Below are 459,518 nucleotides of genomic sequence, written 5' to 3'. Positions count from 1 at the left end.
AACTCCCGAACGAGAGCCACCACTTGCCGTCGCCGTCGACGAACAGGTTCGGGTCGATGGCGTTGTAGTCGCTCGACGTCGTCGAGGTGTAGACGACGCCGTAGTCCGTCCACGAACCCGGCTCGCCGGTCGTCGAACCGGCCAGGCCGATCGCGGACTTGTTGGAGCCGAAGGTCGAAACGGCGTAGTACATCAGGTACTTGCCGCCCTGGTAGGAAATGTCCGGCGCCCAGGCCTCCGTCGCGTACGAGGACCACCAGGAGGGCTTGGTGGTGAAGGCGTCCTTGCCCGCGGTGAAGGCGGTGCGGTCGGTCGAGGAGCGTTCGGCGAGTCCGCCGCCGGTCGCGTACAGCAGGTACTTGCCGGCCGAGTTGCGGATCATGGTCGGGTCGTGGACCACGGTGGCGCCGGTGACCGTGCCGGGGTTCGGGTAGGCCGACGCGGTCGAGGGGATCAGCGCCAGCAGGGCGGCGGCGGGGACGGCGAGTAACGCGGTTCTTCGTGAGGCGCGGGGCATGGGGGCTCCTCCGGGGGTGAGGTGCGGCTCGAACGACCAACGGCGTTCGGAATCACGAACGTTGACCGCGTGGTCGCACGGAAACGTAGAGGTGACGATCCTGTGCGTCAATGCGTCGGACGGGAATTCATGTGACCCAGGTCATTGACGCGCCCGCCTGTCATCGGGTTTGGTATACCAAATCCGAGCGCGCCTCCGGCTCAACTGCCCGAACCGGGCCAGCAATTGAACCTTGAACCGGTGCCGCCCCATCGCGGAAAATGTGGACCTCCAGGAGCGCGTCATGGCTGCCGTGCACGAACAGACCCCCACCGCCGGTGTCGACGGGCCCGCCCGCACCAGTCCCGGTCTCTACAGTCCGGATCTGGCCCCCACCCGGAAGGAAGGGCGCCGCTGGGGCGCGTACAACGTCTTCACGTTGTGGGGCAACGACGTGCACAGCCTCGGCAACTACGCTTTCGCCATGGGCCTGTTCGCGCTCGGGCTGAGCGTCTGGCAGATCCTGATCGCCTTCGTCGTCGCCTCCGTGCTGCTCTTCGGACTGCTGACGCTCTCCGGCTACATGGGGCAGAAGACGGGCGTGCCGTTCCCCGTGATGAGCCGCATCGCCTTCGGCATCCGCGGCGCGCAGATCCCCGCCGCCGTGCGCGGCGCCGTCGCCATCGCCTGGTTCGGCATCCAGACGTATCTCGCCGCCGCCGTGCTCGGTGCCGTGATCAAGAAGCTGGCGCCCGGCGCGGCCTCGCTCGACCACAACTCGGTCCTGGGCCTGTCCACCCTCGGCTGGATCACCTTCCTGACCCTGTGGGTCGTCCAGGTCGTCATCGTCAGCTACGGCATGGAACTCATCCGCAAGTACATGGCGTTCGCCGCGCCGACCATCCTCATCACGATGTGCGCGCTCGCCGTCTGGATCCTCGCCAAGGCCGACCTGTCCATCGCGGTCTCCACCGGCTCCGCGCCCACCGGGCTCGACGCCTGGCGGCAGATCCTGGAGTCCGCCGCGCTGTGGGTCGTCATCTACGGCACGTTCGTCCTGAACTTCTGCGACTTCACCCGCTCCGCGAAGAGCCGCCGCGCCATCGTCACGGGCAACCTGGTCGGCATCCCGCTCAACATGCTCTTCTTCGCGGGCATCGTCGTCGTCCTGTCCGGCGGCCAGTTCAAGATCAACGGAACGGTCATCGCCGGTCCCGAGGACATCGTCGCGACCATCCCGAGCACCCCGCTGATGGTCCTCGCCTCGCTCGCCTTCATCGTCCTGACCATCGCCGTGAACCTGCTCGCGAACTTCGTCGCGCCCGTCTACGCGCTGGTCAACCTGTTCCCGCGGCGGCTCGACTTCCGCAAGGCCGGCATCGTCAGCGCCGTCATCGGCCTCGTCATCCTGCCGTGGAACCTCTACAACAGCCCGACCGTCGTGAACTACTTCCTCGGCGGGCTCGGCGCCCTGCTCGGCCCCGCGTTCGGTGTCGTCATGGCCGACTACTGGCTCGTCCGCAAGACGCGCGTCAACGTCCCCGACCTCTACACCGACGCCCCCGACGGCGACTACCACTACCGGTCCGGCTTCCACGTGCGCGCCGTCGGCGCCTTCGCCCCGGCCGCCGCCGTCGCCGTCGTGATCGCTCTCGTGCCCGCCTTCAAGCCGGTCTCCGGGTTCTCCTGGTTCATCGGCGCCGGGCTCGCCGCGCTGCTCTACGTTGTGGTCGCGGACCGCAGCCGCACCGCGAACGACGTGGACGGCGAGGAGATCGCCGTCCCCGCCGCCTGACCCCTCCCGCACCACCACGACGCACCACAAGAAGAAAGCTGTAGCCCGCCATGCGCATTCTCGTCTGCAACGTCAACACCACCGAGGACATGACCGAGAGCATCGGCGCGCAGGCCAGGGCCGTGGCCTCGCCGGGCACCGAGATCGTCCCGCTCACCCCGGCGTTCGGCCCCGACTCCTGCGAGGGCAATTACGAGAGCTACCTGGCCGCGATCGCCGTCATGGAGACGGTCCGCGCCCACCCGGAGCCCTTCGACGCGGTCGTCCAGGCCGGCTACGGCGAGCACGGCCGCGAGGGGCTCCAGGAACTCCTCGACGTCCCCGTGGTCGACATCACCGAGGCCGCGGCCAGTACGGCGATGTACCTCGGTCACAAGTACTCCGTGGTCACCACGCTCGACCGGGCCGTGCCGCTCATCGAGGACCGCCTCAAGCTGGCCGGGCTCACCGACCGGCTCGCCTCCGTACGCGCCAGCGGCCTCGCCGTCCTCGACCTCGAACGCGATCCGGACGCCGCCGTGAAGGCCATCGTCGAGCAGTCGGCGCGGGCCGTGGAGGACGACCGCGCCGAGGTGATCTGCCTGGGCTGCGGCGGCATGGCGGGCCTCGCGGACGAGGTGAAGGCGCGCACCGGCGTGCCGGTCGTCGACGGGGTCGCGGCGGCCGTGACCGTGGCCGAGTCGCTGGTGCGGATGGGCCTGAGTACGTCGAAGGTGCGCACGTACGCGCCGCCGCGCCCGAAGCGGTTCAAGAACTGGCCGCCGAGCCGCGGCTGAGTCAGGAGCCCTTACTGGAGCCGAGCGAGGCCGCCGCGTCCCCGGCGGCCTTGCGGGCGCCCTTGATCACGGTGTCGTTGGACGGCGCGCCCTTCGACTCGAAGTCGCTGCCGTTGTAGGTGACGGTCAGCAGCATGTTCCCCGAGCGGACCGTCACGACGGACTCGCGGGTGTCCTGCTTGTCCTTCGTCGTGAGCGAGCTCGTCACGCGCGCCTCGTCCCCGAGGCCCTTGAGCGGGCTGGTCCGCTTCTCGCCGTCCCCGGCGGCGAACGCCTTCTTCGCCAGCTCGTCGGAGTCCTTCACCTCGAAGGAGACGTCGAGCCAGCGGTAGTCGTACCCCTTCAGGGCACTCCACGAGCAGCCGCGGCGGACCGATTCGTCGGTGGCCGACAGCTCCTTGCCGGCCGTCTTGGCGTCCGGCACGAGCGCCTTCACCGTCGCGGCGGGCAGCGACTCGCACGGGGCCGGCGGCCGCTCGTACGTCTTCGCGGCGACGGTCTCGCCGGGTTCGTCGGGCGCCGACGAGGTCGGCGCCGCCTCGGGGCGGTCGTCGCTCGTGGGCTCCGCCATGGGCCCGGCCGCGTAGGCCCAGCCGGCGCAGGCGAGCACGGCGACGGGCAGCAGGCGGGCGGCCAGGGTGACCGGGAGCGGGAGAGAACGCACGGCGTACGTCCCTTGCGTCAAGGGTGGGTGGGGGACGCCAGTCTCACACGAGTTGCTGTGTGCCGATACCGCCACTTCCGTCACCGGGACATCACGCTGGGGCACCGCCGTGGCGGGTCCGTGGGTTCGCGCGGGCGGACCGGTAGGATCCGGAAAAGTTGTTGGAGGACGCGGGCGACGGGCCCGCCGAGGTGGTTGGGGGTCGGCGTGGCAGCTGGTCGTGTGGTGCGCTTCGACGGGGCGCGCGGTTATGGGTTCATCGCGCCGGACGACGGCGGCGAGGACGTCTTCCTGCATGTGAACGACCTCCTGATCCCGGAGTCGTATCTGCGCACGGGGCTCAAGGTCGAGTTCGACATCGAGGAGGGCGACCGCGGGCCCAAGGCGTCGTCCGTGCAGCTCGCCGAGGGAGCGTCCGCGCCCGCGTCGGGGCGGAACGCGGCCGACGGCGACGACGTGCTGTGCGATGTGCTGCGCGTCGACGAGTTCACCAATGAGGTCACCGAGCTGCTGCTGCGCGCGGCGCCCTCGCTGACGGGTGAGCAGATCCTGGCGATCCGCCGCGAATTGGTGCAGAGCGGTCGCAAGCACGGCTGGGTGGACAGCTGAGGTCCATCCGCCCGAACGCATGGTTCCACCCAGACTCCCGGCCCTGTGCCGGGAGTTTTTGCGTGTCCGCGTGACCTGCGCTGAGCTGGGCCGATGCGGGTGATCGTTCTGTAGCGGGGCGTCCCATTTGCCGGTCGGGGTTATCCAATCTTCATCAAGAGTCGTCCGGCATCCGGACAACCCTCTTGTGTGCGGACTGTATGCGAAATACGTTCTGCCGTATTCCTTGATCGCTCACCCCTGACCCTCACCCCTGACCCCTCATCCCTGGCGGAGGTATGCCCTCGTGCGCCGAACAGCGGTTGCCCTGACGGCAGTTGTCCTGGCGATGTCCACTCTGGCGGGCTGCGGCTCCCTGCAGTCCTCGGCCACGGAGGTGGGCGGGGAGCGGATGACCGACAACCGCCCGGTCCGGGCCGGCGGGACGCTGACCGTGGCCCTCAACGCCGACCCCGACAAGCTCGACCCGACCCTCGCCCAGACCCTCGTGGGCCGCACCGTCTTCGCGGGCATGTGCGAGAAGCTCTACGACGTCAACGCCAAGGGCGAGGTCGTACCGCAGCTCGCGACCCGGCTGCCCGAGGTGTCGAAGGACGGCCGCACCGTCCGCTTCGACGTCCGCGAGGACGCCCGGTTCAGCGACGGCACCAGGCTGAACGCCGACGCCGTCGTCACCTCCCTGCTGCGCCACCGCGACCTCTCCGGCTCCGCCCGCGCCACCGAACTCACCCCGCTGAAGTCTGCGAAGGCCACGGGCCCGTACGGCGTGGAGCTCACCCTCAAGCAGCCGTACGTGCCGCTGACCGCGGTCCTCGCCGACCGCTCCGGCATGGTGATGTCGCCGACCGCGCTCAAGAAGTACGGCAAGAACTTCACCAACCACCCCTCCTGCGTGGGCCCTTACCGGTTCGTGGAGCGGGTCGGCGGTGACCGCATCGTCGTCGCCAAGGACCCCAACTACTACGACGCCAAGGACGTCCACCTGGACAAGGTGATCTACAAGCCGATCCCCGACGGCAGCGTCCGCCTCGCCAACCTGCGCTCCGGCGACGTCCAGGTCGGCGACCAGATGGTCCCCGTCGACGTGAAGAGCGCCCTCACCGACGACAAGCTGCGCCTGTTCAACTCGCCCTCGCTCGGCTACCAGGGCATCGGCATCAACGTCGGCAACGTCAAGGGCCTCGGCCAGGCACCCGGCAAGGTCGACACCGTGATGGCGAAGGACGTCCGCGTCCGCGAGGCCTTCGAGCTGGCCATCGACCGCGACCTCATCAACGAGGTCGCCTTCCAGGGCATGTACGAACCCGCCTGCGGCCCCATGTCCCCGGAGTCGGCCATCGCCCCCGGCGTCAAGGCGTCGCAGTGCCCGAAGCGCGACGTGCCCAAGGCCAAGCGGCTGCTGAAGGAGGCTGGGATCAAGGGCACCGTGCACGTGGAGATGAAGATCAACACGACGCCCGAGTGGAGCCGCATCGGACAGGTCATCCAGGCCATGGTCAAGGACGCCGGATTCGACCTCAAGCTGCGCCCCACCGAGTACGCCACCATGCTCGAAGAGACCGACAACGGCCAGTACGAGGCCTTCCAGAGCGGCTGGTCGGGGCGGCTCGACCCGGACGGCAACATCGCGAGCTTCCTCCAGACCAAGGGCGCGATGAACGCCTACGGCCTGGGCAGGCCCGAGATCGACGAGCTGATCAAGCGCGGCCGCGCCGAGTCCGACCCGGCCGAACGCGACCGTATCTACGCCGAGTTGATCCGCGAGGTGAACGCGGAGCACGCCCTGATCTACCTCTACCGCCAGAAGAACTACGTCGTCACCGGCAAGGACGTCGCGGGCCTGCGCGTCTACGGCGACGGCCTCGTCCGAGTCAAGGATGCGGGGTACGTCAAGTGACGACCGCTCACATCGCAGTCGAGAAGCCCGAGTCGAAGAAGCGTGAGCCGAAGAAGCCCGAGTCGAAGAAGTCCGGGCTGCTCGCCGGGCACCCGATGGCCGCGTACGTCCTGACCCGCGTCAGGCAGTCCGTCATCACCATGTTCCTCGTGTCGATCGTCGTGTTCGCCGGCATCCGCGCCCTGCCCGGCGACCCGGCACTCGCCCTCGCCGGCGAGGAGCGCAGCCCGAAGGCGCTCGCTGAGATCCGCGCCGCGTACGGGCTCGACGACAACATCGTCGTCCAGTACGGCCGGTTCATCGGGCACGCCCTCCAGGGCGACCTGGGCACGTCGTCGCGCACCGGACTGCCGGTCTCCGACGCCATCGCGCAGGCGCTGCCCGTCACCCTCGAACTCGCCGCGCTGTCCCTGCTCCTCGCGATCGTCCTCGGCGTCGGCGCCGGAGTCGTCGCCGCCGTACGGCGCGGCAGGCCCGCCGAGTGGATCGCCAACGCCCTTGCCCTGCTGGGGCTTTCGGTGCCCACGTTCTGGCTCGGCATCGTCCTCGTGCTCGCCTTCGCCATCGCCGTGCCCGTCTTCGCCGCCTCCGGGTTCGTGCCCTTCGGCGCCGATCCGGTGGACAACCTGCGCCGCATGGTGCTGCCCGCGATCGTCCTCGGCTCCGGGCTCGCCGCCGTCGTGATGCGCCAGACCCGCGCCGCGATGCTCGACTCGCTCTCCGCGGACTACGTGCGCACCGCCCGCGCCAAGGGCCTCTCGCGCCGGGAGGTGATCGGCGGACACGCGCTGCGCAACTCGCTCGTCACCGTCGTCACCGTGCTCGGCCTCCAGCTCGGCCACCTGATCTCCGGCGCGGTCGTCACCGAGCAGATCTTCGTGCTCCCCGGCTTCGGCAAGCTCACCATCGACGCCGTCTTCACCCGCGACTACGCGACGCTGCAAGGCGTGGTGCTGTGCACGTCGTTCGCGTACATCTTCATCAACCTGCTGGTCGACGTGGCGTACTCGGTCATCGACCCGCGCATCCGGCTCGGAGGTGCCCGGTGACCACGCTGGCTCTCACAGGAATACGCGCCCGCACCGCCGGGAACGCCAAGCTGCGCGCCCTGCGCAAGAACAAGCTCGCCATGACCGGCGCCGTCATCGCCGCCGTCTTCGTGCTCGCCGCGCTGTTCGCGCCGCTCGTCGCCCCGTACGACCCCGCGCGCGCCGACTTCGGACACGTACTGGCCGCCCCCAGCTGGTCGCACTGGCTCGGCACCGACGACCTCGGGCGCGACCAGCTGTCCCGCGTCGTGTACGGGGCGCGCGCCTCCATGCAGGTCGGCGTGCTCGCGGTGGCGCTCGCGTTCGTGATCGGCGTCCCGCTCGGGCTGCTCGCCGGGTACTACGGCAAGGTCGCCGACAGCGTCGTCTCCCGCGTCACCGACACCATGCTCGCCTTCCCGTTCCTGGTGCTCGCGGTCGGCCTCGCCGCCGTCCTCGGCCCCTCGCTCGGCAATGCGACCATCGCCATCGGCATCTCGCAGATCCCCGCCGTCATCCGCATCACCCGCGCCGAGACGCTCCGCCTCAAGCACGTCGACTACGTGGCCGCGGCCGTCGCCAACGGCGGCGGGGACGGCACCGTCCTGTTCCGGCACATCCTGCCCAACGCCACCTCCGCGCTCATCGTGCAGGCCACCGTGGGCATCCCCACCGCCATCATCGGCGAGGCCCTGCTCAGCTTCCTCGGCCTCGGTGTGCAACCGCCCGCCCCGTCCCTCGGCGTGATGCTGTCCTCCGCCCAGTCCTTCCTCGCGCAGGCGCCCTGGATGGCGGTGTTCCCCGGCCTCGCGGTCGTCGCCGCCACCCTGGCGTTCAACCTGCTCGGCGACGGTCTGCGCGACGTCCTCGACCCCCGTGGAGCGACCCGATGAGCGCCCCTGTGTCCACCGAACCCGTCCTCAGCGTGCGGGACCTGTCGGTCTCGTTCCGCTCCGACACCCGCACCGTGCACGCCGTCGACCAGGTCTCCTTCGACCTGCGCGCCGGTGAAGTGCTCGCCGTGGTCGGCGAGTCGGGCTGCGGCAAGTCCGTCACCTCCATGGCCGTCATGGGCCTGCTCCCGCCCACCGCGGAGATCACCGGCTCCGTCCGGATCGGCGACCGGGAACTCGCGGGCGCCGACGACCGGACGTACGGGAAGATCCGCGGCAACGACATCGCGATGATCTTCCAGGAGCCGATGACGTCCCTGAACCCGGTGCTCACCATCGGCCGGCAGATCGGCGAGGTGCTCCGCCGCCACCAGGGGCTCAGCAAGAAGCAGGCACGCGCGCGTGCCGTCGAACTGCTCGACCTCGTCGGCATCCCCGCGCCCGCCCAGCGCGTCGACGAGTACCCGCACCAGCTCTCCGGCGGCATGCGCCAGCGCGTCATGATCGCCATCGCGGTCGCCTGCGACCCGGCCGTCCTCATCGCCGACGAGCCGACGACCGCGCTCGACGTCACCGTGCAGGCGGGCATCCTCGAAGTCCTCCAGTCGCTGCGCGAACGGCTCGGCACGGCCATCGTCCTCATCACGCACGACCTCGGCGTCGTCGCCGACGCCGCCGACCGCGTCCTCGTCATGTACGCGGGCCGCCCCGTCGAACAGGCGCCGGTGCACGAACTGTTCGCCGACCCCCGGCACCCGTACACGCGCGGCCTGCTCTCCGCCGTGCTGCGCCCCGGCGGCGAGGGCAAGCGGCGCCTTCCCGAGATCCCCGGCCTCGTGCCGAGCCTCGACTCGCAGCCCGACGCCTGCACCTTCGCCCCCCGCTGCGCCCGTGCCGACGACACCTGCACATCGGGCCGCCCCGGCCTCAAGGCCGTCCTCGCGGACGCCGGGGCCGACGCCCCGCACCGCGCCGCCTGCTGGCACCCGTACACCCTCCAGGAGACCTCATGACCAGTAGTGACACGCCGGTTCTTGAACTCGTCGACCTGGAACGCCACTTCGCGGGCTCCGGCGGCACCGTCCGCGCCGCCGACGGCGTCACCCTGACCGTCGGGCGCGGCGAGGTCGTCGGCCTCGTCGGCGAGTCCGGCAGCGGCAAGTCGACCGTGGGCCGCTGCGCCGTCCGCCTCGACGAGCCCACCGCCGGCACCGTCCGCATCAACGGCACCGACGTGACCACCCTGTCGCGGCGCGCCCTGCGGCCCCTGCGCAAGGACTTCCACCTGGTCTTCCAGGACCCGTCGTCCTCCCTCGACCCGCGCATGACGGTCGGCGAGATCATCGCCGAACCCCTCAAGCTGCACCGCATCACCCGTACGAAGGAGGAGGCACGCGCGCGGGTCGCCGAACTCCTCGCCCAGGTGGGGCTGCGCCCCGAGCACGCCGACCGGCACCCGCACGAACTCTCCGGCGGCCAGCGCCAGCGCATCTCCATCGCGCGCGCGTTGTGCGTCGACCCCGACCTGCTGATCGCCGACGAGCCGACCTCCGCGCTCGACGTCTCCGTGCAGGCGTCCGTCCTCAACCTCCTCGCCGATCTGCAACGCGACCGAGGCTTCGGCTGCCTGTTCATCACGCACGACCTCGCGGCCGTCGAATACCTCGCGGACCGCATCGCCGTCATGTACCTCGGCCAGATCGTCGAACAGGCGCCCACGGCCGAGCTGTTCGCGAATCCGAAGCACCCCTACACGCAGGCGCTGCTCTCGGCCGCGCCCGTCCCGGACCCCACCACGCAGCGCAGCCGCGAACGCATCGTCCTCAGCGGCGAGCTGCCCAGCCCGCTCGCGCCGCCGCCCGGCTGCCGCTTCCACACCCGCTGCCCGCTCGCCGTGGAGCGCTGCCGCACCGAAGTCCCGGTGCTGCGCACGCTGGAGGACGGCCGCGAGGTCTCCTGCCACCTCGTCGCCGACGACGGCACCGCGCCGGACGCCGCGGCACCACCGCAGGCGCTGTCAGCGGCGCCTCGTACGATCCCGACAACCCGCACCGCCACGAGCTAGGAGCTTCCTTGTTCACCACCCGCCCGACCCTTCAGGGCACCTTCGGCATGGTGTCCTCCACGCACTACCTGGCCTCCCAGTCCGCGATGGCGGTCCTGGAGGACGGCGGCAACGCCTACGACGCCGCCGTCGCCGCCGGGTTCGTGCTGCACGTCGTGGAGCCGCACCTGAACGGGCCCGCCGGAGAGGTGCCGATCATCCTCGCGCCGGCCGGAGGAGAGGTGCGGGTGCTGTGCGGGCAGGGCGTGGCCCCCGCCGGTGCCACCGTCGCGCACTACAGGTCGCTCGGCCTCGACCTCGTCCCCGGCACGGGACCGCTCGCCGCCGCCGTGCCCGGCGCCTTCGACGCCTGGATGCTGCTCCTGAAGGACCACGGCACCAAGACCCTCGCCGAGGTCCTGAAGTACGCCATCGGATACGCCGAGGACGGGCACGCGCCCGTGGAGCGCGTCGGGGAGACCGTCGAGACCGTCCGCGAGCTCTTCGAGACCGAGTGGCCGTCCTCCGCCGAGGTCTACCTCGTCGACGGCGCCTCCCCGAAGCCGGGCGAGCTGCTGCGCAACCCGCAGCTCGCCGCCACCTGGAAGCGGGTCATAGCCGAGGCCGAGGAGACGGGGGGCGCCGACCGCGCCGCCCAGATCGAGGCCGCCCGGACGATCTGGCGCGAGGGCTTCATCGCCGAGGCGCTCGTCCGCCAGTCCCAGCGGCCCACCAAGGACACCAGCGGCGAGCACCACACCGGCACGCTGACCGCCGAGGACCTCGCCGGCTGGTCGGCGTCCTACGAGGCCCCGGCGACGTACGACTGGAACGGCTGGACGCTGTGCAAGGCCGGCGGCTGGAGCCAGGGCCCCGCCTTCCTCCAGCAGCTCGCCCTGCTCCCGCCGGAGCTGCCCGCCTACGGGTCCGCCGACTACGTGCACCTGCTCGTCGAGGGCTGCAAGCTCGCGATGGCCGACCGCGAGGCCTGGTACGGCGACGCGGCTCAGGTGCCGGTCGAGGCGCTGCTCTCGGACGCGTACAACGCCGAGCGGCGGGCCCTGATCGACCCGGAGAAGGCCTCCCACGAGCTGCGGCCCGGCAGCCCGCTCGGCGCCGCACCGCGTCTGAGCGCGCACGCCGACGCCGTCGCCTCCGGTGAGGCGGGCTTCGACGCCATGGGCGTCGCGGGCGCGGGCGAGCCCACCGTGCAGAAGTCGTCCGCGGCGGAGGAGGTCGCCGAGAACGGCGCCACCCGCGGCGACACCTGCCACCTCGACATCGTGGACCGCTGGGGCAACATGGTCGCCGCCACGCCCTCCGGCGGCTGGCTCCAGTCCAACCCGGTCGTCCCCGAGCTGGGCTTCCCGCTCGGCACCCGGCTCCAGATGGCGTGGCTCGACGAGGGCCTGCCGAACTCGCTGACGCCCGGCAAGCGCCCCCGCACCACGCTCACTCCGTCCCTCGCCCTGAAGGACGGCGTCCCCGTGCTCGCCTTCGGCACCCCCGGCGGTGACCAGCAGGACCAGTGGCAGGTGCACTTCTTCCTGGCGGTGGCGCTGCGCGGCTCGGTGCGCGGCGGGCTCGACCTCCAGGGCGCCATCGACGCCCCGAACTGGCACAACGACTCGTTCCCCGGCTCCTTCTTCCCGCGCGGCATGCGACCCGGCTCGGTCACGGTCGAAGCGCGCATGGACGAGGACGTCGTCGCCGAGCTGCGCCGCCGGGGTCACGACGTGACCGTCGGTGACGCCTGGTCCGAGGGGCGGCTGTGCGCCGTCGCGCGCGACCCGCGTACGGGTGTGCTGTCGGCGGCGGCGAACCCGCGCGGCATGCAGGGATACGCGGTCGGTCGCTGACCCGGCACGCTCCGTGTGGCCCCTGGAAATCATCCGGGGGCCACCTCGCGTTCATCTGCCGTGGGGGCGTTGTCAGTGGGCTGTGTTCTCATGGGGACATGATCGAAACGAAGACGGAAAGCATCGAAGACTTTCTGACCAGCAAGGTGACCAGCGATCTCGTCCGTGACGTGGAGCGCGTCGTGCGCGCCGCGGCGGCAGCCGAGATCACCCCGCGCTTCCGGCGCCTCGACGCGCACGAGATCGAGGAGAAGAGCGCCCCGCACGACCTCGTGACGGTCGCCGACAAGCGCGCCGAGGAACACCTCACCCGTGAGCTCGCCGCGCTCCTGCCCGGCTCCGTCGTCGTCGGCGAGGAAGCGGTCGCGGCCGACCCCACCACGTACGAGGCGATACGGGGCAGCGCCCCGGTCTGGATCGTCGACCCGGTCGACGGCACCCGCCAGTTCGTGCACGGCGACCCCGGCTTCTGCACCCTCGTCGCGCTCGCGCTCGACGGGGTGGTGCTCGCCTCCTGGACGTACGCGCCCGCGCTCGACGAGATGGCCGTGGCGGTGCGTGGGCGGGGCGCGCGGCTGAACGGCGAGGTGCTGCACGCCGGGCCTCCGGCGCCCGGCACCGACCTGCGGGTCGCGACCTCGCACCCCGACTTCACGACCGACGACCAGAAGCGTGCGCTGCTGGGGCTGCGGGCGGACGGTGTGGCGCCGCGGCCCTGCGGTTCGGCGGGGCTCGAGTACCTGGGCATCGCGCGCGGCACCGTGGACGCGATCGCGTTCAGCTGGGAGCTGGCGTGGGACCACGCGGCGGGGATCCTGCTCGTGGAGGAGGCGGGTGGGGCGCACCTCACGCGGGACGGTGTGCCGTTCGACATCCGTGGGGGGAATGCGTTGCCGTTCGCGGCGGGGCGGGATGCGGGGGTCGTGGGGCGGGTGGCGGGGTTGCTCGCGGGGTGAGCGGGTCTGTTGACCGGTGCCGTGGTTGCGGTCGCGGGGCTCCGCCCCGGACCCCGCGCCTCAAACGCCGGCGGGGCTTGATTGGTGGACTGCTCAAGCGCCGGTGGGGCTTGATTGGTGGACTACTCAAGCGCCGGTGGGGCTTGATTGGTGGACCCGTGTACCCGCGGAGCGGGAGTCGTGGGGGTGCGGCATATCCTGGGCGGGCAGTGGCCGTCGGCTGACGAAGGAGTCCGGAGGTGCCGTCCATGCTCGATGCCGTGGTGGTGGGTGCGGGGCCGAACGGGCTGACCGCAGCCGTGGAACTGGCCAGGCGCGGCTTCTCCGTTGCCGTGTTCGAGGCCGAGGGCACCGTGGGCGGCGGCGCCCGCACCGAGGAGCTGACGCTCCCCGGGTTCCGCCACGACCCGTGCTCGGCGGCGCACCCCCTCGGCATCAACTCCCCGGCGTTCAGGGACCTGCCCCTGGACCGCTACGGTCTCGACTGGGTCCAGCACGAACTGCCGATGGCGCACCCGTTCCCCGACGGCAGCGCCGCCGTCCTGTCCCGGTCCGTCGCCGAGACCGCCGCGTCGTTCGGCCCGCGCGACGCGGGCACGTACCGGCGGCTGATCGAACCGCTGCTGCCGCACTGGGACACCCTCGTACGGGACTTCATGTCGCTGCCGCTCAGCGCGCTGCCCCGCGACCCCGTGACGCTCGCGCGTTTCGGACTCGTCGGCCTGCCGCCGTCGACGTGGCTGATGCGCCGCTTCCGCGACGAGAAGGCTCCCGCCCTGCTCTCGGGGCTCGTCGCCCACGTCATCGCGCCGCTGGGCGGCCTCGCCACCTCTGCGGTCGGCCTGGTCTTCGCGCTGGCCGCCCACGCGCGCGGGTGGCCCGTCGCGCGCGGCGGCTCCCAGGCGATCTCCGACGCGCTCGCCGCGTACCTGAAGGACCTCGGCGGCGCGATCCACACCGACTACGAGGTGAAGCGGCTCGACGACCTGCCGCCCGCCCGCGCCTACATCTTCGACACGTCGCCGACGGCCGTCGCCAGGATCGCCGGACTCGGCCGCTTCTACGACGGGTTCCGGTACGGCGCGAGCGTGTTCAAGGTCGACTACGCGCTGGACGGCCCGGTGCCGTGGACCGCGAAGGAGGCCAGGTCCGCCGGCACGGTGCAGGTCGGCCCGTACCGCTCGGACATCGGCAAGGCGCTCGACGCCGCGTCGCGCGAGGGCCGCGGCCCCGAGGCCCCGTTCCTCATCACGGTGCAGCCGACCGTCGCCGACCCCACGCGCGCCCCCGAGGGCAAGCACACCTTCTGGGCGTACGGCCATGTGCCGAACGGCTGGGACGGCGACCTCACCGACGCCATCGAGCGCCAACTGGAGCGCTTCGCCCCGGGGTTCAGGGACCGGATCCTCGCGCGCGCGACGGCGGGCCCGCCCGAACTCGCGGTCCGCAACGCCAACTACGTGGGCGGCGACATCGCCTCCGGCGCGGCCAGCGGCCTGCAACTCCTGCTGCGCCCCAGGCTCTCCCTCTCCCCGTACACCACCCCGCACCCCGCCGTGTACATCTGCTCCTCGTCGACCCCGCCGGGCCCCGGCGTCCACGGCATGTCCGGGCACAACGCCGCGAAGGCGGTCTGGCGCAGGCTGCGAGCGGAAACGAACCGCCGCGACTGAGCGGCGGAGCCCCGAGGCGCGGGGGTGGCCGACGTCCATGTCGGATTCTCGCCAGCCGAGCTCCCCACCTTGCGGGACGCTGAATCCATGCACACCGACCCAGACCGCTGCGTCCGCGCAGTCCAGGCCAAGGACACCCGCTTCGACGGGGTCTTCTACACCGCCGTGGTGACGACGAGGATCTACTGTCGCCCCGGCTGCCCGGTCGTGCCGCCCAAGCCCCGCAACATGCGCTTCTACCCCAGCGCCGCCGCCTGCCAGCAGGCCGGGTTCCGCGCCTGCAAGCGCTGCCGCCCGGACACCACGCCCGGCTCCCCGGAGTGGAACCACCGCGCCGACCTCACCGCCCGCGCGATGCGCCTCATCGGCGACGGCGTGGTGGACCGGGAGGGCGTGCCGGGGCTCGCCCGCCGACTCGGCTACAGCGCCCGCCAGATCGAGCGGCAGCTCTTCGCGGAGCTGGGGGCGGGGCCCCTCGCCCTGGCCAGGGCCCAGCGCGCCCAGACGGCCCGCCTCCTCATCGAGACCACCGGGCTGCCGCTCTCCGAAGTGGCGTTCGCCGCCGGTTTCGCCTCGATCCGCACCTTCAACGACACGGTCCGCGAGGTCTACGCGCTGTCCCCGACGGAGCTGCGCACGCGCGCCCCGCAGGGCCGGACCGGCGCCCCCGGAGCGCTCGGCCTGCGGCTGCCGTTCCGCAAACCCCTCAACCCCGACAACCTCTTCGGCCACCTCGCCGCGACCGGCGTCCCCGGCGTGGAGGAGTGGCGCGACGGCGCGTACCGGCGCACCCTGCGGCTCCCGTACGGGCACGGCATCGTGAGCCTGACCCCGGGCGCCGACCACGTCGCCTGCCGTCTCGTCCTCACCGACCAGCGCGACCTCACCGTCGCCATCAGCCGCTGCCGCCGCCTGCTGGACCTGGACGCGGATCCGGTCGCCGTGGACGAGCAGCTGCGCGCCGACCCGCTGCTCGCCCCGCTCGTCGACAAGGCGCCCGGTCGCCGCGTGCCGCGCACCGTCGACGAGGACGAGTTCGCGGTGCGCGCGGTGCTCGGCCAGCAGGTCTCGACCGCCGCCGCCCGCACCCACGCCGCCCGCCTGGTCCTCGCCCACGGCGAACCCGTCGACGACCCCGAGGGCGGACTCACCCACCTCTTCCCGTCCCCGGCGGCGCTGGCCACGCTCGACCCGGAGTCGCTCGCGCTGCCCCGCAGCCGCCGTACGACACTCACCACCCTCGTACGCCGACTCGCCGACGGGGAACTGTCGTTGGGGCCCGAGTCCGACTGGGACGAGGCCCGTGCCCGGCTCGCCGAACTGCCCGGCTTCGGCCCCTGGACCATCGAGGCGATCGCCATGCGCGCCCTCGGTGACCCGGACGCCTTCCTCCCCACCGACCTCGGAATGCGCCGCGCCGCACAGGAGTTGGGCCTGCCCCACACCCCGGCGGCCCTGACCGCGAGGGCCGCCGCCTGGCGCCCGTGGCGCGCGTACGCGACCCAGTACCTGTGGGCGACCGACAGCCACCCGATCAACTTCCTTCCCGCGTAAGGAAAAGCACGCCATGACCAGCTCCACGCTCCACACCGTCATCGACAGCCCCTACGGCCCCCTCACCCTCGTGTCGACCGACTCCGCCCTCTCCGGCCTCTACATGACGGACCAGCGCCACCGCCCGCCGCAGGAGACCTTCGGCGCCCGCGACGAGCGCCCCTTCGGCGCGGTCATCGACCAGCTGAACGCCTACTTCCAGGGCGAGTTGAAGAACTTCGACCTGCCGCTGCACCTGCACGGCACCCCGTTCCAGCGCCGCGTCTGGGAGCAGCTCCAGCTCATCCCGTACGGCGAGACCCGCACCTACGGGGAGCTGGCCGAAGCCCTCGGAAACCCGAACGCCTCCCGCGCCGTCGGCCTCGCCAACGGCAAGAACCCCATCGGCGTCATCGTCCCCTGCCACCGCGTCATCGGCGCCAACGGCGACCTCACGGGCTACGGCGGCGGCCTGCCCCGCAAGCGCCGCCTGCTGGACTTCGAACGCTCCGGCGCGGGCCCCACCGCGCTGTTCCCGCTCTCGTAGACCGACTCCGCGTCGACGAACGGCACGAGCCGGCCGCCGCGCGTGCACCCGTCGCTGGGGTCGGCCTGCCGGAAGGGGTTACGCCACGGCGAGCTCCGCGAGCAGCCGTGGCACCGCCGTCCCGATCGGTTCCCGGACGACCTCGTCGGCCACGTCGTCGTACGGGGTCGGTTCGGCGTTGACGACCACCAGGCGGGCGCCGTGTTCGGTGGCGAGGCCCGCGAGGCCGGCCGCCGGGTGGACCTGGAGGGAGGAGCCGACCGCGAAGAACACCTCGCAGGCCTTCGTGATCTCGACGGCCTCGCCGAGGACCAGTGGGTCGAGGTGCTCGCCGAACATCACCGTCGTCGACTTCAGGATGCCGCCGCACACCAGGCACAGCGGGTCGTCCTCGCCCAGGTCGAGTCGGGCGAGCGCCTCCTCCATGGGGCCGCGCGCGTCGCACTGGGTGCACATGAACTGCCGCGCCGAGCCGTGCAGTTCGAGCACCTTGCGGTCGGGCAGGCCGGCGCGCTGGTGCAGTCCGTCGACGTTCTGCGTGAGGACCCGGACCGGGACGCCGGACGTCTCCAGCTCGGCGATGGCCCGGTGCGCGGGGTTCGGCTCGGCGGTCAGCGTGACCGCCCGGCGCCGCACCTGCCAGGCGCGGCGCCGGATCTCCGGGTCGTTCATGTAGTACTCGTACGTGACGAGCTTCTCGGCGTCGGGATCCTTGCGCCACACACCGTTCGGGCCGCGGTAGTCCGGGATCCCGGAGTCCGTGCTGATACCGGCGCCGGTGAGGATCGCAACCTTGGTCATGCCACCGAGCGTAGGACAGCCCGCGGACCGCGCGCAGGGACGGGTCAGCCCGTCTCCTCCGCGTGCACCGGCTTCGGGATGAGCAGGGATGCGAACAGGGCCGCCACGATGAGGACCAGGCCCGCCACGACACCGGCGCTGTAGCCGCCGACCGAGCTGCCGTCACCGGGGGCGACCGCGTCCACCGCGGCGTAGAGGACCACGAAGCTCAGGCCCGCGCCGAGGTTGAAGCAGCCCGCGTTGAGGCCCGGCAGGAAGCCGGGGTTCTCGGGCGGGGAGAGCACGATGCCGAGGCCGTTGAGCATGATGTTGGCCATGCCCGCGTAGGTGGCGCCCAGCAGGATCGACACCGCGAGGAGCAGGCCCGGCGAGTCCGTCTGGAGGGTCAGCAGCGCCAGCACCGTGGCCGCCGCCGTGGCGATCAGGCCGGTGCGCAGGACACGGCCGTAGCCGAAGGTCCCCGCGAGGCGCCCGGAGACCGGGCCCATGGCGAGGCCCGCGAGTGCGTACGGGGTGAGCGTCCACCAGGTCGCGCCCTCGGCGCCGAGCCCGAGGCCCACCGAGGTGTCCTGGGCGAAGCCCGGCAGGAGGCCGTTCATGAGGGCGAAGACGCCGGTCATGGTGAGCATCGTGGACAGCAGCAGCGACCACGTCGCGCGCCGCTTCAGCAGACGCGTGGTGACCAGCGGGTGCGCGGACCGGTTCTCCATCCGCCAGAACGCCCAGAACGCGAGCGCTGCCACGACCAGGAGGCCGATCGCGAGCGGCCAGTTGGCGGCGGCCAGCTTGCCCGCCTCGTTGAAGGCGATCAGCAGCGCACCGACGGAGATCACCAGCAGGAGCACGCCGGGCCAGTCCATCGGCGGCCGCTCGTTCGCGCGGGACTCCGGGGCGAAGAGGCGGACGAGGACCGCCGAGAGCGCCGCGAAGGCGGTCATGACCCAGAAGATCGACGCGTAGCCGTAGTGCTCGGCGAGGGAGCCGCCGGCGAAGGAGTCGACGCCCGCGATGCCGCCGTTGACGGCGGTGACGACGCCCATGAGCGTGCCGTACCGCTTCGGGTCGGGGACCTCGACGCGCAGCATGATCAGCGCGAGCGGGATGGTGGGCCCGGAGGCGCCCTGGACGACCCGGCCGACGGCGAGCACGCCCACCGACGCCGCGAGCGCGGAGATCACGCATCCGACGGCCATCAGGACCATCATCCCGGTGAGCACCTTGCGGCGGCCGATCAGGTCGCCGAGGCGCGGCAGGAACAGCGAGAACAGCGCGGCGGCCGTGAAGAACGCGGTCTGCGTGACACCGATCGCGGACGCGGTGGTGTCCAGCTCGTCCGCCATCGTGGCGAGCGCCGGGCTGAGCATCGAGGCGTTGAGCTGGAAGGCGAAGCTGGCCGCGAGCAGCGCGACCATGAGGGCGCCGATCCGGACCGGGCGCCCCGCGTCGGGGCCGCCGGCCGGGGAGTGGGGGGAGGCGGCGACGTTCATGCGGCGGGCGTCCCGTCCCCGCCGGGCTCACCGATGCGGACGAGGGCGTCGACCACGAGGTCCCAGAACCGCTCGTGGTCGAGGTCGACGGCGACCTGGGTGTGGCAGTCGGCGGGCGCGGGCGCGCGCAGGTCGGTGACGGTCATGCCGAGCGTGAGGGAGCCGCGCAGCTCGATGTCGACGGGTGCCTTGCGGACGGTCATGACGCCCGGGTCGATGACGTAGGCGACGGCGCACGGGTCGTGCACGGGCGGGTGCTCGAAGCCCTGGTTCTCGCGGTAGGCCTCGCGGAAGAAGTCGAGCAGTTCGAGCACGAACCGCGCGGGCTTCGTCCCGACGGCCTCGATCTTCTTCTCGACCTCGGGGGTGGCCAGCGCCTGGTGGGTGAGGTCGAGGCCGACCATGGTCACCGGCCACGGCTCGTTGAAGACGATGTGCGCGGCCTCGGGGTCGATCACGATGTTGAACTCGGCGACCGGGCTCCAGTTGCCCTCGTGGTAGCCGCCGCCCATGAGCACGACCTCGCGCACCCGCTCGACGATGCGCGGTTCCTTGCGCGCGGCCAGGGCGATGTTCGTGAGTCCTGCCGTCGGCACGATGGTGATCTCGCCCGGCTCGTGCGCCATGACCGTGTCGATGATCAGGTCGACCGCGTGCCGCTCGTCGAGGGCGAAGGCGGCGTCCGGGAGGGCGGGCCCGTCGAGCCCGGTGTCCCCGTGGATCTCCGGGGCGGTCTCGATCGTACGGATCAGGGGGCGGGGGCACCCGGCCGCGAACGGCACTCCGGTGATCCCGGCGATCGCCGCCACGGAGAGCGCGTTGCGCGTCACCTTCTCCAGCGTCTGGTTGCCGACGACCGTGGTCACGGCCACCAGCTCGACCTCGGGATTTCCGTGCGCGAGCAGCATCGCCACCGCGTCGTCGTGTCCCGGATCGCAGTCGAGAATGATCTTCCTGGCCAACGGAATGAGCCCCTTTGCTCGATGGTCCTGAAAAAACTGTCCACCGAAACATCACCAGGCGCCAGGGCAGCTGTCAACGCGCGTAGATGTCGCGCGGGCGCGGTGGAGGGAAGGTGCCGGTGCCGCTCAGGCCCCGGGCTCCTGCGCCAACGCGACGGTCCGCTCCGCCAGTTCGTCGATACGGGCGTTGTCGAAGCCGAAGACCGCGCTGCGCAGCCGGTTCTCCAGCGGATCCGTCCACTGCGCGGGGATCGCCCCGGCCCCGTTCAGGACGCCCGCGAAGGAACCGGCCGTCGCGCCGTTCGAGTCCGTGTCCAGGCCGCCGCGGACCGTGAGGGTGATGGTGCGGGTGAAGTCGCCGTCGCCGTACAGCAGCCCCGCGGTGAGCACCGCGGCGTTCGGGACCGTGTGGATCCAGCCGAGCCCCGCCGTCTCCCCGGCGACCGTGGCGAGGGTCTCCTCCCAGGTCAGGCGGGATTCGTGGAGGGAGGCCGTACGGCGTACGACGCGGGCTAGGCGGCTGCTCGCGGGGATCACGGCGAGCGCGGCGTCGACGGCGGCGCGCGGGGTCGGGGCGGTGAAGGCGGCGGAGATCAGGGCGGCGGCCCACATCGCGCCGTAGACGCCGTTGCCGGTGTGCGACAGGACGGCGTCGCGGCGGGCCAGGGAGGCCGCGCGGCGCGGGGCGCCGGGGTTGGTCCAGCCGAAGACGTCCGCGCGGATCAGGGCGCCGATCCACTCCTGGTGCGGGTTGTCGTACGTCGCCGTGAGCGGCGGCTTCAGGCCGTTCGCGAGATTCCGGTACGCCGCGCGCTCCGCCGTGAACGTCTGGAGGTACGGCAGGCGCAGCAGCCACAGCTCGCCCACCTGCTCCGTGCTGAACCCGAAGCCGTGCGTCTCCAGAAGGTGCAGACCGAGCACCGCGTAGTCCACGTCGTCGTCGCGGCAGCTGCCGTGGATGCGGCCGCGTACGCACTGGCGCCACTCGGGGCGCAGCGCCGACGCCACGTCGTCCGACGGGGGTTCCGGCAGGTAGTCGGTCAGGGGCAGGGCCTCGGCCTGCCGCAGATAGCGGTCGATGCGCTCGCGCGTCCACACCTCGCCGCGCTCGACCGGCTTGCCCAGCATGTTGCCGGCGATCCGGCCGAGCCAGCCGCCGAGCACGCGGTCGGCGAGGGGGCGGTCGGGTGGGTCGGGGAGGTCGCTGAGCCCGGGGCTCGATGCCGTCATGACACCGGTCTACCCGCTTTTGAAGATCAACGGTCGCCCTGGTTTGCGACTCGTTGTACGGATATTTCGGCGGCCGGTACCGGTCCGGGGGCCGGACGGCCATGGGCAGCGGGCCCCTCCTGCGGTTAAGGTCGCAGCGGCGCGACTGCCTTGACGTGAGCAAGGCGTGAACAGCAAGGGGAGAGCAAGGTGGCGGACGCTGCACAGGCCGCGCGGCACGTGTTGATCGCGGCGGACAAGTTCAAGGGCTCGCTCACCGCCGTGCAGGTCGCACAGCGTGTGACGGCGGGTCTGCACCGGGTCGCGCCCGAGGTCACGGTGGAGTCCGTGCCGGTCGCCGACGGCGGGGACGGGACGGTGGCGGCGGCGGTCGCGGCCGGGTTCGAACGCCGTGAGGTCCGGGTGACCGGGCCGCTGGGCGAGCCGGTCGTCGCCGCGTACGCGCTGCGCGAGGGCACGGCCGTGGTCGAGATGGCGGAAGCCTCCGGCCTCCAGCTGCTGCCCGAGGGCGAGTTCGCGCCGCTGACGGCGACGACGTACGGGTCCGGCGAGGTGATCACCGCGGCGCTGGACGCGGGGGCGCGCTCGATCGTGTTCGGGGTGGGCGGCAGCGCCACGACGGACGGTGGCGCGGGGATGCTGGCCGCGCTGGGCGCGCGGCTGCTGGACGCGCAGGGGGCGCCGGTGGGGCCGGGAGGCGGTGCGCTCGCCGAGCTGGCGTCCGCCGACCTCTCCGGTCTCGACCCACGCCTCACGGACATCGAATTCGTGCTCGCCAGCGACGTCGACAACCCGCTGACCGGGCCGAAGGGCGCGCCCGCGATCTACGGGCCGCAGAAGGGCGCCACCCCCGAGGACGTCGCCGAACTCGACGCGGCGCTCGGGCACTTCGCGAAGGTGCTCTCCGAGTCGGTCGGGCCGAAGGCGCTCGAGTACGCGGAGTCGCCGGGTGCGGGCGCCGCGGGTGGCATCGGCTACGGGGCGCTGGTCGGCCTCGGCGCGAGCTTCCGCCCCGGCATCGAGGTCATGCTCGACGTCCTCGGCTTCGCGCCCGCCCTGGAGCGCGCCGACCTCGTGATCACCGGCGAGGGCTCCCTGGACGAGCAGACGCTGCACGGCAAGGCCCCGGCGGGCGTCGCCGCGGCGGCCCGCGCGGCGGGCATCGAGGTCGTCGCCGTGTGCGGCCGCCTCGCGCTGCCGCCGGAGGCGCTGGGCCGCGCCGGAATCCGCCGCGCGTACGCCCTCACGGAGGTGGAACCGGACGTGTCCCGCTGCATCGCCGAGGCGGGACCCATCCTGGAGGACGTCGCGCAACGCATCGCGACGGACTTCCTGCGCTGATCCGCGCACCTGGGCGCAGACGCCCGGTCCGGCCGGGTGCGCCGTCACGCGGCCGGCCCGGCGCCAGAGCCGAATCGCCCGCCCCGAAGTCCGCCGGAAAGGGCCTCTCCGGGGCGTTGGTGGCCCCGCCCGGACGACTTCCGCCGGACCGGGGGCCGCGGTGACCGGGTGGGGGCCGGAGGCGGGCACGTGTCCGTACGGGGCGTCGCCGAAAAGGCCCTCACCAGCGCGGATGCCCGCCGCCGACTAGCCTGGCGCTCCAGGGGCAACGCGCTGGCGATGGGGGTACGTTGAAGCGGTACATGCGGTCCATGGACGACGTTCTGGGGATGCTCGACCGGGCCTTTCCCGGTGACGGCGGAGCCGACTGGTGGGACCGGTTCTACGCCGACCGGGACCGCGGCGTGCCGTTCTTCGTGGACAAGGCCGACGAGAACCTCGTCGCCCACCTCGACAGGGGCACGCTCCGCGCGGAGGGCCGCGCCCTCGACCTCGGGTGCGGGCCCGGCCGCAACGCCCTCCACCTCGCCGCCCGCGGCTTCGACGTGGACGCCGTCGACCTGTCGGCCACCGCCGTGGCGTGGGGCAAGGAACGCGCGGCCGACGCCCCGGCGGGGGAGCGGGTGCGGTTCCACGAGGGGAGCATCTTCGATGTGCGGCTCCCGCACGCCACCTACGACCTCGTGTACGACTCCGGGTGTCTGCACCACCTCCCGCCGCACCGCCGCGTCAGCTACCTCGACCTGCTCGACCGCGTCCTCGCGCCCGGCGGGCACTTCGGCCTCGTCTGCCTCGCCGCCGGGGCGACGGGGTCCGAGGTGCCCGACGAGGAGCTGTACCGCAGCGGCGACCTGGGAGGCGGGCTCGCCTTCGCGGGCGGTGAACTGCGGTACTTGTTCGGCGAGTTGGCCGAGGTCGAGATTCGGCCCATGGCCGAGCAGGGCGAGGGATCGGTGACGTACGGCGTGCCCTATCTCCTCACCGCGCTGTTCCGCCGACCCGAAACCCCCTCACCCCGGTGACAAGCGGTACGCGTCCAGCGCCAACGTCATCTCCATCAGATCCCGCGGCCGCGACAGCGACCGCGACGTCAACTGCTCAAGCCTGCGCAGCCGGTTGAAGACCGTGTTGCGGTGGCAGTACAGACGGCCCGCCGCCCGCCCCGCCGACCCCTCGCACGCCAGCCACGCGTCCAGCGTCTCCAACAGCACGGCCCGGTCGGCGGGTTCGAGTTCCAGCAGCGCGCCGAAGACGCCCGACACGAGGCGCTGCGCCAGATCCGGCTGGCTCACCACGAGCGCCGTCGGCATCCGCTGGTCCAGACGGACCACCCCCGTCGTGTCCGGCGGGCACGTCCGCAGCGCCAGCTCGGCGAGGCGGCGCGCGTGCCCCAGCTCGGCCAGCCCCTTGACGACCGGGCTGACCCCGCCGGGCCCGGGGCAGCGGCCGTCCAGCAGCTCCTCCAGATCGTCCAGCGTGCGCCCCGCGCCGAGCGCCGCCACCCCCACCTCGCAGTCCGCCCGCATCCGCCACACGAACCGGAACCGCGGATCCTGGAGCCGCCGGTGGAACGCCTCCCGCCCGCCCTGCCGCTCCACCCGGAGCACCACCACCGCGTACGGGCCGTGCTCGGGAAGATCTAGGCCCGCCGCCGCCCGCGCCGCGAGCCCCGGCGCCGGACGGCCGTCCAGGAGCGCGTCGAGCAGCGCCTGGGTCTGCTCGTCGGTACGGCGGCGCAGCTCCAGCTCCGTGGCCCGGTACGCCTCGGACGCCGCCTCGGCCTGCGCGTCCACGGCCGCCCACACCATCGTCGCCGAACGCATCAGCGCCTTCAGGCGGGCCGGTTCGCCGCCCGCGCTCTCCATCAGGGCGTCCCACACGAGATAGCCCGCGTTGCGGTAGGCGTGCACGAGGAGGTCGAGCGGGAGCCCCTGCCCGGCCCGGCGCCGGCCGGCGTCCTCCGCGTACTCCAGATCCCTGCGCGGCGAGTCCCGCGGCGCCGAGATCGTCTCGATGCCGATCCGCATCGCCTGCTCGGCCTCCCGCCACTGCGCGTCGTACGGCAGCACCCGCGCGTAGACGTCCGAGTGCGCGAAGAGCTGCCGCAGATGCTCGTCGACGAGCTCCGGGAGCCGTTCCAGCAGAGCCGCACACGCCTCCTTCAACAACTGCCAGTCCTGACCCGTGCGGTGCTTGCGCGCGCCCATCGCCCCTCCCCAAAAGCCGTGGAGCCACGGCAGTACGAGCCGTAAAGCGACGGCAAAGAACTCATCCGCTTGTGCGGAGGATGCCACCCGCCCCGCCTCCCCGGCAGGCCCCTGACACGGGGTCTTGTGCGCGGGCACAACCGGGGCGGGCGGGCGCTGGGCCCGCGCAGCGATTCGCGGGCCGCCCGTGGACGGGCCGTCCGCGCGGTGCTGTCGTGAGCGCCACCGGTCCAGGGCCACCGGGCCAGGGGAGGGACGTACGCAGTGATCAACGCAGTGTCCGACGCAAGAGAATCAGGGCTACGGGTCGACGACGTGTCCGTCGGCTACGGGCCCGTACGCGCCCTGCGCGGTGTGACCTTGGAAGTGCCGCGGGGCGCCGTCGTCGCCGTGCTCGGCGGGAACGGGGCGGGCAAGTCGACGCTCCTGCGCGCCGTGTCGCGCACGCTCGGCTTCCACGGCGGAACGGTGACGTCCGGCGAGGTGAGCTTCGGCGGGCGCCGGATCGGCGGTCTGTCCGCCGACCGGGTGGTGGCCGCCGGGGTGTGCCAAGTCCCGGAGGGGCGGCAGGTGTTCGCGCGGATGACCGTCGCGGACAATCTGCGGGCCGGGGCGCTCGGCTCGCACGGTTCGCGCGCCGACAAGGCGGCGGCGCTGCGGCGCGTGCACGAACTGTTCCCGGTGCTCGCCGAGCGCGCGGGGCAGCGGGCGGGGCTGCTGTCCGGCGGCGAGCAGCAGATGCTGGCCGTGGGCCGGGCCCTGATGGCCGGGCCGCAGCTGCTGCTGCTCGACGAACCGTCCCTGGGGCTCGCCCCGTTGATGGCGGCCCGGATCGCCGACACGATCCGCGAGATCAACGCCCAGGGCGTCTCCGTCCTCCTCGTCGAGCAGAACGCCGCGCTCGCGCTGCGGCTCGCCTCGCACGCGTACGTCCTGGAGGTCGGCGAGATCACCCTGCACGGCCCCGCCGACGAACTCGCCGGCTCCGACGAGGTGCGCCGCCGCTACCTCGGCGTGGTCGACGAGACGGCGGCCTCGGACGCGGCCGCCGCCACCGGCGGCGCCGCGCACCCGCCGACGCTGCGCCGCTGGGGAGGCACCCGATGACCGAAGCGCCTCCCACGACGGCGGACGTACCGCCGCTGCGCGTACGGGACCTGACCGTGCGCTTCGCGGGCCTCACCGCCCTCGACGCCATCGGCCTCACCGTCGAACCGGGCACCGTGCACGCCGTCATCGGCCCGAACGGCGCGGGCAAGTCCACCACGTTCAACGTGCTCTCCGGCGTCTACCGGGCCACCTCCGGCACCGTCCACCTGGGCGAGCGCGAACTGACCGGACTGCCGCCGCACCGCATCGCCGAACTCGGCGTCGCCCGCACCTTCCAGAACCTGGCGCTGCCGCCGACCGCCACCGTCGCCGACAGCCTGCTCCTCGGCCGGCACCGGCTGACCCGCGCGGGCTTCGTCGCGGCGGGACTGCGGCTGCCGTCGGCGCTGCGCGAGGAGCGCACCCACCGCGAACGAGTGCGGGAGATCGCCGAGTTCGTCGGCATCGGCGACCAACTCTGCGCGCCGACCGGCTCGTTGCCGTACGGCGCGCAGAAACTCGCCGAACTGGCGCGCGCCCTGTGCATGGAGCCGAAGGTCCTCCTGCTCGACGAACCCGTCGCGGGCATGACCGCCGACGAACGCCGTCGCACCGCCGCCGTCATCGCGGGCGTCCGCGACAGCCTCGGCATCTCCATCGTGCTGGTCGAGCACGACATGGGCGTCGTCATGCGGCTCGCCGACGAGGTGACGGTCCTCGACTTCGGCCGCCGCATCGCGGGCGGCGCCCCGGAACGCGTACAGAACGACCCGGCGGTGATCCAGGCGTACCTGGGCGCCCCCGACGAACCGCAGGACCACGCCGGAGAGGCCTCCGCATGACCACGTTCCTCGAACTCCTCATCAACGGCGTCTCCATGGGCTCCGTGTACGCCCTCATCGCCCTCGGCTTCGTCGTCATCTTCCGGGCCACCGAGGTCGTCAACTTCGCCCACGCCTCGCTGCTGCTCGCCGGCGGCTACGTCACCGCGTCCCTCCACGAGGACCTCGGGTTCTGGCCGGCGCTCGGCGTCGGCATCGCGGCCGCGGCCGTGGTCGGCGCCGCCGTCGAGTTCTTCGTCATGCGGCGCTATCGGGGCCGGGACCACAGCGTCCTCGCCATCGTCACCATCGGCGTCGACATCCTCCTGACGACCGAACTCACCCGCCGCCTCGGCACCGACGTGCTCGCCATGGGCGACCCGTGGGGCGACGCCGTGCTCACCATCGGCGGTGTGTCGATCGCGCACACCAGGATCGCCGCGCTCGCCGCCGCCGCGCTGCTCATCACCACGTTCCTGCTCACGTTCCGCTACACCTCGTGGGGCGTCGCGATGCGCGCCGCCGCCGAGAGCGGTGAGACGGCCGCGCTGATGGGCGTACGCCTGGGACGCGTCTCGCTCGGGGCGTGGGCCGTCGCGGGCGGACTCGCCGCCGTCGCCGCGCTGTTCCTGACCGTGTTCCCGACACCGGGGCTGGAACGGGCCACGTCGCTGGCCGCGCTGAAGGCGTTCCCCGCCGCCATCCTCGGCGGACTCGACTCCACCACCGGGGCGCTCGTCGGCGGTCTGATCGTCGGCGTCACCGAGTCCCTCGCCGCGGGCTACCAGAGCGAACTCGCCTTCATGGGCCGGGGTCTCGGCGACCTCGCCCCCTACCTCGTCATGACCCTGATCCTGCTGCTGCGGCCCTCCGGCCTCTTCGGGACGAAGGAGCTGGCCCGTGTCTGAAGCCGTCGCCTCCGAGGCCTCCGAATCCACCCGGACCACCGAACCGGCCGCACAGAAGGGCCGTTCGCGGCTTCCGCTGCTCGCCCGCCGCCGTACGTACGTCATCGCGGCCTGCGCGGTCCTGCTGCTCGCCCTGCCGTTCTACCTGGACCGTTTCTGGCTCCAGGCCGGACTGTTCGCCATGGCCGCCGCCATCGGCGCCATCGGCCTCAACCTGCTGACCGGTGCCACCGGCCAGCTCTCCATGGGCCACGCCTTCTTCCTCGCCGTCGGCGCCTACGGGTACTGCGTGTTCGCGGGGGAGCGGGGCCAGACACTCAACGGGCTCGGCCTTCCGCCATGGCTCGCCGCCGTGCTCGCGGTGCTCGTCGCGGGCGTCGCGGGCGGCCTGTTCAGTCCCATCGCGGGCCGCCTCAAGGGCGCCTACCTCGGCATCGCGACCCTCGCGCTGATCTTCATCGGGCAGCACGTCCTGTTCAACGCCGAGGACCTCACCGGCGGCGCCAACGGCCGCGACGTGCCCGCCATGAGCCTGTTCGGCCTCACCTTCGACGACAGCGCGCTCACCGTCGCGGGCGTGCCGTTCGGGGCGTCGGAGAAGCTCTGGTACCTGGGCCTGCTGCTCGCGCTCGGCTGCGCGCTCTTCGCCCGCGGCGTGCTGCGCGGCCGGCCGGGCCGCGCGCTGAACGCCATCCGCGACCACCGGATCGCGGCCGGAGTGCTCGGCGTGCCCGTCGCCCGCTACCGCGGCTTCGTCTTCGTCCTGTCGTCGATGTACGCGGGCCTCGCCGGTGTCCTGCTCGCCCTGGTCTTCCAGCGGACCGTGCCCGACTACTTCGGCATCACGCTCTCCCTCGAATACCTCGCCATGATCGTCATCGGCGGCCTCGGTTCGGTGTCGGGAGCCGTCGTCGGCGCGGCCTTCGTCTCGCTGCTGCCGCAACTGCTCACGCGGTACAGCGACGCCCTGCCCCTGGTCTCCGCCCCCGGCACCGGCGGCGTGGCACCGGGCGAGGCGTCCCGCTATCTGTACGGCGCCGCCGTCGTGGCGGTCGTCCTGTTCCTACCCGGCGGACTTGTGCGGCTGACCGCCCATCGCGCCAGGAAAAACCCTCAGGAGGAAGCATGAAAGCACGGCACGGCCGCACTCGCGCGCTCACGACGACGGCCCTGGTGACGCTCCTCGCGCTCACCGCCGCGTGCAGCTCGAAGGCCACGGACGACGAGGGCGACAAGCAGAGCGCCGGCGGCATCAAGACCGGCAAGGGCATCACCGGCAAGACCATCAACCTCGGCGTCCTCACCGACATGACCGGCGTGTACGCGACGCTCGGCAAGAGCGTCACGCAGGCCCAGCAGCTGTACGTGAAGCAGTTCAACGCGGCGGGCGGCGCCTGCGGCTACAAGGCCAAGCTGACCGTGCGCGACCACGGCTACGACCCGCAGAAGGCCGTCGCCGGCTACACCGAGCTGGCGCCGGAGGTGCTCGGCTTCCCGCAGTTCCTCGGCTCGCCGTTCGTGGCGGCCGTCAAGCAGCGCATCGACGGCCAGGACAAGGCGCTCGTGCTGCCGCAGGCCTGGTCGGCGCACCTGCTCGGCAGCAAGTACGTGCGTGTCATCGGCTCCACGTACGACATCGAGACGATCAACGCGATCGACTTCCTGATGAAGGAGAAGGGTCTCAAGAAGGGCGACAAGCTCGGCCACGTCTACTTCGAGGGCGACTACGGCGAGAACGCGCTCCAGGGCTCGACGTACATGGCGAAGGAGGCCGGGCTCACCGTCGTCGAGCAGAAGATCAAGCCGACCGACAACGACATGACCGCGCAGGTCTCCGCGCTGAAGAAGGCCGGCGTCAAGGGCGTCGTGATCAGCGCGGGGCCGCGCCAGGCGGCCTCCCTCGTCGGCGTCGCCGCCGCGGCCAAGCTGAACGCGCCGATCATCGGCAACAACTCGGCCTACTCCCCGCAGCTGCTCGGCACGCAGGCGGCGCCCGCCCTGCTCAAGAACTACTGGGTCGCCTCCCCGTCGCTGCCCATCGGCGCGGACACCGAGGACGCCAAGAAGCTCGTCGCCGACTACAAGGAGGCGTACCCGAAGGACTCGCTGGACAACGGCGTCGTCGCGGGCTGGACCGCCGCGGCCGTGTTCGGCGAGGCCCTGAAGAAGGCGTGCGCGGACAAGGACCTGACACGCGAGGGCGTCGACAAGGCGCTGCTGTCGATGAGCGACTTCGAGAACGGCTTCGGCGTCACCCAGGACTTCAGCGACCCGAAGGCCCCGTCCTCGCACGCATCGGTGATCCTCCAGCCCGACAAGTCGGCGGTCGGCGGCATGAAGGTCGTGCGTGAGCCGTCCGAGTCCGAGGAGGCCAAGGGCTTCACGCCCAAGGCGGGTTGACCCCCGCGCACAGTGACCAGGCCGGGAGCGTTCGGACGCTCCCGGCCTGGCCGACATACGCCCGTACGCCCCGAAAACACGTGGACCGACCACGCTCCGTCACGGGACACTCCGATGCCCGGCCCTCACCACGGCCGGAGACCCTCACCCGCCAACACCCAAGGGACGGGATCGGATTGACCTCACTGCGCGAAGTGCCACCGAGCCGCGGCTCGGTACTGCTCGCACTCCGCTACTACGGACGAGAACTGGCCCGTGCGCGCCGGTTCGCCGCCCCCGCGATGCTGCTGCCCGCGCTCGGCAACATCGGAATCAACTACATCGCCCCGCTCGTCGTCGCCAAGCTGGTCGGCCACCTCGCCGACGGCGGCGAGCGCTCCGTGGACGCGCTGCTGCCCTACGTCCTCGCCTTCGCCGGCGTGCTGCTCGCCGCCGAGGCGCTGTGGCGCATCGGCTTCCACTGCATCAACCGGCTGGAGGCGGGCGCCATCTCCCGCCTGTACGTGATCGGCATGGACGAGCTGTACGCGAAGGACGCCACGTTCTTCCACAACAACTTCGCCGGAGCCCTCACCAAGCGCGTCCTCAGCTTCGCCTCGCGCTTCGAGGAGTTCGCCGACGTACTGATCTTCAACGTGATGGCGAGCTTCGTGCCGATCGTGTTCGGATCGATCGTGCTGTGGCGCTACGAGCCGTGGCTCGTCGTCGTGCTCCTGGCGATGATCGCGATCACCGGGCTGTGCGTACGGCCCCTGATCCGGCGCCGCCAGAAGCTGGTCAACGCGCGCGAGGCGGCCTTCACCCACATGTCGGGGCACGTCGCCGACAGCCTGATGAACATGGAGACGGTCCGCGCCTTCGCCGCCGAGGAGCGCGAGGCCGCCGAGCACCGGGAGCGGGTCGCGAGCGCGCGCGGCCACATCCTGCGGGCCTGGGACTACGGGAACCTGCGCGTGGACACCCTCGTCGCCCCGCTCTCCGTGCTGACCAACGCCCTCGGACTGCTGCTCGCCGTCGCCCTCGCGGGCAACGGACAGGGCGTCGAGGCGATCGTCGTCGCGTTCACGTACTTCGGCAACGCGACCCGGATCATGTTCGAGTTCAACCAGATCTACCGCCGTCTGGAGCGGGCCATGACGGAGGCGGCCCAGTTCACCGAGCTGCTGCGGGACAAGCCGAAGGTGCTCGACCCGGCCGAGCCCGAGGCGCTCGGCGTCCCCGCGGGCGCCGTCCGCTTCGAGAAGGTCGCCTACGCGCACGCGGGCGCGGAGCCGCTGTTCACCGGTCTCGACCTGACGGTGCCCGGCGGCACGCGGCTCGGCCTGGTCGGCCGCTCCGGCGGCGGCAAGACGACGCTGACCCGGCTGCTGCTGCGGATGATGGACATCGACGGCGGCCGCATCCTGATCGACGGCCAGGACATCTCGAAGCTGCGCCAGAGCGACCTGCGCTCCCTGATCGCGTACGTCCCCCAGGAGCCGGCCATGTTCCACCGCAGCCTGCACGAGAACATCGCCTTCGCCCGGCCGGGCGCGAGCGACGCCGAGATCCGGCGGGCGGCGGAGGCGGCCCACGTCACGGAGTTCGCCGACGCGCTGCCGGACGGCTTCGACACGATGGTCGGGGAGCGCGGCATCAAGCTCTCCGGCGGCCAGCGCCAGCGGGTCGCGCTCGCCCGCGCGATCCTGCGGGACGCCCCGATCCTGCTCCTCGACGAGGCGACCAGCGCGCTCGACTCGGAGAGCGAGGTGCTGGTGCAGGAAGCGCTGTGGAACCTCATGGAGGGCCGCACGGCCCTGGTCGTCGCCCACCGCCTCAGCACGGTGGCGGGCATGGACACCCTGGTGGTCCTCGACCGCGGCCGCATCGTGGAGCAGGGCAGCCACGAAGAACTCCTCGCCGCCCACGGCACCTACGCCAAGCTCTGGCAACACCAGTCAGGAGGCTTCCTGGAGGAGGTCGCCTGAGGCCGGCGGCGCCGGGGCGGGGGCGGCCCGTAGCGCCTGCCCGGCGCCGGGGTGCCGCCTTGCCCACCCTGCCGCCCAAGGCGGCAGATTGCCCAAGGCGGCGGGTGGGCCCCATCAAGCCCCTCCGGCGATTGAGGAGCGGGGTCCGGGGCAGAGCCCCGAGTCCGCAACCCCGGGGCCGGTGACACGCACAAAAAAGGGCGGTGGGCCCGAGCCAGGAAAGGCTCGGGCCCACCGCCCACACGCTCAGCCGGGCTACGGCAACTGCGCTGCCCGCGCCTCCCGCCGATTCCCCCGGAAATTGTTCACACGCCGTGCCGTCGCGAACAACGGAATCACCGCACCGAGCACGACCTGCAACGTGCACCCGGTCGCCAGCAGCAGCTGACCCCCCGGCGCGTCGAACGCCCACGCCGCGAGGAGACCCATGCTCGCCACGATCCACGCCAGCATCGCCACGGCGAGCCGCCCCCGCGGCTTCGGGTACTCGACCCGGCTGACCATGAGCCACGCCGTACCGATGATCGCCAGCAGCGTCGCCACGAACGGCAGCTCAAGGAGCACGATCGACACGACGGTCAGCGCGCCGAACGGCGACGGCATGCCCTGGAACGTACCGTCCTTCACGGTCACGCACGAGAACCGCGCAAGCCGCAGCACCACCGCCAGCAGCACCACGATCGCGCCCACCGCCGCGACTCTCTGGTGCGCGTCATCGGCGACCATCCCGTACACAAGTACGAAATAAGCCGGAGCCAGCCCGAAGCTGATCAGGTCGGAGAGGTTGTCGAGCTCCGCGCCCATCGGCGACGACCGCAGCTTCCGCGCGACCAGACCGTCGAACAGGTCGAAGATCGCGGCGGCCAGCATCAGGATCACGGCGGTCGCGGCGGAGTGCCGCGCCATGCCGGAGTCCGCGCTGCCCTGGATGTGCGGGATCAGGATCCCGGTCGTCGTGAAGTAGACGGCCATGAAGCCGCACGTGGCGTTGCCCAGCGTGAGGGTGTCCGCTATCGACAGCCGGAGCGACAGCGGCATCTCCTCCGCGTCGTCCGTCATGTCGGCGTCATCGGCCCAGGCCGTGGTCTCGGATTCAGTCACGGTCAATGCGGGTCACCCCAGCCACCGTCTTCTGGCCGACCTCGACGTCGACCTCGACGCCCTCCGGCAGGTAGATGTCGACACGCGAGCCGAAGCGGATCAGACCGATGCGCTCGCCCTGCTCCACCTTCGTGCCCTGCGGGATGTACGGCACGATGCGGCGGGCCACGGCGCCGGCGATCTGGATCATCTCGATGTCACCGAGCTCGGTGTCGAAGTGCCACACCACGCGCTCGTTGTTCTCGCTCTCCTTGTTGAAGGCGGGAACGAAGCCACCGGGGATGTGCTCGACCGACGTGACCGTGCCCGCGAGGGGAGCGCGGTTCACGTGCACGTTCAGCGGGCTCATGAAGATCGCGACGCGGGTGCGGCCGTCCTTCCACGGCATGATGCTCTGCACCACACCGTCGGCCGGGGAGATGACCCGGCCGGGAGCGATCTCGCGCTCGGGGTCGCGGAAGAACCACAGCATGCCGGCCGCCAGAGCGGTGGTCGGGACGGCGAGTGCTGCTGCCTTCTTCGAGCGGCGCGAGCGCGCCAGGCTGAGGGCAGCCGTGGCGACGGTCGGGAGAAGCCACGGCGAGGCTCCGCGCGCAAGACGTCCCTTCAGGACGCCGTCGCGTGGTGCAGAGATTTGGCTGTGGGGCATGGATGACCTTCGTAGCGGATGAGGCCGCGCTGTATACGGGGGACGGCGGCTTTTCCGGGGATGCTATCGGTTGCGAGCCACAACTGGGCAAGCCAGGAAGCCACATCGGACGGTAGGCGTGGCCCGGAGCACGTTGACGGGGTGTGATCTTCTTCGCGAAGAAACACCCCGTAAACGGACATCTTGCCCAGGTTCAGCCTTGGGATCGATACTCTTCGAGCAGTCGACGACCAATGATCATTTTCTGGATCTCGGCGGTACCTTCGCCGATCAGCAACATCGGGGCCTCACGGTAGAGGCGCTCGATCTCGTACTCCTTGGAGAAGCCGTAGCCGCCGTGGATCCGGAACGCGTCCTCGACGACTTCCTTGCAGTATTCGGAGGCCAGGTACTTGGCCATCCCTGCTTCGAGGTCGTTTCGTTCCCCTGAATCCTTTTTGCGTGCTGCATTGACCATCATCGCATGGGCGGCCTCGACCTTGGTGGCCATCTCGGCCAACTTGAACTGGATCGCCTGGTGCTGGGCGATGGGCTTTCCGAAGGTGTGCCGTTGCTGCGCGTAATCGACACCCAGCTCAAATGCACGCTGTGCGACGCCGCAGCCACGCGCGGCGACATTCACCCGCCCGACCTCTACTCCGTCCATCATTTGGTAAAAGCCCCGGCCGGTCTCCCCGCCCAATACGCGATTGGCCGGAATGCGCAGGTCATCCATCACGAGTTCGGTCGTGTCGACGCCCTTGTACCCCATCTTGTCGATCTTTCCCGGGATCGTCAGACCCGGACGGACCTCGCCGAAGCCCGGTTCCTTCTCCACGAGGAACGTCGTCATCGACTTGTGCGGCGCGGTGCCCTCGGGGTGACCTTCATCACTTCGCGTGAGAACCGCCACAAGTGTTGACGAACCGCCGTTCGTCAGCCACATCTTCTGGCCGTTCAGAAGGTAACTGTCGCCGTCCTTCACCGCCTTCGACGTGATCGCCGACACGTCGGAGCCAAGTCCCGGCTCGGACATGGAGAATGCGCCGCGCACCTCGCCGAGCGCCATGCGGGGCAGGAAGTGGTCCTTCTGCTCCTGCGTGCCGTGCTGCTTGAGCATGTAGGCGACGATGAAGTGGGTGTTGATGATGCCGGAGACCGACATCCAGCCGCGCGCGATCTCCTCCACGCACAGCGCGTACGTCAGCAGCGATTCGCCCAGACCCCCGTACTCCTCGGGAATCATCAGGCCGAACAGGCCCAACTCCTTGAGCCCGTCGACGATCTGCTGCGGGTACTCGTCGCGGTGCTCGAGTTCGGTCGCGACCGGAAGGATCTCCTTGTCGACGAAGTCCCTGACGGTGGAGAGGATTTCCTGCTGGACGTCGGTGAGGCCAGCGGTCTGGGCGAGTCGGCTCATGGTTACTTGCTCTCCCGAAGTTCCGGGCGGCCGGGCTGTTCGCCGCCGCGCTCCTTGATGTACGTCTCGGTGGGCACCATCACCTTGCGGCGGAAGACGCAGACGAGCGTGCCGTCCTGCTTGTAGCCCTTGGTCTCCACGTGGACGATTCCGCGGTCGCTCTTCGACCGGGACGGCGTCTTGTCCAGGACCGTCGTCTCGCCGTAGATGGTGTCGCCGTGGAAGGTCGGCGCCACGTGCTTGAGCGACTCGATCTCCAGATTGGCGATCGCCTTGCCGGAGACGTCCGGCACGGACATTCCGAGGAGCAGCGAGTAGATGTAGTTGCCGACGACGACGTTCTTGCCGAAGTCCGTCGTCTTCTCCGCATAGTTCGTGTCCATGTGGAGCGGGTGGTGGTTCATCGTCAGGAGGCAGAACATGTGGTCGTCGTACTCGGTGACCGTCTTTCCCGGCCAGTGCTTGTAGACGTCCCCGACGGTGAATTCCTCGTAGGTGCGGCCGAACTGCATGGTGTCGTCACGCCTCCGGGATCTCGAACTTGGACGTGCGCTGCATGCCCGCCGCGCGTCCCTTCCCGGAGATGACCAGCGCCATCTTCCGGCTGGCCTCGTCGATCATCTCGTCGCCGAGCATCGCCGAGCCCTTCTTGCCGCCGGCCTCGGACGTGCAGTACTCGTACGCGTCCAGGATCAGCTCGGCGTGGTCGTAGTCCTCCTGCGAGGGCGAGAAGACCTCGTTGGCGGCCTCCACCTGACCGGGGTGCAGCACCCACTTGCCGTCGAAGCCGAGCGCCGCGGCGCGGCCCGCGACCTCGCGGAAGCCGTCGACGTTCTTGATCTGGAGGTACGGGCCGTCGATCGCCTGGAGGTCGTTGGCGCGCGCCGCCATCAGGATCTTCATCAGGATGTAGTGGTACGCGTCGGCGCCGTAGCCGGGCGGCTGCTCGCCGACGACGAGGGACTTCATGTTGATGGAGGCCATGAAGTCGGCCGGGCCGAAGATGATGGTCTCGGTGCGCGGCGAGGCCTCGGCGATGGCGTTGACGTTGTTCAGGCCGGCCGCGTTCTCGATCTGCGCCTCGATGCCGATCTTCCCGACCTCGAAGCCCATCGTCTTCTCGATCTGGGTGAGGAGCAGGTCGAGCGCGACGACCTGCTCGGCGTTCTGCACCTTCGGCAGCATGATGCAGTCGAGGTTCTGGCCGGCGCCCTCGACGACGGTCACGACGTCGCGGTACGTCCACTCGGTCGTCCAGTCGTTGACCCGCACGACGCGCGTCTTGCCCGTCCAGTCGCCCTCGTTGAGGAACTTGACGATGGTGTGCCGCGCCTCGGGCTTGGCGAGCGGCGCGCAGGCGTCCTCCAGGTCGAGGAAGACCTGGTCGGCGGCCAGGCCCTGGGCCTTCTCCAGGAAGCGCGGGTTCGACCCGGGCACCGCGAGACAGGAGCGGCGCGGACGGAGACGGTTGACAGGACTGGTCATGCGGGGACCTCCAACGGGTCGAGGTTGTTCGCTTGCCGGATCTCGTCGACGATACGGCCGATGATCTCCGTGATGCCGAAGTCCTTGGGGGTGAAGACGGCGGCCACACCCGCCCGCTTCAGGTCCTCGGCATCGGCGTTGGGGATGATGCCGCCGACGATCACGGGGATGTCGGTGGCGCCCGCCTCACGCAGCCGGTCGAGCACGTCCGGCACCAGCTCGGCGTGCGACCCGGACAGGATCGACAGGCCGACGCAGTGCACGTCCTCGGCGAGCGCGGCGGACACGATCTGCTCCGGGGTGAGCCGGATGCCCTGGTAGACGACTTCGAACCCGGCGTCGCGGGCCCGTACGGCGATCTGCTCGGCGCCGTTGGAGTGCCCGTCCAGGCCCGGCTTGCCGACCAGGAGGCGGAGCTTGCCGCCCAGTTCCTCGCCGGTGCGGCGGACCTTCTCGCGGACCTCGGCGAGCGGCGTGCCCTCCTCGGCGGCGACCGCGACCGGCGCCGACGAGACGCCCGTGGGGGCGCGGAACTCGCCGAAGACCTCGCGCAGGGCCGCCGACCACTCGCCGGTCGTGACTCCGGCGCGGGCGCATTCGAGGGTGGCCTCCATGAGGTTCTCGGTGCCGGCCGCGGCCTCCTTGAGGCGCTCCAGCGCCTGCCGGGTGGTCGGGTAGTGGAACGGGTCGCCCATGCCCTGCCGGTCGGAGGACTCCTCACGCGTCGTGCGCCAGTCGCCGATGGCCCGCACGACCCGCGCCTCGACGTCGTGGTCCACCGTCATGATCGCGGTGTCCAGGTCGGCGGTGAGCGGGTTCGGCTCGGTGCCCTCGTAGCAGTTGACGCCGACGATCTTCTCCTCGCCGGCCTCGATACGAGCACGGCGCTCGGCGTGCGAGGAGACGAGCTGCGACTTCAGGTACCCCGACTCGACGGCGGCCATCGCGCCGCCCATCTCCTGGATCCGCTCGATCTCGGCGAAGGACTCCGAGACCAGCTCGTCGACCTTCTTCTCGATGACGTGCGAGCCCGCGAAGATGTCCTCGTACTCGAGCAGGTCGCTCTCGTGCGCGAGGACCTGCTGGATGCGCAGGGACCACTGCTGGTCCCAGGGGCGGGGCAGGCCCAACGCCTCGTTCCAGGCGGGGAGTTGGACGGCGCGGGCGCGCGCGTCCTTGGAGAGCGTCACGGCCAGCATTTCGAGCACGATCCGCTGGACGTTGTTCTCCGGCTGGGCCTCGGTCAGGCCCAGCGAGTTGACCTGCACCCCGTACCGGAAGCGGCGCTGCTTCGCGTTCTCGATGCCGTACCGCTCGCGCGTGATCTGGTCCCAGATCCGCCCGAACGCCCGCATCTTGCACATCTCCTCGACGAAGCGGACACCCGCGTTCACGAAGAAGGAGATGCGGGCCACGACGTCCCCGAACTTCTCGGCGGGGACCTGCCCTGAGTCGCGTACGGCATCGAGAACCGCGACGGCGGTGGACATCGCGTAGGCGATCTCCTGGACCGGAGTGGCCCCCGCCTCCTGGAGGTGGTAGCTGCAGATGTTGATCGGGTTCCACTTCGGCATGTTCGCCACCGTGTACGCGATCATGTCGGTGGTCAGCCGGAGGGAGGGCCCCGGCGGGAACACGTGGGTGCCCCGCGACAGGTACTCCTTGACGATGTCGTTCTGCGTCGTGCCCTGGAGTGCGGCGAGGTCCGCACCCTGCTCCTCCGCGACGACCTGGTAGAGCGCCAGAAGCCACATGGCGGTGGCGTTGATGGTCATCGAGGTGTTCATCTGCTCCAGGGGGATGTCCTGGAACAGCCGCCGCATGTCACCGAGGTGGGACACCGGGACGCCGACCCGGCCGACCTCGCCGCGGGCGAGGATGTGGTCGGGGTCGTACCCGGTCTGGGTCGGCAGGTCGAAGGCGACCGACAGACCCGTCTGCCCCTTGGCGAGGTTGCGGCGGTACAACTCGTTGGACGCCTCGGCCGTGGAGTGCCCGGCGTACGTGCGCATGAGCCACGGCCGGTCCTTCTGACGCTCAGTCATCTGCTGGCTCTCCTACGGAGGTTCAGACGTTCCGGAACCGGTTGATGGCGTCGATGTGCTGCGCCCGCTTCTCGTGGTCGCGCACGCCCAGGCCCTCCTCGGGGGAGAGGCACAGGACGCCGACCTTGCCCTGATGGGCGTTGCGGTGCACGTCGTGGGCGGCCTGGCCGGTGTCCTCCAGGGAGTACACCTTCGACAGCGTCGGGTGGATCTTGCCCTTGGCGATGAGCCGGTTGGCCTCCCACGCCTCGCGGTAGTTGGCGAAGTGCGAGCCGATGATGCGCTTCAGCGACATCCACAGGTAGCGGTTGTCGTACTCGTGCATGTAGCCCGAGGTCGAGGCGCAGGTGGTGATGGTGCCGCCCTTGCGCGTGACGAAGACGGAGGCGCCGAAGGTCTCGCGGCCGGGGTGCTCGAAGACGATGTCGATGTCCTCGCCGCCGGTGAGCTCGCGGATGCGCTTGCCGAAGCGCTTCCACTCCTTGGGGTCCTGGGTCTGCTCGTCCTTCCAGAACTTGTAGCCCTCGGCGTTGCGGTCGATGATCGACTCGGCGCCCATGGACCGGCAGATGTCGGCCTTCTGCTCGCTGGAGACGACACAGATCGGGTTGGCGCCGCCGGCGAGCGCGAACTGCGTGGCGTAGGAGCCGAGTCCGCCGCTCGCGCCCCAGATCAGGACGTTGTCGCCCTGCTTCATGCCGGCGCCGTTGCGGGAGACGAGCTGGCGGTACGCGGTGGAGTTCACGAGACCGGGAGCGGCCGCCTCCTCCCAGCTCAGGTGGTCGGGCTTCGGCATCAGCTGGTTCGACTTCACCAGCGCGATCTCGGCCAGGCCGCCGAAGTTCGTCTCGAAGCCCCAGATGCGCTGCTCGGGGTCGAGCATCGTGTCGTTGTGGCCGTCGCTCGACTCCAGCTCGACGGAGAGGCAGTGCGCGACGACCTCGTCGCCCGGGTTCCAGGCGTTGACGCCGGGCCCGGTGCGCAGCACGACGCCCGCCAGGTCGGAGCCGATGATGTGGTACGGCAGGTCGTGGCGCTTGGCCAGCTCGTTCGTGCGGCCGTAGCGCTCCAGGAACCCGAAGGTGGAGAGCGGCTCGAAGATCGAGGTCCACACCGAGTTGTAGTTCACGGACGAGGCCATGACCGCGACGAGGGCCTCACCGGGGCCGAGTTCGGGAACCGGGACCTCGTCGAGGTGGATCGACTTGCGCGGGTCCTTCTCGCGGGTGGTGAGCCCTTCGAACATCTCCGTCTCGTCCTTGTGCACGGTCATCGCGCGGTACGAGTCGGGGATCGGCAGGGCGGCGAAGTCGGCAGACGTGGCGGTCTGCGACTGAATCGCGTCCAGGATGTCCTTCACGGTGTTGCCTCCGGCGTTTCGCGTTTGAGGGGAACGCTGAGTCGGGTGTGGCTGCTGAGGTTTTTGAGGGTGTGCCGTCGGTTCGGCGGGGTGGTGCTGTGGCAGCGCTTGGTGTGGCGCGGAAGGTTGCCTGTGACGCAGGCGTCCGGGCGCGCGAATCACGGTCGTACGTGCCTCGCGGGGACAGCCGTCGCACGGAAGTTCTCTGTGCGCCGGCCGCCCGGACACCTTCAACGTATGGCACGCCGTGACAACGCACAAGGCACTGCGTGCCATGAATTTCGCTCAGGTGTCATTTTCGCTGTTCAGGTGAGCGATGATCGATCAAAGCAGGTGAGAGAAGGGCTACCGGCGCGTAGGAGGATCGATGATCGATCACGGCGGCCGGGGAAGGTGGGGCGCGGGCATGAAAAAGGCGCCTGACGTGGCACTGCGTGCCACGTCAGGCGCCCGGTGGGGCGGCGCCCCTGCTAGCGGTTCCTGAGCGCTTCCTCGATCGTGCGCATGACCTCCGGAAGCGGCGCGTCCGTCCGCGCCACCGTCACCAGGACCTCGCCGGACCGGGCGACCTGCGCGGGGGCGGCGGGCTCGGCCGGGGTGCGGCCCGCGCCGATGCCCGTGCCGAACGTGCGGCGCACGATCGCGAAGGCGTGGTCGAGCTGCGCCTCCACGTCGCCCTGGCCGTCGGCCCGCAGCCAGCGCCGCAGTACGTGGTTGTGTGCGGTGACGACGGCGGAGGCGGCCACCTCGGCGAGCAACGGGTCGTCGTTGCCGTCGTGGTGGGCCTGCTCGTCGAAGTGGCCGAGGAGGTAGCGGGTGAACAGCCGCTCGTAGCGGGCCACCGAGGCGATCTCGGCCTCGCGCAGCGTCGGCACCTCGCGGGTCAGCTGGTAGCGCGCGATGGACACCGTGGGCTGCGCCGCGTACATCTTCATGACTTCCTTGATGCCCCGGCAGACCGTGTCCAGCGGGTGCTCCATGGCCGGCGCCGCGTTGAGCACGGCCTCGGCACGCACCAGGGTGTCGTCGTGGTCCGGGAAGATCGCCTCTTCCTTGGAGCGGAAGTGGCGGAAGAAGGTGCGCCGGGCGACCCCGGCGGTCGCCGCGATCTCGTCGACCGTGGTCGCCTCGTACCCCTTCGTGGCGAAGAGCTCCATCGCCGCCGCCGCGAGCTCCCGGCGCATCTTGAGCCGCTGGGCGGCGGCCCGGTTGCCCGCGGCGCTCTCCGGAGCGTCGGGCGTGGCGGAGGGACGGGAGGACTGGTCGGCCTTGGACATGACCCGAACGTACTGCATGTACGTTCCCCATTGCGCCCCGGTCAGCGGGCTGGCCGACTCCCCGAGCAGCCCGCCCCAGCCGGTTTCGGCCTCCCCGGACGAATCAGCGGCAGGGCCTGTCCGGCGGATCTTGCCGGAGTCGCGGGTCCTGGCACGCCCATCTGCGGCGTTGTCGTCAATCACCATCGCTCCGCGATGCCTCAATCCTCCGCCTTGCAGCTGCACGCGCCAGGACCCGCTCGCCCGCACCGATCGTTCGAGGCCGCCCGGGACCAGCCCGATCCGCCGGACAGGCCCTACGCATATTCGCGGAAACCACGGCCCGTCTTGCGGCCGAGGCAGCCCGCGGCCACCAGGTGCTCCAGGAGCGGCGCGGGCGCGAGGCCCGGGTCGCGGAACTCGCGGTGCAGCACGCGCTCGATCGCGAGCGAGACGTCCAGGCCGACCACGTCGAGGAGTTCGAACGGGCCCATCGGATAGCCGCCGCCGAGCTTCATCGCGGCGTCGATGTCGTCGAGCGTGGCGTAGTGCTCCTGGACCATCTTGATCGCGTTGTTCAGGTACGGAAAGAGCAGCGCGTTCACGATGAACCCGGCCCGGTCGCCGCAGTCCACGGGGTGCTTGCGGATCTTCAGGGTCAGCTCGCGGACGGTCGCGTGCACGTCGTCGCCGGTCAGGACGGTCCGCACGACCTCCACCAGCTTCATCGCCGGCGCCGGGTTGAAGAAGTGCATCCCGATGACGTCCTGCGGGCGCGAGGTGGCGCGGGCGCAGGCGACGACGGGCAGCGAGGACGTGGTCGTCGCGAGGATCGCCCCCGGCTTGCAGACCTTGTCGAACGTCGCGAACAGCTGCCGCTTCACGTCCAGGTCCTCGGCGACGGCCTCCAGGGCCAGATCGACGTCGGCGAACGCGTCGTAGGAACCGGCGGGCGAGATGCGCGCGAGGGTCGCCTCGGCGTTCTCCGGCGTCATCCGGCCCTTGTCGACAGAGCGCTTGAGCGACTTGGCGATACGGGCCTTGGCCGCCTCCGCCTTCTCCTCGCTGCGGGCCGCGAGCACCACTCCGTACCCGGCCTTCGCGAAGACCTCGGCGATCCCGGAGGCCATCGTCCCCGAGCCCGCGACGCCGACGGAACGGACGGCGCGGGTGGGCCCGGCGAGGGCGTCGTTCAGCGGCGTCAGGGCGTCGCGGACGACGACCGAACTGCCCGCCTCCTCGTACGTGTAGAAGCCGCGGCCCGCCTTGCGCCCGGTCAGGCCCGCCTCGCTGAGCTGCTTGAGGATCGGGGCGGGGGCGTGCAGCCGGTCGTGCGACTCCGCGTACATGGCGTCGAGGACGGTACGGGCGGTGTCCACGCCGATCAGGTCGAGCAGCGCGAGGGGGCCCATCGGCAGCCCGCAGCCGAGCTTCATCGCGGCGTCGATGTCCTCGCGGGAGGCGTACTTGGCCTCGTACATGGCCGCGGCCTGGTTGAGGTAGCCGAACAGCAGCCCGTCGGCGACGAATCCGGGCCGGTCGCCCACCGCCACCGGGTCCTTGCCCAGCTCGATGGCGAGATCGGTGACGGCCGCCACCGCGGTCGGCGCGGTCAGCACCGACGAGACGACCTCGACGAGCTTCATCGCCGGGGCCGGGTTGAAGAAGTGCAGGCCGAGGACGCGCTCGGGCCGCGCCGAATCGGCGGCGAGCCGGGTCACCGAGAGCGCGTTGGTGCCCGTCGCGAGCACGGTCTCGGGGCGCACGATGCCGTCGAGGGCGCGGAAGATCTGCTGCTTGATCTCGTACGACTCCGGGGCGACCTCGATCACGAGGTCGGCCTCGGCCGCGGCCTGGAGATCGGTGAACGTGCGGAAGCGGGCGAGCAGCTCCGAGCGCTGCTGCTCGGTGAGGTGCTCGCGGCGCACCGCACGCGCCGTCGAGGCCTCCAGGGACGCCACGGCCTGGGCGGTGGCGACCTCGCTGATGTCGATGCCGATGACCTCGCGCCCGGCACGGGCGAGGACCTCGGCGATGCCGGTGCCCATCGTGCCGAGGCCGACGACGGCCACAGTTGAGATGCGGGACAGGGGAGCGTCCATCCGGGAACTCCAGAAGATGAGGGTGACGACTGCTGCGACTGATCCGCCGCACGGGCGCGAGCCGGCAGGCGCACGAAGACGCGCGAGGCCAACAGGAGCAAGAAGTGCGGGAGTTGCATCGAACCGGCGGCCCTGTCCCGGGGCCGAGCCGTACTGCGGTACACACGGGTACCGAACCGACCGACACTCACGGCGGCTGCGTCACCAGGCCGCCGCAAGCGGTACTGCGGGAAGTATGCCCCGCTCACCTGAGCTTAACCAGTGAGTAACGAGCGCGCCAGTACTTGCCGTTGAAAGGTCGCTGTGATCTACGTCGCCGCAGGCCCGCCGCGTCTACCCTCGACGTCATGGACGAAGAGTCGCGAACGGTGACGGAACGCATCCGGAAGGAAGCCGGCGGCACGCCCGCCTTCGAGCAATTGGCCGCCACCCAGGACAGGGACGAGCTGGCCGATGTGCTCACCGCGCCGCAGCAGCCGCTGTGGGCGCGCGAACTGGCGGCGTACCGGCTGGGCATGGCGGGCGACGGCCGCGCCTTCGAGTCCCTCGTCCTGCTGCTCAACCACCGTGACCCGGAGCGCTGCGCCGCCGCGGCCCAGGCCCTGGCGGCGCTCGGCGACCCGCGCACCGCGCGGGCGGCGGCCGCCCTCGCGACCAACGAACTGCGCGTCGCCTACGCCCTGCACCCCGTCCGGCTCCTCACCCAGCTCCGTGCCCCGGAGTCGGCCCCGGCCCTGATCGCCACGCTCCGTCGCCGTCTCGTCCCGCACGACCCGTACCGCAAGGTGGCGCTCGCCTGCGTGGAGGGCCTCGGCAGCCTGGCCGATCCGCGGGCCCGTGAGGTCCTCAAGGAGGCGGCGACCCATCCGCGGCTCGCGATGGCGGCGGAGGCCGCGCTGGCGAGACTTCCGCGGACCTGAGTCACAGCAGCGTCAGCTGGGTCGGCGCCCCGGCGGCCGGCGGCTCCTCGCGCACGGGGATCCGGCGGTGGGCCGCCGCCCGTGACGGGCCGATGCCGAACTCCTCGGCCAGTTCGTGGACCTGGCGGGTCACCCGGCGCTGGTACCACTTCGGGGCGTAGGCGCCCTCCGCGTACAGGCGCTCGTAGCGGCGCACCAGGTGCGGGTGGTGCTGGGCGACCCAGCCCATGAACCACTCGCGGGCGCCGGGGCGCAGATGCAGGACGAGCGGGGTCACGGAGGTCGCGCCCGCCGCGGCGATGGCGCGCACCGTGGCCCGCAGCTGGTCGGGGTGGTCGCCCAGGAAGGGGACGACCGGGGCCATCAGGACTCCGCAGCCGATGCCCGCGTCGGTGAGGGCGCGGACGACGTCGAGGCGGCGTTCCGGCGCGGGCGTGCCCGGTTCGACGGTGCGCCACAGTTCCTGGTCCACGAAGCCGACCGAGACCGAGGTGCCGACGTCGGTCACCTCGGCCGCCTGGCGCAGCAGCGGCAGGTCGCGCAGGATCAGCGTGCCCTTGGTCAGGATCGAGAACGGGTTCGCGTAGTCGCGCAGCGCCTCGATGATCCCGGGCATCAGCCGGTAGCGGCCCTCGGCCCGCTGGTAGCAGTCGACGTTGGTGCCCATCGCGATGTGCTCGCCGTGCCAGCGGCGCGAGGCGAGGTGGTGGCGCAGCAGCTGCGGCGCGTTCGTCTTCACCACGATCTGGCTGTCGAAGCCGAGCCCCGTGTCGAGGTCCAGGTAGCGGTGGGTGTTGCGGGCGAAGCAGTAGACGCACGCGTGCGTGCACCCACGGTACGGATTGACGGTCCACTCGAACGGCATCCGGGACGCCCCCGGCACCCGGTTCACGATCGACCGGGCCCGGATCTCGTGGAACGTGACTCCCGCGAACTCGGGGGTGTCGAACGTCCTGCTCACCACCGTCTCCGCGCCGAACAGCGCGGCGTCCCGGACCCGCCCGTGGTCGGCGGGCTCGTCCGTGAGGTTCTCCCAGCGCATGACGCCTCCTCGGTAGCTCTGGCCACAGAATAGAACACATGTTCCCTTGATCGTGCGAGCCCCGGCCCACGGGGTCCCGGCCCCGATTTGGGCGCCCGGTACGGAGGGTGATTGGCTTGACACCGCCCCTGGGCGGTCCCTGATCAACCGATTGCTGGAGGAAGAGTCATGGCGCAGGTCGAGGCCACCACGGAACGTGTCGTCGCCGCGAAGCCGGACGACGTCTTCGACGCCCTCGCCGACTACAGCGGCACGCGCGCGAAGGTGTTGCCCGAGCACTTCAGCGAGTACGAGGTGCGCGAGGGCGGCGACGGCGAGGGCACGGTCGTGCACTGGAAGCTCCAGGCCACCAGCAAGCGCGTCCGCGACTGCCTGCTCGACGTGACCGAGCCGAACGACGGCGAACTCGTCGAGACGGACCGCAACTCCTCGATGGTCACCACGTGGCGCGTCACCCCGGCCGGCGAGGGCCAGTCCCGCGTCGTCGTCACGACGGTGTGGAACGGCGCGGGCGGCATCGGCGGCTTCTTCGAGAAGACCTTCGCCCCCAAGGGGCTCGGCCGCATCTACGACGCCGTCCTCGCAAAGCTCGCCGCCGAGGTCGAGAAGTGATCCGGTGAAGCGTATGTAGTGCTCACCGTTTCGAGTGGTTTTCGTTTCGCGCCGGTTGTACGCCGTAGGGCTCCGACCGGCGCGTTCGTCGCTCCGGCCCACCTGAACAGCGAATCTTCGCGCTTGCCCGCCGTTGTCACGCAATGCGAGAAATATGCGGCGCAAGGGTGACGAGGGGAGCTGCAGGTGGGCACGACGACGCTGGTGACCGAGCCGGTCGACGATCCGGCGGCCCCGCCCGAGCGCCCCGCCGGGACGGTCCGTCCCCAACCCGCCGCCCCCGCCGCGCAGTTGCCCGGCCACGGGCTCACCCCGCGCCGCGTCCGCATGGTCTTCCTCGGCCTGATGCTCGCGCTGCTGCTCGCCGCGCTCGAGCAGATGATCGTCGCCACCGCGCTCCCGAAGATCGTCGGTGAACTGCACGGTCTGGACAAGATGTCCTGGGCGATCACCGCCTACCTGCTGACCTCCACCATCGGCCTGCCGATCTACGGAAAGCTCGGCGACCTCTTCGGCCGCAAGGGCGTCTTCCAGTTCGCCATCGTCGTCTTCGTCATCGGCTCCGCGCTCGCGGGCCGCGCGCAGACGATGGACCAGCTCATCGCGTTCCGCGCCGTCCAGGGCGTCGGCGCGGGCGGCCTCATGATCGGCGTACAGGCGATCATCGGCGACATCGTGCCGCCGCGCGAACGCGGCCGCTACATGGGCCTGATCGGCGCCGCGTTCGGCCTCGCCTCGGTCGCGGGCCCGCTGCTCGGCGGCTACTTCACGGACCATCTGTCCTGGCGCTGGTGCTTCTACTTCAACGTGCCGTTCGGCCTGATCACGCTCGCCGTGACCGCCGTGGTCCTCAAGCTCCCCAAGCCCACCAGGAAGCCCCGACTCGACGTGCTCGGCGCCCTGTTGCTGGCTGCCGCCTCAACCTGCCTGGTCCTGCTGACCAGTTGGGGCGGCACCGAGTACGCGTGGGGCGACCGCGTCATCCTCGGGCTCGGCGCGGGCGCCCTCGTCTCGGCGCTGCTGTTCCTCCTCGCCGAGAAGTTCGCCGCCGAACCCCTCATCCCGCTCCGCCTGTTCCGCGACTCCGTCTTCAACGTCAGCGGGCTCGTCGGCATGGTCGTCGGCGTCGCCCTGTTCGGCGCGGCGAGCTATCTGCCGACGTTCCTCCAGATGGTCGACGGTGCCTCGGCCACCGAGTCCGGCCTGCTGATGCTTCCCATGATGGGCGGCGTCGTCGGCGCCTCGATCATCTCCGGCCAACTCATCAGCCACACCGGCACGTACAAGCCGTACCCGATCCTCGGCGGCGCCCTGTCGACGGCCGGCATGTATCTGCTGTCCCGCCTCGAAGCGGACACCCCGCGCCTCGAATACAGCGTCTCCATGGCCGTACTGGGCGCGGGCATCGGCCTCATCATGCCGGTGCTGGTCCTCGCCGTGCAGAACTCCGTACGCGCTGCGGACCTCGGCACCGCCACCAGCGCCAACAACTACTTCCGGCAGATCGGCGGCAGCGTCGGCGCCGCGATCTTCGGCACGCTCTTCGCCGCCCGGCTCACGGACTCCCTCGCCGACCGGGTCCCGTCCGGCGGGGACGTCCCCGCCGCCGAATCCATCACACCGCAGCTCGTGCACGCGATGCCCGAGGCGCTGCGCGCCCCGTACATCGAGGCGTACGCCGACGCGATGCCGCGGATCTTCCTCTATCTGGTGCCGGTCCTCGTCCTGGGACTGCTCCTCGCCTTCTTCCTCAAGGAGACACCCCTGTTGTCCAGTTCCGCCGGTCCCGTCGGCTCCGAGTCCCACGCCATCCCCGCCCAGGAGCGCGCCACCGCCCACGTCGCCGGAGTGCCGGTCTGCGGCACCGTACGGCACTCCGACGGCACGCCGGTGGCGCGCGCCGCGCTCACCCTCATCGACGTGGGCGGCTCCCAGATCGGCCGCGGCGCGAGCGGTGACGACGGGCGGTACGCGCTCGCCACGCCCGGCTCCGGGGCGTACGTCCTGATCGCGGCGGCCGGGGGCCACCAGCCGCAGGCCGTGACGGTCACCGTCGGCGAGCGCCCCGTGGACCTGGACGTGGTGCTCGGCGGGGCGGGACGGCTGGCGGGTTCGGTGGTGACGGCGGACGGAACCCCCGTACGGGAGGCGATCGTCACGCTGACCAACGTGCACGGGGAGGTGGTGGCGACGACGCGCAGCGGCCGCGAGGGCGGCTACGTCATCACGGACCTCGTGGCCGGCGAGTACACCCTGGCCGCCAGCGCCCCCGCGTTCAGGCCCGCCGCGCTGCCGGTCACGGTGATGGCCTCCCGTGAGACCCGCCAGGACGTGGAGCTCGCGGGTGGCGCGGTGCTGCGGGGGACGGTGCGGGCGGGGGACGGCCGACCGGTGGAGGACGCGCGGGTCACGCTCCTCGACGCCGCGGGCAACGTGGTGGACACGCTGACGACGGGCATGGACGGGACGTTCCGCTTCGTCGACCTGGCGTCGGGGGAGTACACGGTGATCGCCGCGGGGTACCCGCCGGTGGCGACGGTCCTGCGCGTGGCCGGCGGCGACCGCACGGAACGCGACCTCCAACTGGGCCACGAGGACTGACGCCTCCGGCGATACCGCGGTGCGGGCATATCAAGCCCTTAAGGCGATACCGCGGTGCGGGCATATCAAGCCCCTCCGGCGATTGAGGAGCGGGGTCCGGGGCGGAGCCCCGAGGCCTTGCCCCCGGGGGACCGGGGCAGTCAAGGGGCGCGGCCCAATTCCCGTTAAGAACCCACCCGCAAACCGGCGGAGCCGTACCGTGGAAAGAGGCGGCACGCACCCCCGGCGTGCCGGAGGGAAGGAACGCGGCGATGCACGGCACCGGTCAAGCCCCGCAGGGCCGCGTCCCCCTGGCCGTCGTGGTGATCGACCACACGGGCGCGGTCTCCCACTGGAGCAGCGGCGCCCGCCGCCTCTTCGGCCCACCGAAGGAAGACGCCGTGGGCCGCCCCGCCGCCGACCTCCTCCCGGTCTCCGGCGCCCTGCCCCAAGAGGACACCGCCCCGCACGACTTGGAGGAATCCCTCGGCGGCCACCTCTCCTACCCGGCCTCGGGCCGCGCGAGGCTCGACGCCAGCGCCGGCCCCCGCAACCGCATCGACGTGCTCTGGTGGGCGTACCCCCTGGTGGGCCCCGGCCCCGAGCGACTGCTCGTACTCGCCGCGGACGCCCACAAGTTGACGGCCGAGGACGGCGCCGAGGCCGAGCGCATCGCCCCCGCCTTCGCCCTGCACACCGACTTCCCGGCCGCCGAGGAACTCGCCCGGAAGCTCCCCGAGATCCTGCCGAGCATGAGCGTCGCCGAGAGCGCCCGCATCGTCTCGCAGGTGCTCGAACTCGGCTACCCGGTCCTGGAGTTCAGCCAGCACGACCGCGTACCGGTCACGGCGGACTGGGGCGTGTCCCGGCGCACGGAACGCAAGGCGCGCCGCGCCGAGGCCGCCCGCGCCACGGCGCTCGGCGTCCCGTCCCCGCGCCCGCCCCTCGACGACGCCGACTCCGCGGAGGACCTCGAGTACGCCGCCGTACGCGACCGCCTCGAATTCCTCAACGAGGTGAGCGGACGCATCGGTTCGTCCCTCGACCTCTCCCGCACCATCGTCGAGGTCAGCCGCGCCGTCGTCCCCCGGTTCACCGACGTGGCCGGCACCTACCTGCGCGAACAGGTCGTCGCGGGCGAGGGCTTTCCCGAGGGCGCGCCCGACGCCACCACGATGTGGCACCGCGTCGCGCTGGAGCACACCGACGAACCAGGCCGCTGGGACGACGTCGTACCGGTCGGCGAGTCCATGCCGTTCCCCGTGCACACCCCGTTCTTCCAGTGCATGACCAGTGGCGAGCCCGTCCTCGTGCCGTACATCTCCGAAGAGATGGGCAACGCGATCGCGTCGCAGTTCGAGAAGCGCGACATCCGCCCGCTGATCAACCACCGCTCGATGCTGGTCGTCCCGCTCAAGGCGCGCAACGTCGTGCTCGGCTTCATGATCCTGCTGCGCCACCAGGAGCGGCCCGTCTTCAACGACATGGACCGCGCCACCGGCGCCGAACTCGCCGCCCGCGCGGGCCTCGTGCTCGACAACGCGCGCATGTACACGTACCAGGAGGCCGTCGCCGAGACGCTCCAGGACAGCATGCTGCCGCAGATCGAACCGCACATGCCGGGCTGCGACATCGCCACCCGCTACCTCCCGGGCACGCTGCTCGGGCGGGTCGGCGGCGACTGGTTCGACTCCATCAAGCTGCCCGGCGCGCGCACGGCGCTGGTCGTCGGTGACGTGATGGGGCACGGGCTCAACTCGGCCGCGATGATGGGCCAGTTGCGCACCGCCGTGCAGACGATGGCGGGCCTCGACCTGCCGCCCGCCCAACTCCTGCGCAACCTGGACGACTTGGCGCAGCGCCTCGGCGACAACTACCTGGCCACCTGCCTGTACGCGGTCTACGACCCGATCGCGGGCGAGCTGCACCTCGCGAACGCCGGACACATCCCGCCGGTGCTCGTACGCGCCGCCGACGGCAGCAGTGAACTGCTCGAACTGCCCACGGGCGCACCGATCGGCGTCGGAGGCGTGCCCTTCGAGTCCGTACGGGTTCCGGTCGCGCCCGGCGACCGCCTGGTGATGTGCACGGACGGCCTGGTCGAGGTGCGCGGCGAGGACATCGGCGTGGGCCTCGCGACGCTCAGCGAGTCCGCCGCCCACCCCGCCGCGTCCATGGACGACGCCTGCGACACCATCATCCGCTCGCTGGCCACCCGCGGCGGCCGCAAGGACGACGTGGCGCTGCTGCTCGCCCGGCTCAACGGCTTCGCGCGCGAGGACGTGGCCCACTGGACCCTCGCCCCGGAGCCCGCCGAGGTGCCCCGCGCGCGTGCTCTCGCACGGGAACAGCTGGAGCGGTGGGGCCTGTTGGGCATCGCCGACACCGCCGAGCTGATCGTGAGCGAACTGGTCGGCAACGCCGTGCGGCACGCGCGGGGCGGCCCCGTACAACTGCGCCTGGTGCGCTCCGGGACGCTGCTGTGCGAGGTCGAGGACACCGAGCACGCGCTGCCGACGCTGCTGAACGCGGGGCCGGGCGACGAGTTCGGGCGCGGGCTGCGGGTCGTGGCGCGCCTCTCGCGTGCCTGGGGCGCCAGCCGTACGGCGCAGGGCAAGACCGTCTGGTTCGAACTCACCGCGTCTTCTCGGTGAAGGTGCGCCCGGCGTGCTTGTGGGGCGCACTCCGGCGCGGTAGACCGATCTGACATCTCGGTCGCCGCACCTGGGGAGGGTCCATGAGCGTGAGCGAGCGCTACAGGGGAGCGTGGGAGAGCTTCTGGGAGGATGCCTCGCCGGAGCCGGGAGGTGTCTTCTGGGACTCCGAGCCGGCGCTCGCGGTGGGCCTCCATCTCACCCTGTTAGAGCCGCAGTTGACGGCGCCCGGCCTGCCCCTGGTGGACCTCGGCTGCGGCAACGGCACGCAGACCCGCTTCCTCGCCGACCGCTACCCGAAAGTCGTCGGCGCCGACCTGTCGGCCGCCGCGCTCGACCGGGCCCGCGAGGCCGACCCGGCGGGGCAGGCCGACTACCGCGAGCTCGACGCCACCGACAAGGACCAAATGGGTTCGCTGCACGCCGAGTTGGGTGATGCGAACGTCTACATGCGGGGCGTGCTGCACCAGAGCGAGCCCGCCGACCGGCAACTGCTCGTCGACGCGATCGCGGCCCTCGTCGGCGAGCGCGGACGCGGCTTCCTGGTGGAGCTGTCGGAGCGCGCGCGGCCGATCCTGGAGGAATTCGCCGCGTCGCCCTCCGGCCCCCCGCCCAAACTGGGCGAGGTCTTCTCCCACGGCATCGCCCCCGGCGAGGTCTCGGACGACGCGGTCCCCGCATACGTCGCCTCGGCGGGCCTCACCGTCCTCGCCTCCGGCGAACTCCCCCTCCTGACGACGGACCACTCCCCGGACGGCACACGCATCGAACTCCCGGCGACATGGTTGGTCGTGGGCCATCTTTCGAGCCCGTCCGGCGCCTGAGGGGCGGGGCCGGGCCCTATCAGCCCCTGTGGCGCCCGAGGAGTGAGGCCCGGTCATTTCAGCCCCTCCGGCGATTGAGGAGCGGGGTCCGGGGCGGAGCCCCGCGTCGTCCACCACGCCGGGCGCACCCAGAACCCGACCGGCACTTAGCTTAGGCTAAGCTAAATACCCAACCCCAGCAGCGCGCAGAAGGCGGTGGACGATGCCAACCCCAACCGTGTCGTCCGACCTCGCCTGGGTCCCCGAACCCGTCCGCCCCACCCCCACCACCGGCCCCCGCCTCACCCGCCTCCTCGACGACCTCACCACCGCGGACGCCCCCCGCCGCGCGGCGCTGACCAGGGAGTTCTGGGCGGAGGTCACTCGGGACGGCATCCCTCTCGTCGAGCCGATCGAGGACGACCCCGACCACCACACGCTCACCTTCCTGTACCGCGGCCACCGCACCACCCGCCACGTACTCCTCTTCTCCAACCGCCTCACCGACCGCGCCCGCCTCGCCGACGGCCTGCTGCACCACGTCCCCGGCACCGACATCTGGCACCTCGGCTTCCGGCTCCGCTCCGACCACCGCGGCGCCTACCGGCTGGCGGCCGACATCTCCACCGGCGAGCGGCCCGCCGACCCCGGCCGTCTCCAGGCGTTCCTGCGCACGCTCCAGCGGTACGCCGCCCCGGACCCGCTGAACTCCCGCACCATCCCCTCCCGGTGGGGCGGCCCCGACAGCTCCGTGTTCGCGCTCCCGGACGCGCCCCGGCAGCGCTGGGAGGGCTGGGCGGGCCGGGCCCGCGCGGCGCCGCACGGCCGGGTCGAGCGGCAGCGCGTGCACAGCCCCGCCCTGGGCGACGAGCGCGACGTATGGGTGTACCTGCCGCCGGGCCACGGCCACCGGGACCTCCCCGTGGTGGTGCTCGGCGACGGTGACATGTGGCTCGACGGCATGGGGCTCCAGCACACCCTGGACGCGCTGATCGCCGACGGGGCGCTGCCGCCGCTGATCGTCCTCGCCCCCGACTCCGTCGACAACGCCACGCGCTGGCGCGAGATGAGCGGCCGCGACTCCTACGTCTCGTTCCTCGCGGACGACCTGCTGCCGTGGGCCGCCGGACGCTGGCCGCTCACCACGGACCCGCGCCGCACCGTCGTCGCAGGTCAGAGCCTCGGCGGGCTGACCGCCCTGTACGCGGGCCTGGTCCGGGCCGAGCGGTTCGGCAACGTACTCGCCCAGTCGCCCTCCCTGTGGTGGCACCCCGGCCTGCCGGTCGGCAGCGTGCCGCAGACCCCGGTCGTCGGTGAGCCGTGGCTCGTCGGGCGGTACGCGCAGGACGGGCCGCGCGAGCTGAACGTGCACATCGACGTGGGCCTCCACGAGGGCCCGATGGTCGGCTACTGCCGCGCCCTGCACGAGACCCTGCGCGCCGCCGGCCACCCGGCGACGCTGCGCGAGTTCAACGGCGGACACGACTACGCGTGCTGGCACGGCGCACTGCTCGACGCGCTCGCGGTCATACTGGCTCGGGGTGCCGCCGCAACGCGCTGACGAGCAGGAACTCGCCCAAGCGGGTGCCACATTGGTCTACACCCGTGGGAGTTATCCACAGGTCTGGTGCGGCCTGGCCGGATCCGCGTACGGTTCTGGCCATGAAGATCCTCATCAGCGCCGACATGGAAGGTGCCACGGGCGTCACCTGGCCCGCGGACGTCCTCCCCGGCACCCCGCAGTGGGAGCGCTGCCGGTCCCTGTTCACGTCGGACGTGAACGCGGCGGCGCTCGGCTTCCTCGACGGCGGCGCCGACGAGGTGCTGATCAACGAGGCACACTGGACGATGCGCAATCTGCTGCTCGAACAGCTCGACGACCGAGTGCAGATGCTCACCGGACGCCACAAGTCGCTGTCCATGGTGGAGGGCGTCCAGCACGGCGACGTCGACGGCATCGCGTTCGTCGGCTACCACGCGGGCGCGGGCATGGAGGGTGTGCTCGCGCACACCTACCTGGCGAACCAGATCACCGGCGTCTGGGTCAACGATGTGCGCGCCAGCGAAGGCCTGCTCAACGCGCACGTGGTCGCGGAGTACGGCGTGCCCGTCGTCCTCGTCACCGGTGACGACCACGCGTGCGACGACGCCCTCGGCTACGCCCCCGAGGCCCGCAAGGTCGCCGTCAAGGACCACGTCTCCCGGTACGCGGCCGTGTGCCGCACCCCGGCGCGCACCGCCGCCGACATCCGGGCCGCCGCCAAGGACGCCGCGTCCATCGCGGTGCGCCACGAGCCGGTGCAGGACGGCCCGTTCACGATCGAGGTGGAGTTCGACGCCGAGCACCTCGCCATGGCGTCGACCGTCGTGCCGGGCGTGCGGCAGACCGGCGAGCGCAGGATCGCGTACACGCACGAGACCATGTACGAGGGCATCCGCACCTTCAAGGCGGTCACCACGATCGCCTCGGCCGCGGTGGAGGAACAGTATGGCTGAGCAGTTGACGGGGACCGTCGATCAGCAGGCGCTCGACGAGGTCGTGACCTTCACCTCCGAGCTGATCCGCATCGACACCACGAACCGCGGCGGAGGCGACTGCAAGGAGCGGCCGGCCGCCGAGTACGCCGCCGAGAAGCTGTCCGAGGCCGGCCTGAAGCCGACGATCCTGGAGCGCACCGCGGGCCGGGGCAACGTCGTCGCCCGTATCGAGGGCACCGACCCCACCCGCGACGCCCTCCTCGTCCACGGCCACCTGGACGTCGTGCCCGCCGAGGCCGCCGACTGGAGCGTCGACCCGTTCTCCGGCGAGGTGCGCGACGGCGTGGTGTGGGGCCGCGGCGCCATCGACATGAAGAACATGGACGCGATGATCCTCGCGACCGTGCGCCAGTGGGCCCGTGTCGGGTTCCGACCGCGGCGCGACATCGTCATCGCCTTCACCGCCGACGAGGAGGCCAGCGCCGAGGACGGCTCCGGGTTCCTCGCCGACGAGCACCCCGACCTCTTCGAGGGGTGCACGGAAGGCATCAGCGAGTCCGGCGCCTTCACCTTCCACGACGGCAGTGGCAGGCAGCTGTACCCCATCGCGGCGGGCGAGCGCGGCACCGGCTGGCTGAAGCTCACCGCGCGCGGCAAGGCCGGCCACGGCTCGAAGGTCAACAAGGCCAACGCGGTCGCCCGGCTCGCCGCCGCCGTCGCCCGCATCGGCGAGTACGCATGGCCGGTGCGGCTCACCCCCACGGTGCGCGCCGCACTGACCGAGCTGGCCGCGCTGTACGGAATCCCGGCCGACGTGGACGCCCCGGACTTCGACGTCGACGCGCTGCTCACGGCGCTCGGCCCGGCCGCCGACCTCGTCGCACCGACGGTCCGCAACAGCGCCAACCCGACGATGCTGTCCGCCGGTTACAAGATCAACGTCATCCCGGGGGAGGCCACGGCGCACGTCGACGGGCGATATCTGCCGGGCGGCGAGGACGAGTTCAGGACGACTCTCGACCGGCTCACCGGGCCCGACGTCGACTGGGAGTACCACCACCGCGAGGTCGCGCTCCAGTCGCCGGTCGACGGGCCGACCTTCGCCGGGATGCGCGCGGCGGTCGAGGAGTTCGCGCCCGAGGGCCACGTCGTGCCGTACTGCATGTCGGGCGGCACGGACGCCAAGCAGTTCTCCCGCCTCGGCATCACCGGCTACGGCTTCGCCCCGCTCAAGCTGCCCGCCGGCTTCGACTACCAGGCGCTGTTCCACGGCGTGGACGAGCGCGTTCCGGTCGAGGCGCTGCACTTCGGCGTGCGGGTGCTGGACAGATTCCTGCGCACGGCCTGAACAACCACCCGTAGGACACGGACTAGGAAAAGATGGCGGACGCGAAGAACATGGGGGGCACCGGACAAATGCGGGGCGGGGACGACATGCTGCACACGCGAGAGTACGGATCCTGGCCGTCGCCGATCGACGCCGCCCTGGCGGCGGCGCACGACGGGCAGCCCGAGTACGTGGGATTCGTCGGCGACGAGGCCTGGTGGACCGAGCCGCGGCCCACCGAGGGCGGACGCCGCGCCCTGGTGCGCCGGCTGGCCGACGGCACGGAGCGCTCGGTGCTGCCCGAACCGTGGAACGTGCGCAGCCGCGTCATCGAGTACGGCGGCCGCCCCTGGGCGGGAGCCCAGCGCCCCGAGGGCCCCCTCGTGGTCTTCGTGAACTTCACCGACCAGCGCCTGTACGCCTACGAGCCCGACGTCCCCGGGGCCGCGCCGCGTCCGCTCACCCCCGTCTCGGCCGTCGGCGGCGGGCTGCGCTGGGTCGACCCGCAGCTGCACGTGGAGCGCGGCGAAGTCTGGTGCGTCCTGGAGGAGTTCACCGGTGAGGGCGTGGGCGACCTGCGCCGCGTCGGTGCCGCGGTGCCGCTCGACGGCTCGGCGGCGGAGGACCGCGCCGCGGTGCGCGAACTCACCGACGACGCGCACCGGTTCCTCACCGCCGCCCGCCTCTCGCCCGACGGACGGCGGGCCGCGTGGATCGCCTGGGACCACCCCCGGATGCCGTGGGACGGCACGGAGCTGCTGCTCGCGGAGGTCGCCGACGACGGCTGCTTCGGCGCCGCGCAGGCCGTGGCCGGCGGCGTCGAGGAGTCCGTCTGCCAGGTCGAGTGGGCGCACGACGGCGGGCTGCTGTACTCCAGCGACCGCAGCGGCTGGTGGAACCTGTACCGGCTCGACGTACGCGGTGGATGGGAGGTCCCGCCCGCCCCGGAGCGGGCGCCCAGAACCACCGACGTCCGCGCCGCGCCCGCCCTCACCGTCCCCACCACGCCGCAGGGCACCCTCGCCCCGCCGACGCTCGCCGCCGCGCGGCCGCTGTGCGCGCGCGACGAGGAGTTCGGCGGGCCGATGTGGAAGCTGGGACTCAGCTGGTTCAAGCCGCTGGAGGCCGGACTCGTCGCCGTCGTGCACGGCGTCGGCGCCACCGCGCTCGGCATCCTCGACCCGGAGACCGGCGAGGTCGTCGATGCGGCCGGCCCGTGGACGGAGTGGTCGGCCACGCTCGCCGTGCACGGCAGCCGCGTCGTCGGCGTCGCCGCCAGCCCGCGCACCGCGCCCGAGGTCGTCGAACTCGACACGTGCACCGGGCACACCCGCGTGATCGGTGCCGCGCACGACGACCCGGTCGACCCCGCGTACTACCCGGAACCCCACATCCGCACCTTCAGCGGGCCCGACGGACGCGACATCCACGCCCACGTCTACCCGCCGCACAACCCCACCCACGTGGCCCCCGACGACGAACTCCCGCCGTACGTCGTGTGGGCGCACGGCGGACCCACCGGCCACGCGCCCCTCGTGCTCGACCTGGAGATCGCCTACTTCACGTCGCGCGGCATCGGAGTCGCCGAGGTCAACTACGGGGGCTCGACCGGATACGGGCGCGAGTACCGCAACAGACTCCGCGAGCAGTGGGGCGTGGTCGACGTCGAGGACTGCGCGGCCGTCGCCCTCGCGCTCGCCGAGGAGGGCACCGCCGACCGCGACCGGCTCGCCATCCGCGGCGGCAGCGCCGGAGGCTGGACCAGCGCCGCCTCCCTGACCAGCACCGACGTCTACGCCTGCGGCACCGTCATCTACCCCATCCTCGACCTCACCGGCTGGGCCGAGGGGGAGACCCACGACTTCGAGTCCCGGTACCTGGAGACCCTCGTCGGACCGCTCGCCGACGTGCCCGCGCGCTACACGGAGCGCTCGCCCGCCGAGCACGCCGACCGGCTCACGGTCCCGTTCCTGCTGCTCCAGGGCCTCGACGACGTGATCTGCCCGCCGGTCCAGTGCGAGCGGTTCCTGGCGAGGGTGGAGAGCGAGGGGCGGCGGGTGCCGCACGCCTACATCGCGTTCGAGGGCGAGGGCCACGGGTTCCGCCGGGCGGACACGATGATCCGCGCTCTGGAGGCGGAACTCTCCCTGTACGCCCAGGTGTTCGGCCTTCAGGCGACCGGGGTCCCCACGCTGGAGCTGACCAAGTGACGTCGGCCGGAGAGCCGTTGCACCGTCCTCGGCGGCTCGCTCCCGGCGCGCGGGTCGCCGTCGTCGCGCCCAGCGGACCGGTCCCTGAGGCCGCGCTCCAGAGCGGCCTCGACATCCTGCGCGGCTGGGACCTCGAACCGGTCGCGGCGCCCCACGTCCTGGACCAGCACCGGGAGTTCGACTACCTGGCGGGAGCGGACGCGGACCGCGCCGCCGACCTCCAGCGGGCCTGGTGCGACCCGGACGTCGACGCGGTGTTCTGCGCCCGCGGCGGATACGGGGCGCAGCGGATGGTCGACCTGCTCGACTGGGAGGCGATGCGCGCCGCCGCGCCCAAGGTGTTCCTCGGCTACAGCGACATCACCGCGCTGCACGAGGCGTTCGCGGTACGGCTCGGGGTGAGCACGCTGCACGGGCCGATGGTCGCCACGGCCGACTTCCTGAAGAACCCGCGGGCGCAGGAGCACCTGCGGGCCACGCTCTTCAAGCCGGAGACGGTGCGGGTCATCGAGGCCGTCGGGGAGGCGGCCGGCGCCCTCGTGCCCGGTACCGCGCGCGGTGTCACCCTCGGCGGGTGTCTGTCGCTGCTCGCGGCGGAGCTCGGCACGGCGGGGGCGCGGGCGTCGGCGCGGGGCGGACTGCTGTGCCTGGAGGACGTGGGGGAGGACGCGTACCGGATCGACCGGTACCTCACGCAACTCCTGCGCGGCGGCTGGCTGGAGGGGGTGTCCGGCATCCTGCTCGGCTCCTGGGCGGACTGCGAACCGCTGCGCCCGCTGCTGCTGGACCGGCTCGGTGGGCTCGGCGTGCCGGTGACGGAGGACTTCGGCTTCGGCCACTGCGAGGGAGCGCTGACGCTGCCGCTCGGAGTGGCGGCCCGCCTGGACGCCGCCGCCCGCACCCTGACCCTGGACACCCCGGCCCTGACCTGACCGGCGGTATTCACAAACAAGCCGGGCACAATTAAGCCCCTGCGGCGCTTGAGCAGAGCGGGGTCCGAGGCGGAGCCCCGAGGCGTCCACCACGGTGGGGGCCTTCACCGAATCTCCGTCCGCCCCCGAAGACCCACCCGCGCACACCCATTGCCCCCCGCTGACACGTGCCACACGATGGCTCCGCGCTCACCGTTACCCGCCGGTACGCACCGTACGCACCCACTCCGTGGAGGTCGCCGTGCACAGATCCCGCATCCCGCTCGCCGCCGCCCTGTCCGTCGTGGCGGCAGCCACCCTGGCCGTACCCGCGGCCCAGGCGGACACGCCCACCGCCCCGTTCACGGTGACCCCGCTGAAGCTCACCGTCGACACCGGCGACCGCGACTGCACCGTGGACGCCGACCTCTACCGCCCCGCCGGGGTGGACGCCGCGCACCCCGCCCCCGCCGTACTGACCACGAACGGCTTCGGCGGCAGCAAGGCGGACGGCTCCACGGACGCGAGTGCCAAGGCGTTCGCGCAGCGCGGCTATGTCTCGCTCGCCTACTCGGGCCTCGGCTTCGGCTCGTCCGGCTGCCTGGTCTCCCTCGACGACCCCCGTATCGACGGCAAGGCCGCCTCCGCCCTGATCGACTTCCTCGCCGGTACCCGCGCCGCCGACGACGGCACGAAGATCGACTACGTGACCGCCGACAAGAAGGGCGACCCCCGCGTCGGCATGATCGGCGGCTCGTACGGCGGCGCCGTCCAGATGGCGACGGCCGCCGTCGACCACCGCGTCGACGCGCTCGTCCCGCTGATCACCTGGAACGACCTGGCGTACTCCCTCGACCCGCAGAACGCGCGGGGCCCCGGGGCCGCCGATGTGCCCGGCGCCTTCAAGTGGCAGTGGACCAACGGGTTCTATCTCATCGGGGAGGGCCAGCCCCTGCTCACTCCGTCCCTCGACCCGTCCCGGATCAACAAGCTCGGCTGTCTGCACTTCGTCGACGACGCCTGCGACACCATCCGCACCCTCAACTCCGGCCGCTACCCGGCCGAGGACACCGAGCGGCTCCTCGACTATGCCCGGAGCGTGTCCCCGGTGTCGTACCTGAAGCGGGTGAAGGCGCCGACGCTGCTCGTGCAGGGGCAGGCCGACTCGCTGTTCAACCTGAACGAGGCGCAGGCGACGGACGAGACGCTCACCGGGCAGGGCACGACCGCCAAGATGATCTGGCAGTCGTGGGGCCACAGCGGCGGCCTCACCGACCCGGCCGCCGGCGAACTCAACCTCTCCGAGGGGAACTTGGAGACGAGTTACGTCGGGCGGCGGGTGCTGGCCTGGTTCGACCGGTACCTGCACAAGAAGAGCGGCACCGACACCGGACCCGCGTTCGCGTACTACCGCGACTGGATCGCCGACCCGAACGGCACGTACGCGGAGGCGTCGAGTGTCCCCGCGCTGAACCGCACGCTGTACCTCTCCGGCGACGGAAAGCTCGTCGACAACCGAAAGAAGGTGGCCCGCGGCAGCCGCGAGTACCGCAACTGGCTCGTGCCCACCAGCCACTCCGAGTCCTCGCTCGCCGGGCTCATCGGCCTGAGCGACCCCGCCCCGTACGACACCAAGGGCACGTACCTCGACTGGACCACCGAGCCGCTGGCCGCCGCGACCGACGTCGTCGGGGCGCCGAAGGCGGGGCTCCGGGTGATCTCACCGAAGGCGGAGCGCACGCAGGGCTCCGGGGACGCGGCCGACAAGCTGGTGCTCTTCGCGAAGCTGTACGACGTGGCGCCCGACGGGTCGAAGACCCTGGTGCACCGGCTCGTCGCCCCGGTCCGCGTCCCGGACGTCACCCGCCCCTTCACCGTCTCCCTGCCGGGCATCGTGCACCGCTACGAGAAGGGGCACCGGATCCGGTTCGTGATCGCCGCGAGCGACGGCGCGTACGGCGGCAACAAGGGGATCAAACCGGTGACCGTCACCAGCGCGCCGGGCGACACCGGGACCGTGGAGCTGCCCGTCGTGCCCCAGTAGTCCGGTGGTCATCACCCGGACGGGCCCCTGACCTGTGCGTTCGTGCCGTCTGGCCGGACATGCTGGGCGGGGAGGCGGCAACGGCCTCCGGGGGATCGACGGAAGGGTCCATCGGTGAGCCCCAAAGGCAGTGCAAGCTCGAAGAGCGGCTCCGCGCTCACGCCGGCCAGGATTGGCGTGCTCGTCCTCGCCGTCCTCGGCCTGGTCTTCATCTTCGAGAACACCCGGCACGTGAAGATCCGGCTGCTGATTCCCGAGGTCACCGTGCCGTTGTACCTGGCGCTGCTGGCCACCGCGGTCATCGGCGCGATCTGCGGGGGCTACTTCGTGGCGAGGAGACGCAAGTGAGACGAGTGGCGACAGTGACAGCGGCCGGGGCGGTACTGGCCCTGACGGCGGCGACGGCGTCGATGACGGCGATGGCTCCCGCGGCCTCGGCGGCCTCCCCGGCGCCCCGGGCCGCGGTGGAACCGGCCGCTTCGGCGGCCGCCGCCGGTGGGCAGAGGATGCCGGATTTCCGGGGGCGCGGGCTCATCCGCGTGTTCTCGGGTGTGGACTACCGCACCAAGGTCGAGGTGCGTGACATCGGCGGCGGGCATCGCAATGTGCTGTGGCCGCCGAGCTGGAAGGTGTGCGCCCAGTACCCGGCCGCCGGCCAGGAGATCGGGGACCGGACCGTGCGGGTGGGCGTCGTGAAGCACGGTGAGAAGTGCCCGCCGGGCGCGACGGTGTAGCTGCCGCAGGGGCTCATAGGGTGGCCGGATGATCGACTACGTCGCCACCGGGCCCCGCGTGGGCATACGTCCCTACTCCCTCGACGCGGCGGATGTCGCGGAGTTCACCGCCCGTGCGCGCGAGAGCGTGGAGCTGCACCGGCCCTGGCTGTTCCCGCCGACCACGGACGGGACGTACACGGAGTACGCGGGGCGGCTCATCGAGGATCCGACCCGGCACGGGTTCCTGGTGTGCGAGCGGGACGGTGGGGCGATGGCCGGGTTCATCAACATCAACAACGTCGTGCTGGGGGCGTTCCGCTGCGGGGCGCTCGGATACGGGGCGTTCGCGCATGCGGCGGGGCGGGGACTGATGTCCGAGGGGCTCGCTCTTGTGGTGCGGCATGCGTTCGGGCGGCTCGGGCTGCACCGTCTGGAGATCAACGTGCAGCCGGGCAACGTGGCGTCCGTCGCGCTGGCCCGGCGGGGCGGATTTCGGCGGGAAGGGCTGTCGCCGGACTTCCTCTTCATCGACGGGGCGTGGCGTGACCACGAGCGGTGGGCGATCACGGCGTCGAGCTGAGTTCATGGGGCTGGGAATGGCGGGTTTGGGGAATCCTGGTCAGGGGGCGGGGTGCGCCCCGTGGGAGGGGAGGCGTGGTGGCCGGGATACGTCGTGCGGTGCTGACTCTGCCGGGGGCGGGGTTGGGGGTGGACAATCCGTTGGCGGCGTTGCGGCCGCTCGACGAGATGCACGAGGTCGACGAGCGGGCGAAGGAGGGGATGCCGCTCGACATGGCTCGGCAGGTCGGGTACCAGCCGCTGCGCAGTGTGCTGCCCGAGCGGATCCGGGACGGCTACGGCCGTGAGCGCGGGCCCGTCGACCTCGACACGATCGTGCTGGAGAACGAGCGGCTGCGGGTGACCGTGCTGCCGGGGCTCGGCGGACGCGTGGCGTCCCTGTTCCACAAGCCGACCGAACGTGAACTCCTGTACCGCAACCCCGTGTTCCAGCCCGCCGACTTCGCGCTCAACGGCGCCTGGTTCTCCGGCGGCATCGAGTGGAACATCGGCGCGACCGGCCACACCACCCTGTCCTGCGCGCCGCTGCACGCCGCCCGCGTGACCGCCCCCGACGGCGGGGAGATGCTCCGCCTGTGGGAGTGGGAGCGACTGCGCGACCTGCCGTTCCAGGTCGACCTGTGGCTCCCGGACGGTTCCGACTTCCTCTACGTCGGCGTCCGCGTCCGCAATCCGCACGAGAGGCCCGCGCCCGCGTACTGGTGGTCCAACATCGCGGTGCCGGAGGAGCGCCGGGTGCTCGCGCCCGCCGAGGAGGCGTGGCACTTCGGGTACGAGCGGAGGCTGCGCCGCGTACCGGTGCCGGAATCCGGGGGAGTGGACCGGACGTATCCGCTGAACAGTGAGTTCCCCGCCGACTACTTCTACGAGGTCGAGGACGGGCGGCGCCGCTGGATCGCCGCGCTCGACGACGCCGGGCACGGCCTCGTGCAGACGTCGACCGATCCGCTGCGCGGGCGGAAGCTGTTCCTGTGGGGCAGCGGCACGGGTGGGCGGCGCTGGCAGGAGTGGCTGACCGAGCCGGGCACGGGCGGCTACTGCGAGATCCAGGCGGGGCTCGCGCGGACGCAGTTGGAGCACGTGCGCCTGGAGGCGGACGGCGAGTTCAGCTGGCTGGAGGCGTACGGGCCGCTGGCGGCGGACGCCGAGGCCGTGCACGCCGCGGGCGAGGAGGGTTGGGGGCGCGCGGTCGGGGAGGTGGAGCGACGCCTTGAGGCCGTACTCCCGCGGGCCGATGTCGACGCCGCGTACGAGGCGTGGCGGGCCTGCGCCGACGTCGAGCCGGGGGAGCGGCTGGCGGTCGGCTCGGGGTGGGGAGCGCTCGAAGTGCTGCGCACGGACGCGAAGTTGACAGGTACGCCGTTCGAGGAGTCGACGCTCGGGGAGGCGCAGGCGCCGTGGCGGGAGCTGCTGGAGACCGGGGCGTTCCCGGAGCAGCGGCGGGTCGGCCCGCCGGGGCCCACGCTGGTGGCTCCGCCGTGGCGGGACATGCTGGAGACGGCGCCGGCGAGGCCGCTGTCCGAGTACCACCTCGGGGTGGCGCAGTGGCATGCGGGGGACAGGGCGCAGGCTGTACGGAGTTGGGAGCGCGGCCTCGAACTGGCGCCCTCGCTCTGGCCGTTCCTGCGGTGCCTCGCCGTGGCGGATGTCGTGGACGGACACACCGAGCGCGCCGCGGACCGGTACGCGGAGGCCTTCGACGACCTGTGCGGGGAGCGCCGCGACGAGGGTGAGGCGTGGCGCGCTGTGACGGCGGCGCTGGGCCGCGAGGCGATCGAGGCGCTCTTGGCGGCGGGCCGGGCCGAGGCCGCCCGCGGCGTGTGGGACCGCCTCCATGCACAGACGCGCCGACGGGGGCGGTTCCGGTTGATCGAGGCGCAACTGCTGTGCGTGGAGGGCGAGTTCGACGCGGCGCGAGCCGTCTTCGACGCCGGGTTCGAGGTGGCGGACCTGCGGGAGGGCGCCGAGACGATCGGCGACGTGTGGGCGAAGGTGGCGCGCCCGGACGAGTCACTGCCGGACCACTACGAGTTCCGCATGCGTCCACCCGCACCCACGGGCCCGGACCGGGAAGACCCCCGCGGCGACTGAACGGCGGGGGCCCCGTGGCGTTTACGTCAGGGCGCCGTCCCGCGCCACCACCCGGCCCCCGTGCACCACCACGTCCCGCCGCGGCATGTCCACCACGACCTGCGGCACGCACTCCCCGTGCACCAGCACGAAGTCCGCCGGATCACCGTCCTTGAACTCGACCCGCGGCAGCGCCATCACGTCCGCACCGCCGTGCGCCCCCGCCGTGTAGCAGGCGGTCAGCTCGTCGTCGAGCCGCACATCGGTCACCCAGCCGAGGATGTGCGCTCGGTGCAGCATGTCGGCGTTGCCGAACGGGCTCCACGAGTCGCGCACCCCGTCGGACCCGAGCCCGACCCGCACCCCGTGCTCCTTCAGCCTGGCGATGGGCAGCACCAGCTCCGCGCTCGGCGCCACCGTCGTCAGGGCGATGTCCAGCTCCGCCAAGTCGCTTGCCATGGAGTCCAGTTCGGCGTCTCCGAGAAGCGGCAGGCAGAAGACGTGACTGACCGTCACCTTGCCCCGCAGCGACAGCGCCTTCGTGCGCTCGACGATGCCGCGCAGCACCTTCGTGCCCTTCTCGTCGCGGTCGTGCAGGTGGATGTCGACCCCGACGCCGTACCGGTCCGCGAGGTCGAAGACCAGGTCGAGCTGTTCGTCCATGGCCTGGTCGAAGCTGATCGGGTCGATGCCGCCGATCATGTCGACGAGCCCGTCGCGCGCAGCGGCCCGCAGCAGCTCCGCGGTGCCGGGCGTGCGCACCACACCGTGCTGCGGGAACGCCACGATCTGCACGTCCAGCGCGTCCGCGAGCCGGTCCCGGGCCTCGGCCACGCCCTCGACCCCGGCCAGGCCGTAGGCGGGCGCCACGTCCGCGTGCGCCCGCATGGCGCGCGTCCCGCGGGTCACGGCGTGCGCCATCAGGCCGTACGCCCGCTCGCCGACGGGCCGTTGCTGCGTACGGAACACCTCGACGTCCTGGGCGCAGTAGTCCGCGATGCCGTTCGCCGGCCCCCGCGAGATCCAGTCGCTGCCCCAGGTCGTCTTGTCGGGGTGGATGTGCGCGTCCACCAGGGACGGCAGCGCGATCCGGCCGCCGCCGTCGACGATCCGCGCGTGCGCCGGGGCGGGCGCGTCCGTGAACCGGCCGTCGACCACGGTCAGATCCACGGACTCGCGGGCGCCGAAGGGGCGGACGTCGCGGAAGACCACGGCCCTGCCGGGGCGCCGGTCCGCACCGGCCCCCGCCCGCGCCTGCGCCTGTGCCTGGGCGGGCGCCGCCGTCGTACCGAGCGCCGCGCCGCCGAGCGAGGCCGCGCCCGCGAGGACACCGCGCCGGGACAGGGGAGGAGTCATGCCGTTCTCCTTCATTCGTGGGGAAACGCGAGGGGAAACGCCAGGGGAAACACCGGGGGGAGGGCGGCCCGTGCGGACCGGACCGGGGAGGGCGGAGCGTCAGAGCGCGATGCCCGAACGCACCACGCCCACCGGCGACTTGAGGACCGTCACGTCCGCCAGCGGGTCGCCGTCGACCAGCAGCACGTCGCCCGCGCCGCCGCGCGTGAGGCGGCCCACCGTGTCGTCGAGGCCCAGCAGGCGCGCGGCGCCGGTCGTCGCCGTGCGGATCGCGTCGAGCGCGGGCAGGCCCGCCGACACCATCAACTCGACCTCGCGGCCGATCGGTTCGATGTCGCCGCCGGAGGAGTCGGTGCCCGCCGCGAGCGGCACACCCAGCTCGTGCGCGGCGCGGACCGCCTTCTTCAGCACCGGCAGATACGCGCGGCCGCGCTCGGCGAGGACCGGGTCGTCGGACTCGGCGAGGCCCGCGATGGCGGTGAGCGTGGGCGTGAAGTACGTACCCCTGCGCCGCATCTCGTGCAGCGTGCGCTCACCGACGAACGCGCCGTGCTCCAGGGAGCGGATGCCCGCCCGCACCGCGTCGTCGCAGCCCTTCTCGCTGTAGCTGTGGCACAGCACGCCCTTGCCGCCGCGCTTGGCCGCGGCCACCACCTCGGAGAGCTGCTCGTACGAGTAGACCTGGGCCAGGGGGTCCTGCTCGGGCAGGCCCGCGCGCTCGTTGACGCGCGTCTTGACGACGTCGGCGCCGCGCCGGAGGTTCACCTCGACGACGCGGCGCAGCGCCTCGGCCGAGCGCACCCCGTCCTTGAGGCGGGCGAGCGGGGTGAGGTCCGGGTCGCCGAGGACCGTGTCGCCGAGGTCGGGCGTGACGAAGACGCCCGCGGCCCGCAGGCGGGGCGCGAGTTCGGGGGCCTGGCGGGCCAACTCCCGTACGGCGATGTCCTGGTAGAAGTTCGTGGAGCCGCTGCGTGCGCTGGTGGCGCCCTTGCGGACGGCGTCCTTCGCCTCGGCCGCGGTGTTGAGGTGGATGTGCGCGTCGACGAGTCCGGGCAGGATCCACCGGCCGTGCGCGTCGAGGCGCGGCGCGTCCTCGGGGACGTCCACGCGGCGGCGGGCACCGGCCGCGCGCACCACGCCGTCGCGGATCACGACGACCGCGTCCTCGGTCACCGCGCCGGTCGCCGGGTCCAGCAGGGTGCCGCCCTCGACGACCAGGTCACCGGCGCGGGGCGCGGTGGCCGGACGGCGCGCCCCGGTCCCGGCCGAGGCGGCGGCCGCGGACGTGGCGCCGGCGAGGGCGGTCGCGGTGCCCGCGAGGACGGCGGACGCGGCGAGGACGCCCCGGCGGGTCAGTCGGCTGGACGGGGGCTCGGCGGGCTCGACGCACATGGGGGCTCCTGGTGAGGGGCAGGGCGGAAGGGCTGGCCCGACTTTTTGTATACCAAGAGGAAGCGCACGACAAGATCGGCTCGGAAGCGTGCGGCTTTGGTGGCGTTTTGTGAGGTGGTTCAGTCGCTGTCGGTATACAAAGCGGTGTCGCCGAAGAGGGAGCGCAGCGCCACCGCCCGGCTGTCACGGACGTGCAGCAGCGTGCTCGCCACCGCCAGCTCCTCGTCGCCCGCCGCGATGTGCCGGTAGATGTCCGCGTGCTGCGCCCGCATGTGCTCCGGCTCCTCGCGCAGCCCGAACAGCAGCTGCAACTGCCAGCTCAGCTGCTCCATCGTGCGGGAGAGCAGCGGATTGCCGCCCAGCGCCACGATCTCCTCGTGGAACGCCGTGTGCGCGGCCACCTCCCGCGGCCCCTCGTCCGCCGCGGCCGCCCGTTCCGCCCGGTCGAGGCAGGCCCGCAGCGCGTCGAGGGACGGCGGCTCCGGCGCCGCCACCGCCCGCGCCGCGAGCCGCGAGGCCTGCACGGCGAGCGGCTCCCACACCTCGTACAGATGCCGGACGTCGGCCCGCTCCAGGCGGCGCACCCGCACCCCGCTGCGCGGCAGCAGTTCGAGCAGGCCCTCCGCGACGAGCGCGCGCAGCGCCTCGCGCACCGGCACCCGCGACATCCGCAGCTCCTCGGCGACCTCCCGCTCCACGAGCCGCGCGCCCATGGGGTAGCGGCGGTCCACGATGCGCTGCCGCACCGCGTCCCGCGCCTGCGCGCTCAGGGACGCCTTCCCCTGCCCCTCGACCGACCCCGCCGTACTGCCCGCCACGTGCACCGTCCTTCGCCCGTCGTGCTCCGGGCGAGGATACGTGCACCGCAGGAGTTTCCCCGCGTCACTCGGGGCACCCGGAGGGCGACCCGCACGGCCCGTCCGCAGGAGAGGGACACCATGACGACCAGGCCGCACGACCCGGGAGCGCACCCGGAGGACGAGGGGATGCCCGATCTCCAGGACGGCACCCCCGGGCAGCAGGAGTCCGAGGACCCGCAGCGGCTGCCCGTGCCGGGCGACGCCCCCACCGTCGCCGAGGAGCGCGACACGACCGTCGACGAGGTGATCGCATCGCGGCCGCTCGACGACCGGCTCGCCGACGAGGCACCGGACGTCGGCCCCGAATCCGGCCTGGGGGAGCCCTCGCCCAAGGCGGGACTGCTCTACGACGAACCCGATCCGGACCTGCCGCGCGACCAGGACGTGTACGCGCAGGAGGGCAGCGATGTCGGGCTCAGCGCCGAGGAGGACGCGGTGCGGATCGCCGACGACGAGGAGTTCGGTGTCGGCGACGAGCTGGTGATCGACGACGTGGAGGCCGATCTGCTCGCCTTCGACCAGGAACCGGTCGACGAGCTGGTCCTGGAGGACGACGACGAGGACGACGAAGAGGACGACGACCTGCCGTAGGGCGTCCCGGCGTCAGGCCTCCGCGCCCTCCGCCGGCGCGTTGCGGTCCACGTACTCGAAGACCGAACCGTCCGGGTGCAGCGCGATCAGATTGCGGCCCGCCGGCGTCGGCACCGGGCCCGCGATGACCTTGGCGCCGGAGGCGGTCAGCACCGCGTTCGCCTCGTCGACGTCGGGGACCGCGATGGTCGCCGACACCTTGCGCAGCACGTCCAGCTCCGCCTGCGGCCCGCTCATCAGGAGGAAGCAGCCGACCGCGGCCACCGAGACCCCGCCGCGCTCGAACCGCAGCGCTCTGCCGCCCGTGAGGTTCTCGTAGAACGCGACCGAGGACTCCAGGTCCTCGACGCAGATGCGCAGCGTGGTTCCCAGGATCTCCATGGCAGGAGCCTAGTCGGCCGGGCCGCGGGTGCGTGATCGTTTCGCCGAAGCGGACCGTGCGGCTCCTCGTTATGAGGTCCGGTGCCCGGGTACCCGGCGCGCATGATGAACCGCATCGACGAGCAGCTGACCGACCAACTGACCGGGCAGGTCACGCGGGCCGTCCGCGAGGCGTTGCGCGAAGAGTTCACCGGGGCCCTGCGGGCCCAGCGGCGCAGGGCCGCCCTGTACGCGGGCGCCGGCGCCGCCGCCCTGTACGCCGGGGCCGCGGTGGCGCTCGCGCTCGGGCTCGTCCTCGGTCTCGGCATGCCGGACTGGGGCGCGGCCCTCGTGGTCGCCGTCGTGATGGGGGTGGCGGCGTACGCCCTGCGGACCGCGGCGCGCCCCGGACGGCCCGCCGCGCCGACGGCGCCCCCGATGCCGACCGAGCCGCCGAAGGCAGGAGCGTGAGCGCCGTGCGCCGAGCCCGAGTGGTGATCGTCGGCGCCGGGTTCGCCGGCTACCGGGCCGCCCGGACGCTGACGCGGCTGGCCCGGGGCGCCGCCGATGTCACCCTGCTCAACCCCACCGACTACTTCCTCTACCTGCCCCTGCTGCCGCAGGTGGCCGCGGGCTCCCTGGAACCGCGCCGGGTCACCGTGTCGCTGTCCGGGACGCTGCCGCACGCGCGGCTCGTGCTCGGCGAGGCCGACGGCGTCGACCTCGACGACCGCGTCGTCTCCTACACCGACCCCGAGGGCGGCCGCGGCACCCTGGAGTACGACCGTCTGATCCTGGCCGTCGGCAGCGTGAACAAGCTGCTGCCGGTGCCCGGCGTCGCCGAGCACGCGCACGGCTTCCGCGGCATGCCCGAGGCGCTGTACCTGCGCGACCACGTCACCCGCCAGATCGAGCTCGCGGCGGCCGCCGACACCCCCGAGGAGTGCCGGGCCCGCTGCACCTTCGTCGTGGTCGGCGCCGGCTACACCGGCACCGAGGTCGCCGCGCAGGGGCAGCTGCTGACCGACGCGCTCGTGAAGAGGCAGCCGCTGCGGCGCGGCATCCGCCCGCGCTGGATGCTGCTCGACATCGCCCCGCGCGTCCTGCCCGAACTCGACCCGCACCTGTCCCGCACCGCGGACAAGGTGCTGCGCGAACGCGGCGTCGAGGTGCGGCCCAAGACGTCCGTCAAGGAGGCCACGAAGGACGGGGTGCTCCTGGACAACGGCGAGTTCGTCGACACCCGCACGCTCGTGTGGTGCGTCGGCGTCCGCCCCGACCCGCTCGTCGCCGACCTCGGCCGGCCGCTGGAGCGCGGACGCCTCCTCGTCGACCCGTACCTGAACGTGCCGGGTCACCCCGAGGTGTTCGCCTGCGGTGACGCCGCCGCCGTGCCCGACCTGGAGAAACCCGGCCAGTACACGCCGATGACGGCGCAGCACGCCTGGCGGCAGGGGCGCGTCGCGGGACTCAACGTCGCCGCGTCCCTCGGCAAGGGCGAGCGCCGCGACTACCGGCACAAGGACCTCGGCTTCACCGTCGACCTCGGCGGCGTGAAGGCCGCCGCGAACCCGCTCGGCGTCCCGCTGTCCGGGCCGTTGGCGGGCGCCGTCACCCGCGGCTACCACCTGGCCGCGATGCCGGGCAACCGGGTGCGGGTCGCCGCCGACTGGCTGCTCGACGCCGTACTGCCGCGCCAGGCCGTCCAGTTGGGCCTCGTCCGCTCCTGGTCGGTGCCGCTCGAATCGGCCTCGCCCGAGCTGGCCCGCGTACCCGACGACAGCGACAGCAAGAAGCCCCGAACCGAGCCGGAGCAGAGCGAGCCGGACCAAGGAGGTGCCTCGTGACCACCACGTACAGCGACACCGAACTCCAAGCCCTCGGGCAGCAGTTGAGGGTGGACGCGGTGCGCGCCGCGGACGCCGCGGGCTCGGGACACCCGACGTCCTCGATGTCCGCCGCCGACCTGATGGCCGTCCTCCTCGGCCGCCACTTCCGCTACGACTTCGACCGGCCCGCCCACCCCGGCAACGACCGCTTCGTCCTCTCCAAGGGCCACGCGTCGCCGCTCCTGTACGCCGCGTACAAGGCGGCCGGCGCCATCAACGACACCGAGCTGCTCACCTTCCGCAGGCTCGGCAGCCGCCTTGAGGGCCACCCGACGCCGACGGCCCTGCCCTGGGTCGAGACGGCGACCGGCTCGCTCGGCCAGGGGCTCCCCGTCGCGGCCGGCATCGCCTGGTCCGGCAAACGGCTCGACCGGGTCGGCTACCGGGTGTACGCGCTGTGCGGCGACAGTGAGATGGCGGAGGGCTCGGTGTGGGAGTGCGCCGAGTACGCCGGACACGAACAGCTCGACAACCTCACCGCGATCGTCGACGTCAACCGGCTCGGCCAGCGCGGACCCACCCGCCACGGCCACGACCTCGACGCCTACGAACGCCGCTTCCAGGCCTTCGGCTGGCACACCGTCGTCATCGACGGCCACGACGTCGCCGAGATCGACCGCGCCTACAACGAGGCCGCCTCGACCGTCGGCAAGCCCACCGCCGTCATCGCCCGCACCTACAAGGGCAAGGGCGTCGCGGCGGTGGAGGACCGCGAGGGCGCGCACGGCAAACCGCTGCCCGACGCCGCCGAAGCCATCGAGGAACTCGGCGGCGACCGCGGCGTACGCGTCGAGGTGAAGCCGCCGCCCGCCGCGCGCATCCTGCACGCGGTCCGCAGCGGACGCCTCGAACTGCCGCGCTTCGACGTCGGCGACGAGGTCGCCACCCGCGACGCCTACGGTCAGGCGCTCACCGCCCTCGGCTCCGCGCGCGGCGACGTCGTCGCGCTCGACGGCGAGGTCGGCGACTCGACGCGCACCGAGATGTTCGCCAAGGAGCACCCCGAGCGGTACGCCGAGTGCTACATCGCCGAACAGCAACTCGTCGCCACGAGCGTGGGGTTGGGCACGCGCGGCTGGCTGCCGTACGCGTCGACCTTCGCGGCGTTCCTGACCCGCGCCCACGACTTCATCCGCATGGCGTCCGTCAGCGGGACCGGCATCAACCTCGTCGGCTCGCACGCGGGCGTCGCCATCGGTGAGGACGGCCCCTCCCAGATGGGCCTGGAGGACCTCGCCATGATGCGGGCGATCCACGACTCGACGGTCCTGTACCCGTGCGACGCCAACCAGACGGCCCAGCTCGTGGGCCGCATGGCGGACTTGACCGGGATCCGCTATCTGCGGACCTCCCGCGGCGCGTCTCCCGTGATCTACCCGCCCCACGAGGACTTCCCCGTCGGCGGCAGCAAGGTGCTCCGCTCCGGGGACGACGACCGGGTGACGGTCGTCGCGGCGGGCGTCACCGTCCACGAGGCGCTGAAGGCGGCGGACGAGCTGGCGGCGGCGGGCATCCCCGTGCGCGTCATCGACCTGTACTCGGTCAAGCCCGTGGACCGGCGCACCCTGCGGGACGCGGCGCGGGCCACCGGGTGCCTGGTCACGGTGGAGGACCACCGGGAGCAGGGCGGCCTCGGGGACGCGGTGGCCGAGGCGTTCTCCGACGCGGAGCCGGCGCCGCGGATGGTGCGGCTCGGGGTGCGGACGATGCCGGGGTCGGCGGGGGCGGAGGAGCAGTTGCGGGCCGCCGGGATCGACGCGGCGGGCATCGTCGCCGCGATCGCCCTCCTCACCGAACACGCCATCACCCCCTGACCGGCACCGCGCCCTCACCCCCGGGGCTCCGCCCCGGACCCCGCGCCTCAAACGCCGGCGGGGCTGGATCTGCTCAATCGCCGCAGGGGCTTGAATTTCAAGCCCCTGCGGCGATTGAGCAGCGGGGTCCGGGGCGGAGCCCCGGGGGTGTCACGACGGTGCGGCGCAACACGAAGGAGGTCCACGATGAACGTGGAGATTCAGCGCCCCGACAAACCCCTCTTCCCGGGCATCACCAAACGCGACCTCGCCGCCTACTACCGCTCCGTCGCCCCCCACATGCTCCCCCACCTCCGCGACCGCCCCCTCATGCTGGAACGCCACCCCGACGGCCTCGAAGGCCCGAGGTTCATGCAGAAGAACACCCCGGACCACTACCCGGAGTGGATCCACCGCGTGGAGGTGCCCAAGGAGGGCGGCACCGTCACCCACACCGTGTGCGACGACACCGACACCCTGCTGTTCCTCGTCGACCAGGCCGCGATCACCCTGCACCGCTGGCTGTCGCGCGCCGACGACATCCACCACCCCGACCGCCTGGTCTTCGACCTCGACCCCACCGTCGACGACTTCGAGACCGTGCGCGAGGCGGCCCGCCTGCTGCACGCGCTCCTCGACGAACTGGGCCTGCGCTCGGCCCCGATGACCACCGGCTCCCGCGGCGTCCACGTCGTCGTCCCCCTCGACCGGAGCCAGGACTTCGACGAGACGCGGGACTTCGCGCGCCAGGTCGCCGACACCCTCGCCGAGGAGCACCCCGACCGGCTCACCACGGCCCCGCGCAAGAAGGACCGCGGCGACCGCCTCTTCCTCGACGTCCTGCGCAACGGCTACGCCCAGACCGCCGTCGTGCCCTACACGGTGCGCGCCAGGCCCGGCGCCCCCGTGGCGACCCCCCTGACGTGGCGGCAGCTCGGCTCGCCCCAGGTGGACGCCCGGCACTGGACCGTCGCGAACGCGGTCGAGCAGGCCCGCACCGACCCCTGGAAGGAGCTGCTCGGCCGGGGCCACTCGCTCGGCCCGGCCTGGCGCAAACTCCGTAGCCGGTAAGCGAGTTGAGGTTTGTACCGCAGGGCCGTGGAGACTCGGTGACCGAGGCTGCCATGGCGAATACAAAAAGGACACAAGAGTCGTCGGAGCGACAGCGCGGCGACGAGCAGAGCACACAGGCGGACGGCGGCGCGCCGGGCCCCATGGAGGTACTGCGCGCGGCGCGTGCCCAGCTCGCGGAGCTCACCGGAATGGCGGCCGAGACCGTGTCGTCCTTCGAACGCTCCGATGAAGGCTGGGAGTTGGAGATCGAGGTCCTCGAACTGGCCCGCGTCCCCGACACCATGAGCCTGCTGGCAAGCTACCGGGTGAGCCTGGACCCGTACGGCGTCCTGACCGGCTACCGGCGCATCCACCGCTACGAGCGGGGGCGCGCGACGTCGCGTCATCCGGGCGGCCGATAGGCCGCCGAACTCCGCCTCGAACCGAGCGCAACACAGACAGGGAGGGTCGGCCTTCATGACCGTGGTCCCCGCACAACAGTCCGGCGGCGGTGGCGGCTCCAGCGGCCTGTACGACGTACTCGAACTCGTGCTGGACCGTGGGCTCGTCATCGACGCCTTCGTCCGTGTGTCGCTGGTGGGCATCGAGATCCTGAAGATCGACGTCAGGGTCGTCGTCGCCAGTGTCGACACGTATCTGCGCTTCGCCGAGGCCTGCAACCGCCTCGACCTCGAAGCGGGACCCAAGCGCAGCCCCGGGCTGCCCGAACTGGTCGGCGAGCTCGGCGGATCCGGCTCGTCCAAGGACGGGTCCTCGTCGCAGGACACGTCCAAGGGCGCCCTCTCGGGCGCCGCGCAGACCGTCTCCGGCGCCCGCAGGTCGGCCACGAGCCGCCGTAAGGAGGAGCAGGAGTGAGCGGCGGCACGTACATCTACGGCATCGCGAGCTCCGAACATCCCGCGCTGCCCGCCGGCATGGGCGGGATCGGCGACCCGGCCCGCGAGGTGCGCCTCGTGACGGCGGGCCCGCTCGCGGCGATCGTCAGCGACTCCCCGGACGATCTGCGGCCCAAGCGCCGCGACCTGCTCGCCCACCAGAGCGTGCTCTCCGAGGCGGGCGCCGCCGGGCCGGTGCTGCCTATGCGGTTCGGCTCCCTCGCGCCCGACGACGAGTCGGTGGCGGCGGTCCTCGCCGAGCGCGCGGACCACTACCAGGAGCGGCTGGACGAACTCGACGGCAAGGTCGAGTACAACGTCAAGGCGCAGCACGACGAGGACGCGGTGCTGCACCAGGTGATGGTCGACGACGCCGAGCTCCGCACGCTCACCGAGGCCAACAGGCAGGCGGGCGGCGGCACGTACGAGGAGCGGCTGCGCCTCGGTGAACTCGTCGTCTCCGCCGTGCAGGACCGCGAGCGCACGGACGCCGTCGCGCTCCGGCAGCTGCTCGAACCCGTCGCGGCCGCGGTGTCGTCCGGGCCCGAGAGCACGGGCTGGCTCGCCAACCTCTCGTTCCTCGTGGACAAGAAGGAGGCCGAGCACTTCCTCGCCGCGGTCGACGAGATCCGCGGCGGCCACCCGCATCTGCTGCTCACCGTCAACGGGCCGCTGCCCCCGTACAGCTTCGTCGACCCCGGGCCCTCCGGGCCCGCGGCCACGGCGGACTGAGGCCGGCCGGGAGGGGCCATGGGACTCCTGAAGGAGGTGCTGCTGCTGCCGTTCGCTCCGGTGCGCGGGTCGCTGTGGGTGGTGCAGCAGGCGCTCGCGGAGGCCGAACGGCAGTACTACGACCCGGCGGCCGTACGTGCCGAACTCGCCCGCCTGGAAGAGCGACTGGAGGCGGGAGAGATCGATCAGGAAACGTTCGACCGCGTCGAGGACGAGCTCCTCGACCGTATGGAGGGACGACCTTGAACCGAACAGCGCTCGGCCTCGCGATCGGGGCCGGATACGTCCTAGGGCGTACGAAGAAGATGAAGTTCGCGCTCGCCGTCGGTACGGCGGTCGCGGGCAAGCGGCTCAACCTGAGCCCCCGGGGCGTGATGGACCTCGTCCAGCAACAGCTCCAGAACAACCCGCAGTTCAAGGAGATCGGCGACCAGCTCCGTGAGGATGTGCGCGGTGTCGGCAAGGCGGCCACGGGCGCCCTCGTCAACCGCCAGATCGAGGGCCTGGCCGACCGTCTCCACGACCGCACGGCGGGCGTCCGCGACCAGCTGTCGGGCGTCGCCCCGGACACGGACGACGTACGCGGCGCGGGCAAGCGGGCCACCGGTCTGCTGCGCCGGCGCGGCGAACCGCAGGAGGAACCTGAGCCGGAGGAGGAGGCGTACGACGAGGACGAGCCGTACGAGTCCGACGCCGACGCCGACTCCGGCGACGTGCAGGACGACGAGCACGACGAGCACGAGGACGACGAGGAGCGCTCGCCTGGCGGCGCGGCGATGCGGACGGCGGAGAAGGCGCCGCCCAGGAAGACCGCGGCGAAGAACCCGCCCGCGAAGAAGGCACCCGGCAAGAAGGCCGCCGCGAAGAAGGCGCCCGCCAGGAAGGCGCCCGCCAAGAAGACCGCGGGCGCGGGCCCGCGCGCCGCGAAGGGAGGCCGGAGCCGTGGCTGACACGAACAAGAACCCGCTCAGCGGCCTCACGCAGAGCGAGGCCGCCGAACACCTCAAGGCGGAGTTCCAGGAGTACCTCGCCGCCCAGGTCCAGCGGCTGCTCGTCGGCGCGGGCCGCAAGCTCGGCCAGACGACCGTGAAGCTGAACGACATCGCCGAGGGCAACAGTCCGGGCTTCGCCAAGCTCGCGCTCGACGGCGGCCGCAAGCTCGCCGAGGGCAAGGGCCCGGTGCGCAGCGCGGTGGAGCTCGGCGCGGGCCGCCTCAAGGACAACGTCGTCGGCGCGTTCAAGGGCCTCGGCGGCAAGGGCAAGGGGAAGAGCAAGCGCGGTGCGGGCGCGAAGCCGACCGTCATCATGGAGTTCATCGACGTGGGCGTCGATCTGCGGACGGCTTACGACCAGTGGACCCAGTACCAGGACTTCAGCACCTACGCCAAGGGCGTCAAGAGCGCCGCCCGCGCCGACGACACGAAGTCGGACTGGCAGCTCAAGGTCTTCTGGTCCAACCGGAGCTGGAAGGCCACGACGACCGAGCAGGTGCCCGACGACCGCATCATCTGGACGTCCGAGGGCGGCAAGGGAACGACGAAGGGCGTCGTCTCCTTCCACCGGCTCGGCGACCGGCTGACCCGGGTGCTGCTGATCATCGAGTACTACCCCAAGGGCCTGTTCGAGCGGACCGGCAACATCTGGCGCGCCCAGGGCCGCCGGGCCCGTCTCGACCTCAAGCACTTCGCCCGCTTCATCACCATGCGCGGCGAGGCGACCGACGGCTGGCGCGGCGAGATCCGCGACGGCGAGCTCGTCCGCTCCCACGAGGACGCGGAGCGCGAGGAGCAGGAGGAGCAGGAGGCCCAGGAGGCGCAGGAGGGGTACGAGGGCGAGGACGAGGAGCACGCCGAGGGCGACGAGCACGAGGAGGCCGGTCCCGAGGACGAGGAGGCCTACGAGGACGAGGCGGAGGACGAGGGCGACTACGAGGCCGAGGACGAGGCCCGTGACGAGAAGGACGAGCCCGACGACGAAGAGGGCTACGAGGACGAGGGGGAGGAACCCTACGAGGGCGAGGCTGAGGAGTACGGCGAGGACGAGGAAGAGGAGTCCGCGCCGCGCGAACGGCAGCCCGCCGGAAGCGGAGCCCATCGATGAGCACAGCAAGCCGACTCCCCGACACCTACCGGGGTGACGGCGGCGGGGCCAACCTCGCCGACATCCTGGAACGTGTCCTCGACAAGGGGATCGTGATCGCCGGTGACATCCGCATCAACCTGCTCGACATCGAACTGCTCACCATCAAACTGCGCCTGATCGTCGCCTCGATCGACAAGGCCAAGGAGATGGGCATCGACTGGTGGGAGGACGACCCGGCGCTCTCCTCGGGCGCTCGCCGCAAGGAACTCGCCCGGGAGAACGCCGAGTTGAAGCGGCGCCTCGCCGACCTCGAACTCGACGAGGGCGGCCGGGGCGAGCAAAGCCGGATCGAGAACGCGAGAGAGGACGAGAGGGGGTCCGCGTGACCACCCGCACCGGGCCGGGCGACGGCACCGGCGCACCGCGCGAACTGCGCTACGTGTACGCCGTGTGCCACCCGCTCGACGCCCCGCTCCCGGCGGAACTCACCGGCGTGGCCGGCGGCCCGCCCCGGCTGCTGGAGCACCGCGGGCTCGTCGCGGTCGTCGGTGCCGTGCCCGAACGGGACTTCGCGGAGGCGCCGCTGCGCGCCCACCTGGAGGACCTGGACTGGCTCACCGGGACCGCCCGCGCCCACCAGCACGTGATCGCCGCCCTCACCACGGTCACCGGCCCGCTCCCGCTGCGCCTCGCCACCGTCTTCCGCGACGACAGCGGCGTACGGCTCGCGCTGGAAGAGCAGGAGGCCCGCTTCCGGGCGGGCCTCGACCGTCTCGCGGGCCGCGTGGAGTGGGGCGTGAAGGTGTACGTGGACGAGCCCGAGCGGGGCACCGCGGCAGCGGCAGCGGCGCCCGCGCCCGCCGCCTCCGGCCGCGACTATCTGCGCCGCCGCCGCGCCGAGCGCACCGCCCGCGACGACACGTGGCGGCGCGCCGAACGCTTCGCGCAGGAACTCCACGACGAGCTGGCCCGGCACGCCGCGCACACCCGCATCCACCCGCCGCACAACCCCGAGATGTCGCGCACGAGCGGCCGCAACGTGCTCAACGCGTCGTACCTCGTGGAGCGTTCGGACACCGAGGAGTTCGTGGAGCGCGTCGACGCCACCAAGGACCACGACCCGGACCTGCGCGTCGAGCTGACGGGCCCGTGGGCCGGCTACTCCTTCACGTCCGACCTGGACGACCCGGAGCCGGACGGGGAGCGCGAGGCCGGGGAGCGCGGGGCGGGGGCCGGAGCATGACCGTCATCGAACGCCGTGAGATCGCCCTGGTCGACCTCCTCGACCGGCTGCTCGCGGGCGGCGTCGTCCTCACGGGCGACGTCACCCTGCGCATCGCCGACGTGGACCTCGTCCGCATCGACCTCAACGCACTGATCAGTTCCGTGAACGCGCAAGTGCCGTCGCCCTGGCCGGAGGTGATGGGCCATGACTGAACGCCGCCGCATCGAACTCGAACCCGACACCGTCGAGCGGGACCTGATGAAACTCGTCCTCACCGTCGTCGAGCTGCTGCGCCAGCTCATGGAGCGGCAGGCGATCCGCCGCTTCGACGTCGGAGACCTGACCGAGGAGCAGGAGGAGCGGGTCGGGCTGACCCTGATGCTCCTGGAGGACCGCATGGAGCAACTGCGCGAGCGCTACGGGCTGCGGCCCGAGGACCTGAACATCGACCTCGGACCGCTGGGCCCGCTGCTGCCGCGCGCCTGAACTCCCCCGCGGGGCAGCCCGGTTACGCGGTCTCGGGCTTGCGGCACAGGATCTCCCCGTGCACGACCCCGAACCACGCGTCCGCGTGCGTGCCCCACTCCCGCCACGCCTCCGACACGGCCGTCAGCTGCTCCGCCGTGGCGTGCCCGCCGCCCACGGAGCGCTCGGCGTACGCGGAGGCGACCGTGCGGTCCGCCCACAGCCCGCTCCACCACTCGATCTCCGCGGGCGTCGCGTAGCACCACGTACCGGCGGAACACGTCAGGTCCTCCTGGGCGAAACCGGCCTTCAGGGCCCAGGACTTCAGGAAGCGCCCGGCGTCCGGCTCCCCGCCGTTGGCGCGCGCCACCCGCTCGTACAGGTCCAGCCAGTCGTCCATGGCGGGCAGCCGCGGGAACCAGGAGAACGCCGCGTAGTCGGACTCCCGGACGGCGATGATCCCGCCCGGCTTCGTCACCCGGCGCATCTCGCGCAGCGCCTGCACGGGGTCGCCCACGTGCTGGAGCACCTGGTGGGCGTGGACGACGCAGAAGGTGTCGTCCGGCCAGTCCAGCGCGTGCACGTCGGCCGTCGTGAAGTCGACGTTGGTCAGGCCCCGTTCGGCCGCCGTGGCGCGGGCCTGGTCCAGGACGCCCTCGGCGTGGTCGGCGCCGGTGACGTGTCCCTCGGGGACCAGCGCGGCGAGGTCGGCGGTGATGGTGCCGGGGCCGCAGCCGATGTCCAGGATCCGCATGTGCGGCTTCAGCGAGTCGAGCAGGTAGGCCGCGGAGTTGGCGGCGGTGCGCCAGGTGTGCGAGCGGAGCACGGACTCGTGGTGGCCGTGCGTGTATACGGCGGTCTCCTGCGGCATGACTCGATCCCTTCGCGTACGACGGACCGCCGAAAGGCGGGCGCCCGGTGTCTGGATCACCGTACGCCCGCCAACCGAATGGTGAGACCCCCGTCTTGAATTGTGGACGATGCCCGTCTCAGCGGATCAGGCCCGGCCGGTACACGCGCAGCGCCTCGTGCTCCTTGTCCACCCACAACTCGCCGCCGCACTCGGTGACTTCACCGTCGTATGCGAGCGGCGTACCGGGGGCAACGCCGTCCACGCGCAGCCGCGTCAGCCGGGTCGCCGTGTGGAACGGGGAGCGGGACAGTGGTCCCGAAAGCGCCGCCGCGAGGAGCCGCACGCCGGGCAGCCGGCCACCGGACACCGTGCGCACGTCGAGCAGCCCGTCGGAGAGGCTGGAACGCCGCCCCGCCGTCAGCCCCATCCGCCGGTACGTGCAGTTCCCGGCGAACAGCAGCCACAACGGCCTCTGCTTGCCGTGGAGTTCGACCGTGAGCGGGTGGTCCCGGCGCAGCACGTGCACGGCCGCCACGACATCAGCGAGCCGCCCGCCGATCCGCCCCGACCAGCGCTGCCGCTCCCGCACCAGCTCCGGATAGGCGCCCAGGCTGAAGGTGTTGAGGAAGATGCCGGAGCCGCCCGCCGACGAGAAGCGGCCCACGTCCACCGCGACCGCGTCCCCGGCCTCCAGGGCCCGCGCCAGATCGCCGGAGTCCTCGACGCCGAGGTCGTACGCGAAGTGGTTGAGGGTGCCGCCCGGCAGCACCGCGAGCGGCAGATCGTGCTTCAGCGCGATCCGCGCCGCCGTGTTCACGGAGCCGTCGCCGCCCGAGATGCCGAGCACGCGGGCCCGCGGCGCCGCCTTGTCGAGCTGCGCCTCCAGCTCCTCGCCGGTGCACGACACGAACTCGGCGTTCGGCAGCGCGTCCTGGAGGGCCTTCACCCGCTCCGGCGTCCCGGCCCCCGTGTTCACGACCATCACCAGGCCCTCGCCGCCCGGCAGCGCCGGCACGTCGTCCACCAGCGGGCGGCCCGGCGCGGGCATCTGGTCGCGGGTCGGCACCAGACCGCGTATGGCGAAGGCCGCGCCCGCGCCGAAGGCGGCGCCCACGAGCACGTCCGCCGGGAAGTGCGCGCCGGTGTAGACGCGGGAGGCCGCCACCGAGAACGCCACGGGGGCGACGAGCGCGCCCAGCCCCCGCGACTCCAGGGCCACGCCCGTCGCGAACGCCGCGGCCGACGCCGAGTGCCCGGACGGGAACGAGGTCGTGAACGGCTGCCGCTTCAGACGGCGCACCAGCGGCACCGGGTCCAGCGCGGGCCGCTCCCGGCGCACCGACCGCTTCCCGAGGGTGTTGATGGTGGCGGAGGCGAGCGCCAGCGAGGCCACGCCGCGCACGGCGGCGCGGCGGGCCCTGGGCGACCCGGTGGCGGCCAGCGCCCCGCCGATCGCGAACCACAGCACACCGTGGTTCGCCGAGCGGCTCAGGCGCGGCAGGATCCGCTCGGCACCCGGCCAGTTCGCGTTCGCCGCGAATTCGAAGACGCGCAGATCGAGCGCGGCGAGCCGGTCGCGCAGCGTCGGGGGAGCCGGCGGGGGCGTGGCAGTGGTCGTACTCGAAAAGAACGGCTTCAGCTTTGGCATGAGTAACGCCTACCCCCGGCGGGGGCCCGCACCCAGCCGTGTCCTGGCAATCCGTTTGCTCGTCACCCGCACGGGCGTCCAGAATGCGCAACCATGGGACATCTGGAAGCGGCACACCTCGAGTACTACCTCCCCGACGGGAGGGCGCTGCTGGGCGATGTCTCCTTTCGTGTCGGCGAAGGCGCCGTCGTCGCGCTCGTCGGACCGAACGGCGCGGGCAAGACGACGCTCCTGCGCCTGATCTCCGGCGAGCTCCAGCCGCACGGCGGTTCGGTGACGGTCGGCGGCGGCCTCGGCGTGATGCGCCAGTTCGTGGGCTCGGTCCGCGACGAGACGACCGTCCGCGACCTCCTCGTGTCCGTGGCACCGCCGCGGCTGCGGGAGGCCGCGAAGGCCGTCGACGAGGCCGAGCACCTGATCATGACCGTCGACGACGAGGCCGCGCAGATGAAGTACGCGCAGGCCCTCTCCGACTGGGCCGAGGTGCAGGGGTACGAGGCCGAGACCCTGTGGGACATGTGCACGACGGCGGCGCTCGGCGTGCCGTACGACAAGGCGCAGTTCCGCGAGGTGCGCACGCTCTCCGGCGGTGAGCAGAAGCGCCTCGTCCTGGAGGCCCTGCTGCGCGGCACGGACGAGGTCCTGCTCCTCGACGAGCCGGACAACTACCTCGACGTGCCGGGCAAGCGCTGGCTGGAGGAGAAGCTCCGCGAGACCCGCAAGACCGTCCTGTTCGTCTCCCACGACCGCGAGCTGCTCGCGCGCTCCGCCGAGAAGATCGTCAGCGTCGAGCCGAGCCCCGGCGGGGCCGACGCGTGGGTGCACGGCGGCGGCTTCGGGACGTACCACGAGGCGCGCCGGGAGCGCTTCGCGCGCTTCGAGGAGCTGCGCCGCCGCTGGGACGAGAAGCACGCGCAGCTGAAGAAGCTGGTCGTCAACCTCCGGCAGGCTGCCTCCGTCAGCCACGAGATGGCGTCCCGGTACGCGGCGGCGCAGACGCGCCTGCGCAAGTTCGAGGAGGCCGGGCCGCCGCCGGAGCCGCCGCGCGAGCAGGACATCACGATGCGCCTCAAGGGCGGCCGCACCGGCGTACGGGCCGTGACCTGCGAGAACCTCGAACTCACCGGCCTCATGAAGCCCTTCTCCCTGGAGGTCTTCTATGGCGAGCGGGTCGCGGTCCTCGGCTCGAACGGCTCGGGCAAGTCGCACTTCCTGCGGCTGCTCGCGGGCGACGAGTCGGTGGCGCACACGGGGGCGTGGAAGCTGGGCGCGCGGGTCGTCCCCGGGCACTTCGCCCAGACCCACGCGCACCCCGAGCTCCAGGGGCGGCCGCTGCTCGACATCCTGTGGCGGGACCACGCGAAGGACAAGGGCGCGGCGATGTCGCTGCTGCGCCGTTACGAGCTGACCGAGCAGGCCGAGCAGAAGTTCGAGCGGTTGTCGGGTGGCCAGCAGGCGCGGTTCCAGATCCTGCTGCTGGAGCTGGAGGGGGCGACGGCGCTGCTCCTCGACGAGCCGACGGACAACCTCGACCTGGAGTCGGCGGAGGCGCTTCAGGAGGGTCTTGAGGCGTTCGACGGTACGGTGCTCGCCGTGACGCACGACCGGTGGTTCGCCCGGTCCTTCGACCGCTACCTCGTCTTCGGCTCCGACGGTCACGTCCGCGAGACGTCGACCCCGGTCTGGGACGAACGCCGAGTGGAACGCCCCCGCTGACCATTGCGCCCACCCGCCCGGGGCTCCGCCCCGGACCCCGCGCCTCAAACGCCGGCGAGGCTGAATCTCCTCAATCGCCGGAGGGGCTTGTTTTTCAAGCCCCTCCGGCGATTGAGGAGCGGGGTCCGGGGCGGAGCCCCGGGGGTGGGGCCGCTCAGTGGGTCCAGCGGAGGAGGGCGCCGAGGCCACCCGCGGGGGTGGTGGTCGGATCGGCGCCGGACACGGACAACCCGCCCGCCCCACTCGCGGCAGCACACCGCATGAGCGCGTCATCCGCCCTCGCCGACACCACATCCCCCGCCCCCAGCGCCTCCGCGTCCCCGCGCCGCACCCCCACCTGGTCCGGCTCCGCGCCGACCCACACCTCACGATGCGCGTCGGGCCCGTCCGAGCGGACGAGGAGCTCCGCGATCCGACGCTCCCGCGCCGCCTCCACCAAGGCCGGAACGCCCTCCGCGGCAGCGTCCCCCCGCCCCCGCGCCTCGGCGAACAGCGACAGGTCGTGCGCCGCCCGCTGCGCCACGTGCTCCGCCCTGACCTGCTCCAGCTCGGTGTCGAGGAGCCGGCTCTCCATCCCGTGCCGGGCCCGCACCACCGATCCGTGCAGCGCGGCCGGCAACCGGTCCCGTACGGCCACGCACTCCCGGTCGTCGCCGACGAGCACCACGAGTTCCGCCCGGGTCTCGGCCTGGCAGCTCGCGAGCGCCCCGGCGATCTCCCCGGCGTTGTGCTCCCACGTGTTCTCCACGCGCAGCTGGAAGTGGCGCTCGGACCAGTCGGCGCTCGACGTCCGGTGGATCGGCCACTGCCGCCCGGTCACGGCGCCCGCCTCCGATTCGCCGCGCGCGGACCGCAGCTCGAAGTCGGCGCCGGTCCGGTCGATGTAGGCGACCAGGCACAACGGGTCCTCGCCCGCGAGGTCGAGCAGCGGCGTCGTGTGCGGCAGGGCCGCCCAGTGCGCGGACGTGCTCCGCGGGGGAGTGCTCAGCGGCGGGTCGAGCACGATCTCGCCGTCGCGCGCGAAGAACGCCCGGCCCACCGGTTCCCGCGAGTGCCGCAGGTCCTCGACGGCGCCGCGCACCGCGTGGCACGTGGCCTCGTCGGCACCGGCCGCGGCGAGCGCGCGCTGCACTCCGAGCGCCTCCAGCGACCGCTCGTCGGGCGTGGCTTCGCTGTGCCGTGACGTGTCGACGTACACGGAGGCCCAGGGGCCGGGACGGGTGCACAAAGGATTGAGGAACGCGAGGTCCATGTTCTACCTCCTGGAAGTGGTGCGTACGCGAGGTGCGGCGGGGCGCGGCGCGTCGGCGCGCCCCTCGGCTCAGGTCCCGCTGACCTGCTCCATGAGCGCCGCGTCGAAGGCCTTGAGGTCGTCCGGGCGACGGCTGGTGACCAGCACGTTCGGCCCGCCCGTGCAGACCTTGACCTGCTCGTCGACCCAGGTGCCGCCCGCGTTGCGGATGTCGGTGGCGAGGCTCGGATACGAGGTCAGCGTCCGGCCCCGCAGCACGTCGGCCTCGACCAGCGTCCACGCCGCGTGGCAGATCGCCGCCACCGGCAGGCCCCGGTCGAAGAAGTCCCGTACGAAGGCGACCGCCTCGGGGTCCGTGCGCAGCTGGTCCGGGTTGGCGACGCCGCCCGGCAGGACCAGCGCGTCGAAGCCGTCCGCCGACGACCCGAGGGCCGCCACGGTCTTGTCGACCGGGAACTTGTCCGCCTTGTCGAGATGGTCGAAGGCCTGGATCTCGCCCTGCTTGGTCGATACGAGCACGGGTTCGCCGCCCGCGTCCCGTACCGCCTGCCAGGGGTCGGTCAGCTCAATCTGTTCGGCCCCCTCCGGCGCCACCAGGAACGCGATACGCATGGTCGGTCAACTCCCTTGCTCAGAATGGTTGTTCAGGTTCTGCGTGGGCGGTCGGCCCGGTCCGGTGCCCCGCCAGGAGCCCGGGAGGGCGCCGCTGATGTCGGCCAGCGCGGACGTCGGGTCCTGCGTGAGGGCCAGATCGCCCAGGCTGATCATGCCGATGGCGTGCCCGTCCTCGACGACCGGCAGGCGGCGCACCGCGTGCTCACGCATCAGCGTCACCGCCGCGGACACCGCGTCGTCGGGGCCGATGGCCACCGGGTGCGGGGTGCAGACGGCCTCGGCGCTCACCGTGAGCGGATCGGCCCCGTCGGCGACGGCCCGCAGCGTGATGTCGCGGTCCGTGAGCACGCCCACGAGCCGCACCTCGTCCGCCACCAGTACATCCCCGATGTCCTGCGCCCGCATCAGCTGGGCGGCCTCCACCAGTGAGGCGTCGGGGCGAACCGCGACCACCCCCGGTGTCATGACGTCCCTCACCACATCGGCCATGTCCAACCGGCCTCATCTCGTCCTCGGGTGCACCGCGATTCCGGCCCAGGTACCCGAGCGGCCCGGGGCTAATCACGGTCATGCGTCAGAGCCTCGGCCAGGTCCGAGGCCGTACGGAACACGTCCTCCGCGGGCAGGGCCGCCACCGACTCGACGAGCCGGTCGGGCGCGTGCTTGTCGCGCAGCGCGTCCGCGAGCGGCGCCGGGGTGTCCGGGAACGCCGTACGGCCGAGGAGCCGGCCGAGTTCGAGACGGACCGCGTCGAGGCGGTCGGGTCCGGGACCCGGTGCCACCGGGCCGCCCGCCACCTCCGGGTCGTCCTCCGCCACCGGCTCGGGGTCGTTCCACTCCTCGACCCGCGTGCGATGGCCGGACCTCAACAGGCCCTGCAGCTCGTGCTTCATCTCGTCGTCCCGATGAGCGCTGAGCCGGTCGCTGCGTCGCTGCATCTGTCCCTCCAGTGACTCGGCGATCCACGACGCGTACCCGACCACTTCGGGGTGACACCTGGCGGTTTGCCCTGCGCGGCAGGGGAGACCCGTACGCGGTCGCCCCCTTCGAGCGACTGTCTGGAAGGACGGGTCATGGAACTGCTGACGGTCCTCGTCCCCGTGGGAATGCTGGGTCTCGTGCTGGTCCTCGGACGCTACGAGGAATGGCTGCTGACCAGGTCGGAGGAGGCGCCGCCGCGTGAGCACGCGGGCCCGGCCCACTGAGCGCACGCTGGAGACATGACGTCGTCGTGTTTGCGGCGACGGCCCAGGGGCAGGCGAAAGACAGTGCTTCGGACAGGAGGCACGTCCGTGGGAGCGACACGGCCCGAGCCGTGTCCAGCAGATCCTTCAGATCCCCCCGGGTGTGTCCGAACTCCCTTGCGGGCGCGACTCCCACGGTGACCACCGAACCCAAGGCACTTCCAGGGAGTTGCGATCCAGATGCGCACGCGTACCAGCTCACCCGAGAACTCGGTGAAGCCCGGTGGACGCCACCCGCACGACGACGCCCCCGACACCGCCGAGGCCTTCGCCCGGCTCTGCCACATGCCCGACGGGCCCGAGCGCCACGAACTGCGCCAGGAGGTCGTGGAAGCCTGGCTGCCCATGGCCGACCGGCTCGCGGGCCGCTTCCGCAACCGCGGCGAGGCCTACGAGGACCTGCGGCAGGTGGCCGCCCTCGGTCTGGTCAAGGCCGTGGACCGGTACGACCCCGACCGCGGCAACGCCTTCGAGAGCTATGCCGTGCCGACCGTGACCGGCGAGATCAAGCGGCACTTCCGCGACCACATGTGGACGCTGCACGTGCCGCGTCGCGTGCAGGACCTGCGCAACAGGGTCCGGTTCGCGCAGCACGAACTCTCCCAGACCATCTCGGGGCGCGCCCCGACGCTGGAGGAGATCGCCGCGCACGCCAACATGACCGAGGACGAGGCCCGCAGCGGCCTGGAGGCACTGGAGAGTTTCACCGCGCTCTCCCTCGACGCCGAGCTGCCCGGCAGCGAGGACGGCTACTCGCTGTCGGACGCGCTCGGCGACGCCGACCCGGCGCTCGACGTCGTGGTCGACCGCGAGGCCGTCAAGCCGCGCATCGCGGCCCTGCCCGAGCGGGAGCGGGAGATCCTCTACATGAGGTTCTTCGGCGACATGACGCAGAGCCGGATCGCCGAGCGGCTCGGCATCTCCCAGATGCACGTGTCCCGGCTGATCAGCCGCTGCTGCGACCGACTGCGGGACCAGGTGCTCGCGGACGCCGCGTAGCCCTCACTTCCGCATGGCCAGCGCGATGTGGCGGGCCATCATGTCCAGCGTGCCCGCCTCGGCCAGGGAGAACGCGAGGCGCCCGGCGGACCGGAACAGGGTCAGTACGCCCTGGACCGGTTCGCCGGACGCGGGAATCAACGGGACGCACAGGAGCGAGGTGACATCGGCCCGGACGAGCACCGGCGCCCCCGACGCGTCGTCGCCCAGGGCCCGCGGGTCCTCCGGGCGCACGAGCAGCGCCGGGGCGCCGCCGCGCGCCGTCTCGACGACCAGCGGGCTGTCGGCCGGGTCCTGCCCGGCGATGTCCCGCACGGCCGCCTCGTCCGGTCCCAGCACCGCCGTACGTTCCAGGCGCGCGGCCCCCTTGTCCGCCACGACCCAGTCGGCGAACCGTCCGTGCAGCACCTGGGCGGCGCGCCGCAACAGCTCCGCCGGATCGCCGACGGGGGAGCTCAGCAGCTCCCGCGCCATAGCGTCCAGTAAATCCGTCAGCGCCGCGTGCCGGGTCGCCTCCGTGAGATCCGGGGCAGGCGCGGCGGGCCGGGCGGCCGGGCCCGGCGTGACGGTGGCGTCGTCCTCGGGCTGGAGGATCACGAGGACCGTGGTGCGTGGCTCGTTGCCCGGCCGCAGGCCCGTGAGGACCGCCCGGACGGGGACCTGCGGATCCTGCTGGAGGTGCACCGTCAGACCGCGGTCCCCCTCACCGCGGGCCACCGCCGCCACCTGCGAGCGCAACGCGGCTCGGTCGGCGTGCGCCAGAAACCCGGTCAGCGGGCGGCCCGTCGCGTATCCGGCACGGACGCCCGTGAAGTTCGTCGCCGCGAAGTTCAGGCGGCGGACCACCGACTCGCGGTCCACGAGCGCCACCGGAAGCGGAATGCGCTCGAAGACGGCGCGCAGCAACTGCTGCTCCTGCCGGTCGGCCGTCGCGGAGCGGCCCGCGGCCGGGCCTGCGCCGCCGGCGGCCCTGCCCTGCCCGGCCTGCGGCCACAACGTGCCGATCACGTGGTCGAGTTCGAAGAGTGCCGCGTCGAGGACCGCGGGCAGCTCCGCCGTGGATACGGAACGCGCCGTCTTCAACTCCGTGACGCGGCGCACGAAGTCCGCGAGTTCTTCACCGAATTCGTCCTTCTGGGCCATGCTCAGAACGTATCCCGTCGCACGGTTTCCGGGAGCCGGGCGCGGGAAGCGGACCGATTGAGGAGGCGTGAACCCGATGCGACGGAACGTGCCGACCGATCACCAGCACCTCGCGGCCCGCGTCGAGAAGAATCCGGTGGCGCGGGCCCAACCGGCCGCCCAGGCACCCGAGTCGGGGATGCCGGCCCGGCGGCTGTCCGAACTGGCCGAGGAAGCGGTGCGCTGCACCGCGGACTGCTGCGGTGCGGTCGCCACCGCGAGCGACGGCACCGGCGAGCGGCCCACCGCGGTCACCCACCCCGATCTGGCCCCACTCGTCACCGTGCAGGACCGCTCCGGCGACGGCCCCATACCCACCGCGGAGGAGGGCGGTGACCCGGTCGACGCCACGGACCTGCTCAACGACCGGCGCTGGCCCGAATACCGGGCGCTCGCCCTCGACTCCGGCGTGCGCTCCAGCGTCACCATCCCGTTCCGCAGCGCCGACCTCACGGTCACGCTCAGCCTGTACAGCTTCCACGCCGGATGCCTGGGGGACGCCCCGCACGGCCCGGTCCGCGCCCTCGGCAACCTGGCCGTCGGCTGCCTGGTGCGCGACCGCTCCTACCGGGCGGCGCTCGCCGAGGTCGACCAGCTGGGCTCGGCCCTGCGCTCCCGGCCCGTCGTGGACCAGGCCTGCGGAATCGTCATGCACGTGCTGGGCTGCGGCCCGGACGACGCGTTCACCGTCCTGCGCCGCATCTCGCAGACGACGAACCGCAAACTGTCGGACGTCGCCTCCGCCGTGGTCGAGCGCCGCGGCCGCGGACTGGAACGCGAATTCACCGCCCTGGCGAACTGACCCCGAGCACCCCCGCCCGCCCTCCACCGCCCACCCCGGTCACCCGACCGGCCCAGACCGGCCGGGCCGCCCCGCCCGCCCCGGCGCCCGCACGGGTACTCGCGCGTCCGGAGAGCCGACACGAGCGGTACGCCGCGCGCCGACACCCGTCGAGGTGTGACTCTGGGATGCAGGACCCGGCGGCCCGCCCCACCACGGCGGGCGGCCCCCGTACAGCGACCCCCCACCGAGCGGACGGCACGGAGGCAGCATGCGGCAGTCGGACCACACGGCCCGGACCCCCGGCCCCGGCACGACCCGGGACCGGGCGCCCGGCGGCGCCCGGAGCCCCGAGGGACGCGGGCCCGTGCGCTACGGGCCGCCGCTGCCGGAGCCCGGTCTGCCGGTGCTGCCCGAGCTGACCGCCGTCGTCGCCGGAGCCGCCGGGCGCCCGGCCTCCGAACCCCCCGGCGGCCCGCCCGCCCTGCTCGAAGCGGCCTGCGGCTACTGGCAGCGCCGCGGCCTCACCACCGAACGCGAACAGCTCGGCGCGGCGCCCGGCGCGGCCCCGCTGCTGCTCGCCCTCACCGCGGCGCTCGGCGGCGACGTCCTGGTGCCGCGCCCCTGCTCCGCGTGGTGGGAGCCGCAGGCCCGGCTCCTCGGCCGCGCCGTGTTCCACGTGCCGACGCCCGCCGAGTGCGGCGGCGTCCCCGACTCGTACGCCCTCCTGGAGACGGTCCGCCGGGTCAGAGCCGAGGGCGGCGACCCGCGGCTCCTCGTCCTGTCGGTGGCCGACGACCCGACGGCGACCGTGCCGCCGCCTGAGATGCTGCACGAGGCCGTGGAGGCGGCCGCCGCCGAGGGCCTGCACGTGATCAGCGACGAGACCTGGCGGGACACCGTGCACCCCGGCGCGGACCCCGTCCTGTTCAGCCCCGCCGAGATGTATCCGCGCGACGTCACCGTCCTCAACGACCTGACCGGCGCGTTCCTGCCGCCCTCGCTGCCCGCGGCCTGCGCCCGGTTCCCCGCCACCGAGCGGGGCGCGCGGCTGCGCGCCCGCGCCCTCGACTTCCTCACCGCGACCGGGGCGCTGCTCCCGGCGCCGGTCGCGGCGGCGGCGACGTACGTCCTGAACGAACCCGAGGAGGTCACCGAGCGCCGCCGGGCCGGCGCCGCGCTGCACGCGCGGGTCGCCCGTGCGCTGCACCGCGCCGTGCTCTCGGCGGGCGGCCTCGCCCGGCCGCCCCGCGTCGGCCGGCACCTCTACATGGACCTGGAGGAGCTGCGGCCCCGGCTCGCGACCCTGGGCGTCACCGACTCCCAGGAACTGGAGGACTTCCTCGGCGAGCGGTTCGGGATGCCGGTCCCCGGCGGCCACCGCTTCGGCGACGAGCAGGGCGCGCTGCGGGCCCGGCTGTCGACGGGACCGCTGCTCGGATCAACCCCCGAGGAACGCAGGGCGTCTCTCACCTCACCGGAGCCCTTGGAATTGCCGCATGTGGCACGGGTGTTGACCATGGTGGGGTCGACGCTGCGCGCCATCGGCGACGGTCGGCGGACGGCAGGCGAAGGATGGGAGTCCGAGCGATGACGCAAGCGTCCGAAGCACCGTCGGCGGTCCAGCGGGCGGCTGCCGCCGGGTCCCCTCCGCCCCTCGTCGAGCCGCGGCCGCTCGGCGGGGCGGACCCCGCCGTCCCGGACGTACCGCGCCGCTGGCCCAGGTCGTTCGCCCACCGGCTGACGGCGCCGCTGCCCGGCCTGCGGGCCTTCGCCCGGTTCGCCCGCGAAGGTGCCCTCCGGCCCCCCGCGGAGACCCTCGCCGACATCCCGAAGCTGCCGTTCGCGCCGGGCCCGCTGCCGGACGTCGACGCCCGCACCGCCGCCGTCACCTGGGTCGGCCACGCCAGCTGGATCGTCCGGATCGGCGGCCTCACCGTCCTCACCGACCCCGTCTGGTCCCGCAAGATCCTCGGCACCCCGGCCAGGGTCACCCCCGCCGGCGTCGCCTGGAGCGCGCTCCCGCCCGTCGACGCGGTCGTCATCAGCCACAACCACTACGACCACCTGGACTGGCCGACCGTCAGAAGACTCCCGCGCGACACCCCGGTCCTGGTCCCCGCGGGCCTCGCCCGCTGGTTCACCCGGCGCGGCTTCACCCGGGTCACGGAGCTGGACTGGTGGGAGGCGGTGGAAGTGAAGGGCGTCCGCTTCGACTTCGTACCGGCCCACCACTGGTCCAAGCGCAGCCTCGTCGACACCTGCCGCACGCTGTGGGGCGGCTGGGTCCTCACCGACACCGACGGGCAGCGGATCTACTTCGCGGGCGACACCGGCTACGGCCACTGGTTCGCGCAGATCGGCCGCCGCTACCCCGGCATCGACCTCGCGCTGCTCCCCATCGGCGCGTACGACCCGCGCTGGTGGCTCAAGGACGTCCACTGCGACCCGGAGGACGCGGTGCGGGCGGCGCAGGACGTGGGCGCGCGCCGGATGGCGCCGATGCACTGGGCGACGTTCCTCCTCTCGGCGGAACCCGTCCTCGAACCCCTCACGCGCCTGCGCACGGCCTGGGAAAAGGCGGGCCTCCCGCGCACATCACTGTGGGACCTCCCGGTGGGCGCGTCACGCACCCTGCCGAGCTGAGCCCATCAAGCCCCTGAGGCGCTTGAGCAGCGGGGCCCGGTGCAGCACCCGATCAAGCCCTTGCGGTGCTTGAGCAGCGGGGCCGGGGGGCATCGCCCCATCAAGCCCCTCCGGCGATTGAGGAGCGGGGTCCGGGGCAGCGCCCCGCGACCGCAACTCCGGACGACCGCAACGAGGAACACGCAACGCCCCCGGAGGGCTACGCGTGCTGGCTCCCCGACTCCCGCCCCCGCATCCTGCGCCACACACCCGGCACCACACTGATCAGCACGGTCAGCGCGATCGCCGCCACGACACCCTGCCACGGCTCCGGAAACAAGGACCCGCCCAGAATGCCGATCACCTGATACGTCGCCGCCCACGCGAGACACGCGGGAATGTCCCCCCGGCCGAACCGCCGCAACGGCATCTTCGCCAGCAGACAGGCCAGCATCACCGGAATCCGCCCCGCCGGCACCAGCCGGGACAGCACCAGCACCATCACCCCGTGATCGGCGAGCTTGTCCTGCGCCTGCGCGAGCCGCTCCTCCGGAGCCCGCGACCGGATCGCCTCCAGCCACTTCGACCCGTTCTTCGAGTGCATGCCGCGCCGCCCCAGCCAGTACAGGACGATGTCGCCGAGGAACGCGGCGAGCGCCGCCACCGCGAAGACGAGCAGCAGCGAGAACGGCGCGCTGTGGTGGAACGCGACGACCGCCGCCGAACTCACCAGCGCCCCGGTCGGAATGACCGGGACGAGCGCCCCGAAGAAGACGAGCAGGAACAACGACGGGTAGCCGACGGCCTGTTGGGTCGTCTCGACCGGCACCTGGGACGCGGCGAAGTGCATCACCGGCTCGCCCCCGACCCCACGGCAGACCGTCTCATCTGGCCACCTCCGGCCGTACGCTCTCGCCCTGCGCCAGTCGGTGCACCACCACGCCCGGCGCCCGCAGCGCCGCCTGCCGGACGAACTCGTCGCCCGGCGCGTGGAACTCGTGCGGCCGCACCGCGTCCATGCCGATCGGCCAGTACGTCCCGTAGTGCACCGGCACCGCGCTGCGCGGCGCGATCCGGGCGAGCGCCTCGGCGGCCCGCCCGGCGTCCAGATGCCCGGACCCGAGGTACGGCCCCCAGCCGCCCACCGGCAGCAGCGCCACGTCGACCTCGCCCACGGCCTCCGACATCCCGTCGAAGAGCCCGGTGTCACCCGCGAAGTACGTACGGGCCTCGCCGTTCACCACGAAACCGAGCGCGGGGGACACGTGCGGGCCGACGGGCAGCCGCCGCCCGTCGTGCTCGGCACGGACCGTCTCGACGACCACCTGCCCGGCCTCGACGCGCGAGCCCGGCTCCACCTCGATGATCTTCAACGTGCGCAGCTTGCGCAGCGCGGGTACGGCGCGCGGGGCGCCCTTCGGCACCAGGACGCGGGTGCCGGGCGCGAGCCGGGCGAGCGAGGGCACGTGCAGATGGTCGGCGTGCAGGTGCGAGACGAGCACGATGTCCGCCTCGGCGGCGCGCGGCGGCGGGGGTGCGCCCCGCCTGCGCCTCAGATGCGCCAGACGCCGCGCGAACAGCGGGTCCGTGAGCACGCGCGTACCCCCGTCCTCGACCGTGCAGGTGGCATGACCCCACCAGGTGATCTCCACCGGCACGCCTGCTCCCTTCGACACCTTCGTGCGACTGCCTTGAGCCTACGTGCAGGAGTAGGGTCGGGCCGAAAGCTGTGGTGAGGGGGACGCATGGGGGCATCCGACGGGAGCGGCGACGCCGTGCGGGTGCGGGTCGCGGCGATCGCCAGCCTGATCCCGCTGGAGGAACTGGACGCCGACCCCTTCCTGGTGGACTCGCGCAGCCAGCACGCGATGTGCGCGCGGTGGGCCGCGGACCGGGGCTATGTGATCACCCGGGAACTCCTCGTGCACGCCGTCCGCCCCGACCACGAGGTGCTGTGGGCGGACGTCGACGCCGGTCTCGTCGATGTCTTCGTCGCCCCCTGCGAGCGGGTGCTGCGGGCGGCGCTGAGGTCGGTCGACGCGTTCTCGGCGGAGTGCGCGCGGCGCGGGGTGCGGCTGGAGACGGCGGGTCTCGCCGAACCGGCCTACGACGCGCAGATGAAGGCCCGCGTCCACCGCCGCCTCTCCATGCCCACGGCCGGCTACGACGGCTGCTGACACCCACCCCCGGGGCTCCGCCCCGGACCCCGCTGCTCAATCGCCGCAGGGGCTCGAGATGGTCGACCACATCAAGCCTCGCCGGCGTTTGAGGCGCGGGGTCCGGGGCGGAGCCCCGGGGGTGTAACCACGGGTGGGCGGCAAAAGGTGTGAAACCCTGCCCCCAGCAGACCAAAGAGACGTACCCCGCGAGAGGAGCCCAACCGTGGCCGGAGGCCGTTGGTGGCGACGCGCAGCCAGCACCACCTGGCGCACGATCACGGTGTGGGCCGCATCCACCCTCACCATGATGATCCTCGCCGGTCTCCTCCCGGACTTCCAGCTCCAGTCCGACACCGGCGACAGCATGACCCGCGTCGCCGTCACCGCCGCCCTCGGCGCCGCCGCCTTCGCCCTCCTCTCCGCCCTGGTGTGGCCCGTGCTGGTCCGCGCCCTGCTCCTCGTCCCGGCCCTCGTCCTCGGCCTCGTCGTGTTCTTCCTCAACGGCGCGCTGCTGGTCATCGCGCTGCACCTCATCCCCGACGGCAGGGGAGAGGCGGGCCCGGAGACGGCGGTGGTCGTCGCCGCGGTGATGTCGGCCGTGGCGTCGGCGACCGGCGGTGCGCTCGCCGTCCGGGACGACGACGCGTACCGCAGACGGCTGTACCGGCTCGCGGACCGGCGCCGCCGCAAGGGCACGGACGACGCCACCGCCTGCCCGCCCACGCCCGGCACGGTCTTCATCCAGCTCGACGGCGTCGGCCACGAGGTCCTGCGGCACGCGGCGCGCGACGACGTGATGCCGACGATCAGCGCCTGGCTGCGCGACGACAGCCACCGCCTCACCCCGTGGCGCACCGACTGGTCGAGCCAGACCGGCGCCAGCCAGCTCGGCATCCTGCACGGCTCCAACCACGACGTACCGGCCTTCCGCTGGTACGAGAAGGAGACCGGCGAGACCCAGGTGTCCAACCGGCCCACCAGCGCCGCCGAGCTCCAGCGCCGCGCCGTCGCGCACACCGGCGACGGCGGGCTGCTCACCCTCGACGGCGCCAGCCGCGGCAACCTGTTCAGCGGCGGCGCGGAACAGGTCGCGCTGGTCCTGTCGGTGGCGGCCCGGCGCGGCAGGGAGAACCGTTCGCGCGCCGGCTACTTCGCCTACTTCTCCGACCCGGCCAACGCCGTCCGCACCGCGCTGTCCTTCTTCGCCGAGGTCGGCCGGGAGATCGGCCAGTCCACGCGGGCCCGCCTGTGCAAGCAGCGGCCCCGGATCGGGCGCGGCGGCCTGTACCCGTTCATCCGCGCGTTCGCGACCGTCGTGGAGCGGGACGTGGTCGTCGCCGCCGTCATCGGCGACATGCTCGCGGGCCGCAGCGCCGTCTACGCCGACCTCGTCGCCTACGACGAGGTGGCGCACCACTCGGGCCCGTTCGGCCGCGACGCCGAGAAGGTCCTCGAACGCCTCGACCGCTCGCTCGCGCTCCTGGTGAAGGTCGCCGAGCACGCGCCGCGCCCGTACCGCATCGTCGTCCTCTCCGACCACGGCCAGAGCCCCGGCGAGACCTTCCGGGGCCGCTACGGGCTCACCCTCCAGGACCTCGTCCGGGCGGGCTGCGGGCTGCCCGTCTCCCGCAAGGCGGGCCGCACCCGCAGCGGCGCCGAGGCCCGCGCCGCCGTGCGCGCGGCGCTGCACCGCCCCGTCGAGGAGGCCGCGGGCAAGGGGAAGCACAGCGAACCGATCGTGCTGGCCTCCGGCAACCTCGGCCTCGTCTCGTTCCCGGACGTCCCGCACCGCATGACCCGCGAGGAGATCGACGCCCGCAACCCGGCCCTGCTGCCGACCCTCGCCAACCACCCCGGCATCGGCTTCCTCCTCGTCCGCAGCGAGCGGCACGGCGCGGTCGTGCTCGGGGCGCAGGGCGCCGAGGTGCCGCTCGCGGAACTGGCCGACGGCGAGGGGCCGCTCGCCGACTTCGGCCCCGGAGCCGCCGACGCCGTCCGCCGCACCGACTCCTTCCCGCACACCGCGGACATCATGGTCAACTCCATGTACGACCCGGTGGACGGCGAGGTCCACGCCTTCGAGGAGCAGATCGGCTCGCACGGCGGCCTCGGCGGCGCGCAGAGCCGGCCGTTCCTGCTGTCGCCGAGGGAGCTGTCGGAGCCGGTGCCCGAGGGCGGGACGCTGGTCGGCGCCGAACAGGTCCACCACGTGCTGCGCCGCTGGCTGACCGAGGGGCACGGCCCGCAGATCCCGATGGTGGTCACCCCGCTGCCGCTGGAGACGCCCGCCACGGAGCCCCTCGCACAGGACAACACCGGCTGATACGGGGTGTTCCTCCGTTACCGCGCAATACAGGTGCAAGACGGGGCACTAAGCTGGTATCGGGGCCGCACACCAGGAAGGCCTGTGCCACATGGCTGCTCGCAAGCGCGCGGAGGACCCCGCGGCGGTGCCCCCGCCCCTCGCCCTCGACTCCTACGCGCGCGAAGACCCGCGCAGGGGGAGCCGTCGCCCTCTCGGCGTCCCGGGCCAGCACGAGGCGAACGGCCGTTGTATCGCGCGGTTCCGGGCGCCCGGAGGCCGCACGGCCCGGCTCGGCCTCGAACTCCACGACCAGGGCAGGGGCGCGTGGGACGCCGGGGCGCGGCGAGAGGGCTGGGAGACGCTGATCGACCGTCTCGCGTCCGGTGCCTGCGACGGCGTCGTGCTCGTCGACCTGGAGCGTTTCCTGCGGCAGCCGGACGACGCGGCCCGCCTCGCGGACCTCGCCGAACAGGGCGCCGTCGTCCTCGACTCGGACGGCGCCCACGACCTGACCACGCCCGCGGGGCTGCGCACCTTCCGCGACGCGGTGTCCGCCGCCCGCTACTACAGCGACCGGCTCTCCACCCGCACGCGACGCGGTCTGGGGCAGCGCATCGCGCGGGGCGTCGCCAAACCGGGGCGCTACCGCGCCTTCGGCTTCGAGGCGGACGCCAACACGGTCCGGGAGGCGGAGGCCGAGGTGATCCGCGCACTCATGGCCGCGGCGCTCGCCGGGGAGCGGCTCACCGATCTCGCGGAGGGCCTGAACGAGCGCGGCCTGCGGACGACGACCGACGGGCCGTGGACGCCGCAGACCGTGCGCCACCTGCTGAAGAACCCGCGGATCGCCGGGCACATCACCGTACGCGGGGAGATCGTCGGAGCGTTCCCCGTCGAGGACGAGGACGGACGGCCGACCGGGCACCCGATCGTGGCCCCCGCCGACTGGGAGAGGCTGTGCCGCCTGGTCGCCGGGCGGCGCGGCGCCCCGCCGCGCACGTACCTCCTGACCGGGACCCGCAGTGTCGTCTGCGGCAACTGCGGAGGCCTGCTCCGGGGCAAGCCGTCCCAGAACGGCCGCAGCTATCCGGACGGCGAGGAGATGCGCAAGTACGAGTGCGTGGCGGGAGCCGGCGCCCAGGGGCGGGGGTGCGGGAAGACGCTGGGGGACCAGCGGGAACTCGACCGCTTCGTCTCCGCCCTCGTGGTGCGGCGGCTCTCCGACCCCGCGCACGTCGACCGGCTGCGCAGGCGGGCGGGCAGGCTCGCCGAGGAACGCGTGCCGCACGAGAGGGAGTTGGCCCGCCTGGCCGCCCTGGTCGACTACTGGGACGAGCAGCTGAACGAGGGGCGGATCACGATCGACCGGCGCAACAGGCTGGTCGCCGACGTGACGGCCCGCACGGAGCGGGAGGAAGCGGCGCTGGCCGCGCTCGGACGGATTCCGGACGCCCCGGTCGCGGAGGTCGTCGAGAACGCCGGGGAGAAATGGGAGGCGGCCGACCACCGGGAAAGGCGGTCCCTCGTCCAGAAGGCCTTTCAGGGCTATTACGTGGCGATCGACCCGGGCCCGCTCGCGGATCTCGATTTCCGCGGTCGTGTGCACGTCCTGACGGACGACCGTCCTATCCGGCCTCGGCGGCAGGGCTAGTGCGGTCGTCGGTCCGCCGTTCCTCGATGCCGTCGTAGATGTCCCGGACGGCGGAAAGGGAGGCCGGGGACATCGGCCGAAGGCCGGCGCAGACACCGGATGCCCAGAGGCTCAGTTCCGCCTCGGATATCGGTCCCTCAGTGCTGTCGTCCACGGTGACCGCCACCTCGAATGGGATAAGGAAAACGTTACGCCGTTGGAGTGCTTGTTCAAGGAAACAGCGCGTACTTTACGGTTTCTTTGCAATAAGGTGCCTGCAAAATTTTTGGGTTCACCGGGCAATTCCCAGTGATCCCAGGCGGGTTGAGCTCACGACTGCCGTTTGCGGCGCCCGAGCCGGTGCCGGGAGGAGTTGCCCTCCCTGGAGTGACCGGCGGCTTCCAGGAGTTCCTGGAGCTTCTCGGCGGCCTCCATCGCCTTGCTGGCGACGGTTTCGGAGGCGACGACGTCCGTGGGGGACTGGTTCACCGTCCGCAGTGCCGTGGCGGCGGTCTCCGCCACGGACCCGCCCAGACCCTCCAGAATGGCCCGGACGACCTCCGAGGCCATCGTGCCGTTGCGGTACAGCAGCACCCGCTCGTCGCCCCGTACGGGCAGCGTGGGAGGCAGGAAGCCGATGCCGAAGCTCTTCAGGCGCTCGGCGATGGATTCCACGACGGCGGGGCCGAGGCGCTGGGCGCCCTCGAGGCGGCGGAGGGTTTCCATGTTGGTCTGGTGGACGCCCGCGTCGGCGTCCACGGCGCGCACGAGGTCCGGCCACATCTCCGGTGTCTGGGGAGACATTGGAACCACTCCCAACGGGGTCGAGGGCTCAACCCTCCGTGTGACGCATCTTAGCCGCGTCAAGCGGGACAAGACGGATAAGCCCGCCGCGCGAAAAGCGCCCCGCAGTAGTGCGGGGCGCCTCATTACGGGTACTGCGTTGGTGCTGCGAAAAAGGTCAGTCGGCGATACCGATGACCGGTTCCAGGAGTGGTCGCAGCCAGAGGGGCCAGACGATCAGAAAGGCCACGACGGCGGCGATCGTCGCCCACTGCCGGCGCTGAATGCGCTGGAAGTGCTCCACGATCGTGGGCACCTCTTGCTGGCCTTTCAGCAAGGAGACCACGGTACGGGTCAGTTCGGCGTTGTACTGCTCGGGCGTGACGTTCCTGGCAACGGCGAGCGAGACGGCTTCCACCACTTCGTCGGCCATCGATTTCGCCTCGCCGGGATCGACGCCGTGCTCGATGGCGATGCGCTCGACATCAGCCCTGAGACTGTCCATGGCGACCCACTCCTGAAGCGGCTATGGACAAAGGATATGTCGCGGTACGCCAGGATGCTCGACCGGTGGAAAAGGAGAAGGGCCCCAGGGTTGTCACGTCGTTCTGCCGCGGTAGTGACAGTGGCCCGGGGCCGATTCGCCCGCCGTACGGCTACTGCTGCCTCTTGGGGATGATGCGGAGGATTGCCGCTCCCACCGCGATCACCGCGAACGAGGCGAGCACGATCCACAGGACGGAGGCTCCTGTCGAAGCCAGGAATCCGCCGGTCGCCGCCCCGCTCACGGCAGGGGTTCCGTTGTTGTACATGGCCGTTCACCAGACTTTCGCTCGGTTGGTCAGAACTCGGAAATACGCTGCGATGTGGCACGCCTGAAGAAAGAAGTCGAGTGCCAGTTCGTACATGGACGCGGACAGCAGCATCTGCCTCCAGCCCCGGTCCCGTACGGAGAGGGACCGCTCGACGACGAATACGCCGCTGGCCGCCGCCCACACCGGTTGCACGTGGATGCCGCCGACGGCCAGGGAAGCGGCGATCGTGGCCAGGTAGAGGAACGTCACCACGATGCCCGCGAGGGTGAACAGCTGCCGGCCCCAGTAGCGGGCGGTGACCCGGGTGACGCCGTACTGAATGCAGTTCTGGACGGCGCCCGCCTTCCAGCGGCGCCGCTGCTCCCACAGCGTCCGCCAGGTCGGCATGACCTCGGTGGTGAGGGTGCAGCCGCGCGGGGCCAGGAGCTTGAAGCCCAAGTGCATGATGGCGAAGCTGAGTTCGTTGTCCTCCGTCATGACGCGGGTGTCGTAGACGCCGCCCGCGCCGTCGCCCCGCGGCAGCGTGCCGTCCCTGCGGCCCGCCGTGACCTGGGCGAGGACGGCGGCGGGGAACATCGCCGCGGTCCCCGTGAGGACGAGGCAGCGGCCCCTGCGGCGGCGGACGTCGCGCGCGTAGCGGGCGTACTCGTTGCGTTGCAGGTGCCCGACGAATCCCGCTCCGGGGTCGCCCCGGAAGACGCCGCCCACGCCCCCGTACCGGGGGTCGGCGAGCACGTCCAGGGCGGTCTCGACGAACGAGGGGTCCAGCACGCTGTCCGCGTCGGTCACCAGGATCCGCGCGCCGGGATCGGGCATCGGCAGCTGCCGCAGGAACTGGTTGAGCGCTCCCGCCTTCTTGTCGGTGTTGCCCGTGGTCTCGAAGACCTCGGTGCCGTGTGCGCGCGCCGTCCCGGCGGTCGCGTCGGTGCAGTTGTCCGCCACGACGACGATGCGGTCGGGGGGCACGGTCTGGCAGGTGAGCCCGCGGATGGCGTTCGCGATGCACGCTTCTTCGTTGTGGGCCGGTATGACCGCCACGACTTCGGACATGATCGCTCGCCGTCCTGATACCAGTGGTGACCGAGTGGGGCGTCTTGATCCTGTACGCAACGATCCGCTTCATACTGGATCAAGTCGCTTGCCTTGATCTCATTAGGGACCCGTATGGGTGACAAGTCAATGGAAAACCGTGCAAAACGGGATGATCTTTCTACGTTTCGGTAAGTCGCCCGAGGGGGTGAGGTGTTGCGGCGCCCCGGAGAATCCCCTCCACCGTGAGCCCGACGGTGCATCATTTGCGGCCGCAACCCCTGGGGCGCAGGACGATTCCGGCTGATTTGGAACGGGGCGGGAGCCCACCGGACCATGAACCCGTCACCCGGCGATCCCGCGGTGGCACCAGCACGGATCGAGAGGCGCAACCCCCCATGCACGACTCCGGAACCGCACCCCCCACGGCTCCGGCAACGGACGACGACCGGAACACCGGCGGCAGCGACAGCAAGCACGCCCGCAGATTCGGTCTCCCCATCGCCACGGCCCTCGTCATGGGCAACATCATCGGCGGCGGCATCTTCCTGCTGCCCGCCTCCGTCGCCCCCTACGGCACGATCTCGCTGGTCGCCTTCGGTGTCCTGACGGTCGGCGCCATCGCCCTCGCGCTCGTCTTCGGGCGCCTCGCGAAGCGGCACCCGCAGACCGGCGGACCCTACGTCTACGCCCGCGAGGCCTTCGGCGACTTCGCCGGGTTCCTCGCCGCCTGGTCGTACTGGATCACCACCTGGGTGTCGAACGCGGCGCTCGCCGTCGCCGCCGTCGGCTACCTCGACGTGCTGCTGCCGATCCACGGCTCGACGTTCTGGACGATCGTCGCCGCGCTCGCCTGCCAGTGGCTGCCCGCGCTCGCCAACCTCGGCGGCACCCGCTACGTCGGCGCCGTCCAACTGGTCTCCACCGTCCTGAAGTTCGCGCCGCTGCTGCTCGTCGCGATCGGTGGCCTGTTCTTCTTCGACGCCGACAACCTCGGCCCGTTCCAGGGCAGCGGGGACTCCGCCGTCGGCGCCGTCTCGGCGTCCGCCGCGATCCTGCTCTTCAGCTACCTGGGCGTCGAGTCCGCCTCCATGAGCGCGGGCGAGGTCCGCGACCCGGAGCGCAACGTCGGCCGCGCCACCGTCCTCGGCACCGGCCTCGCCGCCCTCGTCTACCTGCTGTGCACGGTCTCCGTCTTCGGCACGGTCGCCCACGACCAACTGGTCGACTCCACGGCCCCGTTCACCGACGCCGTCAACGCCATGTTCGGCGGAACGTGGGGCGGCACGGCGGTCGCCATCGCCGCGCTCGTCTCCATGGTCGGCGCGCTCAACGGCTGGACGCTGCTGGCCGCGCAGGCGCCGTACGCCCCCGCGAAGGACGGCCTGTTCCCGGCGGCGTTCGCCCGCAAGAAGCGCGGCGTCCCGACGTTCGGCGTGATCGTCGGCGTCTCGCTCGCCTCACTCCTGACGATCTACAACTACACGGCCGGTTCCGACGGCGTCTTCGAGAGCCTCGTGCTCATCACGACCTTCACGGCGACCGTCCCGTACCTCCTCGCCACCGGCGCGCAGATCTACTTCCTGCTGTCCGGGCAGGGCGACCGGGTCAACAAGGCGCGGCTCGCCCGCGACATGACGCTCGCGCTCGCGGCGTTCGGATTCTCGATGTGGCTCGTCGGCGGCGCCGGCTACGCGGCCGTCTACCAGGGCGTCCTCTTCCTCTGCGTCGGCGTCCTCGTCTACGCGTGGATGGCGGCCCGCAAGAAGCGGGCCGCCTGACGCCGGTGGGGCCGAAGCGGGTCACCTGGCGAGCGGCGCGCTCACCCAGCGGAGCTTCTTGAACATGCTGTCCCGGGAGCCGATCTCCACCAGCTTCCGCGCCGCGGGATACGCCTCGTTCCCCTCGATCTCGTACCCGACCTCAAGGGAGCCGGGCACGTCCCGGACCTCCAGCTGCGCCTCGATGTCGGACGCCGACCGCTCACTGTCGGCCGCCATCGCCGCCAGATGCGAGACGCGCCGCTGCTGCGCCTCGTCCAGCGCCTGCCGCGGATCACGCGCCCCGGGCGAGGCCAGCGCCTGCTGCCCCTTGCCGGACGGCGGCGCGACCGCCGACGCGGGCGTGCGCGTCTCCCCGGTCGGCGTCCGCGTCGACAGCGTCGCCTGGACGACCGTGCCGTCGTTGTCGAGCGCCACCCGGAACTCGCCGCGGCCCGGAGTGATCACCGGTACGCCGTCGAAGGCCTGCCGGAACGTGACGTGCGTCTGGAGCGACACCGGCTCACCGATCCGCGAGCCGTCCTTCGCGCCGCTGTTCTGCATCAGGTCGTGCACACCGTCCACGACCAGCTCGACACCGTCGGCGTGCTCGCCCACGAAGCGCTGCGCGATCTCGACCGCGCGCTCGGTGGGCAGCTGCCGGGTGTTGCGGTGGTTGGCCTCGGCGAGCTTCACCCAGCGCACCGCCTGCGGAGCCGTCGACACGTACCGGTCGCCCGACGCGGCGCTGAGCACGCCCTGCCGCTCGACCTGCACCTCTTGCAGCGCCGCCGCCGGGAAGTGCGCCAACTGCCCCATCCTGGCCAGCTCGTCGCTCGGGTCGCGCGGCGCGAGCTGGACGACCTGCGGGCTCGTCGGCGCCTGCGTCAGCGGATCGCGCAGGCCCTCGCGCGCGTAGTACCAGCGCCACGCGTACCAGGCGTCGGAGACGTGCTCCCGGTAGAAGTTGCGCTCGGAGTTCAGCCGGTTCTGCGCCTCGGCCTGGGTCGCGCCCGTGGCGCACACCGACGGGGCCTGACCGTGGTAGATGTCCCAGCTCGCGTTCAGCCACGCGTCGCAGAACGTCTGCCCGGCCCGCCACTTCTCCCAGAACTTCTTGCCGTAGTCCGGGCTGTCGATGCTCACCGTCTCGAACCCGAAGATCATCCGGGAGCCGATGTTCGGGCCCGCCCACGTGCGTACGGGGGAGTGCCCGTCCAGGACGCGCAGCGAGGTGCACGTCGACCAGAAGACGTAGTTCGCCTTCTCGTTGCCGAACGCCATCCGGTTCGAGACCGCGTCCGAGCGGTTGTCCCACTTTGCGCCGAGCGGCGCGAAGAACACCCCGTTGCCGTCCATGCCGCCGTGCCCCGAGTGGTACACGGCGACCACGGCGTCCATGCCGTACCGGTCCTGCCAGTTGTCGTAGGTCTCCTCGTACGCCCACACCTGGGCGCCCGCGTCCGCGAACCAGAAGTTGCGGTCGTAGAACTGCTGGAGATACGCCAGCCAGCCCGTCGCGTCCGCGTGGGTGTGCGAGAGCGGGTTCTGGTTCACGAACTTCTGGATGCTGAACGCGCCCCACCAGCCGAACGTCGAGTCCCGGTCGGTCGCGCCCGGCTTGCCGGTCTCCAGTGGTGACGGACCTCGGTCCGCGTAGATCATGCGCATGGTCAGACCCCCTGCGAGTCCCCCTGATGCCCCCCCTGGGCGGGAGGCCTCAAAGTGTCACCGCCGCGCCGACTTGCCCAGCGCGTATTCCGGCCATGTGCCCGCCCCGGGAACTCAACCGCGCGGCCCCGCGGCACGCCCCGCGCCCCCGAATGTGGTCGGATGGGAGGCACAGGCACACCTCATCCGGAAAGGAAACACCGTGGCAACCACGCGCTCCGCACACACCGTGTGGGAAGGCAACCTGTTCGAGGGCAACGGCACCGTCACCTTCGACTCGTCGGGCATCGGGTCGCAGCCCGTGTCCTGGCCGTCCCGCGCCGAGGAGGCGAACGGCAAAACCAGCCCGGAGGAGCTCATCGCCGCCGCGCACTCGTCGTGCTTCTCGATGGCGCTCTCCAACGGCCTGACCGGCGCCGGCACCCCGCCCACCAAGCTCGTCACCTCCGCGGACGTGACGTTCCAGCCGGGCGAGGGCATCACCGGCATCCACCTCACCGTCGAGGGCACGGTCGAGGGCCTCGACGAGCAGGGCTTCCAGGCGGCCGCCGAGGACGCCAAGAAGAACTGCCCCGTGAGCCAGGCCCTGACCGGCACCACGATCACCCTCACCGCCAAGCTCGGCGGCTGAGCGCCCCGCACTCTTGACGTGGGCCCGCTCACGCCCTGTGCTGGACCCCAGGACGGCGTGAGCGGGCCTTCGCAGCGAATAGGGGACGCGTCATGGGGCGTGCGGTCGGTATCGATCTCGGTACGACGAACTCGGTGGTGGCCGTGCTGGAGGGCGGTGAGCCGACCGTCATCGCGAACGCGGAGGGCGCGCGCACCACCCCTTCCATCGTTGCCTTCGCCCGGACGTCCGCCGCCGAGGTGCTCGTCGGCGAGGTCGCCAAGCGGCAGGCCGTCACCAACGTCGAGCGCACCGCGCGCTCCGTCAAACGGCACATGGGCGACGGGAGTTGGCGGTTCCCCGACAGCGGCGACATCGACGGGCGCCGCTACAGCGCGCAGGAACTGGCCGCCCGTGTCCTCCAGAAGCTCAAGCGTGACGCCGAGTCCTATCTCGGCGAGGACGTCACCGACGCCGTCGTCACCGTGCCCGCCTACTTCGACGACGCGCAGCGCCAGGCCACCAAGGAGGCCGGGGAGATCGCCGGCCTGAAGGTGCTGCGCATCGTCAACGAGCCGACCGCCGCCGCCCTCGCCTACGGGCTCGACAAGGGCGACGAGCAGACCGTGCTCGTCTTCGACCTGGGCGGCGGCACGTTCGACGTCTCGCTCCTGGAGATGGGCGAGGGCGTCATCGAGGTCAAGGCCACCAACGGCGACACCCAGCTCGGTGGCGACGACTGGGACCAGCGGATCGTCGACCACCTCGTGCGGCAGTTCAAGAACGCCCACGGCGTCGACCTCGCCGGCGACAAGATGGCCGTGCAGCGGCTGCGCGAGGGCGCGGAGAAGGCGAAGATCGAGCTGTCGTCGTCGAGCGAGACGAATGTGAACCTGCCGTACATCACCGCCTCCGCCGCAGGGCCCCTACACCTCGACGAGAAGCTGACGCGCGCTCAGTTCCAGGAGCTGACGGGTGACTTGCTGGACCGCTGCAAGAAGCCCTTCCACCAGGCCGTGGAGGACGCGGGCGTCGACCTCAAGGACATCGACCACGTCATCCTGGTCGGCGGCTCCACGCGCATGCCCGCCGTCACCGAACTCGTCAAGTCGCTCACCGGGAAGGACCCGCACAAGGGCGTGAACCCGGACGAGGTCGTCGCCGTCGGCGCCACCTACCAGGCCGGTGTGATCCGCGGCGACGTCAAGGACGTGCTGCTGCTCGACGTCACCCCGCTGTCCCTCGGCATCGAGACCAAGGGCGGCGTCATGACCAAGCTCATCGAGCGCAACACCACCATCCCGACCCGCCGTTCGGAGATCTTCACCACCGCCGCCGACAACCAGCCCTCCGTCGGCATCCAGGTCTTCCAGGGCGAGCGGGACATCGCCGCGTACAACAAGAAGCTGGGCGTCTTCGACCTCACCGGGCTGCCGCCCGCCCCGCGCGGCGTCCCCCAGATCGAGGTCACCTTCGACATCGACGCCAACGGGATCATGCACGTCGCCGCCAAGGACCTCGCCACGGGACGCGAGCAGAAGATGACGGTGACCGGGGGCTCGGCGCTGCCGAAGGACGAGATCGACCGGATGATGCGGGAGGCCGAGGCGCACGCCGAGGAGGACCGCACCCGCCGCGAGGCGGCCGAGGTCCGCAACGAGGCGGAACAGCTCGTGTACCAGACGGAGCGTTTCCTGCGGGACAACGAGGAGCGGATCCCGGCCGACACCCGCACCCAAGTGGACGACGCCGTGCGCGAGTTGAAGACACTGCTGGAGTCCAAGGAGGCCTCCACGCAGGAGCTGCGCGAGGGCGAGCGGAAGCTGGCCGAGGTCAGCCAGCGGATGGGGCAGGCGATGTACCAGGCCGCCTCGGCCTCGCAGGAGGACGCGCCGCCCTCGCAGGGCCAGGAGTCGGCCCAGGGCGAGGACGTCGTCGACGCCGAGATCGTCGACGACGACAAGGGCCGCTCCACGTAAGCCGGTTCAGTCGAGGGCGGCCCGCGCCTCGCACAGGATCTCCAGCGTCCGCTCCGCCCCCGCCGCCTGCGCCACGAGGTGGTCGAGCACCTCCAGGTGCACGCCCACCTCGTCCCGCGAGTCCAGGTACAGGGCCCCGGTCACGTACTCGCTGTAGACCATGTCGGGCAGCTCCCTGACCGGGAAGCGGAACAGCGTGAACGGGCCGAACGTGCCCGGATGCGGCCCCGATGCGAACTCGGCCAACTGGAGCGTCACGTTGGGGCGCCGCGCGGACTCGATGAGCCGGTCGAGCTGGCCGCGCAGGACGTCCGGGCCGCCGGGCGGGCGCAGCAGCACCGTCTCGTCCATGACGACCCACAGGTTCGGCGACTCCTCCCGGTCGAGGAGCGACTGCCGGGCCATCCGCAGATCGATGTGCCGGTCCACCTCGTCGGGCCGGGAGCGGCCCACCGTGCCGGCGTCGAAGACCGCCCGCGCGTACTCCTCGGTCTGCAACAGGCCCGGCACGAAGTGCGGTTCGTAGGCGCGGATCATCGAGGCCGCGCCCTCCAGGCTGACGTACAGGCTGAACCAGTCGGGCAGCACGTCGTGGAACCGCTGCCACCAGCCCGGCAGGTTCGCCTCCTCGGCGAGCGCCACGAACGCCTCGATCTCCCGCTCGGGCACCTCGTACAGCTCCAGGAGCATCTGCACGTACGGGATCTTCAGCGCGACCTCTGCGGTCTCCATCCTCCGGATCGTCGCCCCCGCCACGCGCAGCGGCCGGGCCGCCTCCTCGCGCTTGAGCCCGCGGGCCTCCCTGAGGTCCCGCAGGCGTCGACCGAGGACGACCTGGCCCACGGTGGGGGCAGGCCGTCGTTCACTCACCTTTGTCCGCCCCCAGGGGTTAGGAGCCGGTGCGCTCCCACCCCCGACGCTCCGGCCGGGCGCCCAGGCGCCGCTGATCGCGGCTGCGGTAGACGACGTACGGTCGGAACAGGTACTGCACCGGCGCGCTGAACATATGCACGAGCCGCGTGAACGGTACCAGTGCGATCAGTAGCATGCCCACTACTGCGTGAATCTGATACAAGGTGGGCACACCGTCCATCAGCGCGACGTCCGGGCTCAGCGTGAACAGGCTGCGCGACCACGGCGCGATGGTCTGCCGGTAGTCGTAGCCGCTGCCGCCGGAGTGCGACAGCTTGGCGACCATGCCGAGGACGATGGCGCCGACCAGGAACACGTACATCGCCTTGTCGTTGCGCGTCGTGGCGAGCAGCACCGGTGCCTTGGTGCGGCGCCGGTAGACCAGCATGGCGATGCCCGCGAGCGCGAGGACGCCCGCGAACGTGCCGCCGATCAGCGAGAACATGTGGTACGTGTGCTCGCTGACGCCGACCTTCTCCGTCCACGACTCCGGGATGAACAGGCCGACGATGTGGCCCACGAGGACGAACAGGATGCCGTAGTGGAACACCGGTGACGCGATGTTGAGCAGCTTCGACTCGTAGACCTGCGACGAGCGCGTCGTCCAGCCGAACTTGTCGTAGCGGTAGCGCCAGATGGTGCCCGCGATCAGCAGGACGAAGGCTACGTAGGGCAGCACGCCCCAGATCGCCGTATTCACCGCGCGTGCTCCGTTTCCAGGAGGGGGAGTGCGAAGGGTTCGAGGCCGACGTCCTCGCGGGGCGGCCCGGACCGGGCCAGGGCCTGCGCCTCGGCCCTGTCCTTGGGCGAGGGGCCCGGCAGCGCGGCGCACACCGCGTTCAGGACGACTCCGTACGGGGTGCCGTGGTCGGTGAGGGCGAACCGCAGCAGTTCGAGGCCCGCGCGGTGCTCCTCCAGGAGGAACGTGCCCGCCTGCGCCGAGAATTCGAGGACGGCGGGCAGGAAGTCGGGCAGCTCCTCGCCGGTGAACTCCATGCCGTGCGCCCGGTACGCCTCCTTCATGCGCACCAGCGACATGCCGCGCCGCCGGGTGTCGCCGTCGCGCCACCACGTCAGATACAGGCTGTGCCGGTTCTTGAAGTCGAAGACCTGGACGTAGTGGGCCGCCAGGTCCCGCACCGGCGTGGCCTCGGCGTGCTCGACGAACGCCGCGAGCGGCGGGGCGGCCGCGCGGACCAGCGGGAGCCGCTCGTAGAACTCCTCGTCGGGGTACGTGAGACAGAGCGCCGACGCCTGGAGGAGCAGGGAGGTCCGGTCGGTCATGGGCTGTCCTCCTGGTCGGCGGTCTGGCGTTCCTTGCTGAGCTGGAAGTTCTCGACGGAGACGACGGGCAGCAGCTTGCGGCCGTCCGCGACGGTCGACCCGGAGTCGGCGCCGAAGGGACCCTCGCCGCCCATGCCGGGCCCGCCCTCGTGGTCGAGCGAGCAGGTGTCCGACGGCAGCGCCGACTCCTCCAGGCGCTCCGCGTCCCCGACGGCGGCCGTCGGGATCACGTACCGGTCCTCGTACTTGGCGATGGCGAGGAGGCGGTACATCTCCTCGATCTCGTGCGGTTCCATGCCGATGGACTCGGCGATCGAACTGTCCGGCAGATCACCGAGGTTGATGGCCCGCATGTGCGAGCGCATCGCCGCCAGCTTCTCCAGCGAGGCGCGCACCGGCCCGGTGTCGCCCGCCGTGAAGATCTCCGCGAGGTATTCGAGGGGGATGCGCAGCGTGTCGATCGCGCCGAACAGGTTCGCGTGGTCCTCGCCGTCGTGCCCGGTCTCGGTGAGCGCGTCGACGACGGGGGAGAGCGGCGGGATGTACCAGACCATCGGCATCGTCCGGTACTCCGGGTGCAGCGGCAGCGCCACCTTGTACTTGCTGATCAGCGCGTGGACGGGGGAGCGGCGCGCCGCCTCCATCCAGTCGAAGGGGATGCCCGCCTCCTCGGCGGCCCGCTGCACCGCGGGGTCCTCCGGATCGAGGAAGACACCCAACTGCTCCTCGTACAGGTCGTGTTCGTTCTTCGAGGAGGCGGCCTCGGTCACCTTGTCGGCGTCGTACAGCATCACGCCGAGGTAGCGCAGCCGGCCCACGCACGTCTCGGAGCAGACCGTCGGCAGGCCCACCTCGACGCGCGGATAGCACAGCGTGCACTTCTCGGCCTTGCCGGTGCGGTGGTTGAAGTACACCTTCTTGTACGGGCAGCCGGTCACGCACATCCGCCAGCCGCGGCAGGAGTCCTGGTCGACGAGGACGATGCCGTCCTCCACCCGCTTGTACATCGCGCCCGACGGGCAGGACGAGACGCACGACGGGTTGAGGCAGTGCTCGCAGATCCGCGGCAGGTAGAACATGAAGGTCTGCTCGAACTGGAACTTGACCTTCTCCGCCGCCTGTTCACGGGTCTTCTCGACCATCGGGTCGAGATCGCCGTGCTCGGTCGCGCCGCCCAGGTTGTCGTCCCAGTTCGAGGACCACTCGATCTTCATCGGCTTGCCGCTGATGAGGGAGCGCGGCTCCGCGACCGGGTAGTCGTCGCCGAGCGGGGCGTCGGTGAGGTTCTTGTAGTCGTACGTCCAGGGCTCGTAGTAGTCCTTGATCTCCGGGAGCTTGGGGTTGGAGAAGATCCCCGCGAGCTTCTTGAACCGCCCGCCCGCCTTCAGCTTCAGCGCGCCCTTCTTGTTCAGCTCCCAGCCCCCGCGCCACTTGTCCTGGTCCTCGTAGCGGCGCGGATACCCCTGCCCGGGGCGGGTCTCGACGTTGTTGAACCAGACGTACTCCATGCCGTTGCGGTTGGTCCACGCCTGCTTGCAGGTGACCGAGCAGGTGTGGCAGCCGATGCACTTGTCGAGGTTCATGACCATCGCGATCTGAGTCATGATGCGCATCAGTACTGGACCTCCTGGGAGCGACGGCGGATGACCGTGACCTCGTCGCGCTGGTTGCCCGTCGGGCCGAGGTAGTTGAACGCCCAGCTCAACTGGGCGTAGCCGCCGATGAGATGGGACGGCTTGAGGATCAGCCGGGTGAGCGAGTTGTGGATGCCGCCGCGCTTGCCGGACGCCTCCGCCTTCGGCACGTTGACGGTGCGTTCCTGCGCGTGGTGCATGTAGACCGTGCCGGCCGGCATGCGGTGGGAGACGATCGCGCGGGCGACGACGACACCGTTGCGGTTGACCGCCTCGATCCAGTCGTTGTCCTTCACGCCGATCGACTCGGCGTCCTGCGGGGCCATCCAGATCGACTGGCCGCCGCGGGACAGCGCCAGCATGAACAGGTTGTCCTGGTACTCGGAGTGGATCGACCACTTGTTGTGCGGCGTGAGGTAACGGACCGTCACCTCTTTCTCGCCGTCGGGCCCGAGCCGCGGCTCGCCGAACAGCCGGTTCATGTCGAGCGGCGGCCGGTACACGGGCAGCGCCTCGCCCAGCTCGTGCATCCAGTCGTGGTCGATGAAGAAGTGCTGACGTCCCGTCAAGGTGTGCCACGGCTTGAGGTGTTCGGTGTTGAGCGTGAACGCCGTGTAGCGGCGCCCGCCGGACTCGCTGCCCGACCACTCCGGCGACGTGATCACCGGGACCGGCGCGGCCTGCGTGTCCGCGTAACTGATGCGCTTGCCCTCGTGCTCGGCCGACAGGTGCGCCATCTCCTGCCCCGTACGCGCCTCCAGGGTGTGGAAGCCCTGCGTGGCGAGACGGCCGTTGGTGGTGCCGGACAGGGCGAGGATGGTGTTCGCCGCCTTGACCGCCGTGTCGAGGGAGGGCCGGCCGTCGGCGGGGCCGCCGCGCACCGTGCCGTTGCGCTCGCGCAGCTCCGTGACCTCCTGGTCGGGCTTGAGGACGATGCCCTTGGCGGGCAGGCCCAGTTGCTCGACGAGCGGGCCGAGCGCCGTGAACTTGGCGCCGATCGCCGTGTAGTCCCGCTCGACGACCACCAGGTTCGGCATCGTCTTCCCGGGCACCGGCTCGCACTCGCCCTTGCGCCAGTCGAGGACGACGCCGCCGGGCTGCGCGATCTCGCCCGGGGTGTCGTGCTGGAGCGGCGCGGCCACCAGGTCCTGGCGTACGCCGAGGTGGTGGACGGACAGCTCGCTCAGCTTGTGGGCGAGCGCCTTGAACGTGTCGAAGTCGCTGCGCGCCTGCCACGGCGGGTCCACGGCCGGGGTGAAGGAGTGCACGTAGGGGTGCATGTCCGTGGAGGCGATGTCGTGCTTCTCGTACCAGGTGGCGGCGGGCAGCACCACGTCGGACAGGAGCGTCGACGACGTCTGCCGGAAGTCGAGGGAGAGCAGCAGGTCGAGCTTGCCCTCGGGTGCCTCGTCGCGCCACGTCACCGTCGTCGGGCGCTCCTCGGGCGCGGCCTCCTCGGCGCGCAGCGACGAATGCGTGCCCAGCAGGTGCTTCGTGAAGTACTCGGCGCCCTTCGCGGACGAGCCGAGCAGATTCGCCCGCCACAGCGTCAGCACGCGCGGCCAGTTCTCCGGCGCGTCCGGGTCCTCGACGGCGAACTTCAGCGAACCCGCCTTGAGTTCGGCGACCGTCTCCTCCACGGACTGCTCACCGAGCGCGAGCGAACTGCGGTCGAACGTCGGGTACGAGGGCATCCAGCCGGAGCGCGCCGACAGCGCCAGCACGTCCGCGCCCGTCATGCCCTCGAAGGCGCCCTTGCCGAGCGGGGAGGCCAGCACGTCGGCGCCGAACCTGTCGTAGCGCCACTGGTCGGTGTTGGTGAACCAGTACGCGGCGCCGATCATCTGCCGCGGCGGCCGCGACCAGTCGTTCGCGGAGGCCAGCGAGGCCCAGCCGGTGACGGGCCGGCACTTCTCCTGACCGACGTAGTGCGCCCAGCCCCCGCCGTTCCTGCCCTGACAGCCGGTGAGTTGCAGCAGCGACAGGAAGCCCCGGTAGATGGTCTCCGAGTGGAACCAGTGGTTCGTCCCGGCGCCCATCAGGATCATGCAGCGCCCGCGCGACTTCTCGGCGGTGCTCGCGAACTCCCGGGCGATCTTCACGCACTTGGCCGCCGGGACGGAGGTGTGCTCCTCCTGCCAGCCGGGGGTGCCGGGCGTGGACGCGTCGTCGTACGAGGCGGGCCAGGAACCCGGCAGGCCCTCGCGCCCCACCCCGTACTGTGCGAGCAGCAGGTCGAACACGGTCGTCACCAGCGGACCGTCCTGTCCGCCGAGCCGCGTGGCCGGGACCCCGCGCCGGACGACCTCGCCGCGGCCCTGGCCGTGCGTGCCGCCGTCGGTGTCGAAGCGGGGGAGCAGCACCTCGACGCCGCCCGCGATGTCGGAGCCGTGGAGGCTCAACGTCGGCTGGATGTTGCCCAGTTCGAGGTTCCACTTGCCCTTGCCGGACTCGGTCCAGCGAAAGCCCAGCGAACCGTTCGGGACGACCGGCTGCCCCGTCGCCTCGTCGAGCACGGCTGTCTTCCACTCGGCGCCCTCGCCGCCCTGGCCGAGGTCGGTGGCGCGCAGGAACTTCGACGGGACGAAACCGCCGTCCTTCTCCTCCAGCGTGACGAGGAACGGCAGGTCGGTGTACTTCTTGACGTAGTCCGTGAAGAACGGCGTCTGCCGGTCGACGAAGAACTCCTTCAGGATCACGTGCCCCATGGCGAGCGCGAGCGCGCCGTCCGTGCCGGGGTGCGGGTGCAGCCACTCGTCGGCGAACTTCGCGTTGTCGGCGTAGTCGGGCGCGACGACCACGACCTTCTGGCCCCGGTAGCGGGCCTCGGCCATCCAGTGCGCGTCCGGCGTCCTGGTCACCGGCACATTGGAGCCCCACATCATCAGATACGCGGCGTCCCACCAGTCACCCGACTCCGGGACGTCGGTCTGGTCGCCGAACACCTGCGGCGAGGCCACCGGCAGGTCGGCGTACCAGTCGTAGAACGACAGCATCGGCGCGCCGATCAAGGACATGAAACGGGCCCCCGCCGCGTGCGACACCATCGACATGGCGGGGATCGGAGAGAACCCGGCGACACGGTCCGGCCCGTACGTCTTGATGGTGTGCACGTGCGCGGCGGCCACGATCTCCACGGCCTCGTCCCACGTCGCGCGCACCAACCCGCCCTTGCCGCGCGCCTGTTGGTAGCGGCGGCGCCGCTCGGGGTCGGCCTGGATGTCGGCCCACGCGAGCACCGGATCGTGCAGCCGCGCCTTCGCCTCCCGGTACATCTCCACGAGGACACCCCGGATGTACGGGTAGCGCACACGGGTCGGCGAGTACGTGTACCAGGAGAACGCGGCGCCGCGCGGGCAGCCGCGCGGCTCGTACTCGGGGCGGTCCGGGCCGACGCTCGGGTAGTCCGTCTGCTGGGTCTCCCAGGTGATGATGCCGTCCTTGACGTACACCTTCCACCGGCACGAACCGGTGCAGTTCACGCCGTGCGTCGAGTTCACGACCTTGTCGTGGCTCCAGCGGTCCCGGTAGAAGACGTCCCCGTCCCGGCCGCCCTTGAGCTGCACGCTGTGCAGGTCCTCGGAGGCCGTCCCCTTGCGGAAGAACCGTCCGGCGCGCAGCAGCGCGGCGTCCGGCTCGGTCGGGGTGCGTGTCGTATCCGTCACCGTTTGCTCCCTCGATGTCCCGTTCTGGGCACGCTAATGGCCCTGCGCCGGGGGCACACCTCGGCCGGGGCCGTACGAGTCGCGCACGAGCGGCGGGCACGGGACGGAGCGGGCGGGGCGGGCATTACCTCGGACGTAATCGACCCCCGTGCGGAGCGCGGGCAGGGTGGGGGCACAGATACGGGAGGCGCGGGCAAGCGCCCCCGATCCGATGACGGAGGGTGATCCCCATGTCCGCCACCACCACGACCGCCGCCGCGACGTTCCAGGCCCGCAAGGCCCGTACGTGGCTGCGTCGCTTCCTAGCCTTCGACGCCATCGGCACCGGCGTCAACGGGCTCGCGTACGTCGTCGTCTCCGGCCCCCTCGGCCGGCTCCTCGGCATCGACGCGGGGCTGCTCCTCGGGCTCGGCCTCGGCCTCGTCGCCTACGCCGCCGCCGTCGCGGCCCTCGCCGCGCGCAGCAGCCCGCCCGCGTTCTGGGTGCGCGTCGTGGTCGAGGCGAACCTCGCGTGGACGGTCCTCAGCTTCGTCGCCCTGTTCGCGTGGCTGGAGCCGAGCACGGCCGGAATGGCGTACGGATCGTTCCAGGCGCTGGTCGTGGCCGCGTTCGCGGCGCTCCAGTACACCGCGCTGCGCGCTCAGGCCAGCGTGGACTGAAGATACTTCGCCGTCGCCGGGTCGGCCGGGAGCAGCGTCTCCACGGCCAGCTCGGCGACGGTCACGTCCAGCGGCGTGTTGAACGTCGAGATCGACGACACGAACGACAGCACCTGCCCCTCGTGCTCGACCACCATCGGCAGCGCGAACGCCGGCAGCCCGGCCGCGTCCGGCTCCTCCCCTTCCGTACCCGGCGGCGCCGGATACGCGGCCACCTCCTCGTACAGCGCCCGCAGCGCCTCGGAACCGGACGACGCGACCTGCCGCTCGACCTGCGCCAGCAGATGTCCCCGCCAGGCGCCCAGATTGCGGATCCGCGGGGCGAGGCCCTCGGGGTGCAGGGTGAGGCGCAGCGCGTTCGGCGGCGCGGACAGCAGGTGCTCGGGCGCCGAACCCATGAGCAGGGCGATCCCGCTGTTCGCCGCGATCACGTTGTACGTCGCGTCGACGACGAACGCCGGATACGGCTCGTAGCCGCGCAGCAGCGTGTCGAGCCCCTCGCGCAGGACGTCGAGCGCCGGGTCGTCCAGCGGGGTCTCGGTGAACTGCGGGGCGTAGCCCGCCGCGAGCAGCAGCGCGTTGCGCTCGCGCATCGGTACGTCGAGGTGCTCGGCGAGCCGCAGCACCAGCTCCTGGCTGGGCCGCGAACGACCCGTCTCCACGAAACTGATGTGCCGCGCAGACGACCCCGCCCGCAGCGCCAGCTCCAGCTGACTGACGCGCCGCCGCTCCCGCCAGCCGCGCAGCAGCGCGCCCACGCGCGGCGGGTTCCGGCGGGTGCTGCGCTCGGCGGTCGTCATGGGAAGACCGTAACCGGATCCGGTGGCACGCTGGAGGCATGCCTACCGAACCGCTCTCCCAGAAGGACATCGAGGACCGCCTCGCCGAACTGCCCGGCTGGTCCCTCGACGGCGACGCCCTCACCCGCACCTACCGCCTGGACAGCCATTTCGCGGCGGCGGCCCTGGTCGTGCACATCGCCGCGGTCCAGGAGGACCTCAACCACCACTCCAACCTCGTCCTCGGCTACAACACGGTGACCCTCACCGTGAACACGCACGACGCCGGGGGCGCGGTGACGGCGAAGGACTTCGCGCTGGCGGAGAAGGTGGAGGCGCTGGCGCCGGGACACGGAGCCGGCTGACGCACTCCGGTCCGCCGGCCACCTCGTACGCGGTCGTCGTCACCCGCCGCGGTCCCCCGTCGTGCACGCGGGCAACGTGTCGTGGACGTACGCGTCCAGGTCGGGGCGCTCCGGCGCCAGCAGGTGCCGGACCCACGCGTCCCGTTCGTGCAGCAGCGGCGGCAGTTCCCAGACGCAGCCGATCAGTGGCCGGTCCGGCAGGACGAAGTGGGTCGGGTCCCGGTCCGGGCAGCCGAGAGCCGGCTGGCCCGCGGCGGCGCCCCGGAAGTGCAGGGCGTTGTCCCACGCCCAGCTGTACGCGTTGAGGTACGCGCCGTCGTCGCCGCCGCGGTGCAGCACGACGAACGTGGCGGGCGGTGTGCCGTCCGGGGCCGGCAGCAGCTCGGGCAGGATCGCGTACGCCGCCTCCGCGACCTCGGGCGCGATGCCCTTCGGGTCGGCGGTGACGTGGTAGCGCTTGATGCGGCGGCCCGCCACCTCGATGGACGGCGGCACCGTCAGGTACTTCTCCTCGAAAGCCATGCCGGGACGGTAGGACCGCTCCACTGACATCCTGTGTCAGTGAAGTCCGGGCGGCTCGTCTCGATCCTTCTGCTCCTGCAGACCAGGGGGCTGATGACCGCTGCCCAACTCGCCGCCGAACTGGAGGTGTCCGTCCGCACCGTGTACCGGGACGTCGACGCGCTGCACGCCGCGGGCATCCCGCTCTACGGCGACGCGGGGCACGCGGGCGGCTACCGTCTCGTCGACGGCTACCGCACCCGGCTCACCGGTCTGACCGCCGACGAGGCCGAGGCGCTGTTCCTCGCCGGGGCGCCGGGACCGGCCGCCGACCTCGGGCTCGGGCCCGTGCTCGCCGCCGCCCAGCTGAAGGTGCGGGCCGCGCTCCCCGCCGAACTGCGCGCGCACGCCGACCGGATCAGCGCCCGCTTCCACCTCGACGCGCCCGGCTGGTACGCGGACGACACCGGCGCCGCGGAACAGCTGCCCGCCGTCGCGGACGCCGTGTGGAACCGGCGCGTGCTGCACGTGACGTACCGGCGCTGGCGTGAACCGACGGATGTGGAGCGGCGGTTGGAGCCGTACGGGCTCGTGCTGAAGGCCGGTCGCTGGTACGTCGTGGCCGCCTCCGGGGACGGCGGTCCGCGTGTCTACCGCGTCGACCAGATTCTTGAACTGCGCCTCACGGAGGAGCAGTTCAGCGGGCCCGAAGGGTTCGATCTGGCTGCTTTCTGGGACGAGCACCAGGCCGGTTTCCACCGGCGCCTGCGCACCGGCGAAGCCCTCGTGCGTCTCGCGCCCGGCACGGTCGACCGGCTCACCGGGCCCGCGGCGCGGGCCGCGCACGCCACGGGACGGATCGAGCCGGACGGATGGCTGCGCGCCCGGCTGCCCATCGAGTCGACCGGCCACGCGCACGACGCGTTCCTGCGGCTCGGAGCCGGCATCGAGGTCCTGGAACCCGCCGAACTGCGCGAGCGGATCACCGCGACGGTGCGGGCTCTCGCGGACCTCTACAAGGACGCGGAACCCGGCAACCCAACCGCATCCAGCGGCAACTGACGGTGTGGAAGCACCCGCCGACCCACACCCCCTGGAGTGCCGATGTCCCGGTCCCGCCCTCATCGCAGACGCCGCCGTCTGCTCCTCGCCGCCGCCACGGCCGCCGCCCTCGCCGGTACGGGCCTCACGATCCTGCCCTCCGACGACGCGTCCGCCGCCACCGCCCGACAGGCCGAGAAGCTGGACCGCGGCCTGGTCAGTGTCTACACCGGCACGGGCAACCTGGTCAGCTGGCGGTGGCTCGGCACCGACCCGAACGATGTCGCGTTCAACGTCTACCGCGCCGGCACGAAGGTGAACTCCACGCCGATCACCGGCTCCACGAACTTCTTCCACGACGGCGCGCCCAGCTCCGCCGACTACACGGTGCGCGCCGTCGTGAACGGCACGGAGCAGGCCGACTCGCCGCACGCCATCCAGTTCCGCGCCGGATACAAGGACGTCCCGATCTCGCCGCCCGCGGGGGGCACGACCCCGGACGGTGTCGCGTACACCTACGAGGCCAACGACGCGTCCGTCGGCGACCTCGACGGCGACGGGGTCCTGGAGTTCGTCCTCAAGTGGCAGCCCACCAACGCCAAGGACAACTCGCAGTCCGGCTACACCGGCAACACGATCGTCGACGCGGTCGAGCTCGACGGCACCCGCCTGTGGCGCGTTGACCTCGGCAAGAACATCCGCTCCGGCGCCCACTACACCCAGTTCCAGGTGTACGACTACGACGGCGACGGCAAGGCCGAGGTCGCCATGAAGACGTCCGACGGGACGAAGGACGGCAAGGGCACCGTCATCGGCAGCTCGTCCGCCGACCACCGCAACTCCAGCGGTTACGTCCTCACCGGCCCCGAGTACCTGACCATGTTCAACGGGCAGACCGGCGCCGCCATGGGCTCCGTCGACTACGTGCCCGGACGCGGCACGGTGTCCTCGTGGGGCGACTCGTACGGCAACCGCGTGGACCGGTTCCTCGCCGGGACCGCGTACCTCGACGGTGCCCGGCCGTCCCTGATCATGGCGCGCGGCTACTACACGCGCAGCGTGATCGCCGCCTGGGACTGGCGCGACGGCAAGTTCACCCGCCGCTGGACCTTCGACACCAACTCGTCCACCAACTCCGGCAAGGGGTACGACGGTCAGGGCTCGCACAGCCTCTCCGTCGGCGACGTCGACAACGACGGCAAGGACGAGATCGTGTACGGCGCGATGGCCGTCGACGACAACGGCAACGGGCTGTGGACGACCAAGACCGGGCACGGCGACGCGCAGCACCTCGGTGACCTCGACCCGTCCACCTCCGGCCTGGAGTACTACAAGGTCTCCGAGTCCACGTCGCAGCCCGCCGCGCTGTACATCAACCCGGCCAGTGGCGCGGTGAAGTGGAAGCTCGCCGCGTGCTGCGACAACGGCCGGGGCGTCGCCGGTGACATCTACGCGGGCAACGACGGCGCCGAGGCCTGGTCGTCCTCCGACGGGTCGATCCGCGACGAGGCGGGAGCCACCAAGGGGCGCAAGCCGTCCTCCGCCAACTTCCTGTCCTGGTGGGACGGGGACACCACCCGCGAGCTCCTCGACGGCACGCACATCGACAAGTACGGCACGTCGTCCGACACCCGCCTCCTGACCGGCTCGGGCGTCCACTCCAACAACGGCACCAAGGCTACCCCGGCCCTCTCCGGCGACATCCTCGGCGACTGGCGCGAGGAGGTCGTCTGGCCGACCACCAACAACACGGCGCTGCGGATCTACTCGACGCCCGTCGAGACATCGACCCGCATCACCACGCTCCTCCACGACACCATGTACCGCACGGGCCTGGCCTGGCAGAACACCGCCTACAACCAGCCCCCGCACCCCAGCTTCTTCATCGGCAACAAGATGCCGACCGCCCCGAGGCCGACCATCACCACCCCGTAACCCCCTCGCACCGGAACCGAGAAGGGCGGCGCCCCGCGACCCACCAGGGCCGTGGAGCGCCGCCCCCTTGTGCGGACCGGCCGGTCAGCCCACCGTGCAGCTCCGGTCACCCAGTTTGAACGCCGCCGGTCCCGCGTTCGCCGTCCCGGCGCGGGAGCCGGTGAAGCCGAAGGACACCGAGGAGCCCGGGGCCACCTTCCCGTTCCAGTCGACGTTCTTCGCCGTCACGGCCGTGCCCGACTGGGACACCGTCGCGTTCCACGCCTGAGTCACCTTCTGGCCGTCCGCGAAGGACCAGCCGAGCGACCAGCCGTTCCAGGCCGACGTGCCGGTGTTCTTCAGTGTCACGTCCGCCTGGAAGCCGCCGGGCCACTCGCCCGTCACCTTGTACGTGACCGCGCAGGCACCGGACGGGCCGGGGTCGGTGCCCGGGTCCGTGGTGCCGGCCGTGTCCCCGTAGACGACACCCCGGCCGTTCGTCGACACGTACACCCGGCCGTACACCCGCGGGTCACCCGTGATCGCCGCGCCGGTCCAACCCCACTGGTGGGCATCGTCGTTGACCCGCGTCCACGAGGCACCCGCGTCCGTCGAGCGGAAGATGCCGCGCACGCCGCCGATCTTCGCGCTCGCGTACAGCGTCTGGTACGTGGCGCCCTGCGCCGCCTTGCCGAAGCCAATGGTGTCCGCCTGCTCGATGCCGGACACCTTCGAGAACGTGGCACCGCCGTCCTTGGAGTGCCACAGCCCGTACGTGCCCTGCGTCGAGCCACCCGCGAGCCAGATGTCACCCTTGGCGCCGGGAACCGCCTTGAAGCGGACCGGACCGTCCGTGGGGAGGCCGGTCGACGCCTTCGCCGTGAAGGTGGACCCGCCGTCCGAACTCACGTAGAAGGTGCCGGACTTGAAGGCGTAGAACACCGACGGGTCCGCGCGGTCCGACTCCACCGTCGCGCCCGCCGGTACCCCCGTCGACGCCGTCCACGCGCCACCCGTGCCGGTCTGCACACCCGCCCCGTCCGGGCTCCACACGAACCGGGCGCCGTCCGCCGACACCGCCACCGTGCCACCGCCCGTGACACCGGACGGATCGGCGCCCGACGCATGCCAGTTGGCGCCGTTGTCGTTCGAGATCGCCACGTGCGCGCCCGAGTCGACATTGCCGGAGCGCACCACCACGTCCGGCTTGGACTCGGCGAAGTCCAGGCTCGTCGAGGTCGTGAAGTTCGGGGACGTGAACATCATCGAGGGGACCTTCGTGAGGTCCGTGTGGCGGAAGCCGCCGACGTCGCCGAGCGCGCTCAGCAGCGGGGCACCGGACGGCGGGGAGACCAGGTCGTTGACAGCCGTCTCCTCGAGCCCCTTCACCATGGGGGTGATGGTGAACTTCTCGCCCGCGTCCCACTTGGTCAGGCCCTCGGTGCCGTAGATCGTCGCGCCCGTCCCGTACATCATCCGGTCCGAGTCGAACGGGTCGATCTCCAGCGCCTCCGTCATCCAGCCCAGCTTGGGCGACTGCTCGGGCGGGGTCGGGTTCGCGCCCCAGGTCAGCCACGGCACCGACGACACGTCCATCGTGTACCGGTTCTCGCGGGTCGGGTACGAGGAGTAGTCCCACGCCTTCGTCCAGGTGCCGCCGCTGTCCGTCGAGCGGAAGACCAGGGTGTCCGGCCACCAGGAGCTGTACCCGGACACCATGACCGTGCCGGGGTGCTGCCGGTCGATCGTGAGGCCGCTGTAGCCGTAGTAGGTGTCCGCGTCGGCGGCCGGGCTGATGTTCTTCCACTCACCGGTCTTCGTCGCGTACCGCCACACCTGGCCCTTGGCGCCGTCGTACGGGCCGCCGGTGTCGCTGTACGCCACGTACAGATAGCCGTTCTCGGCGTCGAGGACCCCCTTGTGGGGGACGAAGCCGGTCGGCTGGCCGCCGCCCACCCGCTCCCACGACACACCCGCGTCCGTCGAGCGGTAGACGGAGTTCTCCTTGTCCGCCACCCCGACGTACAGCGTCTTCGTACGGTCGGTTCCCGAGGCCGACGACTCGTCGAACGTCACCCACACCACGCCGGCCCTGTCGGACGAGTAGCCCGAGGTGTCGGACGGGTCGGGCACGTAGGTGCCGGCGTTCGGGAAGGCCGTGACCTGCGACCACGTCACGCCCGCGTCCGTCGAGCGCCACAGGCCCTTGCCGCTGGGCGCGCCGAGGTAGAGGACGTCGTTGTCGTGCGGGTCGACGGCGAGCCGCTCGCCCATGCCGCGGCCCGGCATGTTGCCGCCCAGCTTGAAGGGCAGGTCGGTCTTGTTCCAGGTGGCGCCCCGGTCCGCGGAGCGCAGGATCGCGCCGTTGCCCGGGTCCCAGTCGTTCGTGTACGTGCCGACGGCCGCGTACACCCGGTCCGGGTCGACGGAGTCGGTGGCGATCGAGGCGACACCGGTGTGCCCCCAGTCGTCCCAGCCGACCGAGTCGAGCAGCGGCGTCCAGGACTTGGTCTCCTGCTGCCAGCGGTAGGCGCCGCCGATGTCGGTGCGGGCGTACGCGAGGTTCTTCTCCGAGCGGTTGAAGACGATGCCTGGGACGAAGCCGCCCCCGTCGATCCGGGCGTTCTTCCAGGTGTACGTGTCGGCCGCGACACGTACCTTCGCGTCGTCGGCGGCCTGCGCCGCCGGAGGTGTCAACAGGCCCGCGGCCAGGGCGAGTACGGCCGCGGCGAGCAGCCGGGTGCGTGGTCTTCGCATGAGGGGTCCCAGGGAGGGGTGGGTGGGTTCGGTGGGTTCGGTGGGTTCGGTGACAGGGGTACGGGCCGGGCGGTCCTCGGAGAGGAGAGGTCCGCCCGGCCCGTGGATACGCGGTGCTGCCGCCGGCGGGGCGTTATTCGAGCAGCTCCGCGTACGAGCCCATGGCGAGGGCTATGTCCGCCTGGGCCCAGAACCGGTGGTACGTGAACGTGGGCGCGGCGCCGCCCGCCAGATAGGCCTCGATCTTCGACCAGCTGGGGTCGTTCTTGTAGAAGGAACGCAGCGACGTGAACGTGGCCGACGAGTCGATCGTGTCGCCGTTCGGCATCGTGCCCGTCCAGCCGCTCGGCACGTACACCGAGTCGTCGAAGCGGCTGTAGTCCGCGCGGGTCTCCGGCACCGCGATCCCCAGCGCGTCCTGGTTGTTCTTCCACATGCCGTCGAGCAGCGCCTTCGCCGTCGACTTCGCCTCCGCGTCACCGGACTTGTCGGCGTAGTACGTCAGCGTCTTGGCGTACGCCGCCGCCACGCCGACGTCGTTGGTGTAGTCGGCGACCGTGACGTGAAGTCCCGTGTTGCCGCCAGGACTCGACGCGTTCCACGTGTCCGGCTTGCCCGACCACTGGAGCGTGGAGGGGATCCGGAACGAGCCGTCGGGGTTGACCGTCGTCTTGGACAGGGCCCAGTCGACCCACTTGTCCAGGACCACCTTGGCGTCGGCGTCACCCGTCTGCTGGTAGTACTCGGCGACGCGCTCCATCGACCACGCCTGGAAGCCGAACCACTGGTTGGACGGCGGGTCGTGGTAGACCGGCGCCTCCTCGTAGGCCATCCCGTAGAAGGTGGGTGTGCCGGACGGCGGGGTGCCGTAACTGCCGCCCCAGCTGTTGGTGGCACCGCCCGCGATGGCACCCTCGTCCGACTGGAGCCAGCGGTAGAACTCCAGCTGCCGGTCGAGCGACTTGGCCCAGTCCGCCTGCCCCGTCGCCGACTTGGGCTTGAGATCGGCGTACGAGGACAGGGCGTACGCGGCGAGCGGGTTCTGGTAGCCGCCGTGCGTGTGACTGGAGCCGATCCGCCAGGACCAGCCCGCCGAGGTGTCGGTGGCGCCGCCCCACGCGTAGTACCAGGACATCAGGTAGTGCGAGGAGTCCTTGCCGGAACCGGCCGGGCACCCCGTCGAGGTGCAGTTGCCGATCTTCTTGAAGTACTTGTCGTACATCGCGTACCGCAGATAGTCGCCCATCTTCGCGGCCTTGCCGACCGTGCCCGACACCTCGGAGCCCTTGCCCTGCTCCTTGGCCCAGATGTCCGCCCAGTACGCGGCCTGCACGGCGCGCGCGTCGGCGTCCGGCGCGTTGGTGTACTTCCACTGCTTGGCGTACGACGAGTCACCGGTGAACAGGTCCAAGTACCCGTTCTTGCCACCGTACTTGAAGGCGTCGCAGGTCGGCTGCGGCACCGTCTCCCACACCGACTCCTGCGCGCCGCGCTGGAAGGTGTTGATGTACGAGGGCCCTGTGGCGGTCGGCCCGGCCTCGCACTTGCCGGGCTCGTTGCCGTACCCGTAGACGTTGTCCACGTCCTGCAACCAGTGCATGCCGTAGATGTCGTCCGTGCCGTAGGCGCTCTTCAGCTCGGCCGCGATCGGGTCGGAGCCGACGGAGACCGACGGGTCCAGCTTGGCCGGGTACTGCGAGGGCAGATCGTGCTCGGGCGCGTACGTCGCGGGCTTCGACGCGTTGTACGAGGAGTTCGTCGGCTGGTCCGCGTGCGTCGGGATCATGTACTTCTCCATGATCTCCCACGCGCCGTTGAACTTGGACCAGTCGCCGCTCACCTTCCCGTACATGGCCTGGAGCCACAGGAGGTACGAGTACGCCTCCGACGTCGTCTCGTGGCCGTGGTCGGGCGCCTCGACGATCAGTGTCTCGACCGAGTGGTACGGGATGCCCTCCGGCGAGAAGTAGCCGTTCGCCGGGTCGGTGATCTTGCCGTAGAGGTCGAGGAAGCGGGCGTCGTACTCCTTCGACGCGGCCAGCTGGGTCACCGTGACCTCGGCCTTGGTGTGTCCGGCCGCGGTCGCCGTGAACGTGGCGGCGCCGGTGCCGGAGGAGTCGGCGGCCACCGTCACCTTCTGCGCCGTGTTCCAGTTCGACGGGGTGAAGGTGAGGCTCGCGCCGGACGACACCGAAAGGCCCGTGTTGCCGCTGGTGCGGGACACGGCGACGGTGACATTCGAGGCGGGCTGCGTCGACAGCTTCACGTCGAAGGTGCCCGACTTGCCCTGCTGGACGCCGAGTTGGGACGGGCTCGCGACGACGGCCGCGCCGGCCGCGACCGTGATGCCGACGGGGGTCGACTCGCCGGTGGCGCCCTTGCTGTCGGTCGCCTTCGCGTACAGGGAGTGCGCTCCGGCCTTCAGGTCGTCCGTGTCCAGGGCGTACGGAGCGGTGGTGTCGGTGCCGATCAGTGTCGTGTCGTCGTAGAACTCGACCTTCTCGACGCTCGCCCCGTCGGCCGCGGCGGCGGTCGCCGCGAGCGGCACCGCGGCCCCGGCCGTGTAGACCGCGCCGGCCTCCGGGCTGGTGAGCACCGTGATCGGCGGCTGATGGGCGCCCACGCAGGCGGTGCCGTTGACCGCGAAATTGGTGGGGGCTGAATTCGAGCCACTGTAAGAGAATTGCGCGCCGGTCGAGGTCGCGGCGCCCGCCGCGATCTTTCCGTTGTATCCGGCGTCTTTCACCGTGATGTTCTTGCCGGACTGCGACCAGGTGCCGTTCCAGCCGTTCGACAGTTTCTGGTCACCGGTGTACGCGTAGGTGAGCGTCCAGCCGTCGATCGCCGCGGAGCCGCGGTTGGTGATCGTCAGATCGGCCGTGAAACCGGCGCCCCAGTCATTGGTCCTGTAGTCGACGCTGCACTCAACTGCCGCTGCCTGAGCGGTAGTTGGGAGTGCGGCGAGAGTGGCCATCGGTAACGCGAGGGCCGTGGCGGCGACGGTGCAGAACCGCCGGCCCTGTCTCTTGCGCATGGGGGGTCCTCCTGCTGTGGCTCGGCAACCTGTGAACCAGTGGGAGCGCTCCCAAGGATGGGGACGAGGTAAAAGGTGGTCAAGAGGTGAGGGGAATCGAATTAATTCGACAGTGGTAATTCGGAACACCCCTGTTGCCGAAAGGCCGTTGCTTCTCTACAGTCGCCCAGCAACCAGTGGGAGCGATTCCATCAGTCGACGCGACGACCCCGTTCGCGTCCGAGCTGCAAGGACTCGCTCATGCGACACCCCCCGCACAGTGCGTTACTCCTGGCGTGCGCCGTCTCGGCGGCCACGCTGATTCCCCTGACCTCAAGCGCGTCCGCGGCCACGGCAGCGGCCGCTCCAGCCTGCACGGTCGAGTACTCCGTGACCGGGCAGTGGAGCGACGGCTTCCAGGGCGCGGTCAAGGTCACCAACAACGGCGCGGCGAAGAGCAGTTGGAGCCTGACCTTCGACTTCGCCGACGGCCAGAAGGTCACCCAGGGCTGGAGCGCCAAGTGGTCCCAGTCCGGAAAGACGGTGACCGCGAGCAATGAGAGCTGGAACGGAGCGCTCGGCGCGGGCGCCTCCGTGTCCGCCGGGTTCATCGGCTCGTGGTCGGGCGCCAACACCGTGCCCACGGCGTTCAAGCTGAACGGCGTCACCTGCAACGAGGAGACGGACCCGACCGACCCCACGGACCCGACCGACCCGACCGATCCCACCGACCCGCCCGACACCGGCGCCCCGGCCCTGAAGGTGTCCGGCAACAAGCTCGTCGACGCCGCCGGCGCCACCCGGCGCATCCTCGGCGTGAACCGGTCCGGCGCCGAGTTCATGTGCGTACAGGGCTACGGAATCTTCGACGGCCCCGTGGACGACGCGGCGATCAAGGCGATCGCCGACTGGAAGTCGAACGCCGTCCGCATCCCCCTCAACGAGGAGTGCTGGCTCGGCCTCGACAACATCAAACCCGAGTACGGAGGCGCCAACTACCAGACGGCCATCAAGCAGTTGGTCGACCGCGTCAAGGCGAACGGCATGACGCCGATCCTGGAGATGCACTGGTCGTACGGTCAGTACACCGGGAACTCGGCGGGCTGCTCCGACGTGCACGCCAGCTGCCAGAAACCGATGCCGGACGCCCAGTACGCGCCCAGCTTCTGGTCGTCCGTCGCCAGCACCTTCAAGGCGCAGCCGGAGGTCGTCCTCGACCTGTTCAACGAGCCGTACCCGGACCGCGCCACCTCCAGCCTGACCGAGGCCTGGGCCTGCTGGAAGGACGGCGGGACCTGCCCCGGCATCGGGTACGAGGTCGCCGGCATGCAGGACCTGGTGGACGCCGTACGCGCGGCGGGCGCCGACAACCTGATCCTGGCGGGCGGGCTGGCGTACTCCAACGACCTGCGGCAGTGGCTCGCCCACAAGCCGTCCGACCCGGCGGGCAACATCGCCGCCGCCTGGCACGTGTACAACTTCAACACCTGCTCCAGCGAGGCCTGCTGGGACGAGCAGCTCGCGCCCGTCGCGGCCGAAGTGCCGCTGGTGGCGGGGGAGATCGGCGAGAACACGTGCTCGCACGCCTTCATCGACCGGGTCATGAAGTGGTTCGACGACCGGAAGCTGTCGTACCTCGGCTGGACCTGGAACACCTGGGACTGCTCCTCCGGTCCCTCGCTGATCAGCAACTACGACGGCACGCCGACCAACTTCGGGATCGGCCTGCGCGACCACCTCAGAGCCATCAACCCCTGACCGAGCCACCTGCCCGACAACCGAGCCATGGACCCATCAACCCCCCGACCGAGCCATCAACAGCTCGAACCGAGCCATGACCAGCTCACTGCGAAAGGGACATCGCACATCATGAGTCGCACCAGAGCCAGATCCCGGGCCGGCACCGCCGCCCTCGCCGCCCTCGTCCTCACCGGCACCGCCTGCGTCGGCGCCGCCGTTACCCTGCCCGCCGCTGCCGCCGCCCCCGCGTGCACCGTCGACTACAAGGTGCAGAACGACTGGGGCAGCGGATTCACCAGCAGCGTCACCGTCACCAACAACGGCGCCGCGGTGAACGCGTGGAACCTCACCTGGTCCTACGCGGGCAACCAGAAGATCGGCTCCGGCTGGAACGCCGAGATATCCCAGTCCGGCGCCGCGGTCACCGCCAAGAACGTCTCGTACAACGGCAGCCTCGCCACCGGCGCCTCCACCTCCTTCGGCTTCAACGGCACGTACAGCGGCAGCAACGCCGCGCCCGCCACGTTCAAGCTGAACGGCGTGACCTGCAACGAGGACACCTCGGGCCCGACCGACCCGACCGATCCCACGGACCCGACCGACCCGGGCGAGCCCGGCACCCGCGTCGACAACCCGTACGCCGGTGCCAAGGTGTACGTGAACCCGGAGTGGTCGGCGAAGGCCAAGGCCGAGCCCGGCGGCGACCGGATCGCCAACCAGCCCACCGGCGTCTGGCTCGACCGGATCGCCGCGATCAACGGCGCGAGCGGCGCCATGGGCCTGCGCGACCACCTCGACGAGGCGCTGGAGCAGAAGGGCAGCGGCGAGCAGGTCATCCAGCTCGTCATCTACAACCTGCCGGGCCGCGACTGCGCGGCCCTCGCCTCCAACGGCGAACTCGGCCCGACCGAGATCGACAAGTACAAGACGCAGTACATCGACCCGATCGCGGAGATCCTCGGCGACCCGAAGTACGCGGGCCTGCGCATCGTCAACACCATCGAGATCGACTCGCTGCCCAACCTCGTCACCAACGTCTCCGGGCGCCCGACCGCCACGGCCAACTGCGACACCATGAAGGCCAACGGCAACTACCAGAAGGGCGTCGCCTACGCCCTCGACAAGCTCGGTGACATCGACAACGTCTACAACTACATCGACGCGGGCCACCACGGCTGGCTCGGCTGGGACGACAACTTCGGCGCCTCCGCCGAACTGTTCAAGTCCACCGCGTCCAGCAACGGCGCCAGCGTCTCCGACGTCCACGGCTTCATCGTGAACACGGCGAACTACAGCGCCCTGAAGGAGGACAACTTCAAGATCGACGACACGGTGAACGGGACCTCCGTGCGTCAGTCGAAGTGGGTCGACTGGAACCGCTACACCGACGAGCTGTCGTACGCGCAGGCCATGCGCGACAAGCTGGTCTCGCTCGGCTTCGACCAGAACCTCGGCATGCTGATCGACACCTCCCGCAACGGCTGGGGCGGCACAGCGCGCCCGACCGGACCGGGCGCCAAGACCACGGTCGACACGTACGTGGACGGCGGGCGCTACGACCGCCGCATCCACCTCGGCAACTGGTGCAACCAGAGCGGGGCGGGCCTCGGCGAGCGGCCGCAGGCCAACCCGGCGACCGGGATCGACGCGTACGTGTGGATGAAGCCGCCGGGCGAGTCGGACGGGTCGAGCAAGCTGATCGACAACCCCGACGGCAAGGGCTTCGACCGCATGTGCGACCCGACGTACACCGGTAACCCGCGGAACAACAACAACATGTCCGGGGCGCTGCCCGACGCACCGATCTCCGGGGCCTGGTTCTCCGCCCAGTTCCAGGAGCTCATGAAGAACGCCTACCCGGCGCTGTAGGCCGGCTCCTTGAGCCACGTTGCCGGGTCGGAAATTGCCGACCCGGCAACGTGGCTTGCTCATCCGTACGCCGTCCGCGCACCCTGAGGAACGACGGACGACATACGGGCACGAAGGGCGGCGACCCGCACATGGCACACGACCACCACCAGCACGGACAGCAGGGACACCAGGGCCACGGGCACGGGCACGGGCACGACCACACGGACATCGACTGGGCCGACATGATCCCCATGCTCGAGCGCAACGCCTCCGTGTACGAGCCCCTCTACACGCAGGCCCTCGCCTGGCTCCGCGACACCCGCCCCGCGGGCACCGGCCTGATCGTCGACGCGGGCGCCGGACCCGGCGCCGTGTCGCTGCACCTCGCCAAGGCCTTCCCCGAGGCACGTGTCATCGCGGCCGACCCGGAGGAGAAGCTGCTCGCCCGCGCCACGGAGCGGTTCGCGGGGGCCGGCCTCGCCGAGCGGACCGGCACGCTGCGCGTCGAACTCCCGGACGACGTCGGCGACTTGCCGTCGGCCGACCTCATCTGGGCGGCGCGTTCCCTGCACCACGTGGGGGACCAGCGGGCCGCGGTCGCCGCGCTCGCGGGGCGCCTCGCCCCCGGCGGCACCCTCGCGCTCGTCGAGGGCGGTCTGCCGCAGCGCTGCCTGCCGCGCGACTTCGGGATCGGCAGGCCCGGTCTCCAGGCGCGGGCCGACGCCATCGAGGAGGAGTGGTTCGGCGACATGCGCGCGAACCTGCCCGGCGCCAAGCAGGACACCGAGAACTGGACCGAACTGCTGACGGACGCGGGCCTGGCCCACGCCACCAGCCGCACGTTCCTGCTCGACCTGCCCGCCCCGCTCACCGGCGAGGCCCGCGAGACGGTCGTCGACCTGTGGAAGCGCCGCATGGAGGTCTTCGCGGAGGCCGTCGCGCCCGAGGACATGGCGACGATCCGGCGCCTGATGGACCCGGACGACCCGCAGAGCCTGCACCGCCGCGACGACCTCTTCCTGCTGACCGCGCACACGGTGCACACGGCGGTCAAGGAGTCCTGAGCCCAGGGACCTGGGGGCACGAACCCGGGCATACGAAAAAGGGGGCCCCGGCCGGGGCCCCCTTTCACGTGCGAAAACGAGTACGCGTACGCCCGCGCGTCACGCCACGTCGAACGTCGCCGGGTCCGGGCCCAGGCGGCGGTCCTCGTTGAGCGCGGAGATCGCGCCGAGGTCCTCGGTGTCGAGCTCGAAGCCGAACACGTCGATGTTCTCCTTGATCCGCGACGGGGTCACGGACTTCGGGATCACCACGTTGCCCAGCTCGATGTGCCAGCGCAGGACGACCTGCGCGGGCGTACGGCCGTGCTTCTGCGCGATCGCGATGATGGCCGGGACCTCCAGGAGGCCCTTGCCCTGGCCGAGCGGCGACCAGGCCTCGGTCGCGATGCCCAGCTCCGCGTGCTTCTCGCGGGAGACGCGCTGCTGGAGGTGCGGGTGCAGCTCGATCTGGTTGACGGCCGGGATCACGGAGGTCTCGGCGGTCAGCCGGTCCAGGTGCTCCGGCAGGAAGTTGGAGACGCCGATGGACTTGGCGCGCCCGTCGGCCTGGATCTTCTCGAAGGCCTTGTACGTGTCCACGGCCAGCCCCTTGGACGGGAGCGGCCAGTGGATCAGGTACAGGTCGACGTAGTCGAGACCCAGCTTCTCCAGCGAGGCGTCGAACGCGCGGAGCGTGGAGTCGTAGCCCTGGTCGGCGTTCCACAGCTTCGTCGTGACGAACAGCTCCTCGCGGGGAACACCGGACGCGGCGATGGCCTTGCCGGTGCCCTCCTCGTTGCCGTAGATCGCGGCGGTGTCGATGCTGCGGTACCCGGCCTGAAGTGCGGTCGCGACGGCCGTCTCGGCCTCGTCGTCCGGCACCTGCCACACGCCGAAGCCGAGCTGCGGCATCTCGACGCCGTTGTTCAGGATGATCGGGGGAACCTTGCTCACGAGGTGTCGATCCTTCATTCGTCCGGTGTCCGGTGGCTCTGGTTCATGCGCCACCTCCCATGGTCAACGATCACAGGCGTGCGCGCATTCCTGTGGGTGACACCAGCATGACAGTCACGTATGCGAACTTTGTGTCGGGGTCGGTGTGCCCAGGTACGCCTCGCGCACGCGGGCGTCCGCGCGGATCGCCGCGGGAGCGCCCTGCGCGAGCACGGCGCCGAGGTCGAGGACCACGACCCGGGAGCACAGCTCCATCACGAAGGCCACGTTGTGCTCGACGAGCAGGACCGCGCAGCCGTCGTCGGCCAGCCCGCGCACCGTCGCCGCGAGGAGGCCGCGCTCCTCGGCCGTCATGCCGGACGCGGGCTCGTCGAGGAGGAGGACGCGGGGGTGGTCGGCCGCCGCGCGGGCCAGTTCGAGCATGCGGGCGCGGCCGACCGGGAGGGTCCCCGCGTAGGAGTCGGCGAGCGCGTCGAGGCCGCAGTCGCGCAGCAGCTTCCCGGAGAGGTCCCGGTCGGCGCCGCCGCGCCGCCACTCCTGCGCGACCAGCAGGTTGTCCGCCACGGTGAGCTGCCCGAACAGCTGCTGGCGCTGGAACGTGCGGCGCATGCCGTGCCGGGCCCGCCAGACGGGTGAGCGGCGGGTGATGTCGGCCCCGTCGAGCAGGATCCGGCCCGTGTCGGGCCTGCGGATGCCCGAGACGACGTCGAAGAAGGTCGTCTTGCCCGCGCCGTTCGGCCCGATCAGCCCGCACACCTCCCCGGCCGCGAGCCGCAGCCCCACCCCGTCGAGGGCCCGGACCCCGCCGAACCGCACGCCGATGTCCTCGGCCTCCAGTACGCACGCCCCGCTCATGACCTGGCCTCCTGCGCGTCCGTCGCCGCGATGCCGAGATACGCCTCCGTGAGCCGCTCGGCCTCCACCTTCTCGCGCGGCCCGCACCAGGTGACGCGGCCCTGCGCGAGGTAGGCCACGGTGTCGGCGACGCCGAGGATCTCCGAGGCCTTCTCCTCGACGAGCAGCAGCCCCGTTCCGGCGTCGCGGAGTTCGGCGAGCAGCCGGTACACCTCGTCGGCCACCCGCGGCGCGAGACCGAGCGAGGGCTCGTCGGCGACGAGGACGCGGGGCGGGCGGTGCAGCAGCGCGGCGAGCGCGAGGAGCTGCTGCTCGCCGCCGGAGAGCGAGCCCGCGGCGACCTCGCGGCGCCCGGCGAGACCGGCGAAGCGTGCGTAGACCGCCAACCGGTCCTCGGCGCCCGGGAGTTGGAGCGCCAGGTTCTCGTCGACCGTGAGCGAGGGGAAGATGCCGCGACCCTCCGGCGCGAGCACCACCCCGGACCGCGCCCGGCGGACCGCGCCCGTGCGCCCGGCCGCGGCCCCGGCGACGTACACCTCGCCCTGCTGGGGTGTCATGAGGCCTGCCGCCACCTTGCAGGCCGTCGACTTCCCGGCGCCGTTGGGGCCGAGGAGCGCCACGATCTCGCCGGGGCGGACCGTGAGGTCGACGCCCTGGAGGACGCGGGCGCCGTCGTATCCGGCCTGGACGCCCGCGAGTTGGAGCGCGGCGTTCGGATCGGGCGGCGGAACGGTCCCGGTGTCGGCGGCGGCGTCCGGCCGCCCGGCCTTCCTGCGGTGGCGGCGGGCCGGGATCGCGGCGCAGTACCCGTCGGGGTCGTTGGCGAGCGCGAGCCCGGCGAGGCCGAAGAGGATCACCGGGAGCTGCACCGACTCGGTCAGGTAGTCGCTGATGAGGTGCGGCACGACGGCGAAGGTGAGCCCGGCGACCACCGCGAACTGCGGCCGCCGCACCCCCGCCGCGACCACCACGGCGAGCCAGATCAGCCCCGTCATCGCCGTGAAGTCGGTCGCGGTGATCCGTGTGTTGTACGACGCGTACATCACGCCGCCGAACCCGGCGAGCCCCGCCGAGAGCGTGAACAGCAGCAGCTTCGTGCGGAGCACGGAGACGCCCGAGGCCATCGCGGCGGCCGGCGCCGAGCGTACGGCGAGCATGGCCCGCCCCGCGCGCGAGTTCCGCAGCGCGTTCAGCCCCGCCACCGCCCCCGTGCACAGCACCGCCATGGCCACGCCCATCGCCCGGTCGTCGCCGAGGTCGACGGGGCCCGCGACGGCGCGCGGGATCTCCCATCCGGTGTCGCCGTTGCGCAACCAGCCGAGCTGGAAGAGGACCTGGTCCGCGAGGAAGGCCAGCGCGAGCGTGGCGAGAGCCAGCGAGCGGCCGCCGAGCCGCAGCGCGGGCAGCGCCACGAGCGCGCCGAGCACCGCCGCCGCACACGTCCCGGCGAGCGCCGCCCCGAGGAACGGCCATCCGTGACTCATCAGCAGCCCGGCGACGAGGGCGGCGCCCGTCACGAACGCGGCCTGCGCCAGCGACACCATCGCGCCGAGCCCGGTGACGACGGTGAAGGAGAGGAACACGAGGGAGATCGCGAGCCCTTGGGCGAGGATCCCGCTCCAGAAGGGGGTGGTGACGGTGTAGAAGGCGACGGCGAGCAGAGCGGCGGCCGCCGCCCACGGCCCCCAGCGCCGAAGCCACGACCGCCCGGCGAGATAGTCCACCGGCGGCGCGTCGCTCGCCACGGTGCCCGCCGTGCGCTGCCGCCGCGTGAGCAGCAGCAGCCCGGCGAACAGGATCAGGAACGGCACCGCCGTACGGAACCCGGTGATCCCTTCCGCGAACGTGGCGTACCCCGCGACCAGGTTCTGGAGCACCCCGAGCGCGAGCCCGCCCGCGAAGGCCAGCGGGACCGACATGAACCGGCCCAGCACGGCGGCGGTCGCCGACACGAACAGGAACAGCGTGAAGTCGTGCGAGGAGAGCCCGAGCAGGGGAGTGGCGAGGACCCCGGCGAGCCCCGCGAGCGCCGAGGACAGCATCCACGCCACCGACGACAGCCGGTCGGCGCTGATGCCGCGCAGCTCGACGAGCGAGCGGTTGTCGACGGCCGCCCGCAGCTTCAGACCGAGCGCCGTGCGGCGCAGCAGGAACCACAGGCCGAGCGCGACGACGGCGGTGGTCACCCACGTGATCAGCTGATCGGAGTCGATGCCGACACCGTCCGTCAGCTGCCAGTTCTTCGCCGGACTCGGCCCGACCCCCGGCAGACCGAACTGGTTCTCCGCGGGCTTCACGGGCGCGCCCGCGTCCGCAAGCAGCTCGACGATCCACAGCCCGAGCGCGGGCAGCGCCACGAGCAGCCCGATCGTCGCCACGATCTGCGCGGTCTCCCCGACCCGCGCCAGCTTCCGGAACATCAGCCGGTCGAGCCCCCAGCCCAGCAGGGGCGCCGCGAGCAGGACGAGCAGCAGCGCCGTCGGCACCGCGGGCCAGCCGAAGCCGGAGTGGAGTTCGTAGAAGGCGAGCGCACACAGATAGGCGGTCGCACCGTGCGCGAAGTTGAAGAGTCCGGAGGCCGAGTAGGAGAGCACGAGGCCCGTGGCGAGCAGCGCGTACAGCGCCCCCGACACGAGCCCGCTCAGGACGAAGGCCAGCAGATCCGACACGTGAACACCCCTCGGTGCGGTCCTACTTGAAGGGGATCGGCGGGTAGCACTTGAACGCGGACGACACCCGGTACGCGCCGTCCTGGAGCTGGGCGAGCGCCCCGCAGCCGAAGGACTCGGTGCGCCCGCGGGGCAGCGCCCGGTCGCCGACGAGCGTCCCCGTGTCGGAGAACCCGTCCGCGGCCTTCTGGAACGACGCGGCGGTGAGGTCCTTGCCCGCCTTCTTCGCGATGGCGAGGAACAGGTCGGCGCTCATGTAGCCCGTCATCATGTGCATGTTGAGGGGGATCTCCTTGCCCCCGGACGCCTTCGCGATGTCCGCCTTGAACTGCTTCATCTCCGGCGTCGAGGACTCGAACGGCTGGAAGGACAGCAGCACGTGCACCCCGTCGAGCGCCTGCTTCGTCGCCTTCTTGGCCAGCAGCCCGGGGTCGTAGTCCGTGGGATCGGTGAGCACGCCCTTGTAGCCGGTGCGCTTGACGGCCGTGAACAGGCCGATGTTGTACGGCGTCTGCATCACGGAGACCACCACGTCCGGCGCCTTGCCGCCGTCGCTGCGCAGCATTTCCTTCGTGTACGCCGACCAGTCGCTCGGCACCGCCGTCGCGGGCACGGTGGCTTTCGCGTAACTCACCTTGTAACCGGCGGACGTGAAGGACTGTTTGTACGTGCGGATGGCGAAGGTGCCGGCGTCGTTGTCGTTGGCGAGGATCGCGACGGACCTGCCCTTTGCCCCGCCCGTGACCTTCTTCAGGCCCTCCGGCCAGGTCTGGGAGATGGTGCCGCCGGGCATCGGCACCATGCAGCCGCCGAAGCCGTAGATGTACGTCGGGCCGCAGAACGACGGCAGCGTGCCCCAGCCGAACGTCGGCACCTTCTGCTTCTGGAGGAAGTCCGCGCCGGAGAACGTCACCGAACTCATCGGCGAGATCGCGAACACCTTGTCCTGCTGGACGAGTTTGCGGGCCGCGGCGAGATTCTTGGCGGGGTCCTGGCCGTCGTCCTCCGCGCCGAGGTAGTCGATCTCCCGGCCGTTGATCCCGCCCTCCGCGTTGGCCCGGTCGAAGCGGGCCTTGGCGCCGAGGTCGGTGTCCTTCTTGCTGTAACCGCTCGACGTCGTCATGGAGACGATGCCGCCCACCTTGATCCGGTCCTCGCTCACGCCGCGCACCGAACTCCCCGCGCCGTCGGCGGAGTTGTCGCCGCTGTTGGCGGTGGAGTTGCAGGCGGTGGCGAGCAGGAGTGCGGTCAGGGTGGCGGTGATGGCGCGGATCGGTCGCGACACGGTCGGGCCCCCTCCGTCGGAGTGAGCCGATTCTGTGCGCGACCTGACGAACCGTCAATAACCGGGACGGGAGTATTTGATACACCGTCAGGTGCCCCACTCCAGCCCCTCCGGCGCTTGAGGAGCGGGGTCCGGGGCGGAGCCCCGTGGCCTCAGCCCCGTCGGGGGTGCGCTCTCGGGGCTCCGCCCCGGACCCCGCCGCTCAAACGCCGCGGAGGCTTGAAACGCGCGAGCGGCGACGGATCACAGGGAGCCGTACAGCGCGTCGACCTCCGCCGAGTACGCCGACTCGATCGCCTTCCGCTTCAGCTTCAACGAAGGCGTGAGCAACCCGTGCTCCTCGGTGAACTGATGCGCCAGAATCCGGAACGTACGGATCGACTCCGCCTGCGACACCAGCGTGTTCGCCGCGACCACAGCCCGCCGCACCTCCGTCTCCAGGTCCGGGTCCCGCACCAGCTCCGTCGGCGTCATCGACTGCTTGCCGCGCATGCCGAGCCAGTGCTCCACGGACTCGTTGTCGAGCGTGACGAGCGCCGCGATGTAGGGCCGGTCGTTGCCGACGACGAGGCACTGCGCTATCAGCGGGTGGTCGCGCACCCGCTCCTCCAGTTGCTGCGGCGAGACACTCTTGCCGCCGGAGGTCACGAGGATCTCCTTCTTGCGGCCGGTGATCGTGAGGTAGCCGTCCTCGTCGAGCGAGCCGAGGTCACCCGTGGCGAGCCACCCGTCGTACAGGGAGGAGTCCGTGGCCTTCGGGTCGTTGAGGTAGCCCTGGAAGATGTTGCGGCCGTAGACCCACACCTCGCCGTCGTCGGCGATGTGCACGGACGAGCCGGGGATGGCCTGGCCGACCGTGCCGTAGCGGGTCTGCTCCGGCGGGTTCGCGGTCGCGGCGGCGGTCGACTCCGTGAGGCCGTACCCCTCGAAGACGGAGACACCCGCGCCCTCGAAGAACAGGCCGAGCCGCCGGTCCATGCCGGAGCCGCCGGAGAACGCGTGCCGCACCCGGCCGCCCATCGCCGCGCGCACCTTGGAGTAGACGAGCTTGTCGAAGACGGAGTGCTGCATGCGCAGCGACGCGGAGGGGCCGGGACCCGTGCCGAACGCTCTCGCCTCCTGCGCGTCCGCGTACTTCACCGCGCACTCGACGGCCTTCTCGAACGGCCCCGCCCGGCCCTCGCTCTCGGCCTTGCGGCGGGCCGCGCTGAACACCTTCTCGAAGATGTACGGCACGGCGAGGATGAAGGTCGGCTTGAAGGACTGGAGGTCCGGCATGAGCACGGACGCACGCAGCTCCGGCTGGTGGGCCAGCTTCACGCCGCCGCGGATCGCCGCGACCTCCACCATCCGCCCGAAGACGTGGGCGAGCGGCAGGAAGAGCAGCGTCGCGGGGGTGCGGTCGCGCTTGGAGGAGAACACCGGCTCCCAGTACGCGACAACGGTGTCGGCCTCGTACATGAAGTTGCCGTGCGAGATCACGCAGCCCTTGGGGCGGCCGGTGGTGCCCGAGGTGTAGATGATCGTGGCCGTCGACTCGGGGGTGATCGCGCGGCGGTGCCGGTGCACCGTCTCGTCGTCGATGTGGGTGCCGGACGCGGTGATCTCGTCGACCGCGCCGCCGTCGAGCTGCCACAAGCGGCGCAGCCGGGGCAGCCGTCCGATCACGGTGGCCACGGTCATGGAGTGGTCCTCGTGCTCGACGATCGCCGCGGAGACCTCGGCGTCGTACAGCATCCAGAAGACCTGCTCGGCCGAGGACGTCGGGTAGATCGGGACGACCTGGGCGCCGATGGTCCACAGTGCGAAGTCGAACAGCGTCCACTCGTAGCGGGTGCGCGACATGATCGCGACCCGGTCGCCGAACCGGATGCCCTGCGCGAGCAGGCCCTTGGCGAGGGCCATCACCTCGTCGCGGAACTGGGCGGACGTGACGTCCTGCCACTTGCCGTGCTGGTCCTTGCGGGCCAGGGCGACATGACCCGGTGTGTCCAGGGCATGATCGAACACGGCGTCGGCCAGGCCGCCGACCAGCGGCGCCGACGCCACAGGGGGGTTGGTGAACTCACGCAAAGTTGCTCCTTGTGGCGCTCCGCACAGCGTCGGTGACGGTACCCGACCCGAAGCGCCCGCGGGAGTGCCTTGCACGCGTGGAACAGACGCGGAATTCGCACAGGTCAGAGGTTTATAACGGGCCACAAAGGATGGAGCGGGGCAGACTACTTACGCAAGAGTAAGTTTCGGGAGCGTAATCTCCCGGCCCTCTTCACGAGCCTCCATTGGATCTGTGCAAAGAGGTCACCGGCACGCCGTGTCCCTGTTTTTGGACGGAGTGGTCGGTTCCGGGGACGGTATCACTGCGCCTATCGCGCACCCCGGTGCAGCCGGTCCCCGCCCGCCAGGATGGCCTGCGCGAGTGCCCGCGCCGGCTCGCTCGCGTCCCGGGCCGCGCTGCGCACCACGAAGTCGACCTCGCCCAGCTCCGGAAGCCCCGCCCGCTCCGGCACCCGCACCAGGCCCGGCGGGATGAGGCCCCGGGAGTGGGCCATCACGCCGAGACCCGCCCGCGCCGCCGCGACCAGCCCGTTCAGCGAACCGCTCGTGCAGGCGATCCGCCACGCCCGGCCGTGCCGCTCCAGGGCTTCGAGGGCCAGGGCCCGCGAGATCCCCGGTGGCGGATAGACGATCAGCGGAACGGGCCGGTCCTGGTCGATCCGGAGCCGCTCGGAGCCGATCCACACCAGCCGGTCGTGCCACACGGACTCGCCGCGCGGGTCCTCCGGCCGCCGCTTCGCGAGCGCCAGGTCCAGCTTCCCGGCGTCCAGCTGCTCGTGCAGCGTCCCCGACAGCTCGACCGTCAACTCCAGATCGACCTCCGGGTGTTCGGCCCGGAACGACTCCAGGATCTCGGGCAGCCGGGTCAGTACGAAGTCCTCCGACGCCCCGAACCGCAGCCGCCCGCGCAGCCGCGTCCCCGTGAAGAACGACGCCGCCTGCTCGTGCACCTCCAGGATCCGCCGTGCGAACCCGAGCATCGCCTCCCCGTCCTCCGTCAGGTCCACGGAGTGGGTGTCCCGCGTGAACAGGGTGCGCCCGGTCGCGTCCTCCAGCCGCCGCACGTGCTGGCTCACCGTCGACTGCCGCAGACCGAGGCGGCGCGCGGCCTGCGTGAAGCTCAGCGTCTGGGCGACGGCGAGGAACGTCCTGAGCTGCGAGGGGTCGTACATGTTCCGAACCGTACTCCCGCTCATCACGCGACGCGATCACAGTCAGAGCGGTATACCGGATTCCCGATCACGGTGAAGAGGTGGACGATGGAGAGGGCACGACCTGAACCGAGAGCAAGGAACCAATGAAACGCCTGACCTGGCCCCGCTGGATGCCGATCGACCCGTACATCCTGGCGTTGATCGCGACAGTGGGCCTCGCCGCACTGCTCCCGGCCCGAGGGGCCGCCGCCGATGTCGCGTCGGAGGCCTCCACCGCCGCCGTCGCCTTCCTCTTCTTCCTCTACGGGGCGCGCCTGTCGACCCGTGAGGCGATGGACGGACTGCGCCACTGGCGACTCCACGTCACCGTCCTCGCCTGTACGTTCGTCGTCTTTCCGCTGCTCGGGCTCGCGACCCGCGGCCTGGTGCCGGTGCTGTTGCCGCAGAACCTCTTCGAGGGACTGCTCTTCCTCACCCTCGTCCCGTCGACGATCCAGTCGTCGATCGCGTTCACCTCGATCGCGCGCGGCAACGTCCCGGCGGCGATCTGCGCGGGCTCCTTCTCCTCGCTCGCCGGCATCGTCCTCACCCCGCTGCTCGCGGCGGCGCTGCTCGGCAGCAGCGGCGGCGGCTTCTCCGCCGACTCGCTCGTCAAGATCGTGCTGCAACTGCTCGTGCCGTTCCTCGCGGGCCAGTTGCTGCGCCGCTGGGTCGGCGGGTTCATCACCCGCCACAAGAAGATCCTCGGCTACGTCGACCGCGGCTCGATCCTGCTCGTCGTCTACACCGCGTTCAGCGAGGGCATGGTGCAGGGCATCTGGCACCAGGTCAGCGCGGTCCGGCTCGCCGGTCTGCTGGCCGTGGAGGCGGTACTGCTCGCGATCATGCTGCTGGTGACCTGGTTCGGCGCCAAGGCGCTCGGCTTCGACCGCGCCGACCGGATCGCCATCCAGTTCGCGGGCTCGAAGAAGTCCCTGGCCTCCGGGCTCCCCATGGCGAGCGTCCTGTTCGGCGCGCACGCCTCGCTCGCCGTCCTGCCGCTGATGCTCTTCCACCAGATGCAGCTGATGGTGTGCGCGGTCATCGCCAAGCGCCGCTCCAAGGACCCCGAGGACACGGCCGAGCCCGAGATCACCGCTCGCGCGGGGGACCGAGGCGAAGGGACACGAACCGCGGTCGGTACAGGGACACGTTCCGGCTGAGCTGCGCCTCCGCGGCGGCGGGCGCGGCGTCCAGCCAGTTGACGTCGTAGGACAGCACGAGCCGCCCGTCGCCGCTCAGCTCCGGGTGCGCCTGCGGGTTGTACGCCGCCGTCCGCGAGGGCGAGGCGCCGTCGCGGGGCAGCGGCGGCGTGAACGCCTTCGCCGGGCCGTGCCAGGGGCCCGTCGGCGAGCAGGACCAGTACGAGGTGACCTCGGTCAGCCCCTGCGCGCCCGCCGCGGTGGTGAACAGGACGTACGTGCCGGCGTCCCGCACCACCGTGAACGCGGTGCCCACACCGCTGCGGCGCCCGTCCCCGAGGACCGGCGCCGCGGCCCGCCGCGCCCACCGCTCGCCGTCCCAGTACCGCCAGGCCGGCACGTCGCCGAGCCGTCCCAGCGGGACCCGGGCCACGTACGCGCGATGCACGGCCTTCTGCCCGTCGTCCGCGCCGAACACATACGTCCACCCGCCGTGGTCCACGGCCGTCGTCCCGTACAGCACGCGCCGCGCCGGATCCCGCACCTGCCGCTGGTCGAGGAGTTGCGTGATGCCTTCGAGGCGCAGGTCGGGCAGCGACAGGGTGGCCACCTCCGTCGCGTTCGGCACCCCGTAGACGTACGGGCCCGTGCCCTTCGCCCGCGTCCACAGCAGCACCCGTACGACCTGCCTGCCGTCGCTCTCCTCGACGCGCGCCTCGACCGGCCAGCGCCACTCGCCCGCCGCCGTGTCCGGGAACAGTGGCGCGGCGAGGGTGCGGTCGAGTCGGCCCGAACGGTCCGTCACCACCGCGGAGTTGCGGACGAACGGCGCGTTCGGCTGCCGCCACGCGTGCGACTGCCCGGCGGGGTTGGGCGGCTGGTTCACCGCGCCCAGATACGTGTCGGAGAAGAGCCACAGCAGCCGCCCGTCCGGCAGCCGCACGGAGTGCGTGCCGTCGCCGCCCGTCCAGTCGTCCAGCCGCGTCGCGTCGTCGCCGTAGCGGGCGAACGCGTCGGTGAGCCCCTCGTCCGCCGACCAGGAGGTGACACTGCGCGGCGCGCAACGTGTGTCGCCCTCCCGGTCGGGGAGGGCGACGAACACGACGAGGACGAGGACGAGCGCGGCGAGCAGCACCAGCAGCGGCGCCCCCGGCCCCCGCCGGCCGCGCCGCACCCGCCGCATCCGCTCAACCTCCCGCACGCGACGCGACGTTAATGTGCCGCGCCGCATTGGTCCACGACCGCGCGCCGAACCGTGGGATCAGCCGCCCCGCACCCGGTCGAGCGGCAGCCGCAGAAGGTCGTCGCCGCCCGAGCTGACACGCACGTCGTCGATCGCGCCGGTGAAGTACGCCCGGCTGTCCATGCGCTGCCCGATGTGCACGCCGAACGGCGAGTTCCGGCTCACCGATCCCGGCACGTCGGCGGCGCCGCCGACCTCCACGCCGTCCACCGACAGCGTCAACCTGCCGTCGGCGCGCCGTAGTTCGGCACGGTGCCAGACCCCGTCGTTGTACGCGGACGTGGAGCGCACCGACACCGAGCGGGGCGCCGCCGCGCCGTCCCGGACCGTGATCAGCCCGGTGAGCCGGTTCGACGCCGGTTCGCCGCGCAGCCACACCTGCGGCTGCGTGGTGCCGATGCCGCCCATCCACAGCAGCGGCTGCTCCCCGCTCGTGGCGGTGTAGCGGAACCAGAGCGACGCCGTGAACTCCCTTGTGCCGAGGGGGAGTCGGTTGCTGTACGGTAGCCGCACCGCGTCGTCGACGCCGTCGAGGGCCAGCGCCCCGCCGACCCGTCCGCCGGTCACCTGCGCGCCGCCGAGCACGGCCGCGTCCCGCGCGCCCCGCGCCCGGTCGTCCGTGGTCGGGTCGGGCCCGCGCCGCTCCTTCAGCCAGTCCAGGGTGAACCGGGCGAAGCGGATCTCGTCGCGGGCGTCCACGGCCCCGCCCTCGTACATCAGCCCCACGTGCCCCCGGTCGGCCTGCACCAGGTCCGAGTAGCCCGACCAGTCCGTGGTCACGACGGTGCCCCGGTCGAAGCTCTCCCACGTGCGGCCCCCGTCGTACGAGGAGCGGATCGTCATGGTGCGCCGCCGGTCGGGGTCGCCGGGACAGGCGAGCAGCAGCCGCTCGCCCTTGGCGCCGACGGGCAGCACCGACCCCTGCACCTGCGGCGTGTACAGGTCCGGGACCGCCGAGAACGGACGGGCGAACGACTCGCCGCCGTCCCGGCTGACCGCGTGCGTACGGTGCCCGAGGTCGGTGCCGTCCTGCTCGCGTCCGCTGACGTACACCGTCCCGTCGGGCCGTTCGGCGAGCGTCATCTCCGACGGCTTCTGCCGGAACGTGCCGTCGTCGGCGACCGGCCAGGTGTCCTTGGCGCCGATCCGCCAGTGGTCGCCGCCGTCGTCGCTGACCATCAGCGCCGCGTGGTTGGCGGTGACCCGACTGCCGTTCCACGTCTCGGCGTTGACGGTGAACACGAGGCGGCCGCGGTGCGGGCCCTTGGCGAGCTGGATGCCGTGCACCGGCCCGGTCGCGTACCAGGAGTTGAAGTCGTCGGGCAGCAGCTCGTCGCTCAGATCGCGCGGCCGCGACCAGGTGCGCCCGTCGTCGTCGCTGTACTGGAGGTGCGGAGTCCGGTCGCACGGCACGTCGCAGTTCTTCCCGTCCGTACGCCCCGTGTTGTACGTCTCCGCGAGCACGACGCGGCCCGTCCTGCGGTCCACGATCGGGGCGGGATTGCCGTGCGTGTCACCGGCGCCCTCGTTGACGACCTGGAGCGGCGACCAGGTCCGCCCGCCGTCCTCGGACCGCTTGACGACGATGTCGATGTCACCGGCGTCGGAGCAGTCGTTCGTCCGCCCCTCGGCGAACGCGAGGAGGGTGCCGCGCACGGTCTTCACGACGGCCGGGATGCGGTAACAGGCGTACCCCGGATCCTGCGACGCCTTGAACAACACCTGCTGCTCGAACGGCGGTTGAGCGACTGCCGGGGCGGCGGCCGCCGTGCCTGCCGCGACTGACGCGGGAAACGCGACGGCGACCGCGAGCGCGGCCGCCACCAGGGATCTCGTACGGGTCCGGAACGGTCTTCCGTGCATGGCGCGGCCCACCCTTCGGCTCGTCCGACCAAACGGACATCCGACGTCCAACGTATGCGCCGCGGACGTTACTTGGGCCCCCGCGCACCCCACAAGAACCGTGCGCCGAGGAACGGGATGTGGAAGCGCTGTGCGCCAGATGTGCCGTGCTCCCGTTCCCCGTACGCCATGTGGAGTTCGCCTGCCTCCTCTGAGCTGGTCCGGGAAACGAGAACGGCCGGAACGAGGAAGAGGGTGACACGACGTGTCCGACGCCCGCTGGGACGCGGTACGCAAGGGGTTGCGCCGCAGGCGCAGGCTGCTCGGCCAGGCGTTCAGCCCACCCGCACCCCGTTCCCTGTCCGCGGTCCCGGCCCAGCCCGAGCCGGCCGCGGACGCGCCACCCGTGGAGGCGGCCCCTCGGCTCGTCCCCGACCCGGTGTTCCTGCTCTCCCCGGTCCGCTCCGGCTCCACGCTGCTGCGCGTCCTGCTCAACAGCCACCCCCGCATCCGCGCCCCGCACGAGATGCACCTGCGCACCCTGCACGTCCGGCTCGACCGCGAGTTCAGTCACGACGCGATGCGCGAACTGGGCCTCGACCGGCAGGAGTTGGAGCACATGCTGTGGGACAGGGTGCTGCACCACGCACGATGTCGCGGCGGCGGCGAGGCACCCGTGGTGGTCGACAAGACCCCGGCCAACACCTTCCTCTGGCCCCGCCTGCACCGCGCCTGGCCCCAGGCCCGCTACGTCTTCCTCCTGCGCCACCCCGCCGCCGTCGTCGAATCCCTCACGGCCCGCCGCACCGACCCCGACCTCGACGCCATCCACCACGAAGTCCTCAGCTACGCCGAGGAGTTGGAGCGAGCCCGGCGCAACCTGCCCGGAATCACCGTCACGTACGAGGACCTGACCGCCGAACCCGAACGCGAGACCCGGCGGATCTGCGCCCACCTCGGCGTGGACTGGGACCCGGCGATGCTCGACTACGGCGCCCGCGACCACGGCACCTTCCGCCCCCACATCGGCGACTGGAGCGAAACCATCCGCTCCGGCCACATCCACCCCTCCCGCCCACCCCACAACCCCCAGTCCCTCCCACCCCGCCTCCGTGAACTGGCGAGGGCATGGGGCTACGAGACGTAGGCCGCATTTCAAGCCCCTGCGGCGGTGGCAGTCTCAAGCCCCTGCGGCGATTGAGCAGCGGGGTCCGGGGCGGAGCCCCGTGGCGTTCACCACCCGGTTCAGCCGCTCCCCACTCCCGCCCCCAGAACAATCCGCTCCTCACCCGCGTACACATTCATCGAGCTGCCCCGCAAGAACCCCACCAACGTCAACCCGCTCTCGACCGCGAGGTCCACCGCCAGCGAAGACGGCGCCGACACCGCCGCCAGCACCGGAATCCCCGCCATCACCGCCTTCTGCGCCAACTCGAACGACGCCCGCCCCGACACCATCAGAATCGACCGGGACAACGGCAGCTCCCCGTTCTGCAACGCCCTCCCGACCAGCTTGTCCACCGCGTTGTGCCGCCCCACGTCCTCCCGGATGTCGACCAGCCGCCCCGACTCGTCGAAGAGCGCCGCCGCGTGCAGCCCCCCGGTCCGGTCGAAGACCCGCTGCGACTCGCGCAACCGGTCGGGGAGGGAGGCGAGCAGCTCGGGCTCCATGCGGACCGGGGGAGTGTCGGCGATCGGGAACCGCGCCGTGGTCCGCACCGCGTCGAGGCTCGCCTTGCCGCACAGTCCGCACGACGACGTCGTGTAGACGTTGCGCTCCAGGGTGATGTCGGGCAGGACGACGCCCGGCGCGGTCCGCACGTCGACCACGTTGTACGTATTGCTGCCGTCCTCCGTGGCGCCCGCGCAGTACACGATGTTCTGAAGGTCGGCGGCGGAGCCGAGGACGCCCTCGCTGACCAGGAACCCGGCCGCGAGCGGGAAGTCGTCGCCCGGGGTGCGCATCGTGATGGCGAGCGGCTTGCCGTTCAGCCGGATCTCCAGCGGTTCCTCGGCGACGAGCGTGTCGGGCCGCGTGGACACCTGTCCGTCCCGTATCCGGATCACCTTGCGTCGTTCCGTGACTCGTCCCATGGCTCCCATTCTCCTGTACGGATGGCGCGTGGCCGTGGTCGGCCCGGCACCAGCCGTGACGGGATACTGCCTACAGTATGGAAGCAGCCGGATTCGTCGACAAGAGGAGAGTGGAAAGGGCTTCCCAACACCCGTGCCACTGCCTAACGTTCGGGATCATGAGGCCCCCCGTCGCGCCCCCCGGTTGGAGCCGTTGGCTCGTTCCGCCGGCCGCGCTCTCCGTACATCTCTCCATAGGCCAGGCCTACGCCTGGAGCGTCTTCAAGCCGTCCCTGGAGTCCTCGCTCGGTCTGAGCGGCACCCAGAGCGCGCTGCCGTTCCAGCTCGGCATCGTGATGCTCGGCCTCTCGGCCGCCTTCGGCGGCACGCTCGTCGAGCGCAACGGTCCGCGCTGGGCGATGACCGTCGCGCTCATCTGTTTCTCCTCCGGCTTCCTGATCTCCGCCCTGGGCGCGCTCACCGAACAGTTCTGGCTGATCGTGTTCGGCTACGGCTTCGTCGGCGGCATCGGCCTCGGCATCGGCTACATCTCACCCGTCTCCACACTGATCAAGCGGTTCCCCGACCGGCCCGGCATGGCCACCGGAATCGCTATCATGGGCTTCGGCGGCGGCGCGCTCATCGCGTCGCCGTGGAGCGCCCAGATGCTGGAGTCCTTCCCCACCGGCAGCGGCGGCATCGCCCTGGCGTTCGCGGTGCACGGTGTCGTCTACGCGGTGTTCATGACGCTCGGCGTCCTGCTCGTGCGGGTGCCGCGCCCGGACACCCGGCAGGGGCAGCGCGCCGAGGAGGCGACCGTCGCCGGGCCGCAGGTCTCCGCGAAGCAGGCGATCCGTACGCCCCAGTTCTGGTGCCTGTGGATCGTGCTCACGATGAACGTGACGGCCGGCATCGGCATCCTGGAGAAGGCCGCGCCGATGATCACGGACTTCTTCGCCGACAGCAGCACCCCGGTCTCCGTCTCCGCCGCCGCGGGCTTCGTCGCCCTGCTCTCCGCCGCGAACATGGCGGGCCGCATCGGCTGGTCCTCCACGTCCGACCTGATCGGCCGCAAGAACATCTACCGCGTCTACCTCGGCGTCGGCGCCCTGATGTATCTGCTGATCGTCCTGTGGGGCGACTCCTCGAAGCCGCTGTTCGTGCTGTGCGCGCTGGTGATCCTCTCCTTCTACGGCGGCGGCTTCGCGACCATCCCCGCGTATCTGAAGGACCTCTTCGGCACGTACCAGGTGGGCGCCATCCACGGCCGGCTGCTCACCGCCTGGTCCACGGCGGGCGTCCTCGGGCCGCTCATCGTGAACTGGGTCGCCGACAGTCAGGAGAGCGCCGGCAAGCACGGCGCCAACCTGTACGGCCTCTCCCTCATGATCATGATCGGCCTGCTGGCCGTCGGCTTCGTCGCCAACGAACTGGTACGCCCCGTGCACGCCCGCCACCACGTAGTCCCCGCCCCCAGGGAGCCCCGAGATGACCACGACACCGCCGACCGCGACCGCCGACAGTCCGCCTAGGCGGCGCGGCCTGATCGCCGTCGCCTGGCTGTGGGTGGGGCTGCCGCTCGCGTACGGACTGTACGAACTGGTGCAAAAGGCCACGCAGCTCTTCACCGGGTGACGGTCGGAACTCTCCAAGCAAGGCGGCCTTTTCCTGTCACGGGCCGCCACCCGCTACTCGTGAGTCGCTGACCAGACTGGGAGACCGGACTGGGAGATTCGCAGCTCACGAGGGGGCCCACATGGTCGGATCGCGCATTGTCGGCATCGGGCACCACCAGCCCGCCAGGATCCTCACCAACGAGGAACTGGCGGGCATGGTCGACACCGACGACGAGTGGATCCGCAGCCGTGTCGGCATCCGCACGCGGCACATCGCGGGCCCCGACGAGCCCGTCGACGAGCTCGCCGCGCACGCCGCCGCCAAGGCGCTGGCCTCCGCGGGGCTCACCGCGGCCGACATCGACCTGGTCGTCGTCGCGACCTCCACGGCCGTGGACCGCTCCCCGAACATGGCGGCCCGCGTCGCCCACCGCCTCGGCGTGCCGTCCCCGGCCGCGCTCGACCTGAACGTCGTCTGCGCGGGCTTCACGCACGCCCTGGCCACCGCCGACCACACGCTGCGCGCCGGGGCCGCCCGCCGCGCCCTGGTCGTCGGCGCGGACAAGATGTCCGCCGTCACCGACTGGACCGACCGCACCACCTGCGTGCTCGTCGGGGACGGGGCGGGGGCCGTGGTCGTCGAGCCGTGCGCCGAGGGCGAGGAGCCGGGGATCGGCCCGGTGCTGTGGGGCTCGGTCCCGGAGATGGGCGACGCCGTCCGCATCGAGGGCGAACCCGCCCGCTTCGCCCAGGAAGGGCAGTCCGTCTACCGCTGGGCCACCCGCTCGCTGCCGCCGCTGGCCCGCCAGGCCTGCGAGAAGGCCGGGCTCGCGCCGGAGGACCTCGCCGCGGTCGTCCTCCACCAGGCCAACCTGCGCATCATCGAACCCCTCGCCGAGAAGATCGGCGCCGTGAACGCCGTCGTCGCGCGGGACGTCGTCGACTCCGGCAACACCTCGGCGGCGAGCGTGCCGATCGCCCTGTCCAAGCTCGTCGAGCGCGGCGAACTGGTCAGCGGCGCGCCCGCCCTGCTCTTCGGCTTCGGCGGCAACCTGTCGTACGCGGGTCAGGTCGTGCGCTGCCCGTGACGTGCCGGGGCGCGGTTCCGGGGCACCGGGGGAACACGGGATGTGACGAGGTCAACTCGCACTAGCCGTGGCCATTGTGCTCGGTAAACTGTATTCCAAAGCCAATCCGTTGGAATCTGGAATCGGCTTGCCGGATGCTCCGAAGCCCAGGAGGGGGACCGCGATGTTGTCCACAGGACTGCCGCAAGGGGCGGTGCCCAAGCTCGAACGGCCCGGACCGCTGCGCGAGCGCGTCTACGAGGCGCTGCTCGAACTCATCACGACGCGGGCTCTCCAGCCCGGCCAGCACCTGGTCGAGAGCGAACTCGCCGGGCACCTCGGCGTCTCGCGCCAGCCGGTGCGCGAGGCGTTGCAGCGCCTGAACACCGAGGGCTGGGTGGACCTGCGTCCCGCGCAGGGCGCCTTCGTGCACGAGCCGACCGAGGAGGAGGCCGACCAACTCCTCAGCGTCCGTACGCTGTTGGAGGCCGAGGCCGCCCGGCTCGCGGCGGCCAACGCGGGCAAGACCGGCATCGCCGAGCTGGAGGCGCTGTGCGCCAAGGGCGAGCAGGCCGTCGCCGACGGAGACGTCGACCTCGTCGTCGCCACGAACGCCGAGTTCCACGCCAAGGTCATGGAACTCGCCGGCAACGTGGTCCTCGGTGAACTCGCCGGACAGGTCGACCGCCGGGTCCGCTGGTACTACCAGCCCGTCGCCCGGCAGCGCGGCAAGCAGTCCTGGATCGAGCACCGGGAGCTGATCGCGGCGATCTCGGCGCGTGACGAGGCGCGGGCCACGGCCGTGATGCGCACGCACACCGAGCACACCCGCGAGACGTACCACCACCGCGACGAGGCCTGACGCAGCCCCTTCCCCGCCTCCGGCGAGAGGCTTTGTCCTGTCGCCGGAGAAAGTCGGGGCCAATTCGCGCGCAACTTCTTCCCGCACCGGGCAGCCGCTGCTACGTTCCCCATCGAAAGACAGAGCGAGCGCACGGCACCAGCACCCGAAGAGGCCCGAAGCGGCGGGGAGGGGCACGTGAGACGCATGACGGCTCGACCCGCCAACGCGCACCAGGCGCGCCTGCTGCGGCTGCTGCGCGACGCAGGTCCCAACTCCCGCGCACAGCTGGGCGATCAGGTGGAACTGTCCAGGTCCCGGCTCGCCGTGGAAGTGGACCGCCTCCTGGAGACCGGCCTCGTGGTCGCCGACGGACTCGCCGCCTCGCGCGGCGGCCGCCGCTCCCACAACGTCCGGCTCGCCCCCTCGCTCCGCTTCCTCGGCGTCGACATCGGCGCGACCTCGGTCGATGTCGCCGTCACCAACGCCGAGCTGGAGATCCTCGGTCACATCGCCCAGCCGATGGACGTACGCGAGGGTCCCGTCGCCGTCTTCGAGCAAGTCCTCGCCATGGCAGCCAAGTTGAAGGCGTCCGGGCTCGCCGAGGGCTTCGACGGTGCGGGCATCGGGGTCCCCGGGCCGGTGAGGTTCCCCGAGGGCGTGCCGGTCGCGCCGCCGATCATGCCCGGCTGGGACGGCTTCCCGGTCCGCGAGGCACTCAGCCAGGAACTGGGCTGCCCCGTCATGGTCGACAACGACGTGAACCTGATGGCGATGGGCGAGCAGCACGCCGGCGTCGCCCGGCAGGCCCGCGACTTCCTCTGCGTCAAGATCGGCACCGGCATCGGCTGCGGCATCGTCGTCGGCGGCGAGGTCCACCGCGGCACCACCGGATCGGCCGGCGACATCGGGCACATCCGCGTCGAGCAGGACGGCCGACCGTGCGCCTGCGGCAACAAGGGCTGTCTGGAGGCCCACTTCAGCGGCGCGGCCCTCGCCCGTGACGCCGAGGCCGCTGCCCGCGACGGACGCTCGGCGGAGCTCGCCGCGCGGCTGGAGAGCGCGGGCCGGCTCACCGGCGCCGACGTCGCCGCGGCCGCCGCGGCAGGCGACACCACCTGCCTCGACCTGATCCGGGAGGGCGGCAACCGCACCGGGCAGGTCATCGCGTCCCTCGTCAGCTTCTTCAACCCCGGGCTCGTCGTCATCGGCGGCGGGGTCACCGGACTCGGCCACACCCTGCTGGCCGCCCTGCGCACCCAGGTCTACCGCCAGTCGCTCCCCCTGGCGACCGGCAACCTCCCCATCGTTCTCGGGGAGTTGGGGCCCACCGCCGGAGTGACCGGCGGCGCCCGACTGATCAGCGACCACCTGTTCTCACCCGCGTAACGCGCACCGTCGCACCTCCCGCGCCACCCGTACCCGTACGAGGCTCAGCCCCGCCCTGCCCCGAAACCGGTCCGCACCCGCCCCGAGGGAATCCGTCATGGCACCCGAAACGGCCCCGGCAGCACCGCTGCTCACCATGTCCGGCATCACCAAGTCGTTCCCCGGCGTGCGCGCCCTGGACGGCGTCGACCTGGAGGTCCAGGCCGGGGAGGTGCACTGTCTGCTCGGCCAGAACGGCGCCGGGAAATCCACCCTGATCAAGGTCCTCGCCGGGGCCCACCAGCCCGACGGCGGCACCATCACCTGGCACGGCGAGGAGGTCGCGCTGCGCTCTCCGATCGCCGCGATGCGCCTCGGCATCGCCACCATCTACCAGGAACTCGACCTGGTGGAGGGCCTGTCCGTGGCCGAGAACGTGTACCTCGGGCACGAGCCGACCTCCGGCGGCTTCGTGGTGCGCGGCCGCGCGGCCCGCGAGGCGACGGCCGCGCTGCTGCGCCGGCTCGGCCACCCGGAGATCGACCCCGAACGCCTCGTCGGCCAGTTGTCCGCCGCCCACCAGCAGATCGTCTCCATGGCCCGCGCGCTCTCCCACGACGTCCGGCTCATGGTCATGGACGAGCCGTCCGCGGCGCTCGACCCCGACGAGGTCGAGAACCTCTTCCGGATCGTCGGCGACCTGACCGCCGAAGGCGTCGCCGTCGTCTACATCTCCCACCGCCTGGAGGAGATCCGCCGCATCGGCGACCGCGTCACCGTCCTCAAGGACGGCCGCGCCGTCGCCGTCGGACTGCCCGCCGAGTCCACCCCGACCCGCGACGTCATCGCCCTGATGACCGGCCGCAACGTCGAGTACGTCTTCCCGGACCGGCCGCACGCGAGGCCCCGCACGGAACCCGTCCTGAAGGTCGAATCCCTCTCCCGCAAGGGCGAGTTCGCAGCCCTGGACCTGGAGCTGCACCCCGGCGAGATCGTCGGCCTCGCCGGTCTCGTCGGCTCCGGACGCTCCGAGATCCTGGAGACGATCTACGGGGCTCGGAAACCGACGACCGGTCGGATCAGCGTGCAGGGGCAGCCGTTGCGCACCGGAAGCGTGCGCGCCGCCGTCCGCGCCGGGCTCGGACTCGCCCCCGAGGAGCGCAAGGCGCAGGCCCTGCTGATGCTGGAATCGGTCACCCGCAACGTCTCCGTCTCCTCCATGTCCCGTTTCTCGTACGGGGGTTGGCTCGACCGTGGCCGGGAGCGCGAGGCCGCCCGCGGCGCCACCCGCGAACTCTCCCTGCGCCCCGAGGACCCCGCCGTGCCGGTGCGCACGCTCTCCGGCGGCAACCAGCAGAAGGCCGTGCTCGCCCGCTGGCTGCTGCGCGGCTGCCGGGTGCTGCTGCTCGACGAGCCGACCCGCGGCGTCGACGTCGGCGCCCGCGCCGAGCTGTACGCCGTGATCCGCCGCCTCGCCGACGAGGGCCTCGCCGTCCTCCTCGTCTCCAGCGAGGTCCCCGAGGTCCTCGGCCTCGCCGACCGGGTCCTGGTCCTGAGGGAGGGCCGGGTGATCCACGAGTCCCCGGCGACGGACCTCGACGAACACGGGGTCCTGGACCTGGTCCTGGAGGGATCCCGGTGAGCGCCCCGCGGACCGAAGCGGTCCGCGAGCCACCGCCGAGCCCGCCGCACCCCCGCCGCCGGCCCACACCCCGGCCGACCCCATCCGCCTCCCGAAGGGACCTGGCGTCATGACACACCCCGCACCCGCCGCCAGCCCGGCGGCCCCGGAGACCGCCCCCGCCAAGCACAGGCCCCGCGCCGTCCGGATGGACGTCCGCACGGTGACCCTGCTCGGGGTGCTCGCCGCGCTCGTCGTGATCGGCGGCATCACCCAGCCCGACTCCTTCCTGGACACGGACAACCTGCAACTCGTCCTCACCCAGGCCTCCGTCATCGGCGTCGTCACCGTCGGCATGACCTTCGTGATCATCTCCGGCGGCATCGACCTCTCCGTCGGCGCCATCGTCGCCCTCGCCGGGGTCTGGGCCACCACCGTGGCCACCCAGGAGTACGGGTTCCTCGGCGTGCTGTTCACGGCGATCGCGGTCGGTGTCGGCTGCGGCCTGGTCAACGGCGTACTGATCGCGTACGGCGCCATGGTCCCGTTCATAGCCACCCTCGCGATGCTCGCCTCCGGGCGCGGCCTCGCCCTCCAGATCACCGACGGCAAGACCCAGATGGTCACCGTGCCGGGCGTGCTGAAGCTGGGCGAGCGCGACTCGTACGTCCTCGGGATCCCGCCGCTCGTCCTGGTCTTCGCCGTGGTCACCGTGATCGGCTGGCTCGTCCTCAACCGCACCACGTTCGGCCGCCGCACCGTCGCCGTCGGCGGCAACGCGGAGGCCGCCCGCCTCGCCGGCATCGACGTGCGCCGCCAGCGCCTCTACCTCTACCTGCTCTCCGGCCTGTGCTGCGGCATCGCGGCCTTCCTGCTGATCGTGCTCTCCGGCTCCGGCCAGAACACCAACGGCAACCTGTACGAACTCGACGCCATCGCCGCCGCCATCATCGGCGGCACCCTGCTCACCGGCGGCCGCGGCACCATCGTCGGCTCCGTCCTCGGCGTCCTGATCTTCACCACGATCCAGAACATCTTCGCGCTGAACAACCTGCAGAGCGACGTCCAGCAGATCGCCAAGGGCGCCATCATCGTCGTGGCGGTCCTGGTGCAGCGGCGCACGGCCAACACCACCACCTGACCTTGCAGAACCACGCGGAACCATGGGGAAAGGGACACGCCATGCCAGAAACGACGAGTCGCCGAGGACTGATCTTCGGCGCGGCCGCGGCCGTCACCGCGGGCGGCCTGCTCACCGCCTGCACGAGCAACGAGCCGAGCGACAAGAGCGACGAGAAGAAGGCCGCCGACCAGCCGGTCGCCGACGACAAGCCCGGCAAGCAGGTCACCATCGGCTTCGCGGGACCGCAGGCCGACCACGGCTGGCTCAACGCCATCAACGACAACGCCAAGGAACGCGCGAAGAAGTACTCGGACGTCACCCTGGAGACCACCGAGGGCTCCAACGACACGGCCGCGCAGATCGGCCAGGTCGAGACGCTCATCAACAAGAAGGTCGACGTCCTCGTCGTGCTGCCCGCCGACGGCAAGGCGCTCACCCAGGTGGGCCTCAAGGCGATGCGCGCGGGCATCCCCGTCGTGAACCTGGACCGCATCTTCAACACCCCGCAGGCGTACCGCTGCTGGATCGGCGGCGACAACTACGGCATGGGCCTCAACGCCGGGCACTACATCGGCGAGAAGCTCAAGGACACGAAGAACGCCAAGGTCGTCGAGCTCGCCGGCCTCGACAACCTCGAACTCACCAAGCAGCGCACCGAGGGCTTCGACGCCGCCCTGAAGAACTACCCGAACATCAAGAAGGTGGCCCGCCAGGCCGCCGAGTTCACCGTCGAGTCGGGGCAGGCCAAGATGTCCCAGCTCCTCCAGGCGCAGAAGGACTTCGACGCCCTGTGGAACCACGACGACGACCAGGGCGTCGGCGCCCTGCGCGCCATCGAGCAGGCGGGCCGCGACGACTTCCTGATGGTCGGCGGCGCGGGCGCGCTCTCCGCGTTCGAGGAGATCAAGCAGGACCGGGGCGTACTGAAGGCCACCGTCCTGTACCCGCCGACCATGGCGGCCTCCGCGATCGACCTCGCCCGAGCCCTCGGCCAGGGCAAGGGCATCAGCGGCATGGCCGAGTTCGAGATCCCCGCCCACGTGACCCTGTACTCGGCCGTCGTCGACAAGACGAACGTCGACCGGTACATGGAGACCGGCTTCAAGTGAGGCGGCCCGCCCGTACGACGCATCCCATGGACACCGCGCGCACGAGGAGGACTTCCAGATGGCAAGCACGGGCACGAACGGGGAACCGGGGGACGGTGCCGCGGACCCCGGCACCGCACCGCCCGTCCTGGGCGTCGGCATGGTCGGCTACGCGTTCATGGGCGCCGCCCACTCCCAGGGCTGGCGCACCGTGGGCCGCGTCTTCGACCTGCCGCTCGCACCCGGGCTCGCCGCGATCTGCGGCCGTGACGCCGAGGGGGTGCGCGGCGCGGCGGACCGGCTCGGCTGGGCCGCCGCCGAGACGGACTGGCGGGCGCTGATCGCCCGGGACGACGTCGACCTGGTCGACATCTGCACGCCCGGTGACAGCCACGCGGAGATCGCCGTCGCGGCCCTGGAGGCGGGCAAGCACGTCCTGTGCGAGAAGCCGCTCGCCAACTCGGTCGAGGAGGCCGAGGAGATGGCGGAGGCCGCCGAACGGGCGCACGCGCGCGGCCAGTTCGCGATGGTCGGCTTCAACTACCGGCGGGTCCCGGCCGTGGCGCTCGCCCGGCGGCTGGTCGCCGAGGGCCGCATCGGCACCCTGCGGCACGTGCGCGCCCGCTATCTCCAGGACTGGCTCGTCGACCCGGCGTTCCCGCTCACCTGGCGGCTCCAGAAGCCGCACGCGGGCTCGGGCGCCCTCGGCGACCTCGGCGCGCACGCCGTGGACCTCGCCCAGTACCTCGCGGGCGAGCCCGTGGCCGGTGTCTCCGCGCTCACCGAGACGTTCGTGCGCGAACGCCCGCTCCTCGACGGCGCGTCGTCCGGGCTCTCGGCGGCCGGGGGCGGTGACGCCGGCACCGGGCCCGTCACGGTCGACGACGCCGCCCTGTTCACCGGGCGCTTCGCCTCCGGCGCCCTGGCCTCCTTCGAGGCGACCCGCTTCGCGACCGGCCGCAAGAACGCCCTGAGCATCGAACTCAACGGCTCCCACGGCTCGTTGAGCTTCGACCTGGAGCGCCTCAACGAGCTGTCCTTCCACGACCACACCGAACCCGCCGAGCGGGGCGGCTTCCGCCGCATCCTCGCCACCGAGCCGGGACACCCGTACCTGGAGGCGTGGTGGCCGCCCGGCCACGGCCTCGGCTACGAGCACACCTTCACCCACCAGGCCCGCGACCTCGTGACCGCCATCGCCGAAGGGACGCAGCCGCGGCCTTCGTTCGCCGACGGACTCCAGGTGCAACGCGTCCTCGCGGCGGTCGAGGAGAGCGCCGCCAAGAACTCCGTCTACACCCCGATCCCGGCCTGAGCGCCCGCGACCCGGAAGGAGCCACCCATGCCCCGCCCGTTCACCCTCTTCACCGGTCAGTGGGCCGACCTGCCGCTCGAAGACGTCTGCCGCATCGCCCGCGACGCCGGGTACGACGGCCTCGAACTCGCCTGCTGGGGCGACCACTTCGAGGTCGACAAGGCCCTCGCCGACCCCGACTACGTCAAGGGCCGCCACGCCCTCCTCGACCGGTACGGCCTGCGCTGCTGGGCCATCTCCAACCACCTCGTCGGGCAGGCGGTCTGCGACGCCATCATCGACGAACGCCACGAGGCGATCCTGCCGCCGCGCATCTGGGGCGACGGCGAGGCCGAGGGCGTACGGCAACGGGCCGCCGCCGAGATCAAGGACACCGCCCGCGCGGCCGCCGCCCTCGGCGTCGACACCGTCATCGGTTTCACGGGATCGGCGATCTGGCACCTGGTGGCCATGTTCCCGCCCGTCCCCGAGACCATGATCGAGCGCGGCTACGAGGACTTCGCCGACCGCTGGAACCCGATCCTCGACGTCTTCGACGCCGAAGGGGTCCGCTTCGCCCACGAGGTCCACCCCAGCGAGATCGCCTACGACTACTGGACCACGCACCAGGCACTCAAGGCCGTCGGCCACCGGCCGGCCTTCGGCCTGAACTTCGACCCGTCCCATTTCGTGTGGCAGGACCTGGATCCCGTCGGCTTCCTCTACGACTTCAAGGACCGCGTCTACCACGTCGACTGCAAGGAGGCCCGCAAGCGCCTCGACGGCCGCAACGGCCGCCTCGGCTCCCACCTGCCCTGGGGAGACCCGCGGCGCGGCTGGGACTTCGTGTCCGCCGGCCACGGCGACGTGCCCTGGGAGGACGTGTTCCGGATGCTCCGCTCGATCGACTACTCCGGGCCGATATCGGTCGAGTGGGAGGACGCGGGCATGGACCGCCTCCAGGGCGCACCGGAGGCCCTGACCCGCCTCAAGGCCTTCGACTACGAACCGCCCTCCGCGTCCTTCGACGCGGCGTTCAACAGCTGAGGCCGAAGCCGCAGCCGCGCGACGGGAAGCAGTGGTCGCGCGGCCGCCCAGCCATGCCCGAATCCTGCTTTGTCCTGATGTGGGGAAAAGCTCAACCAATAGCCGCACAAGGTCTGTTCGGACGGGACGAACACAGCTAGCGTCCTCCCTCGAACGTACGCACGGCACGCACCGCACACACATGGCACTCACGGCACAGATCCCTCCGGGGTGACGGCGCACCCCGGCGCATCGCACGACCCGCCCCTCTGTCCGGAGGAACCCGTGCACAGGAAACGCCTGAGAACCCGCAACGCACTCGCCCTGCTCACCGGCACCCTGCTCGCCGCCGCCTCGCTCACCTTCACCGCGGCGGCGGCCCCCGCGTCCGGCCCGGCGACCGCTGCCGAAGCGGCCGCGGCCGAGGACTTCCAGCAGGTCACCCTCGCCAAGGGCGCGGAGGAGGTCGGCGAGCCCATGTCGCTCGCCGTCCTGCCGGACCGCAAGGTCCTGCACACCTCCCGCGACGGTGTCCTGCGCCTGACCGACGAGAACGGCACCACCAAGGTCGCCGGCAAACTCGACGTCTACACCCACGACGAAGAGGGCCTCCAGGGCGTCGGCGTCGACCCGAACTTCAGCGAGAACCGCGCGATCTACCTCTACTACGCGCCCCCGCTCGACACCCCGGCCGGTGACGCCCCCAACGACGGCACCGCCGCCGACTTCGCCCCCTTCGACGGCTACAACCGGCTCTCCCGGTTCACGCTCAACGCCGACGGCACGCTGAACAAGGAGTCCGAGAAGAAGGTCCTCGACGTCCAGACCTCGCGCGGCATCTGCTGCCACGTCGGCGGCGACATCGACTTCGACAAGGACGGCAACCTGTACCTGTCGACGGGCGACGACTCCAACCCCTTCGCCTCCGACGGCTACACCCCCATCGACGAGCAGAGCACCCGCAACCCGGCCTACGACGCCCAGCGCTCGTCCGGGAACACCAACGACCTGCGCGGCAAGATCCTGCGCGTCAAGGTCGCCGACGACGGCTCGTACACCATCCCGGAGGGCAACCTGTTCGCCCCCGGCACCGACAAGACGCGCCCCGAGATCTACGCCATGGGCTTCCGCAATCCGTTCCGGATGAGCGTCGACCAGCCCACCGGCATCGTCTACGTCGGCGACTACGGGCCCGACGCGGGCACCGCCGATCCGGGCCGCGGCCCCGCGGGCCAGGTCGAGTTCGCCCGCGTGACGAAGGCCGGCAACTTCGGCTGGCCCTACTGCACCGGCGACAACGACGCCTACGTCGACTACGACTTCGCGACGAAGACCTCCGGCGCGAGCTTCGACTGCGCGGCGCCGAAGAACAACTCGCCGCACAACACCGGCCTCACCGACCTGCCGCCCGCGCAGGCCGCGTGGATCCCCTACGACGGCGGCTCCGTCCCGGAGCTCGGCTCCGGCTCCGAGTCCCCGATGGCCGGACCCGTCTACCGCTACGACGCCGCCAACACCTCCCCGGTGAAGTTCCCCGAGGCCTACGACGGCGACTTCTTCGCCGGCGAGTTCGGCCGCCAGTGGATCAAGCGGATCGAGCAGGACGCCGACGGCAAGGTCGCCTCGATCAACCCGTTCCCCTGGACCGGCACCCAGGTGATGGACATGGCGTTCGGCCCCGACGGCGCGCTGTACGTCCTCGACTACGGCCTCTCCTGGTTCGGCGGCGACGAGAACTCCGCCCTGTACCGCATCGAGAACGCCACCGACGGCCACTCGCCGACCGTCGACGCCAAGGCCGACAAGACCTCCGGCCAGGCCCCCCTGAAGGTCAAGTTCACCTCCACGGCCTCCGACGCCGACGGTGACACGCTCACCTACTCCTGGAACTTCGGCGACGGCACCACCGGCACCGGCGCCGCGCCCAGCCACACCTACAAGAAGAACGGCACCTACACCGCGACCGTGACCGTCAAGGACACCTCGGGCCGCACCGGCAGCGCCGACGTGCACCTCGTCGTCGGCAACACCGCGCCCAAGGTGACCCTGGAACTGCCCGCCGACGGCCAGCTGTTCACCTTCGGCGACGAGGTCCCCTTCAAGGTGAAGGTCACCGACCCCGAGGACGGGGCCATCGACTGCTCCAAGGTCAAGGTCACCCACATCCTCGGCCACGACAGCCACGGTCACCCGATCACCTCGGCCACCGGCTGCTCCGGCACCATCCAGACCAGCGCCGACAGTGAGCACGACCCGAACGCCAACGTCTTCGGAGTCTTCGACGCCGAGTACACCGACAAGGGCGCGAACGGCCAGCCGGCCCTGACCACGCACGACCAGCACGTCACCCAGCAGAAGCACCGCCAGGCCGAGCACTACGGCGACTCCAAGGGCGTCACGGTCGTCAGCCACGACACCGCCCACGGCGGCAAGGCCGTCGGCACCATCGAGAACGGCGACTGGATCTCCTTCACCCCGTACGCCATCGGCAACGCGACGTCCCTGAAGGCGCGCGTCGCCTCCGCGGGCCCCGGCGGCACCCTGGAGATCCGCACGGGCTCCGCCACCGGCCGGCTCGTCGGCAAGGCCACGATCGCACCGACCGGCTCCTCGGAGACGTACACCGACGTCACCACCACCATCAGCAAGGCGCCCACCAGGAGCACCACGCTCTACCTGGTCTTCAAGGGCGGCAGCGGCAAGAACCTCTTCGAGATCGACGACTTCACCTTCACCACGGACTGAGAGGAGCAGGACCGCATGCGCACCACCGCATCGCTCGGCCTCGCGACGGCCGCCGCCGCCCTGCTCATCGGCGGGCTCACGGCCCCGGCCACCTCGGCGCCCCAGGGCGCCGAGGCCCGGGACCGGGTCCTGGTCTTCTCCAAGACCGCCGGGTTCCGGCACGACTCCATCCCCGAGGGCATCGCGGCCCTCAAGGAACTCGGCGCCGCCGCCCGTCTCACCGTCGACACCACCGAGGACGCGACCGCCTTCACCTCCGGCAACCTCGCCCGGTACAAGGCCGTCGTCTTCCTCTCCACCACCGGCGACGTGCTCGACGCCGCCCAGCAGAAGGCCTTCGAGGGCTACGTCGCCAAGGGCGGCGGCTACCTGGGCGTGCACGCCGCCGCCGACACCGAGTACGACTGGGACTACTACGGCGGCCTCGTCGGCGCCTGGTTCCAGGGCCATCCCGCGATCCAGCCGGCCACGGTCCGCGTCGAGGACCACAGCCACCCGGCCACCCGGGGTCTGCCGGACGCCTGGCAGCGCACCGACGAGTGGTACAACTACCGCTCCAACCCGCGCGACCAAGTGCACGTCCTCGCGTCCCTCGACGAGACGACGTACAGCGGCGGCACCATGAAGGGCGACCACCCGATCGCCTGGTGCCAGAACTACGGCGGCGGCCGCGCCTTCTACACCGGCGGCGGACACACCAAGGAGTCCTACGCCGACCCCGCGTTCCGCGGCCATCTGCGCGGCGGCCTGAAGTACGTCACCGGCAAGGCCACCGCCAACTGCCGCCCGAACACCGGCTACCGGGACATCTTCAACGGCGAGACCCTCGACGGCTGGAAACAGGCCGGACCGGGCGGCTTCACCGTGGACCCGGCGAAGGGCACGCTCACCAGCCAAGGCGGCATGGGCCTGCTCTGGTACCAGGCCAAGGAGCTGGAATCGTACTCCCTGAAGCTCGACTGGAAGATGGCGAGCGAGGGCGGGGACGACAACTCCGGTGTCTTCGTGGGCTTCCCGGCCTCCGACGACCCCTGGTCCGCCGTCGACAAGGGCTACGAGATCCAGATCGACGCCACCGACGCGCCCGACCGCACGACCGGCGCGGTCTACTCCTTCCAGTCCGCCGACCTCGCGGCCCGTGACAAGGCCCTGAAGCCGCCGGGGGAGTGGAACTCCTACGAGATCAGGGTGCGGGGCGAACGCCTCCAGGTGTTCCTCAACGGAGCCGAGATCAACGACTTCGTCAACAAGGACCCCGCGCGGAGTCTGACCGACGGCTACATCGGTCTGCAGAACCACGGCGACTCCGACCAGGTCTCCTTCCGCAAGATCCGCCTGAAGGAGCTCGCCGCCACGTCCGACACGGGCGCGCTGCCCGGCGCGGAAGCACTGCCCGGCGCGGGCGACTAGGACGGCGGCGGGCGAGGGACGCCGGACCCCCGCCCGCCGCCTTGCCCCGCCATGCCCGGCGGGGCGCCCGTCGGGGCCGTGACGGGTGTCGGGTCCGGCCCCGGGCTCGGCACCACCCACGGCCCCGACCTCGGCCGTGCGTACGTCCCCGCCCCTGACCGCGACCCCGTCCCCGTTCCGCACCGCGCGCCCGGTGGCGCGTGTCGCTCCGCGCACGACATCCCGTTCGACTAGGAGGCTGCCCATGTCCGTCGGCCCGTTCCCGAACCCGTCGTCCACGCCGTCTCCCTCGTCCCCCACGTCCCGGTCGTCCTCGGAGGGCGGGCGCTTCGGTGTGTGGCTGGTCGGGGCCCGAGGCTCCGTCGCCACCACGGCGATCGCGGGATGCGCCGCCGTCGCCGCGGGGCTGCATCCGCCCTCCGGCATGGTCACCGAGACCGAACCGTTCACCGAGGCCGGGCTGCCGCCCCTCACGGCACTCGTCTTCGGCGGCCACGACACCCTCGACTGCCCGCTGCCCAAACGCGCCGAACACCTCGCCGCCGGGGGAGTGCTGCCGCACGACCTGCCGGGCGCGGTGCACGGCGAACTCGCCGCCGCCGAGCGGGAGATCAGGCCCGGCGGCCCGCTCCCCGGCGACGGCCGCACCCAGGACGAACTGATCACCGCCTTCACCGCCGACATCCACGCCTTCGTACGACGCCACGCCCTCGCGGGAGCCGTCGTCGTGAACGTCGCCTCCACGGAAGCGCCGCCCCACGACGACCACCTCCCGGCCAGCTCCCTGTACGCGGCGGCGGCCCTGCGCGCCGGTTGCCCGTACATCAACTTCACCCCCTCCACGGGTCTCCACCACCCCTCGCTCCAGCACGCGGCACGTACCGCGGGCGTCCCCTTCGCGGGCCGCGACGGCAAGACCGGGCAGACCCTGCTGCGGTCCGTGCTCGGCCCGATGTTCCGCAGGCGCGCGCTCGACGTGCGCGCCTGGTCCGGCACCAACCTCCTCGGCGGCGGCGACGGCGCGGCCCTCGCCGACCCGGCCGCGGCCGCCGCCAAGAACGCCGGCAAGGAACGCGTCCTCGCCGACACCCTCGGCGCCGTCCCGCAGGGCGAGGTCCACATCGACGACGTCCCGGCGCTCGGCGACTGGAAGACGGCGTGGGACCACATCGCCTTCGACGGCTTCCTCGGCGCGCGGATGACCCTCCAGACGACGTGGCAGGGCTGCGACTCGGCGCTCGCCGCGCCCCTCGTCCTGGACCTGGCCCGCCTGCTGCTGCGCGCCGCGCAGACCGGCCTGCGCGGCCCCCGCCCCGAGCTGGCCTTCTACTTCAAGGACCCCGACCCCGGCGCCACCTCCGACCTCGACCGCCAGTACGAGGCCCTCCTCGCCTTCGCGGCCCGCCTGCGCGACGGTGCGGCGTGAACGGGGCGGCGGCCGGTGCGCCGCGCCACGAGGACGGGGTGCGGCGCGGTGCGGCCGGGGGCGGCCCGGCCGGGGGCGCAAAGGCGTGGGCGGAACTGCTGCGGCTGCCCGCCCTGTTCACCGTGCCGGGCGACGCCCTCGCCGGGGCGGCGGCCACCGGGTACCGGCCGACCCGCGGAACCCTCCTCGCGGTCGGCGCCTCGCTCAGCCTGTACGCGGCGGGCATGGCGCTCAACGACTGGGCCGACCGGGACGAGGACGCCCGCGACCGCCCGCACCGGCCGCTGCCCTCGGGCCGCGTCCGCCCGGCCCACGCCCTGGCGGCGGCCGGAGCGCTGACCGGCGTCGGCCTCGCCCTGGCCCGCGGGGCCGACCGGGCGACCGGCGCGCTGGCCACGGCGCTCGCCACGACGGTGTGGGCGTACGACCTGCGCCTGAAGGGCACGGTGGCCGGCCCGGCGGCGATGGGCGCGGCCCGCGGCCTCGACCTGCTGATGGGCGCGGCGGCCACCGCCCCGGCGGGCGCCATGAGCCCGGCGCTCACGGCGGCCGCCACCCTGGCCACCCACACCGCCGCCGTCACCACGGTCTCCCGCAAGGAAACCCGGGGCGGCTCCAGCACCGCCCCGCTGACGGCGCTGGCCACGGGCGCGGCGATCGCGACGGCCTTGGTCACCCCGCGGGCGAGGAGACGATCTCGTGAGCGGCCCGTGCGGCCGAGTCCAGCCCCGCACGGCGGGAGTTCCGGGCTCGCGCCGGACGCGGGGCTTCTCCCCGCGCGGCCCCGCCCCGCGCAAGCCGCCGCACTCCGAACCTCGCGCCTTCGGCCCGTCCGGCGCACCGCTTCGATCACCGTCGCCGTCCCCGCCGCCACATACGCCGTCACCGCCCTGCGCCCCCTCTTCCACGCCGCCCTCAACCCCTCGCCTCCGCTCACCCAACGCGCCGTCGGCGCCGGGATCCGCGCCCTCGTGCCTCTCCAGTCCGCGCTGGCCGCCCGGTCCGGCGCCCCGGTGACCGCCCTCGCCACTCTCGCCCTGGCCCCACTCGCCCGCCGCTTCGCACGGAAGGTGAGTGTCACGTGACCGCGTCCACGCCGGGGACGGGTGCCGGTGCCGGTCGTGGTGCGCCACCCGACGGGCCCCACCCCGAACTCACCGCTCCCCGCTGGGGCTACGGCACCAACGGGCTCACCGATCTGCGCCTGAGCGACGCCCTCGGGCTGCTCGCCGAGCTCGGGTACGACGGGGTCGGGCTCACCCTCGACCACATGCACCTCGACCCGCTCGCGCCGGACCTGGCGGCCCGTACCCGCGAGGTGGGCCGGGCGCTCGACCGGCACGGGCTCACGGTCACCGTGGAGACCGGGGGCCGCTACGTGCTCGATCCGCGCCGCAAGCACGGCCCCTCCCTCCTCGATCCGGACCCGGAGGCGCGGGCCGCGCGGGTACGGCTGCTCGTGCGGGCCGTGCGGGTCGCCGCCGACCTCGGGGCCCACGCGCTGCACTGCTTCAGCGGCGTCGTCCCCGACGGCACCGATCCGGACGTCGCCTGGAAGCGGTTCGCCATCGCGCTCACCCCTGTCCTGGAAGCGGCAGACGCCGCAGGTGTTCCGCTGGCGGTCGAGCCCGAGCCCGGACATCTGCTCGGCACGCTCGCCGACTTCCACCGGTTCCGGCGTGACCTGGGCAGTCCCGAACCACTCGGGCTGACCCTCGACATCGGGCACTGCCAGTGCCTGGAACCCCTGTCGCCCGCGGAGTGCGTGCGCGAGGCCGCGCCCTGGCTGCGACACGTGCAGATCGAGGACATGCGCCGGGGCATGCACGAGCATCTGCCGTTCGGGGAAGGGGACATCGACTTCCCGCCCGTGCTCGACGCCCTCGCCGCCACCGGCTACCGGGGTCTGACCGTCGTCGAGCTGCCCCGCCACTCCCACGCGGGACCCCAACTGGCCGCGCAATCCATCGAGTTCCTGCGCGCGGCGCACCGGTCGGCGCACCGTTCGGTGCATCGCTCGGCGCGGCGAGGAGGCGCCTCATGACGTACAGCGCCCTTCCCTCCCTCGGCGCCCTCCGCGAGCGCCTCGACGCCACACTCGACACCGCCGCCCGTGCCTGGCTCGACGCCTCGCTCGTCGAGGCCACCGCCCGACCCGAGCCCGGCGCACCCGAACACACCATCGCCGCCTGGGAGTTGCGGTACGCCGAAGCCGGTCGCCGCGCCGGTGACGCACACGCCGACGCCGCCCGTGTCCTGCTGCTGCACGCGGCCCGCCCCGACACCGCCACCCTCACCGCGCTGTACACCCAGGGCACCGCCGCCGAGCGCCGCGCCGTCCTGCTCGCCCTGCCCCACCTGGTCGAGGGCCCGGACGCCCGCCCCCTCGTCGAGGACGCGCTGCGCGCCAACGACACCCGCCTGGTGGCCGCCGCCGTCGGCCCGTACGCGGCCGCGCACCTGCCCGCCCACGCGTGGCGGCACGCCGTCCTCAAGTGCCTGTTCACCGGGGTGAGCGTGGACGCCGTGGCGGGCCTCGCCGAGCGCGCCACGGGCGACAGCGAACTCGCCCGCATGCTCGGTGACTTCGCCGACGAACGCACCGCCGCGGGCCGCCCCGTCCCCGACGACCTGCACCGCGTCCTGGCCCTGACCGCACCCGAGCCACTGACGAACAGCCGGGTCGACCCCCACGGCAAGGAGTTCTGATGCGCATCTTCGACCCCCACATCCACATGACCTCGCGCACCACCGACGACTACAAGGCCATGCACGCCGCCGGCGTACGGGCCCTGGTGGAGCCCGCCTTCTGGCTCGGCCAGCCCCGCACCTCGCCCGCCTCCTTCTTCGACTACTTCGACTCCCTGCTGGGCTGGGAACCGTTCCGCGCCGCGCAGTACGGCATCGCGCACCACTGCACGATCGCCCTCAACCCCAAGGAGGCGAACGACCCGCGTTGCACGCCCGTCCTGGACGCGCTGCCCCGCTACCTCATGAAGGACAACGTCGTCGCCGTCGGCGAGATCGGCTACGACTCCATGACCCCCGCCGAGGACACCGCGCTCGCCGCGCAGCTGCAACTCGCCGTCGACCACGGGCTCCCCGCCCTCGTGCACACCCCGCACCGCGACAAGCTCGCCGGGCTGCGCCGCACCCTCGACGTCGTCCGCGAATCCGCGCTGCCCGTCGACCGCGTCCTGATCGATCACCTCAACGAGACCACCGTCAAGGAGGCCAAGGACTCCGGGGCCTGGCTCGGCTTCTCCGTCTACCCCGACACCAAGATGGACGAGGAGCGCATGGTGGAGATCCTGCGCGTCCACGGCCCGGAGAAGGTCCTCGTCAACTCCGCCGCCGACTGGGGCAACAGCGACCCCCTGAAGACCCGCAAGGTCGCCGACGCCATGCTCGCCTCCGGCTTCACCGACGACGACGTCGACCACGTGCTGTGGCGCAACCCGGTCGCCTTCTACGGCCTCAGCGGCCGCCTGCGACTCGACGTCCCGGCGACGGAACCCGCCACCCACGAAGGCAACTCGATCCTGCGCGGAGGTGAGTGACCCGTGCGCTTCCGGCACCCCGACGGCTCGACCGTCCACCTCGCGTACTGCACCAACGTGCACCCCGCCGAAACCCTCGACGGCGTCCTCGCCCAACTGCGCGACCACTGCGAACCCGTACGCAAACGCCTCGGCAGGGACCGGCTCGGCATCGGCCTGTGGCTCGCCAGGGACGCCGCCCGCGCCCTGGTCGCCGACCCGGCGGCGCTGCGCGGGCTGCGCACGGAACTCGACCGGCGCGGCCTCGAGGTCGTCACCCTCAACGGCTTCCCCTACGAAGGGTTCGGCGCGGCCGAGGTCAAGTACCGCGTCTACAAACCCGACTGGGCCGACGAGGAGCGCCTCACCCACACCGTCGACCTGGCCCGGCTGCTCGCCGCGCTGCTGCCCGCCGACGCCGCCGAAGGCACCGTGTCCACTCTTCCGCTCGCCTGGCGTACGGCCCACGACGCACGGCGGGCCGAGTCGGCCCGTGCCGCTCTGCGTACCCTGGCGGATCGTCTCGACCACGTCGAGGAGTTGACCGGGCGGTCGATCCGCGTCGGTCTGGAACCGGAGCCCGGCTGCGTCGTCGAGACCACCGGCGACGCCATTGAGCCGCTCACCCGTGTCGGCCGTACCGATCGTGTCGGGCTGTGCCTGGACACCTGTCACCTCGCCACCTCCTTCGAGCGGCCCGATGCCGCGCTCGACGCGCTCGCCGCCGCGCGCATCCCCGTGGTGAAGGCGCAGCTTTCCGCCGCACTTCATGCCGAGCACCCCCATCTCCCCGAAGTTCGATCCGCGCTCGCCGCGTTCGACGAGCCGCGTTTTCTGCATCAGACCCGCGCCCGTGGTGACGGTGTGCTGCATGCCGTCGACGACCTGGGCGAGGCGGTTGCGGTGGGCGGGAGCGCGCTGCCACGGGATGTGCCGTGGCGGGCCCACTTCCACGTTCCGTTGCATGCGGCTCCGGCCGCGCCTCTCACCTCCACGCTGGGTGTCCTGAAGGACACGTTGGCTCGGCTCGTCGGTGGTGTGCGTCCGGTGGTGCGGCATCTTGAGGTCGAGACGTACACGTGGCAGGCGTTGCCGGTTCAGTTGCGGCCGAGGGGGCGGCAGCAGCTTGCCGATGGCATTGCGGCGGAACTCGCGTTGGCCCGGGACCTGTTGACCGACCTCGGCCTGAAGGAGTTGCCATGACCGGCATGCCGCCCGCCGACACCCCGGGAGGTGCCCCCACGCCACGGGGCTCCGCCCCGGACCCCGCTCCTCAATCGCCGGAGGGGCTGAAAATGCCCGGACCGCCGCCCACGTGCGCTCCTCAATCGCCGGAGGGGCTAAAAGTGGCCGGATCGGCGCCCACCGATGTGTCCACCTCACCTACCACCACCCCCCTCCTCGTCCTCGACATCGTCGGTCTCACCCCCCGGCTGCTGGCGCACATGCCGGGGCTCAGGCGTCTTGCCGGGGGCGGGACGCAGGCTGCGCTCGGGACCGTGTTGCCGGCTGTCACCTGTGCCGCGCAGTCCACCTTCCTGACCGGCACCACACCCGCCGAGCACGGCATCGTCGGCAATGGGTGGTACTTCCGGGAGCTCGGGGACGTGCTGCTGTGGCGGCAGCACAACGGGCTCGTCGCCGGGGACAAGCTCTGGGACGCCGCCCGCCGCGCCCACCCCGGGTACACGGTCGCCAACATCTGCTGGTGGTACGCCATGGGGGCCGACACCGACATCACCGTCACACCTCGTCCCGTCTACTACGCCGACGGCCGCAAGGAACCCGACTGCTACACCCGGCCCCCGGACCTGCACGACGAACTCACCGACGCCCTCGGCACGTTCCCCCTGTTCCACTTCTGGGGACCCGGCGCCGACCTCGTGTCCAGCCGGTGGATCATCGATGCCACCCGGCATGTGCTGGCCACTCGGCATCCTGACCTGATCCTGAGTTACCTCCCGCATCTCGACTACGACCTGCAGCGCTACGGTCCCGACGACCCTCGCTCCCACCGGGCGGCCGCCGAGCTCGACGCCGCCCTCGCCCCGCTCCTGGACGACGCCCGCGCCGAAGGCCGTACCGTCGTCGCCCTGTCCGAGTACGGCATCACCCGCGTGGACCGCCCGGTCCACATCAACCGGGCGCTGCGCCGCGCGGGGCTGCTGGAGGTGCACACGCAGGACGGTATGGAGTACCTCGACCCGATGGCGTCGCGGGCCTTCGCCGTCGCGGACCATCAGATCGCCCATGTGTACGTGCGGCGCCCCGAGGACCTGGAGGCCACCCGTGCGGCGCTCGCCGAGCTCCCCGGCATCGAGCAACTCCTCGACGACGAGGGCAAGAAGGCGAATCAGCTCGACCATCCGCGCTCCGGCGAACTCGTCGCCGTCGCGGAGGCCGACGCCTGGTTCACGTACTACTACTGGCTCGACGACGCCCGCGCGCCCGACTTCGCGCAGCTCGTCGAGATCCACCGCAAACCCGGCTACGACCCGGTCGAACTCTTCATGGACCCCCTCGACCCCTATGTGAAGGTCAAGGCGGCCACCGCCCTCGCCCGCAAGAAGCTCGGCATGCGCTACCGCATGGCCGTCGTCCCGCTCGACGCCTCACCTATTCGCGGCAGCCACGGCCGGCTCCCGGCGAGCGACGAAGAAGGTCCGCTCATCCTGTGCTCCACCCCCCACGCGTTCCCGGGCCGCGTCGCGGCCACCGAAGTGAAAGCCCTGCTCCTCGAACTCGCAGGAGCGGCAGTTACAGAGAGTGAAGCACAAGCCAATGACAATTCCCGGGCCGCGAGCCCGGATTCACCGGATCGAAGGATGACACCGTGACCGACCTCCACCGCACCCCCGACGACGCCCTCAGAGCCCGCCTCGGCATCAGCCGCCGCCGCTTCCTGAGCACCTGCACCGCGACCGCCGCCGGCGCCGCCATCGCCGCCCCCGTGTTCGGCGCGGCCTCCGCCCTCGCCCAGTCGGCCACCGGCACCGCCTCCCGAGGCGGCGGCCACGGCACCCGACTGATCCCCGCCGACAAGCGCGGCATCATCCTCTACACCGTGCGCGACGCCATCGGCCGCGACCCGCTCGCCTCCCCCCTGCCCTCGGGCTTCCGCGAGGTGTTCAAGGAGCTGGCCCGCTACGGGTACAAGCAGGTCGAGTTCGCCGGGTACGGCCAGCACGCCAACGCGCCCGGCGGCGCCAACCTGGAGTCGGTCGAGGGCGCGAAGCTGCTGCGCCGGTGGCTCGACGAGTACGGGCTGCGCGCCCAGGGCAACCACGGGTTCATCCCGTCGTCGTGGCCGCTCACCCAGGCCGACACCGACCAGTTCAAGAAGCACCTGGAGATCGCGAACATCCTCGGCATGGACCACATGGGCACCGGCGGCGACCCCACCGGCAGCTCCTACAAGGCGGACTGGGACGTGGCCGCCGACAAGTGGAACGCGCTGGGGCGGATCGCGCACCGGGCGGGCCTCAAGCTCTACACCCACAACCACGACGCCGCGTACGGTTTCCTGCTCGACGGAGGTCCGCTCGACGACCAGGGCCGCCCCACCCGCAGCTCCGGCATCCGCAAGCTGGAGTACTTCCTGCGGGTCAGCGACCCGAAGACGGTCTGGCTGGAGATGGACATCTTCTGGGCGCACGTGGCCCAGTACAAGTTCCACACCTACACCGCGCACGACGGCTCCACGCGCGAGGACGTCTTCGACCCGGCCGCGCTCGTCGTCGCCCACAACGCGCGCTACCCGCTGTTCCACGCCAAGGACGGCACCCGCAACGACACCAACGGCATGGGCTACGACATGGTGCCCTTCGGCGAAGGTGTCATCGACTACCGCACGTTCTTCAAGCGGGTCGGCGCCCGCAACTACCACAACCCCATGGTCGAGCAGGACAACGCGCCCAGCGCCACCGACCCCGCGCAGTCCCTGACCCACGCCCGGATCGGCTACGACAACCTGGCCGCCCTGCGCAAGTAGCCCACACCGCATGAGACATGAGTGGGGCCCGGTCCTCGGACCGGGCCCCACTCATCCGTGCGAGGAACGGTGCGCGCACACGCCGCGCACCGTCGGCAGGGTCAGTCGGCCTCCCTGCTGATGGGGGCGGGGTTGGCCTTCACCAGCAGGTTGCCCTTGCGGTCGCGGCCGGGTGCCCGCAGCAGCAGGGACAGCCCGCCCGCGAACAGGGAGATGCAGCCGGCCAGCATGAAGGCACCGGAGTGCCCCCAGGCGGCGACGACCACGGAACCCATGCCCGCGCCGAGACCGGAGACCAGCTTGGCGCTGTAGACCATGCCGTAGTTGGTGGCGTTGTTGTTCTCACCGAAGTAGTCCGCGGTCAGCGCCGCGAACATCGGGAAGATCGCGCCGCCGCCGAAGCCGGAGATCGAGGAGAAGATCAGGAACAGCGGCAGGTTCTCGATACCGGCCGACCACAGGATGCCGAACTGGGAGAGGCCCAGGATGATGCAGACGTACAGCAGGCACAGGTGGCGGCCGTAGAGGTCGGAGAGCCAGCCGATCACGCCGCGCCCGGTGCCGTTCACGATCGCCTTGAGCGACATCGCCGTCGCCACGATCCCCCCGGCGAACCCCGCCTCCTTGCCGATGTCGACCTGGAAGGCGATGCCGAAGATGTTCACACCCGAGGTGCACGCCAGACAGACCCAGAGCAGGGCGACCTTGCCGGTCCGCCACGCCTCGCCGGGAGCGAACTGCTTGATGGCCGGCGGGTTCTTCTCCAGCGAGCGGCGGGCCCGCGGGTCCTCGGGCGGGTTCAGCGGGTCGACCGACGCGGGCCACCAGTTCTTCGGCGGGTCCTTGAAGAAGAAGCCGGCGGCCGCGACCATGGCGGCCAGTCCCACGCCGACGGAGACCAGGATCACCTTGAAGTTCGAGGTGTCCATGACGCCGGTGAACAGGAAGACGAACGGCACCGAACCGTAGGCGAAACCGCCGTTCACGAAGCCGGTCTTGCCACCCCTGCGCTCCGGGTACCACTTGCCGACCATGTTGACGCAGGTGGCGTACACCATGCCCGCGCCCATGCCGGAGAACATGCTGAACCCGACGTACGCGAAGATCGGGTGCGTGGCGTAGGCGAGCGACAGATAGCCGAGCAGGGTGCCGAGCGCGCCGAGCATCATCGCCCAGCGGGCCGGGAGTTTGCCGCTCTCACGGAGTTTGCCCGCGGGCATGGCGACCGCGGCCTGGAAGAACACCCAGACGGTCATCATCCAGAAGACGGTGCCGTCGGACCAGTGATGTGCGCTGTGCAGCGTGTCCTCGGCGGACGCGAACGCGTACTCCGCCGAGCTGATGCCCATCATGCCGATCCACGGCAGGATGACCATCCACTTGCGCTTGCGGCCCATGATGTCGATGTCGGTCTCGCCGACTCGGTACGTGCGGCCGTTTGCGTCCGTCACCTCCCTGTAGGGGACGGGTGTCGGGAAGTCGGTTGTCGTCATGCAGATCGAACCCCTTGCGTGGAAGAAGTCTGGCCAGCGCCCCCTGCCCGTTCTTGCTTCTCAGTCGCGCCGGGGCCCGCGGTCGAGCGGTCGCCGCGAGCCCCGTGGTTCGAGCCCTTGGATCAAGTCATCGGCCACCGCCCAACTTGCCCGCCGCCCGCGCCCACTTGTACTTGGCCCCGAGCACCGCGACCGGCTTCTCCGTCGTGTACGGGTACGCCACCACACCCCGGTCGAAGAGGTACTGGCACGCCTCCTCGACCTCGACGTCCCCGGCCAGCGACGCGACCACCGGCTTCTCGATGCCACGCTCCCGGAACTCCTGGACGACGCGCGCCGTCACCTCCGCGAACACCATGGGCGGGGTGACGATGGTGTGCCAGTAGCCGAGCACGAGCGAATGGATCCGCGGATCCTCCAGACCGAGCCGGATCGTCGCCTCGTACGTCGACGGCGGCTCGCCGCCCGTGATGTCGACGGGGTTGCCGGCGGCCCCGAAGGGCGGGATGAACTTCCGGAAGGCCTCGTCCAGGTCGGCCGGGATCTCCATCAGTTCGAGCCCGTTGTCCATCACCGCGTCCGACAGCAGCACACCCGAACCGCCGGCCCCCGTGATGATCACGACGTTGTCGCCCTGGGGCGTCGGAAGGACCGGCAGCGCCCGCGCGTACTCCAGCATGTCGTTCAGGCCCGGGGCCCGGATGACACCGGCCTGCTTGAGGATGTCGTCGTACACGGCGTCGTCGCCCGCGAGCGCGCCCGTGTGCGAACCGGCCGCCTTCGCGCCCGCCGCCGTACGCCCCGCCTTCAGGACGACGACCGGCTTCTTCGGCACGGTCGCGCGTGCGGCCTCCACGAAGGCGCGCCCGTCCTTGAGGTCCTCCAAGTGCATCGCGATGCAGTCGGTGTTGGGGTCCTCGCCGAACCAGGTCAGCAGGTCGTCCTCGTCGAGGTCCGACTTGTTGCCGAGCCCGACGATCGCCGAGACACCCGTCTTCGTGGTGCGCGCGAAGCCGAGGATGGCCATGCCGATGCCGCCGGACTGCGAGGTCAGCGCGACACCGCCCTTCACGTCGTACGGCGTGCAGAACGTGGCGCACAGGTCCTGCCACGTCGAGTAGTAGCCGTAGATGTTCGGGCCGAGGAGGCGGGTGCCGTGGCGCTCGGCGATGGCGACGATCTCCTCCTGGAGCTCGTGCTCGCCGGTCTCGGCGAACCCGGAGGGGATGAGGACCGCGTTCGGGATGCCCTTGCGGCCGACCTCCTCCAGGGCCGCAGCCACGAACTTGGCGGGGATCGCGAAGACCGCCACGTCGACGTCGCCGGGCACGTCCGTGACGCTCTTGTACGCCTTGCGGCCCAGGATGTCGTCGGCCTTGGGGTTCACCGGGTGGATCTCCCCGGAGAAGCCGCCGTCGATGAGGTTGCGCATCACCGAGTTGCCGATCTTGCCCTGCTCGTTGGAGGCGCCGATCACGGTGATGGACTGCGGTTGCATCAGCCGCCGCATCGAGGTGAGGATCTCCTCGCGCGAGTAGGTGCGCCGCTGCTTCGGCTCGCCCTCGGCGAGGATGATCCGGATGTCGGCGGCGAGCGCGCCCCGCGGGGTCGCGATCACCGGGTTGAGGTCGACCTCGGCTATCTCGGGGAACTCCGTGACCAGTTGGGACACCCGGCGGATCTGCTCCGCCAGCGCCTCCCGGTCGACGCCCTTGGCGCCGCGCACACCGCGCAGCACCTCCGCGGCCTTGATCGAGTGGAGCATGTCGAGGGACTCGTCCTCCGACACCGGCGCGAGGCGGAAGGTGACGTCCTTCAGTACCTCGACGAGGACGCCGCCGAGCCCGAAGGCGACGACCTTGCCGAAGGTCGGATCGGTGACCGACCCGACGATGACCTCCTGGGTGTCGGGCCCGGTCGGCAGCAGTTCCTGGACCTGGATTCCGGTGATGGAGGCGTCCGGCGCGTACGCGTGCGCGTTGTCGATGATCCGCTGGTACGCCTCCCGTACGGCGCTCTCGCCCTCGACGCCGACGACGACGCCGCCCGCGTCGGTCTTGTGCAGGATGTCGGGTGAGACGATCTTGAGCACCACGGGTCCGCCGAAGCGGGCCGCGGCCGTCACCGCCTGGTCGGCATCGGTCGCGAGCTCCTCGCCGGGGACGGCGATGCCGTACGCGTCGGCGACCACCTTTCCCTCGGGCGCGGTGAGCGCTGTACGTCCCTCGGCCCGTACGGTGTCGAGCAGCGCTCGTACCTTGAGCTCGCGTTCCTCGGCCATCAATCAGATCACTCCGTTCGACTTGAGCAGACGCAACTCTTCGTCCCCGAGGCCGAGTTCACCGATGAAGACCTCTTCGTTGTGCTCGCCGAGCAGCGGAGAGGCGGTGACGTCGACGGGGGAGTCGGAGAGCTTGAGAGGGGAACCGACGGTCTTGAAGGAGCCGCGTCCCGAGTGCGGCACCTCGACGACCATGTCGTTGGCCACCAGCGACTCGTCCTCGATGATCTCCTTGGTGGAGAGGATCGGGCCGCAGGGGATGTTGTGGGCGTTCAGCTGGTCGAGGACCTCCCACTTGGGAAGGGTGGACGACCACTCCTCGATGAGCTGGAACATCTTGTTGAGCTTCGGAAGCCGCGCCTCGGGCGTGGCCCAGTCGGCGTCCTCGGCGAGTTCGGGGCGCCCGATCAGCTCGGTGATGGGCTTCCAGCCGACGGGCTGGACGATGACGTAGACGTAGTCGTTGGGTCCGCCGGGTGCGCACTTGACGGCCCAGCCGGGCTGTCCGCCGCCGGAGGCGTTGCCGGAGCGGGGCACCTCGTCGCCGAAGTCCTCGTTGGGGTACTCGGCCAACGGGCCGTGTGCCAGACGTTGTTGGTCGCGCAGCTTGACCCGGCACAGGTTGAGCACGGCGTGCTGCATGGCGACGTTCACGCGCTGGCCGCGCCCGGTGTTCTCGCGCTGGAACAGGGCGGCGAGGATGCCGGCGACGGTGTGGATGCCCGTCCCCGAGTCACCGATCTGCGCGCCCGTGGCCGTCGGCGGGCCGTCCTCGAAGCCCGTGGTGGCCATCGAGCCTCCCATGGCCTGGGCCACGACCTCGTACGCCTTGAAGTTGGTGTACGGGCCCTCGCCGAAGCCCTTGATGGAGGCGTAGACGATGCGCGGGTTGATCTCCTGGATGCGCTCCCAGGTGAAGCCCATGCGGTCGACCGCGCCGGGGCCGAAGTTCTCCACCAGCACGTCGCTGCGGCGGATGAGTTCGGTCAGCAGCTCCTTGCCGCGGTCCGTCTTGGTGTTCAGGGTGATGCTCCGCTTGTTGCAGTTGAGCATCGTGAAGTAGAGGGAGTCGACGTCCGGGATGTCACGCAGCTGCTTGCGCGTGATGTCTCCGGTCGGCGCCTCCAGTTTGACGACGTCCGCACCCAGCCACGCCAGCATCTGCGTGGCGGATGGGCCTGACTGGACATGGGTCATGTCCAGGACGCGCACACCCTCGAGTGCCTTGGTCACGAACGACTCACCTCGCTACTGGTCCACGGTCGGTCCACCGGCTCGTACATTGCATACAGTCGCCGAATACTGTATGAAAACTGGTATCCCGCATTGCGTGGATGGTGTCCAGGGGGCGTGCAGAACTTTTCGCATCGGAGCCACATCGGAAGCTCAGGCAGGAGCCGCACATGGACCTGTACGAACACCAGGCGAGGGACCTGTTCGCGGAGCACGGCATCCCCGTTCCGCGGGCCGAGGTCACCGAATCCGCGAAGGAGGCACGGGAGTTCGCGCGCCGGCTCGGCGGCCGCGTCGTCGTGAAGGCCCAGGTCAAGACCGGCGGCCGCGGCAAGGCCGGCGGAGTCAAGCTCGCCGCGGACCCGGCCGCCGCCGAACTGACGGCGCGCCAGATCCTCGGCATGGACATCAAGGGCCACACCGTGCGGAAGGTGATGCTGGCCCAACCCGTCGACATCGAGGCCGAGTACTACGTCTCCTACGTCCTCGACCGGGCGGCCGGCGCCTTCCTCGCCATCGCCTCCGCCGAGGGCGGCATGGACATCGAGGAGGTCGCCGCCACCCGCCCCGACGCCGTGGCCCGCATCCCCGTCGACCCGGCCGTCGGTGTCACCTCCGCCGTCGGCGCCCGCATCGCCGAGGCGGCCGGACTGCCCCCGCAGACCGTCGACGTCCTCGTCCGCCTGTGGGACGTCCTCACCCGCGAGGACGCGCTGCTCGTCGAGGTGAACCCGCTCGTGCGCACCGCGCAGGGGCAGATCCTCGCACTCGACGGCAAGGTCACCCTCGACGACAACGCGCGCTTCCGCAACGCCCGTTGGGGCGAGATCCCGCAGTCCGCGCACGACGAACCACTGGAGGCGCGGGCGGCGGCCAAGGGCCTCAACTACGTGAAGCTCGACGGCGAGGTCGGCATCATCGGCAACGGCGCCGGGCTCGTCATGTCCACCCTCGACGTCGTCGCGGGCTGCGGCGCGAAGCCCGCCAACTTCCTCGACATCGGCGGCGGGGCCTCCGCGCAGATCATGGCCGACGGCCTCGACGTCATCCTCTCCGACCCGGCCGTGAAGTCCGTCTTCGTCAACGTCTTCGGCGGCATCACGGCCTGCGACGCGGTCGCCGACGGCATCGTCCAGGCCCTGGACCACGTACGGCTGACCAAACCGCTCGTCGTCCGGCTCGACGGCAACAACGCCGCGCGCGGCCGCGCCATCCTCGAAGAGCGCGCGCACCCCCTCGTGGAACAGGCGACCACGATGGACGGCGCCGCACGCCAGGCCGCGGACCTCGCCCTCGCCCCCAACCCCCTTTAAGGAGCCGGGACATGGCCATCTACCTGACCCAGGAGAGCAAGGTCCTCGTCCAGGGCATGACCGGCGCCGAGGGCATGAAGCACACCCGCCGCATGCTCCAGGCGGGCACGAACGTCGTCGGCGGCGTCAACCCCCGCAAGGCCGGGCGCACCGTCGACCTCGACGGCCGCGACGTCCCGGTCTTCGGCGGCGTCGCCGAGGGCATGGCGGCCACCGGCGCCGACGTCACCGTCGTCTTCGTGCCGCCCGCCTTCGCCAAGGACGCCGTCACCGAGGCGGCCGACGCGGGCATCCCGCTCGCCGTCGTCATCACGGAGGGCATCCCGGTGCACGACGCCGTGGCCTTCCAGGCGTACGCGAAGCGGCGGGGCACCCGTGTCATCGGCCCCAACTGCCCGGGACTCATCACGCCCGGCGCCTCCAACGCGGGCATCATCCCGTCCGACATCACCAAGCCGGGCCGCATCGGGCTCGTCTCCAAGTCCGGCACCCTCACCTACCAACTCATGTACGAGCTGCGCGACATCGGCTTCTCGACCTGTGTGGGCATCGGCGGCGACCCCGTCATCGGCACCACGCACATCGACTGCCTCGAAGCGTTCGAGGCCGACCCCGAGACCGAACTCGTCGTCCTCATCGGGGAGATCGGCGGCGACGCCGAGGAGCGGGCCGCGGCACACATCCGCGACCACGTCACCAAACCCGTCGTCGGCTACATCGCCGGATTCACCGCGCCCGAGGGCAAGACGATGGGCCACGCCGGCGCCATCGTCTCCGGCTCCTCGGGCACGGCGCAGGCCAAGAAGGAGGCCCTGGAGGCCGTCGGCGTCCGCGTCGGTTCGACTCCGACGGAGACGGCGCGGCTCGTCCTGGACCGCCTCTCCGACGGTCAGTGACGCTTCTCATAGGCGTCAACTGGCCTTCTCTATAAGGTCCTTGGCTTACGGGAGGTGCCCAGTGGGCACCTCCCGTCCACAGCACCACAGCACCACAGCACCACAGCACCTCAGCCATCAAGTACCCCGCCCCGACTGTGCACCGTGAGCGGAGACCAACACCATGGCAACCACCCTCAAGTCCGGTACCTCCTGGGCCGACGCCTGGCAGCGCTGCCTCGCCGTCGCCCCCGAGGCCTTCCGCGACGACCGCGTCCTGAACCTGTGGAACGGCACCTGGCAGGCCGACGGCCGCGCCCTGCCGGCCACCAGCCCCGTCGACGGGAGCCCCATCGCCGGGCCGCCCCGCCTCGACGCCGACACCGCCCACCGGGCCGTCCGCGCCTCCCTCGACCAGCACCGCGCCTGGCGGCACGTCCCGCTGCCCGAGCGCCGCGCCCGCGTCGCCGCGACCCTCGACGCGCTCACCCAGCACCGCGAACTCCTCGCCCTGCTCCTGGTGTGGGAGATCGGCAAGCCGTGGCGCCTCGCGCAGGCCGACGTCGACCGGGCCATCGACGGCGTGCGCTGGTACGTCGACGGCATCGACGCCATGCTCGGCGACGGCGAGCGCACCCCGCTGCCCGGCCCCGTGTCGAACATCGCGAGCTGGAACTACCCGATGAGCGTGCTCGCCCACGCCCTGCTGGTCCAGGCGCTCGCCGGCAACGCCGTCATCGCCAAGACCCCGACCGACGGCGGCGTCTCCTGCCTCACCCTGGCCTGCGCCCTCGCCGCCCGCGAGGGCATCCCCGTAACCCTCGTCAGTGGCAGCGGCGGGCAGCTCTCCGAGGCGCTGGTGCGGGCGCCGGAGATCGGCTGCGTGTCCTTCGTCGGCGGCCGGGACACCGGCGCCGCCGTCGCCACGGACGTCGCCGACCTGGGCAAGCGGCACATCCTGGAGCAGGAGGGCCTCAACACCTGGGGCATCTGGAACTTCACCGACTGGGACACGCTGACGGCCGCGATCCCCAAGCTCTTCGACTACGGCAAGCAGCGCTGCACCGCCTACCCCCGGTTCGTGGTGCAGCGCGAGGCCTTCGACGAGTTCCTCGCCGCGTACCTCCCCGCCGTCCGCACCCTGCGCGTCGGCCACCCGCTCGCCGTCGAACACCCCGAAGACCCGTACCCCGCACTGGACTTCGGGCCGCTGATCAACGCGGCGAAGGCGAAGGAGCTGGGCGACCAGGTCACCGAGGCGATCGACCGCGGAGCCGTTCCGCTGCACCGCGGCGCCCCCGACCCGGCACTCTTCCTGCCGGGCCAGGACACGAGCGCGTACGTCCATCCGGTGACGCTGCTCGGCCCGCCGCCGTCCTCGCCGCTGCACCATGCCGAGCCGTTCGGCCCGGTCGACACCATCGTGCTCGTCGACACGGAGGCGGAGCTCCTCGCGGCGATGAACGCCTCCAACGGCGCCCTCGTCGCCACCCTCTCCACCGACGACGAGGCGACGTACGCGCGGCTGGCGCCGCAGATCCGCGCGTTCAAGGTCGGCCACGGCAAGCCGCGTTCGCGCGGTGACCGCGACGAGCTGTTCGGCGGGTTCGGCGCCTCGTGGCGCGGCGCCTTCGTCGGCGGTGAGCTGCTGGTCCGCGCCGTGACCGAGGGCCCCGCGGGGGAGCGGCTGCCCGGCAACTTCCCCGAGTACCAGCTGATGCCCTGACCCCGGACACCGGTTGATGTCCGGCCCCCGACGCAGCTGCGGCGGGGTTCCGCGCGGCGCAGGGGGCGCTCCCCGCCGCACGTGAACCCCGCCGCCGTGCCGCGGGGCGAGTTCTCACCCGCCCCGCGCACACGTTGTGTCGACGGGATATTGTGTACAGGCTGGGATTGGCCTCGGCAAGCACTAGGACAACACGTACTGGGGGAAGGGGCCGAGATGTTGCCGACCGCAGGACTGCCACAAGGTGCGGTGCCCAAGCTGGACCGCCCGGGACCGTTGCGCGAGCGGGTCTACGGAGCGCTGCTCGAACTCATCATCACCCGCACCCTGCCGCCGGGCGCCCACCTCGTCGAGACCGAACTCGCGGCGCAGCTGGGGGTGTCGAGGCAGCCCGTGCGTGAGGCGCTGCAACGGCTGAGCACCGAGGGGTGGGTCGATCTGCGGCCCGCGCAGGGCGCGTTCGTGCACGAGCCGACCGAGCACGAGGCGGACCAACTCCTCACCGTGCGCTCGCTGTTGGAGACGGAGGCGGTACGTCTGGCCGCCGGGCGGGCCGACGCCGCGGCCGTCGCGGCGCTGGAGGAGCTGTGCGAGGCGGGGGAGCGGGCGGTCGCCGCGGACGACGTGGAGGCCGCGGTGGCGCTCAACGCGCAACTGCACGGCACCGTCATGGAGTTGGCGGGCAACACGGTCCTCGCCGCACTCGCCGCGCAGGTGGACCGGCGGGTGCGCTGGTACTACACGCCGGTGGCGCGGCAGCGCGGCCACCAGTCGTGGGCGGAGCACCGCGAGCTGATCGCCGCGCTCGCCGACCGGGACGAGGCCAGGGCCGCCGCGGTCATGCGCGTCCACACCGAACACACGCGGACGTCGTACCACCAGCGGGCGAGGTAGCGGCCCGCGCGGGACCGCCACCTCGCCCGGGGAGGAGGGGTGGGGGCGGTGGCTCAGGTGGCGTGCTGCGGCCGGGCCGCCGCGGCCCGGGTGCCCTTCTTCGGGCGGCCCGGTTGCTGCAACGTCATCGCGATGACCGCGGCGATCAGTGAGGTCCCGCCGGCCAGCGCGTAGGCGCCGTTGTAGCCCCAGGCGGAGACCACCATGGAGCCCATGCCGCCGCCGAACAGGCCGCTGACCAACTTGCCGCTGTAGACCAGGCCGTAGTTGGAGGCGTTGTAGTTCTCGCCGAAGTAGTCCGGTGTGAGCGCGGCGAACAGCGGGTAGAACGCGCCGCCGCCGAACCCGGAGAGGAACGCGAAGACCAGGAACAGCGCCTCGCTGTGCAGGTTTCCGGCCCAGATGACACCGAACTGGGCGAGGCCGAGGACCAGGATGACCATCACCAGCGTCGTCTTGCGGCCCCACTTGTCGGAGGCCCAGCCCACGACGCCGCGGCCGATGCCGTTGATGACCGCCATGACCCCCATGGACGAGGCGGCGACGAGCGGGCCGAAGCCGACTTCCTTGGCGTAGTCGACCTGGAAGGAGATGCCGAAGATCGACACACCGGCGCTGATGACGAGGGCCACCCACATCAGCGGCAGCATGCCGGTCCTGATGGCCTCCATGGGCGTGAACTGCCGTACGGCGGGCGGGTTCTTGGCGAGGCTCGCGGCGCTCTTGCCGGAGCCGCCCTGGGCCAGGGGGTCGATGTGCGCGGGCCACCAGTTCTTCGGCGGGTCCTTGAAGAAGAAGGCGCAGACGAACACGACGACCATCACGTACAGGCCGACGAGGTCCAGGACCGTCTGGTAGTTCCCGGTGTCGAAGGCGTAGTTGAAGATGAAGATGAACGGCAGGGACCCGTAGGCGAAGCCGCCGTTGACGAACCCCGTCTTGCCGCCCTTGCGTTCGGGAAACCACTTGCCGACCATGTTGACGCAGGTCGAGTAGATCAGTCCGGAGCCGATGCCGCCGACGACCCCGAATCCGAGGATCGCGACGAGCACGTCGTGGATGTGCGAGAGGGCGAGGAAGCCGATCAGGCACATCCCGGAGCCGATGAACATGGCCCGACGGGCCGTCAGGATGCCCTTCTCCCGCATCCATCCGGCGGGGAAGGAGACTCCGGCCTGGAAGAAGATCCAGACGCTGAGGATCCAGAAGGTGTTGGACTGCGTCCAGTTGTGCGCGTGCGACAGGGTGTCCTCCGCCGAGCCGTACGCGTACTCGAAGACGCTGATCCCCATCATGGCGATCCAGGGCAGGTAGACCATCAACTGCCGGGAGTGGCCGAGGATGTCGCGGTCCGACTCGCCGATGCGGTAGACGCGACCCCGGGCGTCGGTGACCTCGCGATACGCGGGCGGCTCTGCTGTTCCGTGGTTCAAGGTCATATCAGGCGTTCCCTCACAGAGCTTCGTTGCTTCGTGTGCGGTGATCCGGGCCTGTGCTCCGACGGCCGCGCGCAGACGAATGCCGCCGCCGGTTATTGCATACAGTCGACGAATACTGTATGAAGGCGTTATCCCTCACTGGGTGGCTGAGTGTCCAGGGTCGCGCAGATCTTTGTACCGACCTTTTAACTCCGAACGGACCACGAGAAGCCGGGAGTTGACCATGACAAAGGCTCTGGAGGGCGTGCGCGTCCTCGACATGACGCACGTGCAGTCGGGCCCGTCCGCGACGCAGTTGCTGGCGTGGCTGGGTGCGGACGTCGTCAAACTGGAGGCGCCGAGCGGCGACATCACGCGGAAGCAGCTGCGTGACATCCCGGACGTCGACTCCCTCTACTTCACGATGCTCAACTCCAACAAGCGGAGCATCACCCTCAACACCAAGACCGAGCGCGGCAAGGATATCCTCACGGAGCTGATCCGCCGCTCGGACGTCATGGTGGAGAACTTCGGCCCCGGCGCCGTCGACCGGATGGGCTTCACGTGGGAGCGCATTCAGGAAATCAACCCGCGCATCATCTACGCCTCCATCAAGGGCTTCGGTGAGGGCCCGTACACCAACTTCAAGGCGTACGAGGTCGTGGCCCAGGCCATGGGCGGCTCGATGGCCACCACGGGCTTCGAGGACGGCCCGCCGACGGCCACGGGCGCGCAGATCGGTGACTCGGGCACCGGTATCCACACCGTCGCCGGCATCCTCGCCGCCCTGTTCCAGCGCGAGAACACCGGGCGCGGCCAGCGCGTGAACGTCGCCATGCAGCACGCCGTGCTCAACCTGTGCCGGGTCAAGCTGCGCGACCAACAGCGCCTGGCACACGGCCCGTTGGCCGAGTACCCCAACGAGGACTTCGGCGACGAGGTGCCCCGCTCCGGCAACGCCTCCGGCGGCGGACAGCCCGGCTGGGCCGTCAAGTGCGCACCCGGCGGCCCCAACGACTACGTCTACGTCATCGTCCAGCCCGTCGGCTGGAAGCCGATCGCCGAGCTGATAGGCAGGCCGGAGATGGCGGACGACCCGGAGTGGTCGACGCCGGAGGCGCGGCTGCCGAAGCTCAACAAGATGTTCCAGCTCATCGAGGAGTGGTCGTCCACGCTCCCCAAGTGGGAGGTCCTCGACCGGCTCAACGCCCACAACATCCCCTGCGGACCGATCCTGTCCACCAAGGAGATCATCGAGGACGAGTCGCTGGTCGCCAACGACATGGTCGTCGAGGTCGAGCACCCCGGGCGCGGCACGTACACGACGGTGGGCAACCCGCTCAAGCTCTCCGACTCGCCCACCACCATCTCCGGCTCCCCGCTCCTCGGCGAGCACAACACGGCGATCTACGGCGATGAACTCGGCCTGGAAGCATCCGAGTTGGCGCAACTCGCCGAACAGGGCGTCATCTGACATGGGCAGCGTGGTCGACCGCCTCGTCGAGGCGAACGAGCGGTACGCCGCCGCCTTCACCGACCCCGGCATGGACGCCCGCCCGGTCCTCGAAGTGGCCGTCGTGGCGTGCATGGACGCCCGGATCGATCTGCACGCCGCACTCGGCCTGGAACTCGGCGACTGCCACACCGTCCGCAACGCGGGCGGTGTGGTCACCGACGACACCATCCGGTCGCTGACCATCAGCCAGCGGGCGCTCGGCACCCGCAGCGTGGTCCTCATCCACCACACCGGCTGCGGCCTCGAATCGCTGACCGAGGAGTTCCGCCACGAGCTGGAGCGGGAGGTCGGGCAGCGGCCCACGTGGGCGGTGGAGGGCTTCAGCGACGTGGACCAGGATGTGCGGCAGTCCCTCAGGAAGGTGCGTACCTCCCCGTTCCTGCCGCACACCGACGACGTCCGCGGGTTCGTCTTCGACGTCCGGACGGGGCTGCTGCGGGAGATCACCGCATAGCCCCGCCCCTTCGGTGGGGGGAAGGGCGTGGCCGGTTCCGATCAGCTCCCGGAACCGGCCACGGCCTCGATCTGCGCGCAGTAGAAGTCCGTGGTGTTCTGCGTGTGCCGGCGCATCAGTGCCTCCGCGTGGTCGGGGTCGCCCGCCGCGATGGCCTTGATGATCAGGGCGTGCTCGCTCCACGCGTCGTTGCCGCGGGGCTTGGCGATGGGTGTGTAGTACCAGCGCACCCGCTGGTCGACCTGCGGGATCAGCTCGGCCAGCACCGCGTTGCGGGACAGCGTGGTGATGTGCGCGTGGAGCGCCGCGTTGGCCTCGACGATGGCCCGCGCATCCTGCGCCGCGAGCGCGTCGAGGCCCACCTGCTGCAACTCCCACAGCGTGGCGATGTCGTCCGGCGTCGCGTGCTGGGCCGCGCCGCGCGCCGAGTAGGTCTCCAACACAGCCCGTACGCCGAGCAGTTGGGCGCACTCCTCCACGGTGGGGGAGTGCACGAAGGCGCCCTGGGCGGGGCGCAGGTCGACCCAGCCCGAGGTCTGGAGCCGTTGCAGTGCCTCGCGCACCGGCTGCCGGCTCACTCCCAGGTGCGCCGCCAGCTCGGCCTCGACGAGGTGCTGGCCGGGCCTCAGCGTGCCGTTGATGATCATCTCGATCAGGGCGTCGTGGACGGCCTGCCGCAGCGGGACGGGCCGGGTGATCGGGCCGCGGTCGGCCACGGCGGGTATCTCGGGCATGGGCGGGGCCCTCCCTTGTTCGTCCGCTGACGCGACGTCAGAGGCGCTGGGATACTGACTTTAGTATGCAATAGACAGTTTGGAACTCCACGTGCCGCAGCGGGAGTTGAAACTCGGCCGTGCATGCCTCTGGCCCTGCGGCGACCGTCGGAATACTGTATGCAATTACTGCGCCGCATCGCGGCCGCTCACATCACGCTGACGAGGGGGTCGCCCCGTGTCGTACCGCACCGCACTCGCCCACGTCCTGACCGGTGCCGTCGCAACCGGCGGCGAACCGGCCCGTATGCAAGGCAAGTTCCCCCGCTCCGGCGTCACCGCCCTCGGTCAGGCCGGCCTGCTCGGCCTCACCGTCGCCCGCGAACTCGGCGGCTCCGGCGCGGGGTTGACCGAGGCCGCCGATGTCGTGACCCGCGTCGCGCGGGTCTGCCCGGCCGCCGCGGCCGTGCTCCGCTCGCACTACGCGGCGGTCGCCGTCGTCGAGGCGCACGGCGGCGCCTGGGTGCGCGCCGAGATCGCGGCCGGACGCCACCTGTGCTCGCTCGCCCTGGAGGAGGACGGGCCGGAGTCCGCGGCCCGCCGCACCGGCGAGGTCGTCGCCCTGCGCGGCCGCAAGCGTCAGGTGGTCGCCGCCGGTGAGGCCGACAGCTACCTCTGGTCGAGCGCCCCGTGCGCGCCGGGCGCGGGCGGGCGGAGCCTGTGGCTGGTCCCGGCCCACGCCCCCGACCTGTACGTACCCGCGCGCGCCACGGGTCCGGGCCCGAGCGGCAGCGCCACCTCCACGGTGTGCGCCGACCCCGTGCGCGTACCGGCCTCGGCGCTGCTCGGGGAGGACGGGGGCGGCGAGCGGCTGGTGTGGGGCACGGTGCTGCCGTGGCTCACCGAACTCGGGGCCGCGATGGGCCTCACCGCGGCCGCCGCGCCCGCCCACGCGTCCGTGCTCGTGGCCTGAGAACACCGGCCCGGTGTACGGAAGGCGCGGGATCGACTCCGCTCGATTTCGTCCCGCTTCTTTACACCGGGCTTCTGTATACAGAAGTCTGTATGGGGTAGTGCTGGGGTCTCCCGCACCCGCGCCGGAGACCCGCATGACGGAAGGCGGAGCGATCATGACGACCAGCGGGACGGACGTGTCGGTCGAGGGCGTGGTCAGAAGGGCGGCGGCCGCGCACCGTGGCGAGCGCGGCGCGCTGTTGCCCGTACTCCACGCCGTACAGGCCGAGTTGGGGTGCGTACCGCAGGAGGCGATCCCCGTCCTCGCCGACGAGTTCAACCTCTCGCGCGCCGACGTCCACGGCGTGGTGACCTTCTACCACGACTTCCGCCGCACCCCGGCGGGCCGCTCCACCGTCCGCATCTGCCGCGCGGAGGCCTGCCAAGCCCTCGGTGCCGACGGCCTGTTGGACCACGTACGGCAGTCGGGGCTCACCCTCGGCGAGACCAGCGCGGACGGCGCGGTCACCGTCGAGCAGGTCTTCTGCCTCGGCAACTGCGCGCTCGGCCCCTCCGTCGAGGCGGACGGACGGCTGCACGGCCGCGTGACCCCGGCCCGGCTCGGCGCGATCCTCAACGGGACGGTGTGACACGTGACTTCCCCGACCATGACCACGGTGTACGTCCCGCGTGACGCGGCCGCCCGCTCCGTGGGCGCCGACGAGGTCGCGCAGCGGCTCCAACTGGCAGGTATCGAGGGCGGGTTCGGTCTCGACGTCGTGCGCAACGGCTCGCGCGGACTGCTGTGGCTCGAACCCCTCGTCGAGGTCGTGACCGCCGAGGGCCGCATCGCCTACGGCCCGGTCACCCCCGACGACGTACCCGGACTGCTCGCCGCCGGACTGCTGCACGGCGGCGACCACCCACTCCGCCTCGGCCCGGTCGACCAACTCCCGTGGCTGCGACGGCAGAACCGCGTCACCTTCGCCCGCGTCGGCGTCACCGACCCGCTCTCGCCCGAGGACTACGAGGCCCACGGCGGCCTCCAAGGGCTGCGCGCGGCACTGGAGATGACGCCCGCCGACGTCGTCACCGAGGTCACCGACTCCGGACTGCGCGGACGCGGCGGCGCCGGATTCCCCGCGGGCATCAAGTGGAAGACGGTCCTGGACTGCGATCCCGGCCCCGACGGTCTCAAGTTCATCTGCTGCAACGCCGACGAGGGCGACAGCGGCACCTTCGCCGACCGCATGGTCATGGAGGGCGACCCGTTCCTGCTCATCGAGGGCATGACGATCGCCGCCCACGCCGTCGGCGCTCGCGAGGGCTACCTCTACATCCGCTCCGAGTACCCCGACGCCATCGCCACCATGAACGCCGCGATCGACGTCGCGCGCGGACGCGGCTGGCTCGGCACCGGCATCCTCGGCTCGGCGCTCGACTTCGACCTGCACGTCCGCGTCGGCGCCGGCGCGTACATCTGCGGCGAGGAGACCTCCATGCTGGAGAGCCTGGAGGGCAAGCGCGGCATGGTCCGCGCGAAACCCCCGATCCCCGCGATCGAGGGCCTGTTCGGCAAACCGACGGTCGTCAACAACGTCCTCACCCTCACCACCGTCCCCGTCGTCCTCGCGGGCGGCGCCAAGGCCTACCAGGACCTCGGCGTCGGCCGCTCCCGCGGTACCCAGGTCTTCCAGCTCGGCGGCAACATCAAGCGCGGCGGCATCGTCGAGACGGCCTTCGGCATCACCCTGCGCGAACTGATCGAGGACTACGGCGGGGGGACCTTGAGCGGCCGCCCCGCGCGGGCCGTGCAGGTGGGCGGGCCACTCGGCGCGTATCTGCCCGAGGCGCAGTTCGACCTGCCGATGGACTACGAGGCGCTCGCCGAGGCCGGGGCGATGCTCGGCCACGGCGGCATCGTCGTCTTCGACGACACCGTCGACATGGCGGCGCAGGCCCGCTTCGCGATGGAGTTCTGCGCCGAGGAGTCCTGCGGCAAGTGCACACCCTGCCGGGTCGGTTCGGTGCGCGGCGTCGAGGTCATCGACCGGATCGTCGCCGGTGAGCACCGCGACGAGAATCTCGCGCTGCTCGAGGACCTGTGCGACCTGATGACCGATGGTTCACTGTGTGCCATGGGCGGCCTGACGCCCATGCCCGTACGCAGCGCGCTCGCGCACTTCGCCGACGACTTCGTCGACCGCGGCGGCCGTCGGCTCCTGGAGATCCATCCCGTACAGCGGGGCAACACCCGAACGGAGGGCCAGGCATGACGCTTCTGAAGGAACCCGACTTCGGCACTCCGGAACGCCCCGGAGCGGCCACGGTCTCGGTCGAGATCGACGGACACCAGGTGACGGTCCCCGAGGGCACGTCCGTGATGCGGGCCGCGGCGCAGGCGGGCATCGACGTACCGAAGCTGTGCGCCACCGACAGCCTGGAGGCGTTCGGCTCCTGCCGGCTGTGCGTCGTCGAGATCGACGGCCGCCGCGGCACCCCCGCCTCCTGCACCACACCGTGCACCGACGGCATGTCGGTGAAAACCCAGACCCCGAAGGTCGAGAAGCTCCGCCAGGGCGTCATGGAGCTGTACATCTCCGACCACCCGCTCGACTGCCTCACCTGCCCCGCCAACGGCGACTGCGAACTCCAGGACATGGCGGGCGTGGTCGGCCTGCGCCAGGTGCGCTACGGGTACGAGGGCGCCAACCACCTCAACGCCGAGAAGGACACCTCCAACCCCTACTTCGACTTCGACCCGTCCAAGTGCATCGCCTGCTCGCGCTGCGTGCGCGCCTGCGACGAGGTGCAGGGCACGTTCGCGCTCACCATCGAGGGGCGCGGCTTCGAGTCGAAGGTGTCGGCGGGCGCGGGGGAGTCCTTCCTCGACTCCGAGTGCGTGTCCTGCGGCTCCTGCGTGCAGGCCTGCCCGACCTCGACGCTCCAGGAGAAGTCGGTCGTCGACCTCGGCATGCCGACCCGCTCCGTGGTCACCACCTGCGCGTACTGCGGCGTCGGCTGCTCCTTCAAGGCCGAGCTGCGCGGCGACGAACTCGTCCGCATGGTGCCCCACAAGGACGGCGGCGCCAACGAGGGCCACTCCTGCGTCAAGGGCCGCTTCGCCTTCGGTTACGCCACCCACCCCGACCGCAAGCTCAAGCCCATGGTCCGCGAGAGGATCACCGACCCGTGGCGCGAGGTCGAGTGGGACGAGGCGATCGGCACGGTCGCCCGCCGCTTCCGCGAGATCCAGGGCCGGTACGGGGCGGGCGCCATCGGCGCGATCTCCTCGTCCCGCTGCACCAACGAAGAGGTGTACGTCGTCCAGAAGATGGTCCGCGCCGCCTTCGGCAACAACAACGTCGACACCTGCGCCCGCGTCTGCCACTCGCCCACCGGCTACGGCCTCAAGCAGACCTTCGGCGAATCGGCCGGCACCCAGGACTTCCGCTCCGTCGCCGAGGCCGACGTCATCATGGTCATCGGCGCCAACCCGACCGACGGCCACCCCGTGTTCGCCTCCCGGATGAAGCGCCGCCTGCGCGAGGGCGCCAAGCTCATCGTCGTCGACCCGCGCCGCATCGACCTCGTGCGCTCTCCGCACATCGAGGCGCAGGCCCACCTCCAGTTGCGCCCCAGCACGAACGTCGCCGTCGTCAACGCGATGGCGCACGTCGTCGTCACCGAGGGCCTCGTCGACGAGAACTTCGTCGCGGAGCGCTGCGAGGGCTTCGAGGAGTGGGCCGAGTTCGTCGCCCGCCCCGAGAACAGCCCCGAGGCGACCGAGGAGATCACCGGCGTCCCGGCGGCCGACCTGCGCGCGGCGGCCCGCCTGTACGCCACCGCGGGCAACGGCGCGATCTACTACGGCCTCGGTGTCACCGAGCACAGCCAGGGCTCGACGATGGTCATGGGAATGGCCAACCTCGCCATGGCCTGCGGAAACATCGGCCGCGACGGCGTCGGCGTCAATCCGCTGCGCGGGCAGAACAACGTCCAGGGCTCCTGCGACATGGGTTCCTTCCCGCACGAGCTGCCCGGCTACCGGCACATCTCCGACGACGCCGTGCGGGGCGTCTTCGAGAACCTGTGGGGCTCCGCGCTGCTGCCCGAGCCCGGACTGCGCATCCCCAACATGTTCGACGCGGCGATCGACGGCGACTTCCGCGGCCTGTTCGTGCACGGCGAGGACATCGCCCAGTCGGACCCCAACCTCCAGCACGTCACGGCGGCCCTCGAAGCCATGGAACTCGTCGTGGTCCAGGACCTGTTCCTCAACGAGACCGCCAAGTTCGCCCATGTCTTCCTGCCCGGCGCCTCCTTCCTGGAGAAGGACGGCACGTTCACCAACGCCGAGCGGCGCGTCAACCGGGTGCGGTCGGTGATGCCGCCGAAGGCGGGCAAGCACGAGTGGCAGATCGTGTGCGAGATCGCCACCGCCATGGGCTACGCCATGGACTACGACCACCCGTCGCAGATCATGGACGAGATCGCCTCGGTCACCCCGACGTTCGCCGGTGTCTCCTTCGAGCTCATCGACAAGCTCGGCTCGATCCAGTGGCCGTGCAACGAGGAGGCCCCCGAGGGCACACCGACCATGCACGTCGACGCGTTCGTGCGCGGCAAGGGCAAGTTCGTCGTCACCTCCTACGTACCGACCAACGAACGCAGCACCCGCCGTTTCCCGCTGGTCCTCACCACGGGCCGCATCCTCAGCCAGTACAACGTCGGCGCGCAGACCCGCCGCACCGGCAACGTCGCCTGGCACCCCGAGGACATCCTCGAAGTGCACCCGCACGACGCGGAGGAGCGCGGCATCACCGACGGCGACCTCGTCACCCTGTCCAGCCGCGTCGGTGCGACGACGCTGCACGCGCAGATCTCCGACCGGATGCCGCCCGGCGTCGTCTACACCACGTTCCACCACCCGGTGACCGGCGCGAACGTGGTCACCACGGAGAACTCCGACTGGGCGACCAACTGCCCCGAGTACAAGGTGACGGCCGTGCAGGTGGGCCTCGCGCCCAAGGCGGTCGCCGAGCAGCAGGCCGCCGACGAACTCGTCACGGCGGTGGACTGACATGGCGCACACCGTCCCCTCCGAACGCCGCATGGCGAACGACATCGCCGCCCACCAGGGCCATCTGCCACCGGCGGACGCGGCCGAAGCCGTCGCGGGACACCTCACCCGGTTCTGGGACCCGCGGATGAAACGCCGCCTCTACGCGCTCGTCGACGACGGCGCCGACGGCCTCGACCCGCTCGTCGTCGCCGCCGTGAAACTCATGCGCTGAAGGCCTCCCGGCCACCTTCCCAGCGGCCGCCGCGCGACAGGGCACGCGCGGCGGCCGCGCCCACTCACCCACCCATGTGCCGACCGTTCCGCGTGCTGTGCGGCGCGCGGGGCGGCGGCATCCGCGTACCTCCACACCCTCGAAACCAGGAGGCACCACGATGAAGATCGCAGTTCTCGGCGCCGGAGCCATCGGCGCGTACGTGGGAGCGGCCCTGCACCGCGGCGGCGCGGACGTGCACCTCGTCGCCCGCAAGGACCATCTCCGCGCCATCCAGGCCGAAGGCGTCCGCGTGCTCAGCCCGCGCGGCGACTTCACCGCCCGCCCGCACGCCACCGACGACCCGCGCGAGATCGGCCCCGTGGACTACGTGTTCCTCGGCCTCAAGGCCCACTCGTACCCGTCGTGCGGCTCCCTGGTGGCACCCCTGCTCGGCGAACACACCGCGGTGGTGGCGGGCCAGAACGGCATCCCGTGGTGGTACTTCCACCGCCTGCCCGGCCCCTACGAGGGCCGCCGCATCGAAGCGGTCGACCCGGGCGGCGCGACCAGCAAGGTGCTGCCGCCGGAACGCGCCATCGGCTGCGTCGTCTACCCGGCCACCGTCATCGAATCCCCGGGCGTCATACGGCACTTGGAGGGCACGCGCTTCTCCATCGGCGAGCCCAGCGGAGAGGTGTCCCGGCGCTGCACGGAGCTGAGCGAGGCCATGATCGCCGGTGGCCTCAAGTGTCCCGTCGAGCGGAACCTGCGCGACGACATCTGGATCAAACTCATGGGCAACGCGGCCTTCAACCCGATCAGCGCGCTGACCCGGGCCACCATGGTCGACATGTGCCGGCACCCGCTCACGCGCGCGATGGTGGGTCATGTCATGGAGGAGATCCTCGACATCGCCGCCCGCGTCGGCTCGACGCCCGAGATCTCCATCGACAAGCGCCTGCGCGGCGCCGAGGGCGTGGGAGCCCACAAGACCTCCATGCTCCAGGACCTGGAAGCGGGCAAACAACTGGAGCTGGACGCCATCGTGACGGCGGTCGTCGAGATGGCCGACATCACCGGCGCCGAGGCACCCACGCTGCGGGCCATCCACGCGGCGACCGACCTATTGGCACGCACCGTGCTGCCGTAGCACGCTACGGATGAAGATCACGTGGCCGAGGAGGCGCAGATGCTGTTCCGGCAGTTGGAGTACTTCGTCGCGGTGGCGCGCGAGCGGCACTTCGCACGCGCCGCCGAGTCCTGCTACGTCTCCCAGCCCGCGCTCTCCGCGGCGATCGCCAAACTGGAGCGCGAACTCAACGTCACGCTGATCAACCGCGGCCACAACTACCAGGGTCTCACTCCCGAGGGAGAGCGCCTGGTGGTGTGGGCCAAGCGGATCCTCGCCGAGCAGGAGGCGTTCAAGGCGGAGGTGGCCGCGGTCCAGTCCGGCATCACGGGCACGCTCCGGCTCGGCACGGACCCCACCGCGTCCACGACCCTCGCCCTCCCGGTGGGCGCGTTCTGCTCGGCGCACCCGCTGGCGAAGGTCCAGGTCCGCTCCCGCCTGTCCACGAAGGAGCTCCACCGCCAGCTCCGCGACTTCGAACTCGACGTGGCCATCGCCCACTTCGACCCCGACGACCAGGAGGGCCTCCAGGTCGTCCCCCTCTACCAGGAGCGCTACATGCTCCTCGTCCCGGACGACCGGTTCGCCTCCCACACGGGAAGCGTCACGTGGGCCGACGCCGCCGGGCTCCCGCTCGCCCTCCTCACCCCGGACATGCGCATCCGCCAGATCGTCGACAAGGTCTTCGCCGACAAGGGCCTGGAGGTCGTCCCGCAGGTCGAGACGGACTCGATCGCCTCGCTGTACGCGCATGTGGGCGGCGGGGAGTGGGCCAGCGTCGTCCCCCACACCTGGCTGCGGGCGATGCCGGTGGCGGGCCGGACGCGGGCGCTGCCGCTGGTGGATCCGGAGGCCGGGGCGCAGGTGTCCGTGGCGATCCACGCGGGTACGCCCGGGTCGGTGGCGGCGCGTGCCTTCGTCAGTGCGGCGACCACGCTGAACCTGGACGATGCGTTCACCCACGGTGTTCCCGCCCAGCCCGCGTCCGCTTGACCCCACCCACTCGAAAAGCCGGGGCTCCGCCCCGGACCCCGCTGCTCAATCGCCGCAGGGGCTACCAAGCAGCCTCGCCGGCGTTTGAGGCGCGGGGTCCGGGGCGGAGCCCCGATCTTTTCGGCCCGTGCGGCGGCCGAGCGGGCGGACCCATCAAGCCCCTGCGGCGATTGAGCAGCGGGGTCCGGGGCAGCGCCCCGAGGCGGCGGCTCACGCGTACCGTTTCGCGACGGCCAACCGGTCCAACCCGCCCTGCGCCGTCCGCGGCAACGCCCGCACCAGCACGACCCGGTCGGGAACCGCCACCGCGGCCAACCGCTCCCGGCAGTACCGCAACACCTCGTCCGCCCCCACGCACTCCTCACCCCGCACCACCACCGCGGCCCCGATCCCACCCCCACCCACCCCGAACACCGCCGCCTCCGCCACCGACGGACACCCGGTCAGCACATCCTCCACGTACTCCGGGGAGATCCTCCGCCCCCGCCGCACGATGAGGCTCCCGATGCGCCCGGCCAGCGACAGATACCCGTCCTCGTCGAGCGACCCCAAATCCCCCGTCCGCAACCACCCCCCACCCGGCCCGGCCACGGAAGGCCCCCGCACCCACACCTCCCCCCGCACCCCGGCGGGGCACCCCCGCCCGTCCTCCCCGACGACCCGCAACCGCACCCCCGTCGCCCGCCCCACCGTCCCGTGCTTCAGCGGCCCGTCCTCGGGCAACGGCTCGCTGGCGATCTGATGCGCGGCCTCGGTCATCCCGTACGCGGACAGCAACGGCGCGCCGAACATCCGCTCCAACGCCCGCTGACTCGCCGCGTTGAGCGGCGCCCCGCAACTGCGCACGAAGCGCAGCGGGGGAGCGGCCCCCGCGCCGGGCCCGTCCTCGTCCACCTCGGACCGGTCGAGCAACGCCTCGTGCACCGTCGGCACCGCGGTGAACCACGTCGCCCCCACCGCCCGCAGATCCGCCCAGAACGTCTCCGCCGAGAACCGCCCACCCGCCGGCAACAGCACACACCCACCACTGGCGAGCGTGGCCAGCAGCGACGCGAACAGCCCGTGCCCGTGGAAGAACGGCATGACCGCGACGGTCGCGTCCGCGGGCCCCAACGCGTACGTGGCACACACGTTGCCGACGGACGCCGCCACGTTGGCCCCCGTGAGCGGCACCATCCGCGCCCGCCGCGTCGACCCGGCGGTGAACAGGATCAGTGTGTCGTCCACCCCCGGGCGGAGCGGGCCGTGCCCGCCCCCGCCCGTGAGCCGGCCCCCGCGCAGTACCTCCCGTGCCCCCAACGCCCGTACACGCGAACGCAGTTCGGTCTCCGTCAGGCCGGGGTCCAAAGGCGCGGCGACGACCCCCGCCCGCGCCGCCCCGAGCAGTGCCCCCACGAACTCGACGGTGTTGCCCGCGACGATCCCGAGCACATCACCGGCCCGCAGCCCCGAGGCGGCGAACCGCCCCGCCTCCCGCGTCGCGAGCGCGTCCAACGCCCCGTAGGACAGGGGTGTATGTCCCTCGCCCGCGAGGAGCGCGGGAGCGTGGGGTCGCGCACGCACCTGCCGATCGATGACATCGGCGAGCCCCGTGACGCTCAGGACCGACGTGCCCATGCCGTCCACCTCCCGTCCCCAGCGAGCGTGCGGTCAGGTGCCGGGCACGTCCAATACGCACTCGCGAAGAGCCGATAGCAGCGGCTTATCGACCACGAATCGGCAGGCCACAGACGGTACTTGAGACACCTCGGGGCTTCGATAGACGTCAGTTATCGGCTGGAAGCCGATGGGTCTTGGACGGGGCGCCGCCCCCTGCCGAAGGTGTGAAGCAGGAGCCGCACCGGCAGGACCGTCCAAGGAGGAACTCGGATCATGACCGCTGACTCGACCGCCGACCACACCGCCGAGGCCGCGGCAGGAGCCGACGCGCCGTCCGAGCTCACCGACGGCTACCACCTCGTCGTCGACGCCCTCAAGAAGAACGACATCGACACCATCTACGGCCTCGTCGGCATCCCCGTCACGGACCTGGCCCGCCTCGCGCAGGCCGAGGGCATCAAGTACATCGGCTTCCGCCACGAGTCGAACGCCGGCCACGCCGCCGCCATCGCCGGCTACCTCACCCAGAAGCCCGGCATCTGTCTGACGGTCTCGGCCCCCGGCTTCCTCAACGGCCTGGTCGCCCTCGCCAACGCCACCACCAACTGCTTCCCCATGGTGCAGATCTCCGGCTCCAGCGAGCGCCACCTCGTCGACCTCAAGCAGGGCGACTACGAGGAGATGGACCAGCTCGCCGCCGCCCAGCCCTTCGTGAAGGCCGCCTACCGCGTCAGCCGCGTCGAGGACATCGGCCGCGGCATCGCCCGCGCCCTGCGCACCGCGGTCTCCGGCCGCCCCGGCGGCGTCTACCTGGACATCCCCGCCGCCGTCCTGGGCGCCGTGATGGACAAGGAGGCGGGGGAGCGGACGCTGTCCCGCCTCGTCGACCCCGCACCGCGCCAGCTCCCCGCCCCCGAGGCGGTCGACCGCGCCGTCGAACTCCTGGAGAACGCGGAGCGCCCCCTCGTCGTCCTCGGCAAGGGCGCCGCCTACGCGCAGGCCGACGACAAGATCCGCACGTTCATCGAGTCGACGGGCATCCCCTACGTACCGATGTCGATGGCGAAGGGCCTGCTGCGCGACGACCACCCGCAGTCGGCGGCCACCGCCCGCTCCCTGGCCCTGAAGAAGGCCGACGTCGTCATGCTGATCGGCGCCCGCCTGAACTGGCTGCTCAACCACGGCGAGCGCGGCTGGAATCCGGACGCGAAGTTCATCCAGGTCGATATCGACTCCAAGGAGATGGACTCCAACCAGCCGATCGCGGCCCCGCTCGTCGGCGACATCGAATCGGTCCTCGACCAGCTCGCCGACCGCACCAAGCCGGGCCAGATCGCGGCACCGACGGCCTGGCGCGAGGAGCTCGGCGAACGCTCCGCGCAGAACGTCGCCAAGATGGCCAAGCGCCTGGAGGCCGACCCGCACCCCATGCAGTTCATGGGCGCGCTCAAGGCGGTCCGCGACGTCGTCCACCAGCACCCGGAGACGTACATCGTGAACGAGGGCGCCAACACCCTCGACATCGCCCGCAACGTCATCGACATGCACCACCCGCGCCGCCGTCTGGACTCCGGCACGTGGGGTGTCATGGGCATCGGCATGGGCTACGCGATCGCGGCGGCGGTCGAGAGCGGCGGCGCCCCCGTCGTCGCCATCGAGGGCGACAGCGCCTTCGGCTTCAGCGGCATGGAGCTGGAGACGATCTGCCGCTACAACCTGCCCGTCGTCACCGTGATCATGAACAACGGCGGCGTCTACCGGGGCGACGAGACCATCGACGGCGCCCCCGCCCCCACGACCCTGATGAGCGCGGCCCGCCACGACCGGATGATCGAGTCCTTCGGCGGCAAGGGCTACCGCGCGACCACCCCCGCCGAGGTCACGGCCGCCCTCACCGAGGCCATCGCCTCCGGCGGCCCCGCACTCATCGACTGCGTGATCGACCCGTCGGCCGGCACCGAGAGCGGCCACATCGCCCACCTGAACCCGAAGGGAATCGGCATCAAGAAGTAACCCTCCGTGTCCGGGAGTGCACCGATACGCAGGTGAAAGCCACTCCGAAACCTTGGTATTGTTGAGGTGTCGCCGCGGGGAACGCCCCGCGCCGAGCGACGCTCACCTTGTCCGGGTGGCGGAATGGCAGACGCGCTAGCTTGAGGTGCTAGTGCCCTTTATCGGGCGTGGGGGTTCAAGTCCCCCCTCGGACACTCACGAAGTGCCGGTCGAGATTTTCTCGACCGGCACTTTTTTGTGTTTGCGCTGGTCGGGCGTGGGCAGGCGCCGCCTGGAGCCATGTGCATGGCTTTTCAACCTTTAACAGGTCAAAGAGAATAGAGGTCCGTGTGCCTGCCAGACTGGTGGCCGAGCACCTGTACAAGGTGTTCGGCAGACGACCCGATGAGGCTGTGGAGAAGCTCCGCAGTGGCGCGGACCGTGAGGATCTGCGTGCCGAGGGAACCACCGCCGCTGTGATCGATGCGTCGTTCACGGTCGAGTCCGGCCAGATCTTCGTCGTCATGGGTCTGTCGGGTTCCGGCAAGTCCACGCTTCTGCGGATGCTGAACGGGCTGTTGGAGCCGACCGCGGGGCATGTGCGTTTCGACGGGCAGGATCTGACGGCGCTGGCGGCGAAGGAGCTGCGGCAGGTTCGTTCGCACAAGATCAGCATGGTGTTCCAGCATTTCGCGCTGTTTCCGCACCGGTCGGTGAGGGAGAACGCGGCGTACGGCCTGGAGGTTCAGGGTGTGGCGCGTGCGGAGCGTGAGGAGCGGGCGGTGGAGGCGCTGCGTCTGGCGGGTCTGGAGGGGTGGGAGAAGTCCTTCCCGGACGAGTTGTCGGGCGGTATGCAGCAGCGTGTGGGGCTGGCGCGGGCGCTGGCCACGGATGCGGATCTGTTGTTGATGGACGAGTCGTTCAGTGCGCTGGACCCGTTGATCCGGCGGGACATGCAGGATCAGTTGCTGGAGCTGCAGAAGACGCTGAAGAAGACGATCGTGTTCATCACGCACGATCTGAACGAGGCGATGCGGCTGGGTGACAACATCGCGGTGATGCGTGATGGGCGGATCGTGCAGATCGGTTCGGCGGAGGACATTCTGGTGACGCCGGCCAATGATTACGTGGCGTCGTTCACGCAGGACGTGGACCGTTCCCGGGTGTTGAGTGCGCGGGCGATCATGGCGGAGCCGGAGGCGGGTTACGACCTGGCGGCGGCGCCGGCGAAGGTGCATCAGGATGCGCCGATCGTGGATCTGTTCACGCCGTGCTCGACGAGTGGGATACCCGTGGCCGTCGTCGACGACGAGGGCGCTTTGCAGGGCGTGGTGCCGCGTGAGCGGTTGCTGGCCGTGCTCGGCGAACCCTTGAAGACCGTCGAGGACGAGTCGGCTCGCCAGTCGGCGGAGAAGGTGAACGCCGATGCCTAGGATTCCCTTCGGCGACTGGGTCAACAGCGTCGTCCAGTGGATGCTGACCCACCTCGACTGGCTGTTCGGCTTCTTCGAGAGCATCTTCAACGGCGTTTACGACGGACTCAGCGACCTCCTCCAGGCGCCCGCGCCCCTGCTGATGGCGGGCATCTTCGCCGTGGTCGCGTTCTGGCTGCGCGGCACCCTCGGCGCCGTCCTGGCCTTCGTCGGCTTCTGGTTCGTCCAGAACCTGGAGCTGTGGGACGAGGCGATGATGACGCTCTCGCTCGTCCTGGTCTCCACACTCATCGCGTTGATCATCGGTGTGCCGCTGGGTATCTGGGCGGCCCGCTCGAACCGGATCAGCAATCTGTTCAGGCCGGTCCTCGACCTGATGCAGACGCTGCCGGCGATGGTCTACCTGATCCCCGCGATCCTGTTCTTCGGCTCGGGCGCCCCCGCCGGTATCGTCGCGACGCTGATCTTCGCGGTGCCGCCGGGCGTGCGCATGACCGAGCTGGGCATCCGCCAGGTCGACAAGGAACTGGTCGAGGCGGCCGAGGCGTTCGGTACGACGCCGCGCAACATCCTCTTCCGCGTGCAGCTGCCGCTGGCCCTGCCGACGATCATGGCGGGTGTCAACCAGGTCATCATGCTGGGCCTGTCCATGGCCGCCATCGCGGGCATGGTCGGCACCGGCGGTCTCGGTGGCGCGGTCAACGAGGCCATCGGCCAGCTCAACGTCGGCCTCGGCGCCGAGTCCGGCATCTCGATCGTGATCCTGGCGATCTACCTCGACCGCATGACCAGCTCGCTGGGCCAGCAGGTGTCCCCGCTGGGCCGCCGCGCGCTGAACAAGCTGCGGGTCACGCAGGGTCTGAAGATCTGGTCCTACCGTCCCCGTCCGGCCGTCGCCGTCGTCGGTGTCGTCGTCCTCGCGCTCGTCGCGGGCGGCATGGGCATGTTCGGCCAGAACAAGGCCGCGACCACCACCGCGGCCACCGCTTCCACCAACGTGGGCCAGGGCAAGAAGATCACCCTCGGGTACGTGCCGTGGGACGACGCCGTCGCCTCCGGATTCCTGTGGAAGGAGATCCTGGAGCAGCGCGGCTACAAGGTCGAGATGAAGCAGCTCGACGCGGGCCCGCTGTACACGTCCCTCGCCGAGGGCTCGATCGACTTCCAGACCGACTCCTGGCTGCCGGTCACGCACGCCGACTACTGGAAGAAGTACGGCAAGGACCTCGAAGACCTCGGTTCCTGGTACGGGCCCACCTCCCTCGAACTCGCGGTGCCTTCGTACATGAAGGACATCACGTCGATGGAGGACCTGAAGGGTCAGGCCGACAAGTTCGGCGGCAAGATCACCGGCATCGAGGCGAGCGCCGGTGAGATGCAGCTCCTGAAGAGCAAGGTCCTCAGGGAGTACGGCCTCGACAAGGAGTACAAGGTCGTCGACAGCTCCACGCCGGCGATGCTCGCGCAGCTCAAGCGCGCCTACGCCGCCAAGGAGCCGATCCTCACGACGCTGTGGTCGCCGCACTGGGCGTACAACGACTACAAGCTGACGAAGCTCAAGGACCCGAAGGGTGCCTGGGGCAAGGGCGACGGTGTCCACTCCATCGGCCGCAAGGGCTTCACCGAGGACTTCCCCGAGGTCGGTGCCTGGCTCAAGGACTTCAAGCTGACCGAGAAGCAGCTCACCAGTCTTGAGGCCGAGATCAACAAGGTCGGCAAGGGCAAGCAGCAGGACGCCGTCAAGACGTGGCTCAAGCAGAACCCGGGCCTCGTCGACAAGACGGCCCCGGTCAAGGAGGAGTCGGCCCCCGCCGAGGCCAAGCGTCCGGTGAACGTCGCCTGGTTCCCCTGGGACGAGGACATCGCGGTCACCTTCCTGTGGAAGAACGTGCTGGAGAAGCGCGGCTACAAGCTGAACCTCAAGCAGATGGACGTGGGCCCGGTCTACACGGGGCTGTCCACCGGCGACCTCGACGTGAACTTCGACGCCTGGCTGCCGTACACGCAGAAGAGCTACTGGGACAAGTACAAGGACAAGGTGTCCGTCCTCGGCTCCTGGTACGGGCCCACCTCGCTCGAGATCGCCGTGCCGTCGTACGTGAAGGGCATCAAGTCCCTGGAGGACCTCAAGGGACGGGCCGAGGAGTTCAACGGCCGGATCGTCGGTATCGAGGGAGGCACCGGCACGATGGACATCCTCACGAAGGATGTCGTGCCCGGCTACGGCCTCGACAAGGAGTACAAGGTCGTCAACGGCTCCACCCCGGCGATGCTCGCCGAGCTGAAGCGCGCGTACGCCAAGAAGAAGCCGATCGCGGTGCTGCTGTGGACCCCGCACTGGGCCTACAGCCAGTACGAGCTGACCAAGCTGAAGGACCCCAAGGGGCTCTTCGGCAAGGGCGACACCATCCGCACGGTCACCAGCAAGGCGTTCACGAAGCAGTACCCACAGCTCACCAAGTGGTTCAAGAACTTCAAGATGACCGAGGACGAACTCGGCACCCTGGAGATCGAGATCAACAAGCGGGGTCAGGGGCATCAGGCGGAGGCCGTCGCGGCGTGGCTGAAGAAGCACCCGGAGGTCGAGGAGCGGATGACGGCGCCGTAGCGGTGCGGTCGGCGCGCATCGGTGCATAGGTGCTGGTGAAAGCCGCTCCGAGACCTTGATAAGGTTCTGTTCGTCGCCGCGGGCCCCGGCCCCGGGAGCGGCGGACACCTTGTCCGGGTGGCGGAATGGCAGACGCGCTAGCTTGAGGTGCTAGTGCCCTTTATCGGGCGTGGGGGTTCAAGTCCCCCCTCGGACACCAGCGGACCAGCTTTTCACCAACCAGGCCCTGGCCGGGAGCGATCCCGACCAGGGCTTTGCGTTGCGTGCGGCGGTATTCGATGGTGATGCCGAGCGTGGCATAGAACCGGGCTTGTCGGTTTTCTCGGCCACGGCGAGACGGGCGGCGATGTCGGTATCTGATCCCGGACGAGGTGCTGGGGGACTGGGCGGCGTAGAGGTCGGTGCAAAGAGGTGCAAAGAGACGGCGGGATCCTCAGCTGACGCGCGCCCCCGCGGCCTTGGCGCGCTCCCTCGCCTCGGGGCCGACTCCGCGCTTGCGGGCCGACATCTGGCCGTCGAGGGCCTCTCGCTGAGCCACCCGGACCAGTCGGCGCGGTCCGGGCACCGCGACGACGCCCAGGAACCGAGGGTCTCCCGCGAACCACACCTCGGGCACCGTCTCTGCCTTGACCGCGCGAACCCAGAAGGTGAATCCGCTGCCCAACCAGTCGCCGTGGCCGACGGAGACGGACTTCTCGGGGCGCTCCGGATCGGCCAGCTGGAACCGGGTGGTGCCATTGTTCGCCAGGCTGGCGGCCCCATGGCAGGACTGCCACGGGTAGACCCGCAGGATCCGGCGCAGGCTCATGACCTCACAAAGTCGTACGACGTTCAGCATGGCCACGTAGAGCAGCACCAGCAGGATCGGGAGAAATACCGTCAGAGCCCAGACTGACGTCATGATCACCAAGAAGAGCCAGATGGGGAAGGACACCAGCGACAGCAGGAAGGCGCCCAGTCGGAACAGGGCCGTGCGGCGCCAGCCCTGTCGGGTCTTTGGATCCTCGTAGGCCGTCTTCATCGAGGTCATGTCCATGGCCGGTTCCTTCTCCTGGCGGGTCAGCCGAAAGCGGTGCGTACGGATGCTGCGACATCGGACTCGGCGATCTGCTCCGTGATCTCCCCCGGGAGCGGATTGTCGAAGCTCACCATGTGGGCGATCCCCCGATGGATGTCCCGGTAGTGTTCCCGGGCCTCGACCGCGGTGGTGGTGAGGGTGAGGACGACGATCCCCTGCCCGCCGGGGTAGGGGAGATATGCCGTCACCTCATACAGCGATGGCCGCCCCGGGGCGACCTCGGCGGGCACCTCGACCACTGTCTCGGTGAACGCGCCAGGGCCGCACGGCAGGTCCACCACGGCTACTGGCACCGCGCTCTCGCGCTTCGTCGCCGCCCGTACCGCTGCCAGCTTCGGCGGGGAGAAGGGTGTCTCCTTGCTGGTGATGGTGAGGACGGAGGAGATCATCTCGCCGTCGTCGCCTTCGTGCGCGCCGATCGCGACATGTACCACGCCTTCCTCGAGCATCAGCCCACTGAGGGTCCGCGCCTCACCCAGCTGCGTCAGGAAGTCCGCGCGCTTGTCCTCCGGCACGAGCGCGAGGAGCGCGTTGACGGCCTCAACTGTCCGCGCGGCCTCGGGCGAACCAGGTTCGGCGAAGAGAGCGGCGATCGGGATCTCCACGAAACCCGGTGGGGTCGCGAACCACACGTCGCAGTCCTGCCGCAGCGCGGATTGCTGGATCTCATACCCATACTTGACGCTGCCGTCGGGATCGGCTGATGTCGTGTGTGTCACCTGAACAGCACCTGCAGGGTCTTGAGGGCGGTGGCACCGTGGCCGGCGGCGTCGAACGAACCGGCACGGGCAGCATCCATGCCGGTGCCGACGTTTTCCACGGTGTCGTTCTTGATGTCGTCCCATGCGTTCTTGGCGACACCGTAGGCGCCAGTCACCGCACCGGCGCCGGAAACGCCGATATCGATGCCCTTCGCCCAGGCAGACGGGTTCGCCGCGCCCTTCACCATCCAGGTGGTGAGGGGGTTGTCAGCGGAGGCGATGCGCTGGGCTGCAGTCCAAGTGTTACTGCCCGCGCTGGACAGCTTCTGCCCCAGCGAGAGAGCCTCCGCACCGGCGCCTGCCGCCCGCGCTGCGCCGTTGATACCGCGAGCCAGGGCCCCGGCTCCCGGAACCACTCCTAGCGCGTCGCCTGCCAGCCCGACGGAGTTGCTCCAGAAATCCGCATCGAACTCGCCCTTGGTGAAACCGTCCTTGATCGAGGCCCGCACCACGGGATCCGACAGCCGGGAGACCAGGGTGGCAGCGCTGGCCGCCGCGGCCACCAACAACAGGATGGGGCCGACCGGCACGGCGAAGAGCAACGCGGCCAGACCGGCAATCGCGGCGATCGCACCGAGGATGTCGGTGAGGTTGTCGCCGACCCAGTCCATCGCCTTCTCGAACCAGTTCGGCTCCTCGGGCGCCAGGTTGTCCGTCGCGTCCCGGATGATGCGAGCCTGGTTGCGGGCGCCGGTGGAGTGATCGTCCTCCAGCTCCCTCGCTCGCCTGATGACGTTGCTGTAGGCGTCATTGGCGTTGGTGACCGCCTCACGCGCCTTGTTGAGCTCTTGGGTCGCCGTGTCCAGACGGGCCTGGGCTCTCCTCAGCTCGGCGTCGTCAGTGAACGTCTGGCCCGCGAGCTTGAGATCGGGGTTGGCCGAGGCGCTCTTCGCCTGTCCCTCCGCCGATTGGATCTCTTCCTTGGCCGCCTTCGCCTCGCCGTCGAGCCTCCATGCCCGGTCCTGGTATCCGTCGAGCGCGCTCTGCCAGGCGGTCAGTGCCGCGACGGCCTTGTCGATGGAGGTGTAGGCGTTCTTGAGGTTCGTCGGGATCGCGCCGTCGAGTTCCTCCCGGAACGCGACTGCCGCGTCGCCCTCCCAGGAGGTCCCGCTCCGAAGCTTTGTGATCATCCTGTGAGCTTCGGAAATCGTCTCGGCCGACTTGGTCAGCTTCGCCGTCAGTGCGGAGACGGTGCCGAGGTTGCCCGGTGCGGGGTTGAAGCCGAGGTGGGTGTATGGATTCGCAGTCACTTTTCCCCCGACCGGGCTGCGGCTTTACGGAAACCGTCTTCGAGAGCCGTCTCGACCTCTTCGTAGTTGCTCTTGGTCTGCTTGATGCCCTCGGCGAGCTTGCCGGTCTGCTCGGCGATCTGCTCCGAGCCGTATTTCCAGTGCTCCTGGAAGTCATTGCAGGCGGAGTCGAGATCCTTGGTGCCGATGCCGTGCGGCGCCACGTTCTGCAGGGACTTGCGAACTTCCTCGAGAGCGGTCTTGGCATCGTTCAGGGTCTTCATGAACTGCGCCAGCTCATCAGTATCTGTCTTGAAGTGGTCACCCACTCCGGCCTCCCTGCCTGTACGGCAGCAGCGCACCGTGGTTGTTGAGGATTCTGATCGTGGTGTGGCGGCAGCATAACCGTGCCGCCGGTGGGCGGCGGCAGTCGGGGCCCGGAATGATGTCGCGAATGCCTGGTTGGTTGCGTGATGTGGCAGAGGGTAGGAGCACGGCAGCGTACGGCGTGAGAGGTCGTCACCAGGGGGACATGTGAGTGCCATGAGTTGACTTCGGGGGACGTGCCAGCGAGCGGCAACTGTGCACTCGGTCACGCTCATCGCATTCGGGGCGGCGATTATGAGCCACTGTGGTGCGATCAGTTGCTGAATCAACTTGCATGATCGTTCCGGGCGTCGGCGGGATCTGAGCACTTCTCAGTTCTGGGGCAGGGTGTGCCGAGGTGCGTGTGTGGGTGGACAGAGCGGGGCGGCACGGCGAGCGCGAGAACGATGCGCTGGAGCACGGTCTCGCCATCGCGGGCTGGACGGGAACCACCGACCTCTCCGCGAGCATCGAGCGAAGCGACATCCGCGAGGTCGTATAGGCCGCCTGTCCCGACGAGAACGACTACACCCTGCGGAACTGGGCCGGTCAGCTCTTCCGGTTACGGCATGCGGCACATCAGGCCCATCGAGTGGGTCAGGACGGATCTTCGCCGTGAGACGTTCCAGTCAGATCCGTTGCAGTCGCTCGGTTCGCTGCTCACGGTCTTTGAGCTGCGTCGCTTTGATGCCGCGACGCGCGTGGCCCTGGTGGCAGATGGTGGAAGCGATCCGGGGAGGCCGGACGACGGCGAGCCCGGTGCGGGGGGGGCAAGGGGGCGGCGTGACCTGATCGAGCGGGTGCGGTAGCACGATCGTGGCACTCAGGAACCCATGACGCTCACTACTCCTAGGTTGCTGGAACTGTGGGGTGCGGCGCGTCGAGATCGCGCCAGTGTGACGCGGATCCAGTGGGATCTGGATGAGGCTGGGCTGCTTTCGGTCCCGCCCTTTACCGAAGGCGGCTGCGCCGAATTGTCGACCGCCGCATTCCCCTCGACTACATCCGTAACTGCATAACGAACTCGATTCGCGCCCACTGCGCGTCAGTCAACGTCACGCTTCAAGATGATCTGGGCTGAGGAAGAGCCGCTTCCATAGCCGAAGTTGAAAAGAACGGGCCCTTTAACGCCTCTCTCCCTCGGACACATCACATGAGCCCGTGGCTCTGCGAAGGTCCTGGTCGAGACTCTCGACCAGGACCTTTTGCGTTCCCGCTCATGGGTCGCGCGGGAGGTGTCTCACGCGATGTGCGGGTGGGGGCCCGCGAGCGGGATGTCGGACAGGGCCTCCTCCGGCAGGTCGAAGGCGTCGGCCAGGGTGCCCAGGTGCGGGGCCAGGGTGGCGACGGTCGCGTCGGTGGTGAGGGACCAGGCGTCGACGTGGCCCGGCGTGAGCCGGCCGTGGGCGAGGAGGTCGCCGGTGTGCGGGGCGAGTTGCCGCAGCAGGAACAGGCGGCACAAGGAGCGCAGCAGCCGGGCAGCCGTGGGATCGGTGGCCCGCTCGGCGGCCGTGAGGAAGGCGTCGGCGGCCTGGCACAGGGCGTGGGCGGCGACGAGTTCGAGGGCCGGTGTGGACGTGCCGTTCCAGCGGCCGACCGGGTCGCGGCGCGGGCCCTCGCGCAGGGCGGTACGGGCCCTGGCCTGCCAGATCCGTTCGACGTCGCCGAGGAGTCCGCGCAGGAAGGCGAGGTCCGTGAGGGGCTGCTCCGCGTCGACGGGGCGCGCGGCCGGCTCCCCGGCGTCGTAGGAGAAGATCATTTCGGCGGCGGCCTTCAGCCAGACGACCAGGTTGTCGCCCTCGGCGGTGATGGTGCCTTCGAGGTTGGCCTGGTAGTCGGCGATGGCGTTCACCATGAACAGGCCCTGCGCGCCGCACCGTTCACGGCATTCCGTGGTGATGTCGCGGGCCTGCCAGGTGATCCAGCCCTTCGCGACGGCGGCGAGGCGCTCGACCTCGTCCCGTTCCTCGGGGGTGTGTCCGACCCAGCGGTCGAGCACCGTCCGGTGCAGGAAGACCATCGCGTACTCGGTGGCCAGGCCGTGCAGCAGGCGGGCGTGGTGGCTGCGGTGGGCGGCCAGCGGGATGCGCTCGCCGGACCGGGGGCCGCTGATGTGCCGGTGCTGGGCGTGCCGCACGGCGATGGTGAGCGCGGCCCGCGACACCCCGATGGCGGCGGCGCTCATGCACAGCTTGCCGGTGGTCACCCGGCCTATCGCGTGCAGGAATCTCTTGCGCCGGCTGCCGACCCCGCTGTCGAAGGAGCCGTCGGCGCCCAGCTGTCCGTGGTCCCCCTGGAGCAGCGCGTCGGGCGGCAGGCGCACCTGGTCGAAGGCGGTGAGGCAGTGGTCCACCGGGCTGCCGAGCCGCTCCGGAAGTCTGCGCACATGGACTCCGGGCAGCATCCCCGACGCGCCGCTGAGCGGGGTCAGGAAGAGGAACACCCCCTGGTCCGCGCCGTCGATCAGCAGCCGGGCCGCGACGACGGCGCTCTTCGGGCCGCCGGTCGGGCTGGTGTTGGGCATGAACTTCTGCGCGCCCGCGTCGGGGGTGTGCAGTACGAACCCGCCGGTCTCCCGGTCCAGGGTGGCGGTGGTGCGCAGCGCGGAGGCGTCGTTGCCGTGGTCCAGCTCCGTGCAGAGAAACGTTCCTACGCGGCGCATCGACGTGAAGTCGGACAGGTCGCGGCGGTCGGCGCCGTCATGGTCTAGGAGGCTGCCGAGGAACAGGTTGTAGTGGATGGACGACAGTGTCACCAACGAGCCGTCCGAGACGCCGGCCCACTCGTGCAGACTCGCCAACCGGTGCGGATCGCGCGCCAGTTGCTCCGCATCGACGGTGCTGTTGACCAGACGCAGCCGGTCGTAGGCGAGGGCGGTGCGCGCCTCGCGGGACAGGCCCGGTACGTGGCGGAACTCCGGGCGGGCGAGGAGCTTGCGCCAGTCGGCGTGCACCCGGTCGCGTTCCTCCCGGTCGAAGAGGAGCCGCGTCAACTCGGCGGTGACCGGGGCCGGTTCGGCCGGGTTGGCCGGTTCTGCGGCGGGCGGGATCGCTGCGGCCCGATGTGCGGTGGGGTCGCCGTGGGCGGGAGCCGGGAGGGTGGCGCGCAAGGGGGTGGGCTCTCCGTTCGACCCTTCCCCCGGGCTGTGCGAAGCGTGCTTCTGGAACGTCAGCAGGGTCATGGACCTCTCCGCATGGTCATCGAGCGATGGCTGGGAGCAGTACAGGGCCATAAAGATACGGACGCACCGGTTTTTTGCAAGCGAAGTTTTGAAGACGCAGGCCAGACGCGGGCATGACCGCGAAAGGCAGAGAAGCCCAGGTAAAGGGAACTCTCCGCTCCAGTGCGGGGCGCTAGGGGGAGGCCCCGGACGGAGCGCGGGACTCCGCCCGTAAGCGGCCTCTTCGACGGCCGAGACCTTGAAAAACCGGCCAGCTGGTTTAGTATTGCGCTCGCAGGGGCCGCCCCACCGGCCCCCATCGCCCGGACTTCGTCGACGTGCTCCGGGCGGTTCACGGATCACGGGAGGTGTGTGGTGGCACGACAGGAACGCGCCCTGCGGACGAGGCGCGCAGTTCTGGTGGCCGCGGCCGAGGTGTTCGACGAGACCGGCTACGAAGCGGCGACCATCTCCCAGATCCTGGAGCGTTCAGGGGTGACCAAGGGTGCCCTGTACTTCCACTTCGCCTCGAAGGAGGAGCTCGCCCGCGGCGTTCTCGCCGAGCAGCGCCACGCCCTGCCCGAGGTGCCCACCCGGGCGCTGAAGCTCCAGCAGCTCACGGACGGCGCGCTGCTGCTGGCCCACATGCTCAAGAGCGACCCGCTGCTGCGCGGCAGCATCCGGCTCACGCTGGACCACGGTGTCCCGCAGATCGGCGAGGCCCGGCAGGTGCCGATGCGGGCCTGGGAGGAGTTCACCCGCTCCGTCCTCCAGGCGGCCGACGAGGCGGGGGAGCTGCTGCCCGCGGTCGAGATCGACTCGCTGGCCCGGATGATCGTCGGCGCCTTCACGGGCGTGCAGGTGCACTCGGACATCATGACGGGCCGCGCCGACCTGCCCGAGCGGGTCGCCGAGCTCTACCGGCTCCTGCTCACGGCCGTCGCCGTCCCCGGCGTCCTGGTGCGGGTCGACTTCGACCCCGCGCGGGCCGCGAAGGTGTACGAGGAGGCCATCGCGGCCCGTACCGCGCAGTCGGCGGAGCAGGACGACGCCGGCGCCCACCCCCGCACCGGTACCGACTGAACCGTCGCCCCGCCCGGCCGGATCCGCGCATCGGTCCACGGCGCCAGGGGCGTGCACCACGGAATGTGTCCCGCACGACATGTGTCCCGCACGACCCAGCCGAACGGAGTGCGCTCATGGAACAGGAAGCGACCGCGGAGACGCTGACGGCGGCCGGTACGGGTGGCGGTTGCCCGTACCGACTCGACGTCACGGGCCGGGATCTCGCCGGAGAGGCGGACCGGCTGCGCGCCCAGGGCGCGGCGGTACAGGTGGAACTGCCCGGTGGCGTGCTCACCTGGGCCGTCACGCGGCACGGCGTCGCACGGCAACTGCTCCTCGACCCCCGTGTCTCCAAGGACGCCCGTCGGCACTGGCCCGCCTTCCGGGAGGGGCGGATCGGCGCGGACTGGCCGCTGCACCACTGGGTGTCCGCCGAGAACATGCTCTTCGCCTACGGCGAGCGGCACGCCCGGCTGCGCCGACTGCTGTCGAAGGCGTTCACGCCCCGGCGCACCGAGCAACTGCGCCCGGACATCGAGAAGATGACGCAGCAGCTGCTCGACGACCTCGTGGCCGCGCAGCCGGACGGGCCGGTCGATCTGCGGACCGGATTCGCCAAGCTGCTGCCCATGCGCGTGATCTCGGAGCTGTTCGGCCTCGGCCACGACGACGGCCGGCGGCTGTGCGCCGCCATCGACGCCACGTTGCTGACCGCGCCCGACGGCGACGAGACGTACCGGGCGCAGCTCGTGGTCCTGGAGCTGCTCGGCGACCTCGTCGCGCGCAAGCGGGCGCAACCGGGCGACGACCTGACGTCCGCACTGATCGCCGCACGCGAGGACACCGGCGACGGGCTCACCGAGCAGGAACTGGTCGCGACCCTCAACCTGCTGATCGGCGCGGGCCAGGAGACGACGAGCAACCTCATCGGCAACGCCGTGGGCCGGCTGCTGGCCGACCCCGTCCAGCTGGGCCACGTCCGGGAGGGGCGCGCGAGCTGGGACGACGTCGTCAACGAGACGCTGCGCGTGCACAATCCGACCGCCTACGTGCCGCTGCGGTACGCGCTGGAGGACATCCCGCTCGACGGGCCGGACGGCCAGGTGATCAAGAAGGGTGACACCATCCTGATCTCGTTCGGCGCCGCCGCCACCGACCCCGAGCTCTACGCGGACGGCGAGGACATCCACGCCTTCGACGTGCTGCGCGAGGGCCGCCGCGACGGGCTGTCCTTCGGGCACGGGGTGCACTACTGCCTGGGCGCCCCGCTCGCCCGCCTCGAAGCCCTGATCGCCCTGCCCGCCCTCTTCGAGCGGTTCCCGGACATGACGCTGGAGCGTCCGCTCGCGCAACTGCCGCCCATGCAGTCGTTCATCATCAGCGGCTACAGCTCCCTCCCGGTCCGTCTGCACGGGATGCACGGGACGGCCTGACCGCACCGCGCACCACCGCAGAGCCCCGCGTCCCCAACAGGCCGTGGGGCTCTGCCCGTTCGGGCCCCGAGCGGAGCTCGACCGAAGCTGGAGCGCGTCTTGAGCGGCGAGGCGGACCGTGGTGTCCGCGAGGCGCGCACGAGGCGCGCAGGGGCACGTGGAAGGGGAACGGATGAGCAGTCCGGTACGCACCGACGCCGTGGTCCGGGTGGAGCGCGGGAACGCCGACGACGAGGAACTGGCGGCGGTGGTCGCTCTGTTGACGCTGCTCGCCCGCCGGGAGGACGGCGGCGACGGCGCGGGGGACGGGCGCGGCTCCGCACGCGCGGCGACCCGCCGCTGGCGGCCGCAGGAGGAGGGCCTGTACCGGGCGCCGCACAGCTGGCGCTGAGGCGGCACACAGGTTTCTGCGCCAGAGTCGGGGTCACGACCAGGCGTTTCTGCATCTGACATTTACAAACCGCATGTGTGGTTTGTTAGGCTGCGCGGATGGTCAGGACGCACCGCATCCGCGGCGACGAGAGAAGGGGGCCGTCATGACGACGTCAGCCTCTTCGGTCGGTGTGGAGCCGGCCGACGCGCACGCGAGAGTGCGGGAGTTGTACGCCCTGCGGGAGCAGGCGCTGGCCGGACCGAGTGAGAAGGCGACCGCGGCCCAGCACGCGAAGGGGAAGCTGACGGCGCGCGAGCGCATCGCGCTGCTTCTGGACGAGGGTTCGTTCAACGAGGTCGAGCAGTTGCGCCGGCACCGGGCGACCGGGTTCGGCCTGGAGGCGAAGAAGCCGCACACGGACGGTGTCATCACCGGCTGGGGCACGGTCGAGGGCCGGACGGTCTTCGTGTACGCGCACGACTTCCGGATCTTCGGCGGGGCGCTGGGCGAGGCGCACGCCACGAAGATCCACAAGATCATGGACATGGCGATCGCGGCGGGTGCGCCGCTGGTGTCGCTGAACGACGGTGCGGGCGCGCGGATCCAGGAGGGCGTCTCGGCGCTGGCCGGGTACGGCGGCATCTTCCAGCGCAACACCAAGGCGTCGGGCGTGATCCCGCAGATCAGCGTGATGCTGGGCCCGTGCGCGGGCGGCGCGGCCTACTCGCCCGCGCTGACGGACTTCGTGTTCATGGTCCGTGAGACCTCGCAGATGTTCATCACCGGCCCGGACGTGGTCAAGGCGGTCACGGGCGAGGAGATCACGCAGAACGGTCTGGGCGGTGCCGACGTCCACGCCGAGACCAGCGGCGTCAGCCACTTCGCGTACGACGACGAGGAGACCTGCCTCGCCGAAGTCCGCTACCTCCTCTCGCTGTTGCCGCAGAACAACCGGGCGGCGCCCCCGGAGGTGGCCTGTGACGATCCGGCCGACAGGGCCACCGAGGCGCTGCTGGACCTCGTGCCGCTGGAGGGGAACCGTCCCTACGACATGGCCCGCGTCGTCCAGGAGATCGTCGACGACGGCGAGTTCCTGGAGGTCCACGAGCGGTGGGCGCGCAACATCATCTGCGCTCTCGCCCGCATCGACGGCCAGGTCGTCGGCATCGTCGCGAGCCAGCCGCTGGTCCTCGCCGGGGTCCTGGACATCGAGGCGTCGGAGAAGGCGGCGCGCTTCGTCCAGATGTGCGACGCGTTCAACATCCCGCTGGTGACCCTGCTCGACGTGCCGGGCTTCCTGCCGGGCGTCGACCAGGAGCACGGCGGCATCATCCGGCACGGTGCGAAGCTGCTGTACGCGTACTGCAATGCCACTGTGCCGAGGGTCTCCCTCGTCCTCAGGAAGGCCTACGGTGGCGCGTACATCGTGATGGAGTCGCAGTCCATCGGCGCCGACCTGACGTACGCGTGGCCGGGCAACGAGATCGCGGTGATGGGGGCCGAGGGCGCGGCGAACGTGATCTTCCGCAGGCAGATCGCCGAGGCGGACGATCCCGACGCCGTGCGGGCGCGCGTGGTCAAGGAGTACAAGGCCGAGTTGATGCATCCGTACTACGCCGTCGAACGGGGGCTCGTCGACGACGTGATCGATCCGGCGCGGACGCGTGCGGTACTGGCCCGTTCGCTGGCCATGCTGCGCACCAAGCACGCCGGTCTTCCCTCGCGCAAGCACGGGAACCCGCCCCAGTGATCCACGTCCACGGCGCCGAACCGGAACGGGCGCCGTGGTGAGCCCCCGGGAGAGACGGACATGGTCAAGCAGGAACGTGCACAGCGCACACGGAGGTCGCTGATCGACGCGGCGGCCGAGGTGTTCGCACAGGACGGGTACGAACCTGCCAGGCTCGCCACGATCAGCAGGCGGGCGGGCGTCAGCAACGGCGCGCTGCACTTCCACTTCGCCAACAAGCAGACGCTCGCCCAGGCGGTCGAGGAGGAGGCCGTCGCCACGCTGGTCCGGATCACCCGGGCCGCCCAGGGGCCCGAGAGCGGTGCGGGCGGCGGGCGCTGCGCGGTGCAGGCGCTGGTCGACGCGACGTACGAGCTGATGGGCCGGCTCGCGGACGACATCGTGGTGCGGGCCGGGTTCGAACTCGGCCCGGGGCCCGTCCGCGCCTGGCAGCGCTGGGTCGAGGAGACGCTGCGCCGCGCCGAGCGCGACGGGCGGCTCGCCAGGGGGGTCACGGGCCGCAGCGCGGCGCACGCCGTCGTCGCGGCCACCGTCGGCCTGGAGGCCCTCGGGCGGGAGAACCCCGAGTGGCTGACCCGGCGCCGCGTCGCCGGCATCTGGGAGGTGCTGCTGCCGCGCCTGGCCCCGTCGGTGTCCGGGACCCCCCGAAACGCACCGCCCGGTCTGCGCCTGCGCTGAGACGGCCCCGCACGAGCAACAGGAAGAGACCATCCGGCCTGTTTCTTTTCGCCTCTCCGAAAGCCCCCTCTGGGGGCTTTTGTGCTGAGGTGGCACGGGAGTGGCGCCATGAGAGGCCGTGGGGGGCCGTGAGGGGATAACCGTGAAGATCCTTTGAAACAGCACGAATGGTCTGGTATTGACAAACCGTCCGTCCTGTTTTTAACTTCAAGGAGCGCCGAGAGGTAGACCGTGAAGAGGGGAAGCGGCATGGACATCGAAGTGCTGGGTGCGCTGGTGGTCACAGAGGGCGGGGTGTCGGTCACGCCGACGGCCCCCAAGGCGCGACAGGTGCTGGCCCTCCTGGCTCTGCGCGCGGACCAAGTCGTCCCCGTCGCGTCACTGATCGAGGAGCTGTGGGGCGAGCGACCGCCGCGCAGCGCCCGCACCACTTTGCAGACGTACGTGCTGCAAGTGCGCGACCTCATCACCGCGGCCCTGGAGCGCGACCCGCAGGGCGCGCCGCCGCGCACGGCCAAGGACATCCTCGTCACGGCCCCCGGCGGATACATGCTGCACACCGCGGGCGGCACCATCGACGTCCACGAGTTCGAGCGGCTCGCCGGGCGCGGCTACCGCGCGATGGACGCCGGTGACTTCCCGCGCGCGGCCCGCGAGTTGAGCGACGCACTGCGCCTGTGGAGCGGCTCCGCGCTCGCCGACGTGCACGCCGGACCCCAGCTCGACATGGAGATCCGGCGCCTGGAGGAGACCCGGCTGTGCGCCCTCGACCAGCGCATCGAGGCCGACCTCCGCCTCGGCCGGCACCGGGAGCTGCTGAGCGAGCTGACCGTCCTGGTCCGCCGCTACCGCACCCACGAGAACCTGCACGGACAGTTCATGCTGGCCCTGCACCGCTCCGGGCGGCGCAGCGAGGCGCTCGACGTCTACCAGCGGCTGCGCGCCTCCCTCGTGCGGGAGCTGGGACTCGAGCCGTCCGCGGGGCTGCGTCGACTCCAGCGCTCGATCCTGATGGCGGGCCCCGAGAAGGCCCTAGCCGACACCACCGAGCGGCTGGCCCGCGCGGCGAGCTGAGCGCGGCCGCGCGGGCCGGGGCGGGACGACGGGCGCCGGGGAGGGGCTCATGCAGGAGAGGTCGGAACGGACGAGGCGCAGGCTCCTCGAAGAGGGGGCGAAGCTCATCACGCGCAGCGGGTACGCCAGTGCCACGCTCGGCCGGATCGCCGCCGCCGCGGGGGTGACCAAGGGTGCGCTGTACTTCCACTTCACGTCGAAGGAGGGGCTCGCCGACGCGGTGCGGGAACAGGCGGGCGCCCTGCTGCGGGACTTCCTGGACGAGCGGCGGGCCTCGGGCGACGCGCCCGTGCAGATCCTCATCGACCTCACGCACTGGCTCGCTCGGGCCCGACGGGACAGCGCCGTGGTCAGGGCCGCCTTCCGGCTCGCCGACGACACCCACGGCGGGGCGCCCGGACGCGCCGGCCTGCGCCGCGCCTGGCTCACCGAGGCGCAGCACCTCCTCGACGAGGCCGACATGGTCGGCGAGCTGACCGGGGCCGCCCGCGGCGACGGCGTCAAAGCCCTGCTCATGGCGTTGCTCTACGGTGTCGCGCCGCCCGGCGCCGACCAGCGCTCCCCGGCCGAACTGCGGCACGGAACCGACGAGTTGTGGCAGCTGCTGCTGCCGGTGCTCGTGGCCCCCGGCCGGGCGGCCCGCTACCGCACGGCGCCGCCGCGCACCCGGGGCGAACCCCTCCAGGTCGCCTGACCCCGCCGCAGACCCCCACCTCTCGGCCCGGCCGACCGGGCACCCCTGGAGACCTCCATGTTCCGTGACCTCCCGTCCGGGCCCGCCGCGCCGTCGGGCACCCCCGGCGACGTCCTGGCCGCGCTCCTGCGCATGCTGGCCGACGTCACGCGACGCAAGGCCGACACCCTCGATCCCGGGCAGCCGTTCACCGCGCTCGGCCTCGACTCGCTGCTCGGCGTGGAGTTCGTCGCCACGGTCAACGCGTACTTCGGTACGGACATCAAGGCCGCCGCGGTCCTGGACCACGCCACGCCCGCACACTTCGCGCGCCACGTCGCGGGAGAGGTGCGATCCGAGCCCACCGCCCCGCCTGCCGCCGCACCGGCCGCTCCGCCACCCGCCCCCGCGCTGCCCGTCGCCGACGTACTGCGCGAGGAACTGGCCAGGGTGCTCGTCTGCGAACCGTGGGACCTGGACGCCGACACCCCGTTCCGCGTGCTGGGCGTCGACTCCCTCGTCGGCGCCGAGTACATGGCCGTCGTCAACCGGGTGTACGGGCTGCGCGAGCGCGCCGTCGTGCTCCACGACCATCCGACCCTCGCCGCGCTCGCCGGACACATCGGCGCGCTCGTGGCGCCGCGGCTCCCGGACGGGGCGCCGGTGCCGTCGGCGGTCGTGGCGGACCCGGCGCCCGGACCGACGATGTCGCTCGACGACCTCCTCGACGCGGTCCGCGACGACCGGGTCAGCCTCGACGACGCGGTGGCGCTGCTGCCCCGGCTCGGCTGAAGCGCGGCCGACGATGGACCAGCGCGAGATCCTGGCCCGCTTCAAGTCCGGCCAGCTCGACCGGGGCCGCGCCGTGCACCTCCTCACCGGCGTACCGACCGGGCTGCCGGACGCGGGGGCGTACGAGGGCGGGGGCGCGGAGAGCGGTGCGGAGGCGGAGCCGGGGTCACGCGAGGACGAGTCCGGTGTGGGGCGGTCGGCGGTGGACGCCGGCGTCGGCGTGGACCGGTACGCGGTCATCGGGCTCGCCGGACGCTACCCGTTCGCCCCCGACCTGCCCACGTACTGGGCGAACCTGCGCGACGGGCGTGACACCGCCACCGCCGTGCCCGCCCCGCGCCCGACGCCCTCGCCGCTTCCGGCAGGTGGGCGCGGACACTTCCTCGGCGGAGTCGACGCCTTCGATCCGGAGTTCTTTCAACTTCCGCCCGAAACAGCTGCTGTGACGGACCCTCAGCAGCGGCTGTTCCTCGAAGTCGGATGGCAGGCCCTCGAGGACGCGGGCCTGACCGGCGCCCGCCTCGACACCCTGCTCGGGCCGGGCGGACAGCCGCGCTCCGTCGGGGTGTTCGCCGGGGTGAGCGCATGCGACTACGCCCTGCTCGCGGCCGGTTCGCGGGGCCGGGGCGGCGGACAGTGGGACCTCGCCGGGCGGCTGGGCCGGCTGCTCGGCCTGACCGGGCCCGCCCAGGTCGTCGACGCCGCCGAGGCGTCCGGGCTCGTCGCCGTGCACCTCGCCGTCGCCGCGCTGCGGGCCGGGGAGTGCGCCGTCGCCGTCGCCGGTGCGGCGGAACTCCTGCTCCACCCCGCGCGCGCCCGCGACGGGGCGGGGGAGGGCGTGGGCGCCGTGGTCCTGAAACCGCTCGTCCGGGCGCTCGCCGACGGCGACCCCGTGCACGCCGTCGTCCGTGACACCGGTGCGTGCGTCGCGGCCGACGAACCCGTCGAGGGGTTGTACGAGAACCGGGAGTCGACCCTGCGCCGGGTGGGCGACGCCGGGGCGGCCACCGGGATCGCCGCGTTCACCGCCGCCGTCCTGCAACTCCGGCACGCCACCAGGGCGCCCCTCCGGCCGGACGGCCAGGCCGAGCCGTGGCCGGGGCCGCGCGTGGCCACCGTCGAGATCCGCATCCCGGACGGCCCCGCGGCCAGGGCGGTCCTGGAGTCGTTCACCCCCTCCGGATCCGCCGCCCCCGACACCGAGGACGGCGCCGCGCAACTCGTGCTGCTTTCGGCGCCCACCCCGGACCATCTGCGGGCCACCGCGGAGCGGTTCGCGGACTGGCTGGCCGGGACCGAGGGCGCGCGGGTGGCGCTCGGAGAGCTGGCCGCGGCCACCCGCGCCACGCGGTCCGCGCTGCCCTGCCGCCTCGCCCTGCGCCCCACGAGTCGGCAGCAACTCCGCCAGCAGTTGCACGAGTTCGTCGCTGAGGAGGTGGTGCCGCCGGGCGGAACCGGGGACGCCCTCGGGCTCGGCGCCGCCCCGGAGACCCAGGACTATCTCCGCGCGCTGTGGCGCGGTGGACGCGTCGAGCAGCTCACCCGGCTGTGGCTCGCCGGCCTCGACATCGACTGGCCCGCACTGGAGCGACGGCCACCGCACCCGCCCGTGGACCTGCCGCACACGGCGTTCCTGCGCCGCCCCCTCTGGTACGACGGCGCCCCCGGATGAACCCGCCCGTCAGGGTCGGCCTCTGGTTCTGCCCCAGCGGCGCGCTCGCCCCCGGCATCGCCGCACGGCTGGCCGCGCACTGGCTGGACGGCGACGAATGCGGCACGGCCGACCGGTTCCGGTTCGAACGCGACCGGCGCCGCTACGTCGCCGCGCACACCCTCGTCCGCCGGGTGCTGGCCCTGGAGTGCGGGGTGCCGGAGGCCGCCGCGGTCATCCGGCGCGGCGCACGCGGCAGGCCCTTCCTCCACGAACCCGCCACTCCTGGCCTCGACTTCAACCTCGCCTACGCCCACGGCCACAGCCTGCTCGGCGTGGCGCACGGCTGCCGCATCGGCGTGGACCTCGGTCAACTCGCTGCTGAGGGGCGGGGATCAGTGCCGTACGACGCGCTCGCCGAGACCCTCGCGCCCGCCGAGCGGCAGTGGGCGGCGGACGCCGGGCCCGGGGCCGCGCGGGAGCGGCGTGTGCTGCGTCTGTGGACGGTGAAGAAGGCGTACGTCAAAGCGCGCGGCCTGGGCCTCGCCGTACCGTTCGACTCCTTCACCGTCACCCTCGACGAACGACGCGGCGTGCGCGCCTTCGCGCCGCCGCCCCGAACGGCCCCGGAACGCTGGCGGTTCGTGGAACTCGAACCCGTACCGGGGGTGCTCGCGGCGGTCGCGCTGACCGGCGCCGCGGCCGTGGAAGCAGTCCAGGTGCGGCACGGCTTCCCCTGGGCGCCCGGCGTTCCGGAGACGGTGGAGCTGCCGCCTGCTGTGGGCTGAGGGGTCCTCCGGGGTCCTATCCGCGAACCGTGGCGTTCAGGCGGTGCGTCAACTCCTGCTGGGCCTGCTCCAGTTCGGCCACGCGGCCGCGCAAGTGGGCGAGTTCCGCCGACAGCGCCGCGCAGTCGCCCGTCGGCAGAGCGGGCGAGTGGTTGAGGATCGATTCCAGGCGGCCCCGCAGCGCCGGTCCCGGTTCCACCCCCAGCGTGGTGATCAGCCGCCGCCTGGCCCGTTCGTACACGCCGAGCGCCTCCGCCTGCCGTCCGCTGCGGTACAGGGCGAGCATCAGCAGGTCGTAGAAGCGCTCGCGCAGCGGATGGTCGGCCGTCAGCCGCTCCAGATCGCCGATGCACTCGGCGTGCCGCTCGCAGCGCAGCGCCGCCTCGTACCGGGCCTCCAGGGTGACGAGGCGCAGCTCGTCGAGGCGGTCGGCCTCGGCCGCGCAGACCGGCCCCGTACGGCAGTCCTGGAGCGCCGGGCCGCGCCACAACTCCAGTGCACGGGACAGGAGTTCCGCCGCCCCGGCCGGGTCCGTGGCGAGGGTGGCGCGGCCCTCGGCGGAGCGCCGGGTGAAGCGGTGGACGTCGGTGGAGGCCCGGCCCAGGTTCAGCAGATAGCCCGTGGGCAGGGTGCTGATCCACTCGTGCGCGGCGCCGCCCGGCGCGGGCAGCAGCCGGCGCAGCCGGGCGACGTGGGCCTGAAGCGCGTTCGCCGCGTTCGCGGGCGGCGCCCCGTCCCACAGCTCCGCGGCGAGCCGGTCGACGTCGAGCAGCACCCCGGCGTGCGTGACGAACGCCGCCAGCAGGGCCCGCTGTTTGGAACCGGGCGGCGTGATGTCCGCCCCGCCACCGGCGCCGTCGTGCACCGTGACCGGGCCGAGCAGCCGGAACTCGACGGACCCGCCCGCGGCGGCGCCCGGCGCGGCCTGCGGGCGCGAAGTGGTGAGGACGCTCATGGTGTGGCCCTGTCGTCGTCGATCCGGTCGGGACCCGCACGGTAGCCGCCCCGCGCGGGCCGCGGGACGCCCCGCGAGCGGTTCTCCAGCTTCCGTACGACGGGCTTCGAGACGCTGTTGCGGAGCCGAACGTCCCAGCTCGCAAGGGCTGTTGGAAGGCCGGTCGAGCGCGGGTCGAGAGAACCCGGCGCACCGGACCGGCGCGGCTAGCGTGCCCAGCGCACAGACGACCACACGGTCGGGCAGCCTCGACCGGTCCATGATCAGTCCTTGGGGAGGACACCATGCGCATACAGGTTCTGGGCCCGTTGAGCGCCGAAGTCAACGGAGTGTCGATCGTGCCGACCGCCGGCAAGCCCCGGCAGCTCCTCGCCCTGCTCGCCTTCTACCCGGGCCGCGTCGTGCCCGTCTCCACGCTCATGGAGGAGATCTGGGGCAGCAACTCGCCGCAGAGCGCCATGACCACGCTCCAGACGTACATCCTCCAGCTGCGCCGCCGCCTCGGCACCGCCATGGGCCCCGACGCGCCCGGCACCGCCAAGGAGGTCCTGGCCACCCGTCACGGCGGCTACCTACTCCAGATCGCCCCCGACGCCGTCGACGTGCACCGCTACGAGCAGCTGGTGACACAGGGGCGCTCCGCGTTCGACGGCGGAGACGACGAGCAGGCCGCCCGGCTGTTCCGCGACGCGCTCGCCCTGTGGCAGGGCCCCGCCCTCGTCGACGTACGCCTCGGCCCGGTCCTCGACATCGAGGTGCTGCGCCTGGAGGAGTCCCGCCTCGTCACCGTCGAACGGCGGATCGACGCGGACCTGCGCTGCGGCCGCCACACCGAGGTCCTCGCCGAACTCACCGACCTGATCGCCCGGCACCCCCAGCACGAAGGGCTGCACTCGCAGGCGATGGTCGCCCTGTACCGCTCCGGGCGGCAGGCCACCGCCCTCGACGTGTACCGCAGGCTGCGGGTGCGCCTCGTGGAGGAACTCGGCGTGGAGCCGTCGCCGCAGCTCCAGCGCCTGCACCAGGCCATGCTCGCCGTCGACCCCGCCCTGGACGTGGCGGGCGGGCCGCGCGGCCTGTCCACGTTCGACCTGTACGCGGCCTGACCGGCGGACCCGCGGCGTTCCATCTGCACGCAGCCCGCACGCGAGTGCCGTTCGAGCCGGCGCTGCCAGGCTGCACGCGGCCAGGAACCGGCGCGAGAGGACGGCCCATGACCGAGACGCGGACCACGACCGAGACACGGACCACGGCGGGGACGCGGCCCGTGCGCATCCACTGCTTCGCGCACGCCGGGGCGGGCGTCTCCGCCTTCTACGGCTGGGCGCCCCGCCTCGGACCCGGCGCCCTGACCGTGCCGCACCTGCTGCCCGGCCGCGAGCGGCGGCGCGCCGAACCCCGCGTCACCCGCCCCGCCGACCTGCTCGCCGACCTGCTCGGCCACTTCACCGACGAGGACCGCGACACCCCGTACGTGCTCTACGGGCACAGCCTCGGCGCGCTCGTCGCCCACGCCGTGACCCGCGCCCTGCACGAGGCGGGACTGCCGGGGCCCGCGCTCCTCGTCGTCGGCGCCTGCCCGCCGCCCGACGCGCTCTCCGACCTCTCCGACCAGTGCCGCGCCGCCGACGAGGACCTGCTGCACCTCCTCGACGGCGTCGGCGCCCTGCCCCGCGGCGCCGAGCCGGGCGACCTGTGGCACCGGGCCGTGCTGCCGGTGCTGCGCGACGACCTCGTCCTCGCCCACGAACTGCGCCTCGCCGCCCGCGAGCCGTCCGCCGCGGGGCCGCTCGACGTGCCGGTGCTCGCCGTCGCGGGCGCCGACGACCCGCTGGCACGGCCCGGGACGGTGGCCGGGTGGCGGCGCTGGACGACCGGACCGTTCGCCGCACGCACCGTGCCCGGCGACCACTTCTTCGTCCGCGGGCCCGAACTGCCCCGCCTGGTGGGCAGGGCCGCGCGCGTCGTGCGCCGGCTCACGCCGCAGCCGGTGGTGAGCGGCCGATGAGGCGCGTTGCCGTCACCGGCATCGGCGTCGTCGCCCCCGGCGGCGTCGGCACCGCCGCGTTCTGGTCGCTGCTCACCGAAGGGCGCACCGCGACCCGCCGCATCACCCGCTTCGACGCTGCCGGATTCCGCTCCCGGATCGCCGCCGAGGCCGACTTCGACCCGGCCCGGCACGGCTTCGACGCCGCCGAGGCACACCGCCTGGACCGGGTCGCCCAGTTCGCGCTCGTCGCCGCCCGCGAGGCCGTCGCCGACAGCGGCCTCGACCTGGCCCCCGGCGCCGAACGCACCGGCGTGACCCTGGGCACCGCCGTCGGGTGCAGCAGCGGACTCGACGAGGTGTACGCCCAGGTCAGCGAGGGCGGCAGCCACTGGCTCCTGGACCCCGCGCGGGCCGAGGACCGGCTCGGCGACTACCTGGTGCCCAGCTCCGTCGCCGCCGAAGTCGCCCGCGACGTCGGCGCGTTGGGGCCCGTCGCCGTCGTCTCCACCGGCTGCACCTCCGGCCTCGACTCGCTCGGGCACGCCGTGGAACTGATCCGCGAGGGCAGCGCCGACGTCATGGTGGCCGGCGCGTCCGAGGCACCGATCACGCCGATCACGCTCGCCTCCTTCGACGCGATCCGCGCCACCTGCGCCCGCAACGACGAACCGGAGAGCGCCTCGCGCCCCTTCGACCGCACCCGCGGCGGCTTCGTCCTCGGCGAGGGCAGCGCCGTCCTCGTCCTGGAGGAGCACGGCCGTGCCGTGCGCCGCGGCGCCCACGTCTACGCCGAGATCGCCGGGTTCGCCAGCCGCTCCAACGCGTACCACATGACCGGACTGCGTCTGGACGGACGGGAGATGGCCGAGGCCATCCGCGTCGCCCTCGACGAGGCCCGGCTCGACGCGACGGCAGTCGACTACGTCAACGCCCACGGCTCGGGCACCAAACAGAACGACAAGCACGAGACGGCCGCGTTCAAGGCGAGCCTCGGAGCGCACGCCCACCGGGTGCCGGTCAGCTCCATCAAGTCGATGATCGGGCACTCGCTCGGCGCGATCGGCTCCCTGGAGATCGCCGCCAGCGCCCTCGCCATCGAGCACGACACCGTGCCGCCCACCGCGAATCTGCACGAGCCCGACCCGGACTGCGACCTCGACTACGTACCGCTCGTCGCCCGCGAGCAGCGCACCGACACGGTCCTCAGCGTCGGCAGCGGATTCGGCGGATTCCAGAGCGCGATGGTGCTCACCGCGCCCCGGACGGAGGCCGCCGCATGACCGCCCCCGCCATCGAACACGACGGACTGCTGCGGGCCGGCTCGACGACCGCGGCCGTCACCGGGATCGGGGTCGTCGCCCCCGGCGGCGTCGGCACCGAGACCTGGTGGGCCGCGATGCTGCGCGGACAGCGCGCCATCGGCCCCGTCACCCGCTTCGACGCCTCCGGCTACCCCGCCGCCCTCGCGGGCGAGGTCACCGGCTTCGACGACGCCGAGCACGTGCCGGACCGGCTGCTGCCGCAGACGGACCGGGTCACCCGGCTCGCCCTCGCCGCCGCCGCGGAGGCGCTCGGCGACGCGGACCTGGACCCGGCGGCCCTGCCCGACTACGCGGTCGGCGTCGTCACCGCCAACGGCGCGGGCGGCTTCGAGTTCGGGCAGCGCGAACTCCAGGCGCTGTGGAGCCGGGGAAGCCGGCACGTCGGCGCCTACCAGTCCTTCGCCTGGTTCTACGCCGCCAACTCCGGCCAGATCTCCATCCGGCACGGACTGCGCGGCCCCAGCGGCGTCCTCGTCTCCGAGCAGGCGGGCGGCCTCGACGCGGTCGCGCAGGCCCGGCGGCAACTGCGCCGCGGCGGGCTCGCCGTGCTCACCGGCGGCTTCGACGCGGCGGTGTGCCCGTGGGGGTTCACCGCGCAGCTCGCCGCGGGCGGCCTGAGCACGAGCCGTGACCCCGAGCGCGCCTACCTGCCGTTCTCCGCCGACGCGTCGGGGCACGTCGTGGGGGAGGGCGGCGCCCTGCTCGTCCTGGAGGACGGCGACCTCGCCCACGCCCGCGGCGCCCGCGTCCTCGGCACCGTCGAGGGATGCGCCGCCACCTTCGACCCGGCCCCGGGACGCGGCGCGCCCCGGCTCCTCGACGCGGCGCGGCTCGCGCTCGCCGACGCGGGCCTCGACGCGGCGGACGTGGACGTGGTGTTCGCCGACGCGGCGGGCGAACGCGCCGCCGACCGCGCCGAGGCCGCCGCTCTGCGTACGCTCTTCGGCCCGCACGCCGTGCCCGTCACCGCCCCCAAGTCCCTGACGGGGCGCCTGGGTTCGGGCGGCGCCGCGGTCGACCTGGCGGCGGCGCTGCTGGCGCTGCGCGACCAGGTGATCCCGCCGACGGCCCCCGTGGGCCGGATCGCCGACGACTGCCCCGTCGACCTCGTCACCGGCGCGGCGCGCCCGGCGGCGCTGCGGCACGCGCTCGTGCTCGCGCGCGGACGCGGCGGGTTCAACGCGGCTGCGGTCGTCCGCGGACCGCGCCCCTAGGGCCTGATCCACACGACAGGCCCTGAGGCATCCGGCGCCCTCACCTCGCACCAGACCACGTACCAGGAAGGAAACACCGTGGACCGCCTTCAACCGAACGACCTTGCCGTTCTGCTGCGCGACGCCGCCGGCGGTGACGAGGGCGCGCCCCTGGACGAGGCCGCCCTCGACACCCTCTTCCTGGACCTGGGCTACGACTCGCTGGCCCTGCTCCAGGTCACCGGGGTCGTCGAGCGCGACCACGACGTGACGCTCGACGAGGAGGCCCTCGACGAGGCGCGGACCCCGCGCCAGTACCTCGACCTCGTCAACGGCGCGCTGTCCGCCCGAACCGCGCGCTGACATGCGGGAGTTCGGGGCCCTCACCGAGATCGCCGACGGCGTCCACGCCTACACACAGGCCGACGGCGGCTGGTGCCTGAACAACGCGGGCCTCGTCGTCGGCCGGCGCGGCGAGAGCGCCCTCGTCGACACCGTCGCCACGCAGGCGCGGGCGGCGGCGCTGCGGGAGCGGGTCGTCACCGTCACCGGCGCGCCGCCGCGCCTGCTGGTCAACACCCACTTCCACGGCGACCACACCTTCGGCAACTTCCTCTTCCCCGAAGCGGTCGTCGTCGGCCACGAGGACGCCCGCGCCGAGGCCGTCGCCGCCGGACTGCACCTGACCGGCCTCTGGCCCGACGTGCACTGGGGCGACCTGGAACTCGTCCCGCCACAGCTCACCTTCCGGGACCGGCTGACCCTGCACATCGGGCCGGTGCGCGCCGAACTGCTGCACGTGGGGCTCGCCCACACCAGGGGCGACACCGTGGTGTGGCTGCCCGAGCGGCGGGTCCTGTTCGCGGGCGACGTCGTGATGAACGGTGTCACCCCGTTCTGCCCCATGGGCTCGGTCACCGGCTCCCTGCGCGCCCTCGCGACGCTGCGCGCCCTCGATCCGCTCGTCGTCGTCCCCGGCCACGGGCCCGTCGGAGGCCCCGAACTCCTCGACGAGGACGCCGGCTACTTCCGCCACCTGCAACGCCTCGCCCGCGAGGGCATCGCCGCGGGACTCACCCCGCTCGCCGCCGCCCGGCATGCGGACCTCGGCCCGTACGCCGGGCTCCTCGACGCCGAACGCCTCGTGCCGAACCTGCACCGCGCCTACGCCGAGGAACACGGCGCCGAGCCGGGCGCGGCGCTGGACGTCGCGCGGTGGTTCCGGGACATGGCACAGCACCACGGCGGGCCGTCGGTGTGCCGGGCCTGAGGAGGACTCGCCAGGCCCGGCGCGGCGCCGTCAGCCCAGGTCGTCGCGCGTGACCAGCCGGTACCGCACCCGCAACTTCCCCCGGCAGCGCACCAGTTCGTCCTCCATCACGCACACCCGCGACACCGTCGATGCGCCGCCGCGCACGGTCGCGTAGACGAGCGCGTACGCGCGCGTGCGCAGGGTGCCGTCCGGGCGCGGTGTCACGTCCAGCATGCCGATCCAGTGCCGCAGCTGCTCGCCGTCGCGGTCCTGGCGGGCCCGGTTGCGGTGCACGTTCGCGGCCAGGTCGGCGCGCCCGCGCACCGGAGCGTCCAGGGTCGGCACGGCGAAGACGGCGTCCTCGGTGAACGTGGCGGCCCAGCGGTCGGCCTCGTGCGCGTCGAACAGCTGCATCTGGTGGGCGTAGAACCACTGGACCTCGGCGTAGAGCACGCCGAACTCCGTCTCCGTGAACGGGTGGGCGTGCGGGGACTCGACGGTCATCGGGGCTTCCTCTCCTGCGAACCGGCAGCGGATGTCCGGCGGTTCACGACACCGTCCCCGGCGCCGATCGAGTGTTCTTCGAAGATTCCTCAAGCGCCCCGGCGGACGGTGGGACCCATCGACACGAGCGGGAGGAGACACCACGTGGGCGACGTCCCGTACAACGACCTTCCGGTGGACGCACTGCTGCGGCGCGCGGCGCGCCGCGACCCGGACGGCACCGCCGTGCGCACCGCGACCCGGACGCTGCGCTTCGCCGCACTCGACGCGTACGCCGACCGGATCGCCGGCCTGCTGACCTCGACGGGCATCGGCCGCGGCGGCCGGATCGGTGTCGTCCACACCCTCGACCCCGAGTTCGCCGCCGCCTACTACGGCGTCCTGCGGGCCGGTGCGACGGTCGTCCTCGTGAATCCGCTGCTCCCGCAGGAGGGCCTGCGGCACGTGCTGGCCGCCGCCGACGTCGAGCTGGTCCTCGCGCCCGGCGCCGTCGCGGGACCGGTCACCAAGCTCCGCCGCGACCTGCCCGCCCTGCGCGCCGTCGTGGTCACCGACGCCCCCGACGGCGTCGTTCCCGCCGACACCGAACCCCTGCACACCCTGCTCGACGCGGTACCGGCCGGGCGCGCCCCCGCGCCCGCCGCCGATCCCGGCGACATCGCCTGCGTGCAGTTCACCACCGGGACGACCGGCGCCCCCAAGGGCGTCCTGCTGACCCACCGCAACGTCGTCGCCAACGCCTGGCAGGTCGCCGTCGCGCACGGCCTGACCGCCGACTCCGTGACCCTCAACCACCTGCCGCTCTACCACGTGATGCACCTCAACTCGGCGCTCTGCGCCGGTGCTTGCCAGGTGCTGTGCCAGGACCCCGACCCCGTCGCCTCCCTCGCCCTCGCCGCGGAGACCGGAGCCACCCACTACTACGGGCTGCCCGCCCGCCTGCACGCCCTCGCCGCCGACGAACGCCCGGCCGCCGCGGCGCCGCGCGGGCTGCGGCTCACCGCCGTGCTGTCCGGCGGGGCGGCGCTGCGGCCCCGCGCGGCCCGTGCCCTGGAGAAGCGGTTCGGCGTCCCCGTCATCCAGGGCTACGGCATGGCCGAACTGGCCCCGCTCACCCACTGCCAGCGCCCCGGCCGCTACCGCCCCGGCACCGTCGGCACCGTCGTGCCCGGCACCGAGTGCCGCCTCGTCGACCTGACGACGGGGCGTCCCGTCGACGTCTGGTCCACCGGCGAAGTCCAGGTACGGGGGCCCCAGTTGATGGCCGGCTACCTCCATGAGGAGGGGAAGGGCCCGGCCGCCCGGATCGACGCGGACGGCTGGTTCGCCACCGGTGACGTCGGCTACGTCGACGACGAGGGCAACCTGTGTCTCGTCGACCGGCTCGACGACGTCTTCAAGTACGACAACGAGATCGTCTCGCCCAGCCGCGTCGAGCGGATCCTCGCCGAGGACCCGCGCGTCGCCGACTGCCTCGTCGCCGACTGGCCCGACGCCGAGCACGGCGCGCTCGTCTGGGCGGGAATCGTGCTGCGCGAGGACGCCGGGAGCGAACCGTGGGGCGTCGGCGTCCTCGACGTCCTGGACGAGATCGCCGAGCGCGCCAACGAACGCCTCGGCTCCTTCGAACGCATCCGCTTCGCCGAAGCCCTCGACGCCGTGCCGCGCACCCCGACCGGGAAACCCCAACGACGCTCCGTGCGGCAGAAGTTGAGAGAGCGTGCCGCGGCATGACCCCCACAGCCATCCACTCGACCACCACTCCGGGAGACCGCTCATGGTGACCCTCGGCAAGGAGTCCGCAGCCCGGCCCCAGGTGCTGATCGCGGGCGCCGGACCCGTCGGCCTGACCGCCGCCCACGAACTGGCCCGCCGCGGCCTGCGCGTCCGCCTCGTCGACGCGGCGCCCGGCCCCGCGCGCACCAGCCGCGCCGTGGCCACACACCCCCGCACCCTGGAGACCTACGACCAGATGGGCGTCGTCGACGCGATGCTGGCGCGCGGCCGCCGCAACCGGGCCTTCACCATGTACGCCGAGGGCCGCCGCCTGGTGCGGCTCCAGGCGGACTACGCGTCGATGCCCACCGCGTACCCGTTCACCCTCGTCATCGCGCAGACCGAGACCGAGGCGGTGCTGCGCGAGGCCGTCGCCCGGCTCGGCGTCGAGGTGGAGTGGGGCGTACGCCTCACCGGATTCGCCCAGCACGAGGACGGGGTGCGCGTCACCCTGGAGGACACCGAAGGGCGGCAACAGACCGTCGACACCTCGTGGCTGGTCGGCTGCGACGGCGGGCACAGCACCGTCCGCAAGCTCCTCGGGCTCGAACTGCACGGCGTCAGCAGCGAGACCTGGATGCTCGCCGACGTGCCCGTCACCATGGACCTGCCGCCCGACACCATCTACTGGGCGCACACCGGCGGCCAGGCCCTCATGATGGTCCCGTACGCCCGCGAAGGGTACTGGCGGCTGCTCGACACCGTGCCCGGCGGGGACACGGAGGGCGCCGAGGAGCGGCTGGGCGCGAAGCTGTCCAAAGGGCTCGGCCGCGAGGTGCGGGTCGGCGCCAGCGACTGGACCTCCGTGTTCACCTTCCAGCAGCGCATGGTCGAGCGGATGCGGGACGGCCGCGTCTTCGTCGCCGGCGACGCCGCCCACGTGCACAGCCCCGCCTCCGGACAGGGCATGAACACCGGAATCCAGGAGGCGTACAACCTGGCCTGGAAGCTCGCCCAGGTCGAACAGGGTCACGCGGCAACGGAGTTGCTCGACAGCTACAGCCAGGAACGGGTGCCCATCGGCGCCGCCCTGCTCGACTCCACCCGCACCGCCACCGTCCTCGTCCAGCTCAAGAACCTGCTCGCCGCGGCCGCCCTGCCGGTCGTCTTCGCCGTCGTACGCCGCGTCACCCCGCTGCGCCGCGCCATCCAGCGCAAGGTCCTCGGCGGCATGTCCGGACTGCGCATCGGCTACGCCGACTCACCCGTCACCACCCACGACCGGCCCGCCGCGACCGGACCCGCGCCCGGCGAGCGCGCCAGGTCCTTCACCCTCGACGACACCACGCCCGCCGCCCGCACCGCCTACGACGCCCTCGCCGCCCAACTGCGCGACGTGCGCTGGACGCTGCTGCTCGGCGCGGGCGGCACAGGACCCGGCGACGTGCCCGTCGGCGTCGCCGTCACCGCGGCCGCGCAGTACGGCGAATGGCTCTCCGTACGCACCGTCGGCGGCCGCCCCGACGGCTCCGAGGGGCCCGCGCCGCTCGCCGATCCCGACGGCGCGCTGCGCGCCGCGCTCGGTCTCGACCCCGGCGCCTGGCTCCTCGTGCGGCCCGACGGCTACGTCGCCGCGCGCGGCCCCGTCCTCAGCCGCGCCGCCCTGCGCCGGGCCCTCGCCCCCGTCGGACCGGCCGTGCCGCTCGCCGACGCGGCGCGCCCGGAACCGGGCCCGGTCCTGACCCCCGTACCGACCCCGACGAAGGAGCGCTGACCATGCCCGCCACCCCCGCCCCCGCCGAGCGCCGGCCCGTCGCCCTGGTCACCGGCGGCACCAGCGGCATCGGCCTCGCAGTGGCCCGCACCCTCGGCCGCGCCGGACACCGCGTCTTCCTGTGCGCCCGCACCGAACTCGCCGTCAAGCGGACCGTGGAGGAACTGCGCGACGAGGGCCTCGACGTCGCCGGGCAGGCCGCCGACGTGCGCTCCCGCGAGGACGTCGCCGCCCTCGTGCGCGCCGCCGTCGACACGTACGGGCCGCTCACCGTCCTCGTCAACAACGCGGGCCGCAGCGGCGGAGGTGTCACCGCCGAACTCACCGACGAGCTGTGGGACGACGTCGTCGACACCAACCTCAACAGTGTCTTCCGCGTGACCCGCGAGGCACTGCGCAACGGCGGCCTGGACGGCGCCGCCCACGGACGCATCATCAACATCGCCTCCACGGCCGGCAAACAGGGCGTCCTCCTCGGCGCCCCCTACAGCGCCTCCAAGCACGGCGTCGTCGGCTTCACCAAGGCCCTCGGCCGTGAACTCGCCCCGACCGGAGTGACCGTCAACGCGGTCTGCCCCGGCTACGTCGAGACACCCATGGCCCAGCGGGTGCGGGAGGGCTACGCCGCCGCGTGGGAGACCACGGAGGCGCACGTACAAACGCAGTTCGAGGCGAAGATCCCGCTCGGCCGCTACTCCACGCCGCAGGAAGTCGCCGCCCTGGTCGGCTACTTGGCGTCCGAGCCCGCCGCCTCCATCACCGCGCAGGCCCTCAACGTGTGCGGCGGCCTCGGCAACTTCTGACCCTGATCCCCGAACAACCGATGAGGAGGTGTGTGGTGTCGGACGAGCGTGTGCACCGGACACGGCACTGCGTCGAGGTGGACGCCCAGCCGGGCGTCGTCTACGGACTGATCGCGGACGCCGTGCGCTGGCCGCTGTTCTTCCCGCCCAACGTCCACGTGGAACGCCTGGAGTTCGACGGCCGCGAGGAGCGGCTGCGGATGTGGGCGACCGCCAACGGCGAGGTGCGCTCCTGGATCTCCGAACGCACCCAGGACCCGGCGGCCCGCCGAGTCACCTTCCGGCAGACCCGGCCTCAGGCCCCGGTCGAGACGATGGACGGCACCTGGATCGTCGAGGAGCGCCCCGGCGGCGGCAGCCGGCTGACCCTGCTGCACGACTTCACCGTCACCGGCGACCGCTACGACGACGTGGTGTGGGTGGAGCGGGCCTGTGACACCAACTCCCGTGCCGAACTCGACAATCTGAAGCGGCTCGCCGAACGCTGGGCGCGCCTCGACGACCTCGTGCTGTCCTTCGAGGACTCGGTGCGCGTCAACGGGCCCGCCGAGCTGGTCTACGACTTCCTCTACCGCGTCGGCGACTGGCCCGAGCTGATCCCGCACGTGTCCCGGCTCGACCTCACCGAGCCCACGCCGGGCGTCCAGGTCATGTCCATGGACACCGTCACCGGCGACGGCAGCGCGCACACCACCGAGTCCGTCCGCGTCTGCTTCCCGCACGCGGGCCGCATCGTCTACAAGCAGACCGCGACGCCCGCCCTCATGGAGGCACACACCGGCGAGTGGTCCGTGGTGCCCGACACCACCGGCGTCACCGTCGTCTCCCAGCACAGCGTCGTCCTGCGCGAGGAGGCCGTCGAACGGGTCATGGGCCCCGGCGCCACCCTCACCGCGGCCCGCCGCTACGTCCGCGAGGCCCTGGGCCGCAACTCCACGGCGACCCTGCGCCTCGCCAAGAACCACGCGGAGTCGGCGATCCGGGTGCTGTGACACCCCGAGCCCCCGGACCGCCCGCACCGCACCCCCGTACGACGAAGGAGGCGAACACCGCCGTCATGACCGCCATCGCCGAGACCCACGGGCGCCCCGCGCCGCCCAGCGACCGCCCCGACGCCGATGCCCTCGCGCGTGCGCGGCGGCTGGAGGCGCGGCTCGGCGACCCCTACGACCGCGCCAACCCGCACGGTCTCGCCGCCCTGTTCGCCGCCGACGCGCGACGCACCCCGCCCGAGGCGACCGAGGCGCTGCTCGCCGACGCGGGGTTCGGCGCCGAACTCGTCCCGGCCGCTCTCGGCGGCCGGCTGACCCGCGCCGACACCCTCGCGCGCGCCCTGCGCCCGGTGTTCCGGCGCGACGTGGGCCTCGGCTTCGGGCACGGCATCGTCTCGCTGTTCGCCGCGGGCGCCGTCTGGGCCGCCGGCGACGAACGGCAGCGCCGGGACGTCGCGGACGTGCTGCTGCGCGGCGGCCGCATCGCGATCCTGCACCACGAACTCGCGCACGCCAACGCCATCCTGCGCGACGAGTTCACCGCCCGCCCCGCCCCCGGCGGCTATCTCCTCGGCGGCCGCAAGGACGTCGTCATCAACGCCCGCCGCGCCGACCGCCAGGTCGTCTACGCCCGCACCGACCCCGCCCGCGGACCGCGCGGCCACTCCGTGCTGCTGCTCGACCCCGCCCGGCAGCCCGCGACCCACCTGCCGCGCGTCGAGACGACCGGGATGCGCGGCGCCCTCTTCTCCGGCCTGGAGTTCACCGACCGCCCCGTGCCCGCCGACGCCCTCGTCGGCGCCACCGGCGACGGCGTCGGCCTCGCCCTGCGCGCCTTCCAGGTCAACCGCAGCCTCATCTGCGGCGTCGTCACCGCCACCGCGGGCACGGTCCTGCACTCCGCGGTCCGCGCCGCCACCGAGGGCCGCGCCGGGCGCGTCGCGAAGAGGTGGCACCGGCCGCTCGCCGGGGTCTTCGCCGACCTCCTCGCCTGCGACGCGACCGCCACCGTCGTGCTGCGCGCCCTGAGCCTGCTCCCCGCCAGCGCCCACCTGTTCGCCGCCGCCGTCAAGTACGTCGTGCCCGACCTGCTGCGCGAGAACCTGGAGGAACTCGCCACCGTCCTCGGCGCCCGCGGCTACGACCGCTCCACCCCCGAGTACGGGGCGCTCGACAAACTCGTCCGCGACCTGCCCGTCGCCGGACTCGGCCACGCGGGCAGCGCCTCCTGCCTGTCCGTCCTCGTGCCCCAACTGCGCGGCCTCGCCGAACGGTCCTGGTTCGCCGAACCCGAACCGCCCACCGAACTCTTCGCCGCCGACGCCCAACTACCGCACCTCGACTACCGGTTGCTCGGCATCGCGGGCGGCGGCGACTTCATGGCGGCCTCCCTCGTCGCCAGCGCCGAGCGCCTCGCGCCGCTGCGCGACCTCGGCGGCCACATCGGCGCGCTCGCCGCACTCGCCGAGTCCTACGCCGACGAACTGCGCGCCCTGCGCGAGGCGTGCCGCCACATCCCCGCCGCCGCGAGCGCCCTCACCGACCCGGCCGTCGTCCGGCTCGCGGACCGCTACGCCCGCGTCGTCGGCGCCGCCGCCGTGCTCGGCGTGTGGGAGAGCCAGGACGGCTCCGACCCGTTCCTCGCCGAACCCGCCTGGGCCGTCCTCGCCCTCACCCGCACCGGCCAACGCCTCGGCATCCCCGTGCCCGACCTGCCCGAAGGCGTCCAGGACCAGGTCCTCGACGAACTCCTGCGCCGCCACCGCGAAGGACTGAGCCACGACCTCGACGCGCTCGCCCACGGGGGCGGGCACGCCCAGGAGGGCACACCATGACGACGCCCGCCGCACTGCCCGGAGCCGACCGCATCAGCGCCCCCGTCCACGTCGCGGGACCGGGCGCGCCCTGGCACCTCGTCCGCGACGCCATGGACCGGCACGGCAACGCCGTCGTGCACACCACCTGGGGCGAATGGCTCGGCGCCGCCGTCACCGACCCGGGCCTGCGCACCCTGCTCGGCCGCGACTGGCAGCGCTACCGCCGCACCCAGGACCCCACCATCCGGCACCGGTTCGTCGCCTCGCGGCTCGCCACCAAGTACACGGCCGCCGCCGCGCTGCGCACCCGCCCGGCCGAACTCGACCTCGCCTACCAGATCGGCGGACGGCCCTATCTGCGCGGCCTCGACCAGATCGACGTCAGCCTCACCCACACCGACGACGTGATCGCCGTCGGCATCAGCCGGGACGGCCGCATCGGCGTCGACGTCGAACCCGCCGACCGGCACATGTCGTACGACCTGTTGCAGGGCCACGTCCTCACGCCCGCCGAGTGCGCCGCCCTCGAACGGCTCCCGGAGCGGGCGCGGGCCGCCCGGCTGCTGCGCCTGTGGACCCTGAAGGAGGCCTACACCAAGGCGCTCGGGCAGGGGCTGCGGCTCGGCTTCAGCGAGTTCGGCTTCACCGCCGACGGCACGGAACTCCGCGCCCCCGACGGCCGGCCCGCCGCCCGCGGCGAATGGGCCTTCGCCACGCACGACGTCCTCGGCCGGTACGTGCTGAGCGTCGCCCGCCACGACGCGGGCCTCGCCGCCTCGACCGACACCGCGGCCGCCACCATGCTCGACGAAGGCTTCGTCGGCGCCGTCACCGAACTGCTCGGCTGACCGTGCGCGCTACCGCGCTCGAGAAGCGCTCGAATCCGTCTCCGGCCCCGGTGGAGGAACCGGCCGCGCCACGCCGGACCCCGTTAGCGTGCCAAGACGGTCGCCTCCCTTGCGCAGCCTCGCGGCACCGCGTCGCCCCACCGGCGGACCACCGACGTGTCAGCGCCGTATCAGGGCTGCGTGGGCGGGCCCCGCACACTCGTTCCGCACTCGTCGAGAGAGGGGAGGGAGGGGGCTGCCCCGCACGCGTGGCCCGGCCGCACCGGCCGTCGCCGCGGAGCTGCGCGCGCCCCGGACGCCGATGACCACCGACCACTCCTCGCACTCCGCGTCCGCCCGGCCCGCCCCCGGCGCCGCGATGACCGTCGTCGTCGCCCCTCCGGCCGACGCCGCCGCGCCGCCCGTCCTGGAACTGCGCGGCCCCCTCGACCCGCAGGCGGTCGAGGCCGCCCTCGACCGCCTGGACCGGCTCGCCGCCCGCCCCGGCCCGGCCTGGCGGCCCCGGCTGCTGCGCGTCGGGCCCGGCCACCACCACCTGCACCTGACACCCGTCGGGGCGCGGCCCGGCGCCGCCGCGGCGCCCTTCCCCGCCGGGCTCCTCGCCGACCTGCTGACCGTCGAGCCGGCCGGCCCCGGCGCCGCCGCGCGCGTCGAACCCACGCCCCTGCAACGGGAGTTGCTCGCCGACGCCGACGCGCATCCCGGCACCGAGGGCTGGTGCGAACAGCTCGCGCTCACCTGGCGGGGACCGCTCGACGCGGGACGGCTCGCCGCCTCCTGGCAGTCGGTCGCCGACCGGGAGAGCGTACTGCGGGCCGCCTTCGAGGACGGGCCCGAACCGTGGATCGTGTGCCACGACGGGACGGGCCCGGAGGTGCTGCGGTTCCCGCACGGCAGCGTGGAGTGGCAGGCGCTCGTCGAGGCCGACCGGCGCCGGGGCGTCGACCCACGCAGGCCGGGACCGCTGCGCGTCACCGTCCTCGAAGGCGGCACGGACACCGCGCGCGTCCTGCTCAGCTTCCACCCCGCGCTCCTCGACGACTGGAGCGCCCGGCTGCTGCTGCACGAGTTCTACCGCGCCTACCTGGCGGGCGGCGCACTGCGCGGCGGCGAGCGCCGCCCCGACCACGGCGACCACGCGCGCTGGCACGCCGCCCAGGACCCGGCCCCGGCACAGGAGTTCTGGCAGGCCGAGCCCCCCGGACCCGCGACGCGCCTGCCCGGCGCCGACGGGCAGGCGGTCGGCGCCGGCCAGGTCCGCGCCCGGCTCACCCCCGAGGAGAGCGAACGGCTGCGCGTGTGGGCGGCGGGCCAGGGCTGCCCCGAGAGCAGCGCCCTGTACGCGGTGTGGGCGCTGGCCCTGTACCGGGCGGGCGCGGGCCGCGGCCCGGCCACGGTCCGCTTCAGCGCCACCGTGCCCGGCCGCGGCATCCCCCTCGACGGGGTCGAGCGGCTGCCCGCCGCGCTGCGCAACCCGCTGCCGATGACGGCCGGCATCGACCCCGCGGCGCCGCTCACCGGCCTCCTGCGCGGGCTCCGCGACCAGTCGATCGACGTGTCCGCCTACGAGTGGGTGTCCGAGGGGACCGCCCACCCGGGGCGCCCCACCGGTGCCGCGCCGCGCACCGGCACGCTCGTGCACGTCGAGCGCCGCCCGCAGGCCCCCGAGGACCTGGCCCCCGGGCTCGCCGCGCTCGGGGTGCGGGTCAGCGGCGCCGAGACGCTCGGCGCGCGCACCGGGTTCCCCGTCACGCTCGTCGCCCACCGGGACGACGACGGGGCGCTGCTGCTCACCGCCACCTGCCTGGGCGCCGCCATCGCCGGGGCCGGACACCTGCTCGCGCGGGCCGCCCACGCGCTGCGCGAACTGCCCGGCGCGGCGACACCGTCCACCACCGTCGGCCAGGCCCTCGCGCTCCTCGCGGGACCGGGCCGCGCCCCGCGCGTCCGGCCCGCCGCCCGCCGCCCCTCCCCGCTGGTCGAACTGCGCCCCGCCGCCGACCCCGGCGCGGGCACCGTGTGCCTCGTCCGGGCGCCGGGCACCCCACTGTCCTCGCTCACCCGGGTCGCCTACGCCTACCAGGGACCCGAGGCCGTCGTCCTGCTGCGCCCGCCGCCGTACGCGGACGCCGCCACCCCGGCCCGCGCGCTGGCCGACCTCGAAGGCCCCCTCGTCCTCGGCGCGTTGTGCGGCGGCGGCGACACCGCGTACGCGCTCGCCCGCAGCCTCGCCGCCACCCGCGACCGCCCGCCCGGAGTGGTCCTCACCGGCACCACGGCCCCGCCCGCCGGATTCGCCCGCGCGCTCGAAGCGGTGGCCCGCCGCACCCGGTGACCCGCCCGGCCACCGGTCAACCGCCCCACCTCACACCTCAGGAGAACCATGCCGACACGACTGTTCACCTCGGAGTCCGTGACCGAGGGACACCCCGACAAGATCGCCGACCAGATCAGCGACGCGATCCTCGACGCGCTGCTCGCCCGGGACCCCGCCTCCCGGGTGGCCGTGGAGACCCTCATCACCACCGGCCAGGTGCACATCGCGGGCGAGGTGACGACGTCCGCGTACGCCGACGTGCCGGGGATCGTGCGGGAGACGATCCTGGGCATCGGCTACGACTCCTCGGCCAAGGGCTTCGACGGCGGCTCCTGCGGAGTGTCGGTGTCGATCGGCGCGCAGTCCCCGGACATCGCGCAGGGCGTCGACACCGCCTACGAGAAGCGCGTCGACGGCTCCGAGTCGGACGAGCTCGACCGGCAGGGCGCGGGCGACCAGGGCCTGATGTTCGGCTACGCGTGCGACGAGACACCGAGCCTGATGCCGCTGCCCATCGACCTGGCCCACCGCCTCTCCCGGCGCCTCACCGAGGTCCGCAAGGACGGCACCGTCCCCTACCTGCGCCCCGACGGCAAGACCCAGGTCACCATCGAGTACCAGGGAAGCCGCCCGGTCCGCCTGGACACGGTCGTCGTCTCCACCCAGCACGCCTCGGACATCGACCTCGACGGACTGCTGGCCCCCGACGTCCGCGAGCACGTCGTCGAGCACGTCCTGAACCAACTCGCCCAGGAGGGAATCAAGTTGGAGACGGAAGGCCACCGCCTCCTCGTCAACCCGACGGGCCGCTTCGAGATCGGCGGCCCGATGGGCGACGCCGGGCTCACCGGCCGCAAGATCATCATCGACACGTACGGCGGCTACGCCCGCCACGGCGGCGGCGCCTTCTCCGGCAAGGACCCCTCCAAGGTCGACCGTTCCGCCGCGTACGCGATGCGCTGGGTCGCCAAGAACGTCGTCGCGGCCGGCCTCGCCGCCCGCTGCGAGGTCCAGGTCGCGTACGCCATCGGCAAGGCCGAGCCGGTCGGCCTGTTCGTGGAGACGTTCGGCACCGCGACCGTCGCCCAGGAGCGCATCGAGCGCGCCATCCGCGAGGTCTTCGACCTCCGCCCGGCCGCGATCATCCGCGACCTCGACCTGCTGCGCCCCCTGTACCGGCAGACCGCCGCGTACGGCCACTTCGGGCGCGAGCTGCCCGACTTCACCTGGGAGCGCACCGACCGCGCCGAGCGGCTCAAGACCGCCGCGGGACTGTGACCGCAACCCGCCGACAGGGACAGGAGTTCCCATGCGCATCGCGGTGACAGGCTCCATCGCCACCGACCACCTGATGGCGTTCCCCGGCCGGTTCACGGACCAGCTCCTCGCCGACCAGCTCGCCCATGTCTCCCTGTCGTTCCTCGTCGACGACCTGGAGGTACGGCGCGGGGGAGTGGCCGCCAACATCGCCTTCGGCCTCGGCTCCCTCGGCCTCGCCCCGATCCTGGTCGGCGCCGTCGGCAGCGACTTCGGCGCGTACGAGGTGTGGCTCAAGGAGCACGGCGTCGACACCGGCGCGGTGCGCGTGAGCGACGAACGGCAGACCGCCCGGTTCTCGTGCATCACCGACCAGGACGCCAACCAGATCGCCGCGTTCTACGCGGGCGCCATGACCGAGGCCCGGGACATCGACCTGACGGCGGTCGCCCGGCGGGCGGGCGGCGTCGACCTCGTCCTCGTCGCCCCCGACGACCCGGCCGCCATGCTGCGCCACACCGCGGCCTGCCGCACCCTCGGCGTCCCGTTCGCCGCCGACCCCTCACAGCAGCTCGCCCGTCTCGGCGCCGCCGAGGTCCGCGAACTCGTCGACGGCGCACGGTGGTTGTTCACCAACGAGTACGAGTCCGCCCTGCTGCTGGAACGCACCTCCTGGAGCCGCGCCGACGTGCTGCGCCGTGTCGGCACCTGGGTCACCACGCTCGGCGCGAAGGGCGCCCGCATCGAGTCCGCGGACACCCCAGCCCGCACCGTGCCGGGCATCGTCGGCGTCGACACCGTCGACCCGACCGGCGTGGGCGACGCGTTCCGCGCCGGGTTCCTCGCCGCCGTCGCCCACGGCCTGCCCGCACCCCGCGCGGCCCAACTCGGCTGCGCCGTCGCCTCGCTGGCCCTGGCCGGAGTCGGCTCGCAGAACTACGCCCCCGACCCCGCGCACCTCACCGACCTCCTGCGCCACCGGTACGGCCCGGAGGCCGCCGGCGAGCTGGCCCCGGTCCTGGAGACGGCGTCATGACCGCGGCGGACCGCGTCAGCGAACTGCGCGCCGCGCTGGCCTCCCGCGTCGTGGTGGCCGACGGGGCGATGGGCACCATGCTCCAGGCGCAGGACCCGACCCTGGACGACTTCCAGCAGTTGGAGGGCTGCAACGAAGTCCTCAACGCCACCCGGCCCGACATCGTGCGCTCCGTGCACGAGGAGTACTACGCCGTGGGCGTGGACTGCGTCGAGACGAACACGTTCGGCGCGAACCACGCGGCGCTGGGGGAGTACGACATCGCGGGGCGCGCCCACGAACTGTCCGTGGCGGGTGCCCGTATCGCCCGCGAGGTCGCCGACGAGTTCGCCGCCAAGGACGGCCGGGCCCGCTGGGTCCTCGGCTCGATCGGGCCGGGTACGAAACTGCCGTCGCTCGGTCACATCGACTACGCCACGATCCGCGACGGGTACCAGCGCAACGCCGAGGGTCTGCTGGAGGGCGGGGCGGACGCGCTGATCGTCGAGACGACGCAGGACCTGCTCCAGACGAAGTCCAGCCTCGTCGGCGCCCGCCGCGCCATGGACGCCCTCGGTGTCTCGGTTCCGCTGGTGTGTTCGCTGGCCTTCGAGACGACCGGTGTGATGCTGCTGGGCTCGGAGATCGGCGCCGCGCTGACCGCCCTCGAACCGCTCGGCATCGACCTGATCGGTCTCAACTGCTCCACGGGCCCGGCCGAGATGACGGAACACCTGCGCCACCTGGCCCGGCACTCCCGGACGCCGCTGATGTGCATGCCCAACGCCGGCCTGCCGGTCCTCACCAGCGATGGCGCGCACTTCCCGCTCGGCCCCGACGGGCTCGCGGAGGCCCAGGAGGCGTTCGTCCGTGACTACGGCCTGTCGCTGGTGGGCGGCTGCTGTGGGACGACCCCGGAGCACCTGCGTGCCGTGGTCGACCGCGTACGGGGTCTGACGCCGCCGGATCGCGTCCCACGGCCCGAGCCGGGCGCGGCGTCGCTGTACCAGACGGTGCCGTTCCGCCAGGACACCGCGTACATGGCGATCGGTGAGCGCACGAATGCCAACGGGTCGAAGAAGTTCCGCGAGGCCATGCTGGAGGCGCGCTGGGACGACTGTGTGGAGATGGCGCGCGACCAGATCCGTGAGGGCGCGCACATGCTGGACCTGTGCGTGGACTACGTGGGCCGGGACGGCGTCGCGGACATGCAGGAGCTGGCGGGGCGTTTCGCCACCGCCTCGACGCTGCCGATCGTGCTGGACTCGACCGAGGTCGATGTCATCCAGGCAGGTCTGGAGAAGCTCGGCGGGCGTGCGGTCATCAACTCGGTCAACTACGAGGACGGCGACGGCCCGGAGTCCCGGTTCGCGAAGGTCACGCGGCTGGCGCAGGAGCACGGCGCCGCGCTGATCGCGCTGACCATCGACGAGGAGGGCCAGGCCCGCACCCCCGAGCACAAGGTCGCCATCGCCGAGCGCCTCATCGAGGACCTGACCGGGAACTGGGGCATCCGCGAGTCGGACATCCTCATCGACTGTCTGACGTTCACGATCTGCACGGGTCAGGAGGAGTCCCGCAAGGACGGTATCGCGACGATTGAGGCGATCCGGGAGCTGAAGCGGCGCCACCCGGATGTGCAGACGACGCTGGGCCTGTCGAACATCTCCTTCGGCCTCAACCCGGCCGCCCGCATCGTGCTGAACTCGGTCTTCCTGGACGAGTGCGTCAAGGCAGGACTGGACTCGGCGATCGTGCACGCCTCGAAGATCCTGCCGATCGCCCGGTTCGACGAGGAGCAGGTCACCACCGCCCTGGACCTGATCTACGACCGGCGCGCCGAGGGCTACGACCCGCTGCAGAAGCTGATGGCCCTGTTCGAGGGCGCCACCGCGAAGTCCCTCAAGGCCGGCAAGGCCGAGGAGCTGGCGGCGCTGCCGCTGGAGGAGCGTCTTCAGCGGCGCATCATCGACGGCGAGAAGAACGGTCTCGAACAGGATCTCGACGACGCGCTGGCGGACCGGCCCGCGCTGGACATCGTCAACGACACCCTCCTGGAGGGCATGAAGGTCGTCGGTGAGCTGTTCGGTTCCGGCCAGATGCAGCTGCCGTTCGTCCTCCAGTCCGCCGAGGTGATGAAGAACGCGGTGGCCTACCTGGAGCCGCACATGGAGAAGTCCGACTCCGAGGGCAAGGGCACCATCGTGCTGGCCACGGTGCGCGGCGATGTCCACGACATCGGCAAGAACCTCGTCGACATCATCCTGTCGAACAACGGCTACAACGTGGTCAATCTGGGCATCAAGCAGCCGGTCTCGGCGATCCTGGACGCCGCTGCCGAGCACCGCGCGGACGTGATCGGCATGTCGGGGCTGCTGGTGAAGTCCACGGTGATCATGAAGGAGAACCTGGAGGAGCTCAACCAGCGCAAGATGGCCGCCGACTTCCCCGTCATCCTCGGCGGCGCCGCCCTCACCCGCGCCTACGTCGAGCAGGACCTGCACGAGATCTACGAGGGCGAAGTCCGCTACGCCCGGGACGCGTTCGAGGGCCTGCGCCTGATGGACGCCCTGATCGCGGTCAAGCGCGGCGTTCCCGGCGCGACCCTCCCGGAACTGAAGCAGCGCCGGGTCCCGAAGCGCGACGTCGTGGTCGAGGAGACGCCCGACGAGGGCCCCGTGCGCTCCGACGTCGCCATCGACAACCCCGTGCCCGAGCCGCCGTTCTGGGGCACCCGCGTCATCAAGGGCATCCAGCTCAAGGAGTACGCGTCCTGGCTCGACGAGGGCGCCCTCTTCAAGGGCCAGTGGGGGCTCAAGGGAGACACGATCGAGCGGGAGGGCCGGCCGCGGCTGCGGATGTGGCTCGACCGGCTGCGGACCGCGAACCTCCTCGAAGCCTCCGTCGTGCACGGCTACTTCCCGTGCGTGTCCAAGGGTGACGACCTCATCGTCCTCGACGAGAACGGTCACGAACGGACCCGGTTCACGTTCCCGCGCCAGTCGCGCGGACGCCACCTGTGCCTCGCGGACTTCTTCCGTCCCGAGGAGTCCGGCGAAACCGACGTCGTCGGCCTCCAGGTCGTCACCGTCGGCTCCCGGATCGGCGAGGAGACGGCGAAGCTGTTCGCGTCCGACTCCTACCGCGACTACCTCGAACTGCACGGACTGTCCGTGCAGTTGGCCGAGGCGCTCGCCGAGTACTGGCACGCCCGCGTCCGCTCCGAACTCGGTGTCGCCGCCGCCGACCCCGCCTCCCTGGACGGCATGCTGCGCACCGAGTACCAGGGGTGCCGCTACTCGCTGGGTTACCCCGCCTGCCCGAACCTGGAGGACCGCGCGAAGATCGCCGACCTCCTGGAACCCGAGCGGATCGGTGTCCGGCTCAGCGAGGAGTTCCAGCTCCACCCCGAGCAGTCCACCGACGCCCTCGTCGTCCACCACCCCGAGGCGTCCTACTTCAACGCGGGAGGCGGCCGGTCATGACGACGTTCTCCTTCGAGTTCTTCCCGCCGAAGACGGCCAAGGGCGAGCGGACCCTGTGGCGGGCCATCCGCCGGATCGAACCGCTCGCCCCGGACTTCGTGTCCGTCACCTACGGCGCGGGCGGCTCCTCCCGGGACCGCACCATCGACGTCACCAAACGGCTCGTCGCCGAGACGACCCTGCGCCCCGTCGCGCACCTGACCGCCGTCGGCCACTCGGTCGCCGAACTGCGCCGCATCATCGGCCAGTACGCCGACGCGGGCGTACGCGACGTCCTCGTGCTGCGCGGCGACCCGCCCGGCGACCCCAAAGGGCCCTGGACCCCGCACCCGGAAGGCTTCACGCACGCCCGCCAGCTCGTCGAACTCGTCCGGTCGCTCGGCGAGTTCACCATCGGGGTCGCCGCGTTCCCGGAGCGACATCCCCGCTCGCCCGACTGGGACAGCGACATCCGGCACTTCGTCGACAAGTGCCGGGCCGGCGCGGACTACGCCATCACCCAGATGTTCTTCGACGTGGAGGACTACCTGAGGCTGCGCGACCGTGTCGCCGCGGCGGGCTGCACGACGCCGATCATCCCGGAGATCATGCCGGCCACCGACGTCCGGCAGATCCGCCGCTTCGCCGAACTCTCCGACGCCGCCTTCCCCGAGGACCTCGCGCACCGCCTCGAAGTCGCCCGCGACCGCCCCGAGGCCGCGTACGCGATCGGGGTCGCCCACGCCACCGCCATGGCCGACCGGCTCCTCGCCGAAGGCGCCCCGGGGCTGCACTACATCACCCTCAACCAGTCCACGGCGGCCCTCGACATCCACCGCAACGTACTGAGCTCAAGGAGCCTTCATGTCAGCTGAGTTCACCGACTTCAAGGTCGCCGACCTCTCCCTCGCCGCCTTCGGCCGCAAGGAGATCACCCTCGCCGAGCACGAGATGCCCGGCCTCATGGCGATCCGCGCGGAGTACGCGGCCGCCCAGCCGCTGGCCGGGGCGCGGATCACCGGCTCCCTGCACATGACGGTCCAGACGGCCGTCCTCATCGAGACGCTCGTCGCGCTCGGCGCCGAGGTCCGCTGGGTGTCCTGCAACATCTTCTCCACGCAGGACCACGCCGCCGCGGCCGTCGCCGCCGCCGGCATCCCCGTCTTCGCCTGGAAGGGCGAGACGCTGGAGGAGTACTGGTGGTGCACCGAGCAGGCTCTGACCTGGCCCGGACACACCGGGCCCAACATGATCCTCGACGACGGCGGCGACGCCACCCTCCTCGTCCACCTCGGCGTGGAGAAGCAGAAGACCGGCAAGCTTCCGGAGGCCTCCAACGAGGAACTCGCGGTCGTACGCTCCCTGTTGGAGGGCTCCGACCTCGACTGGACCGCCCTCGCCTCCGAGATCCGCGGCGTGACGGAGGAGACGACGACGGGTGTGCACCGTCTGTACGAGATGCACCGGGACGGCTCCCTCCTCTTCCCCGCGATCAACGTGAACGACGCGGTGACGAAGTCGAAGTTCGACAACAAGTACGGCTGCCGGCACTCGCTGGTGGACGGCATCAACCGTGCCACGGACGTCCTGATCGGCGGCAAGACCGCGCTGGTGTGCGGGTACGGCGATGTGGGCAAGGGCTGTGCGGAGTCGCTGCGTGGTCAGGGCGCGCGTGTGATCGTGACCGAGGTCGACCCGATCTGCGCGTTGCAGGCGGCGATGGACGGTTTCCAGGTGACGACGCTGGACGAGGTCGTCGACCAGGTCGACATCTTCGTCACGACGACCGGCAACAAGGACATCATCATGGCCTCGGACATGGCCAGGATGAAGCACCAGGCGATCGTCGGGAACATCGGTCACTTCGACAACGAGATCGACATGGCCGGGCTGGCGAAGATCGAGGGCATCGTCAAGGACGAGGTCAAGCCGCAGGTCCACACGTGGACGTTCCCGGACGGCAAGGTGATCATCGTGCTGTCCGAGGGGCGTCTGCTGAACCTGGGCAACGCGACGGGTCACCCGTCGTTCGTGATGTCCAACTCGTTCGCGGACCAGACGCTGGCCCAGATCGAGCTGTTCACCAAGCCCTCGGAGTACCCGACCGACGTGTACGTGCTGCCCAAGCACCTCGACGAGAAGGTCGCCCGTCTGCACCTGGACGCACTCGGCGTGAAGCTCACGACGCTGCGCCCGGAGCAGGCCGCGTACATCGGTGTCGAGGTCGAGGGCCCGTACAAGCCGGACCACTACCGCTACTGACACCGCTCCCACTGGCCTGATCCCGACGGTCCGCTCAAGGACCGCTCAAGGGACGGCCAGCTGCCATGGCTCGCGGGGCAAAGGCCTGCCTACGCTGCCATGCATACACGGAAACCCCCGTACCACGCACACGACACATGTCACTACAGAGTCACTACAGACGGGACGAACCATGACGAACACGACCCTGGTGATCGGCGGCACGGGCAAGACCGGACGGCGGGTCGCCGAGCGGCTCACCGCGAAGGGGCTCCCCGTGCGCATCGGCTCCCGCTCCGGGACGCCTCCCTTCGTCTGGGAGGACCCCACCACGTGGGACGCCGCGCTCGACGGCGTGAGCGCCGTCTACATCACCTACTACCCCGACCTCGCCTTCCCCGGCGCCGCCGAGACCGTCGGCGAATTCGCCAAGGTCGCCGTCGCCAAGGGGGCTCGCCGTCTGGTGCTGCTGTCCGGGCGCGGTGAGGAGGGCGCCGTCATCAGCGAGAACAAGGTGAAGGAGTCCGGCGCCGACTGGACCGTCGTCCGCGCCAGCTGGTTCAACCAGAACTTCAACGAGAGCTTCTTCCACGACCTGGTGCTGTCCGGCGAGATCGTGCTGCCGACCGCCGACGCCGTGGAGCCGTTCGTCGACGCCGACGACATCGCTGACGTCGCCGTCGCCGCGCTCACCGACGACAAGCACATCGGCAAGACGTACGAGCTGTCCGGCCCGCGGCTGCTCAGCTTCGGCGACATCGCCCAGGAGCTGTCCAAGGCGACCGGCCGCACCATCACGTACATCCCCGTCAGCGTCGACGAGTACCGCAAGTCGCTGGAGGAGCACGGGCTGCCCGTCGAGTTCGCCGACCTGTTCCAGCTGATCCTCGACGGGCGCAACGCCCACCTCGTGCACGGCGTCGAGGAGGCCACGGGGCGCAAGCCCAAGGACTTCGCCGACTTCGCCAAGGACGCCGCCGCCACCGGCGTCTGGAACGTCTGACCCGCACGGGCCCCGCGGCGCGGGGCGGGGCGCCGCACACGCCACCCCGCCCCGCGCCGGCCCGACCCCCTCTCGCGTGAGGACACCGCCATGACCGGAACCGAACCGATGACGAGCGAACGACTCGCGACGCTGCCCGGCCACTTCCACGGATTCGCCCTGATGCACATCGCGATGCGCCGGGACGCCCGCAGACTGGCCGCCGTCGCCCGCTCGGCCACCGGCGCGCACCCCGACCGGGTGGCGGCGTGGTGGCGCGGCCTGCGCGAGATCATCGACTGGCACCACCACAGCGAGGACGAGGTGCTGTGGCCCGAACTGCGGCGCTCCGTACCGGAGTTCGCCCAGGCCGCCGACGTCATCGACGGTGACCACGCGCGGCTCGACGCGGCCATGGACGCGGTCGGCGCGGCGCTCGCCCCCGGCGTCGGACCCGGCGGGCTCGTGCCCGCCGCCGACACCTTCGGGGACGTCCTGCGCGACCACCTCGCCGCCGAGGAACGCGTCGCCTTCCCCGCCTTCACCGCGCTCGGCGAACAGCGCTACCTGGCCCTGGAACGGAAGCTGCTGCGCACCGCGTCGCCCCGCGTCCTCGGCCACCTTCAGCCCTGGATGTTCGACGGCGCCGACCCGGCGTCCGTCGCGCACGTCGCCGCGACCATCCCGCCGCCGGTGCGCCTGCTGGGCCGCACCGTGCTGCGCCGACGCTACGAACGACTGCTGGCGCCCGTCGCCCGGTCCCTGTGACCCGGTGCCGGCGCCCGGACACCTCACGGAGGACCCCATGAACGCCCAACCGGACGTCGCCGCCGCGCCGTTGACCTCGTACGGGGTCCGGCCGGGCGCGCGCGCCGACCTGCCGCTGTACGCCGCCACCGTCGCCATGGGACTGAGCGCCGGCCTGTACTTCGCCTTCGACGTCTCCGTCATGCCGGGCCTGGAGCGCGCCGACGACGCGGCCTTCGTCGCCACCATGGCGCACATCAACGACGCCATCGAGAACGGCCTGTTCGGCCTGGTCTTCTTCGGCGCGTTCCTCGCCACCGGCGCGTCCGGCGTCCGCCTGCGCCGCCTCGGCAAGGACCGTGCCGCGCGCTGGGTGTGGGCGGCCCTCGCCCTGTACTCGGCCGTCGTGGCGGTCACGATGAAGGTCAACGTCCCCCTCAACCAACAACTCGCCCGTCTCACGGAACACGCCTCCGGCGCCGAACTCGCCCTGATCCGCGACAGGTTCCGCGGCACATGGGTCCCGGCCAACGCCGCCCGCACCCTGGCGTGCACGGCCGCCCTGGCCTGCCTGGGACGCGCCCTGGTGCTCCGAGCCCGCCCCTGAAACCCACCGCACCACCCCTCGATCCGCGCCTGCCCTCCGGACGTTCCCCCGCACGGAGGGCAGGCGCATGGGTGCGGTGTCCCGACGTCACCTCACACGTGAGGGCCGCCTCCCCAGTGTTCGGGGAGGCGGCCCTCACGTGTGAGGTGACGGGGAACTACCCTTTCCCGCCCGTCAGTTCGGCCACCGCGGCCACCACGACCTGGGGCGCCTCCAGGGGGAGCATGTGGCCGATGTCCGGGAGTTCCTCGAAGCGGGCGCGGGGGAGGGCCTCCGCGACGACGCGGCCCAGACGCGGTTCGATCACCTTGTCGCGGCTGCCCGCCAGGACCACCGTCGGTACGGTCACCGACACCAGCGCCGGGCGCAGGTCCATGCCGCGCGAGGACCGGAACGCCTCGGCGCGCACCGCGGGGGCGGTCGCCGCGAACATCTGCCGGTTCACCTCGCGCAGCTGACGCCCGGCGCCCGGACCCAGCATGTTCTGCCCGAGCAGCATCCGGCCGAGGGCCGGCCGGGACACGGCGCGCTGGAACAGCGCGCTGCCCATCATGCGGACCTCGCTGTCCGGGGTGTCCTGGTCGTGCGCCGCGGTGCCGAGGAGCACGAGGCCGCCCAGCCGCCCGGCGCCGGCCGCGCCGGACGAGGCGTACGACAGCGCGGCGAACCCGCCGCCGGAGTGCCCGACGACGACCGCGTCGGGCGCCCCCACGTGGTCGAGCACCGCCGCCAGGTCCGCGCCGAGCCGCGCGATCCCGAACGGCTCGCGGCCCGTCGAGGACGCGCCGTGACCGCGCTGGTCGTAGCCGACCACCCGGTGGCCGAACCGGATCAGCCGGTCGGCCACCGTGCTCCACACCCGGCGCGACGCGCCCCAGCCGTGCGCGAGCACCACCGTGACACCCGTCGGCGGCGCGAGCGGCGGCAGCACGGAGACGGCCAGCAGCGCGCCGTCGTCCGTGCGGAGCTGCGTCTCGGTCGCCGACGCCGCAGCGGCCGTCGTCATCGGGCGCTGCCCTCCAGCTGACGGTCCTCGGCGGCACGGGCCGCCCGGTCGCGCTCCTCGGCGAGGACACGGCCCAGCGCGACGAAGGCCGCGCTGGTCGCCTTGGAGTGCTCCGCCCCGATGTCGGCGACCTTCGCGAGCAGCTTCAGCCAGCCGTGCGGCCGGCCCACGAAGTGCATGCCGACCTTGGTGCGGCCCCCGTCGAGCGGTTCGACGACGAAGTCGCTGGTGCCGCGGAACACCCCGTCGACGTAGTCGACCGAGAGCAGCCGGCCCGGCTCGACGGCGCGGGTGCGCGCGGTGAACCGCAGCTTCGGGCCGCCCTTGTCGACACCCTTGGTGTGCACCGTGACCGCGACCTCGCCGCCCACCACGTCCGGGGCGCCGGACACCACGGCGAAGGTGTTGGCCGGCACCCACCACCGGGCCGCGCCGCGGAACTCGGCGACCAGCGCCTCCCACACCGCCTCGGGCGGCGCGTCCACGACCGCCTCGTCGATCAAGTCGTAACCTGTCATGCCGATTCTCCTGTCGAATGCCGGAGGGTCAGGCCCCGGGGGACGGGCCCCGGGGTTCAGCCGAAGAAGCCCTGACCGGGGGTGAGGATGCCCGCCGGGTCGTAGCGGCGCTTCGCCGCGACGAGCCCGTCCCAGCGGGCGCCGAAGTGGGCCTTCCAGTCCGCCTGGGTCATGCGGGGGACGGCGCCGACCAGATAGCGCTTGGCGCCGAGGGCGACCGCCTTGTCGTACAGCTTCCGGTTCTGCTCGAGCATCGCCTGCACGTCCGCGCCCGGCGCCGGGAAGCGCAGCACGTCGCACAGGTACGCCGTCGACTCGGTCGGCTGCACCGACAGCGGCCGCGTCAACTTCGCCGTCGGGTACGGGTAGTAGAGGAGGAAGCCCGCGCCCAGGTCGTCCGCGGTGAGCTCCTCGGTCAGCAGCCGCGCGAACTCCTTCGCCTTGGACGCCGGGACGAACAGGCTCAGCCACGGCTTGGGCTGCTCCCAGTACCCGTTCTCCTTCAGCCACGTCTCCCAGGCGTCGGTGCGGAACACGCACTCCCGGTAGGGCATGTCCTGGATCGTCGCCGAGGCCCGCTCGTCGTTCAGCCCGGACAGCAGCCGCTCCCGGTTCGGGGCCGTGCCGCCCGACCAGTACGCCTGGCCCTCCAGCTTGTACCACCAGCCCGAGTAGTCCGGGGTGACGGCGATCTCGCCGACCTGGCCCTGGAACCGCTTCTCGGCCATGAGCTTCTCGGAGTCCGCGAGGAACACCGCCGGATCCCGGTAGTACAGGGTGAACACCGTGACCTTCGGCGGAGCGGGAACCAGCGCGAGCGTGGCCCGCACGATGATCCCGACCTGGCCGCCGCCGCCCAGCGCCGCGTTGAACAGGTCGGCGCGGCGCGACGGGCTCGCGGTGACCAGCTCACCGGCGCCGGTCACGATGTCGAGCGACTTGACCGTGTCGACCTGGAGCCCGTACCGCTGCACGGTGGAGCCGATGCCGCCGACGCTGAGCGTGCCGCCGATCGACAGGTGCAGATAGTCGGTGAGCGCCGGCGGGGTCAGGCCCTTGGCGAGCGCGGCGTCGGTGAGCTGCGCCCACGTGACCCCCGCCTCCACCACCGCGCTCGACGCCCCGACGCTGCATATCTTCGTCAGGCCGCGCGCGTCGATCGCGATGCCGCCCTGCGGCACCTGGGCCTGCCCGTAGCAGGAGTGCGACTCCTCGTCGCCGCCCGTGCCGCCGCGCCCGTTCATCGCGATCTTCAGGTTGTTGGCGCGTGCGTAGCGCACCATTTTGACGACGTCCTGGACCGAGCCGGGACGCAGCACCGCCCAGCACGCGCCGTTCACCATGCGCCCGAAGTCATGGTTGAACGCGGCGGTGGCACTCGCCGCGGTCTGCAACGTGCCGTCCAGGGAAGGGAGTTCGGCGGCGGACGCGGCGGCCGCGTCGCCCTCGCGGGCCCACGCCTGGTGCGTGGAGCTCCAGCCGATGACAGTGGCGGCCGCCATGCCCCCGAGGACGCCGCGCCGCGTGATGGAGGTGCTGCTTCTCATTCGGTGTGTCTCCTGTCCGGTTACGTGCGGTTCAGGGCCGGCAGACCGGCGCCCACCGTGGTCGCGAGCTGGTACTCGGAAGGGTCGAACTGCTTCGTCTGACGGCGGAAGCGCCAGGTGTACGTCGGCCAGATCGACGGATTGCGCCCGTGCTCGTCGAGGTACCAGCTCTTGCAGTTCCCTGCGTTCCACACGGTGCCATCGAGTCGCGCCTGAAGCCGTTTGTTCCAGTCGTCCTGGACCGACTCTCGAACCTCCACCGAGGCCAGGCCCTTCTTGTCCATGACCTTCAGCGCGTCCAGGACGTAGCCGATCTGCGCCTCGATCATCACGACCTGCGAGGAGTGCCCGAGCGTCGTGTTGGGGCCGAGCAGCAGGAACAGGTTCGGGAAGCCCGCGACCGTGGTGCCGCGGTGCGCGGCCATGCCCCGCTCGCGCCACACGTCGCGCAGCAGCCGGCCGCCGCGTCCCGTGATGCGTCCGGCGACCGGCCGGTCGGTGGCCTTGAAACCGGTGCCCAGGATGATCGTGTCGACCTCCCGCTCGGTGCCGTCGGCCGTGACGATCGAGCGGGCCCGCACCTCGGCGATGCCGTCGGTGACCAGGTCCACGTTGGGCTGCTGGATCGCCGGGTACCACGTGTTGGAGAACAGCAGGCGCTTGCACGCCATCACGTAGTCGGGTGTCAGCTTCGCCCGCAGTGTCTCGTCCGCGACCGACTTCTTGAGATGGTCGCTGGCCATCTTCTGCATCTTCCCGGCGACCTTGGGCCGCTTCATCACGAAGGCCAGGACCTCCCGGCCCCACATGTTGAAGTTGCGCCGGAAGCTCTGATAGCCGGGCATCCCGCGCAGCAGCTTCGCCTGCAACGGGCTGGTCGCCTTGTCGTTCTTCGGGCCGATCCACGGCGGGGTGCGCTGGTACAGGTCGAGGCGCCCCACCTCGGGCTGGATCTTGGGGACGAACTGGATCGCGGAGGCGCCCGTGCCGATCACGGCGACCTCGCGGCCGCTCAGATCGTGGTCGTGGCGCCAGCGCGAGGAGTGGAACACCGTGCCCTCGAAGCCGTCGAGCCCCGGAATGTCGGGGACCGCGGCCTCACTGAGATAGCCGGTGCCGCTGACCAGCACCTGCGCGGTGTAGTCGCCCTGCGAGGTCTCGATGTGCCAGCGCCGCGTCGGTTCGTCCCAGCGGGCCGCGAGCAGTTCGTGGCCGAAGCGGATGTGCGGACGCACCCCGAACCGGTCGGCGGTGTCGCGCAGATACGCGTACAGCTCGTCCCGCTTGCCGAACGTGGACTTCCACTCCGGGTTCTGCGCGAACGAGAACGAGTACAGGTGGGACATCACGTCGCACGCCGCGCCCGGGTAGGAGTTGTCCCGCCAGGTGCCGCCCACCTCGTCGGCCCGCTCGAAGACGAGGAAGTCGTCGACGCCCCGCTGGAGCAGCCGGATCGCCATGCCGAGGCCGGAGAAGCCGCTGCCGATGACCGCGACCCGCAGGTGCCGCTGCGGTCCGCCGCCGCCGGCCCGGCCGCCCGGCCGGGTGTCGCCGTCGCTGCGGGCCGGTTCGAGAATGCTCGTCACGTCAGCCTCCTAGCGGCGCGCGATGGTGACGCGGAAGTTGTTGAAGAACTTGTCCTCGAGCGTGTACGCGAAGATGTCGAGGTAGCGCTCGAAGCGGGCCACGACCTCCTTGCCCTCCAGGGCGACGGCCTCGTCGCGGCGGGCGGCCAGCAGCTCCAGCCAGGCCCGGCAGGCGACCGCGAACGACTCGCGCTCGTTGACGATCTCCACGACGTCGAAGAGTCCTTCGGCGGCCTGCGTGAGCTCGTGCAGGTGCGGGATGTGGCAGTTCTCGAACTCCGAGCGCTGGAGGAACTTCAGGTCGTCGAGCAGCTGCCGGTTCATCGGCAGCGCCTCCGCGGTCATGGTGTGCAGCACGAAGCGCGCGCCCGGCTTGAGGGTGGCACCCACCTTCTGGAAGAACACCCGGTACTTCTTGGTGCGCTCGCGCGGCGACAGCGTCGAGGAGACGAAGTGCTCCAGGGCGTTGATGCAGAACGCGGCGTCGTACTTGTCGTCGGTGGTGTGGTCCTCCCAGGACTCCACCCGCGTGGTGATCCTCGGGTTGTCCAGGCCGGCGATGAACTGCTCCTGCGTGCGGCTGAGCGTGAGGCCGACGGCCTGCTCGACGCCGTGCACCGTGGTGAGACGGTTGAGCATGGTGCCCCAGCCGCAGCCCACGTCGAGGACGCGGCGGGTGTTCGCCGCCCCGGCCAGCTCGACGAACGTGTCCAGCTTGCGCTCCTGGGCCTCGTCGAGGGCCTCGGTGAGCCCCTCGCCCTCCTCCCAGTAGCCGCCGGAGTACATCATCGTCGGGCCCAGCAGGAGGCGGTAGAAGTCGTTGCTCACCTCGTAGTGGTGCCTGATCGCGTCGACCTCGGGGACCGACTGGTTCGCGACCGTCGTCATTTTCGTCCTCAACTCCCGTCCGGTTCATGGCTCTTGGCGTCACGCCAGATGTCAGCGCGAGACGAGAAAACCCTCCGCGTCGCAAGAGATGTGCAACACGAACGCAGGCGCCGGCTGTTGCGCGCCGATTGCGCGCCGACGGGTTCGATGCGTACTCGTCAAGGCCGCGGCCGCATCAGGACAAGGCCCCACCCTGCGGAGGAAGGACCCACCTCATGTCTCTGCCCACCATCGAAGAACTGGCGAGCCAGCTCGAGGCCGTGTCCGGCGCCCAGAAGGTCGACCCGGACCACCCCCTCCAGCACATCCCGGACGTGGACTCGCTGGACCTCATGGAGTGGCTGTACGGCTTCCAGAACACCTACCCGGACATCCCGGCCGACGAGTCCCTCTTCGCCGACCTGGACGACACCACTACCCTGCGCCACGTCTACGACCGCATCCTGGCGCTCGTGCCGGCGCAGGCCTGAGCGGGGCGCGCATGAACGGCTTCGACATCACCGGGTGGGGGATGTCCGTCCCCGAGAAGGTGGTCACCAGCGCCGAGTTGGCCGAGCGGTTCGGCGTCGACGAGCACTGGATCACCAGCCGGTGCGGGATCAGTGAACGGCGCGCCGTCGGGCCCGGCCAGACGACAGCCTCCCTGGCCGTCGAGGCCGGTCGGCGCGCCCTGGAGAAGGCGGGCCTGAGCGGCGGCGACATCGCGCATCTGATCGTCGCCACCGCCACGCCCGAGCAGCCCTCGCCGGCGACGTCCGCGTTCGTCCACCACGAACTGGGCATCGCCGGCAGCGCGCACGACGTCAACTCCGAGTGCGCGGGCTTCGTCTACGGGCTGGTCTCCGCGATGGCGCTCATCGCGATCGACCCGCGGCCCATCCTGCTCATCGGCTCCGACACCCACACGCTGACCGCGAACCCCGCCGACCGGGACCTGTCGATCCTGGTCGGGGACGGCGCGGGCGCCGTCGTGCTGCAACCGGCCGCCGACAGCAACGTCCTCGCCTGGAACCTGGGCGCCGACGGCAGCTGCACCGGCAGCCTCAAGGTCCTCGCCGGCGGCAGCCGCCTGCCGACCACCGAGGACACGGTGCGCCAGGGCCTGCACTACGCGCAGATCAACGGCAACGAGATCTACCTCAACGCCGTGCGCTACACGGTCCGCACCGTCCGCGAGACCCTGAAGAACGCCAAGGTCGAGGCGGCCGACGTACAGCACGTCATCCCGCACCAGGCCAACATCCGCATCATCAACTCGATCCTCAGCCACACCGGCCTTCGCCCCGAAGCCCTGGTGGCCAACCTGCACAAGTACGGGAACACGGCGTCCGCGTCGATCCCGATCGCCCTCACCGAGGCCCTCGACGAGGGCCGTGTCAAGGACGGCGACCTGGTTCTCCTGGCCGGCTTCGGGGCCGGCATGACCTGGGGCTCCATGCTCCTCGAATGGCGCGGAGGAACACGATGAGCAGCACCGGCAAACCCGCCGGGACCCGGCCCGAGCAGCCCGTCGCCCTGGTGACGGGAGCCTCCGGCGGGCTCGGCCAGGCGCTGGCACTGGAACTGGACGCGCTCGGCTGCAAGGTGGCCGTCCACTACAACAGCGCGCGGGACGCGGCGCGCGCCGTGCAGGACAAGCTCACCCACGACTCGGTCCTGGTCACCGGCGACGTCGGCTCCTACGAGGCGGTCACCGCCATGTACGAGAGGATCTCCGCCGAACTCGGCCCGGTCGACGTCCTCGTCAACAACGGTGCCATCCGCCGCGACCAGGTCATGGCGATGCAGAAGCCCGAGGACTGGGCAGCCGTCATCCAGACCAACCTGATCGGCTCGTTCCACACGGCGCGGGTGTGCGTCCCGTACATGCTGCGCAAGCGGTGGGGCCGGGTCGTCAACGTCGTCTCGCCCTCCGGTCTGATCGCGACCGCCGGACAGACGGCGTACTCCGCCTCCAAGGCGGGGCTGATCGGCTTCACGCGCACGCTGGCCGCCGAGTGCGGCCGGCGCGGCGTGACGGTCAACGCGCTCTCGCCCGGCTTCATGATCACGGGCATGACGGAGACCCTGCCCGACCAGGTGAAGGAGTCGATGGAGTCGAAGGCCCCCGTGCCCCGGTTCGTCACCGTGGAGGAGGTCGCCCGCAGCGCGAGTCTGTTCCTGGACCAGGACTGCATGACGGGACAGGTCCTCAGTATCGACAGCGGCGTTTCGATCACCTGAGAGCTCAGCCCGTAACGGTTCGCCGTGCCACCCCCCGCCGGCGACCGTTACGGGCTGATTCATTTACGGCACACGAAAGCGTCCGGGGAATTCGAGCCCGTTCCCCGGACGCTTTCGCGCGTGGCCGTCCTACGCGGGCGGCCGCAATTCCTCCAGTGCTGCCCGCGGCTCCGGATCGCGCAACAGGTCCAGATAGAGCGACTGGGTGCGCGGCGCCGGCTCGATACCGAGTTCGTCCGTGAGCAGTTCCCGCAGCTGCTGGTAGGCGAGCAGCGCGTCGGCCCGGTTGCCGGCCGCCGCGTGCGCGTTCATCTGGCAGCGGTGCGCGCTCTCTCGGAACGGCGCCCGGCGCACCGCCTCGTCGGCGTACCGCAGGGCGTGGTGGCCGTTGCCCAGCGCCGCGGCCGAGACGCTCGCCAACTCCAGTGCGGTGAGCCGCAGTTCGTCGATGCGCTCGCGGGTGCTGTTCACCCACTCGCCCTCGTGGGCGGGCAGGAACGCGCCGCGCAGATTGGCGACCGCGCCGGTGGCCAGCTGCTGCGCCACCGCGTGCGCCCGGTCCCGGCAGGCCTGCCGGGCCTCGGCCACCGCCGCCTCCGCGGCCTCCACATCGGTCACCGCGTCGTCCGGCAGCCGCAGCAGATAGCGCCCGCTCTGGGCGATCAGCGGCGTCTCGCCGGGCCGCTGGCCCTCGCTGGTGACGAAGGTGCGCACCCGGCTGACGACGCTGCGCAGCGCGGACGCCCACGTGTCGGGCAGCCCCTGTGGCCACAGCGTGTCCGCGAGCTGGTCGCGGCTGGTGCCCGCGGAGCGCTCCAGGACGAGCCGGGCGAAGGCGACCTGCGCCTGTGCGCTCGACAGGTGCCTGGGCGGCTCCGCCTCGTGCTCGATGGTGACAAGTCCTACGAGTCGGATCAACATTGCGCCGTCCTATTCTCGCCATTCCCCGTGTTGTCGACGCGACCATCGCAAAAGCTTTCACGCCATGTCAATTGAGCCCGGAAACATACCGATCGGAATGCCTGGAAGCCCAAGTTCCATGGTTTTTCCGGGCCGTTGTCGTGCAGCTCTCCGCGTGTTCTCCAGAGTTCTTCGAGTGGAATTCGAGAAGCGCTCCAGCCCTCGTGTTGCGGCCGTCTTGCGGAGTGCGGCGTACAAATTCCCTCATGAATAGGCCGGTTGCCGGCGGACTGAATCAGCCTGAGGAGACTCACGTGAACGCACCCGGAGGTTGGGAACGCCTCGAGCCGAAGCTGGACGCCACGCTCCAGCGCGTCGCCGCGCTGGAGCCGGTGCCCGACCGCCGCAACAGCTTCGTCGCCTACACCGTCGAGCGCGACAGCGCCTACGCCGACCTCGACGGGCGCCGACTGCTGATGATGTCCGGCTACAGCTATCTGGGCCTGGCCGGCGACGAGCGGGTGGTCGCCGCCGCCAAGGCCGCCGTCGACCTCTACGGCACCGGCAACCACGGCGTGCGCGCCCTGGCCGGCACCATCCCGCTGCACGAGGAACTGGAGGCCGAGGTCGCCCGGTTCGCGGACCGCGAGGCCTCCATGGTCTTCGGCTCCGGCTACGCGGCCAACGTGGGCACCGTCGGCGGCGTCGTCGGACCCGGCGACACCGTCTTCATCGACAAGTACGACCACGCCTCCATCGTCGACGGCTGCCGGCTGTCCGGCGCGACCGTCACCCGGTTCCGCCACAACGACGTCGACCACCTCGACCGGCGCCTGGCCGCCGCCCCGCCCGGCGGCGTACGCCTCGTCGTCGTCGACAGCGTCTACTCGATGGACGGCGACATCGCCCCGCTGCCCGAACTGCGCAAGGTGTGCGACGAGCACAACGCGCTGCTCATGGTCGACGAGGCGCACGCCCTCGGCGTCATCGGCGCCACCGGACGCGGCATCGAGGAACACTTCGACCACCGCGTACGCGTCGACATCAAGCTCGGCACCCTCTCCAAGGCCATCCCGTCCATGGGCGGCTGGGTGGCGGGCCCCGCCGAACTGATCGGCCACCTGCGGTACGCGGCAAGGCCGTTCCTGTTCTCCGCGGCCCTCGCCCCGGCGCAGGCCGCCGCCGCCCTGGAGAGCCTGCGCATCCTCCAGCGCGAACCCGAGCGCGTCACCCACATCCAGCGCGAGTCGGCCCGCCTGCGCGACCTCATCAACGCCCAGGGGCTGCGCACCCAGGACAGCGAGACCGCGGTCGTGCCGCTGATCGCCGGTTCCGACGACGCGGCGTACGACCTGGCCACCGCCTGCCGGCACAACGGTGTCATCGGCATCCCCGTCGTCACCCCCGCGGTCCCCAACGACCTCGCGCGGCTGCGGATCGCGGTGACCGCACGGCACACGCCCGAGGACATCGACCTCGCCGCCGAGGCGTTCGTGAAGTCCGCGCGCGAGTGCGGCATCCTCCCCGCCTGACGAAGAGACGTGACGACGATGACTGCCGCTGCCTCCCCGCGCCCCCCGGTGGTGATCACCGGGATCGGTGTGGTCACCCCGGCCGGATGCACCCCCGAGGACCTGTGGGCCGCCCTGCGCGCGGGCCGCTCCACCGCCGCCGAGCTCACCCACCTCGACCTCGCCCGCCACCGGGTGCGGATCGGCTGCCGGGTGACCGGACTCGACGTGGACGGACCCGGCGCCCTGGTCTCCGCCAAGGACGCCCGGCGCATGGACCCCTTCGCCCTGTACGGCACCACCGCCGCGCTCGCCGCCCACCGCGACGCGGGCGCCCCGGCCGCCGAACCGGGCCGCACCGCGATCGTCGTCGGCAACGCGGTCGGCGGACGCGCCACCAGCGACCGGGAGTCCGCGCACTTCAGCGAGGCGGGACCGCACCGCGTCAACCCGCTGATGCCGCTGCTGACCATGCCGAACGCGGCCGCCGCGCAGATCGCGATGCGGCTCGGCTGGACCGGCCCGGCCACCACCGTCGCCACCACCTGCGCCAGCGGCGTCGACGCGATCGGGCACGCCACCGAGCTGCTGCGCTCCGGCCGCGCCGACGTGGCGATCGCGGGCGGCTGCGAGTCCACCCTCACCCCGGTCACCCTCGCCGCGTTCGGCAACCTCAACGCGGTCTCCGGCCGCGACGACGACCCGGCGCGCGCCTCCCGCCCCTTCGACCGGGACCGCGACGGATTCGTCATGGGGGAGGGGGCCGGCTTCGTCGTCCTGGAGCGCCTCGACGACGCGCGGGCCCGCGGCGCCCGCGCCTACGCCGAGATCGCCGGGTACGCCGCCACCTCCGACGCCTACCACCTGTCGATGCCGCTGCCCGACGGCGCGGGCGCCGTCGCCGCCATGACCGGCGCCCTCACCGACGCCGGACTCGCCCCCGACGAGATCGCCCACATCAACGCCCACGGCACCTCGACCCCGCACAACGACCGCGCCGAAGCCGCCGCCCTGACCAAGGTCTTCGGCACCGACGGGCCGCCCGTCACCGCGCCCAAGGGCGTCATCGGACACCTCATCGGAGCCGCCGGGGCCGTCGAGATCATCGCCGCGGTGCAGGCCATGCGCGCCCAAGAGGTGCCGCCCACCGCCAACCACGAACACCTGGAGCCAGGAATGGAGATCGACGTGGTGCACACCTCGCCACGGCCCGTCGCCCTGGGACCCGCCCTGTCGAACTCCTTCGGCTTCGGCGGCCACAACGCGAGCCTGGTGGTGGCGCCGTCATGACGACCACCACCGCACCCCGCACGGCGCGACACAGCGTCACGGAAGAGGAGTTGACCGCCTTCCGGGCGGCCGTCCGCGCGATCCTTCCGGCGCCTGGGAGCGCCGACGGCGCCTCCCCGGTGCACGCCTTCGTCCTCGCGCACGGCCTCGCCGACGCCACCGTGCGCGAGCTGGCCGCCGCCGAACCGGAGCCCGTCTCCGTCGTCCACCTCGCCCAGGACATCCGCATCGAGCGGCCCGTGCGACCCGGCGACCAGGTCGACATCGCCCTCGACGTGCTCGGCGCCCGCCGCGAACCCCGCGGCACCCGCGTCGCCGTCCGCGCCCGCCTCACCGGCGCCGACGGCACCGCGTACGCCGAACTGCTCACCAGCGCCCTGCTGATGGGCGCGAGCGCCATCGAGCCCTTCGGTGAGATCCCCGCCCCGGCGACGCCCGCCCCGACCGGCGAAGCCGCCGAACCGACAGCCGTCGAGCACCAGTTGACCCCCGAGTGGATCCGCGGCTACGCCCACGCCTCCCGCGACCTCAACCCCATCCACCTCGACGAGCGGGCCGCCCGCGACGCCGGGTTCCCCGGCGTCATCGCCCACGGCATGAGCGTGCTCGCCCTGACCGTCGAGGAGATCGCCGACCGGTACGCCGACGGCGACATCACCCGCGTACGCGCCGTCAGCGGACGCTTCTCCGCGCCCGTGGTGCCCGGTGTGCCGCTGCGCGTCGAGCTCACCCCGGACACCGCCCGCACCCTCGTCCGCTTCACCTGCCGCACCCCCGGCGGCATCGCCGTGAAGAGCGGCTGGGCCCAACTCGCCGACACGGCAGGCCCGTCGGGCGGCGGCCATGACTGACCGGGACCCCGTCACCGGGCTGCTGCACGGCTTCCTCACCCAGGTCCGCGAGCGGCCGGAGGCCACCGCCCTCGTCTGGCACGGCGAGGAGACCAGCTACCGCGCGCTGTACGAGATGGCGGGCCGCGAACGCGAACGCCTCGCCCTGCTCGGGCTCTCGGCCGGCGAACCCGTCGGCGTCCTCGCCGCCAAGTCACCCGGCGCCGTCGCGCTGGTACTCGGCTGCCTGCTCGCCCACCGCCCGTTCCTGCTGCCCTCGCCGCAGCTCGCCGACTCCCTGCTCACCCATCTGTTCGCGCAGGCCGGCTGCCACCACGTACTGGCCCCGGAGGGCGAACCCCAGTGCGTCCTCGCACCCGCCCGCTCCGAGGCCCACCCGGTGCACCCGGACACCACCTTCATGCTCACCACCTCCGGCTCCACCGGACTGCCCAAGATCGTGCCGCTGCGCCGCGACGCCGTGGACCGCTTCACCGCCTGGGCCGGACCGGCCCTCGGCGTCACCCACGACACCGCCGTCCTCAACTACGCGCCGCTCAACTTCGACCTGTGCCTGTTCGACGTGTGGAGCACCCTCGCGCACGGCGGCCGTGTCGTCCTCGTCGACCCCGACAAGGCGGTCGACGGACGCCATCTGCTCGACCTGCTGCTGCGCCACGACATCGGCATCGTGCAGGCCGTGCCGATGTTCTACCGGCTCGTCCTGGACGCCGCCCACCGGGCGGGCGTCGTCCTGCCCTCGGTGCGCCGCGCCGTCTTCACCGGCGACGCCCTGCCCGAGCGCACCTTCGCCGAACTGCGCGAGCTGCTGCCCGCGGCCCGGCTCACCAACATCTACGGCTGCACCGAGACCAACGACAGCTTCGCGTACGAGGTCGACACCACCGCCACCGTCTTCCCGCCGGTACCCATCGGCACCCCGCTGCCCGGCGTGGCCGCGCTCGTCCTCGACGCCGACGGCCGCGAGGTGACCGGCGCGGGCACGGGCGAGCTGTACGTCAGGACGCCCTTCCAGTCCGCCGGCTACCTCGACCCGGCGCGCAGCCGCGGCAAGTTCACCGCCCACCCGCTCGGCCACGACGACGCCACCTGGTTCCGCACCGGTGACCTCGTGCGCCGCGACGCCGACGGACTGCTGCACCTCACCGGCCGCAGCGACTTCCAGGTCAAGGTGCGCGGCGTCGCCGTCAACACCGCCGAGATCGAGCAGGTGCTGCTGCGCCACCCCGCCGTCCTGGAGGCCGGCGTCGCGGCCCGGCCCGACCCGCTCACCGGCAAACGGCTCGTCGCGGGAGTGCGGCGCGCCCCCGGCAGCGGCCTCAACAGCCTGCTGCTCAAGGAGCACTGCGCAGGAGCCCTGCCGAGGGCCGCGGTCCCCGGCGTGCTGCGCATCACCGACGAACCGCTGCCCAAGACCGCCACCGGAAAGGTCGACCGCGGCGCGCTCGCCGCGAACTGACCCCCGTATCCCCAGCACACGACCCTCAGCGGCAACAGACCCTCAGCCACAGCAGAAGGAAGGACGTCATGAGCGACAGGGCCACCATCAAGCAGTTCCTCATCGAGGAGTTCCTGCCGGACCTCACACCGGACCAACTCGCCGACGATCAGGACCTGTTGACCAACGGAGCCATCGACTCCCTCGGGCTGCTCAAGCTGATCGCGTGGGTCGAGGACCGGTTCGGTCTCGCCGTCGACGACACGGACCTCGACCCCGACAACTTCCGCAGCGCCGCCGCCATCGACGCCTTCGTCGCGGGCGCGCGCCAGGAGGTGACGAGCTAGCCATGCATGACGCGCTCACCGGCCTGCTGGCGCGGCGGGCGGTGGCCGAGCGCGAGACGTGGCGGTCCCTGTGGGACCGGCTCGGCGACGGCACGCTCCCCAGGGAGCAGGCCGTCGCCCTGCTGGCCTCCCTGACCACCCGGCTCCCCGACCCCGCGACGCTGGCCGCCCTGCACGGCACACTTCTGGAGCGGCGCCCCGCGCCCACCGGGCCCGCCTGGCCCGGGACGGTCAACGTCGTGGGCACCGGCGGCGGACCCGCCACCTTCAACATCTCCACGGCCGCCGCGTTCGTCGCGGCCGCCGCCGGGGTGCGCGTCGTCAAGACCGGCTCGCGCGCCTACACCTCCAGCCTCGGCTCCGTCGACCTGCTCGAACGCCTCGGCGTGCGCCTGACGGCGTCGTACGAGCAGACCGAGGAACACCTGGAACGCGACGGCATCGCGTTCGCCGGACCGTTCGTCTACCCGGTCGAACTCACGCGCCTCGCCCGCCTGTTGGCGCCGATGCCGATGAAACCGTTCGGCCGGTTCCTGAACGCGCTCGGCCCCTTCCTCGCGGACCTGCCGGTCGCCGCCCAGGTCACCGGAGTCTCCCGGACCATGCCGCTCGACGACCTGCGCCGCCTCGCCGCCACCCTCACCACCCGCACGGTGTGGCTGACCAGCAACGACCAGGGCGCCGACGAACTCCTCGGCTTCGCCCGCAACACGATCCACATCGCCCGTGGCCGCGAACTCGTCCTGGAACCGGGCCAGTTGCTGTCGGTCGTTGGCGGCTTCGACGCTCTGGCGCCCGCCCCCAAGGGCGAGGCCGTCGACCACTTCCTGGCCGTCCTCGCCGGCCGCGCCCACCCCGCGGCCACCGCCACCGTCCGCCTCAACGCCGCCGCCCTCGCCGTGGCGAGCGGCCGCCACCGCGACTGGCCGGCCGCCCTGGCCGCCACCGGCGAGGCGATCACCTCCGGCGCCGCCACCGACCTGGTACGACGGCTGCGCACCCGACGGACCGCCGAGGCGGTGCGCCGTGGCTGACTTCTTCGCGCGCCGCGCACCCGGACACCCCGGACTCGCCCTCTTCCTCAACGCGGGCGACCCCGGCCTCGACGAGCTGACCGACGTCGTCCACATGCTCGACGAGGAGCGGGTCGACTGCCTCGAACTGGCCGTCCCCTTCCCGGACTCGTTCACCGACGGGCCCGTCGTACGCCGCTCCGCCCGCCGCGCCCTCGACCGCGGCACCGGTCTCGACGACGTCCTCGCGTTCCTCGCCCGCACCCGGCCGTCCCTGCGCCATCTGCGGATCGCGCTGCTCGCCGACTGGAGCCACTCCCTCAAACGCCGCGACCTCGCCGCCGCGGCCCGCGACATCACCGCGAGCGGCGCCGACGGCCTGCTGGTGCACGGCCTGCCGCCCCGGCTGCGCGACGCCTACCGCGAGGCCACCGACGCCGCGGGCACCGCCGTCGTCACCACCTGCTACCCGACCAGCCCCGAGGAGACCCGGGCGCGGGCCGCCCGGGAAGCCTCCGCCTACCTCTACCTCGTGGCCCACTACGGCCGCAGCGGCACCCCGCCACCCACCGGGCACGCCGCGCTCGCCCCGACCGTCACCGGTCTGCGGGCCCACACCGACTCCCCGATCGCCGTCGGCTTCGGGGTCAGTACGCGCAGCCACGTCGCGGCCGTCGCCGCGAGCGGGGCCGACGCCGCCATCGTCGGCTCGGCGGGCGTCGCCCACGTGGAACGGGCCCTCGACCAGAGGGATTCCGTCACCGCACAGCTGCGCGCCTTCGTCCGGTCGCTCCGCCTCGGGCCGGACACCACCCGTTCACCCAACAGCCTTACACACCAAAGGAGTTGACCGTGATCATCCGCGACCTGGAGACCGTCAAGACCGTCGACTGGGGCAACGGGCTCAGCCGCCGCTTCCTCACCGCCTCCGACGGCGTCGGCTACTCGCTCACCGACACCACCGTGCGCGCCGGCACCAAGTCCCGCCTCGAGTACCGCAACCACCTGGAAGCCTGCTACTGCATCGAGGGCTCCGGAGAAGTGGTCGAGCTCGACGGCACCTCCCACCCCATCACACCGGGCCGCATGTACGCCCTCGACCAGCACGACCCGCACTACCTCGTCGCCTCCCCGCACGAGGACCTCCGCCTGGTCTGCGTCTTCACCCCCGCCCTCCAGGGCGACGAGGTGCACAGCCTCGACGCCCACTCCTCCTCCGCGTACTGAGCCACCACCCGCACCCGTACGCACCCCTGAAGGGGGCCCCAAGTGATCCGCTGGAACACCGACCAGGCCGATCTCCGCGACGGCCTGGCCCGGTGGGGCGAAGCGCTCAGCGCCGACCACCTCGACCAGGACGAACGGGCAGAGTTCTCCTGGGACAAGTGGAAGCTGGTCCGGCGGACCGGCATCCTCGCCCTGCCCTTCGCCGAGGAGCACGGCGGCCTCGGCCAGTCCCTGCTCACCACCATGTACGTCCTCGAAGGCCTCGGCGAGCACTGCCGCGACGCCGGCCTGAACTTCTGTGTCACCACCACCCTCGCCAGCACCGGCGTCCCCCTCACCGCGTTCGGCACCCCCGAACAGAAAGCGAGGTACCTCCCCCTGATCTGCTCCGGCGAGGCCATCGGCGCCCACGCCATCACCGAGGCAGAGTCCGGCAGCGACGCGATGGCGATGGCCACGCGGGCGGTGCGCGACGGCGACGACTACGTGCTCAGTGGCGGCAAGTGCTTCGTCAGCAACGGGCCCGTCGCCGACGTGTTCGTCGTCTACGCCCGCACCCGGCCCGACGGCGGGGCGCTCGGCGTCACCGCGTTCCTCGTCGACCGGGACACCCCCGGCCTCACCGTCGGCAGGCCCGTCAAGAAGATGGGCCTGCGCACCTCGCCGCTGAGCGAGCTGTACTTCGACGACTGCCGCGTACCGCGCACCCAGGTCCTGGGCCGCGTCGGCGGCGGCTTCATCGTCCTCGACCACGTGATGAAACGGGAGATCCTCTTCTCGTTCGTCGTCAACGCGGGAGAGATGCGGCACCGGCTCGACCGCTGCGTGGAGTACGCCCGCACCCGCCACTCCTTCGGCAGACCGATCGGCTCCCACCAGAGCGTCGCCAACAAGATCGTCGACGCGAAGATCGGGCTGGAGACGGCGCGCAAGTGGCTCTACGACACCGCCGAGCGCCTCGAAGCGGGCGAGAACGTCACCGAGGACCTGGCCATCGCCAAGCTCGTCACCAGCGAGGCCAACCTCTCCGGCGCCCTCACCGCCGTACAGGTCTTCGGCGGACACGGCTACATGAGCGAGACCGGCCTGGAGATCGACGTGCGCAACGCGGTGGGCGGCACGATCTACTCGGGCAGCAACGAGATCCAGTACAACCGCATCGCCGCCCAGCTGGGCCTGGGCCGATGACCTCGGCACCCGCACCGCCGTCCCCGCCCGCGCCCGTCCGCACCCTCAAGGTCTGCGGCGCCACGAGCCCCCGCGACATCGAGGTGCTCGCCGGAGCCGGAGCCGGCCTCGTCGGCCTGTGGCACGGCGTCCCGGGCGGACCGGCCGACCTGCCGGAGCACGACGTGGCCGCCCTCGCGGCGGCCGCCCGCGCCACCGGGCGTCTGCACCCCGTCCTCGTCACCTTCCTCGGCGACGCCGACACCCTCGCCGGAGTGCTGCGCCGCACCGGCATCACCACCGTCCAACTCCACGCCTACCAGCGGCCGTCCACCGTGCGCGCGCTGCGTGCCGCACTCCCGGACGCCGTCATCGTCAAGGTGCTGCACGTTTCGGGCGGCACCTGCGCCGAACGTCCCCTGCTCGGCGCGTACGAGCGGGCGGGCACCGACCTGTTCCTCATCGACGCCACCACCGCCGACGGCCGCGTCGGCAGCACCGGGCAACGCCTCGCCGAGGACACCGTCCTCGACCTGGCCGACCGCTTCACCCTGCCGTTCTGGCTGGCCGGCGGGCTCACCGAGGCCAACAGCCGCGCCTACGGACGGGTACTGAGCCACCCCCGGCTGCGCGGCATCGACGTCGACACCGCGGCCCGCGGCGGCGACGGCCGCTTCGCGGGCCCGGCCGTCACCGGGATCGCCCGCGCCTGGAGCACCTGACACCCAACGGAGCGCACCATGAGCCAACCCTTCATCGAATCCCTCCTGTCGGCCGAACGGCCCCTGGTGATGGAGATCAAGCGGCGCGACGCGCACGGCTTCGACCTCATCGCGGGCCACACCCCCGCCGAGACCGTCATCGCGTACGAGAACGCCGGCGCGCCCTGCATCTCGGTCGTCACCGGCCGCTGGTTCGGCGGCACCCGCGAGCTGCTGCGCGACGTCGCCCGCCTCACCAAACTCCCGCTCCTGCAGAAGGACTTCATCACCCGCAAGGAACAGCTGGAGACCGCCCGCGAGCTGGGCGCCTCGGCCGTCCTGCTCACCGCGGGCCTGCTCCCGGCGTCCGCGCTGCGCTCCCTCGCGGTGGCGGCGCTGCGCACCGGACTGACCCCGTTCGTCGAGGTCACCACGGAGGCCGAGATCGAGACGGTGCCGCACGCCGACGAGTGCGTCATCGCCGTCAACAACAAGGACATCAAGACCAAGGAACGCGACCGCGGCGATCCGAACCGCAGCTTCGACCTGCTGCCCGCCCTCCTGGCCAGCGGCACCCGCTGCCCGGTCAGCGCCAGCGCCATCGACACCCCCGGCACGGCGGCCCGCCTCCTCGACGCGGGCTTCGCGGGTCTCCTCGTCGGCACCGCCCTGCTGCGCAGCGGCGACCCGGAGCGCTGGCTGACCGACCTCGACCACGGGCGGCGCGCGCCGCGTCCCGTGCTCCACTCGGCCTGAGCGCATCCGCGCCGCACGACGAGCGGTGCCCCTGGCCTCCCCGGCCGCGGGGCACCGCTCAAGTGTCGCTCGACGACCGGTCGAGAACCGCTCGCAAAGCTGTCCAGGCCCGCCCCGGGCGCCGTGGGCCGCGGGGGGAATCCGCCTAATCTCAGGAACAGCGCGCCTCGGCACCCGTACACACCGGCTTCAGACCAAAGCGAGGACGTACCGATGACAGCCAACCCGTACCAGCGCCAGCAGTACGGCCACCCGCCCTACCAGCAGCCGCTGCCGCAGCAGCTACCGCACACACCCGCACGCCCGAGCAGGGCGGCAGGGGTGCTGCACCTCGTCTCGGTCGTCACCCTCGGCCTCATGGCCGGCCTCTTCTTCGCGTACGACATCTCGGTGATGCCGGGCCTCGCGCACACCGACGACCGTACGTACGTGACCGCGATGCAGCAGTTCAACGCCGAGATCGACGGCAACGGCCTGTTCGCCCTCGTCTTCTGCGGCGCGATCGTCGCGGCCGGTGTCGCGGCGTTCCTGGAGTTCCGCAGGGGCCACCGGACGATCGCCCTGTGGGCGGGGCTCGCCGCCGTCCTCTATCTGTTCGTCCTCATGCTCACGATGGGCGTGGAGATCCCGCTCAACAACCAGCTCGCCGACCTCGGCGACCCGGCGAAGATCCACGACTTCGCCCTCGTCGAGAAGTTCAAGGGCACCTGGGAAACGGTCAACATCGTCCGTACGCTGCTCTGCACGGCGGCCCTGGGCTGCGCGGCGTACGCGGCCAGGCTGCACGGCCGCACGGAGGCCTGAACCGCACGAGAAGGCGGGGCGCGGCGACACGCCGCACCCCGCCTTCCCGCATGCCCGCCGGTCAGCTCCCGCCCTGGAGCACGAGCGCCCAGCACCACAGCCCGGTGGCGACGGTGCACATCAGCGCCCGCACCACGTTCCACCGCACCCACGGCCCCTCGAACGCGGCCCGTACGGCCTCGGGCCGGGCGATGGACCCCACCGGGCCCGCCGCGTCCAGCGCGTTGTTGAGCGGAATGTTCATGCGGTTGGTGAGCCCCATCGACGCGAAATAGACGACGAGCGCCGCGACGGCGGGCCACAACGCGTCCTTGTCCCCACCACCGAACTGCAACCCGACCGCGAGCGCCCCGAACAGCAGCGCGCCGACGTACCCCAGCAGAAACCATCCATTGAGGATCGCCCTGTTGATCCGCTGCATCACATCGATGAACGTCCGGTCGTCCCCACCGTGCAGCGCCGGCATCACCGAAATGGCGAACCCGTAGAACAACCCACTGACCAGCCCCGTCGCCACCGTCGCCACGACGAGCGCGACCCCTTGCGCGATCTCCATTGCCCCGACCCTCCCTACAGCCCTTCGACGCACCCGCCAGTCAACTCCACGGTGCGCAAAGAGAATGCAACAGAAAGGTCAAACGCGCAGGCGAACGGCTCAGGAATCCGCGTCGAGGGCAACGTCCAGGTTTTCGGCCTCGTTCCAGAAGTCGGGGTCGGCTTTCTGGAGGCGGGTCGCGGCGTGTTGCATGTGGAGGCGGGCGGCCGTGCGGGCGGCTTTGGGGTCGCCGGATTCGATGGCGGTCAGGATGGCCTGGTGCTCGCTGCGGACCGCTTCGAAGAAGTCGTCGCGGCGGGCCTCGTTGGCGCGCGTGACGCGGATGCCGCCGCGGGAGACCTCGCCGAGGTAGCGGACCGTGGAGACGAGGACCGGGTTGCCCGTGGACTCGGCGACGGAGCGGTGGAAGGCGAGGTCCTCGTCGGTGCCGTCGCCGCCCGCCGCCACCGCCGTGTCGATGGCCTCCAGCGCCGCGCGCATCCGCGCCACGTCCGCGGGGGTCGCGCGGGTCGCCGCCAGGTGGGCGGCCTCCGCCTCCATGGCGCGGCGGACCTCGACGATCTGGAGCACCTTCGCCAGCGTGCCGCCCTCGGCCGCCAGGTCCAGGGGACGGGTGCGGCGGGGCAGCACGAAGACGCCGCGGCCCTGGCGGGGCTCCACCAGGCCGGCGTTGCGCAGCCGGGAGACCGCCTCGCGGATCACCGTACGGCTGACGCCGAGCTGCTTGACGAGTTCGACCTCGGTGGGCAGCTTGTCGCCGGCCGTCAGGCGTCCCGACTCGATCTCCTCGGTGAGCATCGCCGCGACGCGATCCGCGAGCCGAACCGGCCCGTCCACCTTGTTGAACATGGGTTTAGTCTATCGGCGCGGTCACCGCGTCCGCGTGGTCGGACGCGTACTGCCGGACCACCGACGCGAAGTCCGGGTCGGGGGTCAGGCCGAGGGCGGCCGCTCGGGCGTTGTCGAACGCCGCCGGCCACGAGCCGACGATCGCCTCCACCGACGGGTCCGGCGCCACCGTCACCAGGTCCGCCACCGCGTCCCCGGCGAGCTCCCGCAGCGTCGACAGCATCTCGGCGACCGTGACCGTCAGTGCGGGCAGGTTCACGGGGATGTCACCCGTCAACTGACCCCGCTCCGTGCCCCGTTCGGCCTGCGCCACCCGCAGGATGCCGTCCACCGTGCGGCGCGGCGAGGCCAGCGCCACCCGGGTGTCGGGGCTCACCGGGCACGTCGAGGGCAGACCCGCGAGCGGTTCGCGGATCACGCCGGACAGGAAGCCGGAGGCCGCCGCGTTCGGCCTGCCGGGGCGCACCGACACCGTCATCAGCCGGGTCACCCGGCCGTCGACGTATCCGCGGCGCGTGTACTCGGCCACCAGCTGCTCGCAGATCCGCTTCTGCACGCCGTAGCTGGACCGCGGCGTCGGCAGCGTCGACTCGTCCACCACGGCGGGCAGGGGCAGGGCCGCGTCCGAGCCGTAGACCGCCACGCTGCTCGCCAGGATCAGGCGGACCCGCGGCCCGCCCGCCTCCGACTGGGCGCGAGCCGCCTCCAGCAGCGCGCGCGTCGTGTCCAGGTTCGCCGTCATGCCGAGGTCGAAGTCCGCCTCGCACTCCGCCGACACCGCCGCCGCCAGATGGACGACCACGTCCACCGGCCGGGCGAACAGCTCGGCCAGGCGGTCCGTGAGGTCCCCCTCGACCACCTCCACCAGCGGATCGGCCGTCAGCGGCGACTCGTCCGGAACGAACCTGTCGGCGAGGACGAGACGCTCGATCGGCCGGCCGTCGAACGTGCGCCGCTCCAGCAGCGCCTCGGCGACCTGACGGCCCAGGAAGCCGAAGCCGCCCGTGATGACGATCCTCATGAGTGCAGTTCTCCTTGCAGGTTCTTCAGCCAGCCGAGACCCTCGCTCGTGCCGGACCGGGGGAAGTACTCGCAGCCGATCCAGCCGTCGAAGCCCAACTCGTCCACCACGGCCAGGAGATGGGCGAGATTCAGCTCGCCGTCCGCCGGCTCGTGCCGGTCGGGTACCCCCGCGATCTGGAGGTGTCCCACCCGGCCCGTCGGCAGGTCCCGGCGGAGCGTCGTCGTGAGGTCGCCCTCGACGATCTGGCAGTGGTACAGGTCGAGCTGGACCTTCAGGTTGGCCGCGCCCACCTCCCGTACGACAGCGTGCGCCTCCGCCTGGTGGTTGAGGAAGTAGCCCGGCATGTCACGGGTGTTGATCGGTTCGACGAGGATGTCCACTCCGGTCGACGCCGCCTGCCGCGCCGCGTACGCGAGGTTCGCCACGTACGTGTCCCGGCACGCCGCGCGCGGCACACCCTCCGGGACCAGACCCGCCATCATGTGCACGCGCGGGCTGCCGAGCGCCACCGCGTACGCGAGGGCCCGGTCGACGCCCTCACGGACCTCGGCCTCGCGGCCCGGCAGCGCCGCGATCCCGCGCTCGCCGCCGTCCCAGTCGCCGGGCGGGGCGTTGAACAGGACCTGGCGCAGGCCGTGTTCGTCGAGGCGGGCGCGGAGCTCCCCGGCCTCGTACGTGTACGGGAAGAGGTACTCGACGGCCTCGAAGCCGTCCGCCGAGGCCGCGGCGAAGCGGTCCGGGAAGTCGTGCTCGGGATACAGCGTGGAAAGGTTCGCCGCGAACCTCGGCATGGTGACTCCAATCGTTCCAGAGGTGAGGGCGGTCAGCGGTTGACGACGTCCTTCTTCGTCGTCAGGACCGCCGCCGCACCGATGACCAGCGCCAGCGCCAGAACGTACATCGGGATCGCCGTCGAACCGGTCGCGTCCTTCAGCGCGCCGATCATGTACGGGCTGACGAAACCGGCGAGGTTGCCGACCGAGTTGATCGCCGCGAGGCCCGCCGCGGCCGCCGTGCCGCCGAGGAACGCCGTCGGCAGCGACCAGAACAGCGGCGCGCAGGTCAGCACCCCGGCGGCGGCGATGGACAAGGCGATCAGGGCCAGCGCCGTCGAACCGGTGAAGCTCGCCGCCATGGAGAAGCCGACCGCGCCCATCAGGGACGGGATCACCAGGTGCCAGCGGCGCTCGCGGCGCTTGTCGGCGGAGAAGCCGAAGAGATTCATGGCGACGAGCGCGGCCAGGTACGGCACGGCGCTCAGCGCGCCGATCGCGAGGCCGCCCTCGACGCCGGTGGACTCGACGAACGTCGGCATCCAGAACGTCAGCGCGTACTGGCCCATCACGAAGCAGAAGTAGATGAGGCACATCAGCCACACCTTGGCGTTGCGGAACGCGTCGAGGGCGCGGCCGTGCACCGTGTGGTGCGCGGAGTCCGCCTCCAGGGCGCGCTCGACGACCGACTTCTCCTCGTCGGTCAGCCACGTGGCGTCGCGCACGCCGTTGTCCAGGTAGAACAGGCAGATCACACCGATGACGACGGCGGGGACCGCCTCGACGACGAACAGCCACTGCCAGCCGTTCCACCCGGCCGTGTCGTCGAAGACGTCCATGATCCAGCCGGAGAGCGGGTTGCCGAAGATGCCCGCGACGGGGATCGCCGACATGAACATCGCGATGACCCGGGCCCGGCGCTGCGACGGGAACCAGTACGTGCAGTACAGGATGACGCCCGGGTAGAACCCGGCCTCGGCGGCGCCGAGCAGGAAGCGCAGCACGTAGAACGTCGCCTCGCTGTCGACGAAGGCGAACGCCGCGGACACCACACCCCAGCTGATCATGATGCGGGCGATCCAGGTGCGGGCGCCGACCTTCTGCATCAGCAGGTTGGAGGGGACCTCGAAGAAGAAGTAGCCGATGAAGAACAGCCCGGCGCCGAGTCCGTACGCCGCCTCGCTGAAGCCGAGGTCGGAGGACATCTGGAGCTTGGCGAAGCCGACGTTGACGCGGTCCAGGTAGGAGACCACGTAGCAGAGGATCAGGAAGGGGACGATGCGGCGGACCACCTTGCGGAACACCGCGTTCTCACGCGCGAGTTCGGGGGTGTCGGCCGTGGGGACGGTCGTGGACATGAGGGGCACTTCCTTGTGCGGCTCAGGGGAGGCGGGAGCGGGCAGGTGGAGCGGTCACCACGCCGCGCCGAACACCGTTCTCAGTTCGGCGACGGCGTCGTCGGGGAGCGGGGTGGGCTTGCGGTCGGTCGTCAGCCACAGGCGGGCCGTCTCCTCCAGTTCTTCGAGGACGGCGAGCGCCGAGGCGGCGTCCGGGCCCCAGACGACGGGGCCCAAGCGGTCGAGCAGCACCGCGCGGATCGGAGTGCCGTGCGCGGCACGGGAGTTGATCCGCTCGGTCACCAGGTCGGCCACGCGCGGGTCGCCGGGCCGGTGGTACGGGATGTGCGGGACGTGTCCCACCTTCATCACGTAGTACGGGGTGAGCGGCGGCAGGACGTCGTCCGGCGACCACACACCGGCGAGCGTGAGCGCGACCAGGTGCGTGGAGTGGGTGTGGATCACGAACCGGGCCGTGGGGTCGGCCTCGTAGATCCGGCGGTGCAGGGTGAGCGTCTTGCTGGCGCGGTCGCCCGCCACCTGCCCGCCCTCGGCGTCGACCAGCGCCAGCCGGTCGGGGGAGAGGAAGCCGAGGGCCGCGTCGGTCGGGGTGATGAGGTGGCCGAGGCCGTCGTCGAGCCTGGCGCTGATGTTTCCGGCGCTGGCATGGACGTAGCCGCGGGCGAAGAGGCTGGTGCCGACGCGGACGATCTCCGAACGGGCCTGCTCGGCGGCCGAGTTGATGTCGATGGTCATCGGGAGGCTCCCTCGGCGAGCTGGTCGAACGACGTGGTGAAGAAGTCCGGGCCGCCGAAGTTGCCCGACTTGAGCGCGATGTGGAGGGTGTCACCGCCGGGCAGCGGCGCCGCGCACCACGGCACCCCGGGGTCGATCTGCGGGCCGATCCGCAGCCCCGTCAGTCCGAGGGCCCGGACGACGGCGCCGGAGCTCTCGCCACCGGCGACGACGAGCCTGCGCACCCCGCGTTCGACGAGCCCCTGGGCGATGCGCGCGAGCGTCTCCTCCACCAGCTCCCCGGCCTCGGAGGCACCGAGCTCGCCCTGCACGGCGCGTACGGCGTCGGGGGATTCGGTGGAGTGGATCAGCACGGGCCCGTCGGAGGGCCCGGCCAGGTGCTCGTCGGCGAAGGCGAGCGCTTCGGCGGCCACGTCCTCGCCCGCCGCGATCCGCAGCGGATCCACGCGGAAGCCCGGCCGCCCGGTGGCGAGGAACGCCCGAACCTGACCGTTGGTGGCGGCCGACACGGAACCGGCGACGACCGCCGAGCGGCCGGTCGCGGCGGGGAGTTCGGCGGCCCCGGGGGACGGCTCGATGCCCCAGTTCGCGGGCAGCCCGATGGCCAGCCCGGAACCGGCGGTGACGAGCGGCAGCCCGCGCACGGCGGCGCCGAGCCGCACGAGGTCGTCGTTGGAGACGGCGTCGACGATCGCGGCACCGACGCCGTCGCCCCGCAGCTCGTCGATGCGGGCGCCGATCGCCTCGGGGCCGGCCGCGACGGTGACGTGATCGATGAGCCCCACCGGGCGCGTGGTCTGCGCGGCGAGCACGGACACCAGGTTGGAGTCGGTCATCGGGGTCAGCGGGTGGTGGCGCATGCCGCTTTCGGCGAGCAGCACGTCGCCGACGAAGAGGTGCCCCTTGAAGACGGTGCGCCCGTTGTCGGGGAACGCGGGCGTCGCCACGGTGACGTCGGTCCCGAGGGCGTCCATCAGCGCCTCGGTGACCGGGCCGATGTTCCCGGCCGGGGTCGAGTCGAACGTCGAGCAGTACTTGAAGTAGATCTGCTCGGCGCCCGCCGCCCGCAGCCACTCCAGGGCGCGCAGCGAGGCGTCGACGGCCTCCGCGGCCGGAACGGTCCGCGACTTGAGCGCCACGACGACGGCGTCCGCGTCCTCGGGCGGGGTGGTGCCCGCGGCCGGTACGTCGATCAGCTGGACGACGCGCATGCCCGCGCGCACCAGGTTGTTGGCGAGGTCGGTGGCGCCGGTGAAGTCGTCGGCGATGCATCCGAGACGGAGGGGCATGTCAGTTCTCCTCGTCGTGCGCGGCGGGGGAGCCGGGCAGCTCGACCCCCGGGAAGACCTTGATGACGGCGCTGTCGTCCTCGCCGCCCAGACCCGAGGCGGACGCCTGGAGGAACATCTGGTGGGCGGTCGCCGACAGCGGCAGCGGGAACTTCTCGGGCCGCGCCGCGTCCAGGACCAGACCGAGGTCCTTGACGAAGATGTCGACGGCGGAGAGCGGCGTGTAGTCCCCGGCGAGGACATGCGCCATACGGTTCTCGAACATCCACGAGTTGCCCGCGCTGTGCGTGATCACCTCGTACAGGGACTCGGCCGGCACGCCCGCCTTGATGCCGAACGCCATGGCCTCTGCCGCGGCGGCGATGTGCACGCCCGCGAGCAGCTGGTTCACGATCTTGACCTTGGAGCCGAGTCCGGCGGTGTCCCCGAGCCGGTAGACCGTGGCGCTCATCGCGTCGAGCACCGGATCGGCGAGCGCGTACGCCGCCGGGGCGCCGCACGTCATCATCGTCAGCTCGCCGGTGGCGGCGCGGGCGGCGCCGCCCGAGATCGGGGCGTCGAGGTAGCGCACACCGGACGCGGCGAGCCGTTCCTCCAGCCGGGCGGAGAAGGCCGGGTCGACCGTGGAGCACATGACGTACACGGAGCCGGGGCGCAGACGGTGGGCGGCGCCACGGTCCCGCTCGTCCTCGCCGTCGCCGTCGCCGTCGCCGAAGAGGAGCGACTCGACCTGCGCCGCGTTGACCACGACGCCGACCAGGATGTCGACCTCGGCGGCCAGGTCGCCGGCCGTGGCGTACGCGGTCCCGCCCTCGCGGGCGAACTCCCGCGCCACCTCGGCGCGCAGGTCGTGGACCCCGACGTGGAACCCGGCGGCGCGCAGGCTGCGCGCCATGCCGAGGCCCATCGCGCCGAGGCCGACGACGCCCACGCGGGGGGCGGGCGCGGCCGGTGCCGGGTGTTCCTGGTCGTGCATGTGTGTCTGTCCCTGTCTCTCGCCGGGGGCCGTTGACGGCGGGCCGAAGACCGTCGGGCCCTCGAACGCAGGTCATATGATGACCTGATGCCGAGGCGTGAGTACAGAGTGATGCCGGTCACAGTTGTGCGGCCCGGAGAGGCCCGCTACGCGTCGAGGTCCACCTCGACGTCCACGACGCCCTCGACGGCACGGACCAGCCGCGCGGCGACCGGCACCAGGCCGGTGTCGCGGATCCGCCCGGTCAGCCGCACCCGCCCGTCGTGGACCACGACCCGCACCGGCTCGACCGGGTGCGGGAAGAGGTACGCCACGATCTCGCGGCGCACCTGCTCGGCGATCTCCTCGTCGGTGCGCAGGAACACCTTCAACAGGTCCGAGCGGGACACCACGCCTTCGAGGACGCCCTCGTCGTTGACGACGGGCAGCCGCTTGACGCGGCGCAGTGCCATGATGCGCGCCGACTGCGCCAGCGTGGCGTCCGGGTGCACGGTCACCGCGGGCGCGGACATCAGCTCGGCGGCCGTCACGGCGCCCGCCTTCGCCAGGTCCGTTAGGCGGCGCAGCTGGGTGGGCCGGTCGGGATCGCTGTCGCGGAACTCCTCCTTGGGCAGCAGATCGGCCTCCGACACGACCCCGACGACCCGGCCCTCGCCCTCCAGCACGGGCAGGGCGCTGACCCTCCACTGCTCCAGCGTCCTCACGATCTCCTTGAAGGTGGCCTCGCGGCCGACGGCGACGACGGTGTGTGTCATCACGTCGCTGACGATGTGCGGGCTGTCGTTCACGGTTCTCCTCCAGCCGGTGGTGACCACCGTTTCCGGTGGTCAGCGCAGTCGACGCAGATACGGGTCGTGGGGGCGGCGCGGCGCGAGCCGGACGCGGACGTCGAGCGCGGTGATGCCGCGCGGCCCGGCCAGTACGGGGTTCAGATCGGCCTCCGCGAGCTGCGGCAGCTCGCAGGCCATCCGCGACAGCCGGTGCAGCAACTGCTCCAGCGCGTGCAGATCGGCGGCGGGCCGGCCCGCGTAGCCGAACAGCAGCGGGGCGCAGCGCGGAGCGGTGAGCAGTTCGTGGACGGCCCGGTCGGTCAGCGGGGCGAGCCGGCCCGCGCGGTCGGCGAGCAGATCGGTCGCCGTGCCACCGAGCCCGAACACCACGAGCGGCCCGAACACCTCGTCCTGGGTGACCCCGGCGAACAGTTCGGTGCCCCGGTCGGCGAGCGGCTGGACGACGACGCCCGTCATCAGGCCACCGAACCGCGTCGTCAGGTCCCGGTGCGCGGCCCGTACTTGGGAGGAGCCGCGCAGATCGAGATGGACGGCGCGCTGCTCGCTCTTGTGCAGCAGGCCCGGCCAGTACGCCTTCATCACGACCTGACCGCCCGGACCCGCGAGGCGTTCGGCCGCGACGACGGCCTCGTCCTCGTCGCGGGCCCACTCCCACGGCAGCTGCGGGACGCCGTACGCGGCGAGCAGCGCGGCGGTGTCCCGCGGATCCAGCCAGCCGCCGTCCGGGTGCCCGGCCAGATACGAGGCGACCAGGGCGCGCGCCGTCGCCGTCTCCACGTCCGGCAGCTCCGCCACCTCGCCCTCGTCCCGGGCGAGCCACTGCCCGCGGGTGGCGGCATGCGCCAGGGCCCGCGCCGCGTCCTGCGCATCGGCGTACGCCGGCACCGCGGCACGGCCCTCCGGCGCCGCGTCGTCGCCGCGGCCCTCCGGGAGAGCGTCGAGCAGTTCGACGCGGGTGGCCTGCGCCGGCAGGACGGCGAGCAGCGGGCGGTCCGCGGCGGGCGCCCGGGTGAGCGCGCGGGTCAGGTCGGTGCCGGTCGCCGCCGCCACGGCCGTCGGCACCAGCGCCACCAGCACCGCGTCGACACCGCCGTGCGCCGCCAGCATCGCGACACAGTCCCGCAGTTGATCCTCCGCCACGGCGGCCGTCACATCGACCGGGTTGTACGCGCGGGCGTCCGCCGGGAGGACGGTGAGCAGTCGGTCGACGAGGGCGGGGCCGAGCGGCGGCACCGTCAGGCCCGCCTCCGCGCAGGCGTCGGCGGCGAGCACGCCGATGCCGCCCGCGTTGCTGACGACCGCGACGCGGCGCCCCTTCGGCAGCGGCTGCGCGTGCAACAGGGCCGCCGTGTCGAGGAGTTCGCCGATCGTACGCGTCGCGGTGACCCCGGCCTGGGTGAACAGGGCCTGCCGGGTCATCGTCGGGGTCGCGGCGGCCGCGGTGTGCGAGGCCGCCGCCCGCCGCCCCGGCTCGGAGCGCCCCGCGTCGACGGTGAGCACGGGCATGGTGCGCGCCACGCGGCGCGCGGTGCGGGAGAAGGCGCGCGGATTGCCGAACGACTCCAGGTGCAGCAGCGCGAGGTCGGTACGGCCGTCGCTCTCCCACCACTGGAGCAGATCGTTGCCGCTGACGTCGTACTTGTCGCCCAGCGAGGCGAACGACGACACCCCGATGCCGAGCCGGGCGAGCCCGTCGAGCAGCGCGATGCCGACCCCGCCGGACTGCACCGCGACCCCCGCCGTGCCGGGGCCCGGATGCCGGGCCGCGAACGTCGCGTCGAGGTGCACGGCCGGCTCGGTGTTGGCGATGCCGAGACAGTTCGGCCCCGCGAGCCGCATCCCGAACCGTCGGCAGACGGAGACGAGTTCGGCCGCCTGCTCGAAACCGAACCCGGCGGACACGACGACCAGCGCACGCACCCCGGCCCGGCCGCACTCCGCGGCGACCTCCGGCACGGAGCCGGCGGGCACCGCGAGCACGGCGAGGTCCGGCACGCGCGGCAGTTCCGCCAGCGACGCCCTGGCCGGGACGCCGCACAGGTTCGCCGCCCGCGGGTGCACGGCGTACAGGCGGCCCGCGAAGCCGCCGGTGCGCAGGTTGCGCAGGATCGCCCGGCCGACCGAGCCGGGCCGCCGGCCGACGCCGATCACGGCGACGGTGTCCGGCTGCAACAAGGGCCGGAGGCTGGCCACGTCGGCCACCCGCCCGCGCGTCTCGACGGCCGTCAAGTACGCGTCGTCCGGCACCAGTTGCACCGCGCAGCGCACCTCGGGCCCGTCGAAGGAGCGCCGGGTGCGCAGCCCCAGATCGGCGAAGACCTTCAGCATCTCGTGGTTCTCCGCGAGCGCGTCCGCCGTGAACTCGCCGATCCCGGCGGCGCGGGCGGCGTCCGCGAGGTGTTCGAGGAGCAGCGTCCCGACACCCTTGTGGTGCCAGTGGTCGTCGACGGCGAGCGAAATCTCCGCGGATGCGGATGCGGATGCGGATGCGGATGCGGACGCGGACGCCGGGCCGGGGGCGGCGCCTGCGGCCTCCGCCGGGGTGCGCTCGTACTCGGCCACCCCGAGCAGCTCGGGCCCGCCGTCCTCACCGCTGCCCCGCTCGGCGAGCAGCGCCAGGTAGCCGGACCGCCCCTGCCGGGCCACGCGGTCGGCGGCCTGGCGGGCCGAGCTGCGGCTGACGGAGAAGAACCGCAGCCGCAGGTGCTCCGGTGACATCTCCTCGTACAGCCGCAGCACCGCCGCCCGGTCCCCGGAGCCCGCGCGCCGGATGCGCACGGTGGTGCCGTCGGCGAGCAGCGCGTGCACCGGCGCGCCGCCGGTCGGTATCGGGTCCTGGCGCTGGGTCTCGGTCATCGTCGTCCCCTTCCGGCGTCCGGGCACTGCCAGCGTCCGCCGCGCGCGGGCGCGTCGCGATGGGCCGGGCGGGGCACGCCCGCGGGCCGAGGGTCCCTGGGGCCGCGAAGGCCGGACGGGTTCAGCGGGCGTCCGCCCGGCCGGGCAGCGGTTCGCCGAGCTCGCCCTCGACCTGGTCGGCCATGGCGCGCAGCACGTCGAGGGTGCGGACGGCCTCCGCCTCGTCGAGGCGTGAGATCGCGAAGCCGACGTGGACGACGACGTACGTCCCGACCTCCGCCTCCGGCACGTACGCGAGACACACCTCGCGCCGTACGCCGCCGAAGTCGACGTCCCCCATGCGCACTCCGGCGTCCTCGCTGACGGCGAGCACCCGGCCGGGGATCCCGAGACACATCACGCACACTCCTCGTCGAGCCGGGCCGCCGCGACGGCCGCCTGCCCGAAGCTGATGCCGCCGTCGCCCGCGGGCACCTCGACGCCCGCGAGCACCCGCAGCCCCTGCGCCCGCAGCAGCCGTGAAGTCGCCTGCAACAGAAGCCGGTTGACGAAGCAGCCGCCGCCCAGGCACACGGTGCGCGGGCCGCCGTCGGCGACGACCCGCTCCACCAGGGCGGCCGTCGCCTCGGCGACCGTGGTGTGGAAAGCCGCCGCCAGGACGGGCACCTGCTCGCCCTCGCTGCGTCGCTCCAGGACGGCCGTCAGCGTCGACGCCGGATCGTAGACCCACAGACCGTCCACCCGCGCGATCCGCCAGGGGAGCGCGGCCACGTGCCCGCGCACCCGCTCCGCCGCGCCCTCCAGCGCCGCCGCGGCCTCACCCTCGTACGACACGGCGCCCTCGCACAGGCCGAGCAGCGCGGCGACCGTGTCGAAGAGGCGGCCCGCGCTGGACGCCTGCGGGCAGCGCACGCCGCGGCGGATCATCGTGAGCACGCGTTCCCCGGCCGCCGCGTCCAGGCGTCGCGTGAACGTCCGCGCCTGCCACGGCGGGGCCGGTGGCGTGCCCAGGCGTTCGGCGCCGAAGAGGTGGCCGAGGGCGGCGCGCCAGGGGTGGCGCACGGCGGACTCGCCGCCGGGCAGCGGGGCGCGGGCGAAGCGGCCCGCCCGCCGGTAGCCGGTGAGCGAGGCGACGAGGATCTCGCCGCCCCACAGCGTGCCGTCGTCACCGAGCCCGAGCCCGTCGTAGGCCACGCCGACGAACGGGGTCCGCACCCCGTGCTCGGCCGCCACCGCGGCGACGTGGGCGTGATGGTGCTGCACCGCAATCCGCCGCACGCCCTCGGGCAGCGACTCGGCCCACTGCGTGGACAGGTAGCCGGGGTGCGGGTCGTGGGCCACCGCGAGCGGGGTGATCCCGGTCAGACGGGTCAGATCGGCGTACGAGGAGCGGAACGCGTCGTACGTCTCCGCGTCCTCCAAGTCGCCGCCGTGCGCGGCCGGATGGGCACGGTCGTCCTCGACGAGCGTGAAGGTGTGCTTGAGGTGCGCGCCCGCCGCCACCAGGGGCAGCGGTGACGCGACCGGGAGCGTGAGCGGGGCGGGCGCGAGGCCGCGGGCCCGGCGCACCGTGCGCACCCGGCGGCCCACGCGCTGGACCACCGAGTCGTCGTAGCGGGCGGCGATGGGCCGGTCGTGCGTGAGGAACCCGTCGGCGACGTCCGCGAGGGTGCGCTCCGCCGTGGTGTCGTCGATGGCGATGGGGCCGCCCGAGAGGTTGCCGCTGGTGACGACGAGGGGCCGGTCGAGGGCGCGCAGGAGCAGCTGGTGCAGACCCGTGGTGGGCAGGAAGAGCCCCAAGCGGCCGGTGCCCGGGGCCACTTGGGGCAGTTTCGGGTGGGCTCCGACGTCGAGGAGGACGACGGGGCGCTGCGGGGAACGCAGGACGGCCTTCTCGGTGGCGCCGCAGTTGGCGAGACGGCGCACGGCGGTGAGGTCGGCGACCATGACGGCGAAGGGCTTCGCCGGGCGGTGCTTGCGGCGCCGGAGTTCGGCGACCGCCGTCAACCGGGTCGCGTCGCAGACGAGTTGGTACCCGCCGAGCCCCTTGAGGGCGACGATGCCGCCGTCGTCGACGGCGCGCACGGCCGCCTTGAGCGCGATGTCCCCGCTCAGGGCGGACCAGGCCAGCTGGGGTCCGCACTCCGGGCAGGCGAGCGGTTCCGCGTGGAAGCGGCGGTCGGTGGGGTCCGCGTACTCGGCGGCGCAGGCCCCGCACAGCGGGAAGCGGCGCATGGTCGTGCGGGCCCGGTCGTACGGCAGGTCCTCGACGACGGTGGCGCGGGGGCCGCAGTCGGAGCAGCTCAGGAACGGGTAGCGGTAGCGGCGGTCGGCCGGGTCGAAGAGCTCCGTGAGGCACGGCTCGCACAGCGCCGCGTCGGGCGGCACCTCGCGCCGGGTGGTGGTGGCGGACGGGGGCGGACTGGCGAGCACCGTGAACTCCGTTGTTCTCAGGGGTGGTTGAACGATTCCGTGGGTCACCTCGACCGTGCGGACCGCGGCGAGCGGCGGCGGCTCGTGCCGGATGCGGGCCACGAGGCCGTGCAGGACGGGCGCGGGCGCGCGGGCGGTGATCTCCACGTGCCCGTCGACGTTGCGGACCCAGCCCGTGACACCCAGGACGTGCGCCGCGCGATGCACGAAGGGGCGGAAGCCGACGCCCTGCACGCGGCCGAAGACATCGATGCGCCAGGTCTCGACGGCGGGTCCTGGCCGAACGCCGCGCGGGCGCCCGGCGGAGCGGTCGACGGCACTCACGCGCGGCCCCCGCCCGCGCCGCGCGCGGTCGCCTCGCGGTGCCGCACGATGTCGGACTCCACGGCGTCGGCCACCGCGTCGACCCGCTCGGCGACCACCGGCGACAGGCCCGTGCCGACCGTGCGGTCCGCGCCCTCCACCGCGTACACCACGAGCCGCCCCGGCAGCCGCCCCAGGACGCGGGAGAGTTCGACGGCCTCCCCGAGACCGAGCCCGTGCGAACTCGTCGAGCCCGGCCGCGCGAGCGCCTCGTCGGCCAGTTCGAGACGGTGCACGCGGCCGGGATGCGGCGGCTCGGCGTGCGCCGCGTCGACGACCACGGCGAGCGCGGCGTTCTCCCAGCGGCCCAGCAGCCTGCCCGGTTCGCCGTCGCAGGTGGCGAGGGTGGTGCCGGGCGGCAGCGGCCGGGTGGCCGCGCGGGCGCCGAGGCGGGCGACCACGGCGGGGCCGAGTCCGTCGTCGTGCCGGAACTCGTTGCCGACCCCGATGACCACGATGCGTGCGGATGCCGCCGTGCGCATGGCGTCCTCCTTCCGTAGCCGTCCCCGACCATCGTCGGAGCGCCGGGTGGTCCGGGGGAGGGGGCCGAAGGTCCCCGAACGGGGGCGAAGCGGCCCCGTCACGTGCCGGGGCCGCGGTGCGAGGCTCACCACAAGGAGACGAGAAAGGCGGTGGGAACAATGCAACTGCCCCTGGTCGTGGGCGTGGACGGATCCGACTCCAGCCTCGCGGCGGTCGACTGGGCCGTCGACGAGGCCGCACGCCACGGACTGCCGGTGCGCCTGATCCACGCATCGCTGTGGGAGCGGTACGACCGCGCGACGCTCGGCGGAGACGTCGGCCGGCCCAGTGAGCGGATCTTCGCCGAGAACGTGGTCGGCACGGCCGCCCAGCGGGCCCAGCTCCGTGCCCCCGGCGTGCCGGTGAAGACCAGCGTGGTCGCCGAGGAACCCACGTCGGCGCTGCTGCACGCGAGCGCCGACGCCCACGCCGTGGTGACCGGCTCCCGCGGGCGGGGTGAACTCGCCGGGCTGCTGCTCGGCTCCGTCGGCCTCGCGGTGGCGGCCCGCGCGCACTGCCCGGTGATCGTCGTACGCGGCGACAAGGAGGGCGTCGCGGGTGCGCACGGCCGGATCCTGCTGGGCATCGGCGAACCCGAACAGTGCTCCGAAGCGGTGGAGTTCGCGTTCCGGGAGGCGAGCGCGCGCGACTGCGAGATCGACGCCGTACGGGCATGGCGCTGCCCCGCCCACGAGTACGCCGACGTTCCCGTGGGCGCCGGGGAGGCCGAGCGCGAGCACCGCCGCCGCGCCACCGAACTCCTCGACGAGGCCCTGGCCGCCGCGGTGGCAGCGCACCCCGAGGTCCGGGTCCGGCGGTCCGCCGTCGAGGGCCCGGCCCGCACGACCCTGCTCCACCGCACGTCCGCGGCCGACCTGGCGATCCTCGGCGCCCGCCGCCGCCACGCCCACTTCGGCCTCCAACTCGGCCGCGTCGGCCACGCGTTGCTGCACCACGCCCAGTGCCCGGTGGCGGTGATACCGCAGCGGGCGTGAGGGGCCCCGCCCCGGTGCGGCAGGTTGGGGTCACGCCTCCGGTGTGGGGCCCGCCTATGACTGCGCGCCGGGTGGTGCTGGGGCGCGCCTGGGTGGGGCCGGGTGCGGTGGTGCGGTCTCTTGGGGTCACGCCTCCGGTGTCGGGCTCACCACGACTGCGCACCGAGTGGGGCCGAGTCCGGTGGTGCGGTCTCTTGGGATCACGCCTTCGGCGCCGGGCTCACCGTGACCGCGCACCGGGTGGGGCCGAGTCCGGTGGTGCGGCTTCTTGGGGTCACGCCTTCGGCGTCGGGCTCACCGTGACCGCGCACCGGGTGGGGCCGAGTCCGGTAGCGCGGCCTCTTGGGGTCACGCCTCCGGCGTCGGGCTCACCACCACCGCGCACCGGGCCTGCCGCAGGAGGGCGCGCACCGTCGGGCCCAGCCGTCCGGTGCCGCGGCGTCCCACCACCAGCAGCGACGAGTCGGCGGAGGCCCGCGCCAACGCGGCGTCGGGGTCGAGCATCACCACGTCCTCGACCACCCGCACCGACGGGTACTTCGCGCGCCAGGGGTGCAGGCGGTCCGCCAGGGCCTGGACCTCCTGGTCCTCCCAGGTCGCCCGCTCCGCCGACGGCGGCCGCCACGGCGGACGGGGCGGCTCCGACGACGTCGGCGCGGGCAGCGCCCAGGCGTGCAGGGCGTGCAGGCGCAGTCCGTGCCGGTGCGCGGCGGCGAAGGCGTACCCGGTCGCGGCGTCGTCGGCGGGGGAGCGCGTGTCGACGCCCAGCGTGACCGGCCCGGACGGCCGGTGCGGCCCCGCCCTTTCCGGCACGGTCACCGAGACCCGCTCACGTCCGGACCTTTCCGGCTCGGCCCCGGGCGCCCGCTCACCTCCGGACCTCTCCGGCGCGGCCCCGGGCACCCGCTCGCCTCCGGACCTTTCCGGCACGGCCCCCGGCACCCGCTCACCTCCGGACCTCTCCGGCGCGGCCCCGGGCACCCGCTCGCCTCCGGACCTTTCCGGCGCGGCCCCCGGCACCCGCTCACCTCCGAACCCCTCCGGCTGCCCCTCGCCCTCCCCCTCCGGCACAAGGCCCACCGGCACAAGCGCCACCGGCACCCGCGAACACGCCGCGATCTCCGCCGGCAGCCGGTCGGCCTCGGCCCCACCGACTGGGCCGAGGCCGAGCACCAGCAGCGCCGCGTCCTCGGCGCGCGCGAGCAGCGCCCGCGACGGCGGCGGCGTGCCCGTCAACTCCACCGTGGAAACGGCCAGTTCGGGGTGGCGCCCCGCCACATCCGCCCGCACCCCCTCAAGCACCGCCGCGCCCCGCGTCCCCGCCCCGGCGCCCCCCGCGTACACCACCACCAGCGGCGCGCCCCGCGCCCCGGCCTCGTCGGCCGCCCACCGTGCCGCGGCCCTCGCTCCCCGCGCCCCGTCGGCACCGGTGACACCGACGACAACCGCTCGCCCCATGACCGCTCCCTCCGCCGCGTGAACGGTGCGTGCACCCCCACACTCCCGGCTCGGCACCGCTCGGCGGCATGGGCCGGATGGTCCCGAACGGGGGCCCGGCGGCCCCTCCAGGGCGCGGCGGCGCGGCGAAACGATGTCCACCATTACCGCCGGGCCACGGCACGCCGGACAGCCCGAAGCGGAACCCGAAATCGCCCAGCACCCGCCCCGAACGCGCCCTTCCCGGAGGGGAGTCGTCATGACTGGTCCACACGCCGCCCACCCCGTCGTCGTCGGGGTCGACGCCTCGGTGGAGAGCGGCGCGGCCGTGCTGTGGGCGGCCCGCGAGGCCGCCCGCCGCGACGCCCCGCTGCACCTGGTGCACGCCTGGAACTGGAGCCCCCACCCGTCGCCCGCCGAGGCGGAGGTCACCGGCCAGCGCCGCCGCGCCGAGGAGCTCGTACGGTCCGCCGCGCAGCGGGCCGCCGCCGAGAATCCGCTGACGCACCCGACGAGCGAGACCCTGGAGGGCCCGGCCACCACCGCCCTGCTCGCCGCCGCCGAGCACGCCGGCGTGCTGGTCCTCGGCTCGCGGGGCCTGGGCGCGCTGTCCGGGCTGCTCGTCGGTTCGGTGGCGGCCGGCGTCGTCGGCCGGGCGCCGTGCCCCGCCGTGCTGGTGCGCGCCGACACCGAACCGTCCGCCGACGGCCTCGACGTCGTCATCGGGCTGGACCTGGACGACCCGTGCGACGACGTCATCGACTACGCCTTCGAGGACGCGCGCCGCCGCGACTGCCGCCTCCAGGTGGTCTCCGCGTGGCGCGGCCCCAACCCGCTGAGCGTCGGCCCCGGTGAAGTGGCCCTGGCCAGGGGCGCGTTGCGCGGCGACGAGTGGAACGGTTTCCAGGAGGCGGTGCTGTCGAGCTGGCGGGAGAAGTACCCCGACGTCGAGGTGGTCCGCACGGTCGTCGAGGGCCGCGCCCAGGCCCCGCTGCTCGGCGCGGCCGCCGGCGCGGGCCTCGTGGTGGTCGGCAGGCGCCGGGGACCCGAACCCCGCCTCGCCCCGCGCACCGGCCCCGTCGCCCACGCGGTCGTCCACCACGCCCCCTGCCCGGTCGCTGTCGTCCCCCACGACTGAAACGTGCGTCGCACGTGACGGAACCGCCCCACCAGGCCGGACGGTTCCGAAGTACCCCATCCGCAAACGGAGTTGAGTCACAAGCGGTGCGCGGAACCTTGCCACCCGCTCCGGCGGCGCTCTATTGTCCCGCGTCAGAAAGCGCTTTCCCCCCTGATCCGTCGGCGCCCCGCAGCGGCCGCATCGGTAGCACCGGCATGCCCAGAACCGGAAGGGAACCACCACAATGAAGTCAGGCAGACCCGTCGCGCTCCGCCTCACCGCCGGGATCGGCGCCCTCGCCCTCGCGGGAGCCGCCGCGATGACGCTGACGACGTCCGAGGCCTCGGCCGCCGTGACCGGCACCGCCACCGGCTACGCCACGCAGAACGGCGGGACCACCGGCGGCGCGGGCGGCGCCACCGTCAAGGCCACCACCGGCACCCAGATCCACGCGGCCCTGTGCAACCGCGCCAGCGACAGCACCCCGATCACCATCGAGGTCGAGGGCACGATCAACCACGGCAACACCAGCAAGGTGTCCGGGGACAGCTGCAACACCGCCGACGGTGTCATCGAGCTCAAGCAGATCAGCAACGTCACGATCGTCGGCGTCGGCAACGGCGCGACCTTCGACCAACTCGGCATCCACATCCGCGAGTCCAGCAACATCATCATTCAGAACGTGACGGTCCAGAACGTCAAGAAGTCCGGCTCGCCCACCTCCAACGGCGGCGACGCCATCGGCATGGAGAGCGACGTCCGCAACGTCTGGGTCGACCACGTCAACCTGCTCGCCTCGGGCGGCGAGTCGGAGGGCTACGACGGCCTCTTCGACATGAAGGACAACACCCAGTACGTCACGCTCTCGTACAGCACCCTGCGCAACTCCGGCCGCGGCGGCCTGATCGGCTCCAGCGAGACGGAGCTGTCGAACGGCTTCATCACGTTCCACCACAACCTGTACGAGAACATCGACTCGCGGGCGCCACTGCTGCGCGGCGGCACGGCGCACATGTACAACAACTACTACGTGAGCCTCAACGAGTCGGGCATCAACTCCCGCGCCGGGGCGAAGGCCAAGGTCGACAACAACTACTTCAAGGACTCCAAGGACGTCCTCGGTACCTTCTACACGACCGCCGCCGGATACTGGCAGGTCAGCGGCAACACCTTCGACAACGTGACGTGGTCGTCCGCCGCGAGCGACTACAAGCCGGCCGGGCCGAACCCGACGTCGAACACCACGGTCTCGATCCCGTACTCCTACAAGCTCGACGCCGCGTCCTGCGTGCCGGGCGTCGTGGGTCAGACGGCGGGCGCCAACAAGGGCATGAAGGTCTCGGACGGCAGCTGCACGCCGCAGACCCCGGACCCGACGCCGACGCCCACGCCGACGACCACCAGCCCCACGCCCACCGACCCGACGACGCCGCCCACGGGCACCAACCTGAGCATCGGCGCGGGCTCCGACGGCACCAGCAAGGCGGACGGCACCAGCTACGGCAACGTGCGCGACGGCAGCATGACCACCTACTGGTCGCCGAGCGGCACCACCGGCTCGGTCTCGATCAAGTGGGGCACGGCCACCGCGATCTCCAAGCTCAACATCCGGGAGACCTCGGCCGCCAGCGGCCGGATCACCGGCTGGCGGGTCCTCAACGGCGACACGGGCGCGGTGTTGGCCTCCGGCACCACAGCGGGTGTCGTCTCCTTCCCGAAGACCTCGCTGAAGAAGGTCACCTTCGAGATCACCGGCGCGAGCGCGGCGCCCCAGGTGGCCGAGTTCGAGACGTACGCCCAGTAGCAGGCGGTCGTCCGCACGACGACGCCCCGCTCACCGGTGCGGACACCGGTGAGCGGGGCGTGTGCGTGTCCCCGTCAGCCGTGGAACGTGATGTACCCGTCGCGGTCGCGGTCGTTCGACGCCTTGGTGTACGCGTGCACGTCGGAGCGGGAGCCCGAGGGCTTGTACAGGTAGATGGTGTCCTTGTCGTTGTTCCAGATGAAGTTGCAGTTGTCGCGGTAGACGACGTTGTTCGCGTCCGAGTCCGTCCCGTTGCCGCCGCGGAGCTTGACGTAGTCACCGGGCTGGAGGGAGTGGCTCGCGGTGAACGTGAAGCGGTTCCCCGTGGCGTCCTTCACGACGTACCCCTTGAGGTTCACCGTGGCGGTGCGCGAGTAGTTCTTGATGGTCAGGTACTCGTTCTTGGTGTTGCCGCCGGAGCACCGGTTCGAGTCGGTGCCCGGGGCGTCGTACTGCACACCCCTGACCTTCAGGGCCGAGGAGTACTCGGCGGCCTGCGCGGGAGCCACCGTCGCGGCGAGCGCGACGACGGTGACGGCGGCGGGCAGGGCAAAGCGAAGACGCATGAGGTTCCCCCCTCAATGGTTCCAGTCGAGCTCCGAGAGCATATGACACGTGAAAGCGTCGTGACGTACATGTGTTGAAAATGTGTACGCCGGGAGCGAGGGGGGTGTACGGGGGCGTCAGGGGGAGCTGATCGAGGCGCCGGGCCCCAGCGGGATGTCGAAGCCGTAGAAGATGCCGAGCACCGCCAGCCACGCGACGAGGAACGGGACCACGAACACCGACAACCGGGAGAGCAGGGAGCCCAGTTGGGCCTCCGGCTCGTACCGCTTGAGGACCGTCAGGAGCAGGAACACGTACGGATTCAACGGCGTGATCATCTGCGTCGCCGAGTCACCGATGCGGAACGCGGCCTGGGTGACCGCCGGTTCCATGTGCAGCAGCATGAAGGCGGGGACGAAGACCGGGGCCACCAGGGACCACAGCGCCGAGCCCGACGTGATGAACAGGTTCAGCACACAGACCAGCAGGACGAAGGCCACCAGGCCCAAGTACCCCGTCAGGCCCACCGATTCGAGCAGCGCCGCGCCCTTCACCGCCAGCAGCGTGCCCAGGTTCGTCCAGTCGAAGACGCCGATGACCTGCGCGATGACCAGGATCAGCACGATGTACGCCGACATGCCCGTGATCGCGTCGGCCATCATGCGCGGCACGTCCTCGAAGCGCGTCACCGCCTTCACCGTACGGCCGTACACCGCGCCCGCCAGGAGGAACGCCACGAAGAGCAGCGGCACGATGCCGTCGAGGACCGGGGAGGGGACCAGCGCACCGCCCTCGCCGCGCAGCGGGGAGCCGGGCAGCAGCCAGCAGGTGAGGACCACGGCGGCGTAGGCGAGGACCGCGAGCCCGGCGCGGCGCATGCCGCGGCGCTGGAGATCGGTGACCTCCGTGGTGACGGCGTTGCCCTCGCCGTCGGTGGCGTCGGCCGTGCCGTCCGCCGTCGGCCACGGCAGCCTCGGCTCCAGGACGCGGGAGATGAGGAAGCCGCCGATGAGGGCGAGGACGATGCTCGCCGACGCCGTGTAGAAGTAGTTGATCAGGATGTGCGTCGGGGCGTCCGCGCCCTGCGGCAGCACCTGCGCGGCCTGGTGGGTGATGCCCGTGTAGAGGGCGTCGAGCGCGCCGATCGAGAAGCCCGCCGCGTACCCCGCGCACACGCACGCGAAGCCGCCGATGAGGCCCGCGACCGGATTGCGGCCCGCGTTCTTGAACACCAGGGCGGCGAGCGGCGGGATCACGAGGATCGCCACGTCGCTCATCAGGTGGGCCTGCGCCGCCACGAAGGCCACCAGATAGGGCAGCAGCCACCCCGGCGCCCGGGAGATCGAGGCGCGGACCACGCTCTCCAGCAGCCCCGTGCGCTCGGCCACGCCCACGGCGGCCATCATCAGCAGCACCGTGCCCAGCGACGGGAAGCCGGTGAAGTTGGGGATGAAGTTCTCCAGGAGCCAGACCACGCCGTCCCCGGTGAACACCCCCTGCACCGCGACTGTCTTGTCCTCGCCGGGGATCTCCACCGTCGCGTCCGCCGCCGCGAGCGCCGTCGACGCGGCGCCGACGAGGACGAACAGCCCGAGGAAGAGGAGGACCGGGTGGGGCAGCTTGTTGCCCACCCGCTCGATGCCGGACATGGCCTTGTCGATGAACCCCCGCCCGGTGTCGGCGGGCGCGGTCCCGGGCGCCGGTGCCTGCGTTCTCATGTGCCCAGTCCGTTCTTCCTGAGGACGCCGTTCTGCGCGACGAGGGTGATGTTCGCCGGGTCGGCGAGGAGGCTGATGTCGGCGAGCGGATCGCCCTCGCACAGGACCAGGTCGGCCTGCTTGCCCGCTTCGAGGGTGCCGACCTCGTCCGCGAGGCCGAGGAGTTCGGCGGCGCTGCGGGTGCCCGTGGTGATCGCCTGCGAGGGAGTCATGCCGAGGGCGACGAGGTGGGTCAGCTCCCGCAGATTGCGGCCGTGCGGCACCATCGCCGCGTCCGTGCCCATGGCGATCCGCACCCCCTCGGCGATGGCCGCGGAGATGTTCTCCTTGGTGATCGCCGACCAGCGGACCTTCTTCTCGTAGTGGTACGGCTCCATGGTGGCCTTGTCGATGCCGTCGAAGACCGTGGAGAGCGTCGGCACCACGAACGTGCCCTTCTCACCGGCGAGTTCACGCGCCTGCGCCGTCATGCCGTAGCCGTGCTCGACGCTGGTGACACCGCCGCGGATCGCGTTGAGGATGCCCGCGGTGCCCTGCGCGTGCGCGGCCACCGGGCGGCCGCCGTGCCGGGCCAGCTCCTCGACGACCGTACGAATCTCGTCCTCCGTCAGCCCCTCGTCGTCCGGGTGGTCGTACGGGGAGGACATGCCGCCCGTGGCACACACCTTGATGACATCGGCGCCCGCGCGCAGCAGCTTGCGCACCGCGAGCCGCACCTCGTTCGGGGTGTCGGCGATCTCGCCCATCCCGGCACTCGGGTCGAACCCGCACTCCGTGGCGAAGTCGGCGTGCCCGCCGGTGTGGCTGAGGATCTTCACCGCCGTGTGGATCCGCGGACCCGTGGTGAGACCCTGCGCGACCGCCGTGCGGTAACCGGCCGGCAGCCCGCCCAGGTCGCGCACGGTGGTGACACCCGCGTCGAGGGTGGCGCGCAGCCGCTCGGCGGTGCGGAAGGTCTCGACCGTGGTGTCCTGCTCGTAGCGGCGCACCATCTGCCGGGCGGACTCGACGCCGAGGTGCACATGGGTGTCGATGAAGCCGGGCAGCAGGGTGCGGCCACCGGCGTCGACGGTGCGGACCCCGGGCTCGGCGGCGGGCGCCGCCGCGGCGGGACCCGCGTACGCGATCCGGCCCTCGGCGTCGACGACGAGCGTGGCGCCCTCGACGGGCGCGGCGCCGGTGCCGTCGATCAGGCGGGCGTCGGTGATGCGGAGCGAGGAAGACTGTTGGGAACTCATGAGCGAACACTGTCGGATTCGGCGATGACGAACACGTAAAATCGCAGGAACCCGACCGAGCCCGTCGATCTGTGCAGGATTTCAGCCACCGTGAACACGCAGCTTTCGGACCCCGCGGTGGCGGAGCCCGCCGTCGCGGACCGCACCCGCATCGACGAGCTCGACCTCCAGCTCGTGCACGCCCTCCAGATCAACACCCGCGCCCCCTGGACGCTGATCGGCGAGGCCCTCGACATCGATCCGGTCACCGCGGCGCGGCGCTGGGAGCGGCTCGCGCGGACCGGGGCCGCCTGGGTCGACGGATACCTCGCGCTCGACCGCGACGAGGGCTCCGTGTACGCGCAGGTCGAGATCGACACCGGCGGGCACCTCCCGGAGGACGTGCTGACGTCGCTCGCCGCGGACTCCCGGATGCTGAGCCTCAAGCAGACCTCCGGCGGGCGCGACCTGCTCGCCATCGTGGGCGCCGCGTCGTTCGACGACCTCGCCCGGTACACCGGCGAGCGGATCTCCCGGCTGCCCGGCGTGCGCGGCACCCGCATCCACGTCATCACGGCCGTCCCCGTGGAGGGCGCGCAGTGGCGGCTGCGCAGCCTCACGCCGAGCCAGCGCGCCCTGCTCCGCCCCGAGTACCCGGAGGCCGAGAGCCCCGTACCCGACGAACCGATACGCCCCGTCGACCGGCGCATCGCGCACGCGCTGGGCACGGACGGCCGGATGTCGCTCACCGGTCTGGCCCGCGCCACCGGGGCGAGCACCGCCACGGTGCGGCGCAGGCTGCGGGCGCTGAGCGCGGGCGGACGTCTGTCGCTGCGCTGCACACTGGCCCGGCCGCTCACCGAGTTCCCGGTCTCCGCCGTCTACTTCGGGTCCGTGCCCGCCGAGAACCTCGACACCGCCGTGCAGGCCCTGCGGACACTCCCCGGCCTGCGCATGTGCAGCATCACCGCGGGCACCCACAACCTCATCCTCGACATCTGGCTGCGCACCCTCGCCGAGGTGCACACCACGGAGGCGCTCCTCAACCGCCGCCTCGCGGACCTCGGACTGCGCATCACGGAGCGCGCGGTGGTGCTGCGCACGCTGAAGCACGCCGGCCGACTGCTCGACCGACGTGGCCACAGCGTGGGGGCGGTGCCGCTCAGCTCGACGGACGGCTGAGCAGCTCCCGCTCCTCCGCGTCCGCGTCGAAGCCCACCGGCTCCCACCGCTTGACGAGCAGCGCGATCAGACCGAGCACCGGGGCCCCGAGGATCACCCAGTAAACCCCGGTGCCGAGACCGGCACTGAGGATCGGGAAGAAGAACAGCGTGAGCGTCGAACCCAGGCGCAGCACCGCCTGGTTGAAGCCGATGCTGACGCCGCGCACGGACGTCGGGAAGCCCAGCGAGGCGTAGCTCATGATGTGCGCGCCGGGCCCGAAGCCCTGCGCGAACATGAACGCGCCCAGCATCAGGATCCCCGCCGTGACCACCGCCGTCCCCGACGGCCGGCCGATGAGCGCGAGGACCGTGATGGCGACGAGCTGGATCGCGAAGCCCAGCGACATCATCGGCCAGGCCCCCTTCGTCGACGCCCAGCGGATGCCGAGCAGGCCACCGGTCAGGGCGAACACGAGGTTCAGGGCGAAGGACGACGCGATCGTCGTCAGCGGGCCCTGCGTCATGAGCGTCGCGATGATGATCGGCAGCCCGAACGCCACCGCGTTGTACCCGAAGGTCTCCGCGAGCCCGACCGCCACCGACTGCACGGTGCGCGCCCGGTACGGCCCCTTGAACAGCCGCGCGTAGGAGCCGATCCCGGGCCGCTGCGGCCGCCGCTCCGACGCCGCCTGCACGTCGTCGGGCACGTACGCCTCGACCCCGTACGACTCCCGCAGGATGCGGGCCGCGCCCTCCAGGTCGCCCTGGTCGGCGGCCCAGGTCGGCGACTCGTTCATGTAGCGGCGGCGCAGCAGCAGCACGAGCAGCGCGGGCACCGCGCCGAATCCGACGGTGAAGCGCCACAGCCAGCCCAACTGGGCGTCGGGCAGCAGGAAGTACAGCGCCATGATGACGAGGTAGCAGCCACTCGTCGCCGCGTACCAGGCGGGCGACCACGCGGCCGTCCGCGAACCCTTGCTGCCCTTGCCGCGCAGCCGGGAGAACTCGGCGAGGAACGCGATGGCGACCGGGATGTCCATGCCGACGCCGATGCCCATCACGAACCGCGCGCCGATCAGCGTCCACGCGTCCTGCGCCAGCGCGCACACCAGCGCGGTGACGACGAAGAACAGCATGTTGGCCATGAAGACCCGATAGCGCCCTATGCGGTCCACCAGCCACCCGCCGACCAGCGCGCCGATCAGCGAACCGACACTGATCGACGCGGTGACGACCCCGGCCATCGTGGAACTGAGCCCGAACTGCTCCGTGATGTCCGGCAGTCCGTACGCCAGCGAGCTGAGGTCGTACGCGTCGAGGAAGATGCCGCCGAGCGCGATGATCACGATCATGCGGGCGTGCTTGCCGCGCGCGGTACCGGAGTTGACCAGATCGGAGACGTCCGCGGCGGACCGGATGGGCACGGTCCCGGCCGCCGCCTCCGCCGGCGTGGATGCGGACGACAGGGGAGAGGTACTGCTCACGGTGGCCTTCCGGGTGGTGCGGGTCCTGCGAATACCGCGGGTGTGCGTACCGCGGAATCGTATGCACCTACCGGAAGGACATCGTCCACTTGTCCGAATACTGGTCAGACCCGCTTGATGAGCGCGGCCAGCTCCCCCCGCTCCGCCTCCGTGAGATCCGTGAGCGGCGCCCGCACCGGCCCGGCCGAATGCCCCGTCACCGTCATCCCTGCCTTCACGATGCTGACCGCGTACCCCGCCTTCCGGTTCCGGATCTCCGTGTACGGCATCACGAAGTCCCGCACGTGCTTCAGCACCGTCCCGTGGTCCCGCCCCCGCACCGCTGCGTAGAAGTCGAGCGCGAACTCCGGCAGGAAGTTGAAGATCGCCGACGAGTACGTCGTGACACCGAGTTCGAGGTACGGCAGCGCGTACATCTCCGCCGTCGGCAGCCCGCCGACATACGTGAAGCGGTCGCCGAGCCGCGCGTAGATGCGGGTCATGGCGTCGATGTCACCGACACCGTCCTTGTAGCCGATCAGGTTCGGGCAGGTCTCGGCGACCCGCGCCAGGGTCTCCGCGCTGTACTGGGCGTTGGCCCGGCCGTACACGATGACGCCGAGGCCGGTGGCCTTGCAGACCGCCTCGATGTGCTCGGCGAGACCGTCCTGCGAGGCTTCCGTCAGGTACGGCGGGAAGAGCAACAGGCCGTCGGCGCCCGCCCGTTCGGCCGCCTTCGCGTACTCGATCGCGGTGCGCGTGCCGTACCCGGCCGGAGCGAGGATCGGGGTGCCGGCGGGCGCCGCCTGCACGGCCGCGGTGACCACCGCCTCCGTCTCGGCGGCGGTCAGCGAGAAGAACTCGCCGGTGCCGCCCGCGGCGAAGAGCCCGCCGACCTCGTGCTCGGCCAGGCGCTCGATGTTGGCGCGGTAGGCCCGCTCGTCGAAGGAGAGGTCCTCGGCCCTGAAGTGGGTGACCGGGAAGGAGAGCAGGCCCGAGCCGACGCGGGCGGCGAGTTCTGACGGGGTGAAGGACGACATGACTGGTCTGCTCCTACGGGAGGGTGGAGGGTGATTGAGGGGGGTGAAGAGGTGGTGTGAGTACGACATTACGAGCCGTCACTCATGCGCGTCCAACACCGGTTTTGCATCCACTGATACCTGATGGGTATGGCGAGAGGTCTCCGGGCATGACTCTGGCGCGGACCCCGCGCTGTCCGTCAGCGGGGCCCGCGCCAGAGAGCGGGAGGGGCGGCGGCGTTACGGGCGCTTGCCGACCTCGTGGGTGGCGACGGTCCAGGCGCGGGCCTGCTCGGTGAGGGTGATGCCGAGGCCGGGCCGGGAGGAGACGTGCATACGGCCGTCGCGGGTCTCCAGGCGCTCGTTGAACAGCGGCTCCAGCCAGTCGAAGTGCTCGACCCAGGGCTCGATCGGGTAGGCGGCCGCGAGGTGCAGGTGGATCTCCATCGCGAAGTGCGGGGCGAGCTGGAGGTTGTGGTGCTCGGCGAGGGTCGCCAGCTTGAGGAACTGGGTGATGCCGCCGATGCGCGGGGCGTCGGGCTGGATGATGTCGCAGGCGTTCGCCTTGATCAGCTCGACGTGCTCGGCGACGGAGGCGAGCATCTCGCCGGTGGCGACAGGGGTGTCGAGCGAGGCGGCGAGCGCGGCGTGGCCCTCGGCGTCGTAGGCGTCGAGGGGCTCCTCGATCCAGACGAGGTCGAACTCCTCCATCGCGCGGCCCATTCGCTGGGCGGTCGGCCGGTCCCACTGCTGGTTGGCGTCGACCATCAACGGCACGTCGTCGCCGATGTGTTCGCGTACGGCGGTCAGGCGGGCGAGGTCGGCCCTGCGGTCCGGGTTGCCGACCTTGATCTTGATGCCGCCGATGCCGCTGGCGAGGGACGCGGTGGCGTTGTCGAGGACCTGGTCGGTCGGCGTGTGCAGGAAGCCGCCCGAGGTGTTGTACGTCCGCACGGAGTCGCGGTGGGCGCCGAGCAGCTTGGCGAGCGGCAGCCCCGCGCGCTTGGCCTTGAGGTCCCACAGGGCGATGTCGAGGGCGGCGATGGCCTGGGTGGCGACACCGCTGCGGCCCACGGAGGCGCCGGCCCACACCAGCTTGGTCCACAGGCGGCCGATGTCGCTGGGGTCCTCGCCGATCAGGTTGTCGGCGATCTCCTTGGCGTGTGCGAACTGGGCGGGGCCGCCGGCGCGCTTGGAGTAGCCGAAGCCGATGCCGGAGTGGCCCTGAGCGGTCTCGATCTCCGCGAACAGGAAGGCGACCTCGGTCATCGGCTTCTGCCGGCCCGTGAGCACCTTGGCGTCGCTGATCGGCGTCGCGAGGGGCAGCGTGACGGAGGAGAGCTTGATCCAGGCGATGGTGTCGAGGGTCGCCCCGCCCTGACCGGCGGCGGCTGAACTGGCTATGGACATGCTGGTCACCACTGCGAATCCCTGGGGGTGTGAGCCGTTGGTTCCTGTTGACGCTAAGGTCGGCGATTGATCCACGTCAAACATAGTTTTTGGATGATCCAATACCTGGAGGGCATCGTTGTTCACGCTTGCGCAGCTGGCGAGCTTCGTGGCCGTCGCGGAGGAACTGCACTTCACGCGCGCCGCCGAGCGGCTGCGAATGACGCAGCCCCCGTTGAGCCGCCAGATCCAGCTCCTGGAGCACGAGCTGGACGTGCAGCTGCTGGACCGCACCAATCGCACCGTCCGCCTCACCCCGGCGGGCCGTGCCTTCCTCAACGAGGCGCGCACCATCCTGCGGCAGGCGGAGGCGGCGGCGCTCGCCGCACGGCAGGTGTCCACGGGTGAGGCGGGGGCGATCGCCGTCGGGTTCACTGCGGCGAGCGCGTACTCGGCGCTCGGGCCGCTGCTCGACGTCGCCCGGTCCTCCCTGCCCGGGACGGAGATCGTGCTGCGGGAGAAGGTGACGCGGGACCAGTTGGAGGCGCTCACCGAAGGGTCCCTCGACCTCGGCATGATCCGGCCGTCCAGTACGGGTCCAGACCTGGAGACCCGGCCGGCGGGGCGGGAGGCGCTGCTGGCGGCGGTGCCGAGCGGGCATGCGCTGGCGGGGGGCGAAGGAGCGTTGCCGATGGGGGAGTTCGACGGCCAGGACGTGCTGATGTACTCGCCGATCGAGGCGCGGTACTTCCACGAGTTGCTGGTCAGCATCTTCCGGGAGGCGCGGGTGCGGCCGCGGTTCACGCAGTACCTCAGTCAGGTGCACAGTCTGCTGGCGATGGTGCATGCCGGGTGGGGGATCGCGTTCGTGCCCGAGTCGGCGGCGCAGATGCGGTTTCCCGGGATCGCGTTCCGGCCCCTGGAACTCTCCGACGCCCGGCCCGTCGAGCTCCACCTCGTCTGGCGCAAGGCCAACGACAACCCGGCGTTGCACGCGCTCCTGCGCCTGCTCTAGTCCCGCCCCCGGTGGCGCCCACCCGCCCTCACGCCACGGGGCTCCGCCCCGGACCCCGCGCCTCAAACGCCGGCGAGGCTGACAAGGGAGCCCTTGCGGCGATCGAGCCCCGGTCTTTCGCGCGGCGCCCCGGGGCAGCGGGTGACCACGGCGCCGGGTATCACTAGGGTCGACATGGACCACCCGACGTACCAGGAGGAACCGTGTCCAAGCCCCCGCTCTCCCCCGACGCCGTCGCCATGCTGGAACGCGCCAACCCCGCCACCGTCGCCACCCTCCGCTCCGACGGCTCACCCGTCTCCACGGCCACCTGGTACCTCTGGGACGACGGCCGCGTGCTGCTCAACATGGACGAGGGGCGGGCCCGCCTGAAGCACCTGCGCCGCGACCCCCGCGTCACCCTCACCGTCCTCGACGAGAACAGCTGGTACAACCACATCAGCCTCATCGGCCGGGTCGTGGAACTCCGCGACGACAAGGACCTCGCCGACATCGACCGGATCTCGACGCACTACGCGGGCGGCCCCTACCCGGAGCGCGAGCGCGCGCGGGTCACGGCCGTGATGGAGATCGAACGGTGGCACGGCTGGGGCTCCTTCCGCGACAGCGACCAGGCCACCGTGTAGCGCTCGCGGCACTTCCCGCCCGGCTGCGCAAAAGCGCTTGCCGGGCCCGCGCGCCGACCCCTGGGGTCGCCCACTGTGTTCGAAGACCCCACCGGCCCCCGGCGGGGCCTACGGCACGCGCGCCGTCCACTCGTCCGTGCCGAACTTGGTGCGGACGAGTTCGTGGGCGCGGGCCAGTTCCTCCTCGGTCACCGCGCCCTCGGCGAGCCCGTAGCGGCCACGGAACGAGTCGATCATGCGGGAGATGACCTCCTCGCGCGGCAGGCCGGTCTGGCGGCGCAGGGGGTCGACGCGCTTCTTGGCGCTCTTCGTGCCCTTGTCGGAGAGCTTCTCCTTGCCGATGCGGAGCACGTCGACCATCTTGTCGGCGTCGATGTCGTACGACATCGTCACGTGGTGCAGCACCGCGCCCCGGCCCGCGGCGACCCGCTTCTGCGCCGCGCCCGCGACCTTGCCGACGTCCGTGGCGATGTCGTTCAGCGGCTGGTACCAGGCCTTGATGCCCATGTCGGCGAGCGCGCCCAGCACCCAGTCGTCCAGGTAGGCGTACGAGTCCTGGAAGGACAGGCCGGAGACGAGGGACTCGGGGACGGCGAGGGAGTACGTGATCGTGGACGTGGGCTCCGCGAACATCGCGCCGCCGCCCGAGATCCGGCGTACGACGGTCACGCCGTGCCGCTCCACGCCCTCCGGGTCGACCTCGTTGCGCAGCGACTGGAAGCTGCCGATGATCACGGCCGGGCGGTCCCACTCCCACACCCGCAGCGTCGGCGGCCGCTTGCCGAGCGCGACCTGCTCCACCATCACCTCGTCGAGCGCCATGTGCAGCACGGGGGACTGCGGCGCGTCGTGGACGAGCTGCCAGTCGTAGTCCCGCCAGTCCGTGGCCTGGGCGAGCGCCCGGCGCACCGCCGTCGCGACGCCCTCCGTGGTCAGGCCGAGCATGACCGTGCCCTCGGGCAGCGCCGCGTCGATCCGGGCGGCGAGGGCGGCGGTGTCGGCGTCGGCGGGGGCGCCTTCGAGCGCGGCGTTCATCGCGGGCAGCGCGTCGTCCGGTTCGAGGAAGAAGTCGCCCGCCACCCGGACGTGGCGCAGCGCGCCGTCCGCCACGTCCACGTCCACGACGACGAGCTTGCCGCCGGGGATCTTGTACTCGCCGTGCACGGTGTGCCGCCTTCCACCAGGTTGTCCGTCTTCGCGGACAACGCTAACCGGAGATCGGACATTCCGGGTCCCGCGACCGGCCCGGCGGGGGTACCGCCGGACGGCGCCCCTCGCTATTGACACTTCGTCAGATATCCCGCATCGTCGCCCCGCGCACGCCCATCGCGCGCCCACCGCACGTCTCCCGCACGCCCACCGGACCGCCTACCGGAGGAGCTCGCCATGGACCTCGATGTGCTGTACGAGATCGACGTACCCAAGCCCTGGCGGGGCGCCCACCCGTACGGCCAGCGCGCCGCCGAGCAGCGCGCCTACCGGGAGGCGGTCGAGCAGATCCGGCTCGCCGACCGGGTGGGTTTCCGTACGGTGTGGGCGGTCGAGCACCATTTCCGCGAGGGCCGTTCGCACTGTCCCGCACCGAAGGTGCTGCTCGGCCACCTGGCGGCGCTGACCGAGCGGATCCGCCTCGGCTTCGGCGTCACCCTCACCCCGTTCGGCTTCACGCCGCCGCCCCGGATCGCCGAGAAGGTGGCGGCCGTCGACGTGCTCTCCGACGGGCGCGTGGAGTGGGGCACGGGGCGCTCCACGCCCATGGAGCAGGCCGCGTTCGGCGTCGACCGGGAGCTGTCGCGGGCCGACTGGCGCGAGGCCGTCGAGATCGTCACCGGCATGTGGCGCGAGGAGTACTTCCACTACGAGTCCGAGCGGTACACCTTCCCGCGCCGCATGGTCACCCCGAAGCCCGTGCAGGACCCGCACCCGCCGTGCTGGATGGCGGCGACCTCGGCCGGGTCCGCGGAGGTCGCGGGCGCGGCGGGGCTCGGGCTGCTGTCCTTCTCGATCATGCAGCCGCTGGAGGCGATGGGGCGGCAGGTCGCCGCCTACCGGGAGGCGGCCCGTACCGCGCGGCCGATCACGGACGTGACGACGGACCGGGTCGCCGCCTACACCCTCGTGCACGCCGCCGACCGGCCATCGCGACGGGTGTGGGACTCGGTCGCCTGGTGGTACCGCAACCTCGCCCAGTTCACCCTCGACTGGGAGCTGCCGCACCTGTCGCCGGAGGAGCGGGACCGGACGTTCCCGCTGCTCAAGCCGATCATCGAGGGCACGGTGCCGGTCGCCGACTTCGACAGCGGCGACATGATCCTCATCGGGGACGCGGAGACCATCGTCCGCAAGGCCAAGCGCTACGCGGACCTCGGCGTCGACCAGCTCATCTGCTACGTGCAGTGGGGCTATCTCGAACACCAGGAGATCCTGCGGACCATCGAGATCCTCGGGAAGGAAGTCCTGCCGGAACTCGCCGCGTACAAGCCGAAGCCGGTGCCGAAGCCCGAGCCGAAGCGGGCGACGTCGTGAGCGAGACGCTGGACGAGACGCCCGTTCCCGACTACCCCGCCCTGCACCGCCTCGACGGCCGGGCCTTCGTCCTGCTCGGCGCGGGCAACGGCATCGGCCGGCAGACCGCCCACGCGCTCGCCTCCGCGGGCGCGCGCGTGCTGTGCGTCGACGTCGACAAGGAGCGCGCGGAGGCGGTGGCGGCGCAGGTGAGCGGGGCGCCGTACGTCGCGGACGTCACGCGGCGGGAGGACGTACGGGATCTCTTCGCCTACGCGGAAGGGGAGTTGGGGCCCGTGGGCGGTGTCGTCGACATCGTCGGCATGGCCCGTTACGCGGCGCTGGACGCGCTCGACGACGACGCGTGGGCGTGGCACTTCGACCTGGTGCTGCGGCACGCCTGGCTCGCCGTTCAGTACGGGGGAGCGGCGGTGGCCGCGGCGGGCGGCGGACCGCTGGTCTTCGTCGCGTCGGTGTCCGGGCTGACGGCGGCGCCCCTGCACGGCGCGTACGGGGCGGCCAAGGCGGGGCTGATGTCCCTGGTGCGGACGGCCGCCGTCGAGTACGGGGCGCGCGGGGTGCGGGTCAACGCGGTGGCGCCGGGGGTGGTGTGGACGCCTCGGGTCGCGGGGCTGCTCGGGCCGGAGGGCCGGGCGGCCAACGCGGCGAACGCGCCGCTGGGGCGGGTGGCGCTGCCCGCCGACATCGCGGGCGCGCTGCTGTTCCTGGCGTCGCCGCTGTCGTCGTACGTGACCGGGCAGACGCTGGTCGTGGACGGTGGGGCTGGGGTCAGGTTCCCGTACCCGACGATCGGCGACACGTGACGGCCCCGCCGGGGGTCCGGGAGTTGTTGCGTGGGGTCGCGTGGTGGGCGGAGGACGGGCGGCCCGTGCGGGTGGCCTCCGGCGGGGGGTTGCCGGGGGAGACGGTGGAGCGGGGGCTGACGCCGGTGGGGGTGCGGTTGGAGTTCGTGGTGCGGGGTGCGGTGGGGGAGGTGGAGATCGCGTATGAGGCGTTGCCGGTGGGGGAGGTGGACGGGGTGCGGGGTGTGGTGCCCGTGTTCGCGGTGCTGGGGGGTGTGGAGGTTCCGGCCCGGCCGGGGAGCGGTGTCGTTCGGCTCGCGCTGCCCCGTGGTGGACGCCTCGGGGCTCCGCCCCGGACCCCGCTGCTCAATCGCCGCAGGGGCTTGAATTCGCTCGACCGTCGCCGAGGGGAGGAAGAGGCTTACGGGCGACGCAGCCGCGCGGGAGCAGCTGATGAGTGTCGTCCTGAGTCGGGGGACCGCACGGTCGTCGTGTATGTGCCGGAAAGTCTGCGCCCGTTGATCCAGCACGTGCGTCCCCTCGGGGGCGGCACCCTCGAACCCGCGCCGCGGCGGCCACGCTGGATCGTCTACGGGGATTCCGTCGTCGAGGGGTGGGTCGCTTCCCGGCCGTCCCGGGCGTGGCCCGCCGTCGCCGGGCGGATGCTCGGGGTGGAGGAGGTCAACCTCGGTTACGCGGGCGCGGCGCGCGGCGAGGCGGAGTCGGCTCGGCAGATCGCCGCGCTGGACGCCGACCTGCTGACCGTCGCCTTCGGGACGAACTGCTGGTCGCGGCCCGCGCACTCGGCGGCGCGGCTGTACGAGGTGACCCGGACGTTCCTGCGCCTGGTCCGCGTCGGGCATCCGGGCACGCCGCTGCTGGTCGTCTCCCCGGTGCTCCGGCCCGACGCCGAGGACGTGCCCAATGAACGCGGCGCCACGCTCGCCGAGTTGCGCGGCGCCGTGGAGCGGGCCGCCCGGGACGCGGGGGTCGCCCTGCTCGGAGGGCGTGGGCTGCTCGGGGCCGAGCGGCTCGCCGACGGGGTGCACCCGGACGACGAGGGGCACGAGCGGATCGCGTGCGCCGTGGCGGAAAGTCTCAGGTGTCACGGGCTGCTCAACGACCTTATTCCGTAAGGCTATTGACTAATACCCACACGAGGCCACAAGAATCTGTTGGCTCACGTTCGTTTCTGGCGTGTCATGTTGGCTTCGAGGGGACTTCTCCATGTCTGCTAGCGGTAGATCCGTCAGCCGTAGATCCGTCCTGGCCGCGACCGCGGCGGCCTCCGCGGCGGGGACGCTCGCCGCGCCCGCGGCCCGCGCCGCCGAGGGGCGCTCCGGCAGCGTCGGGCGGCGCACCGTCGACCTGGCGGACGGCTGGCGCTTCGCGCTCGTCAGCCCGGCCGGCATCACCGACCCGACCGGCGCGTACGCCGACGCCGAGCGGCCCGGCCACGACGACGGCGACTGGCGCGAGGTCGCGATCCCGCACGACTGGTCCATCGAGCAGACCCCCACCACCGAGCACAACACGACGAGCGGCACCGGCTTCCTGCCGGGCGGACTCGGCTGGTACCGCAAGACGTTCACCGTCCCGGCGGGTTACGCGGGCAAGCGGATCTCCGTCGAGTTCGACGGCGTCTACATGGACGCCAATGTGTATGTGAACGGGGAGCTCGTCACCCACCACCCGTACGGCTACACCGGGTTCGCCCACGACATCACCGACCTGCTGCACGTCGACGGCGCCACCCCCAACGTCCTCGCCGTCGAGGTCCGCAACCGGCTCCCCAGCAGCCGCTGGTACTCCGGCAGCGGCATCTACCGCCGGGCCCGCCTCGTCGTCACCGAGCCGGTGCACGTCGGGCGCTGGGGCACCTTCGTCACGACGCCCGACCTCGCGCGGACCCTGGAAAAGGGCTACGCCACCGTCGACATCCGTACGAGCGTCGTCAACGCCTCGGGCACCGCGCGCGACGTGACCGTGCTCTCCACCGTCCGCGACGCCAAGGGGCGCCGCGTGGCGCGCGCCGAGTCGACCCTCGACGCGGTCGCGAAGGACGGCGGGACGGACCACGTACAGGTCCGGCTCACCGACCCCGACCTGTGGTCGGTCGAGACGCCGCACCACCAGTACACCCTCGTCACCGACCTGCGCGTCGACGGCCGCACCGTCGACACCTACCGCACCCGCTTCGGCGTCCGGCACGCCGTCTTCGACCCCGAGGACGGGCTCTCCCTCAACGGCACCCACATGAAGATCAAGGGCGTCGACCTCCACCACGACCTCGGCGCGCTCGGCGCCGCCGTGCAACCGGACGCGGTGCGGCGGCAGTTGGTCATCATGAAGTCGATGGGCGTCAACGCGCTGCGCACCTCGCACAACCCGCCCGCGCCCGAAGTGATCGAGGCCTGCGAGGACCTCGGCCTGATCATGCTCGTCGAGGCCTTCGACTGCTGGCGCACCGGCAAGAACACCTACGACTACGGCCGGTTCTTCGACGAGCACTCCGACGCCGACATCGCCGAGATGGTGCGCGCCGCCCGCAACTCCCCGGCCGTCCTCATGTGGTCCATCGGCAACGAGATCCCCGACTCCACCCAGACCGCGGGCATCGCCATGGCGCAGCGGCTCATCGACGACGTGAAGGCGCTCGACGACACCCGCCCGATCGTCATCGGCTCCGACAAGTACCGCTCGCTCCCGGCCGTCGGCTCGCCCGCCGACCTGATCGTCGCCAAGCTCGACGGGCTCGGCCTCAACTACAACACCGCCGCGTCCGTCGACGCCCTGCACAAGCGCTACCCGCACCTGTTCCTCTTCGAGTCCGAGTCGTCCTCGGAGACCTCGACGCGCGGCACGTACCAGGAGCCGGAGCACCTCAACACCGGCGAGAACCACACCCCCGGCAAGCGCGCCACCTCCTCCTACGACAACAACCTCGCCTCCTGGACCATGAGCGGCGAGTACGGCCTGAAGAAGGACCGCGACCGGCGCTACTTCACCGGCGAGTTCCTGTGGTCCGGCATCGACTACATCGGCGAACCCACCCCGTACGACGTGTTCCCGGTGAAGGCCTCGTTCTTCGGCGCGGTCGACACGGCCGGATTCCCCAAGGACATGTACCACCTGTTCCGCAGCCAGTGGGTCGACGAGCCGATGGTGCATCTGCTGCCCATGGACTGGACGACGCACGAGGAGGGCGCGGAGGTGGAGGTGTGGGCGTACGCGAACGTCGCCGAGGTCGAGCTCCACCTCAACGGCCGCTCCCTGGGCGTGCGTTCCTTCGACGCGAAGAAGACCGTCGACGGGCGCGCCTATCTGGAGACCACCGAGGCCACCCACGACGACAAGACCGTCACCTCCGGCCCCTACCCCGGCAGCTACACCAGCCCGAACGGCAGCGCGGGCAAGCTCCACCTGACGTGGAAGGTGCCCTTCGAGGCCGGTGAGCTGAAGGCCGTCGCCCGGCGCGGCGGCAAGACCGTGGCGACGGACGTGCTGCGCACGGCGGGCGCCCCGCACGCCGTGCGCCTGACCGCCGACCGGAAGTCGGTCGCGGCCGACGGTCGCGCCCTCGCCTTCGTCACCGCCGAGGTCGTCGACGCCAAGGGTGTCGTGGTGCCCGACGCCGAGCACAACCTCGAATTCTCCGTCAAGGGCGGCGAGTTGGCCGGACTCGACAACGGCCGTCAGGAGTCCGCCGAGCGGTACCAGGCCAGCACCCGCACCGCCTTCCACGGCCTCGCCCTCGCGATCGTGCGCGCCGGAACCGACCCCGGCACCCTCACCGTCACGGCACGCGCCGAGGGCCTGCGGCAGGGCAGGACGACCCTGCGCGTCACCGGGCCCGCCGGCGCCCCGGTCACCCCGGCCGAACCCTTCGCCCCCGACCCGGGCCCCGGCCCCACCGCGTACCCGCACGCGGACGCCAGTTACTCCGGCGCCCCGACCACGCTGCCCGCCGCGATGCTGGACGGCGACCCGGCCACCCAGTGGTCCAACGCCTTCAACAAGGCCGCGACCGCCCTGCTCCCCGCCTTCAAGGGGGCCAGGCCCGACGACTGGGTCTCGGTGGCCTGGGCGGAGGAACGGCAGCTCGGCCGCGTCGAGGTCTCCTTCACGGTCGACGCCACGCACTCCCTGCCCGCCGCGATCGAGGTCGCGGTCGGCGACGGCGACACCCACCGGGTCGTCGACGACGTCGACATCGCCTGGGCCACCGCGTCCGGCGAGCCCACCGTCCTCACCTTCGACGCGGTACGGGGCCGCTCCCTGCGCCTGAGGCTGACCAGCCGCAAGCCCGGCGACGTCACCGGCGCCGTCGGCATCAGCGCCCTGGACGTGGCGCGGTCGTGACACCCCTCGACGGCATCGACCCCGCGTGGCTCCCCGACGAGGCGCTGCGCGCGGTCGGCGCCCGCCGCGTCCTCGTCCGGGGCGAGGGGGCGCTCGTGGACACCGTGCGCGCCGAAGTCGCCTACGCCTGCGCGGCGTTCGGCGGCGCGGTGGCCGCCGAGGGCGAACCGTACGATCTGCTGCTGCACATCACGGACGGCGGCCCCGGCGGCGAGCGGCACCCCGAGGGCTTCACCCTGCACCGGGCCGCCGGCCGCGCCGCCGTCACCGCCCACGCCCCGGCCGGCCTCCTCCACGGCTGGTTCCACGTCGTCCGCCTCGGCGGGGCCGCCTTCGCCGACGCGCCGCCCGAGACCCACCGCCCCGCCCTCGACCTGCGCATGCTCGACCACTGGGACAACGTCGACGTGCACCCAGTGATGGGGCAGGTCGAGCGCGGCTACGCGGGCGGATCACTGTTCTGGCGCGACGGGCGGGCACGCGGGGACCTCGGCCGGGTCCGGGCGTACGCACGGCTGCTCGCGGCCTGCGGCGTCAACGCGCTCAGCGTCAACAACGTCAACGTGCACGCGACGGAGGCCCGGCTGCTCACCGACCGTCTCGGCGAAGTCGCGGACATCGCCGCCGAGTTGCGGCACTACGGCATCCGCACCCACCTCTCCGTGAGCTTCGCCGCGCCCCTCGTCCTCGGCGCCCTCGACACGGCCGACCCGCTCGACGACGCCGTACGGGAATGGTGGTGGGAGGCCGTCGACCACGTGTACGCGGCCGTCCCCGACTTCGGCGGCTTCGTCGTCAAGGCCGACTCCGAGGGGCAGCCGGGGCCGTTCGCGTACGGCCGCAGCCACGCCGACGGCGCGAACCTGCTCGCCGACGCCCTCGCCCCGCACGGCGGCACCGTCCACTGGCGGGCCTTCGTCTACGACCACCGGCAGGACTGGCGCGACCGGGGCACCGACCGGGCACGCGCCGCCTACGACCATTTCGCGCCGCTCGACGGGCGGTTCAGGGACAACGCGATCCTCCAGGTCAAGCACGGGCCCATGGACTTCCAGGTCCGTGAACCCGTCTCACCGGTCATCGGCGCCCTGCCCGGCACCCGCGTCGCCGTCGAACTCCAGGCCACCCAGGAGTACACCGGGCAGCAGCGGCACGTGTGCGCGCTCGCGCCGATGTGGAGCGACGTGCTGCGGTTCCGGCCACGAGGGGAGGGCGGCCCGACGGTCGGTGAACTCGCCGCGCGCGGCGGCCTGGTCGCCGTGTCCAACGTCGGCGACGACCCGTACTGGACGGGCCATCCGCTCGCCCAGTTCAACCTCTACGCCTTCGGCCGCCTGGCCTGGAACCCCGAAGCCGACCCCGGTCGACTCCTCGACGAATGGATCGAGTCGACGTTCACGCCCGAGCTGACCGGCGACCCGGCCGGGCTGCGGCGCGGGCTGCGGGCCGTCCTCGCCGGGTCCTGGGCGACGTACGAGAAGTACACGGCGCCGCTCGGTGTCGGCTTCATGGTGCAGCCCGGCCACCACTACGGGCCCGCCGTCGACGGCTACGAGTACAGCCCCTGGGGCACCTACCACTTCGCCGACCGCGACGGCGTCGGCGTGGACCGCAGCCGCGCCACCGGCACCGGGTACGCGGGCCAGTACGCGCCGCCCTGGTCGGACACGTACGAGACACCCGCCACCTGCCCCGACGCACTGCTCCTCTTCTTCCACCACGTGCCCTACGCGCACGTACTGCACAGCGGCACGACCGTGATCCAGCACATCTACGACACCCACTTCGAGGGCGTCGAGGAGGCCGAGGCCGCGCGGGAGGTGTGGGCGTCGCTCGCCGGGCTCGTCGCGCCGGACCGGCACGCCCGCGTGAGCGAGCTGTACGAGGAGCAGGTGCGCTGCGCCCGCGAGTGGCGGGACCAGGTCAACAGCTACTTCCTGCGCAAGTCGGGGGTGCCGGACCGCAAGGGGCGGCTCATCCACTGAGCCGCCCCCGCGCACGTCACTCGACGCGCAGCACGGCCACGCCCAGCGGGCCGAGGGCGAGCGGCCCGCCCTTGTCGTGGCGTTCGCCGGTGAGGAGGTCGGTGACGGTGGTGTGGGCCGTCAACTCCACTGCCTGCGCGCCGTGGTTGAGGAGAAACACCACGTGGGTGCCGTCCGGTGCCACGCGCGCCGCCGACTCCACGTCGCGGTGGTCGGCGTACGGGCCGATCAGGTCGTGGCGGGCCAGCACGGCGCGCACCACCCGGTCCGTGCCGACGGCGTCCAGGTGCGTCGCCACGTACCAGCCCTCGCCGCCCCGGTCGCCGAAGCGGTTGCGGGTGACGGCGGGCGTGCCCGCGTAGAAGTCCGCCGTGTAGCGGGCCACCGGCTCGGCGCCCCGGGGGAGCACCAGCTCGAAGACGAGACTGCCCGCGCCGCCCCCGTCCAGTGGGTTCGTGACGTCGGCCGGACGCGCGTCCCACTCGTCGACGCGCACCCCCATGAGCGGCGCCAGCGGACCCGGCACATCCGTGAGGAACGCGCGGTCGTGCTCGTCGCAGCGCCCCGACAGGAACGTCGCAAGGACCGTCCCGCCGTGCTCCGCCACCGCCTCCAGGCGCGCCGCCAGACCGTCCTTCACGAGATGCAGCGCGGGCGCGAGGACCACGTCGTACGCCGACAGGTCCGCCGTCACCGGGACCACGTCCACGTCCGCGCCCGCCGCCCGCGCCGCCCCGTAGTAGGCGTGCACGACGTCGAGGTACCTCACGAGCCGGGACGGGCCGTCCGACAGCTCCAGCGCCCACCAGCTGTCCCAGTCGAAGAGCAGCGCGGTACGGGCCGGGGTGCGCGCGCCGAGGGTGGCGCCACTAAGTGCCGTCAACTCCGCGCCCAGGGCCGCCACTTCACCGAACACGCGGGTGTCGTCGCGGCCCGCGTGCCCGATCACCGCGCCGAAGAACTTCTCGCACGCGCCGCGCGAGGCCCGCATCTGGAAGTACAGCGCCGCGTCCGCGCCGTGCGCCACCGCCTGCCACGTCGCGAGCCGCAGCTCGCCGGGGCGGCGCAGCGGGTTCACGTCCCGGCACGCCGTCGGTCCCGGCGCCTGCTCCATCAGCCAGAACGGGGCGCCGCCCTTCAGACCGCGCATCAGGTCGTGGCCGAACGCCGCCACCGACGGCGGGGCGTCCAGTGGCGGATAGCTGTCCCACGACGCGAAGTCCAGGTGGGGCGCCCAGCGGTGGTAGTCCAACGGCCGGTAGGCGCCCATGAAGTTGGTGGTCACCGGGGTCGTCGCGTCGTGCGCCCGGACCGCCTCCTTCTCCGCCGTGAAGCAGCCGAGCAGCGCGTCCGTCATGAAGCGCAGGTAGTCGAGCGTGATGCCCTGGAAGGCGGTGTGGTCGGGGCCGCGCCAGTGCTCGGTGAGCGCGCTCGGCGGCTCGATCTGGTCCCAGTCCGTGAAGCGGTGCGACCAGAACGTCGTGCACCAGGCGTCGTTGAGGGCGTCGAGACCGCCGTGCCGCTCGCGCAGCCAGCCGCGGAACGCCGCCGCGCACCGCTCGCAGTAACAGGCCCCGCCGTACTCGTTGTTGATGTGCCAGGCCAGCAGCGCCGGGTGGCGGGCGTACCGCTCGGCGAGGCGGGCGGCGAGCGCGGTCGAGAAACGCCGGTACGCCGGGGAGCTGGGGCAGAAGTTGTGCCGCTGCCCGTACGCGTGCCGGCGGCCCTCGAAGTCGGTGCGGTTGACCTCGGGGTGGTCCTTCGCCAGCCAGGGCGGGAGCGCGGCGGTGCCGGTGGCGAGGACGACGCGGCGCCCCTCGGCCGCCGCCCGGTCGAGGATGTCGTCGAGCACGGTGAAGTCGTAGGTGTTGGGCGCTGGTTGGGTCAGCGACCAGGTGAAGACGCCCACGGTCAGGGTGTCGATCCCGGCCCGCGTGAACAGCCGGTGGTCGTCGTCCCACACCTCCTTCGGCCACTGCTCGGGGTTGTAGTCGCCGCCGTAGAGGATCTTCCCCGGGGGCGTACGAGGGTCGTGGCTCATGCGGTGAAGACCTCCTCGGTCCGAGCGATCACCGGGCGGAAGGCGGTCAACAGGGACAGCAGCAGGGGAGCGGCGAGCAGGGCCGCGAGGGCCTCCGTGCCGAGCACGGTCAGGCCGCCGGCGAGGACGAGGAGCGAGGCGGCGGCGAGCGTCGCCGTCGGCCGGCGCGGCAGGAAGTGCGCGGCGAGCCGGGCCACGTCCCCGGAGCGGAACGCGAACAGCGAGCCCAGCACCAGCGCGTGCCCGCCCCACAGCAGCGACACCGCGCCGATCACCACGAGCAGCCCCGCCCACCAGCCCGGCACCCCGGCGGCCGGGAAGTGGATCAGCGAGAAACCGATCACGCTCAGCCAGGCCAACAGCGGCACCCACCACCGCAGCACCGGCAGCGCGTTCAGCCGCCACCCGCGCCAGAACGTGCGGGCGGGCCGCAGCTCCGTGAGCTCCCGGCCCCGGCGGTGCAGCGCGTACAGGGCGGCGGACAGGGCGGGCCCGAGCGGCACCAGGCACAGGGCGAGCAGCGGCAGGTTCGACGGGTCCGCGCCGAGCAGGAACGCCCCGATCAGGCCGGGCGAGGCCGCGACGAGGAGCATCGCCTCGACGGTGAGCAGGGTGTGGACGAGCGCAGCGGCGCGGGAGAGGGGGCCGGTGCCGAAGCCGCGCGCCGTGGCGGCGGCCGTCACCCGTTCTCCTTCTCGAAGCGGTCGGCGGCCTTGTTGTGCAGGTCGACCAGCTGCTGCATGTTCTTCCCCTTCAGTTCCGTGAGGAAGTCGTTCCACTGGGACATGGGCCGCTTGCCGAGCACGAACTTCAGGGTGTTCTGGATCGTGTAGTCCTTGAGCGGGGTGTCCCACAGGGTGGCCTGCTCCTGTTCGGCGGAGCGCAGCGGGTGCGCGGGGCCGATCGGCTGCTCTCGCCGCTTCGCCATCTCGTCCTGGAACTTCTTCTCGTCCGCGCCGAAGTTCGACGAGACGAGCTCCCAGCTGCCGCCGTAGGTGAACACGCCGTTGAAGAAGCCGAAGTCCTTCTGGAGGTCCTTCGGCGCGTCCGCGTCGGACCCCATGAGCGAGACCCCGTCCTTGAGACGGTACGTGCCGCCGGACTTCGTGTACGTGACGCCCTCGACGCCCCACTTGCAGAACTCCTGGCCCTCGTCCGAGTACCAGAGCCAGTCGACGAACTGCATCATCGCGACGAACGTGTCCGCCTTCAGCGCCTTGCTGGAGATCATGACGCCGTTCTCCAGGCGGGAGCCGCCGTTGACCACCGGGCCCGCCGGGCCGAGCGGCACCGGGACCATCTCGATCGTCGCGCCCTTGACCTGCTTGTCCAGGTTGTAGCGGTAGTTCTGCACCAGCTCCTGCGGATTGGCGCTGATGACGTACGACTTCTCGGCGAGCAGCTTCTGCACCGCCTGGTCGTCCTGCTGCGTGAACGACTCCGGGTCGAGCAGCTTCTCCGCGACCAGGCCCCGCAGATACTCCACCATGTCCCGGTAGCCGTCCTGCGTGGCGGTGAAGACGAACTTCTTCGCCGTCCCGTCATAGCTGATGTTGTCGTACGACCAGCCGGCCCGCACCCCGTACGCCTGCCCGAGGTACTGGAACAACGCACCGCACGGGAAAGGGGTGTTGGTGCTCCAGCGATCCGTCATCGGGTACTTCGACGGGTACTCCTCCTTGAGCGCCTTCAGGACGTCGTGCACCTCGTCCCAGGTCGTCGGCAGGGAGAGGCCGTGCTTGTCGAGGACGTCCGTGCGCAGGGACAGCGAGTAGCCGGACTTCACCTTCTCGTGCAGACCGGGCAGCAGGTAGTACTTGCCGTCGGACTGGCGGATCGAGTCGAGCTCCGGCTCCAGCTTCCACTTCTTCACCTTGGCCCGGAAGTTGGGCATCAGGTCGACGTAGTCGCTGACCGGGAGGATCGCGCCGGACGAGACGAACGCGACCTCCGAGGGGTGGTACGTCTTCGGGATCAGGAACGGCGCGTCCCCCGAGCCGATCAGGACGCCGCGCTTCTTCTCGTAGTCCGCGAGCGGCACGTCGACCGGCTCGAGGGTGATTCTCGTGCGCTTGGTGAGCTCCTTCCAGAACAGCCAGCCGTCCTTGGTCGGGTACACCGGGTTGTTGTTGTGCAGCATCGAGAACGACAGCGCCTTGGTGGCCCTGAACTGCTCGCCCGCCTCGAACTTCTTCATGGCGCCGCGCTGCTTCTGCGCCAGGTCCTTGCCGTCGGTGCCGTCGTCGCCGCTGCCGCAGGCCGTGAGCGTCGCGAGGCCGATGAATCCGGCGGCGGCGAGTATCTGGCGCCGCGAGAGCTGACCGCTGTTCTTCACTGGGACTCCTGGGGGAAGGGGGTGTGGGGAGCTGTCAGCCCTTGACCGCGCCGAGCATGACGCCCTTGACGAAGTAGCGCTGGACGAACGGGTACACGCAGAGGATCGGCAGCGCGGTGAGCACGATGGTCACCGACTGGATGTTGGCGCCGACCTGGCTGAGCTGCTCGGTCGCGGCGCCCGCGTTGGCGCCGCCCGTGGCGCCCAGGATCATGTTGCGCAGATACACGGTGACCGGCATGAGGTCCGCCCGGTCCAGGTACAGGAACGCGCTGAACCACGAGTTCCAGAACGACACCGAGTAGAAGAGCACCATCGTCGCCACCACCGCCTTCGACAGCGGCAGCACGATCCGCAGCAGGATCCCGTACGTGCTCAGGCCGTCGATCTGCGCGGCCTCCTCCAGATCGCTCGGCAGGTTCTCGAAGAAGGCCTTCATCACGAGCAGGTTGAAGACACTGATCGCGTTGGGCAGGGCGATCGCCCAGATGCTGTTCTTCAGGCCGAGGCTGGTGACCAGGACGTAGTTCGGGATCAGGCCGCCGGTGAAGAACATGGTGAACACGGCGATCCCGATGAGCGCCGTGCGCCCGCGCAGCTGCCGCTTGGACAGGACGTACGCGTAACAGGTGGTCAGCACCATGGCGACGGCCGTCGACACCACCGTGTACAGGACCGTGTTGCCGTAGTTGCGCCAGAACATCGCGTCCTGGAACACCAGCTCGTACGTGGTCAGGTTGAAGCCGCGCGGCCACAGCGTCACCTCGCCCGCGCGGATCTGCCGCTCACCGCTGAAGGAGCGGGCGATGATGTTGACGAACGGGTACAGGGTGACGGCCACGACGAGCGTGAGGATCACGGCGTTCGCGCGCCGGAAGACGCGGTAGCCCTTCGTGGGGCGTTCGGTGCTCACCACAGGCTGGTCCCCACTGTGCGGCGCGAGAGCTGGTTCGACGTGGTGATCAGGACGAGGCCGATGACCGCCTCGAACAGGCCGATCGCGGCGGCGTAGCTGAAGCTGCTCGACTCGACACCGGTCCGGTAGACGTACGTGGAGATCACGTCGGAGGTCTGGTACGTCAGCGGGTTGTAGAGCAGCAGGACCTTCTCGAAGCCGACCGCCATGAACGTGCCGACGTTGAGGATCAGCAGCGTGATCATGGTGGGGCGGATGCCGGGCAGGGTGACGTGCCAGGTCTGCTGCCAGCGGTTCGCGCCGTCGATCCGCGCCGCCTCGTACAGGTCCTCGTCGATCGTGGTGAGCGCCGCGAGGTAGAGGATCGTGCCCCAGCCCGCCGTCTGCCAGATCTCCGAGCCCACGTAGACCGTCCGGAACCACTCGGGTTCCTGGATGAAGCGGATCGGGTCGTGGCCCAGCCAGCCCAGCACATGGTTGACGGGGCCGTCGGTCGCGAGCATCTGCATCGTGATGCCGGCGACGATCACGATCGACAGGAAGTGCGGCAGATACGACACCGACTGGACGAAACGTTTCAACGCGGTACGGCGCACCTCGTTGAGGAGCAGCGCGAGGACGATCGGGAGGGGAAAACAGAAGACGAGCGTCAGGCCGCCGAGCCACAGCGTGTTGCGGAAGACCTGCCAGAACGTGGGGTCACTGAGGAACATCTCGACGTAGCGGAGTCCCACCCACTCCTCGCCGAAGATCGAGCCGCCCGGCTCGAAGCGGCGGAACGCGATCACGTTGCCGAGCATCGGCAGGTAGCGGAACACCAGGAAGAACGCGATGGGCAGCAGCGCGAGGGAGTACAACTGCCAGTCTCGGCGCAGTGCTTGACGCCAGGTGCGCCGTCCGGACGGAAGCTTCTTGCGAGGACCCCGGCGGGGAGGGTCGGGGGCGGTGCCGGTGCCGGGCGGGACGCCCGTCATCGTGGAGGAACTCATGCAGGGCCTTTCGGTGCGCGGCTCAGTGCGGGGCAGGGGAAAGGCGTGACCGAGAACTTTCGTGAATCTTCCGGTAACGTCGCCGCAACCTAGAGCCGCTCCCGAACCCTGTCAATGGGGGCCGCCGCGGCGCTCGTTGGCTGATTTTCGGCGGCCGTCCGGAGATCATTGGAAAAAAGTGTGTCGTTGGAGGTGGGGAACGTGGGCCGGGAAGGCGCTCAGCGCAAGGCAGCCACGCGGAGCCCGGAGGGGCCGGCCAAGGTGACGATCACCGAGATCGCGCGGGAGGCCGGGGTCTCCGTGCCGACCGTCTCGCGGGTCGTGAACGGGCGGTCCGACGTCTCGCCCGGCACCCGGGCCCGCGTCGAGGACCTGCTGCACCGCCACGGGTACCAGCGCAGGGCGCCCGCGCCCGGCGACCGGGCGGCCCTGCTCGACCTGGTCTTCAACGACCTGGACAGCCCCTGGGCCGTCGAGATCATCCGCGGCGTCGAGGAGGTCGCGCACGAGTCCGGGGTGGGCACCGTCGTCTCCGCCATCCACGACCGGGCCGGGGCCGCGCGGGAGTGGATGACCAACCTGCGGGCCCGCGCCTCGGACGGCGTGATCCTCGTGACGTCGGTCCTGGAGTCCGGTCTGCGGGACGAACTCCAGCGCCTGGGCGTGCCGTTGGTCGTGATCGACCCCGCGGGTTCGCCCGTGACCGACGCCCCGACCATCGGCGCCACCAACTGGGCGGGCGGCATGGCCGCCACCGAGCACCTGCTCGGGCTCGGGCACCGGCGGATCGGGTTCATCGAGGGCCCGCCGCGGCTGCTGTGCTCCCGGGCGCGGCTCGACGGGTACCGGGCGGCCCTCGACGTCGCGGGCGTACCGGTCGAGGACGAGCTGATCGTGCCCGGCGACTTCTACCACGAGTCCGGGTTCACCGGCTGCAACCGGCTGCTCGACCTCGCCGCACCGCCCACCGCCGTCTTCGCGTCCAGCGACCAGATGGCGCTCGGCGCCATCGAGGCGCTGCGGCGGCGCGGGCTGCGCGTGCCCGAGGACATGAGCGTCGTCGGCTTCGACGACCTTCCGGAAGTGCGGTGGTCCGCGCCGCCGCTCACCACGGTGCGCCAACCCCTCTCCGACATGGGCAAGTTGGCGGCCCGCACCGCGCTCGACCTGGCCCGCTCGGTCGAGCCGGCGGCGCCGCGCGTCGACCTGGCGACGGAACTGCTGGTGCGAGCGAGCACGGCGGCGCCCCGGAACGACTGACTCCGCCGCTGCGCCACCGGGGGTGTCAACGACCTTTTTCGTAAAGGCCGTTGACACCCCCGAGTTGTGTCCGTAACTTCCGTGGCCGTCTCCCGATAGTTTTCGGATCCCTTCCGGAAGGTGCGCCATGTCAGCGTTCGACCGAGCCGCTGTGCCCCCGTCGTCCCCGTCGTCCGAGCAGTCGGGGCCCGCCGTCCCCTCGGCCCTGTCCCGCCGACGGTTCCTGGGGACCGCCTCCGCCGTGGGGATCGGAGCCGTGGGGCTCTCCGCCTGTTCGGACTCCGAGTCGGGCGCCACCGACAGCAAGGGCCGCACCGTCGTCGAGTGGTGGAACATCCAGACCACGGAGCCGTCGAAGACCGTCTGGCCGGAGCGGGCCAAGGCCTTCGAGGCCGAGCACCCCGACGTGCGCATCAAGCTCGTGACGCTGGAGAACGACGCGTTCAAGTCGAAGATGACCGCGCTGACCAGCTCCGGAAAGCTGCCGGACATCTACCACACCTGGGGCGGCGGGGTCCTCAAGCAGCAGATCGACGCCGGTCTCGTCGAGGATCTCACCGAAGCCACCGCGCCGCTGTCCGACAAGTTCGTGGGCGTGGCCCCCGATGCCTACAAGTTCGACGGCAAGATGTACGCGATGCCCATCGAGGTGGGCGGCGTCGGCTTCTGGTACAACAAGGCGCACTTCAAGAAGGCCGGCATCACGAGCCCGCCCACCACCTGGAGCGACTACCTCGACGCCGTCAAGAAGCTGAAGAGCGCCGGGATCGCGCCCATCGCCCTCGCGGGCAAGGAGAAGTGGCCCGGCATGTACTACTGGGCCTACCTGGCGATGCGCATCGCCGGAGTCGACGGCATGCAGAAGGCCGCGGACGCCAAGGACTTCACCGGCGACGACTTCGTCAAGGCGGGGGAGCGCCTCAAGGAACTCGTCGACCTGAAGCCGTTCCAGAAGGGCTTCCTCGGCGCCGCGTACTCCACGCCGGGCGGCCAGGCCGCCACCATGGGCAACGGCAGGGCCGCGATGGAGCTGATGGGTCAGTGGGCGCCTCCCACACAGGCGGACGCGGGCAAGGGCATCGGCAAGGACCTCGGCTTCTTCACGTTCCCGTCGGTCCCGGGCGGCAAGGGCGCGGGCAGCGACGTCTTCGGCGGAGGCAACGCCTACGCCGTGCGCAAGGGCGCCCCCAAGGCGGCCGTCGACTTCCTGAAGTTCTTCATGTCGGCCGAGTCCGACAAGATCCTGGTCGAGAAGGCCGACCTGATGCCGGCCCTCAAGGACGCCATCGGCTCCCTCACCGACCCCAACCTCAAGCTCGTCTCCGCGGCCCTTGACAAGGCGACCGGCTTCCAGCTCTACCTCGACCAGGCCTACCCGCCCGCCCTCGGCCAGGAGATCAACGACTCCGTCGCCGCCCTCATCGCCGGCGCCAAGTCGCCCGAACAGGTCGCCCGTTCCATCACCCAGGTCGCCAAGAGCCAGTAAGCCACCATGACTTCGACTCAGCTCAACGACGCGCGGCCCGCTCCCGTCAAGGAGCAGGCCGCCCCGGCACCGACCCGGCGCCCCCTGGCCCGCCGGATCCGGGACTGGCTCACCGCCTTCTCGTTCACGGTGCCCGCCCTTGTCCTGTTCGCCCTGTTCGTGCTCACGCCGATCCTCTACGCCCTCTACGTCAGCTTCTTCAACTGGGGCGGATTCGGGTCGCCTTCGGACTTCGCCGGCACCGACAACTACACCCGGCTCCTCGACGACCCGGTCTTCCTCGGCGACCTGTGGCGCGGACTGCTCCTCGTGGTGTTCTCCGTCGGACTCCAGCTCCCGTTCGCGCTCGCCATGGCCGTCCTGCTCAACCAGAAGCTGCGCGGCCGCGCCGTCTACCGGATGCTGTTCTTCGCCCCCTACGTGCTGTCCGAGGTCATCACCGGCGTCCTGTTCTCCATGATCTTCTCGCCGGACGACGGGCTCGCCGACAAGGTGCTCGGCTCCATCGGCCTCGACGGCCTCGGCGGACTCTGGTTCGCCGACCAGGACTGGGTCCTGCCCACCCTGTTCCTCGTCATGATGTGGAAGTACTTCGGCTTCCACATGATGCTGTACCTGGCAGGACTCCAGGGCATCCCCGCCGAACTGCACGAGGCCGCCCGCATCGACGGGGCGAACGCCTGGCAGCGGTTCCGCAGCGTCACCCTGCCGCTGCTCGGACCCACCCTTCGCATCAGCGTCTTCCTCTCCGTCATCGGCGCCATTCAGCTCTTCGACCTGGTGTGGGTCACCACCCAGGGCGGACCCGACCACCACTCCGAGACCATGGCCGTCACGCTCTTCCAGTTCGGCTTCAAGCGCTACCAGATCGGCTACGCCAGCGCGATCAGCATCGCGATGTTCCTCATCAGCCTCGTGTTCGCCGTCGCCTACCAGAAGTACGTGCTGCGCCGGGACACCGAAGGAGCCCTCACCACCATGCGAGGCAACCGATGAGCGTTCTCAGTCACACCGCGCGCCGCCGCCTGCGCTCCACACCGCTGTACATCACCGTGTGGCTCGTCGGCGTCGTCATGGTCACCCCGCTCCTGTACGCGCTGATCTCCGGGTTCAAGTCCACCGACCAGCTGTCCGGGAACGCGTTCGGGCTCCCGTCGCCCTGGATCGTGTCCAATTACACGGACATCCTGACCGACGGCTCGTTCTGGCGGATGCTCGGCTCCTCGACGCTCGTCGCCGTCGGCACGACGATCCTGACCGTCGGCACCGCCGCGCTCGCCGCCTTCGCGCTCGCCCGGTTCGCCTTCAAGGGACGGGAGGTGATGTTCACCCTCTTCACCGTCGGCCTGATGTTCCCGTTCGCCGTGGCGATCCTGCCGCTGTTCATCCTGCTGCGCACCTTCGGGCTGCTCGACAACCCGCTCGGAGTGATCCTGCCGCAGGCCGCGTTCGGCCTGCCCATGACCATCGTCATCCTGCGCGGCTTCTTCCGGGAGATCCCCGGCGAGCTGGAAGAGGCCGCCACCCTCGACGGCTGCTCCCCGCTCGGCTTCTTCTGGCGGATCCTGCTGCCCATGGCGCGCCCCGCGCTCGGCACCGTCTCCGTCCTCGCCATCGTCACGAGCTGGAACAACTTCCTGCTCCCGCTGCTCGTGTTCACCCAGCCCACCTGGTGGACGATCCCCGTCGGCGTCCAGCAGTTCCAGGGCCAGTACGCCACCGACATCGCCCGCGTCTTCGCGTACCTCATCCTCGCCATGGTGCCCGCGCTCGCCTTCTACGCCGTCGCCGAACGCCAGCTCATCGGCGGCATCACGATGGGCGCCACCAAGGGCTGACGCCCCGCCAACCACCGCAACACGTCACGTACTTGAGGAGTTCCATGGCTCAGCCCTGGCAGGACACCACCCTGCCCGCCCACGTCCGGGCGGCGGACCTGCTCGCCCGGATGACCGCCGAGGAGAAGACGGCCCAGCTGTCCAGCGTCTGGCTGGGCGCCGCCACCGGCTCCGACTCCGACGCCGCCGTGGCACCCGGACAGCACGAGTACGCCGCCGAGAGCGCGGACCTCGACGCCCTCCTCCCGTACGGCCTCGGTCACCTCACCCGCCCCTTCGGCACCGTCCCCGTCGACCCCGCCGAGGGCGTCGGCCGGCTCGCCGACCTGCAACGGCGGATCCGCGCGGGCAACCGGTTCGCGGTGCCCGCCCTCGCCCACGAGGAGTGCCTCACCGGGTTCGCGGCCTGGCAGGCCACCGTCTTCCCGACCCCGCTGGCCTGGGGCGCGACCTTCGACCCTGCCCTGATCACGGAGATGGCGCGGGCCATCGGCGGCTCCATGAGCGCCGTCGGCATCCACCAGGGCCTCGCCCCCGTCCTCGACGTCGTCCGCGACCCCCGGTGGGGCCGCACCGAGGAGTCCATCGGCGAGGACCCCTACCTCGTCGGCACCATCGGCGCCGCCTACGTACGCGGCCTGGAGGCCGCCGGGATCGTCGCCACGCTCAAGCACTTCGCCGGGTACTCGGCCTCCCGCGCGGCCCGCAACCACGCGCCCGCCTCGCTCGGCCCGCGCGAGCTGGCCGACGTCATCCTGCCGCCGTTCGAGATGGCGCTGCGCGAGGGCGGCGCCCGCTCCGTGATGGCCGCGTACAACGACATCGACGGGCTGCCCGCCCACGCGCACACCGAGCTGCTGACGCGACTCCTCCGTGACACCTGGGGGTTCACGGGAACCACCGTCTCCGACTACTTCGGCATCGCGTTCCTGGAGTCCGCCCACCGGGTCGCCGCGTCCGCCGCCGACGCGGGCCGGCTCGCCCTGGCCGCAGGGGTGGACGTCGAACTCCCCGCCGCCCACTGCTTCGAGCCCGGCGGCGGCCTGCCCGAGGAACTGCTCGACCGGGCGGCGCTGCGCGTCCTGACACAGAAGTGCGAACTGGGCCTGCTCGACCCCGACTGGCAGCCGGTCGACACCGACGGCCCCGTCGACCTGAACCCCGCCCCCATGCGGGAACTCGCGGCCAGGGCGGCGCAGGAGTCCGTGGTGCTGCTCGCCAACGACGCGGGGCTGCTGCCGCTGCCCGTCTCCGGCGCGCTCCGTGTCGCGCTCGTCGGCCCGCTCGCCACCGAGCAGGCCGCGATGCTCGGCTGCTACACGTTCCCGCGCCATGTCGGCGTCAACCACCCCGAACTGCCCACCGGCGTCGACATCCCGACCCTCGCCGAGGCCCTGCGCGCCGAACTGCCGGGCGCCACGTTCGTCGACGACCCGGCGGCTGCCGATGTGTGCCTGGCCGTCGTGGGGGACCGGTCGGGACTGTTCGGGCGCGGCTCCTCGGGCGAGGGCTGCGACGCCGCCGACCTCGAACTGCCCTACGGACAGGGCGCGTTGCTCGACGAGACGCTCGCCTCCGGCACGCCGACCGTCATCGTCGTCCTCAGCGGGCGCCCCTACGCGCTCGGCCGCTGGGCCGACCGGGCGGCCGCCGTCGTCCAGGCCTTCTTCCCCGGGCAGGAGGGCGGCGCCGCCGTCGCGGGCGTGCTCTCCGGCCGCGTCGAGCCCTCCGGCCGCCTCCCCATCGGCGTGCCCCGCACCCCCGGCGGGCAGCCCGCCCCGTACCTCGCGCCGCCGCTCGGCCGGCACGGCGGCCCCAGCAACGTCGACCCGACCGCGCTCTATCCGTTCGGCCACGGCCTGTCGTACACGACGTTCGACTGGTCCGCCCCCACCTGCGACACCCCCGAATTCGCCACCGACGGCGAGGTGTCCCTGAAGCTCACCGTCCGCAACACCGGCGAGCGCCCCGGCACCGAAGTGGTCCAGCTCTACCTCCACGACCCCGTCGGCACCGTCGCCCGCCCCGAGGTCCGGCTCGTCGGCTACGCCCGCGTCCCCCTCGACCCGGGCGCCGCCGCCGAGGTCCACGCCACGTTCCCCGCCGACCTCGCCGCGTACACCGGCGCCGACGGCCGCCGCGTCGTGGAACCCGGCGCCCTCGAACTGCGCGTCGCCGCCTCCAGCGAACACGTCCACCACACGGTGCCGCTCACCCTGACGGGACCGGTGCGGGAGGTGGGCCACGACCGCAGGATGCGCTGCGAGCTGCGCGTGAAGTGACCCGACCGCACACCCCGCCAAGCCCACCAGCAGAGGAGATCCGTCATGCGCCGCCCCACCCGCGTCAGATCCGCCGTGCTCGCCGCGACGACCGCCGTCGCCCTCCTCGGCGGCCTCGCCGCCACCCCCGCGACCGCCGCGGGCGACGGCGGCAAGAAGCCCGGCTCCTCCGCCACCCTCCACGACCTCGCCCGCGCCCAGGGCCGCTACTTCGGCTCCGCCGTCGACAACCCGGAGCTCGCCGACACCGAGTACGCCGACCTCCTCGGCACCGAGTTCGGCCAGACCACGCCCGGCAACGGCATGAAGTGGTACGCCACCGAACCGCAGCGCGGAGTCTTCGACTTCACGGCGGGCGACGAGATCGTCGACTACGCCCGCGCCAACGGCCTCAAGGTGCGCGGCCACACGCTCCTGTGGCACAGCCAGCTGCCCGACTGGCTGACCTCCGGCACCTGGACCGCCGACGAACTCCGCTCCATCCTGCGCAACCACATCACCAAGGTCGTCAAGCACTACCGGGGCAAGGTCTTCGCCTGGGACGTCGCCAACGAGATCATGAACGAGGACGGCACCTACCGGGAGAACATCTTCTACAAGACGCTCGGCCCCGGCTACATCGCCGACGCCCTGCGCTGGGCCCGCGCCGCCGACCCCAAGGCCAAGCTGTACCTCAACGACTACAACGTCGAGGGCACCGGCGCGAAGTCCGACGCGTACTACGCGCTGATCAAGCAGCTCAAGGCGGACCGCGTCCCCGTCGACGGCTTCGGCATGCAGGCCCACCTGGCGCTCCAGTACGGCTTCCCGTACCAGATGCGGCAGAACATCCAGCGCTTCGCCGACCTCCGCGTCGACGTCGCCCTCACCGAGCTCGACATCCGCATGATCCTCCCCGCCGACGAGGCGAAGCTCGCCCAACAGGCCGACTGGTACGGGCAGGTGACCGACGCCTGCCTCGCCGTGAAGCGCTGCGTCGGCATCACGCTGTGGGGCTACTCCGACCGGCACTCGTGGATCCCCGCCTTCTTCGACGACGAGGGCGCCGCGCTGCCCTGGGACGAGAACCTCCAGCACAAGCCGGCGTACGACGCGATCCGGGAGGCCCTGACACGGAAGTGACGGCCGTGCACGGTCGGGGCCATTGACGGGCGCGGGGCCGCCGTCTAGCTTCTGGTCGGTTTATCGAACCCGTGTCGATATGTCGAACGGAAGGTTCTCCATGGCACCCGGTCCCACCAGACGCTCCCTGTGCGGCGCCTTCGCCCTGGGCGCCACCGCGCTCGCCCTCGCCCCCGGCAGGGCGGGCGCGGCACCCCGCGCCGCCGCCGCGTCCACGCCGGGCGGCGGCGCCCTCCCCTTCGCGCTCGACGACGTCGCCCTCGGCAAGGGCGTGTTCGCCGACAAACGGCGCCTCATGCTGGACTTCGGGGGCGGCTACGACGAGATGCGGCTCATCCAGGTCTTCCGCGCCAACGTCGGCCGCCCCACGCCCGGCGCCGTCGCCCCCGGCGGCTGGGAGGGCCTCGACGGGGAAGCGGGCGGCAACCTGCGCGGGCACACCACGGGCCACTTCCTGACCATGCTCGCGCAGGCCTACGCGAGCACCGGCGACACCACGTACCTCACCAAGATCCGCACCATGGTCGGCGAGCTGTACGACGTGCGCGCCGCGCTGCGCGCCGACCCGACCGTGCTGAGCGTCGCGGGCCGTTTCGGCGGCGGCGCCGTCTCCACGATCCGGGGCTCCTACACCTACGTCGACCTGCCGTCCGACGTCCTCGACGGCGCGACGAACGCCCTCACCCTCGCCGCCTGGGTGCGCCCCGAACACGCCGACGACTGGGCCCGCATCGCCGACTTCGGCGACGACACCACCCGCTACCTGTACCTCGCCGCGCGCGGCGCGGGCGGCAACCCCCGGTTCGCGATCACCACCGGCGGCGCGGGCCGCGAGCAGAGCCTCGACGGCACGGCGCCGCTCCCCGTCGACGAGTGGAGCCACCTCGCGGTCACCCTCGGCGGCGGCACCGGCGTCCTGTACGTGAACGGGCGGGAGGTCGCCCGCGACACCGCGCTCACGCTCACCCCCGCCGACCTCGGCGCCGTCAAGGACTGCTGGCTCGGCCGCTCGCACTACGCCGCCGACCCGCCGTACGCCGGATCCCTCGACGAAGTCCACCTGTTCGCACGGGCGTTGAGCGCCGACGACATCGCGGCGCTGCACGCGGGCGACGACTCCGCGCCCACCGGCGACCTCGCCGCGTACGGCTTCGACGAGACGAGCGGCTCCACGTTCGCGGACACCTCGGGCCGCTCCCGCACGGCCACCCTGCGCCGCACCTGGGGCGGGCCCAGCCACCCCGGGTTCCTCGCCGCCTACCCCGAGACGCAGTTCATCGCCCTGGAGTCGATGACCAGCGGCGACTACACCAAGGTGTGGGCGCCCTACTACACCGCGCACAAGATCCTGCGCGGCCTCGTCGACGCCCACCTCGCCACCGACGACCCCCGGGCCCTCGACCTCGCCGAGGGCCTGTGCGACTGGATGCACGCACGCCTGTCGCAGCTGCCCGAGGCGACCCTCCAGCGGATGTGGGGCATCTTCTCCAGCGGCGAGTTCGGCGGCATCGTCGAGGCGATCTGCGACCTGTACGCGCTCAGCGGCAAGGCCCAACACCTCGCCCTTGCCCGCCTGTTCGACCTCGACAAGCTCATCGACGCCTGCGCCGAGGGCCGGGACATCCTCGGCGGACTCCACGCCAACCAGCACATCCCCGTCTTCACCGGCCTCGTCCGCCTCCACGAGGAGACCGGCGAGGACCGCTACCTCACCGCCGCCCGCAACTTCTGGGACATGGTCGTACCGCCCCGCATGTACGCCATCGGCGGCACCAGCGACCGCGAGTTCTGGGGCGAGCCGGGCGTCCTCGCCACCACGCTCAGCGACGTCAACGCCGAGACCTGCTGCGCGTACAACATGCTCAAGCTCAGCCGGATCCTCTTCCGGCACGACCAGCGGCCGCAGTACATGGACTACTACGAGCGGACCCTGCTCAACCAGGTCCTCGGCTCCAAGCAGGACAAGGCCGACGCCGAGAAGCCGCTCGTCACCTACTTCATCGGACTGCGACCGGGCCACGTACGCGACTACACGCCCAAGGCCGGCACCACGTGCTGCGAGGGCACCGGCATGGAGAGCGCCACCAAGTACCAGGACACCGTCTACTTCCGCGCCGCCGACGACAGCGCCCTGTACGTGAACCTCTACACCGCCGCCACCCTCACCTGGGAGGCCCACGGCATCACCGTCACGCAGACCACCGACTTCCCGCGCGAGCAGGGCAGCACCCTGACCGTGCGCGGCGGGCGGGCCGCGTTCGACCTCAGGCTGCGGGTGCCGTCCTGGGCCGTCGACGGCTTCACCGTCACCGTCAACGGGCGCCCGGCGGGCGGCAGTTCCGCGAAGCCCGGCAGCTATGTCACCGTCTCCCGGACCTGGCGGGACGGCGACACGGTGCGGATCGCGATGCCCTTCCGGGTGCGTGTCGAACGCACCCCGGACGACCCGGCGACCCAGGCCCTCTTCTACGGCCCGGTCAACCTGGTCGCCCGCGACGCCCGCACCACGGCCCTCACCTTCGGCCTCCACGGCCGGGCGGCGCTCTCCGGCGATCTGCGGCCCGCGCTCACGAAAATCGACGGCAAGCCCCTCCACTTCACCCTCGACGGCGTCGAACTCGCCCCGTTCCTGGGGGGCACCGAGGACGCCACCCACGCGTACTTCCGGCGCGCGGAACCCCGGGTGGTCTTCGGTGGCCTCGACTCGGGCGTCGCCAACCCGGTGCGTGAGAGCGGGAGTTCGCTGCTCGACGCGGTGTGGGCCGCCGCGCCGTTCCCGAACAAGCGGGCGCTCGTCGGCACGGTCCGGGAGGTCACGGAGGCGTACGTCGCCGAAGGGCTGCTCGGCGCCGACGACGCCGCGAAGGTCGTGTCGACCGCGGCCCGCGCCACGTACCGGCACTGAGCACCCGCTCCCGGAAGGCTCAGCCCTCCGCCGCCACGCCGAGGCGTGCCTGCTCCTCCTCGACGATCCGGCGCGCGATCTCCGCGTCGGACACGTCGACGGCGTCGGGCGTCGCCTCGGCCATGGAGCTGCGCCGGGCGTACGCGTCGAACTGCCGCGACTTGTCCGTGCGCAGCCCGTCACGCTCCACGAGGCCGACGCGCACCCGGCCGTCGGTGGCCTCCTGCAACCGGGCCACGGGCATGGTGTCGAGGACCCGCGCCACGGACTCGTCGAGGAGCGGGTCGAGTGCCTCCCGCACCGCGCGTACGGCCCGTGCGTGGTCGTCGAGCAGTGCCCGTACGGTCGCGTGGAGGCGTGCGCCGTCGGCGACGGCCTCCCGCTCACTGCGTCCCATCCGGGCCTGCCCCTCTCTTCCCGCGTACTCCGGCATCTTCGCATCGGGGTGTGACAGCGGGCATCGCGTCCTGCGACGGGGCTGCGGCCCCGGGGCTCTGCCCCGGACCCCGCTGCTCAATCGCCGCAGGGGCTTGAAGGGGGCAACCTTCCCCGCCCCGGCGGCGACACCACACCGGTACGTGCCGCCCGGCACGGATTCCCCCACCACGTTCGGAGTGCGACAGCAGATGAGCGACACCCGCAGCAAGCCCAGGCACCGCAGGCGCAGAACCGTCCTCGTCGCGGGCGCCCCGCTCGCCGTCGCCGCCGCGGCCACCCTCGCGTACGGCGGCGGCCTCCTCGGCGGCGACGGCGCGGCCACGGCGAGTGCCGCGACCGCCGCCGCGTGGGCCGACGACACCGCCGACGGTTTCGCCTCCGTCGACTCCCAGGGCCAGAAGGGCACGTACGGAGGCCGCGACGGCCGGACCGTCACCGTGAAGACCCTCGCCGACCTGGAGAAGTACGCGACCGCGAGCGAGCCCTACGTCATCGTGGTGGCGGCCGCCATCCGGATGGACCCCGTCGGCAAGGAGATCAAGGTCGCCTCCGACAAGACGATCGTGGGCTCCGGAACCTCCGGACACATCGTCGGCGGCGGCTTCTTCCTCGGCACCGGCGTGCACAACGTCATCATCCGCAACCTGACGATCCGGGACACCTACCAGGGCACCTGGAACGACAAGGACCACGACTTCGACGCCATCCAGATGGACGGCGCGCACCACGTGTGGATCGACCACAACGACCTGCGCCACATGGCCGACGGGCTGATCGACGTCCGCAAGGACTCCACGAACGTCACCGTCTCCTGGAACAAGCTCAGCAACGACAACAAGGCCTTCGGCATCGGCTGGACCGAGAACGTCCTCACCGACATCACCATCCACCACAACTGGATCCGCGAGACGGAACAGCGCAACCCGTCCACCGACAACGCCGCGCACGCCCACCTCTACAACAACTACCTCCAGGACGACCCGGGCACCGACATCACGTCCTCGTACGGCAACTACTCGCGCGGCAAGACGAAGATGGTCCTGGAGAACAGCTACTTCCAGGGCGTCAACAACCCCGTCATCAAGGACTCCACCGCCACGCTCGTGCAGCGCGGCAGCGTCTTCTCCGGCACCAGCGGGCGCAACGAGAGCGGCGGCACCGCCTTCACGCCGTCCGACTTCTACCCGTACACGCTGGACAAGGCCGCCGACGTGCCGGCCCTGCTGAAGTCCGGTGCCGGGCCCCGCAGTTCCCTCGGCACCACCGCGAGCACCACGGCTCAGACGAAGGCCGCCGCCGCGACCACCCTCACCGTCGCCGCCGACGGCAGCGCCCAGTACGGGACCGTGCAGGCGGCCGTCGACGCCGTGCCCGCGAACAACACCGCGCGCGTGGACATCAAGGTCGCGCCCGGCACCTATCGCGGGACCGTGAACATCCCCGCGAACAAGCCGCACATCACCGTCGTCGGCACCGGGTCCAGCCGCAAGTCCACCGTCCTCGTCGAGGGGCACGCCGCCGGTTCGAAGAAGCCGGACGGATCGACGTACGGCACCTCGGGCAGCGCCACCGTCACCGTCCTCGGCGCCGACACCCAGCTGCGCAACCTGACCGTCGACAACGACTTCGACGAGTCCAAGGACACCTCGATCTCCGCGCAGGCGGTGGCGCTGCGCACCAACGCCGACAAGGTGTTCCTCGACTCGGTCATCACCAGCGGCGACCAGGACACGCTGCTGCTCGACGGCGCTGGCAAGCGCGTCTACATGAAGAACTCGTACGTCGTCGGCAACGTCGACTTCATCTTCGGCGGCGCCACCGCCGTGATCGACCAGTCCGTGATCACCCTGAAGAAGCGCTGGGACGGCACGTCCGCCGGGTACGTCATGGCGCCGAGCACCGCCGCGGGCAAGAAGGGCCTGCTCATCAACCGCTCCACCGTGGGCGGCGACGTCACCGCCGGATCCTTCCACCTCGGCCGCAACTGGCACGCGGGCGGCGACGCCTCCCTCGACCCGATGGCCACCGTCCGGAACTCCACGCTGAGCGCCGCGATCAAGGCGAAGCCGTGGACGGACATGGGCGGCTTCTCCTGGAAGGACGACCGGTTCGCCGAGTACAAGAACACCGGGGACGGCGCCGGTTCGGCGAGCGCCGACCGGCCGCAGCTGACCGACGCCCAGGCCGCCGACCAGGAGGTCGCGGACTGGCTGGGGGACTGGACGCCCACCGCGTCCTGAGCGGACACCCGCTGTGCGCGGCGCCGGTCAGCGCGCCGCGTACAGCTCCTCGACGTCCCGTGCGTACGCCTCCATGACGGCCGCCCTGCGCACCTTCAGGGACGGCGTGAGCAGACCCTGCACGGCGCCGAACTCGTGCGGCAGGATGCGGAAGGCGCGGATCGACTCGGCGCGCGAGACCCGGGCGTTGGCTCGTGACACCGCGCGCTGGATGTGGCCGTTCAGCTCCTCGTCCGCCGCCGCCTCCGCCGGGGTGGTGGGGACGCGGCCCTTGAGCGACTGCCAGCTGGCCAGGGCCTCCGGGTCGAGTGTGATCAGGGCCGTCACGTAGGGGCGGTTGTCGCCGATCACGACGCAGCCGGAGATCAGCGGGTGGGCGCGCAGCTCCTCCTCCAGGGTCTGCGGGGAGACGCTCTTGCCGCCGCTGGTGATGATGATGTCCTTCTTGCGGCCCGTGATCACCACATAGCCGTCCGGGTCGAGGTGGCCGAGGTCGCCCGTGGCGAACCAGCCGTCCCGCAGCGACGCCTCGTTGGCCTTGCGGTTGTTGAGGTAACCGGCGAAGACGACGTCCCCGGCCACCCAGATCTCCCCGTCGTCCGCGATGTACACCGCGTTGCCCGGCAGCGGCTTGCCGACCGTGCCGTGCCGCACCGCGCCGACCGGCTGCGCGGTGACCGCGGCCGTCGTCTCGGTGAGGCCGTAGCCGTCGTACACCGTGATGCCGCAGCCCTGGAGGAACAGGCCGAGGTCGCGGGAGAGCGGGGAGCCGCCCGACACCGCGTTGCGCACCCGGCCGCCCAGCACCGCGCGCACCTTCGCGTACACCAGCCGGTCGTACACCTTGTGCCGCAGCCGCATGCGCGGTCCCGGCCCCGGGCCCTCGCCCGCCGCGTGCCGCTGCACGGAGGCCGCGTACCGGATCGCCGTGCGCACGGCCCGCTCGAACAGGGCGGTGTGGCCGCTGTTCTGGGCGTTGATCCGGGCCTTGGCGAAGATCTTCTCGAAGATGTACGGGACCCCGTACACGAACGTCGGCCGGAACGCGGCCAGCGCGGGCAGCAGCGCGCTGGTGGAGAGGTCCGGCTGGTGGGCGATGTTGACCCCCGAGCGCATCGAACTGACCACCACCATCAGGCCGTAGCAGTGCGCGAGCGGCAGGAAGGCGAGCAGCGAGGGCTGTTCGCCGGGCGCGGCGAGCAGGCTGCCCCAGCCCGCCACCAGGTTGTCGGCTTCCGACGCCAGGTTGCTGTGCGTGATCACGCAGCCCTTGGGGCGGCCCGTCGTGCCCGACGTGTAGCAGATCACCGCGGTGTCGCCGGGACACACCGAGGCCCGCAGCTGGTGCACGTGATCCGGGTGCACCGACGCACCGGCCTCGACCAGCAGGTCCAGGCCGCTGGAGTCCAGCTCCCACAGCCGGGTCAGATCGGTCCGGGCGCCGTACGCGGCGGCCACCGTCATCGCGTTGTGCTCGTTCTCGACGACGACCCCGACGGCGTCCGTGTCGTACAGGATCCACCGCACCTGCTCCGCGGACGAGGTCGGATACACCGGCACCAGTTCGGCGCCCACCGTCCACAGCGCGTACGCGATGAGCGTCCACTCGTAGCGGGTGCGCGACATCACGATCACCCGGTCGCCCCGGCCGACCCCGCTGGCGAGGAACCCGCGGGCCACGGCGGTCACCTCGTCGCGGAACCGCGAGGTGGTGATCTCCTGCACCGGCCGCCCGTCGCGCAGCAGCGAGAACTGGACCCGGTGCGGGGCCTCCAGTGCCGTGGCGAAGACCGAGTCGGCGAGACCGCCCGAGACCAGGGGCGGAGCGAGGCGAGGTGATGCGAGTTGCCGCATGTGTCTGTTCAACACCTTTCGCCGCAGGGAGTTGAGGCTTCAACCTGTATCCGTCGAAACGGCAAGGTACCTCCACGCCGACGTTTTCGCCCCGCTGTTGCATAACGAATCGGGTGCCGCCCGCGACCGGCGGCACCGCTCGGGCGCGGCGTGGCATTCTGGCCCGATGAACGGTCCGGAGATTCTCCTCCAAGTAGCCCCTGAACTGGGATTGTTCGTGCCACAGGCGTTCCGTGCGGGCGCCCCGGCCCCGCTCACCACCGACGGCGTCTCCACGCTCGGGCACGTCGTCGAGTCGCTCGGGGTGCCGCTGACGGAGGTCGGCGTGCTCGTGGTGGACGGCCGCCAGGTGCCCGTGGCGCACGTACCGGCCGCGGGGGAGCGGGTCGAGGTCCGGCCCGTCGCCCGCCCTCAGGACGTGCCGGACGCCCCGCTGCGGTTCCTCCTGGACGTCCACCTCGGCACCCTGGCGCGGCGCCTGCGGCTCCTCGGCGTCGACACCGCGTACGAGGCGAGCGACGTCGGCGACCCGGCGCTCGCCAAGCGCTCCGCCGCCGAGCGGCGGGTGCTGCTCAGCCGCGACCGGGGGCTGCTGCGCAGGCGGGAGCTGTGGGCGGGCGCGTACGTCTACAGCGACCAGCCGGACGAGCAACTGCGCGACGTCCTGGGGCGCTTCACCCCGCGGCTGCGCCCGTGGACCCGCTGCACCGCCTGCAACGGCCGGCTCGCCCAGGCGAGCAAGGAGGACGTCGCCGACCGGCTGGAGGGCGGGACGCGGGCCACGTACGAGGTGTTCGCGCAGTGCGCCGAATGCGCGCGGGTGTACTGGCGCGGGGCCCACCACGACCGGCTGGAGGCCATGGTGGGCGCGGCGGTGGCGGAGTTCGGGCAGCAGGCGTAGCGGCGGGCCCCGCGCCTGTGCCCCCGCGCGGCCGCGTGACCCCGTCCGCTACGCTGCTGATTCCCGATGGCATGTACACATAGAGGAGCCACGTCCGTGAAGCGGCGCTCGACCCTGGCAGGACTGACCATGATGCTGGTGGTCGCGCTCGCGGCCTGCGGCGGTACGGACACGTCGTCGTCCGTGAACGGAACCGGCAAGGGCAGCGGCAGTGGCAGCGGCACCGTCGAGCAGGCCGACCAGAAGGTGACCGGCGTGCGCGACGGCGTCCGGCACGTCACCCGGCGCACCACCCGGGCCACCCGCCCGCACCTGGTGAACAAGTGCGAGACCGACACCCGCAAGGTGCGCCACACCAAGCGCAGCAACGGCCGCACCAAGACCTGGTACACCACGGACAAGGTCCGCGACTGCCACAAGGTGCGCCGGGGCACCGAGAAGTACACGAAGGTCCTGCGGTCGGAGCGCTGGTGCGTCCGCCTCGACGACGTGGGCGGCAAGCGCACCGCGGACGACCGCTGGTTCCGGGTCAACTCCACGACCTACGGCCGTGTGCGGGGCGAGGAGGACCGCTCCAAGGTCACCATCGAGCCGCTCCGCGAGGGCTGCTGACCCCGGGCACGGACCCCCCGATCACCAGGTCCCGGTCGGCTCAGGCGGGGAGCTGCCGGTTGCGTCCCGCGCCGATGCCCGCGACGCCCATCGGCACGCACAGCACCGCGAGCATCACCAGCGGCACCGTCCAGCCGCCCGTCCAGTCGTGCAGCGCGCCGAGCAGGAACGGGCCCGCGGCGGCGAGCAGATAGCCGACGCTCTGCGCCATCCCGGACATCTCCGCGGCGCGCGCCGCGTCGGGGGAGCGCAGCACGATCACGGCGAGCGCCGTGCTGATCAGCAGCCCGCAGCCGAAGCCCTGCATCAGCATCCAGGCGTACGCCCCGCCGACCGGCGCCACCAGCAGGCCGAGCACGGAGCCGAGGACCAGCACGGTGCCCGTGAGGGAGAGCGCGACCTGGTGCGAGGACCTGCCGACGAGCGCCGTGAAGGCGAGCGAACCGGCGATGCCCGCGAGGCTCATCACGGACAGCATCCACCCCGCCTGCGTACCGGTCATGCCCTGGCTCGTGAGCATCGCCGGGATCCACGCGGCGCACGCGTAGTACTGCAAGGACTGGAGCCCCATCAGGAGCGTGATCTGCCAGGCGAGCGGTGAACGGCGCAGCGGCGCCCGGGAGTCCGGCCCGTGTCCGGCCGCGGCGGGCGGCGCGTCGGAGCGGCGCAACTGCGGCAGCCACAGGGCGAACGCGAGCGCCGACAGCACCGCCCAGACGCCGATCGCCCCGCGCCACCCCAGCCCGAGCGCGTCCCCGAGCGGCACGGTCACCCCGGCCGCGAGGGCGGCGCCGCAGAACAGGGCCACCGAGTACAGGCCCATCATCAGCCCCGTACGGCGGTGGAAGTTGCGCTTGATCACGCTCGGCACGAGGACGTTGGACAGGGATATCGCCGCGCCGATCAGCACGGTCCCCGCGAACAGCGCCACAAGCCCCGGCGCGAGCCGCAGCGCGATGCCCGCCGTCAGCAGCGCCATCATCGCGCCGAGCGCCCGCGTCATGCCGATGCGCCGCGACAGCTTCGCCGCGAACGGGGCGAGCAGTCCGAAGCAGAGGATCGGCAGCGTGGTCAGCAGCCCCGCGAGCGAGCCGCTGAGCCCGGTGGAGGCGCGGATCGTGTCGAGCTCCGGGGAGACGGAGACGACGCCGGGACGCAGGTTCATGGCGATGAGGAGCACGCCGGCGGCGAGCAGCGTCAGCCCCTGCGGCGCTCGGGCGGCGTGGTCCGGGACGGTGCCCCGGGACGTCAGGGCAGGCGCGGGTTCAGTGGACGGCATGGACCCAACGTAACATCCCATGTTTCGCGCCTGGTGGTTCGTGAATATGTACGTAACCGGCGAAAGTGGGCCACTCGCCGCGCCCAGACATGGGATATCTTGGCCGTGCAGTCTCCGTACTCGCCCGCCCAACCGCCCCGGAAGGCCCCGCCGTGCCCGAACCCGCCACCCTGGTCCAGCGCACCATCCACCGGATCGAGGGCAACATCGACAGCGGCGCGTGGGCCGTGGGCGACCGCATCCCGGCGGAGGGCCGCCTCGTGGAGGAGCTCGGCGTGGGCCGCAACACGGTGCGGGAGGCCGTCCGCGCCCTGTGCCACACCGGACTGCTGGAGGCCCGCCGGGGCGACGGCACCTACGTGCGCGCCGCGAGCGACCTCAACGCCGCGCTCCAGCGCCGCCTGCGCCGCGCCGAACTGAAGCACGTCCTCCAGGTCCGCCTCGCCCTCGAACGGGAGGCGGCCCCCGCCGCCGCGACCCACCGCGGCGAGGACGACCTCGCCCGCATCCTGACCGCCCTGCTCGCCCGGCGCCGCGCCGAGGAGAGCGAGGATCCGGCCGCGTACGTCGAAAGGGACGTGGAGTTCCACCGCGCCGTCGTCGCGGCGAGCGGCAATCCGCTGATGACGGAGCTGTACGAGAGCATCGTCGAGTCGGTGCGCGACAGCATCGCCTCGCTGCTCCCCAGCTGGACGCCGGAGCCGCTCGGCGCGAGTGCGCACGACGACCTCGCGGACGCCATCGCGCGCCGCGACCCGCGGGCGGCCGCCGAGGCGGCGTGGGCGCACACGCGGACGGTGGAGGCGGCGATGGAGCGGATGACGGAGGATCAATAACGCTTCTGGGAGGCTGAATTGAGCGCACTTCGCCCTCTGTCGGTGGCCCCGCCGCGCGCTCTACCCTGACATGAGCCTCAACGGCCTCGAGGGGGAGTCGCATGAGCGATCACAGCGGGCGTGCACGAGGTGACGGGCGCCGTCCCGATCCCCCGGGCCGCGGTGAGCGGCTCGCCGACTGGGCGGACGGCCGGCTCGGGCTGTACCAACTCGCCAAGTCCCAGATGCGCAAGGTCTTCCCGGACCACTGGTCGTTCATGCTCGGCGAGATCTGCCTCTACAGCTTCCTCATCCTCATCCTCACCGGCGTCTATCTGACCTTCTTCTTCAACCCGAGCACCAACGAGGTCATCTACAACGGCTCGTACGTGCCGCTCAAGGGCATCGCGATGACCGAGGCCTACGAGTCCACGGTCAACATCAGCTTCGAGGTGCGGGGCGGGCTGCTCATCCGGCAGATCCACCACTGGGCGGCGCTCGTCTTCGTCGCGGGCATGATGGTCCACATGATGCGCGTCTTCTTCACGGGCGCGTTCCGCAAGCCGCGCGAGCTCAACTGGCTGTTCGGCTGGACCCTGTTGTTCCTCGGCATCATCACCGGGCTGACCGGCTACTCGCTCCCCGACGACCTGCTGTCCGGCACGGGCCTCAAGTTCGCGCACGGGGCGGTGCTCGCGGTGCCGATCGTGGGGTCGTACCTGGCGTTCTTCCTCTTCGGCGGCACGTTCCCCGGCGACGACTTCATCGCCCGGCTCTATCCGATCCACATCCTGCTGCTGCCGGGCATCATGCTGGGCCTGGTGGTGCTCCATCTGATCCTGGTCTTCTACCACAAGCACACCCAGTTCGCGGGCCCCGGACGCGGCGAGAAGCGGGTCACGGGAGCGCCCTTCTTCCCGATCTACGTGGCGAAGGCGGGCGGCTTCTTCTTCCTCGTCTTCGGTGTCCTCGCGGTGCTCGGCGCGGTGGCGACCATCAACCCGGTGTGGGCCTTCGGACCGTACAGAACGGACCTGGTGACGACCGGCGCGCAACCGGACTGGTACCTCGGCTTCTCCGAGGGACTCATCCGCGTCATGCCCGCGTGGGAGATCAACGCCTGGGGCTACACACTGGAGTTGGGCGTCTTCATCCCGTTCACGCTGTTCCCGCTGATCCTGTCCTTCATGGCGGTGTACCCGTTCCTGGAGGCGTGGATCACCGGCGACAAGCGGGAGCACCACACCGCCGAGCGTCCGCGCAACAAGCCGGTCAGGACCGGCATCGGCGTGGCCTGGCTGAGCCTGTACGCGGTGCTGCTGATCGGCGGCGGCAACGACATCGTCGCGACGCAACTGCATCTGTCGATCAACGCCATCACCTGGTTCGTTCGCGTCAGCGTCTTCGTGGTGCCGATCCTCGCGTTCGTCGTCACCAAACGGATCTGCCAGGGCTTGCAGCACCGCGACCGCGACAAGGCGCTGCACGGCCGCGAGTCCGGCACGATCAAGCGGCTGCCGCACGGCGAGTTCATCGAGGTCCACGAGCCGCTCACGCGTGCGGAGCTGTACACGCTCAACGCGCACGAGCAGCCCGCCGCCTACGAGTTGGGCCCCCGCGTCGACGACAACGGCGTGGCGCGGAGGTTCCCCGCCCGCGCGCGGATCCGCGCCCGGCTCGCCAAAGCGATGTTCGGCCCCGGCACCTACGTCCCGAAGGCGACACCCGAGGAGTACCGGGCCCTGCACGCGGGATGGCACGAATCGGAACGCGTGGACTGAGCCCCGTTCAAGCCCCTCCGGCGATTGAGGAGCGGGGTCCGGGGCGGAGCCCCGGGGGGGCGCCCCGGACTACCGGGACGCCGCGTACGCCCAGAAGTCCCGCATGATCGGCGACGGAGCCGGACCACTCATCCCGAGTTGCGTCATCAGCACCGTCACCACCCCCGCCGCCGGAACGACATGCGCGGCCGTACCCGTGCCCCCCACCCACCCGTAGCGGCCCGGCACGTTGTACGGCCGGGTGCGGGTGACGTCGACGGAGCCGCCGAAGCCCCAGCCCTCGCCCTCGATGAACAACGCGCTCGCGGCGCGCTGCTCGGCGCTCAGGTGGTCCGTCGTCATCAGCCGCACCGACTCCTCGGACAGCACCCGGCCGCCGCCCTCCAGGAGCATGCGGCCGAAGGCGAACCAGTCGTCGACGGTGGAGACGAGGCCGCCCGCGCCGGACGGGAACGGGGGCAGTGAGCTCCACTGGCCGTCCGGGGTGTCGCTCAGCTCGGCGCCGCCGTCGGCCGTCGGGACGTAGGCATGCGTGAAGCGGTCCCGCTTCGCGGCCGGGACCTCGAAGCCGGTGTCGGTCATGCCGAGCGGCTCGAAGATCCGCTCCGCGAGGAAGTCGGGCAGCGAGTCGCTCGTCATCCGCGAGATCAGCACGCCCTGGATGTCCGAGCACGCGTTGTACAGCCACGCCTCGCCCGGCTGGTGCAGCAGCGGCACCCCGGCGAGCGAGGCCAGCCAGGTGTCCGGCTCGGGCACCCGCTGCGGGTGCAGCGGATCCATTAGCGCGAACAGCGGCTGCACCGCGGGGAGCGAGAAGTCCGGGGGGAAGCCCCAGCCGGCCCGGAAGGTCAGCAGGTCCTCCACCGTGATCGGGCGGGCCGCCGGAATCACGTCCTCGACGGGGCCCGCCGGGTCCCGCACCACGTTCGGCGCGGCGAGCTCGGGCAGCCAGTGGGAGATCGGCGAGTCGAGCGCGATGCGGCCCTCCTCGACGAGCGTCATGAGGGCCGCCGCCACGATCGGCTTGGTGATCGACGCGATCCGGAAGATCGAGTCGCGGGCCAGCGGCGTCCCGCCCTCGGTGTCGGCGTGCCCGACGGCGGCCACCTCCACCTCGCCGCCCCGTGCCACGAGCCCGACGGCTCCCGGCACGGGGCCCTTCGACACGTGCGGGGTCAGGACGTCGGTCAGGCCGGTGCTGTCGGTCATCGGGCGGTCCTCCTGTGCGTACGGGTGCGGTGGCGTCGTCCGCGTGAGCGTACAGAGGAAGACCGCCCGAACCGGCTCAACTCATCGGCCCCTCCGAAAGGCCCTGGTCCCAGAGCGTGTCGTGCGCGCGGTGCGCGTCGGTCAGACCGTTCGTGAAGAAGCGCTCGTAGTACTCGCCCTCCACGTGGTGCGCCTGCAACCAGACCCCCGGCACATGGATGGCGTCCGTGTGCGCGGGGAAGCGGCGGTGCGTGGCCAGGATGTACGCGCAGATGTCGCGGGCGCACTCGATGACGCGCTCGTCGTACTCGCTGGCCTCGGCCAGGTAGCGCTGGCCGTAGTCCTCCTTGTAGATCCGGGCGAAGACGTCCTTGTCGCCGTACGTGCCGCCCGTGCCGAACTTCGCGTCGACGATCGCGTCGACCGCGTCCGACATGGAGGCGTGGGCCGGCGGGCAGGCCGCGGCGATCAGCGGTTCTCCGGTCGCCGGGTCGGCCAGGCCCACCGGGTGCGAGCGCAGGTTCGCGTACTTCGGCAGCGGCACGTGCCAGCGCCACAGATCGGCCAGGCGCCAGCGCGGCGTGACGAAGGTGAAACCGAGCATCCTCCCGTACGTCTTGGAGAACTTGGGGTCGCCGAGGGCGATCGCCGGGTTGATGGAGGCGTGGATCCAGGCGCCCAGGCCCATCGCCTCCGCCGTCAGCATCACCGTCTGCAACAGCAGGTCCGCCTCGATCTGCGTGCGCATCGGGCCGAGCGCGCCCAGCGGCAGCTTCAGGTCCTTGTTCAGGAACCCGTTGTCGAGCCACTTCTTGACGCCCGCCGGACGGTAGAGGTTCCGGTCGTCGACGAGCGTCGGGCGCGCCCCGTCCGGCTGGGTCAGCAGATACATGAGCGCGTTGATGTACTGGTGCGACAGGTCGACCACCGGGAACAGCACCGTCGTCCCCGGCAGGTTCGACAGGAACCGGTTGGAGTCCAGATAGGCCGGGAAGTCGCGCAGCCCCTCGGCGACGTCGAGGCGGTGGTCGAGCACCTTGACCTTGGCCTGGCGGGCCCGCTCCACCAGCGCCGCCGCGGTGAACGGCTCGTGCGGGGCCGCGGGCAGCTTGCGCAGGAAGTACGTACCGCTGTCGTTGATCAGGAAGAAGTACGTGCCCTGCGCGTTGTCGGGGCTGCCCGCCGTGCGGCCCGTCATCGTCAGGTTCGGTTTCGACATGATGGGCTTGCCGTCCCGCGGGTCCTCGAACGGACGGTCCGGCATCGTCAGGCCCGTCGAACCGGTGACCGCGATCAGCAGCGCCTCCTCCAGCTCGGAGAGCGGCCGCGGCTCGTGCGGGGACGTGTAGCTCATCGAGCCGGCCGGCACCGACGCGCCGCGCGAGACGCGGTGGGTGCGGCGGCGCCAGACCGTCTTCAGCAGCGGGCGGGCGAGCAGGTCGTCGAGACCCCGGTGGCCCGCCCCCTCGTCAGCCTGCGTCATGGGTGCCTCCGTTCTCCGCCGGCGGCACCGGCCGCCACGGCGCGAACGCGCTGGCGTCGCGCGGCAGCAGGCTCGCGAGGTCCGGGCAGTGCCGCAGGATCACGGACTTCATGCCGCCCTTCTCCACCCAGTCCATGCCGAGCGGCGTGTAGATCTCGGGCCGGTAGTCGACGGTGAGGAAGCGGTCGCTCTGGAGCCGCCGCGTCGCCATCAGGATGAAGATCCGGAACGCGGTGTCGGAGAAACCGAAGCCGGTCGGCGGGTTCTCCGCGAACAGGCCGACGACGGTGTCGATCTCGTCGACGTCCCGGTACACCTCCTTGAGGCGGGCCAGGGTCTCCGGCTCCCGCGTCAGGTCCTCGAAGCGGCGGATGCGGTTCTTGTGCAGGCCCGCCCGGAAGTCGTTGTAGCGGGGCACACCGCGCCTGCGGGTGCGCACCAGGTCGACCACCGACAGGTCGATGATCTCGCCCTCCCGCTGGAAGTGGGTCAGCGACTTCGGGTAGTTGTGCAGCGTGATCGCGCCCGGGTGCGCGATGCCGAACGAGTAGAGGGTGTCCGCGAGCCCCGTCTTGCGGATCTGGCTCTCGGCGGCCGCACCCTGGATGTCGTTGAAGCCGAGCGTCTCGACCCGCTGCCCGAAGTGGTGCTCGCGCAGCTCGTAGTCGTCGGGGATCAGCGGGTGCATCCGGTACACGGTGACGAAGTCCTCCGTCAGCGAGTACGGGGCGCCGTGATGGTCCGGCATCGTCTTCGGGATACCGGTCAGCGAGTGCGATTCGAGCAGCCACAGACCCAACTGGTTCAGCCAATTGCGCGGCGGGCCCTCCCAGTTGGTGCGCAGACCGATGTCGATGGCCTTCGTCGCGAGGATCGCCGGCGTCCACTCCACCGTGTGGATCTTCGCGATCAGCGCCGACACCACCAGGCGCGCCGTGTGGTAGATGCGGTCCTCGCTCATCGACGGGTACTCGGAGCGCAGCGCGTCGCACACCGCGTTGTGCTCGCGCGCGAACAGCGTGTGCATCGCGCTGAGCCCCATCCACCAGTTGTCCTTGAACCCGGTGATCGGGATGCCGGTGCGGTCGATCGGGATGTGCCCGCCGTCCAGCAACAGCCGTGCCCCGCCCCCGGGTTCACGCAGCTGCCGCGCGGTCTGCTCGTCGCCGCCGTACACCTCGGAGCCGTCCCACCAGTGCGAGGCGGTGTTGCCGAACAGGATGGGCGGCCGGTCGCCCGGCAGCTCGATCCCCTCGTTCTCGGCGAACCGCATGACGCTCTCCTCGGGCCCGCCGGGCGTGTTCACCCACGTCCCGCCGCCCGGCGGCAGCGGCACCTCGACCGCCTTGTCGCCCTGCTTGTAGCGCCGGTGGTTGACCCAGTCGTGCACCTGGAACTGGATCCACGCCGCGGCGAGGATGTTCAGCGACGTCGCCGGGACGAAGGACTCGCGGGTCAGCAGGCTGCGGCTGACCGTCACCGGGTTCGGCGTGTCGAACAGGTCCGGCCGGTACACGGGTGTCAGGTTGCGGCCGAACGCCGCGCCCACCGCGCCCATCCTCGGCGCCGACAGATCGTTGTACGTGCCGTCGTAGGAGCGCTCGGTGCGCAGCCGCTCGTCGACCGCGACCGGCACCGACTCGGTCTTCGGCGGCGCCTCCCGCACATCGGTGTCGATGAGGTTCAGCCTGCGCAGCACCTTCCGCAGGAACACCAGGTTCAGCAGGCTCAGCTCCAACGGCAGCCTGTGCCACGGCACATACCGGTTCAGGCGGCCGAAGACGAAGCCGATGGGCGCGCCGAGGACCCGGTTCCTGAGCGGTTCGTGCGGGGTGAAGCGGGTGCCGTGCCGCTGCGCGCTGCTCGCGTGGTACGCGGACTTGCGGGCCCGGTTGATGTTGCCCAGCGGCCGGAACTCCTCCGTGCCGAACCACGGGCTGAAGGTGAGTTCCTCGATCCGCCGGGCCGCCGAGCGGGCCTCGGCCGTCGTGATGTCCTGGCTCGGGATGGTCAGCCGGGCCACCGGGATCGCCGGCGTGATGCCCTCCTTCCACTCCACGGCGGCGTTCTCCACCGGGGTGCGCCGCTCGTCGACGTAGCGCTGTACGCACAGGTCGAAGGCGACGTCGCCGCGGGCCAGCCTGCGAGCCATCTCCTTGTGCAGGAAGTCGGGGTCACGGCGGTCCGGGCGCGGCTCGGGGCCGCCGCCCACGGCGGGCCGCAGCAGGAACCGGACCGGTCCCGCCTCGCCCCACAGCATCGCGCCACGGCTCCAGTACGTCTCCCTGGCCAGGCTGTTGACGGTGTGCCGGGTCGCCGCCTGGACGTTCTTGCGCATCCGGTTCGCGGTGCCGAGCCCGACGGCCAGCGGCAGCTTCACGAACAGGCCCAGCGCCTTCTGCAACGGACCCCGCGCCCCGGCCATCGCCTTGGCGAACGCCACGAACTCCCGGGCGTTGGCCGCGTGCGACACCGGGAAGGAGGTGGCGAGCAGGTCGTGGCTCTCCTCGCCCGTCGTCCGCACCCGCACCGCGATGCCGTGCAGATCGGGCGCCCCGTCGGGCCCGCGCATCCCGCTCGCGTTGGAGAGCCGCACCGTCGCCGCGTACTCGGCGCCGGGCTGGGCGAAACCGGCGCGCAGCGCGGCCGGCAGGTCGTCGTTGAACCGCAGTCGGGCGTTCTCCACCCCGAGCGCGGACTTGGCGTGGAAGGCGCGCTCGAAACCCTGGGCGCCACTGGCCCGCCGGTTCGCGACCTGAACCTTCATGATCTCGCGGGCAAGGCGCTCGAACACGAGGCGTTCGGCCTCGGGACTGCCGCCCTCGTACCGCTCGTACTGTGGCTGACGTTCGTTCTCGGCCATCATTGCCGTCCCTGTCGAAGGTACGTGGGGAAGGTTCGTTCAGGGGGGAGGGTCAGCGACGCTATCGGCGCCGTCGGACCTGCCACAGCGCCCGATCCCGCCATGTACGCGCACGCGAACTCCCGTACGGGCAGGTGGATTTGCCCCTGTCAGCGCGCGGGGTACGGGCGGCGGGCCCGCACCGGCCGTCGCCCGCTGCCCACCCGCCCCACCCGCCGACCCCGCGCGTGGCCGATCGACGACGCCTTGACGGCGGCAGGCGGCGGTGGTGTGCTGCTCAGCCCCCGCCACGGGAGGTGCCATGCGGGAAAGGACCGCGCACGGACCGGCGTTCGCCGAGCTGCGCCCCCTGAAGCCGCCCACGTTCATCGAGTCCGGCCGGACGACCTTCCCCGTCCACCCCGACCTGCCGCGCGTGCTGCGCGAGGACAAGGAACACCCGGATGCGGACGGGGTGCTCCCGCACACCATGGCCACGCTGTCGGCGTACGCGTACGCGGGCCACGACCAGGGCGGCGACGCGGAGACCGTCGCGATGATGGCGACGCGTCTCGGCCTGGAGCGCAACCGCTGCCGCGTCTTCGAACAGCGCGTCGACGCGCTCTACATCGCGTCCGCCGCGTATCTGATCCAGGACGAGGACCGCGGCACCGTGATCCTCTGCTACCGGGGCACGCAGCCCGAGGACATCATCAGCATCCTCACCGACGCCGACGTCCGGCCGGAAACCCTCGCCGTCGACCTCGACGGCGAGAGGTACGACGTGCACGCCGGCTTCTACCGCAACATGCGCGCCACCCGCTATCTGATCCTCCAGGCCCTGGAGCGCGCGGTGCGCGGCGAGTCCATCGACCCCGCCGAGAAGGGCACCCGCGGCCCCGGTCTCGAAGCGCTCTACATCACCGGCCACAGTCTGGGCGCGGCCATGGCGGCCCTCATGGCGGTCACCCTCGTCCACGAACCCCGCTACGCCCACATCGCCCGCCGCCTGCGCGCCGTCTACACCTTCGGCCAGCCCATGCTCGGCGGCCCCGACCTGGCGCGCGCCTGCACGGACACCGTCGACAGCAACGGCAGCCACCTGCTGCGCGACCGCCTCCTGCGCTACATCTACGACCGCGACGTGGTGCCCGCGCTGCCCCCGCGCCCCGTCGGCCCCTACGCCCCGTTCGGCCGCGAGTTCCACTTCCGCAAACCGCGCCGCGCGGTCGACGCGGCGTTCACGGCGACCGCCGACGCGGCGGCCGAACTCGCCGCCCTGCCGGGCGACCTGCTCACCGGCGCCAACCCGTTGCGCCGCCTCGGCCGCCTCGGCTCGATCCCGCGCCGCGCCCGCGGGGAGGGCTGGGTGGAACGGATCGAACCGGCCCTCCCGTACCCCCAGATGGACAGCCTCGCGGGCCTCGCCGTGGTGGCCCCCCTGGCCTTCTTCGCGGCGCGCCTGGCACTGACACGGACGATCCCGTTCAAGTACTCCTTCGACGACCACGGACCCGCGCACTACGTCAACGCACTTGCCCCGCCGGGCGTCTTGAGCGAGTACGGGGACCTGCGCTAGGGCCCGTTGCCTACACAGCCGTCGGCCACATGTCCCGCCACGGCGCCGCCTCCTCGTACGCCGCGCACACGTCGAGCAGCGCGCCGTCCGCGAGGTGCCGGCCGATCAGCTGCACGCCGACCGGGAGCCCGGCGCGGGTGCGGCCCGCCGGGAGCGAGGCGGCGGGCTGGCCCGTGAGGTTGGCGAGCGGGGTGAACGACGTCCAGTGGTCCGTGGGCACCATCCGCCCGTCGATCAGCTCGGGGCCCTGGACGCCCACGGGGAACGCCGCGACGGAGGTCGTCGGCGTGAGGATCAGGTCGTACGTCGCCATCAGCCGCGCCACCCGGTTCACGACCGCCTTGCGCACCAGATTGGCGTCGGTGAACCGCTCGGCCGTCCACGGGGTGCGCAGCAGCGCCGTGAGGTGCGGGGACATGGCCGGGCCCAGCTCGTCCGCCATCGCCCGCATCCCCGTCAGATCGGTCTCTGCGGCGACGATGGCCCCGAACGCCTCGCCATAGTCCGGCAGTTGAAGGTCGACCTGCTCGACCACGGCGCCCAGGTCCTTCTCCAGGACGGCGGCCGCCTCGTCCACCACCCGGCGCACCTCCGGGTCGACGGCGACCCGGCCGAGGTCGGGACTGTAGGCGACGCGCAGCGGGCCGGTGGGGCGGCGGCGGGTCCAGTCGACGTCCACGCACGGGATGGAGTGCCGGTCGCGCGGGTCGGGGCCCGCGAGCACGGAGAGCACGAGGGCGGCGTCGGCGACGGTGCGGGTCAGCGGGCCGATGTGCTCGACCGACTCCCAGCCGGACACCCCCGGGTAGCGTTCGTCGCGGCACCCCGGGTACACCGGCACCCGGCCCATCGACGCCTTGAACCCGAAGATCCCGCACAGCGCGGCGGGCACCCGCACGGAGCCCCCGCCGTCGGAGCCGAGCGCCACGGGCCCGAGCCCCGCCGCGACCGCCGCCGCGGACCCGGCGCTGGAACCGCCCGGCGTCAGCGTGAGGTCCCAGGGGTTGCGGGTCGGCGGGAACAGCGGGTTGTGTCCGGTGGCGCTGTAGCCGAACTCGGTGGCGTTGGTCTTGCCGAGGACGACCGCGCCCGCCGCCACCGACCGCTCCACGACGATGTCGTCCTCGTCCGGTACGAAGTCCGCGTACGCGTGGGAGCCGGAGGTCGTCCGGATGCCCTTGGTCGAGATCAGGTCCTTGACGCCGAGCGGGACACCCGCGAGCGGGCCGGTATCGCGGCCCGCGGCGATGTCGTCGGCGATCCGCCGGGCCGCGGCCCGTGCCAGGTCGGGAGTGGGGGTGCAGAACGCGCCCAGCTCGCCGTCCACGGCGTCGATCCGGTCGAGGACCGCGTCCGTGACCGCGACGGGGGACAGCTCCCGCGAGCGGATCAGCGCCGCGGTCTCGGTGGCGGACAGCCGGCAGATCGTCTCGGCGTCGGTGGGGTGCACGTGTGGCCTTTCCGTTGTTCCGGTTCAGACGGTGGTGGCGCCGGCCGTGTCGACGGCGGGCTCGGCAGGGGTGGGCCGGGGCGCCGTGCGCCGCTCGACCAGCAGGTGGACGACGGCCGCGACCACTGTGCCGAACAGCGGATCGACGGAGCCGGGCAGGAGGTAGTGGGCGAGGCCCGCGACCAGCGCTCCGGCCGCCCAGGCGCCGAGGGCGCTCCACCGGTAGTCGCGCTCGACGGCCGTCGCACGGCCCCCGCGGCGGCGCAGGTACTGGTCGGCGACGAGCACGGCACCGATCGGCGGCACGAACACGCCCAGCAGGTTCAGCCAGTCCACGAAGTGCCCCCACACGCCGCTCAGCGCGAACAGCAGCCCGAGGACACCGAGGCCGAGGGCGAGCGGCCGCATGGTCGCGGGCGTGAGCGCGGACCAGCCGACCGCGCCGTTGTAGAGGCAGTGCGAGGCGACGGAGCCCAGGTTGACGAAGACGAACAGCACGGCGACCGAGGTGAGCAGCGGGCCGTGCCCGGTCAGCAGCGGCAGGAAACCGCCGCCGTCGACCGCCGGATCGGCCGCCCCGCCGATCGCGACGACGACGCCCCCGAGCGCGTAGGCGACGAAGTTGGCGAACGGGAAGGCGAAGGCCGTGGCGGCGACCGCGCTGCGCCCGCTCCTCGACCAGCGGGTGAAGTCGGCCGTCATGGTGCCGGAGTCCGCGAACCCGGCGATGACGATGGTGACGGCGCCGCCGAACCCGAGGGTGGTGCCCGCGCCCTGGTAGGTGAGCGCGTCGGAGAACGTGGTGTGGCCCGCGCCGTAGCCGACGGCGACCGCGCCGAGGACGACGAACAGGGGCGTCGCGACCGCGCCCACGAGGGCGAGGGCACGGATGCCCGCGACGGTGAGCAGGGTGTAGAGCGCGCAGCCGAGCAGCGCGCCCCACATCGGGGCCCAGCCGAGCGTGCTCTGGAGCGTCGTCCCGGTGAGGCCGATCTGGAAGCTGAACCAGCCGATCACCACGGTGGCCAGGAACCCGGCCGCCGCGATGCGGCCGCGGCGCCCGAAGGTGTCGGCGGCCTGGAGGGCGAAGTTCTTGCCGGTGCGGCCCGCGTAGTGGCTGAGCGCGCCGACGTAGCCGAACAGGGCGAGGTTGCCGACGAGGATCGCGAGCAGGCCCTCGACGAGCCCCAGGTTGTAGACGATCACGCCGCCGAAGACGGCGTTGCCGAGGTTCATCGGGAACCCGAACCACACGGAGGCCACCGACAGTAGACTCTTGCGCGCGGTGCCCGGGACAGGGGTGTGTTCGTACTCTTCGGTTCCGGCCATGGAGCCCTCCGCACAGGCCCCTCGGGGCCGTTGGTATACCGTAATGGCCGTGAATTTAGGAGTGCCGTGTTACGCGGGAGGGCGCCCCGTGTTTCCGCTGGGGCGCCCTCGGTCGCGTCCGTGTTAAACGTCGGCGTGCGGCGTCACCGCATGTCGGCGGGGCGCTCCGGGCCCTCGAACGGGAAGCGGCGCCGGAAGTCGTCCGCCGCGTCCTCCAGCGTCACGAACGACACGCCCTCGTGCCCGGAGACGTACTCGATGAAGCGCTCCAGCATCAGCAGCACGTTGGGGCGGCCCGAGACGTCCGGGTGCAGAGTGATCGGCAGCACCGCGTAGTCCAACTCGCGGTGCACCCAGTCGAACTGGTCCCGCCAGTCCTGCTCCAGGGCGCGCGGCGAGACGTAGCCGTGGCTGTTGTGGGCGTGCTTGTTGAACATCATGGGCGGCAGGTCGTCGACGTACCAGTTGCCGCAGAACTCCACGAGGTCCACCTCGTGGCCGTGCACGAGCGGCTTCATCCAGTCCTTCGCGTCGCCCGAGTAGTCGATCTTCGTCCAGGAGTCGCCGACGCGGGCGTAGAACGGCGTGAAGTCCCGGTAGTTCTGCGAATGGTCGTAGGAGAAGCCGTACTTGTGGAGCAGCGCGGCCGTCGACCGGGACATCTCCCACCACGGCGCCACGTAGCCCTTGGGGCTCCGGCCGGTGAACTCCTCGATCAGCTCGACCGACTTGGCGAGGACGTCCTCCTCCTGCTGCGGGGTCATCTCGATCGGGTTCTCGTGCGAGTAGCCGTGCGCGCCGATCTCGTGGCCCGCCTCCACGACCATCCGGGTCTGCTCGGGGAACGTCTCGATGGAGTGGCCGGGGATGAACCACGACGTGCGGATGGAGTACCGCTCGAACAGCTTGAGCAGGCGCGGCGTGCCGATCTCGCCCGCGAAGACGCCGCGCTGGATGTCGTTGGGGGAGTCCTGGCCGCCGTAGGAGCCGAGCCAGCCGGCGACCGCGTCGACGTCGACACCGAGGGCGATCTGGATGTTCTTGGCCATGCGTGAACTACTCCTTGGAATCGGCGAGTTGGGCGGTGAGGTCGGCGGTGGCCGCCGCGAGGGCCTGCTGGTCGGCGTCGGTCCAGGCGCGTTCGCGGGTGCTGTGGACCGAGATCCAGCCGGTGAGCGCGCCTCCGGTCTGCACGGGGGAGAGCATCTGGGCGCGCACGCCGTACACGTCCTGGAGCGCCCGGGGCGGGTGCGGGGCCTCGCGGAAGTGCGGCTGCACCAGCGGGCGGCGCTCGGCCTCCAGCCACGCGACCGTGTTCAGACGGCGCTGGTCGAGGGAGGCGTCGCGGCGGATCGAGCGGACGCCGGGGGCCAGCGCCTCGCCCGCGGTGAGGTCGACGTGCAGACCGTGTGCGGGCAGGTCGACGCGGAACGTGGTGCGGTCGGCGCCGGTCGCCGTCAGCAGCGCCTGGAGCACCTTTTGCACCCGCGCGCGCAGGCTGCCGTCGCGCAGCAGCTGCCCGTGCCCGGACCACGAGGGGCGCGCCCCGGCCAGGTCGAGCGCCCGCCACAGGGTGACGCCCACCGAGTCCAGCACCGGTACCCCGAGGGCCGGTTCGAGCCGCTCGGCCTCGAAGGCGCCGTACACGTTCGTGCAGACCACGGCGACGGCCTGGGCCCCGCCGGTCGCCGCCGCCTCGATCTGCCGGGCCACGTCGGCGGGCGGGATCCGGGCGAAGGCCTCGTTGTCGTGCTCTCCGAAGGGCTCGGCGAGCACGCACTCCAGGCCCTCCTTCGCGTACGTCGCCACGATCGCGTCGGCGACGTCGCGGGTGTAGGGCAGGGCGAGCCCCAGCCGGGTCACTCCGTAGACGGCGCAGGCGTCGAGCAGCGCCAGCGTCGACGTGGTGGCCGGGATGCCGGTCTCGGCGGTGAGCGCGTCGGCCAGGGCCCGGTCGCGGCCGACGCCGAGCCAGGACCCCGACGTCCCGTTCCACACCAGGACGTCGACCTTCGCGTCGGCCAGCTGCCGGGCCGCCGCCAGCATCGGCTCCCGGTCGAACTGGGCGTCGCTGCCGGAGTCGAGCGCGATCCGGGTGACCGGTACGCGGGCGAAGTGCGCGGTGGCGAGGCCCGGCCCGGCGCCCCGGAGCAGCCCGTACGTCACGGGCTCCAGGCAGGTGTTGGAGGACGGCGTGAGCATCCCCACGCGCAGCGGACGGTCGTTGCTCATCGGACGACGAGCCTCCTCGAATAGTCGATGACCAGGGACGCGCAGGTGAACAGCACCCCCGCGCCGACGAAGTAGAGCAGCGCCCAGGTGTAGGAACCGGTGCCGCCGACGATGAAGCCGACCGCGATGGGCGTGACGATCCCGGCGATGTTCCCGGACAGGTTCATGGCTGCGCCGACCACGCCCGCGTTGGCCCGGCCGCCGAGCGTGGAGGGCAGCGCCCAGTACAGGCCCGCCCAGCGCAGGAAGAACAGCACGCCGGACAGGAGCGCCACCGCCGTCACGGCGTCGGGTACGAGGACCACGCCGAGCAGCCCCGCCGTCACGGCCGTGCCCGCGATCCCCATCAGGGTGCGCAGCACCGTGTTGGCGGCGGTCCCGCGCGAGCGCCACGCGTCGGCGAGCCAGCCGCCGATCAGTTCGCCGACGAACCCCGCGCCGAAGATGACGAGCGTGGACCAGCCGATGGACTTGATGTCGAAGCCCTTGGTCTCCGACAGGTACAGCGGCCCCCAGGTGAGCAGCCCGTAGAAGACGCCGTTGAAGCCCATCCAGCCCAGGCACATGCCCCAGAACGAGCGGTACTTGAGGTAGTGCTTCAGCTTCGCCGGACGGTCCTCGCCGGGCGCGGCGGCGTCCTCCTCGGCGTGCGCGCGCTCGATGTAGTCGGCCTCCGCCGCGTTCACACCCGGGTGTTCGCGCGGGGTGTCCCGCAGATACCGCAGGGCCAGGAAGCCGACCGCCACCGTCACGGCGCCCGCGACGACGAAGGCGATCCGCCAGCTGCCGGTCCAGGCGATCAGACCGGAGATGGCGATGCCGCCGAGCGCCGAGCCGAGCGGGGCGCCGCCGTCCATCAGGACCGCGCCCCGGCCGCGCTCCTTCGCGGGCAGCCAGTGCGCGTTGAGCTTGCCGCCGGCCGGCATCACGGGCGCCTCGACGGCGCCGAGCGCGAGCCGCGCCGCCAGCAGCGAGCCGACACCGGTGGCCGCCGCGGTCACCCCGGTCGCCAGGCCCCAGCCGACGCAGGCGCCGCCCGCCATCCGGCGCGGCCCGAACCGGTCGATGAGCCACCCGCCGGGGATCTGCATCAGCGCGTACGTCCAGAAGAACGCGCTCAGGACGATCCCGGTGACCTCCTTCGACAGGTGCAGGTCCTGGGTGATGAGCGGCAGCGCCACGGACACCGAGCCGCGGTCGATGTAGTTCAGCGTGACGATGCCGAGGAGGAGCAGGAACACCTTCCAACGGGTGCGGCTCTGTGGTGACTTGGTGGTTCTCTCGGACGCCTTGCCCGCGTCGGTCGCGCGGGACAGATCGGCTGACGACATGTCGAACCCTTTGCCTGGGGACAGGGAGAGAAGCTTCTGACGTGTGCGTTCGTCGCTATGGCATACCAAAGGATGCGGACGGTGCGGTCCCGCGTCAAGGCGTTGGTATACCGTGAGCGGTAATTGACGGGGAGGAAACATGGCACAGGCGGGACCCGGCGAGGCGGGCTGGCTGCGCGACCAGGTCTGCGAGGGCATCCGCGACCGGATCATCGCGGGTCAACTCAAGCCCGGTGACCGGCTGTTGGAGCGGGACGTCGCCGAGGAGTTCGGGGTGTCCCGGATCCCGGTGCGCGAGGCGATCCGGGTGCTGCTCAGCGAGGGCTTCCTGGAGGCGGCCTCGGCCCGCAAGATCGTCGTCAAGCAGCTCTCGTTCCAGGACGTGCTCGACCTCTTCGACCTGCGCGAGGCGCTGGAGGTGCTCGCGGTGCGGCGCGCCACCGAACGCGCGCAGCAACCGCAGCTCGCCGCCCTCGGGCGGCTGCTGACCAGCGCGGAGAAGGCCACCCGCACGGGGAAACCGGCCCGCATCTCGCGCGCGAACACCGCCTTCCACCACCACATCGTGGAGATCGCGGGCAACACCCTGCTGGCCAACACCCTGCAACCGCTGGAGGGCCGCATGCGCTGGCTGTTCCAGCAGGTCGACGACCCGCACGCGGTGTGGGAGGAACACCAGGGCCTGTACGAGGCCATCGCGGCCCACGACGCCGACCTCGCGGCCACCCGCGCCCTGAGCCACGTCCGCCACTACCGCGAGGTGGCGATAAGGGTCCTGTTCGGCGCGGGCCAATCAAGCCCCTGCGGCGATTGAGCAGCGGGGCCCGGGGCGGAGCCCCGATCCTTCCAGCCCCGCCGGCGTTTGAGGCGCGGGGCCCGGGGCGGAGCCCCGCGACGTCACGCCATCTGCCGCCGCACCAACTCGTGCAACCGCCCACCCGTATCGGCCAGCAACTCCGCAGGAGACCCCTGCTGAACGACCCGCCCCGCCGACATCACCACCACCCGATCCGCGTCCATGACGGTCGACAGACGATGGGCGATCACGATCCGCGTCGCGTTCAGCGCCCGCGTACTGTCGATGACAATGCGCTGCGTCTCGTTGTCGAGCGCACTCGTCGCCTCGTCGAAGAAGAGAATCCGCGGACGCCGGATCAGCGCCTGCGCGATCATCAGCCGCTGCCGCTGCCCCCCGGAGACCGCCCCACCGCCCGAGATCATCGTGTGCAGCCCCATCGGCATCCGCTTGATGTCCTCCGCGAGCCCCGCCATCCCGGCCGCCGCCATCGCCTCTTCCTGCGTGAACGCCTCCGCGCCGCAGATGCACTCGTAGATGGACCCGGTCAGCGGCTGCGCGTTCTGGAGCACCACACCGCACTGCCGCCGCACCGCCGCCTGGTCGAGCGCGGCGAGGTCCTGACCGTCGTACAGGACGCTGCCGGACGCCGGGGCGTCGAAGCCGATCAGCAGGCGCAGCAGCGTGGACTTGCCGCATCCGCTCTCGCCGACCACCGCCACGAACTCGCCCGGCCGGATGGACAGGTCGACGTCGTCGAGGACGAGCGGGCCGTCCTCCGTGTAGCGGAAGGAGACGCCGCGGGCCTCCAGGGCGCCCGTCAGCTCGCCGGGCTGCGTCGCCGCCGCGCGGACCTCCGGCTTCTCGTCGAGCACCGGCTTGATCTGCTCGTACATCGGCAGCACCGCCGCCGCCGAGATCAGCGCGCCCGTCAGCTGCGTCACCGCCGTCAGGAGCATCGTCACCGACGTGTTGAACGTGAGGAAGGACGCCGCCGACATGCTGCCGCGCGCCGGACCGGCGAGCAGCATGAACATCACGAGTGAACACAGCGGCAGGTAGACCGCGTTGAGGACCGTCGTCGCGTTCTTGATGCGGCCCGCGCGGCGCTGGAGCTCCCGGGTGCGCGCGAACTCCTTGGCCCATGCCGCGTACGCGAAGCTCTCCGCGCCCGCGACCCGCAGCTTCGGCAGCCCGCGCAGCGTCTGGAACGCCTGGTTGTTCAGCTTGTTGCCGAGCTTCACCAGGCGGCGCTGCCACCGCAGTTCGAGCAGCCCGAGGGTGAGGAAGATCCCCGCGACGAGGACCAGCATGCCGAGCGCCGCCATCGCCAGCGGGACGCTGTAGAGCAGGAGCAGGACGAAGTTCATCGCGCCGACCGTCGTGGACTGCACGACGATCGGGCCGACGCCGGAGAGCAGCCGCCGGATCGAGCTGATGCCCATCGCCGCGCTCGCCAGCTCACCCGTCGAGCGGGACGCGAAGAACCGCGTCGGCAGCCTCAACAGCCGGTCCCAGACCGCCGGTTGGAGGACGCTCTCGACCCGGCCCTCGATCCGCAGCACCGTGAGGTTCTGCAACAGCATGAACGCCGCCGTGACGATGCTGGTGACCATCACGGCGAGGGACACCTGCGTGATGAGGCTCGTCTGCGCGTTGGGTACGTACGTGCCGAGGACCTGGCCCGTCGCGACCGGGACGAGCGCGCCGAGACCGACCGTGACCAGGCCCGCCAGGAGCAGCCTGCGGATGTCCGACGTCATGGTCCCCATGCTGAAGCGCATCAGCCGCAGCGGCGTCAGCCGGCCCTCCGGCAGCGGGCGGTACAGCATGATCGCCCGTTCCTCGAAGTCCTCCGCGCCGTCCTCGTCGATCCGGACGCGGCGGTCGCCCGCCGCGCTCACCGACTCGTAGCCGCCGCGCCGCCACAGCAGCGCGACCGGCGCCCCGGACGAGGCCCGGTAGCCGACCAGGGGGCCCGCGTCGCGGCGCCACCAGTCACCGGCGAGCCGCACCGGCCGGGTGCGCAGCCGGGAGGCCGTCGCCAGCTGCTCGACCGGATCGAGGCGGTCGCTGACCGCGCCCACGTGGTCGGGGTCGACGAGCCGGATGCCCGCCGCGTCGGCGACCACCTTGCAGGCGGCGTACGTGGCGTCGGCGCCCGCCTCGGCGGAGCGGCGGCGCCCGCGCCGCGTGCCCATGGACGCCAGCAGAGCCCGGTCGGCCTGCTCGCGGACCGCTTCGCCCGCCCGGATGCCGGCGGCGGCGCGGTCCTCGTGGGCGCTCTCCAGCCGCTCGATCCAGCGGTCGAGCGTGGACAGGAGACGCCACTGCTGGTTGACCATGCGCTGCCAGAGACCGGAGTCGACGAGCAGGTCGGCGGCGGCGTCGGCCGCGTACGCGGAGCCGTACTGGACGCTGCCGGGGGAGAGCTGCGGCCAGAGCACGTCGTCGTCGCCGACGAGGGAGTCCTCCTGCGCGTCGACGGTCCGCCCGTCGAGCGGCGCCTCGAACAGGATCCGCTGCCCGCGCCCCACCCCGAGCGCAAAGGCCTCCTCCAACAGGCTCCAGCCGTACGAACCGTCGTACGCGGGCGGCGCGTACGGCAGCTCGCGCAGCGGGATCCGGCGGACCTGGCAGCCGCCGAGCGGCCGCCCCACCAGCGTGTGCTGGGTGCCCTCGACGGGGCCGAGCAGCAGCGTGCCCGGCTCCAGGCGGCCCAGGAAGTGCCAGTGGCCCTGGCTGTGCGCGTCGACGGCGAACAGGTCGAGGGCGCCGCCAGCGACGAGCCACAGCACGTGCGGGCCCTCCAGCGGAAGGGTGCGCAGGTCCGTGCAGTCGACGGGGGCGCCGAGGCCGCCGAAGGCCGCCACGACTTGGTCGGAGGAGGTGAACTCCTGGTGCAGGTCGGTCATGTCCGTGCTCAGTGCTCCTTGACCAGGTTCGCGTACGGCCCCCCGGCCCGCACCAGGTGCTCGTGGCGGCCGCGCTCGACGACCTGTCCGTGGTCGAGGACCACGATCTCGTCGCTGTCCCGCACGGTGCTCAGGCGGTGCGCGATGACGACGCAGGCGCAGCCGCGCCGCCGGATGTTGTCCATGACCGTCTGCTCGGTCTCGGCGTCGAGGGCGCTGGTCACCTCGTCGAGCACCAGGATCGACGGGCGACGCACCAGCGCGCGGGCGATCTCCAGCCGCTGCCGCTGCCCGCCCGAGAAGTTCCGGCCGTCCTGCTCGACCCGGCCGCGCACACCGCCGGGCCGCCGCGCCACCACGTCGTACAGGCACGCGTCGCGCAGCGCCTCCTCGACCGCCTCGTCGGAGATCGACGGGTCCCACAGCGCGACGTTGTCGCGGACCGTGCCCTCGAAGAGGAACACGTCCTGGTCGACGAAGGAGACGGAGGCCGCGAGGGCGCCGCGCGGGACGTCGTCCAGGCGCCGGTCGTCGATCCGGATGACGCCCTCCCACGGCGCGTAGAGCCCCGAGATCAGCCGCGAGACGGTCGACTTGCCACTGCCGGAGCCGCCGACGAGGGCGACCTGCTGGCCCGGCCCCACCGTCAGCGAGAACCCGGACAGCAGCGGCTTGTCGAGCGGGCTGTAGCCGAACGTGATGTCGTCCAGCTCGATGTGACCGCGCAGCCTACGCGTGCTCTGCACCTGCTCGGGGCGCGCGTACAGCTGGTCGACGGGGAAGTTCTCCACGTCCTTCAGGCGCGCCACGTCGGCGGCGAAGTCCTGGATGCGGCCCGCGACGCCGTTCAGGCGGGTCAGCGGCGCGGTGAAGCGGGTGACGAGGGCCTGGAAGGCGACAAGGAGACCTACCGACAAGTGGCCCTCGACCGCGCGCATGCCGCCGATCCACAGGATCAGCGCGCTGTTCAGCGTCGCGAGTGTCGGTGCGACGATGCCGAGCCACGCGCTCGGCACCCCGAGCTTCTGCTGCTCCTCCAGGGTCGTCGCGTGCTGGCCCGCCCACCGCCGGAAGTAGCCGTTCTCCCCGCCGGTCGCCTTCATCGTCTCGATGAGCTGAAGCCCGGTGTACGAGGTGTTGGTGAGCCGCGCCGTGTCCGCCCGCAGCTTCTGCGTCCCCGTCGCCCGCAGCCGTACGACCACCCGCATCGCCACCACGTTCAGCAGCGCGATCCCGACACCGACCCCGGTGAGCTGCGGATCGTAGGAGTACAGCAGCGCCGCGTACAGCAGCACCACGATCCCGTCGACGCCCGCCGCCGTCAGGTCGCGGGCCAGGGTCTCGGCGACCGCGTCGTTGGACTGGAGGCGCTGCACCAGGTCGGCGGGGCTGCGCTGCGCGAAGAACGTGACGGGCAGCCGCAGCAGATGACCGAAGAAGCGGGCGCTGCTCAGCGTCGAGGAGATGATGCGCCCCCGCAACAGGTTCGCCTGTTGCAGCCACGTCAGCACGGCGGTCAGCGCCACCATCGCGCCCATCGACGCGAACAGGGCGCCGAGCAGCGAGGTCTGGTCGCCGATGAGGAACAGGTCGATGTACGTCTTGCTGAGCGCGGGCACCGCCGCGCCCACGCCGACCAGCAGCAGACTCGCGAGCAGCGCCACCAGCATCGTGCCGGTGGTGCCGCGCAGACGTCCGGGCAGCGCCTTCAGCACGCCGGGCTTGCGGCCGCCCGGCCGGAAGTCCTCGCCCGGCTCCAGGACGAGGACGACACCCGTGAAGCTGGTGTCGAAGTCCTCGATCGGCACGAAGCGGCGGCCCTTGTCGGGGTCGTTGACGGACACGCCGCGCCGTCCGAAGCGGCGCGTCATCCCCTCGTAGACGACGTAGTGGTTGAACTCCCAGAAGAGGATGGCCGGGCCCTGCACCTCGGCGAGCGCCGCCGGTTCCATCTGCATGCCCTTGGCGGTCATGCCGTAACTGCGGGCCGCCTTCAGAAGGTTGGAGGCGCGCGAGCCGTCGCGGGAGACGCCGCATGCGATGCGCAGCTCCTCCAGCGGGACGTGCCGGCCGTGGTGCGCGAGGATCATCGCGAGCGCCGCGGCGCCGCACTCCACGGCCTCCATCTGGAGCACGGTGGGCGTCCGTACTGATCTGCCCGCCTTCTTCGGCGGGGGAGCGGGGCGGGCGCGGCGGCGGTCGGGGCGGTGGCCCGCGGGCGGCAGGGAGGTCTGGGTCACGGCTTCAGCCAATCCATCGGGCGCTGATCGGCGAGGTGCACGGAGCCGGAGGCGAGGGTCATGGAGGCGAGCGGATAGGGCGGCCCGCCGTCGGACGACCAGGCGTACCCGGACTCGGTGTCCGCCTTCTCCAGCTTCACGAGGACCGGGACCCGCGCCCCGCCCTTGGTGAACTGGGCGGCGAGGGAGCCGTCCCCGAGGAAGTCGGTGACCTGCCGCTCCGTCTGGGCCGCGCGCCCGACCGCCTTCACGGTGCCGCGCAGCACGCCGTAACTCTGGGCCTGCGGCACGGTCAGGTCGACGTCGGCGCCCGCCTTCACGGTGCCCGCGCCGGTGGCGGGCACGTACAGCATCGCGAGCAGGGGGTCGCGCGTCGAGCCGGTCCGCTCCACGGTCGCCACGTCGGAGCCGGTCGTGACGACCGAGCCGATCCGGGCGACGAGCGCGGTGACCCGGCCCGCGTCGATGGCGCGCACCGCCCGGTTGCCCTGCGCCGTGCGCACCTTGAGGATCGGCGCGTCCGCGCGCACCCGCTGCCCCTCCTTCACGTACACGCCGGTGACCTGCCCGGTGACGGGGGTCTGGAGGACGTAACTGCCCTGCGCGTACGTGAGGATGCCGTCCGCCTTGAGGGTCGACGACACCGTGCCGGTGACGGCCCAGACGCACGCGGCGACCATCACGGCGACCGTGACGGCGAGGACGAGCAGTCCCTGCGGCCGCGCGAGGCGCACCGGCAGATCGAGCTCCTCCGGCGACTGCAGCTTGGACAGGGCCTGTTGGCGGAACTGCACGGGGTCTTTCCCTTACGTTGCTTCCACGCCCGGCTCCGAACGGGTCCCGGACGCCCCGAAAGCCCCGGGACGCGGGGTCCCGAGGCTTTGGGGTGCGCCGCCCGTCAGGTGGCGGCGCGGTGATCCATGGGATCGGTCCGGCTCAGAGGCCGGCCGTCACGCCACCGACGAGGCCGGTCACGGCGCCGGCGTTGACGCCGGTCAGGCCCTCGACCGTGTTGGTGACCGAGGAGACGGTGCCCGAGACCGGGACGATGCCGTCGACGGTGTTGGTGACCTGGCCGACGAGACCGCCGACGAGACCGCCGGAGACGTTGTCGAGGTCGGCGTCGGAGATCTCGAGGGTCTCGATGTGGTTGCTCATGGTGAGCCGCCCTTCATGGGTATGTCCGGGTTATTTCAAATTCGCGCGGCGCGCTGGAAATCGGTGGCTGCGAATGCCTGCGGCCGTCTTGCGATGCGGAGGATCAAAGCATGTTGACGCGCCGCACAGCTAATCGGACCGGACTCGTTCGCGGTGAATTCGCGCGACCAATTACCGCTGTGTGCCGGGGTTTTCACAACCGGGCGGCAGGTCCTTCACATTCTTCACGGAGAGGTTTGTGAACTCCCTGTGTCGCTCAATGGCAAAGGGGGACAGGCGCCCATCAATGGCGCGCGGTGCTTGTATGGGGCAATGGTTTTTTGCGGAGCGCCGTGACTGCCCTGCGCATTCGGTGTGCAGGTTTCTGGCAAGCGACCGCCGCGACGGCCAGGACCACGGGTGGCGCGAACCCCCACGGCGCCGCGGCCTCCCGGACGCCGACGGCGCAGGTGGCGCCGCCGACCACGGCCAACAACCGCCCGGTCACCCACAGTTGCCCCCATCCCCGCCCGGACCCGTCGACCGCCCCGGTCACCAGCGTCGTCAGCGTCCCCGTGAAATACGTGGTGGGCGCGGCCCCGGCCCCCGCCGCGACCATCGCCGCGGACTGCCCGCCCATCGCCACGGCCGCCACCACGAGCAGCACCGTGCGCCAGGCCCCGTCCGGCTCCCCGCCGAGCAGGCCGCCCGCCACGGCGAGGAAGCCGAGCAGCAGACACTGCGCCGCGAGGCAGCCGACGACCCGGCCCGGCCACCCCGCCGCCGCCCGCGCCTTCCGAACACCCCGGCAGACGAGGGCGGTTGCCGCGGCGCCCGCCGCGTACCCGCCCAGCGCGTACAGCGGCCCGGCCACCTCGTGCCCGGACCCCGGCCCCGCCGAGATGCCGAGCAGGACGAGGTTGCCGGTCATCACACCGGCGAAGACGGTGCCGAGGGCCGTGAACGCGAGGGCGTCCACGGCCCCGGAGGCACCGGCGAGCAGAACCAGTGACAGCTGGGCGCGTTTGTCCATGCCCGAGACGGTAGGCGCGCGGGCCGGATCGAAACGCTCAGCCGTCGGCGCGTCGGCCCTCCGATGCCCGGTCGGACTCCAGATCCAGCGGCGCGAACGCGAAGTCCTCCCACAGCAGCCGCGAGGCCTCTTCCGGGTACGGCGCCGTGCGCGACGGCGCGTCGAAGACCCGCGTCGAGCGCTCCTTCGCGGTGAAGGCGGCCCACCCCGGGTCCCCGTCCTCGGCGAACGCGGTCCACGCCGCCCCCATCTCCTCGGACAGCGCCACGGCCTCCGGCGGGATCTCGCCGCCGAGGAACAGTCCCGCGAAGTCGGAGTCGAGCGCCCCGAACACCAGCGGCACGTCCAGCGCGTGGCACGCCCCCAGGGAGCCGTCCGCGCCCGGCGCGCCCCAGGTCAGCTCGTACGCGAACGCCGTCCCGCCGCCCGCCGTGTGCGCCTCGGCGAGCCGCAGCGTCGGAATCCGGAACAGCCAGTCGGACATGACGAGTTCGTGCAGGTCGGTCGGGCTCGCCGACGGATACGCGGCCCGGTAGCCGCCTTCCGCGCCCGGACCCGGACCGAACCGCGCCAGCGCCCGCGCCGCCTCCTCCTCGGTCGTCGTCCCGTACCGGCCGGCCATCACGGTGAACAGCCGGTACTCGTCGCGGTTGTGCCCGACCAGCAGCTCGACGTCGCGCGCGGCGCCGCCCGCGAGCGCCTCCCACGGGGTGACAGGGAGCACCTCGCCGTCGACCACCGGCGAGAACGGGGTGAGCGTGTGGGCGACGCGGCCCCAGCGGTCCGCGTGCTCCGACAGCTCGCGGATCACGTCGTCGGTGGCGTCCCGCAACGCTTTCGGCGCGCACGCGGCGAGCTCGGCGGCGCCCGCGCCCGGCACACCCAGGCGGCGCGCGATCGTCGCCCCGATGTCCCGCGCCAGAGCAGGTGTGAAGAACGTGCCCGGCACGCTCTGCGCCACCGCCCGCCGCACCAGACCGGCCGCCGACGGCATCGCGAGCAGCGCCGCCACCGAACCCGCGCCCGCCGACTCCCCGAACACGGTGACCCGGTCGGGGTCGCCGCCGAACGCCGCGACGTTCTCCCGCACCCAGCGCAGCGCCGCCACCTGGTCGAGCAGCCCTCGGTTGGCCGGCGCGCCGTCGAAGACGCCGAACCCCTCGGCGCCCACACGGTAGTTGAGGGTCACGACGACCGTGCCGCGCGCCGCGAGCGCGGACCCGTCGTAGTGCGGGCCGTCCGCGGACCCGGTGATGTACGCGCCCCCGTACAGGTAGACCAGCACCGGCAGGCCCGCCGCGCCGAGGTCCGGCGACCACACGTTGACCGTCAGCCAGTCGTCGCCCTCGGGCATCGGCCGGCCCATCAGCCCGCCGGCGAGGGACTGCGGGGGCGGCGGCCCGAACGCGAACGCGTCCCGCACGCCGTCCCACGGCAGGGCGGGCTCGGGAGCCGCCAAGTGCAGTGCGCCGACCGGGGGTTGGGCGTAGGGGATGCCGCGGAAGACGCTGAGGTCTCCCTGGACGAGGCCGCGGACCCGGCCCGTCGTGATGCTGACGGGCGCGGTGGCGGTGGCGTCGGTCATGCGTGTCCTTCCTGGTGCGTCGTTCCTGGAAAGAGCGGGACCGGCCGGGCGGCCGGAGCCCGGGTTCCACGATGACACGTGTGTCCGACAGGGCCTCCGGGGGGCGGCCGGCGCCCCGCGGTCCGGCTGTCGAAGCGCTTCGACGCGGTTCTGGACAGGCACCCCGCGCGAATCATAGGGTCGGCGTGCCGAACGACGGGTGGCTTCCGCCGACGTCGGCGCACTCCCCACTCTTCGGCCCGGCTCAGGAGAACCCCATGGTCACGCTCGCAGAGGTCGCCAAACACGCCGGAGTCTCCGCCAGCACCGTCAGCTACGTCCTCAGCGGCAAGCGGTCCATCTCCGCGGCCACCCGCGAGCGCGTCGAGACGAGCGTGCGCCAGCTCGGCTACCACCCCAACGCCGGTGCCCGCGCCCTCGCCAGCAGCAAGTCGAACATCATCGCCCTGATGGTGCCGCTGCGCACCGACATGTACGTCCCCGTGATCATGGAGATCGCGACGGCCGTCGCCACCGCCGCCCGCAGCCACGGCTACGACATCCTGCTGCTCACCGGCGAGGAGGGCGCGCAGGCGGTGCGCCGCATCGAGGGCAGCGCGCTCGCGGACGCCGTCATCGTGATGGACGTCGAGCTCGACGACGAGCGGCTCCCGCTCCTGCGCACCGCGAGCCGCCCCGCCGTCCTCATCGGCCTGCCGACCGACACCACGGGACTGCACTGCGTGGACCTGGACTTCGCCGCGGCCGGCGCGCTGTGCGCCGAGCACCTCGCGGACCTCGGGCACCGCGAGATCGCCGTCATCGGCGAGGCCGCCGCCGTCTACGAGCGCCGCACCGGCTTCGCCGAGCGCACCCTCACCGGCCTGCGCGAGCGCAGCGCCGAACTCGGCCTGCGGCTCCTGCACCGCCCCTGCGAGGGCAGCTACGCCTCCGTGTCCGCGACGCTCTCCCGGATCTTCGACGAGCGCCCCGGCACCAGCGCGTTCATCGTGCAGAACGAGGCGGCGACCGACCCGCTGCTCGCCCTGCTGCGCCAGTCCGGCCGGGCGGTCCCCGAGGACGTGTCGGTCGTCGCGGTCTGCCCCGAGCAGGTCGCCCGGCACGCGTCCGTGCCGCTCACCTCGGTGGCCGTGCCCGCGCAGGAAATGGGCCGGCGGGCCGTCGAGCAGGTCGTCGCGCAGATCGAGGGCCGCGGCTCGGCCGAGGAAGTCGTTCTGCTGGAGCCGGAGTTGACGATCCGCGAGAGTGCGGCGCACGCGCCACCCGCCGCATAGGATCACCGTATCCGGTCCTGAAACGTCAGAAAGCGAGCGTCCCCGTGCACCCCACGTACGTCCTCGTCCATGGAGCGTTCGCCAACTCCTTCTCCTTCGCCCCGCTCCAGGCGGAGCTCGGCCTGCTCGGCCACCGCTCCGTCGCCGTCGACCTGCCGGGCCACGGCTTCGCCGCGACCTACCCGGCGGCCTACCAGGCCCCGCAGGACCCGGCGGGCCTCGCCTCGGCGCCCGGCGCCATCAAGGGCGTCACCCTCGCCGACAACGCCGCGCACGTGATCGGCGTCCTGGAGCGTGCCAAGGAGAACGGGCCGGTCGTGCTCGTCGCGCACAGCCGCGGCGGCGTCACCGCCACGGCCGTCGCCAACCGGCGCCCCGACCTGATCGACCACCTCGTGTACGTGTCGGCCTGGTGCCCGGTCGACCTCACCGTCGGCGACTACTACGCCGCACCGGAGATGGCCACGGTCGACCCCGCGTCCCTGGCCCTCGCCATGGCGGGCGACCCGGCCGAACTCGGTCTGCTGCGCGTCAACTTCCGCACCGCCGACGAGAAGGCGCTCGCCGCGTTCAGGGAGGCCTTCTTCGCCGACGGCACCGACGACGAGTTCCGCACCTTCCTGAACACCTTCCAGCCCGACGAGAACCTCGACGCCGGCTCGGACGCCGACCGCGCGCAGGCCGCGACGTGGGGCCGCGTCCCGAGGACGTACGTCCGCCTGGCCCGGGACACGAGCCTTCCTCCGGCCCTCCAGGACCGGCTGATCCGCGAGGGGGACGCGCTGACGCCGGACAACCCCTACCGGGTGCGCACCCTCGACAGCTCGCACCTCAAGTGGCTGGTCGACCCGGCGCCCGCGGCCCGCGTGCTGGCCGAGATCGCGGACGAGGTCAGCCGCCCGACACGCTGAAGCCGTTGGTCCGGAAGTCGAGGCCGCCGGACGACGAGGTGATCTCGTAGCCGAACTGCACGTCCCCGATCGTCACGTCGCCCCACCAGCCCTTGGTGTCCCGGATCCACTTCAGGATCGGCAGGATGTTCACGGTGCCGGACGTGGAGTCGGAGGTCCGCAGGAACGAGTACACCTCGTTGGCGCCGTTGTTGCCCTTGTAGACGGTCCAGGTGTGCCCGCCGAGCGTGAGCGTGCCCTGCGAGGTGCCGAGCGGACCGACGGCCCCGTTGTGGTTCATCCAGAGCATGACCTCGTGGTCGTAGTTCGTGTCCCAGATGTCGTACGAGGTGTTGTACGCGCCGGAGGACGGCACGGTCACGTTGTAGCTGCTGGACAGCGACGTGAGCGCGCTGATCCTGCGGTTCACGACCTTCTTGGCGTTCGGGTAGGACTTGATGCCGCCGGTGTTCGGGTGGTTGGCCCAGACACCCCAATTGGAGGACGAGTTGGCCCAGATCGTCTGCGCGCCCGCGCCGGAGCCCCAGATGTTGTTGTAGAGGATGTAGCCGTCCGGGGTGGTGTAGTTGCCCCACTGCTCGGACGAGGACCAGACCGCCGCGCGGGCGGGAGCGGAGGCCAGGCCCAGCAGCGCCCCGGCCGTGAGAGTGGCGCCGAGGAAGGTGCGTCGGGTGGAGGGTGCCATGGTCTGCCTTTCCTTGGGGGTTCGTGTCGGACAGGGGTGGTTCCTGTTGGACGGGTGTCGTGAACTAGCCGGTGGAGAAGTGCAGTTCGTGTGCTTCCCCCGCTGTCAGGCGCAGCCGCCCCTCGCCGCCCCGGGGCGTCCTCAGGTCGACGTCCGCGTCCCGGCCCGCGCGCACGACGGCCGTGCACTTCCCGCCGCCCCACCGCAGCTCCACCTGCGCGCCGAACCGGGTGCGCAGCCCCCGCACCGCGCCGCGCCGCCAGTCGGCCGGACGTGCGGGCAGCAGCACCAGGCGGCCGGGCGTGGATTGCACGAGGGCCTCCGTGACGAGGGCGGGCAGGGTGTGCGCCGCGTCCGCGTTGTAGACGGTGCGGTCGGGGTAGTGCGCGCTCATCAGTGAGTCGTGGAAGTAGTCGCCCGCCAGGACGTGGCGCAGACAGTCGGCGACCCGCGGCGCGTCCCGCAGCCGGGCGGCGATCAGCGCGTGGTGCAGATGGCCGTGCGCGGAGTGGTTCTCGGCGCCGCGCAGCTCCAGCGCCCGCTGCGCCGCCTTCGCCCACTCCGGGGTGTCGTACGGGGTGATGTCGTGGTGCGGCCACACCGGATACAGGTGGCTGAGGTGCCGGTGGTCGTAGGTGTCGTCGAGCCCCGGCCAGGCCCACTCGGCCAGCGCCCCGTCCTCGTTGACCCGGTAGTGGGGGAGCCGGTCGGCCAGTGCGGACCAGCGCGCGCCGTCCGGCCCGGGGTGCCAGGCGGCCGCCGTGCGCAGCGCGTGCCGGGCCGCCGCGATGTCCATGGTGGCGTTGACCGTGCCCCAGCTCGCGTTCGCGGGACGGTTCTCCGGGGAGTACGAGGGGACGATCGCGATCCGCCCGTCGGGGCCCGTCCGCGTGAGGAAGTCCTCGTAGAACACGGCGAGTTCGGTGACGGCCGCCGCGAGCCAGGCGGGCCGCTCGCCCGTCGCCTCGGCCTGTTCGAGCAGCGGCGTCAGCAGCCAGTCCGCGCCCGCGGTCCACAGGTGCATCGGATACGCGCGCTGGTAGTGGTACGCGTGCCCCGACTCGCCGTCGGTGTGCGCGGGCGCGACGATGCCCCGGGCCCCGAAGACGAGCCGCGCGTTGTCCCGCCAGTGCGCCAACTGCCCCTGGATCAGATATGCCTGGGCGTCGAGCGTCTCCGGCAGCGCGCAGGCGACCGCCGACGCCGTCTGGAGGTTCAGGTTCGCGTCCGTGGTGAACGCCCCCGACCACGCGGTGTCCCACGCGCCGGTCCACAGCCCGGTCAGCCGGGGCGGCAGCACGCCCGACGAGCTGAGCAGGTGGTACCGCCCGGCCGCGAACAGCCGCTCAAGGAGGGCCGGGCTGCCCGGCCGGGCCAGCAACTCGGCGCCGGGCATGCCGCGTTGGTGACGCGGCGCGTCCAGCTCGAAGCCGACCCGTTCGTAGGCGGGGCGGTGCAGCGCCTCGTGCCGGGCGAACAGCGCCGCGTACGTGGCCGCGCCGACGTCGGACGGCTCCCCGGCGGCGTCCGACGGCCGGACCAGCAGCTCCGCGAGCGCGGCCGCCTCGGCGGCCGTGTCCAGCTCCCCGGCGTGCCGGCGCACCCGCGTCAGGAGCAGCACCCCGGTCGCCCCCTCGACCCGCAGCCCCGTGGCGCCCACCGACGCCCGCCCGCCCCGCACCACCGCGAGCGTCACCCCGGTGTACGCCAGGTCGCCCTCCGGGTAGCGGCAGCGCATCGTGAGGCGGGCCCCGTACGGGGTCAGCACGATGCCGCGGCCGACGCCGAGCCCGCCGGGGACCCTGTCGAGCCGCGGGTCGAGCGACACCTCCCCGTCGAGCCCGGCCCCGGTCACGTAGTGCGCGACCACGTCGTCCGCCCGCGACACGAAAACCCGCGAGGACCATCCGCCGCAGCGTGCCTCGCACACCCCCGTCGCGAAGTCGACCGCGCGCCGGTAGCCGCGCCCCACCGCGCCGTCCCGGGCGAACCGCACCTCGAACGCCGGGTGGAACGCCCGCACCCACGTGAGCGGCCGCCCGTCCGTGAACCGCTCGGCCGCCGTCACGTCACCGGCCAGCAACTGGTCCTGGAGATCGGTCAGTTGATGGGCCAGCGCGGGCGGTCCCGGCTGCGGGCCGCCGTCGGGGCGGACGAGGGTGTGATGGGTGACCACCACCCGGTCGTCGAGCGGACCGCCGTGGGCCAGGGCCCCGTGCCGGCCGTTCCCGCTGAGGTAACCGTCCTCCCAGCGGGCGGCGGGCGCGGACTCCCACGTACCGTGCGGATGCTCCGGGATCACCGGAACCCCACGCCGTCCCGGACGGCCGGACCGAGACGCGGGAACCCGCCCCGGGCGGCCCTCACCCCTTCACCGCCCCGATGAGCATCCCCTTCTTGAAGTGCCGCTGGACGAACGGGGACGCCACCGCGACCGGGGCGAGCGCGAGCACCATCATCGCCATCTGGAGCCCGAGCGCGGACAGTTCGCCCGCGTTGACGGCCTGGCTCAGGCCCGTCGGCAGCGCCGTGTTCTTCTGCACGAGCTGCATCAGCACGTTCTGGAGCGGCAGCTTCGCCGGATCGTCGATGTAGATCATCGCGTTGAACCAGGCGCTCCAGTACGCCACCGCGTAGAACAGCGAGATGACGGCGATCACCGCGCGGGACAGCGGCATCACGATCGTCCACAGGATCCTCAGGTCACCGGCCCCGTCGATCCGGGCGCTGTCCGTCAGCTCCTGCGAGATGTTCATGAAGAACCCGCGCAGCACCAGGATGTTGAACACGCTCACCGCGCTCGGCAGGATCAGCGCCAGATAGGTGTCGGTCAGCCCCAGCGTCTGCACCAGCAGATACGTGGGGATGAGCCCGGCGCTGAAGAACATCGTCGTCATCAGCGCCATCAGCAGCGCCCGGTGGGCGAACGACCCCGGCCGCGACAGCCCGTACGCGGCCAGGACCGACACCGCCATCGAGAACACGGTGCCGACTCCGGTCACCCCGAGGGAGACCAGCATGGCCCGGCTGACCTGACCGCCGCTCAGCAGCTCCTGGTAGTTGACGAAGGTGACCGCCTCCGGCCACAGCACCAGGCCGCCCGCGGAGTCGATGACGTGCCGCGGCGACAGACTCGTCACGACCACCACCCACAGCGGTCCGAGCACCGCGACGACGCACACGCCGAGGATCAGGCCCTTGGCGCCGAGGCCGACCTTGGTGGGCGGCTCCTCCCACACGGGGCGCTCGGGCGCCTGCCAGCGGGAGCGGGCGGGCGCGACCGGCCGCTCGGCGGGGTCGGCCGCGGGACGTTCCACGGTGACGCTCATGTCTCGTACACCTTCACTTCTTGTAGACCCCCTGCTCGCCGAGGAGATGGGCGAACTTGTTGGCCGCCAGGACCAGACAGATCCCGACCACGCCCTTCACGAGGCCGACCGCCGCCGCGTAGCTGAAGTCGCCGTGCTGGATGCCGGTGCTCCACACATAGGTGTCGAGCACTTCCGAGGCGCCCGCGCCCACCGCCCTGCGTTGCAGCAGGATCTGCTCGAACCCCACGGTGAGCGCGTCACCGACCCGGAGGACGAGCAGCAGCGCGATCACCGGGCGCAACGCGGGCAGCGTGACGTGCCACATGCGGCGCCACCGGTTCGCGCCGTCCATCGCCGCGGCCTCGTACTGCTCGGGGCTGACGGAGGCGAGGGCGGCGAGGAAGACGATGATGCCCCAGCCGGCGTCCTTCCAGACCATCTGCGCGGTGAGCAGGTACTTGAAGATCCCGGCGTCCGTCATCAGGTCGAAGCCGTCGACGCCGTGGTCCTGGAGGATCTGCGCGATCAGCCCGGCGCCGCCGAACATCTGCTGGAAGACGGTGACGACGAGCACCCACGAGAAGAAGTGCGGCAGGTAGAGGATCGCCTGCGACAGGGCCCGCACACGCGGCCTGATGACGCTGTTGATGAGCAGCGCGAGCGCGATCGGCACCGGGAAGAACAGCAGCAGCTGGATGACGAACAGGACGAGGGTGTTCTGGAGCGCGTTCCAGAAGTCGGAGTCCCCGACCATCTTCTCGAACTGTTCGAGACCCACCATCGGCGAGTGCAGGATCGCCGTGACGCCGTTGGTGGAGACGTACGGGTTGTAGTCCTGGAAGGCGACGACGTTGCCGAGCAGTGGAAGGTAGTTGAAGACGACGAGCAGCCCGATCGCGGGCACCGTCATCAGGATCAGTGCCCGGTCGCGGCGCAGCCGGATCCGCCGGGTGATGCCGCCGCCCCGGCCCGCGCGCTTCGCGGGGCGCCGCCGTTCCCGGTCGCCCCGGCCCGCCGCGCCGGAAGCGGCGGCGGACCGGGGCGGGCGCTGTGCTTGCAGTGCCATCAGGAAGCGCTGCCGTTCTCGTCGAGGAGCTTCTTGTACCAGTCGCGCAGCTTGTCGCCGCCGCGCGACTTCCAGTCGCTGATCGCCTGCTGCACGTCGCCGAGGCTCTTGTTGCCGCGGACGTAGTCGTCCTCCAGCTGCTCGAACTTGTCTTCAAGGGTGGCGTAGCGCGAGGGCTCGACGATCGTCATGCCGTAGAACGGCGACTTCGTGACGAACGCGCCCATCCGCTGCTGCCACTCGCACATCGCCCTGGTGATCTCGGGCAGGTCGGGATAGGCGAAGAAGGGAGCCGGGCCCGACAGCATCTGCCAGGAGTTGAGCGCCTGCGCGTTGCCCTTCCTGGTCTTCGTCGGGACGCCGTCCTCCAGCGTGAAGTGGGTGCCCTCCTCGCCGTAGTAGGCGAGCATGTGCTCCTTGGTGCCGACGGGCGCGGCGGCGTAGTTGGCGGCGGCGAGCGCGTTCTTCACCGTCTCCTTGGAGGCGTCCTTGCGGATGAACGCCCACACGTTCGCCGGGGTGCCCGCGTACAGCTTCGGGTCGCCGCCGTCGTGGCCGAAGATGTCCATGGCGGCCATCTCGAAGTCGGGGAACGCCTTGCTGCCCTGCATCTCGGCGCTCTTGCCGTACCAGTAGGCGATGTCGGCGTTGCACATCATGACCTTGCCGCTGGTGAAGCGGAGCAGGCCGTCACCCGTCTGCGACTTGGCCTCGGGGTGCACGACCCCGGCCGCGTACAGCTTGCGGGTCCACGACAGCGCTTCGAGGTACTCGTCGGTCTCCAGGCGCTTGACGAGCTTGCCGCCCTCCAGCTTCCAGCCGAGTGCCTTCTCGCTGCCGCCGAGCGAACCGAAGAAGTTGAAGGCGGACCACTTCATGTCGTCGCAGCCGTACACCCCCGCCTTCTTGCTGGTCATCTCCTTGGCGAGGTCGAGGAACTCCTGCGCGGACCTCGGTACCTCGTACCCCTTCTTCTCGAAGAGGTCCTTGCGGTAGAAGGGCGCGATGTTCGGGATGTACGAGTACGGGTACGGGATGCCGCGCAGCTTGCCGCCGAAGATGCCGCGCCGCCAGGCGTCCTCCGGTACGGCCGCCAGGTTCGGGTAGTCGCGCACCTTGCTGCCGGACAGGTACGGGCCGAGGTCCATCATCTTCGCGACGAGCGCGGCCGGTATCTTCCCCGAGAGTTCCCAGCCGGGCACGATCAGCACGTCCGGCAGCGAGCTGGAGGCGAGCACCGCGCCGATCTTCTCGCCGTACGTGTTGCCGTCCTGGTTCTGCCAGCTGACCCGCACACCCGAGGCCTCGTTGAGCGCGGTGTAGTACTCGCAGTCGTCCTTGGGCGGCGGCCCCCAGAACGGGGCCATGATCTTCACCTTGGCCCCGGTGCCGAGCTTCTTCGGCACGGACGTCTCCAGCTTCGACAGCTCGACCTTGCCGGTGAAGCCGACGCACGAACCGTTCTTCGACGCGATGTCGGGCGTGACGATGGAGCGCGCCGCGTATGTCGGCAGCAGCTTCTTCGCCGAGTTCCCGGAGGTCGTCCCCTCGCCCGTCTCGGCGGTGCCACCGCACGCGGTGAGCAGGGGCGCGCCGCCGGCCACGGCAGCGGCGGCGACCGCCGTGGAGGCGAGGAAGCTTCTCCGGCTGGGGGCGGCGGAGGGTGAGTTCGGCGTCATTGCGGCAACCCTTCGGGGGACTACGCGTCGACTGCGCGACAGGGCAATGTCGAAGCGCTTCGATGTTGCAGCGAGGCTAAGGGAGCGCTCCCACCCCGACAAGACGAGTGCGTCAAAAACCTGAACGCGCTTTCTCGTACGCCTACTTGACACCCGGTCACCCGACTGCCGAGCATCGAAGCGCTTCGAAGCTGTGTCCTCCTCCCCGCTCTCCTCACCGGCCAAGGGACTCGCACGTGACCGAAAGATCTCCGCTTTGCCCCGACGCCGACGCGCCCGACGGCAAGCGCGTCGACGAGCTGCTCGCCCGGCTCTCGCTCGACGAACGCCTCGCGCTCCTGCACCAGTTCACGCCCGAGGTGCCCCGGCTCGGCCTCGCCGCGTTCCGCACCGGCCAGGAGGCCCTGCACGGCGTCGCGTGGATGGGCGGGGCCACCGTCTTCCCGCAGGCCGTCGGCCTCGGCGCCACCTGGAACGACGTGCTGCTGCGCCGCGTCGGCGACGCGGTGTCGAAGGAGGCCCGCGCCATGCGTGAGCGCGACGACCGGGTCGGCCTCAACGTGTGGGCGCCCGTGGTGAATCTGCTGCGCAACCCGCTGTGGGGCAGGAACGAGGAGGGCTACTCCGAGGACCCGCACCTCACCGCCGCGATCGCCACGGCGTACACCCGCGGCCTGCGCGGCGACCACCCCGTGTACTGGCGCACCGCCCCCGTCCTCAAGCACTGGCTCGCCCACAACAACGAGACGGCCCGCGACACCTCGAACGCCTCCGTGCGCCCGCGGGTGCTGCACGAGTACGACCTCACGGCGTTCCGGCGGCCCGTCGAGGCGGGCGCCGTGGCCGGCGTCATGCCCGCCTACAACCTCGTCAACGGCCGCCCGAACCACGTATCGCCGTATCTGCGCGAGCAGTTGAGGACCTGGACCGGTCAGGACCTCCTCGTCTGCTCCGACGCGGGCGCGCCCAGCAACCTCGTCGACTCCGAGCACTACTTCGACACCCACGAGGAAGCCCTCGCCGCCTCCTTGCGCGCCGGCGTCGACAGCTTCACCGACCACGGCACCGACTCCGCCACGACCGTCAACAGGCTGCGCCGCGCCTACGACCAGGGACTGATCACCGAGGCCGACATCGACGCGGCCGTGCGCAGACAGCTCACCGTGCGGGCCCGCCTCGGCGAGTTCGCCGACACCGAACCCCTCGGCTCTGACTGGGACTTCGACACCGAGGACCATCGCGCGCTCGCCCAGGAGGCCGCCGAGCAGGCGATCGTGCTGCTCAAGAACGACGGCCTGCTGCCGCTTCCCGAAGGCGCCCGGATCGCCGTCGTCGGCCCGCTCGCCGACGCGTGCAAGACCGACTGGTACAGCGGCACGCTCCTGCACCGCTCGACCCCGCTCGACGGCCTGCGGGAGCGGTTCGGCGCGGAGCGCGTCACCTACGCGGAGGGCGCGGACCGGGTGCGGCTGCGGTGCGCCGAGGGCTGGCTGCACGTGCCGGAGTCCTCCGGCGCCGGGGCGGCCACCGCCGAGGTGGCCCTCGACCCGGCGCTGATCGCGGGCCGCACCGACCTGCCCCCGCTGACCGTCCGCGCCACCGAGGGCACCGAACTCGCCCTCACCGACTGGGGAAACGGCGTCCTCACGCTGCGCGCGCCCGACGGCCGCCACCTCTCGGTCGCCGACGACGGCCACGTCCGGGCCTCCGCCGAACAGCCGGGCGGCTGGGTCGTCCAGGAGACGTACACCCTCGAAGAGCACGGGGACGGTCACCTCCTCAAGCACGCCGGAACGGGTCGGTACGTGGCTGTCGCCACCGACGGCGTGAAGGTTGCCGACCACGGCACGGTTTTCCGGATCGAGGTCCTGGAGCGCGGCACCGACGCCGTGACCCGCGCCGCGGCCGGGGCCGACGTGGTGCTCGTCGTCGCGGGCAACGACCCGCACATCAACGGCCGCGAGACCGAGGACCGTACGAGCCTCGAACTCCCGGCGCGACAGGACGCGTTGTGGCGCGCGGCCCGCGCCGCCAACCCGCGCACCGCCCTCGCGCTCGTCTCCTCGTACCCGTACGCGGTGCCCGCCGCGCACGCCGAGCTGCCCGCCCTGCTGTGGTCCGCGCACGGCGGGCAGGCCGCGGGCCGCGCGCTCGCCCGTGTCCTCGCCGGTGACATCAGCCCGGCCGGTCGGCTCCCGCAGACCTGGTACGCGGCCGACACCGACCTGCCCGGCCTGCTCGACTACGACATCATCGGCTCCCGCCAGACCTACCTGTACTTCCGGGGCGTGCCGCTCTACCCGTTCGGACACGGCCTGTCCTACGCGGAGTTCGGCTACGACGCCCTGTTCGTGGCCCGCCCCGACGACGACACGGTCGAGGTCACCTTCACCGTCACCAACACGGGCGGGCGCACGGCGGACGAGGTGGCGCAGCTGTACGTGCGCGCGGTCGACGCCGCCGTGCCGCGCCCGCGCCGCCAGCTCGTCGCGCACCGCCGGCTGACCCTCGCCGCGGGCGCCTCGGAGCGGGTCACCTTCCGGGTGCCGGTCGCCGACCTCGGCCACTGGGACGTGGCGCGCGACCGCTGGAGCGTCGCCGACGGCCCGTACGAACTGCTCGTCGGCGCCTCCAGCGAGGACATCCGGCTCACCGACACCCTGCCCGTCGAGGGCGAATCACCCATGCCGCGCCCGGTCCACACCCACGGCCTCGAAGCGGCGACGTACGACGCACAGCACGGCGGCGTCGACATCGTCGACCGTACGAAGACGCACGGGGACGCCGTCACGGCCCTCGGCAAAGAGTCCGAACTCCACTATCGGGACTGCGACTTCGGCCCCGAAGGTGTCTCGGCCGTCCGCCTCGACGTCGCCGGCGAAGGCGCCGTGGAGGTCGGCGACGACTGTCGCGTCGAGGTGCCCGCGACCGGCGGCCCGTACCACTACGTGACGGTGGACGCCGACTTCACCGCCACCGGCGTGCGCGACCTGCGCGTCCGGCTGCGCGGCAGCGTCCGGCTCGCCCGCCTCACCTTCATCCCAGGCAACTCATCACGCGACTCACGGGGGACCGGCGTATGAAGTTCACGGACGGCTACTGGCTGATGCGGGAGGGTGTGCGGGCCGCGTACGCCACCGAGGTGCGGGACGTGCGACGCGAGCCGGACCGGTTCACGGCCTACGCGGCCGTGCGGACCGTCCGCCAGCGTGGTGACACCCTCAACTCGCCCCTGATCACCGTGGATTGCTTCTCGCCCGCCGAAGGTGTCATCGGCGTCCGCCTGACCCACCACGCGGGCAGGCGGCACCGCGGGCCGGACTTCGAACTCCAGCCGACCGAGGGCGGCAGCGGCGCCCGCGTCACCGACGAGGACGGCGTCGTCGAACTCGTCACGGGACCGCTCACCGTCCGCCTCGACACCACGGGGGAGTGGGGCATGGAGTTCACCGACACCACCACGGGGGAGCGGCTGACGGGTGTCGACCGGCGCGGCGCGGCCTTCGCCACCACCCCCGACGGCGCCCACCACACCATCGCCCAACTCGCCCTCGGCGTCGGTGAACACATCTACGGCCTCGGCGAACGCTTCACCCCCTTCGTCAAGAACGGCCAGAGCGTCGACATCTGGCAGGCCGACGGCGGCACCAGCAGCGAACAGGCCTACAAGAACGTCCCGTTCCACCTCTCCTCCCGCGGTTACGGCGTCCTCGTCAACCACCCCGGAAAGGTCTCCTACGAGATCGGCTCGGAGTCGGTCGGCCAACTCCAGTTCAGCGTCGAGGACCAGTCCATCGAGTTCTACGTCGTCGCGGGCCCCACCCCCAAGGACGTCCTGCGCCGCTACACGGCCCTCACCGGCCGCCCGGCGCTGCCGCCCGCCTGGTCCTTCGGCCTGTGGCTGACGACGTCGTTCTGCACCCAGTACGACGAGGAGACCGTCACCTCCTTCGTCGACGGCATGGCCGAGCGCGACATCCCGCTCAGCGTCTTCCACTTCGACTGCTTCTGGATGCGCGAGTACCAGTGGTCGGACTTCGCCTGGGACGAGGAGGCCTTCCCCGACGCGGCGGGCATGCTGGCCCGCCTCAAGGCGCGCGGGCTGCGCATCTCCGTGTGGATCAACCCGTACATCGCGCAGAAGTCCGCCCTGTTCCAAGAGGCCTTGGAACAGGGGCACTTGGTGACCAAGCCGAACGGTGACGTCTGGCAGTGGGACCTGTGGCAGGCGGGCATGGCGCTCGTCGACTTCACCAGCCCGGCCGCGCGCGAGTGGTACGCGGGCAAGCTGCGCACCCTCCTCGCGATGGGCGTCGACACCTTCAAGACGGACTTCGGCGAACGCGTCCCCACCGACGTCGCCTGGCACGACGGCTCCGACCCCGAGCGCATGCACAACTACTACACCCATCTCTACAACCGCACCGTCTTCGAACTCCTGGAGAAGGAGCGCGGCAGCGGCGAGGCCGTCGTCTTCGCGCGCTCGGCCACCGTCGGAGGCCAGCAGTTCCCGGTGCACTGGGGCGGCGACTGCTTCGCGTCGTTCGGCGCCATGGCCGAGTCGCTGCGCGGCGGTCTGTCCCTGTCGCTGTCCGGGTTCGGTTTCTGGTCGCACGACATCGGCGGCTTCGAGGGCACCCCCGACCCGGCGGTCTTCAAACGGTGGCTCGCCTTCGGCCTGCTGTCCTCCCACAGCCGGCTGCACGGCAACGTCTCCTACCGCGTCCCGTGGGAGTTCGGCGAGGAGGCCGTCGACGTGGCACGCCGGTTCACCCGGCTCAAGCACCGCCTCATGCCGTACCTGTACGGCGCCGCGACCGAGGCGCACACCACGGGAGTCCCGGTGATGCGCCCGATGGTGCTGGAGTTCCCCGACGACCCGACGGCGCGCACCCTCGACCGCCAGTACATGCTCGGCCCGGACCTGCTGGTGGCGCCGGTGTTCACGGCCGACGGCGACGTGGAGTTCTACCTGCCCGCGGGCACGTGGACCCACCTGCTCACCGGTGAGCGGGTCGAGGGCCCCGCCTGGCGCCGCGAACGCCACGGCTTCGACAGCCTGCCGCTGTACGTACGGCCCGGCGCGGTGCTCCCGCTGGGCGCGGACGACTCCCGCCCGGACGGTGACTGGCTCGACGGCCTGACGCTGCTCGTCGCGCCGGGCGCGGCCGACGCGACGGTGACGGTGCCGGGGCGCGGCGGCGGCGCGGGCGCGACGTACCGATTGAGCCAGGGCGCCGTCGTGGAGGTGGCCGGGACCGGGCTTCCGTACACGGTGCGGGAGTTGTAGTCAGGTGGTGCGGGCTCCGGTGGGCCGCCGGGCGCTGCCGGGGGTTCACCGGGGCCCGTGGGGACCCCTGGGGTGACACCACCTCCTTCGCGTGAGTAAGGTGAGCCTTGCCTAAGTTTGGAGTGGAGATGGTCAACCCAGTGGCGCACCCTGAGCTCACCCCCGCCGAGCGGGCTCGTACGATCCTCGCCGCCGCCGACACCCTCACGCTGACCACGACCGACCCCCGCCAACGCCTCGACTGCGTCGGCCTCTACGCCGTGGACGCCGCGTCCCGGCTCGTGCTGCTCGACCCCGCTGACACCCGCCTCACCGACGCGCTCGCCACCGCCCCGCGCTCGGGCCTCGGCGCGTACGCGGAGTTCACCGACGTGGCCCCCGTCGTGGTCCGCGACCGGGTGCGAGCCCGCCTCGCCCTCAGCGGCCGGCTCAGCAACGCGGGCCCCGACACGCTGGTGTTCCGCCCGGCGCGGGCCGCCTTCGCCGAGGACGACACGGTCCGCGTCCTCGACATGACCGAACTCGCCGCCGCGGCACCGGACCCGCTGGCCTCCGTCGAGGCGGAACTGCTCTCGCACCTGGACACGGGCCACGCGGACCTCCTGGTCCAACTCGCGGAAACGGTCGGCGAACGGGACCTGGCCGACGTCCTGGACATCCGCCCCGTGCGCCTCGACCGCAAGGGCCTCGTCCTGCGCCTCGAACGCGACCAGTCTCACGAGGACGCCCGCATCGCCTTCCACACCCCGGCCGTCGGCCCCCACGAGGTGGGCCACCGCATCCAGGAACTCCTCGACGTCGCGGCCGCCCGCGCCCACCGCTGAACGCCAGGAACTCACGGCCCCGCCCGGCGCGGGCCCGACGGCTCCCGGTGGGCGCTCAGGCTCTGCCCAAGGACCGCGTCATGTCCTGCGGTTACTGGACACACTGAGCGCCTGCTGCCCCTGCTGGGCGCGCTGCAACTCGTCCAGCGCCACCGACACGGGGTCGGGCCGCCGCTCGGCGGTGCCCAGCCGCCGGTACCAGTCGCGCAGCGCCACATAGGCGGAGGCGGGCAGCAGCCGCCGCAGGACCGGCACCGCCACCTTCGCCACCCCGTGCAGCGGATGGTGGACCGCCGGTGTCCGCGGCTGCTTCGCTGCGGCCGCCACCGGCTTCTCGGCACCCGGCACGGAGAGCTTGACTCCGGACAGACGCGGCGCGCTGAGCCACCCGCCCACGTTCAGACGCAGGCACACGTGCCACGCGCCGGGGTCCAGCGGGCCCGACACCTGGTCGACACCGGCCGGGTCGATGGTGCAGTCGGTCGTCCAGTGCATCTCCCACAGATCGGGGTCCGCGGCGTGCGGCGTGGGCTGGAGCCGCGACCGGCCGGTGGTCACCACCAGCTGCGTGCCGCCCGCCTTGTGGTGCACGAGCCCCTGCGCCTTGGCCTTCGTCAGCGGCTCGGTGAAGTCGAGCGCGGAGTCCAGCCCCGGCAGCCCGTCGAGGTCCGCCGGCGGCTGCCACGTCCACCGCACCCGCTTCCTGCCGGCCGCCGTCTCGGACACCGAGCGGCGGAACAGCAGCGGGGTGCTCTCGCCGGTCTCCGGATCGGTCCGCACCAGCGACGTGCTGGCCCGGACCCGCAGCGCCCCGTCCTGCCGCACGCACTCCTCGACCTTCGGCAGGTGCCGTACGCCGCTCTCGAACCGCGTGTACGCGTGGATCGCCTCGTGGTCCCCGGCCCGGCACAGCCGGGACAGCACGCCGAGGCGCTCCGGCAGATGCCGGTCCACGGCCGTCGGCAGCTCGGCCGCCAGATCGATGACGTGCCGGCGCCAGGCCGCGCGACGCTCCTCGTCCTGGCTGAGGAAACCTTTCCCGGTGAGCCGCTTCAGCGCCTTGCTGCCGTACCAGTTCGCGGTGAACCGGTGCCGCTGCTCGTCGTCCGCCACCTGCGTGTCCGGGGCGTGCAGCAGCGCGATGATGCGCCGCACCGACTTGATGTAGGGCTCCGGCTCGATCGGCGTGTAGCTGATGTTGTGCTTGCCGTTGTTGTGCCGCACCCAGTGGTACGTCGTGTAGTCCGACACCGTGCTGACCTGCTTGGCGAGCAGGTACGCCCGCAGCATGAACAGGTGGTCCTCCAGCCGGACCCGGCCCTCGTCGAAGCGCAGGCCGTGGTCGAGGAGGAACTGCCGGCGGAACAGCTTGTGCACGGTCATGCTGCCGAGCAGCACCGGATTCTCCCGCAGTGAACCGCGCTCCAGCGGCTTGGCGAACGGGGCCCGCGGCGCCCCGCGCCCGTGCCCCGCCATGCGCCCGGCCACGATGTCCGCGTCGGTCTCCTTGGCGCGCGCGTACAGCCGCTCCAGTGCCTCGGGGGCCAGCCAGTCGTCGTCGTCGACGAAGTGCACGTACTCGCCGCGGGCCCGGTCCACACCGGTGTTGCGGGGGCGTCCGGGCCAGCCCGAGTTGGTCATCGGGACGACCTGCATGTTGTCCTCGTCGGCCAATTCCCTTTCCAGGAATTCGACGGTGTCGTCCGTCGAACCGTCGTCCACGTAGAGCACTTCGAAATCCGTGCGGGGCATGGACTGTTTCCGGAGAGCGTCGAGGCCGACCATGACGTCTTCGCCGGTGTTGTGCGTCGGAATGATGACGGTGACTTTTACGGGGCTCATGTATGGCTGTCAATCCGTGCGCTCGGACCAGTTCCGAGGGGAGGGCTCGTAAGTTATCAGCGTTGGCTGTCTGCACAGGTAACGCACACCCATGGTCGCGCGGCGATATGAAGATCGCACGGAATGGAGAGAGTCACTGCTTCGAGTGAAGCGCGCAGAGCCGCCACAGGGTTTTGTTCCGGGTCTGCGACGGTGAGCTTCATGGCTTCTCTGTACCGGACTCTGCTGAACGGAATCGCCCGGACCGGGGCACAGGTCATCGACCTCGCCCCTGGAGCTGCGGTCCTTGTGCACCGGCGGCATGGCAAGTGGACCAGCACGGCGTTCGGGGACGGCGCCCACCTCGTCGTCGACCGCCGCAGGTCCAGCGGCGCGGAGCGGGAATTCCAGAAGGCCGCGGCCGACTACCTCGCGGGCCGCCACGTCGCCGAGATGCTCAGCTACTACGGAGTGAACTGCGTATTCGACGTCGGTGCCAACGTCGGACAGTACGGAAAGCGGCTCAGGCGATTCGGATACCGGGGCCGCATTGTATCGTTCGAACCCGTTCCGCGCTTCTTGGGCAAGCTCCAGAAGCGGGCCGCGGGGGACCCGGACTGGCATGTCTTTCCGTGCGGGCTGGGCCGAACGGACGAATCCCGGCCCATGCACGTCGAGTGGAACACCATGAACTCGCTGCTGCCTCCGAGTGACTACGGAAGCGCGGCGTACAAACGCTTCACGAAAGACCGCACGCAGGAAATCCAGATCTGCCGCCTCGACGGCCTCATGGACCAGGCCCTCGCCGGCCTCCCCGACCCGCGGCCCTTCCTCAAGATGGACACGCAGGGCTACGACCTGGAGGTCTTCGCCGGGGCCGGCGACCGCGTCGAGGACTTCGTCGGACTCCAGTCGGAGGTCGCGCTCCTGCGCCTCTACGAAGGCAGCCCGCGCATGGAGGAGGCCCTCGCGCAGTACGAGGGCCGCGGCTTCGAGGTCACCGGTATGTACCCGGTGACCCGCGAGGAGGCCACCGGGCGGGTGCTCGAGTTCGACTGCGTGATGATGCGGGCCGCGGCGGCCCCCACGCCGGTCCCGGGCGCACGGCAGCACGCACCGGCGGAGCGTCCCGCCGCGGACCCGGCGCTCTAGCGCTCCAGCTCGCGGTGCGCGCTCTCCGGCAGTCTCAGGTACACCACGGACGACACAAGGCACAGTAGGGCGACGTACCACGGGAACAGCCCGCTATGCCCAAGATCCTTGAAGAGTGTGCCCATGTACGGCGCCGTGCCGCCGAACAGCGCCACCGTCAGCGAATAGGGGAACCCGATCCCGGCGGCCCGCACGCGCGCCGGGAACACCTCCGCGTTCACCGCGGCGGAGATCGAGGTGAACCCGGTGAGCAGCACCATCCCGGCGCACTGCACGAACAGCAGGGACCAGAACGTCCCCGTCAGAAAGTGCAGCAGCGGCACGCTCAGCAGCGCGAACCCGAGCCCGAAGAACAGCAGCAACGGCTTGCGCCCGAACCGGTCGGACACCAGCCCGCCGACCGGTTGCAGCAGCGCGAAGAACGCGAGCGAGATCGTCCCCACCGTCAACGCCTGCGACTTGTCGATCCCGGTGTTCAGCTCCGCGTACGTCGGCAGGTACGAGGTCCACGTGTAGTACGCGAGCGTGCCACCGGCCGTGATCCCGCAGATCAGCAACGACTGCCGCGGATACTGCCGCAACGCGTCGAACAGCCCCGGCCGCTCGTGCCCCGCGCCGCGGGTCTCCTGCGCGCCCTGCCGGATCCAGAACCCGACGAGACTGAGCACCGCCCCCGCCAGGAACGGCACCCGCCAGCCCCACCCGTCCATCTGTCCCTCGCTGAGCGTGGCCACGAGCAGCGCGGCGACGCCCGAGGCGATCAGCTGGCCGATGGACGTGGACACGTACTGGAACGACGAGAACAGCCCGCGCCGCCGCGGCCCCGCCGACTCCACGAGAAACGTCGTCGACGCCGCGAACTCCCCTCCCACGGACAGCCCTTGCAGCAGCCGCGCCACCACCAGCACGACCGGCGCGAGCACGCCCACGGACGCGTAGGTGGGTGTCAGCCCGACCAGCAGACTGCTGCCACCCATCAACAGGATCGTCACGGTCAGCGCGGCCCGCCGCCCCCGCCGATCCGCCACCGCCCCCATCACCAGCCCACCCACCGGCCGCATGAAGAACCCCACCGCGAACACGGCGAAGGTGGCGAGCAGCGGCACGAGCGAGTTGTCGGCCCCCTTCGGAAACACCTGATCGGCGATGTAGGTGGCCAGGAAGGTGTACGCGTACCAGTCGTACCACTCGACGGCGTTGCCGACGGAGGCGGCGAGCAACTGCCGGAGGGGGTGTGCGGGTGGGGCCGCGGTGGTGGTCGTCTGTGTCATGCGCCTGACGCTAACCCCGGGAACTCCCTGCTCACATGCGGTTTGACCGAGTCGTCACATGCGTGTCATCGATGGTGCGGAGACCCTTCGTTCGCGCACTGTCAGTTCACGGAAACCGCCTAGGCTTGGTCAACTCGACGAGTCCGGAGGGGACATGACCGAGGTGAGCCGGCTCGACGACATGGTCACCGGGGCCGCCGAGCGGCTCGGCGGTCTGGACACTCTGGTCACGGTGGTCGGCGGGCAGGTCGCTTTCGTTCCCGCGGTCAGACTTCACGAGATGAAGGACGAGGACTGGGACACCGTCTACGAGGTGAACCTGCGCTACGTGGTGCGTGCCGTGCGGCGCGTACTCCGCCTGTTCCTGGAGCAGGGCACGGGCGGGAACATCGTCAGCATCGGCTCGGTCACCGGGTTCATGGCCGCGCCGCAGCAGGCCGGTTACGGCGCCGCGAAGGCCGGCCTCCACAGCCTGGCGCGTACCGTCGCCGCCGAGTACGCGGCGGACGGCATCCGGATGAACGTCGTCGCCGGTGGAGCCATCAACACCGCGGTCAACCAGGCCGAGTCCGCGGGTGCCTGGGTCCCCGAGATTCCGGCCGGGCGCTACGGAGCGTCGGAGGAGATGGCCGAGGCCGCCGTCTACCTGGCCTCGGACGCGGCACGCTATGTCACCGGACAGCAGATCGTCCTCGACGGAGGCGTGTCCGTGCGTGGTCCGTTCCCCGAATGACTGGCTCCCCGGTCGCCGAGGAAAAAGGTGATCCGATCCCGCGTTCAAGCGTGGCGTGCGAGGATGCCGGGATGTCTCGTCGAACACGCCTTCTGTGGTGGGTCGTTCCAGCAGTCTTGTCCGCCGTGCTGCTCGTCGTGTTCCTCCACCCCTGGGGCGACGAGTCCGACTCCGCGGTCTTCCCGCGCGCGACCGGGTCCGTCTCTCCCACGGTGGCTCGGACGGCTCGCGAGTACCTTCACCTGTCACAGCCGTCGGGCGAGGAGAAGACGGTGCGCCTGAGGGTGGACGGCATCCTGCGAGGGCAGCAATACAACGCCGTCTCGGGCAACCTGGACTTCCTGAACGACGAGGGCGAGGTCGTCGCCCGGGTCCCGTTCCATGTCATGGGTCTGGCCGACGGGCCGCTGGAGAGCTCGACGAGCGAGCACCGGCCGGACCGGCGGGCCGAGGACGTCACCGGGGTCGAGCTCGGTCCCGGGCTGAAGCTCTCGGAGTGGCGGAGCGAACCGTAGGGGCTCGGGCCGGGGCCCGGGCCGGGTGACGCGGTGTTCGGTGTTCGGTGTTCGTAGCGGCATCGGTGCGTCCAACCGGGCGATGTCGCCGATGAGTTCACCGGCCCCGAACGGTCTGCCCAGCGATGCGACCGTTCTCGACAGGAGTGCCATGTCCACCATCCAGCCAGTGATCCTGACGGCCGACCAGGACGTTCTGCTCGGCTTCTACACGAAACTGTTCGGGGCCGAGGAGGTCTTCCGCGTACCGGCGAAGGGCCCCGTCTTCTATCGCGGCCTGCGCATTGGTGACACCGACCTCGGGCTGGTGACCAAGGACGACCCGGGGAGCGGGGCGGCGCCGCGGATCCTGCTCAGTATCGGTGTGGACGACGTCGACGCGATGGTCGGCCGGGTGGAGGAACTGGGCGGCTCGGTCACCGGCGGCCCCAACGACATGCCGTGGGGGCAGCGCGTCGCCCACATCAAGGACCCCGACGGCAACGCGGTGAACCTCACTCAGCCGATCCCGGTCCGATGACGCTGGTGCGTGGCACTCATGCGGGAGGCGGGCGGGGGCCGGGGGTCGGTGCGGGCCGGTACTCCATCAGCAGGCGCTCTCCCTCGCGTGCCATGCGCCGGAAGCCGGCCTTCTCCCACGCGTGCACGGCCCGTGTGTTCCTCACGGAGGGGTCGACCGTGACCCGTCGCCACCCGAGCGTCGTGCACAGGTAGGTGATCAGCGCGCGGGCCGCGTCCGGCCCCAGTCCGCGGCCTCGGGCCCCGGTGGCCAGGACCATGTCGATTCCGCCCTGATCGGTGTCGGCATGCCAGTACTGCGCGTAGCCGACGGGCTCGCGCTCGGCGTGGATCAGGAAGGACTCGACCTGCGGGCGGCGTCGGCCCACGTACTTCGCGGCGACCTCCTCACGCGGTATCGGCAGCCCACCCCAGTGCTCCACGAATTCGGGATCGGCGAACCAGCGTGCGAGCAGATCCAGATCGGCCTCGGACGTGGGCACGAGGCACGTCCACCGTCCGCTGATGACCGGATCCCTGGGCATGCGCCTCCTCAACTGAGCCCCTCACCCCCGGTCGCGCGCCGCGCCGTGTAGACCGTCGCCTTCATCGGGGCGGTCACCGGGCCGGTGCCGAGGGTGGCGGTCATGGAGCGGATGACGGAGGCGTGAATGGCCGTGGCGTCCGGGCGAGGGGCAAGGGCGGCGTTGATCGGTGTGCCGGTCAGGAGGCCGGTGGCCACGGAGGCGGCTGATTCCGCGACGCCTTCCAGGGTCACTTCCTCGGCGGAGTCGAGGGCGAGGCCCGCCGCCGCGAGGTCTTCGGCGACCACGGCAGGGTCGGCGTAGCCGTGCGGGACGTCGCGGAGGAAGGTGGGGGCGTCCCCGGGCATCGACGATTCCAGGGCGTCCTGGAAGGGCGCGCCGAATCCGTGCGAGGCCACGGGGCCCCAGCTGTTGAACAGGAAGCGTCCCTCCGGGGCGAGGACCCGGCGCACCTGCGCGTAGGCGCCCGGCCTGTCCGGGAAGAACATGACGCCGAACTGGCACAGGACGAGGTCGAACGAGGCGTCCCGGAAGGGGAGTTCCTGCGCGTCGCACTGCCGCCACTGCGCGCGCGGTTCCCGGGCCGAGCCGCGGGCGACCATCGCCTCGTTGAGGTCGGTCGCCAGGACTTGCGCGTCCGGTGCCGCGTCGAGCACGGCGGTGGTGAGGGCTCCGGTGCCCGCGGCGAGTTCGAGCACGCGCCGTGGGCTCAGGGCCGCCGCCCGCGCCGCGAGGTCGGCCGCGAAGGGCCGGAAGAACACCGGCACGAGGTGGCGCTCGTAGGCCTCCGGCATGGAGCTGGTCCACCGCCGGGCCGCATCGGTTCCGCTCACACTCTTGACGGTACTCGCGTCCCCCGGGTTCCGGCAGCCCGAGCCGCCGCGGGGCAGGTCAGGCGGCGGGGGCGCCGTCGTACCGGAGGAAGGCGAGCATCATGGCGCCGAGGTCCTCGATCAGGGTGGGGAGGTCGCTGCCCTCGGCCGCTTCGGCGGCGACGTCGAGGGCCAGGGCACGGGCGAGGGCGGCGTACACGGTGGTGAAGCAGGAGCCGACGGCGCGGACCGGGTCCGGGTGCGCGATCTCGTCGCGCCGGGAGAGGACCAGGTCGACGAACCGGTCGCGGGCGTCCATGTAGCCCGCCTTGCCCACCTTGGCGACGGCCGGGTCGACCGCGCCCCGCTGGAGGAAGGCTCCGAGGGTCTTGCCCTGTTCTTCGAGCACGTCGGCGAAGGCCGCGATGAGCCGCGGGACGAGTTCCGCGAGCGGGGCGCCCGCCCAGCGCCCGGGGTCGGTCATCTCGCGGTGGGCCGCGAGCAGCCGGTCCTGGAAGCGGGTCTGCGCCGCCCGCAGCAGGTCGTCCTTGCCGTCGACCCGCGTGTAGATCGACCCCACCGACACCCCGGAGCGCCGGCTGACCTCGGTCAGGGCGAAGCCCGAGTAGCCCTTCTCCGCCAGCAGGCCGAGGGTCGTGTCGAGGACCAGGTCGAAGGAGCGTTGGCTCCGCTCCTGCTTGGGAGCGCGGATGCCGCCGGTCTTCGACGACGGCTTGGGCGGTGTGGGCATTCGGCAAGTCTATGCAGTCCTGCGCCCCCGGTGTCCGCGCGCTCCGCCCGGCGGGGGACGGGCGCGCGGGACATCGTCGCGTGCCGGCGGCAGCGGTACGCCGGTCAGGCCGCGTACACCGGCCGGGCGGGCGCGGTGGCGCGTGCGGCGAACGCGTGGACCTGGTCCCCGAGCAGGGCCAGTTGCGCCGCCGCGGCCGGGTCCGCGCACGCGCCGTCGGGGCCGAAGAGCGGGCCCTGACCGGAGTTGAGGGTGACACCGAGCGGTGTCGGCCAGCCGCGCATGGCGTGCACGACGTTGCGCAGCGCGGTGAGCGTGGTGCCGCAGGCCTGCCAGCCGGCGGCCGTCACCACGAGGCCGACGGCGCGCCCGTCGAAGTAGACCCGTTCGTCGTCGCGCAGGTCCTCCAACAGGTCGAGTGCGTTCTTGACCAGGCCCGAGATGCCGCCGTGGTAGCCGGGAGAGCCGATGACCAGGCCGTCCGCGCGGCGCACGGCGTCGACGAGGCGGCGCTGCTCGTCGGTGCGCTCGGGCCGCTCGGGGGCGTAGTGGGGCAGCGAGGCGAGGAAGTCGCCGCCGAAGTGGAGGGTGCGGGCGCCGCCGCGTTCGGCGGCGGCGAGCGCGCCGCGGACGGCGAGCTCGCTGCTGGAACCGGGGCGGGTGGTGCCGCCGATGCCGACGATCAGGTGGTTCATCGCTCGCTCCCCGCGGGGGCGCCGGCGCGGAAGCGGGGCATGACCTCGCTCGCGAACAGGTTCATGGACTGGCGCGTGAGGGCGTAGCGCTCGGGGGTGAGCGGGCCCGTGGTGAAGCCCATCAGAATGTTGCCGACGCCCAACTGCTCATAGTGGCCCAGCTGTTCGGCGACCGTGTCCGGGCTGCCGTACAGGCACCAGGTGCGGATCCACTCCTCGCTCAGGGCGTTGGGCGCCTTGGCCGCCGTCAGGTCGACGCCGCTGATGTCCTCGGCGCGCTTGTTGTACGCGTACTCGCGGTCGATGGCCTCCTGGTAGGCGGCCATGATGATCTCCAGCTCGGCGCGGGCCTGCTCATCGGTCTCGGCGACGTGGACGCACTGGTAGGAGTGGGTCATCCACGCCATGCAGTCGTCGATCACCTGCCGCGGGTGGCCGGAGTCGGCCATCGCCGAGCGGTAGGCGTCGAGGTACTTCTGGAAGGCCTTAGACGGCTCACCGGCGGCCGGGATCGGCGGCACGAACGCCGGGATGAACGCCGGCCAGCCGTACTTCGCGGCGCGCGCCGTGCTGGCCTCGCGCATCGCGACGCTCATCAGACGGTGCCGCTCGCTGTACGGGGCGGGGACGACGCGCTGGACGACGGCGCCCTTGTACGGGCCGTGCTCGAACACGATCGGATCGTCGTCGACCTTCTTGGCCCACAGCCGCTGGACCAGCTCGACCTGCGCGTCCATCAGGTCCTTGGAGTCCTGGAAATCGACGCCGAACCCGATGGTCTCCTCGGGGGTGGTGCCGGAGCCGATGCCGACGAGGAGCTTGCCCTTGGTGAGGTGGTCGAGCAGGTTCACGCGCTCGGCGAAGCGCACCGGGTGGTGCAGCGGCAGCGTCGTCACGGAGAAGCCGTAGTGCACGTTCTTCGTCCGCGCGGCCAGGTGGGCGGCGAAGAGGAACGGGTCGGACGACATCGGGGCGTACCCCGTGAAGTGGTGGTCGGGCAGGAACACGGCGTCGAAGCCGAGCCGGTCGGCCTCCAGCGCGTGTTCGGCGAGCGTGTCGATGACGTAGGCGTCGTCGGACGGGCTCATGGAGCGGCCGACGAGGAAGGCGGAGAAGCGCACGGAGGGACCTCCCGTAAGGAAACCGGTGCGGAAGCCGAGAAGGAATCAGAATTGTGATTCTGAAAGTAGATGCGGCGGGGGTGGTCGTCAAGGTAGCTTGAAGCAAAATCAATCTTCTGATTTTGAGGTGCTCATGGATCGAGGCATGAACCGAAGCCGGCAGCCGTCCGCGTCACCGGCCGCGCTCACGGCGGGGGAGACCGGCTGGAGCACACCTGCCGAACCCGCCCTGGGACTGCGGCCGTTGCGACTGGTCGACGGGCCGCTCGGACTCGTCAGCCCGACCTTCGACGAGCGTGACACCGCGCTCCTGCTGCCCAGTGGCATCGCGCTCGGCGCGACCTGGGACGAGGAGACGGTCCGCACGGTGGCCTCGGCGCAGGCCTCCGAGTCCAGGCGGCGCGGCTACGACGCCGTGTACGCCCCGAACCTGAACCTCGCCCGCACCGGCCTGTCCGGCCGCACCTTCGAGATGCTCTCCGAGGACCCGCATCTCGCCGGTGTGCTCGGCGCGGCCCACGTCACCGGCCTCCAGGGCCAGGGCGTGGCGGCGTTCCCCAAGCACCTGGTGGGCAACGACACCGAGACCGCGCGCCAGCGGATGAGCGCGGACATCGGCGAGGCGGCGCTGCGCGAGGTGTACCTGCGCCCCTTCGAACTCGCCGTCCGCGCCGGGGCGTGGGGGCTGATGGCCGCCTACAACCGGCTGAACGGCGTGCCCTGCACGGCCCACGCCGAACTGCTCGCGATCGTGAAGCGCGAGTGGGGCTTCGACGGCGTCGTCGTCTCCGACTACTTCGCGCTCAAGGACACGCTCGGCCCGGCGCTCGCCGGCCTCGACCTCGAAATGCCCGGCCCCGCCCTCCACTTCGGCGAGCGGTTCGCGGAGGCCGTGGCCCGCGGCGAGGTGCCGAAGGAGCGGCTCGACGACGCGGTGGAACGCCTCCTGCGCCTGGCACGCCGCGTCGGTGCCGTGGACGGCGCCGCACGCCTCGTGACCTCTCCCGGCGAGCATCTGGAGCAGGAGGCAGCCGAGGAGGCGCTGGTCGACGCGGCCGCCGCGGGCTTCGTCCTGACCCGCAACGAGGCCGGCCTGCTGCCCCTCGACCCGCACACCACACGCCGCCTCGCCGTCATCGGCCCCAACGCCGACCGGCCCTGCTACCAGGGCGCCACCTTCGGCCGGATCCGCCCGGCGCGCGCCCCCCTCACCCCGCTCCAGGCGCTGTCCGAACGCTTCGGCCCGCACACCCGGATCGTCCACGAACGTGGCGTCGACACGACCCCGGCCGCCTCCCTCGGCGCGTTCGACGTCACCACCCCGGACGGTCGGCCCGGCGTACTCCTGGAGCACGTGCGGGGCGGGGAGACGGTCCGCACCGAGGTCCGGGCCGACAGCGCCTTCATCTGGTTCGGCGACGTACCGGGTGCCGGGCCCACCACCGAGCCCGGCACCCTGCGCCTGACAGCCGTGCTCACCCCCGACGCCGACGGGCCGTGGGCCCTCGGCGCGGGCGGCTCCGGCACCACCACGCTCCGCGTCGACGGCGCCGTCGTGGCCGAACGCGAGGCGCCCGCGCCGCAGGACGTGATGGGCCAGGTCGCGCGCGCCGAGACGGCCGCGGCACGCGTCGACCTGCGTGCGGGGCGACCCGTGACGCTCACCGTCGAGATGACGTCGGGGGAGGGGGCCCGCGTGCAGGCGCTGACGGTCACCTGCGCGCCGCCGGCCCGCCCCGGCGCCCTGGAGCGCGCACGGCGGGCCGCGGCGGGGGCGGACGCGGTGGTCCTCGTGGTCGGCGACGAGCTGGAGACGTCCCGGGAGAGCAAGGATCTGGACACCTCGGAACTGCCGCTCGAACAGGTCGAGTTGATCGAGGCCGTGGCCGCGGCGAACCCGCGGACGGCCGTCGTCGTCAACGCCGGCCGCCCCGTCCACGCCCCCTGGGCCGACGCCGTGCCCGCCGTGCTCCAGGGCTGGTTCGCGGGCCAGGGCTTCGGTACGGCGCTCGCGCGCGTGCTCGCCGGGGACACCGAGCCGGGCGGCCGCATGCCCGTCACCGTCCCGCTGCGCGACGCCGACCGCTCGACCCACGGTGAACGGCCCGACGCCGACCTGCGCCGCGACTACGACGCGGCTGAACCCACCGGCTACCGCCACCTCGTCGCTACGGGAACGAAGGCCCGCTTCCCGTTCGGCTCCGGCCTCGGCTACACGACCTGGCGCCTCGGCGAGGCGGACCTGTGCCGCCGGGGCGAGTGGTGGGCGGTGACCCTGGAGGTGACCAACACGGGGACGCGGCGCGGGCGCGAGGTCGTCCAGGTCTACGTCCGTGCCCCCGGCGAGGCGGACGTGCGGCTCGCCGGGTTCGCCGGGGTGCGCCTCGACGCGGGTGCGCGCACGGAGGTCGAGGTGCCCCTGGACGAGCGGACGTGGCAGCGCTGGGACGCGGACACGCACGCCTGGACGGTGCCGGCCGGGGACCACGAGGTGCTGGTCGGGCGGTCCGTGGAGGAGATCGTGCAGGTGCTGGTGCGCGAGGCGTAGGTCGGCGACGCGCAAAGGGGGGAGGCGCGGACGTCCACGCCTCCCCCCTTGATGTCCGGCCCGTGCCGTCAGAGCGCTCGGACCACGTCCTCGATGTGCGCGAGCCCTTCCACCGTCCCGGTCGTCGGCAGGTACTCCAGGCCGAACGGGCCCGCGTACCCGAGCCGCCGCAGCGCGCTCAACTGCCGCGCCCAGTCCACCGATCCGGTGCCGGGCTCGCCGCGGTCCGGCAGGTCGGCGATCTGCACGTGGGTGACGAGGTCCATGGCGTCGGCGAGCTCCCGCTCGGGCACCTCGCCCATCTGGAGCGAGTGGTACGCGTCGTAGAGCAGCGTGAGACCGGGGGAGCCGACCTCGCGGACCGCGGCCAGGCACTCGGCCGTCGTGTCGAAGAGGGTGCCGGGGTGGTCGACGCGCGTGTTGAGGTTCTCCAGGGCGATGGTCACGCCGTGCTCGGCGGCGACCTCGGCGCCCGCCTTCAGCGCCTCCACGATGATGCCGTGCTGCACCGTGCGCTTCATGTACGGCAGTCCGACGCCCGAACCGGTCACGACGCGCGTGCAGCCGAGGTCGCGCGCGGTCTCGGCCGCCGCGCGGACATGGCCGAGGAACGCCTCGTGGGTGGAGGCGTCGGCGAGGGTGAGGCGGCCCTCGACGAGCAGGGTGTGCAGCGACGAGCCGGTGGCGTCGAGGGCCTTGCGCAGGCCGTCGACGTCCTTGTCGCTGTGCGACCAGATCTCGACCGTACGGATCCCGTGGTCGGCGGCGGCGCGGACGCGCTCGCCCAGGTCGTCACCGGCTTCCTTGAAGAGCAGTTCGACGTTGACGGAGAGGGACATGGGTGCTCCAGAAACGGAGTGGGGTGACCCCGCGACGGTGACCGCGGGGGAGCGGGGCAGGGGACCGCTAGGGCCTGTCGTTTGGATCAGGCCGGCCCCGCGCGAACAGGCGGCGGGCGTACCAGCCGTTCAGCATGGTGCTGCGCGCCGGGTTCGGTGTCTGTTCGCTTTCGAAGACGGCCCAGCCGGACCACGCGCGGGCGCGCAGCCGTTCGGCGAGGGCCGGGAAGTCGACGAGGCCGCCGGGCGTGCCGCACTCGTGGAACCAGCGGTCGATGCCGCGCGCGCCGCCCTCGGAGAGCATGCTCGACTCGGCGTGCGGGGCCAGGCGTTCGCCGGTCTCGTCGACGTACCGGGTGTCCTTGAGGTGGAGATGGTCCACCCGGTCGTGATGGGCGTCGAGGACGTGCACCGGGTCGAGGCCCGCGACGGTGAGTTCGGCGGTGTCGAGGGTCAGGCCCACCAGCGACGGGTCGGTCCCGGCGAGCAGCTCCGCGAGGGTCTTCTCGTCCGCCGCCGCGCTCAGGCAGTCCACGTGGAGGGAGAGGCGCACGCCCGTGTCGGCGAGCTCGGCGCCCACCGTGTTCCAGCCCGCGGCGGCCGTGCCGATCGCCTCCGCGGACAGCGGACCGTCGAGCGAGCCGGCGGACGGCAGCGCCCGCACCACGAGCCGGCTGCCCCCGGCGCCGCTCAGGAACTCGGCGAAGGGCCGCAGGGACGTGGCGACGGCGGCGTGCTCGGTGGCGGACAGGATGCTGCGCCCCCGGCTGAGCTCCTCGTCGACGGGCTCGCCCGGATCCACGTACCAGCTGCTCACCCCCTCGAGGCCCGCGTCCCGCACCAGGGCGAGGAACGCGTCGGTGGACCCGTAGGTGGCGGCGATGGAGGCGGGGCGGCCGAGCGGGTCCCAGCGGCCGGTGCCGCCCCGCAGCTCGACGCCGGTGAAGCCGCAGGCGGCGATCACCTTCAGGGCGCGCTCGTGCTGTTCGGGGCGGGTGAAGTCGTCGAAGTTCGGCTTCCACTGGTTGATGGCGTAGGCGCAGCGGACCGGGGCGCTCATGCGTAGATCTCCGAAAGGACGTTGCGGGCGTACCACATGGACAGGGCGGTGGCCTCGGCGTAGTCCCCGCCGATGTTGACCTTGTCGTGCTCGACGGTGATCCAGCCCTCGTAGCCGACGTCCTTGATGGCCCGCATCAGGCGCGGGAAGTCGACCAGGCCGCCGTCCGTGCCCATCTCGTGGAACCACTGGGCGGTTTGAGGGGCCATCAGCTCGGCGTCGGGGCTGTGCCGGTACGCCTCCGTGGTGTCGCGCTGGCGGGTGTCCTTGAAGTGGAAGCCGGAGCAGCGCTCGCGCAGGTCCATGAAGAGGGCGACCGGGTCGATGCCGGCGATGCAGTGCTGGGCGGTGTCGCAGAAGAACGACACGTACCGCGGGTCGGTCCACTCGTAGAACTTGCGGATGTCGTCCTCGGTGCGGATCGCGCAGAAGAACTCGTGGTGGCATGTGGTGCGGACGCCGAACTCGGTGAGTGTCATCTCGCCGACCCGGTTCCAGCACTCGGCGGCGGCCTTGATCTTGTCGTCGGTGACCGGGGCGGTGTCCTTGTAGAGGCTCGCGGGCATCACGATCAGGCTCTCGATGTCGAGGCTCTCCCACATGCCGAGCATCCGGCGGGTGCTGGTCACGATCTCGTCGTGCGTCTCGCGCACGTGGGCGTCGGCGACGCGCGGGTCGTACATGATGCCGCGGAAGAGATTGACGATCTTGTCGATGCCGTGGTCGCGCAGATAGCGCTGGTAGTTCTCCACCGAGCCGAACATGCCGGACAGCGCGTGGACCTGGAAGTCGAACATGTCCAGGCCCTCGAAGCCGACGGCGCTGATCTGCTTGACGAAGTCGTCCATGTACCTGCGGGCGGCGTACTGGGTGACGGGGCCGCGCGGGCTGTCCGCCCGCCAGTGGTCCATGTAGCTCCAGCGGAGCGCGTTCATGGGGGATCAACTCCAGGGGGAGTGGTGCGGGTTCGCGGGTGCCGGTGGCACGCCCGATTGAAACAGAATCATGATTTTGCTTCTAGGGGTTCGGCCGAGGCAATTCGCTCGTGGAGCGCGCGGCGCGGCAGCCGCAGCGCGCAGGCGAACCCGGCCGCGAAGCAGGCCGCGACGACCGTGAACACCGGCGCGAACGCGGCCCCGTGGTCGCCGGGCGCCGCGCCGTGTGCCGCCAGCGCGCCCAGGCCCGCCGCGCCCAGCAGCACCCCGAGCTCCCGGACGAACGCCATCCCCGCCGTGACCTTCCCTGTCGCCCCGGCGCCGCCCGCGTCCTGTGCGACCACGACCACGAGCTGGAGGAACAGGCCCGCCCCCAGGGCGAGCAGGCACAGCAGCGCGGCGGTCACCGGCAGCGGCGGACGCGAGTCGCTCAGCAGGGCCAGCGCGCCCGCCGCCGCGGCGGAGAGCGCGCACCCGACGAGCGGGAACGGGCGCCAGACGCCCCATCGGCGCACCGCGAGGCCCGAGCCGTTCATGCCGAGGGTGATGCCGACGGTGACCGGCAGCAGCATGAGCCCGGCCGTCGTCGCCGATGTGCCGTACGCGCCCTGGATCCACGCGGGCACGTACGCGAGGACGCCGAACAGGCCGATGCCGCCGAGCAGCGCCAACAGGCAGCAGGAGAGCGCGGGTTGACTCCGCAGCAGCGCGACCGGCAGTACCGGATCGGCCGCCCGCCGCTCCCAGCGCCACGCGGTCAGCGCGAGGAGGCCGGTGCCCGCCGCGACCGAACCCCACAGTGGGTTCCAGCCGTTCTCGGCGACCGCCTCCACGGTCACCACGAGCCCGGCGGTCGCGGCGGCGAGCAGCGCCGCGCCCACCGTGTCGAAGGCGCGGCGGCCGTGCGCGCGGCGCGGCACCACGGCCCGTACGAGAACCGCGGCCGTGAGGCCGAGCGGCACGTTGAGCCAGAAGATCCACCGCCAGGACGCGTGGTCGGTGAGCCACCCGCCGAGCAGCGGGCTCACCACCGTGGCCAGCGCGAACACCGCGCCGAGCGGGCCGAGGTAGGCCGCCCGCTCGCGCGGCGGCACCGCGTCCGCGACCACGGCCTGGGGCAGCGTCAGCAGGCCCGCCCCGCCGATGCCCTGGACGAGCCGGGCGGCCGCGAGTGCGGTGACCCCCGTCGCGAAGGCGCACGCGACGGACGCCGCGACGAACACGGCGATCGAGACGAGAAGCGTCCGGCGCCGCCCGAACCGGTCGCCGAGCGCCCCGAACGCCGGCATCGCGGCCGCCAGCGCGAGGGTGTACGCGGTCACGATCCACGGTGCGCGCGCGGGCGAGCCGAGGTCGGCGACGACGGTGGGCAGGGCGGTGGCGACGATGGTCTGGTCGAGCGCGCCGAGCGCCGTGACCAGGACGAGGCAGACGAACAGGGCGCGACGGGCGGGGTGTTGGCGTCGCGCGGCGGAGAAGCGGAGCATGCGGCGATTCCCTGGGGCGGTGGGCCGCCCTGCGGCGGCAGGTATCCGTTGGACGAATAAACAAAATCCGAATTTTGAATTTACTTTGTCTTGTGCGCGCCGCGCCAGTCGTGTGCGCTGTCCATCCGAGGAGTCGCAACGCGGCGGCCCTGTGCGCGCGAAGGAGCGGAGCACGTTGGACATCACCAGCAAGGCGATCGACAAGCGGACGGCCATGGAGCCGACGGTCCGACTCGGATGGTGGGAGAAGTTCGGCTACGGGGCCGGCGACCTCGCCTCGAACCTGTCCTGGAACCTCGTCGGCGGGTTCCTGCTGTACTACTACACCGACGTCGCCCGCGTGCCCGTCGCGGCGCTCGGCACCCTCTTCCTGGTGGCCCGGCTGCTCGACGCCGTGGTCGACCCCGCCATCGGCATCCTGGTGGACCGCACCAACTCCCGCTGGGGCAAGGCCCGTCCGTACCTGATCTTCGCGTCGGTGCCGTTCGGTGTCATCGGCGTGCTGACGTTCATGGTCCCGGACGTCGGCGACGGCGGAAAACTCGTCTACGCCTTCGTCACCTACCTGACCCTGGGGCTGCTGTTCTCCCTGGTCAACGTCCCCTACAGCTCGCTGCTTCCGATGATGACGCGGGACTCGCACGAGCGGATGCAGATGGGCGGCCTGCGGGCGGTCGGCAGCTCGGTCGGCTCCATCGTCGTCACAGCGAGCACCACACCCTTCGTGGCCTGGCTCGGCTCGGGCGACGAACAGCGCGGCTGGACGCTCGCCACGATCGTCTACAGCGTGCTCAGCGTCGCCTTCTTCGCCGTCACCTTCCTTGCCTGCAAGGAGCGTTATGCGCTGCCCGCCGAGTCCGAGAAGCTCGCGCTGGGGACCGCGCTGCGCACGCTGTGGCGCAACCGGCCGTGGATGGTGACCTTCGTCTACGGCGTCCTCAACTTCGTGCGCCTGTCACTGGTCCTCGGTGTCACGGTGTACTTCGCGCTCGCCGTCCTGCATGCGCCGTGGGCGATATCGGTGCTGCTGCCGCTGGTCTCCGGCACGATGATCGTCGGCGGCCTGGTGGCGCCGCCGTACTACCGCCGCTTCGGCAAGCGCCGGGGCAACCTCCAGGCCCTCGCCGTCGGCGGGGTGGCCTGGGCCGCGATGTACCCGGCCGAGGGATCCTTCCCGGTCTTCCTCGGCTGCTACATCGTCGCGACCTTCGCCATCGGCCTGTCCATGGTGTCGATGTTCACGATGGTCGCGGACACCGTGGAGTTCCAGCAGTGGCGCTTCGGTACGCGCAACGAGGGGCTCCTCTCGTCCGGTGTCAGCTTCGCCACCAAGGTCGGCTCCGCCATCGGCTCGGCGGCCGTCGCGTACGGACTCGCGCTGGCCGGCTACCGTCCGGGGCAGGAGAGCGACGCCGCGCTGACCGCCATCCGCGTCATGTTCTACGGGCTGCCGCTGCTGTTGGTGGCGGCGCAGGCCGTGACGATGACCTTCTGGGGCCTGGACGGGCGGCACGAGGAGATGCGTGCGGAGATCGACGCCCGCGAGGCGAGGGCGGACGGGTCCTAGCGCGCCCGGAGGCGGGAGGCGTCACCTCGACAGCGGCGCCTCCCGCCCAAAAAACAGAATCCGAATCTTGAATTTGATCCTTGTGGGGCGGAGACTGTCCCCACGGGACCGACGAAGGAGACGACAGCCCAGCATGACGCCCCTGACACCCGCCTCGTCCGCACATCGGCCGCACGGCATCCGCCGCGCCGTCAGCCTCTACTCCTTCCAGGAGGAGTACTTCCTGCGCACCATGACCGTCGAGGACTGTGTGTCCGCCGCGGCCGGCATGGGAGCGCTCGGTATCGAGATCATCCCCGAGCAGTCGATCCCCGGCTACCCCGTGCTCAGCGACGCGTTCGTCGATCGCTGGCACGCGTGGATGGCCGCGTACGGCACGACGCCGGTCGCCACCAACGCCTTCCTCGACACCAGGCTCCACCCCGACCGCCGCCTCACCCCCGACGAGCAGGCCGCGTCCGTGCGCCGCGACATCGACATCGCGGTCCGCCTCGGCGCCCCCATCGTGAAGGCCACCATCAACTTCCCGCCCGAGGTCATGGAGGCCGTCGCCCCCTATGCCGAGGAGCGGGGGGTGCGGGTCCTCCTCGAGGTGCACGCACCCTTCCACTACGAACACCCCTGGATCCTGGAGCACTTGGAGGTCCTGCACCGTGTCGGCCCGCAAGCGCTCGGTCTCATGCCCGACATGGGCATCCACGTACGGCGCTTCCCGCGTGTGGTCAGCGAACGCGCGCTGCGCGACGGCGCCCGCCCCGAACTCGTCGACTACATCGTGCGCACCTACGACGACCACGGCGACACCCACGCGCTGATGGACGTCGTCAACTACCGCGGCGGCGGACCCGTCGAGTTCTCCCTCGCCCGCCAGGCCACCCACTACATCTGGACCGAGCCGAAGGAATCGCTCCCGCACATGCCCCTCATCGGCCATGTCCAGGCGAAGTTCTACGAGATGACCGACGAGGGGAACGAGTTCAGCATCCCCTACGCGGACATCCTCCCCGTCTACGCGGAGGGCGGCTTCACCGGCCACTTCTCCAGCGAGTACGAGGGCAACCGGCACATCCAGGACGCTTTCGAGGTCGACAGCGTGGAGCAGGTGCGCCGCCAGCAGCTCATGCTCGCCCGCCTGCTGGGCGAGGAGCCGACCGCGACCGCCTGACCGGCCCCACCCGCACGACCACCACCGCAGGGAGCAATCACCGTGTTCGACCAGTACATCGTCTGCGAGGACGGCTTCCGGACCCGCGAGGACGGCCGCCCCGGCGGCCGCGTCGAGGTCCGCATGCCCTACTACCGGGGCCTTTTCCTCTCCATGGTCGAGGCCGTCGATCTCGTCGTCGACGGAACCCCGGTCCCGCCCGAGCGCACCACGTTCACCGTGCACGGCGCCACGTACACCTTCGCCGAGATGCCCCACGTGACCGATGACCGCTGGGAGATGGGGGAGCGGGCGGTGCTCGGCTTCGAGACCGACGCGCCGCTCGCCCCCGGCGAGCACGAGGTCGCCGTCTCCGTGCGGCTGCGCATCTCGTACATGCCCGTGCCCGGCGGCGGCAGCGACCGCAAACGCCTCGTCCTCGGCTCCTGAACGGAGGGACCGCCACCACCATGAGCGGACGATTCCCCGCGCACGTGGACGTGGCCGTGGTCGGCAGCGGCCCGTGCGGCGCCGCCTACATCCGCGTCCTGTCCGAGCGACGCCCGGACCTCGACCTGGCCACCTTCGAGGTGGGCCCGCTGCTCGCCGGCCCGCCCGGCCTCCACGTCAAGAACATCGCCGACCCGGCCGCCCGCGCGCACGCGCAGCGCCGCTCCCAGGGACCCGGCCCCGCCCCGGCCGACGGGCGCCTCGCCCGGCCCGGAACCTTCCTGCTCCCCGACGGCGGAGGGCTGCCGAACGCGGCGATGTCCAGCAACGTCGGCGGCATGGGCGCCCACTGGACCGCCGCCTGCCCGCGCCCCGGTGACGGCGAACGCATCGGCTTCGTGCCGGGCCTCGACGAACTCCTCGACGAGGCCGAGCGGTTGCTCGGGGTCGACGCCCACGCCTTCGACGACGCGCCCTTCGCCGCCGAGGTACGGGCGCGTCTCTCCGACGCCCTCGACGGCGACCGCCCGCCCGAGCGCCGCGTCCAGCCGATGCCGCTCGCCGTGCACCGTGCCCCCGACGGCGCGGTCGCCTGGTCCGGCACCGACGTCGTCCACGGCGAGGTGAGCCGGAACAACCCTCGCCACACCCTCTTCCCGGAAGCGCTGGTCACGGGTGTCGTGGTGGAGGGCGCACGGGCGGTGGGCGTCCGCGTACGTGACCTGGCCGAGGGCGGCGAACACGTCGTGCGGGCCGCGCGCGTGGTGGTCGCCGCCGACGCCCTGCGCACCCCGCAACTCCTGTGGGCCTCCGGCATCCGCCCCGCCGCGCTCGGCCGCCACCTCAACGACCAGCCCCAGCTCGTGTACGCGGTACGGCTGCGGGACGTGGGGCCGGTCGAGCCGGGACCGGCCGCGCACAGCGGCGTGAGCTGGGTGCCGTACACGGACGACGAACCGTTCCACGGCCAGGTGATGCAACTGGACGCCTCCCCGGTGCCGTTGGCGGACGACGACGTTCCGGCGCCGGGGTCGATCGTGGGCCTCGGCTGGTTCTGCGCGAAGGACGTGCGGGCCGAGGACCGGGTCGAGTTCGACGACGACCGCAAAGACGCCTACGGCATGCCCGCGATGCGCATCCACTACGGGCTCACCGACCGCGACCTCGCCGCGCTCGACGCCGCCCGCACCGCCGTGCGGCGCGCCGCCGAAGCGCTCGGCGAACCGCTCGACGACGCGCCGCGCACGCTGGCGCCGGGCTCGTCCCTGCACTACCAGGGCACCGTCCGGGCGGGCCCGGCCGACGACGGCACCTCGGTCTGCGGCCCGGCCGGAGAGGTGTGGGGCGTGTCCGGCCTGCACGTCGCGGGCAACGGGGTCATCCCCACCGCCACCGCCTGCAACCCCACCCTGACCTCGGTGGCGCTGGCGGTGGCGGGCGCGCGGCACATCGCCGGCACACTGGCCGTCGCAGGGAGGTGACCTCGCGTGTGCGCCGGGCCCGGCGCGGTCAGTTCGGTTCGGCGACCGGGGGCCGCGCGGGGCCCGGGACGGTCGGGCGGGGGAGGTGTTCGTACTGGTCGGCCTGGAGGCGGTACATGCGGGCGTAGCGGCTGGTGGGTTCGGCGGCGAACAGTTCGGTGTGGCTGCCCTGTTCGATCAGGCGGCCCTCGTGCAGGACGAAGATGCGGTCGGCGTGCCGGACGGCCGCCATGCGGTGGGTGACCAGGACGATGATGCGGTCCGGCGCGGCGAGCCCGAGGATCTGGTCGAAGGCGCGCTGCTCGGCATCCGGGTCGAGCGCGGACGTCGGCTCGTCCACGATGATCATGCAGGCGTCGCGGAAGTGCGCGCGGGCCAGACCGATCTTCTGCCACTGGCCGCCCGACAGCTCGCTGCCGCCCCGGAACTGCTTGCCCAGCAGCGTCTCCATGCCGCGGGGCAGCGCCGCGATGTCCCCGTCCGCGCCCGCGTACGCGGCGGAGGTGTCGAGCCCGTCGGCGGTGGCCTCGCGGTCGGGGCGGCCGATGCGGATGTTCGCCCCGGCCGTGAACGGCCAGCGTTCGAAGTTCTGCGTGAGCAGGCTGACGTGCGCGAACAGCGCGTGCCGGTCGGCCTCCGCGACATCGACGTCGTCCCAGTGGATGCTGCCCTCGCCGGGCAGGTGGAGGCCGCACAGCAGCCGCACGAGGGTCGACTTCCCGGAGCCGTTCGGACCCACCAGGGCGATGACACTGCCCAGCGGGATGGTGAACGAGACGTCCCTGACCGCCGGTTCCTCGCGACCCGGGTAGCGGAAGCTCACCTTGTCCAGGCGGATGGCGCGCGGTCGCTCGGGCAGCGGCAGGCCGCCGTCCGGGACGGCCCACGCGTCGGCCCGCACGAGGAAGTCGGCCAGGTCGTGCACGTACAGGGACTGCTCGTGGAGCTGGCTCATGGTGCTGACCAGGGCTCCGATTCCGGCGGAGCCCGAGTTCAGCGCCATGGCGGCGGTGCCGAAGGCGGCCACGCTCATGTGTCCCGACAGGCACAGGCCGATCATGAGGACGAACGTCAGCAGGTAGCCGACGCCCTGAAGGGCGGACGCCGCCAGTTCGGTACGGGCCTTGTCCTTGGCGAGGCGCTCCTGTTCGGACTCGGCGGTGTGCGACATCCGGTGGAAGTGGCGCAGCAGGTACCCGCCCACGCCGTGCACACGTACCTCCAGCGCGGCCGTGACCGACGTGAGGAGGTGGGACAGCACCCGGCTCGCCCGCAGGTGCTCGATCCACGTCATGGTCGAGAAGTAGCGCTGCTGGGCCACCCGCATCACACCCCAGCCGCGCGGCGCCACGATCAGGACCAGCATCGGCAGCAGCACCGGGTTCAGCGCCAGCAGCACCCCGCCTGAGGCGATCAGCGCGAACACGCTGTTGATGGCCGCGACGCTGGAACCGATCATGTGGCGCGCCTCGTTGGCCCCGTACTGCGCCCGGTCGATCAGCTCGCGGAACGAGCCGTCCTCGATCGCCGCCATCTCGACGCGCTCGCAGGCCGCCAAGTACTGCTCGGACGCCGCCCGTTCGACCTTCGGCTCCAGACTCCCGGCCGCCGACGTCGACCACGATGCCAGGACGGCGTTGACACTGTTGATCACGACGAGAGCTGCCCCGGCGGGCAGTGCGTGACGCAGTCCGCGCACATCGGTGCCCGCCGCGAGCACCGCGTGCAGGGCCGCGTTGACCGCGAGCAGCTTCAGCGCGGCCGCGATGCCCTGACCCACCTCCGTGACCCCCACGGTGACCAGCGAACGCCGGTCGGTGCGCCATGCCAGGGAGATGGTGTGTCCCACCAGCCGCGGCAGGGACCGCAGCGCACCCCACAGCGTGAGGTCGAGGCGGGCGTACTCGTGCTTGCTCCAGCCCATGTCGTAGCGCAACGGACCGCCGAACAGCTCCAGTTCGGAGTCCGACACCTTCGGCTCCGCCATCCGCGGGCGCCGCAACATCCTCATCCGACTGCCTCCTGTGTACGCCGACGTCCGCTACGGTGCAGCGCGCGCAGGGGCGCACGGGCCGGATCGCCGCAATGCCAAACGGCAGTGACGAAAGAGGCCGCGAGAGAGGCCACGCGGGCGGTCGACGCGCGCTGCGCCCGGCATGCTCTGATTCGCCGTGAAAGTCGCGATATTACGGCCGGTCGACCGGGGCAGTAGATACGGCGGAGGGGCTCCCGCCGGGTGGGCGGGGCCGAACGGATACACGCGAGGAGATGACGGAATGACCGTGTTGCTGCCCACGGCTGCCACTCTGCGCCGGGCCCTGGCCCGGCACGCCGAGGCCGACGCCGAGGACGAGCGTCACTCGACGCCCCGGACGGTGCGCGCACGCGAGGACAGCGCCTACACGTTGTGTGTGATGACCGGCACGACCTGCGTCGAGGACGCGCTGAGAGCGGCCGACGCCGTGTTCCGTGCCACCGGATCGGAGCTCGCGGAAGCGGCCTGACCGGGCGAAGGAGGGGAGCCGGGGTGTGTCACGCGCCCGGCTCCCCTCGTCGTGTTCCGGCCGCTCAGCCGGAGCGGGTGTAGGAGATCACCGCCGTGGTCACCAGGCACGGCGCGGGCGGCACCATCTGGACGCGCAGGGTGCCCCGCGCCGCGTCGTAGTCGATGCCCTCGGACTCGAACGTGCCCTTGCAGACGCTGCGCTGCGGGATCGCGAACGCCGATGACACCCGGCCGGTGACCGGGGCGCCGTCCAGCGGGCGGTCCAGGGTGATGTCGAGGACCTCCTTCGTGTCGGCGTCGGACGAGCACAGCAGGTGGGTGGCGTCGGTGAAGTCGCAGCCCTGGATGTTCGTCACCGGCCTGTCGAGGGTGATGCCGCCCGCCTGCGGGAGGTCGGTGCCGGGCCGTGGCGCGGAAGCGTTGAGCACCGGGGTGGGGAAGACCTGCAGACGGTCCCGTGTGCCCCATTCGCCGGAGACGAGCCACTGGGCGTCGGGTGACACGGCGGCGAACGAATTGTTCAGCAACTCCCCTTCGTCCAGGGCGTGTTCATACGTGGTACGGGTACCCGCGGGGGATGTTACCGCGAACATCTTCTTCGTGGCCGAGTCGCCGCCCTGGTACGCGTCGAAGGTGTAGCCGCGCGCCGTATCGGGGTCACCCACATGAGACCAGCCCGCCGCGCGCAGTGCCAGCGGTATGGAGGCGAGGCCCCGGTAGAGGAGCGTGCCGTCCGCGCGCGAGGCCAGGCCCTGGCTCCCCGTCAGGGAGTTCACGTGCGTCGTGCCGGTCTCCGTCCAGGTGGGTGCGGCGGACGCCGTCGTCGCCCCGAGGGCCAGGACCCCCAGGGTCGTGGCGAGGGTCAGCGCGGCGCGTCTTCCGTGCCGCTTCGCCGTCTGCGTGGCTTGCTTCCGGTGCGGGGTCATGGAGATCAGCCTGCCCCACGGTCCGGGCCCGCAGGGCGCGTTCGGGAAGGGTGACGCATTGTCGCCGTCCGGGCGCGCGCAGAGATGTAAAGGGATGTAAAGGCGCCGTATAGGTGGAGTGGCCACAAAGCCCCACGCTATGCCTCGCGCATGCCCGGCTGACGTTGCGTCATCACGCAGCGTGGCGGAATGAACTCCTCCTCGGTGTGACGCGTCTTACCAAAATGAGACCGAGAAAACCGCTGGAGGTGTGACGTCGGAGAGTCACCATGCGCTTGACTTGGCGAACCCCCAACTAGGAGAGCCCATGCGACCGTTCGCACTGAACTATGCCCGCCCCACGCGAGAGGCAGAGGTCAGAGCGCCGTACATGTACGACGCAACGCTGCAGTTGAACGTGCTGGCCAACGGCGCAGTGGCCGCACGCGACTACGCAGTGTTGCGAGAGTTCGCGGCCACCACCTCCACCGCGGGTTCGAAAACCCATTTCGACGACTGAACGGCCCAGCGGAAATGACCGTGCTGATCCTGACGAGTGAACAGGATGTGACGGCCGACCTGGCCGTCGTCGAATTGAACGCCAATGGAATCCCCGTCCTGCGGCTCGATCCCGCCGAACTGCCCGGCGGCGTCGGCGTGTCCGGAGAGTTCGCGCACGGGGCGTTCCACGGCCACCTCTCCGTGGGCGGCCGGGTCGTCAGCATGGGCGGCCTGCGCTCCATCTGGGTACGCCGCCCCGGCGTACCCGCCGCCCACGCCGAAGCCGCGTCGCCCTGGCTCACCGAAGAGGCCTCGCAGTCCCTGTACGGGATGCTGCGGTGCACCGAGGCGCGCTGGATGAACCACCCCGACTCCGCCCGCCAGGCCCGCCAGAAGCCGTGGCAGTTATGGCTGGCGCGCGCCTGCGGCCTCCCGGTCCCGGCCACGCTGATCACCACGTTCCCGCGCGCCGCCCGCGAGTTCGCCGAGCGCTACCCCGACCTCATCGTGAAGCCCGTCTCCGGCAAGCACCCCGACGACGCCGGGCTCGCCGTGCCGACCACGCGCGTGCGTCCGGGCGAGGACTTCCAGGACGTCGCGAACGGCCCCACGCTGTTGCAGCGCCGCGTGCGCAGGGCCGCGGACATCCGTCTGACGTGCGTGGGGAGTCGGCTGTTCGCCGCGCGTGCCGCCGCCTCCCCGGGCGGACGCGAGGACGGCCCCGGCATCGACGACGTACGGTTCGACGCCGCCGCGGGCCCCTGGCGCCCGATACCCGTGCCCCGGCGCGTCGCCGACGCCGTGCGGGCCTATCTGACCCGCGCCCAGTTGGCGTACGGAGCCTTCGACTTCGCCGAGGACGCCGACGGCATCTGGTGGTTCCTGGAGTGCAACCAGTCCGGCCAGTTCGGCTTCGTCGAGATCGAGACGGGGCAGCCCATCGGCCGCGCCGTCGCCGAGTGGCTCGCGGGCGAACCCCTCGGGCCCGTGCCCCCGGCGGGCGAGGACGACGAGCGCGCCCTCGGCGCGGGGTGTGGCTGACCCGACTCCCCCGCGATCTTTACGGGGTGGTGGACGGCGGGGTACGAGAGGAGTGGCCGACCGCCGACCGCACCATCGAGGGAGCCGCACCGCATGACCGACGCCACCGCAGTCACCAGCCGGGGAACCCTGCGCGGACGCACCACGGACGGCGTCACCGCCTTCCTCGGAGTGCCGTACGCCGCCGCCCCGTTCGGCCCGCGCCGCTTCGCCGCCCCGGAGCCCGCCGAGCCGTGGACCGGGGTACGGGACGCCACCGCGTACGGGGCGACCGCGCCCAAGGCGCCGTACGCCCCGCCGTTCGACGCGCTCATCCCCGAGGCCGGCCAGGACGGGCCCGACTGCCTCAACCTCAACGTGTGGACCCCGGAGCCGGGACCCGGCGCCCGCCTGCCCGTCATGGTGTGGCTGCACGGCGGCTCCTTCTCCAACGGCTCCGCGAACTCCTCCGGCTACCGCGGCGACGCCTTCGCCCGCGACGGCGTCGTCTTCGTCGGCGTCAACTACCGGCTGGGCGTGGACGGATTCCTGCACCTGCCGGGGGCGCCCGACAACCGGGGGCTGCTCGACATGATCGCCGCGCTGGAGTGGGTGCGGGACAACATCGAGGCGTTCGGCGGTGACCCCGACCGGGTGACCGTCTTCGGCGAGTCCGCCGGGGCCGTCGCCATCGGCCGGCTGCTCGTGGAGCCGCGCGCCCGCGGCCTGTTCCGGCGCGCCGCGCTCCAGAGCGGGGCCTGCCACCACTTCGTACGGCCCGACACCGCGCGCCGCATCGGGGAGCTGTTGGCCTCGCGGCTCGGCGTGGCGCACACGGCGGAGGCGTTCGCCGCGGTGCCGCTGCCGGAGCTGGTGGCGGCGCAGGGCGCGCTGTCGGACGAGTTCCGGCGACGGCCCGACCCGGCGGTGTGGGGCGACGCGGCGCTCAACGGGATGGTGTTCGAGCCGGTCGCGCGGGAGCGTCTGCTGCCGGGGCCGGACGCGGGCGTGGACCTGCTCGTCGGCAGCAACCGCGAGGAGAACCGCCTCTACATGGTGCCGACCGGCCGCTTCGCCACCATCAGCGAGGGCCGGGTGCGGCGGGGCGCCGAGGCCTACGGCGCCGATCTGGCGGGCTACCGGGCGAGCCGGCCGGGGGCCACGCCCGGCGAACTGCTCGACGCCCTCGTCACCGACTGGTTCTGGCGGATCCCGGCGGTACGGCTCGCGGAGGCCGTGCCGGGCTCCCACGTGTACGAATTCGCCTGGCGGTCGCCGCAGTTCGGCGGTGAGCTGGGTGCGTGCCACGCCCTGGAGCTGGGCTTCGTCTTCGACCGCGTCGACGACCCGGACTACGTCGCGCTCGCGGGCAAGGACGCCCCGGCGGACCTGGCGCGCGCGATGCACGGGGCGTGGGTCGCGTTCGCCGAGTCGGGCGACCCGGGGTGGGCCGCGTACGACCCGGCGGGGGAGCGGGCGACGATGGTGTTCGATGCGGGGGACTGCCGTGTCGAGGCGGACCCGCGGGCGGCGGAGCGGGAGCTGTGGGAGGGCGTCCGGTGAGGTCGTGGGCCCGCGATAGTGTGCCCCGGTGACAACGCAATCGAACATCCCTGCAGGCTGGTACCCGGACCCGCAGGGCGCACCGCAGGGCCCGTCGCAGGGCCTGCGGTGGTGGGACGGCTCCCAGTGGACCGAGCACACGCATGCCGCCGCGCAGGCGGCGCCGCCGGTGCAGGCCCCCGCACCGGTCCCGGCTCAGGCGCCGCCGGTCCCAGCACCGCCGGTCCAGGCTCCCGTACAGGCGCCGCCGGTTCAGGCTCCCGTCCAGGCGCCCGCCGCCGGGTCCCTGTTCAGTGAGCCGGTCCTCGTGGTGAACCAGCGGGCCAAGCTGATCGAGCTGACCAACGAGTACAGCGTCATGGACCAGCACGGCCGTCAGCTGGGCTCCGTCGTCCAGGTCGGCCAGAGCGCCATGAAGAAGGCGCTGCGGTTCGTCTCCAGCGTCGACCAGTTCATGACGCACAAGCTGGAGATCCGCGACGCGTACGGGCAGCCGCACCTCGTGCTCACGCGGCCCGCGAAGTTCATCAAGTCTCGGGTCGTCGTGGAGCGGCCCGACGGGTCGCCGGTCGGCGAGATCGTGCAGCAGAACGCCATCGGGAAGATCAACTTTGCGATGACGGCGAACGGGCAGCAGATCGGTGCCATCAAGGCGGAGAACTGGCGGGCCTGGAACTTCGCGATCGTGGACCACGCGGACCAGGAGGTCGCGCGGATCACGAAGACGTGGGAGGGGCTCGCCAAGACGATGTTCACGACCGCGGACAACTATGTGCTGCAGATTCACTACCAGTTGCCCGAGCCGTTGTTGAGTCTGGTCGTGGCGACGGCGTTGACCGTGGACACGGCGTTGAAGCAGGACGCGCGAGGGTTCGGGTGACCGGGGCGGTCGGGGTGCGCCGCTACGGGGCGTAGGCCACGGGGCTCTGCCCCGGACCCCGCTCCTCAATCGCCGGAGGGGCTTGGATGTCCGGAGCCGTTCGCTGTGCCGCAGGGGCTTGAATAGCCGGAGCCGGTCGCTGTGCTGCAAGGGCGTGAATAGGCGGAGCCGGTCGCTGGGCCGGAGGGGCTTCCGCGGTGGCGGTCGGCGCCGCGTGCGTGTGGGTCAGGAGGATCACGCCACCCGTGGCCAGCGTCGCGCCCAGGGCTGCCAGCGCCCAGCCGGCCGGGCCGCCCTGGAGGTGTTCGCCGAGGAGGGCGAGGCCGATGACGGAGGCGGCGACGGGGTTGGCGAGGGTGACCATGGCCAGGGGAGCGCCGAGGCCGCCCCGGTAGGCGGTCTGGGACAGGAGCAGGCCGCCCGCGGCGAAGGCCGCCACCAGCAGGGCCACCCCGATGACGTGTACGTCCAGCAGCGGACCCGAGCGGTCCGTCACGGCCACCGTCACGGTCTGCGTCAGCGCGGAGGCCACGCCCGAGGCGACACCGGAGGCAGTGGCGTGGCGCAGGCCCGGCTTGGCGCCGCGGCGCGAAAGCACGCCGATGAGGGCCGCCGTCACCCCCGCCACGCCGAGCGCCTCGGGCAGCGAGAGCGTGTCGTCGGGGGCCGGACCCGACGCGGTCAGGAGCAGCGCGCACAGCCCCGCGAGCGTCAGCGCCGTACCGCGCCATTCGCCGACCGTGACGTGCCGCCCCGCCACCCGCGCGCCCAGCGGCACCGCGGCGACGAGGGTGAGCGCGCCGAGCGGCTGGACGAGGGTGAGCGGCCCGTACTTGAGCGCGGCGACGTGCAGCAGCGCGGCCGCGGCGTTGAGCCCGACCGACCACCACCAGGCCCCCGTGCCGAGCAGCCGCAGCGTGCCCGCGCCCGACCTGGCCGCGAGCCGCTCCTGGGCCACGGCCGCGGCGGCGTACGCCACGGCGGACACCAGGGAGAGGGCGACGGCGAGCAGGGTGGCGGTCATCGTGCCCCTCCGGTCGCGAGGCTCACGGTGGAGGGGGCGGCCGGGCCGGCGCCCGGCGCGGAGATCACCTCGACCGGTATGTGCGTCGGCGTCGCCGCGGCGAGCACGTCGGCGGCCGTCAGCGCGTCGGGCGGCGTACGGAACGCGGCCGGGGCCCACGGCGTCGGCGTGGCCGCCGCGTACTCCGCGACGTGCGGCGCGCCCGCGGCGGCCGGCACCGGGAACAGGTGGCGCCAGAAGCCCGTCGAGTCGACGGAGCGCGGCAGCCGGATCACCGCGAGCGCGGCGCCGAGCAGCAGCGTCGCCACGATGGTGTCCAGCCAGTAGTGGTTGGCGGTGCCCACGATCACCAGCAGCGTGAACAGCGGGTGCGCGAGCCACAGCCAGCGCCACCGCGAGCGGGTCGCGGCGACCAGGCCGATGGCGACCATCAGCGCCCAGCCGAAGTGCAGCGAGGGCATCGCGGCGAACTGGTTCGCCATCGTGTCGGTGTCCGGCTGCGCCGCGTACACCGACGGGCCGTAGACCTGCGCCGTGTCGACGAGGTGCGTGGCGTCCAGCATCCGCGGCGGGGCCAGCGGGAACGTCAGGTGCAGCACGAGCGCCGCCGCGGTGAGCGCGGCGAGCACCCGCCGCGTCCACAGGTAGTGGCGGGGGCGGCGCAGGTAGAGGAAGACCAGCAGCGCGATCGTCGCCGGGAAGTGCACGGACGCGTAATAGATGTTCGCGGCGTGCACCAGGGTGTCGCTGCTCAGCAGCACGTCCTGCACCGCGCCCTCGCCGGGCAGGTGCACGGCGCGTTCGAAGCTCCACACGTGGTCGGCGTTGTGGAAGGCCTCGGCGGTGTGGCCGTTGGCCAGCTGCCGCCCGAGCTTGTAGACGAGGAAGAGTCCCACGACCACCAGAAGCTCGCGTATCAGGGGCGGCCGGACGGCGTGCTGCTCCGGCTCCCGTGTGTTCCCGTTCATCGATACGCCAGTGTACCGATACGGTGGCGTACCGGTACACTGGCGTATCGATAGGCCGGTGTGATCTCATCGACACTGCCGCCGACCGAGGAGTGAGGGCCATGACGACGCGAGACCAGGCCACCGAAGCCGTGCCCACCGCCTCGCGCCGCTCCAAGATCAGCCCCGAGCGGGCGCAGGAGTTCTACGACGTGGTCCTCGACCAGCTGCGGCAGAGCGGCTACGAGTCCGTCACCATGGAGGGCGTCGCCGCGCAGGCCTGTTGCAGCAAGTCCACGCTCTACCGGCAGTGGAAGACGAAGCCGCAGCTCGTGGCCGCGGCGCTGCGCGCCGGACGCTGCGCCAAGTTCTTCATGGCCGACACGGGTACGCTCGCGGGGGACCTGGTCGCCGCCGCGCGCAACGCGGCGTCGCAGGCCAAGCCGGACACCGTGCTCGTGCAGGCCCTCGGGCACGCCGCCCTCCAGGACGACGAGCTGAAGGGCGCGCTGCGCGAGGCGCTGATCGAGCCGGAGCTCGCGTCGATCGACGCGATGGTGCGGCGGGCGGTGGAGCGCGGCGAGATCGCCGCGGACCATCCCGCGCTGCCCTTCCTGGCCGCGCAGCTCTTCGGAGTCATGCGCAGCCGGCCCATCCTGGAGGGGCGCGATGCCGACGGGGACTATCTCGTCCGCTTCGTCGAGCGCGCGCTGCTTCCGGGCCTCGGCCTGACCCCGGAGGGTCGGGCCACCTGAACGGTTGGCCGTCGGTCGCAGGGATGACCGACCGACGGCCCGCCCGCGCCGCACCGTGGGGACGGGGGCGGCGCGCACCCCCGGCCGGGCGGGCCCTCCTTGAGCGGAGGAGGCCCGCCCGGCCACTTGATCCTGAGCGGTTCAAGCCCCTGCGGCGATTGAGCAGCGGGGTCCGGGGCGGAGCCCCGCAAGTGCAACCACGGCACGGGCCGCCCCGTCGAGGAGGGCGTCACACGTTCTTGCCCGCGTCACCCCCACCCGTGACCTCCGCCTTCTTCACACCCTCGACGATCTCGTCGATCGCCCCCGCGTCCGGCCCCGCCGCCTTCTCCGCACTGGTCCGCGGCACATCCACCCCGACCCGCAGCACGACGAGCTTGTCGGGATCCCCCGGCGAGGGGAACGCCACCGACTCCACCCACGCGTCGACGTCCGACTTCGTCTTCACGCTCCACCGCACCCGGTACCCCTTCTGCCCGGCGACCGTGACCGCCTTCGAGAAGAGCTGCTTGTGGCTCGTGATCCCCTCATAGGTCTTGCCGCCGTAGGAGGACTTCGCGTTCTTCGCTATGTCCTCCTTCGCCGCGGCCTCCGCGCTCTTCGCGTCGAGCTTGAGGCGCTCCGCCGACGACGTCGACGCGCCGCCCTTGACGCAGGTGTCGCCCTTCGAGTTGGGGCAGGGGTACGGGCCGATCGTGATCCCGGCGACGCCCGCCCCGTCGGTGCCGGTCCAGTTCTTGACGACCGGGATCGCCACCCCGTTGCCGACGTCGGTCGCGTACCCCTCGTCGAGCGGCGCCCGCGGCGACGACCGCGGCGACTCGGGGGCCGGGCTCTCGCCGTCGCCCGGGGCGCCCCGCTCGTCCGGTCCCTCCGGGCTGGGGCTCTGCGACCGGGAGTCCGCCTTGTCGTCCTTGCCGTCGCCGTCCCCGCCCGACGTGAGCGCGTAGACGCCGGTGCCGATCCCCGCGAGCACCACGACCGCGATCCCCGCGGCGATGGCGATGCGCCCCCGGCCGCGCGGCTTCGGCGGCAACTGGCCCGGTTGGCCCGGGTAGTTGGGGTATGCCGGGTTCATCACCGGCGCGGTGGGGTACTGCGGGACCGCGGCGACCGGCTGCTGCTGGGGCGGCTGCGAAGGCTGCTGCGGCGCCGTCGGCGGCACGGGCGGCGGGGTGGTGGCGGGCCGGGTCTGGTCGGTCCAGCGGGCCCCGTCCCACCAGCGTTCGGTGCGCGGGCCGTTCGGAACCTGCCCCGGATCGGGGTACCAGCCTGCGGGAGTCTGCGACGTCATGGACGGAACAGTATGAGCCCCGGCTGAAAAGCGGATGAGAGGGTCGGCCTTGCGGTCGGGATCGTTACCGGGACACCCCGGCCGACGGACGGGCCCGAGCGCGGCCACGAGGCCCCATCTCCGACCAAATGTCACCGGCTGCCGAGACGCCCCACGAAGGAAAGGCCTCCCGGACTACCCTCGTGACCAGTACGTCGATCAACCCATGTGATCGGCTGCGGACCGACATCGGGACGACACCGGAAACGACAACGGGAGGCTGCGGGATGACCCAGGGACGGCAGGCCGACGCCGCGCCCTCCGGCCTGCGGCTGTGGGAGCGGGAGGGTGAACTCGGGGTCGCGGCGCGCGCACTCGACGAACTGTCCGGCGACTCCGCGGCCGCGGGCAGCCTCATCGTCTACAAGGGAGAGGCCGGGCTCGGCAAGACCGCGCTGCTCTCCCAGGTGCGCGAGATGGCGGCGGGCCGCGCCACCGTGTGGTCCGCGCGCGGCGGCGAGACGGTCACCTCCGTCCCCTTCAACGTCGTACGCCAGCTCCTCCAGCCCGCCCTCGTGGCGCTCTCCGAGGACGAGGCGCGCGAGTACTTCGGCGACTGGTACGACATCGCGGGCCCCGCCCTCGGCATCGCCGAGCCCACCGGACGGCAGGCCGACCCGCAGGGCGTGCGCGACGGACTCGTCGTCGCGGCGGCCCGACTGGCCCGGCTGCACTGGCCGTTGGTGCTGCTGATCGACGACGCGCACTGGGCCGATCTGGAGACCCTGGAGTGGCTGGCCGCGTTCGCCGAGCGCCTCGACGACCTGCCGGTCTTCGTCGTCGTCGCGCAGCGCGAGGCCGAGGACGAGCGGGCCGCCGCCTGCCTGGACGCGGTGGCCGCCGCAGCCCGCCCCGGCGCCACCAGCCTGCGCGCGCTCACCCCCGCCGCCACCGCGGGCATCACCCGCGCCACGCTCGGGCGGCACGCCGACGACCCGTTCTGCCGCGAGGTGTGGGCGGTCACGGGTGGAAACCCGTACGAGACCGTCGAGTTGCTGGCCAAGGTGCAGGACGCGGAGCTGCGTCCCGAGGAGGACTCGGCGGCCGAACTGCGGGCGCTGAACAAGTCGGCGCGTGGCCGGGGCCTCGTCACCCGGCTCGAAGGGCTCGGCACCGAGGCCACCCGGTTCGCCTGGGCCGCCGCCATCCTCGGCACCCGTATCGAGCCGGGCCTCGCCGCGCTCCTCGCCGGCATGCACCCCGAGCAGGCGGGGCGCTGCGCCGAGCGGCTGGTGGCCGCGCGCATCCTCACCGACGACACGTACGGCGACGACAGCACCCTGGAGTTCGTGCACCCGCTGATCGCCTCCGCCGTCTACGACGCGATCCCGCCGGCCACCCGCACCGCCATGCACGGACAGGCCGCCTGGGCCGTCACCGCGTCCGGGCACGGGCCCGCCGCGGCCTCCCGGCACCTCCTCGAAGTGCACCCGGACGACGACATCGAACTCGTCGAGCAGATGCGCGCCGCGGCCGGGGAACACCTCGCCGTCGGCGCCCCCGAGGCCGCCCGCCGCTGCCTGGAGCGCGCCCTCCAGGAACCGCCGCTGCCCGAGATCCGCCCCGAAGTGCTCTACGAGCTGGGCTGCGCGACGCTCCTGACCTCGCCCGCCACCACCATCGGGCACCTCACGGAAGCGCTCGACACGACACCGGGGCTCGACGGGGACCTGCGGGTCGACGCGGTGTGCCGGCTGTCCCAGGCGCTGGTCCACAACGACCAGCTGGAGGAGGCGCTGCGCCTCATCGACGAGGAGGCCGAGCGCCTCGCGCCCGGCCACGCGCGCCTGCGCCTCCAGGCCATGCACTTCATGTGGGAGGGCATCCACACCGGCGAGGAGGACTCGCCGGGCCGCTCCCGCCGCCTCGCCGAACTCGCCGACCGCCTCGCGGGCCGCGACAACCCGGAGCGCGTCCTGCTCATGCTGCGCGCCTTCGACGCGATGACCCGCGGGGAGAACGCGGAGGAGGTCGTCGAGCGCTGCGACCGCGCCATGGTCAACGGCGGCCTGGCGCCCGGCCTCGGCTGGACCGACCCCGAATGGGGCTTCGAGGTCCTCACCATGCTCACCGTCTCCTACGTCTACGCGGACCGGCTCGACCGCGCCGAGAGCATGTTCAGCGACGCCCTGCGCACGTACGAGACGGCGGGCTGGAGCGGGGGCCACCTCGCGCTCGCGCACGCCTTCGTCGGGTACGTGCACCGCAGGCGCGGCCGGCTCACCGACGCCGAAGCGTTTCTGCGCGAAGGGCTGCGGCTCGCCGACCGCGTGGGCCGCGGGCTGCCCCTGCACTGGGACGCGGCCTGCATGCTCATCGACACGCTGCTCGCGCGCGGCAAGGCGGCGGAGGCCATGGAGATCGCCGAGCGGTACTCCTTCGGCCCGCCCTACCCCTCGACCGTCGTGCTGCCCGACGCGCACTCGGTCCGCGGCCGGCTGCTGCTGGCCGTCGGCCGCGTGGAGGAGGGCATCAACGAGTTGGAGACCGCGGCCAAGGCGGCCACCGCCCGCGGCGGGCACAACACGATCATGGCGCCGTGGGCCTGCGACCTCGCCCGCGCGCTCGCCCCCACCGACCCGCGCCGCGCCGCCGAACTCGCCGCGGAGGCCCGCATCCAGGCCGAGCGGTTCGGCACGGACACGGCCATAGGGGAGGCCCTGCGCTGCGCGGCCGCCCTGGAGACGGGCCAGAAGCAACTCACCCTGTACGCCAAGGCGGTGACGTACTTGGAGGCGTCCCCCTGCGCCTACGAGCACGCCCAGGCCCGCGTCGAGTACGGCATAGCGGCCCGCTCCCTCTCGGAACTCAACCGCGGTCTGCAACTGGCCCGCGCGTGCGGCGCGGACGGACTGGCGGCGCGGGCGCGGGAGGTCCTGGAGACGGGGCGGGGGCTGCGCTAGGGCCCTTCTGACGGATCTTGCTGGAGTCGCGGGGCCTGGCACGCACATCTGCTGCGTTGTCGTCGGTTGCCAACGCTCCGCGTTGTCGCCCTCCTCCGCCTTGCAGCTGCACGCACCAGACCCCGCTCGCGGAGCCGAACGATGCGGCCTCCCGGGCCCAGCCTGATCCGTCAGAAGGGCCCTAGAGCCCGAACGGCTTGAGGATCCGGTCGAGTTCGGTGTCGAGCCGGTCCTGCACCTCGCGGTCGTACGTGTCCGCGTGGGCCAGGGTCGCCTGCTCGCCGTCGAAGAATCCGGCCGTCGCCTCGCCGCCCATCTCGCCTACGGCCAGGGCGAGTACGCCGGCCGCGCCGTCCTCGACGGAGTTCAGCGGACCGACCCCGGCCTCGCGGACCATCGCCGTGTCCATGTACGTCGCCGGGTGCACCGCGTTGACGTGGATGCCGGTGCCGGTCAGCTCGCGGGCGAGGGAGAAGGTGTGCGCGGCGAGACCGAACTTGGCGCGGCAGTACGCCTCCGTACCGGCGTAGTCGCGCGTGAACTCCAGGTCGTCGAAGTCGACGGGGGACTGGCCCAGGGAGCCGCAGTTCACCACCCGGGACGGCGCGTTGGCGCGCAGCGTGGGCAGCAGGGCGCGGGTGAGGGCGACGGGGGCGAGCAGGTTCACGGCGAGGCGCAGCTCGTGCCCGTCGGCGCTGACCTCGCGGCCCGCCCCCGGCTCCCCGAAGCCGACGCCCGCGTTGTTGACGAGGACGTCGAGGTCGGGGTGGGCGGCGGCGACGCGGGCGCCGAGGCCGCGGACCTGCTCCAGGGAGGCGAGGTCGGCGACGAAGCCCTCGGCGTGGCCGCCGGCCGCCCGCAGCTCCGCCACGAGCGCGTCCGTCCGTTTCCCGTCGCGTCCGTGGGCGAGGACGACGTGCCCGCCGCGGGCCAGCTCGAAGGAGAGGTGCCGGCCGAGGCCGGAGGTCGCGCCGGTGATCAGAATGGTGGCCATCCCTCCAGGCTAGGGCCTGTGCGCCGGGGGACGCGCAGGGTCAGGCCAGGCCCTCCTCGGTGAGGACCCGTTGGGCCACGCCGAACGCGGAGTTGGCGGCCGGTACGCCCACGTACACCGCGCACTGCTGCACCACGGCGCCGATCTCGTCCGTGGTGAGGCCGTTGCGGAGCGCGGCGCGCACGTGCATGCCGAACTCGTCGAGGTGGCCGTGGGCGACCAGCGCGGTCATCGTGACCATGCTGCGTTCGCGGCGGGAGAGCGTGGGGTCGGTCCAGATCTCGCCCCACGCGTACCGCGAGATGAAGTCCTGGAACCGGGCCGTGAACGGCGTCTGCTTGGCCTGCGCCCGGTCGACGTGCGCGTCGCCCAGTACCTCGCGGCGTACCTCCATGCCGCGCTTGGCGCCCGGCCCGAAGTGGGTGCGCAGCGCCCCGAGGACCGCCTCCGGGCGCTCGGCGGGGGCGAGGTGGGAGGCGCCGGACAGCTCGACGAGTTCGGCGTCCGGTACGGCGTCGGCGATCTCGCGCAGGTGCGCGGGCGGGGTGGCGGGGTCCTCGCGGCCGGCGATGAGGAGGGTGGGGACGGTGATCTCCGGGAGGCGGTCGCGCAGGTCGAACGCGGCGAGGGCGTCGCAGCAGGCGGCGTAGCCCTCCGGGGAGGCGTCGCGGTGGTCCCGCACGAGGCGCTCGTCGGTGAAACCGGGGGTGAACCAGCGGGAGGGCGCGTTGTCGGCGAGGCCGGCGAGTCCTTCCTCGCGGACGAGCGCGGCGCGGTCCTCCCAGTTCTTGGCGCCGCCGAAGTGGGCGGAGGAGCAGATCACGGCGAGGCGTGTGAGACGTTCCGGGTGGTGCGCCGCGAGGTGCAGGCCCACGGCTCCGCCGAGGGAGACGCCGGCGTAGGCGAAGCGGTCGATGCCGAGGTCGTCGGCGAGGGCGAGGACGAGGGCGGCGAGGTCGGCGACGGTGGCGCCCGCCGTGATCAGGTCGGCGGGCGATCCGCCGTGGCCGGGGAGGTCCCACCGCACGACGTGGTGGGCGATGGAGAGTTCGGGGGCGACCTTGTCCCACAGCGCGAGGCTCGTCCCGAGGGAGGGGGCGAGGAGCAGCGGGGGAGCGGTGGGCGAGCCCTCGGTGTGGTGGTGGAGACGGTGTGCGTTCATGGGTGGGCTCCCGGTCGTGGTGTGGACCTTGTGTTTCTTGGGCGGTCGTCTGCGTGCGGCCGTCCGTGGTCGGTGTCGCGCAGTTCCCCGCGCCCCTGTCTCCAGGGGCGCGGGGAACTGCGCAACGCCGGCCACGGGGGCCGAGGGGTGCGGTACCGGCCCGCCCCTGCGCAGCGCACGCAGTGCTTTCGGGAAGGGGTGGGGCGGGGTAGGGGCATGTCAGTGGCGGGTCAGGGCGCGGTCCACGAGGGCCCCCGCCGCGCCGGTGTAACGCGCGGGATCCAGCAGGTCGGCCACGTCCACCCCCGCCTCCTTGAGCACACGCTCGGACGCGAGGACGTCGGCCAAGCCGTGCCCCTCCTCCCGCGCCCTCCGCGCCGCACCCGCCAACAACTCCTTCGCCGGCCCCCGCCCCAGCACCCCCGACAACTCCGCCGACAACCGCTCCGACACGATCGCCCCACCGGTCATCGCCAGATGCGCCCGCATCGCATCCCCCCGCACCACGAGCCCACCCACCAACTCCGCCGCGTCCCGCGCCGCCCCGCCGACCACCCGCAACAGCTCCCGCAGCGTCCCCCACTCGGCATGCCACGCCCCGGCCGGCCGCTCGTCCTCCGCGGCCAGCGAACCGTACAGCGTCGCCGCGAGCGCCGGCGCCCGCCGGGCCGCGGCGGCGATCAGGGTGGAGCGGACCGGGTTCGCCTTGTGCGGCATCGCGGAGGACCCGCCGCCCGATCCCTCGGCCAGCTCGCCGATCTCCGTACGGGAGAGCACGAGGACATCCGCCGCGACCTTGCCGAGCGCACCCGCCGCGAAGGCCAGCGCTCCGGCCAGATCCGCCACCGGCGTCCGCAGGACGTGCCACGGCAACTCCGGTGCGGCGAGGTCGAGTTCGCGCGCGTAGGCCGTCACCAGCCCCAACGGGTCCCGCGCCCCGTACGCCTCGAAGGCCGCCAACGTGCCCGCCGCACCGCCCAGTTGCGCCGGAAGCGCGGCGCGTACGGCCCGCAGCCGGTCCCGCGCGTCGAGCGCGAGAGCGCGCCAGCCGGCCGCCTTGAGTCCGAACGTCGTCGGAACGGCCTGCTGGGTGAGCGTGCGGCCCGGCATCACCGTGTCCCGGTGATTCGATGCCAGTGATGCCAACGCCCCTTCCGCCGAGGTGAGTTCGGCGAGTACCGCGTCCAGCGTCCGCGCCGCCACCAGCATCAGCGCCGAATCCAGGATGTCCTGGCTCGTCGCCCCCCGGTGCACGTACGGCGCGTGCTCGGTGGGCACCGCGGCGGTGAGGTCGGCGACCAGCGGAATCACCGGATTGCCGCCGCCGCGCGCCCGGCGCGCCAGGTCCCGGACGTCGAAGCGGTCGGCGACGGCCGCCGCGGTGACCGCCTCGGCGGCCGCGGCGGGGGCGAGGCCGAGCGCGGACTGGGCCCGCGTCAGGCCCGCCTCCGCGTCCAACAGGGCCTGAAGAAAAGCCTCTTCGGACGTGGTGCGCTCGGTGGGCGCGTCCTCGCTGCCGGGGTCGAACAACGTCACGTGAACTCCAGGAAGACCGTCTCGCCCTCGCCCTGAAGGCGGATGTCGAAACGGTACGTGCCATCGGCCTGCCGCTGTGCGATCAGCGTGTCGCGGCGCGCGGGGTCGACCTGCTGGAGCACCGGATCGGTGCCCAGCGCCGCGTCGTCCGCGAAGTAGATCCGCGTGTACAGGTGGTGCAGCAGACCGCGGGAGAAGATCACCACGGCGAGGTACGGCGCCGAGGCGCCGCGCGCGCCGGGGCGCAGGGTGCGTACGGCCCAGTGCCCGTTCGCGTCCGTCTCGATGCGGCCCCAGCCGGTGAACTCCACGCCGTTGCGGCCCAGGTAGCCGCCGGTGAAGGGCTGGCGGCGCATCGAACCGTCGATGGTGGAGGCGTTGCCCTCGGGGTCCGCGCCCCACACCTCGACGAACGCGTCGGGGACCGGGTCGCCGTTGCCGTCGCGGACGTAGCCGTGCACGGCGATCGTGTCGGGGTGGCCGACCGGGGCGATGTCACCGCCGCCCTCGAAGGGCAGCGCGTAGCCGTACCAGGGGCCGACGGTGTGCGACGGGGTGGGCCGCACGGACTCGGGGTTGGTGGTGTCGATCTGCGTCATGGCTGGTCAGCGCCCTTCTTCCATCCAGGTGGCGTGCGGGCCGTCGAGGACGATGTCCCACTGGTAGCCCATCGAGAACTCCGGCACCGACTTCTCGTGCACATACGTGGCGACCAGGCGCTGGCGCGCCGCGTCGTCGGTCACCGACTGGAGGATCGGGTCGTACGGGAACAGGGGGTCGTTCGGGAAGTACATCTGCGTCACCAGGCGCTGGGTGAACGCCGAGCCGAACACGGAGAAGTGGATGTGCGCCGGGCGCCAGGCGTTGGTGTGCTGCGCCCACGGGTACGGGCCCGGCTGGATGGTCGTGAACTTGTACCAGCCGTCGTCGTCGGTCAGCGCGCGGCCGACACCCGTGAAGTTCGGGTCGAGCGGCGCGTCGTGCACCTCGATCTTGTGCGCGTAGCGGCCCGCAGAGTTGGCCTGCCACAGCTCGATCAGCTGACCGCGCAGCGGCCGCCCGTCGCGGTCGACCAGGCGGCCCTCGACGGTGATGCGCTCGCCTATGGGCTTGCCCGGGTGCTGGATCGTCAGATCGTTGTCGATCTTCGTGATGTCGCGCTCGCCGAAGGCGGGAGCGGTCAGCTCGATCAGCTCCGGGTCCTTGGAGACGTCGATGTTGATCGGTGGCTGCTTGGGGTGCCGGAAGGTGGAGGAACGGTACGGCGCGTAGTCGCGCCGCGGGTGGTCCTCGACGGGCGCCCCCTCGGCGAGGCCCTTGTAGTAGGCCTCGCGCCTGGCGGCGATCTCGAGGTCGATGTCGTGCTGGGTGAGAGCCATGAGGGCGGACCTTCCTAACGTTCCAGGACGAGGGCGAGGCCCTGGCCGACGCCGATGCAGAGCGTGGCGACGCCGACACCGGAGCCCTTGCGGGCGAGCTGGTGGGCGACCGTGCCGGCGAGCCGGGCGCCGGACGCGCCGAGCGGGTGGCCGAGCGCGATGGCGCCGCCCTGCGGGTTGAGGATCGCCGGGTCGAACGCGGGCCATTCGGCGACGCAGCCGAGGACCTGCGCGGCGAACGCCTCGTTCAGCTCCAGTGTCGACAGGTCGTCAAATCCCTTGCCGGCCTTGGCGAGCGCCCGGTTCGTGGCCTCGACCGGGGCGAGCCCGAAGTAGTGCGGGTCGATCGCGGAGACGCCGGTGGCGGAGATCCGGGCGAGCGGCTCGCGCCCGGTGGCCTTCAGCCCCTCCTCGTCGACGAGGAGCAGTGCGGCGGCGCCGTCGTTCAGCGGCGAGGCGTTGCCCGCCGTGACCGTGCCGCCGTCCGCGCGGAAGGACGGCTTGAGCTTCGCCATCGCTTCGAGCGAGGCCGAGGCGCGTACGGACTCGTCGGCGGTGACGACGGCCGGGTCGCCCTTGCGCTGCGGGATGGTGACCGGCGCGAGTTCGGCGTCCAAGTACCCGTTCTTCTGCGCTGCGGCGGCCTTCTGGTGGCTGGCGAGGGCGAACTCGTCCTGCTGCTCGCGCGTGATGCCGTGCTTGTCGGCGATGAGTTCCGCGGACTCGCCCAGCGGCACCGTCCACTGCGGCTCCATCCTCGGGTTGACCATGCGCCAGCCCAAAGTGGTGGAGTACATCGCGGTGTTGGTGGCCGGGAACGGCTTGTCGTTCTTCGGCAGCACGTAGGGTGCGCGGGTCATGGACTCGACGCCGCCCGCCACGGCGATCGACGCGTCGCCGACCGCGATGGCGCGGGCGGCCTGGACCACGGCTTCCAGGCCGGAGGCGCACAGCCGGTTCACGGTGACGCCCGGCACGGACGTGGGAAGCCCGGCGAGCAGCCCCGCCATACGGGCCACGTTGCGGTTCTCCTCGCCCGCCCCGTTGGCGTTGCCGACGTACACGTCCTCGATCCGGGACGGGTCCAACTGGGGCGTACGGGCGATCAGTTCACGGATCGCGTGCGCGGCGAGGTCGTCCGGGCGGACGGCCGCGAGGGCGCCGTTGTAGCGGCCGATGGGGCTGCGGACGGCGTCGACGATGTAGACGTCCTTGACGGTGCGGCTCACTTGGACTCCTCCGGGACACGTACCTTCGCGGCGGTCTTCTCGACGACCTCGTCGGCGCTCACGCCCGGCGCCAGCTCCACGAGCTCCAGGCCGTCATCGGTCACGTCGAGCACGGCGAGATCGGTGATGATCCGGTCGACGCAGCCCTTGCCGGTCAGCGGCAGCGAGCACTCCTCGACGATCTTCGGGGAGCCGTCCTTCGCGGTGTGCGTCATGGTGACCAGGACCGTACGGGCGCCGTGCACGAGGTCCATCGCACCGCCGATGCCGGTGATCATCTTGCCGGGCACGGCCCAGTTGGCGAGGTCGCCGCTCGCGGACACCTGCATGGCGCCGAGCACGGCGACGTCGATGTGGCCGCCGCGGATCATCCCGAAGGACAGCGCGGAGTCGAAGAACGAGGCGCCGGGCAGGACGGTGACCGTCTCCTTGCCCGCGTTGATCAGGTCGGGGTCGACGGCGTCGTCGGTGGGGTACGGGCCGGTGCCCAGGATGCCGTTCTCCGACTCCAGGATCACCTCGACGTCGCCGCCGAGGTAGTTGGGGATCAGCGTCGGCAGGCCGATGCCGAGGTTCACGTACTGGCCGTCGCGCAGCTCGCGGGCAGCGCGCGCGGCCATCTCTTCACGGGTCCAGGACATGGTTACTCACTCACCGTCCGCTTCTCGATGCCCTTGTCGACCGCCTGCTCCGGCGTCAGGGCGATGACGCGCTGCACGAAGATGCCCGGCAGGTGCACGGCGTCGGGCTCGATCTCGCCCGGCTCCACCAGCTCCTCCACCTCGGCGATGGTGATCCGTCCTGCCTGCGCGGCGAGGGGGTTGAAGTTCCGTGTGGACTTGTTGAAGACCAGGTTGCCGTGCCGGTCGCCCTTGGCGGCGCGCACCAGCGCGAAGTCGGTGCGGATGCCGCGCTCCAGGACGTACTCGACGCCGTCGAACTCGCGGACCTCCTTGGGCGGTGAGGCCTTCGCGACCCCGCCGCTGCCGTCGTAGCGCCAGGGGAGGCCGCCGTCGGCGACCTGGGTGCCGACGCCCGCCGGGGTGTAGAAGGCGGGGATGCCCGCGCCGCCCGAGCGCAGGCGCTCGGCGAGCGTGCCCTGCGGGATCATCTCGACCTCGATCTCGCCGCCCAGGTACTGGCGGGCGAACTCCTTGTTCCCGCCGATGTACGAGCCCGTGACGCGGCTGATCCGTCCGGCGCTCAGCAGGACGGCGAGGCCGGATTCCATGGCGCCGCAGTTGTTCGACACCACGGAGAGGTTCCCGGTGCCCTGGTCGTACAGGGCCTTGATCAGCACATTCGGCACTCCGCTCAAGCCGAACCCGCCGACCGCGAGCGACGCGCCGTCCCCCACATCGGCTACGGCCGCTGCGGCCGTGGCGACAACCTTGTCCATCCCTGCGAGCCTCATCTCCGCGAAGTGCTCAGCGCACTGAGCATTTTCTGGGTCCGGCTCACGTTGCCATCGGGTGTCTGAACCGTCAAGAGTTGCAAGGGAAAACCATGGATGTGCTCGACAATCCGGGGCGCGTTATCCGATCCTTGCTCAGTGCACGGCCGCTTTCAGCGGCGAACGACAGCAGACGGAGGACCGCCATGGCCGCGGTGGATCTGGCCGCCCATCCCGGGCATCTCGCCCGGCGGCTCCAGCAGGCGCACTATCTGCTGTGGAACACGATGGTCTCCGAGGAGATCACGTCTCCGCAGTTCGCGGTTCTCAACGCGCTGGTGGCGGAGCCGGGGCTCGACCAGCGGACCGTGGGGGAGCGGGTGGGCCTCGACCGGTCCACCATCGCGGAGGTGATCACGCGGCTCACGCGGCGTGAGCTGGTGGACAAGGTGCGGGATCCGAGGGACGGGCGGCGGTGGCTGCTGAGGCTGACGCCGGCGGGGTTGCGGACGCACAAGAAGCTCACGGTGCGGACGGCGCGGATGAATCAGGTGTTCCTGGCGCCGTTGGAGGCGGAGGAGCGGGTGGTGTTCTTCGATCTGATTCAGCGGGTGTGCGATGCGGCCGAAACCCTTCGGCATGCGCCCACCCTGGAGCCCACGGCTCCCTGACACCCACCCGTGCCTCACGCCCTGGGGCTCCGCCCCGGACCCCGCTGCTCAATCGCCGCAGGGGCTTGATGTGGACGGGCACATTCAGCCTCGCCGGCGTTTGAGGCGCGGGGTCCGGGGCGGAGCCCCGGGGTGCGGCCACGGGTGAGTGTCAGGAGTCGGTGAGGAGGAGCCAGACCGGGCCCGGGGCGAAGGGCACCGTGAACCTCGTACCGTCCGACGGAGTCCCACGCTCCCACCCCGCGTCGTATGAGCGCCCGTCCCGGAGGACCACCGCCCGCCCCTCCCCAACCGTCCGCGACAACGGCGACACGTTCCCGGACCGGTCGTGGAACCGCGACGACTCGACGTCCACGTACTGCACCACGACCGTCGACGCGCCGAGCCGCTCCCCGCCCACCACCGTCGCCGCCCGCCCGTCCATGCCGACCAGCCACCGCCCCCGCTCCGCCGACCAGTCGAACCGGAACCGCGCCGCAGGAAACCGCACCGTGCGCGACGCCTCCGCCCGGCCGCCCTCGGGCACCCGCTCCGCGAACTCGAACCCGGCGAGCTTCCCCGCGTGCACCCCCGCCGCGGGTTCCCCCAGCTTCGCCGGACGCAGGTACAGATTGTGCGGCGCGGGCCTGTCGGAGCCGCGGAAGTACGCTCCGGCCCCCGCGCCCCGCCCCGGCGGCACCGCCGTCAGCGGCGCCGCCTCGATCGACGGCCGCAGCGCGCTCTGCGCCCCCGAGTAGGCGAGCGTGGGCCGGTCGAACTGGCGCAACAGCTCCAGGTCGGTCTCGCGGGCGCTGCGCACCGGCCCGACCACGTCCGGCAGCCGCGAGCCGAACACCGCCATCAGCCGGCTCAGCCCCGCCTCGACCTGCTCGACGTACACGATGTCGGCCTCGTCGATCCCGGTCTGCGGGCGCGCGGGCCCCACGTTGTCGATCTTCACGGCGAGCAGTGGCGCCCGCGTCGACGCCGAGCCTCCGTCCCCGGGCAGCCGGTTCGGCGTACAGGCCGCCGCGAACAGCCCGAGACAGCCGGCCACGACCGTGCGTCTGCGCACGCGCATCTCGTCCACGGCCTCTGCATACCCGGGAGCGCGCCCCGTTCACCCCGCGGCGCGCCACTCCGTCAGCGCAGCACGTCCGCCAGGTCGAAGGACACCGGCTCCTCCAACTGCGCGTACGTACAGCTCTCCGGGGTCCGGTCCGGGCGCCAGCGCCGGAAACGGGCCGTGTGGCGAAAACGCGCGCCGTTCTCCATGTGCTCGTACGCCACCTCGGCCACGAGCTCGGGCCGCAGCGCCACCCACGAGAGGTCCTTCTTGCCGGTCCAGCGGCTGGTGGCCCCCGGCATCCGCCGCCCCTCGTGCGCCGCCTCCTCCGTCCACGCCGCCCACGGGTGGCCCTCGGCGGCCTCCATGCGCAGCGGCTCCAGCTCGGCCACCAGCTCCGTACGCCGCTTCATCGTGAACGCCGCGCAGACCCCGACGTGCTGGAGCGCGCCCTCGTCGTCGTACAGGCCGAGCAGCAGCGAGCCGACGACCGGGCCGCTCTTGTGGAAGCGGTACCCGGCGACGACGCAGTCCGCGGTCCGCTCGTGCTTGATCTTGAGCATGACGCGTTCGTCCGGCCGGTAGCGCAGGGTGAGCGGCTTGGCGACGACGCCGTCCAGGCCCGCGCCCTCGTACTGCTCGAACCAGGTCTCGGCCAGCTCCTGGTCCGTCGTCGCGGGCGCGAGGTGCAGGGGCGCCGAGGCGCCCGCGAGCGCCTGTTCGAGCAGGGCCCGGCGGTCGGTCAGCGGCAGCTCGACCGTGGACTCGGAGCCCAGCGCCAGCACGTCGAAGGCCACGAAGGAGGCGGGCGTGCGCTCGGCCAGGGTCTTCACCCGGGAGGCCGCCGGGTGGATGCGCTCGGTGAGCGCGTCGAAGTCCAGCCGCCCGTCCCGCGCGATCACGATCTCCCCGTCGAGTACGCAGCGCTCCGGCAGCCGCTCGGCCAAAGCCGCCACCAGCTCGGGAAAATACCTGGTCAGAGACTTGGTGGTGCGGCTCGTGAGCTCGATCTCCGGACCGTCGCGGAACACGATCGCCCGGAAGCCGTCCCACTTCGCCTCGTAGTGCATCCCGGCGGGGATCGCGGCGGCGGACTTGGCGAGCATCGGCTTGACCGGCGGCATCACGGGAAGATCCATGCACCGATTCTGTCCGCTGTCGCCGCACATCGCCCGGTATGCGAACTACGTCCTTTCGGCCTAGCGTGAGCGCATGGGCGGCAAGGGCGCAGGCGCGGCGGTGGAACTGGAAGCGGGCGGACGGGCGGTACGGCTGTCCAGCCCGGACAAGGTGTACTTCCCGGACAGCGGGAAGGCGGCGTACACCAAGCTCGACGTCGCGAACTACTTCCTCGCGGTCGGCGACGGCATCCTGCGGGCCCTGCGCGACCGGCCCACCACACTGGAGCGCTACCCCGAGGGCGTGACCGGCGAGTCCTTCTACCAGAAGCGGGCGCCGAAGAACCTGCCCGACTGGATTCCGACCGCCACCATCACCTTCCCGTCGGGCCGCACCGCCGACGAGATGTGCCCCACGGAGATCGCCGCGGTGGTGTGGGCCGCGCAGTACGGCACGCTCACCTTCCACCCCTGGCCCGTGCGCCGGGACGATCCCGACCACCCCGACGAGCTGCGCATCGACCTCGATCCGCAGCCCGGCACCGACTACGCCGACGCGGTGCACGCCGCCCGTGAACTACGGTCCGTGCTGCACGACTTCGGCGGCCTGCGCGGCTGGCCGAAGACCTCCGGCGGACGCGGCCTGCACGTCTTCGTACCCATCGAACCGCGCTGGACCTTCACCGAGGTGCGCCGCGCCGCCATCGCCTGCGGCCGTGAACTGGAGCGCAGGATGCCCGAGTTCGTCACCACGGCCTGGTGGAAGGAAAAGCGCGGCGAGCGCATCTTCGTCGACTACAACCAGACGGCCCGCGACCGCACCATCGCCTCCGCCTACTCGGTCCGCGCCCGCCCGCACGCCCCGGTCTCCGCGCCGCTCACCTGGGACGAGGTCGGCGACGCGCTGCCCCGCGACTTCGACATCGTCTCCATGCCCAAGCGGTACGCCGACGTGGGCGACGTGCACGCCGACATGGACCGGGAGAGGTATTCGCTGGACGCCCTCCTGGAGCTGGCCGACCGCGACGAGAAGGACCGCGGCCTGGGCGACATGCCGTATCCGCCCGAGTACCCGAAGATGCCCGGCGAGCCGAAACGGGTGCAGCCGAGCCGCGCCAGACACGAGCCCGAGGACGCCGGTTGAGTGAGCGGCCCCTCCGGGAGGTGAGCCGTCCGTCCCGCGAGGCGGGCCGCCCGCTCCACCGCCTGCGGCTGTGCCGTGCGCCGGCGACGCGCCGTACCTCCGGGCTGCCGGGCCAGTGCCTCGCGCGCTCCGACGCGCGTCCTGCCGACGGCAGTTGACCGGGCGTCAGGCTGGGGGCGGGAACGGCGCGGCCGTGCCTCCCCGCTCCGGTACCGTGCCGCGCTGCTTCCCGCCCTCACGGGCCGCGCCGCGAAGCCCGTCACGCTCACCGGGGCCGACTCGCCCGCCAACATCGCCCGCTTCCTGCTCGGCGGCCGCGGACCGCTCACCTCCAACGTCGGCGAGGCCGTCGCCTTCCTCGCGACCCGTCCCGAACTCGCCGCTCCCGACATCGAGTTGATCTACGCGCCCGTACCGTTCGTGAACCACGGCCTCCAGGCGCCCACCGAGCACGGCCTCACCGTCGGCGTGGTCCTGCTCCAGCCCAGGAGCGAGGGCCGCGTCACCCCGACGGGCCGGGACTCGGAGGTACGGATCGACCCGGGCTACCTGACCGACGAGGAGGACCTGCGCACCCTCGTCGCCGGGGTGCGCCGCGCCGAGGAGATCCTCGCCGACGGCGCCCTCGCGGGGCACCACACCGGGCCGATGGGCGGTTACCCCGGCGTCGTCGACGACGAGGCGCTCGTCCGCTCGGTGCGCGCCACCGCCGAGACCCTCTACCACCCCGTCGGCACCTGCCGGATGGGCGCCGACGAGGGCTCGGTCACCGACCCCCGGCTGCGGGTGCGCGGCACCGAGGCCCTGCGCGTCGTCGACGCCTCCGTCATGCCGCGCATCACGCGCGGCCACACGCACGCGCCGACGGTCGCCCTCGCGGAGCGGGCCGCCGACCTGATCCGCGAGGACGCCACCAAGTAGCGCGCCCGTAAGGGGAGTTACGAGCCCACGCTCACCGTGAACCGGCGCGGGTTGCCGTCGTGCGCCGCGCCGGACACGTCCGGCTGCCCCTCGGCCTGTACGTCGTCGTAGGGGAACGCGTAGCCGATGGGGGAGTTGGCGTGCACGATGCGCGACCAGTGGTTGGTCGTGGCGTCCTGGTAGTAGTCCGCGGACGTCAGACCGTTGGGCTGCGAGGTGTGCGTGAGCATGATGCTGCGGTTGAACCCGGCGGCCAGGCGGGACAGGATGCCCTTCTTGTCGTCGGAGTCGTCCGGGTTGTTGGCGAACGGCCCGTGGTTGCAGGTGAAGATGTCCTTCGAGGACGGCTTGGCGAAGGTGTGGCCGCCGTTGAAGGTGAGCGTGTCGCCGCTGACCCGGCCCGTGAAGGTGCCGCGCCCGCCCTGGAGATCGATCGTGAGGTCCGTCGAGGCGTACTTCTCCCACACCTGGTCGATGTAGGCGCCCCACACGTCGCGGAACGGCATCTCGTCGGGGCGGTCGAAGTACGGCGCCATGAGGTTCTGCGGGGAGATCGCGCGCAGCACCTTGCCGTCGTCGCCCTTGATGACGAGCTTGTCCCAGGGCTGCCCGTCCTTGGCGGCCTGCGCCGCGAGGTCGGCGGCGATCTTGTCGATGGCGCCCTCCGGGAACGGCGCGACGGTGTGCGTGGCGTCGCCCTCCAGCTTCAGCCCGATGGGCAGGGCCGTGACCAGGTCGACGTAGCTGATGTTGGCGTACAACTGCTCGGAGTTGAAGGTGAATTCGGCGAACGCCCAGGTCTTGCCGTAGTTCGCGTCCTCCTTCGTGGCGAAGGCCGGCTCGACCAGCGAGGGGCCCGGGTTGAGGAAGAATTCGAGCGTGTCGTCGCGGACGAAGTAGACGCGGGCGCCGTACATCTGAGGCAGCGTCACCACCTTCGGCGCGGAGCCGGCGGCGCCGAGCGGTATGGCGCAGTCGACGGGCAGCGGGGTCTGCGGGGCGCTCGGTGACTCGGGACGGTAGACGCTGCCGTCGGAGCGCAGCAGCACCCAGTTGCCGGTCGCGCCGTCGTGGCCCGTGACGTAGGCGTGCACCGTGCCGGTCAACGACTTGTTCTCCAGGGCGAGTTCGCACGTGGCCGGTGCGGCGCCCGCGGTCCAGGAGGGGACGGTGAGCGCCGCGGCGGCGGTGGCGAGACCGGCACCGGTGCCGACGAGGAATTTTCTGCGCGAGATCACGAGGGGCACTCCCTGAATGTGGGGGGTGTGTGGGGGAGCCCTACTGTGGCGAGGGTGGCCACAGGCGTCAATACTTTTCGCAGAGAGCGCTCTCAGAAATTGTTTGCGTTCAACTGTTGAAGACGGAGCGTTCGCTTCCTCTGGTCTGAACCATCGCAGGTCAGAGTGGTGCGAGGGCGATTGTCAGTGCCCGGTGGAAGACTCGGCAGTCCGGTAGAGGAAACCCTCGACGAGGAGGGCAAGACCATGATCACAACGGAGTTCGTGAACGGCGCGCCGAACTGGCTGGACCTCGGCACCCCCGACATGGACGGCGCGATCTCGTTCTACGGAGGCCTCTTCGGCTGGACGTTCCAGTCGGCGGGCCCCGAGGCGGGTGGCTACGGGATGTTCCAGCTCGACGGCAGGACCGTCAGCGGGGCCATGACCGTCACGCCCGAGCAGGGCGGGCCCGGCTGGTCCGTGTACTTCCAGAGCGGGGACGCGGACGCGACGGCGAAGGCGGTCGAGCAGGCGGGCGGCAGCGCGCTGCTTCAGCCGATGGACGTCTTCGACCTGGGCCGGATGGCCATCTTCACCGACTCGGCGGGCGCCTCCTTCGGCATCTGGCAGCCGGGGAAGAACAAGGGGCTCGAGTACACCCGGGACGACGGCGGGCTGAACTGGGTGGAGCTGTACACCCCGGACGTGCCCGCGGCGAAGCGGTTCTACGGCTCGGTCTTCGACTGGGGCGCCTTCGACGTCGAGTTCCCCGGCGGTTCCTACACGACGGTCAACCCGCCGGGCACGGACGAGAACGCGATGTTCGGCGGGATGGTCCCGCTCCAGAGCGACCCCGTGGAGGCCCCGGCGGGCCCGCACTGGACGCCGTACATCCACGTCCCGGACGTGGACGCGACGGCGGACCGGACGCAGGAGCTGGGCGGGACGGTGCGGGGTGAGCCGGTCAGCATTCCCGGTGTCGGGCGGATCGCGAAGCTGGCGGATCCGTACGGGGCGCCTTTCGCGGTGCTGAAGGGTGACCCCGAGCAGAAGTGACCGTGCGGGGGCCGGGGCGGAGGTCGGGGCGAGGGGTCGGGGCCGGGTGTCGCGGCGTCCGGGTGTCGTCCGTTGATTCGGCGTTGATCAAACGTTTTTCGGGGGGCGGCAGGCTGGGCCGCATGTACGCGAACACGACCCTCGCGCCTGCCGGCCCCACCTGGCGGGACCAGGCGCTGTGCGCCCAGACCGGTGCCGACTTCTTCTTTCCGGAGCCGGGGAGCTCCGTGCGGGAGGCCAAGGAGATTTGTGGCCTCTGTGAGATGCGGCGGAGTTGTTTGGAGTATGCGTTGGAGAACGATGAGCGGTTCGGGGTGTGGGGTGGGATGTCGGAGAAGGAGCGGGAGCGCCTCCGGCGGGGGTGACGAGGGCGTGGCCGCCCGGGGCGTGATCTGTGGCGGTCGGCCGCCCCCCTGCGTCGCGGGGCTCCGCCCCGGACCCCGCTCCTCAATCGCCGGAGGGGCTTGATTTACCCGGACTCTGCTTCATGGGTGCGGAGGGGCTTGATGTGGCCGGGCGCTGCTCCATGGGTGCGGAGGGGCTTGAAATGCCCTGGAGCGCTACGACGCCGCTCGCGCCGCCATGCGGGCCTTTCGGGCCGCCAGCTTCTCGTCGAACTTGGAGGCTTCGGTGTCGAGGCCGTTCATGAAGAGGCCGAGTTCCTCTTGGGCCTTGAGGCCCTCGGGGCCGAGGCCGTCGATGTCCATGACCTTGAGGAAGCGCAGGACGGGCTGGATCACGTCGTCGTGGTGGATGCGGAGGTTGTAGACCTCGCCGATCGCCATCTGCGCCGCCGCGCGCTCGAAGCCGGGGATGCCGTGGCCGGGCATGCGGAAGTTGACGACGACGTCGCGGACGGCCTGCATGGTCAGGTCGGGGGCGATCTCGAAGGCGGCCTTGAGCAGGTTGCGGTAGAAGACCATGTGCAGGTTCTCGTCCGTGGCGATTCGGGAGAGCATGCGGTCGCAGACCGGGTCGCCGGACTGGTGGCCGGTGTTGCGGTGCGAGATACGGGTGGCCAGCTCCTGGAAGGAGACGTAGGCGACCGAGTGCAGCATCGAGTGCCGGTTGTCCGACTCGAAGCCCTCGCTCATGTGCGACATGCGGAAGGCTTCCAGCTTGTCGGGGTCGACGGCGCGCGAGGCGAGCAGGTAGTCGCGCATCACGATGCCGTGCCGCCCCTCCTCGGCCGTCCAGCGGTGCACCCACGTGCCCCACGCGCCGTCGCGGCCGAACAGCGAGGCGATCTCGTGGTGGTAGCTGGGGAGGTTGTCCTCGGTGAGGAGGTTGACGATGAGGGCGGTGCGGCCGATCTCGGTGACCTTCGACTGCTCCTTGGACCACGCCTCGCCGTCCTCGAAGAACTCGGGGAAGTTGCGGGCGTCGGACCACGGCACGTAGTCGTGCGGCATCCAGTCCTTGGCGACCTTCAGGTGCCGGTTGAGCTCCTGTTCCACGACTTCTTCCAGCGCGTGGAGCAGGCGGGCGTCGGTCCATGTGGTCGACGAGCCGAGGCGGGGGGAGATGACGGTCACGGGGGCTCCTGGGGGACGGAGGTAATGCGAGCGGAGATACCTACGGTGTCGTAGGTTACGTTGCCGTAGGTTAAGCGCCCCATAAAGATCGTTGTTACGCGTGGAGCTCCCGCAGTCGAACTGAGAGACAGGTCACACAGCCTTCGAGCTTCTCGAACTCGGAGATGTCCACCAGAACCGGCTGGTATCCCAGGTCCGCGAAGAGCTCCGCCGACTTCGGCGCGCTCTCGGCCATGAGCAGCCGGTCGTCGCCCAGCAGCACCACATGCGCCCCCGATTCCTCGGGCACCGGGAGGAAGCGCGGGAACAGGGAGGGGTGCTCCACCAGCGGCGGATGGCCGATCACCGTGCCGTCCGGCAGCGCCGTCACCGCCGACTTCAGGTGCAGCACCTTGCTGAGCGGCACCGCGACCACCCGCGCGCCGAGCGGCTCGAAGACGGCGCGCAACTGGGCCACGCCCGCCGCGTTCGTGCGCCCGCCGCGCCCTACGTAGATCGTGTCGCCGACCTTCAGTACGTCGCCGCCGTCCAGTGTGCCCGGTTCCCACACCCAGTTGACGGAGGCGCCGAGCCGCGCGACCGCCTCCTCGACGCCCGGCGTCTCCGGGCGCCGCGGCTCGGCGCCGGACCGGGTGATGAGTGCCACGTTCCGGAAGATCACCACGGTGTCCTCCACGAACACCGCGTCCGGGCACAGGTCGACCGGTTCCACCAGGAACGTCTCCCAGCCGTGCGCCTCCAGGGCGCCCACGTACCCCTGCCACTGCTCCTGCGCCTTCGCGGCGTCGACCGGGGTCCGCTCGATGTGGGTGACGAGCCCGTCGGCGATGCGCGGTCCGGGGCGGCGGACGAGGGCCTTCTTGCTGGGCACGGCGTACTCCATGGTGAAGAAATGGGGTGACGGCGCACATCATGCACAGGACGACACGTGTCGCGGAATCCCCTGTTACGCGGCCGTCACCGCCCCCTCACTCCGCCCGCCCGCCCCCGCGACGGCCCGCCGCAGGTGCTCCGCCGTGAACGAGCCGTCCGCGCGCAGGAGTTGGGCCGGTGTGCCCTCGAAGAGCACCTCGCCGCCGTGCCGGCCGCCCTCGGGGCCCATGTCGATGATCCAGTCCGCCCGCCGGATCACGTCGAGGTTGTGCTCGACGACCAGGACGCTGTTGCCCGCGTCGACGAGCCGGTCGAGCAGCGCCACGAGACCGTCCACGTCGGCCATGTGCAGGCCGGTGGTCGGCTCGTCGAGGACGTAGGTCGCCGCGGTCCGGTGCAGCTGGGTCGCCAGCTTGATGCGCTGGCGCTCGCCGCCGGACAGCGTGCTGAGCGGCCGGCCGAGCGTCAGGTAGGTGAGGCCGACCTCGTGCAGGGCCCGCAGCCGACGGCGCACGCCCGGCTCGTCCAGGTCGGCGAAGTAGTCCAGGGCCTGCGCGGCCGTCATGTCGAGCACGTCCGCCACGGACCGCCCCCGCACGGTGAGGGCGAGCACCTCGTCCTTGAAGCGCCGCCCGTCGCACGCCGCGCACACCGTGGTCACCGGGTCCATGAACGCCAGGTCGCTGTGGATCACGCCGCGCCCCTCGCAGCTCTCGCACGCGCCGCCCGAGTTGAAGCTGAACAGGCCCGGCCGCGTGCCCGTCTCGCGCGCGAACACCTTCCGTACGGTGTCCATGATCCCGAGGTATGTCGCCGGGGTGGACCGCCCCGAGATCCCGATGGACGACTGGTCGACGACCACCGCCTCCGGGTGCGCGGCCAGGAACGCGCCCGCGACCAGGGAGCTCTTGCCGGATCCCGCGACCCCCGTGACGGCCGTGAGCACCCCGGTCGGCACGCGTACGGTGACGTCCTTGAGGTTGTGGAGCCGGGCGCCCTCGATCCGCAGGTGACCGGTGGCCGGGCGCGGGTCCGTCTTCACGCCGCCCGTGCGGCGCAGGCAGCGTCCGGTGAGGGTGTCCGCGCGGCGCAGCGCGTCCGGCGTGCCCTCGAACACCACGCGCCCGCCGTCGGCGCCGCCCGCCGGTCCCATGTCGACGACGTGGTCGGCGACGGCGATGACATCGGGGTCGTGCTCGACGACGAGCACGGTGTTGCCCTTGTCGCGCAGGCGCAGCAGCAGCTCGTTCAGGCGCCCCACGTCGCGCGGGTGCAGGCCGACACTCGGCTCGTCGAAGATGTACGTCATCCCGGTCAGGCTGGAGCCCAGGTGCCGCACGGTCTTCAGGCGCTGGCCCTCGCCGCCGGAGAGCGTCGACGTCTCCCGGTCCAGGCTGAGATAGCCGAGGCCGATCGCCTCGATGCGCTCCAGCGCGGTGACGGTGGCGTCGGCGATCGGTCCGGCCACGGGGTCGTCGATGCGGCGCAGCACCGGGATCAGCTCGCTGACCTCCATGCGCGTGCACGCGGCGATGCCCAGGCCCTCGACGCGGGTGGCGAGCGCGGCGGCGTTCAGACGTGCCCCGTCGCAGGCCAGGCAGGTGCCCTCCGTCAGGAACCGGCCCACCAGGTCGCGGGTGCGCTGGCTCAGTGTCGACAGGTCCCGGTTGAGGTACAGCCGCTCGAAGCGGTCGGCGAGCCCTTCGAAGTCGATGTCGCGACGGCCGCCCGTGTTGGCGACGTTGACCTTCGCGTCCCGCCCGCGCATCAGGAACTCCCGCTCGGCGGCAGTGAATTCACCCACCGGCTTGCCGGTGTCGAGGTCGGTGGTTTCGGTGTACGTCTGCCCCTGCCAGGTCCCGACGGCGAACGGCGGGAACAGGATCGCGCCGTCCGCCAGGGACTTCGACGGATCGAGGATGCGGTCGTAGTCGGGCCGCACCGTGCGCCCGAGCCCGTCGCACCGCGGGCACATCCCGCTCGGGTCGTTGAACGAGTACGCGGTCGCGGGCCCCGCGCTCGGTGTCCCGTACCGCGAGAACAGCACGCGGATCACCGAGTACACGTCGGTCATGGTGCCGACCGTGGACCGGGAGTGCCCGCCGATCGGCTTCTGGTCGACGACGATCGCGGGCGTCAGCTCCTCCAGGGCGTCCGCGTGCGGCTTCTCGAACTTGGGCAGCCGGTTGCGGACGTACCAGGTGTACGTCTCGCCCAGCTGGCGCTGCGACTCCACGGCGATGGTGTCGAAGACGACGGAGGACTTGCCGGAGCCGCTCACCCCCGTGAAGACGGTGAGCCGCTCCTTCGGGATGTGCAGGGTGACGTCCCGGAGGTTGTTCTCGCGAGCGCCGACGATGTGCAAGTACGTCATGACAGCGACGCTAGGCGGAATACCCGACAGGTTATGTCGGGTATTCCGGGGTTTCTACGCGCCGAGGTCGAGCCATCGCGTGATGCCGATGGACTCCAGGAACGGCAGGTCGTGGCTGGCCACGATCAGCGCGCCCTCGTACGACTCCAGGGCCGACGTCAGCTGGGCCACGCTGGCGAGGTCCAGGTTGTTCGTCGGCTCGTCCAGCATCAGCAACTGCGGCGCCGGCTCGGCGAGCATCAGCGCGGCGAGCGTCGCCCGGAACCGTTCGCCGCCGGACAGCGTTCCGGCGAGCTGGTCCGCCCGCGCCCCCTTGAACAGGAAGCGGGCCAGCCGCGCCCGCACCCGGTTGTTCGTGGCCTGTGGCGCGAACCGGGCCACGTTCTCGGCGACGCTCAGGCGGTCGTCGAGGACGTCGAGCCGCTGCGGCAGGAAACGCAGCGGCACGTGTGCCTCCACCGCGCCGTCGGCCGGCGCCAGTTCGCCCGCGACGGTGCGCAGCAGCGTCGTCTTGCCCGAGCCGTTGGGGCCGAGCAGCGCGATCCGCTCGGGGCCCCGCAGCTCGAACTCGCCCGCCACGCGCGCCCCGTACACCGTCGTGATGTTGTGCAGGGACAGCACGGAGCGGCCCGGCGGGACGGCCGTGTACGGCAGGTCGACGCGGATCTCGTCGTCGTCGCGCACCGCCTCCACCGCCTCGTCGAGGCGTTCCTTCGCCTCGGCGAGCTTCTCCTCGTGCAGGATGCGGTGCTTGCCCGCGGAGACCTGGGCGGAGCGTTTGCGCAGCTTCATCACCGCCCTCGGCTCGCGTTTGGTGTCGTACATCTTCTGTCCGTACCGCTTGCGCCGCGCCAGCGTCACGTGTGCTTCGGTCAGTTCACGCTTCTGCTTCCTCCAGTCGGACTCGGCGACCCGCACCATCCGCTCCGCCGCCTCCTGTTCGGCGGCGAGGACCTCCTCGTACGCGGAGAAGTTCCCGCCGTACCAGGTGACCTCGCCGTCGCGGAGGTCGGCGATCTGGTCGACGCGGTCGAGGAGTTCACGGTCGTGGCTGACCACGATCATGACTCCGGACCAGCCCTCCACGGCCGCGTACAGGCGCCCTCTGGCGCGCAGGTCGAGATTGTTGGTCGGCTCGTCGAGGAGCAGCACGTCCGGGCGGCGCAGCAGCAGCGCGGCGAGGCGCAGCAGCACGGACTCGCCGCCGGAGACCTCACCGATGGTGCGGTCCAGGTCGACGTGGCCGAGACCCAGCTCGCCGAGCATGGCGCGGGCGCGCTCCTCGACGTCCCAGTCGTCGCCGACGGCGGTGAAGTGCTCCTCCCGTACGTCGCCGGACTCGATGGCGTGCAGGGCGGCGCGGGTGCCGGCGATGCCGAGCGCCTCGTCGACACGGAGCGCCGTGTCGAGCGTGACGTTCTGCGGCAGATGACCGACCTCGCCGGTGACCCGCACGGTGCCGTCGGTCGGGGCGAGTTCCCCGGCGATGAGCTTCAACAGGGTCGATTTGCCGGATCCGTTGACGCCGATCAGGCCGGTGCGGCCGGGGCCGAAGGAGACCTGGAGGCCGTCGAGGACCGCGGTGCCGTCGGGCCAGGCGAAGTCGAGTGCGGTGCAGGCGACGGAGGCGGGGGCGGAGCCCGGAAAGCCGTGGGGATGTGACATGAGGCGACCTCGCGGTTGCTCGGTGGATGCGGTGGGATGCAACGCGTTCGAGACACCGCGGGGGGGGCGAGGGCCACAGAAGGAGGCCTGCTCCGGCGGGGAGGACGGCTCGGGAACCGAGGTCGCACACGCGCGAGGACATGGGTACGCGAAGGCGTGACACATGCGCGGTGTCTCAGGACCTCAGTGGAGCAACGTCCTTCTCCGATCGACGGCAACAGAACCGTCGACCAAGCTAGGAGCCCCTCAAGGGGCTGTCAAAGGAATTAATGGCGCGGTCCGCTCAGTAGCGCTCCGCTCAGTAGACGTCGCGCAGCAGCTCGTCCAGGTCGCCGTCCACGTCCACGTGCGCCGCCTCGTCGCCGACCGGGACCAGATCCGTCGTCTCCGCCAGGAAACGGCGCAGCTCACCGGTGCGCACATGCACGATCGCGGTGCCCTCCACCGCGTGGAACTCCAGGACCGTGCGGTCGTAGCCGTACGGCTTCACGCGCACGTCACCCGCGCCCGCCGGGCTCGTCACCCCGCTGGTGAGCAGCTCACGGGCGAAGGTCCAGCTCACCGCGACGCCTTCGAGGGTCGCCGGGGCCGGGAAGGACATGCGCACGGCGAACGGGTCACGCACGTCGTAACGCAGAGTCGCCGGGATGTGCGCCATGCGCGGCGCGGCGGCGACGAGACGGGCCTCGACGGCTTGCTCGATGACGGACAACGCCTGCTCCCTTGTGACGGCTGGACGGTGGGACTGCACGGCCTCACTTGACTAGACGGCGGAATGAGGGAATCCGTGCGCCCGAACCCGGTCGAAATTCGAGTGACCTGTGTCACCGGTTTCAACCTTGGTGCAGGTGTGACTGCCGACACCATCGGGATGCGGAAAAAAGGGCCGCGCTCTTGTGGCCCTCGTTGAAGTGTGCATGATCTACGGCTATGGCTACCGCCCAGCAGAGCGACCTGGAGAGCGCGGCGATCGGGCTGCGGGAACTGCGCAAGTCGTTCGGTGAGGTGCGTGCCGTCGACGGGGTGGACCTCGACGTGGCCGAGGGCGAGTTCTTCTCGCTGCTCGGCCCCTCCGGGTCGGGCAAGACGACCGTGCTGCGGCTGATCGCCGGCTTCGAGACCCCCTCGGGCGGCGCGGTCCGGCTCGCGGGGGAGGACGTGACCCGGCGCGCGCCCTTCGAGCGCGACGTGACCACCGTCTTCCAGGACTACGCCCTGTTCCCGCACATGAACGTCGAGCGGAACGTCGCGTACGGCCTGAAGGTGCGCGGCGTCCCCCGCGAGGAGCAGGCCGAGCGGGCCCGCGCCGCCCTGGCGTCCGTGCGCCTCGACGGATTCGGCGGCCGCAGGCCGGGGCAGCTCTCCGGCGGTCAGCGCCAACGCGTCGCGCTGGCACGGGCGTTGGTGGTGCGCCCCCGCGTGCTCCTCCTCGACGAGCCCCTCGGCGCGCTCGACCTCAAGCTCCGCGAGCAGATGCAGGTCGAGCTGAAGGAGTTGCAGCGCGAGGTCGGCATCACCTTCGTCCTCGTCACCCACGACCAGGCCGAGGCCCTCTCCCTGAGCGACCGCGTCGCCGTGATGAACGCGGGCCGCGTCGAACAGGTCGGCACGCCGAGGGAGTTGTACGAGAACCCCGCCTCGGCCTTCGTCGCGTCCTTCGTCGGCACCTCGAACACGGTCACCGGACCCGCCGCCGAACACCTCGTGGGCAAGCCGGGCACGTTCGGCATCCGGCCCGAGAAGATCCGCGTCCTGCGCCCCGGCGCCGAACGGGACGGCGACGACCACAGCGAGGCGCCCGGCACCGTCGCCGACGCCGTGTACCTCGGGGACAGCACCCGCCTCGTCGTCGACACCGACGCGGGCGTGCGCCTCGTCGCCGTACGGCAGAACACCGGAGCCGCCGACGACCCCGCGCAGGCGCCCGCCCCGCCCGGTGCCCGCGTCCTGCTGCGCTGGCACCGCCGCCACAACGTCCCCCTGCACCCCGCAAGTTGACCCCCCGACGAACCGACCAGGGAGTGTTCACGTGCGCGCAACCCGAACCCTGATGGCCGCCACGGCGCTCGGCGGGCTGCTGCTCGCCACCGCGTGCGGCTCCTCCGACGGCGACGGCGGTAGTGGCGCCAAGGGCGCACCCGGCGGGCAGGGCTTCACCCCGCCGAAACTGTCCGCCCCGAAGTCCCTCGGCGAGACCGAGGGCAAGGTCAACCTCATCGCCTGGGCCGGGTACGCCGAGGACGGCTCCAACGACCCGGACGTCGACTGGGTGCACCCCTTCGAGAAGCGGACCGGCTGCCAGGTGAGCACCAAGGTCGCCGGAACCTCCGACGAGATGGTCAACCTGATGAAGACGGGCCAGTACGACGCCGTCTCCGCGTCCGGCGACGCGTCCCTGCGGCTGATCGCCTCCGGCGACGCCGCCCCGGTCAACACCGACCTCGTGCCGAACTACAAGGACATCTTCCCGGGCCTGAAGATGCAGCCCTGGAACTCCGTGAAGAAGGTCGCGTACGGAGTCCCGCACGGCCGCGGCGCCAACCTCCTGATGTACCGCACCGACAAGGTCAAGCCGGCGCCCGACTCCTGGAAGGCCGTCTTCGAGGACGCCGGGAAGCACAAGGGCCGCGTCACCGCCTACGACTCGCCGATCTACATCGCCGACGCCGCCCTCTACCTGATGAAGACCCAGCCGGACCTCGGCATCAAGGACCCGTACGCCCTCGACCAGAAACAGTTCGACGCCGCCGTGAACCTGCTGAAGAAGCAGAACGCGAACGTCGGCGAGTACTGGAGCGACTACCTCAAGGAGATCTCCGCCTTCAAGAGCGGCGACTCCGTCGTCGGCACCAGCTGGCAGGTCATCGTGAACACCGCCCAGGGCGAGAAGGCCCCCGTCGAGGCGGTCCTCCCGAAGGAGGGCGCCACCGGCTGGTCCGACACCTGGATGGTGTCCGCCAAGGCCGAGCACCCCAACTGCGCCTACAAATGGCTCGACTGGATCGTCTCGCCGAAGGTGAACGCCCAGGTCGCCGAGTACTTCGGCGAGGCACCCTCCAACGCGAAGGCCTGCGACGAGACCAGCGACCCCAAGCACTGCGCCACCTTCCACGCCGACGACGCCGCGTACTGGAAGCAGGTCCACTTCTGGACCACGCCCATCCCGCAGTGCCTCGACGGCCGCACCGGCACCTCCTGCGTGCCGTACGCGAAGTGGGTGCAGGCCTGGACGGAGATCAAGGGGTGACGTGCCGCCGACGATGAAGAGCGCGGCCGGGACGCTGCACCGCAGCCCCCGGCTCCGCCTGACCCTGCTGCTCGCCGCGCCCCTGACGTGGCTGGTCGTCGCCTACCTCGGCTCGCTCGCGGTCCTCTTCCTGTCCGCCCTGTGGACCACCGACCCGTTCACGTCGGACATCGTGCGCACCTGGACGCTGGACAACTTCACCGCGCTGCTCACGACGGACGTGTACCGCCAAGTGGCGCTGCGCAGCGTGGGAGTCGCCCTCGGCGTCACGGCGCTGTGCGTCGTCATCGCGTTCCCGATCGCCTTCTTCACCGCGCGCGTCGCCCGGCCCCGGTGGCGTCCGCTGCTGGTCGTGGCGATCCTGACGCCGCTGTGGGCGAGCTACCTGGTGAAGGCGTACGCGTGGCGGGTCATGCTCGCCCAAGAGGGCCTGCTGGACTGGCTGTTGAGGCCGTTCGGACTCGACGGGCCCGGCTACGGCCTCGTCGCGACCGTGCTCGTCCTGACGTACCTGTGGCTGCCGTACATGATCCTGCCGATCCACGCCGGGCTCGAACGCGTCCCCGACAGTGTGCTCGACGCCTCCGCCGACCTCGGCGCCCGCACGTGGCGCACCTTCCGCACCGTACTGCTGCCGCTCGTGCTGCCGTCGGTCGCGGCGGGCTCGGTGTTCACGTTCTCGCTGAGCCTCGGCGACTACATCGCGGTCCAGATCGTCGGCGGCAAGACGCAGTTGATCGGCAACCTCGTCTACTCGAACATCACGCTCGACCTGCCGCTCGCCGCCGCCCTCGGCACGGTCCCGGTCGTCGTCATCGTCCTCTACCTGCTGGCGGTGCGCCGCACGGGCGCGCTCAGCAGCCTCTGAGGCCCCCAGGCCCTCCAGGCAGAAGGAGTCCGTGGTGCACCTGTCCCGCCCGGCGCGCATCGCGCTCCGCGTCGCCGCCGTCCTCGGCTTCACGGTGATCTACGTGCCGTTGCTGCTGGTCGTCGTCAACTCGCTGAACCCGGAACGGAGTTCGAGCTGGCCGCCGTCCGGCCTCACCCTCGACTGGTGGGGGGCCGCCTTCCGCAGCGCGGGCGTGCGCGACGCGCTGTGGACGTCGGTGAAGGCCGGGATCGGCGCCACGGCGATCGCCCTCGTCCTCGGCACGCTCGTCGCCTTCGCGGTGTCCCGCTACCGGTTCTTCGGCCGCGAGGCGATCTCCTTCGCGGTGGTGCTGCCGATCGCGCTGCCCGGCATCATCACGGGCGTGGCGCTGAACACGGCGTTCCGTACGGTCCTGGAACCCATCGGGATCGGCCTCGGCCTGTTCACCGTGATCGTCGGCCACGCCACGTTCTGCGTCGTGGTCGTCTTCAACAACGTGGCGGCCCGGCTGCGGCGCCTGCCCGGCTCGTACGAGGAGGCGGCGATGGATCTGGGCGCGAGCCCGCTGCGCACGTTCCGCGACATCACGTTCCCGCTGACGCGCTCGGCGCTCGCGGCGGGCGGCCTCCTCGCGTTCGCGCTGTCCTTCGACGAGATCGTGGTGACGACGTTCACGGCGGGGGCGGGCGTCCAGACACTGCCGGTCTGGATCTTCTCCAACATGGCCCGCCCCCAGCAGGCCCCCGTGGTCAACGTGGTGGCCGTCGTCCTCGTCCTGCTCTCCGTGATCCCCGTCTACGTCGCCCAGCGCCTGTCCTCGGACACGGCGGCGGGCAGCCGCGTGTGACGGCCTACTTCAGGGTGTCCGCGAAGAGCGGCACCACGTTCTTCAGCGCGTACCGCACCGACAGGACCGAGTCCGTGGCGAACGCCGAGCTGATGTTCTTGTCGTCGAAGACGAGCGAGTGACCCTTCTTCGCCGCGGGGATCGCCTGGTAGAGCGGGTCGCCGCTGATCTTCTTCGCGGTGGTGCCGATGGGCGCCATCACCATGAGGTCGGCGTCCAGCATCTGGAGGTTCTCCTCCGACACGGGCACGGAGAACGCGCTGCCGGCCTTCTTCTCGACGGCCGGGTTGTTGTCGAAGCCGAGCCGCTCGACGAAGTCGATGCGACCGGTGCCGCGCACGTAGGCGCCCCAGGCGGAGGCGGTGCGGGAGCCGACCGTGATGGTCTTGTCCTTGAACTCCGGGTGGGCCTTCGCCGCCGCGGCGAACTCCTGCTCGGTGTCGTCGATCAGCTTCTCGCCCTTGTCGGCGAGGCCGAGGGCCTGGGAGACCATCTCGGTCTGCTTCTTCCACGACAGCTTGTACTGGTCGCCGCCCTTGGGCACGCCGACCGTCGGCGCGATCTTGCTGAGGGTGTCGTAACGGGTCTGGTCGCCGCTGGACTTGGTGTCGAGGATGAGGTCCGGCTTGAGCGCCGCGATCTTCTCGTACTCGGGCTCCAGCGTGCCGATCTTCTGCGGCGACTCGTCGTACTTGCCCTTGGCCCACGGGCCCGTGCCGTCGCCGCCGAACGCCAGCCAGTCGCTCGCCCCGACCGGCTGCACGCCGAGCGCGAGCGCGGTCTCGGCGTCGCCCCAGCCGAGCGCGACGACCCGCTGGGGGCGCTCCTTGACCGTGACGGTGCCGAACTTGGTGGACACCTTCGCCGGGAAGGCGCCGGAGGACTTCGCTCCGGCGCTCTTCGAGGAGTCGCTCTTCTCGGCGCCGCACGCGGCGAGCGAGCCGGTCAGGACGAGGGCGGCGGCGCCGATCAGAAGGCGGCGGGGGGTGGTTCTGGGCATGGGTGTGTTCTCTCTCTGAGCGACGGGCGACGAGCTGCGAGTGGGTGAGGGGACGGGGGCTACTGAATGTGGTGGCGTCCCATCGGCACGATCAGCGGTGTGCCGGACGCCGGGTCGGGGATGACGGTGCTGCGCAGCCCGAAGACCTTCTCGACGAGGTCCGCGGTGACCACGTCGGCGGGCGCGCCCTCGGCGACGATCCGGCCGTCCTTCATGGCGATGAGGTGATCGGCGTATCGGCAGGCCAGGTTGAGGTCGTGGAGGACGACGACGAGGGTGACGCCGCGCTCCTTGTTGAGGTCGGTGATCAGGTCGAGGACGTCGAGCTGGTGGCTGATGTCGAGGTAGGTCGTCGGCTCGTCGAGCAGCAGCACGTCCGTCTCCTGCGCGAGCGCCATCGCGATCCACACGCGCTGGCGCTGGCCGCCGGAGAGCTGGTCGAGCGGCCGGTCCGCGAGGTCGAGGACGTCGGTGGCGGTCAGGGCGGCGGCGACCGCCTCGTCGTCGGCGGCCGTCCAGCGGCGGAACCAGCCCTGGTGCGGGTAGCGGCCCCGGCCCACCAGGTCGGCGACGGTGATGGACTCGGGCGCGACCGGCGTCTGCGGCAGCACGCCGAGCACCGCGGCGACCTCCTTGGTGGAGGTCGCGTGCAGGTCCCGCCCGTCGAGCAGGACCGTGCCCGCCGTCGGCGTGAGCAGCCGCGCCATCGAGCGCAGCAGCGTCGACTTGCCGCAGGCGTTGGGGCCGACGACCACGGTGATGCGGCCCGGTGGGACGTCGACGTCGAGGTCGGAGACGATCCGCCGCTCGCCGTAGCCGAGTTCGAGGCCGTGGGCCTGCAAGGTGTGCGGGGATGCCACGGTCTTCTCCTTGGTGGTGGTCATGGTCAGCCGCCCGTTCCGGCGCGGTTGGAGCGGGCGAGCAGCCACAGCAGGTACGGGGCGCCGATCACGCTCGTGACGATGCCGACCGGCAACTGCGTGCCGGGCACCAGGTGCTGGCCCGCGAAGTCGGCGACCGCCACGAGCAGCGCCCCGGTCAGCGCCGACGGCAGCAGCGCCGCACCCTGCCCCGGCACCAGGCGGCGCGCGATCGGCGGGGACACGAACGCGACGAAGCCGACCGGGCCCGCGGCGGCCGTCGCCACGCCCGCGAGGGCGGTCGCGCAGGCGAGGAGGGCGAGCCGGTCCCGCTCGACGCGCGCGCCGAGCCCGCCCGCGGTGTCGTCGCCGAGTTGCAGCGTGCTCAGCGCGCGGGCGGCGAGCACGGTCAGCGGCAGGAGCAGCACGGCGGCCCCGAGCAGCGGCCAGAACTGCGGCCAGGAACGCCCGTTGAGGCTGCCGGCCAGCCACAGGAATGCGGTCTGCGCCTCGGGCGCGTCCGAGCGCGTCATCTGGTACGAGATGAGGCTGGACAGGCCGGTGCCGACGCCGAGCCCGATGAGGACGAGCCGGTAGCCGGTGACGCCCTTGCGCCAGGCGAGCAGATAGACGGCGGCGCCCGTGACCAGCGCGCCCGCGAGCGCGACCAGCGACAGGGCCGGACCGCTCAGCCCGGCGATCGCCCCGCAGAGCACGGCGGCCGCGCCCGCGCCGGAACTCACTCCGATGATGTCGGGGCTGGCCAGCGGGTTGCGCAGCAGCGTCTGGAAGACGGCGCCGGACAGGCCGAAGCAGCAGCCGACGAGCAGCGCCAACAGGGCGCGCGAAAGCCGCAGTTCGAGGACCACGAACCGCGTGCCGGTGTCGCCGCCGCCGAACAGGGTGCGCACGACGTCGCTCACGGGGAGCGGGTAGTCGCCGAAGCTGAGCGAGACGCACAGCGCGGCGAACGCGGCGGCGGCCAGCACGGCGCAGACGACGGTGAACCGGGCGCGCCCGCGGCGGCGTACGGCGGCGACGCGCGCCACGGCGGGACGGAGGTCGACGGTCACAGCTCCACCATGTTTCTGCGGCGCACCAGGACGACGAAGGGGATCGCGCCGAGCGCCGCCGTCATCACGCCGACCTGCACCTCGCCGGGGCGTGCGACGACGCGCCCCGCGATGTCGGCGAGGAGCAGCGCGGCGGGCGCGAGGAGCGCGCTGTACGGCAGGATCCAGCGGTGGTCGGGGCCGGTGATCAGGCGGGCGGCGTGCGGAACGGCCAGGCCCACGAAGGCGATCGGTCCCGCGACGACGGTCGCCGCCCCGCACAGCAGCACCACGCACGCCGCGGCGGCGAGCCGGGCCAGGGCGATCCGCTGGCCGAGGCCGCGGGCGGTGTCGTCGCCGAGGGCGAGGGTGTTGAGCTGCGGCCCGAGCGCGAGCGCGAGGAGGCTGCCCACGACGATGAACGGCAGCGCCTGCCACAGCACATCGGGCTCGCGCCCGTTCAACGAGCCGACCTGCCAGAACCGGAACTGGTCGAACGTGGACCGGTCGGTGAGGAGCATCGCGCTGGTCACCGAGCCGAGGGCGGCGGCCACGGCAGCGCCGGACAGGGCCAGTTTCACGGGCGTCGCCCCGTCGCGGCCCAGGCTGCCGACCCCGTAGACGAGGAGGGCGGCGAGGCAGGCGCCGAGGAAGCCGAACCAGATGTACTGCGCGGGGTCGGTCAGCGCGAGGACGCTGATGGCGAAGACGACGAAGACGGAGGCGCCCGCGTTCACGCCCAGCAGGCCCGGATCAGCGAGGGGGTTGCGGGCGATGCCCTGCATCACGGTGCCCGCGAGCCCGAGCGCCACCCCGGCGAGGAGCCCGGCGACCGTGCGCGGGACGCGGACCTCCCGCACGATCAACTGGGCGCGGTCGGCGCGGTCCGGGTGGAACAGGCCCGCCAGGACGTCGCCGAGGGGGACGTCGCCGGAGCCGACGACGAGGCTGAGCAGAACGGCGCCCGCGAGCACGAGGGCGAGCGGCAGCAGTCCGGCCGCGAGGGCGTTGCGGGATCTTCGCGTGGTGTCGCGGGAGCTCCGCGCTATGAGTGGCACCGTTCCGTCCTGTTCACCTGGGGCCGCGCAGCGGCAGGCACCGGAACGGAGCGCTCCGGGCGTTAGGGGAGCCTAACCTAACATCGGATAAGGTACGGGAATCAATCACACTGGACTCGAACCCATCACCCTGGACCCAGGAGTCGGCTTGTCGCACGCCCCGGACACCCTCGCGCCCCGCACCGCCCGACTGCCCGAGGGATACGAGGAGTTGCGCTCCCCGCAGCAGCTGCGCGAGATCCTCGGTGAGCCCTGGCCCATCGTGATCGAGAAGGTCCACGCGGAACTCACCGAGAAGGACCGCGCGTTGCTGGCCCGCTCACCGTTCTGTCTCCTCGCCACGTCCGACGCCGAGGGCAACTGCGACACCTCGCCGCGCGGCGACGGCCCCGGTTTCGCGCACATCGTCGACGACCGCACCATCGCCCTGCCGGACCGCCCCGGCAACCGCCGCGGCGACAGCTTCCACAACATCCTCCAGAACCCGCACGCGGGCCTGCTCTTCCTCATACCCGGCACCAAGGACGTGCTGCGCATCAACGGCCGGGCCCGCATCCTCACCGACGCCCCCTTCTTCCCCGACATGGCCGTCAAGGGCGCGCCCCCGAGCCTCGCCCTGCTCCTCGACATCGACGAGATCTACCTCCACTGCCCCCAGTCGCTGCGCCGCGCCGGACTGTGGCAGCCGGAGACCTGGGGGAGCGGCGCCTGAGCGGGGCGGACCGCACGCCTAGACTTGCCCCCGTACGGACGACGGCGGAGCGAGCGGTGCGGGACAGGAGTGGGCCAGTGGTGGCAGGGGCAGGGCGGTTCGAGGATCCGTCGGCTGACGTGCTCGCCGAGGCGGCCGAGGCGTTCGCCCTGCTCGCCTCGCCGGTGCGCCTGCACATGGTGTGGGCCCTCGCGCAGGGCGAGAGCGACGTGAGCGGGCTCGCCGAGCGGGTCGGCGGCGCGCTGCCCGCGATCAGCCAGCACCTCACCAAGCTGAAGCTCGCGGGCCTCGTCCGGTCCCGCCGCGAGGGCCGCCGGCAGGTGTACTACGTCGACGCCCCCGATGTCGTCAGCGTCGTCCACCTCATGATCGGCCAGCTCGCCGAGCGCGCCGAGCAGGCGCAGGCGCCGGTGCGCCGCCTGCGTGGCGCGGGGGCCTGAAGGCCGGCCCGTGGCCGTCTTCGACTCGGCCGAGCGGACGCGGCTGCCCGCACCCCGCCCGGAACCGCACCCCGCGGGCGGCCGCACCGCACTCCAGACGCTGCGCGCCCTGGACACCGGACCGCGCGGACTGACCACGGACGAGGCCGAGGCACGCCTGGCCCGGTACGGCGGCAACACGCTGCCCGCCGCCCGGCCCCCCTCCTGGCCGCTGCGGATGTGGCGCAGCCTGCGCGATCCGTTCACCACGGTGCTGTTCTGCCTCGGACTCGTCTCGGCGCTCGTCGCCTCCTGGGGCACGGCCTGCGTCATCCTCGCCCTCGTCGTCGTCAGCAGCGTGCTGCGCGCGCACGGCGAGTACCGCGCCGACCGGGCGGGCGCCGGGCTGCGCGAACTCGTCGCCGGTACCGCGAGCGTCCAGCGCAGGGACGCACCCGGCGCCGAACCCCGGGTGCGCGAGATCCCCGTCGACGACCTCGTGCCCGGCGACGTGGTCCGGCTCGCCCCCGGCGGCCTGGTCCCCGCCGACGTACGCCTGCTGAAGGCGCGCGGACTCACCGTGCACCAGGCGGCCCTGACCGGGGAGTCGGCGCCCGTGCCGAAGGAACCGGCCGACCTGCCGGACGCCGGGACCGAGGACCACCTGGCGTTCCAGGGCAGCAGCGTCGCCTCCGGCAGCGGCACCGCCGTCGTCGTCGCCACCGGCGCCGACACCCGCTTCGCCGCCGTGCGGGGCACCCGGCACCGGCGCCCGCCCAGCGCGTTCGACCGCAGCGTGCACGGCATCTCGTGGGTGCTGATCCGCTTCATGCTGCTGACGCCGCCGCTGGTACTGATGGCCAACGCGGCGCTGCGCGGCCGGGGCCTGGAGACCCTGCCGTTCGCCGTGGCCGTCGCCGTCGGCCTCACCCCCGAGATGCTGCCGGTCATCGTCACCATCTGCCTGGCCCGCGGCGCCGCCCTCCTCGCCCGCTCGCACGGCGTCATCGTCCGCCGCCTCCCGGCCCTGCACGACCTCGGCGCCGTCGACGTGCTGTGCGTCGACAAGACCGGCACGCTCACCAGCGACCGCCCCGTCGTCGACGCCGCCCGCACCGACCCCGACGCCCTGCACTGGGCGGGCGCCTCCGCCTGGTGGACCCTCCAGACCGCCGAACTCACCGACCCCGACCCGCTCGACGAGGCGCTGCTCGCGGCGACCGGGCCCGACGACTGGGACGCCTACGACGGCCTCGACGCCCTGCCCTTCGACCCGGTACGCCGTCTCGCCACCGCCGTTCTCAAGGAACCCGGCACGCTCGGCGTGCACCTCCTCGCCGTGAAGGGCGCCGTCGCCGAGGTCCTGGAACGCTGCGCGCTCGACGAGGACGAGCGGGCCGCGCTGCACGAGCGGGCCGGCGACCTCGCGGCCGAGGGCGTGCGGCTGCTCGCCGTGGCCACCGCCGAGCGCACCGCCCGCACCCGCGCCTACACCCCCGCCGACGAGCGCGCCCTGACCTTCCGCGGCTTCGTCGCCTTCCACGACGCCCCGGCCGACACCGCGCGCGACGCCGTCCGCGCCCTCGGCGAGCGCGGCGTCACCGTCAAGGTGCTCACCGGCGACCACCCGGCCACCGCGACGCGCGTGTGCCGGGACGTCGGGATCGAGCCCGGCACGGTCGTCGTCGGCGCCGACATCGAGCACCTCGACGACGAGCGGCTCGGTGAACTGGCCGACCGCACGGTCGTCTTCGCCCGCTGCACCCCCGAGCACAAGGCCCGCGTCATCACCGCGCTGCGCGGCCGCGGCCACACCGCCGGGTTCCTCGGCGACGGCGTCAACGACCTGCCCGCGCTGCGCGCCGCCGACGTCGGCGTGTGCCCCGCCGGAGGCGTCGACGTGGCCCGCGAGAGCGCGCACGTCGTCCTCGCCGACAAGGACCTCACGGCCCTGGAGCACGCGGTCGTGGCGGGCCGGCACTCCAGCGCGAACATAGCGTCGTACCTGCGGATCACGCTCTCCTCCAACCTGGGCAACGTGATCGCGATGCTCGCCGCCGGCCTGCTGCTGCCGTTCCTGCCGATGCTGCCGCCGCAGGTCCTCGTGCAGAACCTGTGCTTCGACGCCGCCCAGCTCGCGCTCGCCTTCGACCGGCCCCGCACGGCCGTGCTGCGCCGCCCCACCGTGCTGCGGCCCCGGCCCTTCCTGCGCTTCATCACCGGGTTCGGCGTCCTCGGCGCGCTCGCCGACCTCGCGACCTTCGGGGCGCTCGCGCTGTGCCTGCCCGGCTCCCTCGACCTCGGCGACGCGCAGGGCTTCCACGCCGGGTGGTTCACCGAGAACCTGCTCACCCAGGCCCTCGTGATGCTCCTGCTGCGCACCGGACGGCAGGCCGCCGAGGGCCGCACCCCGGGCCCGGTGCGCTGGGCGGCCACCGGCCTCGCCGCGATCGGTGTCCTGCTGCCGCTGACCCCGGTCGGCCCCTGGCTGGGCGTGACGGCGCTGCCGCCGCTGTACTACCCGCTGCTCGCGGCGATCCTCGCGGCGTACGCGCTCGCGCTCGTGTGCCTGCGCCGCCGGGCCGGTCAGCCGTAGGACAGGTGGGAGCAGATGTCCTGGTCGGCCGAGCGCGCCGTGTCGGCCACGCCCGAGGGCACCGCCGTCGGCGTCGGCGCCGGGGAGGCCGCGCTGCCGGGCGCGTAGTCCGCGCCGAGCACCACGCTGATGCCGGGGCCGGTGCCCGCGGTGACCTCCGCGTCCGGGAACAGCCGGGCGACGGCGGTGGCGTGGGCCTTCTCGCCGGGGCCGTAGGTGATCGTGGTGGTGGGACTGTTCTGCTCGGCGGCGTTGCCGGTCGCCGTGACGGTGAAGTCGTGGCCGGTGAGCGCGGCGGCGGCGTCGGCGGCGAGGCCCGGGGTGGGGGTGCCGTTGTAGACGGTGACGGAGACGCCCTCGCCGGAGACCTCCCCGGTGGCGCTCGCCCCGGGCGAGGGGGAGGACTTCGCCTTGCCGCCGCCCTTCGTGCCGCTCGCGTCCTTGCCGTCGAGGGTCCGGCCCGCCTTGAGCGACGCCCACAGCGCGTTCGCGTCCGGCTGCACGACGGCGACGCGATTGCCCTCGTACTTCCAGGGGATGGTGACGAACTTGGTGTTGTGCAGGTCGACGTTCTTCAGTGACATCGCGAACGCCAGCAGCTTGTCCGCCGAGCCGAGGCCGGGGTCGACGGTCATCGACTTCGTGGCGGCGTCGGCGAGCGGCAGCAGCTTGGTGGGGGTGAAGCCGTCGGTCTTGATCTTCTTGATGAGGCTGGAGACGAAGGACTGCTGGCGCTGGATGCGGCCGATGTCGGAGCCGTCCCCGATGCCGTGCCGGATACGGACGTAGTCGAGCGCCCGCTGCCCGGAGACCGTCTGCTCGCCCTTCTTGAAGAGGCGCTTGCCCTGGGTGGGACGGTTCGGGTTGAGGTCGTTCTGGTAGACGTCGTTCGGCAGGCACACCTCGACGCCGCCGACCACGTCGGTGAGCTGGGCGAAGCCCTTGAAGTCGACGACGACGGTGTGGTCGACGCGCAGCCCCGTGAGCTTCTCCACGGTGTTCTGGGTGCAGGCCGGGTTGCCCGCGGCGGTCTCGCCCGTGGAGTACGCGGCGTTGAACATCACGTGGGTCCGCGTGCTGCTCCACGTACCGTCGGGGAGCTTGCACGGCGGGATCGTGACCAGGGTGTCGCGGGGGATGGAGACACCGACGGCGTGCCGGTGGTCGGCGTAGACGTGCAGCAGGAACGCGGTGTCCGAGCGGCCGATGTCGTCCTTGTCGCCGCCGCCGAGCTCACTGTTTCCGCCGGTGCGCGCGTCGGTGCCGATGACCAGCACGTTCTCGCCCTTCGACGTGTCGGCGGGCCGGTTCTTGGACAGGCCGTCCGCGCCGAAGGTGTCGATGTTGCCGTTGAGCTTCAGATACAGCCAGCCCGCGCCGGCCGTGATCAGGACGAGGAACGCCAGCCCCGTGATGAGCGTGATCCGCATCCGGCCCCGCTTGCGCCGTCGCCCCATACCCCTGCCCTTGCTCTCGGCCGACCCGAAGGTTGTACAGTTGCGCAATGTAGCAAGCCAAACCATGAACGGAGGTGGGGGCCGTGTTCCGCAACGCACTGGAGCCCTGGCACCTGTTGGTCCTGGGAGTCGTGATCATCCTGCTCTTCGGATCCAAGAAGCTGCCGGACACCGCACGCTCCGTCGGCAAGTCCCTTCGCATCCTCAAGAGCGAGGCCAGAGCCATGAAGAACAGCGAAGAGTCGTCCGGACCACTTTAATCATTGCGCAATTGTTCGAACCGACATGGAGGTATCAGCAGTGGGGATTTCCCTGGCCAAGGGCGGCAATGTCTCGCTCAGCAAGGAGGCGCCCGGCCTGACCGCGGTAGTGGTGGGCCTGGGCTGGGACGTGCGCACGACGACGGGTGCCGATTACGACCTCGACGCGAGCGCCCTGCTGTGCGACGCGTCCGGGAAGGTGCTCTCGGACAGCCACTTCATCTTCTACAACAACCTCACCAGCCCGGACGGCTCCGTCGAGCACACCGGCGACAACCTCACCGGTGAGGGCGAGGGCGACGACGAGAGCGTCAAGGTGAACCTCGCCGGGGTGCCCGCCGAGGTCGACAAGATCGTCTTCCCGGTGTCGATCCACGACGCCGAGACGCGCGGCCAGAGCTTCGGCCAGGTCAGCAACGCGTTCATCCGCGTCGTCAACCAGGCGGGCGGCACCGAGATCGCCCGCTACGACCTGTCCGAGGACGCCTCCACCGAGACCGCGATGGTCTTCGGCGAGCTGTACCGGCACGGCGCCGAGTGGAAGTTCCGCGCCGTCGGCCAGGGCTACGCCTCCGGCCTGCGCGGCATCGCCCAGGACTACGGCGTCAACGTCTGACGCTCCCGCCCTCCCGGGATGCGCCGCCCGCCCGCCCGCCGTGCCGGGCAGGCGGCGCGTCCGTATCCCCGTCCGCCCGACCAGAAAGCACCGCATGTCCGTGAACCTGGCCAAGGGCCAGCAGATCAGCCTCAGCAAGGACACCGGCGACGCGCTCACCGTCGTCCGCATGGGACTCGGCTGGCAGGCCGCTCCCCGCAAGGGCTTCCTCGCCAAGCTGACCGGCACCCGCGAGATCGACCTCGACGCCTCCGCCGTGCTCTTCGCCGGCTCCGGCTACAGCGACGTCGTCTTCTTCCGCCACCTCGTGAGCAACGACGGCTCGGTGCGCCACAGCGGCGACAACCTCGTCGGCGGCACCGGGCAGGCCGACGACGAGTCCATCACCGTCGACCTGCGGCGCGTCCCGCCCGAGGTCGACCAGATCGTCTTCACCGTCAACTCCTTCACCGGGCAGACCTTCACCGAAGTGGCCAGCGCCTACTGCCGCCTCGTCGACGAGACCACCGGCCAGGAACTCGCCCGCTACACCCTCACGGGCGGCGGCAACCACACCGCGCAGATCATGGCCAAGGTCCAACGGGACGGCGCGGGCTGGAAGTTGAGAGCGCTCGGAGAGCCGGCGGCGGGCCGGACCTTCCAGGACCTGATGCCCGCGATCAGCCGCCACCTGTGAGCCTGACGGCGGCCGCGCCCCGCACCGGGGCGCGGCCGGTCACGGCGCGCGACGCGTTCCACGACAACGCCAAGTACCTGGCGATCGTCCTGGTCGCGATGGGGCACGCGTGGGAACCGCTGCGCGACGACAGCAGGGCCGCCGCCGCGCTCTACCTCACGGTCTACGCCTTCCACATGCCGGCGTTCATCGTCATCTCCGGTTATTTCTCACGGTCGTTCGACGCGAGCCCGGGGCGCCTCAAGCGGCTGATCACGGGCGTCGCCGTGCCGTACGTCGTCTTCGAGGTCGCCTACACCTTCTTCAAGCGGACGGCGGGCGACGATCCGGGGTACCCGATCAGCCTGCTCGACCCCTGGTACCTGACGTGGTTCCTCGTGGCGCTCTTCGTCTGGCGTCTGACCACGCCGCTGTGGAAGGTCGTCCGGTGGCCGCTGCCGCTGGCGCTCGCCATCGCGGCGCTCGCCTCGGTGTCGCCCAGTATCGGCGACGACCTGGACCTCCAACGGGTCCTTCAGTTCCTGCCGTTCTTCGTGCTCGGCCTGTGCCTGAAGCCCGAGCACTTCCAGCTGGTGCGGCGCAGGGAGGTGCGGATCCTCGCCGTGCCGGTGTTCGCGGCGGCGCTGCTGTTCGCGTACTGGGCGGTGCCCCGGATGAACACGGCGTGGTTCTACCGCCGCGACAGCGCCCAGGAGTTGGGCGCCCCCGGCTGGACCGGCGTGGTCATGACCCTCGCCATGTTCGGCTGTTCGGCGATCCTCGTCGCGTGCTTCCTCGCGTGGGTGCCGGGCCGCACGTTCTGGTTCACCGCGCTCGGCGCGGGCACGCTGTACGGCTACCTGCTGCACGGCTTCCTCGCCAAGGGCTCCCGGTTCTGGGACTGGTACGAGGCGGCCTGGGTGCACACCCCGTGGGGCGAGATCGTGGTGACGCTCCTCGCCGCGGCCGTGATCACCGCGCTGTGCACCCCACCGGTGCGGCGGGTCTTCCGGTGCGTGGTGGAGCCGCGGATGGACTGGGCGTTCAGGCGGGACCCGGGCCGTCCGTGAACCCGGCAGGTCCTAAGGTCGGGGCATGACCACGATCACGGGGATCCCCGACGGCTGGCCGGCGGACGAGGACACGGCGCGCGGCGTGCAGGACGCGCTGCGCGGCCGTGTCGTGCTCGGCGAGGCCGGACCGCCGCCCGGCACCGGCACGGTCACCGGGATCGACGTCGCCTACGACGACGAGCGCGGCGTCGTCGCCGCGGCCGCCGTCGTCCTCGACGCGGCGAGCCTCGCCGTGGTCGAGGAGGCGACGGCCGTCGGCGACGTCGCCTTCCCCTACGTACCCGGCCTGTTGGCGTTCCGCGAGATCCCGGCGGTCCTCGGCGCCCTTCAGGCGCTGACCACGGACCCGGGGCTCGTCGTCTGCGACGGATACGGCCTCGCGCACCCGCGCCGCTTCGGCCTCGCCAGCCACCTCGGCGTGCTCACCGGACTGCCCACCATGGGCGTCGCGAAGAACCCGTTCGTCTTCTCCCACGGGGCGCTGGGCGAGCGCCGGGGGAGCGCGGCGCCGCTGCTCGACGGCGCCGAGGAGGTCGGCCGCGCCCTGCGCACCCAGGACGGCGTGAAACCGGTGTACGTCTCCGTGGGCCACCGGATCTCGCTCGACACGGCGTGCGCGCAGACGCTGGCGCTCACGCCGAGGTACCGCGTCCCGGAGACGACCAGGAGGGCCGACCGCCTGTGCCGGGACGCGCTCGCCGCGCTCAGAGCCTGTGAACAAACCCCCGTCTGCGCTGCGACGTCCGGCACGCACGCTCGCGGCGTTGCCGAACCGCCCGAGTAGCTCCGCTACTAGGACGCTCCGGCGCCTTGCGATCGCACGCACCGGACGCCGCAGCGCCCGCCCTTCGGGCGGACGACGGGGGTTTGTTCACAGGCTCTCACCGCTCGGCCGCGACCCGGAACGTGATCCCGGCCTTCGTCAGCCGCTCGATCAGCGCGTCGCCCATCGCGGCGGCCGTCGTCACCTGCCCCGCGGTGTCCGGGAGTTCGTCCTGGGCGAGGCACATCGCGGACTCGGCGAGCATCTTCGCGGTCTCCTCGTAACCGGGGTCGCCGCCCGACACCTCGGTGTACACGCGGCGCCCGCCGCCCTCGCCCACGAACCGCACCGAGAACCAGCTCTTGGCCCGGCGCGCCTCGTCCGGCCCGTCGCCCGGCTTCATCCGCCCGCTCAACCACCGCCGCACCGGCGGCACTTGGGCCGCGGCGAACAGCGTGCTCATCCCGACGACGCCGCCCACCGCGAACGGCAGCGTCTTCACCGCGGCGTAGTGCCGGTAGCGGAAGTCCGGGCCGTAGCGGGCGACGGCCCGCGCCGAGCGCTGCACCACCTGCGGGTCGATCGTCGGCAGCGGCAGCGCCCAGGCGCCGACCTCCTTGGCGAACCGCGGGGTGCCGGTCGGCGCGTACGCCGTGCGCTCGACGGTGCGCGGCTCGTGGCGGCGCCGCTCCGCCTGCGCGGCGAGCATCTGCCGGGCCCGCGAGAACTGGTTCAGGGCCGAGGCGAACGTGCCGCCGGAGAACGTCGCGTTGGACCGCACGAAGCCGTCGATCCGCAGCGGGACGCCCTCCGGCAGCTGCTTGACCGTGAAGTACGCGCCCAGGTCGTGCGGGATCGAGTCGAACCCGCAGGCGTGCACGATGCGGGCGCCGGTCTCGCGCGCGCGGGCGTCGTGCCGCACGTACATGTGGTCCACGAACTCGGGCTCGCCCGTGAGGTCCACGTAGTCCGTGCCGGCCTCCGCGCACGCGGCGACGAGACCCTCCCCGTACTCCAGGTACGGGCCGACGGTCGTCGCCACCACGCGCGCGTTGGCGGCGAGTTCGCGCAGCGACGCCCGGTCCGCGACGTCCGCGCGGACCAGCGGGAGCACCGCGCACTCCGGGTTGATCTCGGTCAGCCGCTCGCGCAGCCGCTCCAGACGTACGGTGTCGCGCCCGGCGACGGCCCAGCGCAGCCCTTCGGGTGCGTGCGCCGCGAGGTACTCGGCCGTGAGCACCCCCACGAAGCCCGTCGCCCCGAACAGCACCACGTCGTACGTCCTGCCCGCTGCCGTGTCCGTCTTGCTCATGACACCCCTCACCTGCGTCGCGCGCCGTTGTCGGTGGCCGAGGCTAGCGTGCGGGGTGGGGCGGCGGCAGCGGGGCCCCTCCGTCCCGGCGCCCGGTCAGGCGCGCTTCGCGGAGGCCGCGGCGATCTCCTTGAGGTCGACGGTCTCGTCGGCCGAGGGCTCCTCGGGGCGCACCTTCTTGTCGTAGTCGCTGAAGGTGGCGCTGTTCGGGTTCTGCCCGCCGCTCGACGTGGTGCGCAGAATGTACGGCTTGCCCTCGGCGGCGACGTACAGCGACAGCGTCTCGCCCCCGGAGGCCTTCTTCGTCAGCCGGACCGCCTTCTCACCGCCCACCTCCGTCGTCCCGGCCTTCTTCATCCCCTTGCGCTCGGACTTGTCCTCGTCCATCGACGCGACCAGCCCCTGCTTGTCGCACAGGCCCTGCGTCATGGAGTCGTCCGCCGGGGTCTTCACCCACTTGTCCTTGAGCTTCGGCACGATCTTCGCGGCCTCGGGCTGGCCCTTCAGCGACGTCTGCCAGTACTTCTCGTCGCCCCGCAGGTAGAGCGTGCCGTCGAGATGTCGCACGTCGGCCGTCGCGCCGGCCATCGAGACGGTGCCCTCGCAGTTCTTGCTCTGGTCCACGGTGAGGTCGACGGTGACCTTTCCGCCCGCCTTCTGCTGCGTCGTGCCCTTCACGTGCATCGAGTCGGCCTGTCGCGTCGCCTTCACCGCGTCGGCCGCGATGCGGTCCGCGCTCTTGCCCGCGAAGGGGTCGTCCGAGCCCTTGCCGTCGCTGCCGCCGCATGCCGTGAGCCCGAGGGCCGAGATTCCGGCGATCACCGTCAGAGCCACTGCGCGCTTGCCGTGCCCCATTTTGTCTCCTTACGGATCCGTTCGAATCCGGCCGATTTGTGAGTAACTTCCGTGGGAAATCCCCGAATACCCCGTTGATTCAGGTGGTCACCGGAACGGGACTGATCACTTGTGGCGGCAGTGACCGGCCGGGTGGCCCCCGGCCTTCCCGCGACGGCGGAAATTGGCTAAGCGCTTGCTCGCCAGGGGCTTGTGCCGATGCGCGCGGGTTCATAGCATCACTGGTGTTACATCAGTTGTGTCACAAGCTGGGGGCGTGCGGAATGGCAGTGGCAGGCACGGAGACCGGTGGCGGACGCGGCGGCCGGCAGGGCGGTCCGCTCGCCGGGGTGCGCGTGGTGGAGCTGGCCGGGATCGGCCCCGGCCCCTTCGCCGCGATGCTCCTCGCGGACCTCGGCGCCGACGTCGTACGCGTCGACCGGCCCGGCGGGCAGGCGCTCGGGGTGCCCCCGGAGTACGACGTCACGAACCGCAACAAGCGCTCCGTGGTCGTCGACCTGAAGGCCGAGGACGGACCCGCGCGGGTGCTCGACCTCGCCGCGCGCGCCGACGTGCTCATCGAGGGCTACCGGCCGGGCGTCGCCGAGCGGCTCGGCGTCGGACCCGCCGAGTGCCACCGGCGCAACCCGAAGCTGATCTACGGCCGGATGACCGGCTGGGGCCAGGAGGGCCCGCTCGCCCAGCGCGCCGGACACGATCTCGGCTACATCGCGCTGACCGGCGCCCTCGGCCTGACCGGCGACCCGGACCGCCCGCCCGTCGCCCCGGCGAACCTGCTCGGCGACTACGCGGGCGGCTCCCTCTACCTGGTCGTCGGCGTCCTCGCCGCCCTCCACCACGCCCGCGACACCGGTACCGGACAGGTCGTCGACGCCGCGATCGTCGACGGCACCGCGCACCTCAGCACGATGATCCACGGCATGCTCGCGGCGGGCGGCTGGCAGGACCGGCGCGCCGCCAACCTCCTCGACGGCGGCGCCCCCTTCTATGGCACGTACGAGACGGCCGACGGCCAGTACATGGCGGTCGGCGCCCTGGAGCAGCAGTTCTACGCCCAGTTCGCCGAGCTGCTCGGGCTCGGCGAGGCCGCCGACGCGCGCGGCGACCTGTCCCGCTGGGGCGAGCTGCGCGAGGCCGTCGCCGCGCGCTTCAAGGAGCGCACGCGCGACGAGTGGACGGCCGTCTTCGAGGGCTCCGACGCCTGCGTCGCGCCCGTTCTCTCGCTGCGCGAGGCCCCGCACCACCCGCACCTCGCCGCCCGCGGCACCTTCGTCGAGCACGGCGGCCTCACCCAGCCGGCGCCCGCGCCGCGCTTCTCCGCCACCCCCACCAGCGTCCACTCGGGACCCGCCCGGCCCGGCGCCGACACCGCAGACGTCGCGCTCGACTGGGACGTACCGGCCCTGAACGAGCCCACCAAGAAAGGCAGTTGATCGCGAGCATGGAACGACGCCTGTTCAGCGCCGAGCACGAGGCGTTCCGCGAGACCGTGCGCACCTTCCTCGCCAAGGAGGTGACGCCGCACTACGAGCAGTGGGAGAAGGACGGCGTCGTCTCCCGCGAGGCGTGGCTCGCCGCCGGGCGCCAGGGACTCCTCGGGCTCGCCGTGCCCGAGGAGTTCGGAGGCGGCGGCAACGCGGACTTCCGCTACCCGGCCGTCCTCGCCGAGGAGTTCACGCGCGCGGGCGTCTCCGGCCTCGCCGTCGGCCTGCACAACGACATCATCGGCCCGTACCTCACCTCGCTCGGCACCGACGAGCAGAAGCGGCGCTGGCTGCCCGGCTTCTGCGACGGCTCGCTGATCACCGCGATCGCCATGACCGAACCCGGCGCCGGATCCGACCTCCAGGGCATCCGCACCACCGCCGAGGACAAGGGCGACCACTGGCTGCTCAACGGGTCGAAGACCTTCATCTCCAACGGCATCCTCGCCGACCTCGTCATCGTCGTCGCCAAGACGACGCCCGAGGGCGGCGCGCACGGCCTGTCGCTGCTCGTCGTCGAGCGCGGCATGGCGGGCTTCGAGCGCGGCCGCAATCTCGACAAGATCGGCCAGAAGGCCCAGGACACCGCCGAGCTGTTCTTCAACGACGTGAAGGTGCCCAAGGAGAACCTCCTCGGCGAGCTCAACGGCGCGTTCGTGCACCTGATGACGAACCTCGCGCAGGAGCGCATGGGCATCGCCGTCGCCGCGATCGCCGCCGCCGAACACCTCCTGGAGATCACCACGACGTACGTGAAGGAGCGCGAGGCCTTCGGGCGGCCGCTCGCCACGAAGCAGCACATCCGCTTCGAGATCGCCGAGATGGCCACCGAGTGCGCCGTCACCCGCACGTTCCTGGACCGCTGCATCGAGGACCACTCGGACGGGCGACTCGACGCCGTGCACGCGTCGATGGCCAAGTGGTGGGCCACCGAACTGCAGAAGCGGGTCGCCGACCGCTGCCTCCAACTGCACGGCGGCTACGGCTACATGACCGAATACCGCGTCGCGAAGGCGTTCACCGACGGGCGCATCCAGACCATCTACGGCGGCACGACCGAGATCATGAAGGAGATCATCGGGCGTTCGCTGCTGTCCTGACCCCGCACACCACCCTCCGGCACACCCTCTGTTCCGCCGCTTCGAAAGGCACCTCCCGTGACCACAGACGCGTACGTCTACGACGCGATCCGCACCCCGCGCGGCCGCGGCAAGGCCAACGGCTCCCTGCACGGCACCAAGCCGATCGACCTCGTCGTCGGCCTGATCCACGAGATCCGGACCCGCTTCCCCGGCCTCGACCCGGCCGCCATCGACGACATCGTGCTCGGCGTCGTCGGCCCCGTCGGCGACCAGGGCTCCGACATCGCGCGCATCGCCGCCATCGCGGCCGGCCTGCCCGACACGGTCGCCGGCGTGCAGGAGAACCGCTTCTGCGCCTCGGGCCTGGAGGCCGTCAACCTGGCCGCGATGAAGGTCCGTTCGGGCTGGGAGGACCTCGTCCTCGCCGGTGGCGTCGAGTCGATGTCCCGCGTCCCGATGGGCTCCGACGGCGGCGCCTGGGCGATGGACCCGATGACCGCCTACGAGACCGGGTTCGTGCCGCAGGGCATCGGCGCCGACCTCATCGCCACCATCGAGGGCTTCTCGCGCCGCGACGTCGACGAGTACGCCGCCCTGTCGCAGGAGCGCGCCGCGGCCGCCGTGAAGGACGGCCGGTTCACGCGCTCGATCGTGCCGGTCAAGGACCGCAGCGGGCTCACCGTCCTCGACCACGACGAGCACCTGCGCCCCGGCACCACCGCCGACTCCCTGGGCAAGCTGAAGCCGTCGTTCAAGGACATCGGCGACCTCGGCGGCTTCGACGCCGTCGCGCTCCAGAAGTACCACTGGGTCGAGAAGATCGACCACGTGCACCACGCGGGCAACTCCTCCGGCATCGTCGACGGCGCCTCGCTGGTGGCCATCGGCTCCCGTGAGATCGGCGAGCGCTACGACCTCACGCCGCGCGCCCGCATCGTCTCGGTGGCCGTCTCCGGCTCCGAGCCGACCATCATGCTCACCGGCCCGGCGCCCGCCTCCCGCAAGGCGCTCGCCAAGGCCGGGCTGACCATCGACGACATCGACCTCGTCGAGATCAACGAGGCGTTCGCGGCGGTCGTGCTGCGCTTCGTGAAGGACATGTGCCTGTCCCTGGACAAGGTCAACGTCAACGGCGGCGCCATCGCCCTCGGCCATCCGCTCGGCGCCACCGGCGCGATGATCCTCGGCACCCTCGTCGACGAACTGGGGCGCCAGGACAAGCGGTACGGCCTGGCCACGCTGTGCGTGGGCGGCGGCATGGGCATCGCCACCATCGTCGAGCGCGTCTGACCCCTCGTCCCGAAACCCCTTACGGAGCCATGCAGATGACCGAGAGCACGACCATCCGCTGGGAGCAGGACGAGACGGGCATCGTCACCCTCGTCCTCGACGACCCCAACCAGTCCGCGAACACCATGAACCAGGCGTTCAAGGACTCCATCGCCGCGATCGCGGACCGCGCGGAAGCGGAGCGCGACTCCATCCGCGGCATCATCTACACCTCCGCCAAGAAGACCTTCTTCGCGGGCGGTGACCTCAAGGACATGATGAAGGCGGGCCCCGAGGACGCCCAGTCCGTCTTCGAGACCGGCACCGGCATCAAGAACTCGCTGCGCCGCATCGAGACCCTCGGCAAGCCCGTCGTCGCGGCCATCAACGGCGCGGCCCTGGGCGGCGGTTACGAGATCGCCCTCGCCAGCCACCACCGCGTCGCCCTCGACGCGCCCGGCTCGAAGATCGGCCTGCCCGAGGTCACCCTCGGCCTGCTCCCGGCCGGCGGCGGCGTCACCCGCACCGTCCGCCTCATGGGCATCGCCGACGCGCTCCTCAAGGTGCTGCTCCAGGGCACCCAGTACGCCCCGCAGCGCGCCCTGGAGAACGGCCTGATCCACGAAGTGGCCGCCACCCGCGAGGAGATGCTGGAAAAGGCGAAGGCGTTCATCGACGCCAACCCGGAGTCCCAGCAGCCCTGGGACAGGCCCGGCTACCGCATCCCCGGCGGCACCCCGTCGAACCCCAAGTTCGCCGCGAACCTGCCCGCCTTCCCGGCCAACCTCAGGAAGCAGCTGAACGGCGCCCCCTACCCGGCGCCGCGCAACATCCTCGCGGCCGCCGTCGAGGGCTCCCAGGTCGACTTCGACAACGCCCTCGCCATCGAGGCCCGCTACTTCACCGAGCTGGTCACCGGCCAGACCGCGAAGAACATGATCCAGGCGTTCTTCTTCGACCTCCAGGCCGTGAACTCGGGCGCCAACCGCCCCCAGGGCATCGAGACCCGCAAGGTGCGGAAGGTCGCCGTCCTCGGCGCCGGCATGATGGGCGCCGGCATCGCCTACTCCTGCGCCCGCGCGGGCATCGAGGTCGTCCTCAAGGACGTCACCGACGAGGCCGCCGCCAAGGGCAAGGCGTACTCCGAGAAGCTGTGCGCCAAGGCCGTCAAGCGCGGCCGTACGACGCAGGCGAAGGCCGACGCGCTGCTCGCCCGCATCACGCCCGCCTCCGACCCGCAGGCCGTGGCCGGCTGCGACGCGGTCATCGAGGCCGTCTTCGAGGACCCGTCGCTCAAGCACAAGGTGTTCCAGGAGATCCAGGACATCGTCGCCCCCGACGCCCTGCTGTGCTCCAACACCTCGACGCTGCCCATCACCACCCTCGCCGAGGGCGTCGAGCGGCAGGACGACTTCATCGGCCTGCACTTCTTCTCGCCCGTCGACAAGATGCCGCTCGTCGAGATCATCAAGGGCGAGAGCACCGGCGACGAGGCCCTCGCCCGCGCCTTCGACCTCGTACGGCAGATCAACAAGACGCCGATCGTGGTCAACGACTCGCGCGGCTTCTTCACCTCGCGCGTCATCGGGCACTTCATCAACGAGGGCGTCGCCATGGTCGGCGAGGGCATCGAGCCCGCGTCGGTCGAGCAGGCCGCGGGACAGGCCGGCTACCCGGCCAAGGTGCTGTCCCTGATGGACGAGCTGACCCTCACCCTGCCCCGCAAGATCCGCGAGGAGACGAAGGCCGCGGTCGTCGAGGCCGGCGGCACCTGGGAGGAGCACCCGGCCGAGGCGGTCGTCGACCGGATGGTCGACGAGTTCGGGCGGCCGGGCCGCAGCGGGGGAGCGGGCTTCTACGAGTACGGCGAGGACGGCAAGCGCGCCGGTCTCTGGCCGGGGCTGCGCGAGCACTTCACCAAGCCGGGCACGGAGATCCCGTTCGAGGACATGAAGGAGCGGATGCTCTTCTCGGAGGCGCTCGACACCGTGCGCCTGATCGAGGAGGGTGTCCTCACGTCCGTCGCCGACGCCAACATCGGCTCCATCTTCGGCATCGGCTTCCCCGGCTGGACCGGCGGCGTCCTCCAGTACATCAACGGCTACGAGGGCGGGCTGCCCGGCTTCGTCGCCCGCTCCCGCGAGCTGGCCGAGCGGTACGGCGACCGGTTCCTGCCGCCCGCGCTGCTCGTGGAGAAGGCAGAGAAGGGCGAGACGTTCAAGGACTGACCGTCCCGGGTGCGGGAGGCGGTCACCGCTCGGTGCGGAACGCCTCCCGCAGCTCCTCCTTCAGCGAGCGCTGGAACGCGGTCAACAGGGCCTGCACGACCAGCGGTTGCATATGGGCCGACAGGGACTTCACGTCCTGCTCGGCCCGTTGCGACACCTCGTCGCTGAACAGACGGGCCAGCTCCTGCGCCGCCCCGCGCGAATGCTCCACCAGCACCTCGCGCGAGGCCAGGATCGCGTCCAACGACAGCGGTACGTCGAGGAGTTGGGCCCCCAGGCGCAGCTGACCGGTGTCGCAGCGGTAGGTGCCGTCGGCCTCCCGCGTGAGGACGTCCATCGCGCCGAGCCGCGCCAGGTCCTCCTCGGTCAGCGCCCGGCCCGCGCGCCGGTCCAGGTCGGAGCGGGTGAGCGTCTCGACCGTGTCCGGCGCCCAACTCGCCACCACCGCACGGTGGATGGCCAGGTCCTGCGCGCTCAGGTCGGGCGGCAGCTGCTCCAGGTAGCGCTCGATCGCGGCCAGCGTCATGCCCTGGTGCTGCAACTCCTCGATGAGCGCGAGCCGGGCGACGTGGTCGGGCCCGTAGTGACCGACGCGGCGCGGGCCGATCGCCGGCGGCGGCAGCAGGCCGCGGGTGCTGTAGAAGCGGATCGTGCGCACGGTGACGCCCGCGTGGGCCGCCAGTTCGTCGACGGTCAGCGTCGGAGCCGACGCGGGCGCCCCGGCGGCGTGCTCGGTGTCCGTCGTCATCTCCGCCTCTCGCTGCGCTTCGGGTTCAACAGTATTGCTGATACACCGACGTTGTGAAAGACGACCGCCGCAATCGCCGGAGAGGCTCCATATGCCCCGTCCGGTTCCCTGTCCAGAGGCGTGTCGCCATGTGAGAAGCGCCGCTATGTGATCTCCGCCACCGCATCGCGAGCGATCTTTGGGGGAAGGTGCACCGTCGGTCCGCACACCGTCAGGGGTGATGCGGGCCGCAGCACTTTCCGGACCCCGGCGGCCCCCACGTCGCCGGGCACCACAGAGTGGACATCCCTTCGTGAGCAAGGACGCCGTCAACACGGCCGTGGACGCATCGCGCACAGATGCCTCCCGGGCGCCCGCCGACGCGGGCGACGCCGGCTACAGCAAGGCCCTCAAGAGCCGCCACATCAACATGATCGCCATCGGCGGCGCGATCGGCACCGGACTCTTCCTGGGCGCCGGCGGCCGGCTGCACGACGCGGGCCCCGCCCTCGTCTTCGCTTATCTGATCTGCGGGATCTTCGCGTACTTCGTGGTGCGCGCCCTCGGTGAAATGGTCGTCTACCGCCCCTCATCCGGTTCCTTCGTGTCGTACGCGCGCGAGTTCCTCGGTGAGAAGGGCGCCTACGTCGCCGGCTGGATGTACTTCCTCAACTGGTCGATGACGGGCATCGCGGACATCACCGCCGTCGCCCTGTACACGCAGTACTGGAGCGCCTTCACGAGCATCCCGCAGTGGGTGCTCGCCCTGATCGCGCTCGCCGTCGTGCTCGCCGTGAACCTCGTCTCCGTGAAGTACTTCGGCGAGATGGAGTTCTGGTTCTCGATCATCAAGGTGGCCACCCTCGTGGCCTTCCTGTTCGTGGGCATCTTCCTGGTCGCCACCCAGCACCCGGTCGACGGCCACACACCGGGCCTGAACATGATCACGGACAACGGCGGCTGGATGCCCAGCGGCACCATGGCCGTGGTCCTCGTGATGCAGGGCGTCGTGTTCGCGTACGCCGCCCTCGAACTGGTCGGCGTCGCGGCGGGCGAGACCGCCGAGCCGCAGAAGATCGTCCCGCGCGCGGTGAACTCCATCATGTGGCGCGTCGGCCTGTTCTACTGCGGTTCGGTGCTGCTGCTCGCGCTGCTGCTGCCAGCCACCTCGTACACCGCGGGCGAGAGCCCCTTCGTGACGCTGTTCTCGAAGCTGGGGGTCAGCGGCGTCGGCGACATCGTGAACATGGTCGTGCTGACCGCGGCGATGTCCTCGCTGAACTCCGGCCTCTACTCCACGGGCCGCATCCTGCGCTCCATGGCGATGTCGGGCTCCGCCCCGAAGTTCACCGCCAGGATGAACAAGAGCCAGGTCCCCTACGGCGGCATCCTGCTCACCGCGGGGGTCGGCGTTCTCGGTGTCGGCCTCAACTACCTGCTGCCCGCCGACGCCTTCGAGATCGTCATCGAGATCTCCTCGATCGGCATCATCGGCACCTGGGTCATGATCATGGTCGCCCACCTGGCGTTCGTCCGCCGGGCCAAGCAGGGCCTGGTCGAGCGCCCGACGTTCCGGCTGCCGTTCTCCCCGGTCACGGAGATCGTCACGATCGTCTTCCTGCTCTCCGTGCTCGTCCTCATGTGGAACGACACGGAGACCGGCCGCAAGACGCTCATGCTGATCCCGGTCGTCGGCGTCCTGCTCTTCATCGGCTGGTTCCGGGTGCGGCGCAACGTCGACCGCCTCGCCTCCGAGGAGCTGACGAAGGTGGCCGACGGCGACTGAGCGGCTCCCGCCACCGTCGCCACGGGGCCCCGACGCACACGGTGCGTTGGGGCCCCGTGCCGTTCGGGTAGGACACAGGCATGGCCCTGGTTCCGTGGGACGTGCATGTCAAGGTCGGTCATCTGGCCGCACTGGCCGCGGCGCTGGCGACGGCGCTGCTCTCCTCCGCCCGCCGCCGCACCGCCCCCGCTCCACCGAAGGCGCCCCCGCCACCGTCCCCGGCCCCGCACCCGGCCCACGTGGTCCCCTCCCGCGCGACCCCGACCGCGGCGGCGCTCACGGACCTGTGCACCTGCGTCTCCGAACTGGCCTCGGACCTGGCGAAGCGGTACGCGGACGACGACGCCCGCCCACCCGGCCCGGACACGCATACTTGATCACGGGCCCCCCAGGCTCCGCACGCGCCACGAGGAGCAGCACCCGTATGAAGCACCACGATCCGGATCCGCCCCCGCCCCCGGTCGGCGGCATCCTCTGGGACACCGCGGGCGACGTCCGTGCCCTGCTGGCCCTGCCCGCCGCGTTCGTCCTCCAGGTCGCGCACCCCGCCGTCGGCGCGGGCGTCGACGACCACTCGGTGTTCCGCACCGACCCCTGGGGCCGCGGCGCACGCTCACTGACCTCCGTCATGCTCTGGGTGTACGGGGGAGAGGCCGCCGCCGAGGAGGGCCGCCGCCTGCGCCGACTGCACCGCACGATCCAGGGCACGGACCCGCACGGCCGCCGCTACCACGCCCTCACCCCGGCCTACTACGCCTGGGTCCACGCCACCGGCTACCCCGTCTCCCGCTACGCGCGCCGCTACTTCGCCACCCCGTTCACACCGGAGGAGGACGCGCGGTTCTACGCGGAGTGGCTGATGGTCGGCCGCATCCTCGGCATCCACGACCGCGACATGCCGCAGACGCCCGCGGAGTTCTGGCCGTACTACCGCAAGATGCTCGCGGAGGAGGTCGAGGGGAACGCGGTGGTGCGTGAACTGACCTCGCGCTCGCGCCCCCTCCCGCCGCCCCCGGGCCACCACCCGGTCCTCACGCTCCTGTGGCCCCTGCTGCGCCCGGCCCTCACCCGGGCGATGAGCTTCCTGTCGACGGGCCTGCTCCCACCGGAGGCGAGGAAGGCCATCGGCCTCCCCTGGACCCCCCGCCAGGAACGCCACCTGCGCCGCTTCGCGGCCCTGGTCCGCTGGACGACACCGAGACTCCCGGAACGCCTCAGGTATCTCCCGATGGCCCGCAGGGCGCGAGCTTCGGCAGGAGCCGCCCTTTCAAGCCCCTCCGGCGATTGAGGAGCGGGGTCCGGGGCGGAGCCCCGCGACCGCAATGAGGTGCGGGCATTTCAAGCCCCTCCGGCGATTGAGGAGCGGGGTCCGGGGCGGAGCCCCGCGACCGCAACCACGGCCCGCCGACATCAGCCTTCGGCCTGCAACCGCAACCCCGCCAACGTCAAATCCAGCGCGGCGAGAAACTGCTCCCGGTCGTCATGCCCCGCAAACTCGTCCACGATCTCCCGCACGAACGGAAACTCCTCCGCATCGAGCCGCCGCCACGCCTCCGCGAACTGCGCGAGGTGCTCCTCCCGGTCCACCTCCCCGTCCAGCAACCGCTGAGGCACCTCCATCCCCAGATCGGCCGCCGTCCCGACCACCACCCCCGTGATCGCCGAAACGGCGTGGAACCGCTGCCGTTTCGTGAGATCGAGCCGCAACGTCTGCCGCCCGAGCAGCTCGTACAGCCGCAGTGAGTTCCCCTGCACATCGGTGTTGCGCATGAAGTACGCCGACAACCACGGCCGGTCCACGATCGCGTCGAACAACGCGACGGCCATCGCCCGCAGGTCGGCGATGGGGTCGTCGCTGTCCCGCCGCTCCTCCACGGCGGCCAGCACCCCGCCGATCGCGTGGTCGGTGGCGCGGTCGAGGAGCTCGTCCTTGTTCTGGACGTACCAGTAGATCGTGCCGACGCCCGTGCCGAGCCGGGCCGCGAGCGCGCGGAACGTCAGCGCGGACCCGCCGGCCTCGTCGAGCACGGCCACGGCCGCGTTGAGCACGGCCTCCATCGAGTGCGAAGCGCGCCGGCGCCCCCGGGGGGACTGCGCGGCGGCGGAGCGGGTCGGCGGCGGAGTCATGGCATCCATCCAAGCACAGCTTGCCTCCTCATCGAACATGGTTCTATGGTAGAACCACGTTCGAACATCGAACCGTGTTCCATAGCTGAACGCCGTGGCCTCCACCGCGGCGCTCTCCGTCCGAAAGGAGGCCGGTCATGACTGCCACCACGGAAACCGGGCCCGTTCCCACCCGTACCTACGGATCACTGCGCGCGGCGTGGATCCCGCTGGCCGCGCTCTGCCTGGCCTTCTTCGTCGAGATGGTCGACAACACGCTGCTCTCGATCGCGCTGCCCACCATCGGCCGCGACCTCGGCAGCGGCACGACCGCCCTGCAATGGGTCACCGGTGCCTACTCGCTGACCTTCGGCGGCCTGCTGCTCACGGCGGGATCCATGGCCGACCGCCTCGGACGCCGCCGCGTCCTGCTGGTCGGCCTCGCCGTCTTCGGCGTGTTGAGCCTGGCCGTCGTCGCCGTCGACTCCACCGGACAGCTCATCGCCCTGCGGGCCGGACTCGGCGTCGCCGCCGCGGCCATGGCCCCCATCACCAACTCGCTCGTCTTCCGGCTCTTCGACGACCAGGCGCTGCGGATGCGCGCGATGACGCTGATGATCGTCGTCGGCATGTCCGGGTTCATCCTCGGCCCGCTGCTCGGCGGCACCGCGCTCGCCCACGTGAGCTGGCAGTGGCTGCTCCTGATCAACGCGCCGATCGCGCTGATCGCGGCCATCGGCGTGCGGCTCGGTGTCGCGCCCGACCGGCGCGAGGACCTCACCGACGACAAACTCGACCTGCCGGGCGCCGCCCTGAGCGTGCTCACCATCGGCCTGGCCTGCTACGCGCTGACCAGCGGCGTCGAGCACGGCTGGAGCTCCGTGGCCACGCTCGGCTCGGTCCTGGGCGCCGTGGCCGCGGGCCTCGCGTTCGTCTGGCACGAGCGCCGCAGCAGGGCCCCGATGCTGGACCTCAAGATCTTCTCGAACGGCACCGTGCGCGGCGCCGCCCTCGCCCAGATCGGCACGTCCGTCGCGATGGCCGGCGTGATGTTCGGACTGATCCTGCACTTCCAGTACGCCTACGGCTGGAGCCCCGTGCGGGCCGGCCTCGCCAACCTGCCGCTCATCCTGACCATGATCGCGGCGACCCCGCTCTCGGAGTGGCTCGCCAAGCGGTTCGGCCACCGCGTCGCCTGTCTCGTCGGCGCGGCCTGCCTGACCGTGGCGCTGGCCGGACTCGCCTGGGGCGTCGACCACGGATACGCCGTCATCGCGGCCTGCATGGTCGTCATGACGATCGGCCTGCGCACGGTCATGACCATCTGCGCCATCGCCCTGGTCGAGGCGATGCCCGAGAACCGCACCTCGATCGGCACCGCGCTCAACGACACCGCCCAGGAGGTCGGCACCAGCGTCGGCACCGCCGTCGTCGGCACCCTGATCGCCGCACTGGTCACCACCCAGCTGCCCGCGGGCGTCTGGAGCAGCGACCTCGTGCAGTCCTTCTTCCACGGCGAGCGTGTCACCTACGCCGTGCTCGCCGTACTCGTCGGCCTGATCGCGGCGGGCGGCGCGCTCACCCTCACCGACTCCCACGCGACCGAGGAGCCGGCCTGAGACGTCCGGTGCGGGTGAGCGCTGAACCGTGGTCGGTCAGTGCTCGCCGTGCACCGTGTTCGTGGCGGCGATCCGCTTCCACGACTGCGGCCGCACCGGCTCAGCGGCTCCCCGCGCGGCCGGTGCGGCCGGCTTCGACGGCTGGTACAGCCACGTGTCGAACAGGCCGCGCAGCCGCTGCCCGGACACCTTCTCCGCGTACGCCCGGAAGTCGGAGACGCTCGCGTTGCCGTACGCGTACTGGCGCGGCCACCCCTTCAGGATCGCGAAGAAGTCCTTCTCGCCGACCTTGTTGCGCAGCGCCTGCACCGCCAGCGCGCCCCGGTCGTAGACCGCCAGGTCGAACTGGTTCTCCGGCCCCGGGTCCCCCGGCTTCACCGTCCAGAACGCGTCGTCCGCCGGATGCTGCGCGTACACGTAGTCCGCGAGCTCCTGCGCCGTGCCCTCGCCCTCCTTCTCCGACCACAGCCACTGCGCGTACCGGGCGAAGCCCTCGTTGATCCAGATGTCCTTCCAGCCGCGCACGGAGACGCTGTCGCCGTACCACTGGTGCGCCAACTCGTGCACGACCACGGACACGTTGGACCCGTTCGCGAACTGCTTCGGCGAGTAGAACGGCCGGGTCTGCGTCTCCAGCGCGAAGCTCGACGGCACGTTCGGCACGTACCCGCCCAGCGCCTCGAACGGGTACGTCCCGTAGACCGACTCCAGCCACTCCGCGACCTCGGTGGTCCGCTCGACGCTCGCCTTCGCCGCGCCCTCGTTCGCGCCGAGGTCCTTGCTGTACGCGTTGACGACCGGCAACCCGTCCGCGGTCCTGTCGGTGGTGATGTCGAACTTGCCCACCGCGAGCGTGGCCAGATAGGTGGCCTGTGGATGGGCCGAGCGCCAGTTGAACCGCGTCCACCCCAGCTTCGAACTCTGCGACTGGAGCGTCCCGTTGGAGATCGCCTGCGTCCCGTCGGGCACCGCGACCGACACGTCGTACGTGGCCTTGTCGAGCGGATGGTCGTTGGACGGGAACCACCAGGCGGCGGCCTCCGGCTCATTGGCCGCGACACCGCCGTCCGGGGTGCGCTGCCACGAGGTGAAGCCCCACAGCTTCACGTCGGACGGCTTGCCCGCGTACTTCACCACGACCGTGAACGGCGTGCCCTTCGGCAGCCCTGCCGCCGGAGTCACCTCCAGCTCCTGCTCGCCCGACGTCGCGAACGCGGCCTTCCTGCCGTTCACCCGGACCTCACTCGCGGTCAGCCCGAAGTCGAGGTCGAAGCGGGACAGGTCCTGCGTGGAGGAGGCGAGGATCGTCGCCGTGCCCTCCAGCAGGTCCGTCCTCGGCTGGTACGTCAGACGCAGGTCGTAGTGCGAGACGTCGTACCCGCCGTTGCCGTACGCCGGGTAGTACGGATCGCCGATGCCCGGCGCCCCCGGCCGGAAGTCGGCCGCCGACGCCGGGATCGCCAGCATCAACGAGGCCACGAGCGCGCCGGGGGCAATGAGTCTGCGATGCACGAGAACTCCAAGTCGTAGGGGTGGCACGACAGTCAGGAACTGCTCAGCAGCCTATTCAGCACCTCGCACCCCAGTCGTGTCCATGGCCGCTCCAGCCACACGATCGTCATCCGGCCGACATGTGCGCACGCGTCCCACGGACCTGTCCTCGATGCCCCCGGCCCTCTGTCGCCCGGCAATTGACCCGTGTACCTTCCGCGCCATGCCGATACCTGCCAGACGCAGCCACCCCGGACCACGCCGCTGGAGAACCCTCGCGGCCGTGACCGTCACCGCTCTGCTGACCGCACTCCTCGCCACCGGCACCACCGCCTCGGCCGCCCCCGCCGGGCCGGCCGAGTCCCG

The 459,518-nt window shown here is 71.8% G+C and carries 389 protein-coding genes and 2 tRNA genes (2 of these 391 cut by a window edge); 229 read left to right on the top strand and 162 right to left on the bottom strand.

The genetic code is table 11. The features are described 5' to 3' along the window. Positions 1-517 carry the 5' portion of an arabinan endo-1,5-alpha-L-arabinosidase gene (locus ACYBSK_RS26425; RefSeq protein WP_460243598.1) on the bottom strand. 452 nt of this gene lie to the left of the window's left edge, so only the first 517 of its 969 coding nucleotides appear in the window; it begins with the start codon at positions 515-517; its stop codon lies beyond the left edge, outside the window. Between the two features lie 283 nt (positions 518-800). On the opposite strand from ACYBSK_RS26425, the gene ACYBSK_RS26420 reads away from it, so the two are divergent. Continuing rightward, positions 801-2,291, top strand: a complete 1,491-nt coding sequence (locus ACYBSK_RS26420) for an NCS1 family nucleobase:cation symporter-1 (RefSeq protein WP_460243597.1) — start codon at positions 801-803, stop codon at positions 2,289-2,291. Between the two features lie 50 nt (positions 2,292-2,341). After that, positions 2,342-3,067 carry an aspartate/glutamate racemase family protein gene (locus tag ACYBSK_RS26415; protein WP_457479718.1) on the top strand — a complete coding sequence of 242 codons (726 nt, stop codon included), beginning with the start codon at positions 2,342-2,344 and terminating at the stop codon, positions 3,065-3,067. 1 nt (position 3,068) lies between these two features. Here ACYBSK_RS26415 and ACYBSK_RS26410 read toward each other — a convergent pair whose 3' ends face one another. Then, entirely contained in the window at positions 3,069-3,731 is a 663-nt protein-coding gene (locus ACYBSK_RS26410) for a hypothetical protein (protein WP_460243596.1), read from the bottom strand. 207 nt (positions 3,732-3,938) lie between these two features. Between ACYBSK_RS26410 and ACYBSK_RS26405 the strand changes: the two genes are divergently transcribed. The 11 genes from ACYBSK_RS26405 to ACYBSK_RS26355 all read left to right on the top strand — a co-directional run bounded on the left by ACYBSK_RS26405 (position 3,939) and on the right by ACYBSK_RS26355 (position 16,770). Beyond that, positions 3,939-4,340 carry a cold-shock protein gene (locus ACYBSK_RS26405; protein ID WP_457479716.1) on the top strand — a complete coding sequence of 134 codons (402 nt, stop codon included), beginning with the start codon at positions 3,939-3,941 and terminating at the stop codon, positions 4,338-4,340. 328 nt (positions 4,341-4,668) lie between these two features. Next, positions 4,669-6,237: an ABC transporter substrate-binding protein gene (locus tag ACYBSK_RS26400; protein ID WP_460243595.1), complete on the top strand. Its 1,569-nt coding sequence runs from the start codon at positions 4,669-4,671 to the stop codon at positions 6,235-6,237. A 95-nt stretch (positions 6,238-6,332) separates the two neighbouring features. Beyond that, the gene (locus ACYBSK_RS26395; protein ID WP_457481864.1) at positions 6,333-7,286 is read left to right on the top strand and encodes an ABC transporter permease; all 954 of its coding nucleotides are present in this window, start codon (positions 6,333-6,335) and stop codon (positions 7,284-7,286) included. A gap of 80 nt (positions 7,287-7,366) precedes the next feature. Continuing rightward, a complete protein-coding gene (locus ACYBSK_RS26390) occupies positions 7,367-8,158 on the top strand; it encodes an ABC transporter permease (RefSeq protein ID WP_460247104.1) in 792 nt (263 codons plus the stop codon). Then, entirely contained in the window at positions 8,155-9,171 is a 1,017-nt protein-coding gene (locus ACYBSK_RS26385; protein ID WP_460243594.1) for an ABC transporter ATP-binding protein, read from the top strand. Before ACYBSK_RS26390 ends, ACYBSK_RS26385 begins: the two co-directional genes overlap by 4 nt. Beyond that, positions 9,168-10,223, top strand: a complete 1,056-nt coding sequence (locus tag ACYBSK_RS26380; RefSeq protein WP_460243593.1) for an ABC transporter ATP-binding protein — start codon at positions 9,168-9,170, stop codon at positions 10,221-10,223. The genes ACYBSK_RS26385 and ACYBSK_RS26380 overlap by 4 nt, the downstream gene beginning before the upstream one ends. Positions 10,224-10,231: 8 nt before the next feature. Further along, positions 10,232-12,061, top strand: coding sequence for a gamma-glutamyltransferase family protein (locus ACYBSK_RS26375; RefSeq protein WP_460243592.1), 1,830 nt, complete (start codon positions 10,232-10,234; stop codon positions 12,059-12,061). Positions 12,062-12,159: 98 nt separating this feature from the next. After that, positions 12,160-13,017 (top strand): inositol monophosphatase family protein, encoded by an 858-nt coding sequence (locus ACYBSK_RS26370; protein WP_460243591.1) that lies wholly within the window; start codon positions 12,160-12,162, stop codon positions 13,015-13,017. 248 nt (positions 13,018-13,265) lie between these two features. Continuing rightward, complete coding sequence (locus ACYBSK_RS26365) at positions 13,266-14,690, top strand: phytoene desaturase family protein (RefSeq protein ID WP_460243590.1); 1,425 nt, start codon at positions 13,266-13,268, stop codon at positions 14,688-14,690. A gap of 87 nt (positions 14,691-14,777) precedes the next feature. Further along, positions 14,778-16,244 carry an AlkA N-terminal domain-containing protein gene (locus ACYBSK_RS26360; protein ID WP_460243589.1) on the top strand — a complete coding sequence of 489 codons (1,467 nt, stop codon included), beginning with the start codon at positions 14,778-14,780 and terminating at the stop codon, positions 16,242-16,244. Between the two features lie 13 nt (positions 16,245-16,257). Next, positions 16,258-16,770 (top strand): methylated-DNA--[protein]-cysteine S-methyltransferase, encoded by a 513-nt coding sequence (locus tag ACYBSK_RS26355; RefSeq protein WP_457479708.1) that lies wholly within the window; start codon positions 16,258-16,260, stop codon positions 16,768-16,770. 78 nt (positions 16,771-16,848) lie between these two features. Here ACYBSK_RS26355 and ACYBSK_RS26350 read toward each other — a convergent pair whose 3' ends face one another. The 4 genes from ACYBSK_RS26350 to ACYBSK_RS26335 form a co-directional block, all read right to left on the bottom strand. After that, entirely contained in the window at positions 16,849-17,571 is a 723-nt protein-coding gene (locus ACYBSK_RS26350; RefSeq protein WP_457479707.1) for an SIR2 family NAD-dependent protein deacylase, read from the bottom strand. A 44-nt stretch (positions 17,572-17,615) separates the two neighbouring features. Continuing rightward, a complete protein-coding gene (uriT, locus tag ACYBSK_RS26345; protein ID WP_460243588.1) occupies positions 17,616-19,058 on the bottom strand; it encodes a uridine transporter UriT in 1,443 nt (480 codons plus the stop codon). Next, complete coding sequence (gene uriH / locus ACYBSK_RS26340) at positions 19,055-20,020, bottom strand: uridine-preferring nucleoside hydrolase UriH (protein ID WP_457479705.1); 966 nt, start codon at positions 20,018-20,020, stop codon at positions 19,055-19,057. Before uriH ends, uriT begins: the two co-directional genes overlap by 4 nt. 126 nt (positions 20,021-20,146) lie before the next feature. Beyond that, positions 20,147-21,250, bottom strand: a complete 1,104-nt coding sequence (locus ACYBSK_RS26335) for an ADP-ribosylglycohydrolase family protein (RefSeq protein ID WP_460243587.1) — start codon at positions 21,248-21,250, stop codon at positions 20,147-20,149. A gap of 189 nt (positions 21,251-21,439) precedes the next feature. On the opposite strand from ACYBSK_RS26335, the gene ACYBSK_RS26330 reads away from it, so the two are divergent. Together ACYBSK_RS26330 and ACYBSK_RS26325 are read left to right on the top strand one after the other, a co-directional pair. Next, positions 21,440-22,591, top strand: a complete 1,152-nt coding sequence (locus ACYBSK_RS26330; protein WP_460243586.1) for a glycerate kinase — start codon at positions 21,440-21,442, stop codon at positions 22,589-22,591. Between the two features lie 311 nt (positions 22,592-22,902). After that, positions 22,903-23,613: a class I SAM-dependent methyltransferase gene (locus tag ACYBSK_RS26325; protein ID WP_457479702.1), complete on the top strand. Its 711-nt coding sequence runs from the start codon at positions 22,903-22,905 to the stop codon at positions 23,611-23,613. Here the strand turns inward: ACYBSK_RS26325 and ACYBSK_RS26320 are convergent. After that, positions 23,602-24,798 carry a helix-turn-helix domain-containing protein gene (locus tag ACYBSK_RS26320; protein WP_457479701.1) on the bottom strand — a complete coding sequence of 399 codons (1,197 nt, stop codon included), beginning with the start codon at positions 24,796-24,798 and terminating at the stop codon, positions 23,602-23,604. The genes ACYBSK_RS26325 and ACYBSK_RS26320 overlap by 12 nt on opposite strands. A 276-nt stretch (positions 24,799-25,074) precedes the next feature. On the opposite strand from ACYBSK_RS26320, the gene ACYBSK_RS26315 reads away from it, so the two are divergent. The 6 genes from ACYBSK_RS26315 to ACYBSK_RS26290 all read left to right on the top strand — a co-directional run bounded on the left by ACYBSK_RS26315 (position 25,075) and on the right by ACYBSK_RS26290 (position 31,983). Further along, positions 25,075-25,905 carry an ABC transporter ATP-binding protein gene (locus ACYBSK_RS26315; protein WP_457479700.1) on the top strand — a complete coding sequence of 277 codons (831 nt, stop codon included), beginning with the start codon at positions 25,075-25,077 and terminating at the stop codon, positions 25,903-25,905. Then, on the top strand, positions 25,902-26,729 hold the full coding sequence (locus ACYBSK_RS26310; RefSeq protein WP_457479699.1) for an ABC transporter ATP-binding protein: 828 nt from the start codon (positions 25,902-25,904) through the stop codon (positions 26,727-26,729). Before ACYBSK_RS26315 ends, ACYBSK_RS26310 begins: the two co-directional genes overlap by 4 nt. Then, on the top strand, positions 26,726-27,616 hold the full coding sequence (locus ACYBSK_RS26305) for a branched-chain amino acid ABC transporter permease (RefSeq protein WP_457479698.1): 891 nt from the start codon (positions 26,726-26,728) through the stop codon (positions 27,614-27,616). Before ACYBSK_RS26310 ends, ACYBSK_RS26305 begins: the two co-directional genes overlap by 4 nt. Positions 27,617-27,692: 76 nt before the next feature. Continuing rightward, a complete protein-coding gene (locus ACYBSK_RS26300) occupies positions 27,693-28,745 on the top strand; it encodes a branched-chain amino acid ABC transporter permease (protein ID WP_457481862.1) in 1,053 nt (350 codons plus the stop codon). Beyond that, on the top strand, positions 28,742-30,016 hold the full coding sequence (locus ACYBSK_RS26295; RefSeq protein WP_460243585.1) for an ABC transporter substrate-binding protein: 1,275 nt from the start codon (positions 28,742-28,744) through the stop codon (positions 30,014-30,016). Before ACYBSK_RS26300 ends, ACYBSK_RS26295 begins: the two co-directional genes overlap by 4 nt. A gap of 194 nt (positions 30,017-30,210) precedes the next feature. Beyond that, positions 30,211-31,983: an ABC transporter ATP-binding protein gene (locus ACYBSK_RS26290; protein ID WP_460243584.1), complete on the top strand. Its 1,773-nt coding sequence runs from the start codon at positions 30,211-30,213 to the stop codon at positions 31,981-31,983. Positions 31,984-32,238: 255 nt separating this feature from the next. Here ACYBSK_RS26290 and pssA read toward each other — a convergent pair whose 3' ends face one another. From pssA to ACYBSK_RS26245, 9 genes are all read right to left on the bottom strand, one after another. Further along, entirely contained in the window at positions 32,239-33,042 is an 804-nt protein-coding gene (gene pssA / locus ACYBSK_RS26285) for a CDP-diacylglycerol--serine O-phosphatidyltransferase (RefSeq protein WP_457481861.1), read from the bottom strand. Positions 33,043-33,076: 34 nt separating this feature from the next. Beyond that, positions 33,077-33,733, bottom strand: coding sequence for a phosphatidylserine decarboxylase (locus ACYBSK_RS26280; RefSeq protein ID WP_457479695.1), 657 nt, complete (start codon positions 33,731-33,733; stop codon positions 33,077-33,079). Between the two features lie 193 nt (positions 33,734-33,926). Then, positions 33,927-35,132 carry an acyl-CoA dehydrogenase family protein gene (locus ACYBSK_RS26275; RefSeq protein ID WP_457479694.1) on the bottom strand — a complete coding sequence of 402 codons (1,206 nt, stop codon included), beginning with the start codon at positions 35,130-35,132 and terminating at the stop codon, positions 33,927-33,929. 2 nt (positions 35,133-35,134) lie between these two features. Next, positions 35,135-35,644, bottom strand: coding sequence for a MaoC family dehydratase (locus tag ACYBSK_RS26270; protein WP_457479693.1), 510 nt, complete (start codon positions 35,642-35,644; stop codon positions 35,135-35,137). A 7-nt stretch (positions 35,645-35,651) separates the two neighbouring features. Beyond that, a complete protein-coding gene (locus ACYBSK_RS26265) occupies positions 35,652-36,617 on the bottom strand; it encodes an HpcH/HpaI aldolase/citrate lyase family protein (protein WP_457479692.1) in 966 nt (321 codons plus the stop codon). Then, positions 36,614-38,662 carry a protein meaA gene (locus ACYBSK_RS26260; RefSeq protein ID WP_457479691.1) on the bottom strand — a complete coding sequence of 683 codons (2,049 nt, stop codon included), beginning with the start codon at positions 38,660-38,662 and terminating at the stop codon, positions 36,614-36,616. The genes ACYBSK_RS26265 and ACYBSK_RS26260 overlap by 4 nt, the downstream gene beginning before the upstream one ends. 22 nt (positions 38,663-38,684) lie before the next feature. Next, positions 38,685-40,022 (bottom strand): crotonyl-CoA carboxylase/reductase, encoded by a 1,338-nt coding sequence (ccrA, locus tag ACYBSK_RS26255; RefSeq protein WP_457479690.1) that lies wholly within the window; start codon positions 40,020-40,022, stop codon positions 38,685-38,687. Between the two features lie 470 nt (positions 40,023-40,492). Next, complete coding sequence (locus ACYBSK_RS26250; protein WP_457479689.1) at positions 40,493-41,317, bottom strand: TetR family transcriptional regulator; 825 nt, start codon at positions 41,315-41,317, stop codon at positions 40,493-40,495. Positions 41,318-41,595: 278 nt separating this feature from the next. Continuing rightward, complete coding sequence (locus ACYBSK_RS26245) at positions 41,596-43,380, bottom strand: 3-hydroxyacyl-CoA dehydrogenase family protein (protein ID WP_460243583.1); 1,785 nt, start codon at positions 43,378-43,380, stop codon at positions 41,596-41,598. 347 nt (positions 43,381-43,727) lie between these two features. Between ACYBSK_RS26245 and ACYBSK_RS26240 the strand changes: the two genes are divergently transcribed. Beyond that, complete coding sequence (locus tag ACYBSK_RS26240; protein WP_457479687.1) at positions 43,728-44,300, top strand: adenylosuccinate lyase; 573 nt, start codon at positions 43,728-43,730, stop codon at positions 44,298-44,300. A 1-nt stretch (position 44,301) separates the two neighbouring features. Here the strand turns inward: ACYBSK_RS26240 and ACYBSK_RS26235 are convergent, their stop codons facing one another. Beyond that, a complete protein-coding gene (locus tag ACYBSK_RS26235; RefSeq protein ID WP_457479686.1) occupies positions 44,302-45,342 on the bottom strand; it encodes an Rv2578c family radical SAM protein in 1,041 nt (346 codons plus the stop codon). 168 nt (positions 45,343-45,510) lie between these two features. On the opposite strand from ACYBSK_RS26235, the gene ACYBSK_RS26230 reads away from it, so the two are divergent. The 14 genes from ACYBSK_RS26230 to ACYBSK_RS26165 all read left to right on the top strand — a co-directional run bounded on the left by ACYBSK_RS26230 (position 45,511) and on the right by ACYBSK_RS26165 (position 64,347). Next, the gene (locus ACYBSK_RS26230) at positions 45,511-45,954 is read left to right on the top strand and encodes an SRPBCC family protein (RefSeq protein WP_457479685.1); all 444 of its coding nucleotides are present in this window, start codon (positions 45,511-45,513) and stop codon (positions 45,952-45,954) included. A gap of 186 nt (positions 45,955-46,140) precedes the next feature. Further along, positions 46,141-48,555 (top strand): MFS transporter, encoded by a 2,415-nt coding sequence (locus ACYBSK_RS26225; RefSeq protein ID WP_460243582.1) that lies wholly within the window; start codon positions 46,141-46,143, stop codon positions 48,553-48,555. A gap of 251 nt (positions 48,556-48,806) precedes the next feature. Then, complete coding sequence (locus ACYBSK_RS26220; protein ID WP_460243581.1) at positions 48,807-51,188, top strand: ATP-binding SpoIIE family protein phosphatase; 2,382 nt, start codon at positions 48,807-48,809, stop codon at positions 51,186-51,188. An 83-nt stretch (positions 51,189-51,271) separates the two neighbouring features. Continuing rightward, the gene (locus tag ACYBSK_RS26215; RefSeq protein WP_460243580.1) at positions 51,272-52,012 is read left to right on the top strand and encodes a class I SAM-dependent methyltransferase; all 741 of its coding nucleotides are present in this window, start codon (positions 51,272-51,274) and stop codon (positions 52,010-52,012) included. A gap of 202 nt (positions 52,013-52,214) precedes the next feature. Beyond that, positions 52,215-53,552: an enterochelin esterase gene (gene fes / locus ACYBSK_RS26210; RefSeq protein ID WP_460243579.1), complete on the top strand. Its 1,338-nt coding sequence runs from the start codon at positions 52,215-52,217 to the stop codon at positions 53,550-53,552. Between the two features lie 101 nt (positions 53,553-53,653). Next, positions 53,654-54,487 (top strand): M55 family metallopeptidase, encoded by an 834-nt coding sequence (locus ACYBSK_RS26205; protein WP_457479680.1) that lies wholly within the window; start codon positions 53,654-53,656, stop codon positions 54,485-54,487. Then, entirely contained in the window at positions 54,480-55,817 is a 1,338-nt protein-coding gene (locus tag ACYBSK_RS26200; RefSeq protein ID WP_457479679.1) for a M20/M25/M40 family metallo-hydrolase, read from the top strand. Before ACYBSK_RS26205 ends, ACYBSK_RS26200 begins: the two co-directional genes overlap by 8 nt. An 86-nt stretch (positions 55,818-55,903) precedes the next feature. Beyond that, positions 55,904-58,006 carry a prolyl oligopeptidase family serine peptidase gene (locus ACYBSK_RS26195; RefSeq protein WP_460243578.1) on the top strand — a complete coding sequence of 701 codons (2,103 nt, stop codon included), beginning with the start codon at positions 55,904-55,906 and terminating at the stop codon, positions 58,004-58,006. Beyond that, a complete protein-coding gene (locus ACYBSK_RS26190) occupies positions 58,003-58,938 on the top strand; it encodes a S66 peptidase family protein (protein WP_460243577.1) in 936 nt (311 codons plus the stop codon). The genes ACYBSK_RS26195 and ACYBSK_RS26190 overlap by 4 nt, the downstream gene beginning before the upstream one ends. A gap of 241 nt (positions 58,939-59,179) precedes the next feature. Then, on the top strand, positions 59,180-60,961 hold the full coding sequence (locus tag ACYBSK_RS26185) for a CocE/NonD family hydrolase (RefSeq protein ID WP_460243576.1): 1,782 nt from the start codon (positions 59,180-59,182) through the stop codon (positions 60,959-60,961). Positions 60,962-61,075: 114 nt separating this feature from the next. Next, a complete protein-coding gene (locus ACYBSK_RS26180) occupies positions 61,076-61,309 on the top strand; it encodes a LapA family protein (RefSeq protein WP_457479675.1) in 234 nt (77 codons plus the stop codon). A gap of 5 nt (positions 61,310-61,314) precedes the next feature. Further along, a complete protein-coding gene (locus tag ACYBSK_RS26175; RefSeq protein ID WP_460243575.1) occupies positions 61,315-61,695 on the top strand; it encodes a hypothetical protein in 381 nt (126 codons plus the stop codon). Between the two features lie 28 nt (positions 61,696-61,723). Beyond that, positions 61,724-62,257: a GNAT family N-acetyltransferase gene (locus ACYBSK_RS26170; RefSeq protein WP_457479673.1), complete on the top strand. Its 534-nt coding sequence runs from the start codon at positions 61,724-61,726 to the stop codon at positions 62,255-62,257. Positions 62,258-62,334: 77 nt separating this feature from the next. Continuing rightward, a complete protein-coding gene (locus ACYBSK_RS26165; protein WP_460243574.1) occupies positions 62,335-64,347 on the top strand; it encodes a DUF5107 domain-containing protein in 2,013 nt (670 codons plus the stop codon). 21 nt (positions 64,348-64,368) lie between these two features. Here ACYBSK_RS26165 and ACYBSK_RS26160 read toward each other — a convergent pair whose 3' ends face one another. The 3 genes from ACYBSK_RS26160 to ACYBSK_RS26150 all read right to left on the bottom strand — a co-directional run bounded on the left by ACYBSK_RS26160 (position 64,369) and on the right by ACYBSK_RS26150 (position 67,892). Further along, on the bottom strand, positions 64,369-65,682 hold the full coding sequence (locus ACYBSK_RS26160; RefSeq protein ID WP_460243573.1) for an amidohydrolase: 1,314 nt from the start codon (positions 65,680-65,682) through the stop codon (positions 64,369-64,371). A 99-nt stretch (positions 65,683-65,781) separates the two neighbouring features. Then, positions 65,782-67,074, bottom strand: coding sequence for an amidohydrolase family protein (locus ACYBSK_RS26155; RefSeq protein WP_460243572.1), 1,293 nt, complete (start codon positions 67,072-67,074; stop codon positions 65,782-65,784). Between the two features lie 119 nt (positions 67,075-67,193). Next, the gene (locus ACYBSK_RS26150) at positions 67,194-67,892 is read right to left on the bottom strand and encodes a GntR family transcriptional regulator (protein ID WP_457479669.1); all 699 of its coding nucleotides are present in this window, start codon (positions 67,890-67,892) and stop codon (positions 67,194-67,196) included. A gap of 120 nt (positions 67,893-68,012) precedes the next feature. Here ACYBSK_RS26150 and ACYBSK_RS26145 point away from each other — a divergent pair, with 120 nt between their 5' ends. Then, positions 68,013-68,525, top strand: a complete 513-nt coding sequence (locus tag ACYBSK_RS26145) for a DUF5709 domain-containing protein (protein WP_460243571.1) — start codon at positions 68,013-68,015, stop codon at positions 68,523-68,525. Positions 68,526-68,537: 12 nt separating this feature from the next. Here the strand turns inward: ACYBSK_RS26145 and ACYBSK_RS26140 are convergent, their stop codons facing one another. After that, positions 68,538-68,906, bottom strand: coding sequence for a VOC family protein (locus tag ACYBSK_RS26140; RefSeq protein ID WP_457479667.1), 369 nt, complete (start codon positions 68,904-68,906; stop codon positions 68,538-68,540). A 102-nt stretch (positions 68,907-69,008) separates the two neighbouring features. Between ACYBSK_RS26140 and ACYBSK_RS26135 the strand changes: the two genes are divergently transcribed. From ACYBSK_RS26135 to ACYBSK_RS26070, 14 genes are all read left to right on the top strand, one after another. Then, a complete protein-coding gene (locus ACYBSK_RS26135; RefSeq protein ID WP_457479666.1) occupies positions 69,009-69,356 on the top strand; it encodes a phage holin family protein in 348 nt (115 codons plus the stop codon). 5 nt (positions 69,357-69,361) lie between these two features. Then, positions 69,362-70,732 carry an NAD(P)/FAD-dependent oxidoreductase gene (locus ACYBSK_RS26130; protein WP_460243570.1) on the top strand — a complete coding sequence of 457 codons (1,371 nt, stop codon included), beginning with the start codon at positions 69,362-69,364 and terminating at the stop codon, positions 70,730-70,732. Further along, positions 70,729-72,588 (top strand): transketolase, encoded by a 1,860-nt coding sequence (locus ACYBSK_RS26125; protein WP_457479665.1) that lies wholly within the window; start codon positions 70,729-70,731, stop codon positions 72,586-72,588. The genes ACYBSK_RS26130 and ACYBSK_RS26125 overlap by 4 nt, the downstream gene beginning before the upstream one ends. Before the next feature lie 186 nt (positions 72,589-72,774). After that, positions 72,775-73,638, top strand: coding sequence for a non-homologous end-joining DNA ligase (gene ligD / locus ACYBSK_RS26120; RefSeq protein WP_460243569.1), 864 nt, complete (start codon positions 72,775-72,777; stop codon positions 73,636-73,638). 53 nt (positions 73,639-73,691) lie between these two features. Continuing rightward, positions 73,692-74,042, top strand: coding sequence for a gas vesicle protein GvpO (locus ACYBSK_RS26115; RefSeq protein WP_457479663.1), 351 nt, complete (start codon positions 73,692-73,694; stop codon positions 74,040-74,042). Positions 74,043-74,097: 55 nt separating this feature from the next. Beyond that, entirely contained in the window at positions 74,098-74,496 is a 399-nt protein-coding gene (gvpJ, locus tag ACYBSK_RS26110; RefSeq protein WP_460243568.1) for a gas vesicle protein GvpJ, read from the top strand. Positions 74,497-74,555: 59 nt separating this feature from the next. Beyond that, positions 74,556-75,248, top strand: a complete 693-nt coding sequence (locus ACYBSK_RS26105) for a GvpL/GvpF family gas vesicle protein (RefSeq protein ID WP_460247103.1) — start codon at positions 74,556-74,558, stop codon at positions 75,246-75,248. A gap of 18 nt (positions 75,249-75,266) precedes the next feature. Continuing rightward, entirely contained in the window at positions 75,267-75,494 is a 228-nt protein-coding gene (locus ACYBSK_RS26100) for a gas vesicle protein GvpG (protein ID WP_457479660.1), read from the top strand. Next, entirely contained in the window at positions 75,491-76,198 is a 708-nt protein-coding gene (locus ACYBSK_RS26095; RefSeq protein ID WP_460243567.1) for a DNA primase, read from the top strand. Before ACYBSK_RS26100 ends, ACYBSK_RS26095 begins: the two co-directional genes overlap by 4 nt. Continuing rightward, positions 76,191-77,348 carry an SRPBCC family protein gene (locus ACYBSK_RS26090; protein ID WP_457479658.1) on the top strand — a complete coding sequence of 386 codons (1,158 nt, stop codon included), beginning with the start codon at positions 76,191-76,193 and terminating at the stop codon, positions 77,346-77,348. The genes ACYBSK_RS26095 and ACYBSK_RS26090 overlap by 8 nt, the downstream gene beginning before the upstream one ends. Beyond that, on the top strand, positions 77,345-77,716 hold the full coding sequence (locus ACYBSK_RS26085; RefSeq protein WP_460243566.1) for a gas vesicle protein: 372 nt from the start codon (positions 77,345-77,347) through the stop codon (positions 77,714-77,716). Before ACYBSK_RS26090 ends, ACYBSK_RS26085 begins: the two co-directional genes overlap by 4 nt. After that, entirely contained in the window at positions 77,713-78,573 is an 861-nt protein-coding gene (locus ACYBSK_RS26080) for a GvpL/GvpF family gas vesicle protein (RefSeq protein ID WP_460243565.1), read from the top strand. The genes ACYBSK_RS26085 and ACYBSK_RS26080 overlap by 4 nt, the downstream gene beginning before the upstream one ends. Beyond that, a complete protein-coding gene (locus ACYBSK_RS26075; protein WP_460243564.1) occupies positions 78,570-78,767 on the top strand; it encodes a gas vesicle protein in 198 nt (65 codons plus the stop codon). Before ACYBSK_RS26080 ends, ACYBSK_RS26075 begins: the two co-directional genes overlap by 4 nt. After that, entirely contained in the window at positions 78,760-79,041 is a 282-nt protein-coding gene (locus tag ACYBSK_RS26070; RefSeq protein ID WP_457479654.1) for a gas vesicle protein K, read from the top strand. The genes ACYBSK_RS26075 and ACYBSK_RS26070 overlap by 8 nt, the downstream gene beginning before the upstream one ends. Positions 79,042-79,063: 22 nt before the next feature. Here ACYBSK_RS26070 and ACYBSK_RS26065 read toward each other — a convergent pair whose 3' ends face one another. Beyond that, on the bottom strand, positions 79,064-79,891 hold the full coding sequence (locus ACYBSK_RS26065) for a class I SAM-dependent methyltransferase (protein ID WP_460243563.1): 828 nt from the start codon (positions 79,889-79,891) through the stop codon (positions 79,064-79,066). A gap of 118 nt (positions 79,892-80,009) precedes the next feature. Next, entirely contained in the window at positions 80,010-81,521 is a 1,512-nt protein-coding gene (locus tag ACYBSK_RS26060; RefSeq protein ID WP_460243562.1) for a phosphatase PAP2 family protein, read from the bottom strand. 93 nt (positions 81,522-81,614) lie between these two features. Between ACYBSK_RS26060 and ACYBSK_RS26055 the strand changes: the two genes are divergently transcribed. Beyond that, a complete protein-coding gene (locus ACYBSK_RS26055; protein WP_457479651.1) occupies positions 81,615-83,237 on the top strand; it encodes an ABC-F family ATP-binding cassette domain-containing protein in 1,623 nt (540 codons plus the stop codon). 154 nt (positions 83,238-83,391) lie between these two features. On the opposite strand, the gene ACYBSK_RS26050 is transcribed toward ACYBSK_RS26055, so the two are convergent. The 4 genes from ACYBSK_RS26050 to ACYBSK_RS26035 form a co-directional block, all read right to left on the bottom strand. Continuing rightward, the gene (locus ACYBSK_RS26050; RefSeq protein ID WP_460243561.1) at positions 83,392-84,489 is read right to left on the bottom strand and encodes a baeRF2 domain-containing protein; all 1,098 of its coding nucleotides are present in this window, start codon (positions 84,487-84,489) and stop codon (positions 83,392-83,394) included. A gap of 69 nt (positions 84,490-84,558) precedes the next feature. Further along, on the bottom strand, positions 84,559-85,101 hold the full coding sequence (locus tag ACYBSK_RS26045; RefSeq protein ID WP_457479649.1) for a type 1 glutamine amidotransferase domain-containing protein: 543 nt from the start codon (positions 85,099-85,101) through the stop codon (positions 84,559-84,561). Between the two features lie 6 nt (positions 85,102-85,107). Continuing rightward, the gene (locus tag ACYBSK_RS26040) at positions 85,108-85,593 is read right to left on the bottom strand and encodes a CBS domain-containing protein (RefSeq protein WP_460243560.1); all 486 of its coding nucleotides are present in this window, start codon (positions 85,591-85,593) and stop codon (positions 85,108-85,110) included. A 68-nt stretch (positions 85,594-85,661) separates the two neighbouring features. Continuing rightward, a complete protein-coding gene (locus ACYBSK_RS26035) occupies positions 85,662-86,042 on the bottom strand; it encodes a DUF2795 domain-containing protein (protein ID WP_460243559.1) in 381 nt (126 codons plus the stop codon). A gap of 135 nt (positions 86,043-86,177) precedes the next feature. On the opposite strand from ACYBSK_RS26035, the gene ACYBSK_RS26030 reads away from it, so the two are divergent. Together ACYBSK_RS26030 and ACYBSK_RS26025 are read left to right on the top strand one after the other, a co-directional pair. Next, the gene (locus ACYBSK_RS26030; protein ID WP_460243558.1) at positions 86,178-86,309 is read left to right on the top strand and encodes a hypothetical protein; all 132 of its coding nucleotides are present in this window, start codon (positions 86,178-86,180) and stop codon (positions 86,307-86,309) included. Positions 86,310-86,528: 219 nt separating this feature from the next. Then, positions 86,529-87,347 (top strand): RNA polymerase sigma factor SigF, encoded by an 819-nt coding sequence (locus ACYBSK_RS26025; protein WP_460243557.1) that lies wholly within the window; start codon positions 86,529-86,531, stop codon positions 87,345-87,347. 3 nt (positions 87,348-87,350) lie between these two features. On the opposite strand, the gene ACYBSK_RS26020 is transcribed toward ACYBSK_RS26025, so the two are convergent. Then, positions 87,351-88,490: a PAS domain-containing protein gene (locus ACYBSK_RS26020; protein WP_460243556.1), complete on the bottom strand. Its 1,140-nt coding sequence runs from the start codon at positions 88,488-88,490 to the stop codon at positions 87,351-87,353. A gap of 76 nt (positions 88,491-88,566) precedes the next feature. Between ACYBSK_RS26020 and ACYBSK_RS26015 the strand changes: the two genes are divergently transcribed. The 3 genes from ACYBSK_RS26015 (at position 88,567) to ACYBSK_RS26005 (ending at position 91,956) form a co-directional block, all read left to right on the top strand. Then, positions 88,567-89,331, top strand: coding sequence for an ANTAR domain-containing response regulator (locus ACYBSK_RS26015; RefSeq protein WP_460243555.1), 765 nt, complete (start codon positions 88,567-88,569; stop codon positions 89,329-89,331). 250 nt (positions 89,332-89,581) lie between these two features. Next, complete coding sequence (locus ACYBSK_RS26010) at positions 89,582-90,904, top strand: aminotransferase class I/II-fold pyridoxal phosphate-dependent enzyme (RefSeq protein ID WP_460243554.1); 1,323 nt, start codon at positions 89,582-89,584, stop codon at positions 90,902-90,904. Further along, positions 90,901-91,956, top strand: coding sequence for an MBL fold metallo-hydrolase (locus ACYBSK_RS26005; RefSeq protein WP_460243553.1), 1,056 nt, complete (start codon positions 90,901-90,903; stop codon positions 91,954-91,956). The genes ACYBSK_RS26010 and ACYBSK_RS26005 overlap by 4 nt, the downstream gene beginning before the upstream one ends. Positions 91,957-92,155: 199 nt before the next feature. Here the strand turns inward: ACYBSK_RS26005 and ACYBSK_RS26000 are convergent, their stop codons facing one another. After that, positions 92,156-92,785, bottom strand: coding sequence for a DedA family protein (locus tag ACYBSK_RS26000; RefSeq protein ID WP_457481859.1), 630 nt, complete (start codon positions 92,783-92,785; stop codon positions 92,156-92,158). Positions 92,786-92,819: 34 nt separating this feature from the next. After that, complete coding sequence (locus ACYBSK_RS25995; RefSeq protein WP_460243552.1) at positions 92,820-93,593, bottom strand: MBL fold metallo-hydrolase; 774 nt, start codon at positions 93,591-93,593, stop codon at positions 92,820-92,822. 87 nt (positions 93,594-93,680) lie between these two features. Here ACYBSK_RS25995 and ACYBSK_RS25990 point away from each other — a divergent pair, with 87 nt between their 5' ends. The 3 genes from ACYBSK_RS25990 (at position 93,681) to ACYBSK_RS25980 (ending at position 98,050) form a co-directional block, all read left to right on the top strand. After that, positions 93,681-94,112: a hypothetical protein gene (locus ACYBSK_RS25990; RefSeq protein ID WP_457479639.1), complete on the top strand. Its 432-nt coding sequence runs from the start codon at positions 93,681-93,683 to the stop codon at positions 94,110-94,112. 205 nt (positions 94,113-94,317) lie between these two features. Then, the gene (locus ACYBSK_RS25985; RefSeq protein WP_460243551.1) at positions 94,318-96,417 is read left to right on the top strand and encodes an alkaline phosphatase family protein; all 2,100 of its coding nucleotides are present in this window, start codon (positions 94,318-94,320) and stop codon (positions 96,415-96,417) included. A gap of 91 nt (positions 96,418-96,508) precedes the next feature. Beyond that, positions 96,509-98,050, top strand: a complete 1,542-nt coding sequence (locus tag ACYBSK_RS25980; RefSeq protein WP_460243550.1) for a recombinase family protein — start codon at positions 96,509-96,511, stop codon at positions 98,048-98,050. A 309-nt stretch (positions 98,051-98,359) separates the two neighbouring features. On the opposite strand, the gene ACYBSK_RS25975 is transcribed toward ACYBSK_RS25980, so the two are convergent. The 4 genes from ACYBSK_RS25975 to ACYBSK_RS25960 form a co-directional block, all read right to left on the bottom strand. Continuing rightward, positions 98,360-98,833 carry a hypothetical protein gene (locus tag ACYBSK_RS25975; RefSeq protein WP_460243549.1) on the bottom strand — a complete coding sequence of 158 codons (474 nt, stop codon included), beginning with the start codon at positions 98,831-98,833 and terminating at the stop codon, positions 98,360-98,362. A gap of 157 nt (positions 98,834-98,990) precedes the next feature. Beyond that, positions 98,991-99,317, bottom strand: a complete 327-nt coding sequence (locus ACYBSK_RS25970; protein ID WP_460243548.1) for a hypothetical protein — start codon at positions 99,315-99,317, stop codon at positions 98,991-98,993. Positions 99,318-99,468: 151 nt separating this feature from the next. Next, a complete protein-coding gene (locus ACYBSK_RS25965; RefSeq protein WP_457479633.1) occupies positions 99,469-99,624 on the bottom strand; it encodes a hypothetical protein in 156 nt (51 codons plus the stop codon). Between the two features lie 6 nt (positions 99,625-99,630). Then, positions 99,631-100,677, bottom strand: a complete 1,047-nt coding sequence (locus tag ACYBSK_RS25960) for a glycosyltransferase family 2 protein (RefSeq protein ID WP_457479632.1) — start codon at positions 100,675-100,677, stop codon at positions 99,631-99,633. Between the two features lie 377 nt (positions 100,678-101,054). Between ACYBSK_RS25960 and ACYBSK_RS25955 the strand changes: the two genes are divergently transcribed. Next, positions 101,055-102,437 (top strand): amino acid permease, encoded by a 1,383-nt coding sequence (locus ACYBSK_RS25955; RefSeq protein ID WP_460243547.1) that lies wholly within the window; start codon positions 101,055-101,057, stop codon positions 102,435-102,437. A gap of 21 nt (positions 102,438-102,458) precedes the next feature. On the opposite strand, the gene ACYBSK_RS25950 is transcribed toward ACYBSK_RS25955, so the two are convergent. Further along, positions 102,459-104,087 (bottom strand): DUF6345 domain-containing protein, encoded by a 1,629-nt coding sequence (locus ACYBSK_RS25950; RefSeq protein WP_457479630.1) that lies wholly within the window; start codon positions 104,085-104,087, stop codon positions 102,459-102,461. A gap of 202 nt (positions 104,088-104,289) precedes the next feature. Between ACYBSK_RS25950 and ACYBSK_RS25945 the strand changes: the two genes are divergently transcribed. Together ACYBSK_RS25945 and dnaK are read left to right on the top strand one after the other, a co-directional pair. Next, positions 104,290-104,718, top strand: coding sequence for an OsmC family protein (locus ACYBSK_RS25945; protein WP_460243546.1), 429 nt, complete (start codon positions 104,290-104,292; stop codon positions 104,716-104,718). A gap of 92 nt (positions 104,719-104,810) precedes the next feature. After that, a complete protein-coding gene (gene dnaK, locus ACYBSK_RS25940) occupies positions 104,811-106,676 on the top strand; it encodes a molecular chaperone DnaK (RefSeq protein WP_460243545.1) in 1,866 nt (621 codons plus the stop codon). Positions 106,677-106,682: 6 nt separating this feature from the next. On the opposite strand, the gene ACYBSK_RS25935 is transcribed toward dnaK, so the two are convergent. The 5 genes from ACYBSK_RS25935 to ACYBSK_RS25915 are packed head-to-tail and all read right to left on the bottom strand — an operon-like array spanning position 106,683 to position 114,171. Beyond that, the gene (locus ACYBSK_RS25935; protein ID WP_457479627.1) at positions 106,683-107,546 is read right to left on the bottom strand and encodes a helix-turn-helix domain-containing protein; all 864 of its coding nucleotides are present in this window, start codon (positions 107,544-107,546) and stop codon (positions 106,683-106,685) included. Between the two features lie 19 nt (positions 107,547-107,565). Continuing rightward, positions 107,566-108,288: a respiratory nitrate reductase subunit gamma gene (gene narI, locus ACYBSK_RS25930; RefSeq protein WP_457479626.1), complete on the bottom strand. Its 723-nt coding sequence runs from the start codon at positions 108,286-108,288 to the stop codon at positions 107,566-107,568. Further along, positions 108,285-108,872 (bottom strand): nitrate reductase molybdenum cofactor assembly chaperone, encoded by a 588-nt coding sequence (gene narJ / locus ACYBSK_RS25925; protein WP_460243544.1) that lies wholly within the window; start codon positions 108,870-108,872, stop codon positions 108,285-108,287. The genes narI and narJ overlap by 4 nt, the downstream gene beginning before the upstream one ends. Then, positions 108,869-110,485 (bottom strand): nitrate reductase subunit beta, encoded by a 1,617-nt coding sequence (gene narH / locus ACYBSK_RS25920; RefSeq protein WP_460243543.1) that lies wholly within the window; start codon positions 110,483-110,485, stop codon positions 108,869-108,871. The genes narJ and narH overlap by 4 nt, the downstream gene beginning before the upstream one ends. Next, positions 110,485-114,171: a nitrate reductase subunit alpha gene (locus ACYBSK_RS25915; protein ID WP_460243542.1), complete on the bottom strand. Its 3,687-nt coding sequence runs from the start codon at positions 114,169-114,171 to the stop codon at positions 110,485-110,487. Before ACYBSK_RS25915 ends, narH begins: the two co-directional genes overlap by 1 nt. 230 nt (positions 114,172-114,401) lie before the next feature. Here ACYBSK_RS25915 and ACYBSK_RS25910 point away from each other — a divergent pair, with 230 nt between their 5' ends. Next, positions 114,402-114,830: a hypothetical protein gene (locus ACYBSK_RS25910; RefSeq protein ID WP_460243541.1), complete on the top strand. Its 429-nt coding sequence runs from the start codon at positions 114,402-114,404 to the stop codon at positions 114,828-114,830. On the opposite strand, the gene ACYBSK_RS25905 is transcribed toward ACYBSK_RS25910, so the two are convergent. Next, complete coding sequence (locus ACYBSK_RS25905) at positions 114,812-115,630, bottom strand: helix-turn-helix domain-containing protein (RefSeq protein ID WP_457479621.1); 819 nt, start codon at positions 115,628-115,630, stop codon at positions 114,812-114,814. The genes ACYBSK_RS25910 and ACYBSK_RS25905 overlap by 19 nt on opposite strands. Before the next feature lie 38 nt (positions 115,631-115,668). Here ACYBSK_RS25905 and ACYBSK_RS25900 point away from each other — a divergent pair, with 38 nt between their 5' ends. Then, on the top strand, positions 115,669-115,974 hold the full coding sequence (locus ACYBSK_RS25900) for a 4a-hydroxytetrahydrobiopterin dehydratase (protein ID WP_460243540.1): 306 nt from the start codon (positions 115,669-115,671) through the stop codon (positions 115,972-115,974). A 39-nt stretch (positions 115,975-116,013) separates the two neighbouring features. Here the strand turns inward: ACYBSK_RS25900 and ACYBSK_RS25895 are convergent, their stop codons facing one another. Further along, positions 116,014-116,496, bottom strand: a complete 483-nt coding sequence (locus ACYBSK_RS25895) for a hypothetical protein (RefSeq protein WP_460243539.1) — start codon at positions 116,494-116,496, stop codon at positions 116,014-116,016. A 39-nt stretch (positions 116,497-116,535) separates the two neighbouring features. On the opposite strand from ACYBSK_RS25895, the gene ACYBSK_RS25890 reads away from it, so the two are divergent. Then, complete coding sequence (locus ACYBSK_RS25890) at positions 116,536-117,537, top strand: helix-turn-helix transcriptional regulator (RefSeq protein ID WP_460247102.1); 1,002 nt, start codon at positions 116,536-116,538, stop codon at positions 117,535-117,537. Between the two features lie 42 nt (positions 117,538-117,579). Continuing rightward, a complete protein-coding gene (locus ACYBSK_RS25885) occupies positions 117,580-119,451 on the top strand; it encodes a rhamnogalacturonan lyase (protein ID WP_460243538.1) in 1,872 nt (623 codons plus the stop codon). An 84-nt stretch (positions 119,452-119,535) separates the two neighbouring features. Here the strand turns inward: ACYBSK_RS25885 and ACYBSK_RS25880 are convergent, their stop codons facing one another. Together ACYBSK_RS25880 and ACYBSK_RS25875 are read right to left on the bottom strand one after the other, a co-directional pair. Continuing rightward, positions 119,536-122,187, bottom strand: coding sequence for a cellulose binding domain-containing protein (locus tag ACYBSK_RS25880; protein WP_460243537.1), 2,652 nt, complete (start codon positions 122,185-122,187; stop codon positions 119,536-119,538). 133 nt (positions 122,188-122,320) lie between these two features. Continuing rightward, on the bottom strand, positions 122,321-125,221 hold the full coding sequence (locus ACYBSK_RS25875) for a glycoside hydrolase family 48 protein (protein ID WP_460243536.1): 2,901 nt from the start codon (positions 125,219-125,221) through the stop codon (positions 122,321-122,323). A 240-nt stretch (positions 125,222-125,461) separates the two neighbouring features. Between ACYBSK_RS25875 and ACYBSK_RS25870 the strand changes: the two genes are divergently transcribed. From ACYBSK_RS25870 to ACYBSK_RS25860, 3 genes are all read left to right on the top strand, one after another. Continuing rightward, positions 125,462-126,958, top strand: a complete 1,497-nt coding sequence (locus ACYBSK_RS25870) for a cellulase family glycosylhydrolase (protein ID WP_460243535.1) — start codon at positions 125,462-125,464, stop codon at positions 126,956-126,958. Between the two features lie 111 nt (positions 126,959-127,069). Continuing rightward, the gene (locus ACYBSK_RS25865; protein ID WP_460243534.1) at positions 127,070-128,809 is read left to right on the top strand and encodes a glycoside hydrolase family 6 protein; all 1,740 of its coding nucleotides are present in this window, start codon (positions 127,070-127,072) and stop codon (positions 128,807-128,809) included. 131 nt (positions 128,810-128,940) lie between these two features. Next, positions 128,941-129,855: a class I SAM-dependent methyltransferase gene (locus tag ACYBSK_RS25860; protein ID WP_460243533.1), complete on the top strand. Its 915-nt coding sequence runs from the start codon at positions 128,941-128,943 to the stop codon at positions 129,853-129,855. Between the two features lie 99 nt (positions 129,856-129,954). Here ACYBSK_RS25860 and ACYBSK_RS25855 read toward each other — a convergent pair whose 3' ends face one another. The 6 genes from ACYBSK_RS25855 to ACYBSK_RS25830 all read right to left on the bottom strand — a co-directional run bounded on the left by ACYBSK_RS25855 (position 129,955) and on the right by ACYBSK_RS25830 (position 138,824). Continuing rightward, the gene (locus ACYBSK_RS25855) at positions 129,955-130,806 is read right to left on the bottom strand and encodes an aldo/keto reductase (RefSeq protein WP_460243532.1); all 852 of its coding nucleotides are present in this window, start codon (positions 130,804-130,806) and stop codon (positions 129,955-129,957) included. 96 nt (positions 130,807-130,902) lie between these two features. Beyond that, positions 130,903-131,643, bottom strand: coding sequence for an ABC transporter ATP-binding protein (locus ACYBSK_RS25850; protein ID WP_460243531.1), 741 nt, complete (start codon positions 131,641-131,643; stop codon positions 130,903-130,905). Further along, a complete protein-coding gene (locus ACYBSK_RS25845) occupies positions 131,640-134,312 on the bottom strand; it encodes an ABC transporter permease subunit (protein WP_460243530.1) in 2,673 nt (890 codons plus the stop codon). Before ACYBSK_RS25845 ends, ACYBSK_RS25850 begins: the two co-directional genes overlap by 4 nt. A gap of 22 nt (positions 134,313-134,334) precedes the next feature. Next, positions 134,335-135,597: an ABC transporter substrate-binding protein gene (locus tag ACYBSK_RS25840; protein ID WP_460243529.1), complete on the bottom strand. Its 1,263-nt coding sequence runs from the start codon at positions 135,595-135,597 to the stop codon at positions 134,335-134,337. 243 nt (positions 135,598-135,840) lie between these two features. Continuing rightward, positions 135,841-137,670, bottom strand: a complete 1,830-nt coding sequence (locus ACYBSK_RS25835; RefSeq protein WP_460243528.1) for an AMP-dependent synthetase/ligase — start codon at positions 137,668-137,670, stop codon at positions 135,841-135,843. A 290-nt stretch (positions 137,671-137,960) separates the two neighbouring features. After that, positions 137,961-138,824, bottom strand: coding sequence for a LysR substrate-binding domain-containing protein (locus ACYBSK_RS25830; protein ID WP_460243527.1), 864 nt, complete (start codon positions 138,822-138,824; stop codon positions 137,961-137,963). 125 nt (positions 138,825-138,949) lie between these two features. Here ACYBSK_RS25830 and ACYBSK_RS25825 point away from each other — a divergent pair, with 125 nt between their 5' ends. Beyond that, positions 138,950-140,008, top strand: a complete 1,059-nt coding sequence (locus ACYBSK_RS25825; protein WP_460243526.1) for a bile acid:sodium symporter family protein — start codon at positions 138,950-138,952, stop codon at positions 140,006-140,008. Here ACYBSK_RS25825 and ACYBSK_RS25820 read toward each other — a convergent pair. Next, positions 139,938-141,170, bottom strand: coding sequence for a DUF4185 domain-containing protein (locus ACYBSK_RS25820; RefSeq protein ID WP_460247101.1), 1,233 nt, complete (start codon positions 141,168-141,170; stop codon positions 139,938-139,940). The two genes, ACYBSK_RS25825 and ACYBSK_RS25820, sit on opposite strands and share 71 nt — an antisense overlap. Positions 141,171-141,248: 78 nt before the next feature. Then, positions 141,249-143,093 (bottom strand): exo-alpha-sialidase, encoded by a 1,845-nt coding sequence (locus ACYBSK_RS25815; protein WP_460243525.1) that lies wholly within the window; start codon positions 143,091-143,093, stop codon positions 141,249-141,251. A 244-nt stretch (positions 143,094-143,337) separates the two neighbouring features. Here ACYBSK_RS25815 and ACYBSK_RS25810 point away from each other — a divergent pair, with 244 nt between their 5' ends. Then, positions 143,338-144,219 carry a sulfotransferase family protein gene (locus ACYBSK_RS25810; RefSeq protein WP_460243524.1) on the top strand — a complete coding sequence of 294 codons (882 nt, stop codon included), beginning with the start codon at positions 143,338-143,340 and terminating at the stop codon, positions 144,217-144,219. A 98-nt stretch (positions 144,220-144,317) separates the two neighbouring features. Here the strand turns inward: ACYBSK_RS25810 and fdhD are convergent, their stop codons facing one another. Further along, complete coding sequence (gene fdhD, locus ACYBSK_RS25805; RefSeq protein WP_460243523.1) at positions 144,318-145,166, bottom strand: formate dehydrogenase accessory sulfurtransferase FdhD; 849 nt, start codon at positions 145,164-145,166, stop codon at positions 144,318-144,320. Between the two features lie 158 nt (positions 145,167-145,324). On the opposite strand from fdhD, the gene ACYBSK_RS25800 reads away from it, so the two are divergent. The 20 genes from ACYBSK_RS25800 (at position 145,325) to ACYBSK_RS25705 (ending at position 169,300) form a co-directional block, all read left to right on the top strand. After that, positions 145,325-146,677 (top strand): OFA family MFS transporter, encoded by a 1,353-nt coding sequence (locus ACYBSK_RS25800; protein ID WP_460243522.1) that lies wholly within the window; start codon positions 145,325-145,327, stop codon positions 146,675-146,677. Further along, on the top strand, positions 146,634-146,780 hold the full coding sequence (locus ACYBSK_RS25795; protein WP_457479598.1) for an MFS transporter small subunit: 147 nt from the start codon (positions 146,634-146,636) through the stop codon (positions 146,778-146,780). Before ACYBSK_RS25800 ends, ACYBSK_RS25795 begins: the two co-directional genes overlap by 44 nt. 121 nt (positions 146,781-146,901) lie before the next feature. Further along, entirely contained in the window at positions 146,902-147,849 is a 948-nt protein-coding gene (locus ACYBSK_RS25790) for a beta-ketoacyl-ACP synthase III (RefSeq protein WP_460243521.1), read from the top strand. A gap of 163 nt (positions 147,850-148,012) precedes the next feature. Further along, positions 148,013-148,690 (top strand): GntR family transcriptional regulator, encoded by a 678-nt coding sequence (locus ACYBSK_RS25785; RefSeq protein ID WP_457479596.1) that lies wholly within the window; start codon positions 148,013-148,015, stop codon positions 148,688-148,690. 186 nt (positions 148,691-148,876) lie between these two features. Then, on the top strand, positions 148,877-150,058 hold the full coding sequence (locus ACYBSK_RS25780; protein ID WP_457479595.1) for an ROK family transcriptional regulator: 1,182 nt from the start codon (positions 148,877-148,879) through the stop codon (positions 150,056-150,058). A gap of 136 nt (positions 150,059-150,194) precedes the next feature. Next, a complete protein-coding gene (locus tag ACYBSK_RS25775; RefSeq protein ID WP_460247100.1) occupies positions 150,195-151,679 on the top strand; it encodes a sugar ABC transporter ATP-binding protein in 1,485 nt (494 codons plus the stop codon). Positions 151,680-151,866: 187 nt separating this feature from the next. Then, on the top strand, positions 151,867-152,799 hold the full coding sequence (locus ACYBSK_RS25770; RefSeq protein ID WP_457481856.1) for an ABC transporter permease: 933 nt from the start codon (positions 151,867-151,869) through the stop codon (positions 152,797-152,799). A 41-nt stretch (positions 152,800-152,840) separates the two neighbouring features. Further along, positions 152,841-153,890 carry a substrate-binding domain-containing protein gene (locus ACYBSK_RS25765; protein WP_457479594.1) on the top strand — a complete coding sequence of 350 codons (1,050 nt, stop codon included), beginning with the start codon at positions 152,841-152,843 and terminating at the stop codon, positions 153,888-153,890. A 58-nt stretch (positions 153,891-153,948) separates the two neighbouring features. Continuing rightward, positions 153,949-155,184 (top strand): Gfo/Idh/MocA family protein, encoded by a 1,236-nt coding sequence (locus tag ACYBSK_RS25760; protein WP_460243520.1) that lies wholly within the window; start codon positions 153,949-153,951, stop codon positions 155,182-155,184. A 27-nt stretch (positions 155,185-155,211) separates the two neighbouring features. Continuing rightward, the gene (locus ACYBSK_RS25755; RefSeq protein ID WP_457479592.1) at positions 155,212-156,210 is read left to right on the top strand and encodes a sugar phosphate isomerase/epimerase family protein; all 999 of its coding nucleotides are present in this window, start codon (positions 155,212-155,214) and stop codon (positions 156,208-156,210) included. A 264-nt stretch (positions 156,211-156,474) separates the two neighbouring features. Next, positions 156,475-158,934, top strand: coding sequence for a PQQ-dependent sugar dehydrogenase (locus ACYBSK_RS25750; protein ID WP_460243519.1), 2,460 nt, complete (start codon positions 156,475-156,477; stop codon positions 158,932-158,934). A 15-nt stretch (positions 158,935-158,949) separates the two neighbouring features. Further along, entirely contained in the window at positions 158,950-160,344 is a 1,395-nt protein-coding gene (locus tag ACYBSK_RS25745) for a ThuA domain-containing protein (protein WP_460243518.1), read from the top strand. 244 nt (positions 160,345-160,588) lie between these two features. Next, entirely contained in the window at positions 160,589-161,770 is a 1,182-nt protein-coding gene (locus ACYBSK_RS25740; RefSeq protein WP_460243517.1) for an inositol-3-phosphate synthase, read from the top strand. After that, a complete protein-coding gene (locus tag ACYBSK_RS25735) occupies positions 161,767-162,855 on the top strand; it encodes an SCO3242 family prenyltransferase (protein WP_460243516.1) in 1,089 nt (362 codons plus the stop codon). Before ACYBSK_RS25740 ends, ACYBSK_RS25735 begins: the two co-directional genes overlap by 4 nt. Positions 162,856-162,968: 113 nt before the next feature. Further along, positions 162,969-163,814 carry a sugar phosphate isomerase/epimerase family protein gene (locus tag ACYBSK_RS25730; protein WP_460247099.1) on the top strand — a complete coding sequence of 282 codons (846 nt, stop codon included), beginning with the start codon at positions 162,969-162,971 and terminating at the stop codon, positions 163,812-163,814. After that, positions 163,811-164,479: an EboA domain-containing protein gene (locus ACYBSK_RS25725; protein WP_460243515.1), complete on the top strand. Its 669-nt coding sequence runs from the start codon at positions 163,811-163,813 to the stop codon at positions 164,477-164,479. The genes ACYBSK_RS25730 and ACYBSK_RS25725 overlap by 4 nt, the downstream gene beginning before the upstream one ends. Further along, a complete protein-coding gene (locus ACYBSK_RS25720; protein WP_457479587.1) occupies positions 164,479-165,330 on the top strand; it encodes a TatD family hydrolase in 852 nt (283 codons plus the stop codon). The genes ACYBSK_RS25725 and ACYBSK_RS25720 overlap by 1 nt, the downstream gene beginning before the upstream one ends. 3 nt (positions 165,331-165,333) lie before the next feature. Next, entirely contained in the window at positions 165,334-166,512 is a 1,179-nt protein-coding gene (gene eboE / locus ACYBSK_RS25715; protein WP_460243514.1) for a metabolite traffic protein EboE, read from the top strand. A gap of 167 nt (positions 166,513-166,679) precedes the next feature. Continuing rightward, the gene (locus ACYBSK_RS25710) at positions 166,680-168,146 is read left to right on the top strand and encodes an alkaline phosphatase family protein (RefSeq protein WP_460243513.1); all 1,467 of its coding nucleotides are present in this window, start codon (positions 166,680-166,682) and stop codon (positions 168,144-168,146) included. After that, positions 168,143-169,300, top strand: a complete 1,158-nt coding sequence (locus ACYBSK_RS25705; RefSeq protein ID WP_460243512.1) for a sugar phosphate isomerase/epimerase family protein — start codon at positions 168,143-168,145, stop codon at positions 169,298-169,300. The genes ACYBSK_RS25710 and ACYBSK_RS25705 overlap by 4 nt, the downstream gene beginning before the upstream one ends. Before the next feature lie 101 nt (positions 169,301-169,401). Here ACYBSK_RS25705 and ACYBSK_RS25700 read toward each other — a convergent pair whose 3' ends face one another. From ACYBSK_RS25700 to frc (ACYBSK_RS25690), 3 genes are all read right to left on the bottom strand, one after another. Then, positions 169,402-170,793, bottom strand: coding sequence for an OFA family MFS transporter (locus ACYBSK_RS25700; protein ID WP_457479583.1), 1,392 nt, complete (start codon positions 170,791-170,793; stop codon positions 169,402-169,404). A gap of 127 nt (positions 170,794-170,920) precedes the next feature. Continuing rightward, complete coding sequence (locus ACYBSK_RS25695) at positions 170,921-173,074, bottom strand: acetate--CoA ligase family protein (RefSeq protein ID WP_460243511.1); 2,154 nt, start codon at positions 173,072-173,074, stop codon at positions 170,921-170,923. Between the two features lie 3 nt (positions 173,075-173,077). Next, a complete protein-coding gene (gene frc, locus ACYBSK_RS25690; RefSeq protein WP_460243510.1) occupies positions 173,078-174,307 on the bottom strand; it encodes a formyl-CoA transferase in 1,230 nt (409 codons plus the stop codon). 170 nt (positions 174,308-174,477) lie between these two features. On the opposite strand from frc (ACYBSK_RS25690), the gene sucC reads away from it, so the two are divergent. The 4 genes from sucC to ACYBSK_RS25670 all read left to right on the top strand — a co-directional run bounded on the left by sucC (position 174,478) and on the right by ACYBSK_RS25670 (position 179,115). Beyond that, on the top strand, positions 174,478-175,620 hold the full coding sequence (gene sucC / locus ACYBSK_RS25685) for an ADP-forming succinate--CoA ligase subunit beta (protein ID WP_460243509.1): 1,143 nt from the start codon (positions 174,478-174,480) through the stop codon (positions 175,618-175,620). An 11-nt stretch (positions 175,621-175,631) separates the two neighbouring features. Next, positions 175,632-176,516 carry a succinate--CoA ligase subunit alpha gene (sucD, locus tag ACYBSK_RS25680; protein WP_460243508.1) on the top strand — a complete coding sequence of 295 codons (885 nt, stop codon included), beginning with the start codon at positions 175,632-175,634 and terminating at the stop codon, positions 176,514-176,516. 163 nt (positions 176,517-176,679) lie between these two features. Further along, positions 176,680-178,221 (top strand): aldehyde dehydrogenase family protein, encoded by a 1,542-nt coding sequence (locus ACYBSK_RS25675; protein WP_460243507.1) that lies wholly within the window; start codon positions 176,680-176,682, stop codon positions 178,219-178,221. Positions 178,222-178,440: 219 nt separating this feature from the next. Continuing rightward, a complete protein-coding gene (locus tag ACYBSK_RS25670) occupies positions 178,441-179,115 on the top strand; it encodes a GntR family transcriptional regulator (protein WP_457481853.1) in 675 nt (224 codons plus the stop codon). A 53-nt stretch (positions 179,116-179,168) separates the two neighbouring features. Here ACYBSK_RS25670 and ACYBSK_RS25665 read toward each other — a convergent pair whose 3' ends face one another. Further along, positions 179,169-180,554: an OFA family MFS transporter gene (locus ACYBSK_RS25665; RefSeq protein ID WP_457479577.1), complete on the bottom strand. Its 1,386-nt coding sequence runs from the start codon at positions 180,552-180,554 to the stop codon at positions 179,169-179,171. Between the two features lie 223 nt (positions 180,555-180,777). Here ACYBSK_RS25665 and frc (ACYBSK_RS25660) point away from each other — a divergent pair, with 223 nt between their 5' ends. Next, a complete protein-coding gene (frc, locus tag ACYBSK_RS25660) occupies positions 180,778-182,007 on the top strand; it encodes a formyl-CoA transferase (RefSeq protein ID WP_460243506.1) in 1,230 nt (409 codons plus the stop codon). 1 nt (position 182,008) lies between these two features. Then, the gene (locus tag ACYBSK_RS25655; RefSeq protein ID WP_460243505.1) at positions 182,009-182,503 is read left to right on the top strand and encodes a beta-class carbonic anhydrase; all 495 of its coding nucleotides are present in this window, start codon (positions 182,009-182,011) and stop codon (positions 182,501-182,503) included. A 41-nt stretch (positions 182,504-182,544) separates the two neighbouring features. On the opposite strand, the gene ACYBSK_RS25650 is transcribed toward ACYBSK_RS25655, so the two are convergent. Further along, positions 182,545-183,237, bottom strand: a complete 693-nt coding sequence (locus ACYBSK_RS25650; RefSeq protein ID WP_457479574.1) for a GntR family transcriptional regulator — start codon at positions 183,235-183,237, stop codon at positions 182,545-182,547. A 217-nt stretch (positions 183,238-183,454) separates the two neighbouring features. Here ACYBSK_RS25650 and ACYBSK_RS25645 point away from each other — a divergent pair, with 217 nt between their 5' ends. The 7 genes from ACYBSK_RS25645 to ACYBSK_RS25615 all read left to right on the top strand — a co-directional run bounded on the left by ACYBSK_RS25645 (position 183,455) and on the right by ACYBSK_RS25615 (position 191,571). Beyond that, positions 183,455-184,189 (top strand): acyl-CoA dehydrogenase family protein, encoded by a 735-nt coding sequence (locus tag ACYBSK_RS25645; protein WP_460243504.1) that lies wholly within the window; start codon positions 183,455-183,457, stop codon positions 184,187-184,189. A gap of 136 nt (positions 184,190-184,325) precedes the next feature. After that, on the top strand, positions 184,326-184,820 hold the full coding sequence (locus tag ACYBSK_RS25640; RefSeq protein ID WP_457479572.1) for an NAD(P)H-dependent oxidoreductase subunit E: 495 nt from the start codon (positions 184,326-184,328) through the stop codon (positions 184,818-184,820). Between the two features lie 18 nt (positions 184,821-184,838). Beyond that, on the top strand, positions 184,839-186,446 hold the full coding sequence (locus tag ACYBSK_RS25635) for a formate dehydrogenase beta subunit (protein WP_460247098.1): 1,608 nt from the start codon (positions 184,839-184,841) through the stop codon (positions 186,444-186,446). Beyond that, entirely contained in the window at positions 186,443-189,253 is a 2,811-nt protein-coding gene (gene fdhF, locus ACYBSK_RS25630) for a formate dehydrogenase subunit alpha (protein ID WP_460243503.1), read from the top strand. Before ACYBSK_RS25635 ends, fdhF begins: the two co-directional genes overlap by 4 nt. Position 189,254: 1 nt before the next feature. Next, on the top strand, positions 189,255-189,467 hold the full coding sequence (locus ACYBSK_RS25625) for a formate dehydrogenase subunit delta (protein ID WP_457479570.1): 213 nt from the start codon (positions 189,255-189,257) through the stop codon (positions 189,465-189,467). A gap of 160 nt (positions 189,468-189,627) precedes the next feature. Further along, complete coding sequence (locus tag ACYBSK_RS25620; protein ID WP_457479569.1) at positions 189,628-190,599, top strand: 2-dehydropantoate 2-reductase; 972 nt, start codon at positions 189,628-189,630, stop codon at positions 190,597-190,599. A 39-nt stretch (positions 190,600-190,638) separates the two neighbouring features. Continuing rightward, positions 190,639-191,571 (top strand): LysR family transcriptional regulator, encoded by a 933-nt coding sequence (locus ACYBSK_RS25615; protein WP_457481851.1) that lies wholly within the window; start codon positions 190,639-190,641, stop codon positions 191,569-191,571. Between the two features lie 210 nt (positions 191,572-191,781). On the opposite strand, the gene ACYBSK_RS25610 is transcribed toward ACYBSK_RS25615, so the two are convergent. Then, a complete protein-coding gene (locus ACYBSK_RS25610) occupies positions 191,782-193,188 on the bottom strand; it encodes an AMP-binding protein (RefSeq protein WP_460243502.1) in 1,407 nt (468 codons plus the stop codon). 255 nt (positions 193,189-193,443) lie between these two features. Here ACYBSK_RS25610 and oxc point away from each other — a divergent pair, with 255 nt between their 5' ends. The 5 genes from oxc to ACYBSK_RS25585 all read left to right on the top strand — a co-directional run bounded on the left by oxc (position 193,444) and on the right by ACYBSK_RS25585 (position 199,402). Further along, positions 193,444-195,183 (top strand): oxalyl-CoA decarboxylase, encoded by a 1,740-nt coding sequence (gene oxc / locus ACYBSK_RS25605; RefSeq protein WP_460243501.1) that lies wholly within the window; start codon positions 193,444-193,446, stop codon positions 195,181-195,183. Between the two features lie 109 nt (positions 195,184-195,292). Continuing rightward, a tRNA-Leu gene (locus ACYBSK_RS25600) sits at positions 195,293-195,377 on the top strand. Positions 195,378-195,512: 135 nt separating this feature from the next. After that, positions 195,513-196,595, top strand: a complete 1,083-nt coding sequence (locus ACYBSK_RS25595; protein WP_460243500.1) for a quaternary amine ABC transporter ATP-binding protein — start codon at positions 195,513-195,515, stop codon at positions 196,593-196,595. Next, positions 196,588-199,203: an ABC transporter permease/substrate binding protein gene (locus tag ACYBSK_RS25590; protein ID WP_460243499.1), complete on the top strand. Its 2,616-nt coding sequence runs from the start codon at positions 196,588-196,590 to the stop codon at positions 199,201-199,203. Before ACYBSK_RS25595 ends, ACYBSK_RS25590 begins: the two co-directional genes overlap by 8 nt. Positions 199,204-199,314: 111 nt before the next feature. Further along, positions 199,315-199,402, top strand: a tRNA-Leu gene (locus ACYBSK_RS25585). 234 nt (positions 199,403-199,636) lie between these two features. Here the strand turns inward: ACYBSK_RS25585 and ACYBSK_RS25580 are convergent. The 4 genes from ACYBSK_RS25580 to ACYBSK_RS25565 are packed head-to-tail and all read right to left on the bottom strand — an operon-like array spanning position 199,637 to position 202,600. Further along, positions 199,637-200,239, bottom strand: a complete 603-nt coding sequence (locus ACYBSK_RS25580) for a hypothetical protein (protein ID WP_460243498.1) — start codon at positions 200,237-200,239, stop codon at positions 199,637-199,639. A 23-nt stretch (positions 200,240-200,262) separates the two neighbouring features. Continuing rightward, the gene (locus ACYBSK_RS25575) at positions 200,263-201,000 is read right to left on the bottom strand and encodes a hypothetical protein (RefSeq protein ID WP_460243497.1); all 738 of its coding nucleotides are present in this window, start codon (positions 200,998-201,000) and stop codon (positions 200,263-200,265) included. Continuing rightward, a complete protein-coding gene (locus ACYBSK_RS25570) occupies positions 200,997-202,292 on the bottom strand; it encodes a hypothetical protein (protein ID WP_460243496.1) in 1,296 nt (431 codons plus the stop codon). The genes ACYBSK_RS25575 and ACYBSK_RS25570 overlap by 4 nt, the downstream gene beginning before the upstream one ends. After that, positions 202,289-202,600: a hypothetical protein gene (locus tag ACYBSK_RS25565; RefSeq protein WP_460243495.1), complete on the bottom strand. Its 312-nt coding sequence runs from the start codon at positions 202,598-202,600 to the stop codon at positions 202,289-202,291. Before ACYBSK_RS25565 ends, ACYBSK_RS25570 begins: the two co-directional genes overlap by 4 nt. A 407-nt stretch (positions 202,601-203,007) precedes the next feature. On the opposite strand from ACYBSK_RS25565, the gene ACYBSK_RS25560 reads away from it, so the two are divergent. Continuing rightward, positions 203,008-203,139 (top strand): hypothetical protein, encoded by a 132-nt coding sequence (locus ACYBSK_RS25560; RefSeq protein WP_460243494.1) that lies wholly within the window; start codon positions 203,008-203,010, stop codon positions 203,137-203,139. Between the two features lie 738 nt (positions 203,140-203,877). Here the strand turns inward: ACYBSK_RS25560 and ACYBSK_RS25555 are convergent. After that, entirely contained in the window at positions 203,878-205,818 is a 1,941-nt protein-coding gene (locus ACYBSK_RS25555; protein WP_460243493.1) for an acyl-CoA dehydrogenase family protein, read from the bottom strand. Between the two features lie 354 nt (positions 205,819-206,172). On the opposite strand from ACYBSK_RS25555, the gene ACYBSK_RS25550 reads away from it, so the two are divergent. The 10 genes from ACYBSK_RS25550 (at position 206,173) to ACYBSK_RS25505 (ending at position 216,074) form a co-directional block, all read left to right on the top strand. After that, positions 206,173-206,880: a ScbR family autoregulator-binding transcription factor gene (locus ACYBSK_RS25550; protein ID WP_460243492.1), complete on the top strand. Its 708-nt coding sequence runs from the start codon at positions 206,173-206,175 to the stop codon at positions 206,878-206,880. Between the two features lie 116 nt (positions 206,881-206,996). Further along, positions 206,997-208,295 carry a cytochrome P450 family protein gene (locus ACYBSK_RS25545; RefSeq protein ID WP_457479562.1) on the top strand — a complete coding sequence of 433 codons (1,299 nt, stop codon included), beginning with the start codon at positions 206,997-206,999 and terminating at the stop codon, positions 208,293-208,295. Positions 208,296-208,467: 172 nt separating this feature from the next. Next, positions 208,468-208,686 (top strand): acyl-CoA carboxylase subunit epsilon, encoded by a 219-nt coding sequence (locus ACYBSK_RS25540; RefSeq protein WP_460243491.1) that lies wholly within the window; start codon positions 208,468-208,470, stop codon positions 208,684-208,686. 145 nt (positions 208,687-208,831) lie between these two features. Beyond that, positions 208,832-210,418, top strand: coding sequence for an acyl-CoA carboxylase subunit beta (locus ACYBSK_RS25535; protein WP_460243490.1), 1,587 nt, complete (start codon positions 208,832-208,834; stop codon positions 210,416-210,418). A gap of 60 nt (positions 210,419-210,478) precedes the next feature. After that, entirely contained in the window at positions 210,479-211,096 is a 618-nt protein-coding gene (locus ACYBSK_RS25530) for a ScbR family autoregulator-binding transcription factor (RefSeq protein ID WP_460243489.1), read from the top strand. 249 nt (positions 211,097-211,345) lie between these two features. Next, positions 211,346-212,170 (top strand): AfsR/SARP family transcriptional regulator, encoded by an 825-nt coding sequence (locus ACYBSK_RS25525; RefSeq protein ID WP_460243488.1) that lies wholly within the window; start codon positions 211,346-211,348, stop codon positions 212,168-212,170. A 49-nt stretch (positions 212,171-212,219) separates the two neighbouring features. After that, on the top strand, positions 212,220-212,864 hold the full coding sequence (locus ACYBSK_RS25520) for a ScbR family autoregulator-binding transcription factor (protein ID WP_460243487.1): 645 nt from the start codon (positions 212,220-212,222) through the stop codon (positions 212,862-212,864). 57 nt (positions 212,865-212,921) lie between these two features. Beyond that, positions 212,922-213,635, top strand: coding sequence for an acyl carrier protein (locus tag ACYBSK_RS25515; protein ID WP_460243486.1), 714 nt, complete (start codon positions 212,922-212,924; stop codon positions 213,633-213,635). Between the two features lie 13 nt (positions 213,636-213,648). Further along, positions 213,649-215,307 (top strand): beta-ketoacyl [acyl carrier protein] synthase domain-containing protein, encoded by a 1,659-nt coding sequence (locus ACYBSK_RS25510; RefSeq protein ID WP_460243485.1) that lies wholly within the window; start codon positions 213,649-213,651, stop codon positions 215,305-215,307. Continuing rightward, the gene (locus tag ACYBSK_RS25505; protein WP_460243484.1) at positions 215,304-216,074 is read left to right on the top strand and encodes a 4'-phosphopantetheinyl transferase family protein; all 771 of its coding nucleotides are present in this window, start codon (positions 215,304-215,306) and stop codon (positions 216,072-216,074) included. The genes ACYBSK_RS25510 and ACYBSK_RS25505 overlap by 4 nt, the downstream gene beginning before the upstream one ends. 16 nt (positions 216,075-216,090) lie before the next feature. Here the strand turns inward: ACYBSK_RS25505 and ACYBSK_RS25500 are convergent, their stop codons facing one another. Further along, positions 216,091-217,029, bottom strand: a complete 939-nt coding sequence (locus ACYBSK_RS25500) for an AfsR/SARP family transcriptional regulator (RefSeq protein ID WP_460243483.1) — start codon at positions 217,027-217,029, stop codon at positions 216,091-216,093. A gap of 284 nt (positions 217,030-217,313) precedes the next feature. On the opposite strand from ACYBSK_RS25500, the gene ACYBSK_RS25495 reads away from it, so the two are divergent. The 6 genes from ACYBSK_RS25495 (at position 217,314) to ACYBSK_RS25470 (ending at position 222,804) form a co-directional block, all read left to right on the top strand. Further along, positions 217,314-218,135, top strand: a complete 822-nt coding sequence (locus ACYBSK_RS25495; protein ID WP_457479552.1) for an AfsR/SARP family transcriptional regulator — start codon at positions 217,314-217,316, stop codon at positions 218,133-218,135. Between the two features lie 107 nt (positions 218,136-218,242). Then, entirely contained in the window at positions 218,243-219,037 is a 795-nt protein-coding gene (locus tag ACYBSK_RS25490; protein ID WP_460243482.1) for a thioesterase II family protein, read from the top strand. Beyond that, complete coding sequence (locus ACYBSK_RS25485; protein WP_460243481.1) at positions 219,034-220,299, top strand: beta-ketoacyl-[acyl-carrier-protein] synthase family protein; 1,266 nt, start codon at positions 219,034-219,036, stop codon at positions 220,297-220,299. Before ACYBSK_RS25490 ends, ACYBSK_RS25485 begins: the two co-directional genes overlap by 4 nt. Continuing rightward, the gene (locus tag ACYBSK_RS25480) at positions 220,296-221,555 is read left to right on the top strand and encodes a beta-ketoacyl synthase N-terminal-like domain-containing protein (RefSeq protein WP_460243480.1); all 1,260 of its coding nucleotides are present in this window, start codon (positions 220,296-220,298) and stop codon (positions 221,553-221,555) included. The genes ACYBSK_RS25485 and ACYBSK_RS25480 overlap by 4 nt, the downstream gene beginning before the upstream one ends. Before the next feature lie 78 nt (positions 221,556-221,633). Then, complete coding sequence (locus ACYBSK_RS25475) at positions 221,634-221,897, top strand: acyl carrier protein (RefSeq protein WP_457479548.1); 264 nt, start codon at positions 221,634-221,636, stop codon at positions 221,895-221,897. 1 nt (position 221,898) lies between these two features. Next, positions 221,899-222,804, top strand: coding sequence for an MBL fold metallo-hydrolase (locus tag ACYBSK_RS25470; RefSeq protein WP_460243479.1), 906 nt, complete (start codon positions 221,899-221,901; stop codon positions 222,802-222,804). Between the two features lie 30 nt (positions 222,805-222,834). Here the strand turns inward: ACYBSK_RS25470 and ACYBSK_RS25465 are convergent, their stop codons facing one another. Then, positions 222,835-223,290 (bottom strand): nuclear transport factor 2 family protein, encoded by a 456-nt coding sequence (locus tag ACYBSK_RS25465; RefSeq protein WP_457479546.1) that lies wholly within the window; start codon positions 223,288-223,290, stop codon positions 222,835-222,837. 144 nt (positions 223,291-223,434) lie between these two features. Here ACYBSK_RS25465 and ACYBSK_RS25460 point away from each other — a divergent pair, with 144 nt between their 5' ends. The 15 genes from ACYBSK_RS25460 (at position 223,435) to ACYBSK_RS25390 (ending at position 243,870) form a co-directional block, all read left to right on the top strand. Further along, complete coding sequence (locus ACYBSK_RS25460) at positions 223,435-225,024, top strand: class I adenylate-forming enzyme family protein (RefSeq protein ID WP_460243478.1); 1,590 nt, start codon at positions 223,435-223,437, stop codon at positions 225,022-225,024. 43 nt (positions 225,025-225,067) lie between these two features. Further along, positions 225,068-226,780, top strand: coding sequence for an FAD-dependent oxidoreductase (locus ACYBSK_RS25455; protein WP_460243477.1), 1,713 nt, complete (start codon positions 225,068-225,070; stop codon positions 226,778-226,780). A 2-nt stretch (positions 226,781-226,782) separates the two neighbouring features. After that, positions 226,783-227,583, top strand: coding sequence for a 3-oxoacyl-ACP reductase FabG (fabG, locus tag ACYBSK_RS25450; RefSeq protein ID WP_460243476.1), 801 nt, complete (start codon positions 226,783-226,785; stop codon positions 227,581-227,583). Positions 227,584-227,618: 35 nt separating this feature from the next. Further along, a complete protein-coding gene (locus ACYBSK_RS25445) occupies positions 227,619-228,575 on the top strand; it encodes an aromatase/cyclase (protein ID WP_457479542.1) in 957 nt (318 codons plus the stop codon). Between the two features lie 65 nt (positions 228,576-228,640). Further along, positions 228,641-230,410, top strand: coding sequence for an acyl-CoA dehydrogenase (locus ACYBSK_RS25440; RefSeq protein WP_460243475.1), 1,770 nt, complete (start codon positions 228,641-228,643; stop codon positions 230,408-230,410). Further along, positions 230,407-231,240, top strand: coding sequence for a 4'-phosphopantetheinyl transferase family protein (locus tag ACYBSK_RS25435; RefSeq protein WP_457479540.1), 834 nt, complete (start codon positions 230,407-230,409; stop codon positions 231,238-231,240). Before ACYBSK_RS25440 ends, ACYBSK_RS25435 begins: the two co-directional genes overlap by 4 nt. Before the next feature lie 301 nt (positions 231,241-231,541). Then, positions 231,542-233,575 (top strand): condensation domain-containing protein, encoded by a 2,034-nt coding sequence (locus ACYBSK_RS25430; protein ID WP_460243474.1) that lies wholly within the window; start codon positions 231,542-231,544, stop codon positions 233,573-233,575. 48 nt (positions 233,576-233,623) lie between these two features. Further along, complete coding sequence (metK, locus tag ACYBSK_RS25425; RefSeq protein ID WP_460243473.1) at positions 233,624-234,835, top strand: methionine adenosyltransferase; 1,212 nt, start codon at positions 233,624-233,626, stop codon at positions 234,833-234,835. Positions 234,836-234,866: 31 nt separating this feature from the next. Further along, positions 234,867-235,850 carry a carbohydrate kinase family protein gene (locus tag ACYBSK_RS25420; RefSeq protein ID WP_460243472.1) on the top strand — a complete coding sequence of 328 codons (984 nt, stop codon included), beginning with the start codon at positions 234,867-234,869 and terminating at the stop codon, positions 235,848-235,850. Then, entirely contained in the window at positions 235,847-239,314 is a 3,468-nt protein-coding gene (gene metH, locus ACYBSK_RS25415; protein WP_460243471.1) for a methionine synthase, read from the top strand. Before ACYBSK_RS25420 ends, metH begins: the two co-directional genes overlap by 4 nt. Further along, positions 239,311-240,168, top strand: coding sequence for a methylenetetrahydrofolate reductase [NAD(P)H] (gene metF / locus ACYBSK_RS25410; protein WP_460243470.1), 858 nt, complete (start codon positions 239,311-239,313; stop codon positions 240,166-240,168). The genes metH and metF overlap by 4 nt, the downstream gene beginning before the upstream one ends. After that, entirely contained in the window at positions 240,158-241,555 is a 1,398-nt protein-coding gene (ahcY, locus tag ACYBSK_RS25405; protein WP_460243469.1) for an adenosylhomocysteinase, read from the top strand. Before metF ends, ahcY begins: the two co-directional genes overlap by 11 nt. 172 nt (positions 241,556-241,727) lie before the next feature. After that, complete coding sequence (locus ACYBSK_RS25400; RefSeq protein ID WP_460243468.1) at positions 241,728-242,537, top strand: NmrA family NAD(P)-binding protein; 810 nt, start codon at positions 241,728-241,730, stop codon at positions 242,535-242,537. A gap of 90 nt (positions 242,538-242,627) precedes the next feature. After that, entirely contained in the window at positions 242,628-243,284 is a 657-nt protein-coding gene (locus tag ACYBSK_RS25395; protein WP_460243467.1) for a hemerythrin domain-containing protein, read from the top strand. Between the two features lie 37 nt (positions 243,285-243,321). Beyond that, entirely contained in the window at positions 243,322-243,870 is a 549-nt protein-coding gene (locus tag ACYBSK_RS25390) for an anthrone oxygenase family protein (RefSeq protein WP_460243466.1), read from the top strand. A 157-nt stretch (positions 243,871-244,027) separates the two neighbouring features. Here ACYBSK_RS25390 and ACYBSK_RS25385 read toward each other — a convergent pair whose 3' ends face one another. The 5 genes from ACYBSK_RS25385 to ACYBSK_RS25365 are packed head-to-tail and all read right to left on the bottom strand — an operon-like array spanning position 244,028 to position 249,415. Beyond that, positions 244,028-244,876 (bottom strand): alpha/beta fold hydrolase, encoded by an 849-nt coding sequence (locus tag ACYBSK_RS25385; protein ID WP_460243465.1) that lies wholly within the window; start codon positions 244,874-244,876, stop codon positions 244,028-244,030. Continuing rightward, entirely contained in the window at positions 244,873-245,394 is a 522-nt protein-coding gene (locus ACYBSK_RS25380; protein ID WP_460243464.1) for an SRPBCC family protein, read from the bottom strand. Before ACYBSK_RS25380 ends, ACYBSK_RS25385 begins: the two co-directional genes overlap by 4 nt. Positions 245,395-245,450: 56 nt before the next feature. Then, the gene (locus ACYBSK_RS25375) at positions 245,451-246,941 is read right to left on the bottom strand and encodes an FAD-binding protein (protein WP_460243463.1); all 1,491 of its coding nucleotides are present in this window, start codon (positions 246,939-246,941) and stop codon (positions 245,451-245,453) included. 20 nt (positions 246,942-246,961) lie between these two features. Continuing rightward, positions 246,962-248,527 carry a flavin-containing monooxygenase gene (locus ACYBSK_RS25370; RefSeq protein WP_460243462.1) on the bottom strand — a complete coding sequence of 522 codons (1,566 nt, stop codon included), beginning with the start codon at positions 248,525-248,527 and terminating at the stop codon, positions 246,962-246,964. Positions 248,528-248,536: 9 nt separating this feature from the next. Next, positions 248,537-249,415 (bottom strand): class I SAM-dependent methyltransferase, encoded by an 879-nt coding sequence (locus ACYBSK_RS25365; protein WP_460243461.1) that lies wholly within the window; start codon positions 249,413-249,415, stop codon positions 248,537-248,539. 215 nt (positions 249,416-249,630) lie between these two features. Here ACYBSK_RS25365 and ACYBSK_RS25360 point away from each other — a divergent pair, with 215 nt between their 5' ends. From ACYBSK_RS25360 to ACYBSK_RS25350, 3 genes are read left to right on the top strand one after another with little or no spacing between them, the layout of a single operon-like run. Next, the gene (locus tag ACYBSK_RS25360) at positions 249,631-249,885 is read left to right on the top strand and encodes a hypothetical protein (RefSeq protein WP_018105947.1); all 255 of its coding nucleotides are present in this window, start codon (positions 249,631-249,633) and stop codon (positions 249,883-249,885) included. Between the two features lie 11 nt (positions 249,886-249,896). After that, complete coding sequence (locus tag ACYBSK_RS25355) at positions 249,897-250,883, top strand: 3-oxoacyl-ACP synthase III family protein (RefSeq protein ID WP_460243460.1); 987 nt, start codon at positions 249,897-249,899, stop codon at positions 250,881-250,883. Then, positions 250,880-251,638, top strand: coding sequence for an SDR family NAD(P)-dependent oxidoreductase (locus tag ACYBSK_RS25350; protein ID WP_457479524.1), 759 nt, complete (start codon positions 250,880-250,882; stop codon positions 251,636-251,638). Before ACYBSK_RS25355 ends, ACYBSK_RS25350 begins: the two co-directional genes overlap by 4 nt. Positions 251,639-251,767: 129 nt before the next feature. On the opposite strand, the gene ACYBSK_RS25345 is transcribed toward ACYBSK_RS25350, so the two are convergent. Beyond that, positions 251,768-252,559 (bottom strand): AfsR/SARP family transcriptional regulator, encoded by a 792-nt coding sequence (locus ACYBSK_RS25345; RefSeq protein WP_460243459.1) that lies wholly within the window; start codon positions 252,557-252,559, stop codon positions 251,768-251,770. A gap of 293 nt (positions 252,560-252,852) precedes the next feature. On the opposite strand from ACYBSK_RS25345, the gene ACYBSK_RS25340 reads away from it, so the two are divergent. The 12 genes from ACYBSK_RS25340 (at position 252,853) to ACYBSK_RS25285 (ending at position 263,643) form a co-directional block, all read left to right on the top strand. Further along, positions 252,853-254,070 carry an aminotransferase class I/II-fold pyridoxal phosphate-dependent enzyme gene (locus ACYBSK_RS25340; protein WP_457479522.1) on the top strand — a complete coding sequence of 406 codons (1,218 nt, stop codon included), beginning with the start codon at positions 252,853-252,855 and terminating at the stop codon, positions 254,068-254,070. 18 nt (positions 254,071-254,088) lie between these two features. Continuing rightward, positions 254,089-255,339 (top strand): beta-ketoacyl-[acyl-carrier-protein] synthase family protein, encoded by a 1,251-nt coding sequence (locus tag ACYBSK_RS25335; protein WP_460243458.1) that lies wholly within the window; start codon positions 254,089-254,091, stop codon positions 255,337-255,339. After that, positions 255,336-256,190: a MaoC/PaaZ C-terminal domain-containing protein gene (locus tag ACYBSK_RS25330; protein ID WP_460243457.1), complete on the top strand. Its 855-nt coding sequence runs from the start codon at positions 255,336-255,338 to the stop codon at positions 256,188-256,190. Before ACYBSK_RS25335 ends, ACYBSK_RS25330 begins: the two co-directional genes overlap by 4 nt. Beyond that, positions 256,183-257,649: an AMP-binding protein gene (locus tag ACYBSK_RS25325; RefSeq protein ID WP_460243456.1), complete on the top strand. Its 1,467-nt coding sequence runs from the start codon at positions 256,183-256,185 to the stop codon at positions 257,647-257,649. The genes ACYBSK_RS25330 and ACYBSK_RS25325 overlap by 8 nt, the downstream gene beginning before the upstream one ends. A 68-nt stretch (positions 257,650-257,717) precedes the next feature. After that, positions 257,718-257,975: an acyl carrier protein gene (locus tag ACYBSK_RS25320; protein WP_457479518.1), complete on the top strand. Its 258-nt coding sequence runs from the start codon at positions 257,718-257,720 to the stop codon at positions 257,973-257,975. A gap of 2 nt (positions 257,976-257,977) precedes the next feature. After that, positions 257,978-259,009: a hypothetical protein gene (locus tag ACYBSK_RS25315; RefSeq protein WP_460243455.1), complete on the top strand. Its 1,032-nt coding sequence runs from the start codon at positions 257,978-257,980 to the stop codon at positions 259,007-259,009. Further along, on the top strand, positions 259,002-259,838 hold the full coding sequence (trpA, locus tag ACYBSK_RS25310; RefSeq protein WP_460243454.1) for a tryptophan synthase subunit alpha: 837 nt from the start codon (positions 259,002-259,004) through the stop codon (positions 259,836-259,838). Before ACYBSK_RS25315 ends, trpA begins: the two co-directional genes overlap by 8 nt. A gap of 2 nt (positions 259,839-259,840) precedes the next feature. After that, on the top strand, positions 259,841-260,215 hold the full coding sequence (locus ACYBSK_RS25305; RefSeq protein WP_457479515.1) for an ectoine synthase: 375 nt from the start codon (positions 259,841-259,843) through the stop codon (positions 260,213-260,215). 42 nt (positions 260,216-260,257) lie between these two features. After that, positions 260,258-261,403, top strand: coding sequence for an acyl-CoA dehydrogenase family protein (locus ACYBSK_RS25300; protein ID WP_460243453.1), 1,146 nt, complete (start codon positions 260,258-260,260; stop codon positions 261,401-261,403). Further along, positions 261,400-262,104, top strand: coding sequence for a phosphoribosylanthranilate isomerase (gene trpF, locus ACYBSK_RS25295; protein ID WP_460243452.1), 705 nt, complete (start codon positions 261,400-261,402; stop codon positions 262,102-262,104). Before ACYBSK_RS25300 ends, trpF begins: the two co-directional genes overlap by 4 nt. Before the next feature lie 18 nt (positions 262,105-262,122). After that, positions 262,123-262,839, top strand: a complete 717-nt coding sequence (locus ACYBSK_RS25290; protein ID WP_460243451.1) for a beta/alpha barrel domain-containing protein — start codon at positions 262,123-262,125, stop codon at positions 262,837-262,839. A 213-nt stretch (positions 262,840-263,052) separates the two neighbouring features. Beyond that, positions 263,053-263,643 (top strand): anthrone oxygenase family protein, encoded by a 591-nt coding sequence (locus ACYBSK_RS25285; RefSeq protein WP_457479511.1) that lies wholly within the window; start codon positions 263,053-263,055, stop codon positions 263,641-263,643. 61 nt (positions 263,644-263,704) lie between these two features. On the opposite strand, the gene ACYBSK_RS25280 is transcribed toward ACYBSK_RS25285, so the two are convergent. The 13 genes from ACYBSK_RS25280 to ACYBSK_RS25220 form a co-directional block, all read right to left on the bottom strand. After that, positions 263,705-264,199 (bottom strand): anthrone oxygenase family protein, encoded by a 495-nt coding sequence (locus tag ACYBSK_RS25280; protein WP_460243450.1) that lies wholly within the window; start codon positions 264,197-264,199, stop codon positions 263,705-263,707. Between the two features lie 99 nt (positions 264,200-264,298). Next, a complete protein-coding gene (locus ACYBSK_RS25275) occupies positions 264,299-265,048 on the bottom strand; it encodes a FadR/GntR family transcriptional regulator (protein WP_457479509.1) in 750 nt (249 codons plus the stop codon). A 4-nt stretch (positions 265,049-265,052) separates the two neighbouring features. After that, positions 265,053-266,069, bottom strand: coding sequence for a D-erythronate dehydrogenase (gene denD, locus ACYBSK_RS25270; protein WP_457479508.1), 1,017 nt, complete (start codon positions 266,067-266,069; stop codon positions 265,053-265,055). After that, positions 266,066-266,863 carry a 2-oxo-tetronate isomerase gene (gene otnI / locus ACYBSK_RS25265; RefSeq protein WP_460243449.1) on the bottom strand — a complete coding sequence of 266 codons (798 nt, stop codon included), beginning with the start codon at positions 266,861-266,863 and terminating at the stop codon, positions 266,066-266,068. The genes denD and otnI overlap by 4 nt, the downstream gene beginning before the upstream one ends. Positions 266,864-266,895: 32 nt before the next feature. Continuing rightward, positions 266,896-268,203: an MFS transporter gene (locus ACYBSK_RS25260; protein WP_460243448.1), complete on the bottom strand. Its 1,308-nt coding sequence runs from the start codon at positions 268,201-268,203 to the stop codon at positions 266,896-266,898. Positions 268,204-268,257: 54 nt separating this feature from the next. Continuing rightward, the gene (locus tag ACYBSK_RS25255; protein WP_460243447.1) at positions 268,258-268,938 is read right to left on the bottom strand and encodes a class II aldolase/adducin family protein; all 681 of its coding nucleotides are present in this window, start codon (positions 268,936-268,938) and stop codon (positions 268,258-268,260) included. After that, complete coding sequence (otnK, locus tag ACYBSK_RS25250; RefSeq protein ID WP_460243446.1) at positions 268,935-270,227, bottom strand: 3-oxo-tetronate kinase; 1,293 nt, start codon at positions 270,225-270,227, stop codon at positions 268,935-268,937. Before otnK ends, ACYBSK_RS25255 begins: the two co-directional genes overlap by 4 nt. Before the next feature lies 1 nt (position 270,228). Continuing rightward, positions 270,229-271,203, bottom strand: a complete 975-nt coding sequence (ltnD, locus tag ACYBSK_RS25245) for an L-threonate dehydrogenase (protein WP_460243445.1) — start codon at positions 271,201-271,203, stop codon at positions 270,229-270,231. Between the two features lie 146 nt (positions 271,204-271,349). Next, the gene (locus ACYBSK_RS25240) at positions 271,350-271,991 is read right to left on the bottom strand and encodes a CBS domain-containing protein (RefSeq protein ID WP_460243444.1); all 642 of its coding nucleotides are present in this window, start codon (positions 271,989-271,991) and stop codon (positions 271,350-271,352) included. A 39-nt stretch (positions 271,992-272,030) separates the two neighbouring features. Next, complete coding sequence (locus tag ACYBSK_RS25235; protein WP_460243443.1) at positions 272,031-274,850, bottom strand: bifunctional acetate--CoA ligase family protein/GNAT family N-acetyltransferase; 2,820 nt, start codon at positions 274,848-274,850, stop codon at positions 272,031-272,033. A gap of 121 nt (positions 274,851-274,971) precedes the next feature. Next, positions 274,972-275,247, bottom strand: coding sequence for a HypC/HybG/HupF family hydrogenase formation chaperone (locus ACYBSK_RS25230; RefSeq protein ID WP_460243442.1), 276 nt, complete (start codon positions 275,245-275,247; stop codon positions 274,972-274,974). After that, positions 275,247-277,607: a carbamoyltransferase HypF gene (gene hypF / locus ACYBSK_RS25225; protein ID WP_460243441.1), complete on the bottom strand. Its 2,361-nt coding sequence runs from the start codon at positions 277,605-277,607 to the stop codon at positions 275,247-275,249. The genes ACYBSK_RS25230 and hypF overlap by 1 nt, the downstream gene beginning before the upstream one ends. Continuing rightward, positions 277,604-278,128, bottom strand: a complete 525-nt coding sequence (locus tag ACYBSK_RS25220; RefSeq protein WP_457479499.1) for a hydrogenase maturation protease — start codon at positions 278,126-278,128, stop codon at positions 277,604-277,606. Before ACYBSK_RS25220 ends, hypF begins: the two co-directional genes overlap by 4 nt. Before the next feature lie 159 nt (positions 278,129-278,287). Between ACYBSK_RS25220 and ACYBSK_RS25215 the strand changes: the two genes are divergently transcribed. Further along, positions 278,288-279,163 carry a universal stress protein gene (locus tag ACYBSK_RS25215; RefSeq protein ID WP_460247097.1) on the top strand — a complete coding sequence of 292 codons (876 nt, stop codon included), beginning with the start codon at positions 278,288-278,290 and terminating at the stop codon, positions 279,161-279,163. A 348-nt stretch (positions 279,164-279,511) separates the two neighbouring features. On the opposite strand, the gene ACYBSK_RS25210 is transcribed toward ACYBSK_RS25215, so the two are convergent. Then, positions 279,512-280,621, bottom strand: coding sequence for a universal stress protein (locus ACYBSK_RS25210; protein ID WP_460243440.1), 1,110 nt, complete (start codon positions 280,619-280,621; stop codon positions 279,512-279,514). 238 nt (positions 280,622-280,859) lie between these two features. Here ACYBSK_RS25210 and ACYBSK_RS25205 point away from each other — a divergent pair, with 238 nt between their 5' ends. Both ACYBSK_RS25205 and ACYBSK_RS25200 read left to right on the top strand, forming a co-directional pair. After that, entirely contained in the window at positions 280,860-281,738 is an 879-nt protein-coding gene (locus tag ACYBSK_RS25205) for a universal stress protein (protein WP_460243439.1), read from the top strand. Between the two features lie 226 nt (positions 281,739-281,964). After that, entirely contained in the window at positions 281,965-283,524 is a 1,560-nt protein-coding gene (locus tag ACYBSK_RS25200) for a pectate lyase family protein (protein ID WP_460243438.1), read from the top strand. A 74-nt stretch (positions 283,525-283,598) separates the two neighbouring features. On the opposite strand, the gene ACYBSK_RS25195 is transcribed toward ACYBSK_RS25200, so the two are convergent. The 3 genes from ACYBSK_RS25195 to ACYBSK_RS25185 form a co-directional block, all read right to left on the bottom strand. Continuing rightward, complete coding sequence (locus tag ACYBSK_RS25195; protein WP_460243437.1) at positions 283,599-284,090, bottom strand: lamin tail domain-containing protein; 492 nt, start codon at positions 284,088-284,090, stop codon at positions 283,599-283,601. Positions 284,091-284,207: 117 nt separating this feature from the next. Next, positions 284,208-285,788 carry an AbgT family transporter gene (locus ACYBSK_RS25190; protein WP_457479494.1) on the bottom strand — a complete coding sequence of 527 codons (1,581 nt, stop codon included), beginning with the start codon at positions 285,786-285,788 and terminating at the stop codon, positions 284,208-284,210. Next, positions 285,785-287,026: a metal-dependent hydrolase family protein gene (locus ACYBSK_RS25185; protein WP_460243436.1), complete on the bottom strand. Its 1,242-nt coding sequence runs from the start codon at positions 287,024-287,026 to the stop codon at positions 285,785-285,787. Before ACYBSK_RS25185 ends, ACYBSK_RS25190 begins: the two co-directional genes overlap by 4 nt. 90 nt (positions 287,027-287,116) lie before the next feature. On the opposite strand from ACYBSK_RS25185, the gene ACYBSK_RS25180 reads away from it, so the two are divergent. Next, positions 287,117-288,187 carry an Lrp/AsnC family transcriptional regulator gene (locus ACYBSK_RS25180; RefSeq protein ID WP_457479492.1) on the top strand — a complete coding sequence of 357 codons (1,071 nt, stop codon included), beginning with the start codon at positions 287,117-287,119 and terminating at the stop codon, positions 288,185-288,187. Here ACYBSK_RS25180 and ACYBSK_RS25175 read toward each other — a convergent pair. The 3 genes from ACYBSK_RS25175 to ACYBSK_RS25165 all read right to left on the bottom strand — a co-directional run bounded on the left by ACYBSK_RS25175 (position 288,168) and on the right by ACYBSK_RS25165 (position 292,060). Next, a complete protein-coding gene (locus ACYBSK_RS25175; RefSeq protein ID WP_460243435.1) occupies positions 288,168-289,652 on the bottom strand; it encodes an MFS transporter in 1,485 nt (494 codons plus the stop codon). The two genes, ACYBSK_RS25180 and ACYBSK_RS25175, sit on opposite strands and share 20 nt — an antisense overlap. Before the next feature lie 104 nt (positions 289,653-289,756). Beyond that, positions 289,757-290,671 carry a 5-dehydro-4-deoxyglucarate dehydratase gene (gene kdgD, locus ACYBSK_RS25170; RefSeq protein ID WP_460243434.1) on the bottom strand — a complete coding sequence of 305 codons (915 nt, stop codon included), beginning with the start codon at positions 290,669-290,671 and terminating at the stop codon, positions 289,757-289,759. A 219-nt stretch (positions 290,672-290,890) separates the two neighbouring features. Further along, positions 290,891-292,060, bottom strand: a complete 1,170-nt coding sequence (locus tag ACYBSK_RS25165; RefSeq protein WP_457481849.1) for an L-talarate/galactarate dehydratase — start codon at positions 292,058-292,060, stop codon at positions 290,891-290,893. 118 nt (positions 292,061-292,178) lie between these two features. Here ACYBSK_RS25165 and ACYBSK_RS25160 point away from each other — a divergent pair, with 118 nt between their 5' ends. Further along, positions 292,179-293,054: a LysR family transcriptional regulator gene (locus tag ACYBSK_RS25160; protein ID WP_457479489.1), complete on the top strand. Its 876-nt coding sequence runs from the start codon at positions 292,179-292,181 to the stop codon at positions 293,052-293,054. A 203-nt stretch (positions 293,055-293,257) separates the two neighbouring features. Then, positions 293,258-293,680 carry a PPOX class F420-dependent oxidoreductase gene (locus ACYBSK_RS25155; RefSeq protein ID WP_457479488.1) on the top strand — a complete coding sequence of 141 codons (423 nt, stop codon included), beginning with the start codon at positions 293,258-293,260 and terminating at the stop codon, positions 293,678-293,680. Positions 293,681-293,788: 108 nt separating this feature from the next. Here ACYBSK_RS25155 and ACYBSK_RS25150 read toward each other — a convergent pair whose 3' ends face one another. Further along, positions 293,789-294,844, bottom strand: a complete 1,056-nt coding sequence (locus ACYBSK_RS25150; RefSeq protein WP_457479487.1) for a lipoate--protein ligase family protein — start codon at positions 294,842-294,844, stop codon at positions 293,789-293,791. 222 nt (positions 294,845-295,066) lie between these two features. Here ACYBSK_RS25150 and ACYBSK_RS25145 point away from each other — a divergent pair, with 222 nt between their 5' ends. The 5 genes from ACYBSK_RS25145 to ACYBSK_RS25125 all read left to right on the top strand — a co-directional run bounded on the left by ACYBSK_RS25145 (position 295,067) and on the right by ACYBSK_RS25125 (position 303,335). Further along, positions 295,067-296,206, top strand: coding sequence for an LLM class flavin-dependent oxidoreductase (locus tag ACYBSK_RS25145; protein ID WP_460243433.1), 1,140 nt, complete (start codon positions 295,067-295,069; stop codon positions 296,204-296,206). Then, positions 296,203-297,009, top strand: coding sequence for an SDR family NAD(P)-dependent oxidoreductase (locus ACYBSK_RS25140; RefSeq protein ID WP_460243432.1), 807 nt, complete (start codon positions 296,203-296,205; stop codon positions 297,007-297,009). The genes ACYBSK_RS25145 and ACYBSK_RS25140 overlap by 4 nt, the downstream gene beginning before the upstream one ends. Positions 297,010-297,506: 497 nt before the next feature. Continuing rightward, a complete protein-coding gene (locus ACYBSK_RS25135) occupies positions 297,507-298,124 on the top strand; it encodes a GDSL-type esterase/lipase family protein (protein WP_460243431.1) in 618 nt (205 codons plus the stop codon). A 91-nt stretch (positions 298,125-298,215) separates the two neighbouring features. Beyond that, positions 298,216-301,350 carry a glycoside hydrolase family 2 TIM barrel-domain containing protein gene (locus tag ACYBSK_RS25130; protein WP_460243430.1) on the top strand — a complete coding sequence of 1,045 codons (3,135 nt, stop codon included), beginning with the start codon at positions 298,216-298,218 and terminating at the stop codon, positions 301,348-301,350. Continuing rightward, positions 301,347-303,335: an alpha-glucuronidase gene (locus tag ACYBSK_RS25125; protein WP_460243429.1), complete on the top strand. Its 1,989-nt coding sequence runs from the start codon at positions 301,347-301,349 to the stop codon at positions 303,333-303,335. Before ACYBSK_RS25130 ends, ACYBSK_RS25125 begins: the two co-directional genes overlap by 4 nt. 16 nt (positions 303,336-303,351) lie before the next feature. Here the strand turns inward: ACYBSK_RS25125 and ACYBSK_RS25120 are convergent, their stop codons facing one another. Genes ACYBSK_RS25120 through ACYBSK_RS25100 form a run of 5 tightly spaced genes read right to left on the bottom strand, consistent with a single transcriptional unit; the run spans position 303,352 to position 309,616 of the window. After that, a complete protein-coding gene (locus tag ACYBSK_RS25120) occupies positions 303,352-305,376 on the bottom strand; it encodes a beta-galactosidase (protein ID WP_460243428.1) in 2,025 nt (674 codons plus the stop codon). Continuing rightward, on the bottom strand, positions 305,373-306,059 hold the full coding sequence (locus ACYBSK_RS25115) for a YesL family protein (protein ID WP_460243427.1): 687 nt from the start codon (positions 306,057-306,059) through the stop codon (positions 305,373-305,375). The genes ACYBSK_RS25120 and ACYBSK_RS25115 overlap by 4 nt, the downstream gene beginning before the upstream one ends. After that, positions 306,056-307,711 carry an ABC transporter substrate-binding protein gene (locus ACYBSK_RS25110; protein WP_460243426.1) on the bottom strand — a complete coding sequence of 552 codons (1,656 nt, stop codon included), beginning with the start codon at positions 307,709-307,711 and terminating at the stop codon, positions 306,056-306,058. Before ACYBSK_RS25110 ends, ACYBSK_RS25115 begins: the two co-directional genes overlap by 4 nt. A 34-nt stretch (positions 307,712-307,745) precedes the next feature. Then, a complete protein-coding gene (locus ACYBSK_RS25105) occupies positions 307,746-308,627 on the bottom strand; it encodes a carbohydrate ABC transporter permease (RefSeq protein WP_460243425.1) in 882 nt (293 codons plus the stop codon). After that, positions 308,621-309,616 (bottom strand): ABC transporter permease, encoded by a 996-nt coding sequence (locus ACYBSK_RS25100; RefSeq protein WP_457479477.1) that lies wholly within the window; start codon positions 309,614-309,616, stop codon positions 308,621-308,623. Before ACYBSK_RS25100 ends, ACYBSK_RS25105 begins: the two co-directional genes overlap by 7 nt. A gap of 261 nt (positions 309,617-309,877) precedes the next feature. Between ACYBSK_RS25100 and ACYBSK_RS25095 the strand changes: the two genes are divergently transcribed. The 7 genes from ACYBSK_RS25095 to ACYBSK_RS25065 all read left to right on the top strand — a co-directional run bounded on the left by ACYBSK_RS25095 (position 309,878) and on the right by ACYBSK_RS25065 (position 320,509). Continuing rightward, on the top strand, positions 309,878-310,876 hold the full coding sequence (locus ACYBSK_RS25095) for a LacI family DNA-binding transcriptional regulator (RefSeq protein ID WP_460243424.1): 999 nt from the start codon (positions 309,878-309,880) through the stop codon (positions 310,874-310,876). Between the two features lie 127 nt (positions 310,877-311,003). Continuing rightward, positions 311,004-312,362 (top strand): extracellular solute-binding protein, encoded by a 1,359-nt coding sequence (locus ACYBSK_RS25090; protein ID WP_460243423.1) that lies wholly within the window; start codon positions 311,004-311,006, stop codon positions 312,360-312,362. Between the two features lie 6 nt (positions 312,363-312,368). Further along, positions 312,369-313,358, top strand: a complete 990-nt coding sequence (locus tag ACYBSK_RS25085; protein ID WP_460243422.1) for a carbohydrate ABC transporter permease — start codon at positions 312,369-312,371, stop codon at positions 313,356-313,358. After that, complete coding sequence (locus ACYBSK_RS25080; protein WP_457479473.1) at positions 313,355-314,200, top strand: carbohydrate ABC transporter permease; 846 nt, start codon at positions 313,355-313,357, stop codon at positions 314,198-314,200. The genes ACYBSK_RS25085 and ACYBSK_RS25080 overlap by 4 nt, the downstream gene beginning before the upstream one ends. A gap of 44 nt (positions 314,201-314,244) precedes the next feature. Continuing rightward, the gene (locus tag ACYBSK_RS25075) at positions 314,245-316,482 is read left to right on the top strand and encodes a glycoside hydrolase family 3 N-terminal domain-containing protein (protein WP_460243421.1); all 2,238 of its coding nucleotides are present in this window, start codon (positions 314,245-314,247) and stop codon (positions 316,480-316,482) included. A gap of 45 nt (positions 316,483-316,527) precedes the next feature. Next, positions 316,528-317,604 (top strand): endo-1,4-beta-xylanase, encoded by a 1,077-nt coding sequence (locus ACYBSK_RS25070; protein WP_460243420.1) that lies wholly within the window; start codon positions 316,528-316,530, stop codon positions 317,602-317,604. Positions 317,605-317,704: 100 nt separating this feature from the next. Further along, a complete protein-coding gene (locus tag ACYBSK_RS25065; RefSeq protein ID WP_460243419.1) occupies positions 317,705-320,509 on the top strand; it encodes a beta-L-arabinofuranosidase domain-containing protein in 2,805 nt (934 codons plus the stop codon). Between the two features lie 19 nt (positions 320,510-320,528). Here the strand turns inward: ACYBSK_RS25065 and ACYBSK_RS25060 are convergent, their stop codons facing one another. Beyond that, positions 320,529-320,906, bottom strand: coding sequence for a hypothetical protein (locus tag ACYBSK_RS25060; protein ID WP_460247181.1), 378 nt, complete (start codon positions 320,904-320,906; stop codon positions 320,529-320,531). A gap of 229 nt (positions 320,907-321,135) precedes the next feature. Between ACYBSK_RS25060 and ACYBSK_RS25055 the strand changes: the two genes are divergently transcribed. Continuing rightward, a complete protein-coding gene (locus tag ACYBSK_RS25055) occupies positions 321,136-323,187 on the top strand; it encodes a pectinesterase family protein (protein ID WP_460243418.1) in 2,052 nt (683 codons plus the stop codon). 27 nt (positions 323,188-323,214) lie between these two features. Here the strand turns inward: ACYBSK_RS25055 and ACYBSK_RS25050 are convergent, their stop codons facing one another. After that, entirely contained in the window at positions 323,215-325,041 is a 1,827-nt protein-coding gene (locus tag ACYBSK_RS25050) for an AMP-dependent synthetase/ligase (protein ID WP_460243417.1), read from the bottom strand. Between the two features lie 166 nt (positions 325,042-325,207). On the opposite strand from ACYBSK_RS25050, the gene ACYBSK_RS25045 reads away from it, so the two are divergent. After that, positions 325,208-325,942, top strand: a complete 735-nt coding sequence (locus ACYBSK_RS25045) for a Mut7-C RNAse domain-containing protein (RefSeq protein WP_460243416.1) — start codon at positions 325,208-325,210, stop codon at positions 325,940-325,942. A 96-nt stretch (positions 325,943-326,038) separates the two neighbouring features. Continuing rightward, the gene (locus ACYBSK_RS25040; protein WP_457479465.1) at positions 326,039-326,554 is read left to right on the top strand and encodes a hypothetical protein; all 516 of its coding nucleotides are present in this window, start codon (positions 326,039-326,041) and stop codon (positions 326,552-326,554) included. Between the two features lie 40 nt (positions 326,555-326,594). On the opposite strand, the gene ACYBSK_RS25035 is transcribed toward ACYBSK_RS25040, so the two are convergent. Then, the gene (locus tag ACYBSK_RS25035; protein WP_457479464.1) at positions 326,595-327,833 is read right to left on the bottom strand and encodes a CynX/NimT family MFS transporter; all 1,239 of its coding nucleotides are present in this window, start codon (positions 327,831-327,833) and stop codon (positions 326,595-326,597) included. 152 nt (positions 327,834-327,985) lie between these two features. Here ACYBSK_RS25035 and ACYBSK_RS25030 point away from each other — a divergent pair, with 152 nt between their 5' ends. Together ACYBSK_RS25030 and qcrB are read left to right on the top strand one after the other, a co-directional pair. Further along, complete coding sequence (locus tag ACYBSK_RS25030; protein WP_460243415.1) at positions 327,986-328,669, top strand: FadR/GntR family transcriptional regulator; 684 nt, start codon at positions 327,986-327,988, stop codon at positions 328,667-328,669. Positions 328,670-328,770: 101 nt separating this feature from the next. Beyond that, the gene (gene qcrB / locus ACYBSK_RS25025; RefSeq protein WP_457479462.1) at positions 328,771-330,429 is read left to right on the top strand and encodes a cytochrome bc1 complex cytochrome b subunit; all 1,659 of its coding nucleotides are present in this window, start codon (positions 328,771-328,773) and stop codon (positions 330,427-330,429) included. A gap of 69 nt (positions 330,430-330,498) precedes the next feature. Here the strand turns inward: qcrB and ACYBSK_RS25020 are convergent, their stop codons facing one another. The 3 genes from ACYBSK_RS25020 to ACYBSK_RS25010 form a co-directional block, all read right to left on the bottom strand. Further along, positions 330,499-331,638, bottom strand: a complete 1,140-nt coding sequence (locus ACYBSK_RS25020) for a serine hydrolase domain-containing protein (RefSeq protein WP_460243414.1) — start codon at positions 331,636-331,638, stop codon at positions 330,499-330,501. Positions 331,639-331,714: 76 nt separating this feature from the next. Then, positions 331,715-333,121, bottom strand: a complete 1,407-nt coding sequence (locus ACYBSK_RS25015) for a hypothetical protein (RefSeq protein ID WP_460243413.1) — start codon at positions 333,119-333,121, stop codon at positions 331,715-331,717. Continuing rightward, entirely contained in the window at positions 333,108-335,984 is a 2,877-nt protein-coding gene (locus ACYBSK_RS25010) for a peroxidase family protein (RefSeq protein WP_460243412.1), read from the bottom strand. The genes ACYBSK_RS25015 and ACYBSK_RS25010 overlap by 14 nt, the downstream gene beginning before the upstream one ends. Before the next feature lie 301 nt (positions 335,985-336,285). Between ACYBSK_RS25010 and ACYBSK_RS25005 the strand changes: the two genes are divergently transcribed. Then, positions 336,286-337,542: a lipase family protein gene (locus ACYBSK_RS25005; RefSeq protein WP_460243411.1), complete on the top strand. Its 1,257-nt coding sequence runs from the start codon at positions 336,286-336,288 to the stop codon at positions 337,540-337,542. Positions 337,543-337,552: 10 nt separating this feature from the next. Here the strand turns inward: ACYBSK_RS25005 and ACYBSK_RS25000 are convergent, their stop codons facing one another. The 5 genes from ACYBSK_RS25000 to ACYBSK_RS24980 form a co-directional block, all read right to left on the bottom strand. After that, a complete protein-coding gene (locus ACYBSK_RS25000; protein WP_460243410.1) occupies positions 337,553-338,992 on the bottom strand; it encodes an amidase in 1,440 nt (479 codons plus the stop codon). 24 nt (positions 338,993-339,016) lie between these two features. Next, positions 339,017-340,321, bottom strand: coding sequence for a purine-cytosine permease family protein (locus tag ACYBSK_RS24995; protein WP_460243409.1), 1,305 nt, complete (start codon positions 340,319-340,321; stop codon positions 339,017-339,019). 143 nt (positions 340,322-340,464) lie between these two features. Beyond that, complete coding sequence (locus ACYBSK_RS24990) at positions 340,465-341,370, bottom strand: polysaccharide deacetylase family protein (protein WP_460243408.1); 906 nt, start codon at positions 341,368-341,370, stop codon at positions 340,465-340,467. Positions 341,371-341,377: 7 nt separating this feature from the next. Beyond that, positions 341,378-342,553 (bottom strand): aspartate racemase/maleate isomerase family protein, encoded by a 1,176-nt coding sequence (locus tag ACYBSK_RS24985; protein WP_460243407.1) that lies wholly within the window; start codon positions 342,551-342,553, stop codon positions 341,378-341,380. Then, positions 342,550-343,884 (bottom strand): MFS transporter, encoded by a 1,335-nt coding sequence (locus ACYBSK_RS24980; RefSeq protein WP_460243406.1) that lies wholly within the window; start codon positions 343,882-343,884, stop codon positions 342,550-342,552. Before ACYBSK_RS24980 ends, ACYBSK_RS24985 begins: the two co-directional genes overlap by 4 nt. 139 nt (positions 343,885-344,023) lie before the next feature. On the opposite strand from ACYBSK_RS24980, the gene ACYBSK_RS24975 reads away from it, so the two are divergent. Continuing rightward, positions 344,024-344,698, top strand: a complete 675-nt coding sequence (locus ACYBSK_RS24975) for a GntR family transcriptional regulator (RefSeq protein WP_460243405.1) — start codon at positions 344,024-344,026, stop codon at positions 344,696-344,698. 83 nt (positions 344,699-344,781) lie between these two features. Here the strand turns inward: ACYBSK_RS24975 and ACYBSK_RS24970 are convergent, their stop codons facing one another. From ACYBSK_RS24970 to ACYBSK_RS24945, 6 genes are all read right to left on the bottom strand, one after another. Beyond that, complete coding sequence (locus ACYBSK_RS24970; protein WP_460243404.1) at positions 344,782-347,595, bottom strand: NHLP bacteriocin export ABC transporter permease/ATPase subunit; 2,814 nt, start codon at positions 347,593-347,595, stop codon at positions 344,782-344,784. Positions 347,596-347,603: 8 nt separating this feature from the next. After that, entirely contained in the window at positions 347,604-349,721 is a 2,118-nt protein-coding gene (locus ACYBSK_RS24965; RefSeq protein WP_460247096.1) for an NHLP family bacteriocin export ABC transporter peptidase/permease/ATPase subunit, read from the bottom strand. Positions 349,722-349,831: 110 nt separating this feature from the next. After that, on the bottom strand, positions 349,832-350,629 hold the full coding sequence (locus tag ACYBSK_RS24960; protein WP_457479449.1) for a DUF2118 domain-containing protein: 798 nt from the start codon (positions 350,627-350,629) through the stop codon (positions 349,832-349,834). Positions 350,630-350,771: 142 nt separating this feature from the next. Then, on the bottom strand, positions 350,772-350,993 hold the full coding sequence (locus ACYBSK_RS24955) for a type A2 lantipeptide (protein ID WP_457479448.1): 222 nt from the start codon (positions 350,991-350,993) through the stop codon (positions 350,772-350,774). A gap of 283 nt (positions 350,994-351,276) precedes the next feature. Further along, positions 351,277-352,005 carry a DUF1275 family protein gene (locus tag ACYBSK_RS24950; protein WP_457479447.1) on the bottom strand — a complete coding sequence of 243 codons (729 nt, stop codon included), beginning with the start codon at positions 352,003-352,005 and terminating at the stop codon, positions 351,277-351,279. Positions 352,006-352,042: 37 nt separating this feature from the next. Further along, positions 352,043-353,590, bottom strand: a complete 1,548-nt coding sequence (locus tag ACYBSK_RS24945) for a carboxylesterase/lipase family protein (protein ID WP_460243403.1) — start codon at positions 353,588-353,590, stop codon at positions 352,043-352,045. 257 nt (positions 353,591-353,847) lie between these two features. Here ACYBSK_RS24945 and ACYBSK_RS24940 point away from each other — a divergent pair, with 257 nt between their 5' ends. Further along, positions 353,848-354,864 carry a LacI family DNA-binding transcriptional regulator gene (locus tag ACYBSK_RS24940; protein WP_457479445.1) on the top strand — a complete coding sequence of 339 codons (1,017 nt, stop codon included), beginning with the start codon at positions 353,848-353,850 and terminating at the stop codon, positions 354,862-354,864. 44 nt (positions 354,865-354,908) lie between these two features. After that, complete coding sequence (locus ACYBSK_RS24935; RefSeq protein ID WP_460243402.1) at positions 354,909-355,775, top strand: alpha/beta hydrolase; 867 nt, start codon at positions 354,909-354,911, stop codon at positions 355,773-355,775. Here ACYBSK_RS24935 and ACYBSK_RS24930 read toward each other — a convergent pair. From ACYBSK_RS24930 to ACYBSK_RS24910, 5 genes are all read right to left on the bottom strand, one after another. Beyond that, positions 355,756-356,460 (bottom strand): glycoside hydrolase family 12 protein, encoded by a 705-nt coding sequence (locus ACYBSK_RS24930; RefSeq protein WP_460243401.1) that lies wholly within the window; start codon positions 356,458-356,460, stop codon positions 355,756-355,758. The genes ACYBSK_RS24935 and ACYBSK_RS24930 overlap by 20 nt on opposite strands. 64 nt (positions 356,461-356,524) lie before the next feature. Beyond that, a complete protein-coding gene (locus tag ACYBSK_RS24925; protein WP_460247095.1) occupies positions 356,525-358,759 on the bottom strand; it encodes a glycosyl hydrolase family 95 catalytic domain-containing protein in 2,235 nt (744 codons plus the stop codon). Positions 358,760-358,823: 64 nt separating this feature from the next. Continuing rightward, positions 358,824-359,789, bottom strand: a complete 966-nt coding sequence (locus ACYBSK_RS24920; protein WP_460243400.1) for a carbohydrate ABC transporter permease — start codon at positions 359,787-359,789, stop codon at positions 358,824-358,826. A gap of 13 nt (positions 359,790-359,802) precedes the next feature. Then, positions 359,803-360,837 carry an ABC transporter permease gene (locus ACYBSK_RS24915; RefSeq protein WP_460243399.1) on the bottom strand — a complete coding sequence of 345 codons (1,035 nt, stop codon included), beginning with the start codon at positions 360,835-360,837 and terminating at the stop codon, positions 359,803-359,805. After that, entirely contained in the window at positions 360,837-362,516 is a 1,680-nt protein-coding gene (locus ACYBSK_RS24910) for an extracellular solute-binding protein (protein ID WP_460243398.1), read from the bottom strand. Before ACYBSK_RS24910 ends, ACYBSK_RS24915 begins: the two co-directional genes overlap by 1 nt. A 236-nt stretch (positions 362,517-362,752) precedes the next feature. On the opposite strand from ACYBSK_RS24910, the gene ACYBSK_RS24905 reads away from it, so the two are divergent. The 3 genes from ACYBSK_RS24905 to ACYBSK_RS24895 all read left to right on the top strand — a co-directional run bounded on the left by ACYBSK_RS24905 (position 362,753) and on the right by ACYBSK_RS24895 (position 368,630). Further along, positions 362,753-365,599 (top strand): glycoside hydrolase family 3 C-terminal domain-containing protein, encoded by a 2,847-nt coding sequence (locus tag ACYBSK_RS24905; protein WP_460243397.1) that lies wholly within the window; start codon positions 362,753-362,755, stop codon positions 365,597-365,599. Continuing rightward, the gene (gene yicI / locus ACYBSK_RS24900; RefSeq protein ID WP_460243396.1) at positions 365,596-367,806 is read left to right on the top strand and encodes an alpha-xylosidase; all 2,211 of its coding nucleotides are present in this window, start codon (positions 365,596-365,598) and stop codon (positions 367,804-367,806) included. Before ACYBSK_RS24905 ends, yicI begins: the two co-directional genes overlap by 4 nt. 140 nt (positions 367,807-367,946) lie before the next feature. Continuing rightward, on the top strand, positions 367,947-368,630 hold the full coding sequence (locus tag ACYBSK_RS24895; protein ID WP_460243394.1) for a DUF2470 domain-containing protein: 684 nt from the start codon (positions 367,947-367,949) through the stop codon (positions 368,628-368,630). Positions 368,631-368,708: 78 nt separating this feature from the next. Here ACYBSK_RS24895 and ACYBSK_RS24890 read toward each other — a convergent pair whose 3' ends face one another. Beyond that, entirely contained in the window at positions 368,709-370,415 is a 1,707-nt protein-coding gene (locus ACYBSK_RS24890) for a glycosyltransferase family 2 protein (protein WP_460247094.1), read from the bottom strand. A 258-nt stretch (positions 370,416-370,673) separates the two neighbouring features. On the opposite strand from ACYBSK_RS24890, the gene ACYBSK_RS24885 reads away from it, so the two are divergent. Then, entirely contained in the window at positions 370,674-371,603 is a 930-nt protein-coding gene (locus ACYBSK_RS24885) for an FkbM family methyltransferase (protein ID WP_460243393.1), read from the top strand. Here ACYBSK_RS24885 and ACYBSK_RS24880 read toward each other — a convergent pair. Then, positions 371,600-372,874, bottom strand: coding sequence for an MFS transporter (locus ACYBSK_RS24880; RefSeq protein ID WP_460243392.1), 1,275 nt, complete (start codon positions 372,872-372,874; stop codon positions 371,600-371,602). The two genes, ACYBSK_RS24885 and ACYBSK_RS24880, sit on opposite strands and share 4 nt — an antisense overlap. Positions 372,875-373,028: 154 nt before the next feature. Here ACYBSK_RS24880 and ACYBSK_RS24875 point away from each other — a divergent pair, with 154 nt between their 5' ends. From ACYBSK_RS24875 to ACYBSK_RS24865, 3 genes are all read left to right on the top strand, one after another. Continuing rightward, positions 373,029-373,607: an SDR family NAD(P)-dependent oxidoreductase gene (locus ACYBSK_RS24875; protein WP_460243391.1), complete on the top strand. Its 579-nt coding sequence runs from the start codon at positions 373,029-373,031 to the stop codon at positions 373,605-373,607. Between the two features lie 125 nt (positions 373,608-373,732). Beyond that, a complete protein-coding gene (locus ACYBSK_RS24870; RefSeq protein WP_460243390.1) occupies positions 373,733-374,122 on the top strand; it encodes a hypothetical protein in 390 nt (129 codons plus the stop codon). Positions 374,123-374,273: 151 nt separating this feature from the next. Continuing rightward, positions 374,274-374,642, top strand: a complete 369-nt coding sequence (locus ACYBSK_RS24865; protein WP_457479432.1) for a VOC family protein — start codon at positions 374,274-374,276, stop codon at positions 374,640-374,642. 16 nt (positions 374,643-374,658) lie between these two features. Here the strand turns inward: ACYBSK_RS24865 and ACYBSK_RS24860 are convergent, their stop codons facing one another. From ACYBSK_RS24860 to ACYBSK_RS24840, 5 genes are all read right to left on the bottom strand, one after another. Then, a complete protein-coding gene (locus tag ACYBSK_RS24860; RefSeq protein ID WP_460243389.1) occupies positions 374,659-375,165 on the bottom strand; it encodes a GNAT family N-acetyltransferase in 507 nt (168 codons plus the stop codon). 8 nt (positions 375,166-375,173) lie between these two features. Further along, positions 375,174-375,959, bottom strand: coding sequence for a class I SAM-dependent methyltransferase (locus tag ACYBSK_RS24855; RefSeq protein ID WP_460247093.1), 786 nt, complete (start codon positions 375,957-375,959; stop codon positions 375,174-375,176). A gap of 97 nt (positions 375,960-376,056) precedes the next feature. Continuing rightward, a complete protein-coding gene (locus ACYBSK_RS24850) occupies positions 376,057-376,728 on the bottom strand; it encodes a TetR/AcrR family transcriptional regulator (RefSeq protein WP_457479430.1) in 672 nt (223 codons plus the stop codon). A gap of 104 nt (positions 376,729-376,832) precedes the next feature. Next, positions 376,833-377,423 carry an NADPH-dependent FMN reductase gene (locus tag ACYBSK_RS24845; protein WP_457479429.1) on the bottom strand — a complete coding sequence of 197 codons (591 nt, stop codon included), beginning with the start codon at positions 377,421-377,423 and terminating at the stop codon, positions 376,833-376,835. Then, on the bottom strand, positions 377,420-378,544 hold the full coding sequence (locus tag ACYBSK_RS24840) for an LLM class flavin-dependent oxidoreductase (protein ID WP_460243388.1): 1,125 nt from the start codon (positions 378,542-378,544) through the stop codon (positions 377,420-377,422). Before ACYBSK_RS24840 ends, ACYBSK_RS24845 begins: the two co-directional genes overlap by 4 nt. Before the next feature lie 145 nt (positions 378,545-378,689). Between ACYBSK_RS24840 and ACYBSK_RS24835 the strand changes: the two genes are divergently transcribed. Further along, entirely contained in the window at positions 378,690-381,092 is a 2,403-nt protein-coding gene (locus tag ACYBSK_RS24835) for a beta-glucosidase family protein (RefSeq protein WP_460243387.1), read from the top strand. A gap of 68 nt (positions 381,093-381,160) precedes the next feature. Here ACYBSK_RS24835 and ACYBSK_RS24830 read toward each other — a convergent pair whose 3' ends face one another. From ACYBSK_RS24830 to ACYBSK_RS24815, 4 genes are all read right to left on the bottom strand, one after another. Then, complete coding sequence (locus tag ACYBSK_RS24830; RefSeq protein WP_460243386.1) at positions 381,161-381,931, bottom strand: TIM barrel protein; 771 nt, start codon at positions 381,929-381,931, stop codon at positions 381,161-381,163. Between the two features lie 67 nt (positions 381,932-381,998). Continuing rightward, entirely contained in the window at positions 381,999-382,991 is a 993-nt protein-coding gene (locus ACYBSK_RS24825) for a sugar phosphate isomerase/epimerase family protein (protein ID WP_460243385.1), read from the bottom strand. Further along, on the bottom strand, positions 382,988-383,926 hold the full coding sequence (locus ACYBSK_RS24820; protein ID WP_460243384.1) for a sugar phosphate isomerase/epimerase family protein: 939 nt from the start codon (positions 383,924-383,926) through the stop codon (positions 382,988-382,990). The genes ACYBSK_RS24825 and ACYBSK_RS24820 overlap by 4 nt, the downstream gene beginning before the upstream one ends. Before the next feature lie 68 nt (positions 383,927-383,994). After that, on the bottom strand, positions 383,995-385,413 hold the full coding sequence (locus ACYBSK_RS24815; protein ID WP_460243383.1) for an MFS transporter: 1,419 nt from the start codon (positions 385,411-385,413) through the stop codon (positions 383,995-383,997). A gap of 175 nt (positions 385,414-385,588) precedes the next feature. Between ACYBSK_RS24815 and ACYBSK_RS24810 the strand changes: the two genes are divergently transcribed. The 4 genes from ACYBSK_RS24810 to ACYBSK_RS24795 all read left to right on the top strand — a co-directional run bounded on the left by ACYBSK_RS24810 (position 385,589) and on the right by ACYBSK_RS24795 (position 390,055). Further along, positions 385,589-386,980, top strand: a complete 1,392-nt coding sequence (locus ACYBSK_RS24810; protein WP_460243382.1) for an MFS transporter — start codon at positions 385,589-385,591, stop codon at positions 386,978-386,980. A 133-nt stretch (positions 386,981-387,113) separates the two neighbouring features. Then, on the top strand, positions 387,114-388,145 hold the full coding sequence (locus ACYBSK_RS24805) for a sugar phosphate isomerase/epimerase family protein (protein WP_460243381.1): 1,032 nt from the start codon (positions 387,114-387,116) through the stop codon (positions 388,143-388,145). 42 nt (positions 388,146-388,187) lie between these two features. Further along, positions 388,188-388,574 (top strand): C-glycoside deglycosidase beta subunit domain-containing protein, encoded by a 387-nt coding sequence (locus ACYBSK_RS24800; protein WP_460243380.1) that lies wholly within the window; start codon positions 388,188-388,190, stop codon positions 388,572-388,574. A 20-nt stretch (positions 388,575-388,594) separates the two neighbouring features. Next, positions 388,595-390,055 carry a GMC oxidoreductase gene (locus ACYBSK_RS24795; protein WP_460243379.1) on the top strand — a complete coding sequence of 487 codons (1,461 nt, stop codon included), beginning with the start codon at positions 388,595-388,597 and terminating at the stop codon, positions 390,053-390,055. A 28-nt stretch (positions 390,056-390,083) separates the two neighbouring features. Here the strand turns inward: ACYBSK_RS24795 and ACYBSK_RS24790 are convergent, their stop codons facing one another. Continuing rightward, the gene (locus tag ACYBSK_RS24790) at positions 390,084-392,066 is read right to left on the bottom strand and encodes an ABC transporter ATP-binding protein (protein WP_460243378.1); all 1,983 of its coding nucleotides are present in this window, start codon (positions 392,064-392,066) and stop codon (positions 390,084-390,086) included. A 265-nt stretch (positions 392,067-392,331) separates the two neighbouring features. Here ACYBSK_RS24790 and ACYBSK_RS24785 point away from each other — a divergent pair, with 265 nt between their 5' ends. Beyond that, positions 392,332-392,559: a DUF5133 domain-containing protein gene (locus ACYBSK_RS24785; protein WP_460243377.1), complete on the top strand. Its 228-nt coding sequence runs from the start codon at positions 392,332-392,334 to the stop codon at positions 392,557-392,559. A gap of 64 nt (positions 392,560-392,623) precedes the next feature. On the opposite strand, the gene ACYBSK_RS24780 is transcribed toward ACYBSK_RS24785, so the two are convergent. Beyond that, positions 392,624-393,487 (bottom strand): hypothetical protein, encoded by an 864-nt coding sequence (locus ACYBSK_RS24780; protein ID WP_457479417.1) that lies wholly within the window; start codon positions 393,485-393,487, stop codon positions 392,624-392,626. A 307-nt stretch (positions 393,488-393,794) separates the two neighbouring features. On the opposite strand from ACYBSK_RS24780, the gene tgmA reads away from it, so the two are divergent. The 4 genes from tgmA (at position 393,795) to ACYBSK_RS24760 (ending at position 397,430) form a co-directional block, all read left to right on the top strand. Beyond that, positions 393,795-393,986, top strand: a complete 192-nt coding sequence (tgmA, locus tag ACYBSK_RS24775) for a putative ATP-grasp-modified RiPP (RefSeq protein ID WP_457479416.1) — start codon at positions 393,795-393,797, stop codon at positions 393,984-393,986. Positions 393,987-394,000: 14 nt separating this feature from the next. Beyond that, on the top strand, positions 394,001-395,008 hold the full coding sequence (tgmB, locus tag ACYBSK_RS24770) for an ATP-grasp ribosomal peptide maturase (RefSeq protein WP_460243376.1): 1,008 nt from the start codon (positions 394,001-394,003) through the stop codon (positions 395,006-395,008). A gap of 93 nt (positions 395,009-395,101) precedes the next feature. Beyond that, positions 395,102-396,550: a carboxylesterase/lipase family protein gene (locus ACYBSK_RS24765; RefSeq protein WP_460243375.1), complete on the top strand. Its 1,449-nt coding sequence runs from the start codon at positions 395,102-395,104 to the stop codon at positions 396,548-396,550. A 28-nt stretch (positions 396,551-396,578) separates the two neighbouring features. Beyond that, a complete protein-coding gene (locus ACYBSK_RS24760) occupies positions 396,579-397,430 on the top strand; it encodes a phospholipid scramblase-related protein (RefSeq protein ID WP_457479413.1) in 852 nt (283 codons plus the stop codon). 22 nt (positions 397,431-397,452) lie between these two features. Here ACYBSK_RS24760 and ACYBSK_RS24755 read toward each other — a convergent pair whose 3' ends face one another. Both ACYBSK_RS24755 and ACYBSK_RS24750 read right to left on the bottom strand, forming a co-directional pair. Continuing rightward, positions 397,453-398,454, bottom strand: a complete 1,002-nt coding sequence (locus ACYBSK_RS24755; protein WP_460243374.1) for a DMT family protein — start codon at positions 398,452-398,454, stop codon at positions 397,453-397,455. Next, positions 398,451-399,422 carry a phosphatase PAP2 family protein gene (locus ACYBSK_RS24750; protein ID WP_460243373.1) on the bottom strand — a complete coding sequence of 324 codons (972 nt, stop codon included), beginning with the start codon at positions 399,420-399,422 and terminating at the stop codon, positions 398,451-398,453. The genes ACYBSK_RS24755 and ACYBSK_RS24750 overlap by 4 nt, the downstream gene beginning before the upstream one ends. A gap of 101 nt (positions 399,423-399,523) precedes the next feature. Here ACYBSK_RS24750 and ACYBSK_RS24745 point away from each other — a divergent pair, with 101 nt between their 5' ends. Next, on the top strand, positions 399,524-400,156 hold the full coding sequence (locus tag ACYBSK_RS24745) for a TetR/AcrR family transcriptional regulator (RefSeq protein ID WP_457479410.1): 633 nt from the start codon (positions 399,524-399,526) through the stop codon (positions 400,154-400,156). Between the two features lie 229 nt (positions 400,157-400,385). Here ACYBSK_RS24745 and ACYBSK_RS24740 read toward each other — a convergent pair whose 3' ends face one another. Next, positions 400,386-401,450 (bottom strand): DUF2510 domain-containing protein, encoded by a 1,065-nt coding sequence (locus tag ACYBSK_RS24740; RefSeq protein WP_460243372.1) that lies wholly within the window; start codon positions 401,448-401,450, stop codon positions 400,386-400,388. Positions 401,451-401,716: 266 nt separating this feature from the next. On the opposite strand from ACYBSK_RS24740, the gene ACYBSK_RS24735 reads away from it, so the two are divergent. Then, positions 401,717-404,392: an ATP-binding protein gene (locus ACYBSK_RS24735; protein WP_457479408.1), complete on the top strand. Its 2,676-nt coding sequence runs from the start codon at positions 401,717-401,719 to the stop codon at positions 404,390-404,392. Positions 404,393-404,573: 181 nt separating this feature from the next. Here ACYBSK_RS24735 and ACYBSK_RS24730 read toward each other — a convergent pair whose 3' ends face one another. The 8 genes from ACYBSK_RS24730 to ACYBSK_RS24695 all read right to left on the bottom strand — a co-directional run bounded on the left by ACYBSK_RS24730 (position 404,574) and on the right by ACYBSK_RS24695 (position 412,091). Continuing rightward, positions 404,574-405,386, bottom strand: coding sequence for an SDR family NAD(P)-dependent oxidoreductase (locus ACYBSK_RS24730; protein ID WP_460243371.1), 813 nt, complete (start codon positions 405,384-405,386; stop codon positions 404,574-404,576). Positions 405,387-405,426: 40 nt separating this feature from the next. Beyond that, entirely contained in the window at positions 405,427-406,548 is a 1,122-nt protein-coding gene (gene pcaDC, locus ACYBSK_RS24725; protein ID WP_460243370.1) for a bifunctional 3-oxoadipate enol-lactonase/4-carboxymuconolactone decarboxylase PcaDC, read from the bottom strand. 219 nt (positions 406,549-406,767) lie between these two features. Next, positions 406,768-408,084, bottom strand: a complete 1,317-nt coding sequence (gene pcaB, locus ACYBSK_RS24720) for a 3-carboxy-cis,cis-muconate cycloisomerase (protein ID WP_460243369.1) — start codon at positions 408,082-408,084, stop codon at positions 406,768-406,770. Then, positions 408,081-408,683: a protocatechuate 3,4-dioxygenase subunit alpha gene (gene pcaG / locus ACYBSK_RS24715; protein WP_457479404.1), complete on the bottom strand. Its 603-nt coding sequence runs from the start codon at positions 408,681-408,683 to the stop codon at positions 408,081-408,083. Before pcaG ends, pcaB begins: the two co-directional genes overlap by 4 nt. A 6-nt stretch (positions 408,684-408,689) precedes the next feature. Beyond that, positions 408,690-409,463 (bottom strand): protocatechuate 3,4-dioxygenase subunit beta, encoded by a 774-nt coding sequence (pcaH, locus tag ACYBSK_RS24710; protein ID WP_457479403.1) that lies wholly within the window; start codon positions 409,461-409,463, stop codon positions 408,690-408,692. A gap of 14 nt (positions 409,464-409,477) precedes the next feature. Beyond that, positions 409,478-410,692 carry a thiolase family protein gene (locus tag ACYBSK_RS24705; RefSeq protein ID WP_460243368.1) on the bottom strand — a complete coding sequence of 405 codons (1,215 nt, stop codon included), beginning with the start codon at positions 410,690-410,692 and terminating at the stop codon, positions 409,478-409,480. Then, positions 410,689-411,333 (bottom strand): CoA transferase subunit B, encoded by a 645-nt coding sequence (locus ACYBSK_RS24700; RefSeq protein ID WP_460243367.1) that lies wholly within the window; start codon positions 411,331-411,333, stop codon positions 410,689-410,691. Before ACYBSK_RS24700 ends, ACYBSK_RS24705 begins: the two co-directional genes overlap by 4 nt. A 2-nt stretch (positions 411,334-411,335) precedes the next feature. Next, on the bottom strand, positions 411,336-412,091 hold the full coding sequence (locus ACYBSK_RS24695) for a CoA transferase subunit A (RefSeq protein ID WP_460243366.1): 756 nt from the start codon (positions 412,089-412,091) through the stop codon (positions 411,336-411,338). 200 nt (positions 412,092-412,291) lie between these two features. Between ACYBSK_RS24695 and ACYBSK_RS24690 the strand changes: the two genes are divergently transcribed. Then, positions 412,292-412,756: a MarR family winged helix-turn-helix transcriptional regulator gene (locus ACYBSK_RS24690; RefSeq protein ID WP_460243365.1), complete on the top strand. Its 465-nt coding sequence runs from the start codon at positions 412,292-412,294 to the stop codon at positions 412,754-412,756. Between the two features lie 151 nt (positions 412,757-412,907). On the opposite strand, the gene ACYBSK_RS24685 is transcribed toward ACYBSK_RS24690, so the two are convergent. Together ACYBSK_RS24685 and ACYBSK_RS24680 are read right to left on the bottom strand one after the other, a co-directional pair. Continuing rightward, on the bottom strand, positions 412,908-413,816 hold the full coding sequence (locus ACYBSK_RS24685; RefSeq protein WP_457481844.1) for a DUF3048 domain-containing protein: 909 nt from the start codon (positions 413,814-413,816) through the stop codon (positions 412,908-412,910). Between the two features lie 62 nt (positions 413,817-413,878). Continuing rightward, positions 413,879-414,940: an ATP-dependent DNA ligase gene (locus ACYBSK_RS24680; protein WP_460243364.1), complete on the bottom strand. Its 1,062-nt coding sequence runs from the start codon at positions 414,938-414,940 to the stop codon at positions 413,879-413,881. A 73-nt stretch (positions 414,941-415,013) separates the two neighbouring features. On the opposite strand from ACYBSK_RS24680, the gene ligD (ACYBSK_RS24675) reads away from it, so the two are divergent. Together ligD (ACYBSK_RS24675) and ACYBSK_RS24670 are read left to right on the top strand one after the other, a co-directional pair. Next, the gene (gene ligD, locus ACYBSK_RS24675; RefSeq protein WP_457479397.1) at positions 415,014-416,063 is read left to right on the top strand and encodes a non-homologous end-joining DNA ligase; all 1,050 of its coding nucleotides are present in this window, start codon (positions 415,014-415,016) and stop codon (positions 416,061-416,063) included. Positions 416,064-416,138: 75 nt separating this feature from the next. Continuing rightward, positions 416,139-416,984, top strand: coding sequence for a GMC family oxidoreductase (locus tag ACYBSK_RS24670; protein WP_460243363.1), 846 nt, complete (start codon positions 416,139-416,141; stop codon positions 416,982-416,984). Positions 416,985-417,001: 17 nt separating this feature from the next. Here ACYBSK_RS24670 and ACYBSK_RS24665 read toward each other — a convergent pair whose 3' ends face one another. Beyond that, the gene (locus tag ACYBSK_RS24665; RefSeq protein WP_460243362.1) at positions 417,002-418,222 is read right to left on the bottom strand and encodes a glycoside hydrolase family 64 protein; all 1,221 of its coding nucleotides are present in this window, start codon (positions 418,220-418,222) and stop codon (positions 417,002-417,004) included. Between the two features lie 246 nt (positions 418,223-418,468). Here ACYBSK_RS24665 and ACYBSK_RS24660 point away from each other — a divergent pair, with 246 nt between their 5' ends. Continuing rightward, entirely contained in the window at positions 418,469-419,260 is a 792-nt protein-coding gene (locus ACYBSK_RS24660) for a VOC family protein (RefSeq protein WP_460243361.1), read from the top strand. A 122-nt stretch (positions 419,261-419,382) separates the two neighbouring features. Further along, positions 419,383-419,625, top strand: coding sequence for a WhiB family transcriptional regulator (locus ACYBSK_RS24655; protein ID WP_457479393.1), 243 nt, complete (start codon positions 419,383-419,385; stop codon positions 419,623-419,625). 195 nt (positions 419,626-419,820) lie between these two features. Here the strand turns inward: ACYBSK_RS24655 and ACYBSK_RS24650 are convergent, their stop codons facing one another. The 5 genes from ACYBSK_RS24650 to ssgD form a co-directional block, all read right to left on the bottom strand. Then, positions 419,821-420,795 carry an acyl-ACP desaturase gene (locus tag ACYBSK_RS24650; RefSeq protein WP_457479392.1) on the bottom strand — a complete coding sequence of 325 codons (975 nt, stop codon included), beginning with the start codon at positions 420,793-420,795 and terminating at the stop codon, positions 419,821-419,823. A 94-nt stretch (positions 420,796-420,889) separates the two neighbouring features. Next, positions 420,890-421,666 (bottom strand): dimethylargininase, encoded by a 777-nt coding sequence (ddaH, locus tag ACYBSK_RS24645; RefSeq protein WP_460243360.1) that lies wholly within the window; start codon positions 421,664-421,666, stop codon positions 420,890-420,892. 75 nt (positions 421,667-421,741) lie between these two features. Beyond that, positions 421,742-424,042, bottom strand: coding sequence for an ATP-binding cassette domain-containing protein (locus ACYBSK_RS24640; protein ID WP_460243359.1), 2,301 nt, complete (start codon positions 424,040-424,042; stop codon positions 421,742-421,744). Positions 424,043-424,096: 54 nt separating this feature from the next. After that, positions 424,097-425,707, bottom strand: a complete 1,611-nt coding sequence (locus tag ACYBSK_RS24635; protein WP_460243358.1) for an ABC-F family ATP-binding cassette domain-containing protein — start codon at positions 425,705-425,707, stop codon at positions 424,097-424,099. Between the two features lie 298 nt (positions 425,708-426,005). Next, positions 426,006-426,365 carry a spore wall synthesis regulator SsgD gene (gene ssgD, locus ACYBSK_RS24630; protein ID WP_460247092.1) on the bottom strand — a complete coding sequence of 120 codons (360 nt, stop codon included), beginning with the start codon at positions 426,363-426,365 and terminating at the stop codon, positions 426,006-426,008. 296 nt (positions 426,366-426,661) lie between these two features. On the opposite strand from ssgD, the gene ACYBSK_RS24625 reads away from it, so the two are divergent. Genes ACYBSK_RS24625 through ACYBSK_RS24610 form a run of 4 tightly spaced genes read left to right on the top strand, consistent with a single transcriptional unit; the run spans position 426,662 to position 430,672 of the window. Then, positions 426,662-427,705, top strand: a complete 1,044-nt coding sequence (locus ACYBSK_RS24625; RefSeq protein WP_460247091.1) for an ABC transporter ATP-binding protein — start codon at positions 426,662-426,664, stop codon at positions 427,703-427,705. 31 nt (positions 427,706-427,736) lie between these two features. After that, positions 427,737-428,954: an ABC transporter substrate-binding protein gene (locus ACYBSK_RS24620; protein WP_460243357.1), complete on the top strand. Its 1,218-nt coding sequence runs from the start codon at positions 427,737-427,739 to the stop codon at positions 428,952-428,954. 13 nt (positions 428,955-428,967) lie between these two features. Continuing rightward, entirely contained in the window at positions 428,968-429,822 is an 855-nt protein-coding gene (locus tag ACYBSK_RS24615; RefSeq protein ID WP_460247090.1) for an ABC transporter permease, read from the top strand. A gap of 34 nt (positions 429,823-429,856) precedes the next feature. Beyond that, the gene (locus ACYBSK_RS24610; protein ID WP_460243356.1) at positions 429,857-430,672 is read left to right on the top strand and encodes an ABC transporter permease; all 816 of its coding nucleotides are present in this window, start codon (positions 429,857-429,859) and stop codon (positions 430,670-430,672) included. Between the two features lie 4 nt (positions 430,673-430,676). On the opposite strand, the gene ACYBSK_RS24605 is transcribed toward ACYBSK_RS24610, so the two are convergent. Genes ACYBSK_RS24605 through ACYBSK_RS24590 form a run of 4 tightly spaced genes read right to left on the bottom strand, consistent with a single transcriptional unit; the run spans position 430,677 to position 434,642 of the window. After that, positions 430,677-431,672, bottom strand: a complete 996-nt coding sequence (locus tag ACYBSK_RS24605; protein WP_460243355.1) for an iron-siderophore ABC transporter substrate-binding protein — start codon at positions 431,670-431,672, stop codon at positions 430,677-430,679. 59 nt (positions 431,673-431,731) lie between these two features. Beyond that, positions 431,732-432,556: an ABC transporter ATP-binding protein gene (locus tag ACYBSK_RS24600; protein ID WP_460243354.1), complete on the bottom strand. Its 825-nt coding sequence runs from the start codon at positions 432,554-432,556 to the stop codon at positions 431,732-431,734. A gap of 2 nt (positions 432,557-432,558) precedes the next feature. Continuing rightward, the gene (locus tag ACYBSK_RS24595) at positions 432,559-433,605 is read right to left on the bottom strand and encodes a FecCD family ABC transporter permease (RefSeq protein ID WP_460243353.1); all 1,047 of its coding nucleotides are present in this window, start codon (positions 433,603-433,605) and stop codon (positions 432,559-432,561) included. After that, on the bottom strand, positions 433,602-434,642 hold the full coding sequence (locus ACYBSK_RS24590; RefSeq protein ID WP_460243352.1) for a FecCD family ABC transporter permease: 1,041 nt from the start codon (positions 434,640-434,642) through the stop codon (positions 433,602-433,604). Before ACYBSK_RS24590 ends, ACYBSK_RS24595 begins: the two co-directional genes overlap by 4 nt. A gap of 148 nt (positions 434,643-434,790) precedes the next feature. Between ACYBSK_RS24590 and ACYBSK_RS24585 the strand changes: the two genes are divergently transcribed. From ACYBSK_RS24585 to mgtA, 3 genes are all read left to right on the top strand, one after another. Continuing rightward, positions 434,791-435,354 (top strand): MSMEG_1061 family FMN-dependent PPOX-type flavoprotein, encoded by a 564-nt coding sequence (locus ACYBSK_RS24585; RefSeq protein ID WP_457479381.1) that lies wholly within the window; start codon positions 434,791-434,793, stop codon positions 435,352-435,354. A gap of 77 nt (positions 435,355-435,431) precedes the next feature. Further along, positions 435,432-435,794, top strand: coding sequence for an ArsR/SmtB family transcription factor (locus ACYBSK_RS24580; protein ID WP_460243351.1), 363 nt, complete (start codon positions 435,432-435,434; stop codon positions 435,792-435,794). Positions 435,795-435,804: 10 nt separating this feature from the next. Next, positions 435,805-438,369, top strand: coding sequence for a magnesium-translocating P-type ATPase (gene mgtA, locus ACYBSK_RS24575; protein ID WP_460243350.1), 2,565 nt, complete (start codon positions 435,805-435,807; stop codon positions 438,367-438,369). On the opposite strand, the gene ACYBSK_RS24570 is transcribed toward mgtA, so the two are convergent. Beyond that, the gene (locus tag ACYBSK_RS24570; RefSeq protein WP_460243349.1) at positions 438,360-439,892 is read right to left on the bottom strand and encodes an LCP family protein; all 1,533 of its coding nucleotides are present in this window, start codon (positions 439,890-439,892) and stop codon (positions 438,360-438,362) included. The genes mgtA and ACYBSK_RS24570 overlap by 10 nt on opposite strands. 17 nt (positions 439,893-439,909) lie before the next feature. On the opposite strand from ACYBSK_RS24570, the gene tatA reads away from it, so the two are divergent. The 5 genes from tatA (at position 439,910) to ACYBSK_RS24545 (ending at position 443,214) form a co-directional block, all read left to right on the top strand. Further along, positions 439,910-440,086, top strand: coding sequence for a Sec-independent protein translocase subunit TatA (gene tatA, locus ACYBSK_RS24565; protein WP_460243348.1), 177 nt, complete (start codon positions 439,910-439,912; stop codon positions 440,084-440,086). 40 nt (positions 440,087-440,126) lie between these two features. Continuing rightward, positions 440,127-440,702, top strand: a complete 576-nt coding sequence (locus ACYBSK_RS24560; RefSeq protein WP_457479376.1) for a TerD family protein — start codon at positions 440,127-440,129, stop codon at positions 440,700-440,702. A gap of 94 nt (positions 440,703-440,796) precedes the next feature. Further along, positions 440,797-441,378: a TerD family protein gene (locus tag ACYBSK_RS24555; protein ID WP_460243347.1), complete on the top strand. Its 582-nt coding sequence runs from the start codon at positions 440,797-440,799 to the stop codon at positions 441,376-441,378. Beyond that, positions 441,375-442,427: an acyltransferase family protein gene (locus tag ACYBSK_RS24550; RefSeq protein ID WP_460243346.1), complete on the top strand. Its 1,053-nt coding sequence runs from the start codon at positions 441,375-441,377 to the stop codon at positions 442,425-442,427. Before ACYBSK_RS24555 ends, ACYBSK_RS24550 begins: the two co-directional genes overlap by 4 nt. 25 nt (positions 442,428-442,452) lie before the next feature. After that, the gene (locus tag ACYBSK_RS24545; protein ID WP_460243345.1) at positions 442,453-443,214 is read left to right on the top strand and encodes an endonuclease V; all 762 of its coding nucleotides are present in this window, start codon (positions 442,453-442,455) and stop codon (positions 443,212-443,214) included. Between the two features lie 97 nt (positions 443,215-443,311). Here the strand turns inward: ACYBSK_RS24545 and ACYBSK_RS24540 are convergent, their stop codons facing one another. Further along, complete coding sequence (locus ACYBSK_RS24540; RefSeq protein ID WP_457479372.1) at positions 443,312-444,505, bottom strand: saccharopine dehydrogenase family protein; 1,194 nt, start codon at positions 444,503-444,505, stop codon at positions 443,312-443,314. Between the two features lie 96 nt (positions 444,506-444,601). Further along, positions 444,602-445,360 carry a hypothetical protein gene (locus ACYBSK_RS24535; RefSeq protein ID WP_457479371.1) on the bottom strand — a complete coding sequence of 253 codons (759 nt, stop codon included), beginning with the start codon at positions 445,358-445,360 and terminating at the stop codon, positions 444,602-444,604. Between the two features lie 263 nt (positions 445,361-445,623). Here ACYBSK_RS24535 and ACYBSK_RS24530 point away from each other — a divergent pair, with 263 nt between their 5' ends. From ACYBSK_RS24530 to ACYBSK_RS24515, 4 genes are read left to right on the top strand one after another with little or no spacing between them, the layout of a single operon-like run. Next, a complete protein-coding gene (locus tag ACYBSK_RS24530; protein WP_460243344.1) occupies positions 445,624-446,793 on the top strand; it encodes a CaiB/BaiF CoA transferase family protein in 1,170 nt (389 codons plus the stop codon). Between the two features lie 8 nt (positions 446,794-446,801). After that, on the top strand, positions 446,802-447,944 hold the full coding sequence (locus ACYBSK_RS24525; protein WP_460243343.1) for an acyl-CoA dehydrogenase family protein: 1,143 nt from the start codon (positions 446,802-446,804) through the stop codon (positions 447,942-447,944). Between the two features lie 57 nt (positions 447,945-448,001). Further along, a complete protein-coding gene (locus ACYBSK_RS24520) occupies positions 448,002-449,216 on the top strand; it encodes an acetyl-CoA C-acetyltransferase (protein WP_460243342.1) in 1,215 nt (404 codons plus the stop codon). 35 nt (positions 449,217-449,251) lie between these two features. Beyond that, a complete protein-coding gene (locus ACYBSK_RS24515; RefSeq protein WP_460243341.1) occupies positions 449,252-451,423 on the top strand; it encodes a 3-hydroxyacyl-CoA dehydrogenase NAD-binding domain-containing protein in 2,172 nt (723 codons plus the stop codon). A 22-nt stretch (positions 451,424-451,445) separates the two neighbouring features. Here ACYBSK_RS24515 and ACYBSK_RS24510 read toward each other — a convergent pair whose 3' ends face one another. After that, positions 451,446-452,171, bottom strand: a complete 726-nt coding sequence (locus ACYBSK_RS24510; protein WP_460243340.1) for a MerR family transcriptional regulator — start codon at positions 452,169-452,171, stop codon at positions 451,446-451,448. Positions 452,172-452,463: 292 nt separating this feature from the next. Between ACYBSK_RS24510 and ACYBSK_RS24505 the strand changes: the two genes are divergently transcribed. The 3 genes from ACYBSK_RS24505 (at position 452,464) to ACYBSK_RS24495 (ending at position 455,224) form a co-directional block, all read left to right on the top strand. Then, the gene (locus tag ACYBSK_RS24505; protein WP_457479365.1) at positions 452,464-453,936 is read left to right on the top strand and encodes an amino acid permease; all 1,473 of its coding nucleotides are present in this window, start codon (positions 452,464-452,466) and stop codon (positions 453,934-453,936) included. A gap of 80 nt (positions 453,937-454,016) precedes the next feature. After that, positions 454,017-454,313 carry a hypothetical protein gene (locus ACYBSK_RS24500; RefSeq protein WP_460243339.1) on the top strand — a complete coding sequence of 99 codons (297 nt, stop codon included), beginning with the start codon at positions 454,017-454,019 and terminating at the stop codon, positions 454,311-454,313. Between the two features lie 47 nt (positions 454,314-454,360). Beyond that, entirely contained in the window at positions 454,361-455,224 is an 864-nt protein-coding gene (locus ACYBSK_RS24495) for an oxygenase MpaB family protein (RefSeq protein WP_460243338.1), read from the top strand. A gap of 122 nt (positions 455,225-455,346) precedes the next feature. Here the strand turns inward: ACYBSK_RS24495 and ACYBSK_RS24490 are convergent, their stop codons facing one another. Then, complete coding sequence (locus ACYBSK_RS24490; RefSeq protein ID WP_460247089.1) at positions 455,347-455,994, bottom strand: TetR/AcrR family transcriptional regulator; 648 nt, start codon at positions 455,992-455,994, stop codon at positions 455,347-455,349. Positions 455,995-456,200: 206 nt separating this feature from the next. On the opposite strand from ACYBSK_RS24490, the gene ACYBSK_RS24485 reads away from it, so the two are divergent. Continuing rightward, entirely contained in the window at positions 456,201-457,661 is a 1,461-nt protein-coding gene (locus ACYBSK_RS24485) for an MFS transporter (RefSeq protein ID WP_460243337.1), read from the top strand. Positions 457,662-457,697: 36 nt separating this feature from the next. On the opposite strand, the gene ACYBSK_RS24480 is transcribed toward ACYBSK_RS24485, so the two are convergent. Then, a complete protein-coding gene (locus ACYBSK_RS24480) occupies positions 457,698-459,173 on the bottom strand; it encodes a M1 family metallopeptidase (RefSeq protein WP_460243336.1) in 1,476 nt (491 codons plus the stop codon). Positions 459,174-459,375: 202 nt separating this feature from the next. Here ACYBSK_RS24480 and ACYBSK_RS24475 point away from each other — a divergent pair, with 202 nt between their 5' ends. Then, positions 459,376-459,518: the 5' end (the start) of a Xaa-Pro dipeptidyl-peptidase gene (locus ACYBSK_RS24475; protein WP_460243335.1), read on the top strand. It continues 1,843 nt past the right edge of the window; the window shows 143 of its 1,986 coding nt (coding positions 1-143); it begins with the start codon at positions 459,376-459,378; the stop codon falls past the right edge of the window.

This window comes from Streptomyces sp. BYX5S, assembly GCF_054724165.1.
Note: the sequence above shows the minus strand (reverse complement) of the source record. Positions and strands in the feature narration are given on the sequence as shown.

Excerpts from the sequence above, each read along its gene's own strand:
- ACYBSK_RS25635 (WP_460247098.1), top strand. The coding sequence starts at position 184,839 with ATGACCACGGTGTACGTCCCGCGTGACGCGGCCGCCCGCTCCGTGGGC.
- ACYBSK_RS25540 (WP_460243491.1), top strand. The coding sequence starts at position 208,468 with ATGAGCAGTCCGGTACGCACCGACGCCGTGGTCCGGGTGGAGCGCGGG.
- ACYBSK_RS25665 (WP_457479577.1), bottom strand. The coding sequence starts at position 180,554 with ATGACCTTGAACCACGGAACAGCAGAGCCGCCCGCGTATCGCGAGGTC.
- ACYBSK_RS25740 (WP_460243517.1), top strand. The coding sequence starts at position 160,589 with ATGTCCGTCGGCCCGTTCCCGAACCCGTCGTCCACGCCGTCTCCCTCG.
- ACYBSK_RS26070 (WP_457479654.1), top strand. The coding sequence starts at position 78,760 with ATGACTGAACGCCGCCGCATCGAACTCGAACCCGACACCGTCGAGCGG.
- tgmB (WP_460243376.1), top strand. The coding sequence starts at position 394,001 with ATGACCGTGCTGATCCTGACGAGTGAACAGGATGTGACGGCCGACCTG.
- ACYBSK_RS25330 (WP_460243457.1), top strand. The coding sequence starts at position 255,336 with ATGACGACCACCACCGCACCCCGCACGGCGCGACACAGCGTCACGGAA.
- ACYBSK_RS25655 (WP_460243505.1), top strand. The coding sequence starts at position 182,009 with ATGGGCAGCGTGGTCGACCGCCTCGTCGAGGCGAACGAGCGGTACGCC.
- kdgD (WP_460243434.1), bottom strand. The coding sequence starts at position 290,671 with ATGTCGTCCTTCACCCCGTCAGAACTCGCCGCCCGCGTCGGCTCGGGC.
- narJ (WP_460243544.1), bottom strand. The coding sequence starts at position 108,872 with ATGACCGACCGGACCTCCCTGCTCCTCCAGGCGTCGGCGCTCTGTCTC.
- ACYBSK_RS24915 (WP_460243399.1), bottom strand. The coding sequence starts at position 360,837 with ATGGCACTGCAAGCACAGCGCCCGCCCCGGTCCGCCGCCGCTTCCGGC.
- ACYBSK_RS24795 (WP_460243379.1), top strand. The coding sequence starts at position 388,595 with ATGAGCGGACGATTCCCCGCGCACGTGGACGTGGCCGTGGTCGGCAGC.
- ACYBSK_RS24835 (WP_460243387.1), top strand. The coding sequence starts at position 378,690 with ATGAACCGAAGCCGGCAGCCGTCCGCGTCACCGGCCGCGCTCACGGCG.
- ACYBSK_RS24855 (WP_460247093.1), bottom strand. The coding sequence starts at position 375,959 with ATGCCGGAGGCCTACGAGCGCCACCTCGTGCCGGTGTTCTTCCGGCCC.
- pssA (WP_457481861.1), bottom strand. The coding sequence starts at position 33,042 with ATGACGGACGACGCGGAGGAGATGCCGCTGTCGCTCCGGCTGTCGATA.
- ACYBSK_RS26075 (WP_460243564.1), top strand. The coding sequence starts at position 78,570 with ATGACCGTCATCGAACGCCGTGAGATCGCCCTGGTCGACCTCCTCGAC.
- ACYBSK_RS24745 (WP_457479410.1), top strand. The coding sequence starts at position 399,524 with ATGACGACGCGAGACCAGGCCACCGAAGCCGTGCCCACCGCCTCGCGC.
- ACYBSK_RS26085 (WP_460243566.1), top strand. The coding sequence starts at position 77,345 with ATGAGCACAGCAAGCCGACTCCCCGACACCTACCGGGGTGACGGCGGC.
- fes (WP_460243579.1), top strand. The coding sequence starts at position 52,215 with ATGCCAACCCCAACCGTGTCGTCCGACCTCGCCTGGGTCCCCGAACCC.
- ACYBSK_RS24930 (WP_460243401.1), bottom strand. The coding sequence starts at position 356,460 with ATGGCACCCTCCACCCGACGCACCTTCCTCGGCGCCACTCTCACGGCC.
- ACYBSK_RS26010 (WP_460243554.1), top strand. The coding sequence starts at position 89,582 with ATGCGGCAGTCGGACCACACGGCCCGGACCCCCGGCCCCGGCACGACC.
- ACYBSK_RS24545 (WP_460243345.1), top strand. The coding sequence starts at position 442,453 with ATGACCACGATCACGGGGATCCCCGACGGCTGGCCGGCGGACGAGGAC.
- ACYBSK_RS25975 (WP_460243549.1), bottom strand. The coding sequence starts at position 98,833 with ATGTCTCCCCAGACACCGGAGATGTGGCCGGACCTCGTGCGCGCCGTG.
- ACYBSK_RS25255 (WP_460243447.1), bottom strand. The coding sequence starts at position 268,938 with ATGACCATCGACATCAACTCGGCCGCCGAGCAGGCCCGTTCGGAGATC.
- ACYBSK_RS24735 (WP_457479408.1), top strand. The coding sequence starts at position 401,717 with ATGACCCAGGGACGGCAGGCCGACGCCGCGCCCTCCGGCCTGCGGCTG.
- ACYBSK_RS26055 (WP_457479651.1), top strand. The coding sequence starts at position 81,615 with ATGGGACATCTGGAAGCGGCACACCTCGAGTACTACCTCCCCGACGGG.
- ACYBSK_RS25675 (WP_460243507.1), top strand. The coding sequence starts at position 176,680 with ATGGCAACCACCCTCAAGTCCGGTACCTCCTGGGCCGACGCCTGGCAG.
- ACYBSK_RS26045 (WP_457479649.1), bottom strand. The coding sequence starts at position 85,101 with ATGCGTATCGCGTTCCTGGTGGCGCCGGAGGGGGCCGAACAGATTGAG.
- ACYBSK_RS25090 (WP_460243423.1), top strand. The coding sequence starts at position 311,004 with ATGTCAGCGTTCGACCGAGCCGCTGTGCCCCCGTCGTCCCCGTCGTCC.
- ACYBSK_RS26245 (WP_460243583.1), bottom strand. The coding sequence starts at position 43,380 with ATGGACGCTCCCCTGTCCCGCATCTCAACTGTGGCCGTCGTCGGCCTC.
- ACYBSK_RS24605 (WP_460243355.1), bottom strand. The coding sequence starts at position 431,672 with ATGCCCAGAACCACCCCCCGCCGCCTTCTGATCGGCGCCGCCGCCCTC.
- ACYBSK_RS25480 (WP_460243480.1), top strand. The coding sequence starts at position 220,296 with ATGACCGCCCCCGCCATCGAACACGACGGACTGCTGCGGGCCGGCTCG.
- ACYBSK_RS25895 (WP_460243539.1), bottom strand. The coding sequence starts at position 116,496 with ATGGCTTTCGAGGAGAAGTACCTGACGGTGCCGCCGTCCATCGAGGTG.
- ACYBSK_RS25830 (WP_460243527.1), bottom strand. The coding sequence starts at position 138,824 with ATGTACGACCCCTCGCAGCTCAGGACGTTCCTCGCCGTCGCCCAGACG.
- ACYBSK_RS25870 (WP_460243535.1), top strand. The coding sequence starts at position 125,462 with ATGCGACACCCCCCGCACAGTGCGTTACTCCTGGCGTGCGCCGTCTCG.
- ACYBSK_RS25435 (WP_457479540.1), top strand. The coding sequence starts at position 230,407 with ATGACGACGCCCGCCGCACTGCCCGGAGCCGACCGCATCAGCGCCCCC.
- ACYBSK_RS25055 (WP_460243418.1), top strand. The coding sequence starts at position 321,136 with ATGAGCGACACCCGCAGCAAGCCCAGGCACCGCAGGCGCAGAACCGTC.
- ACYBSK_RS26020 (WP_460243556.1), bottom strand. The coding sequence starts at position 88,490 with ATGGCCCAGAAGGACGAATTCGGTGAAGAACTCGCGGACTTCGTGCGC.
- dnaK (WP_460243545.1), top strand. The coding sequence starts at position 104,811 with ATGGGGCGTGCGGTCGGTATCGATCTCGGTACGACGAACTCGGTGGTG.
- ACYBSK_RS25365 (WP_460243461.1), bottom strand. The coding sequence starts at position 249,415 with ATGACGACGGTCGCGAACCAGTCGGTCCCCGAGGTCGACGCGATCAGG.
- ACYBSK_RS25885 (WP_460243538.1), top strand. The coding sequence starts at position 117,580 with ATGTCCCGGTCCCGCCCTCATCGCAGACGCCGCCGTCTGCTCCTCGCC.
- ACYBSK_RS25625 (WP_457479570.1), top strand. The coding sequence starts at position 189,255 with ATGGCGCACACCGTCCCCTCCGAACGCCGCATGGCGAACGACATCGCC.
- ACYBSK_RS25130 (WP_460243430.1), top strand. The coding sequence starts at position 298,216 with ATGTCTGCTAGCGGTAGATCCGTCAGCCGTAGATCCGTCCTGGCCGCG.
- ACYBSK_RS24570 (WP_460243349.1), bottom strand. The coding sequence starts at position 439,892 with ATGGTTTGGCTTGCTACATTGCGCAACTGTACAACCTTCGGGTCGGCC.
- ACYBSK_RS25510 (WP_460243485.1), top strand. The coding sequence starts at position 213,649 with ATGGACCAGCGCGAGATCCTGGCCCGCTTCAAGTCCGGCCAGCTCGAC.
- ACYBSK_RS25325 (WP_460243456.1), top strand. The coding sequence starts at position 256,183 with ATGACTGACCGGGACCCCGTCACCGGGCTGCTGCACGGCTTCCTCACC.
- ACYBSK_RS26275 (WP_457479694.1), bottom strand. The coding sequence starts at position 35,132 with ATGAGCCGACTCGCCCAGACCGCTGGCCTCACCGACGTCCAGCAGGAA.
- ACYBSK_RS26060 (WP_460243562.1), bottom strand. The coding sequence starts at position 81,521 with ATGCCAAAGCTGAAGCCGTTCTTTTCGAGTACGACCACTGCCACGCCC.
- ACYBSK_RS26050 (WP_460243561.1), bottom strand. The coding sequence starts at position 84,489 with ATGGACCTCGCGTTCCTCAATCCTTTGTGCACCCGTCCCGGCCCCTGG.
- ACYBSK_RS26140 (WP_457479667.1), bottom strand. The coding sequence starts at position 68,906 with ATGGAGATCCTGGGAACCACGCTGCGCATCTGCGTCGAGGACCTGGAG.
- ACYBSK_RS26265 (WP_457479692.1), bottom strand. The coding sequence starts at position 36,617 with ATGACCAGTCCTGTCAACCGTCTCCGTCCGCGCCGCTCCTGTCTCGCG.
- ACYBSK_RS26005 (WP_460243553.1), top strand. The coding sequence starts at position 90,901 with ATGACGCAAGCGTCCGAAGCACCGTCGGCGGTCCAGCGGGCGGCTGCC.
- ACYBSK_RS26390 (WP_460247104.1), top strand. The coding sequence starts at position 7,367 with ATGACCGGCGCCGTCATCGCCGCCGTCTTCGTGCTCGCCGCGCTGTTC.
- ACYBSK_RS25700 (WP_457479583.1), bottom strand. The coding sequence starts at position 170,793 with ATGACGACAACCGACTTCCCGACACCCGTCCCCTACAGGGAGGTGACG.
- trpF (WP_460243452.1), top strand. The coding sequence starts at position 261,400 with ATGACCTCGGCACCCGCACCGCCGTCCCCGCCCGCGCCCGTCCGCACC.
- ACYBSK_RS24680 (WP_460243364.1), bottom strand. The coding sequence starts at position 414,940 with ATGGATCTTCCCGTGATGCCGCCGGTCAAGCCGATGCTCGCCAAGTCC.
- ACYBSK_RS24485 (WP_460243337.1), top strand. The coding sequence starts at position 456,201 with ATGACTGCCACCACGGAAACCGGGCCCGTTCCCACCCGTACCTACGGA.
- ACYBSK_RS25525 (WP_460243488.1), top strand. The coding sequence starts at position 211,346 with ATGGACATCGAAGTGCTGGGTGCGCTGGTGGTCACAGAGGGCGGGGTG.
- ACYBSK_RS25280 (WP_460243450.1), bottom strand. The coding sequence starts at position 264,199 with ATGGAGATCGCGCAAGGGGTCGCGCTCGTCGTGGCGACGGTGGCGACG.
- ACYBSK_RS26365 (WP_460243590.1), top strand. The coding sequence starts at position 13,266 with ATGCTCGATGCCGTGGTGGTGGGTGCGGGGCCGAACGGGCTGACCGCA.
- ACYBSK_RS24945 (WP_460243403.1), bottom strand. The coding sequence starts at position 353,590 with ATGACCGACGCCACCGCCACCGCGCCCGTCAGCATCACGACGGGCCGG.
- ACYBSK_RS26145 (WP_460243571.1), top strand. The coding sequence starts at position 68,013 with ATGACGACCAGGCCGCACGACCCGGGAGCGCACCCGGAGGACGAGGGG.
- ACYBSK_RS26355 (WP_457479708.1), top strand. The coding sequence starts at position 16,258 with ATGACCAGCTCCACGCTCCACACCGTCATCGACAGCCCCTACGGCCCC.
- ACYBSK_RS25785 (WP_457479596.1), top strand. The coding sequence starts at position 148,013 with ATGTTGTCCACAGGACTGCCGCAAGGGGCGGTGCCCAAGCTCGAACGG.
- ACYBSK_RS25455 (WP_460243477.1), top strand. The coding sequence starts at position 225,068 with ATGGTGACCCTCGGCAAGGAGTCCGCAGCCCGGCCCCAGGTGCTGATC.
- ACYBSK_RS25980 (WP_460243550.1), top strand. The coding sequence starts at position 96,509 with ATGGCTGCTCGCAAGCGCGCGGAGGACCCCGCGGCGGTGCCCCCGCCC.
- ACYBSK_RS25315 (WP_460243455.1), top strand. The coding sequence starts at position 257,978 with ATGCATGACGCGCTCACCGGCCTGCTGGCGCGGCGGGCGGTGGCCGAG.
- ACYBSK_RS26235 (WP_457479686.1), bottom strand. The coding sequence starts at position 45,342 with ATGCGCTGGGAGAACCTCACGGACGAGCCCGCCGACCACGGGCGGGTC.
- oxc (WP_460243501.1), top strand. The coding sequence starts at position 193,444 with ATGACCGCTGACTCGACCGCCGACCACACCGCCGAGGCCGCGGCAGGA.
- ACYBSK_RS25495 (WP_457479552.1), top strand. The coding sequence starts at position 217,314 with ATGCGCATACAGGTTCTGGGCCCGTTGAGCGCCGAAGTCAACGGAGTG.
- ACYBSK_RS25990 (WP_457479639.1), top strand. The coding sequence starts at position 93,681 with ATGGGGGCATCCGACGGGAGCGGCGACGCCGTGCGGGTGCGGGTCGCG.
- ACYBSK_RS25065 (WP_460243419.1), top strand. The coding sequence starts at position 317,705 with ATGGCACCCGGTCCCACCAGACGCTCCCTGTGCGGCGCCTTCGCCCTG.
- ACYBSK_RS24955 (WP_457479448.1), bottom strand. The coding sequence starts at position 350,993 with ATGAGCAACCACATCGAGACCCTCGAGATCTCCGACGCCGACCTCGAC.
- ACYBSK_RS26295 (WP_460243585.1), top strand. The coding sequence starts at position 28,742 with ATGAAAGCACGGCACGGCCGCACTCGCGCGCTCACGACGACGGCCCTG.
- ACYBSK_RS25015 (WP_460243413.1), bottom strand. The coding sequence starts at position 333,121 with ATGACGCAGGCTGACGAGGGGGCGGGCCACCGGGGTCTCGACGACCTG.
- ligD (WP_457479397.1), top strand. The coding sequence starts at position 415,014 with ATGGGCGGCAAGGGCGCAGGCGCGGCGGTGGAACTGGAAGCGGGCGGA.
- ACYBSK_RS25070 (WP_460243420.1), top strand. The coding sequence starts at position 316,528 with ATGCGCCGCCCCACCCGCGTCAGATCCGCCGTGCTCGCCGCGACGACC.
- ACYBSK_RS26395 (WP_457481864.1), top strand. The coding sequence starts at position 6,333 with ATGGCCGCGTACGTCCTGACCCGCGTCAGGCAGTCCGTCATCACCATG.
- ACYBSK_RS25285 (WP_457479511.1), top strand. The coding sequence starts at position 263,053 with ATGACAGCCAACCCGTACCAGCGCCAGCAGTACGGCCACCCGCCCTAC.
- ACYBSK_RS26115 (WP_457479663.1), top strand. The coding sequence starts at position 73,692 with ATGGCGAATACAAAAAGGACACAAGAGTCGTCGGAGCGACAGCGCGGC.
- ACYBSK_RS25145 (WP_460243433.1), top strand. The coding sequence starts at position 295,067 with ATGGACCTCGATGTGCTGTACGAGATCGACGTACCCAAGCCCTGGCGG.
- ACYBSK_RS24695 (WP_460243366.1), bottom strand. The coding sequence starts at position 412,091 with ATGGACAAGGTTGTCGCCACGGCCGCAGCGGCCGTAGCCGATGTGGGG.
- ACYBSK_RS25765 (WP_457479594.1), top strand. The coding sequence starts at position 152,841 with ATGCCAGAAACGACGAGTCGCCGAGGACTGATCTTCGGCGCGGCCGCG.
- otnI (WP_460243449.1), bottom strand. The coding sequence starts at position 266,863 with ATGCCGAGGTTCGCGGCGAACCTTTCCACGCTGTATCCCGAGCACGAC.
- ACYBSK_RS26320 (WP_457479701.1), bottom strand. The coding sequence starts at position 24,798 with ATGGGCGCGCGCAAGCACCGCACGGGTCAGGACTGGCAGTTGTTGAAG.
- ACYBSK_RS25350 (WP_457479524.1), top strand. The coding sequence starts at position 250,880 with ATGAGCAGCACCGGCAAACCCGCCGGGACCCGGCCCGAGCAGCCCGTC.
- ACYBSK_RS24740 (WP_460243372.1), bottom strand. The coding sequence starts at position 401,450 with ATGACGTCGCAGACTCCCGCAGGCTGGTACCCCGATCCGGGGCAGGTT.
- ACYBSK_RS26270 (WP_457479693.1), bottom strand. The coding sequence starts at position 35,644 with ATGCAGTTCGGCCGCACCTACGAGGAATTCACCGTCGGGGACGTCTAC.
- ACYBSK_RS26030 (WP_460243558.1), top strand. The coding sequence starts at position 86,178 with ATGGAACTGCTGACGGTCCTCGTCCCCGTGGGAATGCTGGGTCTCGTG.
- ACYBSK_RS25755 (WP_457479592.1), top strand. The coding sequence starts at position 155,212 with ATGCCCCGCCCGTTCACCCTCTTCACCGGTCAGTGGGCCGACCTGCCG.
- ACYBSK_RS25970 (WP_460243548.1), bottom strand. The coding sequence starts at position 99,317 with ATGGACAGTCTCAGGGCTGATGTCGAGCGCATCGCCATCGAGCACGGC.
- ACYBSK_RS26415 (WP_457479718.1), top strand. The coding sequence starts at position 2,342 with ATGCGCATTCTCGTCTGCAACGTCAACACCACCGAGGACATGACCGAG.
- ACYBSK_RS26040 (WP_460243560.1), bottom strand. The coding sequence starts at position 85,593 with ATGGCCGATGTGGTGAGGGACGTCATGACACCGGGGGTGGTCGCGGTT.
- ACYBSK_RS25060 (WP_460247181.1), bottom strand. The coding sequence starts at position 320,906 with ATGGGACGCAGTGAGCGGGAGGCCGTCGCCGACGGCGCACGCCTCCAC.
- ACYBSK_RS25320 (WP_457479518.1), top strand. The coding sequence starts at position 257,718 with ATGAGCGACAGGGCCACCATCAAGCAGTTCCTCATCGAGGAGTTCCTG.
- ACYBSK_RS26015 (WP_460243555.1), top strand. The coding sequence starts at position 88,567 with ATGCGACGGAACGTGCCGACCGATCACCAGCACCTCGCGGCCCGCGTC.
- ACYBSK_RS25205 (WP_460243439.1), top strand. The coding sequence starts at position 280,860 with ATGACTGGTCCACACGCCGCCCACCCCGTCGTCGTCGGGGTCGACGCC.
- ACYBSK_RS25545 (WP_457479562.1), top strand. The coding sequence starts at position 206,997 with ATGGAACAGGAAGCGACCGCGGAGACGCTGACGGCGGCCGGTACGGGT.
- ACYBSK_RS25790 (WP_460243521.1), top strand. The coding sequence starts at position 146,902 with ATGGTCGGATCGCGCATTGTCGGCATCGGGCACCACCAGCCCGCCAGG.
- ACYBSK_RS25355 (WP_460243460.1), top strand. The coding sequence starts at position 249,897 with ATGAACGGCTTCGACATCACCGGGTGGGGGATGTCCGTCCCCGAGAAG.
- ACYBSK_RS24500 (WP_460243339.1), top strand. The coding sequence starts at position 454,017 with ATGGCCCTGGTTCCGTGGGACGTGCATGTCAAGGTCGGTCATCTGGCC.
- ACYBSK_RS25345 (WP_460243459.1), bottom strand. The coding sequence starts at position 252,559 with ATGTTGATCCGACTCGTAGGACTTGTCACCATCGAGCACGAGGCGGAG.
- ACYBSK_RS26325 (WP_457479702.1), top strand. The coding sequence starts at position 22,903 with ATGGACGACGTTCTGGGGATGCTCGACCGGGCCTTTCCCGGTGACGGC.
- ACYBSK_RS25490 (WP_460243482.1), top strand. The coding sequence starts at position 218,243 with ATGACCGAGACGCGGACCACGACCGAGACACGGACCACGGCGGGGACG.
- ACYBSK_RS24690 (WP_460243365.1), top strand. The coding sequence starts at position 412,292 with ATGGCCGCGGTGGATCTGGCCGCCCATCCCGGGCATCTCGCCCGGCGG.
- ACYBSK_RS24635 (WP_460243358.1), bottom strand. The coding sequence starts at position 425,707 with ATGTCACATCCCCACGGCTTTCCGGGCTCCGCCCCCGCCTCCGTCGCC.
- ACYBSK_RS25210 (WP_460243440.1), bottom strand. The coding sequence starts at position 280,621 with ATGGGGCGAGCGGTTGTCGTCGGTGTCACCGGTGCCGACGGGGCGCGG.
- gvpJ (WP_460243568.1), top strand. The coding sequence starts at position 74,098 with ATGACCGTGGTCCCCGCACAACAGTCCGGCGGCGGTGGCGGCTCCAGC.
- ACYBSK_RS25855 (WP_460243532.1), bottom strand. The coding sequence starts at position 130,806 with ATGAAGGATCGACACCTCGTGAGCAAGGTTCCCCCGATCATCCTGAAC.
- fabG (WP_460243476.1), top strand. The coding sequence starts at position 226,783 with ATGCCCGCCACCCCCGCCCCCGCCGAGCGCCGGCCCGTCGCCCTGGTC.
- ACYBSK_RS24640 (WP_460243359.1), bottom strand. The coding sequence starts at position 424,042 with ATGACGTACTTGCACATCGTCGGCGCTCGCGAGAACAACCTCCGGGAC.
- ACYBSK_RS26155 (WP_460243572.1), bottom strand. The coding sequence starts at position 67,074 with ATGTGCGTCGAGCCCGCCGAGCCCCCGTCCAGCCGACTGACCCGCCGG.
- ACYBSK_RS25950 (WP_457479630.1), bottom strand. The coding sequence starts at position 104,087 with ATGCGCATGATCTACGCGGACCGAGGTCCGTCACCACTGGAGACCGGC.
- ACYBSK_RS25820 (WP_460247101.1), bottom strand. The coding sequence starts at position 141,170 with ATGCGGCGGGTGCGGCGCGGCCGGCGGGGGCCGGGGGCGCCGCTGCTG.
- ACYBSK_RS25650 (WP_457479574.1), bottom strand. The coding sequence starts at position 183,237 with ATGCCCGAGATACCCGCCGTGGCCGACCGCGGCCCGATCACCCGGCCC.
- qcrB (WP_457479462.1), top strand. The coding sequence starts at position 328,771 with ATGAGCGATCACAGCGGGCGTGCACGAGGTGACGGGCGCCGTCCCGAT.
- ACYBSK_RS24880 (WP_460243392.1), bottom strand. The coding sequence starts at position 372,874 with ATGACACAGACGACCACCACCGCGGCCCCACCCGCACACCCCCTCCGG.
- ACYBSK_RS24995 (WP_460243409.1), bottom strand. The coding sequence starts at position 340,321 with ATGGCCGGAACCGAAGAGTACGAACACACCCCTGTCCCGGGCACCGCG.
- ACYBSK_RS25760 (WP_460243520.1), top strand. The coding sequence starts at position 153,949 with ATGGCAAGCACGGGCACGAACGGGGAACCGGGGGACGGTGCCGCGGAC.
- ACYBSK_RS25695 (WP_460243511.1), bottom strand. The coding sequence starts at position 173,074 with ATGGCCGAGGAACGCGAGCTCAAGGTACGAGCGCTGCTCGACACCGTA.
- ACYBSK_RS24685 (WP_457481844.1), bottom strand. The coding sequence starts at position 413,816 with ATGCGCGTGCGCAGACGCACGGTCGTGGCCGGCTGTCTCGGGCTGTTC.
- ACYBSK_RS25215 (WP_460247097.1), top strand. The coding sequence starts at position 278,288 with ATGCAACTGCCCCTGGTCGTGGGCGTGGACGGATCCGACTCCAGCCTC.
- ACYBSK_RS25185 (WP_460243436.1), bottom strand. The coding sequence starts at position 287,026 with ATGAGTTCCCAACAGTCTTCCTCGCTCCGCATCACCGACGCCCGCCTG.
- ACYBSK_RS25335 (WP_460243458.1), top strand. The coding sequence starts at position 254,089 with ATGACTGCCGCTGCCTCCCCGCGCCCCCCGGTGGTGATCACCGGGATC.
- ACYBSK_RS25290 (WP_460243451.1), top strand. The coding sequence starts at position 262,123 with ATGAGCCAACCCTTCATCGAATCCCTCCTGTCGGCCGAACGGCCCCTG.
- frc (WP_460243506.1), top strand. The coding sequence starts at position 180,778 with ATGACAAAGGCTCTGGAGGGCGTGCGCGTCCTCGACATGACGCACGTG.
- ACYBSK_RS25375 (WP_460243463.1), bottom strand. The coding sequence starts at position 246,941 with ATGAGAAGCAGCACCTCCATCACGCGGCGCGGCGTCCTCGGGGGCATG.
- ACYBSK_RS25900 (WP_460243540.1), top strand. The coding sequence starts at position 115,669 with ATGCCTACCGAACCGCTCTCCCAGAAGGACATCGAGGACCGCCTCGCC.
- ACYBSK_RS24865 (WP_457479432.1), top strand. The coding sequence starts at position 374,274 with ATGTCCACCATCCAGCCAGTGATCCTGACGGCCGACCAGGACGTTCTG.
- ACYBSK_RS26035 (WP_460243559.1), bottom strand. The coding sequence starts at position 86,042 with ATGCAGCGACGCAGCGACCGGCTCAGCGCTCATCGGGACGACGAGATG.
- ACYBSK_RS25385 (WP_460243465.1), bottom strand. The coding sequence starts at position 244,876 with ATGACGACGGCCGCTGCGGCGTCGGCGACCGAGACGCAGCTCCGCACG.
- ACYBSK_RS24495 (WP_460243338.1), top strand. The coding sequence starts at position 454,361 with ATGAAGCACCACGATCCGGATCCGCCCCCGCCCCCGGTCGGCGGCATC.
- ACYBSK_RS25190 (WP_457479494.1), bottom strand. The coding sequence starts at position 285,788 with ATGAGAACGCAGGCACCGGCGCCCGGGACCGCGCCCGCCGACACCGGG.
- ACYBSK_RS25580 (WP_460243498.1), bottom strand. The coding sequence starts at position 200,239 with ATGGACATGACCTCGATGAAGACGGCCTACGAGGATCCAAAGACCCGA.
- ACYBSK_RS24815 (WP_460243383.1), bottom strand. The coding sequence starts at position 385,413 with ATGCTCCGCTTCTCCGCCGCGCGACGCCAACACCCCGCCCGTCGCGCC.
- metK (WP_460243473.1), top strand. The coding sequence starts at position 233,624 with ATGCCGACACGACTGTTCACCTCGGAGTCCGTGACCGAGGGACACCCC.
- ACYBSK_RS24730 (WP_460243371.1), bottom strand. The coding sequence starts at position 405,386 with ATGGCCACCATTCTGATCACCGGCGCGACCTCCGGCCTCGGCCGGCAC.
- ACYBSK_RS26350 (WP_457479707.1), bottom strand. The coding sequence starts at position 17,571 with ATGACCAAGGTTGCGATCCTCACCGGCGCCGGTATCAGCACGGACTCC.
- ACYBSK_RS25440 (WP_460243475.1), top strand. The coding sequence starts at position 228,641 with ATGACCGCCATCGCCGAGACCCACGGGCGCCCCGCGCCGCCCAGCGAC.
- ACYBSK_RS25080 (WP_457479473.1), top strand. The coding sequence starts at position 313,355 with ATGAGCGTTCTCAGTCACACCGCGCGCCGCCGCCTGCGCTCCACACCG.
- ACYBSK_RS25035 (WP_457479464.1), bottom strand. The coding sequence starts at position 327,833 with ATGCCGTCCACTGAACCCGCGCCTGCCCTGACGTCCCGGGGCACCGTC.
- pcaDC (WP_460243370.1), bottom strand. The coding sequence starts at position 406,548 with ATGAACGCACACCGTCTCCACCACCACACCGAGGGCTCGCCCACCGCT.
- ACYBSK_RS26230 (WP_457479685.1), top strand. The coding sequence starts at position 45,511 with ATGGCGCAGGTCGAGGCCACCACGGAACGTGTCGTCGCCGCGAAGCCG.
- ACYBSK_RS25275 (WP_457479509.1), bottom strand. The coding sequence starts at position 265,048 with ATGTTCAACAAGGTGGACGGGCCGGTTCGGCTCGCGGATCGCGTCGCG.
- fdhD (WP_460243523.1), bottom strand. The coding sequence starts at position 145,166 with ATGGGACGAGTCACGGAACGACGCAAGGTGATCCGGATACGGGACGGA.
- ACYBSK_RS25530 (WP_460243489.1), top strand. The coding sequence starts at position 210,479 with ATGGTCAAGCAGGAACGTGCACAGCGCACACGGAGGTCGCTGATCGAC.
- ACYBSK_RS25520 (WP_460243487.1), top strand. The coding sequence starts at position 212,220 with ATGCAGGAGAGGTCGGAACGGACGAGGCGCAGGCTCCTCGAAGAGGGG.
- ACYBSK_RS25795 (WP_457479598.1), top strand. The coding sequence starts at position 146,634 with ATGACCACGACACCGCCGACCGCGACCGCCGACAGTCCGCCTAGGCGG.
- ACYBSK_RS26250 (WP_457479689.1), bottom strand. The coding sequence starts at position 41,317 with ATGCAGTACGTTCGGGTCATGTCCAAGGCCGACCAGTCCTCCCGTCCC.
- ACYBSK_RS25515 (WP_460243486.1), top strand. The coding sequence starts at position 212,922 with ATGTTCCGTGACCTCCCGTCCGGGCCCGCCGCGCCGTCGGGCACCCCC.
- ACYBSK_RS24540 (WP_457479372.1), bottom strand. The coding sequence starts at position 444,505 with ATGAGCAAGACGGACACGGCAGCGGGCAGGACGTACGACGTGGTGCTG.
- ACYBSK_RS25590 (WP_460243499.1), top strand. The coding sequence starts at position 196,588 with ATGCCTAGGATTCCCTTCGGCGACTGGGTCAACAGCGTCGTCCAGTGG.
- ACYBSK_RS25430 (WP_460243474.1), top strand. The coding sequence starts at position 231,542 with ATGACCACCGACCACTCCTCGCACTCCGCGTCCGCCCGGCCCGCCCCC.
- ACYBSK_RS26335 (WP_460243587.1), bottom strand. The coding sequence starts at position 21,250 with ATGACGGCATCGAGCCCCGGGCTCAGCGACCTCCCCGACCCACCCGAC.
- ACYBSK_RS26305 (WP_457479698.1), top strand. The coding sequence starts at position 26,726 with ATGACCACGTTCCTCGAACTCCTCATCAACGGCGTCTCCATGGGCTCC.
- ACYBSK_RS25485 (WP_460243481.1), top strand. The coding sequence starts at position 219,034 with ATGAGGCGCGTTGCCGTCACCGGCATCGGCGTCGTCGCCCCCGGCGGC.
- metF (WP_460243470.1), top strand. The coding sequence starts at position 239,311 with ATGACGACGTTCTCCTTCGAGTTCTTCCCGCCGAAGACGGCCAAGGGC.
- ACYBSK_RS25260 (WP_460243448.1), bottom strand. The coding sequence starts at position 268,203 with ATGTCCACGACCGTCCCCACGGCCGACACCCCCGAACTCGCGCGTGAG.
- ACYBSK_RS26385 (WP_460243594.1), top strand. The coding sequence starts at position 8,155 with ATGAGCGCCCCTGTGTCCACCGAACCCGTCCTCAGCGTGCGGGACCTG.
- ACYBSK_RS26360 (WP_460243589.1), top strand. The coding sequence starts at position 14,778 with ATGCACACCGACCCAGACCGCTGCGTCCGCGCAGTCCAGGCCAAGGAC.
- ACYBSK_RS24940 (WP_457479445.1), top strand. The coding sequence starts at position 353,848 with ATGGTCACGCTCGCAGAGGTCGCCAAACACGCCGGAGTCTCCGCCAGC.
- ACYBSK_RS25500 (WP_460243483.1), bottom strand. The coding sequence starts at position 217,029 with ATGAGCGTCCTCACCACTTCGCGCCCGCAGGCCGCGCCGGGCGCCGCC.
- ACYBSK_RS24820 (WP_460243384.1), bottom strand. The coding sequence starts at position 383,926 with ATGAACGCGCTCCGCTGGAGCTACATGGACCACTGGCGGGCGGACAGC.
- ACYBSK_RS25555 (WP_460243493.1), bottom strand. The coding sequence starts at position 205,818 with ATGACCCTGCTGACGTTCCAGAAGCACGCTTCGCACAGCCCGGGGGAA.
- ACYBSK_RS24950 (WP_457479447.1), bottom strand. The coding sequence starts at position 352,005 with ATGGACAAACGCGCCCAGCTGTCACTGGTTCTGCTCGCCGGTGCCTCC.
- ACYBSK_RS25780 (WP_457479595.1), top strand. The coding sequence starts at position 148,877 with ATGACGGCTCGACCCGCCAACGCGCACCAGGCGCGCCTGCTGCGGCTG.
- fdhF (WP_460243503.1), top strand. The coding sequence starts at position 186,443 with ATGACGCTTCTGAAGGAACCCGACTTCGGCACTCCGGAACGCCCCGGA.
- ACYBSK_RS25020 (WP_460243414.1), bottom strand. The coding sequence starts at position 331,638 with ATGACCGACAGCACCGGCCTGACCGACGTCCTGACCCCGCACGTGTCG.
- ACYBSK_RS24875 (WP_460243391.1), top strand. The coding sequence starts at position 373,029 with ATGACCGAGGTGAGCCGGCTCGACGACATGGTCACCGGGGCCGCCGAG.
- ACYBSK_RS26100 (WP_457479660.1), top strand. The coding sequence starts at position 75,267 with ATGGGACTCCTGAAGGAGGTGCTGCTGCTGCCGTTCGCTCCGGTGCGC.
- ACYBSK_RS25620 (WP_457479569.1), top strand. The coding sequence starts at position 189,628 with ATGAAGATCGCAGTTCTCGGCGCCGGAGCCATCGGCGCGTACGTGGGA.
- ACYBSK_RS25010 (WP_460243412.1), bottom strand. The coding sequence starts at position 335,984 with ATGGCCGAGAACGAACGTCAGCCACAGTACGAGCGGTACGAGGGCGGC.
- ACYBSK_RS26215 (WP_460243580.1), top strand. The coding sequence starts at position 51,272 with ATGAGCGTGAGCGAGCGCTACAGGGGAGCGTGGGAGAGCTTCTGGGAG.
- ACYBSK_RS25800 (WP_460243522.1), top strand. The coding sequence starts at position 145,325 with ATGAGGCCCCCCGTCGCGCCCCCCGGTTGGAGCCGTTGGCTCGTTCCG.
- ACYBSK_RS26420 (WP_460243597.1), top strand. The coding sequence starts at position 801 with ATGGCTGCCGTGCACGAACAGACCCCCACCGCCGGTGTCGACGGGCCC.
- ltnD (WP_460243445.1), bottom strand. The coding sequence starts at position 271,203 with ATGCACGACCAGGAACACCCGGCACCGGCCGCGCCCGCCCCCCGCGTG.
- ACYBSK_RS25200 (WP_460243438.1), top strand. The coding sequence starts at position 281,965 with ATGAAGTCAGGCAGACCCGTCGCGCTCCGCCTCACCGCCGGGATCGGC.
- ACYBSK_RS24535 (WP_457479371.1), bottom strand. The coding sequence starts at position 445,360 with ATGGGGCACGGCAAGCGCGCAGTGGCTCTGACGGTGATCGCCGGAATC.
- ACYBSK_RS26280 (WP_457479695.1), bottom strand. The coding sequence starts at position 33,733 with ATGCCCCACAGCCAAATCTCTGCACCACGCGACGGCGTCCTGAAGGGA.
- ACYBSK_RS24655 (WP_457479393.1), top strand. The coding sequence starts at position 419,383 with ATGTACGCGAACACGACCCTCGCGCCTGCCGGCCCCACCTGGCGGGAC.
- otnK (WP_460243446.1), bottom strand. The coding sequence starts at position 270,227 with ATGCCCCTCCGTCTCGGATGCATCGCCGACGACTTCACCGGCGCCACC.
- ACYBSK_RS26135 (WP_457479666.1), top strand. The coding sequence starts at position 69,009 with ATGATGAACCGCATCGACGAGCAGCTGACCGACCAACTGACCGGGCAG.
- ACYBSK_RS24980 (WP_460243406.1), bottom strand. The coding sequence starts at position 343,884 with ATGTCGTCAGCCGATCTGTCCCGCGCGACCGACGCGGGCAAGGCGTCC.
- ACYBSK_RS24530 (WP_460243344.1), top strand. The coding sequence starts at position 445,624 with ATGGCAGTGGCAGGCACGGAGACCGGTGGCGGACGCGGCGGCCGGCAG.
- ACYBSK_RS25770 (WP_457481856.1), top strand. The coding sequence starts at position 151,867 with ATGGACGTCCGCACGGTGACCCTGCTCGGGGTGCTCGCCGCGCTCGTC.
- tgmA (WP_457479416.1), top strand. The coding sequence starts at position 393,795 with ATGCGACCGTTCGCACTGAACTATGCCCGCCCCACGCGAGAGGCAGAG.
- ACYBSK_RS25875 (WP_460243536.1), bottom strand. The coding sequence starts at position 125,221 with ATGCGCAAGAGACAGGGCCGGCGGTTCTGCACCGTCGCCGCCACGGCC.
- ACYBSK_RS24490 (WP_460247089.1), bottom strand. The coding sequence starts at position 455,994 with ATGGAGGCCGTGCTCAACGCGGCCGTGGCCGTGCTCGACGAGGCCGGC.
- ACYBSK_RS26000 (WP_457481859.1), bottom strand. The coding sequence starts at position 92,785 with ATGCACTTCGCCGCGTCCCAGGTGCCGGTCGAGACGACCCAACAGGCC.
- ACYBSK_RS25610 (WP_460243502.1), bottom strand. The coding sequence starts at position 193,188 with ATGGGCACGTCGGTCCTGAGCGTCACGGGGCTCGCCGATGTCATCGAT.
- ACYBSK_RS26170 (WP_457479673.1), top strand. The coding sequence starts at position 61,724 with ATGATCGACTACGTCGCCACCGGGCCCCGCGTGGGCATACGTCCCTAC.
- ACYBSK_RS25865 (WP_460243534.1), top strand. The coding sequence starts at position 127,070 with ATGAGTCGCACCAGAGCCAGATCCCGGGCCGGCACCGCCGCCCTCGCC.
- ACYBSK_RS25420 (WP_460243472.1), top strand. The coding sequence starts at position 234,867 with ATGCGCATCGCGGTGACAGGCTCCATCGCCACCGACCACCTGATGGCG.
- ACYBSK_RS25075 (WP_460243421.1), top strand. The coding sequence starts at position 314,245 with ATGGCTCAGCCCTGGCAGGACACCACCCTGCCCGCCCACGTCCGGGCG.
- ACYBSK_RS24600 (WP_460243354.1), bottom strand. The coding sequence starts at position 432,556 with ATGACCACCACCAAGGAGAAGACCGTGGCATCCCCGCACACCTTGCAG.
- ACYBSK_RS24920 (WP_460243400.1), bottom strand. The coding sequence starts at position 359,789 with ATGAGCGTCACCGTGGAACGTCCCGCGGCCGACCCCGCCGAGCGGCCG.
- yicI (WP_460243396.1), top strand. The coding sequence starts at position 365,596 with ATGAAGTTCACGGACGGCTACTGGCTGATGCGGGAGGGTGTGCGGGCC.
- ACYBSK_RS24850 (WP_457479430.1), bottom strand. The coding sequence starts at position 376,728 with ATGCCCACACCGCCCAAGCCGTCGTCGAAGACCGGCGGCATCCGCGCT.
- ACYBSK_RS25465 (WP_457479546.1), bottom strand. The coding sequence starts at position 223,290 with ATGACCGTCGAGTCCCCGCACGCCCACCCGTTCACGGAGACGGAGTTC.
- ahcY (WP_460243469.1), top strand. The coding sequence starts at position 240,158 with ATGTCAGCTGAGTTCACCGACTTCAAGGTCGCCGACCTCTCCCTCGCC.
- ACYBSK_RS26380 (WP_460243593.1), top strand. The coding sequence starts at position 9,168 with ATGACCAGTAGTGACACGCCGGTTCTTGAACTCGTCGACCTGGAACGC.
- ACYBSK_RS26205 (WP_457479680.1), top strand. The coding sequence starts at position 53,654 with ATGAAGATCCTCATCAGCGCCGACATGGAAGGTGCCACGGGCGTCACC.
- ACYBSK_RS24990 (WP_460243408.1), bottom strand. The coding sequence starts at position 341,370 with ATGGCCAAGAACATCCAGATCGCCCTCGGTGTCGACGTCGACGCGGTC.
- ACYBSK_RS24985 (WP_460243407.1), bottom strand. The coding sequence starts at position 342,553 with ATGAGCAACGACCGTCCGCTGCGCGTGGGGATGCTCACGCCGTCCTCC.
- sucC (WP_460243509.1), top strand. The coding sequence starts at position 174,478 with ATGGACCTGTACGAACACCAGGCGAGGGACCTGTTCGCGGAGCACGGC.
- ACYBSK_RS25905 (WP_457479621.1), bottom strand. The coding sequence starts at position 115,630 with ATGACGACCGCCGAGCGCAGCACCCGCCGGAACCCGCCGCGCGTGGGC.
- ACYBSK_RS24525 (WP_460243343.1), top strand. The coding sequence starts at position 446,802 with ATGGAACGACGCCTGTTCAGCGCCGAGCACGAGGCGTTCCGCGAGACC.
- ACYBSK_RS24750 (WP_460243373.1), bottom strand. The coding sequence starts at position 399,422 with ATGAACGGGAACACACGGGAGCCGGAGCAGCACGCCGTCCGGCCGCCC.
- ACYBSK_RS26260 (WP_457479691.1), bottom strand. The coding sequence starts at position 38,662 with ATGACTGAGCGTCAGAAGGACCGGCCGTGGCTCATGCGCACGTACGCC.
- ACYBSK_RS26310 (WP_457479699.1), top strand. The coding sequence starts at position 25,902 with ATGACCGAAGCGCCTCCCACGACGGCGGACGTACCGCCGCTGCGCGTA.
- denD (WP_457479508.1), bottom strand. The coding sequence starts at position 266,069 with ATGAGGATCGTCATCACGGGCGGCTTCGGCTTCCTGGGCCGTCAGGTC.
- pcaG (WP_457479404.1), bottom strand. The coding sequence starts at position 408,683 with ATGACGCAGATCGACACCACCAACCCCGAGTCCGTGCGGCCCACCCCG.
- ACYBSK_RS24660 (WP_460243361.1), top strand. The coding sequence starts at position 418,469 with ATGATCACAACGGAGTTCGTGAACGGCGCGCCGAACTGGCTGGACCTC.
- ACYBSK_RS24885 (WP_460243393.1), top strand. The coding sequence starts at position 370,674 with ATGGCTTCTCTGTACCGGACTCTGCTGAACGGAATCGCCCGGACCGGG.
- ACYBSK_RS26370 (WP_460243591.1), top strand. The coding sequence starts at position 12,160 with ATGATCGAAACGAAGACGGAAAGCATCGAAGACTTTCTGACCAGCAAG.
- ACYBSK_RS25230 (WP_460243442.1), bottom strand. The coding sequence starts at position 275,247 with ATGTGTCTCGGGATCCCCGGCCGGGTGCTCGCCGTCAGCGAGGACGCC.
- ACYBSK_RS25400 (WP_460243468.1), top strand. The coding sequence starts at position 241,728 with ATGACGAACACGACCCTGGTGATCGGCGGCACGGGCAAGACCGGACGG.
- ACYBSK_RS25395 (WP_460243467.1), top strand. The coding sequence starts at position 242,628 with ATGACCGGAACCGAACCGATGACGAGCGAACGACTCGCGACGCTGCCC.
- ACYBSK_RS24780 (WP_457479417.1), bottom strand. The coding sequence starts at position 393,487 with ATGACCCCGCACCGGAAGCAAGCCACGCAGACGGCGAAGCGGCACGGA.
- ACYBSK_RS25360 (WP_018105947.1), top strand. The coding sequence starts at position 249,631 with ATGTCTCTGCCCACCATCGAAGAACTGGCGAGCCAGCTCGAGGCCGTG.
- ACYBSK_RS25860 (WP_460243533.1), top strand. The coding sequence starts at position 128,941 with ATGGCACACGACCACCACCAGCACGGACAGCAGGGACACCAGGGCCAC.
- ACYBSK_RS25725 (WP_460243515.1), top strand. The coding sequence starts at position 163,811 with ATGACGTACAGCGCCCTTCCCTCCCTCGGCGCCCTCCGCGAGCGCCTC.
- ACYBSK_RS25960 (WP_457479632.1), bottom strand. The coding sequence starts at position 100,677 with ATGTCCGAAGTCGTGGCGGTCATACCGGCCCACAACGAAGAAGCGTGC.
- ACYBSK_RS25235 (WP_460243443.1), bottom strand. The coding sequence starts at position 274,850 with ATGACCGAGACCCAGCGCCAGGACCCGATACCGACCGGCGGCGCGCCG.
- ACYBSK_RS24515 (WP_460243341.1), top strand. The coding sequence starts at position 449,252 with ATGACCGAGAGCACGACCATCCGCTGGGAGCAGGACGAGACGGGCATC.
- ACYBSK_RS24555 (WP_460243347.1), top strand. The coding sequence starts at position 440,797 with ATGTCCGTGAACCTGGCCAAGGGCCAGCAGATCAGCCTCAGCAAGGAC.
- ACYBSK_RS24965 (WP_460247096.1), bottom strand. The coding sequence starts at position 349,721 with ATGGAGGCCGTGGAGTGCGGCGCCGCGGCGCTCGCGATGATCCTCGCG.
- ACYBSK_RS25005 (WP_460243411.1), top strand. The coding sequence starts at position 336,286 with ATGCGGGAAAGGACCGCGCACGGACCGGCGTTCGCCGAGCTGCGCCCC.
- ACYBSK_RS25955 (WP_460243547.1), top strand. The coding sequence starts at position 101,055 with ATGCACGACTCCGGAACCGCACCCCCCACGGCTCCGGCAACGGACGAC.
- metH (WP_460243471.1), top strand. The coding sequence starts at position 235,847 with ATGACCGCGGCGGACCGCGTCAGCGAACTGCGCGCCGCGCTGGCCTCC.
- ACYBSK_RS24860 (WP_460243389.1), bottom strand. The coding sequence starts at position 375,165 with ATGCCCAGGGATCCGGTCATCAGCGGACGGTGGACGTGCCTCGTGCCC.
- ACYBSK_RS25165 (WP_457481849.1), bottom strand. The coding sequence starts at position 292,060 with ATGTCCATAGCCAGTTCAGCCGCCGCCGGTCAGGGCGGGGCGACCCTC.
- ACYBSK_RS25390 (WP_460243466.1), top strand. The coding sequence starts at position 243,322 with ATGAACGCCCAACCGGACGTCGCCGCCGCGCCGTTGACCTCGTACGGG.
- ACYBSK_RS26200 (WP_457479679.1), top strand. The coding sequence starts at position 54,480 with ATGGCTGAGCAGTTGACGGGGACCGTCGATCAGCAGGCGCTCGACGAG.
- ACYBSK_RS25085 (WP_460243422.1), top strand. The coding sequence starts at position 312,369 with ATGACTTCGACTCAGCTCAACGACGCGCGGCCCGCTCCCGTCAAGGAG.
- ACYBSK_RS26400 (WP_460243595.1), top strand. The coding sequence starts at position 4,669 with ATGTCCACTCTGGCGGGCTGCGGCTCCCTGCAGTCCTCGGCCACGGAG.
- ACYBSK_RS26105 (WP_460247103.1), top strand. The coding sequence starts at position 74,556 with ATGGGCGGGATCGGCGACCCGGCCCGCGAGGTGCGCCTCGTGACGGCG.
- ACYBSK_RS26195 (WP_460243578.1), top strand. The coding sequence starts at position 55,904 with ATGCTGCACACGCGAGAGTACGGATCCTGGCCGTCGCCGATCGACGCC.
- ACYBSK_RS25640 (WP_457479572.1), top strand. The coding sequence starts at position 184,326 with ATGACGGAAGGCGGAGCGATCATGACGACCAGCGGGACGGACGTGTCG.
- ACYBSK_RS24830 (WP_460243386.1), bottom strand. The coding sequence starts at position 381,931 with ATGTCCCTCTCCGTCAACGTCGAACTGCTCTTCAAGGAAGCCGGTGAC.
- ACYBSK_RS26160 (WP_460243573.1), bottom strand. The coding sequence starts at position 65,682 with ATGACTCCTCCCCTGTCCCGGCGCGGTGTCCTCGCGGGCGCGGCCTCG.
- ACYBSK_RS24975 (WP_460243405.1), top strand. The coding sequence starts at position 344,024 with ATGGCACAGGCGGGACCCGGCGAGGCGGGCTGGCTGCGCGACCAGGTC.
- ACYBSK_RS24755 (WP_460243374.1), bottom strand. The coding sequence starts at position 398,454 with ATGACCGCCACCCTGCTCGCCGTCGCCCTCTCCCTGGTGTCCGCCGTG.
- ACYBSK_RS25195 (WP_460243437.1), bottom strand. The coding sequence starts at position 284,090 with ATGCGTCTTCGCTTTGCCCTGCCCGCCGCCGTCACCGTCGTCGCGCTC.
- ACYBSK_RS25825 (WP_460243526.1), top strand. The coding sequence starts at position 138,950 with ATGAAACGCCTGACCTGGCCCCGCTGGATGCCGATCGACCCGTACATC.
- ACYBSK_RS24805 (WP_460243381.1), top strand. The coding sequence starts at position 387,114 with ATGACGCCCCTGACACCCGCCTCGTCCGCACATCGGCCGCACGGCATC.
- ACYBSK_RS26220 (WP_460243581.1), top strand. The coding sequence starts at position 48,807 with ATGCACGGCACCGGTCAAGCCCCGCAGGGCCGCGTCCCCCTGGCCGTC.
- narH (WP_460243543.1), bottom strand. The coding sequence starts at position 110,485 with ATGCGCATCATGACTCAGATCGCGATGGTCATGAACCTCGACAAGTGC.
- ACYBSK_RS24765 (WP_460243375.1), top strand. The coding sequence starts at position 395,102 with ATGACCGACGCCACCGCAGTCACCAGCCGGGGAACCCTGCGCGGACGC.
- ACYBSK_RS25910 (WP_460243541.1), top strand. The coding sequence starts at position 114,402 with ATGTCCGCCACCACCACGACCGCCGCCGCGACGTTCCAGGCCCGCAAG.
- ACYBSK_RS25380 (WP_460243464.1), bottom strand. The coding sequence starts at position 245,394 with ATGACAGGTTACGACTTGATCGACGAGGCGGTCGTGGACGCGCCGCCC.
- pcaH (WP_457479403.1), bottom strand. The coding sequence starts at position 409,463 with ATGGCTCTCACCCAGCACGACATCGACCTCGAGATCGCCGCCAGGCGC.
- ACYBSK_RS25220 (WP_457479499.1), bottom strand. The coding sequence starts at position 278,128 with ATGCGCACGGCGGCATCCGCACGCATCGTGGTCATCGGGGTCGGCAAC.
- ACYBSK_RS25615 (WP_457481851.1), top strand. The coding sequence starts at position 190,639 with ATGCTGTTCCGGCAGTTGGAGTACTTCGTCGCGGTGGCGCGCGAGCGG.
- uriT (WP_460243588.1), bottom strand. The coding sequence starts at position 19,058 with ATGAACGTCGCCGCCTCCCCCCACTCCCCGGCCGGCGGCCCCGACGCG.
- ACYBSK_RS25850 (WP_460243531.1), bottom strand. The coding sequence starts at position 131,643 with ATGAGCGGGGCGTGCGTACTGGAGGCCGAGGACATCGGCGTGCGGTTC.
- ACYBSK_RS25505 (WP_460243484.1), top strand. The coding sequence starts at position 215,304 with ATGAACCCGCCCGTCAGGGTCGGCCTCTGGTTCTGCCCCAGCGGCGCG.
- ACYBSK_RS24845 (WP_457479429.1), bottom strand. The coding sequence starts at position 377,423 with ATGAACCACCTGATCGTCGGCATCGGCGGCACCACCCGCCCCGGTTCC.
- ACYBSK_RS24890 (WP_460247094.1), bottom strand. The coding sequence starts at position 370,415 with ATGGTCGGCCTCGACGCTCTCCGGAAACAGTCCATGCCCCGCACGGAT.
- ACYBSK_RS25120 (WP_460243428.1), bottom strand. The coding sequence starts at position 305,376 with ATGAGCCACGACCCTCGTACGCCCCCGGGGAAGATCCTCTACGGCGGC.
- ACYBSK_RS25470 (WP_460243479.1), top strand. The coding sequence starts at position 221,899 with ATGCGGGAGTTCGGGGCCCTCACCGAGATCGCCGACGGCGTCCACGCC.
- ACYBSK_RS25050 (WP_460243417.1), bottom strand. The coding sequence starts at position 325,041 with ATGCGGCAACTCGCATCACCTCGCCTCGCTCCGCCCCTGGTCTCGGGC.
- ACYBSK_RS24910 (WP_460243398.1), bottom strand. The coding sequence starts at position 362,516 with ATGACGCCGAACTCACCCTCCGCCGCCCCCAGCCGGAGAAGCTTCCTC.
- ACYBSK_RS25745 (WP_460243518.1), top strand. The coding sequence starts at position 158,950 with ATGCGCACCACCGCATCGCTCGGCCTCGCGACGGCCGCCGCCGCCCTG.
- ACYBSK_RS25720 (WP_457479587.1), top strand. The coding sequence starts at position 164,479 with ATGCGCATCTTCGACCCCCACATCCACATGACCTCGCGCACCACCGAC.
- ACYBSK_RS26025 (WP_460243557.1), top strand. The coding sequence starts at position 86,529 with ATGCGCACGCGTACCAGCTCACCCGAGAACTCGGTGAAGCCCGGTGGA.
- ssgD (WP_460247092.1), bottom strand. The coding sequence starts at position 426,365 with ATGGCGCACATCCCGGCGACTCTGCGTTACGACGTGCGTGACCCGTTC.
- ACYBSK_RS24785 (WP_460243377.1), top strand. The coding sequence starts at position 392,332 with ATGACCGTGTTGCTGCCCACGGCTGCCACTCTGCGCCGGGCCCTGGCC.
- ACYBSK_RS24615 (WP_460247090.1), top strand. The coding sequence starts at position 428,968 with ATGAAGAGCGCGGCCGGGACGCTGCACCGCAGCCCCCGGCTCCGCCTG.
- ACYBSK_RS25965 (WP_457479633.1), bottom strand. The coding sequence starts at position 99,624 with ATGTACAACAACGGAACCCCTGCCGTGAGCGGGGCGGCGACCGGCGGA.
- ACYBSK_RS25775 (WP_460247100.1), top strand. The coding sequence starts at position 150,195 with ATGTCCGGCATCACCAAGTCGTTCCCCGGCGTGCGCGCCCTGGACGGC.
- ACYBSK_RS24825 (WP_460243385.1), bottom strand. The coding sequence starts at position 382,991 with ATGAGCGCCCCGGTCCGCTGCGCCTACGCCATCAACCAGTGGAAGCCG.
- ACYBSK_RS26240 (WP_457479687.1), top strand. The coding sequence starts at position 43,728 with ATGGACGAAGAGTCGCGAACGGTGACGGAACGCATCCGGAAGGAAGCC.
- ACYBSK_RS26065 (WP_460243563.1), bottom strand. The coding sequence starts at position 79,891 with ATGCCGCAGGAGACCGCCGTATACACGCACGGCCACCACGAGTCCGTG.
- ACYBSK_RS25815 (WP_460243525.1), bottom strand. The coding sequence starts at position 143,093 with ATGCACGGAAGACCGTTCCGGACCCGTACGAGATCCCTGGTGGCGGCC.
- ACYBSK_RS25100 (WP_457479477.1), bottom strand. The coding sequence starts at position 309,616 with ATGAGTTCCTCCACGATGACGGGCGTCCCGCCCGGCACCGGCACCGCC.
- ACYBSK_RS25535 (WP_460243490.1), top strand. The coding sequence starts at position 208,832 with ATGACGACGTCAGCCTCTTCGGTCGGTGTGGAGCCGGCCGACGCGCAC.
- ACYBSK_RS24790 (WP_460243378.1), bottom strand. The coding sequence starts at position 392,066 with ATGAGGATGTTGCGGCGCCCGCGGATGGCGGAGCCGAAGGTGTCGGAC.
- ACYBSK_RS25045 (WP_460243416.1), top strand. The coding sequence starts at position 325,208 with ATGAACGGTCCGGAGATTCTCCTCCAAGTAGCCCCTGAACTGGGATTG.
- ACYBSK_RS25880 (WP_460243537.1), bottom strand. The coding sequence starts at position 122,187 with ATGCGAAGACCACGCACCCGGCTGCTCGCCGCGGCCGTACTCGCCCTG.
- ligD (WP_460243569.1), top strand. The coding sequence starts at position 72,775 with ATGAACGTGGAGATTCAGCGCCCCGACAAACCCCTCTTCCCGGGCATC.
- ACYBSK_RS24970 (WP_460243404.1), bottom strand. The coding sequence starts at position 347,595 with ATGACCGACCTGCACCAGGAGTTCACCTCCTCCGACCAAGTCGTGGCG.
- ACYBSK_RS24510 (WP_460243340.1), bottom strand. The coding sequence starts at position 452,171 with ATGACGACGGACACCGAGCACGCCGCCGGGGCGCCCGCGTCGGCTCCG.
- ACYBSK_RS24700 (WP_460243367.1), bottom strand. The coding sequence starts at position 411,333 with ATGTCCTGGACCCGTGAAGAGATGGCCGCGCGCGCTGCCCGCGAGCTG.
- sucD (WP_460243508.1), top strand. The coding sequence starts at position 175,632 with ATGGCCATCTACCTGACCCAGGAGAGCAAGGTCCTCGTCCAGGGCATG.